Genomic DNA, 338,213 nt, shown 5'->3' on the forward strand with positions numbered 1-338,213 from the left:
AGGACGTTTGCGCGATGCTGGTCGACAGCCACTGCCATCTGGATTTTCCGGACTTTGCGGAAGATCTCGACGGGATCGTATCGCGGGCCCGCGCGGCCGGCATCGGCCGCATGGTCACGATCTCGACCCGGGTGCGGAAGCTCGATCAGCTTCTGGCCATCACTGAGCGCTATGAGGACGTCTACTGCTCGGTCGGCACTCATCCGCACAATGCGGATGAGGAGGACGGTATCGCATCGGATGAGCTGGTTGCGCTGACGGAGCATCCCAAGGTCGTCGCGCTTGGCGAAGCCGGGCTCGACTATTTTTACGACAACGGCTCGCCAGAGGCGCAGGCGAGGGGCTTTCGCGCCCACATCGCCGCCGCCCGCACCACCGGCCTGCCGCTGGTGATCCACACCCGCGAAGCCGACGAGGACTGCGCACGCATCCTGGAGGAGGAGGCGGCCAAGGGCGCGTTTCGCGCCGTGCTGCATTGCTACACCGGCGGACGCGAGCTGGCGCTGAAGGCGGTGTCGCTCGGGCTCTATATCGGTTTCACGGGCATCCTGACCTTCAAGAAATCAGAGACCTTGCGGGCGCTGGCGGCCGAACTGCCGGCCGATCGCATCTTGGTCGAAACGGACTCGCCCTATCTTGCGCCCGGCAAGTTCCGGGGAAAACGCAACGAGCCCGCTTTTGTGGTCGAGGTCGCCAAAGTGCTGGCCGAGACGCGCGGCGTATCGTTTGACGAGATCTCGCGCCAGACCAGCGAGAACTTCTTCCGCCTGTTCTCGAAGGTGAAAGCTTGAAACCGGGAGCCGCATGACGCTGACGCTGACGATCCTGGGCTGCGGCTCCTCCGCCGGCGTGCCGCGCCCGGCGCTGGGCTGGGGCGCTTGCGATCCCAACAATCCCAAGAACCGCCGCCGCCGCTGTTCGCTACTGGTCGAGCGGAAGTCCGAGCACGGCACCACGCGCATCGTGATCGACACCTCGCCGGACCTGCGCGAGCAACTGCTCTCGACCAATGTCGATCACATCGACGCGGTGTTCCTGACCCATGAGCACGCCGATCAGACCCACGGCATGGACGATCTGCGTTCGGTCGTGATGCACATGCGCCGTCGTATCCCGACCTATTTCAACCTGTCGACCGCCAAGGACATCATGGCGCGGTTCTCGTATTGCTTCATCTCGCCGGAGGGCAGCGACTATCCGCCGATCCTGACGCGGCATTCGATCGAGGCGGGCGAAAGCCAGACCATTCTGGGGAAGGGCGGCGCGGTGACGATGACAGCCTTCCTGGTGCAGCACGGCGCCATTCCCGCGCTCGGCTATCGCATCGGGGACGCCGCCTACACGCCCGACCTCAACGACATCCCGCGCGAAAGCTGGGGCGCGCTGGAGAATCTGGACCTCTGGATCGTCGACGGCCTGCGCTACACCAACCATGTCAGCCATTTCAGCATCAACGATGCGCTGTCCTGGATCGAACGGTTCAAGCCGAAGCGCGCAGTCATCACCAACATGACGGCCGATGTCGACTACGAAGTCATCCGGCAATCGCTGCCCGCGGGCGTCGTGCCCGCTTTTGACGGGCTGCGGCTGGAGACGCGCTGAACCTGCGGTAGAAACTCCCGCCACAAGCAGGCATAGTCCTTGCTTGCGTCGGTTGCATCATGTTGATCTAACGTCTGAAAGACAGACGCTGGGCAAGGGCGATATTGAAGAGGATCGGCGGCTAGCGATGTGTGACCGCCGGGTCGACTGAATCGCCTCATGTGAGATGAGGATCGCGTGGCAGGGGACGAAGTAACGGCCGGAGGACTGGTGCGCCGAGCGCTGGATCTCCTTTATCTCGGGGCAGGCTACGCCGCCGGCGTCTTCCTGGTTGCGATCTTTGCAATCATGATGGCCATGTCGGTCGGGCGCCAGTTTGCGATCAACATTCCCGCCGGGGATGATTTCGCGTCCTGGTGCATGGCCGCGATGGCGTTCCTCGGCCTCGCGCATACCTTCAAGCGCGGAGAGATGATCCGCGTCGGCCTGCTGCTGGAACGCCTGCATGGTCGGACCAAGCAGATCGCGGAGATCGTGGCCCTCGGTATCGCCACCGCCTTCATTCTCTATTTCACCCGCTATGCCGTGCAGATGACCTACGATTCCTGGCGCTTCAACGATGTGGCGCAGGGCGTCGTCCCGCTTCCGCTCTGGATTCCGCAGCTCGGTTTCGCCGGCGGTCTTGCCATCCTGTCGATCGCGTTGATCGATGAGATGGTCAATGTCGTCAGCGGCAATCGGCCGAGCTACGAGAAGGGCTCGCCGGACGAAACGCCGGAAGAATTCGTCGAGCGCATCTCGCAGGGCGGCGGAGGTTGACCATGGCCAATCTCGGCATGATCGAGCTGTCGTTCGTCCTGCTCGGCGTCATGATCCTGCTGCTGGGAAGCGGCATCTGGATCGCGGTGTCGCTCGGGCTCGTCGGCTTCGTGGCAATGGCACTGACGACCAGCCTGCCGCTCGGCGCCGTGCTCGCCACCACCACCTGGAGCGCCAGCGCGTCGTGGACGCTGGCTGCGCTGCCGCTGTTCATCTGGATGGGCGAAATTCTCTTCCGTACCAAATTGTCGGAAGAAATGTTTCGGGGCTTGTCGCCCTGGGTTCAGTGGCTGCCGGGACGTCTGACCCACGTCAACGTGATCGGCTGCGGCATCTTCGCGGCGGTGTCGGGCTCTTCGGCCGCGACCTGCGCGACCATCGGCAAGATCGCGCTGCCCGAACTCGACAAGCGTGGATACGACAAGGGCTTGAGCCTGGGCTCGCTCGCAGGCTCAGGCACGCTCGGCCTCCTGATCCCACCCTCGATCCCGATGGTGGTCTACGCGGTCACGGCGAATGTCTCCGTGCTGCAGGTGTTCCTCGGCGGCTTCCTGCCGGGCGTACTCGTGATGGCGCTCTATTCGGGCTACATCATCATCTGGTCGCTGCTCAATCCCAAGAAGGTTCCGCCGCGCGATCCGCCGATGCCATTCCGACAGAAGCTGCGGGAGTCGGCAAAGCTCGCGCCCTGTATGCTCCTGATCATGGCGGTCTTCTTCTCGCTGGTGCTGGGCTTTGCGACCGCCACGGAATGCGCGGCATGGGGCGTCACGGGCGCGTTGCTGCTGGCCTGGTGGAGCGGCACGCTCACGCGCAAGAACTTTCTCGAGAGCATCATGAGCGCGACGCGCCTGACCTGCATGATCATGCTGATCCTGGCAGGCGCAGCCTATACCACGGCCGCGATGGCCTATACGGGCATTCCTGCCGCGCTCGCCACCTGGGTCCAGGGGCAGCAGCTCACGCCGAGCATGCTCGCACTGTATTTGAGCATCATGTACATCATCCTCGGCTGCCTGATCGACGGCATCTCGATGATCGTGCTGACCGCCGTCATCGTGCTGCCGATGGTCAGGCAGGCCGGACTCGATCTGGTCTGGTTTGGCGTCTACCTTATCATCCACGTCGAGATGGCGCAGATCACGCCGCCGGTCGGGTTCAATCTGTTCGTGCTGCAGAACATGAGCGGGCGCGACACGTTCACCGTTGCGCGGGCGGCGTTTCCGTTCTTCATCCTGCTGCTGGCCGCCGTCTTCATCATCACGGAGTATCCGCAGATCGTGATGTTCCTGCCCAAGCTCGCCTTCCCAGACTGAGCGTACCGGTGTTTAAATTGACTGTGAGGAGAAGCCTGATGATGTCTCGTTTGTTTCGCGCATTCTTGACCGCCGGCGTGGTCGTGGCCGCGACACCCGCTTTGGCTCAGACCAAATGGAATCTGCCGGCAGCGTATCCCGCCGATAATCCGCACTCCGAAAACCTGGTCGCCTTCGCCAAGGACGTCGAAGCCGCCACGTCCGGGAAGCTCCTGATCACGGTCCATCCCGGCGCCTCGCTGTTCAAGGCACCCGACATCAAGCGCGCAGTGGTGACCGGGCAGGCGCAGATGGGCGAAGTGCTGCTCTCGATCCACGAGAACGAGGATCCGTTGTTCGGCGTCGACGTCGTGCCGTTCCTGGCGACCAGCTTCCCTGACGCAATGAAGCTGTATCAGGCCTCCAAGCCTGCAATCGCCAAGAAGCTCGATGCGCAGGGTCTCAAGCTGCTGTTCGTGGTGCCCTGGGCGCCGCAGGGCGTCTATGTCAACAAGCCGCTCGCATCGATCGAAGACATGAAGGGCCTGAAATGGCGGGCCTATAACGTCGGCACCGCGCGCATCGGCGAGCTGGTCGGCGCGCAGTCGGTCACGATCCAGGCGGCGGAACTGCCGCAGGCGCTTGCCACTGGCGTGGTGAATTCCTTCATGTCCTCGGGCGGCACGGGCTACGACGCGAAGGCCTGGGAGTCGCTGAAGTATTTCTACGACGTGCAGGCCTGGATTCCCAAGGACTACACCTTCGTCAACAAGGCCGCGTTCGAGGCGCTCGACAAGCCGACCCAGGAAGCCATCCTCAAGGCGGCGGCAACGGCGGAAACCCGCGGCTGGAAGGCCTGGCAGGACAAGAGCACGTGGTATCTCGATCAGCTCAAGGCGAAAGGCATGAACGTCGAGCCGCCGAGCCCGGCGTTGAAGGCCGGCTTCCAGAAAATCGGCGAACAGCTCACGGCCGACTGGCTCAAGAAGGCAGGGGCCGATGGTCAGGCGGTCGTCGAGGCCTACAAGAAGATGTGAGGACTGATGTCTTCCGCCCGCCACGTGTTCGTGCGGGCGGAAGACTCTCAGACGATGTTCAAGCCGTAATCGCCTTCACTGATCCCACTTCGCTGCGCAGCAGGAATTTTTGAATCTTGCCCGTGGACGTTTTCGGGATAGGTCCGAACACGACGGCTTTCGGCGTCTTGAAGCCCGACATGTGGCTGCGGCAGAACGCGATGATGTCGGCTTCGCTGGCGCTGGCGCCGTCCTTCAACTCGACGAAGGCGCAAGGCACTTCGCCCCACTTCGGATCGGGCTTTGCGACCACGGCGGCGAACAGCACGGCCGGGTGCTTGTAGAGGATGTCCTCGACCTCGACGGAGGAGATGTTCTCGCCGCCGGAAATGATGATGTCCTTGGAGCGGTCCTTGATGATGACGTAGCCGCGCTCGTCGAGCACGCCGAGATCGCCGGTGTGAAACCAGCCGCCCTCGAAGGCTTCCTTGGTCGCCTTCTCGTTCTTGAGATAGCCCTTCATCACGATGTTGCCGCGGAACATGACCTCGCCGATGGTCTCGCCGTCGCGCGGCACCTCTTGCATCGTCTTCGGATCGATGACGGTGACGCCTTCCTCGAGCGGGTAGGGCACGCCCTGCCGGCGCTTCATGCGTGCGCGTTCGGCGGGCGGAAGCTCGTCCCAGCCGGGCTGCTCGGCGCAGACGGAGGCGGGGCCGTAGACCTCGGTCAGGCCGTAGACATGGGTCAGCTTGATGCCGATGTTCTCGGCGCCTTCGAGTACGGCGACCGGCGGCGCGGCACCTGCGATCAGGCCGACGACCCGGCGCGCCGCGTTGCCTTTGGGCGCATCGGGCGCGTTGATCAGCGTGTTGTAGACGATCGGCGCGCCGCACATGTGGGTGACGCCGTGCTGCTTGATCAGCTCGAAGATCCTGGTCGGCTCGACCTTGCGCAGGCAGACATTGATGCCGGCGGATGCCGCGATGGTCCAGGGAAAGCACCAGCCGTTGCAGTGGAACATCGGCAGCGTCCAGAGATAGACCGGATGCTGGCCGAGATTGCCGGCAAGGATGTTGCTGACGGCGTTGAGATAGGCGCCGCGATGATGGGTGACGACGCCCTTGGGATTGCCGGTCGTGCCCGAGGTGTAGCTCAGCGCGATCGCGTCCCACTCGTCCTGCGGCAGGATCGCCGTGAACGCAGGATCGCCTTCCGCGACCGCTGCTTCATATTCGATCTCGCCGATGCGACCGCCGCCTTTGAACGATGCGTCGTCGACGTCGACCACGAACGGCTTGGGGCCAGTCATCTGCGCCAGCGCATCGCTGATCACGCCCGAAAACTCGGGATCGACCAGGATGATTTTTGCGCCGCCATGGTCGAGCTGGAATGCGATCGAAGGCGCATCGAGGCGGATGTTGAGCGCGTTGAGCACAGCGCCGGTCATCGGCACGGCAAAATGCGCCTCGTTCATCGCAGGAATGTTCGGCAGCATCGCCGCCACGGTATCGCCGACGCCAATGCCCTTGCGCGCGAGCCAGGACGCGAAACGCTTGCAGCGCTCATAGGTCTGCGCCCAGTTGAAGCTGCGCCCCTCGTAGACCGTACTGACATGATCGGGATAGACGGCGGCGCTGCGCGCGAGGAAGCTTAGGGGGCTCAGCGGCACGTAATTGGCGGGCGTCTTGTCGAGGCCGATATTGTACTGGTTCTGCCGCTCACTCATCGACACCCTCCGTCAAACGCCTCAAAGGAATCCGATCGAGATCCACGGGAAGATCGCGACGATGATCAATCCCACCAGCAGCGCCAGCAGATAGCCCCAGATCGGGCGGATGCCCTCGGCCGGATCGACGCGTCCGATGGCGCAGGCGGCATAATAGCCGACGCCGAAGGGCGGGGCGAATAGTCCGATTCCCATAGCGAGAATGATCACCATGGCGTAGTGCACCTCGTGCACGCCGACGGCCCGGGCGATCGGAAACAGCAGCGGCCCGAACAGCACGATCGCCGGGATGCCCTCCAGCACGCTGCCGAGGATGGTGAAGGCCAGGATCGAGACGGCGATGAAGGTCGCCGCTCCCCCGGGCAATCCGGTCATGGCCGCCGCCAGCGAGCGCGAGAAGCCTGATTGGGTCAGGCCCCAGGCCATGCCGGTCGCCGTGCCGATGATCAGCAGGATGGCGCCCGACAGCGCCGCGGTCTCGACCAGCATCGGAAACAGCCGCGACCAGTCGAAGCGGCGGTAAACGAGGAGGCCGACCAGGGCGCCATAGACGATGCCGATGGTGGAGACCTCGGTCGCGGTCGCGATGCCCTCGACCACGGCGTAGCGGATCACGAAGGGCAGTGCTAGCGCGGGCAGGGCGATGACGAAGGTCTTGCCGATCTCGCCACCGCTGGCGCGGCGCACGTGACTCATGTCCTCGTGGCGGTAGCGCCACCACACCAGCATGCAGAGCGTGATCGCGAGCACGACGCCGGGCAGGAGGCCGCCGGTGAACAGGGCGGCGATCGAGACGCCAGTCACCGAGCCGATCGTGATCAGCACGAGGCTCGGCGGAATGGTTTCGGTCTGGGCTCCGGTGGCTGCAAGAAGCGCGACGAGATCGCCGGGCTTGGCGCCGCGCTGTTTCATTTCCGGAAACAGCACGGGCGCAACGGCCGCCATGTCCGCGGCCTTGGCGCCTGATATGCCCGAGACCAGGTACATGGCGCCGACCAGCACGTAGTGCAGGCCGCCGCGGACATGGCCGAGCAGGCTCGCCAGGAACGCCACCATGGCCCGCGCCATGCCGGTCATCTCGATCAGCAGCCCCAGGAATACGAACAGCGGCACCGAGAGCAGGATGAGGTGGCTCATGCCCTCGTCCATCCGGCCGACCAGCACCATGACAGGCGTGCGCGTGGTCAGCGCGAGGTAGCCGAAGATCGCAAGGCCGAACCCGAACGCAATGGGAACGCCGGCGAAGACGCAGAAGCCGGCGACGCCGACGAAGAAGATGACGAGGTTGAGATTGCCGAGCGGCCGCAGCAACGGCTCCGCCAGCCAGAACAGGCCGATGATGACGGCAACGCTGACGACGGCGGCTGCGACCATCCGGTATTCGGCCGCGCGCAGCAGCCGAAGCAAGGCAAAGGCCGCCATCAGCCCGATGCCGGCCGGCAGCGCGGCGGCGCGCCACATATTGGAGATCTGCAGCGCTGGCGTCGTGATGTAGCTTTCCTCGTAGGCGTAGTCGCAGGCGGGCCAGACGATCAGGACCAGGAACGCCAGCGCCGCTGAGGTCGCGACCAGATCGAGATAGGCCCGCATCGCAGGCTTGGCGCTGGCGACGACCGCCGTCATGCGCATGTGCTCGGAGCGGCGGAACGCAACCGCCGCGCCCAGCATGGCCAGCCACAGGAACAGGATCGAGGCGAGCTCGTCCGACCAGATCAGCGGCCGGTGCAGGCCGTAGCGCGCGACCACGCCGGCAAACAGGATCACGATCTCGGCGACGACCAGGATCGCCGCCGGGATTTCGACGACGAGACCGAGCGCGCGCTCGAGCGAACCCAGCAACGAAGGTCGGCGAGGGGACTGAAACGCCGCCTCGCCCACCACTGCGGTCACCTCGACCTCGACATGAGCCATGATGGCCCCAACGCGTTACGACAGCTTGCCGACGGCCTTTTCCAGGAGGTCCCAGGCCTGGTCGCCATACTTGCCCTTCCACTCGGCATAGAAGCCTGCGGTCCGCAGCTTGTCGCGGAACGGCGCCACTGTGGGCTGATTGAAGGTCAAGCCCTTGGCGGCGAGCTCCTGCTGCAGATTGGCATTGAGCTTGGCGGTGTCTTCACGCTCCTTGACGGCAGCGGCATTGATGTTCTTGGCGACGATGGCGCGCACGTCCTGCGGCAGCTTCTCCCAGGCTCTGCGGTTCGCCAGGAACCAGAAGCCGTCCCACATGTGATTGGTCAGCGAGCAGTATTTCTGCACCTCGTAGAGCTTGGCGGTCGAGATGATCGCCAGCGGGTTCTCCTGGCCTTCGACGATCTTGGTCTGGAGCGCCGAATAGACCTCGCTGAAATTGATCGAGGCGGGCGCCGCGTCGAACGCCTTGAACATCGAGGTCCACAGCGGCGACACCGGTACGCGGATCTTGAAGCCCTTGAGGTCGTCAGGACCGGTGATCGGCTTGCTCGACGAGGTGGTCTGGCGGAACCCGTTGTCCCAGATCTTGTCCATCACCTCGAGGCCGGCCTTCTTGATCTCGCCGCGGACATGGGCGCCGAGGTCGCCGTCCATGGCCTTCCAGACCGTGTCGTAGTCCGGGAACGCGAAGCCGATGCCGTTGATGGACGCCGCCGGCACCAGGGTCGAAAGGATCAGGCCGGACAGCGTGAAGAACTCGACGCCGCCCGAGCGGATCTGGCTCAGCATGTCGGTGTCGGACCCGAGCTGGTTGTTCGGGAAGATCTGGAGGTCGAACTTGCCGTTGGTCTCGGTCTTGATCGCCGCCGCCATCTCCTTGGCGCGTACGTTCAGCGGATGGGTGTCCGGCAGGTTATTGGCGTATTTGTAGGTGAACTCGGCGCTCTGGGCCCGGGCCACATGGGGCGCACCGATGCCGCCCAGGACCGCGGTCGCGGCGGAGGCCTTGAGAAGCGTGCGTCGGGAAAAGCGCGTTGAAAAGACCATGGGTCTGCTTCCTCGGAAGGTTTGTTGTTGTTCTGAGATGCAAACCTATACGGACGGAAGGCCTGAAGGTCATCTGCGATCTCGCGAGGCCTCGCTTATTGCAGCCGGACAAGGTCCCGGCAATATCGGCTTTCGCAGAGATGGGCCGGATTCAAAATCTGAAAAACAACCCCATGCACAGTAGCCGTCGAGACCCGGGGCGGCGTCGCGGCCCGGACTGAAAATCGCGCTTGGGCGAAGGTGTGGTGGCAGGAATTGCGGCTAAATATTTGATCTGATTGTATATAAATATATTCCATAATATACCTTATGCGAATTATGGATTAGGCTGCGGCCCCACGCGACCTGCCGGTCGGATCTCCGCCTGAACTGAGCGCCTATCGCCAAATCTGTGCGTCTTTTCCGCCAGTGAAGGACCTGTGGCCACTGCCCCGGCCGAGCGGCTATGCGGCTCTGGAGTGCAGCAGCTCTGAGGGTGCCGTAAGCGCGTCAGTCCGCCGAAAGCGATCGGAGCCAGGCCAGCCGCGAGATCGCGCGCTCGGCAAGTTGCTGCAGGCGTTCGAGATGGGCCGCGTCGCTCGATCGCTCGGCGCCGTCGAGGTAACCGTCGACCAGGGCCTCGGCGATCTCCAGTGGGCCTTTGCGCTCCATGGACGCCGGAAAGCTCCCGAGGCCCACGGTGGCGTCGGCCATCTCGATCGTCTGCTGGCGAATGTCCTGGGTCCGGATTGCTGCTGGCCCGCTCAGGCGTTGTTCCATGTCGCTGAGCTGCAAGACCAGGCGAAGCTCGAGCCTTTGCGCATCAATTTGCCGCAGAGGCACGGACGACGCCTCGGCGCCGCTCCGTTCGTGCTCGCGATGATAGGCGCGGCGCCTCTCCTTCCGCAGCGTCGCGACATGGCCGAGCTCTTCCTTGGCCATTGCCTCGGACGCCTTCTTGATATCGCGGTCATCGGAATAGGCGGCGAGATAAGACCAGAACGCAAAGGCGCGCTCCTCGTTGCGGACCGCCATCGCGAGCGCGCGGTACGGCGTCATCAAGCGCGACGTTTTGACCTCAGCGGCGGATTCCGGGGCGAGCGTTTCCGGCGCCTCCCAACGCACCATGGCGGGATCCGGGATCTTGCCGCGCCGAGATTGCGACCACCGCGTGACGCTGTCGACATGCTCGCGCTCGGCGGCGGCGAGCTTCGCGAACACGTCTGCGAGATCATCCTTGCCCTGCCCGCGCATGTCATCAGCAAGAGCATCATACCTTTTGGCTGCCTCCTGCTCCATTGCATGCGCTAGCGCAAAGAGTTCGTCGAGCGACTGCAATACACCTGCGGGCTCAGCGCTCAGCAATGAAGTGCGCAGGAATGGCATGGCAAGGACTCCAAATGCAGGCTTCTGATTCAGCTCAGCGCGAATACAAATATTTTCGCTGGCCTTGACAGATGTGGGCACGCGCGATGACTTTGACACGTCAGCGGCGACAAATCATCGAAGAAGAATCTCAAGGCACGCGCGTCCCGGTGGGTCGCGCAGATCGCATTTGAACCGATATGTTGAAGCGACCGGATGACGATACCGCCTTCACAAGGCGTGCGGCGCTAGCGCTTGCGGGCTTGCTGCTGATGTGTCTGGCGTACGTCTCGCCCGCATGCGCCGCCGGTGACTTACCAGCATACCTGCCGAAGCTTACGCCTGCCGAATTTTTCCCGGATGCGGATCGTTTCGGCCCGCCGCAAGGCGATCCGCCCATTGTACCGGTGTACCGCGGCGATCAGCTTCAGGGATTCGTTTTCCTCAACTCCGATTTTGCGAATTCTGTCGGGTACTCGGGCAAACCGATTCACTTGCTTGCCGGAATTGATCCGAAAGGCGTCATCACCGGGATCAAGCTCGTCGATCACAAGGAGCCGATCGTGCTGGTCGGCATTCCGGAGGCGCGCATCGTCGCCGCCATGAACTCCCTGATCGGCAAGGACATGAAGCCTGTCGCAAGTGGTGCCGAGAAGCCGCCGCAGGTCGACATCGTGAGCGGCGCGACCGTCACCGTGCTGGTGATGGGTGACAGTGTCGTCCGCGCCGCGTCCAAGCTCATCCGCGGCGGACGCATCGGCGGCGGTGACGGCGCGGCGGCTTCGGCCGCCCTTCCCCCTGTCGTCAAGACGCTCGATCTCGGGCGCAGTGAAGTGCGTGACTGGGAGAGCCTCGTCGGCGACGGCTCGGTGCGCCGGCTTCAGCTCGGCATCGGCGACATCAACGAAGCCTTTGCGAAGTCCGGCAGCGCCGCGGCGAGCCAGTATCCCGAACCTGGCGAGGCGAGCGATACCTTCATCGACCTCTACGTGGCGCTGGTGACCGCGCCCACGATCGGCCGCAGCCTGCTTGGCGAGGACGGCTATCAGCGGCTGAAGGACAGCCTGAAGCCCGGGCAGCAGGCCATCGTCGTTGCCGGCAACGGCCCCTACTCGTTCAAGGGTTCGGCCTATGTCCGCGGCGGCATCTTCGATCGCATCGAAATCCTGCAGGAAGGCAACAGCACCCGCTTCCGCGACCGCAACCACACCCGGCTCGGCGCACTGGACGCGGTCGGCGCGCCCGAGTTCAGGGAAATCGGCCTGTTCGTCACCCCGCCTGAGTTCACCCTGGATCCGACGCAGCCGTGGCAGCTTCAATTGCTGGTGCAACGCAGTCTCGGCGGCCGCGACAAGGCGTTCCTGACTTTCGATCTCGGCTACACCCTGCCCGACAGTTATATACGCCGCGAGCAGCGTGCGGTGACGGTGCCGGAGAGCGCGGCGCCTCCGGCCTCGCAGCAGGCCAACGCTGCGGCCGCACCGCCCCCGGAGGCGGACGAACCTCTGTGGATGCGGATCTGGCGGTCGAGCACCGTCTCGATCGGCTTCACCGCGTTCATGCTGGCCGTCCTCACCGGCATCTTCTTCTTCCAGAACCTGCTGGTGCGCCGACCGGTGTTCTACACCTGGGTGCGGCGGGGATATCTCGCCCTCGTTCTGGTCTGGCTCGGCTGGTACGCCAACGCGCAGCTCTCCGTCGTCAACGTCGTCACCTTTACCAATGCGCTGGTGACGGGCTTCCGCTGGGAATTTTTCCTCGCCGCTCCGCTGATCTTCATTCTGTGGGCTGCAACGGCCGGCGGGCTTCTGTTCTGGGGCCGAGGTCCGTTCTGCGGTTGGCTGTGTCCCTTTGGCGCGCTCCAGGAGCTCACCAACACGGCCGCGAAATGGCTGAAGGTGCCCCAGATAACGGTGCCGTGGGGGCTGCACGAACGGCTATGGCCGATCAAGTACATCATCTTCCTCGGTCTGTTCGGCCTGTCGCTCTATTCGGTCGACATGGCCGAGCGGTTCGCCGAGGTCGAGCCGTTCAAGACCGCGATCATCCTGAAGTTTTCGCGAAGCTGGCCGTTCGTCGCCTACGCAGTCGCCCTGCTCGTCATCGGCCTCTTCATCGAACGCTTCTTTTGCCGCTATCTCTGCCCGCTCGGCGCCGCGCTCGCGATCCCCGGCCGCATCCGGACGTTCGAATGGCTCCGCCGGTGGGAAGAATGTGGGTCACCCTGCCAACGCTGCGCCAAGGAATGCCCGGTGCAGTCGATCCATCCTGAGGGGCACATCAACGTCAATGAGTGCATCTACTGCATGCATTGTCAGGAACTCTATTACGACGATCACCGCTGCCCGCACATGATCCAGGTGCGGCTCAAGCGCGAGAAGTTCGCGGCGATGTCCTCGCCCGCGATGCGCCCAGGCGGCAAGGGTCCCGCGACCGTCATCACCGCCGGCGGCAAACCTGTCGGCGTTTCACCCGTCGCAACTCCACCCCCAAACTGAACCGAAAGCCGAGGAGGCAATCATGAGTGAAAACGAAAAGGCAAAGGGCGTCAGCCGACGAACCGTGCTGGGAACGACGGCGGCCGCAGCGGGCGTGGGCCTGGCTGGCGGAGCGGCGATCAAGGACGGCGGCTTCGTCTCATCTGCGGACGCGCAGACCAAGAATGCTGCTCCGAAAGCGCCGGCGGCACGGCCGGCCGTGCAGAAGACCGAGGTCGCGCCCGGCGAGCTCGACGAATATTACGTGTTCTTCTCGAGCGGCCAGTCCGGCGAGATGCGAATCGTCGGCCTCCCCTCGATGCGCGAATTGATGCGTGTTCCGGTGTTCAACCGGTGCAGCGCGACCGGTTGGGGCCAGACCAATGAAAGCCTCAAGGTTCTGACCGAAGGCATGCAGCCCGCGACCCGCGAATTCCTCAAGAACCGCGGCGGCACGTTCATGAACGGCGACCTCCACCACCCCCATATTTCGTTCACGGACGGCACCTATGACGGTCGCTATGCCTACATGAACGACAAGGCCAACAGCCGCGTCGCGCGGGTGCGACTCGACATCATGAAATGCGACAAGATCGTCGAACTGCCGAACCAGCACACGGTCCACGGCCTGCGTCTGCAGAAATATCCGCGCACGGGCTATGTGTTCGCCAACGGCGAGGACGGCGTGCCCTTGCCCAATGACGGCAAGGTCCTCGACGATCCCAAGCAGTATCACTCCATCTTCAGCGCGATCGACGGCGAAACGATGAAGGTGGCCTGGCAGGTGATCGTCAGCGGCAACCTCGACAATGTCGACGCCGACTACCAGGGCAAGTATTGCTTCGCGACCTGCTACAACGGCGAGGAAGGCGTCACGCTCGCGGAGATGACCGCCAGCGAGCAGGACTGGGTCGTCATCTTCAACATCAAGCGGATCGAAGAGGCCGTAAAGAAGGGCGACTTCAAGGAAATGAACGGCGTGCCCGTGATCGACGGCCGCAAGGGGTCGGCGTACACGCGCTACATCCCGGTCTCGAACAATCCGCACGGCATGAACACGGCTCCGGACGGCATCCACATCGTGGCGGCCGGAAAGCTCTCGCCCACCGTGACCGTGATGGACGTGCGCCTGTTCGACCAGTTGTTCGACGACAAGATCAAGCCGCGCGACGTCGTCGTCGCCGAGCCTGAGCTTGGCCTCGGCCCGTTGCACACCGCCTATGACGGCAAGGGCAACGCCTACACCACCCTCTTCCTCGACAGCCAGGTCTGCAAGTGGAGCATCGACCTCGCCAAGCGGGCCTTCAAGGGGGAGAAGGTCAATCCCATCCTTCAGAAGCTCGACGTGCACTATCAGCCGGGCCACAACCATAGCTCGATGGGCCAGACCAAGGAGGCGGATGGAAAGTGGCTGATCTCGCTGAATAAGTTCTCGAAGGACCGTTTCCTGAACGTCGGCCCGCTCAAGCCCGAGAACGATCAGCTGATCGACATCTCCGGCGATCAGATGAAGCTGGTGCATGACGGCCCAAGCTTTGCCGAGCCGCATGACGCGACCATCGTCCACCGCTCCAAGATCAACCCGATCTCGATCTATGACCGCGCGGATCCGATGTTTGCCGATGCGGTCAAGCAGGCCAAGGCCGATGGCATCAACCTCGAGGCGGATTCGAAGGTCATTCGCGACGGCAACAAGGTGCGCGTCTACATGACGTCCACCGCGCCAGCGTTCGGCCTCGAACAGTTCCAGGTCAAGCAAGGCGAGGAAGTCACCGTCTTCATCACGAACATCGACGCAGTCGAGGATCTCACGCACGGCTTCTGTATCGTCAACTACGGTATCAACATGGAGATTGGGCCGATGGCCACCTCGTCGGTGACCTTCACGGCCGACAAGCCGGGAGTCTACTGGTACTACTGCTCCTGGTTCTGCCACGCCATGCACATGGAGATGAAAGGCCGGATGTTCGTCGAGCCCAAGTCGGTTTGAAGTCGGTTTGAAGTCGGCCTGATCGGAGCGACCTCGTGGGTCTGTTGTCACGCATGTTTCCGGCGGCGCTGGTCGCCGCCGGATTGTCCGGCTTCGCCGATGCGGAGACCTTGACGGCTGCGCCTGGGCAGCCGCTGCAAGCGGTGCTGGATGGCGCGCGCGCCGGCGACGTCATCGAGCTTGCTCCCGGCGAATATCACGGCTCGATCCGGATCGACCGTCCCCTGGAGCTGGTCGGGAGCCGAGGCGCGGTGCTCGACGGCGACGGCTCCGGCAACGTCATCACCGTCAGCGCGCCCGACGTCACCGTCCGCGGTGTGACCATCCGGTCCTCCGGCCGTGATCTGCAGGCGATGAATTCCGGAATCTTCCTGCAGAAGACGGCCGAGCGCGCGAAGATCGAGGACAACCACCTGGAGGGAAACCTGTTCGGCGTCTATGTGCACGGCGCCAGGGGTTCCCGGGTCGTCCGCAACGAGATCGAGGGACTGCGCGGCGGGCGCCTCAGCGAGGCAGGCAACGGCATCTCGCTGTGGAACGCGCCCGACGTCACCATCGCGAACAACATGTTCCGCTACGGCCGCGACGGCATCTTCTCGATCTCCAGCAGCAAGGACCGCTTCATCGACAATCGCTTCGAGCAGGTTCGTTTCGCCGTCCACTACATGTACACCAACGACAGCGAGATCAGCGGCAACGTTTCGATCGGCAACCATGTCGGTTACGCCATCATGTATTCAAACCGTCTGGTGATCCGCGGCAACTCCTCAGATCACGACCGCGACTATGGGCTGCTCTTCAACTACGCGAACTATGCCCAGATCGAGGGCAACCGGGTCACGGGCGGCCCGCTCGGCTCGATGACACAGAGGGCGGAGGACGGTCCCGCCGACGAGCGTGGCATGCTTCCGCAGCAGGCACGCGACAGCACGCTCAAGAGCGGCCCGGAGAAATGCGTGTTCATCTACAACACCAATCACAACAAATTCCGCAACAACTGGTTCGAACGCTGCGCCATCGGCGTGCACTTCACGGCGGGCTCCGAAGGCAACGAAATCACCGGCAATTCCTTCGTCAGCAATGCCAACCAGGTGAAATATGTCGGCACCCGGCACCTCGACTGGTCGACCGGAGGGCGCGGCAACTATTGGAGCGATAATCCGGCGTTCGACCTGAATGGCGACGGCATCGCCGACACGGCGTACCGGCCGAACGACCTCATCGACCGCGTGCTGTGGACGGCGCCGGCTGCGAAGGTCCTGATCAACAGTCCCGCCGTCCAGGTGATCCGCTGGGCGCAGGCACAGTTTCCCGCGCTGCTGCCGGGCGGTGTGGTCGACAGCCATCCGCTGGTGTCGCCGCCGCGGACCCCGGTGAAGGAAACACGATGACCAGCACGGTACGTGTCAGCGACGTCACCAAGGTGTTTGGCCGGGTCGAGGCCGTGCGCGGTGCGTCGTTCACGCTTGGTCAGGGCGAGCTGGTGGCCTTGATCGGGCACAACGGCGCCGGCAAGACCACGCTCATGAAGCTCATGCTCGGGTTGATCCGGCCGACCAGAGGCGCCATCGAGGTTCTCGGAGACAATCCCGCCGCCGGCGAATTCGCAGGCCGACGGCAGCTCGGCTACCTCCCCGAAAACGTCTCCTTCGACCCCGCCCTCACCGGCCGCGAGACGCAGGCCTTCTACGCCAGGCTGAAGCGAGAGCCGGTTGCCAAGGCCCTGGAGCTGCTCGACGCGGTCGGACTGGGAGCCGCCGGCCGCCGCCGGGTCAACACCTATTCGAAGGGCATGCGCCAGCGGCTGGGGCTCGCGCAGGCGCTGCTTGGCGAGCCGCGCGTGCTGCTGCTGGACGAGCCGACCACTGGTCTCGATCCGGAGCTGCGGCAGACCTTCTACGACATCATCGCGCGGCTCGCGGCGCGCGGCGCGACCGTGCTGCTGTCGTCGCATGCGCTGACCGAGCTGGAGGAGCGCGCCGGCCGTGTCATCATCATGAACCGCGGCATCAAGGTCGCGGACGGTTCGATCGACGAGCTGCGTCGTCTCGCCCGGCTCCCGACCCGGATCCGTCTCAAGGTGGCAGGCCTCGCGCCCAGCGAGATGCCGGGCTGGGCTCCGCAAGACGCCACCTGCCGCCGTCTGAACGGCCACATCGTCGAGATCGACGCCGCGCCGGAGCGGAAGATCGAGCTTCTGCATCGCGCGACGGCCGCCGGCAATTCGGTCGAGGACGTCGACGTAGTCCCGCCCACCCTCGACGAGCTCTATGCTCATTTCCTCCGGCAATCGGAGCAGGCGCCATGAATGTCCTGATCATCGCCGCCAAGGAAGTCCACCAGGCCATCCGCAATCGCTGGGTGCTTGCCGCAACGCTCCTGCTCGCCGGGCTTGCCCTGTCGCTGACCTTTCTCGGCAGCGCGCCGACCGGAAACGTGGGTGTTCGCACCCTAGATGTGGTCATCGTCAGCCTGTCGAGCCTGACGATCTTTCTCGTTCCGCTCATCGCGCTTCTGATTTCCCATGACGCCATCGTCGGCGAGATGGAACGCGGAACGATGCTGTTGCTGCTGAGCTATCCGGTCGCGCGATGGCAGGTGCTGCTCGGCAAGTTCTTAGGCCACCTCGCCGTCCTCGCTTTTGCGACCTGCCTCGGCTACGGCGCGGCGGTCGGAGCGCTGGCGGCGACGGGCAGCCAGATCGATAGCGACAGTTTCCTGGCGTTCGGGGCGATGGTGGGCTCCTCGGTGCTGCTCGGCGCCGCTTTCGTCGCCATCGGATATCTGGTCAGCGCGCTCGTGCGCGACCGCGGAACGGCAGCCGGCATCTGCATCGGATTGTGGCTGCTGCTGGTGCTGATCTACGACATGGCGCTGCTGGGCGTGCTCGCGCTCGATCAGGGGCGCAGCATCTCGGCGAGCGTGCTCAACGCCATGCTGCTGTCGAATCCGACCGACGCCTACCGGCTGATCAACCTGACCGGGTTCGCCAATGTCAGCACCTTCGCCGGCATGGCTGGCCTTGCCCAAACCACGTCCCTGACGATACCGGTCCTTCTGACCGCCCTGCTCTGCTGGACTCTGCTGCCGCTGGGGCTGGCCGCGCTCGCCTTCTCGCGGAGGGAGCTATGAGGCGCCGAACGATCCTCCTCGCCTTGCTCGTGCCGCTCGTGCTCGCCGGCTGCAACGAGAAGCAGGCCGCGAAGATCCCGCCGCCGCATCGGATGACCGCGGAGGACATCGGCCATTACTGCGGCATGAACGTGCTCGAGCACCCGGGACCGAAGGGCCATGTCTTTGCCGCGAGCCTGATCGAGCCCGTCTGGTTCTCGTCGGTGCGCGACACGATCGCCTTCACCATGCTGCCCGACGAGCCCAAGGACATTCAGGCGATCTACGTGTCCGACATGGGCAAGGCGCCCGAGTGGGACAAGCCCGGTGCCGACAACTGGATCGAGGCCCGCAAGGCGCTGTACGTGATCGAGAGCCGGGTCAAAAGCGGCATGGGCGGTGACGAGGCCGTTCCGTTCTCGGACCGGGCGGCGGCCGAGAAGTTCGCCGGAGAAAACGGCGGCCGGATCGTCGGCTTCGACGAGGTGCCCCGGGACTATGTCCTGACGTCGGCGAATGCCGCCGGCGCCGTTGCGGCCGACGAAGCGGCCGAAGGGCCGCCGGGCGAACGATCGAGGAGAACGCCATGACGCGAACACTGACGCGCCGACGCTTCATCCGGATCAGCGCGGCGGCCGCGGGCCTCGGCGCGCTGGCTCCGGGACACTCCGTTCGTGCAGAGATCGCGCCGGTCACCTGGCGTGGCACGATGCTGGGCGCGGTGGCCACGATGGAGGTCCATGACGAAGACCGCAGCCGGGCGGAGCGACTGATCTCGCTGGCCTGCGCCGAGGCGCGGCGGCTCGAGCGGCTGTTCAGTCTTTACCTGAACGATTCCGCCCTGGTCGCGCTGAACCGGACCGGTGTCCTGATCGATCCCGCCGCCGAAATGGTCGATCTGCTATCGACCTCGCAGCACTATTCCACGCTGACGGGCGGTCTGTTCGATGTCACGGTGCAGCCGCTGTGGGAGCTCTACGCCAGCCATTTCGCGCGAGATGACGCGGATCCGGCCGGTCCTGCGGCGGCCGCGATCGAGGCCGCGCTCGCGCGCATCGGCAGCAGCCGGCTGTCGATCAGCCGCGACCGGATCGTGATGCCCAAGGGCATGGCCGTCACCCTGAACGGGATCGCGCAAGGCTACGTCACGGACAAGGTGGTCGACCTGTTGCGGGCGCACGGCATCTCTCGCAGCCTGGTCGACATGGGCGAGGCCCGCGCGATCGGCGCGCGTCCGGACGGAGGGCCCTGGGAGATCGGCATCGCCGATCCCGACATTGTGGACCGCACGAAGACGGTGCTGCCGATCGTCGACCGCGCCGTATCCACCTCCGGCGGCTACGGCTTCCAGTTCGATTCCAGCGCGCGCTTCAACCATCTGTTCGATCCGCGATCGGGCGGCTGCGCTCTCCGCTATCGCAGCGTGACGACGGTGTCCCGCTGCGCGACCGCGGCGGACGCATTGTCAACGGCGTTCAGCCTGATGCCTGAAGATAAGATTCGATCGCTCTTGCCGCATGTCGACATCGACCGCGTGCATCTGATCGATGGTGCCGGCCAATCGATCGAATTGTCGGCGTAACCTTGCGCGCTACTGCAGTGGCAGCAGCTCCAGCTGGCTCTGCGCCTTCTTGACGGCCGCGGCGTACCAACTATGGCTCGGCGCTTCCCTGGCGAAGCATTTCGTGTAGGCGTCCATGGCCTGATCCTCGCGGGCCATGTCGCCGCGCGGGTCCTTCTTGTTGACGGGTTTCGCCATCATCTGCTTCCACACGCGCTCGCATGCCGGGATTTCAGCCGTCTTCACCGCGTTCGATGTGGCGAGGAAGTAGACCTTGTCGCCCTTGGTCGCGACGACGTCAATTTCATCCGGCGGTCCCTTGAGCCCGCCATTGCCGCGCACGCCGAGCACGGCAACTGCAGCGCTCGCGGATGCGGGCTTTGTGATCGGCAGCTCGGCATATTTGGCGAAGGCGGCGTCCTGGATCGCATGATAATAGAAGCGGTCGGACTTGAACGCGGCGCCGCTCTCCTGCGGCATGCCGTCCTCGCGATGCTCGCGCAGCCAGTGCGCCAGAAGCGTACTCGTGGTTACGACGGCTTGCGTCTTGTAGCCTTCCGAGGCGAAGCTTAGCCCATCGAGATGGCCGAAGCCGATATCACTCTTGAAGAGCGTGTCGACGTTCGACTTGCCGTCTGCGGGGAGCCCCTTGATCGTGACCGGCCCCACCAGGCCGCGCAGCACGCCCGCCAGCTCCTTGAGCCCCGCATCATGCTGCTTGTAGATCTCGTCGCTCTCCTTGGCGCTCGAGAACTTTGCGATGTAGCGGTCGCGCAGGTCGAGATAGTGCTGCTCGGGCGTGGCCGCATGGACGGGCGTCGCCAGGACGAGCAGGCAGAGCAAGGCAAACGATTTCATTCGATGTCCGCGCACTGGGAGCGATCTCCAGTCTTTGTGCCGGCTGGAGGCGGGAAGGTTCATCCCCAACGACCGTGCGGGGGCCCTACTCCGCCGGCGTCAACTGCCGGGTCAGACGCACCGCCGCGGTCTCGCGCACGCGGATGCGGGCGCGGCGCTTGCGCCACCAGATCACGACGCCGGTAACCGACAGCGCGGCGACCACGAGCCCCATGATCGAGATCAGGATGCGGCCGAACAGTCCGACGATGCGGCCCGAATGCAGCGGAAATTGCGCCTGGACGAAGATGTCGGCGGCGGTACCGACCCAGGGCAGCCGCTCGCCGATCGGGCGGCCGTCCTCGCTGTCGTAATAAAGCTGCGCCGGGCTGACGCCGCCGGCGCCGTGGTCGTCGCCGGGGTGGAAGAAGGCGGCGGCATAGACGCCATGGGCCGGGCCGTAATTGACCGAGCCGACCGGGATCGTCCACCCCCGCGCCTTGCCGTCGGCGGCGGCGCGGGCGGCGATGTCGGCGAAAGTCACCTTGGGCTCGATGGGATCGTCGAGATCGCGATAAGGCCGTTGCTCATAGGGCGTCGGCGTGTAGTTCGACACCATCTTCATCAGCGGCGAGAACACCTCGAAATAGAGGTTCAGCGAGAACGCCGTGAAGGCAATGATGAACAGCACGCCCCAGGTCCAGAGACTGAAGGCGCGGTGGATGTCGAAATTGATCCGGTAGGCGCTGCCGGAGGTCTTGATGGTCCAGGCCGGCGCCCAGCGCGCCCAGAAGCCGCGATCGAGCTGGCGCGTGACGGCTGGCGCCCGCGCCGCCTTGGCGCGCCTGCGCGAGGGCAGCGTCAGGTAGAAGCCGACGAAGCAATCGATGGTCCAGATGATCGCGATCACGCCGAGCACGCGCATGCCCCAGCGATCGCTGCCCCAGAACTCCGGAATGTGCATCGTGTAGTGCAGCTTGTAGAGAAACGAAACGAAGTTTTCCCGCGTGACGGGCCAGACCGCGCCCCAATAGCGCCGGCCCAGTTCCGCGCCGGTGTTGGGATCGAGGAAGACCTGATTGTAGTCGAGAGCGAAACGCTTGCCGGTCGCGGGATCGATCCGCGGCATGACGAAGAACCACAGCGAGTGGCCCTCCTCCGGCGTCATGAAGAGGTAGACGACGCGCGCGCGGGGATCGCGCTGCTCGATCATCTTGGCGAGCTCGATCGAGGGGATCGCCGGCCCTTTGCTGCTGACGTCGAACAGATGGCTGTTCAGGACGTCGTCGATCTCGTGATCCCAGGAGATGATCGCCCCGGTGATGCCGGAGAAGAACAGGAATCCGGCCGTGAGCAGTCCCGCCCAGCGATGCAGCTTGCCGAATATCGCTCTCATCGTCTTGCACTCTCATCCAGCTGGTCCGGCTCGCCATCGCCGGACCGTCTTCGATTTCACCAGCGATAAGTCAGCTTGCCGATGGCTTTCCGTCCCTCGGCATACATGCAGCCCGAAAGGCCGTAGCACGCCGCGACATAGCGCGTGTCCGCAAGGTTGGTGACGTTCAGCGACAGCCGCCAATTGTCACGGGTATAGGCAAGAAGCGCATCCAGCACTGTGGCCGATCCCACCTTGAAGGTGTTGGCATCATCGCCCCAGGTCGCGCCGACATAGCGAACGCCGCCGCCGAACTGCAAGCCCGCCAGCAGGCCGTTCTGAAGCGTGTAGTCGCTCCACAGCGAGGCGCGGTTGAGCGGCACGGTGACCGGCGCCTTGCCGACATTGAGCGGATCTTGCGTGACCATGGCATCGATATAGGCGTAGGCCGCCCGCAGATTCCAGCCGTCGGCGAGCGACATCGAGCCTTCGAGTTCAATACCGCGCGACTTCACCTGCCCGATCTGTTCGTAAAAGGTGGTTGCAGGCACGTACACAGCGACGTTGTCACGCGTCAGGTCGAAGGCGGCGAAGGTGAACAGCGCATTCCAGCCGACCGGTTGATACTTGACGCCCACCTCGTACTGCACGCCGGTCTCGGGATCGAGCATCTGTCCGGAAGGACTGGTCGCGAGCTGCGGCAGAAACGACTCGGAATAGCTGAAATAGGGCGCGATGCCGTTGTCGAAATTGTACATGACGGCAGCGCGGCCGGTGAAGGCCGAGGCGTCCTTCGATGTCGAAGTATCGACCGGGGGCAGATTGGTGTCGAGCTGCGTCGTCACGAAGTCCTGGCGGCCGCCGAGCTGGAACGACAGCCGGCCGAGCTTGATCTGGTCCTGCGCATAGAGGCCGACCTGCGACTGCTTGATGCCCTTGTTGTCGTACATGCCGCCGAGGGCCCAGTCGTAACTGTAGACCGGGTTGAAGACGTTGATCTCCGGCGCTGATGTCGTGACGGCGAAGGCCGTATCGCGGAACGTGGTGTTGCGATAGTCGAGCCCGACCAGGGTGGTGTGGCTGAGGATGCCGGTATTGAACTTGCCCTGGAGCTGGTTATCCACCGCAAAGGAGTTGATGTAGGAGTTGCTATAGCTGCCGAAACGCCCTAGCTGCCCCGCCGCTTCGTCGGTGTATCCGGTGCCGTAGAAGGTCTTTTCCTCATTGTGCTGATAGGCGTAACGCAGGTTCTGCCGGAACGTGATGTTGTCGGTGAAATTGTGCGAAAGCTGATAGCCGGCGGTCGCAATCTCGGTGTTGAACGCATTGAAGCCCGGCACGCCCGCGAAGAACGAGACCGGGATGGTGCGGCCGTTGTTCGGCCACACCGTGCCCGAGGCCGGCAGGAACTGAAGGCCCCACCCTGCCCGGTCGCGCTGGTAGTTGGCCAGCAGCGTGATGGTGGTGTCCTCGTTCGGCTTGAAGGTGACGGCGGGCGCGATGAAGACGCGGTTGTCCTTGGTGAAGTCGACCTGGGTCTGGCCGTCGCGGACGACGCCGGTGAGGCGCCACAGCACGGTGCCTTCCTTGTTGGCGGGGCCGCCCATGTCGAACTGGCCCTGATAGCGGTTGAAGCTGCCGCCGGAGATCGAGACCTCGCCGAACTGCTGCGCCGTCGGCAGTTTTGTCACGTAGTTGAGAATGCCGCCGGTGCCGCTGCCGCCATACATCGCCGAGGACGGGCCCTTGAGCACCTCCAGGCGCTCGGCCCCGTAGGGATCGAGGCCATTGAAGTGCACGTAGTTGCTCGAGGGGATCCGCAGGCCGTCGACGTAGAGACCCGACATGGTCGTGTCGAAGCCGCGGATCTGGAGCGCGCCGAAGCGGGTGTCCGAGCCGCCATTGACGTCGCCGCTGACACCGGCGGTATAGCGCAGCGCCTCGCCGATCGAGACCGCGCCCTGATTCCTGACCTGGTCGGTGGTGACGACGGAAACCGACTGCGGAGTTTCGATCAGCGGTGTATCGGTTTTGGTAGCCGTACCGCTCCGCGTGGCGACGAAACCGCGCACCGGACCATTGGCACGTTCGCCCGTCGCGCCGTTCGATGATGCTGACTGGGTCGGCGCGGCGGCTTGCGCAGGCGAGCGACGATTGGCGCGAGAGGTGCGTGTCGCCGCCCTTCGCGACGAAGCAACCGCCGCAGGACGGGCGCGCTGAACCGGCGCGTCGACGGTGACAGCGGGAATCTGGGTCTGCGCTTCCACGGAACCAAAGGGAACCACGAGCGAGAATGTGCTGACCGCCCCGAGCAGCAGCACACGAATCTGTCGACGACGCGCGCATTCACGCGAAGAAAGTTGGTAGTCGGTCACGTCTTTCGAGGCCCCACGCACTGCCGGCTTTGCCGGTATCATTTTTGGTGTCCCGCCCTAACTCAGGCGGTTTCGGAGCGCGATAGGAACGAGGTTAGAATCTCTCCAGAGGCGTGCGCGGCGCGTGCGACGAATGCGCTCATGCCGAATTGCCGCGCCCGGTGCCACGCAGCCGTCGTGCCCACAGATTTGGAATGCTTCTAGATCGAAACACTCCCTCACCATTCGGCAATGGCTGGAAACGATCAGCCTGCTACCGCGCGAGAATCGCCAACTACGACGGTCGGCGCTGCCGGGAAATCCGATCGAGCTCGATCCGGCTCTATGATTTGCCGGCGTGACAACACGATTCGTCGGCAGTGTTGCTCTCGTGTGCCAGTACGCTGCGGCTGTTGCGGTCCGGCGGGATGTCGCCGGCCGCATTGGCGGCGAAAAAGCCGGTCGGCTTCAGCAGGAAACCGGCATATTCCACCGGCATGATCGGGAAGTCCTCGGGCTTGCAGACATGGGTGTGGCCGAAAGAGTGCCACACCACGATATCGGCATTCTCGATGTTGCGGTCCTTCGCGGCATAACGCGGCAGGCCATCGCCGCCGGCATGGACGTTGGGATAATCGCCGCTTGCGTATTTCTCGGCCGGATCGAATGCTGTCACCCAGACATGCTTGGTGGCGAAGCCGCCGCGCTTGCGCACGTAACTGCCCTCCTGCGCCAGCATCAGCGGGCTCGGATTGACGACGAGCTTGTAGGCCGGAGCATTACCGACCGAGTTGGTCTCATTGGGATTGCTGATCTTCCAGAACCGGCCGGTTTGGCCATTGGCGATCGCCGCCGCGTCATGCTCGCGCGACAAAATCCGCGTCGTGGTGTCGAAGACGTTGCCGTGCGGATTGTCGTCACCCCAGGGCCGCGGCACAAAATCGTGCTCGGTGACGGTGTTGCCGCCGCCGTCGAGATCCATGTGCAGGCGCACGTTGAAGAAGTGCTGGTGCGTCGGTCCGCCCAGATTGTCGTCGACCATGCCGCCCCATTTGTACGTCTCGCCAGATCGCACCGCGGCGGTCTGGATGATGCCGGTCAGCTTGGTCTCCAACTGGACCGTGCCGTCCTGGTAGAGATACCAGTAGAAGCCGTAATCGTAATTGCCGACGGTCGCGAAAAACGAGATCACAAGCCGCCGCGAGCGGCGGACCTCGAACAGGCCGTTGCGGAACTCATAGTGCTTCCAGGCGATCCCATAGTCTTCCTCATGCATGCAGATGGCGTTCTGCATGACGAAGGGCTCGCCCTTGCTGTCGGCGCCCGGCACGTCGAAATAGCGGATGTTTCCGAGACAGTCGCAGCCGAGCTCGAGCGCGTTCGCAAGCATGCCGAGGCCATATTCGCCGGCATCGAACGCCGATTTCCAGAAATGGTTCGCGGTCGGATCGGCATAAGGCACCACCATCTCGGTAACGCTGGCGCGATGGATCAGGGAGCGCTTGCGCGCGCCGTCCTGGTAGGCGAGCTGATGCAGGACGAGGCCCTCGCGTGGCGTGAAGCCGATGCGGAAGCTCCATTTCTGCCAGTCGACCTTCCAGCCATCGACGCGAAAGCTCGCACCCTCCGGCTGCTCGATAGGCAGCGGCTTGATGTCGGTGCGCGGGTTCTTGACCTCGTGCGCGCCATAATTCCGCTTCTTGCGCGGAATCGGCACGATCGGATCCTCATCGGTGAGGTCGATGACCTTGCCGCCGATCAGGTCAACGACAGCGACCACGCCCTCGATCGGGTGCGCATAGCCGTTGTCCTGCAAGTGCTCGCGAAAATAGCTGACGGCACGCACGATACGGGCGCCGCGCTCGAACTCCTTGTCGAAGAAACCCGACGAGAACGGATCGACCTGGACCAGTTCGATGTCCTTCGGAAAGCCCGCGCCGCACCATCGCCGCCCGCCAGCCCGGATCGGCCTTGACCACGGCCTCGCACTTGAAGAATTCCTCCAGCATCACCGGCGGCTGCCCATAGGGCGCCTCGCGGTTCGGGACGACCTTGCGCCCGACGATCTCGCCACGGCCGAGATCGACGATGTGCTCGATGGCCTCGCCCGTGGCGACGTCGAGCGTCAACGCGAAGGCGCGACGCCCTACGCCGCCTGCGGCCAGCTCCTGCTTGGTCGGCTCCTCCAGCCGCACCGCCGGGAATCGGCAGTTCTCCGGCGAGGCCACGGCGGCGCGCACCAGCGTGCAGGCGGCGGTGATCTCCTCGGCAGTCAGCGGATCGAGCGGATGCGGCGTAGCGGTCTCTGTTTGCGATTTGGCTTTGACGGTATCGAGCATGGGGATGTCCAGAAATCAGGCGAGATGCGCGGTGATGGCGCTGAAGGCGGCGAACCAGCGCTGGTCAATCGGCACGTCCATCGCCTTGGGCTGGGTCGCGAGCTTGACGATGACGGTGTCCGAGTCGAGGTCGACATAGAGGTGCTGGCCGTGAATGCCGATCGCGGTGAGCGCGTTGCGCGACGGATCGATCGTGAACCATTTGCTGCGGTAGCGCGCGCCCGGGAAGAACTCGGCGAGGTCGCCGTCGGCCCAGGCTTTGGGATCGCCGTTCTCGCGGATGTCGTCGATCCACCAGCCCGGCACCACCTGCCGCCCCTCGACCACGCCGCGGCAGCGGATCATCTCGCCGAAACGGATGAGGTCACGCGCGGTGACCGAGATGCCGCCGGCGATGCGGCCCATGCCGTGGCTGTCGAGCGTGAGCGAGCCGTCGTCCTCTGCGCCCAGGGGCTGCCAGAGATAGCCGGAGAGGATGCGATGGTAGGGCATGCCGCAGGCACGCTCATAGACCCAGCCGAGCACCTCGGTGTTGGGCGAGACGTAGTGGAACACCTTGCCGTGTGGCTTACCGGTGCCGCGTAGCGTGGCGAGATAGGCGCGTTGGTGGCCTGCCTCGACGCCCGGCGGCGGCACGTCCCAGCCCGAAGAGAACCGATAGCGCGCAACGTCGCCGGCGGGGTCCTCGTAATCCTCTTCGAACTTGATGGCGACGACCATGTCGAGCAGGTTGCGGACAGTGCAGCCGGCGTAGACCGACGTCTCCAGCTCCGGCACGTAGCGCACCACCCTCGCCTCGGGATCGAGCAGCCCGCGCGCGGCCAGCACGCCGCCGAGCGTGCCGGCGATCGCCTTGCTGATCGAGCAGATCAGATGCGGCGTGGTCACGCTCATGCCATCGCCGTACCATTCGTGGATCAGCGTGCCCCGGTGCATGACGAGGAGCGTATCGGCAAACGTCTCGCGGAGCGTGGCTTCGATCGTGGTCTCTTTGCCATCAGGCGCGGTGAAAGCGAGTTTTGCCAGTTCGCGCGGCGCGCTTCGCATCAGCGTCGGCTGGGCCGAGCGGCGGATCTCTGCGGTCGGCAGCACTTCACGGGTGTGGGTAAAGCCCCAGCGGATCGCGGGAAAGCTGCGCCAATTGGCGCGCGTCACCTGCGCCTCGGGCGCGGGCGGGCTGCCGCGCATGATCTCGGTCGGTCGCATCTCGATCCCTCCGCAAAGTGCTGTCCCGGCCGCGATGTCGGAACGGCAGGACCGAAGCCTGCACCGCGGCGCCCTCGGGCGTTATCGAGATCCGGCAATATTTTGCTGGACAGCGCCTATGGCCGTGCCAGTCTGGCGTGGTTCTTGCCCGCTGTCGGGTGGTGAATTTCGACGTGTCGTCATGCCCTTAGGCGCAACTCTTCCGACTCTGGACTCGGCTGTCGGCCTGTTTCAGGCCAGCAGTACCGATGTCGACGAGCATTGCGCTTCGCTCGGTCGCTGGCGGCTCAGCTACGACCAGATCAGCGCCGGAGCCTTCAGGGGCAGCTTCACCCAACTCTCCTTGCCCCAGCTTGACGTCTTCCGCGAGATCACCAGCCAGCAGGTCCGCCAATACGGCCAGCTGGGGGCCGACAGCTTCGGCATCGGTCTGCCCTGGCACGGTGACGGCGAGGTCAATTGCAACGGCGCCAGCGTTGCAGGCGCCCAGGTCATCGCCTGCATCGACGCCGAGGTCGATATGTGCACGCCGAAATCATTCGAGCTGCGCGGTGTTGTCGCCAGCGCGGCGCTGATCGAGGAGCTTGCCGCCCGGCTCGATATCGAGCTGCCGCGCGCGGTCTGGCACCAGTTGCGGGTGATCGAGATGGCGCAGGCACCGGTCGCGCGATTGCGCGCTCACCTTGCCGCGATCCACGAGACCATCTCGACTGCCCCCGAACGGTTCGACGATCCGGCCGTCGGGCAGGCGCTGGAAGACGCCCTTCTCGTCGAGATCATGGACATGCTGCCGACCGCACGCCCCAGCGATCCCGGCCGCAGCGCCGCGGCGCGCAAGCGCACGGTCGATCGTGCGCGGGCGCTGATGCATGGCAGCGGCGATCGCTCGCTCTCGCTGCTGGAGGTCTGCAAGGCGGTCGGCGCCAGCCCGCGCAAGCTCGGCTATTGCTTTCAGGAGGTGTTGAGCACGAGCCCGATGCACTACTGGCGCGCGATGCGGCTGAACCGCGTGCGGCGCGATCTCAAGCGCGCCGGCGGCACCGATGCCTCCGTCTACGACGTCGCCGTGCAGCACGGCTTCTGGCACTTCAGCCAGTTCTCGCTCGACTACAAGCGTCACTTCTCCGAAAAGCCCTCGGAGACACTGCGGCGCGCGAGGTGTACCTGATCCGGCTCAGCGATGCCGCAGCCGGCGGTTGACCCGGCGCGCCAGATAATCGCCGGCGCTCTGGACGAGCTGCACCAGTGCGATCAGCACGACGACGACGGCCAGCATCATCTCCGGCATGAAGCGCTGATAGCCGTAGCGGATGCCGAGATCACCCAAGCCACCGCCACCGACCGCGCCGACCATCGCGGAGTAGCCGAGCAGACTGACCACCGCGAGCGTCAGTGCCAGCAGAAGTCCCGGCAGCGCCTCGGGGATCAGCACCTTGAACACGATCTGCATGGGCGACGCGCCGAACGAGGACGCCGTCTCGATCAGGCCGCCATCGACCTCGCGGATGGCACCTTCGACCAGACGCGCGATGAACGGCGCCGACGCGATCGTCAGCGGCACGATTGCGGCGGTCGATCCGATCGAGGTCCCCGCAACGAAGCGCGTGAACGGGATGATGGCGACGACGAGGATGATGAAGGGCGTGGACCGCGTCGCATTGACGACGATGCCGAGGACGCGATTGACGATGGGAGCTGCGAACAGCTCCCCTTTCCGGCTGGTTGCGAGGAAAACGCCGAGTGGAAGGCCGAAGGCGGTGCCGAGCAGCGCCGCGATGCCGACCATGTACAGGCTCTCGAAGGTGGCCTGGACGATCAGGTTGATGAGTTCAGGCGACATAGCCGAGATGCTCCGCCGGGAATTGATGTTGAAAGAGAAAGGCGAGCGTGCGCGCCGTCGCCTCCGCGCCGCCAGAAATACCGAGAGGAATGCCGAGAACGAGCGAGCCGACATGCTGGCCGCCGATCTCGTCGATGCGTGCCGCCAGCAGCGACACGTCGAGGCCGAGCTCGCGGGCGAGCCGCGCGACCAGGGTGTCGCCGGCCCCTGCCCCGCGCACCCCGAGGCGGATCACGGCCTGCCCGCCGGCGGACGGCTCCGCCACGATCCGGCTCGCCAGCGAGACCGGCAGGCTGTCGCCGGTCACCTCCGCCAGGAAGGATTGCGTGATCGGATGCTTGGGGTGGGTGAAGATGTCCGCGACATGGCCGCTTTCGACCACATGGCCGGCGTCGAGCACCACGACGTCCCGGGCGAGCTGGCGCACCACGGACATTTCGTGGGTGATCAATACGATGGTCACCCCGAGCTCGCGGTTGATGTTGGCGAGCAGATCGAGGATCGCGCGCGTGGTCTGCGGATCGAGTGCCGAAGTCGCCTCGTCCGACAGCAGCACGCTCGGCCGCGTGGCGAGGGCTCGCGCGATGCCGACGCGCTGCTTCTGGCCGCCGGAAAGTTCTGACGGATAGCGGTCGTGCTTGTCGGCGATGCCGACAAGCGCGAGCAGCTCGGCAACGCGGGCCCTGATGTCGGCCTTGGACCAGCCGGCGATCTCAAGCGGCAACGCGATGTTGTCGGCCGCCGTGCGCGACGACAGCAGGTTGAAATGCTGGAAGATCATGCCGATCGAGCGCTGCGCCAGCCGCAGCTCGCGCCCCGCCAGCGCCGAGATATCGCGGCCGTCGACGACGACGCGCCCCGTGGTCGGCTTCTCCAGCCCGTTGATGAGCCGCACCAGGCTCGACTTGCCGGCGCCGGAGCGGCCGATCACGCCGGTGATGGAACCGCGCGGGATCGCGAAGTCGATGTTTTGCAGCGCGTTGACGCCGGGCTTGCCGCGATAGGCCGGATAGGTCTTCGAGATGCCGGCGAAACGGACCATCCCGTCCGGCTCAGCTGCGGCAGGTGAAATCGCTTCACACCTCTCGATCGGCTGTCCGACCGCGAGCGATTGGTGGGCATTCATGGAAGCGGCCTTCATGCACAATAGTTCGCTTGCCCGCCTGCCCTTGGGGCGTACGGGAACCGGGTCGCGTCGAGCGACGGGGTGAAATCGCGGTGAGGGTTCGCGAGGAACGCGCTGCACCGCAGCACGCACCATCGCCCTTTCAGGACTGTGTTGCAATGTCAGATATTTGGAAGGAGTTGGACGAAGTTTTCCCAAACTCTCCCCGAAGAAGAATATTCCTCCACCGGGGCTATCAGCGCCCCACCCGGCTCATCCCATCTGCAACCAGGGCAGCACGATCAGCAGGAGCCCGGCGAAATAGAGCAGCCCGAAGATCAGGCCAAAACCCCAGAATTGGCCCTTTCCGATATAGCCGCTGCCGAAATACATCGGCGCCGGTCCGGTCGCGTAAGGCGAGATCACGCCCATCAGGCCGAGCGAGTACATGCAGAGCATCGCGAGTGTCGTGACCGGCAGATCGGGGATGCCCGATCCGACCGCGAGCACGACGGGCAGCACGGCGGCGGCATGCGAGGTGATGCTTGAGAAGAAATAGTGGATCCAGAAGAACAGCGCGACCAGCAGCAGCATCGCGGTCGACGGCGACAGCCCGGCAAGCGGTTTTGCGTATTCGGTCGCGAACCATTTGATGAAGCCGATCTCGTTGAGGCCGGAGGCCAGCGTCAGCAGCGATGTGAAATAGAAGAACACCTCCCAGGCGCTTTTCTCGCTGACAATGTCGGCAAACTCGATCACGCCGGTCACCAGCATCAGGGAGATCACGATGAACACGACGGTGGTGGCATTGACGAAGTTCGAGCCGAGCACGGGAATGTGGATGTCCGGGCTGGAGCCCGCGATCCACAGGAACATCGCGAGCACGATCAGGCCGAGCATGATCCACTCGTTGCGCGACATCGGGCCCATGGCGCCGAGCTCTTTCGCGGCCCATTCGGAAATCTCAGGGCTGCTTTTCACCTCCGGCCGGCACACCAGATAGCTGAGCAGCGGCACGAGCACCATCAGCAGGATGCCGAGCGGCGCGAAGCCGAGAAACCACTGGCCCCAGCTGACCTCGACCCCGGCGGTCTTCTTGGCGATCGCCAGCGCCGCCGCGTTGGGCGCAAGCGCGGTGAAGAACAGCGAGCTCGTGACGGAGGTCGCGGCAAAGGCGGTCCACATCACATACGTGCCGATCCTGCCGGCGGTCGGCCCCGGCTCGGAGCCATAGATGCGCGGGATGTTGCTGATGATGGGATAGACGATGCCGCCGCTGCGCGCGGTGTTCGACGGCGTCGCCGGCGCGAGCAGGAAGTCGGACATCGCCACGGCATAGCCAAGGCCGAGCGTGTTGCGGCCAAGGCGCTGCACCAGCACCAACGCAATGCGCCGGCCAAGCTGGCTCTTGCGATAGCCGATCGAGAACACGAAGGCGCCGACGATGAGCCAGACCGTGCTCTCGGCAAAGCCCGCCAGCATCCAGCGCAGCGACTTGGTCGGATCGGGGTCGATATAGCCGGCAACGCCCGCGACCGTGAGACCGATGAAGCCGACCGCGCCCACCGGCATCGATTCCAGGATGAGCCCGGTGATGACGGCCGCGAACACGGCGAAATAGTGCCACTGATTGACGTTGAGCCCTGCAGGCACCGGCCACAGATAGATCACCAGCCACACCGCGAGCGGCGCGACCAGTTTCCAGCGAAAGCCTTTCGCCTCCGGCGCCTGCGAGCTAGCAGTCATGGACCCTCCCCTCGATCGTCGTTGCCTGTGCGGCCGGTGCGCCCAGCCTGCTCTTGTCCCTGCGCCGCGTATAGGGACTGCCGGTTGTGCGATCAATGGCCGGGCATAGATCTAGCGCCCCTTGAAGCGCGGCTTGCGGCGGCCCAGGAACGCCTCGACGCCCTCCTTGTGATCTTCGCTGAAGCTGGCGAGCGCGAACTGGTCGACGTCCATGTGGCTGGCGAGATCGTCCAGCGCATGCGCGAGCCGGTTGACGGTCAGCTTCGTCATCGCGACCGAGAGCGGCGGCTGCGCGGCGACCTTCCGGGCGAGATCCATGGCGGCCTCGAAGGCATGGCCGGGATCGACCACCTGCTCCACCAGGCGCCATTCATGGGCCTCATCCGCTGAGATGCGCTCATCAGCCAGGATCACCGCCTGCTTGGTGCGTGCGGGCCCCATCAGATGCAGCATGCGCGGGATGCTCTGCCAGCTCATGTTCATGCCGAGCCCGATTTCCGGCACGCGCAGATGTGCGTCGCGGCCTATGATGCGGAAGTCGAGCGCGACGGCGAGGGCCACACCGCCGCCGACGCAAAAACCCTCGATCGCCGCGATCGTGATCTGCTCCATCTCCTGCCAGGCGTGCGTCAGACGCGGCCCGAGCTTGAGGTGCCGCCGCAGCGTGCCGAGGTCCATCTCCTTGCGCGAGTGCCCCTCGGCGTCCTTGAGGTCGAAGCCGGCGCTGAATGCGCCCGAGCTGCCGGTCAATATGACGACCGACGTCGCGGAATCGTCCTCGAAGCTGCGCGCCGCCGCGGTCAGCTGCCGCAATGCCTCGGGTGACAGTGCATTGATGCCGTCGCCCCGATCGAAGCGCACCACTGCAATCCGCCCCTCGGGCCCGAGGCCCCTTTCGATCTTAACGTAATCCGTCACCAAGGTCTCCCCGTCTGCTCTGCCGCGATGCTAGCCTACATCCGGCCTCACGAATATGGGACCCGGATGCGCCGCGGCGGATACTCGACAGGCCTGGGCCATTGCGCCTATCTTCGACGTCATGAGCCACGATCACGACCATCACCACCGCCACGATCACGACCATTCCGAGCTGTCGGAGACCGAGCTGCGCGTGCGCGCGCTCGAGACGATCCTGACCGAAAAAGGCTATGTCGAGCCGGCCGCGCTCGACGCCATCATCCAGGCCTATGAGACCAAGATCGGCCCGCACAACGGCGCACGCGTCGTCGCCAAGGCCTGGACCGATCCGGCGTTCAGAAAAGCGCTGCTGGAGGACGGCTCCAAGGCGATCGGCACGCTCGGCCATGTCAGCCGCGTCGGCGATCATCTCGTCGTGGTCGAGAACACGCCCGCGCGTCACAACATGGTCGTGTGCACGCTTTGCTCATGCTACCCTTGGGAAATGCTGGGCCTCCCGCCGGTCTGGTACAAGGCGGCGCCCTACCGCTCCCGCGCGGTGAAGGATCCGCGTGGCGTGCTCGCCGATTTCGACGTCAACCTGCCGAAGGACATCGAGATCCGGGTGTGGGATTCCACCGCCGAGACGCGCTTCCTGGTGCTGCCGATGCGCCCCGCGGGCACGGAGGGCTGGAGCGAGGAGCAGCTCGCCGAGCTGGTCACGCGCGATTCCATGATCGGCACCGGCTTTCCCAAATCGCCGGGAGCGCCGTCATGAACGGCGTGCACGACATGGGCGGCATGGACGGTTTCGGCAAGGTCGAGCCGGAGCCGAACGAGCCGATGTTCCATGAGGAGTGGGAGTCCCGCGTACTGGCGATGGTGCGCGCGATGGGCGCGGCCGGCGCCTTCAACATCGACACCTCGCGCTTCTATCGCGAGACGTTGCCTCCGCACGTCTATCTGTCGAGCTCCTACTACAAGAAGTGGTTTCTCGGGCTCGAAGAGATGCTGATCGAGAAAGGCTACCTCACAAGAGAGGAGGTCGCCGCCGGCCACGCGATGCAGCCGGCAAAGGCGCTCAAGCACGGCAGGTTCGATCTCGCCAATGTCGAGCGCGTGATGGTGCGCGGCAAGTTCGCCCGCCCTGCCCCGGCGCCGGCAAAATTCAACATCGGCGATCGCGTGCGCGCCAAGAACATCCATCCGGCCACGCACACGCGGCTGCCGCGCTATGTGCGCGGCCATGTCGGCGTGGTCGAGTTGAACCATGGCTGCCACGTGTTTCCGGATTCGGCGGCGATGGAGCTCGGCGAGAACCCGCAATGGCTTTACACGGTGGTGTTTGAGGGCCGCGATCTCTGGGGCGAGGATGGTGATCCCACCTTGAAGGTCTCGATCGACGCGTTCGAGCCCTATCTGGATCCGGCGCAATGAGTGGTACCGCTGCTGCCGCAGCCACCGCGGCCATACCCAGCATTCCCCGCGATGACGACGGCCCGGTGTTCCGCGCGCCCTGGGAAGCGCATGCATTCGCGATGGCGTTGAGCCTGCACGAGCGCGGCGTGTTCACCTGGCCGGAATGGGCAGCCAGCCTGGCCGACGAGATCAAGCGCGCGCAGGCCGCCGGCGATCCTGATACGGGCGAGACCTACTATCTGCACTGGCTCGCCACGCTGGAGGGTCTGGTCGCACGCAAGGGTGTCGCCTCGACGGAGACGCTGCATCGCTACCGCGATGCCTGGGACCACGCGGCGGATAGGACGCCACACGGCAAGCCAATTGAGCTTAAGCCGGAGGATTTTGCGGGGTAGTCAATTGGCGCAATGTTCTGTGGGCGCTGCTGCTCCATCCAGCACTGTCATCACCCGCGAAGGCGGGTGATCCAGTATTCCAGAGACGCTGGAGGGATACGGAGAAGCCGCAGCGTACTGGATTCCCCGCCTTCGCGGGGAATGACAGCGGAGATCGGAGCGCTATTTGCGCCCCACCACGAACTCCCGCCAGCCCTTCGCCCGCAGGCTGCATGCCGGGCATTCCCCGCACCCATAACCCCAATCATGCTGCGCGCCGCGTTCGCCGAGATAGCAGGTGTGGGAGTGCTCGCGGATCAGATCGACCAGCCCGTCGCCGCCGAGATCCTGCGCCAGCTTCCACGTCGCGGCCTTGTCGATCCACATCAACGGCGTGTGCAGCTCGAATTGTCTGGCCATGCCGAGCGACAGCGCGGCCTGCATGGCGCGGATGGTGTCGTCGCGGCAATCGGGATAGCCGGAATAATCGGTCTCGCACATGCCGCCGACGATGTGGGTGATGCCGCGCCGGTAGGCCAGCGCCGCCGCAAAAGTCAGGAACACCAGGTTGCGGCCGGGCACGAACGTATTCGGCAGGCCGTCGGCGCCCATCGCGATCGCGACGTCACGCGTCAGCGCGGTCTCGGACACCGCGGCCAGCGTCGGGATCGACAGCGTATGGCTCTCGCCGAGCTTCGCGGCCCAATCGGCGCGCAGCGCCTTCACCCCGTCGAACAGCCGCTCACGGCAGGCCAGCTCAATGGCATGGCGCTGGCCGTAGTCGAACCCCAGAGTCTCCACGCGCGAAAAACGGCTCAGCGCCCAGGCGAGGCAGGTCGTGGAATCCTGGCCGCCGGAAAACAGCACCAGCGCGGTTTGTGATGAAAATGCGTCACTCATGGCCCGCGCTTTAGCACTGCAGACGCGGCCCGCCAATCGGTGGAAATCGGCCTGTTCCGCCCCGCCGCGCTGGGAACGGCGGGCCGCTTTTGGCATAAGGTTTTGGAGCCAGGAGAGCGCCCCGCAATGACCCCTTCCCGCGACATTTCCCGCCTGATCGAGATCATGGCGGCGCTGCGCACGCCGGTGACCGGCTGCCCCTGGGACCTCGAGCAGGATTTTGCGACCATCGCGCCCTACACGATCGAGGAGGCCTATGAGGTGGTCGACGCCATCACGCGGGGCGATCTCGACGATCTCCGCGAGGAGCTCGGCGATCTGCTGTTGCAGGTCGTGTTCCACGCCCAGATGGCCTCGGAGCAGAATGCTTTTGCGTTCGGCGACGTCGTCGAAGCCATCACCCGGAAAATGATCCGGCGCCATCCCCACGTCTTCGCTGACAAGGACGGCAATCTCGCCTCCTCCCACGTCAAGGAAGTCTGGGACCGCATCAAGGCCGAGGAGAAGGCCGAGCGCGCCGCGCGCCGGCCGCCGGAGCAGGTGCCGACGCACAAATCGCTGCTGTCAGGCGTGAAGGCCGGCCAGCCCGCGCTGACGCGCGCCATGGAGCTGCAGCGCAAGGCCTCCACCGTCGGCTTCGACTGGAACGACCCGCGGGCGGTGCTGCAAAAGATCCGCGAGGAAGCCGACGAGATCGAGGCTGCGCTCGACCGCAACGACAAGCAGGAGATTGCGGAAGAGACCGGCGACCTGATGTTCGCCCTCGTCAACCTCGCCCGCCATGTCGACGCCGATCCGGAGGCCGCATTGCGTGCGACCAACGCAAAATTCGAGCGGCGCTTTGCCTATATCGAGCGGGCGCTGGAAGCGCAGGGCCGCACGCTGGAGCAGGCCTCGCTGGCGGAGATGGACGCGCTGTGGAATGCGGCGAAGGGTGATGAGCAATCGGCGCAGGAACGGCGCAAGGAAGCGAGCCGCTAATTCTGCTGTCGTCCTGGCGAAGGACAATTCGTAGGGTGGGCAAAGGCGCGCACTTCGCGCGCCGTGCCCACGCCTTTCAACAACGGGCAAATGGTGGGCACGGCGCTCACGCGCCTTTGCCCACCCTACGAGGGCTGCGTTTGTCCGAGACGACAGCTGTTACGCAGGAAGGCGCGGCACCGCATCAAACCGCGACACCACGATGTCCCGCTTGGTCTCGTCCACCCGCACGGTCATATCAAAACGGCCGTCGTGCAGCTCTTTCGCCAGCACCTCGGCATTGCGGTGCAGCCAGCTGATGCCGGCGCCGTCGGCGGCGTCGATCGAGAGGTCGAGCGTGGTGCGCTTGGCTGCTAACCGCTGCTCGATCGCGGCGAGCAGCGCGTCGACGCCCTCGCCCGACACGGCGGAGACGAGCATCGCCGGATGATCCTCCGGCCTGCGTGCGGCGATGTTCAGGAGCTCTTCGCGCTGCTCGGAATCGTAGCGGTCGATCTTGTTCCAGACCTCGATAATGCGGCCGGAATCATCGGGGTTGATGCCGAGCTGGCGCAGCACGGCGTCGACGTCGCTCTGCTGCGCCTCGGCATCTTCATGGGATATGTCGCGCACATGCAGGATGACATCGGCCTCCAGCACCTCCTCCAGCGTGGCGCGGAAGGCGGCGACGAGCTGGGTCGGCAGGTTGGAGATGAAACCGACGGTGTCCGACAGCATCGCCTTGCCGCCGTGCGGCAGGTTGAGTGCGCGCAGCGTGGGGTCGAGGGTTGCGAACAGCATGTCGGCGGCCTGCACGTCGGCACGCGTCAGGCGGTTGAACAGCGTCGACTTGCCGGCATTGGTGTAGCCGACCAGCGCGACGACGCGATATGGCACGCGCTGGCGGCCGGCACGATGCAGCCGCCGCGTCGCCTGCACCTTCTTCAACTCGCCCTCGAGCTTGGAGATGCGCTCCTGGATCAGGCGGCGGTCGGCTTCGATCTGGGTCTCGCCGGGACCGCCCATGAAACCGAAGCCGCCGCGCTGGCGCTCCAAATGGGTCCATGAGCGCACCAGGCGTGAGCGCTGGTAGTTGAGATGCGCGAGCTCGACCTGGAGCGAGCCTTCCTTGGTCTTGGCGCGGCGGCCGAAGATTTCCAGGATGAGGCCGGTGCGGTCGAGCACCTTGGCGTGCAATTCCTTCTCGAGATTACGCTGCTGGATCGGCGCCAGCGCGCAGTCCATCACCACGAGCTCGACGTCGAGGCTCTTGGCCAGCGCCGCGATCTCTTCGACCTTGCCCTTGCCGATATAGGTCGCGGGGCGGATCTGGCTGATGGGCGCGACGATGGCGTCGGCAATAACGAGATCAATCGCACGCGCGAGGCCGGCGGCTTCATCGAGCCGGGCCTCGGCGTTGCGCTGGATATGAGTCTCCGATTGCGCGTCGGCACCGCCTGCGCGCACCCGCAAATAGGGGCCGATGACAAGCACCCGCCCCGTCTGCTTAGCCCCTGCCGACCGCGGACGGTCGGCATCCCCGTCGAAATTCCGGGGTTCCAATCAGATCACTCTCAAGCCGGCTGATCCTCGCCGCCTTCGAACAACTGGATCGGCGCACCCGGCATGATGGTCGAGATCGCATGCTTGTAGACGAGCTGCGAATGACCGTCGCGCCGAAGCAGTAGACAGAAATTGTCGAACCAGGTCACGATGCCCTGGAGCTTCACTCCGTTGACCAGAAAGATCGTCAGTGGCGTCTTGGTTTTGCGAACGTGATTAAGGAAGGTGTCCTGTAGGTTTTGTGCGCGGTCTGCCGCCATTGTTTTTTTCTCGCTTTGAGTTTCTTTTTATTGCGCCGGTTGCGGCTCTCTTTGTGAAGTTCGGAGCCTCTCCCGGTTGCCGTTCCTCATGAGATCCCCCTCGGAAGGAACAGCTGTGCAATTAGAGGACAGGTGGACCTATTAGGCAAGCCGCTTCACGCGGCAGCGGGCGCCGTATTGCCCCGAAAAACTACGGAAATCGATGAATTTCCTCGTTTTATTCAAAGGTGTCGCCGCAACGTCGCGGCGTTAGATCTTGTTCTGACGACGTTTTCCCAGTGCGAACCGGTACCCGCTTCGCACCAGCACGCGCTAGCCGACACCGAGCGCTTTCAACTTTCGATGCAGCGCCGACCGTTCCATGCCAACGAACTCGGCTGTGCGAGAAATATTTCCTGAAAAACGGCTGATCTGTGCAATCAAATAGTCGCGCTCGAACACCTCGCGCGCCTCGCGCAGCGGCAGGCCCATGATGTGCTCGCCATTGTTGCTGGTCGGCATCGCCGGCACCATGGAGCCGACGTCCTGCGGCAACATGTCGGCCGTGATGATGACCTCCGGTCCACCGGCGGCGAGAATCATGACTCTTTCAACGTTGTTGCGGAGCTGGCGCACATTGCCCGGCCAGACATGCGATTGCAGCACCGCCATCGCGTCCTGGCCGATCTGCCGCTTGGGCAGGCCGCTACCGGCCGAGATCTGCTCCATGAAATAGTCGATCAGTTCCGGGATGTCCTCGCGCCGCTCCGACAGCGCAGGCACGCGGATCGGCACCACCGAGAGGCGATGATAGAGGTCCTCGCGGAAATGGCCGGCCGCAATCTCCTCTTCGAGATTGCGCGCGGTCGAGGAGATGATGCGGACGTCGACCTGCACCTTGGCGGTGCCGCCGACGCGCTGGAACGATTGCTCCACCAGCACCCGCAGGATCTTGTTCTGGGTCTCACGCGGCATGTCCGCGATCTCGTCGATGAACAGCGTGCCGCCATGGGCTTCCTCGAGCGCGCCGGGCTTGCGCGCCTGTTCGCCGTTGGACTGCTCCACGCCGAACAGCTCGTGCTCCATGCGCTCGGGCGTGATCGCGGCGGCGTTGATGACGACGAAGGGACCGTCGGCGCGGCCCGAGGCCGTATGCAACGTGCGCGCCGTCAATTCCTTGCCGGCGCCGGCGGGGCCGACGATCAGGATGCGGCTGTTGGCCTTGGCCGCGCGCTCGATGGTCTGGCGCAGCTGGTTCATGCTCGGCGAGCGGCCGACGAGCTGGCTTGCGCTCGGCGCCAGCTGCTTCAGCTCCTTGACCTCGCGCTTGAGCCGCGAGTTCTCCAGCGCCCTGGTTGCGACCAGGATCAGCCGGTCGGCCTTGAACGGCTTCTCGATGAAGTCGTAGGCGCCGCGCTTGATCGCGGCCACCGCGGTCTCGATGTTGCCGTGGCCGGAGATCATCACGACCGGCAGGTCGGCATTGTCCTTCTTGACCTGCTCCAGGAGCTGCAAGCCGTCGAGCTTGGAGCCCTGCAGCCAGATGTCGAGGAACACCAGATGCGGCCGCCGGTTGGCGATTTCAGCCAGTGCAGAGTCGCTGTCGCGCGCAGTCCGCGTGACAAAACCCTCGTCCTCGAGAATGCCTGCGACGAGATCCCGAATATCGGCCTCATCATCGACAATCAGAATTTCACTTGCCATGGGTCGCGCCCTGTCTTGTCAGCTGCCTGTTGAGGCTTCGATTTTCGTTGAATCATTGGTCTTTTCAGCGGCCTCTTTGGTTTCGGCCGCCAGCTCTTTTGTTTCCTGCGCCGGGTCCTTGACAGGAGCGCCGGCCTCTTCGCCGGTTGCGTCCTTGACCGCGGCCGCCGGGGCCTGCTCGGCTCCCTCGGACTTCGCCGGCTGGCCGGAGACTGCGAAGCGCATCCGCATCCAGGCGCCGCGCTGGCCCTCGCGGAAGTCGGAAGCATCCTTCAGCTCGATGCGCCCGCCATGGTCTTCCAGCACGCGGCCGACGATCGCAAGGCCAAGGCCGGTGCCTTTGGCACGCGTCGTGACATAGGGCTCGAGCAGCCGCGAGCGCGCGACCTTGGGTAGGCCGATGCCATTGTCGATGACGTCGATCAGAACGTCCTCGCCCTCGCGCGACACGACCACGTCGATGCGGCCTTTGCCCAGCTCCTCCGGCGGGACCTGCTCGATCGCCTCGGTGGCGTTCTTGACGATGTTGGTGACGGCCTGCGAGATCAGCCGCCGGTCGAACTGCGCGCGGAGCGGATCGTCTTTGAATTCGGCCTCGATATCGATCTCGGGATGGGCGACCTTCATCAGGAACACGGCCTGCCGCACGGTATCGGCGACGTCCTCGCCTTCCATCACCGGCTTCGGCATCCGCGCAAAGCGCGAGAACTCGTCGACCATGCGCCTGATGTCGTCGACCTGGCGCACGATGGTGTCGGTGCACTGCTCGAAGATCTGCTTGTCCTTGGCCTCGGTGATGCCCTTGCCGAACTTGCGGCGAATTCGCTCGGCCGAAAGCTGGATCGGCGTCAGCGGATTCTTGATCTCATGCGCGATGCGGCGCGCCACGTCGCCCCAGGCCGAGGTACGCTGCGCCGAGACCAGCTCGGTGATGTCGTCGAGCGTGATGATGTAGCTGTCATGCGGCTGGTTCTTCTCGGCGCTGACGCGGACCGAGAGATTGCGCTCGGTGCCGTCGCGGGTGATCGTGATCTGGCCCTGCACCAGACGCTGGCTCCCTTCCCGCGCCGCCTTCATCATCTCGTCCAGCTCGGGCAGCACGTCGGAGAGCGGATGACCGAGCGTCTCCGCCTCGGAGTGCCCGATCAGCTTCTCGGCCGAGCGGTTCAAAATGCCGACGCTGCCGGAAGCATCGACGCCGATGATGCCGGCGCTTGCGGAGGACAGCACCGCTTCGATGAAGCGACGGCGGCTGTCGATCAGGTCGCTGGCGTTGACGAGCTCATCGCGCTGGCTGCGCAACTCCTGCGTCATCTTGTTGAAGGTCTCGCCTAACTGCGCGAGATCGCCTTCCGACTGGTGCACCGGCACCTGGACATGGAGGTCGCCGGTCGAGACCGTGTGGGCCGCGTTCATCAGCCGCCGGATCGGCGAGACCAGTGAATTGGCGAAGTTCAGGCCGATCAGCACCGAGGCCATCAGGATGGTCAGCGCGATCACGGCGAACATCAGCGCAAAGGCAACCTGGATGCCGAGCCGGCGCGACTCGATCTGGGCGTATTCGGCGACGCTGACCTCGGTCTGCTTGAGCTGATTGACGACGTTCGGATCAAGCGGACGGGCGACATAGAGGAAGGTGTCGCTGAAGGCGCGCAGCCGGATCACCGCGGCCACGAAGCTCGCATCGGGAAGGACCGCGATCTCGGGCTCTGACTCGTTGACGTTGCTGAGGAAGTCGGACGCGGGCGGCGAATAGGCGAGCCGCATGCCGGTGTCGGCGGATTCCAGGATGTTGGTGTTCTTGTCGATGATCATCGCGCCCGGCAGGTTGCGGGAACTGGCGCTGGCGCTCAGCATCTCCCGGAACGAGCGGCGATCCTGGTCGTAGAGCGGCCGGGCATGCGCGATGTCGTTGGCCATGCCGAGAATGTCGCCGCGGATCAGCTGCGCATGGTCCTGCATATAGGCCCGCGCGATCGTCAGCGAATTCTGGATCACCTCTTTGGTCGGGCCGGAGAACAGCCGGTCGAGGCCGCGTTCGATGGTGACGTTGGCGACGACGGCGACCAGCACCGCCGGCAGCACCGCCACGATCGAGAACAGGCTGACGATCTGGACATGGAGCCGCGCCGCCGCCCTGCCCCGCCGCCGCGCCAGAATCAGCTGCCAGAGCTCGCGGATGATGATCCCGACCAGCAACAGGATCGTGGCCGCGTTGGTCAGGTAGATCGAGCGGACCACCGCCGGCGTCGGCTCGATCGTGGTCAGGCCGGTCAGAACCAGGAAGGTCAGGAAGGCCGAGAGCAGCGCCAGCGCCACGGCAAAGGGCGCCAGCCAGCGCCGCGCCGACCAACGCCGGGGCTCTTCCGCTGGTGTCGTGTCAAAGTGTGCGGCCGAGGTGTCTGCGCTGGTCATTCCGGCAATGGTGGTGCTGAAAACGGGTCCGCGATGGGCGGATACTGATGTATTCGTACCACATTGTTGCCGAATTGCGACAATTCCGCGGCGCCCCCGCCGCGGCGGACCGGCGCATCCACAGCTCTGGCGCGGCGCGTGGCACCGGCATCGTCATTCGCGAACGAGGGCGAGCCTTGACGCAGATCAAGAGTGCGCGTGGCTCATGCCCGACCGGAGTTCCACCCATGAAGGCTGTGGCCGTTGAAGAAGCCGTTGCGATGATTCCCGCTGGCGCCAGCGTGATGTCGGCGGCTTCATGGGTATTGGAACACCGGAGCGCTTGCTCGATGAAATGGTCCGGCAGCAGAAGACCGGATTGTCGGCGATCTGCAACGATGCCGCACTGCCGGGCAAAGGCGTCGGCAAGTTGTTTGACGCATCGCTCGTGTCGCGTCTGACCGCGACGCATGTCGGGCTCAATCCCAAGGCCCAGCAGCAGATGCTGACGAACGAGATCAAGGTCGATCTTGTGCCGTGCTCGGCGGCCTCCAAGTCGACGCGCAGGGCCGCCTCGCCAACTGGATGATCCCCGGCAAGATGGTGCCCGGCATGGGCGGGGCGATGGACCTCGTCAGCGGCGCCAGGCGCGTCATCGTCGCCATGCAGCATGCGGCCAGGGGCAAGTCGAAGATCGTCGCCCAATGCACCCTGCCCCTGACCTCGGCGCGGTCGGTCGATCTCGTCGTCACGGACATGGCCGTGATCGGCTTCTCCGGCGGCAGGGCGACGCTGCTGGAGACCGCGCCCGGGGGCAGTGTCGGCGACGTCATGGCGCTCACGGAAGCCGAGCTGGCTCTTCCCGACAACGTCCCGGAAATGAACGTCTGATCCGTCGGCGGCCTCAATCGATGATGTGATAGCCGCCGTCGATATAGAGCACGCCGCCCGTGATCAGCTTGGCGCCGTCGAGCGCGAGGAACGCGGTGGCGTTCCCGACATCGTCGATGCTGACGAGACTGCGCGCCGGCGCCTTCGACTGCGCCTTGTCCATGAGCTCATCGAACTCGGGAATCCCCGAAGCCGCGCGGGTGGCCAGCGGGCCCGGCGAGATCGCGTGCACGCGAATGCCCTTCGGGCCGAGCTCCGCGGCGATATAGCGGACCGAGGCTTCCAGCGCGGCTTTCGCGACACCCATCACGTTGTAATTCTCCACCACCATCTGGCTGCCGTAATAGGTCATGGTGAAAAGCGTGCCGCCGTTCTTCATCAGCGGCTCGGCGAGATGAGCCATCCGCAAGAACGACCAGCATGAGACATCCATGGTCTTGAGGAAGCCGTCACGGCCGACGTCGACGACACGGCCGTGCAGCGCTTCCTTCGGCGAGAAGGCGATGGAATGAAGCATGAAATCGAGCTGCCCCCATTCCGACGCGATGCGCTTGAACACCGCCTCGGTCTGCCCTTCGGCCATCACGTCCAGCGGCATGAAGATCGGCGCTTCCAGCGCCTGCGCCAGCGGCTCGACATGCTTTTTGGCGCGGTCGTTCAGATAGGTCACCGCGAGATCAGCCCCCAGTGCACGAAACGCGCGCGCACATCCCCAGGCGATCGACTGGTCGTTGGCGATGCCGACGATCAGTCCCTTCTTTCCCTTCAGGGCCACCTTGCTGTCCGGAAATACTGGGATCATGACACCCTCTTAGGTCTCGTGTTGATCAACTGACCGTCCATCAATAGCGATAGCGTGTGCTGTGCGATCATCAGCTCCTCGTCGGTCGGAATGACGTAGACGGGGACGCGGCTGTCGGCTGCCGAGATCAGGGGCGCATGGCGGGCGTTCTCACCGGCATCAAGGCGGACGCCGAGCCAACCGAGCTGCTCGGCGATACGTGCGCGGATCGATACCGAGTTCTCCCCGATACCGGCAGTGAAGACGAAGGCATCCAGGCCCTGCAAGGCCGCGGCCAGCATGCCCGCGTTGAGGCCGATCCGATAGACGAAATGGTCGATTGCGAGCCGCGCACGCGGATCGGTGCTCGCTTCCAGCTCGCGCATGTCGTTGCTGACGCCGGAAAGCCCCTTCAGACCGCAGTCCCGATAGAGAAAGTCCTGCACCTTCGCGGCCGGCATGCCCTTCTCGGCGATGAGATAGAGGATGACCCCGGGATCGATCTGCCCCGGACGCGTTCCCATCGGCAGCCCGTCGAGCGCCGTGAAGCCCATGGTACTCTCGACGCTGCGTCCCTCCTTGATCGCGCACATCGAGGCGCCGCTGCCGAGATGGGCAACGATGACCCGCCCCTTGGCGATCTCAGGCGCCACACCGGGCAGCGTCCGGGCGATGTATTCGTAGGAGAGCCCGTGAAAACCGTAGCGCCGCACACCCTCGGCATAGAGCTGCTGCGGAATCGCATAGTGATCGGCGACGAGATCATGCGTGCGGTGAAATGCCGTGTCGAAGCACGCCACCTGCGGCAGCCCAGGGAAATTCGCGAGCAGCGAGCGGATCGGCGCGAGATTGTGCGGCTGATGCAGCGGCGCCAAGTTGACAAGGCGTTCGAGGCGGGAGACGACGCCGTGGTCGATCAGGACCGGGCGGACATGGTCCGGCCCGCCATGAACGACGCGATGACCGACCGCGATCGGCGTAATCAGAAGCTCGTCGCGCAGCCAGTTGCCGGCAACCGACATGGCGGCGGGCACATCGGGCACAGCTTCAACCGAATAGGCGCGATCGGCCAGCGCATCGCCGCTCGCACCGCTGGCGCGCAGGCGCGGGCGGCTGCCGATGCCATCCATTTGTCCCTTGATCTGACGCCGGAGCGCACCGTCGCCCAACGCCGAATAGACCTGAAACTTGACGCTCGAAGAGCCGGCATTGACGACCAGGATCGTGTCCATGGCGATCACGCGGCCACTGACGGCGCCTTCTGGCGCCGGGCGCGCGCGTAGAGCGCCGCCACCGCACACGAGGCCATGCGCGCACGCGGTGTATCGGCGCGCGACGTCAGGACGACGGGTACCCGCGCGCCAAGAACAATGCCGGCACCATCCGCCTTGGCGAAATAGGCGAGATTCTTGGCCAGCATGTTGCCGGACTCCAGATCTGGAACGACCAGGATCTGTGCGCGGCCGGCGACCTCGGACTCGATGCCCTTGATGCGTGCCGCTTCCGGGTCGATGGCGTTGTCGAACGCCAGGGGACCGTCGAGCACGCCGCCGCTGATCTGGCCGCGATCGGCCATCTTGCACAGGGCGGCGGCTTCGATGGTCGAGGGAATTTTGGACGTCACGGTCTCGACCGCCGACAGGATCGCCACGCGCGGCGTTTGGCCAAACCCGGCGTGATTGTAGAGATCGATCGCGTTCTGGATGATGTCGCGCTTGGCATCGAGATCGGGAAAGATGTTGATCGCGGCGTCGGTGACGAAAATCGTCTCGGCATAGGCCGGGACATCCATGACGAAGACATGGCTGATGCGCCGATCCGTGCGCAGGCCGCCGGTCTTTGCCGTGACCGCGCGCATCAACTCGTCGGTGTGAAGGCTGCCCTTCATCAACAGCTCGCCTCTGGCGGCATGGATGAGCTCGACGCCCTTGGCCGCGGCGTCGTCACTATGGGCGGCATCCACGATCTCGAAGCTTGATACGTCCAGATCGAACCTCGCGGCGGTGTCTCTGATCTTCCCTTCCGGCCCGACCAGGATCGGTCGAATGATCCCCGCGCTGGCGCTGTCGACCGCCCCGCGTAGCGAGGTCTCGTCGCAGGGGTGCACGACGACCGTCGGTGTCGGAGGCGCAGCCCTCGCCGCCGCGATTAGCCGGTCGTACTTGCCGCCGGTTTCGTGCGTCATATCGGTCGACATCAGGTCACTCCCGCTTTCGTCAACCACGCTACGACGCTCTTGCCTGGGGATCGAATGGCGCGACGTTCGACGTCATCTCGCCCTCTCCGTCCAGGCCAAATAACTCGGCGACTCGCCTCAGGCGATTGGCGCGCTCGCCGGTGATGTCCGCGCTTGCCGAGAGCACCTCGCACATCGCCTCGAAGGCCGCGCGCCGCTGGTTCATGTCCTCGGGCAACAACCTTGGAATGGCCGCCAAGGCGCCCTCGCGGTCGAGCAGCAGCATGAAGAACTGCTCGCGTACCAGCATCTTGAATGCGGACAGGGTCATCCGGGAGCCGGCATGGTCGCGCCTAACCTGGCGCAGCGCCTCGATGCTGCGCTCGTCCACCATGCCGCGCGCGGAGCCGACATAGAGCAGCGCGCGGATAGCAGCCTCCCGCAGGCCACCGTCACCAATCTTCGCCCTCAACTCCGCAATCCTGCTTTCGAGCATGGCGCGATGCTCGTCCGACATCTCACGGCGCCGCGTTGACTCGGCGTTGGGGTCGATGCCGACAGCGGCCTGGAGCGCAGGTGAGCCATAGACGTTGAGGAAGACGGTCTCGCTCAGCGCCTCCTGGGCATCGCGCCAGCTGTCGAGCGCATGCACAATCTGCTTCGACACATGCTCCTGGAAGGCCAGGAACGGATTGTCTTGCGACACCGGCCTGCGCTTCTCTTCGGCGCGATCGGCCGCCGCCTTCACCATGGACATCCATGGATTCTGACTGCTGAAAGCCTCATATTGCATGCGTAGCGGATGCATCTCGCGCGCCCAGTTGGCCGCCTGTGGCGTCACCATCTTCTTGATCCAGGGCTGCACGAATTTCTGATAGGCTGCAAGATTGAGCTCCGAGATGCGCTTGGCGGTGGCGAACCGCCGCTCATCCTCGGGGGAATTGCCACCCATGGCCCGGATGTCGTCGAGCGTACGGGCCTCGCAACGCATTACCCATTGTCCCGTTGCAAGGTCGGCGTTGAGCGTCTCGCTGCCCCTCGCCTCGAACGTCGCCTCGTAGAGCCCGGGCGGGAGCACGTCGATCAGATCGATGTTGCTGGAGAACTCGGAATGCTCTTTCTTGGCAACGCCTCCGGACACGAAGATCCCGAGATGACCGATGCTTTCGTGGATGGTGTAAACGATGGTCTGGCCATATGCCCTGATCTCATTGACGTCGGCGTAGCAGTCGCAAATCCAGTCCAGCGCCTGCTGCGGCGGGGTGACGTTGTCGCCCTTGGAGCAGAACACCACGATCGGCGAGCGGATATTGCGCAGGTCGACCTTCTCCCCGTCCGACATTTCGATCCGGCCGGCGGCGAGGTTGTTGCCGATGAACAGCTCATCGACGATGAACTGGATCTCCTCGGCGTTGAGATTGACGTGCCCGCCCCACCAGCGTTCGAAGTCGAGATAGCGCTCGGCCTCGGTGTCGACTTTGGAATAGACGTTGTATTGCTTGGTCCAGAGCGTGTTCGAGGGGTTCTGGTTCTCGAAATTCTGCACCAGCCAGGCGCCGTCGAACTTGCCGGCACCGAGATCGCTCGTCAGCGCCGTCAGCCAGCTTCCGCCCAAGAGGCCGCCGGAATAGCGCATCGGATATTTGCCATGCACGCCCGCCCAATAAGCGAGCGGCGCGCCGGCGATGATCAGCGGTCCGAACAGCTCCGGCCGTAGCGACGCCAGGATCATGATCGCCCAGCCGGCCTGACAATTGCCGATGACGCAAGGCTTGCCGTCGGCGTCGGGGTGACGGCTGATGACAGTTTCAAGAAACTTCGCTTCGGCTCGCGCAATGCGCTCGATCGTCTGGCCGGGCATGGGTTCGGGCAGAAACCCGATGAAGTAGCAGGGATGTCCCGCCTGCATCGCGACACCGATTTCGCTGTCCGCCTTGAAGCCGCCGATGCCGGGACCATGGCCGGCGCGCGGATCGACGACGACGAACGGCCGCCGCCTCATGTCGATCGCGACATTCTTGGGCGGGATGATGCGTACGAGCGCGTAGTTGACAGGCTCGTCGAGTTTGCGGCCGTCCGTGATCAACTCGGCGGCATATTGCAGCACATGCGGCGCGGTCAGCGCGAGGTGCTCGCGATATCGGTCGCCGCGCTGGCGCATGATGTCCAGAAACAACACGCTCCGCTGTCCGGCATCGACCAGATACTCCACGGCGGAGGCGACTAACTCCGACATGGGACCGGCAGACGGCTTCAGATTTTCCATCGCAATCTGACCTCGTTGTGTGCGAGGCCACTCAAGGAGAGATGTCACCGGCGACGTTGACATAGGTCAACGGTCAGCGGTTTCCGGCATAGCGGGACGCCAGATCTTGGAACCTTCTAGAGGTAGATCGATAATGTCAGACGGGGGAACTGTTTCCGGCCATTCGGGCTTGACATGGCATGGATAGGTTCTTCCTCGCGATAATGGTTTCTGCCGTTCTGCTGCTGATCGTGGCGTCCGATCTGCTGGTCAACGGTCCTGGTCTGCAGGAGCCGACGACAGACGTAGCGCGCCTGATGCCGTCGACCGAGCGACTGTTCAGGTGATGGATCGCGGTCGCGGGCGACTGAATGCCTCACCCTTGTGTGACCGCGGAACATGTGTGACCGCGGAACATTTCGGCCCCATTCCGACTTCTGCTCACCGCGTCAGCCAAAACGGCCAGCGCGATCCGGACAGGCTCAGCTCCGCTTTGGTAGGGGGAGCTGAGCCACCGTCCGCGTAAACGCGTTTAGCGTTTGTCGCGAGGGAACTAGCCCCCGCTCCGATAGACCTGGATGTCGAGATCCCGGATCTTCTTGCGCAGCGTGTTGCGGTTGAGGCCGAGCAGGTCGGCGGCGCGGATCTGGTTGCCGCGGGTGGCGGCGAGCGCGGCCGTGAGCAGCGGCACCTCGATCTCCTTGAGGATGCGGTGATAGAGGCCGGGCGGCGGCACGCCGTTGGGAAAGCCCTGGAAGTGCGAGGACAGATAGGCCTCCACTGCGCCGCCGAGATTGTCGACGCCCTGCTGGACCGCGGCGCCCGGGCTGACCGAGGGCGGCGCGAGCTCGCCATCGATGACGGAAGCCGTGATCACGTCCTGCGGATAGAGCGCGGCGAGGCGCCGGGCGAGGTTTTCCAGCTCGCGGACGTTGCCGGGCCAGCGGTGCTGCTTCAGCCGCTCCAGCGCCAGCACGTCGAGCTTCTTGGGTGGCAGGCCGTCCTTCTCGGCCAGCGCGAAGAAGTGACGGATGAGATCGGGCAAATCCTCGATGCGCTCGCGGAGCGGCGGCAGCCGCAGCGGCACGACGTTGAGGCGGAAGAACAAATCTTCCCGGAACAGGCCCTGCTGGATCAGGACGCGCAGATCCTTGTTGGAGGCCGCGACGATACGCACATCGGTCTTGATCGGGGTGCGGCCGCCGACGGTGGTGTATTCGCCCTGCTGCAGCACGCGCAGCAATCGCGTCTGCGCCTCCATCGGCATGTCGCCGATTTCGTCGAGAAACAGCGTGCCGCCCTCGGCCTGCTCGAACCGGCCGGAGGCGCGCGTGTTGGCGCCGGTGAAGGCCCCGCGTTCATGGCCGAACAGTTCGGATTCGATGAGGTCGCGCGGGATCGCCGCCATGTTGACCGCGACGAACGGGCCGTTGCGGCGCTTGCCGTAATCGTGCAGCGCGCGCGCCACCAGTTCCTTGCCGGTGCCGGACTCGCCCGTGATCATCACGGTGAGATCGGTCTGCATCAGCCGCGCCAGCACGCGGTAGATTTCCTGCATCGCCGGAGAGCGGCCGACCAGCGGGATCGCCTCCATCTCGGCGTCCTCATCGGGGGTCGAGACCCGCTCCTTCGGCTCGGCCAGCGCGCGGCCGACGATGGCAATCAGCTCCTTCAGGTCGAACGGCTTCGGCAGATATTCGTACGCCCCGCGCTCGGAGGCGCGGATCGCCGTCATGAAGGTGTTCTGCGCGCTCATGACGATGACGGGCAGATTCGGCCGCATCTTCTTGATCCGCGGCAAGAGGTCGAAGGCGTTTTCGTCCGGCATCACCACGTCGGTGATGACGAGATCGCCCTCCCCCTGGCTGACCCAGCGCCACAGCGTTGCGGCATTGCCGGTCAGCCGCACTTCGTAGCCGGCGCGGGACAGTGCCTGATTGAGAACGGTGCGGATGGCGGTATCGTCATCTGCTACGAGAATGCTACCTGCGGGCATCGTTAATCCTCATTTCGCCCCCTGTGACGCAGGCGACGGCTTCCCGGCAGAGTCGGCGCGACTGCTTTGATCGGCATGTTTCACCGATGTGGAATACATCGGCATCAGCACGCGGAAGGTGGTCTTGCGCGGCTGAGATTCGCATTCGATGATGCCCCCGTGATCGCCGACGATCTTGGCGACCAGCGCAAGGCCCAGGCCCGAGCCGGTCTGCTTGGTGGTCACGAAGGGATCGAACAGGTTGGGCAGAAGATCGTCCGGCACGCCTGGTCCGTTGTCCTTCACGCAGAATTCGAGCGGCAAGGATACCCGGGATTTTTGACCGGGGACTGACAGGCGCACGCCGGGGCGGAACGCGGTGGTGAGCTGGATCTCGGCGTCAGGGATGTCGATCAGGGCTTCTGCGGCGTTCTTCACGAGATTGAGGAACACCTGGATCAACTGGTCCTGGTTCGCCAGCACCGGCGGCAGCGAGGGATCGTAATCCTCGATGAAGCGGATGTTGCGGGCAAAGCCGGACTGCGCCAGCCGCTTGACGTGGTCGAGCACCGAATGGATGTTGACGGGGCCGCGCAATACGGGGCGCTCGTCGCCGAACACCTCCATGCGGTCGACCAGCGTCACGATGCGGTCGGCCTCGTCGCAGATCAGGCGCGTCAGCATGCGGTCCTCGGACGAGGCCTGCTGCTCGAGAAGCTGCGCCGCGCCGCGGATGCCGGAAAGCGGATTCTTGATCTCGTGCGCCAGCATCGCGGCCAGCGCGATCACCGAGCGCGCCGCGCTGCGATGGGTGAGCTGGCGGTCCATCTTGTCGGCGATGGAGCGCTCCTGCAGCATCACCACGATATGGCCGGGCCGCTCGGTCAGCGGCGCGACATGCAGATCGACCTGCCGGTCGCCGCCCATGCGCGGCGTGCCCAGATCGACCTTGTATTCGTTGACCGGCGAATTCGACGAGCGCACCTGGTCGATCAGCGCCAGCAAGGGGCTGCCGAACGGCACCAGCTCTTTCAGCGACTGCCGCTTCAGGAACTGCGTCGAGATGTCGAAGAAGGCCTCGGTCGCGATATTGGCGGCGACGATCTTGCCGTCCGGCCCGATCATGAGCACGGGATTGGGTAAGGCATCCAGGATCGCGTCGCTGTCGGACGGCCGGCGATGTTCAGCGGCGGAGCTCATGCAGCAGCGCTCCATCCGAAGTCGTCGAAGGCATCCTGCAGCGACTGGTGGACGAGGCGCGGATCTTCCGCGGTGAGGATCTTCTGGCGCCAGGATTTCAGCTTTTCGGCCGGCGCGCGGCTTACCTCGGCTGCGACATCGAGCGCCCAGCCCAGATGCTTGCGGGCATGCCTGAGGCCGATGCGCAGACCGTAGAGCGCGCAGACACCCTCATAGAGCGTGCGGACATAATGCAGCTGCGTTTCCAGCGAGGGCCCAGCCTCCTCAGCCCCGCCCTGCAGGCGGCGGCCGATCTGACCGGGCAGCCAGGGCTGGCCCTGCGCGCCGCGGCCGATCATCACGGCGTCGGCGCCGGAGGCTTCGAGCGCCGCGAGCGCTTTCTCGTAGGAAGTGATGTCGCCGTTGACGACGAGCGGAAGGCAGGTGGCCTCGCGCACGGCGCGGATCGCATCCCAATCGGCCTCGCCCTTGTAGAACTGGCTGCGGGTGCGGCCATGCACCGTGACGAGCTTGACGCCGGCGGCTTCCGCGCGCCGCGCCAGTTCCGGCGCGTTGCGGCTGCGGTCGTCCCAGCCCAGCCGCATCTTCAGCGTCACCGGCACCTTCACCGCCGCGATGGTCGCATCGATCAGGCTGACGGCATGGTCGAGGTCGCGCATCAAGGCCGAGCCGGACTGACCGCCGGTGACGTGGCGGGCCGGACAGCCCATGTTGATGTCGATGATATCGGCGCCCTCGGCTTCCGCGATCCGGGCGCCCTCCGCCATCCAATGCGTCTCGCAGCCGGCGAGCTGGACCACGTGCGGGCCGATGCCGGTGGCTTCGCAACGCAACCGGGACATCCGGTGGCCGCTCGCGAGCTCATCGCTGGCGGTCATTTCGGACACGACGAGACCGGCGCCAAGCTCGGCGGCCAACCGGCGGACGGGCGAGTCAGTCACCCCCGACATCGGTGCCAGGAAGACCGGGGTGGCGACATCAATATCGCCTATTTTCAACGGCTTAGAGCCGGATACTGCCGAACCGGTCACGGGGTTCTCGTTGACTGGGCAGGGCCTCATCGCGCCTGCCATGACCTATCTTGCGCACAATTCTTGTGCAGTCAAGCGTCATGCCTACAGTTTAGACAATTCTGCAAATCTTTCAAGTGCAGTGCAGCAAATTGCTGTTTCCAACAATCCGGGGAAACCCCCTTTTTTTGCGGGCCTGCCGTGCTAGAGGCATGCGGCAATCACCCCACTCCCGACTCTCCATCACCAACTGAGTATTCGAGTCCTATGGCGAAATCACAACGCACCGCAGTCGTCCTCGTGGCAGCCGGGCGTGGACTGCGTGCGGGCGCCGGTGGGCCGAAGCAATATCGCGAGATCGGCGGCGTGCCCGTAATCTACCGCGCCATGGAAGCCTTCAGCCGCCACGCCGACGTGTTTGCGGTGCAGCCGGTGGTGAACCCTGATGACAGCGCCATCTTCACGGCCGCGGTCGCCGGGCTCGAGCACGAGCCGCCGACCAATGGCGGTGCGACCCGGCAGGCCTCGGTGCTTGCCGGCCTCGAGGCGCTGGTCAAGCACGAGCCCGACATCGTGCTGATCCACGACGCCGCCCGCCCATTCGTCTCGGAAGGATTGATCTCGCGCGCGATCGAGGCGGCGAGCCGCACCGGCGCTGCCATCCCCGCCGTTCCCGTCACCGACACCATCAAGCTGACCGGCGATGGCGGCAATGTCGAGGGCACGCCGGACCGTGCGCGGCTGCGAATCGCGCAGACGCCGCAATCCTTTCGTTTCGACGTCATCCTCGAAGCGCATCGTCGCGCCGCGAAGGATGGCCGCAGCGATTTCACCGACGATGCCGCGATTGCCGAATGGGCGGGATTGACGGTTGCAACCTTTGAAGGCGATGTTGCCAATATGAAGCTCACCACTCCCGAGGATTTCGTGCGCGAGGAAGCGCGCCTGGCGGCCCAGCTCGGCGATATCAGGACCGGCACGGGCTACGACGTGCACGCCTTCGGTGAGGGCGACCATCTCATGCTCTGCGGCGTGCGCGTGCCGCACACCAAGGGTTTTCTCGCTCATTCCGACGGCGACGTCGGCCTGCATGCGCTGGTCGATGCCATCCTCGGCGCGCTCGCCGACGGCGACATCGGTTCGCACTTTCCGCCGAGCGATGCCAAGTGGAAGGGCGCCTCCTCCGACCAGTTCCTGAAATACGCCATCGAGCGCGTCACCCAGCGCGGCGGCCGCGTTGCCAATCTCGAGGTCACCATGATCTGCGAGCGGCCGAAGATCGGCCCGCTGCGCGACACCATGCGTGCGCGCATCGCCGAGATTTCCGGCGTCGACGTCTCGCGCGTCGCGGTGAAGGCGACCACCAGCGAGCGGCTCGGCTTCACCGGCCGCGAGGAAGGCATCGCGGCGACCGCGAGCGCCACCATCCGTCTTCCCTGGAGCGTCTAGGTCATGGGCGGCAGCGACGCACGCGCCCTCTCCCGCTCGCTGCTCGACCTGTGCCGGATGCGCAAGCTGACGATCGCGACGGCTGAATCCTGCACCGGCGGCCTCGTCGCCGGCGCGCTGACCGACATCCCCGGCTCTTCCGACGTGATCGATCGCGGCTTCGTCACCTATTCCAACGACGCCAAGCGCGCGATGCTCGGCGTCGAAGCCGGCACGCTCACGAACTTCGGTGCCGTCAGCAAGGAGACCGCGACCGCGATGGCGGTCGGCGCGCTGGAGCGTGCCGGCGTCGATCTCGCCGTCGCCATCACCGGCATTGCCGGCCCCGGCGGCGCGACGCCCGGCAAGCCGGTCGGTCTCGTGCATTTCGCCGCCGCCGCGCGCGACGGGCGCATCATCCACCGCGAGCACCGCTTCGGCGCGATCGGCCGCACCGCGGTGCGCGCCCGCTCGGTGGTCGAGGCGCTGCGCATGCTGATGGATCTGGCCCGCGGCCCGCAGCCCCAGGCCAAGCCGCGCCGTCCCGCTGCAAGCCGCCTGCGCCCGCGTGTGACGCGCTCGCCGCGCCGGCATGTGGCCAAACGACGGACGCCGCGGTCGCCGCGGGGCTGAGCACCCCGCTCACGTCTTCCGGGCAATCACGCGGATCGCGGCCAGATTGGCGCGATGCTGCTCGAACACCCGCCGCATCGCCAGCACCCGGCGCCGCGCCGCACGATCCAGCAACAGATTCCTGGCGAGCCGCAAGGCGCCGACGAGGCCCTCGTCCTGCACCAGGCGCCGCGGCCGCAACAGATGCATCGGCGCGAATTCGACTGCCTCGATCTGAAAGCCGACGCTCTCCAGCAGCCCTCTCCATCCGTCGCCGGACAACGGACGCGCGCCGACATGGATAGCGCCGGAGAGCGCGCGATCGATCTCCTGCCTTTGGCCGAACGGCATATTGTCCGGCGTCACGGCGAGCTCGTGGATGCCGTAACGTCCGCCGGGGCGAAGCAGCCGGAACGCTTCCGCCGCGATGCGGCGCTTCTGCTCCTGGGTCTGCATGCTCAGCATCGCCTCGCCGATCACGACCGACGCCGAACCTGCCGGCAAGGTCGTCCGATCGGCCGTGCCGACGATGACCGAGACGTTCCGCCTCGCCGGCAGCTGCTGCCTCGTCCACGCCGCCGCCTGCGCATCGCGCTCGACGCCGACATAGGTTCGCGGGCCTCGCGCCAGGATCAGGCGCGCGGTAACGCCGAGCCCAGGCGCAAACTCGACGACATCGTCTTCGGCGCCGATCACCAGCCCGTGCAGCAGCGCGCGCGTCAGGCCAAGTCCGCCGGGACGCAGCACGCGCTTGCCGAGCCGGGCCAGCAGCCAATGGCCCGGCATCTTCGCCACGTCGAGATCGCCTCCGGGCAGCTCGACCGGTGGCATCGTGTGGTCTGCAATCATGGGAGTCTCCTTCAAGTTAGAACCGCGCCCGGATGCCGCCGTAATAGCCGCGTCCGTCGCCGGGGATGAACGCGGCCTGGTCCGGCCGCGCCTGATCGACGATCAGGGTCGATGCGGCATAGTTCGCGTCGAACAGATTGGTGACCTCGCCGAACACCGAGAAGCGCTCGCTGATCCGGTATTCGGTGCGCAGATCGGCGACCACGAACGGATCGGCAAACAGCGTGTTCATGTTGTCGACCGGCATGTGGCCGGGGCTCCAGCGCACCACGCCTTCGAGCTTCCAGGCGTCGGTCGCCTGATATTGCAGGACCGCGTTGACGAGATGCGGCGGCGCGCCGGCGAGCCGGTTGTTGCCGCGCAGCGGATCGTTGTCGAAGCGGAAGTCCTGGTAGGTGTAGGCGACGCGGCCGGTCAGCCGCTGCGCGATCCTGACGCCGAGGCCGAGCTCGACGCCGAGATGCGTGGTGCGGTCGGCATTGAACGCTGCCATCAACGCGCCGGTGGAGTCGCGCAGGCTGAGCAGCTCGTCGTCGACCCAGGAATAGTAGCTGACCGCGTCCCACGACAGGATGCCGGCGCGGCCGCGCCAGCCGCCCTCAACGGTAGTGGCGGTCTGGGCCTTCAGATTGGGCGTCGCGAACGCTGCTGCGACGAGCCCCGGATTGCCCGGCGTCGGCCGCCCCGGGCTGCTGTTCGGCGTCCCGTTGATCGTCGCGAGCAAATCGTCATGTGACGGCGGCTCGAAGCTGCGGCTGACCGCGGCAAAGACGGTCTGGCCGGGCACGGGCCGGAAGGTCACGCCGAGGCTGGGGCTCCACGCCGAATAGCTGCGCGCATAGATCGAGCTCTGCGTCGGCACTGCGCCGTTCGGCAGCAGCATGGTCGGATTTGCCGGATTGTAGGCAATCGTCGGCCGCGTCGCGCTCCGGTAGACGTCGTCATTGTCGCGCGTGGCGTAGCCATAGGCGATCGCCGGCGACACGGTGATCCGGTCCCAGATCGGTAGATTGAGGCCGCTATGCAGCGCCAGCGTCGTCGCATCGAGTCGGCTCTCGCCGAACTTGGCGCCGGTCTGCCCGGCCTGGTTGATGAAATTCTCCCGATCCGCCGATCCCACCGAATATTGCGCGGTCGTTTCCACGAGCGGCAACGCCGCCGCGCTGTCGGGCTTGTAGGCGTAGCGGAACACGCCGGTCGCATCGTCACCCCGCGTGGCGCGGACGCCTGAGGAGATCGGAAAGCGGAACATGTCGTCGGTGTGGGTATAGCCGAGCGCCACGTCGAACAGATGCGCATCGAACGTCGCGGTGGTTCGCGATCCCGCCACGAACTGCTCGGCCTCGCGGCGCGGCCTGTCGCGCACCACGTTGGGCCCCGGATTGATCGAGGTCGACGGCGGGATGAAGGTCGGCCCGGCAAACACCTGCCGCGGATTGGCCTGCATCGCGCTCTTGGTCAGCGGTCCCGCCACATCGAAGCCGAGATCGGTGTAGCCGATGAAGAAGCGCGTGCTGACATTCTCGGACAGCACGGCGCCGACATTGGCATCGAAACTGCTGCGCTCGGAGCTGTTGTAGTCGCGAAAGCCGTCACGACGGCTGAAATCGGCCTGCACCAGCGCGTCCACATTGTCTTTCCTGCCGCCGGTCTGCGCGCTGGCATTGATCTGCCCGAAGCTTCCGCTGCTGATTGCGGCCTGCGTTCCCGGCGAGGACGATCCCGTCGGCGACACGAAGTTCAGCGCGCCGCCGAGCACGGTGGCGCCGAGGCGGTTGGCCATGTAGCCGCGATAGACCTCGATGGCCTCAGCCTGCTGCGGATTGGCGAAGCCGACGATGTAGGAGCCGTCGGCGCGATTGATGGGCAAGCCGTTCTGCAGCACCAGCAGCCCGCGCTCGACCGGATTCTGCTGCAGGCCGGAGCCGCGGATCTGGATGCGCGGCTGGTCGTTGCCGCCGAAAAAATTCTGCACCACGACACCGGGAACACCGCTGAGGGCACGGGACACGGTCGGATTGCCGGTGGGCGAGAGATCCTCGTGCCGGACCAGCGCGACGCCGCCTGCGAGCGCTTCGAAGCGCTCCTGCACCGATGCAGCCGGGGCAGCATGCCCCGCAACCTCGTCGCCGGAATTGTCACCGCTGCGAGATTGCGGCTTGGCGGCGCCGCGCCGCGCCGCGACCCGCTCGCGAGATGCCGCCGGGGGCTTCGCCGCGCTCTTCGGCGCCTCCACCACGACAGGATCGAGCTGGACTGACGCGCCTGGCGCCGCCGATTGCGCCAGGCAAGCCTCCCCGGCGAGGGCCGGCAGCAGCAAGCCGGACGCTGTCCAGGACAACAGCACCGCATCCTTCGTTCTCCATGCGCGCCGCGAGCGCCCTCGCCCCAACGACGGATTCTTCATCTTGCTTCCCAAGTCCAGCCCCCACTCTCCACGCGGCGATGTGGTACGCCGTCGCGATCACGCGCGAACCTCGCCGCGCGCGGTCGGGATCTGGTTGCGCTGGAGCAAACAGCGCTCAGCTTGGAATTAGTTTCGTTCCAACTCGCTTCGGCTGAGGCGGCTATGCCGCCGCCAGCAGCGCGCTCGCATGATCGAGCACCCGCTGCCTGACCGCATCAGCATCCGACGGATTCACCCTTGCGCTGACCGTCAATTCCACGACGGGCGCCGCGGGATCTGCGGCGATCACCTTCGACACATTGACCGACGGTGCGCCGCCCTTGGCGATGCGGGGATCGTCGCGCAGCTGTTTCAGGATCTGGTCTGCCAGCGCGTTGGCCGATCCGGCCCTGACCGGAAACGCAACCTTGACCTCGCCCGTGCCGGGATAGGCGCTGCGGTTGATAATGGCCGCGCCCCACACCTGCCCGTTAGGCAACAGGATCTGCGTGTTGTCGGGCGCGACCAGCTCGGTCATGAACAGCGACAGCGACTTTACCTTGCCCGCCTTGCCGGCGACCTCGACGTCGTTACCGATGTGAAACGGCCGGAACAACAGCAGCATCACGCCGGCGGCGAGATTGGAGAGCGTGCCCTGAAGTGCCAGACCAATGGCGAGCGATGTCGCGCCCAGCACGGCAACGAGGCTCGCGGTCTGAATGCCGAACAGCTGAAGCACGGCGATGCCGACCACCGCCAGCACGCCGTAACGTGCGAGGCTGCCCACGAACAAAGTCACGAGCGGGTCGACGCGGTGCGTGACGCTCAACAGGCGCGTGACGAACCGCTGCATGGCGCCCGACAGGTACCAGCCGATCGCGAGCAGCAGGATCGCGTAAATCGCGTTCAAGCCATACAGGACGAGCGAGGCTTTCAACGTGTCGAAATTGATGGTCATGGCGGCTCCAACCCGGACAATCCGTTGCAAACTCACTGCGGCACGAATTGATCCCGAAGGGAACACCGTCCCGTAGGGCGGATTAGCGAAGCGTAATCCGCCGCGTCTCTCGTCGCGGTACCAGAATGGCGGATTACGCCTTCGGCTAATCCGCCCTACGGCGTACAATGTCTTGCGTTGCCCGACGGGCAAAACACGCTAGCCGTAGGGCAAGGCGCGTGGGCGAAAATATTCGCCTTTACAGAATTTCGGCTTTGTCGCATTGTCTCGCCACCTCACCCCGGTCAGAGGGGCGTATCGCGATCGTCACGAAACGTGGGGTGAGCTGCGGTGGACGTTCGTCACATCGGCGCGAGAGGCATTGCAGGGCGGGCAACCGTGAGCAACAGCCTATCGCGCACACGACCGGTGTGATTTGCGTACGGCAAAACCGTGTCGTCCTGACGCCCGGGGTCTGTGCGTCAAGTCTTGTGGTGATGTGTGGTGCCCGACCGGGTGCGCACGTCAGTCATCTGCAAGGCGACGGGGGCAATAGTGCATCGCTCCCCGGGGAGAGCTCGGCATAAGCCGTCAAACCACTGCGCAGGGAAGGCCGGGTTGTCCTGGCTACACCTGTATGCCGCTGTGCAGCTTCTTGTCACGCAGGATTCGCACAGTGGACCGCGGGTGCCAGCCGGCACCCGGCCTTCCCTGCGCCCTCTGACATCTGAGGGCGACATGACCAATGCAGGACTCGGGCAGGAACTGTCGCGAGACCGCAGCGTTATGCTCAGTTTTCGAAAAATGCACGCAAGTTTGTCCAATTCGATCGGAATCGCGGATGCAGACGGCGCGACCAAACGTCATCACGCGTCTCCGATCTTGCGCGAGAAAATATTGGCGCAATAATGCCGCTCTACGTTGTGAGCCGGAATCAACCGGACCAGCATTTGGAGGGCGACGAAATTGTTCGCTCGCGCCGCGGCTTCAGTCGCCGTAACCATCACCTTGGCCACCATTGATGGTGCGGCCGCACAAACGGCCAACCAGCCTCCAGACACGATGGCGGCGCGGGTCGAGGCTTGCACGCCCTGTCACGGCAACAAGGGCGAAGGCACCAGCGACGTCTATTTCCCGCGGCTTGCCGGCAAGCCCGCCGGCTATCTCTACAATCAGCTGCTCGCCTTCCGCAGCGGCCGCCGCAAATATCCGCCCATGAACTATCTGCTGGAGTTTCTGCCCGATCCGTATCTGGAGGCAATGGCGGAATATTTCGCCGGCGAACATCCGCCGCTACCGCAGCCGGCGCCGAGCGAGGTCAGCAAGGACGTGCTGGCGCAGGGCGAGCTGCTCGCCACCAGCGGCGATGCCAGCCGCAACATTCCGGCCTGCGTGAGCTGCCATGGCCCGGGACTCGCAGGCATGCAACCCGGCATCCCCGGCCTGCTTGGCCTGCGCGCCAATTACATCAGCGCCCAGCTCGGCGCCTGGCGCTACGGCACCCGCACGGCGAAATCGCCAGACTGCATGCAGCAAGTCGCAGGCCATCTGACCGAGGCGGACGTCACCGCGGTCGCGGCCTGGCTCGCGACACGAGCGGCGCCCACGAACCCGGCCCCCGTGCCGAAAGGCACCTACGCGCTGCCTTTCGGCTGCGGCAGCCAGCCCAACTGACGAGGCGGATGATGGGCTCGAAACTGTCGACCGCACTGTTATCGATCCAGCTCCTTGCCCTCGCCGCGCTCGCCACGGCCGCGCAGGCGCAGGACAAGAGCAGCGACATCATCGCCCGCGGTGAATATCTCGCCCGTGCCGGCGATTGCACGGCGTGCCACACCGCGCCGGAAGGCCGCCTGTTCGCCGGCGGCCGCGCCATGCCGACGCCGTTCGGCACGCTCTACACCTCCAACATCACGCCGGACCCGGATACCGGGATCGGCAAATGGAGCGCCGACGACTTCTACAAGACCATGCACAGCGGCCGTTTCCCGGACGGCGGGTTGATCTATCCTGCCATGCCGTTCGCGTCCTACACCAAGGTGACGCGCGCCGACAGCGACGCGATCTTCGCGTATTTGCGCTCGATCGCGCCGGTGAGCCAGAAGAACAAGCCGCACGAATTGCGCTTTCCCTACGACAACCGGCAGCTCATCCTGGGATGGCGCACGCTGTTCTTCAGCGAAGGGGAGTTCAAGCCCGATCCGAAGAAATCGGCGGAATGGAATCGCGGCGCCTATCTCGTCGAAGGCCTCGGCCATTGCGGCATGTGCCATTCGCCGATCAATGCGCTCGGCGGCACCTCGCAATCGGATGCCTTCAAGGGCGGCCTGATCCCGATGCAGAACTGGTACGCGCCCTCGCTGACGTCCAATCGCGAGGCCGGCCTCGGCGACTGGAGCATCAAGGACATCACCGACCTGCTCCAGACCGGCGTCTCCATGCGCGGCGTGGTCTACGGCCCGATGGCCGAGGTCGTGCACAACAGCCTGCAATATCTCAATGACGAGGACACCCGCGCGATGGCGGTGTACCTCAAGGGCATTGCGGAGCCCTCGCCTCCGCCGCCGGCAAGCTCGACGCTGCCGACCACCGAAAGCAGCCTGCTGATCAGCCTCGGCAAGACCGTCTACGACAAGCAATGCGCGAGCTGTCACGGCACGCAGGGCGAAGGCAAGCCGCCGCACTGGCCGCCGCTCGCCAACAACCAGTCGATCGAGATGCAGTCCGCGGTCAACCCAATCCGCATGGTGCTCAATGGCGGCTATCCGCCAGGCACCAAGGGCAACCCGATGCCCTACGGCATGCCGCCGTTCGCGGGCCTGTTGTCCGACAACGAGATCGCCGCCGTCGTCTCCTACATCCGCACCGCCTGGGGCAATCGCGGCACGCCGGTCTCGGCGCGCGAGGCCAACGAGCTGCGCTCCGCACCGCTGAACTGAGAATCACATGATCAACTCCGACCCGCCGACCAGCCCCGCGAGCGCCGACCAGGCCGTCGAGGAGGTCGTCGCGCAAGGCCCGTCCGGCGCGATCGTACTCGCCGGCATCGCCACCGCCTGCGTGGTCGCGATGTGGCTCGCCTTCTATCTGTTCGTCTTCCTGCCCCGCGGATCGCTGCAATGAGCGCAGAGGAAACTCATCACAACAGCGCCGAGGTCGCCGCCCGCGTCGAGCGGCGCTGGGCCACCATCGCCGTGATCATCATCGTGATGATGGCGCTGCTGGCGGCATTCGCCGGCATCCATCGCGCGACCATGCCGCAGCCGCGCGTCGAGATCACCGATCCCTCGCGCCTGCATCTGTCCGGCGAATTCGTCGAGAGCAATCTCGGCAGCGTGCTGGAGGCCAACGGCAATGTCACCGTGCGCGCAATCGGCCAGCAATATTCCTTCACGCCAGCCTGCATCGTGGTGCCCGCGGATACGCCGATCACGCTGCGGGCCACCAGCGCCGACGTCGTCCACGGCATCCTGATCCAGGGCACCAACGTCAACACCATGCTGGTGCCGGGCTACATCTCCGAGCAGCTGATGCGCTTCGCGAAGACCGGCGACTATCTGATGCCCTGCCAGGAGTTCTGCAGCTTTGGCCATGAGGGCATGTGGGGCAAGGTCAAGGTGATCGACAAGACCGAATTCGCCGATCGCGCGAAGGGTGGCGGGAGGCTGAGCTGTGTTGGTCAATAGGAAGCTCATCCTCGCCCATTTCTGGCTGGCCTTCGCCGTATTCGGCATCGCGCTCACGCTCGGCGCCTGGCAGATGTTCATCCGCAGCCCGATCGGCACCTGGCTCTCCAACCCCGAGCTCTATTACCGCTCGCTGACCGCCCACGGCACGGTGATGGGCTACGTCTTCCCGACCCTGGTGGCGATGGCCTTCGGCTACGCCATCAGCGAGTCCGCGCTGCAGCAGCGCCTGGTCGGTGTGCGCTGGGCCTGGGCCGGATTCTGGTTGATCGTCGCCGGCAGCGTCATGGCGGTGATCCCGATCGCGCTCGGCCGCGCCTCGGTGCTCTACACCTTCTATCCGCCGCTGATCGGCAACGTCTTCTATTATCTCGGCGTCGTCCTGGTCGTGGTCGGCTCCTGGATCTGGGTCGCGCTGATGTCGGTCAATCTGCGCGTCTGGCGCAAGGCCAATCCCGGCGCGCCAGTGCCGCTCGCCATGTTCGCCAATGTCGCGGGCTCCTACCTCTGGGCCTGGACCGCGGTCGGAGCCGCGCTCGAGCTGCTGCTGCAGATCATTCCGGTTGCGGCAGGCCTCAAGGCCACCATCGATGCCGGCCTCGCCCGCGTCTTCTTCTCCTGGACGCTGCACGCCATCGTCTATTTCTGGCTGATGCCGACCTACATCGCCTATTACACCATCGTGCCGCGCGCGATCGGCGGCCGCGTCTATTCCGACTCGATGGCGCGGATCTCCTTCATCCTGTTCCTGGTGGTGGCGATGCCGATCGGCATGCACCACACCTTTGGCGATCCACAAGTCGGCGCCGGCTTCAAGTTCATCCATTCAGCCTTCACCGCACTGGTCGCGCTGCCGACGCTGCTGACCGTGTTCACGATCTGCGCCTCGGTCGAGATCGCGGCGCGGCTGCGCGGCGGCCGCGGCATGTTCGGCTGGATCGGGGCCCTGCCCTGGGACAACCCGATGATGCTGGCGCTGGCGTTCTCCTTCGTCATGCTCGGCTTCGGCGGCGCCGGCGGCCTCATCAACATGAGCTATCAGCTCGATGCCTCGATCCACAACACGCAGTGGATCACCGGCCATTTCCACCTGATCTTCGGCGGCGCCATCGTCATCATGTATTTTGCGATTGCCTATGATCTGTGGCCGCATCTGACCGGCCGGGAGCTGATCGATCTTCGTCTGATGCGCACCCAGCTCTGGCTGTGGTTCATCGGCATGATCGTGACGACCTTCCCGTGGCACTGGGTCGGCATTTTGGGCATGCCGCGCCGCATGGCCTATTTCGATTTCGGCGATCCCGCGATCGCGCCGCAGGCGCTCTCCGTCACCCTCTCGGCGATCGGCGGCTTCATCCTGCTGGCCTCGGGCATCATGTTCATCGTCATCCTCGCGCGCGGCATGCGCGCGCCGCAGGCCGACGCCGGGCCCTATCGCTTCGCGCTGGCCGTGCACCAGCCGACAACCGTGCCGGTCGCGCTCAACACCCACGCGCTGTGGGTGGCGCTGATGATCGGCCTCACGCTGACGAATTACGGCTATCCGATCCTGAATCTGGCGCTGAGTTCGGGCACCTCGGTGCCGGCCGTCTATGTGGGGGCGCAGTGATGAGCACGCGCGACCTCTTCACCTTCCGCAACAGCCATTTCAGGACTGGCGTCGGCATCACCGCCGCGATCTTCGTCGTCACCGCGATTGCCGGCTTCATCGTGCTGCCGTTCGCGCAGCCCTGGGTTCAGTTCGCCAATATCTGGGACGCGATCTGCAGTGCCGCCGGCGTACCGCAGCGTGCGGCCGGCGTCACGGCGCCCGAACAGGCAAAACGCCTGTCCGGGGTCGTGCTGACCTCGAACACGTTGTCACGTCCGAGCCAGGAGGCGATCGGCCGCGGCGCGACGCTGGCGCAGCGCTGCGCGATCTGTCACGGCCCGACCGGCGTCAGCCGCGCGGACTCACCCAATCTCGCCGGCCAGTATGCGGCCGTGATCTACAAGGAGCTGCACGATTTCCGCTCGGGTGCGCGCACCAATGCCGTGATGTCGCCGTTTGCGGTCAACCTGACAGACCAGGAGATCGCCGATCTCTCGAACTATTACGCCTATCTGCCGCGGCTTCCGGCCTATCACCCTACGCCACAACTGCCGAAACCCAACATCGTCATCTACGGCGCGCCGATGCGCGGGATCGCGCCCTGCGGCTCCTGCCATGGCAGCCTCGACAACAAGACCGGCAGCCCGTGGCTGGAGGGACAGTCCGAGGCCTACATGAAGGCCCAGCTCCACGCCTTCGCCTCCGGTGAACGGCGCAACGACATCAGCCAGCAGATGCGCAACATCGCCCGCGCAATGACGCCGCAGGAGATCGAGCAGGCCGCGGCGTATTACGCCTCGCAGCCGCCTGATGTGGTGAAGGCGGTGGATTGAAGTCGATTCTCGTAGCCCGGATGGAGCGAAGCGCAATCCGGGACGGTGCTTCGACGCGCGAACTGCCCCGGATTACGCTTCGCTCCATCCGGGCTACAGGCGATCGACACCTACGACGGCGCCAGCTTCCGCCCGTAGATCGCATCGGCCCGTTTCTCGAACGCGGTCGAGAAGCGCGCGAAGGCGGCGTCGAACATCGAGCCCATCAGCAGCGCCAGCATGCGGCTCTTGAATTCGTAGGACAGGAAGAACCCGACGTCGCAGACGCCCTCGCCTTTGGGCTCGAACGTCCAGCGATTTTCCAGGTTGCTGAAAGGACCTTGCAGATATTCGACCAGGATCTTCAGATTGGCGCGGTCGAGGCTCACGCGGCTGGTGAAGGATTCCTTGACCAGCTTGAACGACACCGTCATGTCGGCGACCAGCACCTCGGTGCCATCAGGCTTGGCCATGCGCTGGCGCACCTTCAGTGCGCTGCAGAGCGGCACGAATTCCGGGTAGCGCTCGACGTCGGCGACCAGATCGAACATCTCGGTGGCGCTGTGATTGACACGGCGCTTGCTCGAAAATTTGGGCATGGCGGTTCAGCGGGCCGTCGCGGCCCGCGCGGCCTTCAGTCTCGCAAAGTCCTCGCCGGCATGATGCGACGAGCGGGTGAGCGGGCTCGCCGACACCATCAGGAAGCCCTTGGTGTAGGCGACCTTCTCGTAAGAGGCGAACTCGTCCGGCGGCACGTAGCGCATCACCGCGTGGTGCTTGCGGGTCGGCTGTAAATACTGGCCGATGGTCAGGAAATCGACCTCGGCCGAGCGAAGGTCGTCCATCACCTGCTGCACCTCGTGGCGCTCCTCGCCGAGGCCGACCATGATGCCGGACTTGGTGAAGATGGTGGGATCGAGCTCCTTGACCCGCTGCAACAGCCGGATCGAATGGAAGTAGCGCGCGCCCGGCCGCACCGTGAGATAGCGCGACGGCACGGTCTCGAGATTGTGGTTGAAGACGTCGGGCTTGGCGGCAACCACCACCTCGAGCGCCCCCTCCTTGCGCAGGAAGTCCGGCGTCAGGATCTCGATCGTGGTCGTGGGGCACGCGGCGCGGATCGCGCGGATGGTCTGGGCGAAGTGCTCGGCGCCGCCGTCAGCGAGATCGTCGCGATCCACGGAGGTGATGACGACATGGGCAAGGCCGAGCTTTGCGGTCGCCTCGGCGACATTCTCAGGCTCGGCCGCATCCAGCGCATTCGGCAGGCCGGTCTTGACGTTGCAGAACGCGCAGGCTCGGGTGCAGGTGTCACCCATGATCATGAAGGTGGCGTGCTTTTTGTCCCAGCACTCGCCGATGTTCGGGCAGCCGGCCTCCTCGCACACCGTGTGCAGGCCGTTGGACCGCACGATGTTGCGGGTGTCGGCGTAGCCACGGGTGTTGGGCGCGCGCACGCGGATCCAGTCCGGCTTCGGCGGCGAAGCGGAGTCAGGACGATTCACCTTTTCGGGGTGGCGCGGGCGCAGCGGGTTCGTGATGGTATCGACAATAACGACCATGGGATGTCCGGTCTGTTCAGGTCCTACCTAGTCGGTCTCGCCCCGCATCGCAACCCGGCTCGCGCCGCTTCAGGGAACATGGCAGATATGGGCAATATCCTGCTCTGTTCTCAGGCGATTCTCACCTCGAATGGCTCCAGTATTGAAGACTTCCACCCCGCGGCTCGGCAAGCTGCTCAAGCGCGGCTTTTTCGACCGTGACGTCCGCGAGGTCGCCCGGGACCTGATTGGCGCGACCATGCTGGTCGACGGCGTCGGCGGCGTCATCGTCGAGGTCGAGGCCTATCATCATACCGAGCCGGCGGCTCACTCCTACAACGGGCCGACGCCGCGGAACCAGATGATGTTCGGCCCGCCGGGCTTTGCCTATGTCTATCGCTCCTACGGCATCCACTGGTGCGTGAACTTCGTCTGCGAGGAGGAAGGCTCGGCGAGCGCCGTGCTGATCCGCGCGCTGGAGCCGACGCACGGGATCGCCGCGATGCGCCGCCGCCGTCATCTCCAGGATGTGCACGCGCTGTGCTCGGGCCCCGGCAAGCTGACCGAGGCGCTCGGCATCACCATTGCGCACAACACGCTGCCGCTGGACCGGCCGCCGATCGCGCTGCATGCGCGGACGGACGATGTCGAGGTGGTGACCGGCATCCGGATCGGCATCACCAAGGCCGTCGAGCTGCCCTGGCGCTATGGCGTCAGGGGCTCGAAGTTTCTGAGCAAGCCGTTCCCGAAGTAGTCGTCGTTCCGGGGCGCGGCGAAGACGCGAACTACGGTGCGCAATTGCGGACCGGAGAACCTCGAGATTCCGGATTCGATGCTGCGCATCGCTCCGGAATGACGATGAAGTCACGAGGCCTGCTTCAGCCGCTCCAGCGCCTCGAGCAGCTTGGCCTTGCGCGCCAGCGCGGCCTCGCGCTTTTCGCGCTCCTCCTCGACGACCTCCTCGGCCGCGTTGGCGACGAACTTTTCGTTCGCGAGCTTGGACTCGGCGCGTTTGATATCGGCGTCGGCCTTGCCGATCTCCTTGTCGAGACGCGTGCGCTCGGCAGCGACGTCGATCACGCCCTTCAGCGGCAGCGCGGCCACTTCGCCACGGATGAGGAGCTGAACCGCGCCATCAGGCGCGCGGTCAGCGAAGGAGATGTCCGACAGCCGCGCCATACGCTTGATGACGTCGGTCCAGCGCGGCGCCCGCTCCCGGGTTTCGGCGGAAGCCCCGACCAGCACCAGTGCCGTCAGCGTTGCCGGCGGAATGTTCATCTCGGCACGCACCGAACGGATCTGCGTGATTAGATCGATGACCCAGCCGATCTCGGCCTCGGCCTTGGGATCGGTGAAGTCGGCGTGGTCGAAGATCGGCAGCACCCAGGCCGGCGAGACGAGTGGATCGGTCGTCCCCGTCGTGGCGGCGAGCATCGCCAGCTGCTCCGGCGTCGGCTCAGCCGGCTTCAGCGGCCATGGCGCCAATGCGAGCAGACCGTCGCGCTTGGCCGTCACTTCCCACAGCTCCTCGGTGATGAAGGGCATGAAGGGGTGCAGCAGCTTCAGGATCTCATCGCGCGCCCAGGCGACCATGGCGCGGGTTTCGTCCTTGGCCGGGCTGTCCGGGCCGAGCAGCACGGGTTTTGCGAGTTCGACATACCAGTCGCAATAGACGTTCCAGACGAAGCGGTAGATGCTCCCAGCCGCATCGTTGAAGCGATAGGCTTCGATGGCCTCGGTCACCTCGCGCGTGGTGTGCGCGCTCTCATGCGCGATCCAGCGGTTCAGCGTCTCCTTGGCCTTCGCCGGCTCGAAACCCTCGGGCACCGCGCAATGGTTCATCTCGGCGAAGCGGGACGCATTCCAGAGCTTGGTCGCGAAATTGCGGTAGCCCTCGACGCGGCTGGTGGCGAGCTTGATGTCGCGGCCCTGCGCGGCCATCGCAGCCAGCGTGAAGCGCAGCGCGTCCGCGCCGTATTCGTCGATCAGGTTGAGCGGATCGATGACATTGCCCTTCGACTTCGACATCTTGGCGCCCTTCTCGTCGCGGACGAGGGCGTGGATGTAGATCGTCGAGAACGGCACCTCCTTCATGAAGTGCATGCCCATCATCATCATGCGGGCGACCCAGAAGAAGATGATGTCGAAGCCGGTCACCAGCGCATTGGTCGGGTAATAGCGCTGCACCTCGGGGGCATCCTCGGGCCAGCCGAGCGTCGAGAACGGCCACAGCGCCGAGGAGAACCAGGTGTCGAGCACGTCCTCGTCGCGGGTGATGAAGCCTTCGCGCTTGATGCGGTCGAGCGCCATCTCGCGGCCCTGCTCGGCCGTGATGACCTCCTGCTCGACGTAATAGCCGAGCGCGTGGCTGACGGCCTCCTCCTCGGTCTCGGCGACGAACACCTTGCCATCGGGGCCGTACCAGGCCGGGATCTGATGGCCCCACCAAAGCTGGCGCGAGATGCACCAGGGCTGGATGTTATCCATCCACTCGAAATAGGTCTTTTCCCAGTTTTTCGGCACGAACGACGTCTCGCCCGACCGCACCGCCGCGATCGCGGGCTTTGCCAGCGTCTTGGCGTCGACATACCACTGGTCGGTGAGGTACGGCTCGATCACGCTGTTGGAGCGATCGCCGTGCGGCACCATGTGGGTGTGCGGCTCGATCCGCTCGACGAAGCCGAACGATTCAAGCCGCTCGACGATGCGCTTGCGCGCAGCGAAGCGGTCGACCTTGTGGAATTCCTCGGCGAATTGCGAGGCGCCTTCCGGCAGGTCGCGCAGATAGTCCTCGTTGTCGACGAGATCGAGGCAACCTTCCCTGTCGATCACGCTGATGCGGCGCAGGCCGTGGCGATTGCCGACCTCGAAATCGTTGAAGTCGTGCGCCGGTGTCACCTTGACCGCGCCAGAGCCCTTCTCGGGATCGGAATAATCGTCGGCGACGATCGCGATCTTGCGGCCGACCAGCGGCAGGATCACGTTTTTGCCGACCAGCTTCTGATAGCGCTCGTCCTCGGGATGCACGGCAACGCCGGTATCGCCGAGCATGGTCTCGGGGCGCGTGGTGGCGACGACGATGAAGCTCGAGGGATCCTCAGGATTGAACGTCTTGCCCTCGATCGGATAGCGCAGATACCAGAGGTGGCCCTTCACCTCGGTCTGCTGCACCTCGAGATCGGAGATCGCGGTCAGCAACTTGGTGTCCCAGTTCACCAGCCGCTTGTCCTTGTAGATCAGGCCGTCGCGATGCAGCTCGACGAACACCTTGATGACGGCCTTCGACAGGCCCTCGTCCATGGTGAAGCGTTCGCGCGACCAGTCGCAGGAGGCGCCGAGCCGCTTGAGCTGGTTGATGATGGTGTCGCCGCTCTCGGCCTTCCACTGCCAGACCCGCTCCAGAAACTTCTCGCGGCCCATCTCGCGGCGGCCGGGCTGCTGGCGCTCCATCAGCTGCCGCTCGACCACCATCTGGGTGGCGATGCCGGCATGGTCTGTGCCGGGCTGCCACAGCACGTCGCGGCCGCGCATCCGCTCAAACCGGCACAGGATGTCCTGCAGCGTGTTGTTGAGGGCGTGGCCCATGTGCAGCGAGCCCGTCACGTTCGGCGGCGGGATCACGATGGTAAAGGGAACGGCGTCGCGGCGGTCGGGGCGGCCGGCCTTGAAGGCAAGGCTGTCCTCCCACACGACGGACATGCGGGCTTCGATATCGGCGGGCTGGTAATTTTTCTCGATCATGGGGCTGTTAGAAAGCCGCGTGTGCGGGTCAAGTCAACGGGAAGCTCAGCGGCAAAGGGCTTTCCTGCCCGGTCCGCAGACCGAATATGCCGCAGGAGCAGGGCTTTATCGGGGCCGCAGGGCCGTATCAGCGCCCGCCGCGCGAGACCCGCTCGATTTCGGCCTTCACGATGCGTTCAACGAGGCCCGGCAAATTGTCGTCGAGCCAGGATTTCAGCATCGGACGCAGCATCTCCTTGACCAGATCCTCCAGCGTCCGCGCGTTGCTGCTGAGCACCGTATGAGCCAGGGAGTTGAAGGCGGATTCGACCGCTGAGACGGTGGACTGCGCGAGCATGGGTTGCTGCGGCGGCAGCGGCGGGGCATCGAAGTCCACCGGCGCGTAGGACGGCGCCGGCGTCGGGCGCGGCGGCGGCGATTCGGCGAATTCGAGATCGTCACGCGGCTCGACCTTGCGAAAGCTCGGCGGCGGCAGAGGCGGCGTCGGATCCATCGCCATCTCGTCGGTCAATTCGAGCACGTCGGGCTCAGGCTCGGGCTCCGGCTCAGGCTCGCGGACCTCCGGCGCGGTTGTGGCCGTATCCAGCCCCGCCAACAGCGCGTCGATGTCGTCCTGGCTGTTCGGTGATGCCTCCGCCGCAGGCGGTGGGGCCGCTGCCGGCTTTGCGGCCGGAGGTGGCTCAGGTTTTTCAGCGGCAGGCTTGGCAGGGGCAACCTTGGAGGGCGGAATGTCGTTCATCGCCTGCGGCTTGGGTGCGGGCGCAGCAGGAGCTGGCGCGGGCTTTGCGGCCTCTGCCGGCGGCGGCTTGGCCTCATCGTCGGCAATGATGCGCCGGATCGAGGCCAGAATCTCCTCCATCGAGGGTTCTGTGACCTTTGCAGGCTGCGTCATCTCCGACTCCACATCATCAACGCCCTCGCATGCGTTGTTTTACACCAAGCACGACAGGATTGGCCGGTTCCGGATGGGCGGCCCGACATTTTCGTCGCGGCAGCCCGACTTGTCCCCAGATCACGGCTCAACGTGCAGCGGTGCGCCCCTGCCCCCGGCACTCAAGCTTTACGCACACGGCATCACTGCGAGGCGAATCGACCCGCATCGTCTTGGCAAGGCTATGTCAGGGATTTTGATGATTGCAAGCAAAGCGCCGGTCGGCCTCGGCAATTCATGAGGCCGACCGGGCGAGTACGGGAATCAGCGCCCGTCAGGCGTACGCACGCCGGCCCAGCTATCGCGGACCTGATGGTAGTGAACGCTGGGATCGTAAACCGTGGTCGCAAGGCCGAGAACCTGCGGCGCCAGACGGCCGACGGCGGCGAGGACGTTATAGGATGCAACAACCCGGTCGTGCTGCGCAGTCACCAGCGCGACGCGCGCATTGACCAGCGCCTGCTGCGCGTTGAGGACGTCGAGGGTCGTGCGCTGACCGGCCTTGGCCTCTTCGCGCACGCCATTCAGCGCGATCTCGGACGCCGTCACCTGCGCCTGCGCGGACTGCACCTGCGCCTTGCCGGCCTGCAGCGAACCCCACCACTGCACGACGGTCGCGCGGGTCTGATCCCGCGTGTTTTCGAGGTTGAGACGTTGCTGCGCCAGGTTTTCCTTGGATTGCCGGATCAGCGAATATTCGCTACCGCCCTGATAGATCGGCACCGAGACCTGCGCGATCGCGGAAGCGCTGAGCGAGCGGTACTGAATCAAAGATTGTTCGTAGGCCTGGGTCACCCCCGCCTGCAGGGTGACCGTGGGCAGCAGAGCGCCCTCGGCAACCTTGACCTGCAAGAAATTGACGTCGATGCCGAACATCGCGGCGGTGACGTTCGGATGCTCGACGAGGCCGAGCTCGACCGCGGCAGCGAGCGTCGCGGGCAGGAAACGATCCACCGGCGAGCCGGGTGCCAGATTCGTCGGCTCGTTGCCGATGATGCGGCGGAAGTTCGCGCGCGTCGTGGTGAGATTTGCTTCCGCGGTCAGGGCCTGCGTCCTGCCAGCCGCCAGCTGTGCTTCCGATTGCGCAACGTCGGTGCGCGTCACTTCGCCGACGTTGAAGCGGTCACGAGTCTGCTTGAGCGTCTGCTCGAGCACCCGCACGTTGCTGCGCTGGACTTCGAGCGTCGCCGAGTCGCGCAGATAATCCATGTAGGTCGTGGCGGCCAGGAGCAATATGCTCTGATCGAGGCTGCGCAGCGCTTCGCGGGAGCCGGAAACCTGACTCTCCGCGGCGCGCGTCCTGTTGGCGGTCTGGTTACCGTTGTAGAGCGTCTGGGTGGCAGTCAGTCCCACGCTTCGGGGATAACCTTTACCGTTAATTGGATCGCTGTTGGAGGCGCTTTTGAAGTCCGAGTACTGAATGCCCCCGCTCGCCGTCAGCGAAACCTTCGGGCGATATCCCGAGAGCGCCTGCGGCACGTTTTCGTCAGTCGAGCGCACCTGGGCGCGCTGTGCGTTGAGCTGTGGATTGTTCTGATAGGCGCGCACCAGCGCGGACTCTATCGTGTCCGCCAAGGCAGGCGTCGGCCCGGCAAGCGCGAGCAGCAGGACCGAAACCGCAGCTCCGGTGAAGAGCTTCACCCCATGCATCCCAAAAATTCCGTTCATTCTAACGCCCGGCTCGTGCCCGCGAGCTGGGTTACCGTCTACGAGTGGAGTCGTTGCCCCGCCGCAACATAAGACGCGGTCAAGCGCGACGGAACTACCTGAGGGTAGTTCTCGGTGGAAACTCTTCACGTGCAGCATCCCGGCCACACTTCTGATTCAGAACGGGATTTTATCGCGTTTTGGGCCGTCAGAACACAAAGGCGGCAGCCCGTTCCAACCCGGGAAGGACCGGAGCGGCAGCGTCGAACAGGGCCCGATGGCCGAATTCACCATGGGTATGGGTCACGATTATGGCACGCGGCGGCCTCGATTCGGCTGACACCCCAACCAGACGCCCGCCCTCCTTCAGCTGCCCGAGCAGCGCTTCCGGCACGACCTCAGTCGCCCCATTGAGGATGATCACGTCAAAGGGAGCGGCGGACGGATCGCCTTCGGCGCAGGCTGCGGCCTTGCAGGTGACGTTGGCAAGGTTCAGGGCGGCCTTGGCTTTCGCGGCCAAAGCCGAATCGCATTCGGTGGCGGTGACCTGGCGTGCAAGCTTGGCGGTCAGTGCGGCGAGGTAGCCCGTGGCGCAGCCGACCACCAGCACGTTGTCGCCCTCGCCGATCTCGGCGGCCTGGAGCAGCTTGCCGGTCAGCTGCGGCTTGATCAGGAACCGCTTGGCCGCGCCTTCGCTCACGTCGAGGTCGAGGTCGAGATAAGCCAACGCCTGCCGGTCGGCCGGCACGAAGGCTTCCCGCGGAACCGTGAGCATGGCATCGAGAACACGACGGTCAGTGACGTCATTGGTGCGCACCTGGCCATCGACCATTTTGAGGCGCGCGGTCGAGAAACCGGACATTTGCGGACCCTGCAAAGGCGGACGATGCCGCGGACGAAATTCGCGGCATCTTTGGAGCATGCACGGCCAAAACGCAACACGGCCGTTAGCCTGCGCAGCTAAGGCCTCCGCATGTTACCGCATCAGGGTCGGGACGGATTATTCGATGGCCACCGCAAGGCGGCCGATCAGAGCGGCGACCTCATCCAGCCGCGCCGAATCGGGCGTCTCGACCGCACGCGCCAGACAGGCGAGGCATTCGTCGTCGCTGAGCTCGGGAATGTCGGCCGGCAGAATCGAGGGGGCCATATGGTCGACCTGGATATCTGGCATGGGAATCAGCTCCGTTAAGATCCGGCTATCGCGAAGCTCGATTTCAATTGAGTCGATTTGGCGCCGTCCGCATGGCGTGACGGAGCCAACCCACAACACATCTGCTTGAATGCGATTCCCAGCCGGGATCGCGAAAGCGCGGTTCAGAGGGCACGGCAACAAGATTGCACATCGCGCGAGAATGCGCTCGTAACCCGTTGAATTTGCGGAAGGATTTGGCTCCCCGGGCTGGATTCGAACCAGCGACCATCCGATTAACAGTCGGATGCTCTACCGCTGAGCTACCGAGGAAAAGGCGAACCAGTCGTTCGCGCGCGGCTGCGTATAACAAAGCCGCTTGCGCTTGCAAAGGACGAATTCGTCATCATCCGCAATGCGCCGGAGGAAGGCTGGGATGCCCCCTCCTCCGGGCCATGTCGGCCAAAGGCTACTCGGCGAGGAACGAGGTGGTCTTGGTGCCGGGATCGTAGCGCAGCCGAAGCGCGGTCATCTTGCAGAGGTTGACGTTTTTCCAGAGCACGGCTTCGTCGTAGTTCTGCCAGTCGACGCGGATGTTCCAGACGCAGCCCTCGTCGTCCTCGTCGAACTCGACATAGGTGCTGGCCTGGTTCTGCAAGACCTTCTCGAGCTCATTGTCCCATTCGTCCAGGCCATCGTCCGGCGCGTTGAAGCCCAGGAATTTGATGGCATAGCCGGTCTCGTTGACGACGGTGACGTTGCGGGCATCGGCCGCGAACGAGGGCACGGCGGCGATCGAAAGGCCGATCGCGATCAGTCCAGACAGAAAATATTTCATATGAAATTCCCCGATCGAAACAGGCTTCAGCGCCTGGCGTCGATCGGCGCAGGCGCCGCGGCAACCAATGTCGTTGCCTTGGAAGATCCGTCCGGAGTGCGATCGAAAGGTTCAAGACGATCGATCGTCACTCCGGCACGTTGCGCGACGCGAGACGCGCTCAGCCTGTTTATCGATTCGAATTCTCCGCAGCAATGAACGGGCATTCATAGATCGGCGGTGTTCGTCTTCTCCGGTGCCGGCGCGGGCACGGCGGCGCCGTTGCTCTTCCCGGTCACGGCGCCGACCAGCGCCTTCACGGGATCCTCGCCGGGCGCAAAGCCGCTCTGGCGCAGGATCTCGTCGATCATCGGACGCAGCGCGTGCACCTTGAGCAGCTCGCCAGCGAGGCCCTCGCCGAAGCCGACATTGCCTCCACTGGTGCCGTTGCCGCCGAACGCGCCGCCGGTGTGCAGGATACGGACGTCCTTCAGGTTGGCGATGGGCTTGACCATCTCGGCCAGCGCCGACGGCATCGTCTCGATCCGCTTCTTGGCGATCTCGAAGTCGATGACGTTGCTGCCGAGCTTGTTCTGCGCCTCGTTCTTCATGGTGATGACGGCCGCTTCCGCCTCGCCGATGTTGCGCACACCCACGGCCTTGATCTTGTTGGACTCGGCTTCCGCGGTGGCCAGCGTCTTCACGGCCTCGGCGCGATCGAGCGAGGCCTTCTTCTCGGCTTCGGCCGCGACGATCAGCTCCGTCGATTTGCGCTCGGCCTCGGTCCGCGCGGCCAGCACCTGGGTGAGACGGGCACGATCGGCGACCTCGACCGCGCGTGCGGTCACGACCTTTTCCTCCGCGGAGACCGCGATCGCTTCGGCGGTCTTGGCCTCGGCAACGGCCTCCGAGGTCTGCTTGCTCTTGGACGCGATCTGGATCTCGTTCTCTTGGGTCGCGATCTGGATCTCGCGCTGGGCGTCGGTCTTGCGCTTGTTGATCGCCAGATCCGACTCGATCACCGCGGTTTCCTTGACCTGCTTGGCGCCCGCCTCCTTCTCGGCGACCGCCCTGTCGGTATCGATGCGGGCATTCTCCTCAGTGAGGCGCGCGGTCTGCGTCGCGGTTGCGACCTCGGCGCGGGTGCTCGCGGTCTTGTTGGCGATGTCGCGCTCCTGCGACAGCTCGGCCTCCTTCTTGGTCCGCTCGATGCCGAGGGTCTGCTGCCGCGCCTCGAGGTCCTTCTGGGCGATCGCCACCTCGTTGTCGCGCACGATGGCGTTGCGGTCACGCCGGCGCGTCTCGGTGACGGTCTTGAGCTGGGTGAGACCTTCGGCGTCGAAGAAGTTTTCCGGGTTGAAGAACTTGACGTCGGTCTGGTCGAGCTTCGTGAGCGACACGGATTCAAGCTCGAGGCCGTTGGATTTGACGTCGGATTCGACTGTCGCCTGCACATGTTTGACGAAGTCCGAGCGCTTCTCCTGGAGTTCGAGGATGCTCATGGTCGCCGCGACCGAGCGCAGGCCGTCGACGAATTTCGCCTCGACCTGGTTGCGCAGGGCTTCGGCGTCATTGGTCAGTGCGCCCAGCGTCTGGCTCGCAAGCGCGATACTCTCATCGTCGGGCCGGACGCGCACGTAGAATTCGGCGACGATGTCGACGCGCAGCCGGTCCTTGGTGATGAGGGATTCCCGCTCCTTGCGTTCCACGGTGAGCCGAAGCGTCTTCAGATTGACGCTGGCATAGGAGTGGAAGATCGGCAGGATCATGGCGCCGCCGTCCAGCACGACCTTCTTGCCGCCGAGGCCGGTGCGCACGAAGGCCTCGTCGCGGGTGGCGCGCTTGTAGAGGATGGTGAAGACGATCCCGAGGACGACGATCAGCGCGACGCCGATCATGGCCGGGACTGCGATGTCGAACATGATGCTCTCCGATAATGACTTGCTAGCTGTTTAGAGTGGGCTTGGAAGGTTTGAGTTCATCGTCGGCCTTGACCGCCACGAAGCGGGTGCCGTCGCGATCGACCAGCAGGACCATCGTTCCCTGTGGCAGGGGCGATGACGCCGGCGCCGCAACCGCCCAGACGAAATGGCGGTTGCCGTGGACGTCGGCGACGCTGACCTTGCCGGGCGGCCCCTGGTCGAGCGGGCCGATGACAACCTCACCGATGCGGCCGACGAGATCCCCTAAGCCGACGGCATAGCTTTCATCCTTGGGGATGACCCGCGCGATCGCCCTGCTGGCAGCGCGGACCACCGGAACCGAGATCACGACGGCCCCCACCGAGGCCACTGTTGCCGGCAAGGGCCCCGCAACCATTCGCGCGATGTCCTGGATCAGGAAGCCGGTGATGGAGAAGGCGCCGAGCAGCAGCAACAGGAAGATCAGAAGCGGCACGCCGCCGACATTGATCCAGGAAATGGCGTTGATCACGCCATTGTCGCTGGGGTGACCGAAATCGATGTTGGTCCCGAGCATTTCGCTCAAGGAAGCCCCGACCAGCATCGAGACCACTTCGATCGAGCCGACGATGAGGATCATGGCCGCCGCGATCGCGAACGGCCTGACCTCCGGCGACATGACGTGTTCGAGCAGAGCGCTCATGACACGACACTCAGGAGCGCGACTTCAACCGCGCGAGCCTCGCCGCAATTTCCTTGTCGCGATGCAGCGTGCTGAGCTCGTCGATGTCGCTCGAATAGGGAATGCCCGGCGGCACGCCGGTGGCGCGTGCCACCGCCCTGCCCGCCCGCAGCGCCTTCGCTGCCGCAGAGCCGCCGCCCTGTTTTCGGGATGACGTCGAGGCCTGATGGCTTGCGGCCGCCTCGCTCTTTTCGAGATCGGCACGGCGCTGCTCGGCGTCCTGCAGCGCAGACAGCACCGCGCGCAGCGAGGTGATGCATTGCTCGATCTTCTCGTTGTTCTCGTCGATGGCGCGGGAGAGCACATCGAACTGGGCCTCCAGATCCATCTGGCGCGCGATGCCGGCGCGGGCGAGATCGTCGCGGCTGTCAGCGATCGCGCCCTCGATCTTGGGCGCGAGATCGGCCATCTCGCGTTCGATCTCGGTGCGGCGCGCGTTGAGGCGATATTCCTCGGCACGCGCAGCGGCGAGCGCGTCGCGCGCTTCGCTCTCGGCGCGCTCGATCTCGCGGATGGCCTGGCTGACCACTTTCAGCTTGTTCTTGCCTTCGGCCTGCTCGATCGCGTCATAGGCGATCCCGGCGATCAGGCGCCCGACCCGGGACAGGAAGTTTTCGGGAGTGGCAGCGATGGTATCCATGGCGTTCTCCTCCTCTGGCAGATTGTTCGGCGTGACGCCGTAGTGAACTTCAAAGCCGTCGTCGGTGCGGATGAGGCGAGCGGGCACGCTCTGCCCCCAGCCCTCGGCATAGCCGGCATAATCGAAGGGCACGCTGAAGCGCCCTTGCACGGTCGCGATCGAAATGGTGGCCGGGCCCTTGATCTTGGCGAGCTTGTCGTCGAGCGGCAGACGGCGGCCCTGTGCCGCGCGATACTCGGCGCGGTCACGCAGGCCCAGCGTTACCAGGCGCGAGGGCAGCGCGGTCTGTTTGCGGATCGGGTCATAGGCGTGGGCATGCAGCAGGACGACGTTGGAGCCGACATTGTGGCTCCGCGCGACCTCATCGAGGATCTCCATCATGCGGTCATAGGCCTGGAAGGTCGCCTCCAGTGCAGTCTTGGCGGCCGGATCGGGGGCAAGCCTGTAACGCAGCGCGGACGGCGCGTTTCGGGGCGACTGGCTCATGGAAAGCACTAAAGCACCATTTTGGTGCTTTAGGAAGAGGAGGCCTGATCACGTTTCCCTGATCCTATGCACGCTTACTATTAGTCGTTGTGCCCGGGACGCACGTTCAAGCCGGGCGTTCACCCCTAGATCACACCCGATCAAGACTTCTTGCACGCGCGGGTTGCAATTTGAGACGAAATGCAGCGAGCGCTCGGCAAGCCCGTCTTCTCTCACTTTCTCTCACTCGCATCGGCTCAAAGGCTATCCACAGCCTGTCCGCAGCATATCCACAGAACCGCTATCGCGAATTCGTCAGCCGACGCGAGCCACTTGCTGCGCACACATCCACAGGCCCTTAACCGCCGGCCTGATCGAACACGCTGCGGCAGGCTTCGCTCAGGCTCGAGCGGTTGCGCCGCAGGCACGCGGTGATGGCGCGGACGTTGGGTATTTCGCCGGCGCAGAGCCGGTAGACGTCGGGCGTGCAGGCCCGGCGCTGCTCGGCTGTCCCCTGCGCGTGGGCGGTGGAAGCAAACAGCGTCAGGAACAGCCCGACCGTGGAGGCGCGGCGGGCCCGACTCTTTACACCCGCAAACCGCAAGAACCTCGCCTTCATGACCAGTCTCCCGTTCGCCCTGCCCGCTCCGGCCTGCATTGGGCCGGTAGGCGAAGGGGTTAAGAGAAATAAACCGCCGAGGATGTGATCTCTTTCACACTGCCGGCGCAGCGGAGGAACCTAGAGTTTCCTGGGGGATTTTCACAAACCGCTAACCAATCGGGACCCGATCGCCGGATCGTTAAAATGCGAACGATCCGCTCAACCGGGTAACAAACCGGCTTTGCGACATTGCGCCATCCGCGTTCTGCGAGGGTGCGATGAGAAGCGAAGCCGAATTCAACTTGCTGCTGGATGCCGTCCGGGACGCCATGGTCATTGAAGACTTTGCTCCCGCGCCGGAGGAGGAATTCGTGCCCCGCTCGTGGAGTTTTCACGCGACGCCCAAAGCCGCCAATGACAATGAGGGCGCCTGGCCCCTTCTGCCGTTCCCCGACGGCTGGTACGCGGCCTGCTGAAGCTGCTTTCACCCTGAGCCGAGCGCCCGCTTCGCGGGCGTTTTGCCGTAGGCACTGGGTGTGAAACCCGGCGCTGCGCCGATCAGGTCTTGATGCGATCCTCGCCATCCTGCGGCACCCGGTCGGGTGCGGCCGATGGAAAGATGCTGTCATAGATCGCGCGAGCCTCGCGAATGAGGCGGGCCCGCTCCAGCTCGGATTTCGGGACAAATCGGACGATGTCGCCCACGGGTGCTCCAGCGCTCGTTGATGTCAGTCGCATCGCTTCGCAGATGCGAAGTCTATGCCAACGAGACTGAATCGGGGGGCCAGCGAGCTCCGGACAAATCCGGAGATCGATCCGCCTCTGAGGTCGGCAGAACGTTGCGCGCAGCATCAGCGGAGCCGGCGGCGAGATCGAATTGTGCTGGGAGATCAGAGGGATATGATGGAGGCCACGACCAGAATTGAACTGGTGTACACGGTTTTGCAGACCGTTGCGTAACCACTCCGCCACGTGGCCCCGTAAGGCCGGAGCAATATAGGGGATGAAGGGTTTAGGCAACCGCCTTCGTCCGATTTTGGCCGTCAGGGGATCTTCGAACCGCTACGCGTTCCTCCCGCCGGACCCCGCCAGATATCGCGCGAGAATCGTATCGGTTGCGCCGGCCGCGATGATCTTCCCCTGCTCCAGCAGGATCGCCCGGTTGCAGGTGCTCTGGATCAGCTCGATGTCATGCGAGGCGAGCACCAGGATGCCGGCGCGGGCGACGATTTCATCCAGCCGCTGCCGCGCCTTTTTGCGGAACTGCTGGTCGCCGACGCCGATCCATTCGTCGAGCAGCACGATCTCGCCCTCGACCGCGGTTGCGACCGCGAAGATCAGGCGCAGCATCATGCCGCTGGAATAGGTGCGCAGCGGCAGGTCGAGGCGGTCGCCGAGCTCGGTGAACTCGGCAATCTCCGCCCGCCGCGCGTCGATCTCGGCGCGCCGCGCGCCGATCACGAGGCCGCGCCGCATGATGTTCTCGTATCCGGTTGCTTCCTCGTCGAAGCCGGCCTGCAAATCGAACAGCGACAGGCAGCGGCCGCGTACGTCGATGCTCCCCGCCGTCGGATGGTAGATGCCGGCGAGAACCCGCAGCAGCGTGGTCTTGCCGGCGCCGTTGGCGCCGATGATGGCGAGGTGGTCGCCGGCGCGGATGTCGAGGCTGACCTCGTTCAACGCCGTGATGAGGTGCGAGACCGCCGCCTTCCGCCGCAGCGTCACGGCGCTGACGAACCGGCTGCGCAGCGAGCGGTCGCGAAACGACAGCACGGGAAACGTGACCGAGACGTCGCGAAGCACGATGTGGGCCGTGATCGTCATGCGCGCATCACAGCCAATACGCCACACGATGGCGGTATTTTGCGTAGCAGCCGAGGCCGATGACGGCCACGACGATCGCATAGAGGGCCCCTAACAGCCATTGCTCCGCATCGGTCGGCTGCGACAACAGCGGCCGCCGCACCAGATCGAGCAGCGTCGCGAACGGATTGACCCGCGTCAGCCAGTGAAACGCGGTGCCGCGCGCGCTGTCCTCGGTCCAGATGATCGGCGTGAGAAAGAACACGAATTGCAGGCCGCTGACGATCGCCGAACCAATATCGCGAAAGCGCGCGCAGAGCATGCCGAGTGCGACCGAGCCGCCGAGCAGCGTGAGGAACAGGATCGCGAAGCCGGGCAGCGCGAGCAGCATGCTCCAGCGCAGCGGCCAGGGCATCACGACGTAGAGCAGCACGACGATCACCAAATGATGCGCGAAGATGAGGACGTTGCGCGCGATCATCTGGAGGACATGAACGATCAGCGGGGCCGGCACCGCCTTGATGAGATGGCCGGACGCGACGAAGATGTTGGAGCCCTCCTGGAGCCTCGTGGCGATCAGGGTCCAGACGATCAGGCCGACTGCGAAGGACGGCAGGAAGGTGGCGATGTCCTGCTTGAACAGGGCCGCATAGACGGTGCCGACGCTTGCGATCGTCGCGGCCAGCGTCAGCGTGATCCAGAGCGGGCCGATCACGGTCCGGCGGTAGCGCAGCGAAATGTCCATCAGCGCGAGCGTGCCCCAACGATCGGGCCGCGCCGCCTGTGCCAGGATTTCCTTCGCTGCGAGCTGAATTCGACTGCCCCTCAGGTTCTCGCTCTCCGATGCCGCAACAGGAGAGGAGATCGTAACCGGTTTCGGCCGATCGTCTCTAGACGCCCGGCTGTCGCGGTGCAATCGACCGTACAGATGATGTGGGCCGAAGTCAGGCTCGTTTGCGCCGCCGGAAGTCGCGCCGGCCCTTCGGGGCAGGTTTTGGCGCCAATTCCGGCATCTCGGCCTGGACCTCGCGATAGCGTGTTAACAGGCGTTCAAAGCTCGCATTCAGCGTCTCGGCGATGTCGGGACGCCGCTCGAGCCCGGCGAGAATCGTCGCCGCGGCCTCGATTGTCGAGAGCCCGTCCTTGCGCGGCTCCTTGCGCAGACGGCCATAGCGCGAGGGGTGCGCCGGGTTGAGGATGACGCGCTGGCATTTCAGCATCCAGGGATTGCGCCACCACAGCGCCTTGGCCTGGCTCCAGGTGCCGTCGAGCAGCACGACGCCTTCGAGCTTGCCGAGGATCGCGCGCTGGTTCTCCGCGACCTCGCCCTTGCGGTTGAGCGCGACGATCTCGCCTTCCGCTTCGAGATCGGCGGCGCGGGCCGAGCCGAGATAGAGCACGGCCCAACGCGCGGCATTCTCGACCGGCCGTCCCAACGCCTTGGACAGGCTCGGCCAGGACAGGCCGACCCGCACCGTGGCATCGGCAAAATGCCTGGCAAGCAGGCGCGCGGTGCCGAGCGCCCTGTCCTGCTCCTGCGGGTGCTGGAGGATCAGGAGTGAGAGGCGATTCTCGATTGGCGTGACGCTGTCGCAGATGCACAGCGGCATCGGCTTCTGGCAATGCGGGCACTCGGGGATCGGATCGGCCGGCGCGGCGGCCGTGTCTGGCGGGTTCGACATGGGCGCCGCTATACGCTTGATGCGGCGCTTCAACAACCTATTCCGCCGGCGCAGGCACCGGGCGCGGCACGGACCGGCGCCGCAGGCGATCGATCAAGAGGTAGATCACCGGCGTGGTGTAGAGCGTCAGGATCTGCGAGACGAACAGGCCGCCGATGATGGTGATGCCGAGCGGACGGCGCAGCTCCGTGCCGGGGCCGGTCGCCACCACCAGCGGAATGCCGGCGAACAGCGCCGCCATGGTCGTCATCAGGATCGGCCGGAAGCGCGCCTGGCAGGCCTCGAAGATCGCTTCCGCCGAGGACAGGCCGCGCTGGCGTTCGGCGTCGAGCGCGAAATCCACCATCATGATGCCGTTCTTCTTGACGATGCCGATCAAGAGGATGATGCCGACGAAGGCGATCACCGTCAGCGGCGTGTTGGTGAGCTGCAAGGCGAGCAGCGCGCCTAACCCCGCCGAGGGCAGCGTCGAGATGATCGTGAGCGGATGGGCGAGACTCTCATAGAGCACCCCGAGCACGATATACATCGCCACGAGCGCGCCGAGGATCAGGAGCGGCTGGCGGCCGCTGGTCTTGGCGAAGTCGCCGGCATTGCCGTCGAAGCTGCCGCGGATGCCTTCGGGCATGTGAAGTTCCTCCACCGCCCGCTGGATGTTCTGGGTCGCTGCCTGAAGCTGCACGTCCGGCAGCAGGTTGAACGACACCGTCGTCGAGGGAAACGACTGCGAGTGATAAACCGCGAGCGCGGCCAACCCACGCGTCGCATGCACCACGGCCGACAGCGGCACCTGCGCGTCGTTCGCGCCGGCAACGTAGATGCGCTCGAGGTTGGAGGGATCGACCTGGAACTTGGGATCGATCTCCAGCACGGTCATGTACTGGTTGCGCTGGGTGTAGATGATCGAGATCTGCCGCTGCGAGAAGGCGTTGTTCAGCGCGTTGTCGATGTCCTGAACCCTGACGCCGAGTGCCGAGGCCTTCTGGCGATCGATGTTCAGGGTCAGCTGAAGCCCGCCGGGATCGCGGTCGCTGGAGATGTCGGTGATACCCTCGACGCTCTCCATGCGCTTGGCCACGATCGGCGCCCACTTCTGCAGCAGACCGAGGTCGGTGCTGGTCAGCGTGTACTGGAAGTCGGAATCACTCTGCCGCCCGCCGGCACGGACGTCCTGGGCAGCGAACATGAAGAGGCGAATGCCGGGCACGGGGTACAGCGCGCGCCTCAGACGGTCGATCACGACCTGCGTCGAGACGTGGTCGCGCTCCTCCGGCGGCTTCAGGCTGATATACATGATGCCGCGGTTCGAGGTCGCTCCCCCCGGCCCGCCTCCGGCGCCGACGGTCGAGCCGATGCCGGCCACGGCCGGATCCTGCATCACGATGTCGGCGAGCCGCTGCTGGAGACCGAGCATCGACTGGAACGAGATGTCGGCCGAGGCACGCGTCGCTCCGATCACGAAGCCGGAATCGTCGGTCGGGAAATAGCCCTTGGGGACCTTGATGTAGAGCGTCACCGTAAGGCCGATGGTGGCGAAGAACACCAGCAGCGTCGCCAGCGGATAGTCCAGCACGGTGCGCAAGGTCCGGGCGTAGAAGGCGACGATGCGCGACAGCGAGCCCTCGATCACCCGATCGAACAGCGTCGCCGTGCCGGACGTGGCCTGCCGGATGTAATGAGCGCAGATCATCGGCGTGACCGTGAGCGACACCAGCGTCGAGACCAGGATAGCGAAGGTCAGCGTCAGCGAGAATTCGCGCAGCAGGCGGCCGACAATACCGTCCATGAAGATCAGCGGCGTGAATGCCGCGATCAGCGACAGGCTGATCGAGACCACCGTGAAGCCGATCTGCTTCGCGCCCTCCTGCGCCGCCCGGAACGGCCGCATGCCGTGCTCGAGATTGCGGTACATGTTCTCGATCATGACGATGGCGTCGTCGACCACGAAGCCGACGGAGATCGCGAGCGCCATCAGCGACAGATTGTCGATCGAGAAGCCCGCGACCCACATGCCGGCGCAGGTGCCGGCCAGCGCCAGCGGCACCGAGATGCCGGCCGCGATGGTCGGCGTCAGCCTGCGCAGGAACACGAACACCACGACCATCACCAGGACCGCGGTCGCCAGCAACGTCCATTGCATATCGAGCACGCTGGCGCGGATCGTGCCGGTGCGGTCGACCAGGGTGGAGATCTCGACGCCGGCCGGAATCCACTGCTTCAGCTGGGGGACCAGCGCCTTCACCCTGTCAACGGTGTCGATGACGTTGGCATCGCCCTGCTTGGTGATCTGGATCAGCACTGCCGGCTGCTTGTTGAACCAGGCGATCGAGCGGGCGTTACGGACGGAATCCTCGATGTCGGCGACGTCGGACAGGCGCACGAAATTGCCGTTGGCGCTCTTGATGACGATGTCGCGGAACTCTTTCGCCGTGCGCATCTGCTTGTTGAGCGCCAGCGTCTCGCTCTGGCGCTCGCCGTTGAAGATGCCGACAGGACCGAGCGGGTTGGCGTTGACGATCGCGGTCCTGACGTCGTCGGTGGCGATGCCGGCGTTCGACAGCGCGACGGGGTTGAGCTGGACCCGCACGGCCGGCTGGTCGGCGCCTGATACCGTGACGTCGCCGACTCCAGGCACCTGCGAGATGCGCTGCGCCAGAACCGTGTCGGCGACATCGTAAATCGCGCTGGCGGAGAGCGTCTTCGAGGTCAGCGCCAGGACGAAGACGGGCGCGCCGGCCGTGTTGGCCTTGCGGAAGCGCGGCAGCGTCGGCAGGTCGCTCGGCAAATCGACCATCGCGGCGTTGATCGCCGCCTGCACGTCGCGCGCGGCCTTGTCGATGTTGCGGCCGATGTCGAACTGGAGCTGGATGCTGGTGTTGCCGAGCGTCGAGGTCGAGGTGATCTGATTGATGCCCGAGATCTCGCCGAGCCGCCGCTCCAGTGGTGAAGCCACCGTGGCCGCCATAACCGACGGGTCGGCGCCGGGCCGGCTGGCCGAGACGAAGATGGCGGGGAAGTCGACGTTCGGGACCGAGGCGACGGGAAGGAAATCGTAGGCGACCACACCCAGCAGGAACAACCCGATCGACAGCAGCGTGGTGGCAACCGGGCGGCGGATGAAGGGCTCCGAGATCGATGCCATCACTGCATCCCCTCGGTCGCGCCCGCGACCGGCGGGCCGCCGGATTCGGCCGGCGGCAGCGCCTGCTCGAGGCGGCGGTTGATGCGGTCGAGCGCGAGGTAGATCACGGGCGTGGTGTAGAGCGTCAGCAATTGGCTGAGCAGCAGCCCGCCGATGATGGAGATTCCGAGCGGAAACCGCAGCTCGGCGCCGGTGCCGCTCTCGATCGCCAGCGGCAAGGCGCCGAACAGCGCCGCCAGTGTCGTCATCATGATGGGACGGAAGCGCAATAGGCAGGCCTGCACGATCGCCTCGTTCGGCGACATGCCCTGCCCGCGCTCGGCCTCGAGCGCGAAGTCGATCATCATGATCGCGTTCTTCTTGACGATACCCATCAGCAAAATGATGCCGATCAGGCCGATCACCGACAGGTCCTGCCCGCACAACACCAGCGCCAGGATCGCCCCGACGCCGGCCGAGGGCAGCGTCGACAGGATCGTGATCGGATGGATGTAGCTCTCATAGAGCACGCCGAGCACGATGTAGATCGTGATCACGGCCGCAAGCAGCAGCCAGGGTTGTCCCGCCAGCGCCTTGGCGAACTCAGCGGCATCGCCGGCATAGACGCCGACGATGCTGTTGGGCATTTCGATCCGGGTCTCGATCGCTTTCACGGCCTCGACGGCATCGCCGAGCGCGGCGCCCGGCGCGAGATTGAAGCTGAGCGACACGGACGGGAATTGCGCCTGGTGTGAGATCGCGAGCGGGGCCGTGGTGCGCTTCAGCGTCGCCACGGCCGACAGCGGCACCTGGGCATTGGGCGCGCCGACTGTAGTGCTCGCGGCGCCCGGCAGATAGAGTTTTGACAGGATCGAGGGATCGCGCTGGTACATCGGCAGCGCCTCCAGCACCACACGGTACTGGTTGGCCTGGCCGTAGATGGTCGAGATCTGGCGCTGCGCGAAGGCATCGTTGAGCGTATCGGTGATGCCTTGCAGGCTGACGCCGAGCTGGCCCGCGCGGGTGCGATCGACGTCGAGCTGCGCCCGCAGGCCGCCTTCCTGCGCCTCCGAGGAGACGTCGCGGAACAGGGGATCGCGCCGCATCTCCGTAACCAGCTTGCGCGCCCATTCCGACACCAGCGCCGCATCGGTGCCGGTGAGCGTGTACTGGTATTGCGAGCGGCTCGACTGGGTCGAGATCTGCACGTCCTGCACCGGCTGGAAATAGACGGTCATGCCGGGAATGCCCGCCACCCGCTGCTTCAACCGGCTCACGACCACGCTGACATCATCGCGCCGCTCGCCGCGCGGCTTCAAGGTCATGACGAGCCGGCCGACATTGGTGGTCGGATTGACCGAGCCGGCGCCGATCACCGAGACCACGCCGACCACGTCAGGATCCGCCTTGATGGTGTCGGCGACCTCGCCCTGCCGCTTCTGCATCTCCGCGAACGACACGTCCGGCCCCGCCTCCGTCACCGCCGTGATCGAGGCAGTGTCCTGCAGCGGCAGGAAGCCTTTTGGCGCAACGACGTAGAGGACGAGGGTCGCAATCAGCGTGGCGAAGGTCACGACCAGCGTGGCGCGCTGGCGCTCCAGCACCCAGAGCAGCGTCCGGTGATAGGCCTCCACGGTGCGGTCGATGAAGCGACTGATGGCGGCGAGGCCCGGCACCGCCAGCTCCTCATGGGCGTGCTTGAGCAGCCGTGAGCACATCATCGGCGTCAGCGTCAGCGAGACCACGGCCGAGGTCACCACCGCGATCGTCAAGGTCAACGCGAATTCACGGAACATGCGCCCGACGAGGCCGGACATGAACAGCAGCGGGATGAAGACCGCGATCAGCGACACCGTCAGCGAGATCACGGTGAAGCCGATCTCGCTGGCACCCTTCAGCGAGGCCTCCATCGGCCCGTCGCCGTTCTCCATGTGGCGGACGATATTCTCGATCATGACGATGGCGTCGTCGACGACGAAGCCGGTGCCGATCGTCAGCGCCATCAGCGACAGATTGTCGAGGCTGAAGCCGGCGAAATACATGATGCCGAAGCTGGTGATCAGCGACAGCGGCAGCGCCACGCCGGCGATCAGGGTGGCCCGCAGCGAGCGCAGAAACAGCAGCACCACCAGCGTCACCAGCACGACGCTGAGAACCAGCGTGAACTGCACGTCGTGGACCGAGGCGCGGATCGTGACGGTGCGGTCGGAGACGATGGTGAGGTTCACCCCGGCCGGGATCGCGCGCTGCACCTTGGGGATTTCGGCGCGGATCTGGCTGACGACGTCGATGACGTTGGCGCCGGGCTGGCGCTGGATGTCGATGATGACGGCGGGCGTGCCCTGGTACCAGCCGCCGGTGCGGTCGTTCTCGAGGCCATCGACGATCTGCGCGACGTCGGCGATGGTGACCGGCGAGCCGTTGCGGTAAGCGATGATGACCGGCTTGTAGGCATCGGCGGCGGCGATCTGGTCGTTGGCCGCGATGATGTAGGATTGCTGCGCGCCGTCGAGCGAGCCTTTCGGCCCCGAGACGTTGGCATTGGCGATCGCAGTGCGCAGATCTTCCATGGCGATGCCATAGGCGGCGAGCCGCGCCAGATCGGCCTGGATGCGTACGGCCGGCTTCAGCCCGCCCAGCACCGAGACCCGTCCGACGCCGGAGATCTGGCTCAGCCGTTGCGCCAGGAGCGTGTCGGCGATGTCGCTCATCGCCCTCAGCGAGATGGTGTCGGAGCGCAGCGCCAGCGTCATCACGGGGGCGTCCGCCGGGTTCACCTTGGCGTAGGTCGGCGGATAAGGCAGCGTCTTGGGCAGCACGCCCGCCGCTGCGTTGATCGCGGCCTGCACGTCCTGGGTCGCGCCGTCGATGTCACGGTTGAGATCGAACTGGAGCGAGATCTGGCTGACACCGAACGAGCTCGTCGAGTTCATCGCCGACAGCGACGGGATCTGGCCAAGCTGCCGCTCCAAAGGCGCGGTGATCAGCGAGGCGATCACGTCGGGGCTCGCGCCCGGAAGCTGCGTGGTCACCTGCACGGTCGGGAAATCGACCTGCGGCAGCGCCGAGACCGGCAGCGCGAAATAGCCCAGCAGCCCGCCGATCAGCAGCGCGATGCCGAGCAGTGAGGTCGCGATCGGACGGCGGATGAAGGGTTCGGAGACACCCATGGGATCTGCCTGCCGCTTCAAGCGGCTGTTGTCGGGATCATGGCTGCTTGGCTCCACTTCCCGCGGCCCCCGGCCCCGGGGCCGGCCCGGTCTGCCCCTTTTGGTCGCCCTCGCTGCTCTTGCGCTTGGCGCGGAACTCGCCGTCCTTACCCTGTCCGTCCTTCTGGTGCTCCTTCTGCCCTTCCTTGGCACCATCCTTCTTCTGGGCGTCAGGCCCGCGCGACCGCTTGCGCGGGGCGAGATCGGCCGACGGGGTCTGGTCGTCGCGGCCGATGGTCACCTTGGAGCCGTCGGACAGATTGGCAAAGCCCGTGGTGACGACCCTGTCGGTCGCCGACAGGCCGCTGGCGATCACCGCGTCATGCTCGTTCTGCTGGGTCACGGTCACGGGCTTGGCCGAGACGATATTGTCCTCGCCGATGACATAGCTGAACGTCCCGATCGGGCCGCGCTGCACGGCCGAGGTCGGCACCACCAGCGCCTGAGTCAGCGTCTCGACCTTGAGACGGACATTGACGAACTGGCCCGGCCAGAGCTGGTAGTTGGCGTTGGGAAACTCGGCCTTGAGCTTGAGCGTGCCGGTGGTCTGGTCGACCTGGTTGTCGATGCCGGTGAGCTTGCCGGTATCGATCACGGTGATGCCGTCATTGCCGAACACGTCGACCGCCAGCGTACCCTTCGACGCCGCGGCGTTGACGCGCATGATTTGTTGCTGCGGCAGGCTGAACCATACCGCGATCGGCTGCAATTGCGTGATCACCACGAGGCCCGTGGTGTCGGCGGCGTGGATGATGTTGCCCTGGTCGACCTGGCGCAGGCCGGCTCGCCCTGAGAGCGGCGCCACGATCTTGGTGTAGCTCAGCGTCGCCGCCGCGTTGTCGATCGCAGCCTGGTCGGCCTTGACCAGCGCCTCGGTCTGCGCGACCAGCGCGCGCTGGGTGTCGGCCTGCTGCTTGGAGCCGGCGTTGGAGGCAGCGAGCTGCTCGTACCGTGTCAGGTCGATGCGCTGGTTGGCGAGTTGGGCCTGATCCTGCGCCTTCTTGGCGACCGCCTGGTCGTAGGTGGCTTGGTAGAGCGCGGGATCGATCTCGCCGAGCAAGTCGCCCTTTTTGACGTCCTGCCCTTCAGTAAAATTCACGGCGATCAGCTTGCCGTCGACCTGCGAGCGCACAGTCACGGTGTTGAGCGCGCGGATCGCGCCGACGCCGTCGAGATAGACCGGAACGTCCTGAACGCGGGGCGTCGCCGCCAGCACGGGCACCGGCAGGTCCGGCCGCGCGTTGCGGTCGGCAGCCGGCTTCTGGTGCATCGCGTTCCAGCCGAGATAGCCGAGGCCACCAAGGATCGCGAGCGTGATCAGGGTCATGACGAAACCGCGGCCGCGCGACTTCTTCGCCGTCCCCTCCTTCGCGTCCTGCTTGGTATCCGGCTTAAAGAGCATTGACCGGTTTCTCCATTCGCGGCTCCCAGCCGCCGCCGAGCGCCTGATACAGGCTGACGATGGCGAGCAAGCGGGCCAGTTGCGCCTGTGACAGCGCGTCTTCCGCCTGGAACAGGGTCAGTTGAGTGTTGAGTACAGTCACGATGTCGGCGGTGCCGGCGCGCAGTTGCTGCTCGGAGAGATCGAAGGCGCGGCGTGAGGCGACGACGACGTCGCGCTGCAATTGCAGCTTGATCGTGGTCTGCTTGATCGAGAACAGCGCATTGTCGACGTCGGCGAACGACTGGATGATGGTCTTGCGGTAGGTCTGGAGCAATTCGTCCTGCCGCGCCTTGGCCAACTCGAAATTGCCGAGGATCTTGCCGCCGTCGAAGATCGGCTGCGTGGCGCTGCCGACGAGCTGGAAGAAGGCCGCATGCGGCTGGAACAGCGAGACCAAAGCCGAGCTCTGATAGCCGCCATTGCCGGTGAGCTGAATGGTCGGAAAGAACTGAGCACGGGCATTGCCGATATTCGCCGTCGCCGAGGCAAGCTGCGCCTCCTGTCGGCGGATGTCGGGCCGCTGCGTCAGCAGCTCCGAAGGCAGGCCGGGCGTGACGCGCGGGATCGCGATCCGGTCCAGCGAGCCGCCGAGCACGCGCACGCTTTCCGGCGGGCGCGAAACCAGCACGGCGAGCGCGTTGACGTTCTGGTCCAGCGTCTGGCGCAGCGGCGGCACCAGGGCTTTCTGGTTGGCAAGCACGCTCTCCTGCTGGGCGACGTCGAGATCGGTGCCAGTGCCGGCCCTGCGCCGCTCCCTGACCGCATCGAGGATGCGCTGCGCGCTCGCAATGTTGCGCTGTGAGGTCCTGATGCGGTCCTGCGAGGCCAGCACCTGGAAATAGGCGTTGGCGACGGCCGCCAGCGTCGTCAGCGCGACGGTGTCGCGGTCAAAGCGATTGGCGTTCGCCGTCTCTTCCGCCGATTGCAGCGCATCGCGATTCTGGCCCCAGAAGTCGAGCTGGTAGCTCGCGCTCAGCGAGGCCGAATAATTGACGACTTCGCGGCCGCCGATGGAGAGGCCGGACGCGCTGGAGCCCGAGGTGCGCGAATAGGTTTCCGATCCGCCTGTCGAGACGGTCGGCAGCAGCGCAGCCCCCGCCTGCCGCGCCTGGGCGTCGGCCTGGACGATGCGCGCAACGGCGGCGGCGATGTCGAGGTTGACGGTTTGCGCCTCCTCCATCAGCTGCGTCAGCTCCGCGGAGCGGAACCCGCGCCACCAATCCAGTGACGGCGGCGCATCACCCTTGCCCGCGTATTTGTACTGCGTGGGAACGTCGAGGGCGGGATCGGGAAGATCCTGGGTCAGCACGCAAGCCCCCGAACCGGCGGCAAGGCACATCACCGCAATCCAGCGCGCCGCGCGCAGCGTCCGGGATGCAGGACCTTCAGACCGCCGCATGGCGATCGCAGGAACATCCTCTGTCACATCCATCCCCCGCCGGGCAGATCGAACCGCCGCGCAGCCGGATTAGCCGATTCGCGGCGCGACAGTCGGGGGGCTTTGGACAACTCGTTCACAGCGGCGATGCTTTCTGCGGAACCTCGAAAATCATACTAGCCGGGCGCTGAACTGCGGGACAGTCCCGCAGTTGCGAGATGGCCACGCCGACGAAGTGGAAACGAACCGCTCGAAATTCAAAAGACGGCTGTCTCGCAGGGAGTTTTCTCATTTTGAAACGTTGGGATACACGATCAAGCTTACCAAGATTTCATGTGATATTGCTGCCACAGCGGCACTTGGGCGTTTCCATCCGACCGCACCACGCCCCGCCTCAGTCGCGCCCTGGCTGAGTAATCTCACAAGCCCGTCAATCGCCGAATAGAAAGCCGTTCCTCGGGCCGATATGATTCGACCATCCGGGCGTCATCCACGGCCCTCGATGGCGAGAAGCTTCGGCCTTGGAAAAAGTTTGTCGCGAGTTGGCTGGTCACGACTGTCATCTTCCCTGGCCTGACGGAGCGCAGGCGTTTCCTCCTATCGATATCCCGGCTTGCGGCCGAGCGCATCGCCGCCGGGCGCGCCTCTTGGGAATATTGCTGTTTGAGCAGAGGTTTCGCTCGGTTTCGCCGCAACGCAAAAGCCTTCCCCTTTGGCCTCCCAAGCACTACGTTCTCGCCAACCAGATCAACCCCCTTGGTAGCGATTTCCCTGACATGACCATTCGAAATGACGTTGTCGAAGCCATCGGCAACACCCCGCTGATCAAGCTGAAGCGCGCCTCGGAACTGACCGGCTGCACCATTCTCGGCAAGGCCGAGTTCATGAATCCCGGCCAGTCGGTCAAGGACCGCGCCGGCAAATGGATGATCCTGGAGGCCGAGAAGCGCGGCGAGCTCAAGCCGGGCGGTCTCGTGGTGGAATCGACCGCCGGCAATACCGGCATCGGCCTTGCGGTCGTCGCCAGCGCGCGCGGCTATCGCACCCTGATCGTGATCCCGGAAACGCAGAGCCAGGAGAAGAAAGACTTCCTGAAGCTGTGCGGCGCCGAGCTGATCGAGGTGCCGGCCCTGCCCTACGCCAACCCCAACAGCTACCAGCATGTCGGCCGCCGCCTCGCCGACGAGCTGCGCAAGACCGAACCCAATGGTGTGCTGTTCGCCGACCAGTGGAACAACCTCGACAATGCCAAGGCGCATTACGAGTCCACCGGACCCGAAATCTGGGAGCAGACCGGCGGTAAGGTCGACGGCTTCGTCTGCTCGGTCGGCAGCGGCGGCACGCTGGCTGGTGTCAGCCGTTACTTGAAAGAGCAGAACAAGAACGTGCGGATCGCATGCGCCGATCCGCACGGCGCCGGCATGTATGAATACTTCAGGACCGGCGATCCCAAGGCGACGCCGGGTGGCTCGATCACCGAGGGCATCGGCCTCAACCGGGCGACCGCCATCGTGGAGACCGCGAAGGTCGATGATGCCTATCTCATTCCCGATGCCGAAGCCGTTGGCGTGATCTACGAGCTGCTGCAGCACGAGGGCCTGTGCCTCGGCGGCTCGACCGGTGTCAACATCGTGGGCGCAATGCGCCTCGCCAGGCAGCTCGGGCCCGGCAAGACCATCGTCACCGTGCTGTGCGATTCCGGCAGCCGTTATCAGTCGAAGCTGTTCAACGCGGACTTCATGCGCGCCAAGAACCTGCCGGTGCCGGAATGGCTGGAGAAGCGCAGCAACATCAAGCCGCCCTTCGTGTGATCGTCACGCGCCCCCTCGGGTCGGGGACGCGCGTCACAAAGCTCAGCGCGGTTCGTCCGGCTTATATGACCTCGCCGCGCTCCGCAGCAGCGGCACAATAGTCGTGCCAGAACCGGCGGTACCCCTCCTCGACCCTGCGCGTGTAAATCTCGACATTGCCGGCGGGCGAAGCTGCAATCCGGGCCGGCAGGCCCGCGCGCAACTTCGCCAGATAGTCGGGCTGCGACGCGAATTTGCGGGCGATCTCGACATAGCCGTCGTCATCCTCGGCGACCCAGTCGTTAAGCCCGACCGCCGCCACGATGGCGCCGCCGGCGCGCGACGAGGCGCCGTGACCGAGCTTGGCCACGACAGGAACGCCCGCATAAAGGGATTCCCAGGTGCTCACGCCGCCATTTTGCGGGAACGTATCGAGCGAAATATCGACTCGCGCGAAGGCCCGCAGATGTTCCTCGCGCGCTGACGAGCCCAGGCAGGTGATGTTCTGTTCGGGGATGCCCTGGTTCACGAGCCGCGCAAGAAGGCCGTCGCGCAGCATGGGATCGTCAAGCAGCGTATGTTTGATGATGATCCTGGATCCGGGCACCTCGCGCATCACCTTCGACCACACGCGGATGGCCTCATCCGAGATCTTGGAGATGCGATTGAAAACGCCAAAGGTCACATGGCCGTTGCGGAGCATGGGAAGCTCCGAAGCAGGCACATCCAGGATGGGATCGATCGTGATCAGGCAAGGTAGATCGCAGACCTTTTCAGCCAGTAGACCACGGACCGATTCCGGAATGAAGATCGGATCGGCGAGCACGTAGTCCATGGTCTGAAGGCCGGTGCCCGTGGCATGTCCGAAGCCCGTGACCTGGATCGGAGCGGGCTTGCGGGCGAAGACCGGGAGCCTGTTGCCAGTCGTATGCCCTGACACGTCGATCAGGATATCGATCTTGTCAGCCTCGATACGATCGGCCAGTTCGTCGTCCGAAAGCTGCCAGGCGTCGACCCAGACGTCCGCCAGCGACTTGAACTTGGCGGTCATCTCATCTCGTACCGGCGAGCACGAATAGCAGACGATCTCGAACTTGGCGTGATCATGGTGGCGCAGCACCGGTAACAGGCCGAACGCCGCCGAGTGGTACCAGAACTCGGCCGCGACATACCCGACCACGATCCGCCTGTCAGGATCGAGTTGCCGGGGTGCGTGCGTCTTCTGCGCCAATCTGGCGCCGATCGCATCCCCCCAGGATTTGCGCGCCGCTTGCTGGATCGCGAAATCGGCGTCGGAGAGAAAGTCCAGAAAATAGATCTTCCGCGCGAGCAGGTCCGGCTGGTCCGGCGCGATTGCGAGCGCGGCGTCGAGATGTTCGATTGCGGCTGCGATTTCGCCCTGGTTGGCAAAACAGGAGCTCAGCAGCGCCAATGCGATCGCCGAGCGCGGATTTTCTTCGAGCAAAGCCGTGCAGGCCAGGATCGCCTGCGCGGTATTACCCATGCTCAACGCGACTTCCGCCTTCCCCCGCAACGCAACTTCGAGCTTCGGTGAAAGCGCAAGGGCTGCGTCAAAATCCGCCGCCGCCTGTTCCAGCCGCGACAGCGCAAGATTGAGCCGTCCGCGGTGCGCCAGGAGCTTCGCCGAACCTGGCCTGATCGCGAACGCCGCTGCGAGCGCGGCTTCCGCCTCGTCGTAATGCTTGAGCTCGATCCCGACCACGCCCTTGCCGATAAGGGCTTCGGCGTGACGCGGCTGAAACAACAGAGCGCGCTCGAAACTCTGCCTGGCGCGGTCAAATCGGCCCAGCGCCAGCTCGGCGAGGCCACGATTGCAGAGCGCATCGGCATTGTCGGGCTTCAGGACGATGGCGCGGTCGTACAGCTCGATGGCCTGTTCGGGCAGGTTCATCTGAAGCAAGCTATTGCCAAGGCCGGCCAAGGCCGGCGCAAAGTTCGGCTTCAGCGCGATCGCCTTTTCCTGACAGGCGCGAGCGGCGTCAAATTTCTGAAGGGCCAGATGCACTGCCGCGAGATTGTTGTGGGCCTCGTGCGAGCGTGGCTCGATCGCGATTGCGCGCTCCAGCAGCTGCTGCGCCTCCTGCAGGCGCCCGCTTTGTTGCACGCTCAAGCCGAGCAAATGCGTAGCGTCGAAATGATCCGGAACGGCTTGCACGATCTGGCGGCAAAGCGCCTCGCTCTCCGCATATCTACCCTGGCTATAGGCGCTCGCCGCTGCGGAGATGATACCGTCGGCCTGCTTCTTCAATTTCTTCTGCAACCGCGCATTCTGGAATGCGCGCGCGCCGGCGCTGCTCTGCAAGATGTCTCTCCGGGAGATGGTGCTCGGCGAGTCTAGCTGATTCGCGCAGTTAGCCTGCCGGTCGGCGAGACCGGAAATTACCCGGGATATCCCGGGCCCGCGCTGGACTGTCCTGGCTCAGGAACCGCTGGGCGCGCCCGCCTCGCCGGCGACGGCGTTGCCTCACCCCGCAGCGGCGGCACAATGGTCGCGCCAGAACTGACGATAACCCGCTTCGAGCTCACGCGTGTAGATCTCGACATTGCCGGCTGGCGAAGCTGCGATCCGAGCCGGTAGGCCCGCGCGCAATTTCGCCAGATGCTCGGGCTGCGAGGCAAATTTGCGGGCGATCTCGACATAGCCGTCGTCATCCTCGGCGACCCAGTCGTTAAGCCCGACCGCCGCCACGATGGCGCCGCCGGCGCGCGATGAGGCGCCATGACCGAGCTTGGCCACGACAGGAACGCCCGCATAGAGGGATTCCCAAGTGCTGATGCCGCCATTCTGCGGGAATGGATCGAGCGAAATATCGACTTGCGCGAAGGTCCGCAGATGATCCGCCCGCCCTGACGAGCCCAGGCAGGTGATGTTCTGTTCGGGGATGCCCTGGTTCACGAGTCGCGCAAACAGGCCGTCGCGGATCATGGGATCGTCAAGCAGCGTATGTTTGAAGATGATCTTCGATCCGATCACCTCGTGCATCACGCTCGACCACACCCGGATCGCCTCGTCCGAGATCTTGTTGACACGGTTGAACACGCCGAAGGTCACATGGCCGTTGCGGAGCATGGGAAGGTCCAACGGCGGCACATCCAGGATCGGATCGATGGTGTTGAGGCACGGCAGGTCAAACACCTTTTCGGCCAGCAGATGCCGTGCCGATTGCGGAATGAAGACGGGGTCCGCGAGCACATAGTCCATGGTCTGCATGCCCGTGCCCGTCGCGTGTCCAAATCCGGTGGCCTGGATCGGAGCCGGCTTCCGCGCGAAGACCTGCAGCCTGTTGCCGGTCGTGTGGCCCGAAACGTCGATCAGAATGTCGACATCGTCGGCCTGGATGCGATCGGCGAGCTCGTCGTCCGAGAGCTGCCACGCATCGACCCAGACGTCCGCCAGCGACTTGAATTTGGCGGTCATCTCGTCTCGTGACGGCGAGCACGAATAGCAGATGATCTTGAAGTTGGTGTGATCATGATGGCGCAGCACCGGCAGCAAAGTCAGCCCCGCCGAGTGCTGTCGGAATTCGGTAGCGACATAGCCGACCACAATCAGCTTGTCCGGATCGAGCGGCCGCTTCGGCAGCGTCCGCCGCGGTATCCTGGAGCCGATGACGTCCCACCAATCCCGTCGCACCGCCTGCTGAAGCGCGAAATCGGCCTCGGCACGGAAGTCCTGCAAGAAGATCTTTCCCCGGATCGCATCTTCATAGTCCGGCCGGATCGCCAGGGCGCGATCGAGATATTCGATCGCGGCGTCCATGTCTCCCTGGTTCGAATGAGCAAAGCCCATCAGCGCCAGCCCTGTCTCCGAGCGCGGATTTCGCTCGATCAAGGCCGCAGCGGCCGCCATCGCCTGCGCTGTCTTTCCCATCACGAGGCAAGCCTGTGCCTTGCCTCGGAGAGCCAGCTCGAGCTTGGGCGAAATCGCAAGCGCCGCCTCGAAATCGGCGACCGCCGGTTCCATGCGCTGCAGCTCGTAATTGAGCCGCCCGCGTTGCGCCAATATCTTCGCCGAACCGGGCCTGATCGCGAGCGCCGCTGCGAGAGCAGCTTCCGCATCATCGTAATGCTTGAGCTCGAGGCCGACCACCGCCTTGCCGACGAGCGCCTCGACATGGCGCGGCTGAAACAACAGCGCACGCTCGAAGCTTTGTATGGCAGGGGCAAACCGGCCCAGCGCCAGCTCGGCCAGACCACGATTGCAGAGCGCATCGGTATAATCGGGCTTCAGCTTGATGGCGCGATCGTACATTTCGATCGCCGGTTCGGGCAGGTTCATCTGAAGCAAGGTATTGCCGAGGCCTACCAGAGCCGGCAGAAAATTCGGCTTCAGCGCGATCGCCTTCTCCTGACATGCACGGGCGGCCTCGAATTTCTGAAGGGCCAAGTGCACAGCCGCGAGATTGTTATGGGCCTCGTGCGAACGCGGATCAATCGCGATCGCGCGCTCGAGCAATTGTTGCGCCTCCTCCAGGCGCCCGCCGTGTTGCGCGCTCAGGCCGAGCAGATGCGTCGCGTCGAAATGATCCGGAATGGCTTGCAGGATCTGACGGCAGAGCGCCTCGGTCTCCGCATATCTGCCCTGGCCATAGGCGCTTGCCGCGGCAGCGATGATGGCGTCGACCTGCTTCTTCAATTTCTTCTGCAACCGCGCATTCTGGAATGCGCGCGCGCCAGCGCTGCTCTGCAAGATGTCTCTCCGGAAGATGGCCCGCGGCGAGTCTAACTGATTCGCGTTCCGGGCCGGCCGGTCGGCCGGAGCCGAAATCCCTCCGGGCGTTCCGGGGCGTGTTGCAGGATCCGGCTCAGGAACCGCCGGATGCGTCTGCCCCGCTTACCGCAGCGTCGCCGCTTTCCGCGGCTGCGGCACAATAGTCGCGCCAGAACTGACGGTAACCAGCTTCGAGCTCACGCGTATAGATCTCGACATTGCCGGCGGGCGAGGCTGCGATCTGAGCCGGCAAGCCCGCGCGCAACTTCACCAGATGCTCGGGCTGCGACGCATATTTGCGGGCGATCTCGACATAGCCGTCGTCATCCTCGGCGACCCAGTCGCCGAGACCGACGGCGGCCACGATGGAGGCGCCGGCACGCGAAGAAGCTCCAATGCCGAGCTTGGCGACGACGGGAACGCCCTTGTAGAGGGATTCCCAGGTGCTGATGCCGCCATTCTGCGGGAACGTGTCGAGCGAAATATCGATCTTGTCAAAGGCCATCAGGTGATCGTCGCGCGAGGTGGTGCCGAGGCACGTGATGTCCTCCTCGGCAATGCCCTGCGCGATGAAGCGTGCGATCAGGCTATCGCGCAGCAAGGCATCATCGAGCAAACCATGCTTGAGGATGATCTTTGATCCCGGCACCTCCCGCATGATGCGCGACCACACACGGATCGCATCATCCGAGATCTTGTAGATGCGGTTGAACACGCCGAAGGTGACGTAGCCATTGCGGAGCATTGGCAGCTCGGAAGGCTGCAGATTGGTGACCGGCTCCATCGTGATCAGGCACGGCAGATCGTAGATCTTTTCCGGAAACAAATGTCGAGCCGATGGCGGAATGAAAATGGGATCCGCGAGCACGTAGTCCATGGTCTGCATGCCCGTGCCCGTCGCGTGTCCGAAGCCGGTTGCCTGGATCGGAGCCGGCTTCCGCGCGAAGCATTGCAGCCGGTTGCCGGTCGTGTGGCCCGAAACGTCGATCAGGATGTCGACATTGTCGGCCTGAATGCGATCGGCGAGTTCGTCGTCCGACATCTGCCAAGCGTCGACCCAGACGTCCGCCATTTGCTTGAACATAGCGGTGTACTCGTCCGCTCCCGGCCAGGAGTAGTAGCAGATGATCTTGAACTTGGCGTGATCATGATGGCGCAACACCGGCAGCAAGGTGAGCCCTGCCGAGTGTTGCCGGAATTCGGCCGCGACATATCCGACCACGATCTGCTTGTCCGGATCCAGCGGCCGCTTCGGCAGCGTCCTTTGCGGAATCTTCGAGCCGATCGCATCCCACCATGACTTTCGTACAGCCTGCTGGACCGCGAAATCGGCATCCGCGAGGTAGTCCAGCAGGAAGATCTTGCCTCTGATCGCGTCTCCATAGTCCGGCCGGAGCGCCAGCGCACGATCGAGATATTCGATCGCAGCGTCCATCTCTCCTTGGTTTGAATAAGCAAAGCCCATCAGCGCCAACCCCATCTCGGAGCGCGGGTTGCGCTCGATCAAGGTCGCCGCCGCCGCCATCGCCTGCGCGGTCTTTCCCATGACCAGGCAGACCTGCGCCTTGCCCCGAAGGGCCAGTTCGAGCTTGGGCGAAATCGCAAGCGCCGCATCGAAATCCGCCAGCGCCTCGTGGAGGCGCTGCAACTCGTAACTGAGCCGCCCGCGCTGGGCCAGGATCCTCGGCGCGCCGGGCTTGATCGCAAGCGCCGTGGCTAACTTGGCTGCCGCCTCCTCGTGGTGCCGCAGCTCCATGCTGACCATGCCGCTGCCGACGATGGCCTCGGCGTGACGCGGCTGAAACAGCAGGGCGCGATCGAAGCTCTCCTTGGCGCGCATGATCTGCCCAAGCACGAGTTCGACCATGCCGCGATTGCAGAGCGCATCGGCATAATCCGGTCTGACCTTGATGGCGCGCTCGTGCATTTCGAGCGCCTGCTCGTACAGCCCCATATGCATCAGCGTGTTGCCGAGATTGGTCAGCGCCACCGCGAAATTCGGCTTCAGCGCGATCGCCCTCTCCTGGCAGCGCCGCGCGTCCTCGTAATTGCCGAGGTCGAAATGCACGGTCGCGAGGTTGTTATGGGCATCGTGCAGGCGCGGATCGAGCGCAATCACGCGCTCCAGCAGCTGCTGCGCCTCCTCGAAGCGCCGACCGTCATGGGCGCACATGCCGAGCAGGTGCAGGGCGTCGACATGATCCGGAAGGGCTTTCAGGATTTCGCGGCACAGCGCCTCGGTCTCGGCATATCGGCCCTGGCCATAGGCGTTCGCCGCAGCGGCGATGACGGCATCGGCCTGCTTCATCAATTTTTTCTGCAATCGCGCATTCTGGAATGCGCGCGCGCCGCCGCCGCTGTTCTGCAAGGTGTCTCTCCGGAGGATGCCCTGAGGCGAGTCTAACTGATTCGCAGCCACGGCCGGCCGGTCACCCGGCCGGCAGCGACTCCGGGATTTCCCGGGGGGCAACGCAAGGTCGGGCTACGCCACCTCGCCGCGTTCCGAGGCCGCGGCACAATGATCGTGCCAGAACCGGCGATAGGCCGCTTCGACCTCACGCGTGTAAAGTTCGACGTTGCCGGCAGGCGAGGCTGCGATCCGAGCCGGCAGTTCCGCCCGCAATTTCGCCAGATGAGCGGGCTGTGCCGCATATTTGCACGCGATCGCGGCGTAGCCGTCGTCATCCTCGGCGACCCAGTCGCCGAGGCCGACGGCCGCCACGATGGAGCCGCCGGCGCGTGCCGAAGAGCCATTGCCGAGCTTGGCGACGACCGGAACGCCCGCATAGAGCGATTCCCAGGTGCTGATGCCGCCATTTTGCGGGAAGGTGTCGAGGGAGATGTCGACTTGCGCAAAGGCCAGCAGATGCTCGTGGCGCGTGGTCGAGCCCAGGCAGGTGATATTGTCTTCGGCAATGCCCTGGGCCACGAACCGCGCGATCAGGCCGTCGCGCAGCAAGGCATCGTCGAGCAGCCCGTGCTTGATGATGATCTTCGACCCCCTCACCTCACGCATCACTTTCGACCACACCCGGATCGCATCATCCGAGATCTTGTAGATGCGGTTGAACACGCCGAAGGTCACATGGCCGTTCCGGAGCATGGGAAGCTCCGAGGGCGGCACGTCCAGGATGGGATCGATCGTGATCAGGCAGGGCAGATCATGGACTTTTTCGGCCAGCAAATGGCGCGCCGATTGTGGAATGAAGATGGGATCGGCGAGCACGTAATCCATGGTCTGAAGGCCGGTGCCCGTGGCGTGTCCGAAACCCGTGACCTGGATCGGGGCCGGCTTGCGGGCAAAGACAGGCAGCCTGTTGCCGGCCGTATGCCCGGATACGTCGATCAGGATGTCGATCTTGTCCGACTGGATGCGGTCAGCCAGCTCGTCGTCCGAAAGCTGCGCGGCATCGACCCAGACGTCCGCGAGAGGCTTGAATCTCTCGGTAATCTCGTCCTGCAGCGGCCAGCAGGAATAGCAGACGATCTCGAACCTCGTGTGATCGTGTTGGCGCAGCACCGGCAACAGCGCGAACGCGGCCGAGTGGTTCCTGAATTCCGACGCGACATAGCCGACGACGATCCGCCTGTCCGGATCGAGCTGCCGGGGCGGCAGTGTCCGTTGCGGAAGTCTGGCGCCGATCGCATCCCACCAGGATTTTCGCGCCGCCTGCTGGACCGCGAAATCGGCCTCGGGCAGATAATCCAGGATGAAGATCTTGCGTGCGATCGCATCCGCATAGTCAGGTGATATCTCGAGCGCCGCGTCGAGGTGCTCGAGCGCCGTCGCGACGTCTCCCTGGTTCGCGTAGCAGGCCCCGAGAAGCACGATTGCATAATCGGACCGCGGATTGTCCTCGAGCAGGGTCTTGACGGCCGCAATCGCCTGCGTCGTGTTTCCCAAGAGAAGATTGACCTGCGCCTTGCCACGCAGCGCGAGCTCGAGCCGCGGCGATTGCGCCAGCGCCGCATCGAAGTCCGCCGCCGCCTGCTCCAGCCGATGCAGATCGAAGTTGAGTCGTCCGCGCTGGGCCAGAATCCTCGGTGAACCCGGCTTGATCGCCAAGCCTGCCGCGAGGGCGGCTTCCGCCTCCTCGTAATGCCGGAGCTCGATGCACACCATGCCCTTGCCGGCGATCGCTTCCGCATGACGCGGCTGAAGCGACAGGGCGCGATCGAAACTCTCCTTGGCGCGCTCGGACCGGCCGATCATCAGCTCCGCCATGCCGCGGTTGCAAAATGCATCGGCGTAGTCGGGCCGCAGCCCGATAGCGCGTTCGTGCAGCCTGATCGCCTGTTCGCCGAGGCCGACGTTCAGGAGCGTATTGCCGAGATTGGTGAGGGTGATCGGACAATTCGGCTTCAGTGCAATGGCCTTCTCCTGGCATGCGCGGGCGTCCTGGAATTTCTGGAGATCGAAATACACAGCGCCGAGATTTCCATGGGCATCGGGCGAGCGCGGATCGAGCGCAATCGCGCGCTCGAACAGCTGTTGCGCCTCCTCCAGCCGCCCGCCTTCATAGGCGCAAAGGCCAAGCAGGTGCGTGGCATGGAAATGATCCGGAACCTCCTCCACAATGCCGCGGCAGAGCGTCTCGGCCTCGGCAAATCTGCCCTGCCGGAGCGCCTCGACCGCGAGCGACATGACGGCGTCCGCCTGCTTCCTCAACTTCTTTTGCAATCGCGCATTCTGGAATGCGCGCGCGCCGACACTGCTCTGCAAGGTCTCTCTCCGGAAGTTGGTCCGGAACGAGGCACAGCTGATTCGGATGGTGCCAGGCTGGCGGCCCGGTCAGACCGGCGCGGTCGCCGGATGGCAGGTGCTCAGCGCAGGATCTGGCTCAGGAACAGTTTGGTGCGGGCGTGCTGGGGCGCCGCAAAGAATTCGTTCGGCGTGTTGGCCTCGATGATCTGGCCGGCATCCATGAAGACCACGCGGTTGGCAACCTCGCGGGCAAAGCCCATTTCATGGGTGACGACCAGCATGGTCATGCCCTCCTCGGCGAGGTCCACCATGGTGTCCAGCACCTCCTTGACCATCTCGGGGTCGAGCGCCGAGGTCGGCTCGTCGAACAGCATGACCTTCGGGTTCATCGTCAGGGCCCGCGCGATCGCGACGCGCTGCTGCTGGCCGCCGGACATCTGTCCCGGAAACTTGTTGGCCTGATGCGGGATCTTGACCCGCTCCAGGAACTTCATCGCGTTGATCTCGGCGTCCTTCTTCGGGATGTTGCGCACCCAGATTGGCGCCAGCGTGCAGTTCTCCAGCACGGTCAGATGCGGGAACAGGTTGAAGCTCTGGAACACCATGCCGACCTCGCGGCGCACCGCGTCGATGTGCTTGAGGTTGGGCCCGAGCGCGATGCCGTCGACGACGATCTCGCCCTCCTGGAATTCCTCCAGCGCGTTGATGCAGCGGATCAGGGTCGACTTGCCGGAGCCCGACGGCCCGCAGATCACGATGCGCTCGCCCTTCTCGACCGCAAGGTCGATGTCGCGCAGCACGTGAAAGTCGCCGTACCATTTGTTGAGGCCGGAAATCTTGACGATGGGGTCGGACATGGTGACCTCGATCAGTTGCGACGGTGGGCGTTGAGGCGGTGCTCGACGAACAGCGAGTAGCGCGACATTCCAAAGCAGAAGATGAAGTAGATGATCCCGGCGAAGGCGAAGCCGGTGAACGCGGTCGAAGGCGTCGACCATTTCGGGTCCGAGAACGAGGCCCTGAGCGAGCCCAACAGGTCGAACAGCGCCACGATCGAGACCAGCGATGTGTCCTTGAACAGCGAGATGAAGCTGTTGACGAGGTTCGGAATGACGTGACGCAGCGCCTGCGGCAGCACGATCAGCGAGGTCGTCTTCCACCAGGACAGCCCCAGGGCCGCGGCCGCCTCGCCCTGCCCGCGCGGAATCGCTGCGAGCCCGCCGCGGACGTTCTCGGCCTGGTAGGCGCCCGTGAACAGCGCGATGCCGATCAGCGCGCGGACGAGACCGTCGACGGTGAAATTGCCGGGCAGGAACAGGGGCAGCATGTAGGTGGCGAAGAACAGCACCGTGATCAGCGGCACGCCGCGCCAGAACTCGATGAAGGCGATCGAGAAGATCCGGATCAGCGGAATGGTGGAGCGGCGGCCGAGCGCCAGCGCGATGCCGATCGGCAGCGAGGTGACGATGCCGGTGACGGAGACCACCAGCGTCACCAGGAGGCCGCCCCACAAATTCGTCGTCACGACCGGCAGTCCACCGCGATCGAGACCCATCAGCTTGATCACCGCGGCGATGGCGACGAAGGCAGCAATGCTCGAGGCCAGAGCGCGCCAACCCGTGCGCAAGCCGCCGCCGAGGCCGAAGGCGATCAACGACACGACTACGGTCGTGACGGCAAAATCGGCCCAGACCGACTGACCCGCTCCCTGGATCTGATCGCGCAACCAGGTCAGCGGAAGGATCAGCCAGGAGATCGCCGTGCCGAACAGCACGATGAAATTCCCGACCGCCCACAACAGCGGCGCAACGGCGGACGTCTTGCTGAAACCGAGCACGGCCTGCCCGGCGCCGATGATGCTCTCGTCGAACAATTCCAGCAGGCCGGCGGTCCAACTGAGGCCAAAGCCCTTGATGCCGCCACCGTGCAGCAGAAAGAACGCGACCACTGGAAATGCGAAGAAGAACAGACTGGCGTTGAGCCCCTTTGCCGGCAGACGCGGCACGAGCAGTGGCACGAGCAGGACCGCCGCAAGGACAAACGCGAGGTTGACCCGCCAGCGCTCGGCCTCGGGATAAAAACCGTAGATCAATTGCGGCAGCTTGGCCTGGATGTAGGGCCAGCAGGCGCCGACCGCAAAGCCGGCGTTCTCCGCGAGGCACGCCGTGCGGTCCTTGCCGCTCCAGACCGCATCGACCATCAAGAACCTGACCGAGGGAACGATGGTGAACCACAGCAGCAGGGCGCCGACGATCGTGAGCAGGATGTTGGTGGGCGAGTTGAACAGGCGCGTGCGCATCAGCCCGACAAAGCCCGTGGTCTTCATCGGTGCGGGACGCTCGGTGAGCAGGTCGCGGCGGACGAAGCTGCTCGAGGCGATATCGCTCATGCGCCCAGACTCCGGCTGACGCGCCACCCGTAGACGCTCATGATCGCGCTGGTGAGCAGCGAGATCAGGAGATAGATGCCCATGGTCATCGCGATGATCTCGATCGCCTGCCCGGTCTGGCTCAGCGACGTGCCGGCGAACACCGAGACGAGGTCGGGATAGCCGATCGCGACCGCCAGCGACGAGTTCTTGGTGAGATTAAGGTACTGATTGGTCAGCGGCGGCACGATGACCCGCATGGCCTGCGGCACCACGATCAGCCGCAGCGTGTTGCCGCGGCTGAGGCCGAGCGAGGCCCCCGCCTCCATCTGCCCCTTGTGGACGGACAAGATTCCGGCGCGCACAATCTCGGCGATGAAGGCGGCGGTATAGGTCGACAGCGCCAGCGTCAGCGCCACGAACTCCGGGATGATCCGCGATCCGCCGGCAAAATTGAATCCCTTCAGCTGCGGGAGCTCGAAGGTGAAGGGCAGACCGAACACCAACATCGTGGCAAGCGGCAGCCCGAACAGCAGGCCCAGCACGGTGGGCCAGATCCGGATCATCCGCCCTTCCTGAAACAGCGCGCGCCGCGCATAGAAGCGCAAGGCCAGTGACGCGGCGATACCGAGCGCCAGCATCGCCAGGAATGGCATCAGGCCGCTCCCGCCGATCGGGCTAGGAATGACGAGGCCGCGATTGCTGATGAAGGCAACGCCGAGCAGCGAGATGCTCTGCCGAGGATTGGGCAAGGCAGCCAGCACCGCGAGGTACCAGAACAGGATCTGGAACAGCAGCGGCAGGTTGCGGATGATCTCGACATAGATCTCGCCGACGCGCGACAACAGCCAATTGGGCGACAGCCGGCACAGCGCGACGATGAAGCCGATCAAGGTGGCGAAGACGATGCCCACCACCGAGACCACGAGCGTGTTCAAGAGCCCGACCACGAACACGCGCAGGAACGTGTCCGAACCGGTATAGGAGATCAGGGTCTGGTTGACGTCGAAGCCGGCATTATTCCTGAGGAAGCCGAAACCGGCGGCGATGTGCTGGTTTTCGAGATTGGCGCGGGCATTGGAGACGATCTCATAGCCGATCCAGCCCAGGATCGCCGCGAAGGCAAACTGGACGGCAATGCCGTTCCAGCCTGCCTTGCCACCCAGAACGCGCCTGATCTTCAGCGCGATCTGGGGTGGCGGTTTTCGGGCCTCGGTGCTCATGCCGCTGCCAGCGGATCAGGATGATCAGCGGATCGGCGGCGCGTACTGAAGACCGCCCTTGTTCCAGAGATTGTTGAGGCCGCGATTGATAGCGAGCGGCGAGCCCGCGCCGACATTGCGATCGAACACCTCGCCGTAATTGCCGACCGCCTTCACGATCCGCACCACCCAGTCCTTGGTCAGGCCGAGTTGTTCGCCGAAATTGCCGTCGGTGCCGAGGACGCGCTTCAACTCGGGATTTTCCAGCTTCGCTTTCTCGTCGACGTTCTTCGAGCTCACGCCAAGCTCTTCAGCGGTGACCATCGCGAACAGCGTCCACTTCACGATGTCGAACCACTGATCGTCGCCGTGGCGCACCATGGGGCCGAGCGGCTCCTTCGAGATGATCTCGGGAAGCACCATGTGGTCGTTGGGATTGGCAAGCTTCAGGCGATTGGCGTACAGGCCCGACTGGTCGGTGGTGAAGACGTCGCAGCGTCCGGCCTCATAGGCCTTGACCGTTTCGTCGTTGGTGCCGAACGCGATCACCTCGTACTTCATGTTATTGGCTTTGAAGTAGTCGGCCAGATTCTGCTCGGTGGTAGTGCCGGTCTGCACGCAGACCGAGGCGCTGTTGAGCTCGAGCGCCGAATTCACCTTGAGCGACTTCTTCACCATGAAGCCCTGCCCGTCATAATAGGTCACGCCGGTAAAATTGGCGCCGAGCGAGGTATCACGCGAGATGGTCCAGGTGGTGTTGCGCGAGAGCACGTCGATTTCGCCGGATTGCAGCGCGGTGAAACGGTCCTTGGCGGACAGCGGCACGTACTTGACCTTGGTCGCATCGTTGAAGATCGCCCCGGCGATCGCCTTGCAGACGTCGACGTCGAGGCCGGTCCAGTTGCCCTTGTCGTCGGGCGAGGAGAAGCCCGGCAGGCCCTGACTGACGCCGCAGGACAGCATGCCCCGGTCCTTGACCGTCTTGAGCGTTTGCGCGTCGGCGGCTTGGGCGGAGAGGCCGGCGGCGAGAGCAAGGGTGAGAGCCAGGGTTACGCGTTTCATGGGCTTTGGGCCTTTCAAAGTCGTCTCAAGGAACGTTGTCTCAGGATCATCGCTGCCAGGGCCAGGCGTATCAAGGCCAGCCCTGCAAGAGTCATGCTGGAAAACCTTGCCGAACACCCGCCGATCCCGGGAGGCCATACCTTAATCCCCGCCGCAGGCGCCCGCCGATATGGCTGTGGCGCAAGGTCCGGTCAGACGATGGATCGAAGGTCGCGGCAGGCCCCTCAACATGCGGCGACTGAATAGCACCTGCGCATCACAGAACGACTGGCGTGCCGGGTCAAGGGGTTGACGGGACTCTTCTGTGTTCTGTTATTAACGACAGCGGCCTTTCGGCCAGCCCGTCAGGCGCCAAGCCCGAGCGGAAACGCGGTTTTGAAAGCAGACGCATGGATTCCTCGCACCCCCAAGAGCAGCAGGCCGAGACCCGGCTGGTCACCTCCGGCCGCGACACCAAGGCGCAGAAGGGGTTCGTCAATCCGCCGGTCTTTCACGGCTCGACCGTGCTCTACCCGACCGCCGAGGACCTGCACGCCCATCGCGGCGAGTTCACCTATGGCCGTCATGGTTCCCCCACCACCAAGGCGTTCCAGGAGACGCTGATGGCGCTGGAGGGACCGCAATGCGCCGGCGTCGGCATCGTGCCGTCGGGGCTGTCGGCGATCTCGACCACCCTGCTCTCGGTGCTCAAGGCCGGAGACCATCTCCTGGTCTGCGACAACGTCTATCGGCCCTCGCGCAATTTCTGCAACGGCATGCTCACCCGCTTTGGCGTCGAGACCAGCTATTTCGATCCGATGATCGGCGCCGGCATCGACAAGCTGTTCAAGCCCAACACCCGGGCCGTGCTGGTGGAGGCGCCAGGCTCGCAGTCGTTCGAGATGCCGGACATTCGCGCCATCGCCGAGGTCGCGCATGGGCGCGGCGCGCTCGTCATCGACGACAACACCTGGGCAACGCCGCTTTATCACCGCTCGCTCGAACAGGGCGTCGACATCAGCATGCAGGCCGCCACCAAATATATCGGCGGCCATTCCGACATCATGTTCGGCACCATCTCGGCCAATGCCAAGGCCTGGCCGATGGTCACTGAAGGCATCCGCCTGCTCGGCGTCTGTGCCGGGCCCGACGATGTCTTCCTGGCGCTACGCGGCCTGCGCACGCTGTCGGTGCGGCTGGCGCAGCATCACCGTTCCGGGCTCGACATGGCGCGCTGGCTGGCTAGCCGGCCCGAGGTCGCGCGCGTGCTGCATCCCGGCTTGGAGACCGATCCCGGTCACGCGATCTGGAAGCGTGACTTCACTGGCGCCTCGGGCCTGTTCAGCATCGTGCTGAAGCCGGCCCCGCAGAAAGCGGTCGACACCATGCTGAACACGCTCAAGCTGTTCGGCATGGGTTTTTCGTGGGGCGGCTTCGAGAGCCTTGCGATTCCCTTCGACTGCGATGCCTATCGCACCGCGACCAAGTGGTCGCCGGGCGGCCCGACGCTGCGTCTCCACATCGGTCTGGAGAGCGTCGACGACCTCAAGGCCGATCTCGACCGCGGCTTCGCTGCCCTCAAAGCGGCAATGTGAGCCTGCTCACAAGGCATCTCGACTGCGGACGCGCCAACGCGCGCCGCGGCGGACGCTCAACGCGCCGCGGGAACGTGCAGTTGGCGTAAACGTTAACGTCGACGCGCCAACAAAAGGTTTGAACCTCAAGCATTTGGCGCTAGCCTCACCAATCGACTCCAATCCGGACACGGAGCATGGGAACGTTGGTTCTGCTCGATCTGATGGGCGGCGTTGCGCTGTTGCTGTGGGGCCTGCATATGGTCCACAGCGGGATCTTGCGCGCCTTCGGTCCCGACCTCAGGCGCCTGCTCGGCAAGGCGCTGAGCAACCGCGCCAGCGCTTTCGCCGCCGGCCTTGGCCTCACCGCGCTGCTCCAGAGCAGCACCGCGACCGCCCTGATCACGAGCTCGTTCGCAGCCGAGGGGCTCGTCAGCCTCGCCGCGGCGCTCGCCATCATGCTCGGGGCCAATGTCGGCACGACGCTGATCGTGCAGGTGCTGTCGTTCAACATCGCAGCCGTTGCGCCGGTCCTGTTCGTGCTCGGCCTCGTCGCCTTCCGCTCCGGCCCGCGATCGCGGATCAAGGACATCGGCCGCGTCTGCATCGGCCTCGGCCTGATGCTGCTCTCGCTGCACATCCTGCTCGACACGCTGGCGCCGGCTGAGAACGCACCGGGCGTCCGCATCGTGATGTCGGCCATCACGGGCGATCCCATATTGTGCATCGTCATCGCCGCCCTCGTCACCTGGGCCGTGCATTCAAGCGTCGCCAGCGTGCTGCTGATCATGTCGCTGGCCTATTCGCAGTTCATCACGCCCGACGCGGCGCTGGCGCTGGTGCTCGGGGCCAATCTCGGCAGTGCCATCAATCCCGTGTTCGAGGGCGCCAGGCGTGACGACCCCGCGAGCTACCGCCTGCCGGTCGGGAATCTCGTCAACCGCGTGATCGGGATTGCCCTCGTCCTGCCCTTCCTCGGCGCGATCGCCGAGCACATGCACGCCTGGCAGCCCGATCTCGCCAGGATGACGGCGGCTTTCCACATCGCCTTCAATGTCGGCACCGCCGTCGTCTTCATCGGCCTGCTCGACACCATGTCGCGCCTACTCACCCGCCTCCTGCCGGATCGCGTGCAGGAGGCCGACCCAGCCCGGCCGCGCTATCTCGACGAGACCGCGCTGGAAACGCCGTCGCTGGCGCTCGCCGACGCCGCTCGCGAGACCTTGCGGATGGGCGATCTCGTCGAGGTCATGCTGCGGAAGGTGATGGCGGCGATGATGACCGGCGACCGTGCGCTGGTCGACCAGGTCTCCAAGATGGACAATTTCGTCGACGGTCTCGACGAGGCCATCAAGCTCTACGTGACCAAGCTGATGCGGGGCAGCCTCGACGAGAGCGAAGGACGGCGTGCGATGGAGATCATCTCCTTCGCCATCAATCTCGAACATATCGGCGACATCATCGACAAGAGCCTGAGCGAGCTCGCCACCAAGAAGATCAAGCGGCGCTTCCAGTTTTCGGCGGAAGGCGCCGACGAGCTCGCCGCCTTCCACAAGCGCACGATGGACTCGCTGCGGATCGCCTTCGGGGTCTTCATGTCGGGCGATGCCAACGAGGCGCGCAAGCTGCTGGTGGAGAAAACCGCGCTACGCAACACCGAACTCGCCGCGGTCGAGCGACATCTCGACCGCCTGCGCGAGGGCCGCCCCGAAACCATCGAAACGACGTCGCTGCATCTCGACGTGCTGCGCGACCTCAGGCGCATCCACTCGCATATCTGCTCGGTCGCCTATCCCGTGCTCGACGCGGCCGGCGTGCCTTATCGCAGGACCGAGGCGGAGACAGCGGCCCTGCCAACCTCAGGCGCGGCCTCGGCCTTGCCGCACTAAAACCTGGGCTCAGCGATCGAGCGTCTTCGAGGCGCGGCCGCGGTTTTTGATGATCAGCATGATGTTGCGGATATAGATGATGGTCGCGAGCGATTGTCCGAGGATGATCACCGGCTCGCGCTTCACGACGCCGTAGACCAGCGTCATCAGTCCGCCGCCCATCGAGCAGAACCAGAACGCCATCGGCACCACGCTGTTGCCGGCGCGCTCGCTCGCGATCCACTGCACCAGGAAGCGCGCGGTGAAGAACAGCTGCGCGACGAGGCCGAATGCCAGCCAGAAATCGAACTTGGCGACGAAGACGTCGTAGAGATAGTTGCTCAGCGCCTGACCGTATTGAATGATCATGCGTTCACCTCAGTCACATCTGGTGTCGGCTTCTTGCGGCGGATCAGCCACCACACGCCGGCGAGATCCATGATGCCGATCCACAGACGGTCGAAGAAGCCGTAGTTGGATACGCCGGAATGGCGCGGCCGGTCGATCACGTCGACATAGGCGATGTCGTAGCCTTCGCGGCGGACCAGCGCCGGCAGGAAGCGATGCAGCCCGTCGAAATAGGGCATCATCAGGAAGACCTCGCGGCGGAATGCCTTGAGCCCGCAGCCGGTATCCCGCGTGCCGTCCTTCAGGATGGAGTTGCGGACGCCGTTGGCCACGCGCGACTGGAATTTCTTGAAGCCGGTATCCTTGCGTCCGACGCGCTGCCCCGCAGCGAGGCCGACGCGCCCTGCTCCCTTCTCGACCGCCGCGATCAGGTCGGGCAGGAAGGCTGGATTGTTCTGGCCGTCGCCATCGAGGGTCGCCACGATCGCGCCGCGCGCCGCGCGCACGCCGCTGCGCACGGCCGCGGACTGGCCGCCTGATCTGGAGTGGCGAAGCTGGCGCAGATTGTCCCGCTGCGCCATGATCGCCGCGAGCCGTTCGCCGGTCGCATCGGTCGAGCCGTCGTTGACGTAGATGATCTCATAGGCCCAGCGGCCATCGAGCGCCGCGCCGATCTCCGCGATCAGCGGCGCGATGTTGTCGGCTTCGTTGCGCACGGGAACGACGATGGAAACCGAGGGCTGGGACGTCGACAAAGGCGGCTCGTGGTTGGAAGTGGGCCCGGGGGACCCCTGGGAACCGGCGGTCCCGGCAGGCAGCCGCTTTTATGGGGCGGATGCCCCGCGGGCAACCCTTTTGAGATGGCCCGAGACTGCCCCCGGAAGAGGCACAATGGTGCCATCCGCGCGGATGGCAAAACCCAGCCGCCTGGCCGCGAACCAATAGCGGACCGCCATGGCGCCGACCGTACCGACCAGGGCGCCGGCCACGACGTCGCTCGGGTGATGCGCGACCAGCACCAGCCGCGTCAACAGGATCACGATTGCGTAAGTGAACATGAACACGCGCAAGCGCGGCCACAATGCCGACACGGCAAACGCCAGCGCGAACGCTGCCACGGCATGGCCCGACGGCAGGCTGGCGTAGGCCCCCGTCCCCTCGAACGGCACGAAGTTGAACGGATTGGCCTTGCCGCCGACAAACGGACGTCCGCGGCCGATGACATATTTCAGGACCTCGGCAACGAATGCCGACACGGCAATCGACAGAAACACAAACTGCAGCCGTGTGCCGAGACCGAGGAGCAGCGCGCGGCTTGTGCCGTGAAGCCCGGCCGCAACGAGCGCCAACACCACCAGCAAGCCCCCGAGCACCGAGAGCAGGTACTCGTCCTTGCCGAAATCGGTGAGGATGCGGATCGGCCACAGGCTTGGCGTGCCGCGCGGCGGCATCAGCTGGATTTCGGTCTGGTCGAACGCGAGCATCAGCGCGATGACGAGAGCCGCGCCCGTCGCACTGAGCCACAGCGAATGCCGCGCCAGCTTTCGCGCGGCCTCTGCGCGGCGCGAATGCGAGGGCGTGCGGACGAGCTGCGCCAGCGCGCTCCGGGACACGGCGAGCAATTGCGCGGGATAGCCCGGACGGGGCGCGGGGCTGGTCGTAACAGGCATCCTATTCGGTGCCTTCCGAGCGGAAGATCGAGATCGAGATCGCGCGCCCTTGCGAGAAATTGTAGCCGTCGATGCGGGTGCCAACCTTGTAGCGCAGCCCGATTGCCTCGGCGCGCTGCACGAAGCTCCGCTCCGAACGCTGCTCGATCAGCGCAAAGCGGCAGCTGCCCTGCCTCAGGAAGTCGGCCGCGCCCGACCCGTCCGTGAGCAGGGTCTGGGTGCCCGTCAGGAAGACGAGGCTCGGCTCGTGATAGCCGGCCGCCGCCGCCTTCGGCCCGACGCAGGTGACGTTACGCAAGGCGCGCGCGATCTCGATGCTCGGAAACAGCGGCGTCAGCGACGGCAGCACGATGCCATACACCACCACCGCCAGCATCAAGGCCGCAACCAGCGCGTTGAGCAGCGAGCGCTCGGCGCGGTTGTTGTCGTAGAGCCACCAGGCGAACAGGCCGAAAATCAGCGATGCCGCGATAAACGGCCAAGCCACAAAAGCGGGCTGCCGCGTCAGCATCACGGCGCCGACCACCGCGATGATCGAGGTGGCCGCGGGGATCGCGAACCACCAGGCCGAACCGCGCATTAGCCAGGAGCGCGACAGCACGCGCCGCTCCACCGCACCGGCGGTGAGGATGGCGATGGCCGGGTACAGCGGCAGCACGTAATGCGGCAGCTTGGTCAGCACCGCCTCGAACACGATCCAGGACGGGATCAGCCAGGCCAGCAGAAACTGCGCGCCGGGCTCACGCCGCGCCCGCCACACCGCGGGTGCCGCCATCGCCGCGAGCGGTGCCCCCGGCCAGAACGTGATCCAGAACAGCGCCAGGTAAAGTCCAGGCGGCGCACCATGGGATTCCTGGGCGCCGATCTTGCTCAGCATGTCGCCGCCGACGGAATCGGCAAAGAAGGCATCGCCCGCGCGCCAGAAGATCGCGACGAACCAGGGCAGCACCAGCACCAGCATCCACATCAGGCCCCAGACCGGGCGCAGCTTCCACAGCCAGGAGGCATCGCGGTCCTGGATCGCGAGCGCGGCTATGGTCAGCCCTGCGAACATCAGGATCAGCGGGCCCTTGATCAGGATGCCCACCGCAAGCGCGGTCCAGAAGATCGCGGGCCAGCTCCACGGCGGATGCGTCTCGTCCTCGGCGCGCTGCCAGGACAGATAGGCCCGCGCCATCGCACCCATCGCGGCGGTCACGCAGAACAGCAGCATCGCGTCGGTCTTGGCGAGCCGCGCCTCGACGCCGAGCAGCACCGAAGCGCACATCATCAGCGCCGCCAGCACCGCGGCACGCCGCGTGACGAAGCCGAGCGCGGCCCAGTAGGTCATGAGCACGGCGCCGATCGCCCCGAACAGCGACGGCAGCCGGTAGACCCAGATCCGCAATTCGGCCTTCGGCAGCTTGAGCATCGAGGCGGCTTCGACCGTCGCCGATTGCAACCAATAGATGCCGACCGGCTTCTTGTAGCGGACGTCCTCCTGAAAGCGGATATCGACATAGTCGCCGCTCTCGACCATCTGCTTGGTGGCCTGGGCGAACCGCGCCTCGTCGCGATCGATCGGCGGGATCGTGAAGAAGCCCGGCAGGAACAACAGCAGCGCGCACACGAGCAGGAAGGCAACGGCGCGGGCATGGCTGGCCGTGGCGACATCGAGCATGCGCACGAGCCCGCTGCCCGGATTTGCAGGCGATTTTGGCTCGCGGGGCGCTCCAAAACGGGGAGTTGGGTAGGTCTCGGCCATTGGTTCCGCTTACGCTGAAACCGCCATCGCCACAACCGCTTAAGGCAGGGTCATTGAATTCGAATGACGACTGTGTCCGCGGCGCCCGTGGCGTCGATCACGGTGAGCCGAGCAAAGCCCGGACCGGGCGGATCGATCAGGCGCTGGCGACGTCCGTCGATCTCGCCGAGCGCCGTACCGTTAACCATGACGGTCATGGGAAGCACGCCGCCCGCGACCTTGACCGGCATCGCGGCGCTCTCCTGCCCCCCGGAGCGATCGACGTCGATCCGCGAGCCGTTCAGCGGAAACTGGATATGCAGCGCCTGCTCACGGCCGGTCCGCACCAGTTCCCCCACCGGCCGGAACCACTTCAGCGGCAACGGCAGCTTGGCGTTGCTGGCAACCAGGGTTCCCCTTGGCGGCTTCGGCAATGCGGTCAGCGTCTTGCCGCTGCGGGCGAAGGCATCGAACAGGATCGGTGCTGCGGCGACGCGCCCGATCAGGCCGGGAACCGGCGCACCGTCGGGTCGGCCGACCCAGACCCCGATGGTCATCCGGCCGTCGAACCCGACCGACCAGGCGTCGCGATAGCCGTAGGAGGTGCCGGTCTTGAAGGCGATGCGGTTGTGGGCGGCGTTCTCCGGCGGCGGCGTTCCCAGCAGCACGTTGCCGACCTGCCAGGCCGCGACCTGATCCAGCAGCCGGAGTGGCTCGCGGTCGTCCTTGTCAGCCATCACCTCGCGCAGCGGCTTGGTGGTGCCGAGGCGGGCAAAGCCCGCATAGAGCTGGGCGAGATCCTGCAGCGTCACGCCGACGCCTCCGAGCCCCATGGCAAGCCCCGGCGCTTCGTCCTTGGGCAGGACCAGATTGCCGCCGGCCTGCCGCAGTCGCGACGCCAGCCGGCTCGAGCCGACGCGATCGAGCAGCACGATCGCCGGCACGTTCAGCGAGAGTTGCAGCGCCTTCCTCACCGGCACTGTGCCCTGGAAGGTCATGTCGAAATTCTCAGGCGCGTAGGAGCCGAAGCGGACCGGCCGATCGTCGATCAGGCTCTCCGGATGGACGAAACCGTCCTCGAAGGCGAGCCCGTAGATGAAAGGTTTCAGCGTCGAGCCCGGCGAGCGGATCGCACGGGTCATGTCGACCTGCCCTGCCCGGCTCTCGTCGAAATAATCGGCCGAACCCACGCGTGCCAGCACGTCGCCGCTCTCATTGTCGACCACGATGATGCCGACCGAGATGTTGGGCCCGAGCGCAATGGCGCGGTCACGCGCCAGCGGCTCCAGCACCTTCTGCAGGTTCGCATCCAGCGTCAGCTTGATGACCGGCTTATCCTTGACGGTCGACAGCGCGGTATCGGACGCATGCGGGGCCAGGATCGGCATCGGCTTGCGCAGTTTTGGCACGGGCACGGCCTTGGCCTGCCTTGCGTCGTCTACGCTGACCACATGCTCCTCGACCATGCGATCGAGCACGCGGTCGCGCGCCTTGCGCGCGGCCTCGGGATGGCGGTCGAGGCGGCGCGTCTCCGGCGACTGCGGCAGCGCGACCAGCAGCGCGGCTTCGGCCAGCGACAACCGCTTCGGCTCCTTGCCGAGATAGCCAATCGAGGCGGCGCGGATGCCCTCGAGATTGCCGCCATATGGCGCCAGCGCGAGATAGAGGTCGAGGATCTGCTCCTTGCTCATGCTGCGCTCGATCTCGATCGCGCGCACCATCTGCCGCAGCTTGGCGTAGAGCGAGCGCTGCCGCCGCGGCTCCATCAACCGCGCCAGCTGCATGCTGATGGTCGAGCCGCCTGAGACGATGTGGCCGCGCGTCGCAAGCTGCAACGCGGCACGCCCGAGTGCGAGCGGGTCGAGACCGTTGTGGGCGTAGAAGCGCTGGTCCTCATAGGCGAACAGCAGCTTGAGATAGGTCGGGTCGACGCTGGATTTGGCATCGACCGGCAACCGCCAGCGGCCGTCGGCCATGGCGTAGGCGCGCAGCAGCTTGCCGTTGCGGTCGACGATGGTGGTGGAGACGTGCCGTGCCTCGTCGAGCGGGAGAGGTCCGAGCGAGTAGACCCAGCCGACGAAGCCGGTGATGGCGAGGATGAAAGAGAGTGCGAGGGCGGAGAGGATACGAAGGCCGCGGCCCCTTGCTGCGTCATGGCCGGGCTTGTCCAGGCCATCCACGTTCTTGCCCGCTGCGCCACAGTTCGTGGATGCCCGGGACATTTGCGCGAAGACGCGCTCCGCGCTTTTGCCCGGGCATGACGACTGAGTATGTGGCTCCGCTGCGCTCATTCAATCAGCACTCACTTCGCCGCCCGCACCTCGACCGTGCCCGTGCCCGTCCGGCCGTAGCGCGAGGGATTGTACATGTCCTCGACATAGGCTTGCGGCAGCACGTATTTGCCGGGCGAGACCACGCGGACGATATAGGCGACGGTGAAGACCGATTTGGAATCCGAGGCCCGGTCGACCGCCGCCGTGAAGCGATCGTCGCGGAACTCGGTATCCTCAGGCTCCTCGCCGTCCTCGATCCAGTCCAGCGTGCCGCTGTCGCCCGATGAGACCAGCTTCGGATTGTCGATCTCCAGGCCCGCCGGCAGATAGTCGGACACCATGATGTGGCCGTATTCGGGCTTGGCCTCGGTGATCTTCAGCACCACCGCAAAGCGCTGGTTCTGCTTGACCTTGCTGATGTCGGCCGGCTTGCCGTCGAGCGTGAAGTAATTGCGCTCGATCTTGAAGCCGTTGGACGCTGCCGGCTCCGGCGTCACCGGCGAGCCCGACACCGAGACCACCGCCTGCACCGGCGCATCGCCGGTGTTGGTGATCTTCAGCGGCTTGCCGCTCAACGTGTCCGCCTTGTAGCTGCGATAGAGCGCGGTCTTGACCGGCTGGCCATCCACTTCCATGGACAGGTTCTCCTTGGCCAGCGCTCGCGCCGCCAGCACCAGCCACGCATTCTCCTGCGTGGAGGTGTAGGGCGTCAGCCCGCGCGCGGTCTCGACCCGCGACACCGCCTGCGTCAGCGTCGCCTTCGGCGCATTGCCTTCGCTGGCAAGCGAGACCAAAGCTGCGGCATCGCGAAGCTGCGAGCCGTAGTCGGTGCGGCCGAACTCCAGGACAGGCTTCGGCGCGAGGCTGTCGAGGGCGGCGCCATAGACCCGCTCGGCGCGATTGCGGTCGCCAACAAGGGCGAGAGCCGCCGCAAGCTGCGACTTCGCGATCGGCGTCGCGAGGTTGTTCAGCTTGGTGTCGGCGAGATAGCGGAGATCGCCGATCGGCGCTGCGCCGTTGCGTGCGAGCACATAGAGGCCGTAAGCGAGATCGCGCCCGCCGTCCTTCTCCGGCTCGTTGCCGTTGACGACGGAATTGCGGATGCGGTCGAGCGCGTTCTTGAACAGCACGTCCGGCACCGCAAAACCCTTCTCACGGGCGCGGGTCAGGAAGTCCGTCACATAGGCGTCGAGCCAGGCGTCGTCGCCGCCGGCCGACCACAGGCCGAACGAGCCGTTCGAGCCCTGGCGGGCCAATAGCCGCTCGATCGCATCGCGGATGCGCTGGTCGACCTCGGTATCCATCGCGAGGTGCGCGCCGGCCGCGAGGTCGTTGACATAGAGCAGCGGCATCGCGCGGCTCGTGATCTGTTCCGAGCAGCCATAGGGATAGCGGTCGAGCGCCTTCAGGATCGTCGCCGCATCGAGCGCGGTCGACAGGCTCGCCGAGACCGAGACGCTGCCGGTGCCCGGCACCAGGTCGGAGAACATGTCCGAGGTCAGCGTCAGGCTCTCGCCCTTCGCCAGCGTCCGGATCGAACGCCGCGCCAGCACTTGCGTCGCCGCCTTGACGTCGAACGCGTAGTGGCGCGCCAGCGTCAGCCCGTTCGGTCCCTTGATGTCGACGTCGAGCGTCGCCTGCCCGGCCGCGATCGCGTCGATCGCGAGCGTGAACGAGTTGCGCTGCTTGGCGGCGAGCTTGACCGTGGTCGCGGGATTGCCGGTCATCTTCACCGGTCCACCCGTTTTCACGTTGATGACGTAGTCGCCGGCCTGCCCCTCGACATTGTCGATCTCGAGGTTGACGGTGCCGTGGTCACCATTGAGCAGGAAGCGCGGCAGCGTCGTGGTCAGCACGACGGGGTCGCGGATCACGACGTCGGTGTTGGCGCGGCCCAGCTTGGTCGCGGTCCACGCCACCGCCATCACGCGTGCGGTGCCGGCGAACTCCGGAATGTCGAAGCTGACTTCCGCACTGCCATCGGCGCCAACCGTGACGATGCCGGAATAGAGCGCCAGCGGCTTTTGCGCGGGCGGCGAACCCTGCAGCTCACCAGCGCCGGCGTCACCGCCGGACTTGATCTGGCCGCGCGTGCCGGACATGCCGTCGATCAGCTGCCCGTAGAGGTCGCGGATTTCGGCGCTCAGGCGGCGCTGGCCGAGATAGTAATCGTCCGGCGCCGGCGGCTTGTAATTGGTGAGGTTGAGGATGCCGACATCGACCGCGGCGATGACGATCTTGGCGTCCTCGCCCGGATTGAGCCCGTCGAGCTTGACCGGGATTGTCAACGCTGCGTTCGGCCGGATCAGCGCCGGCGGCGACAGCTTGACCTGCAAGGTGCGGGCCTGCTTGTCGATGCCGAACCATTTCAGGCCGATCGCCCGGCCCGGCATGCGCTGGGCCGCGGCATCGAGCGGCCGGCGCAGCGTCGCCACCACGTAAGCGCCGGTGCCCCAGTCCTTGCCGACCGGGAGCTTCACCTGGGCAGTGCCTTCCTTGACGTCGATCGTCTGCGTCGTCAGCAGGCGGTCGCCGAGCACGTTGATGGTGAGCTTGCCGGCACTGCGGACATTGACCGACACCGTCATGGTGTCGCCGGAGGAATATTGCGGCTTGTCGATCGAGGTCTCCAGGAGGTCCGGCGTGTCGGCGCTGCCGTCGGAATACCAGCCGACGTCGAACTGCACCGAGGTCACCGGGCCATCGGCATCGTTCGACTTCACATCGAGCCGGTAGCGCCCGGGCTGGGGGGTGAGCGAAATCCGCGCCGGCTTGTCGGCGGCAACCGTCACATCACCGTCGGCGACGCGCGAGGTCGACTTGACCGGCTCGTACTCCCAGTAATTGTTCTGGCGGTACCATTGGTAGCGCGACTCCATCTTCAGGAGCTCGTAGCGCAGGCCGTCGCGGCGCAGCTTCTCGCCCTCGGGCGAGACGAACACGACATCGAACTCGGCCTTGTCGCCCTCGGCGACGTTCTTGTCACCGAACAGCGGCTTGACGCCGATCAGGGCGGTCGCGGGCGCAACCGGCAGCACGATCTTGCGCTCGACGGCGCGGCCGCCGGTCTCCACCATGCGGACGAAGATCTGGGCCTCCTGCGGACGCGTCGAGGCCGGCTGCTTGTCCAGCGTCACCGGGAAGGTCGCGACGCCGTTGGCGTCGGCCTCGGGCAGGTTCTCAAGCGGCGTGCGCTCGTTGGAGGTGGTCTCCTCGTCGGCGACGCCGAACTGGTAGCCGGCAAAGCCCGGACGTTCGCTTGCGGGCGCGACCAGCATGTCGCCTTCAAGCTGCAGGCCGGACGCGGGCGCGCCATAGAGGAAATGGCCGTCCGCCTTAAGCTCCACTGGAGCGTTAGCTTTGATCAGCTTGTCCTTGGCGGACAGGTCGAATTCGATCCGATCGGGAACATAGTCCTCGACCATGAAGGTGGTCTCGCCAACCGAGGAGCCCTTCGGGTCGGTGAAGGCGCGCACCCGCCACGTCCCGGTCGGAACGGCCGAGTTGAGCGGCACGGACAGCGTACGGCCGCCGGCGCCCTGGTCGGCGAGCGCGGCACGTCGGTATTCGACGCCGTCAGGACGCTCGATCACCAGCGTCAGCGGTCCGCCGCTGACGGCATTGCCCTGCCCGTCGCGCAACAGCGCGGTGAGATAGACGGTCTCGCTGGAGCGGTAGACGCCACGCTCGGCATAGACGAAGGCATCGGCGCCTGCGGGCACCACGCGGCCGGAAACGCCGCGATCGGACAGATCGAAGGCGGAGGACTTCAGGCTTAGGAAGGCATAATCGGCCTTCTCGCCCGTGACCGTCAGCATCGCCGGCGACAGGCCGCCCTCGCCGCGCGCAAGCCCCGCGTCGAACAGCACGTGGCCACTGTCGTCGGTCTTGCGGGTCGCCAGGATCTCGTTGTTGCGGGCAACCAGCCGGACCTCAGCCTTGCCGACCGGATCGGTCGAGGCCAGCGAGTTCACGAACACGTGGATACCGTCATTGCCGGAATAGGCGGACACCCCGAGATCGGAGACGATGAACCATTGCGTGGCGAGCTGGTAATCTTCGTCCGAGCCCGGGCCCTTGGCGGCGGCCGTCATCACGTAGACGCCCGGCTGGAGTTCACCCAGCGCCTGGTCGACCGGGAATGCCGTGGTGACGTCCTGGTTCAGCGTCATCGCGGTCGCGAGCTCGCCGGTCCAGACTTTTACGCCGCGCTCATCGCCGAGATCGGAGAGCTGGTATTTCGACAGCGTCTTCTGGAAATCGCTGTCGACCACCGTGTTGATCAGATTGCGGTCGCCGATCCGGAACACGTTGATATTGACAGCGGGCGTGTTGACGCTGACCACGGGAATGCCGCGCTGGCCGGATCGGGGCAGCACATAAGCCCGGCTGGTGAAGCGCACGAACGGCTTGCGGTCGCGCACATAGACGTTGAACTCGGCCGATTTCGGCAGCCCCTCCTTCACGGTGGACGGCAGGCCGGCGCGCAGATTGATGTTGTAGCGCTCGCCGTGCTTCAGCCCGTCGACGCAGAGCTGCTTGCCTTCGGCCGACAGCGCCGGCTTGTCCTGCCCCGCCAGCGCGAGGTACGGCGCGAAGTCGGTGCGTTTTGCCAATTCCTCGGAAAATTGGAAGCAGGCCCGCGGGCTCGCCGAATCCGAGTCCACGGTGTAGTCGAGCAGCCGGAAGCCATGCTCGTCGCGCATCTTCTCATATTGGCCGCGGACGTCGGCGACCTCGCGCATGTCGAGCGCCAGCCGCAGCGAATCCAGCGCCGGCCGCCAAAGCTTGCGCTCCGACAGCGACTTGCCGAGCACCGCAAGCGCGTCGGCCTCCTCGCCCGGATTGCCGGCGCGCAGGTAGGCGATGTAGGCCGCGGTCGAGGCGCGTTCCAGCAGGAAGGTCTGCTCGCTCGAGCTCTTCGGCGATATCTGGAAGATGACTTTGGCAAGCCGCAGCCAGTTGCCGGCGTCTTCCGGCGTGGTCGCCGCGATCTGGCCGAGCACCGACAGGCCGGTGCGGTAATCATTGCGCCGGAAGGCGGCATCGGCGTCCGTCTTCAGCGTCGCATTGGACTTGGCGACGGGCCCCGCCTCGCTCTTGATCTGGGCCTCCAGCTTGATGGCGGAATCGGCGAGGTCATCGCGCTTGAACGCCTTGTCGGCAGCGTGTGCTGCGCTAAGGCCGAGCGCCAGCGTGGCGCAGATTGTGACGGCGCGAACAAGACCGATCATGATGGACTCCCGGAAATCGCGGACAGCCGCCCGCTGGCAGCATGAAATGCGCGGAAAGGTGACGGACTCAAGGCGATGGAACCAAAGGTGCAAATCGTCGCATTCGCCATGGAAAGGCAAGCCCAGAGGAGACCGATCAAGATACCGCCGCTCACGCCGTCCTGATGGCGCAGCGATACCCGACCCGTCGACCGGCGGCCACATCCCGGAAGCTGGCCAGCGTTCCCGGCGATGTGATCCATCGTCCCGTCCGCGGCCGCTCAACCCGGCACCCTGACATGCCACCGTCTCGCTTTGTCGCGGCTCTGAGGAAAAGGGTTCGGTTCAGACTTGGCGAAAGACGATATTTTTCATATTTGGCATGGTAGATGAACAGCCGGCCTCAAAAACCGAGGTCGGCGCAGCGACGGTCCCATAGCTCAACTGGATAGAGTAGCGGATTTCTACTCCGCGGGTTGCAGGTTCGAGTCCTGCTGGGATCGCCAGTCTCATTAAATCCACCGCCCTTCACGAACGCGTGGGTAACCATACGCCGGCCTTTGAACGGCGCAGATCAGCCCTATGTATGCGCCGGGCGAATTGCGCCCGCGTTAAGGACTCCGATGCTTCCTACCGAATGGACGAGAATGGCTATCGCATCTGCGGTGGCGATCGTCGCGATGTCGTATCTGGCAATCGACGCAGGCGTGGTGAACACCAGTGTGGTCACAAGGCCCATCAAGGTAGCTCAAGCATCGATCATTGGCGCTGGAATGGGCCAGCATCACCTTGCCTTCGCCGTTCAGGAGTGGGCGCGTCCCAGCCGCGACAACAACGAAAAGCCGGCCCTGGAGCATTGCCTGGCGATCGACTGATCGAGACGCCCTCGTCCGCGCAAGCGACGACATTCATCCTCTGCCACCAGTCGACTGACTAACCTGCCACCAGCGCGCAATCGCTGAGGTGAGATCGCCCCAGACCTCTGTCGGCAAATCCGAGACCGCCACCCGCACACTATATTGGTCCGTGGTCGCGTCGTGAAACCACTCGGTCGCGGCAAAGTCGAAACCGAAGCTGCCGGCATGGCGAATCGGGAGGCCCTCGGCGCGCAGTTCGTTGCTCATGTCCTCGGCGGCCTGCCGCGCGCTCGCCTCGTCGAGAGGACGCCTGCCCCGCAAGGTGACATAGAGACCGTGGGCGAAATGGAGCTCGGCCGAGAGCGCCGGGAGCTTTGCAGCAAAATGGCGGCCCATGCTTCGGCCGTTGCGCAGGATCGCCGCAACACGCCGCTTCGTGAGGGCCCAGTAGACCGCGCTGCCGACAAAGGGCGGGAAGTGCGCCGGCAACGCCGCGCCGCCGAGAAGCCGCACCGCGTTGCGGGTTTCGGCTGCAAGACGTGTCCATTCAGGCCGCTCCGCCCGCTGCCGGTCCTCATCCCCCTGCACGAAAACCGCCGAGCCGAGGCGGCCATATTCCGCCCCGAGCGAATCGAGCTTGTTGTGGCTTCGCACCAGCACCAGTGGAGTTCCGTATCGCCGGGCCCAGCTCAGGACGCGCCGGATTCGGCCCGAGCTGCCCGCGAAGCATGTCGTATCGAAAATCACGAGATCGAGACCCGAGCCGTCGCTTCGGATCGCCGCCTCAAAAGCGCCGGCGCGGGAGCAGGAATCCAACAGAAGAATTTTCGGGGAATTCGTCGAAGCAAACGCATCGCTCAGCGGCAGACTCAAAGCCACGAGCCGCAGATGAGGAACAAGACCCCGGATCAGCTCCAGTGTCTCGCCATAGGAGCCGGGAAGCACCAGCAAATCAGCCTTCTCGACGATTTGCGCGGAGGCGAGCAGCACGGCGGAGATCGCAGCCATGCCTGAGGCAGTATAGATCGCCGCGCTCATGCAGCCGCCGTCGAGCTCATAGAAGGAAGGACCGCGCACCGTAAGATCGGCACGCTGGTAATCGTAACTGAACTTGAAGGGCCCGCTGACGGGATCGGCGGTGTGCGACCAGGCTGTTTCCGTTGCCTTCCACTCGTGCAGCTCGTGCTCTGCCCTGAGCGCCGCAGTGATCTGGAATTTAGACCTGACGACCTCGTCGACCGATCGCGGACGCGTCAAATCGAGCCGATGCCTCAGGCAGTCATTCAACAGCCCGAGTTCCCAGTGCTTCCGTTCGAGATAGGCCTGAATGGTCTCCATGCGCGTCTTGGGCAGATCCGATCGGATGACAACGTACGGAAATCGCCTTGGGTCCAACGCGCGCCCGCTGCAACGAACGTCCATCCTGGCCGTTGAGACGGTGCAAGGAGGACAACATGTCTGAGATCAGAGAGCACATGAAGATCATCGGCAAGGACGGCGCACATGTCGGCACGGTCGACCGCGTCGAGGGCAATCGCATCAAGCTGACGCGGAAGGACAGCCCGGAAGGTCACAAGGACCATCATCACTACATCGACACGAAATATGTGGGTGCCGTCGAAGGCGATGTCGTCAAGCTCTCAATGAATGCCGACGCCGTGCCGAAGACGGAAGCCGCCTGAACATTGAGCCCCTTCGGGGGGCTTTTTGTTTGTTCACGATCCGACTCCGCTTCGTTCCAAAAGCACGAATCGTAATCGCAAAATCGGCGCTGCGCTTTTCTTAACATCGCGTTTCGTCGGATCGATCACGTAGCCATCGATCACGTAGCCATGGGCACGAGCGTCGGCCGCAGCAGGTACGCGTCGATCGCAGCGTTCGACAACAACAGCCTGCGGCGCTCTCCTCGCAGCATCAACCGATCGATCCGGTTCAAGATGAAGCGAGCGGAGTCCTCGTGTTCGCCTGTGAGCAGGCCGGATCGGTCGAGATATTTCCAGGCAATGTCGAAGGACTGTGCGCGTAACTCAGGGTCGGTCATGGACGGCCAACGTCCGCGGGGAACGGAGGTTCCTGAGCGTGAGCGAGGCGTTGCCCCGCGCAACGCCAGGCGTATCAAGCAGAGCACAACAAAATGAGCAGCGGCGTGGAACGAGATCACGACCTGGACGTTGGATGGCTTGAAATCAGGTGGTGCCGACCTGCCAGCCCCGGTCGGCTTTGAAGAGCCCCGTGCTTGTCCCCCGAGCACGGGGCTTTCTCATGCAGATCAACCTATCGGCCGGGCTCGGCCCGTCATCGTCTGACGCGAAATTCCCCTGCGTTTGCCTTCAGTCCGCCCGCTCGTCGCGCCGCTCGCGGGCCAGCTCGTGCCAGGCCAGCGCCAACTGGATCAGCCGTTGCCGATCGGCGCCTTCCGATGCCGCGGCCCGCTTCATCGCGGCCTCCGCTTCGTGCTGTGGGTCGTACTTGGTACACATGAGACCGACTCTAGCCGGCCATCTGGACAAGCCCATGGCAATTTCGTCCGTATGATTGCGGGGTAACGTCGCGTCTGCCGGACTGAGGCAAACGGCCGGCACGACTGCTTCACTGCATGCATGCGCCGATTGCGAAGCCATTTGGCTGGGCTTTCATCCAGGCGATCTGTGAATTGTGTCACAGTCAGCGACCTGCATCTCGGTTAGACCATATCTCGACGCTCCAGCAGCCCGCGAAGGCATCGATGGTATTTCCCGTCATGACACAAGAAGCAGCAGCTCCGGCCAACGTCCCGACGCAACGACAAAGGACCGACCTGCTCGGCATCGCCTATCTCGGGACCATCGGCATCGTGATGCTGGCCTGGATCGCCGGCCTGGTCTGGGGCGCGATTGCGTTCTTCAACTGGCTCGTGTGACGCAGGCCGATCCGTCGCGCTGGCGAGCAAGGCTCGCGGCAGCGATCGTGCGCTAAAGCATGATCCGGAAACGTGCGAAGCGGTTTTCCGGAAAGAGCATGCGCAAACAACAACCGAAAGAGCGATGACGATTCATCCAAATCTCATCGCGCTTTAGAACAGGCAGTGCACCACCTGCCCCAGCTTGATCCCGCCGCAAACGATCATGGCCCAAAGCGCCAGGCTGATCTGGATTGCATCCAGCATGTCCCACGTCCCCGCGAATCGTTTTCCCAACGTTTTTTCTTTTGAGAATCGCGTGAAGCGGCACCGGGAGCCAGTGCTATTTTGAGGCAATTGTTGTGCGCCGCCGAATGTCGCGCCGACATACGCATCGAGACAATCGGTTGACGGCACCAGAACAAAAGAGGCGGGCTTTCGCCCGCCTCTTTCAGGTCAGGATGCGACCTCTGCCTTAGCGGCACGCCCGCGGATCGGTCGCCACGTACTGCCCGTCCGGATAGCGGTAGTAGCAATTGCCCTGCGCCCAGTAGTAGCCGGGCTGAGAGGCGGCGGTGGCACCGGCGATGGCTCCGGTCGCGCCGCCGAGAACCGCGCCCGCGGCAGCCCCTGTGGCGTTACCCGAGATCAGTCCGCCCAGCACGCCGCCGACGATGGCGCCGCCAAGCGCGCTCGCGCCGGGATCAGCCGGCGGCGGCGGAGGTGGCGGTGCATAGGCGACCGGAGGCGGCGGCGGGGCATAGGCCACCGGCACGTCGTCGTAATACTCCTCGGAGATGTAGGCGGGCGGACCGGCCATCCGCTGCGGATAATAATACCAGACGCCGCCAACGTCCCACCACCAGCCGGAGCGGCCGTTGTGGACTTCGTGGCGCCAGCGCCCACCGTCCCAGGAGCGATTGCCACGATAGGCCTGTCCGCCCCAGTCGCGCGTCGGAGCGGGACCACGGGCGACATGGCGTCCTGGCGGCGGACCGCCGGCGCCATGCGGACCGGGACCAGCATGAGGCTGGCCACCGGGCTGCGGCGCGGGTCGGGCCGCCTGCTGCGGCGCCGGGCCCCTGCGCATGTTCTGACCGTCCGGAGGCGGTGCCCCTGCGCCCGGGCGGGCCGGAGGCTGGCCGGCGTCCCTTGGTAGCCTTGCGTCCCTCGACGACGGCCCGGCGTCCTGGGCCTGTGCCGAAAGCGCGAGCAACGACGTGGCCGAAACCAGGGAAATGATGATCTTCATGCGGCTGGACGCACTCATGCGTGCTTGACCCCTACTCTCTCGAATGCCGTGGTGCCTGGCGCGATAGACGATTCGGATCGCGCTCGGCTTGATGCCGGCTGACATAGCTGACCTGCTTTGGTCAGCTATGTCGCGTTACAAATGGTTAAGATCACGGCATTTTTTCGGCTCGACGGGCCGTGCTGGACCGCTTCTAGCGGGCCGGCTCGATCACGTTGCAATTGCTCCGCCCGGACATCAGGCAGTCCTGCATCTTGCTGGCCGCGGTGAGGTCCCGCGCGAGCCACCAGCCGACACCGAGGATCAGGATCGCGATGATCAAGCCGGCGATCGCGCCACGGCGGTTATCACCGGGTTGGGATTTCGGCTTTTCGCCCCGTTCGGGCTTGGACTCAAGCTTGGACGTGGACATGGCTACCTACCGCGCGGGCGTGCCGGCTTACCACCTCTGCGACGTCCCGTCACATCCCGATCAGCCCAGTTCGTCGGGTTCAGCCTCGGGTCGCCCGGATCGCATCCTTGCGCGAGGTTTCGACCGCCGGGATCGCCTGTTGGAGCCGCGGTGCACAGGTCGTGAGCACGAACGCGGTCTGGGTGCATTCCCAGTCGGCACCCAGGACGGCACTCTCGATGGGCTGCGGACGAGCGAGCAGCAGCGCCGCGCCGGCAACGGCTATCAGGGCCAAGGCGATTGCGAGCGCCTTTTGGTGGAAGCGGAAGAACGTCATGCCCGTGCTCCGTCTCGTATCGGGGCGGACGCTAGGCGTCGCCCGCGTGCTCCCTTATGAGGGACATCACAATTCGGCAGTTTTTCCAAGCTACGAGATCGTCGGGGCGGCGATTTTTCGTCTACCTGATCGGCTGCGATTATGGGTGGCTTCGCGACGCGCGCCGATGTACACGCTTCTGCGTCGCGTGGCGCCCGCTATGCCCAGCCGACGTACCAACACGCAGTGATGTAGGGCTGAAAGTGAGGAAGACAAGGTTCGTTCGATGAGTGGATTCAGGGAACCAGGCTTCTCCGACCGACAAAAGGCGGCGCAGGAAGCACGCAAAAATCTTTTGAACAAATTCAAGTCGCAGCCCGGTCACGACGATCCGGCGGTCGCGGCACGACGCGCCGAGCGCGAGGCCCTCGCGGCCAAGCGCGCCGAGACAAAGGCAGCGCGCGAGGCCGAAAAGGCCGAGCAGAAGCGTATCGCGGAAGAGGCCGCAGCGGCAGAGGCGGCCCGGATCGCCCGCGAGGCGGAGGAAGCGATCGCCAAGCAGGCTGAAATCGAGGCCGAGCAGAAGGCCAAGCGCGACGCCCGCTACGCCGCCCGCAAGGCCAAGCGCAAGTAGCATTCCCGGTCGCGTTCAACTGAAGTTGAACTGACTATTCCGGGGCGGTCGACGTGACCGCCCCTGGGTTTTCGACGCACGTCCGTCTGCTGCGGACGACAGTCGAAGATCAGTTCTTCTTCATCATCCCGTCGTCCTTCTTCATCCCGTCCTTCGACATGTGATCCTTCTTCATGCCGTCGTCCTTGGACATGGTGTCCTTCTTCATCATGCCGTCCTTGGACATCGTGTCCTTTTTCATCATGCCGTCATCCTTGCCCATCTTGTCCTGAGCAAAGGCGGCCGGCGCGAGCGCGAGGCCGAGCGAGAGAGCGGCAGCGGAGACGCCGAGCACGATACGGGTGCGAATGGTCATGGATCATCTTTCCTTCGAGATGGTGTTTGTCAGCGACGGACGCCGCTATTCAATCTCGACGGATGGACGCCCCGCATTGTTACCTCGCCGCGAGATAAATTTTTGACGAGCCTGCTGCGATCCGCCGTTCTAGGCAGGCCGGGGCCTGCGGTGGAAAGCGGATGTGTGCAGCGCAGCACGGTCACCACCCCCTTGCCGCGGCATTCGGTCTCGAACTATCAGATGAGAGAATATCGGGTGAAAGACCGGCTAGGATGGGCCTACGTGCCGGTCAGATGACCCGCCCAAATCACGCCAACAAGAACCGTTCGAAGAAACGCTCAGAGGGATCACACCATGCTCACGCGCCGCCATCTGCTCGCGACCGCGGTCGCCGCACCCGCCATTCTCCGCTTCGGCACCGGCACCGCGCAGGCCGCGACCACGCTGAAGATCTCGCACCAGTTCCCGGGCGGCACCATCGACAAGGGTGATTTCCGGGACCGGCTTTGCCGTATGTTCGCTGCTGAAGTCGCTAAGCGCAGCAACGGCGACATCGCCGCCGAGATCTATCCGAACTCTTCGCTGATCAAGACCAACGCGCAGTTCTCCGCGATGCGCAAGGGCGCGCTCGACATCAGCCTCTATCCGATGCCCTACGCCGGCGGCGAGCTGCCGGAGACCAATATCGGCCTGATGCCCGGCCTCGTGACCACCTACGACCAGGGCCTGCGCTGGAAGAAGGAGCCGGTCGGCAAGGCGCTGACCGACTTCCTCGCCGACAAGGGCATCATCCTGCTCTCCTGGGTGTGGCAGGCCGGCGGCGTCGCCAGCCGCTCCAAGCCGATCGTCGCGCCGGAAGATGCCAAGGGCCTGAAGGTACGCGGCGGCTCGCGCGAGATGGACATGGTGCTGCAGACCGCCGGCGCCTCGGTGCTGTCGGTGCCCTCGAACGAAATCTACGCGGCGATGCAGACCGGCGCCTGCGATGCCGGCATCACCTCCTCGACCAGCCTGATCTCGTTCCGTCTGGAAGAGGTCGCAAAGTCCCTGACCTCGGGCGCGGGTGCCTCCTACTGGTTCATGCTCGAGCCGCTGATGATGTCGAAGGCGATCTTCGACAAGCTGCCGAAGAACCAGCAGGACATCCTGCTCGCGGTCGGCACCGAGCTCGAGGCATTCGGCCGCAAGGGCGCGCAGGACGACGACGTCGAGGTCGCCAAGGTCTACGAGAAGGCCGGCGCCAAGGTCTCGGTGCTCGACGCCGCGACCGTCGGCAAGTGGCGTGACATCGCCCGCGACACCGCCTGGAAGGACTACAGCGCCAAGACCGCGACCTCGGCGAACCTGCTCAAGCTCGCCATCGACGTCGCCGCATGAGCCATGGTCCGCTTCCGGATCGTGACGATCAAACCATCGCTGCCGCAGGGACCGGCCTTGCGGCGGCGATCGATCGCGGTCTTGCCATCCTCAACAGCATCATCGTCGTGTTCGCCGCGATCGCACTGGTCGCGGCCTGCGCCATCCTGAGCTACAGCGTGCTCAGCCGCGCCTTGTTCAAGGCCGCCAATTACTGGCAGGACGAGGCCGCCGTGTTCCTGCTGGTCGGCGCGACCTTCATGACGGCCGCCTATGTGCAGCAGAACCGCGGCCATATCGGCATCGAGGCCTTTGTCGGCCTGCTCTCGCCGCTCGCGAACCGGATCAGGCTCTGGCTGGTCGACGCCTTCACGTTCCTGTTCTGCGCCTTCTTCACCTGGAAGTCCTGGACGCTGGCCCATGAGGCCTATGTCGACGGCCAGGTCTCCAACTCGATGTGGTCGCCGCCGCTCGCCATTCCCTATTCGCTGATGGCGTTCGGCATGAGCCTGCTCTGCATCCAGATCCTCGTGCAGCTTGCGCTGCCGTTTACCGGAGCCAAGCGTTCATGAGCGTGTTCGGTATCGGCGTTGCCTACGGCGTTGCGACGCTGCTCGTGATGTTCTCGGGCATGCCCATTGCGTTCGCGCTCGGCGCGGTCGCGGTCGTGTTCATGGGCATCTACATGCCGGCGGCGTCCCTCGATACGGTGACGCAAAACGTCTACGAGGAAATGGCCTCGATCACGCTGTTGTCGATCCCGCTCTTCATCCTGAAGGGCGCCGCGATCGGCAAGTCGCGCGCCGGCCAGGATCTCTATTCGGCCCTGCATGCCTGGCTGCATCGCGTGCCCGGCGGGCTCGGCGTCGCCAACGTTTTCGCCTGCGCGCTGTTCGCGGCGATGGCGGGCTCCTCGCCTGCGACTTGCTCGGCGATCGGTTCGGCCGGCATCCCCGAGATGCGCAAGCGCGGCTATTCCGGCGGCTTTGCCGCAGGCATCATCGCTGCCGGCGGCACGCTCGGCATCCTGCTGCCGCCTTCGATCACCATGATCCTGTTCGCGGTCGCCGCCGAAAAATCGCTCGGACGGCTCTTCCTCGCCGGCATCGGACCGGGCCTGCTGCTGGTCTCGCTGTTCGGCGCCTACGCCGTGATCCGCTTCCGTCAGGAATACGCCGCCGCAGAAGCGATCTACAAGAACGGCGGCCCGGAAGCGGCGATCCTCGCCCGCGACGAATACACGCTCGCCGAACGCTTCAGCGTGCTGCCGCGGGTGATTCCATTCGTGCTGCTGCTCACCGGCGTCATGATCGCGCTCTATGGCGGCTACGCCACGCCGTCAGAGACCGCCGGCCTCGGCGGCCTGCTGGCGCTGGCGCTCATCGCTGCGATCTACAGCGTGTGGCGGCCGAGCGACCTTGCGCCCATCATGAAGTCGACGATCCGGGAATCGACCATGCTGATGATGATCATCGGCATGTCGCTGCTTTATTCCTACGTGATGAGCTATCTGCACATCTCGCAATCGGTCGCCGAATCCATCGTCGCGATGCACCTGCCGCGCTGGGAGCTGCTGTTCGCGATCCTCGTCATGGTCGTCGTGCTCGGCTTCTTCCTGCCGCCGGTCTCGATCATCCTGATGACGGCGCCGATCATTCTGCCACCGCTGCGTGCCGCGAATTTCGATATCATCTGGTTCGGCGTGGTGATGACCATCGTGATGGAGATGGGGCTGATCCACCCGCCGGTCGGCCTCAACATCTTCGTCATCCGCAACGTCGCACCGGACATTCCCCTGCGCGAGGTAATCTGGGGCACGCTGCCGTTCGTGCTGCTGATGATGCTGGCAGTGCTGCTGCTGTGCTTCTTTCCGGCGATTTCGACCGGGCTGCCGGATCTGGTGATGGGGCCGGACGGGAGCAGGTAACGGCAATCACGGCGGCCGTAGGGTGGGCAAAGCGAAGCGTGCCCACCATTCGCGATTGCGGTCACGGAGAGATGGTGGGCACGGCGCTACGCGCCTTTGCCTACCCTACGACTGCTCTTTCCGTCGCACCTTCGGCGCGACCACGCTGCCGGCCACCACCTGCAATAGATCCTTGCGCACGGCTTCGATGTGCCGCTCCAGGAAGCGGCAGGCTTCCTCGACCTTCTGTGCGCGGCAGAGCGCGATCATATGGGCGTGCTCCTTTTCGGCCGTCCCCATCGCTTTGGTGTTGGAGAGCTGCAGCCGAGTGTAGCGGTCGCTGGTCTGGAGCAGCGACAGCACGATCGCCCGCGTGCGCGGCTGCGGAGCGTGAACGTAAAGCGCCATGTGGAAGTCGGCGTTGAGCTGTCCCCATTCACTGACGTTCTTCGCCTTGATCGCCTTCTCGAAGCGCTTGTGGATGTCGTCGAGCCCGTCGAAATCGTCAGCGCTGAAACGCGGCGCCGACTGCGCCAGCAGCCGCGGCTCCAGGATGCAGCGCAGATCGAACACGTCGTTGATCTCGTCCAGCGACAGCTCCGAGACGATGGCGCCCTTCTGCGGCACGATCCGCACCAGGCCTTCAGCCTCGAGCTGGAATAGCGCCTCGCGGACAGGAATGCGGCTGACGCCATAGGCCTCGCCAAGCGCATCCTGCCGCAACTGTGATCCGGCCCGATAAGTACCGTCGAGGATCGCCTGCCTGAGCTGGTCGACGATCGCGGCCGACAGGGTGCGATGCTTCAGAGGCTGTTTCATCTGACCTTCTGTTGTCCTTCCCGACTCGTCCGGCCGAAGCGGTCTCTCTCTTGCATGTCGGGCGCTCCAGCAAAAGCCGGGCGTCCCACAAAGCAGCGTGCCCAGCAAAAGCGCGGCCTGCCGCAGAAATGACCGCAATCTCCGTTTGACACCCAAATTGTATAAATTATACATTTGTCGATAGCACGACAATTTTCGGGGTGTGGGGCCTCTTTCATGATCGAGCAGACGATCCCGGCCAGCCGCGCGTTCAGCGTTCGACGGATGGTCATTCGCGCCTCCAGCGCCCTGCTCGCCGTGGAGCGCCTGGCGCTGATGGGCCTGATGTACGTGCTGACCGGCCTGATCCTGGTGAACGTCGTCACCCGCTACGCGCGCTTTCCGATCTACTGGATCGATGAATCCGCTGTTTATTGCGTGGTCTGGCTGACCTTCATCGGCGCCTCCGCGATGACGCGGCTGCGGCTCGACTTCGCGGTCACCATGCTGACGGAGCGTCTTTCGGCGCGACACCAGAAGATCGCAAAGGTGATCTCGACTGGCCTCGTCGTGGTGTTCGGCGCCGCCCTGATCGTCACCTGCGTGCTCTGGATGGATCCGATCGGCCTTGCCCGCGCCGGCTTCGACGGGCGCAAGCTCGCGGCCGAAACCTTCAACTTCCTCTACACCGAGCACACCCAGACGCTGAACTGGCCGACCTGGGTGCTCTACCTGACGCTGCCGATCTTCGCGGTGTCGATGACCGTTCACGGCCTCGCCAATTTGCTGGAAGATCTCGGGCTGGTGCCGCGCATGCCGCCAAAGGGCTTCCAGCTCTCCGAGCTCGACGGGGTCAACTGATGATCACGTCGGCGGCCTTTATGGTTTTCATGCTGGTCGGCGTGCCGATCGGCCTCTGCCTGTGCCTCGCCGGCCTCGTCTACATTGCGGCATCCGGCAATCCCGTGCTGTTCCAGTCCTATCCGCTGCAGCTGTTCGGCGGCGTCGACAGCTACGGCCTGATCGCGATTCCCCTCTTCATCCTGATCGGCGAGATCATGAATGGCGGCGGCATCACACGGCGCATCGTCGACATGGCGATGGCCTTCGTCGGCTCGCTCAAAGGCGGGCTCGCCTACGTCAACATCCTCGCCAATATGTTCATCTCCTCGATCCTGGGATCGGCGACCGCGCAGGTCGCGATCATGGCCCAGATCATGGTGCCGGAGATGGAGAAGAAGGGTTACGACAAGACGTTTGCGGCGGGGCTGACCGCTTATGGCGGCATGCTCGGCCCCATCATCCCGCCCTCGGTGATGTTCGTGGTCTACAGCGTGCTCGCGCAGGTCTCGGTCAGCGACATGCTGATCGCAGGCATCGTGCCGGGCGTCATCCTCACCGTGATGTTCTGCCTCGTCATTGCCCTGATGGGCTATGTCTACAATTATCCGCGCGCGGATTATCAGACGCCGCGCCAGCGCGTCATGACGATCCTGCGGACGTCGCCGACGCTGCTGATCCCGGTCGTCATCGTCGGCACGATTCTGAGCGGTCTCGCCAATGCGACGGAATCCGCCGCGGTCGGCGCTGTGGCCGCCGCACTCGTCGGAAAATACTGGACCAGGGAGTTCGAGTTCTCGCAGCTGCCGCAGATGATGCTGCGCAGCGCGATCTATTCGGCGATCGTGCTGTTCCTGGTCGCGGCCGCCGCGGTGTTCTCCTGGGTCCTGATCTTCGGCAAGGTGCCGCAGGAGACGGCTGCCTGGATCCAGACGGCCGCCAAAGACCCGGTCAGCTTCATGCTGATCTGCAACGTCATCCTGCTTGTGATCGGCACTGTCATCGACGGCATTCCCGGCCTGATCATGACGGTGCCAATCCTGCTGCCTGTTGCGACCGAGGTCTATCACATCGATCCCCGGCATTTCGGCGTCGTGGTGGTGATCAATCTCGTGCTCGGCCTGCTGTCGCCGCCGGTCGGGCTCTGCTTTTTCGTCGCGGCCGCCGTCACCGGCGCCAAGCCCGGCAAGATGTTCATGGTGACGCTGCCCTTCTTCGTCATCTCCTGCGTCCTGCTGGTGCTGCTCTCGCTCTATCCGTCGCTCTCGCTGATCCTCATCAAATAGGCCCGTTCAAAAGGAAGCCCGACCATGCCGCTTACACGCCGCCGCTTTCTCGCCACCAGTGCCGCCGCATCGGTGTTCGCACCGTCGCTGGCGCTCGCCCAGGCCAAGGAATTCCGCCTCGGCCTGATCACTCCGAACGGCCATTCCTGGAACAAGGCCGCGCTAAAATTCGGTGACGATCTCAAGGCCGCAACCAACGGCCGCCTGACACTGACCGTGTTCCACTCCGGCCAGCTCGGCAACGAGCCCGCGATGATGCAGCAATTGCAATCCGGCGCGCTCGACATGGGCTTCATCCAGGCCGCCGAGCTCGGCTCGCGCGTGCCGCACATCGCCGCGATCAACGCGCCCTACATCGTGCGCTCGACGCCGGCGGTGGCGAAATTCGTGCGGCATCCGGCGGCAGTGAAGCTGTTCGAGGTGCTGCCGCAGGAGACCGGCACCATCGGCCTCGGCTGGGGCATCACCGGCATGCGCGCGGTGTTCTCGTCGAAGGATTTGACGACGCTCGCCGACATCAAGGGCATGAAGCTGCGCATCAACCCGACGCCGGTCTATCGTGATTTCTATTCGTCCCTCGGCGCAGCGCCGACACCGATCCCGACGCCGCAGGTGTTCGACGCGATGGCCAACGGCCAGGTCGACGGCCTCGAGGCCGATCTCGAATTCTCCTGGAACCAACGCTTCGACAAGGTCTCCAAGGTGATCCTGCAGATGAATGCCGTCTTCATGCCGATGGCGGCCGTCGTTTCCGGCCGGGTCTGGCAGTCGCTCCCCGCTGCCGACCGCGAGCTGATCGCCAAGACTGTCAAGGCGACTCTGGATGCGCAGATCGACGAACTCGCCGGCAACGAGCCCGCGCTGATCGAGAATTTCAAGAACGCGCCGATCCCAATCCGCCAGGTCCCGGCGGGCGACACCGAGGCCGTCATCGCCGAATTCGACAAGATCTGGCTGCCCAAGGCACCGGTTCTCGCCGAGCTGCGCAAGGTCGGCGCGACGCTCTGATCGCACCCGCCATCCTCTTCACCGCGCCCGGCGGATCCAGCCCCCCGCCGGCAATCTTACCTGGAGTCAAATCAATGAGCCGCCGCGTTTCCTGGGAAGGCGTCTTCCCGGCCGTCACCACCCAATTCCACGACGATCTCTCGCTCGACATCGATGCAACCGCGAAAGTGATGGATGGGTTGATCCGCGACGGCGTCTCGGGCCTGATCGTCTGCGGCTCGGTCGGCGAGAACACCTCGCTGGAGCGCAAGGAGAAGGTCGCGATCATGGAGACGGCGAAGTCGGTCGCCGCCGGCCGCGTGCCCGTATTGTGCGGCATCGCCGAATTTACCACGGCGTTTGCGGTCGAGACGGCGAAGGAAGCCGCGCGCGTCGGCATCGACGGCGTGATGGTGATGCCGGCCCTGGTCTATTCGTCCAAGCCGCACGAGACCGCGGCGCATTTCCGCGCCGTCGCCTCCGCGACCGACCTGCCCGTGATGCTCTACAACAATCCGCCGATCTACAAGAACGACGTCACCCCGGACATTCTCGCCACGCTCGCCGACGTCGAGACCGTGGTCTGCTTCAAGGATTCGTCCGGAGACACGCGGCGCTTCATCGACACCAGGAACATGGTGGGTGACCGCTTCGTGCTGTTCGCAGGCCTCGACGACGTCATCGTCGAGAGCATCGCCATGGGCGCCGTGGGCTGGGTCTCCGGCATGTCGAACGCCTTCCCGCGCGAAGGCGAGACGCTGTTCCGTTTGGCCAAGGCCGGCCGCCTCGCTGAGGCTATGCCGATCTACGAATGGTTCATGCCGCTGCTGCATCTCGATGCGCGCCCCGACCTCGTCCAGTGCATCAAGCTGTGCGAGCACATCATGGGCCGCGGCACCGCGCTGACCCGCCCGCCGCGCCTCGCGCTGCTGCCGCAGGAGAAGGCCGAGGTCGAGGCCATGATGGCCAAGGCGCTGAAGAGCCGGCCGCGCCTGCCGGATGTGGGTCTGAAGGCTGCGTGAAAGCAGGTCCCGTAGTCTAGTAGGGTGGGCAAAGCGACTTGTCCGCCGTAGCTCGAAGAGCGAAGGCGGAAGCGTGCCCACCACCTGTCTCGATCATAAAAAGATGGTGGGCACGGCGCTAGGCGCCTTTGCCCACCCTACGGCACCTGCGCTTACAATGGCGAAGACCTACGAAGCCGCCCGCTTCTTCTTCGCATTCAGCGCGGACGCCACCCGGCTCACCGGCGGCTTGCCCAGCACGCGGCTCATCTCGTTCGTCGCGGCCAGCAGCTTGTCCATGTCGATGCCGGTCCTGACGCCCATGCCCTCGAGCATGTAGACGACGTCCTCGGTCGCGACATTGCCGGTCGCTCCCGGCGCGTAGGGGCAGCCGCCGAGGCCGCCGGCGGCAGCGTCGATGACGCGGACGCCCTCCTCCAGGCCGGCATAGAGATTGGCGAGCGCCTGTCCGTAGGTGTCGTGGAAATGCATTGCGAGATTGGCGGCGGGAATGTTGGCGGCAACCGCGCGCAGCATCGCCTTGGCCTTTTCAGGCGTGCCGACGCCGATGGTGTCGCCGAGGGAGACCTCGTAGCAGCCGAGATCCCACAGCGTCTTGGCGAGATCCGCGACGGCCTTCGGTTTGATTTCACCGTCGAACGGACAGCCGAGCACGCAGGAGATATAGCCGCGCACCTTGACGCCATCAGCCTTGGCACGAGCCAGCACCGGCTTGAACCGATCGATGGACTCCGCAACGGTGCAATTGATGTTGGCGCGAGAAAATCCCTCGGAGGCCGCGGCGAACACCGAGACCACTCTCGCGCCCGCGGCGCGCGCTGCGTCATAGCCCTTCTCGTTGGGCACCAGCACGTGGAATTCGGCGCCCTTGATGTGGTTCACGCCGCGCAGCACGGCATCCGAGCTCGCCATTTGCGGGATCGCCTTGGGCGAGACGAACGCCCCGACCTCGACCGTATCGAGCCCGGCCGCGACCAGCGCCTCGACGAAGGCGATACGGGCTTCGACGCTGACGGGCGTCTTCTCGTTCTGGAGGCCGTCGCGCGGCCCCATTTCGATGATGCGGACGGGGTCGCTCATGTCACTCTCCCGCAGGTTCGACCACCGCGAGCTCGACGCCCTCCTGCACGATGTCGCCGACCTTGCACTTGATGGACTTCAAGACGCCGGCATAGGGCGCGCGCAGCGTCTGCTCCATCTTCATCACTTCCAGCGTCAGGATCGGCGCGCCCTTCTCGAGCTTGGCCCCCTCCTCGGCCAGCACGGCGACGACGGTGCCCGGCAGCGGCGCCGCGATCTTGTCCTCGCCGATATGCTCCTCGCTCTCGCCGCCGAACGGATCGACCCAATGCAGGTCGAAGCGGCCGTTGCGCGTGCGCAGGTAAAGCTCATGGCCGGCGACGACCGCGGCGACCGACGATTTGACGCCGTCAAGCGTCAGGTCGAAGCCGCCGTCGCGCGGCGCGATCGCAAATGCCAATTCGCGTTCGCCGATGATCAGCGTCGACGGACCGCTGCCGTAGTTCAGCACGATCTTCTGCTCGGGCCCGTGCCCGACACGAAAGGCAAAGCTGCGCTGGCGGCGGCCGACCGGCTGCCAGCCAAAGGTCCGCCAGGGCGAATTCGCCTCCGCCTGCGCCGCCTGTCGTTCGTCGCTGATAATAGCGGCCACCGCGGCGCACAGCTCGAGCTCACCCGGCGCCGGCGCGGCCTGTGTCAGCACCGCCAGCTCACGCTCGATGAAGCCGGTGTCGATCGCATTCGTCCGTACCTTCGGATGCGTCATCAGCGCCGACAGGAACGGGATGTTGGTGACGATGCCGCGGACGTCGGACTCTTCCAGCCCGCGGTTCAGGCGCTCGATCGCAACGTCCCGCGTTGGCGCCCATGCGATCATCTTTGCGAGCATGGCGTCGTAATACGGCGAGACGCTATCGCCCTCGCGGTAGCCGGCGTCGATGCGCAGGCCACCGGTCTCGGCGGGCAGCCGCCAGGTCGAGATCCTGCCGACCGACGGCATGAAGTTCTTGGTCGGATTCTCCGCGTAGACGCGCGCCTCGACCGCGTGGCCGTTGAGCTTGATCTCGTCCTGCTTCAACGGCAGCGCCTCGCCGAAGGCGACGCGCAGCTGCCATTCGACGAGGTCGACGCCTGATATCAGCTCGGTCACGGGATGCTCGACCTGCAGACGCGTGTTCATCTCGATGAAGAAAACGTCCTTGCCGTCGGAGACGAACTCGATGGTGCCGGCACCGACATAGTTCACCGCGCCTGCGGCCTTTCGCGCGGCGGCACAAACCGCCTCGCGCTGCGCTGGATTGAGCGTCGGCGACGGCGCCTCCTCGATCACCTTCTGGTGCCGGCGCTGCAACGTGCATTCGCGCTCGAACAGCGAGAGCAGATTGCCGTGGCTGTCGCCGATGATCTGCACCTCGATATGCCGGGGATTGTCGACATATTTCTCGATCAGCATGCGGTCGTCGCCGAACGCGGCCTTGGCCTCTCGCTTGGCGCTGACGATCGCGGGCGCAAGCTCATCGGCCGAGCGCACGATCCGCATGCCGCGGCCGCCGCCGCCGGCGGAGGCCTTCACCAGGATGGGAAAGCCGATCTTGTCGGCCGCCTTCGAAAGCGTCGCCTCGTCCTGGGCCTCGCCGTGATAGCCCGGCACCAGCGGCACGCCGGCCTTCTCCATCAGCTCTTTCGAGCCGGACTTCGAGCCCATCGCCGTCATCATCCCGGCGGTCGGGCCGACGAACACCAGCCCTGCATCGAAGCAGGCCCGTGCGAATTCGGCATTCTCCGACAGGAAGCCGTAGCCGGGATGCACGGCCTCGGCGCCGGTCTTGCGCGCGGCCTCGATCAGCCGCTCGACATTGAGATAGCTGTCGCGGGCCCGCGCCGGCCCGAGCAGCACGGCCTCGTCGGCGAGCGCGACATGCATCGCATCGCGATCGGCCTCGGAATAGACCGCGACCGTGCGCAGGCCCATGGCGCGTGCGGTGCGGATGACGCGGCAGGCGATCTCGCCGCGGTTGGCGATCAGGAGGGTGCGAAAACGGCGGTAGAGCTTTGAGCGGTCCATCGCATCACATCCTGAACAGGCCGAATTTTGTCGGCTCGATCGGCGCATTCGACGCCGCCGAGAGGCCAAGGCCGAGCACGAGGCGAGTATCGGCCGGGTCGATGACGCCGTCGTCCCACAGCCGCGCCGTGGCATAATATGGGTGCCCCTGGCTCTCATATTGCGCGCGGATGGGCTCGCGGAATTTGTCTTCCTCTTCCTTCGACCAGCTATCGCCCTTGGCCTCGATATTGTCGCGGCGGACCTGGCTCAGCACCATCGAGGCCTGCTCGCCGCCCATCACCGAGATGCGCGCGTTCGGCCACATCCAGAGGAAGCGCGGTGAGTACGCCCGGCCGCACATGCCGTAATTGCCGGCGCCGTAGGAGCCGCCGATCACCACGGTGAATTTCGGCACCGAGGCGGTCGCGACCGCCGTCACCAGCTTGGCGCCGTCGCGCGCGATGCCGCCGGCCTCGTATTTCTTGCCGACCATGAAGCCAGTGATGTTCTGCAGGAACACCAGGGGAATGCCGCGTTGGCAGCACAGCTCGATGAAATGAGCGCCTTTCAGTGAACTCTCACTAAAGAGAATGCCGTTGTTGGCGATGATGCCGACCGGATAGCCCCAGATATGGGCGAAGCCGCAGACCAGCGTCGTGCCGTAGAGCTTCTTGAATTCGTCAAACTCGGAGCCATCCACGACGCGCGCGATGATGTCGCGCACGTCGAACGGCTTTCTGCCGTCGACCGGCACCACGCCGTAAATCTCCTCCGCAGCAAACAGCGGCTCACGCGCCGGATGCATATTGAGGTTCGGCCGCACCGACGGCTTCAGCGTGCCGACGATGCGCCGGGCGATGCCGATCGCGTGCGCATCGTTCTGTGCGTAATGGTCCGTCACGCCCGACTGGCGCGAATGCACGTCGGCGCCGCCGAGCTCCTCGGCGCTGACGACCTCGCCGGTCGCGGCCTTCACCAGCGGCGGGCCGCCGAGGAAGATGGTGCCTTGGTTGCGCACGATGATGCTCTCGTCCGACATCGCGGGGACATAGGCGCCGCCGGCGGTGCAGGAGCCCATCACGATCGCGATCTGCGGAATGCCCTGGGAGGACATCTGCGCCTGGTTGTAGAAGATGCGGCCGAAATGCCGCTCGTCCGGGAAGATCTCATCCTGCAGCGGCAGGAAGGCGCCGCCGGAATCGACCATGTAGACGCAGGGCAGATTGTTCTGCCGCGCCACGTCCTGCGCACGCAGATGCTTCTTCACGGTCATGGGGTAATAGGTGCCACCCTTGATCGTGGCGTCGTTGGCGACGATCATGCATTCGCGCCCCGAAATGCGCCCCACGCCCGTCACGACGCTCGCCGAATGCACATCGCCGCCATAGAGGCCGTAGGCCGCGAGCGGTGACAGCTCCAGGAACGAGGTGCCGGGATCGACCAGGAGGTCGACGCGCTCGCGTGCCAGCATCTTGCCGCGCGAGGTGTGGCGGTTGCGCGAGACCTCGCCGCCACCGCCGGCGACCTGGCTGAGCTTTTCACGCAAGTCCGCGACCAGGGTGCGCATCGCCTCGGAATTGCGCGCAAAGTCGGATGAAGACGGATCGATGCTGGAATGGAGCGGCATGTTGATTCCAATGAGTGAAGGTTTTTAAGCCGTCTCGGACATCAGTTCGCGGCCGATCAGCATGCGGCGAACTTCGGACGTCCCCGCGCCGATCTCGTACAGCTTGGCGTCGCGCCACAGACGCCCCACAGGGAATTCGCTGGTATAGCCGACGCCGCCGAGCGCCTGGATCGCCTCGCCGGCCATCCACGTTGCCTTCTCCGCGGAATAGAGGATCGCCGCGGCCGCATCCTTGCGCAAGCTGCGGGCGTGGTCGGCGCGGTCGCAAGCGCGTCCCACCGCATAGACATAGGCGCGCGTGGCCTGCCACGTCGCGTACATGTCGGCGAGCTTGCCCTGCATCAGCTGGAAATCGCCGATCGGCTGGCCGAACTGCTTGCGCTCGTGCATGTAGGGCACGACCGCGTCCATGCACGCCGCCATGATCCCGAGCGGGCCGCCCGACAGCACCGCGCGCTCATAGTCGAGGCCGGACATCAGCACCTTGACGCCCTCACCCACCTTGCCCATCACATTCTCCTCCGGCACCTCGCAATCGTCGAAGAACAAGGGATAGGTGTTGGAGCCGCGCATGCCGAGCTTGTCGAGATGCTGGCCGTGGGTGAAACCCTTGAAGCCCTTCTCGACGAGGAAAGCCGTCATGCCGCGCGGGCCGGCCTCCGGATCGGTCTTGGCGTAGACCACCAGCACGTCGGCGTCGCCGCCATTGGTGATCCACATCTTCGAGCCGTTGAGGACGTAGCGGTCGCCGCGCTTGTCGGCGCGCAGCTTCATCGAGACCACGTCGGAGCCGGCGCCCGGCTCGGACATCGCGAGCGCGCCGACATAGTCGCCGGAGATCAGCTTCGGCAAATAGCGCTGGCGCTGCGCGTCATTGCCGTTGCGGCGGATCTGGTTGACGCAGAGGTTGGAATGGGCGCCGTAGGACAGCCCCACGGCAGCGGAGCCGCGCGAAATCTCCTCCATGGCGACGATGTGGGCGAGATAGCCCATGTTCGAGCCGCCATATTGCTCCGGCGCGGTCATGCCGAGCAGGCCAAGGTCGCCGAAGCGCTTCCAGAGGTCTGCGGGGAACAGATTGGCCTTCTCGATGTCGGCCGCGCGCGGGGTGATCTCGGCCTCCACGAAGGCGCGAAGCGTGTCGCGCAACATGCCGACGTCTTCGCCCAGATCGAAGTCGATGCTCGGGATGTTCAAGGCGATTCCTCCGTATTTTGGGGACCGAACCTAGCGGGGTCAGGGCCCTCTTGCGGTCGAAAAGGTTGCATTTTCCGCCAAACTTGGCGAGGATTTTCCCGAGAGAATTTCCAAAGGTTCGCAATGCCCTTTCAAGCCGCAACCGCGATCCCGCGCCGCGCCGTCACCCCCGCCGCCTTCGTGCGGGGCGTGGTTGCCGCCTATGCGCGATACGGACGGGATCCGGCCGAGGCGTTGCAGCGGGGTCAGGTAGCGCCAGACCTTGTCAATTCTCCGGACGGGCGGGTCACGGCCGCCCAGTTCGAGGCCCTGGCGGGCCATGCCATGCGCGAGCTCGACGACGAGGCGCTCGGCTGGTTCTCGCGCCGCCTGCCCTTCGGCACCTACGGCATGCTGTGCCGCGCCTCGATCACAGCGCCTACGCTGGAGGTGGCGCTCAAGCGCTGGTGCCGGCATCACCGCCTGCTCACCGAGGACGTGCTGCTCGATCTCGAGCTCAGTGAGGAGACCGCCGTGGTCTCCATCCGGGAGCTGCGCGATCTCGGGCCCTTACGCGAATTCTGCCTGGTCACCCTGCTCCGCTACGTGCTCGGCTTCTCCTGCTGGGCCGTCGATTCCCAGATCGCGCTCCGCGCGGCGGAGTTCCCGTACGCGGAGCCCGGCCATGTCTCGGTCTATCCGACCATCTTTTGCCGGACCGTCCGCTTCGATGCGGACCGCGCCGCTATCATCTTCGACAAGCATTATCTCTCGCTGCCGCTGACGCGCAGCGCCGCCGATCTCGACAACATGCTCAAGGGCGCGCTCAGGCTGACCGTGCTGCCTTATCGGCGCGACCGGCTGCTGGTCGAGCGTGTCCGCCGCGTGCTCCGCAATGCGCGCGGACGCAGTCTTGGTGCCGAGGACGTCGCGAGCGAGCTTGCGCTCTCCACCCGCACCATGCACCGGCGCCTGCGCGAGGAGGCCACCTCGTTGCGCGATCTCAAGGAAGAGGCAAAATTCGAACTGGCAAAACAGGAGCTGATGCGAGGCCGCACGCCGATCAAACGCATCGCCGAGATCGCGGGCTTCCGCAACGAGAAGAGCTTTTCCCGCGCCTTCCGCACCTGGACCGGTGCCTCGCCGCGCGAGTTTCGCGGCCGGTATCGCTGAGACACGCCCGCTGTCGCATCACTGTCATGAATTTGCGGCCTCCAAGATGAACTCTCGGAGGCCGCAGTTTCGAAACCCGTCTTCAGGCGTTAATTCGAGTTGGTCTGCGCGCCCGGGCGAAGCTTGGTGCGCGACTGCTTCGGCTGATAGGCCAGCGCGTCGTTCGAGGTCTTCGCGCCGCCGCTCTGCGAGCAGGTGCCCCCGATCCCGCCCGCCGCAGCCCGGCAGGCTTCCATCGTCGGATAGCCGCAGCCATGAGCGGCCTGGGCGCCGTTGGTGATGCAGTACTCTTCCGCCTGCGCGGCGGGTGCGGTCATCATGAGAAACGCCGATGCAAACAGCGTCGCAGCGGATGCGACAATCGTCTTCGAGGTCGAGGTCATGGTGTCTTGTCCAGCTTCAGGGGTCCCACAAAAGAGTCCTCAGGATGCGACGCAGGCTGAGGTTCACCCCTTGCATCTAGGCGGCGCACCGAGACCGGCAATCACGTCTCAGCGCATCGCAGGACTTCCAAAATCACATGTCACAGTTATGTGAGTTAATCAGCATTATAGTGCTGACGTCGAAGACACGTAGCGCGGTCCGATTTTTCGCGATCGTGGAGTAACGGCGCCTGGAGCGTTCCCCTATCCCGCCGATACCGCCGCGACGTCCTGCAGAGGCAGCGGCACATCCTTCGCGACGCCCAACACCGGAAAGCTGCGGACGTTCTTCACGTCAGGCATTGCCGCGAAATGCAGCAGCTGCTGGCGCATGCTCTCGACGCTCGGCGCCACGCATCTCAGGAGATAGTCGGTGTCGCCCGAAATCCGCCAGCATTGCTGGATGCGCGGGATCGCAGCGATCGAGCTCTCGAACGCCTCCAGCACCGGCTGGGCCTGGCTGCCGAGCTGGATCGAGACGAACGAGACCACCTCATAGCCGAGCCGCCGCTCGTCGATGACGGCCCGCACCGCCCGGATCACGCCGCGGCTGAACAGCGATTTCAGCCGTCGCAGGCAGTTGGGCGCGGACACGCCGACGCGCAGCGCCAGCTCGTTGTTGCGGATACGCCCGTCCTGCTGCAGCTCGGATAATATCTTCAGATCGACGCCGTCGAGCTGGTCACGCCCCGCCATACCCCACCCCGTCGTGGTCCCGATGTCAGGACCAGCGAAGCACGTGGCGGAATTGGTGCCAAGGGTCCGAACCCGGGGCGCGGCGCTATGGCGTTCGGGAGGAATGCCTCCACGACCGTCATGGCCGGGTTGACCCGGCGATCCACGTTCGTTCACGCCCACCCAAAACGTGGATGCCCGGGCCTCTGCCTCGCCGAAGCGACTTCGGCCGCGCAGGCGGGACGAGCCCGGGCATGACGAGAACATCACGTCGTTTGAAGTCGAAGCAGCCGCCTTCTCAATGCGTCCAGGGCTCGCCGCGACGGAACGAGAAGTTGTCGGCATAGGCGACTGGGCGGCGGATTGAATCCTGCGGTTCGATCACCTGGTAGGCGATGCCCTTGCGCTCGCAATAGGCGACCGCCTCTTCCTTGCTGTGGAAGCGCAGCGTGATCTGCTGCTTCATGTCGCCCGACGAGGTCCAGCCCATCAGCGGCTCGACCGCGCGGGGCTGCTCCGGCTCGTAGTCGAGCTGCCATTCCTTCGCCTTGGACCGGCCGGATTGCATCGCGTTCTTGGCGGGTTTGAAAATGCGTGCGGTCATTGGCGGTCCGGCCTCTTCGTCTTTTCGTTCGATTTCGATGCGTCACGGTAGCAGTTGGTGGAAACCTCAGGGATAGTATACAGACACCGACTGGGAACTGATCGGTGATTCCGGCCCCGGGCACCCCTCACCACCGGTATAGTCATTATGCTGCACCGTGACAATTGCGTACCCACCTTTCGCGCTGGGGCCCGCCCGGCGGCACTGCTTCGACGACATCAGCGTAACCGCCCCTCCCGAAAGCTCCCGTCGCATGGCCTTCCTGAACATCAACGCCACGCTCCCTGAAAAAGGCCGTGACCTCAGGCTCGACCTGTTTCGCGGGGTCGCGAACTGGGCGATCTTCCTCGACCACATCCCCGACAATGTCGTGAACTGGGTCACGACGCGCAATTACGGCTTTTCCGACGCCGCCGACTTGTTCGTGTTCATCTCCGGCTATACCGCCTCGTTCGTCTATGCGCGGATGATGCTTGAGCGCGGCTTCCTGGTCGGCGCCACCCGGCTGACCAAGCGGGTCTGGCAGCTCTACGTCGCCCACATCATCCTGTTCGTGATCTATATCGCCTCGATCAGCTATCTGGCGCTGCGCTTCGGCGATAGCGAGATGATCAACGAGTTCAACGTCGCCGGCTTGGTCGACAACGCCACCGAGACGCTACGCCAGGGCCTGTTCCTGCGCTTCAAGCCGCTCAATCTCGACGTGCTGCCGCTCTACATCGTGCTGATGGGCCTGTTCCCGCCGGTGCTGTGGTTCATGCTGCGCAAGCCCGATTTGACGATGGTGCTGGCGATCGTGCTGTGGCTGGCGGCGCGTCACTTCGGCTGGAATCTGAACGCCTATCCGGCAGGCCAGTGGTACTTCAACCCGTATTGCTGGCAGGTGCTGTTCGTGTTCGGCGCCTGGTGCGCGATGGGCGGCGCGCGGCGCTCGATGACGCTGATCAACGCGCCGATCACGCTCTATCTCTGTCTCGGCTATCTCTTGTTCGCGCTGGTCATGACCATGGCCGGCCGCTTCCCCACATTCGGCGGCATGTTCCCGGAGTGGCTGTTCTCGGCCTTCAACCCGAACGACAAGACCAACCTTGCGCCCTACCGCTTCATCCACTTCGTCGTGATCGTGATCCTGGTGATCCGCTTCGTGCCAAAGGAATGGCCGGGGCTGGAATGGAAGGTGTTCGATCCCCTGATCGTCTGCGGCCAGCAGTCGCTCGCCGTGTTCTGCGTCGGCGTGTTCCTGTCCTTCGTCGGCCATTTCGAGCTGTCGATGAGCTCGGGCTCGCTGCTCGCACAGATCTTCGTCAGCGTTGCCGGCATCGCGATCATGACGACGGTGGCCTATTACATCTCGTGGTCGAAGAAGCAGGACAAGCCGCTGAAGCCACCGCCGCCCAAGCCGGCGACAGCCCCGGCGCAAGCGGCCTGATCCGGGAACGCCTGGCGGTTGAAGCGCGACCTTCAACCGCCATGGCCGAGATCGACGGCCTCAGCAAAAGCCCAAGGCGCGATGATGGTTCATTCCGAGCTCGTCGCGCTTCACGCGGCTTCTTCGCCGTCGAACTCGGTGAATTTCTTGTAGATCCAGTCGCGGCCGTCATGGCGGCGCCAGACCTTGCCGACCACGAGCTGCCCGTTGATCGAGCGACGGGGCACGAACACGGTCCAGAGGTGCCAGATCTCGCTCCAGCTCGATTGCGGACCGGCGGTTTTGAAGTTGCGATCGAAAGACATGACGCAGAACTCACAGGATATGCGCGCTGCGACGAACCGTGACCTTGTGTGAGCACGACTTGCAGGCAGCCCGTCGCGAGCCGGAATCGATCTGATAACGATCGCCGAAGCGGCCGCAACAACCGCTCATCCTTAACCTAACCAGTCAACCTTACTTCGCGCGGCCTGGGGCCGAGATCGGTTGAAAGCCGGCGCCGATTTATCTACAATACGCGCGCGATTTGAGAATGACCGCGCCATCTTGGGCGCGTGGCGATTTGATTGAGCTGACGTCCAATTTTGTGAATTGAAATTTCGAGAATCTCGTCAGGGCGACCACAATGAATTTGCAGTGTGAACGTCTGCGCCTGGCGCTGCGATCGACGCCTCCTGCGCCAATCGCAAGGATGCCGGCGCATGAGCTGCCGAAAGCCGCCAACGACAACCACGGGATTTGGCCCCTGCTGCCGTTTCCGCTCGGCTGGTACGCCTCGAGCTGAGGGGGCGGATCCGAAAGGCGACACCTGAAAAGCGCAACGCCGCGCAAGCGGAATATCATCGCTTGGCGGCGTCCGTTTAGACATTGGGCGCTGAAATCCCCAACACACTTATGTCTATGGCGACAGCCAAAGGTTCGATCCGGCGTCGGCAATTCTGTCCCGGTCCGCGAGGGCGCAGTGGCCTGAAACATCGCGAAGAAATCGCGGGGACGCCGTAAGCCCTGCCTGTCAGATCACGTCGGAGGTCGCAGGGAAAAGCCTAGGAGATTCACCCCCAGAACTGGTCGGGGCAGCTGGATTCGAACCAACGACCTGCAGTACCCAAAACTGCCGCGCTACCAGGCTGCGCTATACCCCGAATGTCCGGCGAGCCCCGTCGATACACGCTTCCCAAGGCGCCAGCAAGGCTTCCAAGGCGCCGTCAAGCCCCGAGGCGCCCGCCTGCCCGCCTATTTGCTGCCGAACAGCGGATGGCCGACGCGGTCGCCGGGGCGGATGCCGTATTTCTGCGCCGTTCCCGCCACCACCTCCAGCACGGCCCTGGCGGGCCCCCGGGACGAGATGATCTTGGTCGACATCGGTTCGGTATTCTCGGCGATGCGCAGGATGCGGCCGTCGGCGCGGATGAAGATCATGTCGAGCGAGACATAGGTGTTCTTCATCCACATCGACACCTCCTGCTCGGGATTGAAGTCGAACAGCATGCCTTTGCCGTCCGCCAGCTCCTTGCGGTACATCAGGCCGGTCTGCTTCTCCTCCTCGGTCGTGGCTACTTCCACCGAGAACACCTGCACGCCGTTCTTGGTGACGATCTCGAGCGGCTGGAAGCTGGCGGCGCCGGCCGGCGCGCCGGCAACGACACAGCCGGCGATAACGAGGACGGCGGCAAGCCAGCCCTTCAGAGCGGACCAGACAGCCTTACGATCAGGATTCATGGGGGCACTCGAGGCGTGGGACTGGACCAGTCCTTACGCGGCGGTCGCCGGAAAAGCGAGAGGCGCACCGGTCTGCCGACGCGGCCCTGCTCACGATTGCGGGAAATGAAGCTTGGGGGATTTGAAAGACTGCGGGGACTTGGAGGCTAGAGCGCGAGTCTCCCCGCGCTTAGTGCGACTGCAATCCCGGCGATCCGGTCTCGGGATGGATCTCGGCCGCCATCATGCCCTTCGAGCCGGGCCCGAAGCGGACCAGGACATACTGGCCGGGCCTGAGCTCGGTCATGCCGAAGCGTCGCAAGGTCTCCATGTGCACGAAGATGTCGGGTGTGCCCTCGCCGCAGGTCAGGAAGCCGAAGCCGCGCAGCCGATTGAACCATTTGACCTGGGCCCGTTCCAGCCCGCTGGTCGCGGTGACGGTGACATGGGTACGCGGCGGCAGCATCTGCGCCGGATGGATCGCGGTCGACTCGTCCATCGAGACCACGCGGAACGCCTGGTAACCCTTGGCGCGCTGGATGCACTCGACGACGATGCGGGCGCCCTCATAGGCGGTCTGGAAGCCGTCGCGCCTAAGCACGGTGACGTGCAGCAGCACGTCCGGCCAACCGTTGTCGGGAACGATGAAGCCATAGCCCTTGGAGGCGTCGAACCATTTGATGACGCCGTGGACTTCGACGAGATTGGCGCTGGTCTCGCCGAGCCCGCTGAACGGACTGAGCCCGCTCTCGCGACCGGCGCTGCCGTGCTCGCCCGGCGTGATCCGCCCGGGCGATGCCCCCTGCCCGGGAACCCCGAGCTTCTTGGACTCAAATCCGTCCGACGACCCCATAACCCCGGACCCCACACTGTCATGCGACCCGCCTCAGCAGCGGCATCGAATCACGCGTCTTTCGAGAACCTTCTCAACTGGACGCGACGCGAATCTTTCGACTCAAAAGATAACACTCCCGGTTGCGAGGCATAGACAAAAAAGAGATTCGCCGGAACCTATGAACAGCTTGCACAGCCGCGAATCAAATTGATGCCTCAATTGGCGACAAAGGGCCCGAGCGCTTCGCCGATGTCGTGATGGATGACGAGATCGGCAATGTCGTCCTGTTCGGTCGCCTCGCGATTGATGATCACCAGGCGTGCACCGGCGTTCTTTGCCATCATCGGAAAGCCCGCCGCGGGCCAGACCACGAGCGAGGAACCGATCGCAATGAAGAGGTCGCAGGCTCGCGAGAGCGCGGTGGCGCGCTGCATTTCATCATCGGGCATCATCTGGCCGAAGGAGATCGTGGCGGTTTTCACCGGCTCGTCGCACGCGGTGCAATTAGGCGCGAGGCCGTCGTCGTCGAAGCGACGCCTCACCCAATCGAGCGGATAGGCCTGCCCGCATCCAATGCAGCGCGCATAAGTGGTATTGCCGTGAAGTTCAACTACGTCCTCCCCGGCGAAGCCGGAGGCCTGGTGCAGATTGTCGATGTTCTGGGTGATGACGGCGGGAACCTTGCCGGCACGGTAGAGCGAGGCCAGCGCCCGATGGCCGCGGCCGGGTTTCGCCGCCGCGAAGACCTCCTCCATCGCAAAACGGCGGCGCCAGGATTCGTCCCGCGCTGACTGGCTCGCGACGAATTCGTCGAACGGGATCGGACGGTTGCGTGTCCAAATTCCGCCCGGCGAGCGGAAGTCGGGAATGCCGCATTCGGTCGAGATGCCGGCGCCGGTGAACGGCACGATGACCCTCGCCTCGGCAATCATGTCGCCGAGCCGTTCAACGCCGCTTTGAAGATCCGATGCAATCAATCGCGGCCTCCCGATTCGTCCTGCCTGACAGCATCATGCGCAAGCGGCAAGACTGTTGACGCTCTTATCAAGTGCCAACGCGAAGCGCTCGGCAATTTTTTCCGACCTTCGCATATCACAATCCTGCAATGCCTCCTCCCCATTGACGCCCCATTCAGGAGCCCCAATGGATGTGTCAATGCGACTCAAGATGATGCGGCGGCAGTGCTTGAGTTAAGTAAACCCGAGGGGATGGTCATGACCGAAGACGAAGAACGCAAAGCTCGTGAGCGCGATGAAATCGCAGCCCGTGTCGCCGCCTTCCGTGCCACGCAGGAAAAATTCAAGCGCGAGCGCGAAGAATATTTCGTGTCGACCCTGGAGAACGCCCGCAAGGTCGAACGGCCCTCGCTTTGGCCGTAGTTCACGTCCCGATCAATGCACGTGAAAAAAGCCCGGAGCATCGCTCCGGGCTTTTCGCTTGAGAGTGGCTACCAATGGCGCCAGTGGTGATGGCGCCGGTAGTACGGTCCGCCGCCGTAATAGGCGTAGGAGCCCGGCCCGTAATAATAGTCGGGGCCGTCATAATAGCCGTAGCGCGGGCCGTAATAGCCGTAGGGATGGGACGCTGCGACCGCACCCGCGGTGATCGCGCCGGCGGCGAGGCCGAATGCGAGGCCCGGGCCGATGCCGCGCCCGCGCGCCTCGGCAGGCGCAGGGGCCGCAACCGCGGTCACGCCAACGGCTGCGACGGTGGCCAGAACTGCCAGTGTTTTCTTCATGCTCTCCTCCTTCGCGTCTCGCCGAGATAACCACGAGCGCCAGCGATGGTTGCGCGCAGGGCGCGGAACCGGGCGGGGCAAAAAAAGCCGATGCGGGCGGAACGAAATCGCCGGCCAGCGATTGCCTCCTCAAGTGCGGGAGCCTCCGCCATCCGGGTTGAGGCAACAGCACGAAGCCCCGTCAGCATCTCCGCGATGCTGGCGGGGTTTTCAGTTTCACGGGAGCAGATGGCAGCAGACGAGGATTGCTGCCAGCGGGGCGAACGATCGAGGAGGAGAGTTTGCCGTTATCTGCTTTGCTGGCCCGTATCCGCAGGCTGGTTCCCCGATCCGAAGATCAGCACTACGACGAGATCGTTCGCAGCTTCGGTGTTGGCGCGCTGCACCCGCCGCCGACGCCGATGAGCGACGGCGAGCTGGCGCGGGCGATCGCCGAGTTCCTGAAAGAGCAGCCGTCGAGCGAATCCGTCGCGACCCTCGGCCGCCGGCTCGACCCCTCTTCTCCGCTCTGAGTTCCTTCGAGTTCCTTCACGGGAGCAGGGAACCAGGAATGCGCGCGGACGTTGAATCCCTCTTCGGAGAGCGGAAGAGGCCCGACATGCCCGCGTGGCTCGAAGTTTTGCTCAATCTGTCAGGCTATGCCGGTTTCGTGGCGCTCGCCTCGCGCGGCACCGCGGGCCCGCAGGTGCCGGCCGACGATCGCGTCTACAGCGACGATCGCTAGCGCCGCCTTTAATTGGCGTGCGCCGCCTGACCCGCCGTGCGCACCAGCCGGTCGGCCTTGACCGCGACGCGCGCGTCCTCGAGCTGCGGCCGCAGCGAGAAGCTGATCACCACGAAAGCGAGACAGAACAGCGCGCCGACGATGGCGACGCGCCGGTAGGTCTGTCGGTCGCCTTGGTAAAAGGACGGCTCTGAAAAAGGTGTCATGATAAAAATGCTTCTTGGCAAAGGTCGTTTCTTGCTTGTCCTTGCCAGACACCTACCGCAACGAGCGCCAATCGCAACGCGATTAGGCTTTTAACCTAACCGAATAGGGTTATCGGCTTCCGCGCAAATGATCGTTAGGAGTTTGCGGAGTGCCTGGGATTTCCAGCGAGCCGCTTGCCATATCGCAGGAAGCCGAAGCGACCGCAGCCTGGCGACCGGCTTTGTTCCAGCTTCGACACCATTTCGTTCTCGAAGAACGAATCGGAATCGAAGAAATCGGCGCGGAGCAACTCTTAACAAAACGTGCGCGCAGGCACGATGATCGGCTCACGGCGCATCAGGAGACGAGGCCTCGGGAGATTTCGATCCCGGCGGCGGCACTTGCGGCACTGACGGTTTGCCTTTGCGCAAGCGCGGGTGCCGATCGTACCAGAACACTTTCGCGATCTCGGCGAGAAACCAGCACGCATTCATCTCGCTCTCCCTCGCCTCACTCCTTACGGAGAAGGCGCGGACGCGACTGTGCGAAGCATCACGCTGTCTCGTTTTGATGCGTGTGGCCGCATCGCGTGCGTCAGGCGCGACATGTTCTGCATCCGACTCCATTTCGTTCTCAAAGAACGAATCGGAGTCGGAAAAATCAGTGCGAAGCGATTCCTAACGATCGATGAAAGCGCGCGACGCAACCTCTTCAGCGATGTAGCTCGGCACAATCTTCGGCGGCAGGAATTTCGACACGACCGCAAACACGATGACGATCTCGCGGCAAGGTTCGCATCGAAAGCTGTTGGCGGAAGTCGCCATCATCGGCTTGGCGCATCGCGGGCAAGTCATGCAGGCCGAACGCTGACGGCACATGTTCGTTCCTGAATCATCAGCGGCGAATGCTCGCAGCAGCGACCACACCCCGCCAAGACGGACTTCAAGTTGGTCGCCTCGTCGCCCCTACGAAGCCGCCCGACCAAGCGCGAGCCGTCAGACCAGACGGCGCCTGCCGTATCCCTGGCGTTGTCGGCGTCCGCCGGAGCAGATCAAGCCGGCCGCTTCACTTTTTCCTTTTCCGAGAAGCATTCCAGGATCTGGATCCGGAGCTCTTCCGCGGCCGGGCCCTCGAGCTTCCTGAGCTCGTTCCAGAGCCTGATCACTTCGCGCTGTTTTTCGACGGTCATGAGTCACCTCCCAAGCGGACCTTAAGGCGGCTCACTAGAACAAAATGAGAACAAAAAGTCCAGCCCGTCGCGTGCGATTTCCCGCCCTATCGCGTTGAACCTTTTCAACGCCGCCTGGACCCATTGAAGCTGGGGATTTCAGCGCCCAGTCATATGGCAGCGCTGCGGTGAACGAACATATTCCGTCATCGCGGCGCTGTTGCTTTTTGGACTTTCAACTTTAAGTTAGAAATACGGCTGGCGGCCAGGCGCTGAAATCCCAACGCCGTCAGCCAGAAGAGCCCCGTGCGAAAGCGCGGGGTTTTTCTTTGAAGGCAACGGCTGCCTGCCAGGTGCAGCGGGTCGTAGCCACGGGAACGAATCTTCCAACCTTCGCATTGACCGGCCGAATGAGGCGGTGTCCCGCGTTACCACGTCCGACTCCGGAGCCGGTGCTCTTCATCATCGAGGCGCCGATGATCTGCGAGTTCTGTGAGACCGAGATCCCGATCGGCCTTTCGCGGTCTGCCCGGCTTGCGGGAAACCGCAGAGCGCGCCGGGACAAACCGACCGGCGCGCTTTGTGGTTCGTCCTGATCGTCGTGGTGATGTTCGGCATCGCCGTCGCCGAGCATCACCTTGTCTTCAGCCATTGATCGTTGCGGCATCGCTCCGCCGCAACGACATCGCCGGCACCTTAGACGGCGTCCTTGGCAACCTTCAGCGGCGAGGCCTTGACCGACTTGCTCGCCGGCTTGGCCGCGAACTGCATCGGCTCCTTGGTGAAGGGATTGACGCCCATGCGGGCTTCGGTCGCCGGCTTGTTCACGACCGACATCTTCACGAAACCGGGAATGACGAACTCACCGGACTCGTTGAGCTCCTTGTAACCGACCGTCGCCATGTACTCGATCACCGACTTCACGTCGTTCTTCGAAAGCTGCGTGCCCTCGGCAATTGCATCAATCAATTGAGTCTTCGTCATCTTCGCCATGTCTGAATTCCTTTTGTGCGCGCGAGCAACTCTGCTGGGGACGCGGCCTGAAGCGCGGGGGCGCGCTGATTTCATGCCAGAGGTCATGAAGTGACGGGGCTTAGAACCCATCGAGGCCGAAAACGCAAGCAGGGCTTCTGCGGGGTTCCCTACTTCCTGTGAAGATGCCGCAGGACCTTCCGATTTCCGTTTGAACCATTTTTACGGCTGGCGCGTCATATCATTGAAGTCCCTAAGCTTCACCCCACAGAGAGCCCCGCTTCCCCCAGGCGGGGTTTTCGCTTTTGGGGGCATGGTAGAACGGCCCGGCTGCCTATAATGGTCTGAAGGTTGCTCGTGGGGTGCTCATGAAGGTCGCTATCGTCATCGCAGGTTTGATCGTTGTCGCCGTCGCTGCCCTCGTCGCGATCCAGCCGAGCTTCCTGAAGCCTGCGTCCCTCGCCCTCGTGAAGAAGTCCGACATCTTCGGCTTCTCGCCCGGGATGACATTCGACGAGACCAGCAAGCTCGTCAGTCAACGCCGCTATCTCTGCCGCCGGAGCCGCGACTCCTACACCTTCGAATGCGACATCAACGGCGCCAAGGTCACGGTCGACAGCGAGGAGGTCGACGCCAGGCACCCGATCTGGCGCGTCAAGGCGGAGTTGAACAATCCGGGGGCGCAGGACGCTGCCGTCAAATCGATCTCCGATCAGTTCAACGCGCAACCCATCAAGGAGCGAGAGGGATGGACATGGATCGTCGGCCGCGGGCTCAAGCTGAGTTATGACGGCCTCGCCCTAGACCTCGTGGACGAGGCCGCGGAGGCCCGGCTTCGCAAGGAGGAAGCAAAGCGCTAGAGCGTGAAGTCACCTCGTCGTGAAACTTGTGGCTCGGCACGCCTTGTTGACACTTCAGTAACCCAACGCCGCCAAGCTCCATTCAGTCTCGTTGCGTTTGGAGTATCCCCACAGTGCTGGATTTTGACGAGCTGCGTGAACTCGCGGCTGATGTTCGTGTTTTCGTCGACGTCGCCGAGGACAAGGCCGAAGCACTCAGGGCCGTCATCGCGGCCTATGACGTGGTGCTGGCGATCTTCCCCACTGACGAGGGCATGGGCCTTCACGTTATCAAGGGCAGCCAGATCCTGGACAAGATTGCAAAATCGCGCAGCCATGCGATCTACAGCCACACGGCGATCGCGGTCCCCGACCTGCAACACGCACAAGCGCTCAAGCTGCTGACGGCCCCGGTCGAACAACGGATTGCGGCCTAGTTGCAGGCGGCGACGACGTCGGCGGCCCCAGGCAGCTCGCCCCAGCGCAAGAACGCACGCCCGCCGACATATCGCGGGCGGCGACTTCCGGCGTCGGAGAATTCTTTCCTCCTGAACGTCAAACCGAGGAACATGGCTTCCGCGTTCCCGTTGGCCCATGCAACCAACGAGGAGCTTGCGATGAAGAAGTTCATGATCGCGACCGCCGCACTCGGTCTCATGTGCGGCTCCGCCTTTGCCCAGACCGGCCCCGCCCCGCAGTCCGACAACATGCAGAAGCCCGGCATGAAAAACCCGAACAAGGGCTCGATGACCAAGGGCACGACCGGGATGAGCAAGGACGGCATGAGCAAGGGCGGAATGGTGAAGCCCGACGCCTCCGGCCAGGGCGGCTCCGGCCCGGGTAGCGACCAGGGCGGCACGAAGACCCGCAGCAACGTGAAGTAAGCCGGCGTTCGGCACGGCTGACTGCGTCGCTCCCCACGGAACGGCGCGCTCGTACCGATTGCTTCAGCGGCCGTTGCGGTCGAGTCCTGTCGAGGCAGGGCAATCGCATCCGAAGATCAACGTGGCGAGAAGCTCGCCTGCGGTGATCTCTCACGATTGCCCTCGTCAGTGCCCGAGCAACAAGACCGCAGTGCCGATCACAATACAGCCAAAGCCGAAGATCGCCGTCACGATCTCGACGACGTTTTCCAGACCGAAGAATCTGACGACGGCGCTCCATGCGGCAGACAGGAGGATATCCACGATCGCGCTGAGCACGGCTTGGAGCATATGGATGGGTCGCGCCGGCGGAGTTGGGGTTCAACCGCAACCGTCGCAGAGCAGTCCAGAGGGACCTTGGCCGCGATAGGGCTGCTCAGGTCATTTGCCATCGCTAGCCCGCCTACTCCGCGGCTCCAGTCCATGCTCGGCTGGCTCGGTTCACCAACCTTTCCCCTTCGCACACATTTGCCCCGCCCCCTGCCCCTCCTCCCACTTTCCTGCTATCTCCTACTCCCGCCGCCCCGGCCCAAAGCAAAACCCTCCGAACGTTAGGGAGCAACAACCATGCGATACCTCCACACCATGCTGCGCGTGCGCAATCTCGATGTCGCGCTGAAATTCTATGTTGATGCTTTCGGGTTGAAGGAGGTGCGGCGGATCGAGAACGACAAGGGGCGTTCACGCTGGTGTTCCTGTGCTCGGCGGACGATCTCGAGGCGCTGAAGACGCAGCCGCAGACGCGCGGTGCGCCGCTGGTCGAGCTCACCTGGAATTGGGACGAGGAGAAGTACGGCGAGGATCGCTTCTTCGGCCATCTCGCCTATGAGGTCGACGACATCTACGCCACCTGCGCGCAGTTGATGAAGGCCGGCGTCACCATCAACCGTCCGCCGCGCGACGGCAACATGGCCTTCGTCCGCTCGCCGGACCTGCACTCGATCGAGCTGCTGCAGAAGGGCGAGCCGAAGCCGCCGCAGGAGCCCTGGGCATCGATGCCCAATACCGGCCATTGGTAAGGCCCCGGCAGGAACAAGCTTTCGCGCCCGACGTTCTCTCTTCAACGAAGCCGATTGGAGGAGGATGTGATGGCGAGAGGGCTGTTGCTGTGGATGCTTGGCGTGCCGATCCCGGTGATCATTCTGTTGTGGCTGTTCTTCGGCCGCTGACGACGGGTTCAAGTTTGCGAGTTGTTTTGCAACGAAAGCTTCGCCTCGGGCGGAGCTTTTTGCATGAGAGGCGCGCCGCAATCGCGCATCGCTCCGAACGGCGAATTCCGCTATCACCCGCGGCAAGCGACAACGCCGCGGGAGACGCCTCATGCCTGACACCAAGCTGACGATCTGGGGCCGTGCCAATTCGGTCAACGTGCAGAAGGTGCTGTGGTGCCTCACCGAGCTCGCTTTACCCTATGAGCGTATCGACGCCGGCATGAGTTACGGCCGGACCCGCGAGGCCGATTATCTCGCGATGAACCCCAATGCACGGATCCCGACGCTGGTCGAGGGCGACTTCGTGCTGTGGGAGTCCAACTCGATCATGCGCTATCTCTGCCTCGCGCATGGAAGCGGCACGCCGATCTATCCGGAGGCGCCGAAGAGCCGCGCATCGGTCGATCGCTGGCTCGACTGGACATTGTCGACGTTGCAGCCGGTCGACCGCCCGGTGTTCTGGGGCATCGTGCGCACGGCCCCCGCCGAGCGCGACATGATCCAGGTGCAGCGCGATGCCGATGCCGCCGCCGAGGTCTGGGCGATCGCCGACCGCCTGCTCTCCTCGCGCCGCTTCATCGAGGGCGATGCGTTCACGCTCGCGGACATCGCGCTCGGCTCCTATGCACGGCGCTGGCTCGGCGTCGAGGGCATCACCCGGCCGGCGCAGCCGCATCTGACGCGCTGGCTCGCCGAGCTCGGCAAACGGCCCGGTTTTGCACAGCATGTCGCACCACCGATGTCGTGAACCGGCAGCGCTGCGCAAGCTGCGGCGAGAGCGCGATGAATCCGCGTTTTGGCGCAATTCTGCGGCGTCAGCTCAGCACTTGACGCTACTGTGCATGGGGTTGTTTTCGCGTTTTTTAGTTTTGGCTTTACCGCCAGCCGCGCTCAACCATCAGCACGCAAACGATCAGCACCAGGGTCACCGCCGCGGTCGCCAGCCGCGCCGTCCAGCTCAAGCCGCGGCCGACCCACCAGAGCAGCGCGCAGTACATCAGCAGGGGAACGATGAGGTCGAGGCGCAGCAGGTCCACCGGCATGGGCCTCTAGCGCCTCACGGTGGTGTCGATGCTGATCGAGCCACCGATCTTCACGCAGGTCCCGGTGCCCTCGACCATGACGAAGCGCGGGCCGAAAGTGGCGCAGGAGCCCGCCCGTGCCTTCCCGGCCGCGCCTTTCAGCGACAGGGCCTTGCCGGCCTGCGGCCGCTCCGCTGGCGGCAGACGCAAGGCCTCTGCCGCGGCGGCGGATGTGGCGAGCAAGGAGATCAGGATGAGGAGCGGCGTGCGCATGGCGGCGTTCTAGCCCGGAGCGGTGCCGGGCGCCATCGGGGCGGCCGCGGCCGCGATCAGATGAACTTGATGCCGGCTGATTTGCCGCGGCGCCAGACCACCTGGCAGCTCCGCCCGGTGCGCGCGTCGCGTGCGAAGGCGAGCCGGATCACGCCCGGGAGCTGACTCGCATCCTCGTCCAGCGTGATCTTGGCGCCCGAATCCGAGATGTCCTGGACCAGGCAATGCCGTGCGGCGAAGCCACCGTCGAGCGTGATCCAGGCATGCTGCGACAGCAGCTTGCGGGCTGCGCGCTTTTTCGGCGGTGGCATTGGCGAAAGATCTCCTATTCCAGCGCTACTCAGGGAACCCTAAGAAACCGTTGAAATCGCCTCCGGATCACCCCGGGGGCCGGCGCTGTCCACCGGGGCCAAAAGACCGGCCCCGGACGGCTTGCCGGGAGCCGGAAAGGCCACTATACGTTCGCCCGCTGCAAGCCGCCGGGCCCGACTCGGCCGGCCAGCGGCCGTGCCGGGAACAACGGCAGGGCCCTGCGTTTGCTCCCTTCGTCTATCGGTTAGGACGCCACCCTTTCACGGTGGAGAGAGCGGTTCGATTCCGCTAGGGAGCGCCAACAAAATCAATCACTTATGACTTTCGCCCGACGCCATGTCCAACGCTTGGCCAATATACGGCTATGGACCGTCCTGCGAAGCATCGTGCTCTATGCTCCCGTGATGCTAGCCGGAATGATCCTCTTCGGCGTCGGCACGGCCTTGCTGCTGGTCGGCCGCTACATCAAGCCGGAGGGCGACATTTTCGACCGCTGGATCGACCGGGTCATCGACGGCGCAAAGCAGGATGTGGCTTGCCCTGAGGGCAGCAGTTGCGGCCGGTGATGGAGAATTCAGACTGAATGGCGACCCCAGCATCGGGCCGCCTTCGTCGCCGACCTACTTCCTTTTCCGCGAGCTTATCTCGATCCGGTACAGCATCCGCCTCTGTTCGTCGGTGACTTCGACGCTCCATTCCTGACCGGGGCGGAACCTACCGTCGATGTCCTTCATGACCTCGCCGGCGAAAGTGGTGACATGCTTCCAAGCGGCCTCATCGTCGGGAAATTCCTCCCCATATTCGTCGGTGCTTGGCTCTAGGTCTCGGACATTGAAGAAGTATAGCGGCATGACGGGAAAATGCCGGTAACCGGGTCCCGTTCCAACTTGGCTGCTTGGATCTGATCCGGTGCGGCGATCTGCTTCTGTTCCTTTACAACCTGATTTAATTTGTAGGTTGTATGGAGCGTGAACATATCGGGAAGCGAGATTCGCAACTTAGGACACCTTATGTTGCCGGACTTCCCCAGGCTGCATGTTCAGGGCTGCGGCATCATCGGCCCCCAGCTCCCGCTGAACAAGGCTAGCCGTCCACCCCTCAGGGATGGCATCGAGCACCGCGTCGATTGCGTTGTCCCGAGCGGTTGCCGCCAGCCATATCTGGCGTTCGCCGCTGTCAGTGATCACCCGAACAATGTGAACCCGCTGCATCTCTCACCGCATTAATGCTCATAAGAACTTTCCCGCTGAGCCTTCTCCGCCATAACCATCCATTCTTCGCTCAGGTTCAGCCACGCTTCCTTGTCGGCAACACGAGTAGCCTTCTGTGCCTCATCAAGGCAGGCCTTTGCTTGGCGGAGGTATCTGTCAGCGTCATTTTCCATAAGCACCAAATGCAAGAGCAAGCCGAAAGTGCCTAAAAACAGCCGCAGGCTAGGCCCCAATGAAAAACCCGCCAACCTGGGAGCTGGCGGGTTCTCAATGCCCATGCGTACCGCGGTACTCGTCACCAATCCGCGATGACCGATCGTAATGCGGGACCGGTTGATGCCGGGTTACCGCTTCAGCCGACGACGATGCGTCATCAGCCGCTGTCGGTCGCGCTTCCGGTGCATTCGGCGCCGGCGCTTCATGACGCCTCCTGGCTGGCGTGCCAGCCATCGCCTTCGTATTTCCTCTCAAGGCTCTGCAGCATTTCCAGGAGGTGGTACACGGCGAACAATGCCAAGTTTCGCTTCTCGCAAACCGGTGGCTCGCCGTCCGCATCATGCGCGAGGTTTGCAGCGATGCGGCCCATGTTGACCGCATCGCGTAAGTCGCTCTCCATCTCGCGGTAGGCCCCCGCATCTCGCCGGTCGCGTTCGATCTTTTCCATGCGTCCATTGTCGGGGAAGCGGATTGGGTGGCTCATTGCTCCTGCTCTCCGCCATGCTGCACGGCCAGTTGAAAGAGCTCCGCTAGGAGGAGCCGAGCGGCCTCTACTCCTTTCCAGAGCACGGCGCCTTCGTCGAAGTAGGGATCGACCCGGAGCGCTTCGCCCCGCTTGAGCTTCCCCGCGATCGTCACAGCGTGGGAGACCCTATGGCATGGGTGCCTGAGCGGATTGCGGTGGCGCCCGGCGCGCTGCCTGCCCGACGCGGGGAATTCGACAGGCCTGACGTTCTCGGAAGGCAGGGCTCGCGCCTCCCGCCTGACGGACAGTTCGATGATGTTGGACATGTTGGTGCTCTGGGTTTGGCCGATCAAAGCCGTGCCCGGTGACAGACCGGGCAGCCGGGGGTTGATCACCAGCCAGAGCGACTGGTCGAGACGCTTTTAAGGGAGGGACTGGGAAGTCTCCCCTCTGGACAGCACGCTCGCCCCCGGCCATAACTGGCCGGTCGGAGCCGCGCCGCCAAGCGCGTCCGTTCATTCAGCCGCCATCGCTCGTCGCCAAACGAGTGATTCCTTGACCAAGGGAATGCGGCCTAGCTCTGGTCCGGGTGATCAAACCCAGAGCCATCCCACCATGATTTGGTGAATTTTGTCTATCCCCTTCCAGGGGGCGCACTCGCGCGCGTCCACGCCGGTGAATTGCGGGGTTTGTGGGGACCCTACCCGGCCGGCCACTGGCGCAGCTCTGTGATCGCGATGAGCCTGTTGAGGCCACCAGCGCCCCCGGAGGCTCGCTATGCGGAAACCTGGACGCGTCGCATCGGTACCAGACCACGACGGCAATGCCGCCAAGATTGATGCACATCTTCTTGCGGGTGAGACCCTGAGAACGTGCCCCGTTACTGGGCACTTTCGTGAGATGCTCAAGGCTGATCGGCCTGCCTGGTGGCTAACGGTCCTCAAAAGGTCTGCGGCCAATAGAGCTGCCAAACTAATCAAGTCGTCACGCGAAAGGATGATGGCCCGCACCATCTGCGCCAACGGTCATCTGCTGACACCCGAGAACACAACTATCAAGGTTGTCAGGATCCGACACGGCAAACGCGGCCGATGGCTGGCACGGCAGTGCCTCGCGTGTCGATATCAATCAATGAAGAAGTCGAGTTACACCGCCGAAGATGTCAAGGCAGCGATACAGGGAGCGCAGGCTGGATTTACCATGGCCCAGCTTACCAGCTACCGGCATCCCAACACTCGAGTGATCCGCCAGAATCAGCTGATGACGGCCATGCAAGACAAGCCCAAGCTGGCAAGCGCCCTTCGGCCCCTCTTCGCGCGCAATCGCATCACGAACCACAAAATTCAGATGCAGCGACTATCCCCGCGCGGGATATTCGCTCCATCGTCCGATGTCATCTTGCGCTCGGTCGAGGCAGTGGTGCCGCAGGGGCTGACCTACCATCAGCGACAAGAGATCATTGGCGAAATGGTCTTCGCTGTGATGGAAGGGCGACTTGATCTCAACGATCTGCGCATACGCTATCCGGAGTTTGCCCGAGGCGCCGATCGAATGTTTCCGACAAAATATGCGCCGCCGTCGCTGGATGCGCCGGCCTTCAGAGACGGCGCATCCCCACTAATCGAAACCATCACCCGGGGCCTGTGGACCTAGGCGGCCGCTGAGTCGCTGCTTGTCAATAGAGCGAGATAAAACACCACAAGAATCAGGGTGCCTGTTTGTAAGTCAGAGAGTGCCTACGATGGTCGTTGCGCCGAGTCAGCGCCCGGGTGTCCAATGGACTCCTTGCCCAGCTCCGTGAGGAACGGTCCGGTAACCCCTTGGGGCTCATGCTAGGGCGGCATTGATCCACACTCTGAACTTTTCAAAATGATCAACTACGTTGCCTACATAGACGAAGCTGGAGATGAGGGATTCGGAAAACTGGCAACAACCAACAGCGGTGGGCAATCCCGCTGGCTGATCATCGGCGCCTGCGTTGTTACACGCGAAGATGATCTAAGGCTTCCAAGCCTTCGCGATTCTATCTCGGCTCGACTGGCTCGCCGCCAAAGAGAAATCCATTTTAGAGACCTTAAGCACGCCCAGAAGGTTGTTGCCTGTCAGGAGATTGCAAAGTTTCCGTTGAAAATCTGCGTAACGCTGTCGCACAAGATAACACTTCCAGGCTCGTCCTATGAAGCCACGTTTAAGAAGCGAGGCTACTTATACAATTATCTCGTCAGGTGGTTGCTTGAGCGCGTTACGACAAGCTGCGCCAACGATGCCGGATTTGAGTCGTGCTCGCTACGGCTTGTTTTTTCGAGGCGAGCTAACACCGACTACCAAACAATGAAAGACTATCTGATCTTAATGCGTGACGGGCGCGAATTGATGCGCCCGGTACGATCGATCAATTGGAAGGTGCTCGACGTCGACAACATATCCGTTGAGAACCACAGCAAATGGGCCGGTCTGCAGATCGCTGACTGCATCACAAGTGCGTTCTTTCAAGCGGTCGAACCGAACGCCTATGGCAACTATGAACCAGCGTATGCAAATTTATTGCGAGGGTGCGTGATGCGGCCTCCTCAGGGCGGGAGCGCTCTCAATGTCGGCGTCGTTCCGGTGCCGTCGTTCGTCAAGTGCCAAGCCGACGATGCTCAGCTCGCGTTCTTCAAGTCCTTCACGCAATGAAGTGGGCAGGCCCTCGGCCCCTGATCCACACCGCAAGGGTGCTGCCACCTAGAAGGTGACTCGGGGTATCTCCGACGCTTGCCTGCCCAGCCACAAGATAGAGATTCTTTGTTAAAAAACAACAACTTATTAAGTTGTTGATATGCTTCATGTTCTTTGTATGTTCCCTCCGCGCAACTGCAGTCCCCTCGTCGGGGGTGTCCACAACAGTGGGGGGCGCCGCCCTTATCGCGCCGCCTCGCCGGTCTTCTTCAGCGCGGTCTCGGCATCCCGCACCATCTGCTTCCCGGCCTTGCCGATCTCGATCATGTTGAAATACAGGCTGTCGATCAGCTGCCGCTTCTCCTCGGCCTTCACGGTCGGGTTCTTGTAGATGTCACGGACCAGCTGGGAGTGCTGCGACAGCGTGTCCTTGATGGCGTCGAGCCGGACAAACATCATCGGCCCGCCGGCCGTCTGGATGCGCGACATGGCATCGACGTCGCCCTCCTTCGCCTTGGCCAGCCATGTGTCGTAGAACATCTTGGTGATCTCGTGCTGGTCGTAGAAGTCCTGCAGCGACTGTGCGTTCGCGGAGGGGTAGCGCACCACGAACGCCTTCACGACCGGGATGTCGGCCAGCGTGTCGGTCGGCTTCACCGGATCGGGCAGCACCCCGGCCTTGCGAAGGCCAGCATCCGCCGCCTGCAGCGCGTATACGCCGAGCCCGCCGGTCCAGCCGCGGATGTAGTTCTCCATCAGGATCGGCGACGTGGTGGCGCGCGCGATCGGCCCGAATGGGGCGCCGGGCCCGACGGCGGTCGAGCGCATGCCGGGGAACGCGCTGACGATCTGGGAAAGCCGCTTGGCAAGTTCGGTCGTGTAAGGCGTGTACTGGTATTCCGGCAGATGCTTCTCCTGGTCGGCCGGAATCAGCGTCCGGTCGGTCATGGTGGACCGGTTGGCGTATTGCTCGAGCAGCGGCTGGGCGAAGGTCGGGACCACGCTCGGCGTCACGATGTCGACGATCGACTTGCCGAACTTGTCGAACGCCTCCGGGTTGTTGCCGACGGTCTGATCCAGGATGCGCTCGACGCCGGAGCCGAACACCAGGCCGAGCTCGAACGGCTTCGGGATCCGGTAGATGTGATCTTTCGTCATCACGATCCAGAACAGGTCTTTCTGCCAGTGCGGCAGCTCCTGGTAGCGCGGGTCGTCGTGGTTGGCCCACCAGAGCAGGACCGACGGCAGGGTGATGCCGCCGACAACCTTGGCCGTGGTGTTGAAGGGCCGGTCGACGAAGGCGCGGCCGACCCGGTCCAGACCCTGCACCTGGGCGTTCATGAAGGCCGTGATCATGTTTGCCGCGCGCATCGAGGCGCCGATCCGGGCGAAGTCGAGGGTGACCTCGCGGGAGGCGAAGGCGGCGCCCTGGATGGCCTCCTTGCCTTCCCCGCGCATCTTCTTGAACTCGGCCAGCCGGGTGGCGTTCTCGGCCAGTTCGGAGACCATGCGCAGGCCGCGGATCGGGCTGGTCACCACGTTCCAGGAGCGTTCCATCAGGCCGGTCTCGCCGGACAGTTTGGCCAGGCTCTCCTGCATGTAGCGGCGGTCGAGCGCGACCATGGTGGCATTGGCGCCGCCGCCCTTCATCCAGTCCTGGAAGTCGGCATCCTTGCGGATCGCGCTGATCAGGCCCTTAGCGGTGTCGACCGGGGTGAACAGCCCGCGGCCGCTGTTGACGAAGGCGGTGGCGAAGTCGCGGACGATGTTTCGGACCATGAAGTCCGGCGAGAGCGTGGCACCGGCGCGCAGGCCCTTGGCCGGCAGCGCCAGCATTCGGGTCAGCAGGTTCGCGCTATCCTGGTCCAGCCCGCGGAAGGCGCGCACGAGCTCGGGATCGTCGACCTTGACCGTCTCCTTCACGCCGTTGCGGAACGCGCTGAGCGTCTCGCCGTCCTCGGGGATCGCCGTCTTGACGAAGTCGACGATCGCCTCGGGCTCGGTGATGCCGTGCTCCTTCAGGTAGGAGACGAGTTCCGGGTCGGACGGCGCGCGCTTGGTCACCTTGACCTCGGCCCCGTCCTTCTTCATGGCGTCGATCAGCTTGACGCCGACGGCGTTACGCTCGGCCACGGAGATGTAGGCGTAGGTGTTCTTGATGACGGATTCGAGTGGGTCGATGATGTCGCGCTCGGAGCCCTTCAGCCGCTTCACCGGGTTGCCGGGCCCGAACGACTTGCCGGCCGCGCCGCCGGTCTCAGGCTCAATCACGCGGTAAAACGGGATGTAGTTCTTGCCGGCTTCGACCATGGCACCGAACGCCTCGTCGGACAGCACGCCGCTGTCCTTGAGGTAGGTCAGCACTTTGTTCTGATAGTCGACCAGTTCGGTCGCTGCCCGGCCATATTTCCCCTCGCCTTCGGCCGCGACCCGCGCAGCCGCCTCCGCATCCATGCCAGACGTGCGGCCGCTCGCCTCGATCTCGATCGCGCGCTTGGACGCCAGATAGGCCCGGAAGCCGTCGAGGTCCTTCGCGACCGGCTCGATGATCTCGGCCAGCGGCTTGCCGTTGGTCTTGTAGGTGGCGAAGTCGAAGGTGCCGTGCTCGATGAAGTGCTCGGCCTTGCCGAACTGGCCGCGGGTCAGCCGCGCCAGCTGATAGGCGTCCTCATCCACCGCTTTGAGCGGGTGCAGGTCGTCAACAATCCAGGTGTAGATCTTGTCCCATGTCACGCGATCTCTGGGCGCGCGGTCCCCGACGCTGATCTTGTCCAGGATCTTCTTCTGGGCGGCCTCGAACGAGCCCTCCGGGGGCGGCGCAGGAGGCTCAGCGGGCGGCTTGGGCGGGCCAGGAGGCTCGCGGGGCGGTCCGCCCGGCAGGACGTCCTTGTCGCTCGACAGCAGCGCCTGGGCCACCACAGGGTCTGTCTGGGCATCGTGGGCGATCTCGGACGGGTGCAGGCCCCGCTCCTCATACGCGCGCAGCATCTTCTCCTGCACCGGCATCGGCGCCTTGTCGCCGCCGACCACCTCGGCCGCAGTGACGAAGTCCTCGGAGCGGGCGATCGACCCGATCGGCTCCGAGACGATCTCTCCAGTCGGCGTGCGGGTGCGGCGTGCCGTGGCCTGGCCGCCCATCAGCAGGGTCGCGATGGTCGCCATGTGCGCGCCGTCCCGACGCGCGCGCGCCTGCTCGGCCTCGTTGCCGCCGGTGACCTCGGCCGCGACCTGTCCGCCGACCGCGCCGGCGGCGTAGACCGCCGCGTTCAGCCCGCGGAACGTCGCCTCGATCGCGTTGTAGGTCGCCCGGATGCCGGCCTCGTTCAGGAATCGGATGCCGCTGGTGATGTCCCGCGGCGCGTCCGGATCCTGGAAGATGCCGAGTTTCTGCAGCCGCTTGGTGTCCTCGGGCGACAGTCCGGTCGGCGCCGGGCCGAAGCCGGCCGCGCCGCCCTCGTAGATTGCCCCCAGCACGCGGCCAGCGATGTTCGGCCCCGCCGTCTTTTCGAGGTTTTCCACAGGGTCAGGCTCGATCGAGAACCGGCGCAGGTAGGCCTCCGGGATGTGGGCCGGGGCCTCGACGCTCTGCCGCACGGGCTGCCAATCATCATCGCCGCCCGTTTCAAAGACCTCAGCGTTTGAAGCTTCGCGCTGTGGGACCTTGACCCAGTCGTCGACCTCCACGTTCGTCATCGGCGCTTCTCCTTACGATTTCTGATACACAGGACGCGGATTTGAAAACTGGAGGAGTCCTGTGAACATAAAGCACGCTCTGTTTGGTCTGACGGTCGCAATCAATTTGTCAGGTGCCGGGCTCATGGTTTTGTTGCCCAACGAAAAATGGATCGGACTATCCCTAACGGTCGTCGCCTCACTCTTTGGCATCTGGATCTACGTCCTAAACGCGATTGAATCGAAGAGCTTGAAAGAAAAGGTCGAGAGATCTCACGTTGCCTCGTCGCTGTTCTTTCTCCAGAACTTCAGCTAGCGCGAGCGCGCCAAACACCAGGAAGGGGATGCGTATTCAAGGCACCTTGTCCGCTGCAAGGTTGCAGAAGGTGCCGCCAGTGTTGAATGCCCCGGAAGCACCGATGAACCGAAAGCCGGCAGCGTTGGCTGTCGTGACGTACTGATCGAAGCCGCACGCGCCGTTTGAGTTCGCCGAAAGCCCATAGGCCATGCTGCGGTTCACAGCGGCGCCTGCGATCGCCGCCGGATTGATCGCGATACCCGCGCCACCATTGCCGGACAGATTACAGTTGGAGATCACGAAGTCGCTGTTCGCTGTGTTGAGGTTGTCGGGCTCAACATCGATGCCATGGCCTGGTGCCGTCACCGAGCCAGTCATCAGGCATCCATCCAGTCGGAAGTTCTGCACGCCAACCAGCGATGTGCCATTCCGCTGCTCCGACGCGCCCGTCAAGTTCGACGCTTGCACGTTCGTGGAAACGCCGGTCGTCGTTGAATTCCCGCCGAAATAGTAACAATCGGCAGTGCAGTTGATGGAGGACGTGTCCCGAATGGTGACGTTCGTCGCGCCAGCCAGATAGATGTTTGCGTATGAGAACGGTCCGGTGCGGTTGGCCTTGTTGCCGTCCCATGTGCCGCCGTAGATCTTGACGTTGCTTGGTCCAGGCGCTGTGCCACCGGTAGCGTCGGTCAGCAGAAAGCCGGTCGCTGCATTGGCGCCATTGCGCGCCTTGAATGTTCCGCCGTAGGCGAAAATCGTGACGTTGCTCGGAACGATGACGTACTGGCTATAGGTGCATGTCCTGCCTGGCGGCAACAGGCCCAAATAAGTGCCGGAGATGCCGTTGAGCCAGTTCTGGATCGCGGTGCGATCGTCGGTCGAGCCGTCGCAGGCCGCGCCATAGTCCATCGGCGTGCGTGTCTGCGTCGAGAGGCTGCTAGTCGTCACCCATTTCGAGACGCCATCGCTGCGCAATGAAACTCGTGCGTACGCCGAATTGAGGATCGTGGTGGTGCCGCCGTTGACCGTGTCCGAGCCAGAGCGCTGGATGGTCAGGGTGTTGGTCGACGAGACGCCGCCAAAATAATCCGCAACCGTGATCTCTTGGCCTGCGTTGACAGAACTGGCGGCCGGCAATGTCCAGACGCGCGCGGCGGTAAGCGTGGCGGTGGTGCCGACGGTGCGGTCGGTCGACAGGATGGTGTAGATGCTGTCGCCGTGGCCGGTGTAACCCTCGACATTGAGCCCGGACGATCCGCGCGCCGCGGCCGCCGTGATCTGGCCGGTGCCGCCCTTCGCGACCGACAGCGGCAACGCCAGCCAGCTCGGGTCAGCGCCCGCACCGCCAGATTGTAGCAGCGAGCCAGCGGCGCCGGGCGGCAACCCGGTCCAGCCGGAGAGGCCCCGGTAAGGGATCATGCCTCGGGTCGAGCCGAGCGTGGAGTCGAACAGGTTCGAGGAGAACAGCTGCGAGTTCGGGATTGCCTGGGCCGGACCTGGGCCAGTACCGAGCCGCCCGATGACGGAGTTAGCTGGGATCGTGGGAAACGTCTGCGCTGTAGCGGTAGTCGGCAAGAACAGCAGCGCCAGCATTGACGCGGCGGCGAACTTCAAGGTCCGTATTGACATGATCGGCCGATGAATCTTGACGGCTGCCATCCGTTGGCACGCTCGTCAGTGTCTCGGCCTTATCCTCGTCGGGGGGCCGCCTGGTCCTTTCTGCCTTGTCCACGATGGGGGGCGTTTACTTCCGATCGGCTTGTCCTTGCGGGGCCGAACTCTCGGTTAGACGCTTTACTTCGACGCCGCTTCCACGGCGCGTCTTGCTTCCGGATTTGCTTCAACCGCCTGCCTGAGTTTGATCTGCAGCGACCAAAATCCCGGCGCCGGTTTCTGCGAAAGAGGCTGACGATCGAGTGAGCGCTGAAGCGCGACGGCTTCAGCCGGCGTGAGCGCGAGATTCATGCTCGCATTGTCTTGGGCGAATGCCGGAGCGCTCAAGAGCAGCGCGCAGATGGTCAGGAACTGGCGCATCAGAGCTTCACGTCCAGGCCGGCGGCCGCGACCCACGGCGCGGTCTCGATGAATAGGCGGAAGGCATTCAACGCATTCAGTGCGTCTTTCTTCGTCCACCCGGCCCCGTCGATAATGCGGAGATCGATGCCAGCGCCCGCGCTCGATGAGGTGCCCGTGGTGAAGTCGGTCTGCTTGAAGCCCTGAAGACCGCGATTCAATGCAATGTAGTGATCTGCCATTTTCTATCTCCTCATGCTGCTTTGACGGGCGACGTTAGGACAATGTCCATCAGCATAAGATCGCGCCTGTGCTGACCATTGCCGGCCAAGAGCTCTTTGACCCAGGCCTGATCGCGCATCCGTTCAGCCTTCAGCCGTGCAACAGCGTCGTATTCCTGAGGCGTGACTTCGCGACTGGTCAGCGTCTCTCGGATCACTTCGTCCCGGATGCCGAGATCGCGAAACATCTCCGTCGCGCCGATCATCTGGAGGCGACCGGTTGACTGAAACGGCGCATCGTCAAGCAGACCAGCCATCGCCATGTCGACGTCGGGAGCACCACCGCTGTCGATCTTGACCTGCAAGTCGCGCATTTCTTTGGCATAACGGGGATTACCACCCAGATACTCCTCGCGCCAACTCGGGTCCGCCTTCAATGCGCTTAGCCGTGTGGCAGCTTCCGCGCCGGTGGCAGGGATTTCGGGAGCCGGCGGCGGTGCAGGTGCCGGCGGCGGCGCGGCGGTCGCATGTGACACGATCATCTCGCCGAGCGTCGCGCCCGGATTTCCCCAGCTGCTCATGCGGCTTCTCCCCGTCCCTCGTCTTGATCGTCCTGGTCACCTCGCTCGAGCGCCTCGATTGCGGCGCGGGCGCCGTGCTGCAGACCGCGGAGAACCGGGTCGTTGAAATATTCGTACGGCAGGCCACCCTTGTTCGGATGGCAGCACCGCTCGACGCCGGGCCCGATCATGCACTCAGCCGCAGAGCAGCCGGTGCAGCAGCCTTTCGCGCTGATGCCGGCGAGCAGCTCATCCATGTTGGTGTTGCGCAACTCGAGCACTCGGGCCGATGCCGCCATGCGTTCAATTTCCTGCGCCCTCACCTGCGCCGCGCGGAGCTCCTCGACTGCGGTCCTGGCGGCCGCGATCTTGGCGCGATGCTCGGTCAGCTTTTCGGTCGCGCCAAACCGCCGCTCGACCGCTGCCAGCGTGAGATCAGCACCCTCGGTCTCGAGTGCCGCGAGGATGGCCAGGGCGCCGTCGAGCTTCTCGGCTAGGCTTTCGGAGCGGTTGTTGGTCTTGTTGATCTTTTGGGACGCGTTCCCGCTGCTCAGTCCAAGCGCTGTCATGATCCACCTCACGCTGCTTCAGAGCGCTGTTCATTGGCGCGCTTCCGAGCGGCCAGCGCGTCCTCGACCAAGTTCACCAGGAACTGGCTGATCGGCCGGCGCTCCGCTTCGGCAGCAGCGCGGATCTCGTCCGCAAGCTCAGTTCTGGGTCGGAGGCTCAGTAACGGCTTCTGCGACATCGACGTCTCCGTTTGTTGACATCAACATCTGATCACTTCGATTGATGATCAACGCACCGGCTTTTCCAGGCGATACGGGACGTTTTCGTGGTTGCCATAGATGGCGCACCCGCGCCGCAGCCTGCGGATCTTCGACCACCACCACCGCCAGCCCGAGGGCGCCGAGCAGCGCGCCGAAACTCATCGGGCCCAAGTTTTTGATGCCAGCCAAAATTTTCGACGTATAGCCGGGTTGCACGCCGCTGATGGCGTCGATCGTCTCGTGGCTGATGTTGAGCTCGTCCCGCCGCGCGCGCAGGGCTTCGACCAGCTCCGGCATGTTGCGGATCATGGTCATTGTCTACAGGCGCTCCGGAATTTTCCGGGCCGGCCGCGAAAGAGAGCGGGGACATGAAATCCACGAGAGCGCGCAGGATTTCCCCCACCCCCACCCCCGCCCGGTCTTTTCGTGGCCAGCCATGGATATTTCGCGCTCGACCGCGCTGCCGCCTGGCGAGCGCATCGGCTTCCAAGAGTGCTGAAGTTCATGAGAGAGCGCGCGCGAAAACCCTTTCCCGAACGGCAGATATTGGACGTGCGTTGGACACGACGCAGCAAAACCGCGTGTTTTCAGGCTCTGCCGATATTCTTCTCCACCTTGTCGGAGTGGATATCGCTCGCCAGACCGCGGGACGACCGGATCGTAACAGTTACGTTCTTGGTCGGTCCTACTCGGGATGAGTGGATATACCCGACCGAGCGCGATCGAGTGGCGCGGAAGTTGGGAGTTACTGCACACATCCCGATGGTCAGCTGTTTTCTGCCCTTCCCTTCCTTGAGCGGCGGGAACGCCTAGCCGCGACCCAGCGGCGTTGGGCGCTTCCAACGCTGGGGGGTATGGGGGGTTGGAAGCACGACGTTGGAAGCGGGTTGGAAGCACTTGGAAGCCAGTTGGTAGCCGGGTTGGTACGGGGGTTGGAAAGGTCCGATTTGAGTTGGAAGGGCGTTGGAAGGTCATGCGCCGGGCCTCGCCAGGTGTTCGCGGCGCCTGCTGGCCGGTCCAGTCTCGACCACAACGATCTTGCCGGCGGTGATCAGCCTCTCCATCGCGAAGCGGAAGCCATCGGCCTTCACGCCCTCCGCGTCCGGGTCGAGCGCAAACTCGGTCGGCGCGCTGCCCTTGGCATTCTTGGCATGAACCGGCCGGCCCTGGGCGTTGCGCTTGTCGAGCAGGCGCAGGAATATCTCCTCGACGTTGCGATCGGCCGCGGCGCGCTGCGGGGACGCCTCCCCGACCATGGCGGTGGTAAAGGTCAGGCCACCCCAGCGGAGCGTCACCTTCTCGCCTGATCGGCCATAGTTGCTCTTGGTGACGGCGAGCGTGCGCTGGTCCTGGTCGTCCTTGTCCGGGTCGGACAAGTGCAGCATTGAGCGCACCGAGTTCCGCCAGTCCACGCTGTTGGCTGTGCCGCTGCCGTCGGCCATCCCGCGGACGCTGGGGTGGTCGAGCAGCACGATGGCAACGTCATGCTCCCGGGCGATCTTGCGCAGCATGGCGAGGAAGGCGCGGACCTGCCGGCGCGCAATCGCCTCCCCGTCGAACACCGCGGCGATGCTGTCGATCACGACCAGGCGCGGCCTGCGATCGCGGATCCAGCCTTCCAGCCAGTCGAGCAACGGAGCGCGGGACAGACGGCCATCACCGCCGGCGTGCACCAGCCACGTGCTCTCGAGATCGGGGAAAAGCAGATGGAGGGCGGTGAGACCGTGCGGGTCTATACACCGGTGCTTGGCGATGCGCTCGACGCGGTCGCGGATGTTGTGCTCCGGCTCTTCGCAGGACAGGAACAGCGCCGGCCCGCTCTCAATCGTACAGCCGAGCCAATCACCGAGACCTGCGGCGGTATGCACGAGCAGTTGCGTCACGATCTCTGTTTTCCCGGACCCGCCGTTGCCCGCCAGGATGGTCAGATCACCGCAAGGAATGCGACCGCTAGCCAGCCAGCGCTGTTGCTCCGCCTCGGTGCCTTTCCATACTGCCGGCGTGATCGCGGCATAGGTGGGGGACTTCTGCTCCGCTGGCGCCGAAACAATCGACAGTCGACCGGCTTCAGGCTCGCTGAATTGCTCATAGCTGTCAGCTGGCGGAAAATCGCGTCGCGGATCTTCATCCTCGGCTTGGACCAGACCCAGGTCGACCATGAGCGTCCGCGCCATCGCGGCATTGGCTGGTGCGATGCCCATCAGGCTGCCTCAACAGATTTGAAAAGCGCCGGTGCGTCGTCAGGATGATTGCGCAGCCACGCGGCCAGCCGTTCGGGATCCCCGAGGCTCAGGACAAAGTGAAAGGCATCAATCGTTGACTGGGCCGTGCGATACTGCGGCTTTTCGATCACCGCGGCCTGGCGCGCTGGCGGAAGCTGGCCTGTCCACTTCCAGTTATCCCGCTCGTCATCGAGCTCCCACTGCATCAAAAGCTGATTGACATAGTCCGACGGTGAAGCCGCGGCCTCAGCTTCGTCAGTAGCGGCCAACGCTCGCGCCCAGATGAAAGCGGCTGCGATCACATCTTGAACTTTGTCCTGCCCAAGCTCGACGACTAGGCCACGTTGCTCGGCGAAAGCCTGAAGTACATCGACGGACCACTGGATTTCCATCTCGCCCGACACGCAGCACAGGGCGTACTTTTCAGCGCAGGCTGTGAGAATTTTGAGCGGTGCCGGCGCGTTCATTCGGTATCGCCCTCATCGAGCAGACCGAGCTCAAGCGCTTTTTCCACAGCCTTGTTGATGGCCTTGGCAAGATCCGGCAGCCGCGTGACTTTGAGAGCGAGGCCCTTCGCCGTCGGAACGAGCTTCCCTTCCCTGTTCATCGCGTGCTTGCGCACGTTGATCAGGTTATGGCCCTGGTAGGTCGAGAGTTCGGTGATGATCGCGTCGTGACGACGGTTGGCCCAAAACTGGTCGACGACGACCGGCTCGGCGAGCTCGGGGCGTTTCGACATGATCAAGCCGCCTGGTTGCCGTGGTCCGGCTTCGCCTGCGGCAGCGATGCCAGCCAAGCGCTTTCGTCCTCGATCGTGATGAGCGTCGCGCTGCCGACCTTGCGGGCGTTAAGGCGCCCCTCCTTCATCTCGATGTAGACCTGAGACCTCGAGATCGAATTCCGGGCAGCAAACTCGTCTACGCGAAAAGAACGTTTGGCGGGGAAAGTCTCGGCGTGCATCTGTAACTCCCTGCATGCAGCTGTGCAGGAGTAGATGCCGGCAACCAGACGACCGAAACAGATGACAATCTCAAGAGACTTTCGTCAGGTGACAAACTTTTTGGAGAAATGTCACCCTTTTCCACCGTCCGGCCAGAATGGATTTTTCTTCCGCTTCACGTTGAGGCGCTGGATCTGGCGCTCGACGGTCTCTGTCTGCTGAACCGACGGGTTCGCATACTTCTCCGCTGCGAGTGCGCGCGCGAACGCCTTCACATTGCCCTTAAATTCGATGTCCAGCCGATCGATAAGGCCCATATTCTCAATCTCGTTGAGGCGCGCCGGTGTAGGTGGTGTCCCCCAAATGGCAAACAGCTGCCGAGCGCGCTTCTCACCGAGCAATTCGCGAATCTCAAGAAAGAGGCCGAGCGCCTTGCGCCGGGCCCACCCGTCCGGATCAGTTACTTTGTCATAGGAAAAATCGTCGTCGGGCATGGCTAACCAGCGGCCTCCATCGAAGCCACTTTTCCGTCTTCGACGACGCCGAAGCGCGGCGCGCCGGCACGGATTGCATCTGCAACATAGGATGGCGCGAGATGGCCATAGTGCTTCTCGACCATGCGCGTGTCGCTGTGCCCTAGGTTCTTGGCCACCACCATCAACGGCACGCCGTTCATGACCGCATGGCTCGCCCACGTGTGACGCAGCCCGTGGAAACCCATCGGCGGATCGATCTTCGCTCGCTCGCAGGCTTGTCGCATGGGATCCTTCTGGTGATCCTTCTTCCAGGGCTCCCCGTTCCCTTTGACAAACAGGAAAGCGGTGCCCGCGCGGCCGGCGGTGATCGATCGGAAGAACGCGACGCCATCTTCTGTCAAATGGATGTGACGCGCCTTGCTCGACTTCGATTTCCGGATGGAAACTGTGCCCGAGTTGTGGCTGAAGTCGACTACCTTCAGTCTCGTCAGCTCGCCATATCGGGCCCCTGTCTCGACGGCACCGCGCGCCAGCCGGCGGAAGTCCAAATCTGAAGCGTTGAGCAGCCGCGTCACCTCGGCAAGCTCGAGATAGCGCACGCGGGCGGCGTCAACGCCCTTGAAGGGCTCCACGGCGCGCCACGCGGCATCGCTGGGGACCTTCTCCTCACGCCACGCTTTGTTCAGGGCTGCCTTCAGGACCGTCAGGATGCGGTTTGCCGTGGATCGCCGGCGCCGCTGGTGCTCCTCGGGGTCGTCGATCTCCTTGAAGCGCTGCTCGTCGCCCTTCTTCACCCGGATGCGCGCACCGGCCTTGGCCAGGCCGTGGTGCCACGTCTCGATCTCGTCCTTCGTCAGGTCTTTGACTTCGGTGTCACCGAGCTCGGGCAGGATGAAAGCGTCTGCGGCGTACCGACTGAAGGCCGCCGACTTCCGTTTTGCCTCCAGGAACTCGATGTAGGCATTGACCGCGGCCTTGACGGTGAGCGGGCCGGACTTGCCTGCCGCCGTGTTGGCACGGTCGACCATGAGCTCGCGCGCCTTCGCTTGGGCCTGGGAGAAGCTGAGGATCTTCACGCCGTCGGCATCGGACAAATCGTCGGCAGGACCGATCGTCTCGACCTCGTATTTCTGGTCACCGATATAGTGCCGCACCACCCAGTTGCCCGCGCCGCTCTTGAGGCGCCGGTAGCCGATGTGCACCCCCTCCTCCATGACCCGGTAATAGGGCTTGCCGCGCGGCGTCAGGCGCCTCCGGGCTTCGCGCTTCTCCAGGTTCGCGTCACGAACTGTGCGGGCCATTTCGCCACCTCAGCAAGGTTGAAAACGCTTCGTGTCCAACACTTGTCCAATATCCATGGCTGGACGTCAATGGACGGGTATGGTTCTATGTGGCAGTATCTGTTGATTAAATTCGGCTATTTGGACGGAGGTGGACGGCCATGAACTCATTCTCATCTCTTTCACGGTGGAGAGAGCGGTTCGATTCCGCTAGGGAGCGCCAGTGCACGCGACGGCGATAGATGGCGCCGCAATGGGCCGCCAATGACAGCCCGGCTGCAATTTCCCCCGCTCCCGCATGAACCTCCCCGCTGCTCGCCACCGACCAACGTCAGTTGGAACCGGTCCAGGCCCATGGCGCAGTGTAACCCCGAGATAGAACGTTCGTCCGCCGCGTCCGCAATGACGCCGCGCCTTCCGCCGTGGCTAAGCCATCCTCGCCAGCATCCATCGGACCGGCGCGCCAAAATGCTGGAGCACATGGCGCGCGACAGATCGCTGCCGCAGCGTCACGCAGATTCTGCGCCGGCGGCGCTCGTGCCATCAAGCAGCAGCGCCAAGAACGCAATCAGCGATATTCTCGGCGACGTCATCGGCCACGTAATCCTGTTCGGTATCCTCGCCCTGCTCTTCCAGTCGCGCATTCCGCTCTATCTCGGCGCGTTCGTCGTCCTGACCGACGGCGAGCGCATCGAAAGCGCGCTGGCAACAATCGGTATTCGCCTCGAACCCGAAACGATCGGCCCCGACATCGTCAAGCGCTCGGCATTCTGGTTCGGCTGGTTCGCGTTGCTCGCCGCCTTGAAAGGCTCCGCCCGAACGGACTGGTCTGGACGACGATCCAGTTCGCCATGGCCATGGGCTCGCTGGCTTTGCTGGTGCTGTTCGGATCAATCTAGGCGCCGCGGCGCGTCGTTGCTTCACTGTGCCATCAATGACGTTGTTGTGCTGCAGTCGGCCTGAAGCCGGCCCGATCAATCTTAACTCTTTTTTAACTAAATACTGGAGATGGCGACCCCTGCGCGGTAGGGTGTGACCCGGTACGTCCGCAATCACTGCGGGCCTTGAGTATTGGAAGCCCCGGAATGTCCATCGCCGACGCCGAGTTCGCCCCGGCAGAGATCGCGCTGAAGCCGCAGCTTCCACCCGGCGTCGTCACCGAAGGGCCGCTGGTCCAGGCCAAGCTGCGCGAGAGTTATCTCCTGCTCGGCATCCTCTATGTCGGCGCGGTCGCCGGCATCATCTGGGCCGTGACGCAAGGCGTCGGCAAGGTCGAGCTGTTCACGTTCGCTTGGATGTTCGCGCTGACGACGTTCGGCATCGGTGCCGGCATGCACCGCCTGTTCGTCCATCGCAGCTTCCGTACCGGCCCGATCATGCGTGTCTTCTTCTGCGCCATCGCCCAGATGGCTGTGCAGGGCTCGATCGCCAAGTGGGTCGCCAACCACCGCCGCCACCATCTCTACGCCGATGACGTCGGCGACCCTCACAGCCCGCAATTCGACGGCTTCGGCAATCGCTATGTCAGCGCGTTCAAGGGCTTCCTGCACGCCCAGGGCAGCTGGGTGTTCGACCAGGCGACCACCGACAACGAATACTATGCCAAGGACATCCTCGCCGATCCGATCGCGATGTTCTTCGTGCGCACGCGCTGGGTCTGGTACGGGATGTCGGCAGTCTTCATCCCCGGCGTGATCGGCTACACATTCGGCGGCGTGCACGCCATGATCGGCTGCGTGCTGTTCTCCGGCCTGCTCCGCGCCTATCTGCTGATCCTCACCAGCCAGCTCACCGGGTCGGTCTGCCACGCCTACGGCTATCGCCGCTTCGACGTCGAAGACGCCTCGACCAACGAGTTCGTGACCACGATCCTCACCTTCGGCGAGGGTCTGCACAACAACCATCACCGCTTCCCGCGGGACGCCTACATCTCGCACGCCTGGTGGGAGATCGATCTCAACGGCCTGATCATCCTGGGCCTGGAAAAGATCGGCCTCGTCCACGACGTCTTCCACGCCTCGCACCGTCAATTGGAGCGGGCGGCCGAAGCAGAGGCGGCCTCGACGGCGCGCTGAATCGGCAGGCAGCGGCCTCCGACAGGCCGTCTTGCCTCCGCATCGCCGCCCTATCGCGGCCCCATTGCGGGATCAGCTTTTGAACGTCCGTGCCTCCAGGCCGGGCGTCATTTGCAGACTCGCGATCGGGGGACCGAATGGCAGTCGACAAAGTTACGGTGGACAAGATCACCTGGGACAGGGTCGGCCGGGTCACCGAGCCCGGACGCTACATGTACACGTTCGGCTGGCTCACCATCACCGCCGGCGATCTGGAGATCTGGAAGATCTACCCGCAGGCCGCGTTCACGCTGCTGGCGCAACCGGGCGAGGCTGACACATCCGTCGGCGAGGAATTCCATCTCGGCGCCTTCGACGTGGCTCCCGGGGCGCCGCTGCCGTTCACCACGCACTGAGGGCGGAAAGCGCCGGCCGTTGCGGAACGCATGGCATGGGCGTTGCTTTATCATCGCCATGCTACATGTCCCCGCGGTCGACCAGGCTTTCCTGTTGTTGCTCATCGTCGTCTGTCTCGGCGCGTGCCTCGTCCGCGCCTTCTGGGAGCTCGAGCAGTCGCGGGCGCGCCGGATCGCCTCGCCGCCCCGCGAGGGCCCAACGAAGCGCAGCTAGCTGGCCTGCCCCGGCGCACGGCTACGCCGTGAATCGAAGAAACTCACGCATTTCCTTGATACGGCTTGCCAATCGCGCCTCAGCTCGGCGGCACGGGCGTTATCATGGATGACGAGCACGTTCTGTCATGCAATTGATTACGCTTGCATTCTACGGCGCGGCGGGCGACGGCAGATGAACGAAGGCTGTCGCACTCGTTAAGCGAGCCGACAGCAAGCGCATGACACATGGTCGCATCGGTGAATGTAGATAAGCGGATCAAGGGAACCTATTTTCGGCGCCGATGTACCTGATTGAAGCATTGCCCACCGTCATCGGAACGGCCGCCATCGCCCCGGCGCTGCTGATGCTGTGGCTTGTCATCGCCGCCGAGGAACGTCCGGGACCGCCGGCCCAGGTCTGGACCGCGTTCCTGTTAGGGGCGGCCAGCATCTCGCTGCTGGGCCTCGCCCGCGCCCCCTTCGCCAAGATGGTCGCCGCGCCCGACGACCCCTGGGCGGCGCTGGCCATGCATTCGATCTTCGGCGTCGCGCTGCCTGAGGAAGCCGTCAAGGTGATCGCCATCGTGGCGATCTCCTCGACCAAGCGGCGGACCTTTGCCAATCCGATGGACACCGTGGTCTATGGCGCCGCGGTCGGCCTCGGCTTCGCCGCTTACGAGAACCTAGCCTATCTGGTCCAGCACGCCGAGATGTGGCGCTCGCTGGCCGCCTTGCGCAGCGTGCTGACCGTGCCGTTCCACGGCGCGCTCGGCATCATCGCGGGCGCCTACCTGACGATCGCGCGCGCCGGCACGGCGCTGGGCGCGAACCGGCACCATCGCGACTGGGCCCGCCTCTCCAGCCGCCTCCTGATGCTGGCCGGCCCGCTCGCGCTGCATTCGGCCTTCGACTTTCCGCTGCTGACCCTGCAACGAATGCCCGACCTCAATCCGACGCTGCGGATGTGGCTGGGCGCCTCCAGCCTCTTGATCGGCTTCAGCTCGATCGCCTTCGCGATCCGCCTGGTCCGGCGCGTCGCCCGCCATCATGCACCCCGGACCGACGTCGCGCGGGAGCGGCTCAGCCAGCTTCGGCGGATGTGGGCGCTGCTGCTCGCCGGCGGCGGCGTCGGCTTTCTCGGGCTCGCCTTCGTGCTGACCTCGATCCATCACTGGCTCATCAACCCCGAGCGCAATCTGACGCTGGCCCTGATCCCGATCGGCTTCGTCTCGATCCTGCTCGGCCTGGCGCTTCTGATTGTCACAACGGCGATCTATGTTCTCGGCCGCAACCGCATCCGCACCAGCGCGGAAGGTTTTTCCTCGGCGCCCGGCGGCGGGTGAGCCGCGGGATGGCGAGCGCGCCGCGTGCATACTAGATTGAGCGCTGACCTTTCGATCTGGAGCCTGCCGATGACGTCGCCCGAGGATTTTTCACGGCTGCAATCCATCATGAGCCAGACGGTCAAGGCGCACTGGAAGGCTTTCCTGTTCGAGGGCATCCTGCTCGCAATTCTCGGCGTCGCGGCGCTGATCCTGCCGCCGCTGGCAAGTCTTGCGATCACGATCTTCCTCGGCTGGATGTTCTTGATCAGCGGCATTGGCGGGCTGATCGTGACCTATTGGGCGCGCAGCACGCCGGGCTTCTGGTGGTCGCTGATCTCGGCTGCGCTCGCCGTGCTCGCCGGCATGCTGCTGCTGGCCCGGCCGATGCAGGCCGTGCTGACGCTGACCATCGTGGTCGGCGCCTACTTCCTGGCCGAGGGCGTCGCCACCATCATGTACGCACTGGAGCACCGCCGCGAGCTCAGCGGCCGCTGGTCGTGGCTGCTGATCTCGGGCCTTGTCGACATCGCGATCTCCTTCATGGTGATCACGGGACTGCCGAGCTCGGCGGAATGGGCCATCGGCGTCCTCGTCGGTATCAACCTCCTGTTCGGCGGCGCCAGCCTGATCGGCCTGGCGCTGGCGGCACGCAACAGCAACACCTGACCCGCCTCGTCACCTGCCGCGCCGATTGGGGGGTGACAATCCGCTGATGGCGCGCTATATGCCCTTCCATGATCACCGTCGCCACCAGCTATTTTTGGTACTTTAGCTACGACAGCTCGCTGGCGGCAGGAGGATCGCGCTCAATCTGAATATTGAAGCAAACGTCCCAACAAGCCGCCAGACCTGGCGGCTTTTTTATTGGCCGGCAGGTTCGAAACAAACAGGAGCCCGCCGTGCTGAGCACGACCGACGATCTTCGTATCCGCGAATTGAAAGAGCTGAGCACGCCGGAAGAGGTGATGCGGGAAGTCCCGCGCACGCTCACCGCGACGCGCGTCGTGATGGCGGCGCGCAACGCCATCCACGCCATCCTCAATGGCCAGGACGACCGCCTGCTGGTCGTGGTCGGCCCCTGCTCGGTGCATGACCCCAAGGCCGCGCTGGAATATGCCGAGCGCCTCGCGAGCTTGCGCGAAGAGCTCGCCGACCAGCTCGAAATCGTGATGCGGGTCTATTTCGAGAAGCCGCGCACCACAGTCGGCTGGAAGGGCCTGATCAACGATCCCGATCTGGATGGCAGCTTCGACATCAACAAGGGCCTGCGGCTGGCGCGCAACGTGCTGTCGGCGGTGAACAATCTCGGCCTGCCCGCCGGCACGGAATTCCTCGACATGACGACGCCGCAATACATCGCCGACCTCGTGTCCTGGGCCGCGATCGGCGCGCGCACGACCGAGAGCCAGATCCATCGCGAGCTGGCCTCGGGCCTGTCCTGCCCGGTCGGCTTCAAGAACGGCACCGACGGCAATGTGCGGATCGCGGCGGACGCCGTGAAGTCGGCCTCGCATCCGCATCACTTCATGGCGGTGACGAAGCTCGGCCGCTCGGCGATCGCCTCGACCGCGGGCAACGAGGACTGCCACATCATCCTGCGCGGCGGCAGCAAGCCGAACTATGACGCGGCAAGCGTCGCGGCCGCCTGCAACGAGCTGACCAAATCCGGGGTCGCGCCGCTGGTGATGGTGGATGCCAGTCACGCCAATTCGAGCAAGAAGCCCGAGAACCAGCCGCTGGTGGCGGCCGACATCGCCGGCCAGATCTCAGGCGGCGAAGGCCGCATCATGGGCGTGATGATCGAGAGCAACCTCGTTGCCGGCCGCCAGGACGTCGTGCCGGGCAAGCCGCTCACCTACGGCCAGAGCATCACCGACGGCTGCATCGATTGGCCGACTACGGCGACCGCGCTCGAGCAGCTCGCCGACGCGGTGGAAATCCGCCGCAACGCCCGGCGCGCCGGACTGCAGGAGCGCTCGGCCTAGTTCAGAGCGCACGCGCGTTCGCTCTCCTCACTTCTCCCCCAACGGGGAGAGGTGAAAGGATCAGCAGCCGCGGCAGATGCTCTTGATCTTCCGATCGAGCTCCGCATCTTCCTTGTTCGCGGGGGTGTTCGGATTGCTCAAATTCTTCTCGCTCGGCACGTCAGCCGCGCGCGGCTGGCGGTGACCGACCGGTGCCGGCAACACCCCAGAGGTTCCGCCGCTGCCGCCGGATGTCGATCCCTTGGAACCGCCGGTCTGTGCTGCCGCCGTGCCGCCAAGCAAGACCACGAGCGATGCTGCCACCATGATCTTCTTCATTCTTGCTTCTCCGTTCTCGAACCGGCGCGCTCTCCAACACCGCTCACGTCTCGGGCGGATAGAGATGAACGTCGCCGCAATAGTCCACGATACGATAGCGCGTTTCGGCTTCCGCATCACCCGCATGGGGTGCGGTATTATGCGGCGCCAGGACGTAGCTCGGCCCCACCGGGGATTTGCCGGCGCCCCCGGGAATGTCGATGACATAGTCCGGCTGACATAGCCCTGACACCCGCCCGCGCAACTGCCGCATCAACTCCTGCCCCTCCGCCAGCGTCGTGCGCAGATGCGCCGTGCCCGGCGCGAGGTCGCCGTGATGCAGATAATAGGGCTTGATCCGGCATTCGACGAAAGCTCGCATCAAATCCGACAGAGCGGCAATGTTGTCATTGACCCCGCGCAACAGCACGGACTGGCTCACCAGGGGAATTCCGGAATCGACGAGCCGCGCGCACGCGGCGCGCACCGGTCCCGTCAGTTCGCGCGCATGATTGGCATGCAGCGCCACCCAGGTGGCCGCGCCCTCGACCTTGAGCGCCGCAACCAACTCGTCGCTGATGCGCGCGGGATCGGCCACGGGCACGCGGGTGTGAAGGCGGATGATCTTGACGTGATCGATTGCCGCGAGTTCGGCCATGATCTCGCCCATCCGGCGCGGCGACAGCATCAGGGGATCGCCACCGGTCAGGATCACTTCCCAGATCTCGTGATGCGAACGGATGTAATCGATCGCCGCGCGATAGGCGCCGTCCGACAGCGCGCTGTCCTTGCCGGGGCCCACCATCTCGCGGCGGAAGCAGAAGCGGCAATAGACCGCGCAGACGTGAACGAGCTTGAACAGCACTCGATCGGGATAGCGATGCACGATCCCTGCGACCGGCGAGTGCGGATGATCGCCGATCGGATCGGCGTCCTCGCCCGGCTGCATCTCAAGCTCCGCGGCGCTCGGAACGAATTGCCGTGCGATGGGATCGTCGGGGTCGGATGTATCGATCAGTTCGACCAGCGCCGGCGTGATCGCCACAGCATAGCGTGCGGCAACGCGTTCGAGCGCCGGCAGCGCTGCTGCAGGCGCCAGACCTTCGGCGACGAGCTCAGCCGGCTCGCGCAAAGTGCGTGCAAGGTTCGTTTTCGTCATGTCTCACTAGACGCTTCATTTGCAGGTGGCGTCCAAACTACTTGATCGATCCGCGATGCGCCGCTTGCCAGCATCACCAGCCGGTCGAGGCCGAGGGCGACGCCGCTGGCCTCCGGCATTGCCGCAACTGCGGCCAGAAAGTCCTCGTCGAGCGGATAGGCCTCGCCGTAGCGGCGCTGCTTCTCCGTCATCGATTCCGTGAAGCGTTTTCGCTGCTCCTCGGCATCGGTCAGTTCCCCAAAGCCGTTGGCGAGCTCGACGCCGCAGGCGTAGACCTCGAACCGCTCGGCAACCCTGGGATCGTCAGCCTTCACCCGTGCCAGCGCCGCCTCTGGAGATGGGTATTCGAACAAAATGGTCAAACGCCCCTGCCCCAGATGCGGCTCGATGTGCTCGACGAGCACCTTGCTGAAGATGTCGGACCAGGTGTCGTCCCCGGCCACACGGACCTTGCTACTCGCCGCCTCGGCCAGAGCGGCACGGTTACCCTCGCCGTCCCTGATTGTCGACAGCAGGTCGATGCCGGCGAACCGTTCGAAGGCGCCCGCTACGGTCAGCAGCTCGGGCTCGGCGAAGGGATCGGCGGTCCGCCCCCGGAACGAGAAGGTCCCGATGCCGGTCGCCTGCGCCGCACGGGCGATGACGACGACGCAATCGGCCATGATGGCGTCATAGGAGGCGCCTGCCCGATACCATTCCAGCATGGTGAATTCGGGCAGGTGCAGGTCGCCGCGCTCACGGTCCCGGAACACCCGGGCGAGCTCGAAAATCCGCGTCTCGCCCGCCGCCAGCAGCTTCTTGCAGGCGAATTCGGGCGAAGTCCGCAGATACCGGAGGGCTCGGCTGCCGTCCGGCCGCACGATCTCGGTCCGGGGGGCGTGCAGATGGGTCTCATTGCCCGGGGAGACCTGGAGAACGGAGGTTTCGACCTCCACGAACCCCTGCTCGGCGAAAAAGCCCCGTAGAGACCCGGTAATGGCCCCCCTGGCCTGGAGGAATGGCCGACGGTCGAGATGCCGCCCGGGCGACCAGAACGGTGAGACGGGCTTGTCCCCAGCCATTACCTGACCGCCCCACAGCCGAGCAAAATGCTGGCATCTAACGGCAAAATCAGTATGTTGCGGCCCGAAACGGGCGCCGAGGTCCGATTTGAGGCCCCAAGTCCCCCATCGAATTGATCACGTCCTGGCCGGTGCCGGGCCAAGCAAGCAGGAAATACAGCTTTGAGAGTCATCGCCAGTTCTATTCGCAAAGGCAACGTGATCGAGCAAGACGGCAAGCTCTATGTCGTCGTCAGCGCCGAAAACATCCACCCCGGCAAGGGCACCCCGGTCAGCCAGATCGAGATGCGCCGAATCTCGGACGGGGTAAAGATCTCCGAGCGCTACAAGACCACCGACCAGGTCGAAAAGGCCACCATCGAGGAGCGCAACTACACCTTCCTGTATGAAGATGGCGACGGCTTCCACTTCATGAACCCGGAGACCTACGACCAGGTCCAGGTCTCCAAGGACGTCGTCGGCGACGCGGCCTCGTATCTTCAACCGGACATGACCGTCAAGCTGTCGACCCACGACGTCAACGTGGTCTCGCTCGCGCTGCCCCAGCGCGTGACGCTGGAAGTGGTCGAGACCGAGCCGGTGACCAAGGGCCAGACGGCCTCGTCCTCCTACAAGCCGGCGGTGCTTTCCAACGGCGTGCGCACCACCGTGCCGCCGCACATCGCAGTCGGCACCCGCATCGTCGTCATGACGGAGGACGGCTCCTACTCAGAACGCGCCAAGGACTGACGGGGAACAGAGCAATCGCAGCAGGTGCCGCCGGGGGGCGAGACAGTGGTTGGGAAGGGTTTCCGCTTCGTCTCGCTTCTTTTGGCGTCGCTTTCGCTCCTCATTGCCACTCCGCTCGCTGCGGATGAATTCCGCAGCCCCTCGCTCACGGCCCTGCGCGTCGACTGGCGCGCAGCGCTCGACCAGCTCCGCACCGAGATCAACAGCCGCCCCCGGGTCGCGGACGATTTCATCTTCGCCCCTCGCCGTTCGGTGCCGCGCTACGATCCCCGCGCGATGCCCGCATTGGTGCAGCTCAACGCGGTATCCTCGCGATTCTTCACCGGCATCACCCGCAGTCCCGTGCCGGTGCTGCTGCCGTTCGACGCCGCCGCTTACCTCGAGGCGCAGCGCAGCGGCGCGACGGCGACGCTCGCGCTGTCGCGCTATCAGGCGGACTTCAATCCCGTCGACATGTTCGATGCCGGCCCCGCCGGTTACAGCGCGACCTTCTCGCTCGAGCCCGGCGCCGGCGACGGCATGCCGGGCCGGGTGTTCACAAGGCCGGTCGAAGTGCAGATCACGGGATCGGCGCTGGTCTACGACATCGCCGATCCCACCGGCGGCAAGGGCGAGCAGATCAAACCGCTCATAGCGCTCTATCCGGACCTGCGCAGGTTTATCCGGGAAGGCTATGTACGCTACGCTTTTACCCGTTTCGGCGTCGCCTATGTGGTGTCGATCCAGTGCCTCGACAGCGTCGCCAAGCCGTGGCGGCTGGCCTGCAAGGAAGCCTATCCGGTCGCCGAGCGCTTCCTGAAGGCCCTGCGCGTCGCCGGCGGCCAGCGCTTGCGACCATTGACGGACATCGCCTCCAACATCCTCGATCGCCCGACGGGCCGTTCACCGGATTTCAGCTACCGGCCGAGCGGCGATATCATCCCGAACACCGGCTACCGCAAGCAGGGCGGCCATCCCGACGCAATGGCCTATGCACAGATCCGCTTTCCGCTCGAAAAGGCTCCCGCCTTCGTCCGCTCGCAATCCTATGCCAAGCGGGACAGGACGGAGAGCACGACCGCCTATCCCTGGCGCGACAATTTCTGCGAGTCCCGCAGTTTCGAGGTTTGGCAATGCGCGGGCGGTTACGGCCACCAGGGCGAGGACATCCGCGCCGCCGACTGCCCACCGCCCGGCGAGGGCCGCGAGCCCTGCGATCCCAAGCAGCGCGGTGTCGTCGCGGTGCGCGATGCCATCGTGATCCGCGCGTCCAGGGACCAGGCCGCGACGCTTCAAGTCAACAGCCGCACCGAGCACATCCGCTTCCGCTACATGCACATGAATCCGCACGCAATGAACGCCGATGGCGTGCTCAATGGCCGCATCGTCACCGAAGGCGAGAAGATCGGCGTGATCTCGAATTATCTCGACCATCCCGCCGGTACCTCGATGCATCTGCATTTCGACGTGCAGGTGTTCACACGCGACGGCTGGATCTGGGTCAGCCCCTACGTCACCCTGGTCTCCGCCTACGAACGCCTGATCCACGCCCGCGGCCGCGAGGTCGGCCCGGAGATCGCCGTCACGTCGCAGCCGGTCGCCCATGCACTGCCGGACGACGTCATCAAGCCGGATCTGCGCGAGGGATCGAGCGGCGAGGAGAATTGACGGCTTGCTCGCTCCAACGAAGGGCGGTGCAAGAGCTTGTTGTCGCGCGCACCGCCGGCTCAAACAAAAACAGGGATCGGGGTGATGAGTGTCGGACTGATCGGTCTTCTCGACGATATCGCGGCGATTGCAAAGGTGGCAGCGGCCTCGCTCGACGATGTGGCGAGCCAGGCTGCCAAAGCAGGCGCAAAGGCGGCTGGCGTGGTCATCGACGACGCGGCCGTCACGCCGAACTACGTCATCGGTTTTGCCTCGAAGCGCGAACTGCCGATCGTCGGCAAGATTGCAGTCGGATCGCTGCGCAACAAATTGCTGATTTTGCTTCCCGCTGCCCTGCTGCTTGGTTATTTCCTTCCCGCCGCGGTGACGCCGCTGCTCATGCTGGGCGGAGCCTTTCTCTGCTACGAGGGTACCGAGAAGGTGCTCGAAGCCGTAATGCCGCATCATGCGCACCACCATGAAGCCCAGCTCGAGCCGATCGCGCTGAATGCCCGGTCGGTCGAGGACGAGAAGGTCGCGAGCGCCATCAAGACGGATTTCATCCTGTCGGCGGAGATCATGGCGATCACGCTGGCGGCCCTTCCGGCAGGCAGCATCTGGACGCAGGCATTGGTGCTGGCGCTGGTCGGCTTCGGTATCACGGTCGGGGTCTACGGCGTGGTGGCCCTGATCGTGAAGGCTGACGATGCCGGCGTGGCCCTTGCGGGCTACGACGGCGCCTCAGTCATTGGCACCGCGATCCGCTCGCTTGGACGCGCGCTGGTCCGCGGTATGCCCACGTTCCTGACGGTGCTGAGCACCATCGGCACTGCCGCCATGATCTGGGTTGGCGGCGGCATCATCCTGCACGGCATCGAAAAATACGGCCCGCCCGTGGTCGGCCGCACGGTCCATGCCGCAACCGAGGCGGCCGCACACGCCCTTCCATCCATTGCCGGCATCATCGAATGGTCGGTCGAGGCAGCCATCTCAGGCGTGCTTGGACTGCTTGTCGGCGCGGTTGCGATTCCGGCAGTCCAATACGGTCTCTCGCCGGCATGGAAACGGCTAAGGCGATCGCGGGATCGCGCCTCCTAGCCGTGCTCTACTCCAAGAACGTTGTGAGCTGCGCGCCCTCGTCCGCCACGAACACCGCGATCAATTCCGCAGGCTCCGTCAGGCTGGCATTGGCCGAGACCAGATGCGTCGAGCCCGGCGGCTCGAAGAAGGACTGGCCGACGCCAAACGTCGCGACAGGACCGCCGCCAAGCTGGGAGCGGATCTCGCCCTTGGTGATGTAGGCGGTCACGGATCCTGCGTGACGATGCGGGCGCGAGAATCCGCCCGGACCATAGGTGACGCGCACGATGGTGACGCGCTTGCCCGGCACGTTCGGCAATGCGTAGGAGCCGATCGGTTCGACCTCGTCGAGCGGCGAGCTCTCCGCCGCGCTGGCGCAGAGCGGCGCCAGCGCGCCGGAGACGGCATCCATCGTCACCGGCAGCGCCTTGCCGATCGCCAGCGCACAGGCCAGCCCTGCGACGACGGCGAGCGCGGTCGAACGTGACGGTGCCGGACGCTGTACGGCAGATAAGCTCATTGCTGTCATCATGACCTCCCTCGTGCCGATCAGGATGCCGCAGCATTCGCGGCCACCGGCCGCGGCGCAGGCGTCCAGCGAAACGCAGCCCCAAAGCGATTCCAGACATTGATCGAGGCGACCGCCGAGGTCAGGTACATCAGTTCGGTCTCGGAGAACTCCCGGGCCGCTTCGGCATAGACGTCCTCGCTGACGCCGTCGGGCAGGACGGTCAGAGCCTCAGCCCAGGCCAGCGCGGCACGCTCACGCGGCGAAAAGATCGGCGCCTCGCGCCAGACCGCGACCAAATGGAGCTTGTCGACGGGAACGCCGATCCGCTCCGACAGCAGGACATGATGCTGCACGCAGAAGGCGCAGCCGTTGATCTGCGAGGCGCGCAACTTGACGAGCTCGAGAAGCTGCTTGTCGAGGCCGGCCTTGGCCGCAAGCTGACCCAGCGCCAGCACCAGATCATAAGCGTCGGGCGCGATCTTCTTGAAATCCTCGTATTCGCTACGGGCATGTGACATTGCGGTTCACCTCGTCTTATTATAAGTGTGCTTACATCTTATAAGAGCTCTGACATGTCACGCAAGACCGATGCCGTCACCAGATCGAAAACCCGCCCGGTGCCCGAACCTGCCGGCGACGCAGCGGTGCGTATTCCCGCTCCCGGCGAGGGCAAGCGTGGCGAGCAGGGCTATCTCGGTTATCTGCTGCGCCAGGCTCACGCCGCAGTCCGTCTGACGACCGAGCGGACGCTCGCCGATCTCGGTGTAACCTCGCCGCAATTCGCGGTGCTGACGATGCTGAATGCCTATCCGGGACTATCAGGCGCCGATGTCGCCCGCCTCACCTTCCTCACGCCGCAAACGGTCGGGGTCATCATCCGCAATCTCGAACGCGACGGCGCGATTCTGATGACGCCTCATCCCGTCCATGGCCGCATCAAGCAATGGACACTGACCAAGCGCGGAACGACGTTGTTGAAGGCGTGCCGGGAACGGGTGATGGCGCTGGAGAAGCGTCTGGCTGGCGGCCTCGATGCCAAGGCCGAAGCGAGCATTCGGCGATGGCTCGCCAACGTCGCGACCGAGCTGCAGGGGGACTAGGCGAGGCCTAGTCGCCGCCTCCCCCCTCGCCGCCGTCACAGCCGGCGGCATCCCAGAAATCGCCACCCGCACCGCCGTCGCCGCCCTGAATACCGCGGCCAAAGTTCTCGGCGATGATCATCAGAACGACGACGAAGAGCCCGGCACCGAAGGGCCAGGGATTGGCACGGATGATGTCGAACAGCTCCCGCATGCCGCATCTTACGCAGACGGAAGCGAACCGACCGTAAAACGACAGGCCTAAAAGTCAGGGATATCGGGAAGCGCGGGAGCCGACTACCCGTCTTTCAACAGTTTCTTAACCTCACCGTCGACCCAGGTCTCGTCCGCCGCGATCACCCGTACGCGGCTGTTGTCGGCAGCATTCACCAGCACATGCGAGCTCACCCGGTCGGCGCTTTGCTCGAGGTGCAAATCGGTCTCGGGCTTCCAACTCAACGTGGTTGCGAGATCGCCGGGAAAGATCTGCCATTGCGATCCGTCGTCGAGTTCGACGACATGGCTTTCCGCATGCGTGTGTATCTTCATTCCCACCCCGAATGTTCGATGAACGGATTGCATGCGAAAGGCGGGCCCCGACGCTCCGCCGGGGCCCTGCTCCGTCAGTCGTTGTCGTGATGAATCACGGTCTTGCTGCGATTGCCGAATTCATCCTGCTTCTTGATCACCGTGGTGCGATCAGAGGGCTCGCGCTCCCTGATGACGGTGGTGCGGTCGCGATCGCGATCCCGCTCACGATACTCGTGGGACTGACCGACCGTCACGCCGGCGCCGACCGGGCCGACGTGAACGCCGACTTCATCAGCGAACGCAGGCGTCGCAACGGCGGTGATCATGGCGGCGGCAAACAGATATGTCCTCATCATCTCTTCCTCCTTCCGGATACGGAGGGAATGCAGGACTGCGACAGTTTGTTCCGACAGAAGCATGATCCCGGGCCGCGCAGAATCAGCCGCGCGGCTGTTCCAGGAACCGACGCACACCGGCCATGTTTCGGGCTACAATGTGCCCATGACGCACGCTGATTCCTCCCTCCATCCGACTCGCCGCAGCCTGCTGCAATCGACGTTCGGTGCAGCCGCTTTGCTCGCATTCCCGACACACGTGCTCGCCGCGCCTCCAGGCTTCGACGAATGGCGCGAGAGCTTTCGCGCACGCGCGATGGCCAAGGGCATTTCGGCCCCGACCTGGCAACGCGCGATGGGACGGGTCGAGCCCGACATGAGCGTGTTCAAGCAGATGCGCAGCCAGCCCGAATTCCACGAGCAGGTCTGGCAATATATCAACCGCCGCGTCTCCGACTGGCGCATCATCAACGGCAAGATCGCGCTGAAGAACAACGAGGCGCTGCTGGCGCGCATTGAGCGGGATTTCGGTGTCGAGCGGGGCACGCTGCTGGCGCTGTGGGGCGTCGAGTCCGCCTATGGCGATCCCCTGGTGCAGCAGAACCACATGACGCCGGTGTTTCCCTCGCTCGCCGCGCTCGCCTGGAACGAGCCGCGCCGCAAGGCCTATTGGGAGACCGAGCTGATCAATGCGCTGCGCATCGTCGACAAGGGCTGGAGCACGCCCGAGCAGATGCAGGGATCCTGGGCCGGCGCGATGGGCCATTCGCAATGGATGCCGGAAGTCTGGCTCAATGTCGGCATCGATTATGACGGCGACGGCAAGGTCTCACCCTTCGGCAAGCCCGACGACGCGCTGGGTTCGACCGCCAAATATCTGGTCAACCGCGGCAAGTGGCATCGCGGCGAGCATTGGGGCTATGAGGTGCGCGCCGCCGGCAATATGAGCGGCAGCCGCACCTATGCGGCCTGGGCGTCAGCCGGCGTCACCCGCGCCGACGGCCAGCCGTTCCCGCAGCCGAACGCATCCGCACAAATGTGGACGCCGGTTGCGGGCGGACCGACCTTCCTGCTCGGACCGAATTTCTACTCGGTGAAGAGCTACAACCCTTCCATGAACTATGCGCTTGCGATCTGCCATCTAGGCGACCGCTGCCTGGGGGCACCGCCCTTCATCCAGCCCTTCCCCGGCTCCGAGCGCGCGCTGACGCTTGCCGAGGTGCAGGAGATGCAGACGCGATTGACGAAAGCCGGTTTCGACACCGGCGGCACCGACGGCCGCGTCGGCAACGACACCATGAAGGCAATCAAGGATTTCCAGCAGCGCGCGGGGATCACGCCGGCGGATGGCTACGGCGGGTTGAAGGTGCTGGCGAAGCTGCGGCAGGGGTCGTAGGCCTCGCGTTGGCCCGTAGCCCGGATGGAGCGCAGCGTAATCCGGGACAATACCTCCGCTGTTGAAGTCCCCGGATTTCGCTGCGCTCCATCCGGGCTACGCACTCATCGCTAATGCCGGTACTGCGGCTCCTCCGCGTCGAGCTGCCTGCGGATCGCGGCGAGATGGAGCCGGGCGGATTCGGAATCGCCTTCGCGCATCTGCCTGTAGGTCTCGGCCGCGATCGCGGGATCGACGGGCAGCACCTTCCGTCCCGTCGACATCGCCAGCACCTGCACCTCGGCGGCGCGCTCGAGGTAATAGAGATCGTCCCAGGCTTCCGCGATGGTGGGCGCCAGCACCATCACGCCGTGATGCTTCATGAAGACGATGTCGGCATCGCCGACGGCGGATGCGATGCGCGCACCTTCCTGGTTGTCGAGCGCAAGGCCGTTGTAGTCGCGGTCGACCGCGGTGCGGCCGTAGAATTTCAGCGCGGTCTGGCCGGCCCAGATCAAGGGATCGCCTTCGGTCATCGACAGCGCCGTCGCATAGGGCATGTGGGTGTGGAACGCGACCTTGGCGCGCGGCAGGCGCTTGTGCATCTCGGCATGGATGTAGAACGCGGTCGCCTCCGGCACGCCCTCGCCGTCGAGCACATTGCCGTGGAAATCGCAGATCAGCAGCTTTGAGGCAGTGATCTCGCGAAAGGCATAGCCATAGGGATTGACGAGAAACAGATCGTCATGGCCGGGTACCACGGCCGAGAAGTGGTTGCAGATGCCTTCCTCAAAACCGTTGCGCGCGGCCATGCGGAAGCAGGCGGCGAGGTCCTCGCGCGCGGTGCGGATTGCATCGGTGGCGAGGTCCGGCCGGTTCGAGCGGAATGGCGCTGACGCGGGTGAGGAAGCGTGAAGGCTGTGCGCCATGGCGAAGGACACCTCTGTCGGTCGAAAGCTGCCGTCTTGTACAGGGGCGCCGCCTGCGCGTCAGCCCCTGCGACCGCCACCCTGCCCTGCGCGGCTCAGGCCCGCCGCGGCACGCCGCCGGCATTCATGCCGCCGTCGATGACGAGCTCGCTGCCGGTGACGTAGCGCGAGGCATCGGAGGCCAGATACAGCACGCCTGAGGCGATCTCCGCCGCCTGCCCCGCGCGGGCGAGCGGCGTGACGACCTTGGCACGCTCCTCGGGATCGATCGGCGCGTTCTGGCCGGCGCCGGTCGCCCCCGTCGGGATCTTGCCCCAGATCGGGGTATCGATGATGCCGGGATGCACGGAATTGACCCGGATGCCGTCGCCGGCCGCCGCGCATTCCATTGCAATCGATTTGGCGAATAGCCGCACGCCGCCCTTGGTCGCCGAATAGGCCGACAGGCCCGGCGCGCCGCGCAGGCCCGCGAGCGAGGACATCATGACGATCGAACCGCCGCCATGCTTTCGCATCAGCGGCAGGCAATGCTTGACCGAGAGAAACACGCCGTCGAGGTTGATCGCATTCTGCTTGCGCCAGTCGGCGAGGGTCATGTCGACGATCGATGGCACGGAGATGCCGATGCCTGCATTGGAGACGAGAATATCGAGCCGACCATGACGCTTGGCGATTTCGGCGACGATATCGATCCAGCGCTCCTCGCTGGTGACGTCCTGCTCCAGGAACATCGCCTTGCCGCCGGCTTTCGTCACGCGCTTGGCGAGCTCGGGCCCGCGCAGCTCGTCGATGTCGGTGATGACAACAGTCGCGCCCTCACGCGCGAACAGCTCGACGATGGCCTCGCCGATACCGGAGGCGCCGCCGGTCACCAGCGCGACCTTGCCCTCAACCTGCCCTGCCATGTTCACTCCCTTTTTTGTTTGTTTGAGCGACGTATTTTGTGTCGTCTGAGCTGGTCAGATCTTGCGTTATCTAATCACGGATGGCCCCTGGTCCGGTAGCGCGACGTCGATGACGCGGAATTGCACCCGCTCGACACCCTGGTAGCGGTCGACCGAGAGCGAGCCGGCAACATGCAGCTGCTGGCCGCGGTTGGCCAGCAGCGCGTTGCCGAGCTTCTGGCCGACCGAGCGGAACGCGATGCCGTTGACGATGGCGCCATCGCCCGACTTGAAGCGCAGACGCAGATGCGCCTGCCCGACCTCGTCGGCAAAGACCAGCTGGTGCGCCGGCAGCGCCAGCACGGCTTCCGGATTGCCGCTTCCGAACGGACCGGCACGGTTCAGCGTCGCCGCGAGCTCCGTCGTCACGGCGCGCGCGGAGACCGCGCCGTCGATATAGAGCTCGTTGACGTGGCGCGCCTCGGCGACGTCCTGCGCCAGCGCGTTCTCGAGATAGGCGCGAAACTCGGCGAGCTTCTCTTTCCGGAGCGTCACGCCGGCGGCCATCGCGTGGCCGCCGCCCTTGAGTAGAATGCCGTCAGTGACCGCCTGCCGCACCGCCTTGCCGATATCGACGCCCGCGATCGAGCGGCCCGATCCGGTACCGATGCCGCCGGGCTCGAGCGCTATGGCGAAAGCGGGCCGCGAAAACTTTTCCTTCAGCCGGGAGGCAACGAGGCCGACCACGCCGGGATGCCAGCCTTCGGACGCCGTGACGATGACGCCGAGCTTGTCCTCGAGCCCGATCGAGGCCAGCGCCTCGGCTTCGGCTTGCGCTTCGGCCGCCTGCTCGATGACGCGGCGCTCGCCGTTGAGGCGGTCGAGCTCGGCGGCGATCCGCGCGGCCTCGACGCCGTCGCCTTCCAGCAATAGCCGCACGCCGAGATCGGCGCGGCCGATGCGGCCGCCGGCATTGATGCGAGGCCCCAGCATGAAGCCGAGATGCCAGGCCTCCGGCGGCCCGTTGAGCCGCGCCACGTCCATCAGCGCGGTATGACCGACATGGTCGCGCCGCCGCATCGCGATCAGCCCCTTGGCGACGAAAGCGCGGTTGAGGCCGATCAGGGGCGCGACGTCGGCAACGGTCCCGAGCGCGACGTGATGCAGCATGCCGAGCAGATCGGGCTCCGGCATCTCCGCACTCCAGAAGCCGCGCTGACGCAGCTCGCGGTTGACCGCAACGAGCGTCACCAGCACGAGACCTACAGCGGCGAGATGGCCGAGGCCGGAGAGATCGTCGAGCCGGTTCGGATTGACCAGCGCGTCAACCTCCGGCAGCTCGGTGCCGGCCTGGTGATGGTCGATCACGACCACGGACATGCCGAGCCGCCTGGCTTCGGCGAGCGGCTCGATGCTGGTGGTGCCGCAATCGACGGTGACGAGCAGCGTGGCGCCCTTGGCCGCCAGCCCACGAACCGCTTCGACATTGGGCCCATAGCCTTCGAAAATGCGGTCGGGAATGTGGATCAGCGGATCGAGTCCGCAATGGCGCAGGTGCCAGGCCAGCAGTGCCGCCGAGGTCGCGCCGTCGACGTCGTAATCGCCGAAAATCGCGACCTTCTCGCCCTTCGCCGCCGCATCCGCGATCCGCTTCGCCGCCGCCTCCATCTCCGTCACCGTGAACGGGTCCGGCATGAGCTTGCGGATGGTCGGATCGAGAAAGTCGGGCACCGCGTCGATATCGACGCCGCGGCCGGCCAGCACCCGCGCCAGCAATTCGGGAAGCTGGTGCCGCTGCACCATGGCGAGCGCCTGGGCCGCCCCGCGGGGATCCAGCCGGTCGCGCCAGAGCTTGTCGGTCAGCGAGCGGGCGACGCCGAGAAAGGCCTGGGGCGCTTCGACAGGCAAGGCAGTTGCGGGAGGCGTCATGATGAGGGGCTGGCTAGAGGGACCCGGAAGTCGGAGCTGTCGCATCGGTTCGGCTGGCGACGACGATTGACCCGGAATCGCCTGGGATTTGCAATCTCCGCGTCGCACAAAGCGGTGGATTGCCGATTTGCTGCGCCGACTGACTATCATTTGGGCATTCGGCGGAACAGCAAATTAAGCAGGCGTTAGGCGGAATCCTCGAAAAAGAATCGTATTCGATCTGTAAGCGATTGTTCCGGGTTCATTGCAGATCAGACCTCATTGCCAAGGGAAATCCCCGATGTCTGCTGCGCTGGGTCTGAAGGCCAAGCCGATCGCCACCGAACCCGCTGACGACGATTCCGACATCTCCGCGCTGATCAACCGCCTCACCGCGGAGGTCAACCAGATCGCGGTCGACAAGACCAAGTCGATCCAGCAGATCACCAACCAGATGAAGATGCTGGCGCTGAACGCGCTGATCGAGAGCTCGCGCGCCGGCGCGCAAGGCGCGGGCTTCGCGGTGGTGGCACAGGAGGTACGCGGCGTCGGCCAGCAGGTCGAGACCATCGCGCGCGAGCTCGAAAGCCAATTGACCAAACGCACCGGCGATCTCGTCGCCTCGATCGACCGCATGAGCCAGCGCTCGCGCGGCGAGCGGATGGTCGACCTGTCTCTCAACGCTATCGAGCTGATCGACCGCAACCTCTATGAGCGCACCTGCGACGTGCGCTGGTGGGCGACCGATTCCGCCGTGGTCGATTGCGCGGCCTCGCCGACCGCCGCAGCGGTGTCGCACGCCTCGCAGCGCCTGGGCGTGATCCTCGGCGCCTACACCGTCTATCTCGATCTCTGGCTCTGCGACCTCGACGGCAACGTCATCGCCAACGGCCGCGCCGACCGCTTCCGCGTCGTCGGCCAGAACGTCGCCCACACCAAATGGTTTCGCGAGGCGCGAACCTTGCGCTCCGGTGACGACTACGTCGCCGGCGACGTCGAGAACCAGCCGCTGCTCGGCAACGCGCAGGTGGCGACCTATTGCGCCAGCGTCCGCGCCGGCGGCCAGGCCCACGGCGCCCCGATCGGCGTGCTCGCCATCCACTTCGACTGGGAGGCGCAGGCCCGCGCCATCGTGCAGGGCGTGCGCGTCGGCGACAGCGACAAGGCTCGCGTGCTGCTGGTCGATTCGAATTTTCGCATCATCGCGGCGTCCGACGGCCAGGGCATTCTCAGCGAGCGCATCTCGATCTCGCTGAACGGCCAGCGCTCCGGATTCTACCATGACCGCTCGGGTGCCCTGGTCGCGTTCCATGCGACGCCGGGCTATGAGACCTATCGCGGGCTCGGCTGGTACGGCGTGATCGTCTGCGGGGCGTGAGACAGGCGGCCGATTCAAAAACCCGAAAACAACCCCATGCACAGTAGCCAAAGGGCTGCTCTCATTGGTGTTTTCAGTTGGGCTTGCCTTTATTGTTCTCTCAAACATTTTGACAAGTCGGGCAAAACACTGGCACTCTGCGATCATCGCAGAGTGTGTTTGCGGCACGAGGGAATGGCCCTAGCGGTTTTGTGAAATCGCACCCCGGCTTTCTGAAGCATTTTCCGGCAAGCCGCGCCCGTAACAGGCAAGAGCCTCGCGCCCTTGATCGAATAGAGTCGCTTCGCATCACGTTGATCGACGTGAGCGCGCGAGTCCGCCCTGGCTAATCATCTCGCGCTCGTCACATGCCAAGGAGACATGCCATGAAGATCGTCGTGATCGGCGGAACCGGATTGATCGGATCCAAGCTCGTGGCGAAGCTCAAACAGCAGGGCCACGACGCGGTAGCGGCCTCGCCGAAATCAGGTGTGAACGCCGTGACCGGGGAAGGCCTCGCAGCGGCGCTGGCCGGCGCGGATGTCGTGGTCGACGTGGCCAATGCGCCATCCTGGGAGCCCGCCGCCGTGCTCGAATTCTTCGAGCGCTCGAGCCGAAATCTCGCCGCGACCGAGGCCGCCGCAGCCGTCAAGCATCACGTCGCGCTCTCGATCGTGGGGACCGATCGTTCGCCCGACATCGCGTATTTCCGTGCCAAGCTCGCCCAGGAGACCATCATAAAGGCCTCCGCGGTCCCCTACTCCATCGTCCGCGCCACGCAGTTCTTCGAATTCCTCGGCGCCATTGGCGAGGCCGGAGCGGCCGGCGACAAGATCGTCGTTCCGTCGGCGCTGTTTCAGCCGATCGCCGCCGACGACGTGGTCGATTGCCTCGCAGAGATCGCGACGGGGCGGCCGCTGAATGGCACCATCGACATCGCAGGCCCCGAGAAGGCTCCCTTCAATGAGTTCGTCGCGCGCCGCCAGAAAGCCTCCGGCGACAGCCGTACGGTGGTCGGCGACCCAAAAGCGCAATATTACGGCGCTTCCATTCAGGACACATCGCTGAACCCGCTCGGCGAGGCTCGGCTCGGGAAGACGCCGCTCGCAACATGGCTCGCGCGCCTCTGAGGGCCCGCCAGCCCCGCAATCAACACAGAAACGGCAATGAAGGAAATCCCATGCGCAGATTGCTGATCGCAACGGCGGTTTACGCCGCGTCTGTCCTGACGGTCCATGCGGCCGAGACGGCAGCACCATCGGCCAAGGTCACTGTCGTGTTCGACCAGGCGCTGCCCAATGTCCCCGGCAAGAGCATGAAGGGCGTGCTGGTCGAGTATGGTCCCGGAGGCTCGTCGCCGCCCCACATCCACGCGCCCTCCGCCTTCATCTATGCCACCGTCCTGGAAGGCGCGATCCGCAGTCAGGTCAATGACGGCCCGGCCAAGGTCTTTCGCAAAGGGGAGAACTTTTCCGAAAGACCCGGCGACCGCCACGGCATCAGCGCGAACGCCAGCGATACCGAGCCTGCCAAGCTGCTTGCCGTGTTCGTGGTGGATACGGCCGACAAGGAGCTGACAATGCCTATGCCGAAATAGCCTGCAGACGCACTCCCGCCAGGGTCGGCTTCTTATTCGAGAGGGTCTTCATGTTTCCGTCCGCTGCGTGTTGAAGTCTCGATCTGTGGCGGCAATCAGCGCGCGATACCGATCTTCGTACTGTCGCGCCATTCGGCATGCGGTGAAGCGTTCCTCGAAGCGGGCGCGCACCCTCTTTCGATCCAGCTTGCTCAATTCGCCGACCGCCTTGACCGCCTGATCCTCGTTCTCGACGATGAAGCCGGTCACACCGTGCTCGATCACCTCAGGGACGGAGCCGGAGCGGTAAGCGATCACAGGCGTTCCGCAGGCCATCGCCTCGATCATGACCAGCCCGAAAGGCTCCGGCCAATCGATCGGAAATAGCAGCGCGGCGGCCCTGTCGAGGAAGGCCTGCTTTTTCACGTCATCGACTTCGCCGACAAGCTGGATCTTCTCGCCATCGATTTGAGGCTCGAGGTGCTTCCTGAAGTAGGCAGTCTCGGCGCGCGGAATCTTCGCAGCGATGCGCAGAGGCATCCGGGCCGCGTGCGCGATACGGATTGCGTCCTCCGGCCCCTTCTCGGCCGTCAGGCGGCCGAGAAACGCCAGATAGTCCCCCTTCTCATAGGAGGGGCGCAACAGCTCCGACGGCAATCCGTGCTGGATGGTTCCCATCCACTTCGCATCCAGAAGCGGCAGGCGCTGATGATCGGAGATCGACACGAAACCAGCCTCGGGGAATTGCCGAACCAATTCGGGCAACCCAGGCAAGTCGAGGCGACCGTGCATGGTCGTCATGAACGGCACGCCAAGCCGACTGAGCAACGGGAGTTGCAGCCAGTCGATATGCGCGTGGATCACATCGAAATCCCTCGCCCGCTTCGCGATCGCTTCCAGCAGCATTGCGTTGGCCGCACCCGGATCCGCGCCCTTTCGGCCGAGTCGCAGCGCGCGTGGCCATACCGGGTGAAGCTTGCCGGTCGTGCGGGAGTCGCCACTCGCAAACAGCGTGACGTCGTGTCCAAGCTTGACGAGCTCATCGACCAGCCAGGCCACCACCCGCTCGGTGCCGCCGTAGAGCTTTGGAGGGACGCTTTCGGCCAGGGGAGCAAGCTGAGCGATGCGCATGACAGCCCGCCGCTATACCGCTGACCGGACGATCAGCACGATGGCCGCGGACAGAAGGTTCGAGATCGCGAGCAGCGTCCACTGCGGCCTCGCGCTTGCGCTCGCCAGGCGGCACACTAGGCTCTCAATCAGGCTCAGCATGAGTCGTCCGAAAGCCGCTCGAGATAGGCAAGCCCGAAACCCGTGAGCTCCTGGGCATCGCCATTACTCTGGCGCGCTTCCCGTCTCCCTCGCAAATGACGCTCGAGCAGGCAGCGACGGCCGTCTGCAGCATCGACACCGCGATGGCGGGCGCGGTACACGCGCCAAGCGGTATCGACCGCCGTTCGTAACGGGTCGTCGTCGACCATCTTCCCAGCTCCCACTGGAGATATCCATGGGACGCCAACTCGTCGCGACGGCGGAAGTTTCCAGTTTTTCCCGAAAGTCTAATCCTGCCCGCAAGGCGAGCGCAGCAAGCGCTCACTGCCAGTGCGTGCAAATCAGGCGGCGCGGCGGGCGGCCATCTCCGCGGCGAGGAGCAACGCGGCGCGACTGGCGCCGATCGATGCGATTCCCTGCCCGGCAATGTCGTAGGCGGTGCCGTGCGCGGGCGTGCAGATCGGGAAAGGGAAGCCGCCGAGCATGGTCACGCCGCGATCGAAGCCCATCAGCTTCATCGCGATCTGGCCCTGGTCGTGATACATCGTCAGCACCGCATCGAAGGCGCCGGCCTTGGCGCGCAGGAAGACGGTGTCGGCCGGGAACGGCCCCTCTGCGGCGATGCCCTCGCGCTGGCCGGCCGCGACCACGGGCGCGATGATATCGATCTCCTCGCGACCGAAATTGCCGCCATCGCCAGCATGTGGATTGAGACCGGCGACCGCGATGCGCGGCCGCGCGAAGCCAGCGTTGCGCATGCAGGCATCGGTCAGCTGGAGCGCACGATGGATGCGTTCGCTGGACAGGTTTGCGGCAACGTCCCTCAGCGGGATGTGCGAGGTCACCCGCGCGTTCCAGAGCCGGTCCAGCACGTTGAACTCGCTCGCCGCCGACTTGAGTCCGACCACCTCCGCAGAGAATGCGATCTCGTCGTCGTACTCGGCGCGGGCGAGCCGCATCGCCTGCTTGTTGAAGGGAGTGAAGCAGACCGCGTCAACATGGCCGTCGCGGCCGAGCTCGAGCGCGTGTTTGTAGTTGGCAAGCGCGAACCTGCCGCCGGCAAGGCTCGCGGTCTTCGGCTCGACCTCTTTGGGATCAAGGTGACGAAGATCGAGAAACAGCGCCTCGCCGTCCGCCGCGCGAAGATCGGCCCCCTGCTCCACCATCTTCAGCGCCGGCTTGACGCCGGCAATGCGCGCGCCCTCCTCGAAGATGCGGCGGTCGCCGATCACGACGAGCCGGCAGCTCGCGCGGATGTCGTCCTGCGCCAACAGCTTGGCCGTCAGCTCCGGGCTGATGCCGGCGGGGTCTCCCATGGCCAATGCAATCAGCGGCTTTGCGGTCATATGATCACCTTCTCCTGGGCCGTCGGTTCGGTCGCGGGGGATGCGGGTTTGCGCCAGAGGCGCGCGAGCTGCAGCACGAGCGGAAGCAGCAACAGCGCGATGCCGGCCATGATCAGGCATGTCACCAGCTTGTTCGCGAAGAATATCCCGAGCGATCCCTTCGACATTAGCATCGACTGCCGGAACGCATCCTCGGCCTTGTCGCCGATGACGATTGCGAGAACGAGCGGCGCCAAGGGATAGAACAGCTTCTTGAAGAGATAGCCGACGATGCCAAAGCCGAGCATCATGACGACGTCGAGATAGGAGTTCGACACCGAATAGGCGCCGACGACGCAGATGATCACGATCAGCGGGGCGATGACGACGAAGGGGATCCGCATCAAGGCGGCAAACACCGGAACAGTCAGCAGCACCAAGGCGACGGCGACGATGTTGCCGACATACATCGAGGCGATCAGGCCCCAGACGAAGTCCTTCTGGTCGACGAACAGCATCGGCCCGGGATTGAGGCCCCAGATCATCAGCCCACCCATCATGACGGCCGCGGTCGCAGAGCCGGGAATGCCGAGCGAGAGCATCGGCAGCAGCGCGCTGGTGCCGGCGGCATGGTCAGCCGTCTCCGGCGAGATGATGCCTTCGACCTCACCGGTGCCGAAATAGCGGCCCCGGCGCGAGAAGCGGCGGGCAATGCCATAGCTCATGAAGGATGCCGCGGTCGGCCCGCCCGGGGTGATGCCCATCCAGCAGCCGATTGCGGCGCTGCGCAGCAACGCAATGCCATGCCGCGGCAGGCGTCCGACGGCGCGGAACACCTCGCGCCAGTCGATCTTCGAGGACACCGCGCGGGCGTGGAACTCCTCCTCGACCGCGACCAGGAGCTCGCCGATGCCGAACAGGCCCATCACGGCCACGACGAAGCTCACGCCCTTGACCAGCTCGTCAACGCCCATGGTGAGGCGGACGCTGCCGGACACCGTGTCGATGCCGATCGCGGCGATCGCAAAGCCGATCGCGAGCGCCACGACGGTCTTGATCGGCGCGGCGCCGCCCATGCCGACGAAGCTGGCAAAGGCCAGGAAATAGACGGCAAAATATTCCGCGGGCCCGAAGGCGAGCGCGACCTGCGCCACCCAGGACGCGAGGAAGGTAATCAGGATAACGCCGATTAGCGCGCCGAAGGCGGCCGAGCCGAAGGCGGTGGCGAGCGCCGCGGTCGGCCTTCCGTCACGCGCCATCGGATAGCCGTCGAAGGTGGTCGCGACCGACGACGGCTCGCCGGGGATGTTGAACAGAATCGAGGTGACCGAGCCGCCGAACAACGCACCCCAATACATGCTGGAGAGCAGGATGATCGCCGACACCGGCTGCATGCCGAAGGTCAGCGGCAGGAGCAGCGACACGCCATTTGGCGCACCCAGCCCCGGCAGCACGCCGACGAGAATGCCGAGCAGCACGCCGACGACCATCAGCACCAGGTGCGGCACGGTGACCGCGATGGTGAAGCCGTGGAGGAGTTCGCCAAGATTGTCCATCGGCCCTCCGTCAGAACCCGAGGGCGGCTGCGAGCGCGCCGTGCGGCAAGCTCACCTGGAACATGCGCTCGAACACGACGTAGAGCGCGAGTGCTGTCGCAGCCGCCATCCCCAGCGCGCGCGGCACGGATTGATGTTTTGGGATCGCCAGCACCGCAAAGACATAAAGCGACGAGGCGACGTACATCCCGGCGAGCGGGATCGCGGCCACGAAGATCGCGGCCGGCACGAACAGGCCGGCGAGCCGGCGCAGCTCGAAAGGCGTGATCGCGATGGGAACGTTTGCCAGGGACGCAACCGGCAACACGCCCCGCACCAGGTTGTAGAGGCTTCCGAGCACGATGATGATGCCGGTCAGGAACGGAAACGTGCCGGCGTCCACGCCCGCGCTCGACCAGCCAATGCCGTTGTCGAGGCTGGAGATGACGACGGACACCCCGAAGCCGCCGGTGAGCACGGCAGTCGCAAGTTCAAGAGCGCGGCGTGAGATCATGGGGGGCTCCGCTCTGGCGTCGGACAAGGGTCGGTAGTGGCGCATGCGTCTTTGCCCAGCCCTCGCTGTCGTCCCTGCGAACGCAGGGATCCATAACCCCAGGGAGACGTTTGACGAAGACTTGACGTCACATCCACGCCGGTACCACCACCAGCACTCCTAGAGAGATCACGCGGTATGGGTCCCTGCGTTCGCAGGGACGACAGCGGAGTTGGTGGCGCGCCCCACCTCACTTGACGAGCCAGCCCTGCTCGCCCGCGACCTGTTTGACGTGTTCGAGATCCTGCTTGATGAACTTGTCGAACTCGGCGCCCGTCAGGAAGGTGTCGACCTGAGACGTCTTCTCGATGTAGTCCTTCCACTCGGGTGTGGCCTGCACCTTCTTCATGAGGTCGACATAGAACGCGGCCTGGTCCGGCGTGACCTTGCCGGGCAACCACACCGTGCGCGGCTGCTCATATTGCTTGATGTCGAGCCCCTGCTCGACGCAGGTCGGAACGTCGCCCCAGCCTTCGGTCGCGGTGACCTTGGCGCCCTGCGGCAGCCGCTTCGGGCTGAAAACGCAGAGCGGCCGCTGCGTGCCGCCGCGCCATTGCCCGAGGCTTTCGCTGGGATTGTTGACGTGGGAATCGAGATGACCGCCGGCGAGCTGCACGGCGGTCTCCGCGCCGCTCTTGAAGGGAATGTAGGTCAGCTTGACCTTGCCGGCCTTCTCGATCATGCGCGTCAGCACCTCGTCGGTGTCCTTCGACTGGGCGCCGCCCATCTTGAACTCGCCCGATGCGGCCGCCTTCAGATAGTCGCCCGCCGTCTTGTAGGGTGCGTCTTGCTTGACCCAGAGCAAAAACTCGTCCTGCGCCATCGCCGCTACCGGCGTGAGATCGGTGTAGTTGAAGGCGACTTTGGAGACGAGCGGTTGCTGCCAGGCGTTCGAGGTACCGAAGATCACCTTGTAGGGATCGCCAGCGGAGGCCTTGCCATAGACATAGCCTTCGGCGCCGCTGCCGCCGCCCTTGTTGACGACGACGATCGGCTGCTCCGTCAGCTTGTGCTTGGTGATGATGTTCTGCACCGCGCGCGCCAGGTTGTCGGTCCCGCCGCCGGGCCCGGCGGTGGCGATGAACTCGATCGGCTTTTGCGGTTGCCAGGCACTGAGCGCCGGCATCGTGCCGGCAAGCATCATCGCGGCTGCGGAGAGCATAAATATCGACGTCCGACCCATGATTTCCTCCAGCTGATTTTTGTCTCTTATTGTTGTCTGTCCTATCGACGTCCGATCAGGCGACGCGTTCCTCGCGCCTTCCCGATGCCAGGACGATTGCGCCTTCTTTTTCGAGCGCTTCGATCTGCTTCTGGTCGAACCCGTACTCGGCCAGCACCTCGCTTGTGTGCTCACCATAGACCGGCGCGCCCGATAGCACTTTGCCTGGGGTCTCCGAAAACTTGACCGGAAGACCGATCGTCTTGACCGGGCCGAGCGTGGAATGCTCGACCTCGACGACCATCTCGCGCGCCAGAGTCTGGGGATCGCTGAGCGCCTCCAGCATGTCGTGCACGGGTCCGCACGGCACGCCCTTCTCGTCCAACGCCGCGAGCCAATGCGCCCGCGACTTCGTGCGGAAGCGTTCGCTCAGCACCGCTTCGAGCACTTTCAGATTGGCCATGCGGTCGGCGCCGGTGACGAAGCGCGGATCGGCGGCGAGTTCGCTGGCGCCAAGGGCTTCCAGCATCAAGAGCCAGTGCTTCTTGTTGGCGCCGCCGACCACGAGCCAACCGTCGGAAGCTTCAAATGCTTGATACGGAGCATTAAGCGGATGGGCCGAGCCCATCGCGCGCGGTGCCGTGCCTGCCGCGAGCGCGATGGTCGATTGCCAATAGGTCTGCACCAGGGCCGCTTCGTAGAGCGAGGTCTCGACCCACTGCCCCTCGCCGGTCTTGAGGCGGTGCGTATAGGCCGCGAGGATGCCCATGCTGGCGAGCAGGCCGGCGGTGATGTCGGACAGCGGCGGGCCACATTTGACGGGCGGCCCATCCGGGCGTTCGCCAGTGAAGCTCATGATGCCGCTCATGGCCTGGGCGACGAGATCGAATCCCCTGCGGTGCTTGTAGGGACCGGTGCGGCCGAAGCCCGACAGCGAGCAGTAAATCAGCGCCGGGAATTGCGCGTGCAGCGCCTCGTAGCCGAAGCCGAGGCGCTCCATCGCGCCCGGCGCAAAGTTCTCGACCAGCACGTCGGCGTCAGCGATCAGCCGCCGCAGCACCTGCTTGCCGCCCTCGGTCTTCAGATCCAGCACGATGCCGCGCTTGTTGCGGTTCATCATCAGGAAGGAGGCCGCCTCCTCGCCGATCTTCGGCGGCACCGAATGGCGGGTATCGTCGCCGTTCGGCGATTTCTCGATCTTGATGACGTCGGCGCCCATGTCGGCAAGCATCAGGGTGCAGGTCGGCCCGGCCATGACATGGGTGAGGTCGACGACCCTAAGGCCGGCCAGCGGTCCCGAACGGCGAGAGTTGGATTGCGATCGATCGCTTTGCATCGGGCCTGTCCTATTGGCCGCGCCATTGCGGGGCGCGCTTGTTGAGGAAAGCATCGAGCCCTTCGCGAAAATCCTGGCTCGTGTAGCACATCAGGATGAGGTCCTCGCCTTCGTCCCGGGTCAGCCGCCGTTGCAGGCGTGCCACCGCCTGCTTGGTCGCATTCAGCGTCAGCGGCGCATGGCTGGCGACGAGCCGGGCCACCTCATCGGCGCGCCTGTCGAGCGCGGCAATGTCCTCGACCACCTCGCCGAGCAGCCCGACGCTCGCAGCCTCCGTGGCGTCGACGAGGCGTGCGGTGAAGATCAGGTCCTTGACGCGTGCAGCGCCAATCAGCGCGGTAAGACGGCTGACATTGGACATCGACAGGCAATTGCCGAGCGTCCGGGCAATGGGCAATCCGATCTTCGCGCTTGCCGTGCCGATGCGGAGGTCGCAGGCCGCGGCGATGCCGGCGCCGCCCCCGGTGCAAAAGCCGTTGATCGCCGCGATGGTCGGTACCCGGCACTGCTCGAGCGTGGTCAGCACGCGATCAATCCGGTTCTCGTAGTCGATCGCATCCTGCGGCGTCTTGAACTCGCGGAACTGATTGATGTCGGTGCCGGACGCAAAGGCCTTGTCGCCGGCTCCGCGCAGCACCAGCACCTTGATCGCATGATCGCTATTGGCCTGCTCGCAGATCGCGGCGAGCCGCTCGTACATGGCGAAGGTGAAGGCGTTGCGGGCCTGCGGGCGGTTGAAGGTGATCCGCCCGATGCCGTCTTTGCATTCAAAAACGAGGTCGTCTGCCTCTACCGCCAGGTCCATTTCCTCATATCCTCTTGTTTTTTACATTTTTGAATGCAAAATCTGGGATTAGCAAGCTGGAACTTCGACGTTTCGATCGGATATCCAAGTTTTGCATTCAAATTGGAGCGCTGGTCCCCATGCTTCACGAGGAAGTCGTCGGCCGTATCCGGGCCATTCTGCTCGACGGCGAAATCCCGCCGGGTGCTCGGATTCCCGAGCGCGAGCTGTGTGAGCGGCTTGAGATCTCGCGCACGCCGCTGCGCGAGGCGCTCAAGGTGCTGGCCGCCGAGGGCCTCGTGCAGCTGCTGCCGCATCGCGGCTCGCGCGCGGCAAAACTGACCGACAAGGACATGCGCGACCTGTTCGAGGTCTGCCAGGGCCTGGAGGCCCTCGCCGGCGAGCTCGCCTGCGAACGCATCACGGACGCCGAGATCGACGAGATCGCCGCCGCGCATGCGGCCATGGTGCTGCATTATCGCGATGGCGATCTGATCCAGTACTATCGCGGCAATCGCGCCATCCACGAGGCCATCGTCACCGCAGCCGGAAATCCCGTGCTCGCTGGACTCTACACATCAGTAACGGCGCGCATCCGGCGCGCGCGCTACGTCACGCCGATGACGCCGCAGCGCTGGGCGCTCGCCGTGAAGGAGCACGACGCCATCCTGAACGCGCTCCAGCGCCGCGACGGCGCCGGCCTCTCCCACATTTTGCGCGCGCATCTCCGCCACAAGCGCGAAGAGGTGTTGCAGGCGGGCTTTGCCGAGACGGAAGGGACCGATCTCACGCTTAGAATTGCGTAAGGCGCAATTCGCGTTGTCCTGGCCGGCGGAGCGCGCGTCCACACGCGGCCGGCCCGCTGCCGCGACTCGTTCGCGCTCCGCGTGAACCTGCGCACTAATTCCACTTGCTAGCTTGTCGCGGCCGGAGCAGCATACTTCTCTGCCGACCATCGGCCGCGCGGCCGATCAGGCCGGTGCCAACGCGCGAACAATCGTGCAAAGTAAAAGACAAAAGCGAGGAACGCATGACAATCGATGTCTCACGTCGGTCCCTTCTCACGCTCGGAGCGGGCCTTGGTGCCAGCGCCATGCTCGGCACCAGCGCGATGGCGCGGGCACCCAAGCTCGGCACCCAGACGCCCTACTGGCACCGCTTCGTTCTCGGCGATGCCGAGGTCACCGTCGTGTCCGACGGGCCGCTGCCGCTCGGCGATCCCTCTGGAACCTTCACCGGCGTTCCCAAGGAAGAGGTGAAGAAGATGCTGGCGGACAATTTCCTGTCGCCGGACAACGTCGTGCTCGAACAGAACTCCCCGATCGTGAACACCGGCGACAAGCTCATCCTGTTCGATACCGGCATGGGCTCATCGAAGATGTTCGGCGCCAGCACCGGCCGGCAGCAGAAGAGCATGACCGAGGCCGGCATCAAGCCGGGGGACATCGATGCCGTGGTGTGCTCGCATGCCCATATCGACCATATCGGAGGCATCGTCGACGAAGGCGGCAAGCCGCTGTTTCCGAACGCGCAGATCTACATCTCGCAGACCGATTTCGACTTCTGGACCGACGAAGGCAAGCTCGGCAGCCCGGCCAAGGACTTCGTCGTCCACGCCCGCAAGAACCTGCTGCCGGTCCGTGACCGGATCGTATTCTTCAAGGACGGCCAGGAATTCCTGCCGGGGGTCCAGGCCATCGCCGCGCCCGGTCACACCGTCGGCCACACCATTTTCATGGTGTCGTCGGCCGGCAAATCCTTTGCCTTCCTCGGCGACCTCTCGCACCATTCCGTGCTGCTGCTCGAGCGGCCGCGCATGGAATTCTCCTACGACACCGACCCGAAGCAGGCGGCGGAATCGCGGGTGAAGTTGCTCACGATGCTCGCGGCAAACAAGGTCCCGGTGATGTCGTATCACTTCGCCTGGCCGGGCTACGGCCATGTCGCCAAGGCCGGTGAAGGCTTCCACTATTATCCCCAGCCGATGCAGATGACGTTGTAGGTTCTCGCGATCAGGTCCGGGCGGCGCGCGCCGTCCGGACCATTGATGCGCCCTATTCCGCGGGCTCGGCAACCGCGCCGGCGCCTGAGGCCGCAGCGTCCGCCCGGGCACCGGGGAATATCCGCTTCACCAGCACGAACAGCGCGGGCACGAAGAAGATGCCGAGCACGGTTGCCGCGATCATGCCGCCGGCGACGCCGATGCCGACCGCGTTCTGGCTGGCCGAGCCGGCGCCCGTCGCCACCGCCAGCGGCAGCACGCCGAGGATGAAGGCGAGCGACGTCATCAGGATCGGGCGCAGGCGCTGGCGCGATGCGTGCAGGGTGGCATCGACCAGGCTGCGGCCGGAAGCGATCTGCTCCAGCGCGAATTCGACGATCAGGATCGCGTTCTTCGAGGCCAGCCCGATCGTCGTGAGCAGTCCGACCTGGAAATAGACGTCGTTGGCCTGATCGAACAGCGTGGCCGCGAGCAGCGCGCCGAGCACGCCGATCGGCACCGTTAGCATCACCGCGAACGGGACCGACCAGCTCTCGTACAGTGCGGCAAGGCTCAGGAAGACGATCAGCAGCGAAATCGAATACAGATACAGCGTCTGGCTGCCGGTGAGCCGTTCCTGGAACGACAATCCGGTCCATTCATGGCCGTAGCCCTTGGGCAGCTTGGCCATCTGCTCCTCCACAGCCTGCATGGCGACACCCGAGCTGATGCCCTGCCCTGCCTGCCCCTGCAGCTCGACGGCGGCGACGCCGTTGTAGCGCTCGAGGCGCGGCGAAGAAAAACTCCAGCGATCGGTCGCGACCGCCGAGAACGGCACCATCGAGCCCGAGGCGTTGCGCACATACCAGCGGCCGATGTCGCTGGTATCCATGCGGAACGGCGCATCGCTTTGCACATAGACCTGCTTGACGCGGCCGCGGTCGATGAAGTCGTTGACATAGGCGCCGCCCCACGCTGCCGACAGCGTGGTGTTGAGATCGCTGAGGTTGACGCCGAGGGCGGTGGCCTTGGCCTGGTCGACGTCGAGGTTGAATTGCGGCGTGTCGTCCTGTCCGTTCGGCCGGGCCTGTGCCACGCGCTTGTCCGCCGCGAGCTGCCCGAGCAGCTGGTTGCGCGCCTGGATCAGCGCCTCGTGACCGTTGCCGCCGGTGTCCTGGAGATAGAGGTCGAAGCCGCCGGCATTGCCGAAGCCGGGAATCGACGGCGGCAGCACCGCGAACACCATGGCGTCGCGGATTTTCATGAACGCCCCCATGGCACGGCCGGCCACGGCCTGCGCCGAGGCCGCAGGACTCTTGCGCTCGTCGAACGGCTTCAGGCTGACGAAGGCAAGGCCAACGTTCTGTCCCTGCCCTGCGAAGCTGAAGCCACTGACTGCGAACACGCCGTCCACGGCGTCCTTCTCGTTGTCGAGATATTGGTGCTCGACTTGCTTGATGACATCGAGCGTACGCGTGGAGGTGGCGCCGACCGGAAGCTGGATCAGCGTCATGATCGTGCCCTGGTCCTCTTCGGGCAGGAACGAGCTCGGCAGCCGCTGGAACAGGACGACCATCGCGGCGAGGATCGCCGCGAAGGCGATCATCACTCCCGCGATGCGCCTGATCGCACCGCCCGCGGTGCGCTGATAGCCGTCCGCCATGCGGTCGAAGCCGCGGTTGAACAGGCCGAAGAAGCCGCGCTGCGCGCCATGATGCTTCGGCGGCTTCAGGATCGTGACGCACAGCGCCGGCGTCAGCACCAGCGCCACGAGCACCGACAGCAGCATCGCCGTGACGATGGTGAGCGCGAACTGCCGGTAGATGATTCCGACCGAGCCGTTGAAGAACGCCATCGGAATGAACACGGCCGAGAGCACGACGCCGATCCCGACCAGGGCCCCGGTAACCTCGCGCATGGATTTCTCGGTCGCCTCGCGCGGGCCGAGCTTCTCCTCGGCCATCACGCGCTCGACGTTCTCGACCACGACGATGGCATCGTCGACCAGGAGGCCGATCGCCAGCACCATCGCGAACATCGTCAGCGTGTTGATCGAATAGCCGGCAAGCGAGAGCACGCCGAAGGTCCCGAGCAGCACCACCGGCACGGCAATGGTCGGGATGATGGTCGCCCGCCAGCTCTGCAGGAACACGAACATCACGACGAAGACCAGCGCGATCGCCTCGAACAGCGTGTGAATCACCTTTTCGATCGACAGCTTGACGAAGGGCGTGGTGTCGTAGGGGTAGACGACGCGGAGCCCCTCCGGCATCGCGGCGCTGAGCTGGGCGACACGTGCCTTCACCGCCTCCGAGGTCGCGACCGCATTGGCGCCGGTCGCAAGACTGATGCCCATGCCCGCGGCGGGCTTGCCGTTGTAGCGCGCGGCGGAATCATAGGACTTCGAGCCGAGCTCGACCCGCGCGACGTCGCCGATGCGGACCGTCTGACCGGTCGTGGCCGTGCGCAGGATGATGTCCTTGAACTGCTCGACCGTCTGCAGGCGGCTCTGCGAGGTGATGGTGGCATTGAGCTGCTGGCCGCCGACGGACGGCAGGCCGCCGAGCTGGCCGGCGGTCACCTGGGTGTTCTGAGTCTGGATCGCCGCAGTCACGTCCCCAGGCATAAGGTTGTATTTCGCCAGCTTGTCGGGATCGAGCCAGATTCGCATGGCGTATTCGGCGCCAAACAACGTCACCTGGCCGACGCCAGCGACGCGGCTGATGGGATCGTTGACCGAGGACGCCACGTAATCGGCGATGTCGCTGGCGGCGAGCCGGCCGTCCTCGGAGACGAAGCCGAGCACCATCAGGAAGCTTGCCGAGGACTTCACGACCTTGATGCCCTGCTGCTGCACCACCTGCGGCAGCAGCGGCGTCGCGAGCTGCAGCTTGTTCTGCACCTGCACCTGGGCGATGTCGGCATCGGCTTCGTTGGTGAAGGTCAGCGAGATCTGCACTTGGCCCGTCGAGGTGCTCGACGACGACATGTATTGCAGATAGTCGAGGCCGGTCATGTTCTGCTCGATGACCTTGGTCACCGAGTTCTCCGCGGTCTCGGCATTGGCGCCGGGATAGGTCGCCGTGATCGTGACCACAGTCGGCGCGATCTGCGGATATTGCGCGATCGGCAAGCGCATGATCGCGAGAACGCCGCCCAGCATGATCAGGATGGCGATGACCCAGGCGAAGATCGGCCGCTTGATGAAGAAATGGGACATGACGGTTACTGCTCGGCTGCGGCTGCTGCAGGCCGCGCATCGGCCTGCCGCGTCGGATTCACGGTGAGGCCGGTTGCGGGATCGACCGCGACCTCCACGGTCTTGACGGGCGCCCCGGGGCGGGCCTTCTGCGTGCCCTCGACGACCAGGCGATCGCCGGCCTTGGCGCCGGAGCGCACCAGCCAGTTGCTGCCGACATCCTCGCCGAGCTCCAGCATCCGCTGCTCGACCTTGCCGTCCTTGTCGACGAACATCGCCACTGCCTGCCCCAGCGGATTGCGCGAGACGGCGCGCTGCGGCACGAGGATCGCAGCCGGATCGACGCCGGCGACGACGCGGGCGCGCACATACATGCCCGGCAGCAGCGCCCGCTCGGGATTGGCGAAGACTGCGCGCGAGGAAACCGAGCCGGTGCTCTCGTTCACGCTGGCATCGGTGAAACCGTACTTGCCCTTGTGGCCGTAGGTCTTGCCGCTCTCCATCAGGAGCTCGACCTGCACGCCCTCGGCGGGACGCTTGAGCTTTCCGCTCGCGATCTGGCTGCGCAGGCGCTCCATCTCCGAGGTCGACTGATCGAGGTCGACATAGACAGGGTCGAGCTGCTGGATCGTCGTCATCGCCGTCGCCTGGCTCGCGGTGACCAGCGCGCCGGGTGTGATGCTCGACTTGCCGATCCGGCCCGAGATCGACGCGGTGACCTTGGTGCGATCCAGCGAGATCGCGGCGGTGTCGCGGTTGGCTTGCGCCGCCTTCACGTCGGCCTCGCCCTGCTTGTAGGCGGCAACGGCATCATCGACGTCCTGCTGGCTCGCCGCGTTGGTCTGCAGAAGCTGGGTCTTGCGCGCAGCCTTCAGCTTGACGCTGACGAGCGTTGCCTCCGACCTCTGCACCGCGGCCTCGGCGCTCGCCAGACCCGCCTTGTACTGCACCGGATCGATCTCATAGAGCAGGTCGCCTTCCCTCACCTCGGCGCCTTCCACGAAGTCGCGCTTGAGCAGAATGCCCGTGACCTGCGGACGGACCTCGGAAACCTGATAGGCGACGACGCGGCCCGGCAGCAACGTCGAGATCTTCGCTTCCTGCGGTTTCAGGGTCATGATGCCGACCTCCGGCACCATCTGCGGCAATGCCGCTTGCGGGTTCTGCTCCCCGCAAGCGGCAAGCAGCAGGGCAATCAAGGGAACAGCGCGGACGATCGGGGGGCGCATGATGACGATCCATGGGTGAGTTGCGGCCCCTCGAGGAGGATCGCGCACGGAAACATTCGGAAACTATTCAGTTTCCATCTGGAAACTTGATAGTTTCCTTCCCCGAAGTCAAGTGCTAGGCTGCCTGCGCAGCGGCGTTCAAGCAGTCGTGAAACAGCTCAGATTCAACGGCGGGTGTGTCCATGGCGAGAGAATCCAGAAATCAGAGACGTATTGCTCCGCCGTCGGAGCGGACCAAGCCGGCCGTCATCCTTCCCGCCCCCGACGCTCGCATGACGCAACTGCTGGCGGCGGCGAAGGACACCTTCACCAGCAAGGGATTTGCCGCGACCACGATGGACGACATCGCCGGTGCCGCCGGAATGTCGAAGAAGACGCTCTACAAAATGTTCGAGAGCAAGACCGAGCTGTTTCGCGCCATGCTGCTGCGCAGCCTGCCGGAAGCAGACTTCGCCGATGCCCCTTCGGAAGGATCACCAGTGATCCGACTTCGAAACATGCTGCGCGAGGCGGCCGACGTGGCGCTGTCGCCTGGCGAGATCGCCCTGCAGCGTCTGATCATAGGTGAACGTCAGGCCTCGCCGGAGCTGGGGCGCATGTTCGCCGAGGTCATCATGGAGAGCGGCACAGAGCATATCGTCGAGCTACTGAAGGCCGTTCGCCTGGAGCCTCGTTTCGCAGCTGTGCCGCTCCGCCTCATCGCCGAAATGCTGTTCGGCATGGTGTTCAGCCACGATCATTTCAGGCTGCTGACCGACACCGGATTCAAGCTCAATCGCCGCGTGCTGGACCGGCGGATCGACCTTGCGATCGCGACGTTCTGTGCAACCGAAGAGGCGCAAGCCTCGTAATATTCTGGCCCTCCGCAACCCCGGAGTCGGACCAAACAGGTTCGAGGGAGCCCGGGCGTTGCTTGACGCAAATCAACATCCGACCGCTCGCGGCAACAATGCTGGCCTACGGAAACTCGGGCGAGCCGCGTCATGGACGATCTCTCGAAAATGGGGATTGATGCCGCCAGGCTGCCGGGCTGGCTGCGCTTCGTGGTGGTGATCGTGATCGCAGCGCTTGCCGCCGGCGCGAGCCTCGCTGCCTATCGCTGGTACGCCCGGCCCGTGACACTGTCGATCGCAGTCGGATCCCTGGATGGCGACGCTCCCAGGATCGTCTCGGCGCTCGCGAGCAGGCTTGCCGTCAACAACGCGCCAGTGCGCCTCAAGCTGGTCGAGACCGGCGGGCCCATCGAATCCGCCGCGGCGTTCTCGTCGGGCAAGACCGACCTCGCCGTCGTGCGCGGCGATGTCGGCGATCTCTCTCAAGCGCAAGCGATCGTCGTGCTCACCGAAGCCGTCGCCCTGCTGGTGGCTCCGCCGGGATCGGCGATCTCGGATATCGCCGGCCTGAAACGCACGACGGTAGGGGTTGTCGCCGGCGACACGAACCAGAAGGTGGTCCGCGTCCTCACCAGCGCATACGACCTTGGCCGCGCCAATGTCGTCTTCAAGAACATCGCGATGGACGACGTTCGCCGCGCGCTGGACGCGAAAGAGGTGCGCACGGTGCTTTTCGTCATGCCGCTCAGCGAGCGGTATCTGTCGTTGCTACGCCGCCTGTTCTCACAGACTGCCAAGACCGCGCCGATTCTGATCCCGATCGAAAATGCAGGCGCGATTGCGGAGAAGGAGCGCGCCTATGAGAGCTTCGACATCCCCAAGGGAGCGCTGCGCGGGTCCCCGCCAGTTCCCGCGGACGACGTCACAAGCTTGCGCGTCGCCTTCTATGTGGTCGCCAAGAAGAGCCTCGACAACGACGTCGTCGCCAGCTTCACGCAGGCCATCACTGCCGCGCGCAGGGACATCCTGTCGGAATGGCCGGTCCTCGCCCAGTTCAAGGCGCCGGATACCGATGCCGGCGCATATCTCCCGGTCCATGCCGGCGCCGCCGAGTTCTACAATGGCAGCCAGCTAGGCTTCCTCGACAAGTGGAGCAACGTGATTTTTCTGGCGCCGATGGCGCTGGGCGCGCTTGCATCGATCGCGGCGGCGCTGTGGCGGTTTCTCAGGTCGGGCGAACACCAGCCGCGCGAACCGGCACTCGACGCGCTGTACACGCTCGGCCGACAGATCCGCGAGGCCAAAAACGAAACCGACCTGCTGGCGATCGAAGACCAGATCGACAATGTGCTTCGTAGCCAGCGCGCGAGATTGGACGGCGACGACAACCCGCTGGATGCTGCCACCCTCAACGTGGCGGCCCACCGCCTCGAGAACCTCATTCACGAGCGCAGGGCCGTGCTGACTGCAGCGCCCGCCGAGTCGCGGTAGCAGCGCGCTGTCAGCAGCCGAGCCTGTCGGCGATCCCGCCAAAGTCCTTGGCGACGATGTCCCAATTGCCGGTGGCTTCGAAATCGACCTTCTGGAGCGGACCGTACTCCGTCGGCCGTGCGACGAACGCGGTCTTCAGCCCGTTGTTCTGGGCGGCCGCGAGATCGCCGTTGTGGGCGGCGACCATCATCACCTCCTCCGGCTTGAGGCAAAGCAGCTTTGCTGCGCCGAGATAGGTCTCGGGATCGGGCTTGTAGTGCTCGAACAGCTCGGCCGACATGATGAGGTCCCACGGCAGTCCGGCGAACTTCGCCATGTTGGTGAGCAATGCGACATTGCCGTTCGACAGCGGCGAGATCACGAATTTCGACTTCAGCCGCGTCAGGCCCGCGACGCTGTCCGGCCAGGGATTGAGGCGATGCCAGCCCTTGGTGAGATAATCGAGATCGGCGTCGGTAAGGCCTTTGATCGAAAACTGCGCGACCAGCTTCTCCAGCGAGCGGCGGTGCAGATCATCCAGCATGACATAGCCGCGCTCGGGATGTTGCCGCACATCGTCCATCGAGGCCATGTACATGCCGCGCCAGCCATCGACCAGAGCGGTCCAGTCGGCGCTGATGCCGCGCTGCCTGCTCCACCACATGAAGTCCGAGATCAGGCTGGTGCGCCAATCCACGACGGTGCCGAACACGTCGAACACCAGGGCTTTGACGGCGGAGAGTTCGGACATGGCGCTTCCCGATTATTCTTATTGTCATTCCGGGATGCGCTGTTAGGCGCAGGCCCGGAATCCATACTCCCGATCGTGGTTATGGATTCCGGGCTCGACGCTTTGCGTCGCCCCGGAATGACGGGCAGTTGTTATGCCCTACTCAGTCCAGATGGAACTTCGCGAGCTCACGATGCTCGGCCTTGATGTAGCGCACGGTGCCGGTGACGGAGCGCATCACCACAGTCTCGGTCTCGATCACGCCGTCCTTGCGGAATTTGACGCCCGAGAGCAGCGAACCCGTGGTGACGCCGGTGGCGGCGAACAGGCAGTCGCCGCGCGCCATGTCCTCGATGCCGTAGATCATCTTGGGATCGTTGACGCCCATCTTGGCGGCGCGCTCGCGCTTCTCGTCGGAATCGAGGATGAGACGGCACTGCATCTGGCCGCCGATGCAGCGCAGCGCCACGGCCGCGAGCACGCCTTCCGGCGCGCCGCCGGTGCCGAGATACATGTCGACGCCGGTATTGTCGGGGTCGGCGCAATGGATCACGCCGGCGACGTCGCCGTCGGTGATCAGGCGCACGGCAGCGCCGGTCGAGCGTACGCTCTCGATGATGCTGGCATGGCGCGGACGATCGAGCACGAGAACCGTGATGCCGTCGGGCTGGACACCCTTGGCCTTGGCGAGACGGCGGACGTTGTCGGCCGGCGTTGCATCGAGATCGACGACGCCCTTGTTGTAGCCCGGCCCGATCGCGAGCTTCTGCATGTAGACGTCGGGCGCGTGCAGCAGCGTGCCGCCGTCGGCCATCGCCATCGTGGCGATCGAGCCCGGCATGTTCTTGGCGCACAGCGTGGTACCTTCGAGCGGATCGACCGCGATGTCGACCTGCGGGCCGGCGTTCAGGCCGACCTTCTCGCCGATGAAGAGCATCGGCGCCTCGTCGCGCTCGCCCTCGCCGATCACGATGGTGCCCTCGATCGGGAGCTTGTTGAGCTCGCGGCGCATCGCATCCACCGCAGCCTGATCGGCCGCTTTCTCGTTACCGTGCCCGCGCAGCCGCGCCGACGACACCGCCGCCCGCTCGGTCACGCGTACGATCTCCAACGTGAGGATGCGCTCGAGCAATGCGTGCGGGGGGACTGAAATATGGGTCGACATCGGCTTACTCCTTCGAAACGGTTTTGGACAGAAGTCTCTGCCCGCATCAACTCTCAACGCCCACGGTTCGCTCGCTCAAACCGCCTCATTGTTTCAGCATGACCTTTCCGGAAAACCGCTTCAACGCTTTGCGCTGGCGCGGCCCTCTGGGCCGGGGGTCACGCTCTAGTTCTTCTCGATCCGGATCACCTGCGGCCGTCCGCTGATCACCTTGTCCTTCTGCACGGCGGCGAGCGCGCGGCGCACCGCATCCTCATGCGTCGCATAGGTGATCAGGATGACGGGCACGGGGACCGCCTTGCCGTCGGCTGGCGCAGCGCCGCCATTGGGATGACGCTGCACGATCGACTCGATCGAAATCTTCTGCTCTGCCAGCCGGGTCGCGATCGCAGCCGCGGTGCCGGGGAAATCGCGCGCCAGAAGGCGGATGTAATAGCCGCCCTCGTGCCGCTCCATCGGTGCCTTCTTGGTGTCGCGCAAATGAGAAATCGGCCGGCCGAACGGATTGGCGCGGATGCCGCGCGCGGCATCGGCGATATCGGCGACGACGGCGGATGCCGTCGCGGCACCGCCGGCGCCGGGGCCGACCAGCGTGATCGGCGGAATGCCTTCACCGTCGATCGTGACCGCATTGGTGACGCCCATCACCTGCGCGATCGAGGAGGATTTCGGAACCATGGTCGGATGCACGCGCTGCTCGATGCCCTTGGCGGTGCGCACCGCAACGCCGAGCAGCTTGACGCGGTAGCCGAGATCGGCGGCCGCGCGCAGATCTTCCGGCGCGATGGAGGAGATGCCTTCGACATACACCGCGCTTTGAGCAACTTTCGTGCCGAAAGCGAGGCTGGCGAGAATGGCGAGTTTTTGCGCGGTGTCGTGGCCGTCGACGTCGAAGGACGGGTTGGCCTCGGCATAGCCGAGCCGCTGCGCATCCGCGAGGCATTCGGCGAAGGACAGGCCCTCCTGCTCCATCCGGGTCAGGATGTAGTTGCAGGTGCCGTTGAGGATGCCGTAGACGCGGTTGATGCCGGTTCCGGCAAGTCCCTCGCGCAACGTCTTGATGACGGGGATCGCGGCGCCGACGGCTGCCTCGTAATTCAGCGCGCCGCCGTGCTTTTCAGCGGCTTTCGCCAGTTTCAAACCGTGCTTCGCGAGCAGCGCCTTGTTGGCGGTGACCACTGACTTGCCGGCGCTGAGCGCGGCCTCGACCGCCGACAGCGCGGGATCGCCGGCGCCGCCCATCAGCTCGACGAAGCAATCGATGCCGGGATGCGTGGCGAGCGCCATGGGATCCTTGACCCATTCAACGCCGCGCAGGTCGATGCCGCGCTTCTTCGCCTTGGAGCGCGCGGTGACGGCAACGACGCGGATTCCGCGGCCGCTGCGGCCTGTAAGCACGCGGGCCTGCGATTCAATCAGACGGACAACTTCGGCGCCCACGGTGCCGAGCCCCGCTATGCCCACTTTCAGGGGTGCAACCATGATGACTTAGAAAACCTGCCGAAGAGAACTTAACGCCGATTGGCGAGCGGAACGACGTTGTGCAACGTTTCGATGCCGCTTTCAAGGAAGCGTCGCACGCCGCGCGCGGCCTGCCTGATCCGTTGCTCGTTTTCCACCATGGCGATGCGGACATATCCTTCACCATGCTCGCCGAAGCCGACGCCGGGCGAGACCGCAACGCCGGATTTCTCTACCATCAGGGTCGCGAATTGCATGCTGCCGACGCTGCGGAAGGCTTCCGGCAGCGGCACCCAGGCGAACATCGAGGCCTCCGGCGGCGGGATCTCCCAGCCGGCGCGGCCGAACGATTCCACCAGCGCATCGCGGCGCTTGCGGTAGGTGTCGCGCATCTCCTTGATGCAATCGTCCGGGCCGTTGAGTGCGGCAGTCGCCGCGACCTGCACCGGCGTGAAGGCGCCGTAATCGAGGTAGGATTTGACGCGGGCGAGCGCTGCGATCACGCGCTCATTGCCGACCGCAAAGCCCATGCGCCAGCCGGCCATCGAATAGGTCTTCGACATCGAGGTGAACTCGACCGTGACGTCCATCGCGCCCGGCACCTGGAGCACCGAGGGCGGCGGATTGTTTTCGTCGAAATAGACCTCGGCATAAGCGAGATCGGACAGGATCAGGATCTCGTGCTTCTTCGCGAACGCGACGAGGTCCTTGTAGAAGTCGAGGCTCGCCACATAGGCGGTCGGGTTCGAGGGATAGCAGACGACGAGCGCCAGCGGCTTGGGGATCGAATGCACGATCGCCCGCTCCACCGCCTCGAAGAACTGCGGCGTCGGCTCCGACGGCACCGAGCGGATTACGCCGCCTGCCATCAAAAAGCCGAAGGCGTGAATCGGGTAGCTCGGGTTCGGACAGAGGATGACGTCGCCGGGCGCGGTGATCGCCTGCGCCACGTTGGCAAAGCCTTCCTTCGAGCCGAGCGTCGCGACGATCTGGGTGTCGGGGTTGAGCTTCACGCCGAAGCGGCGGGCGTAGTAGCCGGCCTGGGCCCGGCGCAGTCCGGGGATGCCGCGAGACGCCGAGTAGCGATCGGTGCGCGGCTTGCCCAGCGTCTCCTTCAGCTTTTCCAGCACATGCGAGGGGGCCGGCAGATCCGGATTGCCCATGCCGAGGTCGATGATATCGGCGCCGGCATTCCGCGCGGCCGCCTTGGCCCGATTGACCTGCTCGAACACATAAGGCGGAAGGCGGCGGATGCGGTAAAATTCTTCCATGGCTCTCTGGGCTCCGGGGCAACCGGTCAGGACAGAATCGACAGGCCAGGACGGCGCTTCGGAAACGCGTCCATTTCCGTCGTGAAAATTACTCAAAATCAAATGCTTAGAGCAATCATCGACGACGAAGACTGAAGTCGTTCGCCCTGACTCTCGGCTGAACCGTGGTCTTTTAGCACGGCAAGGCGGGGGCGCCAGCGATTACCTTGGAGCGGCTCATTTCGCATCCTTGCCGGCGACGGCCTGGCGATCGCGCGCGGCGGCGAGCTCAGCCTCGATCTTGGCACGTTGCTCCGGCGGGATGACCGCTTGATCGCGATCCGGCGGCAGGTCGTGCACCGGCAGATAGGTGCCGGGCTCCCTGGGATGCGCCTGCGCGTCCGTGGGCGTCATATCCGCGAGCTGGCTCGAGCAGCCGCCGACGGCAAGCGCCGCGATCAGCAGCGCGCCGCGGATCGGCAGCGTCTTTTGCAGGTCCCACAACGCCAACACTTGGGAAATCCCCTACTCGTCCCAAAGCACGGCCCCGGGCAACCTTACCCAAGACCGCGCCCAAGCTCAAACCATTGCTGCCCAAATGGTGCGAGCCAGAAAACAGCCATTGCCCACCAAGCGGAGCGGTGCGGCCCGAATGTGACGGAACCAAGAAGATTTGTCGCAGTGCAACACATCTTCGAGAGTGTTTAACGTCAAACATGCGAGCTTCGCGGTGACGAATACGGAATGAATCGTTACTGTTCTGCTCATGAGTATGGCCACGACCGATACGCCCAAACCCGAGACGAAGTTCGATGCGGAAGCCTTCGCGATGAATGTCGCGCGGGCGATGGAGAGCGGCGGCAAGGCGCTGGCCGCTTACCTCAAGCCGCGCGAGAGCGGCGAGGTGCAGGATCGCCCGCCGGCCGAGCTCACCGAGGTCGTCAAGACCTTCACCTCGGTTGCCGAATACTGGCTCTCGGATACGTCCCGCTCTTCCGATCTGCAGACCAAGCTCGCCAAGGACTATCTCGACCTCTGGGGCTCGGCGGTGCGCCGCATGGCCGGCCAGGACGCGCCGCCCGCGATCGCGCCCTCGCCGCGCGACAAGCGTTTTGCCGACCCTGAATGGAAGTCGAACCAGTTCTTCGATTTCGTGATGCAGCTCTATCTGCTCACGACCAAATGGGCTCAAGAGCTGGTGCGTGATGCCGAGGGGCTCGATCCCCAGACCCGCCGCAAGGCGGAGTTCTACGTCCAGCAGGTCACCAACGCGCTCTCGCCGTCCAACTTCGTGCTGACCAACCCCGAGGTGCTGCGCGAGACCGTGACCAGCAGCGGCGAGAACCTCGCCCGCGGCCTGAAGATGCTGGCCGAGGACATCGCGGCCGGCAAGGGCATGCTGAAGATCCGCCAGTCCAATCCGGACAACCTCGTCGTCGGCGTCAACATGGCGACGACGCCGGGCAAGGTGATCTACCAGAACGAGATGATGCAGCTGATCCAGTATTCGCCGACCACGGAGACGGTGCTGCGCACCCCGCTCCTGATCGTGCCGCCCTGGATCAACAAGTTCTACATCCTCGATCTCAAGCCGGAGAAATCCTACATCAAGTGGTGCGTCGACCAGGGCATCACCGTGTTCGTGATCTCATGGGTCAATCCCGACAAGCGGCTCGGCAACAAGAGCTGGGAAGACTACATGAAGGAAGGTCCGCTCACGGCGATGGACGTGATCGAGAGGGTCACGGGCGAGATGAAGGTGCACACCGCCGGCTATTGCGTTGGCGGCACCATGCTCGCGACCACGCTGGCCTGGCTCGCCGAAAAGCGCCGCCAGCGCGTGAGCTCGGCGACGTTCTTCGCGGCCCAGGTCGACTTCACCCATGCCGGCGATCTCCTGGTGTTCGTCGACGAGGAGCAGATCACGGCGCTCGAGCAGGACATGAAGGCGGCCGGCGTGCTCGAAGGCTCGAAGATGGCGATGGCCTTCAACATGCTGCGCTCCAACGATTTGATCTGGTCCTACGTCGTCAGCAACTATCTGAAGGGGCAGCAGCCGAGCGCGTTCGACCTCTTGCACTGGAATTCGGACGCGACGCGCATGACCGCGTCGAACCATTCCTATTACCTGCGCAATTGCTATCTGGAGAACCGGCTCTCCACCGGCACGTTGGTGCTCGACAACACGCTGCTCGATCTCTCCAAGGTCAAGGTTCCCGTCTACAACCTCGCTACCCGCGAGGACCACATCGCGCCCGCTGAATCGGTGCTGTACGGCTCGCAATTCTTCGGCGGTCCGGTGAAATACGTGCTGTCCGGCTCGGGTCACATCGCCGGCGTCGTCAATCCGCCCGCCTCGAACAAGTACCAGTACTGGACCAACGACAACATCAAGGACGTCAACGTCGCGCAATGGATGAAGGACGCCGTGGAGCACAAGGGCTCGTGGTGGCCGGACTGGCGCCAATGGCTGGGCGAGCTCGATCCGGAGCAGGTCCCGGCGCGCAGCGTCGGCAGCGACGCCCTGCCCCCAATCGAGGACGCGCCCGGCAGCTATGTCAGGGTTCGCGCATAGCGGACTCTGCCGCGCTCTTGTATAGACTCGCTCTCAAGGCAGCAGCGACGACAGAGGGGACCGGACTATGACGCGCGAATTGTTCTGGCTGACACTGACGGTGATCCTGACCGGCATCCTCTGGATTCCCTACACCATCAACCGGTGCCAGGTCCGCGGTCTCAGTGGCGCGCTGGCCAATCCCTCGCGCGGCGACAAGCCGCAGGCGGAATGGGCGAACCGCCTGATGTTCGCGCACGACAATGCGGTCGAGAACCTCGTGCTCTTTGCGCCGCTGGTGCTGATCCTCAACGCGATCGACTATTCGACAAAATGGACCGTGCTCGCCTGCGCCGTCTATTTCTGGTCCCGCGTCGCGCATCTCATCGTCTACGCGATCGGCATCCCGGTGTTCCGCACGCTGGCCTTCACCGTCGGCTTCCTCGCCCAGGCCGTGCTGGCGCTGGCGATCTTCAAGGTGGTTTGAGCGAACGCTACCTTGGTAACGTCATTCCGGGGCGGTGCGTAGCACCGAACCCGGAATGACTGAGCAAGCTTTCTTACTCCTCCGGCAATCCCAGCATCAGCCGCATGTTCTGCACGGCAGCGCCCGAGGCGCCCTTGCCGAGATTGTCGAGCCGGGCGACCAGCACCGCCTGGTGATATTTGTCGCTGGCGAAGACATAGAGCTCGAGCATGTTGGTCTCGTTGAGCGCCTCCGGCTCGATCCGGCCGCCCTTTGACGCCTCGTTCTGCAGCGGCATCACCGAAACGTATTTCGAGCCGGCGTAGCGCTTGGCGAGCGCGGCCTGGACCGCCGCACCATCCGGCTTGCCGGGCAGCGTGTCGAGTTGCAGCGGCACCGAGACCAGCATGCCCTGCCGATAGTTGCCGACCGAGGGAATGAAGATCGGCCGCCGCGTCAGGTTCGAATAGAGCTGCATCTCCGGCAGATGCTTGTGCTCGAAGCCGAGGCCGTAGAGCTCGAAGGACGGTGCGCTGCCGTCCTCGAAGCTCGCGATCATCGACTTGCCGCCGCCGGAATAGCCGCTCACCGCGTTGACCGCGACGGGGTAATCCTTAGGCAACAGGCCGGCATCGACGATCGGCCGCAGCAGCGCGATCGCGCCAGTCGGATAGCATCCGGGATTGGAGACCTTCTTAGCGGCCTTGATCTTGCCGGCCTGATCCGCCGTCAGCTCGGGAAAACCGTAAGCCCAGTCGGGCGCGACCCGGTACGCGGTCGAGGCGTCCAGGACCTTCGGGCCCGCAGCGCCCATGCTGTCGACCAGCGCCACCGTCTCCTTGGCGGCATCGTCGGGCAGGCAGAGGATGACGAGATCCACCTCCTCCATCAGCGCCTTCTTGGCCGCGGGGTCCTTGCGCTTGTCGTCGGCGATCGTCTTCACGACGACGTCGTTCTGGAGCTTCAGCCGCTCGTTGATGCCGAGCCCGGTGGTGCCGGAGCCGCCGTCGACGAAGACGGTCGCGGGCTTCTTCGCCGCGCTGGTGGTCGGAGCTTTGGTGGTGTCAGCGAGGCTCATGATGCGCTCCCTTCGAGCATGTTCGTGTCGTCTGCAAAAACCTGCGGCCTTGCCTGCCGCATCAAATCTGAGATCTGCTTGGCGTCGGCATCGCCGGCGCTGAGCGCATTGGCGATCGCCGCATAGTCGGCGTCCGATTTGTGCTGGTTGAGCTTGAAGCTGCCTTCGACCTCCTCAACCGTCATCACCAGACCCACGATCGCCTTCTTCATCGTCTCGAGCCGTCCGGCCGTCATCTTGTCCGATGTCCACGGCTTCTTCGGCAGCAGCCAGTTCTCGAACTTGTCGCTGAGCGTGGCGATCTGCACCGCCAGCTCGTCGTCAGACAACATCCGCACCGGCCCGCTCAGATGCACCGACTGGTAGAGCCAGGTCGGCACCTGGTCCGGCGAGACGTACCAGTCCGGCGATACATAGGCATCGGGGCCATTGACCGCGAGCAGCCAGGACGCTGCGCCGTCCGCAAGCTTTAGCAGCGGATTGTGACGGGCGACATGAAAGGCGGCCTGCGGCGTGCCGTCGGCGGCATAGGTCAAATAGAACGGCAGCGGGGAAGCGATCGGTTTCTTGCCGTCAAAGGCGCACATGGTGCCGAAGCCGCGCTTATCGGCGAACTTCAGGCTTGCGGCGCGGTCCTGCTTGAAAAAGGGTGGCGTGTACATCGTGGTCTCCTGCTGGGCCTCCTTGGGGGCCGCCGGATCAGATCGCGCTGACAGGAGAGAGAGTGCCGCGGATCGGATCCAGCGGCAAAGACGATGATCTCAAACGCGATCGACCGCCCAAACCGCTAAAGAGCGGCGGCGACGGGCGAACAGGATGGTCGCAGCGTTGATCATGGCGCGCGGCTATAAGGCCAGATCGGGTTTCCGTCAAGGTTTCGGCGTCAGATCACCCGCCAGATCCATTCCATGATCTTGGCGAGCACGTCGCCGAACATCAGGAGCACGGCCGACCAGATCAGGGCCGAGACGAAATTGGCGGCCTGGAAGCTCCAATAGGGCATCTCGAAGATGCCGGCCGCGAGCGGCACCGAGGCGCGCAAGGGTCCGAAGAAGCGGCCGATGAAGATGCTGGGGATGCCCCAGCTGCGCACGAAAGCCTCGCCCCTGGGCAGGAGTTCCGGATAGCGAGAGAGCGGCCACATCTGGGCGACCTTCTCCTTGTAGCGGTAGCCGAACCAGTACGAAACCCAGTCGCCGAGCGCGGCGCCGAGACCGCCGGCGATCCAGACCGGATAGAAGCTGATCCCGCTCGCCCCGATCAGCGCACCGATCGCGACCAGCGCGCCCCAGGCCGGGACCAAGAGCGAAATGAAAGCGAGCGACTCTCCGAAGGCGAGCACGAACACGATCGGGGCCGCCCAGGCCTGATGAGCGCGCACGAATTCGGCCAGGGCGTGCGCATACTGCTCCATCAAAAATAGCCTTCCGCCCCGTCTCTAAGGTGCTGCTCGATGAAAAAGACTGGTAAGCCAAGGGCTTGTGTGACATCAAGTCACAAAACTCGCCTCACCGCGGACCGGCCGGTCAAATTGCCGGGAATTGCAGGGGCTGCGGCGTAAAATCGCCGGGATTGGCTCCCAACGACACCGCCGGGCCCGCCCCGCGGTAACCTTTCCAAGTCAGAAGTGGCATAGTCGGCCTAACCGATTCGCCGCTTATGCGGCCCTCAAAGCGTATCAAGATATATGTCCAAGCAGTTGAAACCCAAAGCAAAAGACGATTTTTTCGGCGGCGACGAGCCGAAACCCCGGGCGCCTGCCAAGGCGGCTTCGCGCGGAACCGGCGGGGAAGCCGACTACACCGCAGCCGACATCGAGGTGCTCGAAGGCCTGGAACCGGTGCGGCGCCGGCCCGGCATGTATATCGGCGGCACCGACGAGAAGGCGCTGCATCATCTGTTCGCCGAGGTCATCGACAACTCGATGGACGAGGCGCTGGCGGGACATGCGACCTTCATCGGCGTCGAGCTCTCCGCGGATGGTTTCCTCACCGTCACCGACAACGGCCGCGGCATCCCGATCGATCCGCATCCAAAATTCCCGAAAAAGTCGGCGCTCGAAGTCATCATGTGCACGCTGCATTCGGGCGGCAAATTCGACTCCAAGGTCTACGAGACCTCCGGCGGCTTGCACGGCGTCGGCATTTCCGTGGTGAACGCCCTCTCCTCGCTGCTCGAGGTCGAGGTCGCGCGCAGCCAGAAACTCTACCGCATGACGTTCGAGCGCGGACACCCCAAGGGCAAGCTCGAGGATCTCGGCAAGATCAACAACCGCCGCGGCACGCGCGTCCGCTTCAAGCCCGATACCGACATCTTCGGCGCCAAGGCTGCGTTCAAGCCGCAGCGCCTGTTCAAGATGACGCGCTCGAAGGCGTATCTGTTCGGCGGCGTCGAGATCCGCTGGAATTGCGCGCCCGAGCTACTCAAGGGCGTCGAGGACGTCCCGGCGGAGGCGACGTTCCACTTCCCCGGCGGCCTCAAGGATTATCTGGCGGCAGCAATTCACGCCGACACGCTGGTCCACCCGGATATCTTCTCCGGCAAATCCGGCCGCAATGGCGCGCATGGCGCCTGCGAATGGGCGGTGGCCTGGACCGCAGATGCCGACGGCTTCCTCTCTTCCTATACCAACACCGTCCCGACACCCGATGGCGGCACGCACGAATCCGGCCTGCGCAGCGCGCTGCTGCGCGGCCTGAAGGATCACGCCGAGCGCGTCGGCCAGGGCAAGCGCGCCTCGTCAATAACGTCGGAAGACGTGATGGTCGGTGCCGCCGTGATGCTCTCGGTGTTCGTGCGCGAGCCTGAATTCCAGGGCCAGACCAAGGATCGTCTCGCCACCGCGGAAGCGCAGCGCATCGTCGAGCAGGCGATGAAGGATCCGTTCGATCACTGGCTCTCGGGCAATCCGAACATGGCCAACAGGCTGCTCGATTTCGTGATCGACCGCGCCGAAGAGCGGCTGCGGCGGCGGCAGGAGAAAGAGACCGCGCGGAAAACCGCCGGCAAGAAGCTGCGCCTGCCCGGCAAGCTCGCCGACTGCACCGACGCCGGCACCGAAGGCTCCGAACTCTTCATCGTCGAAGGCGACTCGGCCGGCGGCAGCGCCAAGCAGGCGCGCGACCGCAAGACCCAGGCCGTGCTGCCGCTGCGCGGCAAGATCCTCAACGTCGCCTCCGCCGGCAAGGACAAGCTGACGGCCAACGCCCAGCTCTCCGACCTCGTGCAGGCGATCGGTTGCGGCCAGCTCCTGCAATACCGCGAAGAGGATCTGCGCTATCAGCGCATCATCATCATGACCGACGCCGACGTCGACGGCGCGCACATCGCCTCGCTGCTGATCACCTTTTTCTATCGGCAGATGCCGCGGCTGATCGACGAAGGGCACCTCTTCCTCGCGGTGCCGCCGCTCTACAAGCTCACGCACGGCACCAAGTCAGTCTACGCGCGTGACGACAAGCACAAGGAAGAGCTGATCAAGAGCGCGTTCAACGCCAACGCCAAGGTCGAGGTGAACCGGTTCAAAGGCCTCGGCGAGATGATGCCGGCGCAGCTCAAGGAGACCACCATGGATCCGAGCAAGCGCACGCTGCTCAAGGTGGTGCTGCTCGCCGACGATCGCGACACCACGGCGGATTCGGTGGAACGACTGATGGGCACCAAGGCCGAGGCGCGCTTCGCGTTCATCTCGGACAAGGCGGAATTTGCCAGCGAAGAGCTGCTGGACGTTTGAGTCCTCGGCGCTGTGGCGCTTCATCGAGAGCCCCGGCGACAAGCCGGGGCTCTTTTGCTTTGCGGGGCGATGACGTCGCTGCGGTCCCTACGGCTTTGAGCGATTCCCGGCATCGTCGTTGCGACTCGGCCAACGACTCACGGCGCTCAGGCGGAGGCACGACTGCCTCCATTTCGGACAAGGCGGGATTTGCTAACGAAACCTTACCCGAGGTTGAATTCCAAAAATCTCAATAACGCTTTGAATTTATGTGGTTATTCCAGATCTCGACAACCGCGACCGAAATGCCCGCGTATCGGCGTTTTCCGGCGACTGTGCCTGCCCGGCAACAGCATTCCGGCGGGAAACGTCTATAGTCCGGACATCAGATGACACGAACTTCAGTGCGCTCGCGCTGCTACACAGACCAAGGTTGGGGATTTTTATCATGAAGAAGGTTTTGCTCGCTCTGACCGCGGTTGCCGCGATGACCGGTTCGGCCTCGGCGGCCGATCTCGGTGCCCGTCCCTACGTGAAGGCCCCGATGCCGGCGCCCGTCGCCAACTGGACCGGTTTCTACGTCTTCGGCGGCGGCGGCGGCGGCCTCTCCAATGCCGACCAGCACGTCCAGACCACCGTTGGTGCGGTTCCGCTGACGATCGATCAGCGTCAGGGCGGCTCCGGTTGGTTCGGCACCGTCGGCGCCGGTTACGACTGGCAGTTCAGCGGCACCTGGGTCGCCGGTGTGTTCGCTGACGGCCAGTTCGGCAGCATCCGCGCCACCATCCAGGATCCGATCGTCGGCATCACCGGCAACCAGAAGCTGGAAACCTCCTGGGCCGCGGGCGTGCGCCTCGGCTGGCTGGTCGCCCCGAACGTTCTCTCCTACGTCAACGGCGGTTACTCGGGCGCCCACTTCGGCCAGACCAACTTCACCACGCTGGGCGGCACCCCGGCCGGCATCCACCTCAACAGCTACAACCGCAACGGCTGGTTCGTCGGCGGCGGTGTCGAGAACAGCCTGAACATCTTCGGCGTCTCTTCGCCCGGCTGGTTCATGAAGACCGAGTATCGTTCGGCCTTCTACAACGCCAAGACCTCGAACGAGCTCTTCGACGGTACCAACGCGCTGGTCGGCCGCGACATCCGCGCCAACAGCTGGAACCAGACGATCTCGACCTCGCTGGTCTACCGCTTCAACTGGACCGGTCCGGTCGTCGCGAAGTACTGATCCGAACGCAAGTTCAGACGTCAAAGCCCCGGCATCGCCGGGGCTTTTTTCGTTATGGACCCGTCAACGGCAAGCGCTAATCCTCACGCGGTGCATGCTTCGACGTGTCCGCGCTTCCCGCCGCCCCCACCCAGCATCTCCGATCGCTCCTGCTTCGCGCCGTCCGCTCGAGACCAGGACTTCTCCCCGCGCGACGGCTTGTGGCTGGCGCCGCCATTGTATCCGGACCGAAGCTACGGCTAGTGTGGGCCCAAGCTTTCGCGGCAGCGGTGATCTCTTCATCGTCGCAACGCGACGGAAGCGGACCGACGGGGAGGAATGCATGCGCAGATTTCTGCTTGTAGCAGGCCTGTTTGCCCTCGCCGTCGGGCTGCTCTGGATTGGACAGGGCACGGGTACGGTTCCGTGGCCGCGATCGAGCTTCATGGTCAACCAGCTGCATTGGGCCGGCTATGGCGTCGCCATGGCCGGCTTCGGGCTGGTGCTGATCTGGCAGAGCAATCAATAAAAGAAACCAGGGAATACAAGCATGACATCCAGCCGGTTCGAGCTCCGCGGTAAGGTCGCGGTCGTAACAGGAGGCAATGGCGGCATCGGGCTCGGCATGGCGCGCGGCCTTGCCGATGCCGGCGCCGACATCGCCGTGGTCGGCCGCAACGAAGCCAAGTCCAAAGCAGCGGTCGAAGATCTCAGGCAGCGCGGCGTCAAGGCGATCGCGGTTGCGACCGATGTCACCGACAGGGCCGCGATCGAAGCCATGATCGCGCGCGTGGTGAAGGATCTCGGGCGCATCGACATCCTCGTCAACAATGCCGGCATGAGCATCCGCAAGCCGCCGCACGAGCTCGAGCTCGACGAGTGGAACAAGGTGATCGACACCAACCTCACCAGCGCCTTCCTGTGCTCGAAGCTCGCTTATCCGGCTTTGAAAGCATCAGGCAACGGCAAGGTGATCAACATCGGCTCGATGATGTCGATCTTCGGTGCGAGCTTCGCCACCGCCTACGCGGCAAGCAAGGGCGGCATCGTGCAGTACACGCGTGCCTGCGCCAATGCCTGGGCGCCCGACAACATCCAGGTCAATGCGATCCTGCCGGGCTGGATCGATACCGACCTCACCCGCGGCGCGCGGCAACAGGTGTCGGGATTGCACGAGCGGGTGCTGGCGCGCACGCCAGCGGGGCGCTGGGGCGACATCGACGATTTCGCCGGCATCGCCGTGTTCCTGGCCTCGCCCGCATCGAACTTCGTCACGGGCACCGCGATCCCCGTCGATGGCGGCTTCTCGGTGATGGCCTGAGGCCGAACCTTTCGGCCATCCAACAAGGCAAAAAAGAAGCCCCGGACAAATCCGGGGCTTTTGAATTGAGGCAGTGCTTTTTTTGATCGTTGGTCGCGTTGCGTCGTCGACGTGCTCAGTAACGGGCAATGACAGGTGCGTCGAACTTGTAGCTCGCGCGCACGACGGCCCATTGGATGTCGCGCGGCTTGGCGTCGAAGGTGTAATTCCCCGAGGTGCCGCCGAGCTGATAGGTCTGGCTGCCGAAGGCCGCGTAATTGTATTCGAGGCCGACGATCCAGTTGCGGGTGACGCCGTATTCCCAGCCGGCGCCGACGGTCCAGCCGTTGGCCCAGTGGGTCTGTCCGCCCGAGCCCGACACGCCGACGGTGTCGCTGACCGACAGACGGTTGTTCGCGCCGGCATAGCCGCCCTTGACGTAGAAGAGGTTGTTCTGCACGGCGAAGCCGGCGCGGCCGACCACGGTCGCGAGCACGTTGGTGCGCCAGGAGAACACGTCGTCGCCCGCACCGAACGCGGTGTTCGTGAACGAGCCCTTGTTGTCGAGGCCGGAGATCGTGCCTTCCATGCCGAACACGTAGTTGTTGGCCTGCCAGTTGTAGCCGATCTGGGCGCCGCCCATGATGCCCGCGCTGCGCTGACGATAGCCCTCGCCCGGGACGAGATCGCCGAACGGCGCACCGATCCCGTTGTTGATGAACTGCTGGTTGGTCCATGCGCCGCCGATGTGGCCGCCGACATAGAAGCCGGTCCAGTTGAACAGCGGCTCGACATAAGCGGGCGCCTTCGCGTAGCGCGCGCCGAGATCGGCGGCAGAGGCCACGCCCGTCGAAACCAGAGCGGTCGTGCAGGCGAAGGCGGCAATCAATTTGTTACGCATGGTACAACCCCGTGTCCTTTGATGGACGCACGGTCACAGACGGGTGTTACTAAAATTCGAATCAACAGAGTTAACGTGTCGGATGGGCACGCGCAGGTCCGTGAATCCGTTGGCGCTGTTGCACGCCAGCAACGCCACATGCGCGATTTAACGCGAAATTATCCCTGCCGAACTCCTGCGCTACGATGCCGGCGCGGCTTTCGAATGCACGTGCTCGGGCCGCACGCCGAGCGCGAGCAGACGCGCGGGAATGCCCTGCAGCCATGGCAGCGCGGTGATGAGGCGCACGATCAGCGGCACTTTGAGCGGCCGATCGCTCCCCTGCAAGGCGCCGCTGATGATCTTGTTCTGCACGATCACCTGCATGCGCTGCGTCATCTTCACCGGGAACTCGCGGCGACGGCGCACGGCATCGAGATCGCTCTCGGACGGGCAGCCGTGCTGCATCTTGTCTGCCAGCAGATTGGCGGTCGCGACTGCATCCTGCACGGCGAGATTGACACCGACTCCGCCGACCGGAGACATCGCATGCGCGGCATCGCCGATGCAAAGCAGGCCCGGCCGCGTCCAGCGCGCCATGCGGTTGATCGCGACGGTCAGCAGCTTGACGTCGTCAAAGCTCTTCACGTCGGCGATGCCGGAGCGAAGGATCGGCGCCATGCGCACGACGTCGTCGAGCAGCGCCTGCAGTCCCCTCGCCTTCACCGCCTCGTGCTGTCCCTTGGCGATGACATAGGCGCATTGCCAATAGTCGCCGCGGTCGAAGGTGATCATCATCTTGCCGGGCTCGACGCGCGCGAACACGCTTTCCGTCTCGTCGGCCTTGCGGCCGGCGCGGAACCACAGCACGTCCATCGGCGCGCCGATTTCCTCGACGACGAGGCCGGCGCGCTCGCGCACCGTCGAATGCCGGCCGTCGCAGGCGATGGTGAGATCGGCTTCGATGTCGATGATGCCGTCGGGCGTTTTCGCCCGCACGCCGGCGATCGTCTCGCCGCGGCGGATCAGATCGACCGCCTCCGTGCTCATCATCACCTCGAGCGAGGCAAAGCGCCGGCCGGCCTCGCGCAGGAAATTCAAAAAATCCCATTGCGGCATGAAGGCGATAAAGGGGTATTTGATGTGGAGCCGGCTGAGATCGGCGATGCGCACCGGTGTGCCGCCAAACAGGCCGTCCATCTTCTGCAGGCGCTGGTGCGGCAGCTTCAGGAAGCCGTCGATCAGACCGAGCTCGTCCATCACTTGAAGCGTCGAGGGATGCACGGTGTCGCCGCGGAAATCGCGGAAGAAATCCGCATGCTTCTCCAGCACCGCGACCTCGATGCCGGCCCGCCCCAGGAGATAGCCGAGCATCATGCCAGCCGGCCCGCCGCCGACGATGCAGCAACGGACTTTTTTCGTCCGGTTCGGTTGTTGGTCGGATGTCATTGCAGCCACGATCCGCGATGCGAGTCTCGATCAAGATATGGCGGGCAATGTAACGCCGATTCCGGTCGAATGCGCTTGAATTTGGCTGTGCGATCTCCAACGCCGGCCGCTCAGATCGCACCAATCCTTGCGATCCGGGAATAAGCGGCACCCCCTGCTGTTATCAGCAGATAAGACCCTAAAGGGCATCAGAGGGAACGTTCAACGTGGCATGGTTGCTTACAGGTTGGCAGCCTGGCTGGCCATCAACATCGCGCTCGTCTACCTGCGCACGCGCCGAAGCCGCGATGCGGAAGAGAGCGAGCCGCGAGCATAGCGTTGCCTGCGGCGAAAACCGCCTGCGTCGGCCGTTCGCGTCGGGTCTGCCGGGCGCCCCGGGCCAACTACAAAGGCCCGCACTGTGCGGGCCCTTTCATGGACGGAAGCCAAACTATTTCTGATCCTCATTGCTGGTCCCGGTGCCGGGACTGCCGATCGGCAACCCGTTCGGTGCATGACCGACACCTGCGTTCCGTCCAGCTTGCGCGGCCGCTGGCGATGTGCCGTTTGCAGTCGGGGACTGAACGTTCGGATTGTTCAGGCCGGTGTTGGTGTTGACGTTGGCCCCGGTGGTGGTGCCATGAACCCCCATTCCCGAAGGAGCCGACGGCCCCGAATTGGCGCTGCTGGATGAGGTGCCCATTCCGGCACCTGAGCTGGCTGCAGATCCCGCGCCGCCGGTCCCTGTACCGGCCGCGGCACTGCCACCGCCAGCAGCACCACCGCCGCCTCCGCCAGCACCGCCGCCACCCTGAGCAAAAGCGGTCGTCGAAAGCGCAGCGCATGCGAAAGCTACGAGGATGGACTTGCGGATCATGAATCGTCTCCCTGGTTTGGTGGACAATCCATGTGACCAAGGAGTTGTTCCGTCGCCTGGGTGAACACGGGTCCGCCGTCCTTGGGGAACGCCCACAATCCCGCCGTGTATTGGTCCCCTTTGGGGGCCTAGACGTACCAAGTCACCGCCCAATCTCCTTGAGCAAGGCACGGCGTTTGTCGTGAAGTTCGCGGAGATATTGCTTATTCGAACGCTGCGTCTCCTGCCACTCGATGCGATCTTCGGCGGTCCAAAGGAAGGACTCGCGTTCGAAGCGAGCTATCTCGGCCTCATCGAATTCCTTATAAAGCTTGATATCACGCTCCACCTCTTCCAGTTGTTCCTGGATCGTTTTTGGCATCAGCCGTTCCCCCGGCCTAGCCTCCAGCCTGATCCAGTCTTCGGCTCAAATTACGGGGTTAGCAACAGAGGTTTGCTCGGTTCGGTGAGCTCACGCATTGATAAAGGCTATTGCGTAAGATTTTCTGTATTGTTGCCGGATCCGAGCCTCGCTGCGAGAAATCCGCTCCCTCGGGTCACCACCCTGCTTTGACGGCTGCGCTCTGGCCAGCGAACGCCGTCAATCACTACTGCCGGTTCGCGCTCCGAAAGCTCTTGATCTCCGAGACGCTGCCGTCGCGATAGGTCAGCTCCACCGAGACGGACTGCGTGGCGGGGGCAAGCTTCATGTAGAGCGGCATGCCGGCGGTGATCGCATTGGGGTCGCGCATGTCGCAAGCAGGCATCTTCAGCACCTGGTTGGGCACGGCAGTGTCGATGCCGATGCGCACCTCGCGGATGGCGCAGCGATAGGACACCAGGTGCGTGTAGTAGACCAGCAGCCCGTTGAACTCGCGGAACGACAGCCAGCTCGTCGACGTCATGTCGAGGATCTTGCGCTGGTCGCGGATCAGCGCGGCCTCGGGATCGAACCGGATGGGAACGGCCCCTGCATGTCGCCGGATTGATCGACATAGCGGACCTCGATGGTGCCGGCCGCAGCGTCCGGCGGCAATTCGATCGACGGGTTAGGCATCCGCTTGCGCGTGCGCGGATCAAGCGTGTCGATGAAGCCGGTCTCGCGGAAATCGCCCTTGCCGGCCATGCGCCAGGAAATGCCGAGCGTCGGGTCGGCGAACGAGAACACCACGCTCCAGCCGCCATTGTGCCGCGAGAAGCTCGCGATCGGCGCGTTGAGGGTCTCCTCCTTCGGCAGTTGCGGCACTGACACCGGCGGCAGCGCCGCGAGCTTCTGCGGCGGCGGATCAGCTGGCCGCGCGACGGCGTCCTTCGCCATGCCGCTGAGGAAGACGTCGTCGACCATCTGGTCGAAATAGACCGGCACCTGCCTGTGCTTGACGGTATCGGCCATCTCGCTGACGGCACGGCGGGTGCGCTGCGCCACCTGCACGAGGTTCTCGCCGGGCTGCAGCAGCTCCTTGGCGAAGGTGCGCGTGAACACCGAATTGGGATTGGCGTCGTCGTTGGAGAGGCGGTCGAGCGCGGTCTGGCGGGGACCGGCCGAAAACACCGAGAATACGCCTTCAGGCAGCTGCACCATCGGAGCAAGCCCGCCGCCACCGGCCACCGCGCGGGTACCCTTGCGCTCGAACGGGTTGTTGCGGCAGGCATCGAACACCAGGATCGAGGTCCGCGCCTTCTTGTTCTGGAGGCGCTCGACGATTCGGTCGGCCAGGATCGAGGCGTCACGCACCAGCTCTTCCTGCCCTTCGGTCGCTGCCGGCACGTCCGTCGGCAGCAGGTAGTTCTGGCCCGCGATCTCGAAGCCGTGGCCGGCGTAGAAGAAGAACGCGGTATCACCCGGCTCGATCGCCTTGTCGAAGGCGAGCAGGGTCTCGGAGAATTGCTGCCGGCTCTGGTTCTCTGCGACCATCACCGAGAAGCCGAGCTGCTTCAGCGTATCGCCCATGGTGCGGGCGTCGTTGACCGCCTTGAGCAGCTTCGGCACGTTCCTGTAGTCGTTATTACCAATGACGAGCGCGACACGCTTCTCGGCATAGGCGGGAGCTACGAAGCCGCTCAGGCTCGCCGCCAGGCCAAGGGCCGCCAGAATTCTGAAAAGCCGACGCGTCATCGCAAAATTCCCGTTGCAGAACGGCGCCACGCCGCTTCCCTCGAACAGCAGTTCATTGGACCCCCTGCCGCTGTGTGATAGTCGGCCCAGACGTAACGAGGGTTCAAGGGCCCGGGCCCCGGTTCCACGATCTGCCTATGGCAGATTGCGCTGGAATCTGCTTTTTCTTTGGCATCAGGCAAACGCACTCGAAGCGAGGGGGCTGCCGTGTATCGCTGGTGTACCGACGAAGTCGAGCCGCAGGATCGCTTCGATTATTGGCGCGAGGTGCGCTCCAAGGGATTGTTCGGCGTCACCGCCGAACTCGAGCGCGAACGGCGCGCGGACTTTTTCGGCGAATTCTCGCTGCGCCAGCTTGGCGGCGCCGGCCTCGTCGAGCTGAAGGCCTCGCAATATACGGTCGAGCGCAGCAGCTCCGACATCGCCTACGCACCCGGCGACAGCATCTGCGTCTACCAGCAGCTCGGCAGCGGCGGCTGGTTCGGCGGCATGCGCGGAAACGACTTCGCGATCGCCCCGGGCAGTTTCGCCACCAGCCATACCGACCTGCCCTACCGCACGGCGCCGCTGGGCGCCGGGGGCTTCCATTTGCGGATCCTGAAGATTCCGGTCAGCGGCATCCCGGCGCAGGACAAACGCATGCGCGAGCTTGCGCCCCGGACGTTCAGCGATCCCACCCTGGCGCCCCTGCTCGGGGCCTGCTTTGCCGAGCTCGGCGACGCCTCTACGGATCAGGGCGCCAGCGATGCGACCTCCCTCGTCCAGGCTCTGGCCCATCTGGCGCTGATCGAGCGCGGCATCGTCAGGCCCGGCAGCCGGCGCGGACAGGCCGCGCTGCGAACCGCCCGCCTCTCGCGGGCCCGACGCCTGATCGCGGGCCAACTGCAAAACCCGGATCTGGCGCCGACGATGGTGGCCGACGAGCTCGGCGTGTCGGTGCGCCACCTGCACATCCTGTTCGAGACCGCGGCGAAGAGCTTCTCGCAGACCGTGACGGACGAACGCCTGAAACAGAGCCGCCGCCTGATGCGCGAGGCACCGGAGCGGCTGATCGCCGACATCGCGACCTCTTGCGGCTTCGAGAGCCTGGCGACCTACTACCGGGTCTTCAATGCCGCCTATGGCATGGCCCCGGGTGACTTCCGGGCGCAGGGCTCGGATAGGGGTTAGCCGTCGTTTTGGCGGCTCCGGCCGGAGCGCGGGGCTGGGCGGAAAAACCCCAGTTGCACCCGCTATTTGGTAAAAACCTCAGGTTTTTTAGGACCTTCCCGCGCCCGCTCCATTGACTTTGGCCGATTCCCGCCTATGTTCCGGGGCGACGCGGCTCAGATCGAAGACCGATTCCTGAGCCTGGCGCTTTGTTCGCGTGAGTCAGCACCCCCAGCTTCTTTGAGAGCGCGCCGTTTCGGGGTGGAACGCGACAGCCTTATTACCCTCGATTCCGAACGGCGGTTTCGACCAGAGGCTCAATGTCCTTTTCAGATCTCGGACTGTCCGAAAAAGTCCTCGCCGCAGTGGCGGCCACCGGTTACACCACCCCCACCCCCATTCAGGAACAGGCGATCCCCCACGTCCTCGCACGCAAGGACGTGCTCGGCATCGCCCAGACCGGCACTGGCAAGACCGCGGCCTTCGTGCTGCCGATGCTCACCATCCTCGAAAAGGGCCGGGCCCGGGCGCGGATGCCGCGCACGCTGATCCTCGAGCCGACCCGCGAGCTCGCGGCCCAGGTCAAGGAAAACTTCGACCGCTACGGCGCCGGCCAGAAACTCAACGTCGCGCTACTGATCGGCGGCGTTTCCTTCGGTGACCAGGATGCCAAGCTGACGCGCGGCGTCGACGTGCTGATCGCCACCCCCGGCCGCCTGCTCGACCATACCGAGCGCGGCGGCTTGCTCCTCACCGGGGTCGAGCTGCTCGTCATCGACGAAGCCGATCGCATGCTGGACATGGGCTTCATCCCCGACATCGAACGCGTCTGCAAGCTCGTCCCGTTCACGCGACAGACCCTGTTCTTCACCGCGACCATGCCGCCGGAAATCCGGCGCATCACCGAAGCCTTCCTGCACAATCCGCAGAAGGTCGAAGTGTCCAAGCCTGCCACCACTGCTGTGACCGTCACGCAGTCGCAGGTGCCCGCGGGGCGCGAAGCGCATGAGAAGCGCGAGCTGCTTCGCCGCCTGCTGCGCGAGGCCAAGGACCTCAAGAACGCGATCATCTTCTGCAATCGCAAGCGCGAAGTCGCCATCGTTCACAAATCGCTCCAGAAGCATGGTTTCAGCGTCGGCGCACTGCACGGCGACATGGACCAGCCGGCCCGCATGGCGGCGCTCGAACAGTTCCGCAAAGGTGAGCTCCCCCTCCTCGTCGCCTCGGACGTCGCCGCTCGCGGCCTCGACATTCCCGAGGTCAGCCACGTCTTCAATTTCGACGTCCCCCACCATCCCGATGACTACGTCCATCGCGTCGGCCGCACCGGCCGCGCTGGTCGCACCGGCACCGCGATCTCGATCGTGACGCCGCTCGACCAGAAGTCGATGGTGGCCATCGAGAAGCTGATCGGCCAGAGCATTCCGCGCGCCGAAGGCGACTTTGAAATCCACGCCGAAGCCTCCGATGGGGCCGAGCGTCCGCGCGAGTCGCGTGGCCGCGAACGTTCACGTGGCGGACGCGGCAAGCCGCAGCGCGGCCGTGATCGGGAGCGCAGCCACGAGCCGCGCGAGGCCCGTGGCGAAACGCGACATGCTTCCGAAGCAAAGAGTTCTTCGGAGGCAAGACAGCCCGCTGAAGCAAGGCATCGTTCCGACGACAAGCGCAGGGCCGAGCCGCGTCACGACGCGCGACAGCAGTCCAATAATTCGCATGTGCCGTCGATCGGCCGTCCCGAGCCCCGCCGCCAGCGCGAGGCCGACAGCGAGCCGGGCGATCACTCGCATCTGCCCGCGTTTCTGCTGCGGCCGGTTCGCTCCTCCCCCGCCGGGGCCTGAGGCGCGAGGCGCCCCAGGTTTCGGTTGAGCAAAGCCGCCCCACAATTTTTTAGATGCATTCGTGAACGTATATTTACGGGGTGTTCACGATCGTCCGTTAGCCTACGAACATAATTTAAGCATTGCTGCGGTCGACGGCGCACCGACCGCTGTGGGGTATGTTCCGTGGTCAAGGTTCTCGACGAACACGAACGCACAATGGCGTTCGCCGAGGTAGCGCTCGGGCAGATCCGATCGCTGCGGCAGACGGCAATTCCCCGCAACTATGAGATTTGGTACGTCTACGCCACCGGCTACAACGCGCCTCTCAACAAGATCGTCAACGAGACGCTGGCGCGCAGCGGCAAGCTGACTGAAGCCGATCTCGAGCAGATCTACGAGACCTATCTCTCCCACATCAAGACCACCGACCGCATCGACAAGGTCGGCGCGCGCGTCATCGGCGAGATCGACGACGTGATGAAGGTCTTGAGCGATGCACTCGGCATGACCGGCTCCTACGATGCCAGCCTGTCGGGAGCCACCGAGAAACTGGCGTCGGCCAAGAACCGCGAGCAGATCAAGGCGATCGTCGAGACGCTGCTGCGTTCGACCAGCGAGATGCGCGAGACCAACAAGACGCTGGAAGACCGGCTGACGCTGTCGAAGAACGAGATCAGCAATCTCCAGCAGAGCCTGGAGGCGATCCGCGCCGAGAGCCTGACCGATCCGCTCACGGGCCTTGGCAACCGCAAATATTTCGACCGCATGATCGACATGGCGGTGCAGAGCGCCCTCGCCTCGGGCGAGCCGCTGTCACTGCTGCTGTTCGACATCGATCATTTCAAGTCGTTCAACGATTCCTACGGCCATCTCACCGGCGACCAGGTGCTGCGGCTCGTCGGCCTGTCGCTGAAGCAGACCATCAAGGGCCAGGACATCACCGCGCGCTATGGCGGCGAGGAATTCGCGGTCGTGCTGCCCAACACCGCTCTGCGTCAGGCCCTCACGGTGGCCGACCATATCCGCCGCGCTGTGATGGCGAAGGAATTGAAGAAGAAGTCCACCGGCGAGATCCTCGGCCGCGTCACCATCTCCGTCGGCGTCTCCATGCTCAAGCCGGGCGACGACACCGACGCGCTGATCGAGCGTGCGGATGCCTGCCTCTACGCCGCCAAGCGCAACGGCCGCAACCGCGTGATCTGTGAAGCCGATCCGGAATACGCGGTCGAAACCCACAGCCGGGTGGCGTAAATTTTCAAAGAGCTGCCGTAGGGTGGGCAAAGGCGCCTGAGCGCCGTCCCCACGATCTCGGCATGATTATTTCGAACCGTGGGCACGCTTCGCTTTGCCCACCCTACAGCATCGCCGCTTGACATTATTCCGTGGCGAACAAAATCTGACACGACAACATTGGCCGTCTGCACCCGAGCCCGCAAAGGACTTGTCGTCGTGCCCAATCCCCATGATTTTCACACGCCGCAATCGTCCTACACCAGGGATGAGCTGCTGAGATCGAGCGACGGCGGCTATTTCGGGCCCGGCAATGCGCAATTGCCCGCGCCGCCGATGCTGATGATGGACCGCATCACGGAAATCAGCCTGGACGGCGGCGAATTCGGCAAGGGCCATATCGTCGGCGAGCTGGATATCGTGCCGGACCACTGGTTCTTCGATGCCCATTATTGCGGTGACGCGATGATGCCACCGACGCTCGCACTGGACGCCATGTGGCAGATGGTAGGCTATTGGCTCGGCTGGTCAGGCTCACCGGGCAAGGGCCGCGCCATCGGCGTCGGCGAAGTCGAGTGCACGGGCGCCGTCACGCCGGAGACGCGATGCGTGCGTTACGAGGTCGCCATGAGGATGGTCAGGCGCGGCAAGCTGGTGCTCGGGATAGCCGACGGCCGCGTGCTCGCCGACGGCATCTGCATGTTTACGGCGAAGGACATGAGGGTCGGCCTGACCAAGGCCGCAGACTGAGCTCTCGTAGGGGTGGGCAAAGGCGCGCACAGCGCCGCGCCCACGATCTGCGCATGATTATTTCGAACGGTGGGCACGCTTCGCTTTGCCCACCCTACGGACCGTCTTCTTGACTGGCTTCTTCGCCAACCGCTTCTGGCAACGGACTTCTTCGACGCAACCTTCTTCGGCCGCGTCTTCACCTTGGCGCGCTGGGCGGCGGCGAGTGCCGCCCTCGCCCATTGCGCGAGCTCGGCGGAATCGTCGAACAGGCGCGCCGGCAGCTCCCAATAGGAGTTGACCACCACGGTCTTGGCGCGGGTCGAATATTGAAATGGTTTTGAGCCTTCGGCTTCAAAGTCCGGGATCGTCACCTCGTCTGCGCGCAAGAACAGGCCGGCACGCAGTGACAGCGCGAAGTTGATGCCGTCGGCGGAGATGCCGTAGCCGGAGAACATTTTTCGGATGGTGACGGGGCCGAAATCGGCGAACAGGTCGATCAGGAATTCGCGGTCCATGGCCCAACTAACTCCCTAGTGTCGTCCCTGCGAACGCAGGGACCCCAGCGCGAGCGCTTCGCGCTCGTCGCGATAACCACAGGGAGGAGTTTAGCGAAGACTGTTAGTCGTGCCAGCTCCGGTACTGGCACCTTCCGCTCAAGATAGATCCACGCGGTATGGGTCCCCGCGTCCGCGGGGACGACAGCGGAGTGCTTAGCGTCAGCCGGGCCTACCCGTCGATCTTGGCCGGCCGCAGCTCGACCGACTCGCCGCAGCCGCAGGCGGAGATCTGGTTCGGATTGTTGAAGACGAACTGGGCCTGCATCTTGTCGGCCTTGTAGTCCATCTCGGTGCCGAGCAGGAACAGCACGGCCTTGGGATCGACCAGGATCTTGACGCCCTTGTCCTCGACGACCTCGTCGGTCGGGCGGACGTCGTGGGCGTATTCGACCGTGTATGACTGGCCGGCGCAGCCGCCGTTCTTCACGCCGACGCGCAAGCCGACGATCTCGGAATCGGCGCGCTGGGTCAGCTCGGTGATGCGCTGGGCAGCAGCGTCCGTCAGCCGCATCACCTGCGGGCGCGGCCGCCGCGGCTTCGGAGTGGATGCTGGTGTCGCCTGGGTCATCTTATCTATCTGGTCCGTTGCGGAGCAAATTCAATGCTGAGGTTACGCGTCACCACATGTTGAGCACGAGGCGCGCCTCGTCGCTCATGCGTTCCGGCGACCACGGCGGCTCCCAGACGACCTTGACGTCGACCACGCCGACGCCGGGGACGCTGGCAACCGCGTTCTCGACCATGGTCGGCAGCTCGCCGGCGGCCGGGCAGTTCGGCGTCGTCAGCGTCATCTGGACGTCGACGGAGCGGTCGTCCTTGATCTCGACCTTGTAGATCAGGCCGAGCTCGTAGATGTCGGCCGGGATTTCCGGGTCGAACACGGTCTTCAGCCCGGCGATGATCTCCGTGGTCAGCCGCTCGGTTTCCTCCGGCGGCAGCGCCGAATGGGTCTCCATCGGACTAGCTTTGATTTCGGCCGTGTCACTCATGCGAACAAATCCCGCGCCTTCAAAAGCGCCTGTGCCAGATGATCGACTTCTTCCCGCGTATTATACATGCCGAACGAGGCCCGGCAGGTGGCCGTTACGTTGAACCGCTCTAAAAGCGGCATCACGCAATGGGTGCCGGCGCGCACCGCGATGCCCTGGCGGTCGATCACGGTGGCGACGTCGTGGGCGTGCGCGCCCTTCAGCTCGAACGAGATCACCGGGCCCTTGCCCCGTGCCGTGCCGATCAGCCGCAGCGAATTGATCTCGCGGAGCCGATCCTGGGCATAGGTGGTGAGATCGTGCTCGTGCGCAGCGATGCGCTCCTTGCCGATCGAATTGACGTAGTCGATGGCCGCGCCAAGGCCGACGGCCTCGACAATCGCCGGCGTGCCCGCCTCGAATTTGTGCGGAGGATCGCCATAGGTGACGACATCGCGCGAGACCTCGCGGATCATCTCGCCGCCGCCGTTGAAGGGACGCATCGCGACGAGGTGATCGTACTTGGCCCAGAGGATACCGATTCCGGTCGGCCCATACACCTTGTGACCGGTGAAGACGTAGAAATCGCAGCCGATGTCCTGGACGTCGACGGGCAGATGCACCGCGCCCTGGCTGCCGTCGACCAGCACTGGAATGCCGCGCGCGTGGGCGATCTTCACGACTTCCTTGACGGGCACGATGGTGCCGAGCGCGTTCGACATCTGCGTGATCGCGACCAGCTTGGTCCTGGCCGTCAGCAGCTTCTCGAACTCGTCGATGAGGAAATTGCCCTCGTCGTCGACCGGCGCCCACTTGATCACAGCGCCCTGGCGTTCCCTCAGGAAGTGCCACGGCACGATGTTGGAATGGTGCTCCATGATCGAGAGGACGATCTCGTCGCCCTCTTTGATGTTCGGCCCGCCCCAGGACGAGGCAACCAGATTGATCGCCTCGGTCGCGTTGCGGGTGAAGATCACTTCTTCCGTACGGGGCGCGTTGATGAACTGCGCCACCTTGGTGCGGCCGCCCTCATAGGCTTCGGTCGCGGCATTGGCGAGGTAATGCAGGCCGCGATGCACGTTGGCGTATTCGCTCGTATAGGCCTGCGTCATGCGGTCGAGCACGGCGCTCGGCTTCTGCGCCGAAGCGGCGTTGTCGAGATAGACCAGCTTCTTGCCGTAGACCTGCATCGCGAGCGCCGGAAAATCCTGGCGCACGCGCGCGACGTCGTAGGCACCGTTCTTGACTGCCGGATGCGTGCTCATGACCGCCGCTCCAGCCAGCGCTCGGCAATGCCGATCACGTGCTCGCGCAAACCGTCATCGGCGATCTGCTCGATCGCCTCGCCGACGAAAGCCTGGATCAGCAGCGCCTGGGCCTGCTTCTCCGGCAGGCCGCGCGCCTTCAGGTAGAACAACAGGCTGTCGTCGAGCGCACCGGCGGTCGCGCCGTGGCCGCAGGAGACGTCGTCGGCGAAGATCTCGAGCTCGGGCTTGTTGTCGGCCTCGGCTTCATCCGAAAGCAGCAACGCGCGGGTCATCATCTTGCCGTCGGTCTTCTGCGCATCGGGACGGACGATGATGCGGCCCTGGAACACCGAATGGGCGCGATCGTCGATCACCGCACGGAAAACTTCGCGGCTGACGCAGTTCGGCACGGCATGGTCGACCACCAGCGTGGTGTCGCCATGCTCGGTCTTCTGCAACAGGTTGACGCCGTTGGCGGAGAGCTCGCTGCCCTCGCCCGCCAGCGTGATGAAGCCCTGGAGGCGGCTGACAGCAGCCCCGGTCGTCATGTTGAAGAAATTGAACTTCACATTGGCGCCGACGGTGACGAAGTGCGACGAGACGTTCAAGGCGTCGGGTGCATCGTCCATCAGGCGAATGTGTGCAACGTCGGCGTCATCGCCGACAGAAACGATCACGGCGTCATTGACCTGGTAGGCCGCAGCGCCTGCCGCAACGAAGCTCTCGACGATGGTGGCGCGCGCGCCCTTGCCGATCGTGACCTGCGAGCGGGTGAAGGCCGACGCCGATGTGGCGGTGGCGATGTGGATGATCTGGATCGGTGCGGACAGCTGTGCGCCATCGGCGATATCGAGCACGACGCCGTCGGTCGCCATCGCCGCGTTGAGCGAGATCACGGCATCGGTGGACGCGGTCTTCAACAGACCGGCATCCTTCTCCAACGTCTCCCGTAGCGTCTTGAAGCCGACCTCGGCGACAAATGCCTTCACGTCGGAAAGATCGGCTGCGAACACGCCGTCGACCAGCACCAGCTTGCGTGCGCCTGCGATCGCATGCGTCTTCACCGTGTCCGCGGCGAGCTTCAGCGCGGCCGCATCGGGCGCGGCTGCCAGCGGCAGCACCTCGCCGACCAGCGCGCGCAGGTCGGTGTATTTCCATTCCTCGATCCGGCGGTGCGGAAGGGCGAGACGCTCATAGGTCTCGAACGCCTCGCGGCGCACAGCGGTGACCGCGGACGAACCCGGCAGCCGGCCCTCGGCGCTGGTGAAGAGATCGCTCACCGCGCGGCCCTTTCCGGTCTTTGCCACAGCAACGTTCATCGCAAAATTCCTTACGCGGCATCCTCGAACTGGGCGTAGCCGGATGCTTCCAGCTCCAGCGCCAATTCCTTACCGCCGCTCTTCACGACACGGCCCTTCGACATCACGTGCACGACGTCGGGCACGATGTAGTTCAGCAGCCGCTGATAGTGGGTGATGACGACCATCGCACGCCCCGGCGAACGCAGCGCGTTGACGCCGTCGGCCGCGATGCGCAGCGCATCGATGTCGAGGCCGGAATCCATCTCGTCGAGGATGCACAGGCTCGGCTCGAACAGCGCCATCTGCAGCACCTCGTTGCGCTTCTTCTCACCGCCGGAGAAGCCGACATTGACGCCGCGCTTGAGCATGTCCTGCGGGATGTTCAACGACTTCGAGACCTCGCGGACCTTCTTCAGGAAGTCCGGCGTCGAATATTCATCCTCGCCGCGCGCCTTGCGCTGCGCATTCAGCGCGGTGCGCAGGAAGTTCATGGTGGCGACGCCGGGAATCTCGACCGGATACTGGAACGCCAGGAACACGCCCTTGGCGGCGCGCTCGTCCGGCGACATCTCGAGCAGATCCTCACCCTTGAACAGGATCTGGCCGTCGGTGACCTCGTAGCCGGGCTTGCCGGCGATGACGTGGGAGAGCGTCGATTTGCCGGAGCCGTTGGGCCCCATGATCGCATGGACCTCGCCTTCGTTCACGGTCAGCGTCAGCCCGTGGAGGATCTCACGCTCCTCGACACGAACCTTGAGGTCTTTCACTTCAAGCAAAGCCATTTTGGTGTCCAGTCTATTCAAATGATGCATGGAGCGCCTAAGCGCACCGCGAGGGTCGGTATTAACCGACCGACCCTTCAAGCGAGATCGAGATCAGCTTCTGCGCTTCCACCGCGAATTCCATCGGCAGTTGCTGCAGCACGTCCTTGACGAAGCCGTTGACGACGAGGCCGACCGCCTCCTCCTGCGAGAGACCGCGCTGGATGCAGTAGAACAGCACGTCCTCGGAGATCTTCGAGGTCGTCGCTTCGTGCTCGAACGTCGCCGAGGAGTTCTTGGCCTCGATGTACGGAACGGTGTGCGCGCCGCATTTATCGCCGATCAGCAGCGAGTCGCAGGCGGTGAAGTTGCGCGCGCCGGTCGCTTTCCGGTGCGCGGTGACGAGGCCGCGATAGGTGTTCTGCGACTTGCCGGCCGCGATGCCCTTGGAGATGATGCGGCTCGACGTGTTCTTGCCGAGATGAATCATCTTGGTTCCCGAATCGACCTGCTGGAAGCCGTTCGAGATCGCGATCGAGTAGAACTCACCGCTCGAATTGTCACCGCGGAGAATGCAGCTCGGATACTTCCAGGTGATCGCCGAACCCGTTTCTACCTGGGTCCAGGAGATCTTCGAACGGTTGCCGCGGCAGTCGCCACGCTTGGTGACGAAATTGTAGATGCCGCCCTTGCCTTCCGAATTGCCGGGGTACCAGTTCTGCACCGTCGAATATTTGATCTCGGCATCGTCATGCGCGACGAGCTCGACCACGGCGGCGTGCAGCTGGTTCTCGTCGCGCTGCGGCGCGGTGCAGCCCTCGAGATAGGAGACGTAGGCGCCCTTGTCGGCGATGATCAGCGTGCGCTCGAACTGGCCGGTATTGCGCTCGTTGATGCGGAAATAGGTCGACAGCTCCATCGGGCAGCGCACGCCCGGCGGCACGTAGACGAACGAGCCGTCGGAGAACACCGCCGAGTTCAGTGTCGCGTAGAAATTGTCCGAGGTCGGAACTACCGATCCCAGATATTTCTGCACCAATTCAGGGTGCTCGCGGATCGCTTCCGAGATCGGCATAAAGATCACGCCGGCCTTCTTCAGCTCCGCCTTGAACGTGGTCGCAACCGAAACCGAATCGAAGACCGCATCGACCGCGATCTTGCGGCGCGCCGGATCTTCCTCACCGGGCTTGGGCTCGACACCTTCGAGCATGGCGACTTCCCGCAAGGGAATGCCGAGCTTCTCGTAGGTCTTCAGGATCTCCGGATCGATCTCGTCCAGCGAGGTGACCGTCTTCTTCGGCTTCGGCGCCGCGTAGTAATAGAGGTCCTGGAAGTCGATCTTGGGATAGTCGACGCGCGCCCAGGTCGGCTCGGTCATGGTCAGCCAGCGCCGATAGGCCTCGAGCCGCCACTGGAGCATCCAGTCGGGTTCGTTCTTCTTCTGCGAGATGAATTTTACGATCTCTTCCGAAAGCCCCTTGGGGGCCTTCTCGGAGTCGATCAGGGTCTCAAACCCATAACGATACTGGTCGACGTCGATGCGCTTCACGCGCTCGACCGTCTCTTGTACGGCTGGCATTCCATCCTCCGCTCGCGGTTTCAAGGACCGCGGTGGATCAAACTCGAACGATTATTACGGTGTCTATTACGATGTTTTTTGGCGGAAAGCACGCGCTTAGAACCGTTCAAGCCGTGTTTCATCGCTTAGCTCTTAAGTAGGGTATTACCGAGCTTTCGCCAAGCCTCTAACGCCCTATCGATGTCTTCGAGTTCCGTGGACCAGCCCAGACTGAGGCGCACCGCTCCCTGGGCCACGGCGGGATCGTACCCCATCGCCGACAGCACGTGGGACGGCTGGACCTTACCCGAGGAACAGGCCGAACCTGAGGAGACTGCGATGCCTTCGAGGTCGAAGCCGATCACGGCGGTTTCAGCCTTGAGGCCGGGCGCGGTGAAAAGGACGGTATTTGGCAACCGCGTCACCTCGTTCGAGAAGATCGTTGCGCCGTCGATTGCTCGGATGCCGTTTTCCAAGCGAATTCTGAGGGTTGCCATCTGTTCCGCATCTTCGGAAAGAGTTTGAAGCGCGGCCTTCACCGCTGCGCCAAAGCCGGCGATTCCCGCAACATTCTCGGTTCCCGCGCGTCGGTTCAGCTCTTGGCCGCCTCCCCGCAACAACGGCTCCAGTCCCGTCAGTCCCTCCGCCACGACCAGAGCGCCGACGCCCTTGGGGCCGCCGACCTTATGCGCAGAAAAAGTCGCAAGATCCGCGCCGATAGCGTTGATTTCAAATGGAATTTTTCCAAGCGCCTGGATTGCATCGACGTGCAGGAGGCCGCCGGCCTCGTGGACGATCCGGGCGATCTCGGCGACCGGCTGGAGCGCGCCGGTTTCGTTGTTCGCGGCCATGACGGAAACCAGTGCCGGAGCGCCGTCACCGAGCAGACTCGTGAGATGGTCGAGGTCAACCACACCGGAACGCGTCACCGGGATCGGGCTGACCCTCTCCGCCGGGAACCGGCCACCGGCCAGCACCGAAGCGTGCTCCACGGCCGAGACCAGCAGCCGCTCGACCGGGCCGCCGGATGACCGCCGCAGGCCAGGCGACAGCGCCAGCGCGTTGGCTTCCGTGCCTGCGGAGGTGAAGACGACGTTCCGCGGCAGCGCCCCTACCGCCACCGCGAGCGCGGCGCGGGCCTCCTCGACCAGCCGTCGCGCCTCCCGCCCCTCGGCATGGACTGAGGACGGGTTGCCGACCAGGTCCCAGGCGGCGAGCATCGCGCGTCGCGCTTCGGCGCGTAGCGGTGTGGTCGCATTCCAGTCGAGATAAACGCGGTTCCGCATCTAGTATTATATTACCTTGCTTGGGAAACTTGGCCCGTGGGGGCCCCTCAAGCTCGACATGGCGCCCCGACATGCGCTTGGCAACGGGCGATTCCAGATCCGCGACAGCCGATGACGCGACCATGACACGCTAACGCCTTGAGCCCATTGGGTGATGTTCAAGATGCTTGCTTTTTGACCCTCTGCCTATGTTAGAACCCGCACCGTCAAGTCACCGCACGCCTTCAGCGCATCACCGCAAGGCGCGCCTTCTCACCCTTCATTCGCGCTTCCGTCGGCACCTGCCGATGAGGCCACAATCGGTTGATTGCCGAGGATCGTCTCTCCAGCAAGTCAATCAAGAGATCATCGATGCCTGAAGTTATTTTCACTGGCCCTGCCGGCCGTCTCGAAGGCCGCTATCACCCGGCCAAGCAGAAGAACGCGCCGATCGCGATGATCCTGCATCCGCATCCGCAGTTTCACGGCACGATGAATCATCAGATCGTGTACCAGTGCTATTATGCGTTCGCGCATCGTGGCTTCTCGGTGCTGCGCTTCAATTTCCGCGGCGTCGGCCGCAGCCAGGGCTCGTTCGACCACGGCACCGGCGAATTGTCGGACGCCGCCGCAGCCCTCGACTGGGCGCAGACCATCAATCCCGAAGCGCGCGCTTGCTGGGTCGCCGGCTTCTCCTTCGGCGCCTGGATCGGCATGCAGCTTCTGATGCGCCGCCCCGAGGTCGAGGGCTTCATCTCGATCGCGCCGCCGGCCAACCTCTACGACTTCTCGTTCCTTGCGCCCTGCCCGTCGTCGGGCCTGATCGTGCATGGCGAGAAGGACGCGGTGGTGCCGCCGAAGGACGTCAACACGCTGGTCGAGAAGCTGAAGACGCAGAAGGGCATCGTGATCGACCAGCAGGTCATCCCCGGCGCCAACCATTTCTTCGACGCCAAGCTCGAGCCGCTGATGGAAACCATCACCGCCTATCTCGACATGCGGCTCGCGAACGTGCGCTGAGACCTTGTAGCCCGGATGGAGCGAAGCGAAATCCGGGAAAATCCATCCGCGGATACACGGCCCCGGATTGCGCTCCGCTCCATCCGGGCTACGAAGCCAAGGCTCGCAGCTCAAGCCAGCTTGAGCGCGGCGATCCCCGTCAAGACGAGCGCGATGCCGGCAAGCTTCATCGCGCTCAAGGTCTCGCCGAACAGCACCACGCCCATGACGAAGGTTCCGGCAGCCCCAATGCCGGTCCACACCGAATAGGCAACGCCAACCTCGAGCACCTTCAAGGCGCGCCCGAGCAGGAAGACGAAGGCCGCGAGCAACACCAGCGAAGCGATGCTCCAGCCCACCCGCGTGTAGCCTTCCGCGTACTTCATCGAGATCGCCCAGCCGACATCGAGCGCGCCGGCGATCACCAGCATCAGCCAGGCCATGGATTGTGACATCGGCTCGCCTCAGGCGGCGAGCTTGAGCAGATGGGCGTCGTGCCGCACCAGGAAAGCCCGCAGCAATTGCGGATAGTCGGCGCCGACCGCGGTGCGTACGCTCGGACGCTTCGCCAGCTCCGCACGCCACGCCCGCACCTTCGGAAGATCGCTGAAGATGCCGAGCTCGGTCAGTTCGTCGAACACATCGAAATAGCGGAAGACGGGTGCGAACACCGCATCGACCAGGCTGAACGCATCGCCTGCGAAATACGGGCCCGCGCCAAGCGCTGCCTCGACGCGCGCGAATTTCGCAGCGAGCGCCTGGCGCTTGGTTTCGAAGGTCGCCGGATCCGTCGTCGTCTCCAGTCCCCAGAGGTCGCCGAGGATCGCCGAGCCGAACTCCATCCAGGCGCGATGCTCGGCACGCTTCAGCGCATCCGCCGGATGCAGCTCGAGGCCTGTTTGCGTCTCCTCGATGTATTCACAGATCACGTTGCTCTCGAACAGCGCGACCTCGCCCTTGTCGGTCGTCACAACCAGCACCGGCACCTTGCCGAGCGGCGAGAGCTTTAAGAACCAGTCCGGCTTGTTGGCGAGATCGATATCGACCCGCTCGAACGGAACGCCCTTCTCCGTCAGCGCGATCACGGCGCGCTGCACGTAGGGACAAAGCTTGTGGCTGATCAGTTTCAGTGAAGCGGTCATGGCGCGATCCCGGCGGTTCGATGCAACTGCATCCAATATAAATGCACTTGCATGCACACGTCAAGATCAATGCAACTGCATTGAACTGGCGTTACGGCCGAACCGGGAGTAGGTTGATCGCCATTCCGATCGCGATAAAGGCGACGCAGGCCGCGGCCAGCAGGATACGGAGACGAAACAGCCTTGGGGCCCTGCGGTGCAGCCAGCTAGACGGCAGTGATTGAACCGATAAGCCGCGGCGTACTGGATTCCCCGCCTTCGCGGGGAATGACTGCGTCCCTTGGAATTGCTTCCGCTGTCGCTCGCGATGACGGCGCGCGAACAACGGCCGCGCTCAGGGCCGCGCGATCACCCCGCCCGTCATCGGCATCGGCACGCCCGTGGTGGTCGGATAGGACAATGGCAGGCCCTTCAGCCCGCGCGCCGCGAGGAAGCCGAAGGCCTGGGCTTCGATGGCGTCGGAGGCCCAGCCGAGCGTCTCGGCGGCCTCGACTGTCGCCGATCCCACCCGCTCCCGCAGCATGCGGAGCATGGTGAGGTTGCGGGCGCCGCCGCCGCAGACGATCCAGCTGCGCGGCCGACGCGGGAGCAACGGGATGATGCGGGTGATCGCCGTCGCGGTGAAGGCGGTCAGGGTCGCCGCACCGTCGGCCGGCGCCACGTCGCCGAGCCTCAAGGCGGCAAAATCGTTGCGATCGAGCGATTTCGGCGGAGGCAGCGCAAAGAACGGCAGCTCCAGCGCGCGAGCGATCCAGGCCTCATCGACCTTCCCGAGGGCTGCGAACTTTCCTTCCGCATCGAACGCCTGGTTCATGGTGCGGTACATGAAATCGTCCAGCAGCGCGTTGCCGGGGCCGGTGTCGCAGGCGATCAGCGTATCGTTGCCGTCGATATAGGTGATGTTGGAGACGCCGCCGATATTGACCACGACGATCGGCCCCTCGCGATCCAGCGAGTTGGCGAGCGCGCGGTGGTAGACTGGTACGAAGGGCGCTCCCTGCCCGCCGGCCTCGACGTCGGCGGCGCGGAAATCATGCATCACTGGGATATGGATCGCCTTCGCCAGCGCCGCGGCGTCACCGATCTGCACCGTCAGGCGCCGCTCGGGGCGGTGCAGCACGGTCTGGCCGTGGAAGCCGACGATGTCGACATCCTCGGGCTTCATGCGGTTCTGGGCGAAGAAGTTGGCAACCGCCTCGGCGTGGGCCCGTGTTACCGCGCGCTCGGCCTCGGCCAGGATGCCTGGCCGGGCGTCACGTTGCGCCAGGTGCACAGCCTCGGAGAGGGCCTGACGCAGCAGATTGCGCTCCGCAGGGCTATAGGCCCGGTAGCCGGACGGCCCAAATGCCTTCACCTGTTTTCCATCGGTTTCGATCAGCGCGACATCCACCCCGTCCAGCGAGGTGCCGCTCATCAAACCGAGTGCCGTCAACATCATGGATCAGCGTCCTCAAGAGACCCCCTCCGGCATGCCGATCTTGTGCCAGAGGGACACATCTTATAATGCCACAGCGCCAAGTGGCGGGCAGCAATCGGGTTCCCACGGAAGACCCTTAAATTGCTCCCGAAACAGTAAACCAAGAATTGTTGGGCATGCCGACAGATGACTGCATTTAAATCGGATTTCCTCAATATCCTGCAGGAACGTGGTTTCATCCACCAATGCTCCGATTTCGAGGGGCTGGACGCGCTCGCCGCCAAGGGCGAGGCGACCGCCTATGTCGGCTACGATTGCACCGCCCGCTCGCTGCATATCGGCAATTATCTGACCATGATGATGCTGCACTGGTTGCAGCAGTCCGGCAACAAGCCGATCACGCTGATGGGCGGCGGCACCACCATGGTGGGCGATCCCTCCGGCAAGGACGAGACGCGCGCGATGCGCACCATTGCCGAGATCGAGGCCAACAAGGAATCGATCCGCGGCGTGTTCGCGAAAGTGCTGCGCTACGGCAGCGGCGCAAGCGACGCCGTCATGCTCGACAATGCGGAGTGGCTGACCAAGCTGAACTGGATCGAGATGCTGCGCGACGTCGGCCGGCACTTCTCGGTCAACCGCATGCTGACGATGGACTCCGTCCGGCTGCGCCTCGAGCGCGAGCAGGAGATGAGCTTCATCGAGTTCAACTACATGGTCTGCCAGGCCTACGACTTCGTCGAGCTTGCCAAGCGCACCGGCTGCAAATTGCAGATGGGCGGCTCGGACCAGTGGGGCAACATCATCATGGGCGTCGATCTCGGCCGCCGCATGGGCACGCACCAGCTGTTCGCGCTGACGACGCCGCTGCTGACGACCGCATCGGGCGCCAAGATGGGCAAGACCGCGCAAGGCGCAGTCTGGCTCAACGCCGACGCGTTCTCGCCCTATGATTTCTGGCAGTACTGGCGCAACACCGAGGATGCCGACGTCGGCAAATTCCTGAAGCTGTTCACGACGCTGCCGATGGCTGAGATCAGGAAGCTCGAAGCGCTCGGCGGCTCGGAGATCAACGAGGCCAAGAAGGTGCTCGCCACTGAAGCGACCGCGCTGCTGCACGGCCGCGAGGCCGCGAACGAGGCGGCGGAGACCGCGCGCCGCACCTTCGAGGAAGGCGCGCTGGCCGAAACCCTGCCGACGGTGGAAATTCCGCGGGGCGAGATCGACGCCGGATTCGGCGTGCTCAACGCCTTCGTCAAGGCGGGCCTCGTTGCTTCCAACGGCGAAGCCCGGCGCCAGATCAAGGGCGGCGGCCTTCGCGTCAACGACGAGCCGGTCACTGACGAAAAGATGGCACTGTCGACAGACAATCTGACGCCCGAGGGCGTGATCAAGCTCTCCTTCGGCAAGAAGAAGCACGTCCTGCTTAAGCCTGCATAGGCGTATGAGCTTTTCGCTGCTTGTCAGGGCGCACGGATGCGCGCTCCCTGACAGGCAATGGATCAGAACACGCCCAGGGAGAACGTCGCGAGCGATCAGCGGGACGCTGTTCGCACCGCGCTCGTCGTGCTCGCGCTGTGCTTCACGCTGGCCGTGCTCGGCCGCGGGCTCGGCGACAGCTTTACGGTGTTCCTGAAACCGATTTCGGAAAGTTTTGGCTGGGACCGCGCGCAGATCGTCTCGGTCTATTCACTGACCTGGCTCGCGAGCGGTCTCACTGCGCCCTTCGTCGGACGCCTGTTCGACCATTCCGGACCACGCATCGTCTATGCGCTCGGGCTGTTGCTGCTGGGCGCGGCGTTCCTGGTCGCAGCCCACGCGCAACATCTCTGGCAGTTCCAACTCTCGATCGGCCTCTGCGTCGGCATCGGCGTTGCCTTCATCGGCATCGTGCCGAACTCGATCCTGCTCGGCCGCTGGTTCGGACCCCGCCTGCCGACTGCAATGTCGGTGGTGTATTCGGCGATGGGCGGCGGCGTGCTGGCGCTGCTGCCGGCCTCGCAGCTCCTGATCGATCACGTCGGCTGGCGCGACACCTACCAGCTGTTCGGCTTTACGGCACTCGGCCTGTTGCTCCCGCTGATGCTGCTGCCGTGGCGGCTGTTCGCTGCGGGCTCGCCGCATGTCGTGAAGAGGACCGATCCTGATTTCGTCGACAATGGCTGGACCCTCCTTCGTGCCATGCGCCATCACGCCTTCTGGGCGCTGTTCTGGACCTTCTTCTTCACTGCCGTCGGCATGTACTCAATTGCCGCGCAGATCGTGGCCTATCTGATCGACGCCGGCTTTCCGCCGCTGCAGGCTGCGACCGCCTGGGGTTTCTCCGGCGTCGTGCTTGTGTTCGGCATGCTCGGCGTGTCCGCGCTCGACGGCCTGATCGGGCGCCGGCCGTCGGTGCTGCTGAGCTACGCGATCTCGATCCTCGGCATCGTCCTGCTGTGGCTGTTGCAGTATTCTCCGAACATCCTGCTGCTCACCGGTTTCGTCGTCTGCTTCGGCAGCATGATGGGCTCGCGCGGCCCGCTGATCAGCGCCACGGCGATGAGGATTTTCCAGGGCAAGCGGGTCGGCACCATCTACGGCACCATCTCGATCGGCAGTGGACTCGGCTCGGCGTTCGGCTCCTGGAGCGGCGGCCTGATCCATGACGCGACCCACGGGTATAACGCGCTGCTTGCTTTCGCACTTGCGAGCGTGGTGCTCGGGATGATCCCGTTCCTGATCGTGCCCGCCTTGCGGCGGTAAGTTTCCTGGAGGTAACTTGCGCGCATCCGCGTCACCGGCAAATTACGGATGGGTGCGACGGGGAACACGCGCAAAAAGTGCGGTCGTACCGGGCTGAAATCCTGGCCTGCGGTGTTTTGTCCGACATGACGAAAATGTCAGGACGAATCGAGTGTGCACGGCTTGCAGGGCGAAACCGAATGCGGTCCAAGTCGCAGCATTGGATGGAGGGCACAAACCAATGAACTTTCCGTATCTCACTCGCTTTCAACCGGTTCTCTTGAGCCTGTTCCGCTTCGTCACCGGATTGCTGCTGTTCCAGTACGGCATCGCAAAGATCTTCAAGTTTCCGGTGCTCCCCTACTTCGCCAACATCCCGCCGCTGATCTGGACGGCCGGTGCGCTCGAGCTCGTGCTCGGCGCGCTTCTGATGCTCGGCTTGTTCACCCGCCTCACCGCTTTCATTCTCTCGGGCGAAATGGCCTTCGCTTACTTCATGGGCCACATGCTCAAAGGCGAAGCGCCTGTGTTCCTGCCGCTGCTCAATGGCGGCACCGCAGCAATCCTGTTCTGCTTCGCCTGCCTCTACCTCGCGGCCGCCGGCGGCGGTTCGGTCAGCGTCGATGCGCTGCTGGGCAAGGAGAGCGACGCGGCGGGCGACGCCTACGCACGGCGCTGAGGCGCTCGCTAGTTAACCTGAAAGCAAGTCGGCACCGGCGGATCTGCCGGTGCCGACTCAGCGCGCGCCCAGCACGTTCCAGATCAGAACCAGGGCAGCCAAGAGCAGCACGGCCATGACGATGCGGTGAACGAATCGGTTCATTGCCGCTCCGGCCCGGCTCGGTCACCACCAAATTCCGACATCATCTGTCTCGACGACCTGACGCGCCACGCACTGGCACAGCGCGATTCCGCCTGCATGCTTGCGCATCCGGCTGCGGACGCTGCGCGCGCGGCAGCACGTCGCACGCGTCCATTCATGATTGGTAAGAACTTCATGCTACCGACGCGAGCAATAACAACCATTTCTTTCGAGGCCGCGATGAAGCTGATGAGTCATCTCAAGATCCGGACCAAGCTCGCCAGCATGGTCTGTCTTTCAGCTCTCACAGTCACGGCCATCATCGGCGTATCGTCCGTCCTCAGCAAGAGTCGCATGATGGAGGATCGCGTCCAGCAGATGCGGACTGCGGTAGAGCTGCTCTACAACTACGCGCAATCGCTTCAGGAAGAGGTTGCCGCCGGCAAGCTGACGCCGGCCGACGCCAAGGCCCAGTTCCACCAGCGTGGCCGCCGCATGAACTTCAACGGCAACCAGGGCTACCCCGTTGTCTACAACCCCGACACCTCCATCCTGGTGAACGGCGCCAACCAGCAGCTGGAAGGCAAGATCACTGGGGCCAAGGACTCTAACGGCGTCTTGATCGCCGACGCCATCATCAAGGCCGGCGGCGAGACCGCACAGGGCGGAGTGACCTCCTATCTCTACCCCCGCCCCGGCCAGACCGAGCCCGTGCGCAAGACCGTCTTCGCGCGCAAATTCGCGCCCTGGAACGCGACCATCAGCTACGGTCTCTATGTCGACGACATCGACGCCGACGTGCGCGCCCTGACGCTGGAGCTTGCCGCGATCGGCATCGGCCTGATGATGCTGATGGCGACGCTGTCCTGGCTGATCGCCCGCGACGTGCTCGGCGCACTCGACCGCCAGAAGAACCGCATGCAGGAGATTTCGGAGGGCGCCATCGACAAGCCGGTCGAGGAGACCGACCGCGGCGACGAGATCGGCCGCATGGCCGAGACGCTTGAAGTCCTGCGTCAGACCGCGCTGACGGCGCGTAACCTGGAAGCCGAGCAGGTCGCCACCAAGACCCGCAGCGAGCAGGAGAAGCGCGACGCCCTGATCGCCCTCGCCGATCGCTTCGATGCCTCCGTCGGTCAGCTCGTCGGCCTGATGGCCTCCGGCTCCGGCGAGCTCGAGACCACCGCCAAGTCGATGTCATCCACGGCCGAAGGCACCAACCGCCGCGCCGCCGTGGTCGGCACGGCCGCCACCGAGGCGAGCCAGCGCGTCCAGACCGTCGCGGCTGCCGCCGAGGAGCTCTCCTCCTCCATCACCGAGATCAGCCGCCAGGTCGCTCAGTCCGCAGAAGTCACGGGCCGCGCGGTCGACAGCGCGCGCCGCACCGACACCATCGTGCGTGCGCTCTCGGACGGCGCCCAGCAGATCGAGCACGTCGCCGAGCTGATCTCCAGCATTGCCGCGCAGACCAACCTGCTCGCACTCAACGCCACCATCGAGGCCGCGCGCGCCGGTGAAGCCGGCCGCGGCTTTGCCGTCGTCGCTTCCGAGGTGAAGTCGCTGGCGAGCCAGACTGCCGAAGCCACCCGCGAGATCGGCGACAAGATCGCGCAGATTCAGGGCGCGACCAAGGAGGCCGTGGACGCCATCGGCGGCATCACCGCCACCATCGAGGAGGTCAGCCGCATCGCCACCTCGATCGGGGCTGCCATCGAGGAGCAAGGCGCCGCCACCGCCGAGATCGCCCGCAGCGTCTCGCAGACCGCGGAAGCCACCAAGGAAGTCACCACCAATATCGGCGGCGTCTCGACCGCCGCGAACGAGACCGGCAACGCCGCCGGCATGGTGCTCGCCGCCGCCTCGAACCTGTCCAAGCAGGCCGAGCAGCTCTCCGGCGAAGTCGGGACATTCCTCGCCGGCGTGCGCGCCGCCTAACGCGTCACTCCAGAATCAAGACATTTGGCGCGAGAGCGTCGCCACATTCGTCATGGCCGGGCTTGTCCCGGCCATCTACGTTTTTGGCCGCGACGAAGAATGTGGATGCCCGGCCTTCGCCGAGCCGAAGCCGCTCCGGCCGCGCAGGCGGGACAAGCCCGGGCATGACGGGCACTTGGGACTATGGGTGGTTACCGTCGCGTCAGGCTGCAGCCGCTCGAGAGCTGGCGCGTCGAGCCGGTCGAACCGTCGTTCGACTGCGAGGGGAATTCCTCGAACGGCGAGTTCTGCTTGCCGGTGTTGAACTCGAAGATCTTGCGGAACAGGCCGGGGGCCATCGCCGAGATCGGATTGACGCGCATCACGGGCGCGGCCGGCGTGCCGACGACCTCATAGGTCACGCCGATCAGCCCTTCATTGTTGCCGCCGCCGAGGAAGATGCCGAACAACGGGATCTGGCCGAAGATGTTGTTGACGCCATACATCGGCACGAAGGTGCCGCTCATGCAGACCTGGTTGCCGGGATAGTCGATCGAGCCCTCGATGGTGGCGCCGATCATGGGACCCTTGACCACGCCGTCGCGGACCGTCAGCGCACCGTTCTGCCGCGTGAACTCGGCGCGGAGCGCACTGAACGAGACGCCGTTGCCGGTGCCGTTGGGCGCGCCAGCGGCGACGCGTTCGAGCTGCGCCTCGCCCTTCACCGTGAAGTCGCGGACGTTGATGAGGCCCTCGCGCGAGGTGTTCGGCTCGGATGTCGGCGGCTCCATCGCCACCACCATCTGGCCGCCGACCGCCTTGGTGTAGGTGTCGGTGAACCGCAGCAGCGCGCCGGCATCGTTGGTCTGGAGGTAGATCACCTCGCGGTTGCCTTGCGCACGGCCGCCGCGCAGGTCAGCCGCCACCGGCGTGTCCTTGCCGACCTTGCCGCTCAGCGTGAACGCCTTGATGGCACCATTGCGTTTCGACATCTTGGCATCGACACTGCGCATCGCCTCGCCGTTGAAACCGGCGACGGCACCGAGCTTCACGTCGATGTCGAAATCGACGTTCTTCATCTTGTTCTTGTCGTCCTTGGAATTGCCGGAGATCGCCGACTTCAGGAAGCCGCGACCGTCAAACACGTCGCCGCGCATCGTGCCCTTGATGACGCCATCCTGGCTGCGCTCCACCTTCAGCGACGCCTTGTCGCCATCGGACGGCGAATAGGTCGGGAAGTTCGCGTTCATGAGATCGCCGTTCGCGTCGACCTCGAGCGAGCCCTTGATCGAGGCGCCACCGCCTTCGATGACGATGTCTTCCAGACGCGTCGATTGCGCGGTCGGCACGACCTTGAAGCTGGCCTTGCCCGACTTGCCCGGCAGCTTGACCCAGCCGGGCAGGATATTGTCGAGCTTCACCGAGGTCAGGTCGGCCTCGACGCCGAGCTTCGTCGTCTGATCGGGGCCGCCGGCGATCTTGCCCGACAGCTTGATCGGCAACGATCCGCTGACGGCGGGGCTGAGATCGAATCCCAGGCGCGCCCGGCTCGCATCGTCCAGCGTCGCCTGCAACCTGACATCCGCGTCGCCCTCGGCGGGCTTGCGATAGTCGAGCGACGCCGCCTGCCCGTTGATCTTGACGTCGCCCTTGACCTGATAACCCGTGTTGCTCGCGACGATCTTGAGGCTGTTGGCCTCCAGCTTCTGGTTCATCACCAGCTTGTCGGCGGCAAAACCGTTGAGATCGGCGGTGACGGCGTAGGTCGTGTCCGCCTTGGTCAGCTCGCCCTTGACCGGCAGGCCGAGCTGGATGTTCGCCGTGAACGTCCCCTTGCTGGTGTTGGGATCGACGACGGTCGATGACAGATCACTCAGGCGATCATTCGAGAGCATCTCGGCCGCCGCAGGCACGGGTCCGTCGACGCGGAACCTGGTCCGCGACGGCGACGGCTTGGGCGCCATATCCGGCACCTCGAAGACGAAATCGGAAATCGTGACCTTACGGCCGGCGGGCGTATCGGCAATGCCCTGCCCGATGGTCACGGTCGCGGTGCGGCCGGTCACGCGCGCCTTCAGATCGGCATCGTGCACAACGGGCATGCCGTCCACGGGACGGACCGCGACGCCGCTCGCGACGATGTTGACCGAGAGGCCGTCGTCGGGAATCGGCGGGCCCTTGCGCGGAAGGTTCTTCGTCGGCGAATTGACGCCGATCTCGATGCGCTGGAGCGTACCGCGCTCGATCCGCTCGATCACCCATTCGCGCAACTCGGGAACGACCAGCGTCGGCCACATCCGCTTCAGCGCGGAGGCCGACATCGGCGTTCCCGCAAAGCCCAGCGTCAGCCGCGGCTCGCCGGAATAGTCGATCGCACCCGTGCCGGCGACACCGATCTCGCCATTGCTGATGTCGGCCTGCGTCAGCAAGAGGCGCTTGTGGTCGGTGTCGAAGCGGAAGCCGATCGCGATGCGGTTGAAGACGAGCGGCGGCTCGTTGTCGATGCCGCCGAGCAGGATCGAACCGCCGCTGAAGCCGAGCTGCCAGTCATTGATGGTGCCGTTGGGCGGCTCCAGATGAGCCAGAAGCGTCAGGCGGTTCGCGCCCGACAGGACCTTGAACGGTGCCACCAGCACCCGCCGATTGGCGTCCCACTCGACGTTGATCTCGGCCTGGTCGATCGCCATCGGATAGTCCGGCGTGTCGGTGTCGATGATATTGCCGGCGCCGACCGCCATCTTGCCGCGGAAGAAGGTCGGCACGCCATCGCGGCCGAGTTCGCCCTTGAGCTCGCCCGTCAGCGGCAGGTCGGCGGTGTAGGTGAGATCCTTGACCCGCAGTGCCAGGAGGATGTTGGAGGTCGAGACCTTGTCGGCCTTGATGTCGACCGAGCGCACGCCGTTCTCGGCAGGCCCGATCGTGGCGCGCAGCATCCACGGACGCGCGCCCTCTTCGCCCAGGCTGAGCGTGACGCCACCCCGGCTCGGCCGACGCAGGCTGAGCGTGATGTTCTCAAACGACCATTTGCTGCCGCGCTGCTGATCGTCGACGATCAGATTGCCGTTCTTCAGGCCGATCTCGTTGAGATTCTGGCCGTCGAGGCCGGTCATGCTCAGACTGTCGAGCCAGTCGAGGCCCTGAAGGATGCCGCTTTGTGCCGTCGCCTGAGGCGGGCCTTGAGAGGCGGCTTGGGATGGATCCTGGCTCGCGGGCCCCGTGGCGAATGGCGGCGGCGGGACACCGTTGCGCGGGAATGTCGGCGGCAGACCCGCGTCCTTCTTCGAGGCGACGCCGGTTGCCAGCGGCTTTGCGGTATCGCCGGCGGACACGGTGACGGTACCGTCGGGCGCGATGCGGATCGCGAGTTCAGCATCGACCAGATTGAGACTCTCGGCGCGCAGGTGACCCATCAAGAGGCCCGCACCCGATAGCTTCACTTCAGCCTTCGGCGCGCTGGCAACGATGGCGTGATCGCGATCGCGGACGATGATGTCTCGGATGCGGACGGCGATGCGGACCCGGCCGGCGCGCTCGATCTGTGTGCCTCCGATCTCAACCGTGTTGCCGTGACCGATATTGTCTTCGATCGCGGCCGCCAGCCATGGCGTTGCAATGTCGAGATTGATGGGGCCGGCACCGAGCCGCCACCACAGCGCGCCGAAGCAGCCGATGAAGATGACGGCGAGAGTCCCGACGACAAGGACGACGCGCTTTAGCCAGCGATCGGCAGCCAGCCAGCGGCGTAGCGCCCCAAACCCGTCACCGAAGCGATGAAAGCCCGAATTGGAACGCGACAGCAGCCGGCGCGCGCGATGGCCCGCGGCCGCCTCCTGATCCGGATCCCAATCGGCGTCGTCCCATTCCTGCGGCTGTTGCTGAACGCCGCGCCGATCGAAGTCCCGATTGTAATCCTGGGGCGACTTATTCCTTGCCATTGCCTCTCGATACAGGCGCCCGTCATAGGATTGAGCGCCGCCGGGACCGCAGCCGTCCGCGGGAAGCGAAGCTCCCTGCGCCGGCATTGCCGCCATACCTCGAATATTCCTGCTGTTCGTCATTTCGCCCCGGGAGCGCGTTCAACGAGCAGTGGGGTGGTGCGTGGAATTCCTTGTAACCATACTCCGGCGCCGCCAGACTTGCCCAGCCGAGGGCGCGATTCCGGCACACCGGACGAGAGCTGCAATACCGTTTCGGTTGACCCGCCGAAAGCGTCGAAAGGAAGGCGTATGTCCAAGAAATCCCGAACGAAATCGTCCAAAACGCCCTCCGGCAGTCCGACGGCTAAAAAGCAGGCCCCGAAAACGCGGGCCTCTACTCCGACAAAGTCCGCGAAAACGCCGCGGACACCGGCGAGCAAATCAACCGGGACCTTAGCAAAAGCAGGATCACATACGGCCGCATCGAAACAGTTAAATTCCTCCAAATCGGTGTCTCCGCCCGCCAAGGCGAAGTCGGGCCTGACCGAGGGCCAGAAGGCCCCCGCCTTCCGCCTGCCCCGCGACGGCGGCGAGGTCGTCACATTGGCGGACTATGCCGGCCGAAAGCTCGTCCTGTTCTTCTACCCCCGCGCCGACACCCCGGGGTGCACCCGGGAGGCGATCGACTTCACTCGCCTCGCCGGTGCCTTCGCGGCTGCCGACACTGCCGTGCTCGGCGTCTCCGCCGATCCGTTAAAGGCTCAGGAGAAGTTTCGCGACAAGCACAAGCTCGGTATCCCCCTGATCTCGGATGAGACGCACCAGATGCTGGAAGCCTATGGCGCCTGGGGCGAAAAGTCCATGTATGGCAAGAGCTTCCTTGGGATTCTTCGCACCACGATACTGGTCGGGGCCGATGGCAAACTGGCCAGGATCTGGCGCAATGTCCGGGTCGACGGTCATGCCGACGAGGTGCTGGAAGCGGCAAGAAGTCTTTAACCAGTCCTTTAAATTCGCGCGTTCCCGTTTCCGGAAAATTAACCATGACCGCCCAGATTGCTGCGGCAATTAGGCCGTACGGACTCATCCGACCGGCGCGGGAGTGCCGATGTCGAAAAGTTCTGCCCAATACTCGCAGTACGCCCAACATCATCCTCACGACCGCGGACGGGCCTCCCAACGCCGTCCTGCCCCCGCGGCAACCGCAGCGATTCCCCTTCCCGCGACCGACGACGCCTACACCATCGTCCATGCCGGCAAGCAGGTTCGCTTCGGGCCCGTGGTGTTCTGGATCGTGGTTGGCACGGTGGTGCTGCTCGGTCTCTGGTCGGCGGCAACCGCTACCTATTTCGCTTTCCGTGACGACGTCCTGACCCGGTTGATCGCCCGCCAGGCCGAGATGCAATACGCCTATGAGGACCGCATCGCCGAGCTGCGCGCCAAGGTCGACCGCACCACCAGCCGCCAGTTGCTCGACCAGGAACAGTTCGACCAGAAACTCGACCAGATCATGAAGCGCCAGACGGCGCTGGAGTCCCGGGCGACGGCGCTCGGAGCCATGCCTGATGTAACCGGCTCGATTCCGCGTGCGACGCCCCAGCGCGGCGATTCGAGCCAGAGCACGCCTAAACCCTCGCCGATCAGCGACACCGTGATTTTCGTGGCGCCTCCGGACCGTGAGGCCCGCCTGGAATCGCGCGCCCCCACTGTCGCAGCGGCCCCGACCAGCCAATTCGCCAAGAACCAGGGTTTCGACAACGTCCTGGTCCGGCTCACGACCTCGCTCGACCAGGTTGAACGGCGCCAGATGGCGGCGCTCAGCGCCGTCGAGGAAGGCATGGATTCACGGATGCGCCGGATGCGCGGCGTCGTCAGCGATCTCGGCCTGAATCTCGCCAATCTCGAATCCGCCGTGCCGCGCAGCGCGATGGGTGGTCCTTTCGTGCCGGTCAAACTGACGGCCAACGCCGGACCGTTCGAGAAGCAGCTCTACCGCATCAACACCACGCGCGCCGAGATGGACCGTCTCAACCGCACGCTGGCGCTAGTGCCCTACCGCAAGCCCGTCATCGGCGAGGTCGAGTTCACCTCCGGCTTCGGCGTCCGCAGCGATCCCTTCCTCGGCCGGCCCGCAATGCATACCGGGCTCGATTTCCGCGCTGCCACCGGCGATCCGGTTCGCGTCACCGCCAACGGCAAGGTGGTGTCGGCCGGCTGGTCCGGCGGTTACGGCCGCATGGTCGAGGTCGACCACGGCAACGGACTTTCGACCCGCTATGGCCATCTCTCCGAGATCAACGTCAGGGTCGGCGAGACCGTGAAGATCGGCCAGGTCGTCGGTCTGGTCGGGTCGACCGGTCGCTCCACCGGTCCGCATCTGCACTACGAGACCCGCATCGAGGGCGAAGCGGTCGATCCGCAGAAGTTCCTCCGCGCCGGCGTGCGTCTCAGCGCGGGTTAAGCCCGCGACAAAAGGCGACTGTACATCATCACTGGCTGCGCTCGTGGCCGACCTCGCCGGTGATGACGTCGCCGAACAGCTCCCAGGCTTGCCCGTTGAAGCGCATCAGCTGCATCTGCTCGATCGGGAAATAATCGTCCGGTGAGGTGTTGACCATGATGCCCGGCAGCATCAGGTCGGTGTGATAGTCCTTCAGGTTTGCCGCCTGCTTCATGACGTTTTCGCGGGTGAGATTATCGCCGCATTGCTTCAGCACCTGCGCCATCGCCTCGGCTTGGACATAACCGTAGACGTTGTTGGAATTGGTCTTGTCGCCATCGGGGTAATATTTGTCCATGAACTCCCGCCATTTCACCACGGCCGGATCCTTGTCCCAGGCCGGGTCGGTCGGATCTTTCAGATAGATGGTCGAGATGATGTCCTTGGAGTAGTCGAGCCCGGCCGGCTTGAGTACCGAGGCGACGGAGGTCGCGGTGTTGGCCAGGAAGAATTTTGGCTTCCAGCCGAGCTCGCCGACCTTCCGGATCGCCTGCGCCGAGCCTTTCGGCGCGGCCCATGAGAAGAAGATGTCCGCACCGGAATCGTGCAGGGCGACGATCTGCGAGTCGATCGAGGGATCGCTGACCTCGTAGGACTTGTCGGCGATGATCATATTGGCCTTGTCGCCGAGACCGTCCTTCAAACCCTTGAACTGGTCCTTGCCGGCGTCGTCATTCTGCCAGAAGACGGCGATCTTGCTGCTCGGGAAATGATCGCGAATGTACTTGGCGTAGATGCGTCCTTCGCTCTGGTAGTTGGGCTGGAAGCCCATGGTCCACGGGAAGTTCTTGGGGTCGCCGAACTTGGTGCCGCCGGACGCGACGAACAGCTGCGGCACCTTCTTGGCGTTCATGTACTTCATGATCGCGGAATTCGAGGGCGTGCCGAGCGGCTGGAAGATCAACAGCACCTCGTCGCTCTCGACCAGCTTGCGCGCCTGCTCGATCGCCTTCGGCGGCGAATAAGCGTCGTCATAGCTGATGAAGTTGATCTTGCGCCCGTTGATGCCGCCCTGATCGTTGATCATCCTGAAGAAGGCGGCCTCGGTCTTGCCAATCACACCGTAGGACGACGCCGGCCCGCTATAGGGCATGATGTTGCCGACCTTGATTTCGGTGTCGCTGGCGCCGGGGTCGTATTTTTTCTGCGCCGAGACCGGTGTCGTGATGAGCACTCCGGCAGCAAGCATGGCGAGGGCAGCAAGGTTTTTGCGACGACCCGGCATCGGTCTCTCCCCTGTTTTGTAGTCTTGTTTTGCAGGGAGTGTCGCAAGGCCGTTGGCGGCTGGCAAGCGCTTCGATTTTCCGCGAGATGAAACCGCGAATCCGGAATTTACTCGCTGCGCCGCAGCAGGTTCAAAATGCGTCCGTCGATCACGAGCAGCGCGCTGCCAATGACGATGGCGCCTGCGATCTCGCGCATCGAGATCGGCTCCCCCAGCACCAGCCATCCCAGCAGGATGGCGGTGACGGGAATGAGCAGCGTCACCAGCATGACATTGGTCGCACCGGAGCGCCGTATGATCTGAAAGAAGACGATGTAGGCGAGCGCCGTCGACAGGGCCGCAAGGCCAAGCACCGCGGACCATGTCGCGACACCTGGCACTGCGAGGCGCCATGGCTGCTCCACCACGCCAGCGATGATTGCCATCATCACCGTCGATGCCATCAGCTGAAACGTCGCCGTGCCCAGCGGCGGGGAGTCCTTCAGCATTCGCCGCGCTGCCAACGCCGCAAAGCCGTAGCTGAGGGCGCCGCCCAGGCAGAGCAGGATGCCGAGCCCCTGCCCCGGTCTTGTCTCGAGGCCCCATCCGCGCAGGATGATGACGCCGACAAGGCCCAGCGCTACGCCGGCCACGCGGCGGATGTGCAAGGCCTCTTCGCCTGCCGCCGCCATCACGAGCACCGTGAACAATGGCGTGGTCGCGTTCAGGATCGATGCCAGACCGCTCGGGATGAAGGTTTGGCCGATCACGATCAGCGAGAACGGGATGGCATTGTTGAGCAGCCCGATCGCGACGAACGGCTTCCAGCCCGTCGTGCCTCTGGGAAAGCTGATCCCCTGCATGCGCAGCAGCGGCAGCAGCATGGCCGCGCCGAGCGCGACGCGCAAGAACACCAGCGTCAGCGGCGGCAATTCCCGCAAGGCCGCGCCGTTGAAGAAGAACGAGCCGCCCCAGAGAACGGAGAGCACCGCGAGCAGCGACCAGTCGCGCGCGTCGATCCTGTTGTCGGTTGGGGGCATGCGTTTCACCTCGGCGCGGCTGCTCGCCTAGGACAACGCGGAAAATCCCGCCACCCGGTTTCCGACAAAATTGCTCGAGATCATCCCCGTGACCGGCGATCGCCCGCGATATCCGCAACTACCGCCCCAATCACCAACGCGCCGCCAATGAGCGCGTGGACGGCCGGTATCTCGCGGAAGGCAACCCAGATCCAGAACGGCATCAGCGGCGTTTCCAGCGTCGCGATCAGGGAGGCCTGCCCCGACGGCAGCAGTCGCGAGCCGAGCATGTAGAAGGTCAGGCCGAGCGCGACCTGGAGGCAGCCGAACATCGCAAGGATCAAAAGGCCATGGCCGCCGACATGGGCGATGTCGCGCGCAAATGGAAGGCTGACGAGGCTTCCGATGAAATTCGACAGTGCGGCTGCCGCCACCATCGACGTCTCGCGATGGCGCCGGACCACCACCGTCATGGTGGAGATGGCGAGCACCATCAGGCAACTGAGCGCGATGCCACCGAGATCGGCACCGGCTTGCACACCGCCGACCGTGATCACCACGCCGGCAAAGGCAATCAGGCTCGCGATCAGCGTGCGCCATGTCGCGGCCTCATTGAGCCACAGCCAAGCCAGCGCGGCCGCGACGAACGGCTGTGTTGCGATCAGCACCGCCACGTTCATGACGTCGGTCATCTGCAGCGCGGGAATGAACGAAATCATGCCGATCGCGGACAATGAGGCCACGAGCAGGCCTGCCTTCCCCGGCACTAACAACTGCCGCAGCCCGGCGCGGCCTTGCATCACGACGAGGAGCATGGTGACCAGGCTGCCGGCGAACAGGCCGCGCCAGAATAGAATGGTCCAGGGATCAAACGGCAGAAGGCGCGTGAAGAACGGCGCCGTGCTCCACGCAATCGCAGCGGCGACGACGAGGGCAATGCCGAGACCGCGTTCCGAACGAGGCTGCCCCATGTGGATGCGACCGGCTAGGACGGCTTCTTCGGCCGCGACACCAGCTCGATCATCTTGCCTTCGTCGTCGTCAGGCATCGCGGCCTTGGCCTGCGCGTAGGACTCGACCGCGGCCCGCGAGACCAGCGGCTTGTCGGCCAGCAGGCTCTCGGCGAGTCTCACGGCGTAGGCGGCATCCTTGTGCCGCAGCGCGGCGGTGAAGGTCGCGCCGGAAAAATCGCGGGCGACCATGCGCTTGGAGTGGCGCTGCACCTGCGGGCTTGCGGCGACGCCCGCCTGGATCGACTCCAGCACGAGGTTCATGTCGAGCCCGGCCTGCTCGGCGATGGCGAGGCCCTCTGCGAGGCCGGCGATCTGAATCGCGCCCATGAGATTGTTGATGAGCTTGTAGACGGTGCCCGAGCCGACGGCGCCGAAATGACGGGTGGTCGAGCCGATCGGCGTCAGATACGGCCGCGCGCGTTCGAGATCGGCGGCGTCGGCGCCGACCAGCAGCGTCAGTTTCCCGGCGGCTGCCGCATCCGGCAATCCCGTCACGGGGCAATCGATGTAGATCAGCCCGCGCGCGTTGAGCTCGCGGCCCATCTCGCGAGCGTGGTCATAGGAGACGGTCGAGCATTCGATCGCGATCGTGCCGGCCTTGGCGGTCTTCGCGGCGCCCTTCAGTCCGAGCCAGACCGCGCGCGAGGCCTCGTCGTCGGCCACCATGGTCACGACCGCGTCGGCATCGATGGCGGCGTCCTCGGGCGAGGTCGCCCAAAGCGCGCCGCGCGCGATCAGCTCTTCAGCCTTGGCCTTGCTGCGATTCCACACCGTCACCGTGAAGCCCGCATCGAGGTAGCGCCCGGCCATGCCATGACCCATTCGCCCCAATCCGATGAAGGCGACGCGGGGCATGGCTAGTCCACGTCCTCGATGTCGGCACCCGTGGTGCCGAAGGCGCGCTGCGCCAGCGTCGCGGCCATGAAGTCGTCGAGATCGCCGCCGAGCACGCCCGAGGTGTCCGAGGTCTGCACGCCCGTGCGCAGATCCTTCACCATCTGGTAGGGCTGGAGAACGTAGGAGCGGATCTGATGGCCCCAGCCGATATCGGTCTTGGCGGCCTGGTCGGCGGCGGCCTTCTCCTCGCGCTTCTTCAACTCGATTTCATACAGGCGCGCGCGCAGCATGTCCCAGGCCTGCGCCCGGTTCTTGTGCTGGGAGCGGCCGGCCTGGCAGACCACGGCGACACCGGTCGGAATGTGCGTCAGCCGCACCGCGGATTCGGTCTTGTTGACGTGCTGGCCGCCGGCGCCGCCCGAGCGCATGGTGTCGACGCGGACGTCGGCTTCCTTGATGTCGATCTTGATGCTGTCGTCGATGACCGGGAACACCTGCACGCTCGAGAACGAGGTGTGCCGCCGCGCGTTGGAATCGAACGGCGAGATGCGCACCAGGCGATGCACGCCCGCTTCCGTCTTCAGCCAGCCATAGGCGTTGTGGCCCGAGACCTGGATCGTCGCGGACTTGATGCCGGCCTCTTCGCCCTCGGACTCTTCCAGCACCTCGACCTTGAAGCCGTGGGTGTCGGCCCAGCGCGTGTACATGCGCAACAGCATCTGCGCCCAGTCCTGGCTCTCGGTGCCGCCGGCGCCGGCGTGGACTTCGAGATAGGAATCGAACCGGTCGGCTTCGCCCGACAGCAGCGCCTCGAGCTCGCGGCGCGCCACTTCCTTCTTGAGATTCTTGAGAGCCGCTTCGGCTTCCGCGACGACGCCGGCATCGCCCTCGGCCTCGCCGAGCTCGATCATGCCGATATCGTCTTCGAGCTCCTGCTCGACCTTGCCGATGCCCGAGAGCGAATCCTCCAGCGAGGTCCGCTCCTGCATCAGCTTCTGGGCTTTCTGGGGATCATTCCAGAGATTGGGATCTTCTGCGAGCTTGTTCAGCTCGGCGAGGCGTGCCGTCGATTTCTCGACGTCAAAGATGCCTCCTCAGCAGCCCGACTGACTGCTTGATCTCTTCTACCAACCGTTCGATTTCGGCGCGCATGTCGTTCTCTGGTCTCGCGGAATCCCGCGTGCAATTGAGTGGGGGATGTAGCGGCGGCGGCTGCAAAGCGCAACCGCTGACGCGATAACGTCCCTATTGTTCTAGCCTCAGTACAGCCTGCCGGTGCCCGGCTGCATGAAGAAGCCGGAATCCGGCTGCTGCTGCTGCGAGGCCGGCATGCCGCCGCCACGCCCGTCAGCGTCGGCAACGCCAATGACCGAATAATTATCCGGCGGCGCCGTGCCCGGCTTGAAGGCCTCCAAAATGGTTCCGCCGGTCTCGCCGGGGCCGGCGCGCATGCCGGTCTTGGAGACGACGCGGACCAGCTTGATGCCAGCCGGCACCTTGAACGGAACGGCGGGCTTGTCGGCGAGCGCGAGCTTGAGGAAATCGCGCGCGATGGGCGCGGCCAGATGGCCGCCGGTTGCGGCATTGCCCTTACCCAGCGGACGCGGCTTGTCGTAGCCCATGTAGATGGCGACGGCGACGTCGGGCGAGAAGCCGACGAACCAGGCGTCCTTGGCCTCGTTGGTGGTGCCGGTCTTGCCGGCGACGGGTTTGCCGACTTCCTTGATGACCGTGGCCGTACCGGCCTGCACCACGCCTTCCATCAGCTCTGTGATCTGATAGGCGGTCATGGAGTCCAGCACCTGCTCGCGGCGATCGATCAGCTGCGGCTCGGCCTGGTTCTTCCAGCCGCCCGGCGCGTCGCAGCCGCGGCATTCACGCTGGTCGTGCTTGAAGATGGTGTGTCCGTAGCGGTCCTGGATGCGATCGATCAGCGTCGGCTTCACCCGGCGGCCGCCATTGGCGAGCATCGAGTACGCCGTGACCATACGCATCGCCGTCGTCTCGCCGGCGCCCAGTGCATAGGAGAGATAGTTCGGCAGCTCGTCATAGACACCGAAACGGCGGGCATATTCGCCGATCAGGGGCATGCCGATGTCCTGCGCGAGCCGCACCGTCACGGTATTGAGCGACTGCCGCAGCGCGTTGCGCAGCGTCACCGGTCCCTGGAATTTGCCCGAGGAGAAGTTTTCAGGCCGCCACACGCCGGCGCCCTGCCCCTGGTCGATTTCGATGGGGGCGTCGAGCACGACGGTCGAGGGTGTATAGCCGTTGTCGAGGGCGGCCGAATAGACGATCGGCTTGAACGACGAACCTGGCTGCCGATAGGCCTGAGTGGCGCGGTTGAACTGGCTCTGGTCGAACGAGAAGCCGCCGACCATGGCGAGCACGCGGCCGGTCCAGGGATCCATCGCCACCATTGCGCCGGACACTTCGGGAATCTGGCGCAACCGGTACTGGCCCTCGACCGGCTGGCCATCCTTGTAGAGCGGATCGGCATAGATGACGTCGCCGGGCTGCAGCACCTGCGACACCGCCGTCGGCGTCTTGCCTTTGGTTCCGCCCTGCACGGCTCGCGCCCACCGCACGCCGTCAACCGTGACAATGCCGGTCTCGCGCTGCTTGCTCACGGCGCCGCCAAGCTCGCGGTTCGGCTGGAAGCCGATCCGCGCCGACTGGTCGCTGGTCTCCAGCACCACCGCCATGCGCCACGGCGAGATGTCGGACAGCGATTTGATCTCGGCGAGCTTGACGCCCCAATCGCCCGAAATATCGAGCTTGCTCATGGCGCCGCGATAGCCCTGCTGCTCGTCATAGTTCACGAGGCCCGAGACCATGGCCTTGCGCGCCATGACCTGGATCTTCGGATCCAGCGTGGTGCGGACGGACAGACCGCCCTCATACAGCTTCTTCTCGCCGTAGCGCTCGAAGATGTCGCGGCGGACTTCCTCGGCAAAATATTCGCCGGCGAAGGTGTGGGCGCCGTTGGACCGGTTGGTGACGGCCAGCGGCTCCTTGCGGGCCTTGTCGGCGTCGGCCTGCTTGATCCAGCCGTTCTCCACCAGACGGTCGATGACGTAGTTGCGGCGCTCGATGGCGCGGTCGCGGTTGCGGACCGGATGCAGCGTCGCCGGCATCTTCGGCAGCGCGGCCAGATAGGACGCTTCCGCCACCGTCAGCTCGTTCACCGACTTGTCGAAATAGACCAGCGAGGCGGCAGCAATGCCGTAGGCACCCAGACCGAGATAGATTTCGTTCAGATACAGCTCGAGAATCTTGTCCTTCGAGTAGGTCTTCTCGATCCGCATCGCGAGCAAGGCTTCCTTGATCTTGCGGGCGAAGGAGACCTCATTGGTCAAAAGGAAGTTCTTGGCGACCTGCTGGGTGATGGTGGAGGCACCCTGCGGACGCCGGTTCGAGCCGTAATTCTGGATGTAGACCACGCCCGCGCGCGCCATGCCGGTGTAGTCGATGCCGCCATGCTCGTAGAAATTCTTGTCCTCGGCCGCGAGGAACGCGTTGATCACGAGCTTCGGCACCGCCTGGATCGGCAAATACAGCCGCCGCTCCTTGGCGTACTCGCCGAGCAGCGAGCCGTCGACCGCGTGCACGCGGGTCATCACCGGCGGCTCGTAATCCTGAAGCTGAGAGTAGTCGGGCAAGTCCTTGGAGAAATGCCAGATCAGGCCTGCCACGGCCCCGACACCAACAAGGAACACCACCGTTCCCGCGGCGAACAGGAAGCCCATGAACCGCACCAGCAAGCGCATTATGTGTTTATCCGTTCAATCTCTGGATCAGCTCAGTATCAGCCCCTTGGCACCCAAACAGGGGCCAATCTTCACGTCACGAATTCACCGGCTTACGCAATACCATCAGTGCCGGACTTTAGACGCTTGCCGAGCGGGATTCTCTCCGATTCCGGAACCCCCTGCGGCATTTTTATAAAGCGCCGGCTGTGGCCAAACTAGGGCTTTTGCGGCGGGACGGAAAAACCCTTTCAATGCGACGATCCCCCCAGTCGTCAATTTGACGATCCCCCGGTCGTCAATTTGACGATCCCGCCGTGGCCATCCGCTTGGTCAAGAACCCGTCGATCGCCTGCGCCATCGAGCCCACGGCACGCGACCGCCAGCCCTCGGAGACCAAATGCTCGAGGTCGCCCTTATTTGAGACATAACCGATCTCGACCAGCACCGAGGGCACGTCGGGCGCCTTCAGCACCCGGAAACCCGCCGACTTCAGGGGATGCTTGTGCATCCGTACCGTCGACTTCATCTCGCCCATCAGAAGACGGGCAAAACGGTTTGAAAAGGTGCGGGTTTCCCGCTGCGTAAGGTCGATCAGGATGTCGGCGACGTCGGTCGGCTCCTCGGCGAGATTGAAGCCTGCGATAGCGTCCGCCCGGTTTTCCGCGTCCGCCAGTCGCTGGGCTTCGGCATCGGACGCCTTGTCGGACAGCGTATAGATGGTCGCGCCCTGCGCATCGCCCTCGGCACGGGGCAGCGCATCAGCGTGAATAGAGACGAACAAGGCGGCCTTCAGATTCCGGGCGATCTTGGTGCGGTCATTGAGGGGAATGAAGGTGTCGTCGTCCCGCGTCATGACCACACGGTATTTGCCGGCCTTCTCCAGCTTGTCGCGGAGCGCCAGTCCGAAGGCCAGCACCAGGTTCTTCTCGCTCTCACCGCTCGACTGCGTGCCGTTGTCGATGCCGCCATGGCCGGGATCGATCACGACCACCGGGCGGCCATCGGCCTTCTGCTGCGCCGTGTCCGGGGTTGTCGTCGCGGGAGCCGTTGCAGGCTGCGCCTCGGCGATCGTGGGCCGCAGCTCGGGGCGGTTCTCGGGTGCGAGCGACTGCACGAAGGCCGTCCGGTCGACCTCCTCCAGCTCCAGCACGAGCCGGGCCGGCTGGCCGTTGGCCGCCTCCAGCACATAGGAATTGGCGATCCGGGCCGGTCCCGTCAGGTCGAACACGATTCGCGAGCCGCCGGGCATGACGAGCCCGTAGCGGAAAGCCTTGACGAGGCCGCGCCCCCCGACCCCCGTGCCCGCGGGCAGCTGAAAATTGACCTGCGGCACGTCAACGACGACCCGGTACGGGTCTGCGAGCGTGACCGCACGGAAGGTAACGGTCTGGTCGATGTCGAGAATGAAGCGGGTCTGCTTGCCGTCGCCGGCCAGCCGGGCGGCGGAGGCGACTGGAAAATTCGCTACCGCAACAGTGGGTTGCGGCTGGCTTTCCGCGGCGCTCAGGCGCGAGGAATCAGCACACGGCAACGCTGCGGCGCACAGAAGTGCGCATCCCAGCAAAACCCGTTGATTTGTGCGGCTCGCCACCGATTCCGTGCCTCCGAGCAGCCCTTTTAACGCAATAGAACCACAGGGTTAATTGATCCTTAATGACAGAAACGCGAAACTCGCTGACTGTGACCGCCGTGCGACGCTCCCTTGCACCGATGGCTCATTCCTCGTATGTACGGAATGCTGACGGCCGATATTTCCGGTTGTGTCGCATTCAGCCTCCCGGTGCAGCGCCGGAACTCTCAAGGTTTGGGAATTCCAGCGTTTTTCCGTTCCCCTCTAAGGCCAGCGCGGTGCGCGGCAGCGAGGTGGAACGGGTCAAGCGCCGGCGGCGGACGGTCCTGGGTTACCTCTCGCGTTACCGGGACAGTTCTGACAGCGACGTAACCCATTAACCCGGTCCCTTGATCCCAGGGGAGCGGTTCGTGATCCTCAAGGCGAGCGCGCTCGCGCCATGCCTGGCCAGCAGCAACTGATTGAAGGGCGGCCTCGCCGCCCAATGTTTCATACGGGCCGACGCTTGATGCGCCAGACTGTGCCGACGAATTCTGAAGGATCATTCGCGACGCTGCGGAGTGAAAATCCCGCGCGCCGCCTTGGTCCTGAAGCTTCCGGTTCGGCAAGGCGCGAGAGACGGCGTTTCGGCCTTCCCCTCACCCCCGAATCAGGTGGACCGTCGCGTCACCCGGCAGCGCAGCTCGCGCCCACGGTGAATCGCGCCCGCCGCCGCCAAGAGTTAAGACATGCCCAACAAGATGTTGATCGATGCCACCCACCCGGAAGAGACCCGGGTCGTCGTGGTCCGCGGCAATCGCGTCGAAGAGTTTGATTTCGAGACCGCGCAACGCAAGCAACTGCGTGGGAATATCTACCTCGCCAAGGTCACAAGGGTTGAACCCTCGCTCCAGGCCGCCTTCGTCGAATATGGCGGCAACCGCCACGGCTTCCTCGCCTTCAGCGAAATCCATCCCGACTACTACCAGATCCCGGTCGCCGACCGTCAGGCACTGATCGAGGCCGAGGAACAGGCCCATCGCGAGGCCGAGGAAGAGAGCGAGAACCGCTCCCACGGCCGCCGCCGTTCGCGCCACCGCAACGCCCGCCGCCGCGGTCATGGCGAGCGCGTGCGCAGCGACATCGTCGAAGGCGCAGATCCCGCGGCCCAGCCGATCGAAGGCGCGGCGCTGCCGGAGCACGCCGAGGGCGCCCTGCACGAAGGCGAGCATCTGCACGCCGACGCGGAGCATCGCGGCGAGCACGAAGCTCACGATCACCACGATCATGATCATGACGAGCATGATCACGACGATCATCATGCCCATGATGACGGGCACCTTCACGCTCACGATCATGACCATGGTCACGATGGCGAGCATGATCATCACGACCACGATCACGCCGACGAGACGCCCGCGCCTGTCGCAACGATTGGCGCCGAGCCTGTGGTCGCCGCCGAGCTGCAGGAGACCGCCGCCCCCGAAGCGCATGCGGAAGCTCTGGCTGAGGCCGTGACCTCCGCCGCTGAACCTGCCGATGCCGTGTATGCTGCGGTCGAGAGCGCCGAGGCGCCGCATGCCGAGGCTGCGGAAACAACCGGCGAAGACGACGAGGACGAGGACGAAGACGGCGAGGAAGCCGAAGAGGAAGTCGTCGAATCCGTCGGCGGCGACGACGTGCTGGAGGAAGTGCCGGAGCGCACCTTCCGCCCGCGCCGCCAGTACAAGATCCAGGAAGTCATCAAGCGCCGCCAGGTGATGCTGGTGCAGGTCGTCAAGGAAGAGCGCGGCAACAAGGGCGCGGCGCTGACCACCTACCTCTCGCTCGCCGGCCGCTATGCCGTGTTGATGCCGAACACCGCACGCGGTGGCGGCATCAGCCGCAAGATCACCAGCGCTCAGGACCGCTCGCGCCTGAAGGAAGTGGTGCAGGATCTCGACGTGCCCGAGGGCATGGGCATCATCCTGCGCACCGCCGGCGCCGCCCGCACCAAGCCCGAGATCAAGCGCGACTTCGAATACCTGATCCGGATGTGGGAGACGGTGCGCGACCTGACGCTGAAGTCGCAGGCCCCGACCCTCGTCTACGAGGAAGGCTCGCTGATCAAGCGCTCGCTGCGCGACCTTTACAACAAGGAGATCGACGAGATCTCGGTTGCCGGTGAAGCCGGTTACCGCGAAGCCCGCGACTTCATGAAGATGCTGATGCCCGCCAATGTCAGTGCGGTGAAGCAGTATCGCGACGGCCAGCCGCTATTCTCGCGCATGGGCGTCGAGAGCCAGCTCGACGCGATGTTCTCGCCGACCGTGCAGCTGCGCTCCGGCGGCTACATCGTGATCAACCAGACCGAGGCGCTGGTCTCGATCGACGTCAACTCGGGACGATCGACCCGCGAGCACCATATTGAGGACACCGCGCTCAAGACCAATCTGGAGGCGGCCGAAGAGGTCGCCCGCCAGCTTCGCCTGCGCGACCTCGCCGGCCTGATCGTCATCGACTTCATCGACATGGACGAGAAGCGCAACAACCGTGCGGTCGAGCGCAAGCTGTCCGATTGCCTGCGGCAGGACCGCGCGCGCATCCAGGTCGGCCGCATCTCGCATTTCGGCCTGCTCGAGATGTCGCGCCAGCGCATCCGCGCCAGCGTGCTCGAGAGCTCGACCGATCCGTGCCCGCATTGCGGCGGCACCGGCCATGTCCGCTCGGTGTCCTCGGTGGCGCTGCAGCTGCTGCGCGGCCTCGAAGAGATCCTGATGAAGGGCGCGACCCACAATCTCGTGGTCCGCACCCGCACCGACGTCGCGCTGTATGTGCTGAACCACAAGCGCGGCCATCTGCGCGATCTCGAGAACGGCTTCAAGGTGACGCTGTCGGTCATCGCCGACGCAAGCGTCAGCGGGCCGCAGGCCTATCTCATCGACCGCGGCGAGCAAGTCCATACGCTGGAAGCCGCCAAGGCGCTGCTGGCGGCGCAGGCGGCAGCAAGCCCGCCGCCGATCGTTGAAGACGCCTATGACGACGAGGAATTCGATTCCGAACTCGAATCCGAGGTCGAAACCGAGGAGACCGAAGGTCTCACCGAGGAGCAGGCTGCGGGCGAGGCAGCTTCCGAGCAGGACGGCCAGCGCCGCAAGCGCCGCCGTCGCCGGCGCGGCCGCGGTGGCCAGCGCGACGGCGAGTTGCGTGAGGATAGCCCTGCCGCCCTCCCCGAGGCGGCCGTTGCGGCCGGCGAAGGCGAAGAGGATGCCGAGTCCGAGCAGGATGGCGAAGAAGGCGAGGAACAGGCGGCCCGCGGCGAGCAGCAGGGCAGCGGTGACCGTCGCCGCCGGCGTGGTCGCCGCGGCGGACGCCGTCGGCGTGGTGGCGGCGAGGACGGTCTCGCCGGCTCCATCAGCGACGAGCTCGCGGCAAATGCGCCGTCGGAAGCGTCCGACGCAGTCGCCGATTTCGACGGCTTCGGCGGCGAGGCTGCGCCCTCGATTGCCCAGGCCGAACACACCGCTGAGCCTGAGGTCTCGCAGCCTGAGCAGCGCGCCGAGGTGCAGACCGAGGCGGTGCCGGCCCAGCCTCAGCCGGTTGCCGCGGAGGAAGAGCCCGCCGACGACAAGACCGCGCGGCGCCGCTCCACGGTCCGGGAAAAGGTGAGCTTCCTGTCGAGCAGCCCAATCGAGCCCGCAGCCCCGGTTGCGCAGGCGCCTGAGCCGGCCGCCCCGCCGGCAGCTGAACCCGTGCCGGAACCTGCAAGCGAAACACCGGCGGCGCCACGCCGCGCCGGCTGGTGGTCGCGCCGCTTCGGCGGCGGTGAATAAAGCCGAACACTCAAGAGAAAACGCCCGGGTCAAGCCGGGCGTTTTTTGATTTGGCGAGGTCAGTTCCAATGCAAAGCGCAATTGTTCTCGGCGGCGGCATGATCGGCGTGAGCGCGGCGCTGCACCTCCAGCAGCGCGGCTGGGCCGTCAGGCTCGTCGACCGCAGGGAGCCGGGCCGCGAGACCAGCTACGGCAACGCCGGGATGATCCAGGCCGAAGCGGTCCGCCCCTATCCGATGCCGCGCGACCTTGCGACGCTGCTGAAGATCGCGACCGGCCGCACCAACGATGTGCGCTACAGCCTGTCGTCGCTTCATCTCCATATCGAGCCCCTGCTCCGCTACTGGTGGCATTCGGCCCCGAAGCGCCATCGCGAGGCCGTCGATGCATGGGCGCGGCTGATCGCCTACGCGACGAGCGAGCACGACATCCTCATTCGCGAAGCCCATGCCGACAATCTCATCCGCCGCGCCGGCTATCGCATGCTGCATCGCAATGCCGCTTCATTCGATCTGGCGATCAAGACGGCGGAGGAAGACCGCCGCGAGTTCGGCGTGAATTTTCGCGTGCTCTCCGGCAGCGAGCTTGCCAGGGTCGAGCCGGTCCTGCGCGACGATCTTCCCGGCGCGATCCATTGGCTCGACACCTGGACCGTGTCCGATCCCGGCGCGCTGGTCACGGCCTATGCCGAGCTGTTCGAGCGCCGCGGCGGCGCCATTGTGCTCGGCGATGCGCAGTCGCTGCGGCAGACCGCGACCGGCTGGTCGGTCGATACGGACCAGGGGCGTCTCGACGCCGCCAACGCCGTCGTGACCCTCGGGCCGTGGTCGCCCGATCTCCTCCACAAATTCGGCTATCGCATTCCCCTGGTGCGCAAGCGCGGCTACCACATGCATTACAGCGGCGGCCCTTCGCTCGACCTGCCGCTGATCGACAAGGCCGGCGGTTATGCCATGGGGCCGATGGCCAAGGGCATTCGCATCACCACCGGAGCCGAGCTGACGAGCCCGGATGCGCTCGCGACGCCCGTGCAGCTCGCCAGCGCCGAAGCATCCGCGCGCGAGCTGATCGACCTCGGCAAGCGCGTCGAGCCGGATCCGTGGTTCGGCACCCGCCCCTGCACGCCCGACATGCTGCCGGTGCTCGGGCAAGCTCCGCAGCATCTCGGGCTCTGGATGAATTTCGGCCACGGCCACCAGGGCTTTACCCTCGGACCCGCGACCGGGCGCCTGCTCGCCGAGATGATGAGCGGCGAGACGCCTGCGATCGATCCGATGCCGTACCGGCCGGAGCGGTTCTAGCCGAAAGAAAAAGGGCTGATCGAGCATCTCGACCAGCCCTATGACTTCAAGGTCTGACAGCGCAGCTCGCGCCGTCAGGTCCAGATCAGTCCGTCGTGATCGCCGTCTCCATGTCGGTCGGATCGATCTGCTTGGAGAGGTTGGCGTTGAGCTTGTCGCGGTCGAGCTCACCCTCCCACCAGGCGACGATCACGCAGGCGACGCCGTTGCCGCACAGATTGGTCAGCGCGCGGCACTCGCTCATGAACTTGTCGATGCCGAGCACGATCGCCATGCCCGGCACGAGGCGCGGATCGACCACGGCCAGCGTCGCCGCCAGCGTGATGAAGCCCGCGCCGGTGATGCCGGAGGCGCCCTTCGAGGTCAGCATCGCCACGACCAGGATGGTGAGCTGCTGGCTGAAGCTGAGATCGACGCCGAGCGCCTGCGCGATGAACAGCGTCGCCAGCGTCATGTAGATGTTGGTGCCGTCGAGGTTGAACGAGTAGCCCGTGGGCACTACCAGACCGACCACCGACTTGGAGCAGCCGAGCCGCTCCAGCTTCTCCATCATGGACGGTAGCGCGCTCTCCGAGGAGGAGGTGCCGAGCACGATCAGCAACTCGTCCTTGATATAGGCCAGGAACTTGAAGATCGAGAAGCCGGCCAGGCGCGCGATGATGCCGAGCACGACGAACACGAACAGCGCCGCGGTGGCATAGAAGGTCGCGATCAGACCGATCAGGTTGAGGATCGCACCGGTCCCGAACTTGCCGATGGTGTAGGCCATCGCACCGAACGCACCGATCGGTGCCGCGCGCATCACGATCGAGATGACGCCGAACACCGCATGCGCGGCATCGTCGATGAAGCTGCGGATGGTGTGGCCGCGCTCACCTAAGCTCATGATGGCGAAGCCGAACAGCACCGAGAACAGCAGCACCTGCAGGATCTCGCCTTGCGCGAAGGCGCCGACCACGGTGTCCGGAATGATGTGCAGCACGAAGTCGACGGACTTCTGGCCGGCGGCCTGCTTGGCGTAGTTCGCAACGGCCGCCTCGCTCGCCGCAGCATTGCCAAAGCCTGCGCCCGGCTTGACGAGATTGCCGACGACGAGGCCGATCACCAGGGCGAAGGTCGAGACGACCTCGAAATAGACCAGCGCCTTGACGCCGATGCGGCCGACCTTCTTGGCGTCCTGGATGTGGGCAATGCCGGAGACCACGGTGCAGAAGATGATCGGGGCGATCACCATCTTGATCAGCTTGATGAAACCGTCACCGAGCGCCTTGATCCATTCGTTGGTTGCGAATTGTGGCCACAGCCAGCCGACGATGGCGCCGAGCACGATGGCGATCAGCACCTGGACGTAGAGAACCTTGTACCACGGCTTTGCTGCGGGCGGCGCGATCGGCGCCTCCGCCATCGTTGTCGTCGTCATTGTTTCACTCCCCCTCAAAACGCTGGGCCAGCCAAGATCAACTTGGCCGGCCCTGTCAATTGGAACCGCGAACTCTTTGCGCGCTTTACCGGCGACGCTCGATCAGCCTGCGCGCCGCCGGCATCAACGTCGCGCCAAGCGCATTCTTGACCAGCGAAGCTGCAATGAACGGCACGATTCCGACCTGCCAGGCTTTTCCAACGCCCAGCCCGAGGCCGAACGCCAGCCAGCCGAACCCGGCGGCCAGAATGACGATATGGCCAACCGCCATCGCTGCAAACAGCAGCGCCACGCTGCGATCCCAGCCGCGCTCGGCGAGCCAGCCGGTCACGAAAGCGGCAGCGACGAAGCCGAACAGATAGCCCGCGGTCGGGCCAACCAGCGGTGCAATCCCACCCACCGGTCCGGCGAATACCGGCACGCCAAGCGCGCCCTCGGCGAGGTAGGCGATCATGGTTGCGCTGCCAAGACGCCAGCCGTAGGCCGCGCCGATCATCAGCACGACCAGCGTCTGTAATGTCATCGGGACATAGGGCAGCGGCAGGCTGACCTTGGCTGATAGCGCCATCAAAGCGGTGCCGAGCGCAACCAGCACGACGGCACGCATCGCGCCGACGGTTTCGCCCGGCCGGGTCGGCCACATCAATGCGGCGAGAGAAGAATGTGGCGCAGCAGCGGTCGAGACAGATCGGTCAGACAAGTTGAACTCCGGTGGTGGTCGAAAACTGGCGGCTATTTAAGCCAGTGAGCGATCCGGTCAACCGCCTCGCGCATCTCCCCGGGCGAGCGTGCATAAGAAAAGCGAATGAACGATCGGCCGTGAACGGGATCGAAATCGACGCCGGGCGTGGCCGCGACGCGTGCCTGCTCCAGCATCTGCTTGGCGAACTCGAAACTGTCGGAGGTGAAGTCCGAGACGTCGGCATAGAGATAAAATGCACCATCGGCCGGCAAGAACTTGCTCAGGCCGGCTTTCGGCAATCCCTCGATCAGAATTCGCCGGTTTTCCTGATAGCCGTGCTTGATCGTCTCCATCTCGGCTGCGCCGTCGAAGGCGGCCTCTGCCGCGATCTGTGACAGCGACTGCACCGAGATCGATAGGTTCTGCTGCAGCCGCTCGATCGGCCGCACCAGAATTTCGGGCACGACCATCCAGCCAACACGCCAGCCGGTCATACAGAAATATTTCGAGAACGAGTTGATCACGAGTGCGTGCTTGGAGAGCGCGGCCGCGGTGACCGCCGGAAACGCATAATCGAGCCCGTGATAAATCTCGTCCGAGATGAAGCGGATGCCTGCGTCTTCGGCGGCCGCCATCAAGCCGGCGAGCGCTTCGCGGGACATCATCGTCCCCGTCGGATTGGCGGGGCTGCCGACCAGCACGCCCTTCAACGGCATCTTGAGATGCGCCGCGAGCAACGCCTCGCCGGTGAGCGCATGGCGCGTCTCGTTCGTGGTCTCGATCAGCACCGGCTCGCAACCGAGCGCGGTGAGGATATGGCGATAAGGCGGATAGCCCGGCACCGTCACCGCGACGCGGTCGCCGGGCTCGAACATCGACAGGAAGGCCAGGATGAACCCGCCGGAGGAGCCGGTGGTCACGACGATCCTGTCAGGGCTGACGTCGCAGCCATAGGCATCGCGATAATGGCGCGCGATGCGCTCGCGCAGACCGGGAAGACCGAGTGCGGAGGTATAATCGATCCGCCCGGCCTCGAGCGCCGCGTGGGCGGCCGCAATCGCGGTGCTGGGCGCCCCGGCCGCGGGCTGGCCGACCTCCATATGGATGACATGGCCGCCGGCGGCCTCGATTCGGGCTGCCGCGGCCATGACGTCCATCACCATGAACGGGGGAACATCACTGCGGCGGGAGGGCTCGAGCCACTGCCCCAACCGGTTCCTCAATGTCGCATCGTGCATCGATTTCTGCTATTCGCTGGCGGGCCGGTGCCTCCGGTCCGGGAAACGGGGCGCTTGCGCCCCAGACTGGCCGCATTGTACGGCTCATAAGGGGTGAGGCTCATAAGGGCATATCGCGTATCCGGTCCGCCGCCAATCGCCAAAACCAAACACGAAACTGCTCTCCAGACCGTTTGATGTTGCTTCAGATCTCATTGCGCAAGAAGGCCTCCGCCCTCACCGCCCTCGTCACGGCTGCGGCGATCGCGCTGCTGCCGCTCCCGGCGGCGCGGGCGCAGCAAAAGGGGCCGCCTGTCCTGCGCGACACCGAGACCGAGCAGCTGCTGCGCGAATATACGCGCCCGATCCTGCGCGCCGCGGGTCTGGAGAAGCAGAACATCCAGATGGTGATCCTGAACGACAGCTCGTTCAACGCGTTCGTCGCCGACGGCCGCCGCATCTTCGTCAATTACGGCGCGATCCTTCAATCGGAAACGCCGAACCAGATCATCGGCGTGCTCGCGCACGAGACCGGGCATCTGGCCGGTGGCCATCTGTCCAAGCTGCGCGAGCAGCTCGCCGCCGCCCAGACCCAGATGATCATTGCGATGCTGCTCGGCGCCGGCGCGATCGCCGCGGGCAGCACCCAGCGCAGCAGCGCAGGCAACAACGGGCTCGCCAATGCCGGCGCCGCCGCGATCTCCGCTCCGCAGGAGGTGATCCGCCGGACGCTGCTGTCCTACCAGCGCCAGCAGGAGGAGAACGCCGACCGCGCCGGCGTGAAATTCCTGACCGCGACCCAGCAATCGCCGAAGGGCATGTACGAGACCTTCAAGCGCTTCACCGGTGAGAGCCTGTTCGCCGCGCGCGGCGCCGATCCCTATCTCCAGTCGCATCCAATGCCGGCCGAGCGCGTCGCCGCGCTTCAGGAATTCGCCAGCTCCAGCCCCTACTGGAACAAGAAGGACGATCCCGCGCTCCAGCTCCGCCACGACATGGTGCGCGCCAAGATCTCCGCGTTCATGGAGCGGCCCGAGACGGTGTACCGACGCTATCCCCAGACCAACGACAGCATGCCGGCGCGCTATGCCCGCGCCATCAGCACCTATCTGCACGGCGATCTGCGCAGCGCGCTGGCCCAGATCGACGCGCTGATCCAGGTGCAGCCCAACAACCCGTACTTTTACGAGGTGCGCGGCCAGGCCCTGTTGGAGAGCGGCAAGCCGGCCGATGCGGTCGCTCCGCTGCGCAAGGCCGCACAGCTTTCCAACAACGCGCCCCTCATCGAGATGTTACTTGGGCAAGCTCTGGTTGGAACCGATAATAAGGCCTACACCGACGACGCCGTTCGGATTCTCCGCGCCGCGGTGGCGCGAGAACCGGAAGCGGTGCTCGGCTATACCCAGCTCGCGATGGCCTATGGCCGGAAGGGCGACTATGCCGAAGCGGATCTCGCCTCGGCGCAAGCCGCTTACCTGCGCGGCGACAACAAGACCGCCCGCGAGCTCGCCACGCGCGCGAAAACCCGTTTCGCCGTCGGCACACCCGGATGGGTCAAGGCCGACGACATCGTGGCGGCGAAGCCGCCGCGCAACTGAACGACGCCCGATACCACGACGTCACGACACCGAGCTTAAGTCCGCCGGGACGTATTCCGAAACCTGCTTTGGATAAGAGGATTTACCTATGCCTTCGCTGCGCCTGCTTGCTCCCGCGTTGTTTGCGTTCGCCCTGTTCGGTGCAGCCGTGCCCGCGTCGGCCGACAGTTTCTCCGACACCCAGCGCACCGACATCGAGAAGATCATCAAGAACTATCTCATCAGCCATCCCGAGGTGCTCGAGGAGGCGATGGCCGAGCTCAGCAAGCGGCAGGCCGCGGCCGAGACGCAGAAGCACGAGGCCAGCGTCGCGCAGAATGCCGACGCGATCTTCAACTCACCGCGCCAGGTCGTGCTTGGCAACAAGGACGGCGACGTCACCTTCGTCGAGTTCTTCGATTACAATTGCGGTTACTGCAAGCGCGCGATGGACGACATGCTCACCATCATGAAGGCCGATCCGAAGCTGAAGGTGGTGCTGAAGGAATTTCCGGTGCTGAGCCAGGGCTCGGTGGAGGCTGCGCAGGTCGCGGTTGCCGTGCGCATGCAGGATCCCTCGGGCAAGAAATATCTCGACTTCCACCAGAAGCTGCTCGGCGGCCGCGGCGCGGCCGACAAGGCGCGCGCGCTTCAAGCCGCCAAGGAAGCCGGCCTCGACACCGCAAAGATCGAGAAGGACATCGCCAGCCCCGAGGTGCGCGCCACCATCGAGGAGAACTTCAAGCTCGCCGAAGCGATGGGCATGAACGGCACGCCGAGCTATGTCATCGGCAAGCAGATCGTGATCGGCGCGGTCGGCGTCGAAAGCCTCAAGGAAAAGATCGGCATTGCCCGCTGCGGCAAGGCAACCTGCTGATCATACGTTTTACGATCCTGAAAACCCGAAAAGGCCGGCTGACAAGCCGGCCTTTTTCTTGCGCCGAACGTTGGCGTCTTCGTGCAAAATCATTCATCTGGCATTCAACAAACAAATGCCGCGGAACAGGCGAAGTTCCGGAACAACTCAAATCTCCTTTCGTTGTCGGCGCGGGCAATGACGCAAAGAAACACGTGAGGAGAATTCGATGTTGAACCGCTTTATGATTTCGGTTGCCACGCTCACGCTCGTCGCCGGCGCCGGTCTGGCGAACGCACAGAACACCATGGGCCGTGACAGCGGCGGCGGCGCCGGTGGCGCGCAGATGCAGCATTCGCAGCCTTCCGGCGGCGGCGCCGCGGAGCGCGGCGCGAGCGGCCGCGATTCCATGAGCCATGACAAGGGCACCGTCGGCCAGGCCGGTGGCGCTGGCACCATGAAGTCCGATCGGGCTTCCGAAGACAAATCCGGCGCGATGAAGGACGAGCGCTCCCCGGGCGGCGCGATGAACAAGAACGCGGCCGAGGACAAGGCCGGCGCCACCAAGGGCCAGCGCACAGACGAACGTGCGCAGGACAAGTCCCAGCAGGACAAGTCGAAGAGCATGAGCTCGGACTCGACGACAAAGTCGGACCCCGCCAAGTCTGCCAAGGACATGAAGGCTGAGGACAACAAGGCGGGCGGCGCTGCCAAGACCAACAATGCGGCTACGACCGACAAGTCCCAGACCACGACCGGCACCGCCTCCGCGACGGCTTCCGCGCCGCCGGCCGAAAAGCGGTCTGAAATCTCGACGGCGATCAAGTCGACCAAGATCGAAGAGACGACGAACGTCAACTTCAACATCTCGGTCGGCACCGCGATCCCGGCCTCCGTCAGAGTCCATCCGCTTCCGCCCCGGATCGTGGAGATCTACCCGGAGTGGCGTGGCTATGAGGTGATCTTCGTCCGCGGTCAGTACGTGATCGTCCGTCCGCAGACGCGCGAGATCGTCTACATCATCGAAGGCTAAGCTGCTTCGCTGATACCCAAATGGGCCCTTGCCGAGAGATCGGCAGGGGCCTTTGGCCTATGCGTCGCCCTCCCCTGCGAGCCTCCCTCCGGCAGCCACGATTAGAACTGGTTAACAAGCGATTTCCGTAGCTTCCGCACAGGTTTTTGCACCGGGGATGAGGTACTTGAAGGCCCCTGGGAGGCCCTTCAAGGCTTCCCCTAGGCCTCTTTGTTACCTATAACCCCGCCACGCCGAGCACCTCTTCCCGGGATTGGAATGGCAGAACCTGCAACCGATACGATCCTCGTCCTGAACGGGCCGAACCTCAACATGTTGGGAACGCGCGAGCCCGAGAAGTACGGCCACGCCACGCTGGCCGACGTCGAGGCACTGTGCCGGGAGACCGCGGCAACGTTCGGCCTCAAGGCCGATTGCCGGCAGTCCAACCGCGAGGGCGAGCTGATCGACTTCATCCACGAGGCGCATGCGCGCAAGATGAAGGGCATCATCGTCAATGCCGGCGGCTATTCGCACACCTCGATCGCGCTGCACGACGCGCTGCTCGCGGTGCAGATCCCGACGGTCGAAGTGCATGTGACCAACATCCACGCCCGCGAGAGCTTTCGTCACCACTCCTACACCGCACGCGCCGCTTTCGCCTCGCTCTGCGGTTTCGGCATCGAGGGCTACCGCCTCGCCATCCAGGGCCTTGCCGCCAAGCTTGCCATCAAGCCCAAAGCCTGAAGCCCCCTCATCAAACAGAACATTCGGATCAAACAACATGGCGCGCCAGCCAGACGACAAAGCAGCCGCAAAGTTTTCCAGCGAGGATTCCGCGCTCGTCCGCGAGCTCGCTTTGCTGCTCGATGAGACCAGTCTCACCGAGATCGAGATCGAACGTGCGGGCCTGCGCCTGCGCGTTGCCCGCAACGTCAGCGTTGCTGCGACCATGCCGATGCAGATGGCAGCCGCTCCCGCCGCCCTGCCGGTCGCCTCCGCCGCGCCTGTCGCCGCCGGACCCGACCTGTCGAAGCATCCTGGCGCGGTCAGCTCGCCGATGGTCGGCACCGCCTATTGGGCACCGGAGCCCGGCGCCAAGCCGTTCATCGAGGTCGGCAGCAAGGTCTCGGTCGGACAGACCCTGCTGATCATCGAAGCCATGAAGACCATGAACCAGATCCCCTCGCCGCGCGCCGGCACGGTGACGCAGATCCTGGTCGAGGACGGCCAGCCGGTCGAGTACGGCGAGCCGCTGGTGATTATTGAGTAAGCGAATGGGGAATAGCGAATAGCGAATGGTCCACCCCTTCCCTACTCGCCATTCGCCATTCGCCACTCGTCATTCGCACCTTCCTGTTTGCCCGCTGAGGCACCATGTTCGACAAGATCCTCATAGCCAATCGCGGCGAGATCGCCCTTCGCATCCTCAGGGCCTGCAAGGAGCTCGGCATCGCGACCGTCGCCGTGCACTCCACCGCCGACGCCGATGCCATGCATGTGCGCCTGTCGGACGAGAGCGTCTGCATCGGACCGCCGGCATCCAAGGACAGCTATCTCAACGTGCCCGCGCTGCTCGCGGCCTGCGAGATCACCGGCGCCGATGCCGTGCATCCCGGTTACGGCTTCTTGTCCGAGAATGCCCGCTTTGCGGAGATCCTCGCCGAGCACAATCTGCATTTCATCGGCCCCAAGGCCGAGCACATCCGCCTGATGGGCGACAAGATCGAGGCGAAGAAGACCGCCAAGCGGCTCGGCATCCCCGTGGTGCCCGGCTCCGACGGCGCGGTCGGTCCCGATGACGACGCGCTGGCGATCGCCAGGAAGATCGGCTTTCCGGTGCTGGTGAAGGCGGCGGCCGGCGGCGGCGGCCGCGGCATGAAGGTGGCGCACAGCGAGGCCGACCTGCAGGTGGCGCTGTCGACGGCGGCCAACGAGGCCAAATCGGCCTTCGGCGATGCCTCGGTCTATCTGGAAAAATACCTCCAGAAGCCGCGTCACATCGAGATCCAGATTCTCGGCGACGGCCGCGGCGGCGCGATCCATCTCGGCGAACGCGACTGTTCGCTGCAACGCCGCCACCAGAAGGTCTGGGAAGAGGGCCCCTCGCCTGTCCTTGCCGCCGCCGCGCGGGCCAAGATCGGCGAGACCTGTGCGAAAGCCATGCGCGAGATGAAATATCTCGGCGTCGGCACCATCGAGTTCCTGTTCGAGGACGGCGAGTTCTACTTCATCGAGATGAACACCCGCATCCAGGTCGAGCATCCCGTCACCGAGAGCATCACCGACATCGACCTCGTGCTGGAGCAGATCCGCATCGCCGCCGGCGGCGATTTGCCGGCCAGGCAGGAAGAGGTCCAGGTCATCGGCCATGCGATCGAGTGCCGCATCAACGCCGAGAATCCCCAGACCTTCCGTCCCTCGCCCGGCCGCATCCTGCAATACCATCCGCCCGGCGGACTGGGGGTCCGGATCGATTCCGCGGTCTACCAGGGCTACACGATCCCGCCCTATTACGATTCCCTGGTCGGCAAGCTGATCGTGCACGGCAAGACCCGCGCCGAATGCCTGATGCGGCTGCGCCGGGCGCTGGACGAGATGGTCGTGGAAGGCATCGAGACCACGCTGCCGCTGTTCCGCGCGCTGGTGCGTGAAGACGACATCATCAACGGCGATTATCACATCCACTGGCTGGAACAGTATCTGGCCGGCAAGACGGAACCCGCTCCGCGATAAATCCACTTTCGTCGTGGAACCCTTTGGCCCCCATCGCGTTCTCGACGCGGGGACAGTTCCAAGGGGGCGTTTTGACTTCCGCTGAACGTGACAGAACGAGGCCGTCGTGACGGCCGAGGCCCATCGACGGCGCGCATTTTGGCAGATCCTGCTGATTTCGGCGGGTCTTCTGATTCTGACCGTGATCAGCGCCGGCTCGGTCTATCTCGTCAACAAGGCGAGGGAAGACAGCACATGGGTGCTTCACACGATCGAGGCGGAGAGCCAGATCAACGCCCTACTGCTTGAAATCCGCCGCGCCGAGAGCAGCGCCCGCGGCTTTCTGCTGACGCAGGGACCGGATTTCCAGTCGGACCACGAGAAGGCCGTCGCAGCGATCATTCCGGCACTCGACAAGCTCACGCGCCAGATCGGCGACAATCCGGCGCAACGCGACAGCATCGAAAAACTGAGCGCGGCGATCGAGACCCGACTCGACCAGTTCTCGCGCGAAATGAAGTTCGTGAAGGACGGCCAACCGGACAGGGCCACGGCGCTGATCCGCGAGGCCGCGGCCGGCAACACCACAACTACCATCAGCAATTTGGCCAACGCGATGATCCGCGAGGAGGAGCGGCTGTTCCGGGTCCGAACGGCCAACTCCGACCGGAGCCAGACCCTGGCTGCATCGATGACCGGCATCGGCTCCGGCCTCGTCGTGCTGCTGGCCCTGATCTCGACCTGGCTGGTGCGGCGCTCGGCCCGCGCCCGTGACGAGGCCGAAGTGCGCCTGCGCGACGCCAACGTCAATCTGGAGTCCGTTGTCGACGAACGCACCGCGGACCTGCGCGAGGCCAACGACGAGATCCAGCGCTTTGCCTATATCGTCAGCCACGATCTGCGCTCGCCGCTCGTCAACATCATGGGCTTCACCAGCGAGCTCGAAGAGCTCAGCGGCGATATCTTCCGCCGCATCGGCAGCCTCGCCCACGTCCCCGCCGGCGGGCCGCTACTGGCGCCAGGCGCGCCCGGCGAGTTCGTGCTCGAAGGCGCCGACAAGCAGCTCTCGGAGGATTTTTCCGAGGCGCTCGGCTTCATCAAGACGTCGATCGCCAAGATGGACCGGCTGATTTCGGCCATCCTCAACCTCACCCGCGAGGGCCGACGCGAATTCCAGCCGGTGAAGATCGACACCAGCGAGCTGATCGAGGCCATCGTGTCGACGCTGGCGCACCAGGCGGCCGAGGCGCAGGCCGAGATCCACCTCGAGCCGCTGCCTGACATCGTCAGCGACCGGCTCGCACTCGAGCAGATCTTCTCCAATCTGATCGACAATGCGATCAAGTACCTGAAGCGCGGGGTGCCCGGCGAAATCAGAATCCGCGGGCGCACCAAGCTCGGCTACGCTATCTTCGAGATCAGCGACAATGGCCGCGGCATCGATCCGAAGGACCATCAGCGGATATTTGACCTGTTCCGCCGTGCGGGAACCCAGGACAAGCCCGGCCAGGGCATTGGTCTTGCGCATGTGCGTGCACTTGTGCGTCGCCTCGGCGGCACCATGTCGGTATCGTCGGAACTGGACGCGGGCAGCACCTTCACGATCACGCTGCCGATCGCCTGGAATGTGAGCAACCGGAACTGAGATCGATGACCCAGCCTGTCACCATCATCATGATCGAGGACGATGAGGGCCACGCCCGCCTGATCGAGCGCAACATCCGCCGCTCGGGAGTCAACAACGAGATCGTCTCGTTCCCCAACGGCACGGACGCAATGCAGCATTTGTTCGGCGCCGACGGCTCAGGGCTCGTGCAGAAGGGTAATGCGCTGCTGATCCTGCTCGACCTCAACCTGCCCGACATGACCGGGATCGACATCCTGAGGCAGATCAAGGAAAACAAATATCTGAAGGCTTCTCCCGTGGTGGTGCTGACCACCACTGACGATTCCCAGGAAATCAAGCGTTGCTACGAGCTCGGCTGCAACGTCTACATCACCAAGCCCGTCAACTACGAGAATTTCGCCAATGCCATCCGGCAGCTTGGCCTGTTCTTCTCGGTCATCCAGGTCCCTCCCGCCGCCCCATGAACCAGCGCACGCCAACACTGCTCTACATCGACGACGACAGTGCGCTGGCGCGCCTGGTCGATCGCGGCCTGACGCGGCGCGGCTACCGGGTCGTCCATGCCGCGAGCGGCGAGGAAGGCCTGGAGCGCATCCGCCGCGCCGCGGTCGAGGGCGGCATCGACGTGGTGGCGCTCGACCAGTACATGCCCGGCCTCGACGGGCTGGAGACGCTGGAGCAGATCATGGCCATCCCGGGTGCGCCGCCCGTGGTGTTCGTCACGGCCTCGCAGGATTCCAGCATCGCGGTGACCGCGCTGAAGGCCGGCGCGGCCGACTATCTCGTCAAGGACGTCACGGGCGATTTCATCCCCCTGCTCCACGTCGCAACCGAGGGCGCGCTGCGCCAGGCCGAACTGCAGAAGGCGCGCGAGGAAGCCGAGGCCGAGATCCATGCTTCGCGCGACCGCTACGCCGCCCTTGCCGCCGAACGCGAGCTGCTGCTGCGCGAGGTCAACCACCGCGTCGGCAACTCGCTCCAGATCATCGCCTCGTTGCTGCACCTTCAGGCAAGCTCCGCCGCGCAGGACGAGGTCAAGGCGGCACTGACCAACGCGATGGGCCGAGTCGCCGCGGTCGCGCAAGTGCACCGGCGCCTCTACACCTCGCAGGATCTGAAGAGCGTGGTCCTGAACCAGTATCTGGACTCGCTGCTCGAGGATCTCCGCCGCTCCGCCGAAGGCAACCGGATGTCGCGCCTGACGCTGAAGGCCGAGCCGATCGAGATCGATCCCGACCGCGCGGTCGCCGTCGGCATCATCGTCAACGAGCTGGTGATGAACGCGGTGAAATACGCCTATCCCGACGGCGCCGGCCCGATCCATGTCGAGCTGCACGCGCAGGGCGAGGATGTCCTGCTGTCGATCACCGACAACGGCGTCGGTGACAACGTCAAGGCCGATCCGCGCTCCACCGGCATGGGCCAGCGCATCGTCGCGGCCATGGCCTCGAAGCTCGACGCCACGGTCGAGCGCGATCCCACCCATTCCGGAACCCGGATCGTGCTGAAATTCGCGCGCATGCCGGCAGCCCCCGGCAGGACCAGCACCGCCGCCGCGAGCTGATCTCGCTGCCCTGCTCACCCCCATCGCAACCGCGTCGCGATCCTGCTATGGTTGCGAACCATGACTTCGCGCGACTCCGCCCCGTCTGAAATCACACCGGCCGTGCTGCTGCGCGCCTATGCCTGCGGCATCTTTCCGATGGCCGAAAGCGCCGAAGATCCGACCCTGTTCTGGGTCGAGCCGGAGCTGCGCGGCGTCATCCCCCTCGACGGATTTCGCGTCGCCTCGCGGCTCGCGCGCACCGTGCGCTCGGATGTGTTTCGCGTAACCGTCAACACCGCGTTCAAGGCGACGATCGCCGGCTGCGCCGCGCCGCAGGCCGGACGCGAGGACACCTGGATCAACAAGCGCATCCGTGACCTCTATGGCGGCCTGTTCGAGCTCGGCCATTGCCATAGCGTCGAGGCCTGGCAGGGCGAGGACCTCGTCGGCGGGCTGTACGGCGTCAGCCTCGGACGGGCCTTCTTCGGCGAGAGCATGTTCCACACCGCGCGCGATGCCTCGAAGGTCGCTCTGGTGCATCTGGTCGCGCGGCTCATCCATGGCGGCTTCGAGCTGCTCGACACGCAATATGTCACCGAACATCTGAAGAGCTTTGGTGCGGCCGAGATCTCGCGGCGGCGCTACACCGCGCTGCTCGACAAGGCGCTCGCGGGCGAGCCGGGCGATTTCCTGAAGCTCTCGGCGGGTGAGGCGATCCCAGGCGCACGCGCGCTCGAGATCATCGCAGCGCGGCAATAATCGATAGCCAGGCCTAGCGGCCAAACCCCGGGATACCGAACAGACCTGGTCGCTGCTCCGGCGGCGGAGGCGGCGGCGGTGCCGGTTGCTGCTGCTGGATCGGCGGCAGAGGCTGCGGCGGACGCTGCTGAACCTGCTTCGGCGCGGCCTTCTTCTGCGCGGGCGGCGGCGGAGGTGCAGGCTTGGCCGCCGGATCCGGCGCTGCGGTCGCAATGGTCTGCTGCGGCTCTTTGCAGTCGGTGAGCCAGATGTCGTAGATCGGATGCTCGACGCCGTGCAGGCCCGGGCTTGCCGCGTACATCCAGCCCGAGAAGATCCGCTTCACCTCGCCCTGCAAGGTGATCTCGTCGACCTCGACGAAGGCGTCGGTGTTGGTGGCCTCGGTCGCCGGTCGCGTGTAGCAGGCGTCGGTCTTGACCCTGAGCGCGCCGAACTGGACGGTCTCGCCGATCTCCTCGTCGAAATTGATGATGCGCCCGGTGATCTTGTCGAGCCCCGAGAAGGTCGCCTTCTTGTTCACGATCTTCTGGGCCGGCGGCTCGGTGACGACCTCGTCGCCCGGCTGCAGGCTCGCCGGGGTCTGCGGCACGGCGCCGCCCGGCCCGCCCTTCTGCTGCGGCTGGCGACCCGGCGCACCCGGCTGGCCGGCGCCCGGCGGCGCGACCGCCACAGGCGGCGGCTGGTTTGGGGGGGCGACGGTGGAGCCCGGCGGCGGCGCCAGCGGCTGGGTCTCGACCGGCCCCGGCATCACATTGCCCTGCCGGCCCGGCGGCGGAGGCATCGGGCGCGACGGCAGCACGCGGCCCTGCGGCGGCAGCTCCGGCACCTCTTCGTCGTCATCGGGGATCTGCTGCGGCTGGGGCTGGCCGCGCGGAATGTTGCCGGGCGGCCGCAGCGGCGGTGGATCGGAAAAAATCGTGCCGATCTGCGCCTGAGCCGGCGTCGCAACCGTCAGTGCGGTGGCGGCCAAAAGCGCCGCAAGACCTGTCAGGGTAATGGTTCGAAACATCTCGCGCGGCTTCAACAGCGAATCGGGCTTGTTGGACATTCTACAGGGGATACCGCCGCTCGCAGGCCCTCCGGTTAACACGGGGAATACGGCGGGGGAAGGGCGGCATCCCTGCCCTGCCCGCCGCCCGCTGGCCAGGGCGGCTGACGGGTGGGATAGTCGGAAAGCCCCTCCTTTGGGGCGCGCGGCGGGCATCGCCCCGAAAATCACATTCAACGATAACCGGAAACCCCGAGGTGCGCCGTTCCATGCCCGTTATGCTCGATCCCGATGCCGCCGCCGTCTATAGGGCGTTCCAGGAGGCCGGCCGCCCCGCCTACGAGACCCTGACCGCGGACAAAGCGCGCGTCTATTATGCGCAGGCCCGCTTTGCCACCAACCCAGAGCCGCCGGAGCTCGCGCGCGTCACGCCGCTATCGATCCCGGCGCCGCACGGGGTGATCCCCACCCGCCTCTACGTTCCCAAGGAGCCACGCCGGCACGACGGCCTGTCGCCGGCGCTGGTGTTCTTCCATGGCGGCGGCTGGGTGATCGGCGATCTCGACTCCCACGACGTCGTCTGCCGCCAGCTCGCGGTTGAGGGCGCGCTGATCGTGATCTCGGTCGACTACCGTCTCGCGCCCGAGCACAAATTTCCCGCGGCCATTGAGGACGCCATCGCCGCAACCCAATGGATCGCCGCGAACGCACGCGAGCTCGGCATCGACGCCTCGCGCCTGTCGATCGGCGGCGACAGCGCTGGCGGCAACCTCACCGCGGTCGTCGCGCTCGCCGCGCGCGAGGCTGGCGGTCCCGCACTCGCAGGCCAGGTGTTGATCTACCCGGCGACCGACTTCGCCATGACCCACGGCTCCCACAGCGAGCCCGAGACCAGCGTGCTGCTGACGCATTCGGTGATCTGCTGGTTTCGCGACCACTACCTCAATGGCGCCGCCGACATCCATGACTGGCGCGCTTCGCCGGCACGTGCGCAAAACCTGGCCGGCCTGGCCGCCCGCCTATGTGCTGACCGCCGGCGCCGATCCGCTGCGCGACGAAGGCGACGATTATGCCGAGCGCCTCAGACAGGCCGGCGTATCGGTCACGACCAAGCACTATCCCGGCCAATTCCATGGCTTCTTCACGATGGGCAAGTTGTTGCAGCAGGCCAATGTCGCCGTCGGCGAGATCGGCGCATGGTTGAAGGGATTGGGATGACAGTCGCGTAGGCCGACGCACCAACGATACCGATGCCTGTCCTTCTCCAAACCATCATCACCTTCCCGCTGCGCGTCCTGACATGGCTCGGCAGCCAGGGCACACGCGGAGTCGCGGCTGTCGTGTTCATCGCGGCCGCGGTGCCACCGCTCGGCGGGCTGCTGCGTCCCTATCTCACCGAGGCAATCCTCTGCCTGCTCTGCATCTCCTTCATGCGGGTCGATCTGGCCGCCCTCTACGGCCATCTGCGCCGGCCGGCGCTGGTTGCAACCGCCACGGCCTGGACCACGATCGGCGTGCCGCTGATCGTCGGATTGATCGCGCACGCAACCGGGCTCACGGCTCGCGCGCCCGGGCTTTCGCTCGCGCTGATGCTCCAGAGCATGGCCTCGCCGATGATGGCCTCTCCGGCACTGGCCGCACTGATGGGTCTCGATGCCACGCTCGTGCTGATCACGCTGGTGACCTCGACCGCGCTGGTGCCCTTCACGGCCTCGCTATTCGCCGGCCTCTTCCTCGGCGACATGCTCAGCGTTACGCCGCTGACGCTGGGCCTGAAACTGCTCGGCATCCTCGCAGCATCGCTGCTGGCCGCCACAGTGATCCGATGGATCTTCGGCGCGGAGGCGATCCAGCGTCACAAGACGCCGATCGACGGCCTCAACATCATCATCCTCTTCATCTTCGCGGCCGCGATCATGGGCGATGTCGTCAGCGACCTTCTCGCACAGCCGCTGTTCACCCTCGGCCTCGCAGCTCTCTCATTCGCGATCTATTTCACGCTGCTCGCGATCACCACGCTGCTATTCCGCCGCATCGGCACCGAGCGCGCGCTCGCACTCGGGCTGATGGTGTCACAGCGCAATCTCGACCTGATGCTGGCGGCCACGGCCGGCGCATTGCCGCCCACCACCTGGCTCTATTTCGCGATGACACAGTTTCCAATCCATCTCGCGCCCTACATGCTGATGCCGATCGCGCGGCGCCTGACGGTACGCGCGAACACCTCCAGCTCTGCTGCGACGAGCATCCCCTAACCCGCCCGCGCCGCGCGCCGCAGCGCCTGGGGCGGCTGGCCGAACGCGCGGATGAAGGCGCGGCGCATTCTTTCGGGATCGCCAAACCCGGTCGCCTCTGCGACCAGCTCGATCGCTTCGCGCGAGGACTGCACGCGCTCGCGCGCGACTTCGAGCCGCAGCCGCTCGATCGCTTTCGACGGCGTCGCGCCGGTCTCGGCGGCGAACGCGCGGGCGAAATGCCGTGCGCTCATGCCGGCGCGATCGGCGAGGTCCTCCACCGTCAGCGGCGCGTCGAGATTTTCGCGCGCCCAGGACAACAGCGCGCCGAAGCGGCCGTTCGGTGTCTTCAGCTCCAGCAGCGAGGAGAACTGCGACTGGCCGCCGCTGCGGCGATGGTAGAGCACGAGCTGCCGCGCGGCCTGCTGCGCGATCTCCTCGCCATGGTCCTCGGTGACCATCGCGAGCGCCAGATCGATGCCCGCGGTGATGCCGGCTGACGTCCAGACATTGCCGTCGCGGGTGAAGATCTGGTCCGGCTCGAACTTCACCTTCGGATAGCGCGCGACGAAATCGCGCGTCCGTCCCCAATGCGTGGTGGCACGGCGGCCGTCGAGCAGTCCCGCCTCGGCAAGCACATAGGCGCCCGAGCACACGCTTGCGACCCGCACGCCGCGCCGCGCCAGCCGCTGCACGAAGGCGCGCGTGACCTCGCAGCGCGCGGCATCCGCAACGCCCGCGCCGCCCGCGATCACCAGCGTCGTGATCGCATTCGCCGACTTGAAATCACGCGCCATCATCTCGACGCCCGACGAGCTGCGCACCAGTCCCGCGCCCGCGGCCAGCACGCGCAGCGCAAGCGTCTTGCCAGTGCAGCGCGCCGCGACCTCGAACACCGAGATCGGGCCGGCCGCATCGAGCAGCTGGAAGTCCGGGAAGATCAGGATGCCGATCATAGGGTATGTCCGAAATAGAGGGAATTATGCCATTTCAGACACAACCGCACCATGCCAATCTTCGCCCGTCAAGCTCATCTTTGGAGGATCTGCCGATGTCGTCACCGCTCCAGATTGGACTTTTGGTGTTCCCGCGCGTCACCCAGCTCGACTTCACCGGTCCCTTGCAGGTGTTCGCCATGGTGCCCGGCGCACAGCTGCATTTGATCTGGAAGCGGATCGAGCCGGTGCCGAGCGATTCCGTGCTGACGCTGACGCCGACCACGACATTCGCCGACTGCCCGCAACTGGACGTGATCTGCGTACCCGGCGGCCGCGGCACTGACGACCTGCTCAATGACGAGGAGGTGCTCGACTTCCTGCGCCGACAGGCCGAGGGCGCAAAATACGTCACCTCCGTCTGCACGGGATCGCTGGCGCTCGGCGCTGCCGGTCTGCTCAAGGGCTACCACGCCGCCACCCATTGGAGCGCGATGGAGATGCTGGCCCAATTTGGCGCCACGCCGACCAAGGCGCGTGTCTGCATCGACCGCAACCGCATCACCGGCGGCGGCGTCACCGCAGGAATCGATTTCGCGCTGACTCTGGTGTCGATCCTCGTCAATCGCACCACCGCGGAAGCGATCCAGCTCCAGATGGAATATAACCCCGCCCCGCCGTTCAATTCGGGCTCGCCCGATACGGCGCCGGCCGAAGTGATGACCTTGCTCCGGGAGCGCGGCGCGCAAAACCATGCACGGCGGCTCGAGGCGGTGAAGCGCGCGGCGGAGCGGGTGGTGTAGACGTTCCACTTTCGGCGACGGAACCGAGGTTTCGGGGGACGAGTTGAATGCGCACGAAACTCACAGCATCCGGAGCGCAATCATGGAGCACCTCCACTACCCCAACGAAAGCACTGAGTATCGTGCCGCGCGAAATGCATTGCTGGATGAGGAGATTGCCCTCCGGGCTCAGATTGAGGTCGTTTCTGCCAGGCGTCGCGCGCTGCCGCTCGGTGGCGAGGTGCCCCAGGATTACGTCTTCGAGCGCATCGGCAAAACGAGCATGCCGGAACAGGTCAGGATGTCGGAGCTGTTCGGCCCGCATGACACGCTGATCCTGTACAGCTTCATGTATGGGCCGGAGCGCGAGCTGCCCTGCCCCGGCTGCACCCATTTGCTTGACGGGCTCGACGGCGCCGCAAGGCATGTCGGCGAGCGTGCCGCGCTTCACATCGTTGCAAAATCGCCGATCGCGCGTCTCGCCGCCTGGGCCCACGAACGCGGTTGGGAGCATCTGTCGCTGCTGTCCACCGCTGGCAACTCCTTTGACGCGGATTACTTCGGCGACACATCGAAGTTCTCCAAGGGTATGCGCGCGCAGCACCACGTTCCCGAGGGGCAGAACTGGGACGAAACGATCTTCAACGTCTTCAGGAGAGCGAACGGCAAGATCAGGCACTTCTGGGGCTCGGAGATGAGTTTCGCGCCGCCCGCGCCGAAGCAGCATCATCGCGCCGGTGATCTGGTCGATCCGCTCTGGGGCCTGCTCGACATGACACCTGAAGGCCGCGGCGACTTCTTCCCGAAGGTGCGCTACGACTGAGGCGCACAAGCCGGCCGACGAAGCGCCTCAAAGAAAAAGGCCGCTCGGTTTCCCAAGCGGCCTTTCCTGTCTTACGGCGGCTGCACATTCACATCGGGCGATTTCGGACCTTCCAGACCGGGGGCCTATCTCCCGATCGAGTCCTTGTCGGCGGCCGCTGCATTTCGGGACAGTCGCGAGCTGTTGCCCGAACCGAACGCGATGGTTTCCCATCTCCGTAAGATGGAATCATTGAGCCGCATGGCTTGCGTGGCCGCAATGTCCGCGCAGGCGCCGTCCCCGCTGTTCCCGTTGTCCACAGCAGGGTGAGGCGGATGCGCGTGCATCCAACCGAACGATCGAGATTCGAGGAAGGACCGAAAGCCTAGCCAGGCGTCCAGGGCTGATAATCGCCGGTCGCCTTCGGACGCCTGCCGCTGGCAAGGGTCGAGCCCGAGGGCCGATAGGCCTTTACCGTGCCGGTAAGATTCGGCTGGTGCGGCTTTTCCCATTCCCGCGGCTGATAGTTGGCCTCGGTCGGCGGCACATCGACAACGTGATGAATCCAGCCGTGCCAGGACGGCGGGATCCGGCTGGCTTCCGCATAGCCGTTATAGACCACCCAGCGTCGCTCGAAGCCGAGCGTGGGATCGACCGCCCCGCCGCGGGTGCGATAGTAGAGATTGCCCTGCTCGTCCTGGCCGACCAGCTCTCCGTACCGCTTGGTCCAGAGTTGGGTGCCAAAAGTCTGGCCGTTCCACCAGGTGAAGAACTTGAGGAAGAATTGTTTCATGCGGCAAGGGCCCTGCTTCGTCGGGTCCTGATGCCATCCGGGCGGCGAAATGTCCAGTTCGGCGGGGCGGCGGTGCCCTCGGCAAATGCGCCGGCCTCGCCATGAACGCTGCCGCAAATCGGACGCGATCCGTTCATGCGGGGTACAGCCATTGAGAGCGAGGCTCCGTTCACGCGCAAACCGGCGTGATCCCAGGAACTCCAGCCCTTTCATAGGGTTTGCTTCCGGGAAAGGAGTTTTATCATGAAAAGTCTGAAAGTTTTGAGTGCCGCCGCAGCGCTGGCGCTCGTTCTACCCATGACTTCACCGAGCTTTGCACAGGGGCCCGGCGGCGGTGGCCGTGGCGGCGGTGGTGGCGGCCACGTCGGCGGTGGCGGTGGTGGTGCTCACATCGGCGGTGGCGGTGGCGGCGGCGCTCACTTCGGTGGTGGCGGCGGCGCGCGCATGGGTGGTGGCGGCTTCGGTGGCGGAGCACGGGTTGGCGGCGGCCCTGCGTTGCAGGGAGGTGGCGGCAGCTTCGCGGCCGGCCCAGCGGTCCGTCCGGGCGGCGGCACGTCCTTTACCGGCGGCGTCAGCCGTAACTTTGCAGCCGCCAACAGCGGCACCTGGCAAGGCCGCGGTGGCAACTGGAGCGGCGGAGGCTGGCATCATCATCATCGTCGCGGCGGCTTCTGGCCGGGCTTCGCGGCCGGTGCGGCGATCGGCGGGCTCGGCTCGTATGCCTATTACGGCGGCGGCTATTACGATGACCCCTACTACTATGGCGACAGCTACTATGATGAGCCGACCGTGGCGGTGGTGCCGGATAGCGGCGGCGACTCTGCCTATTGCGCGCGGCGCTACAAGTCATACGACCCGGCTTCGGGCACCTATCTCGGTTATGACGGCCAGCGGCATCCCTGCCCGTAAGACGGTCTGAACAATCGACGATGCAACAAACCCCATGGGCGGCGCCGGTGATGGCCGGGCGCCGCCCATGTCTGTTCTGCGAGCCGCTGCAGTTTCGCCAGTCGTCTTGCCGATCGCGTTCGGCCTCGCGATCCCTCGACTTTGCTTCAACCTTTCATCGAAGCTGCTCCCACTTCGCGTGCCGCGTGCGCTCACGGGCGAATCATGACGCATAGATGACGCGTGGCCCAAGATAAGGCACGGAACACGCGCCGCAGCCTATGCACCGCACCGTGCATATCTACCCCGATCCAATCCAAAATTGACCCGAGGCACGATTCGCGGATATCACCAATCACAGTGGGGACTTCGATTACTGGGAAGTGTCATGCCGCGTATTCTCGTGGTTGATGACGATCCGATGGTCGGCGCGACCATCGAGGTCCTCCTCCAACGTCAGGGCTTCGACGTCACGCTGGCCGACGGCGGCGAAACAGGACTGGCTGCGCTGGAAGCGCAGGCCTTTGAGGTGATGCTCGTTGATATATTCATGCCGCATATGCGCGGCTTCGAATCCATCCGCATCTTTCACGAGCGCGCGCCGGCTACTCCGCTGATCGCGATGTCCGGCTATGCCTTCGCCTCATCCGCCTCGCCCTCTCCCGATTTCCTCCGCATGGCGCTGGAGCTCGGGGCAACGCGCTGCCTGCGCAAGCCGTTCACGCCGGAAGCGCTGCTGACCACGATCCGGGAATGCCTCGCCGGTCCGGGCGAGAGCGCACAGCCGAAGGACAAGAAAGAAGCCCCTTGATCCCAACGCAGCGCGTCATTCTCGGTGCTGGACTTGCCATCCTCCTGATCATCACCGCGGCCTCGATCGCCCTCGACGTCAAGTCGCGGTCCGACGCGGCGTGGGTCAACCACACCGTCCAGGTGCAGAAGAAGATCTCCGATCTGCGCGTGCTGCTGCGCCGCGCCGAGAGCGCCGCCCGCGGCTATGAACTCTATCGCAGCCAGACGCTCGCCGACGAGTTTCAGGGCGTGCGGGTCCAGATCGCACCGGCGCTGGCCGAGCTGAAGCGCGGCGTGCGCGACAATCCCGATCAGGTCACGCTGCTGGAGGGCACCGAACCGCTGGCGCTGCGCCGGGTCGAGATCGCCGCCGAAGCGATGCGCCTGCGCGCGGCGAATGACCAGGCCGGCATTGCCGCGCTCAACAGCAAGGCCGAGGGCCGCGGCCTGATGGACACGGTGATGGGCAATCTCGACCATCTGAGCGCGGATGAAGAACGCCTGCTCACCGCGCGCTCCCAGGATTCACGCCGCACCGGCATCGTGCTGCTGGGCATCGACGTCGCCGGCGCCGTGCTGATCCTGCTGCTAGTGGCGCTGGTGATGCGCGAGAGCCAGCGCGCCACGGTGCAGCTGCAGAGCACGCTCGAGCAAACACAAGCCGCCAAGCACGCCCTCGAAGCGGCGGTGGCCGAGCGCACCGAGCATCTGGTGACCGCGCACGACGAACTGCGCCTGTCGGTCAACGTGCTGCAAAGCACGTTTCACAGCATGGCGGAGGCGGTGCTGGTCATCGACGCCGAGGGCAACGTCCTGCTGTCCAATCCGGCCGCGGAGCGCATGCTGCTGCATCGCGCCGGCATGAACCTGCGCAATCTGCGCGCGCTGTCAGATGTGTTTCACGGCGACGGGGTCACGCCGATGAAGGCCGACGAGCTGCCCTCGGTGCGCGTGCTGCGCGGCGAGAAGTTCGAGGATCTGGAGATGATCGTCCGCCCGCACAGCGGCAATGCTCCCCGCCATCTCATGATCAGCGGCCGGCCGATGCTGGACGGGCAAGGCGACATCACGGGCGCGGTGCTGGTCTATCACGACGCCACCATGTCGCGCGAGACCGAGCGGCAGCTGTACCAGTCGCAGAAGCTGGACGCGATCGGCAAGCTGACCGGCGGCGTCGCGCACGACTTCAACAACATGCTGACCGTGATCTCCGGCAACACCGAGACGCTGGTGGCGAGCCTGAAGCAGCAGCCCGAGCTCCAGCGCGCGGCGCGGCTGATCGACGATGCTGCCGAGCGCTGCGCCGAGCTGATCCAGCATCTGCTCGCGTTTGCGCGCAGGCAGCCGCTGCAGCCGCGCAACGTCGAGATCAACGCCGCGATCGCGGACATCGCGAAACTTCTGCGTCCCACCCTCGGCGAGCAGATCCAGATCGAGACCGTGCTTGAACAGGGGCCGATGACCGCGCATATCGATCCGTCCCGGCTCACCAATGCCGTGCTCAACATGGCGATCAACGCGCGCGACGCCATGCCGAACGGCGGCAAGCTGCTGCTGGAGACCCACCGCGTCGTGCTGGATGAGGCCTATGCACAGGCCCATGCGGACGTGGTGGCCGGCCCCTACGTCATGCTCGCCGTCAGCGACACCGGCACCGGCATGTCGCCCGACATCCAGCAGAAGGCGTTCGAGCCCTTCTTCACCACCAAGGAAGTCGGCAAGGGATCAGGCCTCGGCCTTTCCATGGTCTACGGCTTCGTCAAGCAGTCCGGCGGCCACATCAAGATCTACAGCGAAGAAAACCACGGCACCACGATCAAGCTCTATCTCCCGCCGGGCGAAGGCGCGGCGGACGTCGCAGCCGCCGCCGCGCCGCAGGTCGAAGGCGGCGCCGAGACCATCTTCGTCGTCGAGGACGACAATCTCGTGCGCAACTTCGTCACTGCGCAGCTCGAGAGCCTCGGCTACAAGACGGTTGCCGCGCCCGACGGCAAATCCGCGCTGGAATTGATCGCGGCCGGCCAGCCGTTCGATCTCCTCTTCACCGACGTCGTCATCCCCGGCGGCATGAGCGGACGCGACCTCGCCGACGAGGTGGCCAAGCTGCGGCCCGGCGTGAAAGTGCTCTACACCTCCGGCTACACCGACAACGCCATCGTCCATCACGGCAAGCTCGACGACGGCGTGATGCTGCTGACCAAGCCCTATCGGAGAAACCAGCTCGCCGAGATGATCAGGAAGGCGCTGGGCGGCGGGACAATGACGGCGAGCTAGGGCGTGTACTCATAAATCGGCGATGTCCGCCTATCCCCAACAACGGTGCAGTAGCGGACGTAGCAGGAGGTCCGAGAAGGGCCAGAAGTGTCGCCTTGGCGATGGCACGCCCGGTTTGCCCACGTTAGCGACCATCGAGCAGACACGCTGGCAGGCGCGAGTCGGGCCGATACCGAGCTACAGCGAGCCCGTCGTTCGACAAACCCATAGAGCCGTTCCAGAATGCTCGTTGCGCGCCGCAAGGGCGGTCCGCCAGCATCAACTGGAGCAATGCCATGACAGATCAGCGGAGCACCGATCGTCGCGACTTCATGCGTGCAACTACCCTTGCAGCCGTGGGGGCTGCATCATCGGTCATGTCTTCCAATCATGCTGCGGCACAAACCGCCGCCACCAAGCTGCCGGGAGGAACGGTCTACACCGGCAGTACTGTGGACGGAAAACCGGTAGTCAGCGCGCTCGGTATTGCCGACCTCGAGGCGGGAAAGGTTCATCGGCTCTTTTTCCGCGGCGTCGAAGGTCCATCAGGCCAGCCGTGGCTTGTATCTGTCACCGTCATGCGCGGAACAAGCCCAGGCAAACGGATCACTCTCACGAGCGGCGTCCACGGCGATGAAATGAGCTCGATCTATGCGGTGCAAGCCATCATCAACGGCCTCGACCCTGCCGCCATGAGCGGCGCCGTCATGGCGATATTCGATATTTCGCGCCCGGCGATAGAAAGCATGAACCGACGCTGGCCAAATTCCGGCCGAGGCACGGACCTGGTCGATATGAACCGGGTTTGGCCTGGCGACGAGAACGCCCCGAGCGCGCCGGCGCGGCATGCGGGTCTCCTGTTCAATCACCTGATCCGTCCGAACTCGGACTACGTTCTTGATTTCCATACCGGCGCGACCGGCCTCGATGCCGCCGACTTCCACCTGGCGAAAATGGACGTCCCCGAGATCAAGGCCATGGCGGAACTCTTCCCGATCTCCCAGATCTTTGACAACCCCGGCTATCCTGGGCTTCTCTCGGACGCGCTGTTCAAGGTGGGCATTCCGGCGTTCACGCCGGAGATAGGCAGTGCCCGAAAACTCGACCTGGCAATGATCCCTCGCTTCGTGGAGGGCACAATGAACGTGCTCAGGCTGCACGGCATCATCAAGAGCCCGATGGGACGGACGGGACGCGATACAAATGTCTTCGTAGCCAATGGTCTCATGCCTGTTGTTGCGACCTCGGGCGGAATTGTCGAGCATCTGACGAAGCTGACAGACAACGTCAAATCGGGCCAAAAAATTGCGATCCAGCGCAACATTTTCGGTGAGGTCGTCGCGGAATATACAAGCCCGATCGATGGTCAGATCGGCGGACTTCGCAGCGACGCCACTTCAGAGCCCGGAAATGTGCTTGCCTTCATTCTCTTCAACCGTCCGACTTCGGGCGGGGTTGAATTATACCCGGAGTAGGCGCGACCATCTGGAATTGGCCGTGGCGCGGCCGCGGTTTGTCGGATGGACTTCCATTCCACTTCGATAGGCAGCGCATCCAACGGAAACTTGGCTTCGATCGCGCCGTCGAAGATGCGACGCCTAGCATTTTCGAAGTCGAGAGTGCCGCACGTAAAGCGCTTGGCGGTCGACATTCCTGGGGCACTAACTGCAACCGGGTCTCACGATCGACGACAAGCGTGTCGCGAATGATATGGCAGTGGCCGCCAATCGTCGCGCGAGTTGAGGGAGACTCAAGCCAGAACAGCGTGCCCGTCATGGCTAGGAGGCGTACTCATAAATTGCGTTTATTCGGCAATCGCCGACTTCAGCTGATGTCCGCTTTTTGCTGCAAGACCAGACAACAGACGGTTTGGCGGCCATGTCCGCTAAGGGTCAAAAGCGGCCCTCAGGCGGCGTCACCGTGAACGTCCGCTACGGGCCAATAGCCGACCTCGCCAAGTGGCGCGCTATCGTGGTAATGTTACGCGGGATGCGTTCGGGCTCAAGTCGAGACCAACTCCATGAGAGATGAAAAGCCAAGGGGAGTTCTTAAACTCGTCAGCGGCAAGGCCGGCCCCTCGCACGACCCGGCGCCGATAGTCGCGCATGAGACGATGCGTAGCAGCGCCGAACTTGATCCGCTCGTTAGGCAGGTCGTGGCCAATGCCCCCTGATGAAAAGGTTTCGAGAGACTGTCGGCTGTAACGACGAAGCTCGAGTACGCGCCGTGATCGATGAAGTTAGAAGTTATGCCATCAGCATAGATCCCAATTTGACCTATGCCGAAGGCGCGAAACTCGCTCTTTTGCTTGCAGACTATCGATGAGCCAAATGGCCCGGTCGATCTTTCTCAAAGTCTCCCGGGGCGTGAGCCTGACTTGCTTATGCATCGTGGTGGTCGCCGTCGTTGTAGCCCCCTTGGAGCTTCTCTTTTATCCCTTCCTGAAATCCATCGGGTGCAGTTTGTCCGATGGACAGCAAGGCTTCACCTGCGACGGCTGGATCGGTGGCTTCACGTCGCCCGTTCTCAACCTGCCGATCCTGTTCAGTGACGCACGAGAGTTTACGTTTGGGCCTCAAGCGCCGTCTGGACGCGGAGTGGCGATCTATTTGTTCGACGGGATCTTCATTCTCGCGCTGGCGTATCCGCTACTGATACTCTTCGCCGGGAAAGGCCGCCGACGAGGCAGCTAACGTCCGCTTCGGGTCAGAAGCAGTCCTCCGCGACGCCGCCGTAAAGGCCAGCTATGGGCCATAAACCGACATTGCTAAATGGCACGATGACGATCATGGTCGTCCAGCAGACGGATAGAACCGCTTCAAAAACTCATCAATCTCGTTGTCGCTTGCCTGCCAACGTGGCCCACGTTCGCTTCTCAACAGGGACAGACCGAGGAGTTCTAACGGACAGCCGGCCATAAGCTGGAGCGCTCCTTTCTTCGCTATCCAGCGCTCCTCACCGTCCTTATCGATACGATCAACCGAATATCCATGTTCGATTAGCGTAAGGTATGCTGGGACTTCTGTATTGCCTGCTGCCGCAATGCTTTCGCCTGTCATCTCATTCCCCGTGGCAGGCCAGACAGGCGACACTTGACGATCGCCCTCATAAATCACAATCGACCTTGCCTGCGTTCCGCGATGACCGCAATGGGTCAAAGGCTGCCTTCGGCGACTCCACAATGGCTTTCCGCTCAGCCCTCGGAAGCGGACCGTGCGAAGCCAACAGGGGAAGTCAGCCACGGGCCAGAAACGGAAAGTGGCACGTCGGCCCAGATATCATCGATAAGCCGCGCCCTATGGTGCCCGGTCAGGATGAACCGACTCTCTAGGTAAGGCTGCTCACCCCCAATCACGAAAGGGAGCTTCGGGACGGCATTTAAGCTCCCAATGGGTGTTCTCGCTGACGTTTTCGTACTTCCAATCGATTTCGACGCTCTCGGTCAGCCGATCGATCCGGCCAGAGATGGTCGGCCTCCCATTCGCGTATTGGCTGCTGAACCCGACAAGCAAGGGAGTAATCTTCGTGATCGGTACGATCTTATCCTGGAACGACACTGTTTGATCGACGTCGTTCACAATGATGCTGAGATTGGAGAGGGGCGTAAATTCCAACTCTGCTCCGGGCTTACCCACCAACCTACTCGTTCCAGTGCAGCGTAAAGTTATTTTCGAGCTTTGCTGCTGCGCACCGACGGACTGCATCGATGCAAGCAACAGGAACACGCACACTAGTCTCATCGACGACAAGCCTCGTTGCTATGTCAGATGCTGTCTTCATGGGCTGGGATCATAGCTGCCGAGAACTGCCAGCGCAAAGGTCCGCTTTGGGTCACTTGCGGACTTTCGACCAAGCATCGACAAACGTCAGCTTTGGGCCAGAAGCGGTCATCCTCGGCCTTCAGTCACTGGCTAACGAGATGCTTCCGAAAGAACCGAATGACGCTCGTATCGAAGTCGCGATGAAAGGCTTGCCTATCGAAAGTTGGCGGGGTGTCGATGCAGATGCGCGGATTGGCCTCCGCCAGCGCAGGTGAGCAAGGCGCCAAAAATGCGTAGTGATCGGCCGGGACAACGTGAATTTCGGGTGCCCCGGTAGGATACCGGCCAAGCGGCTCGTGCCTCCCGCATCCACACCGTATCCACCCAACTCGGACCGCCAGACTTGCAATGGAATTTGTACGCCTTTCACGCTTTCCTGGGTGAAGGCTGTCGACAAGGCAGCATCGGCCAGCACAGCCGCTTTGATCCTCGTATCCCGCGGCAGGCTGGGCAAGCTTGCGCCGCTATGGAGTTCCGCACAGGAGCCAATCTTCGATGTGCATCGGGCAGCAAAGCGCTCCGTATCTGGATTGGCGCCTGCGAGCACTAGTCCGGTGTAGCCGCCTAGAGAGAAGCCGAAGAGACCTATTCTGTCATGGTCGACGACATCTCGGTCTTTCCAATCCTTTAGTAGGAAGTTCAATAAGCGGACCATGTCGGCCGGTCGCGATCCCCATACCGACAAAGTATCGCGTCGTGACGAATCGTTGGCGTTGTCTCCGGGATGATTGATGGCAGCAACTGCAAAACCAGCGTCCGCTAATGCTTCCGCGGTGTCGTGATGCGCTCCGAACCACGCACCTCGGCCGTGGGAGAAAATGACCAATGGCAACTTTGCCGGCGATATCGAACAATCCTTTACGCCCCTAAGACTCATAACTGCCGGTGGTGCAAGCTCGCCGAGTGGTACATCGCTCGGGTCGGCTGAGCACGGATACCAAATAGCGCCTTCAAGCCCCGGCCCCTGTAGGAGCTGAAGCCCAGCCCCTCGCGCAGGAATGGACAAAGAACACAGGATGAGAAAGCAAGACAAATACTTCGTGATCACTAAATGACCCCAATCGATAAACCTACTGCGGCAAGCAACATAGTAAGATTGTGTCAATATTCGCAGCAGTCTCCGGTTGTGTGGGAGAAATGTCGGCTTTGGGTCAAAAGCAGCCCTCAGGCGGCGTCACCGTGAACGTCCGCTACGGGCCATGAACGGACTCATGCACCGCCGCAATTTTCGTCGCTATTCGATCACCTCGTCGGCGCGGATAAGCAACGAGGGCGGCACGGTGAGGCCGAGCGCTTTCGCAGTCTTCAAATTGATCACCAGGTCGAATTTGCTCGGCTGTTCTACCGGCAGGTCGGCGGGCTTGGTGCCTCTGAGGATTTTGTCGACATAGCCGGCTGCACGGCGGTACAGATCGGCAAAATCGGGGCCGTAGACGATTAACCCCCCGAGGTCGGCGCATCGTCGGAACAAGTAGCTTGTCGGCAGATGATGTTTCGCGGCGAGCGCGACAATTCGCGGAGCCTGGAAAAAAGTTAGACCATCACCCAGATCGAGGACGGCATCGGCATGTTGGGCGGCGGCCGATGCAAAGCCGACGTCGAGTTCCTCGGCCGTCGTCGCTTCAACTGTCAGCAAGGCCACACCGAGCCTCTGGGCCGTGCGAGACAAAAATTCTCCGAAGTTAAGTCTGTGCATCGGATTGTTCGGATTGACCAAGAGCGCGATTTTCGAGGCGCTGGGGACGAGTTCCCTGAGGATCTCGAGGCGTTTCGCGCCGAAGTCATCGGGAACCATGGTCGCAAGGCCTGTTATGTTGCCGCTTGGTCGCGAGAGGCTTGGCACGATGTCGAGCCCCAGCGGATCGGCCACAGCCACGAAGACAATCGGAATGGTGGAGGTTGCTGATTTCAGGGCTTGCGCTGCCTGCGGTCCCGGGGCGACGAGCACATCGGGAATTAAGGCAACCAACTCGGCGGCCAAAGCTGGCAGACGATCCGGGGCATAACGATATTCGACAAGCAGGTTCTTGCCCTCGATCCAACCCTTCTCCCGCAAGCCGCTGAGCCATGCGGCATGAATCGGATCGCGAGCCGGCTCATCTGCCCAAACGCCAAGGAAACCCATCCGCCGAGGCTTCGTTTGGGCATGCAAATGGCTCGGCGGAACGAGCAGCGCCGCAGTGCCCGCTATGAACTCCCGCCGCTTCATTCGATCCTCATCGCAGATTGAGGACGATGGAACGCAGAGTATCACGTCTCGATAGTTGTTGCACTCACTGCGGGTAGATGCGGGGCGTGTGGGCGCAGGACCGCTTTGGGTCACAAGCCGTAGTATTCCGGCCGATCAGAAGATCTCCGCTCGTCCCTCAGCAGCGGACATTGCCTTTTATGAGTACAGGCTCTAGGGCGTGAACTGCCGAAGGCGCGCTGCAGTCACACCCTGTAACGGGTCAAGGGCACTGGCTCAGGATGTGAGTTCCGGTTGTCCTCTTAAGACGCGTAGCCCGCCCGGATCCGCCGCCGAGGTGTTCTGACACCGCGCTATGCACCAAGTAAGGCCGTTTTGATCTCGATCGGGCCGGTCTCAAGCAAAACTCAAGCGCACCTCAAGGACAAATCGTCCCACCAGCCCAATCTCTGAGCATGCTCTCAGCGACAAATGTTGGAGCCGGTGTCGCGACAGTCCGCTTGCGGAGCGCGATACCGAGCGCAGTCATCAGATGCACAGCTAGGATCTTGGTCTGCGGCCGGAATTGACGGCGCAGCTTCGACAGGTGCTCGCATGAAAAGACGAGAGTTCATCTTGTTGATTGGTGGAGGACTGGCCTGGCCTGCGATCGCACGGGCGCAGGGCGGAGCCAAGCTGCATCGAATCTTCTGGGTCTCCACCGAGTCCCAACCAGATCCCTTCCTGGACGGCTTTCGCGAGGGAATGCGCGCGCTGGGATACGTCGAGGGCAAGACCGTGACCTTCGAGACGCATTATGCCCCCGGAGATCCGCAGGCACTGCGCAAGATCGTCTCCGAGTTGCAGCGAGGGGATATCGACCTTGTGGTCTCGAGCGGTCCGGCGACACGCGTCATGACTGCGGTCACCGACATCCCCGTGCTGTTTGCATTGAGCGGTGACCCCGTCGCTTTGGGTGTGGTGAAGAGCCTTGCTCACCCCGGCACCAATTTCACCGGCAGCACATTCCTATCGCTCGAGCTGGCAGGAAAGCGCGTTGAGCTGCTCAAGGACATTTATCCAAAGCTGCGAAAACTGGCGGTTCTCTCCAACACGGATCATCCGGGAGAGCCACTGGAATGGCGTGCGACTTTGGAGTCGTGCCGGAAGCTCGGCATTGAGGCAGCCTACGTTCCGTTCTGTGGCGCTCGCGAAATCGAGAATGGGTTGATGGCCGCCGGCAAAGTGGACGCGGATGCTCTCCTCGTGTTTCCCGATGTCGTGACGCTGGTGCATCGTGCGAAGATTGCGGAGTTTGCAATCGCGCACCGGCTGCCTTCGATGTTTGGCTGGTCTGAATATTGTGACGCTGGAGGTCTCTTGAGTTACGGCGCAAACCAGCGCACGACCTATTTTCGGCTTGCCACTTATGCCGATCGCATCCTGCGCGGTGAAAATCCGTCAGATCTTCCGGTGATGCGCCCCGAGAAGTTTGAACTGGCAGTCAATCTGAAGACAGCCAGGCTTCTGGGTATCGACCTGGATGTGTCGTCGATCCTGTTTCGCGCCAGCAAGGTGATCTCCTGAGAGTAGTTATGACGGACGGTGCTGCGCAGTCCTCTTCGTGTACGATGCCCCCGCGTCGCTCGCTGTTCTGCAAGTACTTCGCGACGTTGTTTGTCGCTGCGGTCGTGCCTCTGATACTCGGCGCGGCCGTCGAGGCTTCTTTCGGTTACCGAGACCAGCGCCGCCAGATCAGCGCGGTGCTGCAGGCCGATGCTCGGTCGGCGTCCGACAGGATCGAGGCGTTCACGGATGGCATCCGAGATCAGCTGGGTTGGATGGTGCAGCTTCCCTGGTCTGTCGGAGACGATGCGCAACACAAGATCGATGCCTTGCGCCTCCTCCAGCAGGTGCCCGCAATCGTTTCGGTTTCGCTGCTGGATGAGACCGGTGCCGAACGGGTCTTTGTTTCCAGGCTGCATCTGAACAGGACCGGGCGCGGCATTGATATGTCTACGGATCCCGCTGTTCTGGGCGCACGCGCCAACAAGGTTTGGTACGGACCGGTTCAGTACCAGCGAGATTCAGAGCCCTACATGAGGATCGCGGTTGCCGGGAGCCTGCCGGCCGCGGGGGTTGCGATCGCCGAGGTCAATCTGAAGCTGATCTGGGATGTCATCGCAGCCATTAGAATTGGCGAGACCGGCTACGCCATTGTTGTCGATGATTCCGGTCATCTGATCGCACATCCCGATATCAGTCTGGTCCTGCGCGGCCGCGCCAGCTCGGGCAGCTTCGGCCGGATCAAGCATCTCGCCGGCGCGGCGAGCGGAGCGGCGGCGATAACCGGGGACCGAGGCAACCCGGTGGTGGCACTATCCGTTCAGGCCGCCGATGTGGGATGGACGGTGATCGCGATGCAGCCGGTCTCGGAAGCCTTTGCATCAATTCGCGCGGCGTTGTGGCGCTCGTCAATTCTCATTGTCTTTGGTGTTCTCATCGCGCTGGCGCTCGCCTATTGGCGCGCGCACAGAATGTCCGGCCCGATCAAGCAACTTGAAGAGGGCGTGGAGCGGATCAGAACTGGACAATTCGAGCATCGCATCAAGATCTTCAGCGGTGACGAGTTGCAGCAACTGGCGTTGCGCTTCAATGAAATGGCTTCTGAACTGGCGATCTCGCAGCAGAGTGCGGATCGAACGGCTGAAGCAGTTCCTGCCGTCACAGGTCGCCGAACTGGTCGAGCATTCTCATGAACTGCTCGAAGGGCAGCGACGTGAAGTAGCCGTCATTTTTGGCGACTTACGCGGCTTCACGGCGTTCTCCACGCGCAATGAGCCCGATGTCATCATGGCCGTCATGCGCGAATACTACGAGGCCGTCGGCGCCGTGACGACTCGTCACGAGGCAACGCTCATCGGCTTTGATGGCGACGGAGTCATGCTCCTGGTCAATGCCCCGGTCGCATGCGAACAGCCGGCAACTCAAGCGGTCCGACTCGCGATCGACCTGCAAATGACGGTGCAGTCCCTTGCCGGCAAATGGTGCGACGCCGGCCACGCGATCGGCTTTGGTGTGGGCGTTGCCATGGGACCGGCAACGGTCGGAACGGTTGGTTATAACGGTCGGCTGGACTACACGGCGATGGGAGCCGTGGTGAATTTGGCGTCGCGGCTCTGCAATCTCGCGAAGGACGCGCAGATCCTGGCTGATCCCACTATCGCTGGAAGGGTAAGGGATAGCGTTCCGTTGGCATCGCTCGGACAGCGGACCATCAAAGGCTACGACCAGGCCCTCGAAGTCTTTGCTGTCGCACCTGCTGACCTGCGGTTGAAACCGCCGGGCTCCGGACAACGCCGGCGGGAGAAAGAGCCTCAGGACCACTGATACCCCGGCGTCCGGGGGGCTAACGCGTCGCCAGCACCACCGCCGCCAGCGTGAAGATCAGCGCCGCGATCTGCCCTGCCCCCAGCGGCTCGCCGAGCGCGATCGCGGAGGCGACGACGCCGATGACGGGCACCGCCATGGTGCCGATCGCGGCGACCGAGGCCGGCAGGCGGGCCAGTGCTGCGAACCAGCTGACATAGGCGATGCAGAACTGCACCACGGTCGAATAGACCAGGAGCCACCAGCCGACCGGCGTCACCTGGGACAGATGCGTGGTCTCGACCAGGAGGCCGATGATCGAGATCGGTAGGCAGCCGATCCCGATCTGCCAGGCCGCGGCCGTGATCGGCGGCAGATGGATCGGGTACTTCTTCGAGAACACCGTGCCGACGGCAAAGCCCAGCGCGCCGCACAGCGCCATGATGATGCCAGGCAGCTTCTCAACGCTGGCGGCGATGCCGTTGCCGCCCATGATCGAGGCGAGGCCGACGAAGGCCATCACCAGCCCCAGCGTGCGCGGCACGGTCGGCCGCTCGCCGAGCACCGGCCAGGCGATGATCGAGGCCCAGACCGGCATCGTATAGGCGATCAGCGCCGCCTCGCTCGCCGGCAGCCAGAGCAGCGCCAGGCCCATCAGCACCATCCAGCCGGTGACGTTGAGCACGGCGGCGGTGAGGAGGCGCGGCCAGATCGCGGGGTCCACCGTGAGGCTCTGCCGGCGGAGGACCGCCAGCGCCGCCAGCAGCACCGCCCCCAGCACGCCGGTCACCCCGCGCAGCGTCAGCGGCGGCAGCTCGGAGAGCAGGAATTTCGTCACCGGCCAATTGAAGCCCCAGCCGATCGAGGTGATGGCAAGGAACATCAGGCCGGCCGGGGCGATGCGCGGCCGCGCAGCCCGGCGGGTCGAATCAAGCATGTGGGTGGTCCGGCAAAAATCGACCCTCAGCTTGGCCCGGATTCGCCCCTCTCACCACCACCTCGGCGGGCATGCCTGCCCTCACCTTCCGTAGGGCTACGTGAGTCCCGCTGACGCAATCCCATTGCTCAAAAATATACCTGCCCTGTGAACAGCGGGATGAAGCATCCGCAGCACCACGGGATGCAAATTTTTTCGGTTGGGAATCTGTGAGGACTCACTGATACTTGCCTCCACTACAGGCGCGGGCTTGCCCCCTGTTATCCCCCGCAATCCACCATATTTAGTATTTGATTCAGGAACTCGCACTAGTTCTTGACGGGCGCAACGGAGAGTCCTAGCTTTCGGTGCGTTCGGCGCGAGTGAGTTTGCGTCCCGCCGGCACTCCCCCAAAGGGTCTCGCAAATCTCAACTCCGCCAAGCCAGCCAAAGGCAGCGGATGAGGGCTTGTCTGCCCGCGAAAGGCGGACTTTTCGGGCGCCAGAACGGGCCGGCAAAAGGCTCGAATGGCATCGGTAGAAGTGACGTTGTGGGGCGTTGAACGCATGTCGGGCTCATCCCCTTGGGGGCGGATGTGTCTGGACATGCCGGCGGATGATCGGTGCGCGCATCGAGCCATCGCGTCGGGAGAACAAGAGCCGGATCCACCGGCTGAACTGCGGCGCCAAAGGCCGAATGGCTGACAGCGCCGCGAAACGAAATGTCGACCGGCACGCCTGAACGGAGGCGGGACCGGTCAAAACTTAAGGACGGGGCAAGACGATGCGGATTGAGCGGCGCCACACCACGGCAGGACAGTCACCTTACGCGGGAATCGATTTCCGCCAGACCACGTCGGAGATCAGGAATCCCGACGGCTCGGTCGTGTTTAAACTTGATGGCGTCGAGGTCCCGACCGAGTGGTCGCAGGTCGCCTCCGACGTGCTCGCCCAGAAGTATTTCCGCAAAGCCGGCGTCGCCGCGCGCCTGAAGAAGGTCGAGGAGGAATCCGTCCCCTCCTTCCTGTGGCGCTCCGTGCCCGATACTGACGCACTCGCCGCGCTGCCCGAGAAGGAGCGCTATGTCAGCGAGCTCAGCGCAAAGCAGGTGTTCGACCGCCTCGCCGGCTGCTGGACCTATTGGGGCTGGAAGGGCAAGTACTTCTCGACCGACGAGGACGCCCAGGCGTTCTACGACGAGCTCCGCTACATGCTCGCCATGCAGATGGTCGCGCCGAACTCGCCGCAATGGTTCAACACCGGCCTGCACTGGGCCTATGGCATCGACGGCCCCGGCCAGGGCCATTATTACGTCGACCCCTTCACCGGCAAGCTGACCCGCTCGAAATCGTCCTACGAGCACCCGCAGCCGCACGCCTGCTTCATCCAGGGCGTCGGTGACGACCTCGTCAACGAGGGCGGCATCATGGACCTCTGGGTCCGCGAAGCGCGCCTGTTCAAATACGGCTCCGGCACCGGCTCCAACTTCTCGCGTCTGCGCGGCGAAGGCGAAAAGCTCTCCGGCGGCGGCCGCTCGTCCGGCCTGATGAGCTTCCTCAAGATCGGCGACCGCGCCGCCGGCGCGATCAAGTCGGGCGGCACCACGCGCCGCGCCGCCAAGATGGTCGTGGTCGACGTCGATCACCCCGACATCGAGACCTATATCGACTGGAAGGTGAAGGAGGAGCAGAAGGTCGCCGCTCTCGTCACGGGATCCAAGATCAACCAGAAGCACCTCAAGCTGGTGCTCAAGGCCTGCGTCAACTGCGAAGGCTCGGGCGACGACTGCTTCGACCCCGAGAAGAATCCTGCCCTCCGCCGCGAGATCAAGCTGGCGCGCCGCAGCCTCGTGCCTGACAATTACATCAAGCGCGTCATCCAGTTTGCGAAGCAAGGCTACAAGGACATCCAGTTCGACACCTACGACACCGACTGGGACAGCGAAGCCTACCTCACCGTCTCCGGCCAGAACTCCAACAACTCGGTCTCGCTGAAGGACGACTTCCTCCGCGCCGTCGAGACCGATGGCGACTGGAATCTCAACGCCCGCACCTCCAAGAAGGTGACGAAGACGCTGAAGGCGCGCGACCTCTGGGAGAAGATTGGCTACGCCGCCTGGGCGTCGGCCGACCCGGGCCTGCACTTCAACACCACGATGAACGACTGGCACACCTGCAAGGCGTCCGGCGACATCCGCGCGTCCAATCCGTGCTCGGAATACATGTTCCTGGACGACACGGCGTGCAACCTGGCCTCCGCGAACCTGCTGACCTTCTACAACGCCGAGACCAAGCAGTTCGACGTCAGGGGTTATGAGCACCTCTGCCAGCTCTGGACCATCGTGCTCGAAATCTCGGTGATGATGGCGCAGTTCCCGTCGAAGGCGATCGCCGAGCTCTCCTATGAGTTCCGCACGCTCGGCCTCGGCTACGCCAATATCGGTGGCCTCCTGATGACCATGGGCCTGTCGTATGACAGCAAGGAAGGCCGCGCGCTCTGCGGCGCCCTCACCGCTGTGATGACCGGCATCACCTACAAGACCTCCGCGGAGATGGCGGCCGAGCTCGGCACCTTCCCCGGCTACAAGAAGAACGCCGCGCACATGCTGCGCGTCATCCGCAACCACCGCCGCGCCGCGCACGGCGAGGCCTCCGGTTACGAGGCGCTCAGCGTCAACCCGGTGCCGCTCGACCACGCCTCCTGCCCGCAACAAGACCTCGTCACCCATGCCAAGGCGGCCTGGGATGCGGCGCTCGCGCTCGGCGAGCAGCACGGCTATCGCAACGCCCAGACCACGGTGATCGCGCCGACCGGCACGATCGGCCTCGTGATGGACTGCGACACCACTGGCATCGAGCCCGACTTCGCGCTGGTGAAGTTCAAGAAGCTCGCCGGCGGTGGCTACTTCAAGATCATCAACCGCGCGGTTCCCGCAGCGCTCCGCGCGCTCGGCTATCGCGAAGCTGATATCGCGGAGATCGAGGCCTACGCCGTCGGCCACGGCTCGCTCTCCAACGCGCCCGGCATCAACGCCTCGACCCTGAAGGCAAAGGGCTTCACCGATGAAGCCATCGCCAAGGTCGAGAAGGCCCTGCCGACCGCCTTCGACATCAAGTTCGCCTTCAACAAGTGGACCTTTGGCGAAGATTTCATTCGCGACCAGCTCGGCATCGGCGCCGAGGCGATCGCGGCCCCCGGCTTCGACCTGCTCCAGGCCGTGGGCTTCACCAAGCGCGAGATCGAGGCGGCCAACGTCCACATCTGCGGCGCCATGACGGTGGAAGGTGCCCCGCACCTCAAGGCCGAGCACTATGCGGTGTTCGACTGCGCCAATCCCTGCGGCAAGATCGGCAAGCGCTATCTGTCGGTCGAGAGCCACATCCGCATGATGGCCGCTGCCCAGCCCTTCATCTCGGGTGCGATCTCCAAGACCATCAACATGCCGAACGACGCAACGGTAGAGGACTGCAAGTCCGCCTACATGCTGTCGTGGAAGCTGGCGCTGAAAGCCAACGCGCTCTATCGCGACGGCTCCAAGCTCAGCCAGCCGCTCAACTCGCAGCTCATCAGCGATGACGAGGACGAGGACGATGCGGTCGAGTCCCTCTACGAGAAGCCGATGGCCGCACGCGCGACCCAGGTCTCGGAGAAGATCGTCGAGAAGCTGGTCGAGCGCATCATCGTGATGCGCGAGCGCGAGAAGATGCCGGATCGCCGCAAGGGCTACACCCAGAAGGCGGTCGTCGGCGGCCACAAGGTCTACTTGCGAACCGGCGAATATGACGACGGCCGTCTCGGCGAGATCTTCATCGACATGCACAAGGAAGGCGCGGCGCTCCGCTCCTTCATCAACAACTTCGCCATCGCGGTGTCGCTCGGCCTACAATACGGCGTGCCGCTGGACGAATATGTCGACGCCTTCACCTTCACCCGCTTCGAGCCGGCGGGCCCCGTGCAGGGCAACGACAGCATCAAGTACGCGACCTCGATCCTCGACTATGTCTTCCGCGAACTCGCGGTGAGCTACATGTCGCGCTTCGACCTCGCACATGTCGATCCCAACGAGACCGGCTTCGACGCGCTCGGCAAGGGCGTCGAGGAAGGCAAGGAGCCGGACGAGGACGGCGGCCACCACGCGACCCGGCTGGTCTCGCGCGGCCTCACCCGCTCGCGGACCGACAACCTCGTCGTGATGCGCGGCGGCTCCACCGCCATCGCGCCGGGCAATGACGGTGCCCCCACCGGCGGCAGCAAGGTCACCGCGCTCGCCGCGCACGGCACCAGCGCCCGCGTCGGCGACGCCCTCGAAGGTGCCGTCGCCCTGAAGCAGGAAGCCGCCCACGACCTCTCCCCCACGGAGAAGCTCGAGGCGCTGCAATGGAGCAAAGCCGGCAGCACCGCCCAGACCCTCGTCCCCACCAAGGCCGAGCGGCGCGCGGAAGCCAAAGCGAAGGGCTACGAAGGCGAGATGTGCTCAGAGTGCGGCAACTTCACGCTGGTGCGGAATGGGACCTGCATGAAGTGCGATACTTGCGGGAGCACGACGGGGTGTTCGTGAGGCGGTAGCCACCAACGATCGATAGGCCCAGGCTTACCTGGGCATCCACGAGGGGCGGCCGAAAGGTCGCCCTTTTTCTTCAAGAAATTCGACCTTTGTTACCTAAAATATCGATCATTACACAACTAAAAATCTCGTTTTTTAAGAACAAAATCAAATGAATCCAATTGCTTAGATAGGTACAACGTATTTCGTTGCACTTTATGATGAAAACTGTATATTAACCATAGTTTCGAGGAGCAAGCTCTTCAATGCCGATTCAAACCAGACAACGATCTCCTTCATCCAAGGGCTCTGGCGATGAGCACAAGATCGTCGCAACAATGCCCTTCAAGGATCAAATCGCCATCCTCGACTCGCTCATTCGACATCCGCCAACCAATAGTCGAGTTATCGAAATCTCTCCCCAGTTGGCCGAATATGTGCTGACCAACCTGAACCCGAGCAATCGCCCAACGAAACCTGCGAAGATCAAGAAGTATGCTGCTGATTTGGCGGCTGGAATGTGGGGTCTAACGGGCGACACAATTAAGTTCGGGACGGACGGCCTTCTCAAGGATGGGCAGAACCGCTTGGCAGCCAGCGTCAGAACCGGTCGGCCGCTCACTACCCACGTAGTCTTCGGAATTAATCCTCAGCTGTTCGCGCGGATGGATATTGGCAAGAACAGAAGCGGCGCTGACGTTCTGTTCATTGCGGGAGTGTCGTACGCCAATCATGTTGCTGCAGCGGTTCGGTGGCTGATGATCTTGACGAGCGACGATCCCGCTGACCGCGGAGCACAGTTCTCGAACGAAGAACTGCTCGCTGCTTACCGCGACAGGTTTGACGCCGCCCGCCTAGAGCACTCAATCCAAATGGCTCTGTCGGTCCGACGCACCTGCTATCATCCAGTGGGGCCGCTCGCCGCCCTTCACTATCTCTTTTCAGAGCATGATGCGCGAAAGGCCGACGCCTTCTTTGACGAATGGGCAACAGGAAGGGCTAAAAAGATTCGCGCTCCTTCCCGATACCTACAGAAGCGGCTCGTTGAAATTGCCGCTGCTAGCAACAATCGAGTTCACGAAAACATTCGCAATGCGCTCATCATCAAGGCGTGGAACGCTTATCTAGCTGGTCGGACGGTCTCGAAGAGCGACATGCAGCATGCCGTCAGCGACCCACTCCCGAGAATCAACGGATAATGGAGATCAAGGGACTGAGAATAGGCACGAAACACCAACGCCGAAGCTTTCGCTCCGGCGCTGGCACCGCGAAGTACCGCTGAGGCACTTGCGGGGATTCGGAAAGCAAGAGTCGCTTCCCTACTGGCACTAGGAAAGTAGCGGCTTCTTCTCGACGCGTCTAGCGGAACCTCAGCTCTCTGGCCTTCTAGGCCGCTCAGAAGAGGCACATAATTATGTCTATTAGCTTTTCTACCGCAGACCCTGAAGCTCTCTTGGCAAAATTTAACACTGCAATCGAACAGCGGGAGCAAAAGGGTAAGATCCAAACTTGGGAGCGCAGTGCTGACAAACAGTACTATACGCACAAGGCCCCAGATTGGCACAGGAAGGCTTGGTTCAAGCCACGCATCGAAGCTGAACGACTCGTGTTCAATATTATCAAACCGCAGAATGCCGACGTCACGTCGGTGACTTACGGTTACTACCACGGTCACTTGATTGAGACGTTTCTCAATCATTTCGATAGCAACTTTGCTAATGGTTCCGCGTCGGCATTGCCTACGGCTAATGACAATGTGAGCAGTTAGCTAAGCTCAAGACTTAACAGCAACTCAGCGGAGGCTTGGCAAACGTACATTGCCAAGCCTCACGCGACGATACCCTCCAAGATGGCGCGAAGCATGCGTTGCTTGTTCTGCAAGACGGTATCTGACGACTCCCGCAGCATCGAACATATCGTTCCAGAGTCTTTAGGCAATAAGAGGCACGTGCTCCCAAAGGGAGTGGTGTGCGACGCTTGCAACAACTATTTCTCGAGAGAAGTCGAAGGCCCTGTTCTGGCTAATCCATCTTTGAGAAACCTTCGAGCATGGTATCGGGAGCCTACAAAGAAGGGGCGGCTTCCCGCGCTTACCGGTATTCACCTGGGCAGCGAGATCGAAATATCCTTGAACGTTTCTAACAGCGGCGCCTACAGTCTCGGGCCGTACGGAATTGATCCCGCCCAAGGACGTCATCGCGAGCGGCTGCTAAATAGCATCGCCATGGAAGAACCTCTTGGTGGGCCGGGCTTCTTGTTTCTCCTTCAAGACGACGTGCCTGATCGGCAAATGTCGCGTTTTCTCGCTAAGATGGCATTAGAGGTCGTCTCCGTGCGCCTTGGGCCAGATTTGTACAACGTTCTCTTAGACTCGGATCACTATGATCGGGTCCGCAGTTGGGCTCGTCGAGGCGACAATTATGACAGCTGGCCCTTTCACAAGCGCAGGATTTTTGCCGATGACACGTTGATGCGGCATCCGCATTCAGGAGCTTGGGTGCGCCACGGATTTGCTTACGATCTCTTGCTGACCGAACACCCAGAGACCTTCTTCATATTTTGCATGTTCGGGATGGAGTACGCAATCAACGTTGGCGGCCCCTCTATCAAGGGATACCAGGAATGGCTTCAGAAACATCACGGGCAAAGTCCATTGATTGAATGGGCTGGTCGGCGCCTTCGCAGCGAGATCTGGGACGGTGAGATGAGACACTTCCTTGAGGAGGATGCCCAAGGGCGTAAAGTCGATTAGCCCGTAGGATGGGTGGAGCGAAGCGACACCCATCGCTCTTCGGTTCAAGACATTGATGGGTTTCGCAAGGGCTCAACCCATCCTACGCACTTCGTTGCTCATCAACACCCTGCCGCCGAAATTGCCTTTGCGGTCGAGCCGTTCCCTCCTAAACTCCCAACCCAACCGGCATGGGTTCCGACGGGCCCGGTAGAAGCGGAGTAGAAGTCATGCCCAAACCGGAAAGCTTCCCGATCGAGAAGATCTTCGTTCCCACGAAGCAGAAGAAGGCCATCAAGCCCGAGACCGTCGCGGAGGTCGCGGAAAGTATTATGGAGATCGGACAACAGGAGCCCATTTCCGTTCGGCTCGACGGAGACCGCCTCGTTCTGGTCGAGGGACTGCATCGGTTAGAGGCCTGCAAGGCGCTCGGCGAGACAACCATTATCGGTGTTCTGGTCCCGGCCGAGCTTGCTCAACACAAGCCGCGGCTGTCCGAACGACCCGAAGTCGAGGCAGAGCGCATCAAGATGGCGCGATTGAAACAGTTACGCCTCGAGAAGGAAGCCGCAGAGGCATCGACGGCTAGCTTGAAGGGCGCTGGCGCAACGGAAGCGCCGCGCACCCGTCTGGCGAAAGGCGTTCGCGACAATCCGAAGGCATCACTGGGCCGGACTGCGAAGGCGGCACCGAAATCATTGTCGGCCTGGATCACGCAGCAAAAGGGCAGCGGCGGCCGCTATTGATGGCCGGCAATTAGCTCACGGAGCGCGCAGCCGGAGCGCAGCGAAATCCGGGGCGGTATACCCTGCGGCAACATCCCGAATTACAGTGACAGTGCACTCAACTCTTTTGGCCTGATCTTTGAGGACTAAACTCCGAACTCACGCCTCCCCCAACCCGAGAATAAAGCTCTCAAGATCAGGCGCCAGTTGGTTCGTATTCGCGAAATCGGCGAACTCTTCCCCACCATCCGCCGGCTCACGCTCGTGCTCCCAGTAGAACACCCGGCCATAGCTGTCCGGCTCGAGGCTCAGCAGGAACAGGTCGCCGCCGGGATCGGGCGCGAAGGGGCAGCTCAGGCGGGGGATTCGGTTCATGCTCCGATACATGTCGTAATTGTCGATGACGCCGTAGCTGTCGGTCGGATGGGTCGTGAACAGCAGATCCAGGACGGTGCGGTCGTTGCGCCAGGGCAGCTCGACGCCGCAGGGCTCGAAGCCGCCGCCGTCGGATTGCGCCAGCAACGCCTTGTAAGGCGCTGGCAGCGGCGCGCCGATATGTTGTTCCAGCGCGCGGATGGCGTCGGCGGACGCCGGTGGGCGTCGGTTGTCCATGAGATCGAGATAGTTCATGGGCCTAGGCGTCCTGTCCCGTGGTCATGCAGTCGCCGCCACTGTGGCCGAGCGCTCTGTCTATGCTACGTGATCCCAGCTGCATGGTCTTCATGTCTTGATGGTGGCGCCATGCATCATTGTCTCCGCGATTTACGCCCACAGCGCCCATGCCAAGGAAAAGCAAGCTCCTCCTCCGCCTTCGCAGAGTCCGGCGGAGCGTCCAGTGGGCGCGAAAGAAGTTTGCGCGCGCGCCGCGGATCGTCCGGATCGCGGGCAGCGTCTTGATCCTTCTGGCAACGATCGCGCTCCTCAACATCGCCTATCAAATCATCCGCAAGCCGACCGAGCTCTTCGCCGTCGTCGGTCACGCCCTCGACAGGGAGCCGGCGGAGACCTGGGCGAGATACGGCCCCCTCTTCCGCAAGCATTCCACCGCGGCGATCACGCCGGAACTGCTGGCTGCGCTGGCGCAGGTGGAGAGTTCGGGCAATCCGGTGGCGCGCACCTATTGGCGCTGGCGATGGAGCCTTAATCCGCTGGCGATTTACAAGCCCGCCTCCAGCGCCGTCGGCCTCTTCCAGATGACCGATCCGGCCTTCGTGGAGGCCGCACGGTTCTGCGTCCGCGGCAACGCAGTCACGCAGACCGGCTGCGGCTCTCCCTTCCTCTACATCCGCGCGATCCCGAGCCACGCCATCGAGCTGGCGTCGGTGTATCTGGACCGCCAGGTGGCGCTGGTCCTCACGCTCGCGGGCGATGTGAAGCCGAGCGCGCAGCAGAAGCAGGATCTGGCCGCCTTCATTCATCTCTGCGGCGCAGGTCCCGCGGCGGCCTATGCGCGGCGCAAGTTTGTGATGATCGCTGGGACACGCTGCGGCGATCATCTCGTGGCGGGATATGTCGGCGGGGTCAATGCGATGAAGCGGCAGTTTGCGCGGCTGGCGGCGGACCAGGATCATTGAAGAGCACAGCCCCGCTCCCGTCCCGCCATAATTTTTCCTTTGCACGCGCGTTGTGTTGGATAGCGGCGAGACCTATCCTTCTTGATCGGACTGCCTCCCATTGACGCCCGACCGGATGGAGAGCGCATCGGTGCCTGACACGAACGACCCCAAACCTGACACCAGCAAGCCTGACGCCCCCAAGCCGGACGAGGCGCGCGCCGATAGCGGGTTCGCGCAGGCCTACGACCGGATCAAGAGCGCGGAGCAGGACCTGGCGCGGTTGGACCGACTGGTTTCCGGAATGGAACGCGAGAGCGAGAGCCCGCGGGCCTCACGTGCAAGCGCCGCGCCGGCGGCAGCCGCCACTCCCGGAGACGAGGCGCCGAAGCCCGATGCCAGGGTTCCGAGCCCCTACGTTCCGAATACCGGGGGTCGCGATCGCGGCTTGAAGAAAGATCCGGCCATGATGCGCGCCTTGGTCATTCTCGTGCTGGCGATCGCCCTGCTCGGTGCCGCCGTCGCTTCGCAATATCGCGATGAGGCCCAATCGATCGGCCAGTCGATCATGGCGCGATGGGCTCCGCCGGCCGCGAGCACGCCCCCGCAGGCGTCCGCGGTGGAAAACCCGGTGCAGCCGCCCGTCGTGCTGCTGGCTGCTGCGGATGAGCCGAGCCCGGTGGCCGCGCCGCCAGTGCCCAAGGAAACGGACAGCGCCCCAAAGTCCGGCGCCGCGGCGCCTGAGGCGTCGTCATCGGAGCTGGCGCAATCGCTCAAGGCCATCACGAGCGAGCTTGCGAACATCAACGGCAAGCTCGAGCAACTGAAAGGCCGGAGCGAGCAGACCCTGCGCGAGCAGGCCGACACCATTCAACAGCTCAAGACAGCGCAAGAGAAGGATGCGGCGGACAATGCGCGCCTCGCCGCACAGGTCCAGGCGCTGCAAACGCAACTGACCGCGTCATCGGCGTCATCCGCCTCTGCAGCCGCCAAGCCCGTCGTGCGCAGTGTGAACAACGATTCGGCTGCACGTGCCCGGGCGCACGTACCAGACGCCGCGCCACGGCGGCCGAGGCCGCCCCCGCGAGGCCCGTGGATGCCGCCGCCCTACGACCCTTATTACGGCGATCCGGATTGGTGAGCGAGCTGCCGTAGGGTGGGCAAAGCGACTTGTCCGCCGTAGCTCGAAGAGCGAAGGCGGAAGCGTGCCCACGTCTTGGCTGATCGAGGAGAAGACGTGGGCACGGCGCAAGTGCGCCTTTGCCCACCCTACGAAGCTACTATGCTCTCCGCTCGCCTTACCGTATCTCGCTCATCGTCACCTTGGCCGCGATCCCCGTCAGCTCGGGATCTTGCGGCGCAAGCTCCTCATCGGAAGATGGGCCAAATGAAACTCCAGCCATTCTGCGTTTGACCTGTTCGCAGGTCTTGCGCACGTCTTCGGTGAACAGCGCGCATTCTTCGATGCGTTGGAAGATCTTCCGTCCCTCTTCACGATACCCCGCCGCCGTTTCTCGCATGAAGGCGATCGCATCATGAACCTGAGCCGTCAGCGCCTCGCATTTTCGCGCGGCGTCGATCAACTCGGAGCCCATGGCCTCGATCTCTTTTGCAGCGGACTCATAGTCGCGAACGACCGCCTCTGCACTGAGCGCACCGACGCGCGACACGCCCGCGGTGTGCTCGACGTAATCAGGCAAATTAATTGAAGCAATGGAGCTTCCCGAGCGGATCGACGTGATGTCCGCTTCGAGTTGGACCAAGTTCACTCCCTCTCGTCTGTGCAATTGTTCAACACTTGCCACGACTGATCCTCCCGATACGCCCAGAACCCCAAACAGCATCGGGTTTATTACGGGGATAAGTGTCGTTCTACCTCGATGTACTCTTGACAGCCCCCACTTTGCCATTTTTTCCCAATCGTCACCTCTGCACGCAGAGATGACGAGCAATCAAACTTCAACTTATCGGCGTATCAGTTGGGGGAGATGTCGTTTTCTCAAGCTCCGGACCTGTCAAACACAAATGAACCGGTCCGAATTGCTGAACGAGCCCGGCCCCGATCGAGCGTGGCGGAATCGAGGGCCGGCGCACGCCCAGTGCCGTAGGGTGGGCAAAGCGACTTGTCCGCCGTAGCTCGAAGAGCGAAGGCGGAAGCGTGCCCACGTCTTGGCTGATCGAGGAGAAGACGTGGGCACGGCGCAAGTGCGCCTTGCCACCCTACGAAGCTGCGAACTGCGAAGCGTCGATCACTACCACCAATACGGCCAGCGCCATCCCTCATAACGAACATAGGACGGCACCAGCGGCGGGCCGTAGGGATCGACCTTGTCGTCCTCGGGGCGATAGCGATAGCGCGGAACGACATTGTAATCCCACGGCGTCGGCCTCAGCACCGGCGCCGTGACGATGAGCCGCTCTTGTGGGGCTCGAACGACGATGGCTTTCCGCGTCCGCGCTTCCGCGCCTGATGTTGCAAGGCTGCTCAGCACCAGGGCAGTTCCGAGCGCGCAGGCGGCGGTCATTTTTGTCATGCGGTGGTCTCCTTCGCGGCAAGAGTGCAAAAGGACTCGGGGCAAGGCAAGCAAATTTCGCGCGACTTTTTCTGCGGCCATGCTTCGAGACGCCCGCTTAGAGCGGGCTCCTCAGGATGAGGCAGGCGCTTGGGCGCTTCAGCGCGCGTAGCCCGGATGGAGCGCAGCGTAATCCAGGACCAGTGAATCCGGTGGCAACATCCCGGATTGCGCTTCGCTCCATCCGGGCTACGGGAGGCTTGCGAAACCCTACCCCGCGTCGACATCCTCAGGCACCGGCCCCGCCACGAGCCCGTCGAGACTGACCATCAGCAGATCGGCGATGTGCATCAGCTGGTACAGCGGAATGTCCGCCTCGCCCTGCTCGGCCAGTGCCACGAAGGCAGGGGTGACGCTGAGGCGCTCGGCGAGCTGGGCCGCGGTATAGCCGCGAGTCTCGCGTGCGGCCTTGACGCGTGCGCCGATGCCGAGCCTATGCCGGGCCTGCTCGTCCGCGGTCATCATCGCCGCCTGCTCGTCCACGCTCGCATAGCCGTCCGCGAACGCGCCGCCGATCAGCCGCTCCTTGCGCCAGGCGAGCCGGCAGCCCTTGCGCAGACCGCTCGAGAAGATCAGCGAAAACTGCTCCGGCACCCATGCCGAGCTGTTGAGCGCCACGCGCGCGCCGGTGCCGGAGACATCGCGGATCGTGCAGGGCACGCTGACGATGCTGCCGGTGCCGTTGTCGAACTCGACCATGCCGGTGCGCAAGGTGTGATGCCTGACTGCGGCGCGATGATCGCTCATGACAGCTCCCGAAAACTTGCGGCGGCGTTTCCAACGCTGCCGAAATCGGGGCGAAGATAGCGCACAACTTTCCTGCAACTCCTAACCGGCAGCCGCCTCAGCCGGGACTGGATGGCATGGTAAAGGAATTGCTCTCGCGATCTCTTGGATCGTAGCAAGGCCCTACTCCCGCGCGCGGCGCAGGTTCTGCTCCAGCTTCGCCCGCTGCTTGTCCCAGCGCGCCTCCTCCGCCGCGGCGCGCTCATCCAGTGCGGCCCGCTCGGCGTCGATCTCCTCCGCCTTGGCATCGTGCTCCCGTCTCGCTTTGTCCAGCGCCGCCTCGGCGAGGGCGACCGCCTTGTCGCGGCGCGCGCGCTCTTTGGCGCGGGCGGCCTCCTCCTTGCGGCGCTCGGCCTCGCGCCGCCGCTCCTCCTTCTCGAATGCCGCGGCGGCCTTGCGGGCGGCCTGATCGTCGATCTTGCCGGATGATTTGTTGGCGGCCTTGGAGGGAGCCTTCGTCGATCGCGTCTTGCTCTTGGCCTTGCGTCTGGGCCTGGCGTCGTCATCGACGAGATCGGTGGGCAGCTCGGCGCTTTCGGTGAACCGCCCGTCCGATCCCACGGGGCGCCTGAGCACGACGCCTGGCTTTGCCATGGTCGCCGCGACGATATCGGGATCGTCAGTCTCTTTCGCCGCGCCCTGATGGAACAGGTTGGAGCTGGCGCCCCAGGCCTCCAGCGCCGCCTTCATCGAAGGCGCGGCGATGGCCTGGTCATAGAAGCCGAGCGAGGTCTGGTAGGTCTTCAGTTTTCGTTTCGGTTTTGCCGGCATGTGGTCCCGTTATCTCGACTGCCGGCGCAGCGTAGCCCGGATGGAGCGAAGCGCAATCCGGGTCTTGTCTCGGAAGGATGAAATCCCGGATTACGCTTGCGCTCCATCCGTGCTGCGCACTCCGCTCAAAGCGCCTCGCGGACGAGCGGCACCATCGCATCATGCCACTGTTTTGCCCGACGCATCAGAACATTATTCGGCACAACCGAAAACACGAGCCTTATCAAGGCTGTCTCTACTGTGCATGGGGTTGTTTTCGCGATTCGATGTGTCGGAGGTGTTGAGGCAGTCAACTCGCAAGGGCGACATTGCCTCATGGATCAAGCCGGTCGCCAGGATCGCGGCAACCGCATAGGCTCGCGCCCGTCAACGACTCACGGAGGCATCACCATGAACGGCAATCGCTCTTACGGCGTCCGCGTCGAGGGCGCGAAATACGGCGTCGGCTTCGGCTCGGCACTCGCCATCGCGATCTCCTACACCAACAACCATTCCATCCTGTGGGCGATCATCCACGGCATCCTGGGCTGGTTCTACGTGATCTTCGTCGCGCTGTTTCGGTGATATCGCACCGGCAGCGTCGCAGGCCGCAGCTTTCGCTTGCTTTCCCAAATCCTGCCCCTACGGTCGCGCCGCGAACGAAGCGTTGAGACGAGCGAAGGGTTAGACCAGACTTGCCATGACCGACACGATGAAATGCGCCGCCTGCAGCTCCGAGCACGCCTATCAGGACCGCGATCTCTGGGTCTGCCCGGAATGCGGCCATGAATGGAGCGGTGCGGCGGAGGCGGCGGCGGACACCGCGCAGGACGCAAGCGTGCGCGATGCCAACGGCAATGTGCTCGCTGACGGCGACAGCGTCATCGTGATCAAGGATCTCAAGATCAAGGGCTCTTCCTCGGTGGTGAAGGGCGGCACCAAGGTGCGCAACATCCGCCTGCAGGACGCCAGCGACGGCCACAACATCGCCTGCAAGATCGACGGAATCGGCGCGATGAACCTGAAGTCGGAGTTCGTGAAGAAGGCGTAGCTCGCGCTTACCTTTGCCGCTGCGCCAGATAGAACCCGCACAGCACCGTCACCAGTCCCGCGGCCTGCAGCATCGTCGGCGGCTCGCCGAGCAGCAGCCAGCCGGTGAGCAGTGTCAGCGCCGGCACGCAGGCCGGAAACACCGCCGCGCGGGCAACGCCGAGGCGCTGGACCGAGACGGCGTAGAGATAGAGCGCGGCGGGGCCGGCGAGCACGCCCTGCGCCAGCGCCTGGATCGCGTTCTCGGTCACGCCGATCGCCGCAACATGGCCGAGCCCGACGGTTGCGATGTAGACCGGCAGCAGCAGCAGCGACAGCACGTTGATCACCAGCGCAGCCGACACGGCCGAGACGCGCCAGTGGCGCAGAGCTGCGCCGAAGCCGGCGAACATCAATCCGGTGAGCACGAAGATCAAATCGCCGAGCACGCCGTCGGCCCCGATATGGCCGATCGATTCCGCGCCGATCACGCCGAGGCCGCCGACGATGACGACCGCGCCGGCAAGGCGCGAGGCGGAGATGTGCTCCTTCAGCACGACCGCCGCGAGCAGCAGGCCGCCCAGCGTCGCGCAGGAGGGCTGGATCACGCTGCCATGGCCGAGCGGCACGAACAGGAAGCCGGTGTAGGAGATCAGCGACATCACGGGGCCGCCGAGCACCATCAGCACGAGGCCCCTGCTCCAGCCGATGCCGCAGAGATCGGAGATGCCGGCGCGGAACACCAGCGGCAGGAACGCGATCCCCGACCAGACATAGCGATGCACCAGGAGATCGACCGGCGTGAAGCCGAGCTTGAGGCCATGCCGCGTGGCGGCAAAGCCGAGCGCCCAGAACAGCGCCGCGGCAAGGCCGCAAGTGACGCCGAGCAGTGCCGGCGCCGCAATCTGGTTCTGAGATAGAGCGTCGGCGCCGCTCGTTCGCTGGTCCATGGGGTCAAGCCTTATGTCAGCGCGTATATCGGCTCAACCCACGCGGCTGCAGGGCTGGCACGCGGCGGTGATTGTGGGACTCACGCATCAGCCTCCTGTTCGAAGACCATCCGCCATCCCTTGCGCGTATCCATGTATTCCCGCACCTGCCGGAACCGGTCGCCCGCCACCGTGAACACGAAGCAATAGTCGTTCTCGTAGGGCTTGCCGCCGGGCAACGTGGCGCGCATCCGTTCCTCCACGATCACGACATCGCCGTCGGCATAGACGCCGCGGAACGAGATATCGATGTTCGAGAACATCCTGTGCATCTCCTGCGCGATGAAGCGCGCGATCTGGTGCGGTCCCACCATGTGGTCGGTGTGATCGAGCGCGACGGCGGTGGCATTGCCCTTCGGCGCGATCCATTCGGCGTCGTCGGTGAACAATGCGGCGATGCGCTCGGCATCGCGCGTCGAAAAGATCTTCCACGCGTTCAGGACGATATCTTTTGGGCTGGACATGATGCGCTCCCTCGTTTTCGTTGAGGGGCGCCTTCTAGGCCGCGATGCGCCTTGCAGCTCGCCACAATCGGACTCGGTCATCCCGCAGCCCTTTCGCCGCTGCCCTCATGCGTTATGATCCGGCCATGCTGAGCTTCGATGTCTGCAACGCCGCGCGCCTGCGCCGCGATCCCCGGTATGACGGCCGCTTCTTCACGGCCGTTAAGACCACGGGCATCTATTGCCGCCCGGTCTGTCCGGCCAAGCAACCGCTGACGCGCAACGTCGCCTATTATCCGACGGCAGCGGCGGCCGAAGCCGCCGGCTTCCGGCCCTGCCTGCGCTGCCGGCCCGAAACCGCGCCGTTCTGCCCGGCCTGGAACGGCACGCGCTCCACGGTGGCGCGGGCCATGAAGCTGATCGATGACGGCGCGCTCGACGAAGGCTCGGTGGTCGATCTGGCGATGCGGCTCGGCATCTCCTCGCGTCATCTGGCGCGCCTGTTCGAGCGCCACGTCGGCGCCACGCCGCATCAGCTTGCCAGGACGCTGCGGGTCCAGCGCGCCAAGCGCCTGCTCGATGCCGGCGACGACAGCATGACCGATATTGCATTCCAGGCCGGCTTCGGCAGCCTGCGCAGATTCAACGCCGCCTTCGCCGAGCTCTACGGCCGCTCGCCGTCAAGCCTGCGCGCGCGGAGAGCTTAGCGCGCGGCGGAAGATCGCTCAGAAAAATCCGGGGCTGAGATCGAGGCCGTAGGTCAGGCTCAGCACGAACACGAACAAAGCGGCGGCGGCGAACAAAGCTGTCTGCTTGAGAATGAACGCACGCGGCGACGTGGTGGGGGCAACGACTTTCTGCGCAACGGGCATAATGGCCTCCATTATGATTTCAAAATTGGCCGCAACAATGCGGCGGCCGCATCAAGCAATGCGACGTGCAAAGCAACTGTTAAAAGGATCAAGCCCGTTATGAACGGGCATACATCACCGGCACATTCACGCGAACTTGTTCGCGGCCGGATTCTCAATCAGCGCATCGGTGTCAATTCATCGTGCCGAGATCTTGCACGATGCGCGATGCGCGAGCAGCGTCGAGTTCGATCACGTGATGCAGATGGGTCCCGCCTCTCCGCGGAACCCATCTGCCGTTCACGATGTCAGCTTTAGTGGGCCACGCCAACGGTCGCGGTCTTCACCTTGCGCGGGCTGAGCGCCTTCGCCTGGTGGACCGAGGCCAGCGTGGTCGGCGCAGCGGTCTGCTGCTCGACATGCGCGGCGCCGAGGACGCGAACCTGCAAGGGCGAGACCGGAAATCCGTTGCTCTCGTAAGTCGGCAGTTCGGCGGCGAAAGCCGCGGTGCTGCCCGCGATCGTCAGGATGGCGGCGGCGATCGACAGAGTCTTCTTGTTCATTGGTGATGCTCCTGAGTGGAAGAGTCGGAGCATATTTAGGCGCGTTTTGCTGCAATGCGACATGCTTTGTTGCATTGCAACAGCGCGTGTTATGCATGGCGATATGTTTAATGCGTACAAGGCGTTGGCCGAATCACCGCCGGCCGCGACATGACGGTTTTATGGACGGTGCTCAGCCACCCAGCACATTGCCCCAGCCATCGAACAGGTAGGCCTTCCAGGCCACGGTTCCGTCCTCACCCGGGCGGCTGGCCTGGCGGTAATCGTCGGCCTGGTCAGCGGTCCAGGTGATGATCGTATCCGTGAGGCGATCGTGCAGGATGGCGGGCTCGGTGGGATCGAAGGCGTCCATGGGACGAAGCGAGGAATGCGTCATGGCCGACCAAACGCGCCAGCCGCAGCAAAGTTGCGGCAACGCGTCAGGCAAGACGCCCTCATCAAGCGGAGGATGCCCGCTCCGCACCCCGTCATCGATGCCGTGGCGCAACGCCCTATTTCAACGCGGTCGCCAGCGCTTGCAGCTTTGCGACGAGATTCGTGCCGAGCGCATAGATGATCTCGATGATCGCGAGCGCGATGCCGGCTGCGATCAGGCCGTATTCGATCGCGGTGGCGCCGGATTCATCGGCGGCGAATTCAGCCCATTTGCATTTCAACTTCACAATCGTGTCCTTCCCAACTCTGCCGGAACGGCCGGCAGGCGAGAAATGCACGACCACAATCCAAGATTGAGTAAACCCAATGGCTTCAAGTTGATGACAATGAACGCCGCATTTGCCCACGATTCCCTTGAAAACTGCGGTGGGAACTCGCGTTGCAGCTTGGCAACACCTCCGCGAAAAGCCCGATTTCACCGAATTACGCCATTGCGTCGCCACACGGTCCTCCGAACAATCGAGGCGCTGCGTGCCTTTCCGTGCAAGATTGTTTTTGCATCATGACTGTTCCGACAGAGCGTGTCCGAACAGAACCGTTTGGAGGCAGGGATCATGAACGATCGGCGGTCTCTTCTGGTGGCGGTCGCGTGCCCCTCGGCCGTTCTCGCCGGCTGGCTGGCACTTTCCCTCTCCGCCTATGCCCCTGCCCTCATCGAGAACAGCGGCGCCAATGCCGCTGCCGTGTCGCGCGCGAAAGATCTCAGCCGGCTCGACCTCGCGGACGTGCCGCACGCTGCGACGATCGAGGACGGCATCGCCTTGACCGCCGACATCGCGGCTGCCGTCGCTGCGGCCCCGGCCCCGATGATCACTGAAGCGGTGTCCGAGCCTCCCGCCATCAAGCTCGCCTCGGCAGATCCGGCGCTGATCCTTCCGACGGAGACGCCGCCCGCGCCGCAGATATCGCCTGAACCAGAGCCCGTCATCAGCGAGACTGCTCCAGTTGCAGCGCCGGCGCCCGTCAAGCTCGCATCTGCCGATCCCACCGAGATCGTGACGACCGACGCGCTGTCCCCCGCGGCGATCGCGAGCGGCCCCGTCACGCCTGCGAGCAAGGCATCGCCGCCGGCCGACACCGTCGCCGTACTCGACGAATGCTTCGTCATGGATGCCTGCATCGACCGCTACCTCTGGGCGCTCTATCAGCGCACCGCAAAAGAGGACTCGATCAAGGTCCAGGAGCGCCGCGCCGTCACCATCAAGCGCAAGGGCAAGACGGTCACGGTGATGCGCAGCTTCACCAAGCTGGTCGACCAGGATTTCACCTGGAAGGATCCGAAGGCCGCCGAGCACGCCGGCATGTCGATGATGGACTACGTCATCGGCGGCATGGACAAGAGCTTCAAGCGGAAGCTGTTCCGCACGCTGCTCGCTGCGGAAGCCGCCGGCCTCTCGCCCGGCATCACCAGCGCGTTCCGTGACGATTATCGCCAGTCGATCGCGAGCGGCCTGAAGGCCGCCTCCGACCGCTCCTATCACGGCGGCAGCACGCGCGGCGGCTACGGCCATGGCATGGCGGCGGATATTGTCAGCACCCAGGGCAATAACCGCGCGCAGCGCTGGGTCTCGACGGAAATTCTGTGGAAGTGGGTCGACGCCAACGGCAAGGCCTACGGCATCGGCCGGCCCTATCTCGGCCGCGATCCGCCGCATGTCGGCCCGGTCGACGGCGCTGAATACATCTCAAAGCGTGGCACGAGCGAGCGCAAGGAAGTCGCCAGCGCCAAATCGAAGAAGACGCGGACTGTTGCGAGCGCCAAGCCGTCAAAGGCCCAAAAGGCACAGGCCGCGCGCGAGCAGAAGAGCCCGGCCAAGCCACAGAAATCTGCGCAATCGACCGGCAAGCGCGCGACCTGAGGCCTACGGCTGGTGTCCCGGCGTCGGCAGCGGCACGAGCCGCATCTCGGCCGTGCCGGCCTCCTGCGTGCGCACGAGCACCGCAAAGATGGTCTCGACCGCAAGCTGCACCGCGGCCTCCGTCGCCTGGCCCTTGGCCAGATGCGCGGCGATCAGGCCGGTGATGAGATCACCGGTGCCGTAGGGGCGGATCGGTAGGCGCGACGTCGCAAAGCGCGACAATTGCCCGCCGGCGCACAGGATGGTTTCCACCTGCCCTTCCGCCGTATCGGCGAGCGTACAGCCAGTGGTGACTATTTCGATGCGGCCGGTCCCCGCCAACGCCGCACACGCCGCGCGCAGGCCCTGCGCATCCGCAATTCTGAGACCTGAGAGCAGCTCGAGCTCGAACTGGTTCGGCGTCGCCAGCTTCGCTGCCGGCAGCAGCCGGTGCCGGACCACGTCCAAAATGCCGTCGGCGACATAGACGCGGCCATCATCGCCGATCACGGGATCGCAGAGATAGACGAGCTTGGAATTCCGCGTGAGCGCCCGCTCGACGAAATCGGCGATGACGGCAGCGTTGCCCGGCGAGCCGAGATAGCCGGTGACGAGCACGGCGGCCTCATCGACCAGACCGCGCTCCTCCACGCCCGTCAGAAGATCGGCAACGAGCTCGGTCTCCAGCACCCGCCCGCGCAGGCTCGGATAGCGCGGATGATTGGACAGCAGCGTCGTCGGCACCGCCGCAACGTTCACGCCCTCCGCCTGGATGGCATAGGCTGCCGCGCTGTTGCCGACATGGCCGTGGACCACCTGGCTTTGAATGGAGATCACGAGCATGAAAGAGGTCCGTAAGGTCAAACGTCGTGTGTGGCAAGAGTAGCCTCAGCGTCGCGCCAGCTCGCCGAGGTAAGCGCAGAACATGTCGGCCAGCCCGTCGGCATGACGCGCGATCTCGGCCTCGCTGCGCGACGTCTCCGAAAACCGCTTGCCGACCTCACTCAGCGTCGTCTTGATCAACTCGCCGGCAAGCGCGCGGGTCGCCTCGGAGGCTTTGGGCAACGCTTCCCGCATGAACGCCGCGATGATCCCCTCGCCGGCGGCGCGCGCGTCCTGCGCCTCGGGCGCGTCGCGATAGAGCGGCGCGGCATCGCTGAGCGCGCCGCGGATCGCGGCCTCATCGCACTCGGACAGAATGAAGGCATGGACCAGCGCGCGCAGCCGCGCCGGCGGTGGCTTCACCCGGTCTTCGAGGATGTCACGCAAGAGGTCACTTGTGCGCCGCCACTCATCGCTTTGCAGGCGGAACAGGATCGCGGCCTTGTTCGGAAAATATTGATAGAGCGAGCCGACGCTCACCCCGGCCCGCTCCGCCACCCGCGCCGTGGTGAAACGCTGCGCGCCCTCCTTGGTCAGGACCTGAACAGCAGCATCGAGAATGGCTGCGACAAGCTCGCTGGAGCGGGCCTGTTGCGGCTGTTCGTGAAGAAATTGAACGGCTTCGACGATCGGCCATGGCTCACTCAGGCAATGCGAATAGGAAATGCGACGAATTAGTCGTATTTCACTCGGCACGCAAGCACGCGTTTCTTCGCCAACTCTGGAGACCTCATATGACCACCCCGACCATCACATCGCTTGCGCCGCTGCTGGACCGCCTGTTCGACGAGGCCGAGGCGGCATACGGCGCAACGCGCGCCGCCGTCGCAGATTTGTCCGACGCAGATCGGGCGCGCTTGATGCGAAGCAAGACCGACTATCGCGACCTCTACGGACGCCTGAAGGACGCGCCGCTCGCGGTCTCGCGCGAGACGGGCCACCTGCTCTACATGCTGGCACGCAGCTCCCGCGCCCGGGTGATCGTCGAGTTCGGCACGTCGTTCGGCATCTCGACGCTGCACCTCGCCGCAGGCCTGCGCGACAATGGCGGCGGCCACCTCATCACGAGCGAGTTCGAGCCGTCCAAGGCGGCGCGGGCGCGGGAGAACCTGATCGCCGGCGGCTTGATCGATCTGGTCGAAATCCGTGAAGGCGACGCGCTGAAGACGCTGAGCGCCGATCTGCCCGATGCGATCGACTTCGTGCTGCTCGACGGCGCCAAGGCGCTCTATCCGGATATCCTCGATCTGCTGGAAGGCCATCTCGAACCGGGTGCGATTATCGTCGCCGACAATGCCGACGACAGCCCTGACTATCTGGCGCGCGTGCGCGCGCCCGGCAGCGGCTACATGTCCACGCCCTTCGCCGAAGACGTCGAACTCTCGATGCGGATCAGCTGAACACCGGCCGAAACGCCACGAAAGCTTGAAGCCGCTGCGCGATCCATCGCGCGGCGGCGTCCTGCTGCGTTGCCGGGTGTCGCAGCCGCGTCACGCACACGTGATACCTCGTCCTGGCCAAAGCCGGACACGGCGTGCTAAACATACCTACCGCGCGGTATCTTTCTATCGCCCCGCCGGAGCTGACCATGACCTCCGCCTTCAGTGCCTACGCAGCGCTCGCCCTCGCCATCGTTCTCGAGGTCACGGCGTCCGCCTTCCTGCAGCAATCCGCCCAGTTCAGCCGCCCGTGGCCGACGCTGGCGATGGTGCTGTTCTATGTCGCCTCGTTCTATGCGCTGTCGGTGGCGATCCGCGTCATCCCCTTGAGCATCGCCTATGCGATCTGGGGCGGGGTCGGCATCATCCTGACGGCGACCGTCTCCTTCGTGCTGTTCCGCCAGATGCTGGACTCCGCGGCCTTCGTCGGCATCGCGCTGATCGTGTCAGGGGTCGTGGTCATCAACCTGTTCTCGCAGACCACGGCGCATTGATGCCGGAGAACCGCTACACCCGCGCCAAGCAGCCCGAGCAGGTCCGGCGCGCCCTGCTCGACTGTGCCGCGGCGATCGCCATGGACCACGGCGTCGCCGGCGTCACGGTGCAGGCGGTCGCAGTGGCGGCGGGCGTCACCAAGGGCGGGCTGTTTCACCACTTTGGCAGCAAGCAGGCGTTGATCGAGGGCCTGTTTGCCGACTTGCTCGCGCGCGTCGATACCGAGATCGACGCCGCGATTGAAGCCGATCCGAAGCCTCGCGGCCGCTTCACGCGGGCTTATGTGAATGCCGTGTTCACCGGCAAGGCCTTCGGCTTCGCGACCCCATGGGCGGCGTTGAGCATGGTCGTCGTCACCGATCCGCCGCTGCGCCGGCTCTGGAACGACTGGATCAAGGCGCGCCTGAAGCGTCATCGCACGACCGACGACGCGCCCGATCTGCAAATCGTGCGTCTGGCCGCCGACGGCGCATGGCTCTCCTATGTCACGACGGGACAGACGCGGATGAGCGCCGAGCTACGCGCCGTGCACGCACGGCTGCTCGCGCAAACCAATCGGCGCAGATAGCGGCCTCGCACGCCCTACTGGCTCTGCACCGGCTTGGGCGGATGCGGTGCGGACCGGGTGGGCTTCTTGGCGGGTTTGGCAGCAGCGCGCGGCGGCGGAGTATCGACTGACTCAAGATACGCCGCGAGCGCCTTGGCCGAGTCCGAGCTGGTCGCGTAGTGGTCCTTCAGGAACCAGGTTAACGTCAGGCTGAAGCGACCCTTGGCAAGGCCGCGCGGGCTGCGATGGCAGGTCGCGCAGCCCTCAGCGAAGAGCTTTGCGGGCGGCTTGCCGGCGTCGAGATTTTGCGCGGCGGCGACCGTCACCGTCAGAACAGCGGCGGCTGCAAAAGTCATCACGGGCACGATCCGATCGCGCCCCAGTCGAAACAGCGATCTCAAATGCCGTCCCCTCGCCCGCCTTTCGGTCACGCCGCCGACAGCTGATCGAACTCCGGCGGTGCGTAGGCCTTGCCGTCCTGGTCGGTGATGACGACCCGCCACCCCTCGCTCGCCCACACCTTCGCCTTCGCCACGATGAGCAGCCGGCTCTCGCGGGCGAAACTGTACTTCTCGTTGTCGCGTTCTGCGACCATCTTGTAGGCCAATTCGCATCCCCTTGCGTCGCCCTGCACCCGGCCTCCTCGTGGCAGCGGGCTTTGGCGGCAATTCGCCGGGAGCATGGCAATTTGGTGCCATCCGCAGGCATGGCGCCGATGATCGGCGCCGGCGACCGGCGTCGAGCCGTGCCCCGCTGGGATGCGATTCCGGCCCGCCGCAGGTTCTCCCTGCGACGACGGGGCCGTCTACCAGCCGTGCTGGACCATGGCGTGCCGGATCGACCGCCGGGGGCGGCCCGTCACGGCAGCAACGGAACCGAGCGTCCCATGGCCGAGCCCCCGCTAGTGCACGCGGATGATGTGGGGTCGGCCGAGATCGATCAGCCCCTGCACCGCGGAGAGGCGGTCGTCGAGGGCTGCGATGGTGAGCAGCAGGTTGTTGCGACGCTCGTCGAGCATGCCCATCTCGGCGCCGGTGAGCTTTGTGCTCGTCCGTTCCTTGTGGATCCCTTCGAGGGATTCGCGCAGCCCGGCAATCAGGCCGGTCAGCTGTTTGGCCTCCTTCGTCATCGAACGCTTCGCGACATTTTGGCGGCGCGTCTCCGCCTGGCTCTGTCTCATATCATCCTCCCGTGCCCCGCTGCCCCGAGTGGATGCTTACACCTTTGGGTAGACATGTTACGATCGATGAAATCTGCCCGCGAAGATCTGACTTAAATTGTAAAGGCCTCGGCACGGCGAAGAAAAAGCCCGGCATCAGGGCCGGGCTTTTCCTTGCAAAGCTAGTGCTTCTGATGTCCGCCGGCGGGCCCGCCCGCCGGGGCGCCGCCGCCACGCGGGGCGGCATTGATATGCGGAGCACCACCCCCGCCGCCGTGCGGCATGGCAGGCGCGGCCGCGCGCGGCGCCGGCATCTGCGCACGGGCATTCATCGGCGAACCATGGCTCACGCTTGGCTGGGCGACATGCGGCGTCGCGGGACGTGCTGAAGGCGCGGCCGACGCACGCGGCGCTTCATGCGTGCGGGCCATCGGCTGCGCGCGCACCGGGGCGCGGGTCGGGGCCTGCTCACGCATCATGCGGGCTTGTGCATCACGCGGATTGCGGGTCTGCACATTGGTCCGCTCATGCGCGATGCGCTCACTTGGTCCAACGCGGGTCCGGTCGGGCGTAACCGCAGCGCCGCGCTTGGCGACCGCAGCGTCCCGCCTCGCGATCGCAGCGTCACGCTTCGCGATCGCCGCGTCGCGCTGTGTAGTCGCGGCGTCGCGCGTTGAGATCGCGGCGGCTCCTTTGCCGCGCACACCGCTGCGTTCGAGTGCGATCGCCCCGTCGCGCGTTGCCGCGCGGCCGATGCGGGCCGCACGCGGATCAATCGTCATCCGCGTCGCGACGCTCTGATGAGAGGTCCAGTAGTTATTCCAATAGGCATGGCGTCGATACCAGGGACGTCCCCCATAGTAACTCGACCAATACGAGGTCAGCACGAAGGGAACGACGGGCACATCGATCTGGTCGACATAGTCGGGGAGATAGACGTAGGGTCTGTACCTAATTAGCGGGTTCTGATTCCCTCGCACCGAGTTGATTCGGCACGGGGGACTTCGATGCGCAAAGGACTGTTCTGGCTGAAC

Annotated in this window: 312 protein-coding genes, 5 tRNA genes and 9 pseudogenes (1 of these 326 only partly in view); 132 read left to right on the forward strand and 194 right to left on the reverse strand. The window is 64.4% G+C overall.

The window, feature by feature from the left end; all coding sequences use genetic code 11:
* The 6 genes from metG to GGD61_RS13105 all read left to right on the forward strand — a co-directional run.
* A protein-coding gene (gene metG, locus GGD61_RS13080) for a methionine--tRNA ligase (RefSeq protein WP_092258155.1) crosses the window boundary here: on the forward strand, positions 1-2 show a 2-nt sliver of it. Its footprint begins 2,002 nt before the window's first position; a 2-nt sliver of its 2,004-nt coding sequence is all that appears in the window; its start codon lies beyond the left edge, outside the window; its stop codon straddles the left edge of the window (only 2 of its three bases are visible, at positions 1-2).
* Positions 3-14: 12 nt separating this feature from the next.
* Entirely contained in the window at positions 15-791 is a 777-nt protein-coding gene (locus tag GGD61_RS13085) for a TatD family hydrolase (RefSeq protein WP_092258158.1), read from the forward strand.
* A 13-nt stretch (positions 792-804) separates the two neighbouring features.
* Positions 805-1,602 carry an MBL fold metallo-hydrolase gene (locus GGD61_RS13090; protein WP_092258161.1) on the forward strand — a complete coding sequence of 266 codons (798 nt, stop codon included), beginning with the start codon at positions 805-807 and terminating at the stop codon, positions 1,600-1,602.
* Between the two features lie 177 nt (positions 1,603-1,779).
* Positions 1,780-2,361 (forward strand): TRAP transporter small permease, encoded by a 582-nt coding sequence (locus GGD61_RS13095; RefSeq protein WP_092258164.1) that lies wholly within the window; start codon positions 1,780-1,782, stop codon positions 2,359-2,361.
* Positions 2,362-2,363: 2 nt separating this feature from the next.
* Complete coding sequence (locus tag GGD61_RS13100) at positions 2,364-3,677, forward strand: TRAP transporter large permease (protein WP_092258167.1); 1,314 nt, start codon at positions 2,364-2,366, stop codon at positions 3,675-3,677.
* Positions 3,678-3,715: 38 nt separating this feature from the next.
* The gene (locus GGD61_RS13105; protein WP_092258170.1) at positions 3,716-4,693 is read left to right on the forward strand and encodes a TRAP transporter substrate-binding protein; all 978 of its coding nucleotides are present in this window, start codon (positions 3,716-3,718) and stop codon (positions 4,691-4,693) included.
* A gap of 58 nt (positions 4,694-4,751) precedes the next feature.
* Here GGD61_RS13105 and GGD61_RS13110 read toward each other — a convergent pair whose 3' ends face one another.
* From GGD61_RS13110 to GGD61_RS13125, 4 genes are all read right to left on the reverse strand, one after another.
* On the reverse strand, positions 4,752-6,401 hold the full coding sequence (locus GGD61_RS13110; protein ID WP_183230764.1) for an acyl-CoA synthetase: 1,650 nt from the start codon (positions 6,399-6,401) through the stop codon (positions 4,752-4,754).
* Positions 6,402-6,422: 21 nt separating this feature from the next.
* Positions 6,423-8,312, reverse strand: a complete 1,890-nt coding sequence (locus GGD61_RS13115; protein ID WP_092258176.1) for a TRAP transporter large permease subunit — start codon at positions 8,310-8,312, stop codon at positions 6,423-6,425.
* A gap of 15 nt (positions 8,313-8,327) precedes the next feature.
* On the reverse strand, positions 8,328-9,359 hold the full coding sequence (locus tag GGD61_RS13120; RefSeq protein ID WP_092258178.1) for a TRAP transporter substrate-binding protein: 1,032 nt from the start codon (positions 9,357-9,359) through the stop codon (positions 8,328-8,330).
* 489 nt (positions 9,360-9,848) lie between these two features.
* On the reverse strand, positions 9,849-10,724 hold the full coding sequence (locus tag GGD61_RS13125) for a ferritin family protein (protein ID WP_179730470.1): 876 nt from the start codon (positions 10,722-10,724) through the stop codon (positions 9,849-9,851).
* A 251-nt stretch (positions 10,725-10,975) separates the two neighbouring features.
* On the opposite strand from GGD61_RS13125, the gene GGD61_RS13130 reads away from it, so the two are divergent.
* Genes GGD61_RS13130 through GGD61_RS13160 form a run of 7 tightly spaced genes read left to right on the forward strand, consistent with a single transcriptional unit; the run spans position 10,976 to position 19,863 of the window.
* Positions 10,976-13,201, forward strand: coding sequence for a NosR/NirI family protein (locus GGD61_RS13130; protein ID WP_246785936.1), 2,226 nt, complete (start codon positions 10,976-10,978; stop codon positions 13,199-13,201).
* Positions 13,202-13,223: 22 nt separating this feature from the next.
* On the forward strand, positions 13,224-15,170 hold the full coding sequence (gene nosZ / locus GGD61_RS13135; protein ID WP_092258185.1) for a TAT-dependent nitrous-oxide reductase: 1,947 nt from the start codon (positions 13,224-13,226) through the stop codon (positions 15,168-15,170).
* Positions 15,171-15,223: 53 nt separating this feature from the next.
* Positions 15,224-16,561 (forward strand): nitrous oxide reductase family maturation protein NosD, encoded by a 1,338-nt coding sequence (locus GGD61_RS13140; protein WP_210311068.1) that lies wholly within the window; start codon positions 15,224-15,226, stop codon positions 16,559-16,561.
* Entirely contained in the window at positions 16,558-17,478 is a 921-nt protein-coding gene (locus tag GGD61_RS13145; RefSeq protein WP_183230767.1) for an ABC transporter ATP-binding protein, read from the forward strand. Before GGD61_RS13140 ends, GGD61_RS13145 begins: the two co-directional genes overlap by 4 nt.
* Positions 17,475-18,302, forward strand: coding sequence for an ABC transporter permease subunit (locus tag GGD61_RS13150; RefSeq protein ID WP_183230768.1), 828 nt, complete (start codon positions 17,475-17,477; stop codon positions 18,300-18,302). The genes GGD61_RS13145 and GGD61_RS13150 overlap by 4 nt, the downstream gene beginning before the upstream one ends.
* Complete coding sequence (locus GGD61_RS13155; protein WP_018320461.1) at positions 18,299-18,871, forward strand: nitrous oxide reductase accessory protein NosL; 573 nt, start codon at positions 18,299-18,301, stop codon at positions 18,869-18,871. The genes GGD61_RS13150 and GGD61_RS13155 overlap by 4 nt, the downstream gene beginning before the upstream one ends.
* On the forward strand, positions 18,868-19,863 hold the full coding sequence (locus tag GGD61_RS13160) for an FAD:protein FMN transferase (protein ID WP_183230769.1): 996 nt from the start codon (positions 18,868-18,870) through the stop codon (positions 19,861-19,863). The genes GGD61_RS13155 and GGD61_RS13160 overlap by 4 nt, the downstream gene beginning before the upstream one ends.
* Before the next feature lie 9 nt (positions 19,864-19,872).
* Here GGD61_RS13160 and GGD61_RS13165 read toward each other — a convergent pair whose 3' ends face one another.
* The 5 genes and pseudogenes from GGD61_RS13165 to GGD61_RS13185 form a co-directional block, all read right to left on the reverse strand.
* The gene (locus GGD61_RS13165) at positions 19,873-20,700 is read right to left on the reverse strand and encodes a hypothetical protein (protein WP_183230770.1); all 828 of its coding nucleotides are present in this window, start codon (positions 20,698-20,700) and stop codon (positions 19,873-19,875) included.
* Between the two features lie 85 nt (positions 20,701-20,785).
* Positions 20,786-22,075 (reverse strand): siderophore utilization protein FsrB, encoded by a 1,290-nt coding sequence (fsrB, locus tag GGD61_RS13170; RefSeq protein ID WP_183230771.1) that lies wholly within the window; start codon positions 22,073-22,075, stop codon positions 20,786-20,788.
* A 56-nt stretch (positions 22,076-22,131) separates the two neighbouring features.
* Positions 22,132-24,126 carry a TonB-dependent siderophore receptor gene (locus GGD61_RS13175; RefSeq protein WP_183230843.1) on the reverse strand — a complete coding sequence of 665 codons (1,995 nt, stop codon included), beginning with the start codon at positions 24,124-24,126 and terminating at the stop codon, positions 22,132-22,134.
* Positions 24,127-24,751: 625 nt separating this feature from the next.
* Positions 24,752-26,747: pseudogene (locus tag GGD61_RS13180) on the reverse strand (primary-amine oxidase).
* 15 nt (positions 26,748-26,762) lie between these two features.
* Complete coding sequence (locus GGD61_RS13185) at positions 26,763-27,953, reverse strand: serine hydrolase (RefSeq protein WP_183230772.1); 1,191 nt, start codon at positions 27,951-27,953, stop codon at positions 26,763-26,765.
* Positions 27,954-28,134: 181 nt separating this feature from the next.
* Here GGD61_RS13185 and GGD61_RS13190 point away from each other — a divergent pair, with 181 nt between their 5' ends.
* Positions 28,135-29,121: a helix-turn-helix domain-containing protein gene (locus GGD61_RS13190; RefSeq protein WP_092258215.1), complete on the forward strand. Its 987-nt coding sequence runs from the start codon at positions 28,135-28,137 to the stop codon at positions 29,119-29,121.
* Between the two features lie 6 nt (positions 29,122-29,127).
* Here the strand turns inward: GGD61_RS13190 and GGD61_RS13195 are convergent, their stop codons facing one another.
* The 4 genes from GGD61_RS13195 to GGD61_RS13210 form a co-directional block, all read right to left on the reverse strand.
* On the reverse strand, positions 29,128-29,793 hold the full coding sequence (locus GGD61_RS13195; RefSeq protein WP_092258218.1) for a methionine ABC transporter permease: 666 nt from the start codon (positions 29,791-29,793) through the stop codon (positions 29,128-29,130).
* A complete protein-coding gene (locus GGD61_RS13200) occupies positions 29,783-30,934 on the reverse strand; it encodes a methionine ABC transporter ATP-binding protein (protein WP_177237176.1) in 1,152 nt (383 codons plus the stop codon). Before GGD61_RS13200 ends, GGD61_RS13195 begins: the two co-directional genes overlap by 11 nt.
* Before the next feature lie 237 nt (positions 30,935-31,171).
* The gene (locus tag GGD61_RS13205) at positions 31,172-32,644 is read right to left on the reverse strand and encodes a DASS family sodium-coupled anion symporter (protein ID WP_092258224.1); all 1,473 of its coding nucleotides are present in this window, start codon (positions 32,642-32,644) and stop codon (positions 31,172-31,174) included.
* A gap of 111 nt (positions 32,645-32,755) precedes the next feature.
* Positions 32,756-33,562: an enoyl-CoA hydratase/isomerase family protein gene (locus GGD61_RS13210; protein ID WP_092258624.1), complete on the reverse strand. Its 807-nt coding sequence runs from the start codon at positions 33,560-33,562 to the stop codon at positions 32,756-32,758.
* Positions 33,563-33,683: 121 nt separating this feature from the next.
* Here GGD61_RS13210 and nthA point away from each other — a divergent pair, with 121 nt between their 5' ends.
* Genes nthA through GGD61_RS13225 form a run of 3 tightly spaced genes read left to right on the forward strand, consistent with a single transcriptional unit; the run spans position 33,684 to position 35,355 of the window.
* Positions 33,684-34,319, forward strand: a complete 636-nt coding sequence (gene nthA / locus GGD61_RS13215; protein ID WP_092258227.1) for a nitrile hydratase subunit alpha — start codon at positions 33,684-33,686, stop codon at positions 34,317-34,319.
* Entirely contained in the window at positions 34,316-34,978 is a 663-nt protein-coding gene (gene nthB, locus GGD61_RS13220) for a nitrile hydratase subunit beta (protein ID WP_183230773.1), read from the forward strand. Before nthA ends, nthB begins: the two co-directional genes overlap by 4 nt.
* Positions 34,975-35,355, forward strand: coding sequence for a nitrile hydratase accessory protein (locus GGD61_RS13225; RefSeq protein ID WP_092258233.1), 381 nt, complete (start codon positions 34,975-34,977; stop codon positions 35,353-35,355). Before nthB ends, GGD61_RS13225 begins: the two co-directional genes overlap by 4 nt.
* A gap of 162 nt (positions 35,356-35,517) precedes the next feature.
* Here GGD61_RS13225 and queC read toward each other — a convergent pair whose 3' ends face one another.
* The gene (queC, locus tag GGD61_RS13230; protein ID WP_092258236.1) at positions 35,518-36,234 is read right to left on the reverse strand and encodes a 7-cyano-7-deazaguanine synthase QueC; all 717 of its coding nucleotides are present in this window, start codon (positions 36,232-36,234) and stop codon (positions 35,518-35,520) included.
* Between the two features lie 126 nt (positions 36,235-36,360).
* Here queC and mazG point away from each other — a divergent pair, with 126 nt between their 5' ends.
* A complete protein-coding gene (gene mazG, locus GGD61_RS13235; protein WP_092258239.1) occupies positions 36,361-37,215 on the forward strand; it encodes a nucleoside triphosphate pyrophosphohydrolase in 855 nt (284 codons plus the stop codon).
* Positions 37,216-37,374: 159 nt separating this feature from the next.
* Here the strand turns inward: mazG and hflX are convergent, their stop codons facing one another.
* From hflX to GGD61_RS13255, 4 genes are all read right to left on the reverse strand, one after another.
* Positions 37,375-38,757, reverse strand: a complete 1,383-nt coding sequence (gene hflX, locus GGD61_RS13240; protein WP_177237177.1) for a GTPase HflX — start codon at positions 38,755-38,757, stop codon at positions 37,375-37,377.
* An 11-nt stretch (positions 38,758-38,768) separates the two neighbouring features.
* On the reverse strand, positions 38,769-39,017 hold the full coding sequence (hfq, locus tag GGD61_RS13245; protein WP_007591126.1) for an RNA chaperone Hfq: 249 nt from the start codon (positions 39,015-39,017) through the stop codon (positions 38,769-38,771).
* A 312-nt stretch (positions 39,018-39,329) separates the two neighbouring features.
* The gene (locus GGD61_RS13250; RefSeq protein WP_018320442.1) at positions 39,330-40,700 is read right to left on the reverse strand and encodes a sigma-54 dependent transcriptional regulator; all 1,371 of its coding nucleotides are present in this window, start codon (positions 40,698-40,700) and stop codon (positions 39,330-39,332) included.
* An 18-nt stretch (positions 40,701-40,718) separates the two neighbouring features.
* Entirely contained in the window at positions 40,719-43,115 is a 2,397-nt protein-coding gene (locus GGD61_RS13255; RefSeq protein ID WP_018320441.1) for a PAS domain-containing sensor histidine kinase, read from the reverse strand.
* Between the two features lie 334 nt (positions 43,116-43,449).
* Between GGD61_RS13255 and GGD61_RS13265 the strand changes: the two are divergent.
* Positions 43,450-43,985, forward strand: a pseudogene (locus GGD61_RS13265) (CoA-transferase).
* Between the two features lie 13 nt (positions 43,986-43,998).
* Here the strand turns inward: GGD61_RS13265 and fabI are convergent.
* Genes fabI through GGD61_RS13285 form a run of 4 tightly spaced genes read right to left on the reverse strand, consistent with a single transcriptional unit; the run spans position 43,999 to position 49,208 of the window.
* Positions 43,999-44,787, reverse strand: a complete 789-nt coding sequence (gene fabI / locus GGD61_RS13270; protein WP_183230774.1) for an enoyl-ACP reductase FabI — start codon at positions 44,785-44,787, stop codon at positions 43,999-44,001.
* Positions 44,784-45,998, reverse strand: coding sequence for an acetate/propionate family kinase (locus GGD61_RS13275; RefSeq protein WP_092258249.1), 1,215 nt, complete (start codon positions 45,996-45,998; stop codon positions 44,784-44,786). Before GGD61_RS13275 ends, fabI begins: the two co-directional genes overlap by 4 nt.
* A 5-nt stretch (positions 45,999-46,003) precedes the next feature.
* Positions 46,004-46,963, reverse strand: a complete 960-nt coding sequence (locus GGD61_RS13280) for a phosphate acetyltransferase (protein WP_092258627.1) — start codon at positions 46,961-46,963, stop codon at positions 46,004-46,006.
* A 28-nt stretch (positions 46,964-46,991) separates the two neighbouring features.
* Positions 46,992-49,208, reverse strand: coding sequence for a DUF3141 domain-containing protein (locus GGD61_RS13285; RefSeq protein WP_183230775.1), 2,217 nt, complete (start codon positions 49,206-49,208; stop codon positions 46,992-46,994).
* Between the two features lie 203 nt (positions 49,209-49,411).
* Between GGD61_RS13285 and GGD61_RS41245 the strand changes: the two genes are divergently transcribed.
* Positions 49,412-49,534: a hypothetical protein gene (locus GGD61_RS41245; protein WP_283814533.1), complete on the forward strand. Its 123-nt coding sequence runs from the start codon at positions 49,412-49,414 to the stop codon at positions 49,532-49,534.
* 206 nt (positions 49,535-49,740) lie between these two features.
* Here the strand turns inward: GGD61_RS41245 and ntrC are convergent, their stop codons facing one another.
* From ntrC to dusB, 3 genes are read right to left on the reverse strand one after another with little or no spacing between them, the layout of a single operon-like run.
* On the reverse strand, positions 49,741-51,183 hold the full coding sequence (gene ntrC, locus GGD61_RS13290) for a nitrogen regulation protein NR(I) (RefSeq protein ID WP_028144677.1): 1,443 nt from the start codon (positions 51,181-51,183) through the stop codon (positions 49,741-49,743).
* 9 nt (positions 51,184-51,192) lie between these two features.
* On the reverse strand, positions 51,193-52,362 hold the full coding sequence (locus tag GGD61_RS13295; protein ID WP_092258633.1) for a nitrogen regulation protein NR(II): 1,170 nt from the start codon (positions 52,360-52,362) through the stop codon (positions 51,193-51,195).
* On the reverse strand, positions 52,359-53,360 hold the full coding sequence (gene dusB, locus GGD61_RS13300) for a tRNA dihydrouridine synthase DusB (RefSeq protein ID WP_092258252.1): 1,002 nt from the start codon (positions 53,358-53,360) through the stop codon (positions 52,359-52,361). Before dusB ends, GGD61_RS13295 begins: the two co-directional genes overlap by 4 nt.
* 279 nt (positions 53,361-53,639) lie before the next feature.
* Here dusB and GGD61_RS13305 point away from each other — a divergent pair, with 279 nt between their 5' ends.
* Positions 53,640-54,821, forward strand: a complete 1,182-nt coding sequence (locus GGD61_RS13305) for a bifunctional 2-C-methyl-D-erythritol 4-phosphate cytidylyltransferase/2-C-methyl-D-erythritol 2,4-cyclodiphosphate synthase (protein ID WP_018320433.1) — start codon at positions 53,640-53,642, stop codon at positions 54,819-54,821.
* 3 nt (positions 54,822-54,824) lie between these two features.
* A complete protein-coding gene (locus GGD61_RS13310) occupies positions 54,825-55,433 on the forward strand; it encodes a CinA family protein (RefSeq protein WP_092258255.1) in 609 nt (202 codons plus the stop codon).
* Between the two features lie 9 nt (positions 55,434-55,442).
* On the opposite strand, the gene GGD61_RS13315 is transcribed toward GGD61_RS13310, so the two are convergent.
* The 3 genes from GGD61_RS13315 to GGD61_RS13325 form a co-directional block, all read right to left on the reverse strand.
* Positions 55,443-56,261 carry a class I SAM-dependent methyltransferase gene (locus GGD61_RS13315; RefSeq protein ID WP_244550684.1) on the reverse strand — a complete coding sequence of 273 codons (819 nt, stop codon included), beginning with the start codon at positions 56,259-56,261 and terminating at the stop codon, positions 55,443-55,445.
* Positions 56,262-56,277: 16 nt separating this feature from the next.
* Positions 56,278-58,608, reverse strand: a complete 2,331-nt coding sequence (locus GGD61_RS13320) for a TonB-dependent receptor (protein WP_244550690.1) — start codon at positions 58,606-58,608, stop codon at positions 56,278-56,280.
* 220 nt (positions 58,609-58,828) lie between these two features.
* Positions 58,829-59,605: a mechanosensitive ion channel family protein gene (locus GGD61_RS13325; protein WP_092258263.1), complete on the reverse strand. Its 777-nt coding sequence runs from the start codon at positions 59,603-59,605 to the stop codon at positions 58,829-58,831.
* Positions 59,606-60,550: 945 nt separating this feature from the next.
* Here GGD61_RS13325 and GGD61_RS13330 point away from each other — a divergent pair.
* Genes GGD61_RS13330 through GGD61_RS13355 form a run of 6 tightly spaced genes read left to right on the forward strand, consistent with a single transcriptional unit; the run spans position 60,551 to position 65,694 of the window.
* Entirely contained in the window at positions 60,551-61,258 is a 708-nt protein-coding gene (locus GGD61_RS13330) for a c-type cytochrome (RefSeq protein WP_092258266.1), read from the forward strand.
* Positions 61,259-61,266: 8 nt separating this feature from the next.
* Entirely contained in the window at positions 61,267-62,523 is a 1,257-nt protein-coding gene (locus GGD61_RS13335) for a cytochrome c (RefSeq protein ID WP_092258269.1), read from the forward strand.
* Positions 62,524-62,530: 7 nt separating this feature from the next.
* The gene (locus GGD61_RS13340) at positions 62,531-62,707 is read left to right on the forward strand and encodes a hypothetical protein (RefSeq protein ID WP_018320427.1); all 177 of its coding nucleotides are present in this window, start codon (positions 62,531-62,533) and stop codon (positions 62,705-62,707) included.
* Positions 62,704-63,270, forward strand: a complete 567-nt coding sequence (locus GGD61_RS13345; RefSeq protein ID WP_092258272.1) for a cytochrome C oxidase subunit II — start codon at positions 62,704-62,706, stop codon at positions 63,268-63,270. The genes GGD61_RS13340 and GGD61_RS13345 overlap by 4 nt, the downstream gene beginning before the upstream one ends.
* Complete coding sequence (locus GGD61_RS13350) at positions 63,257-64,879, forward strand: b(o/a)3-type cytochrome-c oxidase subunit 1 (RefSeq protein WP_092258276.1); 1,623 nt, start codon at positions 63,257-63,259, stop codon at positions 64,877-64,879. Before GGD61_RS13345 ends, GGD61_RS13350 begins: the two co-directional genes overlap by 14 nt.
* Positions 64,879-65,694 carry a cytochrome c gene (locus tag GGD61_RS13355; protein WP_177237181.1) on the forward strand — a complete coding sequence of 272 codons (816 nt, stop codon included), beginning with the start codon at positions 64,879-64,881 and terminating at the stop codon, positions 65,692-65,694. The genes GGD61_RS13350 and GGD61_RS13355 overlap by 1 nt, the downstream gene beginning before the upstream one ends.
* 110 nt (positions 65,695-65,804) lie before the next feature.
* On the opposite strand, the gene GGD61_RS13360 is transcribed toward GGD61_RS13355, so the two are convergent.
* Together GGD61_RS13360 and lipA are read right to left on the reverse strand one after the other, a co-directional pair.
* Complete coding sequence (locus GGD61_RS13360; RefSeq protein ID WP_092258282.1) at positions 65,805-66,272, reverse strand: type II toxin-antitoxin system RatA family toxin; 468 nt, start codon at positions 66,270-66,272, stop codon at positions 65,805-65,807.
* Between the two features lie 6 nt (positions 66,273-66,278).
* Positions 66,279-67,235 (reverse strand): lipoyl synthase, encoded by a 957-nt coding sequence (gene lipA, locus GGD61_RS13365; RefSeq protein ID WP_092258286.1) that lies wholly within the window; start codon positions 67,233-67,235, stop codon positions 66,279-66,281.
* 130 nt (positions 67,236-67,365) lie between these two features.
* Between lipA and GGD61_RS13370 the strand changes: the two genes are divergently transcribed.
* Positions 67,366-67,968, forward strand: coding sequence for a DNA-3-methyladenine glycosylase (locus GGD61_RS13370; RefSeq protein WP_092258289.1), 603 nt, complete (start codon positions 67,366-67,368; stop codon positions 67,966-67,968).
* Positions 67,969-68,078: 110 nt separating this feature from the next.
* Here the strand turns inward: GGD61_RS13370 and GGD61_RS13375 are convergent, their stop codons facing one another.
* From GGD61_RS13375 to GGD61_RS13425, 11 genes are all read right to left on the reverse strand, one after another.
* On the reverse strand, positions 68,079-70,955 hold the full coding sequence (locus tag GGD61_RS13375) for a valine--tRNA ligase (protein WP_092258293.1): 2,877 nt from the start codon (positions 70,953-70,955) through the stop codon (positions 68,079-68,081).
* A gap of 127 nt (positions 70,956-71,082) precedes the next feature.
* Complete coding sequence (locus GGD61_RS13380; protein WP_183230776.1) at positions 71,083-71,847, reverse strand: PopZ family protein; 765 nt, start codon at positions 71,845-71,847, stop codon at positions 71,083-71,085.
* A gap of 303 nt (positions 71,848-72,150) precedes the next feature.
* On the reverse strand, positions 72,151-73,536 hold the full coding sequence (locus GGD61_RS13385; RefSeq protein WP_018320418.1) for a TolC family outer membrane protein: 1,386 nt from the start codon (positions 73,534-73,536) through the stop codon (positions 72,151-72,153).
* Between the two features lie 205 nt (positions 73,537-73,741).
* A complete protein-coding gene (locus GGD61_RS13390; protein ID WP_092258300.1) occupies positions 73,742-74,395 on the reverse strand; it encodes a protein-L-isoaspartate O-methyltransferase in 654 nt (217 codons plus the stop codon).
* 138 nt (positions 74,396-74,533) lie between these two features.
* Positions 74,534-74,707 (reverse strand): hypothetical protein, encoded by a 174-nt coding sequence (locus GGD61_RS13395; protein ID WP_018320416.1) that lies wholly within the window; start codon positions 74,705-74,707, stop codon positions 74,534-74,536.
* A gap of 216 nt (positions 74,708-74,923) precedes the next feature.
* A tRNA-Asn gene (locus GGD61_RS13400) sits at positions 74,924-74,998 on the reverse strand.
* Between the two features lie 136 nt (positions 74,999-75,134).
* Complete coding sequence (locus GGD61_RS13405) at positions 75,135-75,503, reverse strand: hypothetical protein (RefSeq protein WP_092258303.1); 369 nt, start codon at positions 75,501-75,503, stop codon at positions 75,135-75,137.
* A 206-nt stretch (positions 75,504-75,709) separates the two neighbouring features.
* The gene (locus GGD61_RS13410; protein ID WP_092258307.1) at positions 75,710-77,404 is read right to left on the reverse strand and encodes a flotillin family protein; all 1,695 of its coding nucleotides are present in this window, start codon (positions 77,402-77,404) and stop codon (positions 75,710-75,712) included.
* 22 nt (positions 77,405-77,426) lie between these two features.
* A complete protein-coding gene (locus GGD61_RS13415) occupies positions 77,427-78,086 on the reverse strand; it encodes an OB-fold-containig protein (RefSeq protein WP_092258310.1) in 660 nt (219 codons plus the stop codon).
* 10 nt (positions 78,087-78,096) lie between these two features.
* A complete protein-coding gene (locus GGD61_RS13420; RefSeq protein ID WP_092258313.1) occupies positions 78,097-79,260 on the reverse strand; it encodes a PspA/IM30 family protein in 1,164 nt (387 codons plus the stop codon).
* 328 nt (positions 79,261-79,588) lie between these two features.
* Complete coding sequence (locus tag GGD61_RS13425) at positions 79,589-79,849, reverse strand: hypothetical protein (protein ID WP_026202356.1); 261 nt, start codon at positions 79,847-79,849, stop codon at positions 79,589-79,591.
* Positions 79,850-80,109: 260 nt separating this feature from the next.
* Between GGD61_RS13425 and GGD61_RS13430 the strand changes: the two genes are divergently transcribed.
* Positions 80,110-80,307, forward strand: a complete 198-nt coding sequence (locus GGD61_RS13430; RefSeq protein WP_018320410.1) for a hypothetical protein — start codon at positions 80,110-80,112, stop codon at positions 80,305-80,307.
* An 82-nt stretch (positions 80,308-80,389) separates the two neighbouring features.
* On the opposite strand, the gene GGD61_RS13435 is transcribed toward GGD61_RS13430, so the two are convergent.
* From GGD61_RS13435 to GGD61_RS13475, 9 genes are all read right to left on the reverse strand, one after another.
* Positions 80,390-80,536, reverse strand: a complete 147-nt coding sequence (locus GGD61_RS13435) for a hypothetical protein (protein WP_018320409.1) — start codon at positions 80,534-80,536, stop codon at positions 80,390-80,392.
* A gap of 199 nt (positions 80,537-80,735) precedes the next feature.
* Positions 80,736-80,809, reverse strand: a tRNA-Cys gene (locus tag GGD61_RS13440).
* Positions 80,810-80,893: 84 nt separating this feature from the next.
* Positions 80,894-81,655 (reverse strand): ABC transporter ATP-binding protein, encoded by a 762-nt coding sequence (locus tag GGD61_RS13445; RefSeq protein ID WP_183230777.1) that lies wholly within the window; start codon positions 81,653-81,655, stop codon positions 80,894-80,896.
* 7 nt (positions 81,656-81,662) lie between these two features.
* A complete protein-coding gene (locus GGD61_RS13450; protein ID WP_246785927.1) occupies positions 81,663-82,379 on the reverse strand; it encodes an ABC transporter permease in 717 nt (238 codons plus the stop codon).
* A gap of 199 nt (positions 82,380-82,578) precedes the next feature.
* On the reverse strand, positions 82,579-83,316 hold the full coding sequence (locus tag GGD61_RS13455; protein WP_092258319.1) for a tRNA-uridine aminocarboxypropyltransferase: 738 nt from the start codon (positions 83,314-83,316) through the stop codon (positions 82,579-82,581).
* A 37-nt stretch (positions 83,317-83,353) separates the two neighbouring features.
* Entirely contained in the window at positions 83,354-86,458 is a 3,105-nt protein-coding gene (locus tag GGD61_RS13460) for an efflux RND transporter permease subunit (RefSeq protein WP_092258322.1), read from the reverse strand.
* Positions 86,458-89,607 (reverse strand): efflux RND transporter permease subunit, encoded by a 3,150-nt coding sequence (locus GGD61_RS13465; RefSeq protein WP_092258324.1) that lies wholly within the window; start codon positions 89,605-89,607, stop codon positions 86,458-86,460. Before GGD61_RS13465 ends, GGD61_RS13460 begins: the two co-directional genes overlap by 1 nt.
* Positions 89,608-89,644: 37 nt before the next feature.
* Positions 89,645-91,048 carry an efflux RND transporter periplasmic adaptor subunit gene (locus GGD61_RS13470; protein WP_183230778.1) on the reverse strand — a complete coding sequence of 468 codons (1,404 nt, stop codon included), beginning with the start codon at positions 91,046-91,048 and terminating at the stop codon, positions 89,645-89,647.
* A complete protein-coding gene (locus GGD61_RS13475) occupies positions 91,038-92,522 on the reverse strand; it encodes an efflux transporter outer membrane subunit (protein WP_092258330.1) in 1,485 nt (494 codons plus the stop codon). The genes GGD61_RS13470 and GGD61_RS13475 overlap by 11 nt, the downstream gene beginning before the upstream one ends.
* A gap of 722 nt (positions 92,523-93,244) precedes the next feature.
* Between GGD61_RS13475 and GGD61_RS13480 the strand changes: the two genes are divergently transcribed.
* Entirely contained in the window at positions 93,245-94,279 is a 1,035-nt protein-coding gene (locus GGD61_RS13480; protein WP_092258333.1) for a cysteine synthase A, read from the forward strand.
* Between the two features lie 61 nt (positions 94,280-94,340).
* On the opposite strand, the gene GGD61_RS13485 is transcribed toward GGD61_RS13480, so the two are convergent.
* The 8 genes from GGD61_RS13485 to GGD61_RS13520 form a co-directional block, all read right to left on the reverse strand.
* A complete protein-coding gene (locus GGD61_RS13485) occupies positions 94,341-96,581 on the reverse strand; it encodes a glycosyltransferase family 41 protein (RefSeq protein WP_183230779.1) in 2,241 nt (746 codons plus the stop codon).
* 162 nt (positions 96,582-96,743) lie between these two features.
* Positions 96,744-98,969, reverse strand: coding sequence for a tetratricopeptide repeat protein (locus GGD61_RS13490; protein ID WP_177237184.1), 2,226 nt, complete (start codon positions 98,967-98,969; stop codon positions 96,744-96,746).
* A gap of 115 nt (positions 98,970-99,084) precedes the next feature.
* Positions 99,085-101,358 carry a tetratricopeptide repeat protein gene (locus tag GGD61_RS13495; RefSeq protein ID WP_177237185.1) on the reverse strand — a complete coding sequence of 758 codons (2,274 nt, stop codon included), beginning with the start codon at positions 101,356-101,358 and terminating at the stop codon, positions 99,085-99,087.
* A gap of 114 nt (positions 101,359-101,472) precedes the next feature.
* The gene (locus GGD61_RS13500) at positions 101,473-103,713 is read right to left on the reverse strand and encodes a tetratricopeptide repeat protein (RefSeq protein WP_177237186.1); all 2,241 of its coding nucleotides are present in this window, start codon (positions 103,711-103,713) and stop codon (positions 101,473-101,475) included.
* A 101-nt stretch (positions 103,714-103,814) separates the two neighbouring features.
* Complete coding sequence (locus tag GGD61_RS13505) at positions 103,815-104,552, reverse strand: amino acid ABC transporter ATP-binding protein (protein ID WP_018323160.1); 738 nt, start codon at positions 104,550-104,552, stop codon at positions 103,815-103,817.
* An 11-nt stretch (positions 104,553-104,563) separates the two neighbouring features.
* A complete protein-coding gene (locus GGD61_RS13510; RefSeq protein ID WP_092258651.1) occupies positions 104,564-106,084 on the reverse strand; it encodes an amino acid ABC transporter permease in 1,521 nt (506 codons plus the stop codon).
* Positions 106,081-107,286, reverse strand: coding sequence for an amino acid ABC transporter permease (locus tag GGD61_RS13515; protein ID WP_092258341.1), 1,206 nt, complete (start codon positions 107,284-107,286; stop codon positions 106,081-106,083). Before GGD61_RS13515 ends, GGD61_RS13510 begins: the two co-directional genes overlap by 4 nt.
* Positions 107,287-107,310: 24 nt before the next feature.
* Positions 107,311-108,327 carry an amino acid ABC transporter substrate-binding protein gene (locus GGD61_RS13520; RefSeq protein WP_028144715.1) on the reverse strand — a complete coding sequence of 339 codons (1,017 nt, stop codon included), beginning with the start codon at positions 108,325-108,327 and terminating at the stop codon, positions 107,311-107,313.
* 389 nt (positions 108,328-108,716) lie between these two features.
* On the opposite strand from GGD61_RS13520, the gene metC reads away from it, so the two are divergent.
* Both metC and GGD61_RS13530 read left to right on the forward strand, forming a co-directional pair.
* On the forward strand, positions 108,717-109,901 hold the full coding sequence (gene metC, locus GGD61_RS13525; protein WP_092258344.1) for a cystathionine beta-lyase: 1,185 nt from the start codon (positions 108,717-108,719) through the stop codon (positions 109,899-109,901).
* A gap of 176 nt (positions 109,902-110,077) precedes the next feature.
* Entirely contained in the window at positions 110,078-111,769 is a 1,692-nt protein-coding gene (locus tag GGD61_RS13530; protein ID WP_092258347.1) for a Na/Pi cotransporter family protein, read from the forward strand.
* Between the two features lie 9 nt (positions 111,770-111,778).
* Here GGD61_RS13530 and GGD61_RS13535 read toward each other — a convergent pair whose 3' ends face one another.
* The 6 genes from GGD61_RS13535 to GGD61_RS13560 form a co-directional block, all read right to left on the reverse strand.
* On the reverse strand, positions 111,779-112,117 hold the full coding sequence (locus GGD61_RS13535) for a lipid-A-disaccharide synthase N-terminal domain-containing protein (protein WP_018323154.1): 339 nt from the start codon (positions 112,115-112,117) through the stop codon (positions 111,779-111,781).
* On the reverse strand, positions 112,114-112,851 hold the full coding sequence (locus GGD61_RS13540; protein ID WP_183230780.1) for a glycosyltransferase family 2 protein: 738 nt from the start codon (positions 112,849-112,851) through the stop codon (positions 112,114-112,116). Before GGD61_RS13540 ends, GGD61_RS13535 begins: the two co-directional genes overlap by 4 nt.
* Before the next feature lie 69 nt (positions 112,852-112,920).
* Positions 112,921-113,766: a phosphatase PAP2 family protein gene (locus tag GGD61_RS13545; RefSeq protein WP_183230781.1), complete on the reverse strand. Its 846-nt coding sequence runs from the start codon at positions 113,764-113,766 to the stop codon at positions 112,921-112,923.
* 1 nt (position 113,767) lies between these two features.
* Positions 113,768-115,510 carry a glycosyltransferase family 39 protein gene (locus GGD61_RS13550; protein ID WP_092258356.1) on the reverse strand — a complete coding sequence of 581 codons (1,743 nt, stop codon included), beginning with the start codon at positions 115,508-115,510 and terminating at the stop codon, positions 113,768-113,770.
* Positions 115,511-115,560: 50 nt separating this feature from the next.
* Positions 115,561-117,711 (reverse strand): penicillin-binding protein 1C, encoded by a 2,151-nt coding sequence (pbpC, locus tag GGD61_RS13555; RefSeq protein WP_210311047.1) that lies wholly within the window; start codon positions 117,709-117,711, stop codon positions 115,561-115,563.
* Between the two features lie 80 nt (positions 117,712-117,791).
* Positions 117,792-122,996 (reverse strand): alpha-2-macroglobulin, encoded by a 5,205-nt coding sequence (locus GGD61_RS13560; RefSeq protein ID WP_183230782.1) that lies wholly within the window; start codon positions 122,994-122,996, stop codon positions 117,792-117,794.
* A 408-nt stretch (positions 122,997-123,404) separates the two neighbouring features.
* Here GGD61_RS13560 and GGD61_RS13565 point away from each other — a divergent pair.
* Both GGD61_RS13565 and GGD61_RS13570 read left to right on the forward strand, forming a co-directional pair.
* A tRNA-Arg gene (locus tag GGD61_RS13565) sits at positions 123,405-123,481 on the forward strand.
* A 117-nt stretch (positions 123,482-123,598) separates the two neighbouring features.
* Positions 123,599-123,850 (forward strand): hypothetical protein, encoded by a 252-nt coding sequence (locus GGD61_RS13570; protein ID WP_092258365.1) that lies wholly within the window; start codon positions 123,599-123,601, stop codon positions 123,848-123,850.
* 33 nt (positions 123,851-123,883) lie between these two features.
* Here the strand turns inward: GGD61_RS13570 and GGD61_RS13575 are convergent, their stop codons facing one another.
* Positions 123,884-125,170, reverse strand: a complete 1,287-nt coding sequence (locus tag GGD61_RS13575) for a hypothetical protein (RefSeq protein WP_183230783.1) — start codon at positions 125,168-125,170, stop codon at positions 123,884-123,886.
* Between the two features lie 116 nt (positions 125,171-125,286).
* Between GGD61_RS13575 and GGD61_RS13580 the strand changes: the two genes are divergently transcribed.
* The gene (locus tag GGD61_RS13580) at positions 125,287-125,514 is read left to right on the forward strand and encodes a DUF2171 domain-containing protein (protein WP_018323146.1); all 228 of its coding nucleotides are present in this window, start codon (positions 125,287-125,289) and stop codon (positions 125,512-125,514) included.
* A gap of 140 nt (positions 125,515-125,654) precedes the next feature.
* Here the strand turns inward: GGD61_RS13580 and GGD61_RS13585 are convergent, their stop codons facing one another.
* A complete protein-coding gene (locus GGD61_RS13585; protein ID WP_018323145.1) occupies positions 125,655-125,873 on the reverse strand; it encodes a hypothetical protein in 219 nt (72 codons plus the stop codon).
* A gap of 699 nt (positions 125,874-126,572) precedes the next feature.
* Between GGD61_RS13585 and GGD61_RS13590 the strand changes: the two genes are divergently transcribed.
* Entirely contained in the window at positions 126,573-126,731 is a 159-nt protein-coding gene (locus GGD61_RS13590; protein WP_018323143.1) for a hypothetical protein, read from the forward strand.
* Between the two features lie 454 nt (positions 126,732-127,185).
* On the opposite strand, the gene GGD61_RS13595 is transcribed toward GGD61_RS13590, so the two are convergent.
* The 3 genes from GGD61_RS13595 to GGD61_RS13605 form a co-directional block, all read right to left on the reverse strand.
* On the reverse strand, positions 127,186-127,980 hold the full coding sequence (locus GGD61_RS13595) for a hypothetical protein (RefSeq protein ID WP_092258370.1): 795 nt from the start codon (positions 127,978-127,980) through the stop codon (positions 127,186-127,188).
* Between the two features lie 175 nt (positions 127,981-128,155).
* Positions 128,156-128,374: a hypothetical protein gene (locus GGD61_RS13600; RefSeq protein WP_092258373.1), complete on the reverse strand. Its 219-nt coding sequence runs from the start codon at positions 128,372-128,374 to the stop codon at positions 128,156-128,158.
* Between the two features lie 79 nt (positions 128,375-128,453).
* Entirely contained in the window at positions 128,454-128,690 is a 237-nt protein-coding gene (locus GGD61_RS13605; protein ID WP_026202882.1) for a hypothetical protein, read from the reverse strand.
* A gap of 265 nt (positions 128,691-128,955) precedes the next feature.
* On the opposite strand from GGD61_RS13605, the gene GGD61_RS13610 reads away from it, so the two are divergent.
* Positions 128,956-129,303 (forward strand): DUF6481 family protein, encoded by a 348-nt coding sequence (locus GGD61_RS13610; protein ID WP_018323139.1) that lies wholly within the window; start codon positions 128,956-128,958, stop codon positions 129,301-129,303.
* Positions 129,304-129,412: 109 nt separating this feature from the next.
* Here the strand turns inward: GGD61_RS13610 and GGD61_RS13615 are convergent, their stop codons facing one another.
* Positions 129,413-129,658 (reverse strand): pentapeptide MXKDX repeat protein, encoded by a 246-nt coding sequence (locus GGD61_RS13615; RefSeq protein ID WP_018323138.1) that lies wholly within the window; start codon positions 129,656-129,658, stop codon positions 129,413-129,415.
* Positions 129,659-129,994: 336 nt separating this feature from the next.
* On the opposite strand from GGD61_RS13615, the gene dctP reads away from it, so the two are divergent.
* The 3 genes from dctP to GGD61_RS13630 are packed head-to-tail and all read left to right on the forward strand — an operon-like array spanning position 129,995 to position 132,923.
* Positions 129,995-131,017: a TRAP transporter substrate-binding protein DctP gene (gene dctP, locus GGD61_RS13620; protein WP_018323137.1), complete on the forward strand. Its 1,023-nt coding sequence runs from the start codon at positions 129,995-129,997 to the stop codon at positions 131,015-131,017.
* Complete coding sequence (locus GGD61_RS13625) at positions 131,014-131,568, forward strand: TRAP transporter small permease (RefSeq protein WP_092258376.1); 555 nt, start codon at positions 131,014-131,016, stop codon at positions 131,566-131,568. Before dctP ends, GGD61_RS13625 begins: the two co-directional genes overlap by 4 nt.
* A complete protein-coding gene (locus tag GGD61_RS13630; protein WP_018323135.1) occupies positions 131,565-132,923 on the forward strand; it encodes a TRAP transporter large permease in 1,359 nt (452 codons plus the stop codon). The genes GGD61_RS13625 and GGD61_RS13630 overlap by 4 nt, the downstream gene beginning before the upstream one ends.
* Before the next feature lie 105 nt (positions 132,924-133,028).
* Here GGD61_RS13630 and GGD61_RS13635 read toward each other — a convergent pair whose 3' ends face one another.
* Positions 133,029-133,721: a GntR family transcriptional regulator gene (locus GGD61_RS13635; RefSeq protein ID WP_092258379.1), complete on the reverse strand. Its 693-nt coding sequence runs from the start codon at positions 133,719-133,721 to the stop codon at positions 133,029-133,031.
* 216 nt (positions 133,722-133,937) lie between these two features.
* Between GGD61_RS13635 and GGD61_RS13640 the strand changes: the two genes are divergently transcribed.
* The 4 genes from GGD61_RS13640 (at position 133,938) to GGD61_RS13655 (ending at position 137,835) form a co-directional block, all read left to right on the forward strand.
* Positions 133,938-134,561 (forward strand): TRAP transporter small permease, encoded by a 624-nt coding sequence (locus tag GGD61_RS13640; protein ID WP_177237187.1) that lies wholly within the window; start codon positions 133,938-133,940, stop codon positions 134,559-134,561.
* Positions 134,561-135,826 (forward strand): TRAP transporter large permease, encoded by a 1,266-nt coding sequence (locus GGD61_RS13645; protein WP_028144739.1) that lies wholly within the window; start codon positions 134,561-134,563, stop codon positions 135,824-135,826. Before GGD61_RS13640 ends, GGD61_RS13645 begins: the two co-directional genes overlap by 1 nt.
* A 24-nt stretch (positions 135,827-135,850) precedes the next feature.
* Positions 135,851-136,834 carry a TRAP transporter substrate-binding protein gene (locus tag GGD61_RS13650; RefSeq protein WP_092258382.1) on the forward strand — a complete coding sequence of 328 codons (984 nt, stop codon included), beginning with the start codon at positions 135,851-135,853 and terminating at the stop codon, positions 136,832-136,834.
* A 74-nt stretch (positions 136,835-136,908) separates the two neighbouring features.
* Entirely contained in the window at positions 136,909-137,835 is a 927-nt protein-coding gene (locus GGD61_RS13655) for a dihydrodipicolinate synthase family protein (RefSeq protein ID WP_028144741.1), read from the forward strand.
* A 168-nt stretch (positions 137,836-138,003) separates the two neighbouring features.
* On the opposite strand, the gene GGD61_RS13660 is transcribed toward GGD61_RS13655, so the two are convergent.
* The 4 genes from GGD61_RS13660 to GGD61_RS13675 are packed head-to-tail and all read right to left on the reverse strand — an operon-like array spanning position 138,004 to position 143,681.
* Positions 138,004-138,915, reverse strand: coding sequence for a hydroxymethylglutaryl-CoA lyase (locus GGD61_RS13660; RefSeq protein ID WP_092258385.1), 912 nt, complete (start codon positions 138,913-138,915; stop codon positions 138,004-138,006).
* 1 nt (position 138,916) lies between these two features.
* Entirely contained in the window at positions 138,917-140,920 is a 2,004-nt protein-coding gene (locus GGD61_RS13665) for an acetyl/propionyl/methylcrotonyl-CoA carboxylase subunit alpha (protein ID WP_177237188.1), read from the reverse strand.
* 4 nt (positions 140,921-140,924) lie between these two features.
* The gene (locus GGD61_RS13670; protein WP_018323127.1) at positions 140,925-142,529 is read right to left on the reverse strand and encodes a carboxyl transferase domain-containing protein; all 1,605 of its coding nucleotides are present in this window, start codon (positions 142,527-142,529) and stop codon (positions 140,925-140,927) included.
* Positions 142,530-142,553: 24 nt separating this feature from the next.
* Entirely contained in the window at positions 142,554-143,681 is a 1,128-nt protein-coding gene (locus GGD61_RS13675) for an isovaleryl-CoA dehydrogenase (RefSeq protein ID WP_085964294.1), read from the reverse strand.
* A 168-nt stretch (positions 143,682-143,849) separates the two neighbouring features.
* On the opposite strand from GGD61_RS13675, the gene GGD61_RS13680 reads away from it, so the two are divergent.
* Positions 143,850-144,878, forward strand: coding sequence for an AraC family transcriptional regulator (locus GGD61_RS13680; protein ID WP_092258391.1), 1,029 nt, complete (start codon positions 143,850-143,852; stop codon positions 144,876-144,878).
* A gap of 89 nt (positions 144,879-144,967) precedes the next feature.
* Here GGD61_RS13680 and GGD61_RS13685 read toward each other — a convergent pair whose 3' ends face one another.
* The 3 genes from GGD61_RS13685 to GGD61_RS13695 all read right to left on the reverse strand — a co-directional run bounded on the left by GGD61_RS13685 (position 144,968) and on the right by GGD61_RS13695 (position 146,579).
* Positions 144,968-145,261 carry a DUF3551 domain-containing protein gene (locus tag GGD61_RS13685; RefSeq protein WP_092258394.1) on the reverse strand — a complete coding sequence of 98 codons (294 nt, stop codon included), beginning with the start codon at positions 145,259-145,261 and terminating at the stop codon, positions 144,968-144,970.
* Positions 145,262-145,504: 243 nt separating this feature from the next.
* Positions 145,505-145,996 carry an Lrp/AsnC family transcriptional regulator gene (locus GGD61_RS13690; protein WP_018323124.1) on the reverse strand — a complete coding sequence of 164 codons (492 nt, stop codon included), beginning with the start codon at positions 145,994-145,996 and terminating at the stop codon, positions 145,505-145,507.
* Between the two features lie 277 nt (positions 145,997-146,273).
* The gene (locus tag GGD61_RS13695; protein ID WP_092258396.1) at positions 146,274-146,579 is read right to left on the reverse strand and encodes an ETC complex I subunit; all 306 of its coding nucleotides are present in this window, start codon (positions 146,577-146,579) and stop codon (positions 146,274-146,276) included.
* Positions 146,580-146,832: 253 nt separating this feature from the next.
* Between GGD61_RS13695 and GGD61_RS13700 the strand changes: the two genes are divergently transcribed.
* Entirely contained in the window at positions 146,833-148,008 is a 1,176-nt protein-coding gene (locus tag GGD61_RS13700; RefSeq protein WP_092258399.1) for an OpgC domain-containing protein, read from the forward strand.
* 110 nt (positions 148,009-148,118) lie between these two features.
* Here the strand turns inward: GGD61_RS13700 and GGD61_RS13705 are convergent, their stop codons facing one another.
* From GGD61_RS13705 to GGD61_RS13725, 5 genes are all read right to left on the reverse strand, one after another.
* Positions 148,119-148,313, reverse strand: coding sequence for a hypothetical protein (locus tag GGD61_RS13705; protein ID WP_092258402.1), 195 nt, complete (start codon positions 148,311-148,313; stop codon positions 148,119-148,121).
* 760 nt (positions 148,314-149,073) lie between these two features.
* A tRNA-Pro gene (locus GGD61_RS13710) sits at positions 149,074-149,150 on the reverse strand.
* Between the two features lie 91 nt (positions 149,151-149,241).
* Complete coding sequence (locus tag GGD61_RS13715) at positions 149,242-149,727, reverse strand: DUF192 domain-containing protein (protein ID WP_018323119.1); 486 nt, start codon at positions 149,725-149,727, stop codon at positions 149,242-149,244.
* A gap of 169 nt (positions 149,728-149,896) precedes the next feature.
* Positions 149,897-150,559 carry a cold-shock protein gene (locus GGD61_RS13720; protein WP_026202878.1) on the reverse strand — a complete coding sequence of 221 codons (663 nt, stop codon included), beginning with the start codon at positions 150,557-150,559 and terminating at the stop codon, positions 149,897-149,899.
* A 197-nt stretch (positions 150,560-150,756) separates the two neighbouring features.
* On the reverse strand, positions 150,757-151,518 hold the full coding sequence (locus GGD61_RS13725) for an NAD-dependent protein deacetylase (protein WP_177237189.1): 762 nt from the start codon (positions 151,516-151,518) through the stop codon (positions 150,757-150,759).
* 237 nt (positions 151,519-151,755) lie between these two features.
* Between GGD61_RS13725 and GGD61_RS13730 the strand changes: the two genes are divergently transcribed.
* On the forward strand, positions 151,756-151,920 hold the full coding sequence (locus GGD61_RS13730; RefSeq protein ID WP_162832225.1) for a hypothetical protein: 165 nt from the start codon (positions 151,756-151,758) through the stop codon (positions 151,918-151,920).
* A 68-nt stretch (positions 151,921-151,988) separates the two neighbouring features.
* On the opposite strand, the gene GGD61_RS13735 is transcribed toward GGD61_RS13730, so the two are convergent.
* Entirely contained in the window at positions 151,989-152,279 is a 291-nt protein-coding gene (locus tag GGD61_RS13735) for a hypothetical protein (protein WP_091956770.1), read from the reverse strand.
* Positions 152,280-152,560: 281 nt separating this feature from the next.
* On the opposite strand from GGD61_RS13735, the gene GGD61_RS13740 reads away from it, so the two are divergent.
* Together GGD61_RS13740 and GGD61_RS41250 are read left to right on the forward strand one after the other, a co-directional pair.
* On the forward strand, positions 152,561-152,791 hold the full coding sequence (locus GGD61_RS13740; RefSeq protein ID WP_092258405.1) for a hypothetical protein: 231 nt from the start codon (positions 152,561-152,563) through the stop codon (positions 152,789-152,791).
* An 86-nt stretch (positions 152,792-152,877) separates the two neighbouring features.
* On the forward strand, positions 152,878-153,003 hold the full coding sequence (locus tag GGD61_RS41250; RefSeq protein ID WP_104461433.1) for a hypothetical protein: 126 nt from the start codon (positions 152,878-152,880) through the stop codon (positions 153,001-153,003).
* Between the two features lie 8 nt (positions 153,004-153,011).
* Here the strand turns inward: GGD61_RS41250 and GGD61_RS13745 are convergent, their stop codons facing one another.
* From GGD61_RS13745 to GGD61_RS13770, 6 genes are all read right to left on the reverse strand, one after another.
* On the reverse strand, positions 153,012-153,209 hold the full coding sequence (locus GGD61_RS13745) for a hypothetical protein (RefSeq protein WP_092258408.1): 198 nt from the start codon (positions 153,207-153,209) through the stop codon (positions 153,012-153,014).
* 327 nt (positions 153,210-153,536) lie between these two features.
* On the reverse strand, positions 153,537-153,683 hold the full coding sequence (locus GGD61_RS13750) for a hypothetical protein (RefSeq protein ID WP_177237190.1): 147 nt from the start codon (positions 153,681-153,683) through the stop codon (positions 153,537-153,539).
* 183 nt (positions 153,684-153,866) lie between these two features.
* A complete protein-coding gene (locus GGD61_RS13755; protein WP_183230784.1) occupies positions 153,867-154,115 on the reverse strand; it encodes a hypothetical protein in 249 nt (82 codons plus the stop codon).
* A 125-nt stretch (positions 154,116-154,240) separates the two neighbouring features.
* Positions 154,241-154,378, reverse strand: a complete 138-nt coding sequence (locus GGD61_RS13760; protein ID WP_177237192.1) for a hypothetical protein — start codon at positions 154,376-154,378, stop codon at positions 154,241-154,243.
* A gap of 268 nt (positions 154,379-154,646) precedes the next feature.
* Positions 154,647-155,009: a hypothetical protein gene (locus tag GGD61_RS13765; RefSeq protein ID WP_092258414.1), complete on the reverse strand. Its 363-nt coding sequence runs from the start codon at positions 155,007-155,009 to the stop codon at positions 154,647-154,649.
* Positions 155,010-155,053: 44 nt separating this feature from the next.
* Positions 155,054-155,350 carry an HU family DNA-binding protein gene (locus GGD61_RS13770; protein ID WP_018323108.1) on the reverse strand — a complete coding sequence of 99 codons (297 nt, stop codon included), beginning with the start codon at positions 155,348-155,350 and terminating at the stop codon, positions 155,054-155,056.
* A 347-nt stretch (positions 155,351-155,697) separates the two neighbouring features.
* Between GGD61_RS13770 and GGD61_RS13775 the strand changes: the two genes are divergently transcribed.
* The 3 genes from GGD61_RS13775 (at position 155,698) to GGD61_RS13785 (ending at position 157,052) form a co-directional block, all read left to right on the forward strand.
* Positions 155,698-156,189, forward strand: coding sequence for a hypothetical protein (locus GGD61_RS13775; RefSeq protein ID WP_092258417.1), 492 nt, complete (start codon positions 155,698-155,700; stop codon positions 156,187-156,189).
* A gap of 113 nt (positions 156,190-156,302) precedes the next feature.
* On the forward strand, positions 156,303-156,605 hold the full coding sequence (locus GGD61_RS13780) for a hypothetical protein (protein WP_018323106.1): 303 nt from the start codon (positions 156,303-156,305) through the stop codon (positions 156,603-156,605).
* Positions 156,606-156,785: 180 nt separating this feature from the next.
* Positions 156,786-157,052 (forward strand): hypothetical protein, encoded by a 267-nt coding sequence (locus GGD61_RS13785; protein WP_092258660.1) that lies wholly within the window; start codon positions 156,786-156,788, stop codon positions 157,050-157,052.
* A gap of 165 nt (positions 157,053-157,217) precedes the next feature.
* Here the strand turns inward: GGD61_RS13785 and GGD61_RS13790 are convergent, their stop codons facing one another.
* Positions 157,218-157,382, reverse strand: coding sequence for a hypothetical protein (locus tag GGD61_RS13790; protein ID WP_177237193.1), 165 nt, complete (start codon positions 157,380-157,382; stop codon positions 157,218-157,220).
* 276 nt (positions 157,383-157,658) lie between these two features.
* On the opposite strand from GGD61_RS13790, the pseudogene GGD61_RS13795 reads away from it, so the two are divergent.
* Together GGD61_RS13795 and GGD61_RS13800 are read left to right on the forward strand one after the other, a co-directional pair.
* Positions 157,659-158,110: pseudogene (locus GGD61_RS13795) on the forward strand (VOC family protein).
* A 301-nt stretch (positions 158,111-158,411) separates the two neighbouring features.
* Positions 158,412-159,050 (forward strand): glutathione S-transferase family protein, encoded by a 639-nt coding sequence (locus GGD61_RS13800; protein WP_092258423.1) that lies wholly within the window; start codon positions 158,412-158,414, stop codon positions 159,048-159,050.
* Between the two features lie 127 nt (positions 159,051-159,177).
* Here the strand turns inward: GGD61_RS13800 and GGD61_RS13805 are convergent, their stop codons facing one another.
* From GGD61_RS13805 to GGD61_RS13815, 3 genes are read right to left on the reverse strand one after another with little or no spacing between them, the layout of a single operon-like run.
* Positions 159,178-159,345 (reverse strand): hypothetical protein, encoded by a 168-nt coding sequence (locus tag GGD61_RS13805; RefSeq protein ID WP_092258426.1) that lies wholly within the window; start codon positions 159,343-159,345, stop codon positions 159,178-159,180.
* A gap of 6 nt (positions 159,346-159,351) precedes the next feature.
* On the reverse strand, positions 159,352-159,597 hold the full coding sequence (locus GGD61_RS13810) for a hypothetical protein (protein ID WP_092258429.1): 246 nt from the start codon (positions 159,595-159,597) through the stop codon (positions 159,352-159,354).
* A gap of 56 nt (positions 159,598-159,653) precedes the next feature.
* Positions 159,654-159,908 carry a PilZ domain-containing protein gene (locus GGD61_RS13815; RefSeq protein ID WP_018323099.1) on the reverse strand — a complete coding sequence of 85 codons (255 nt, stop codon included), beginning with the start codon at positions 159,906-159,908 and terminating at the stop codon, positions 159,654-159,656.
* A 227-nt stretch (positions 159,909-160,135) separates the two neighbouring features.
* Here GGD61_RS13815 and GGD61_RS13820 point away from each other — a divergent pair.
* Positions 160,136-160,210: transfer RNA gene (locus GGD61_RS13820), tRNA-Glu, on the forward strand.
* Between the two features lie 115 nt (positions 160,211-160,325).
* Positions 160,326-160,475 carry a hypothetical protein gene (locus GGD61_RS13825; RefSeq protein WP_183230785.1) on the forward strand — a complete coding sequence of 50 codons (150 nt, stop codon included), beginning with the start codon at positions 160,326-160,328 and terminating at the stop codon, positions 160,473-160,475.
* A gap of 54 nt (positions 160,476-160,529) precedes the next feature.
* Here GGD61_RS13825 and GGD61_RS13830 read toward each other — a convergent pair whose 3' ends face one another.
* The 4 genes from GGD61_RS13830 to GGD61_RS13845 form a co-directional block, all read right to left on the reverse strand.
* Entirely contained in the window at positions 160,530-160,760 is a 231-nt protein-coding gene (locus GGD61_RS13830; RefSeq protein ID WP_183230786.1) for a DUF6894 family protein, read from the reverse strand.
* A gap of 371 nt (positions 160,761-161,131) precedes the next feature.
* A complete protein-coding gene (locus tag GGD61_RS13835) occupies positions 161,132-161,398 on the reverse strand; it encodes a hypothetical protein (RefSeq protein WP_183230787.1) in 267 nt (88 codons plus the stop codon).
* 140 nt (positions 161,399-161,538) lie between these two features.
* Entirely contained in the window at positions 161,539-161,784 is a 246-nt protein-coding gene (locus GGD61_RS13840; RefSeq protein WP_183230788.1) for a hypothetical protein, read from the reverse strand.
* Between the two features lie 32 nt (positions 161,785-161,816).
* The gene (locus GGD61_RS13845; protein WP_183230789.1) at positions 161,817-162,128 is read right to left on the reverse strand and encodes a hypothetical protein; all 312 of its coding nucleotides are present in this window, start codon (positions 162,126-162,128) and stop codon (positions 161,817-161,819) included.
* Between the two features lie 673 nt (positions 162,129-162,801).
* Here GGD61_RS13845 and GGD61_RS13850 point away from each other — a divergent pair.
* Positions 162,802-163,455, forward strand: a complete 654-nt coding sequence (locus GGD61_RS13850) for a hypothetical protein (protein WP_210311048.1) — start codon at positions 162,802-162,804, stop codon at positions 163,453-163,455.
* 216 nt (positions 163,456-163,671) lie between these two features.
* Positions 163,672-164,478 (forward strand): DUF3800 domain-containing protein, encoded by an 807-nt coding sequence (locus tag GGD61_RS13855; RefSeq protein WP_183230791.1) that lies wholly within the window; start codon positions 163,672-163,674, stop codon positions 164,476-164,478.
* A 225-nt stretch (positions 164,479-164,703) separates the two neighbouring features.
* Here GGD61_RS13855 and GGD61_RS13860 read toward each other — a convergent pair whose 3' ends face one another.
* From GGD61_RS13860 to GGD61_RS13925, 14 genes are all read right to left on the reverse strand, one after another.
* Positions 164,704-168,153: an LPD38 domain-containing protein gene (locus GGD61_RS13860; RefSeq protein WP_183230792.1), complete on the reverse strand. Its 3,450-nt coding sequence runs from the start codon at positions 168,151-168,153 to the stop codon at positions 164,704-164,706.
* Between the two features lie 331 nt (positions 168,154-168,484).
* The gene (locus GGD61_RS13865) at positions 168,485-170,089 is read right to left on the reverse strand and encodes a hypothetical protein (RefSeq protein WP_183230793.1); all 1,605 of its coding nucleotides are present in this window, start codon (positions 170,087-170,089) and stop codon (positions 168,485-168,487) included.
* A 135-nt stretch (positions 170,090-170,224) separates the two neighbouring features.
* Positions 170,225-170,464, reverse strand: coding sequence for a hypothetical protein (locus GGD61_RS13870; RefSeq protein ID WP_183230794.1), 240 nt, complete (start codon positions 170,462-170,464; stop codon positions 170,225-170,227).
* Entirely contained in the window at positions 170,464-170,685 is a 222-nt protein-coding gene (locus tag GGD61_RS13875; protein WP_183230795.1) for a hypothetical protein, read from the reverse strand. Before GGD61_RS13875 ends, GGD61_RS13870 begins: the two co-directional genes overlap by 1 nt.
* 11 nt (positions 170,686-170,696) lie before the next feature.
* Positions 170,697-171,245: a hypothetical protein gene (locus tag GGD61_RS13880; RefSeq protein WP_183230796.1), complete on the reverse strand. Its 549-nt coding sequence runs from the start codon at positions 171,243-171,245 to the stop codon at positions 170,697-170,699.
* Complete coding sequence (locus GGD61_RS13885) at positions 171,242-171,793, reverse strand: hypothetical protein (RefSeq protein WP_183230797.1); 552 nt, start codon at positions 171,791-171,793, stop codon at positions 171,242-171,244. Before GGD61_RS13885 ends, GGD61_RS13880 begins: the two co-directional genes overlap by 4 nt.
* Before the next feature lie 8 nt (positions 171,794-171,801).
* Entirely contained in the window at positions 171,802-171,972 is a 171-nt protein-coding gene (locus GGD61_RS13890; RefSeq protein ID WP_183230798.1) for a hypothetical protein, read from the reverse strand.
* On the reverse strand, positions 171,932-172,309 hold the full coding sequence (locus tag GGD61_RS13895; protein WP_183230799.1) for a hypothetical protein: 378 nt from the start codon (positions 172,307-172,309) through the stop codon (positions 171,932-171,934). The genes GGD61_RS13890 and GGD61_RS13895 overlap by 41 nt, the downstream gene beginning before the upstream one ends.
* Before the next feature lie 656 nt (positions 172,310-172,965).
* Positions 172,966-174,195, reverse strand: a complete 1,230-nt coding sequence (locus GGD61_RS13900) for an AAA family ATPase (RefSeq protein ID WP_246785928.1) — start codon at positions 174,193-174,195, stop codon at positions 172,966-172,968.
* Positions 174,195-174,683: a hypothetical protein gene (locus tag GGD61_RS13905; RefSeq protein WP_246785929.1), complete on the reverse strand. Its 489-nt coding sequence runs from the start codon at positions 174,681-174,683 to the stop codon at positions 174,195-174,197. Before GGD61_RS13905 ends, GGD61_RS13900 begins: the two co-directional genes overlap by 1 nt.
* Positions 174,680-174,955, reverse strand: a complete 276-nt coding sequence (locus GGD61_RS13910; protein ID WP_183230800.1) for a PC4/YdbC family ssDNA-binding protein — start codon at positions 174,953-174,955, stop codon at positions 174,680-174,682. The genes GGD61_RS13905 and GGD61_RS13910 overlap by 4 nt, the downstream gene beginning before the upstream one ends.
* 2 nt (positions 174,956-174,957) lie before the next feature.
* Complete coding sequence (locus GGD61_RS13915) at positions 174,958-175,176, reverse strand: DNA-binding protein (RefSeq protein ID WP_183230801.1); 219 nt, start codon at positions 175,174-175,176, stop codon at positions 174,958-174,960.
* Between the two features lie 111 nt (positions 175,177-175,287).
* Positions 175,288-175,650 (reverse strand): hypothetical protein, encoded by a 363-nt coding sequence (locus tag GGD61_RS13920; RefSeq protein ID WP_183230802.1) that lies wholly within the window; start codon positions 175,648-175,650, stop codon positions 175,288-175,290.
* Between the two features lie 2 nt (positions 175,651-175,652).
* Positions 175,653-176,933 (reverse strand): site-specific integrase, encoded by a 1,281-nt coding sequence (locus tag GGD61_RS13925; RefSeq protein ID WP_183230803.1) that lies wholly within the window; start codon positions 176,931-176,933, stop codon positions 175,653-175,655.
* A gap of 447 nt (positions 176,934-177,380) precedes the next feature.
* Here GGD61_RS13925 and GGD61_RS13930 point away from each other — a divergent pair, with 447 nt between their 5' ends.
* The 6 genes from GGD61_RS13930 to GGD61_RS13955 all read left to right on the forward strand — a co-directional run bounded on the left by GGD61_RS13930 (position 177,381) and on the right by GGD61_RS13955 (position 182,887).
* The gene (locus tag GGD61_RS13930; protein WP_246785930.1) at positions 177,381-177,875 is read left to right on the forward strand and encodes a hypothetical protein; all 495 of its coding nucleotides are present in this window, start codon (positions 177,381-177,383) and stop codon (positions 177,873-177,875) included.
* A gap of 122 nt (positions 177,876-177,997) precedes the next feature.
* Positions 177,998-178,987, forward strand: coding sequence for an acyl-CoA desaturase (locus GGD61_RS13935; RefSeq protein ID WP_092258438.1), 990 nt, complete (start codon positions 177,998-178,000; stop codon positions 178,985-178,987).
* Between the two features lie 137 nt (positions 178,988-179,124).
* Positions 179,125-179,382: a hypothetical protein gene (locus GGD61_RS13940; protein WP_018323096.1), complete on the forward strand. Its 258-nt coding sequence runs from the start codon at positions 179,125-179,127 to the stop codon at positions 179,380-179,382.
* A 497-nt stretch (positions 179,383-179,879) separates the two neighbouring features.
* A complete protein-coding gene (locus tag GGD61_RS13945) occupies positions 179,880-180,920 on the forward strand; it encodes a PrsW family glutamic-type intramembrane protease (RefSeq protein WP_092258441.1) in 1,041 nt (346 codons plus the stop codon).
* Positions 180,921-180,989: 69 nt separating this feature from the next.
* Positions 180,990-181,568 carry an HdeD family acid-resistance protein gene (locus GGD61_RS13950; protein ID WP_092258444.1) on the forward strand — a complete coding sequence of 193 codons (579 nt, stop codon included), beginning with the start codon at positions 180,990-180,992 and terminating at the stop codon, positions 181,566-181,568.
* A gap of 233 nt (positions 181,569-181,801) precedes the next feature.
* Positions 181,802-182,887: a 3-deoxy-7-phosphoheptulonate synthase gene (locus GGD61_RS13955; RefSeq protein WP_092258447.1), complete on the forward strand. Its 1,086-nt coding sequence runs from the start codon at positions 181,802-181,804 to the stop codon at positions 182,885-182,887.
* 60 nt (positions 182,888-182,947) lie between these two features.
* Here the strand turns inward: GGD61_RS13955 and GGD61_RS13960 are convergent, their stop codons facing one another.
* Genes GGD61_RS13960 through epmA form a run of 3 tightly spaced genes read right to left on the reverse strand, consistent with a single transcriptional unit; the run spans position 182,948 to position 185,404 of the window.
* Positions 182,948-183,205 (reverse strand): hypothetical protein, encoded by a 258-nt coding sequence (locus tag GGD61_RS13960; protein ID WP_092258450.1) that lies wholly within the window; start codon positions 183,203-183,205, stop codon positions 182,948-182,950.
* Between the two features lie 43 nt (positions 183,206-183,248).
* On the reverse strand, positions 183,249-184,343 hold the full coding sequence (locus tag GGD61_RS13965; RefSeq protein WP_092258453.1) for a lysine-2,3-aminomutase-like protein: 1,095 nt from the start codon (positions 184,341-184,343) through the stop codon (positions 183,249-183,251).
* Complete coding sequence (gene epmA / locus GGD61_RS13970; protein WP_092258456.1) at positions 184,340-185,404, reverse strand: EF-P lysine aminoacylase EpmA; 1,065 nt, start codon at positions 185,402-185,404, stop codon at positions 184,340-184,342. Before epmA ends, GGD61_RS13965 begins: the two co-directional genes overlap by 4 nt.
* A gap of 162 nt (positions 185,405-185,566) precedes the next feature.
* On the opposite strand from epmA, the gene efp reads away from it, so the two are divergent.
* The 3 genes from efp (at position 185,567) to GGD61_RS13985 (ending at position 188,857) form a co-directional block, all read left to right on the forward strand.
* Positions 185,567-186,133, forward strand: a complete 567-nt coding sequence (gene efp, locus GGD61_RS13975; protein WP_018323088.1) for an elongation factor P — start codon at positions 185,567-185,569, stop codon at positions 186,131-186,133.
* 24 nt (positions 186,134-186,157) lie between these two features.
* A complete protein-coding gene (locus tag GGD61_RS13980) occupies positions 186,158-187,780 on the forward strand; it encodes a M23 family peptidase (protein WP_183230804.1) in 1,623 nt (540 codons plus the stop codon).
* An 84-nt stretch (positions 187,781-187,864) separates the two neighbouring features.
* The gene (locus GGD61_RS13985) at positions 187,865-188,857 is read left to right on the forward strand and encodes a DUF808 domain-containing protein (RefSeq protein ID WP_092258462.1); all 993 of its coding nucleotides are present in this window, start codon (positions 187,865-187,867) and stop codon (positions 188,855-188,857) included.
* Between the two features lie 7 nt (positions 188,858-188,864).
* Here the strand turns inward: GGD61_RS13985 and GGD61_RS13990 are convergent, their stop codons facing one another.
* Both GGD61_RS13990 and GGD61_RS13995 read right to left on the reverse strand, forming a co-directional pair.
* The gene (locus tag GGD61_RS13990; RefSeq protein WP_092258663.1) at positions 188,865-189,368 is read right to left on the reverse strand and encodes a cupin domain-containing protein; all 504 of its coding nucleotides are present in this window, start codon (positions 189,366-189,368) and stop codon (positions 188,865-188,867) included.
* Positions 189,369-189,388: 20 nt separating this feature from the next.
* Positions 189,389-189,868, reverse strand: coding sequence for a carboxymuconolactone decarboxylase family protein (locus GGD61_RS13995; protein ID WP_018323084.1), 480 nt, complete (start codon positions 189,866-189,868; stop codon positions 189,389-189,391).
* A 54-nt stretch (positions 189,869-189,922) separates the two neighbouring features.
* Between GGD61_RS13995 and GGD61_RS14000 the strand changes: the two genes are divergently transcribed.
* Complete coding sequence (locus GGD61_RS14000) at positions 189,923-190,450, forward strand: MarR family winged helix-turn-helix transcriptional regulator (protein ID WP_092258465.1); 528 nt, start codon at positions 189,923-189,925, stop codon at positions 190,448-190,450.
* Positions 190,451-190,457: 7 nt separating this feature from the next.
* On the opposite strand, the gene GGD61_RS14005 is transcribed toward GGD61_RS14000, so the two are convergent.
* The 3 genes from GGD61_RS14005 to GGD61_RS14015 all read right to left on the reverse strand — a co-directional run bounded on the left by GGD61_RS14005 (position 190,458) and on the right by GGD61_RS14015 (position 191,313).
* Positions 190,458-190,643 (reverse strand): hypothetical protein, encoded by a 186-nt coding sequence (locus GGD61_RS14005; protein WP_092258468.1) that lies wholly within the window; start codon positions 190,641-190,643, stop codon positions 190,458-190,460.
* A gap of 83 nt (positions 190,644-190,726) precedes the next feature.
* Positions 190,727-190,978, reverse strand: coding sequence for a hypothetical protein (locus GGD61_RS14010; RefSeq protein WP_092258471.1), 252 nt, complete (start codon positions 190,976-190,978; stop codon positions 190,727-190,729).
* A 74-nt stretch (positions 190,979-191,052) separates the two neighbouring features.
* Positions 191,053-191,313, reverse strand: coding sequence for a hypothetical protein (locus tag GGD61_RS14015; protein ID WP_026202873.1), 261 nt, complete (start codon positions 191,311-191,313; stop codon positions 191,053-191,055).
* Positions 191,314-191,461: 148 nt separating this feature from the next.
* On the opposite strand from GGD61_RS14015, the gene GGD61_RS14020 reads away from it, so the two are divergent.
* Positions 191,462-192,691: a lytic murein transglycosylase gene (locus tag GGD61_RS14020; RefSeq protein ID WP_092258666.1), complete on the forward strand. Its 1,230-nt coding sequence runs from the start codon at positions 191,462-191,464 to the stop codon at positions 192,689-192,691.
* A gap of 110 nt (positions 192,692-192,801) precedes the next feature.
* On the opposite strand, the gene GGD61_RS14025 is transcribed toward GGD61_RS14020, so the two are convergent.
* The 3 genes from GGD61_RS14025 to recJ form a co-directional block, all read right to left on the reverse strand.
* A complete protein-coding gene (locus GGD61_RS14025; RefSeq protein ID WP_092258474.1) occupies positions 192,802-193,599 on the reverse strand; it encodes an aldolase in 798 nt (265 codons plus the stop codon).
* Between the two features lie 95 nt (positions 193,600-193,694).
* Positions 193,695-194,504, reverse strand: coding sequence for an SDR family NAD(P)-dependent oxidoreductase (locus tag GGD61_RS14030; RefSeq protein WP_177237194.1), 810 nt, complete (start codon positions 194,502-194,504; stop codon positions 193,695-193,697).
* Positions 194,505-194,570: 66 nt separating this feature from the next.
* Positions 194,571-196,412: a single-stranded-DNA-specific exonuclease RecJ gene (recJ, locus tag GGD61_RS14035; protein WP_092258480.1), complete on the reverse strand. Its 1,842-nt coding sequence runs from the start codon at positions 196,410-196,412 to the stop codon at positions 194,571-194,573.
* 280 nt (positions 196,413-196,692) lie between these two features.
* On the opposite strand from recJ, the gene GGD61_RS14040 reads away from it, so the two are divergent.
* The 3 genes from GGD61_RS14040 to GGD61_RS14050 all read left to right on the forward strand — a co-directional run bounded on the left by GGD61_RS14040 (position 196,693) and on the right by GGD61_RS14050 (position 199,345).
* The gene (locus GGD61_RS14040) at positions 196,693-197,769 is read left to right on the forward strand and encodes a methyl-accepting chemotaxis protein (RefSeq protein ID WP_092258484.1); all 1,077 of its coding nucleotides are present in this window, start codon (positions 196,693-196,695) and stop codon (positions 197,767-197,769) included.
* Between the two features lie 365 nt (positions 197,770-198,134).
* Positions 198,135-198,878: an SDR family oxidoreductase gene (locus GGD61_RS14045; protein WP_092258487.1), complete on the forward strand. Its 744-nt coding sequence runs from the start codon at positions 198,135-198,137 to the stop codon at positions 198,876-198,878.
* Positions 198,879-198,928: 50 nt separating this feature from the next.
* Positions 198,929-199,345, forward strand: a complete 417-nt coding sequence (locus tag GGD61_RS14050) for a cupin domain-containing protein (protein WP_092258491.1) — start codon at positions 198,929-198,931, stop codon at positions 199,343-199,345.
* Positions 199,346-199,393: 48 nt separating this feature from the next.
* On the opposite strand, the gene GGD61_RS14055 is transcribed toward GGD61_RS14050, so the two are convergent.
* The 8 genes from GGD61_RS14055 to GGD61_RS14090 form a co-directional block, all read right to left on the reverse strand.
* On the reverse strand, positions 199,394-200,455 hold the full coding sequence (locus tag GGD61_RS14055; protein ID WP_183230805.1) for a glycosyltransferase family 4 protein: 1,062 nt from the start codon (positions 200,453-200,455) through the stop codon (positions 199,394-199,396).
* 134 nt (positions 200,456-200,589) lie between these two features.
* Positions 200,590-200,805 (reverse strand): hypothetical protein, encoded by a 216-nt coding sequence (locus GGD61_RS14060; protein ID WP_092258494.1) that lies wholly within the window; start codon positions 200,803-200,805, stop codon positions 200,590-200,592.
* A gap of 132 nt (positions 200,806-200,937) precedes the next feature.
* Positions 200,938-201,942: a 4-hydroxythreonine-4-phosphate dehydrogenase PdxA gene (locus tag GGD61_RS14065; protein ID WP_092258497.1), complete on the reverse strand. Its 1,005-nt coding sequence runs from the start codon at positions 201,940-201,942 to the stop codon at positions 200,938-200,940.
* Positions 201,939-203,477, reverse strand: coding sequence for a tripartite tricarboxylate transporter permease (locus tag GGD61_RS14070; protein WP_092258500.1), 1,539 nt, complete (start codon positions 203,475-203,477; stop codon positions 201,939-201,941). The genes GGD61_RS14065 and GGD61_RS14070 overlap by 4 nt, the downstream gene beginning before the upstream one ends.
* A 10-nt stretch (positions 203,478-203,487) precedes the next feature.
* Positions 203,488-203,970, reverse strand: coding sequence for a tripartite tricarboxylate transporter TctB family protein (locus GGD61_RS14075; RefSeq protein ID WP_092258503.1), 483 nt, complete (start codon positions 203,968-203,970; stop codon positions 203,488-203,490).
* A 229-nt stretch (positions 203,971-204,199) separates the two neighbouring features.
* The gene (locus tag GGD61_RS14080; RefSeq protein ID WP_092258506.1) at positions 204,200-205,192 is read right to left on the reverse strand and encodes a tripartite tricarboxylate transporter substrate binding protein; all 993 of its coding nucleotides are present in this window, start codon (positions 205,190-205,192) and stop codon (positions 204,200-204,202) included.
* A gap of 55 nt (positions 205,193-205,247) precedes the next feature.
* Entirely contained in the window at positions 205,248-206,507 is a 1,260-nt protein-coding gene (locus GGD61_RS14085) for a CaiB/BaiF CoA-transferase family protein (RefSeq protein ID WP_092258509.1), read from the reverse strand.
* 10 nt (positions 206,508-206,517) lie between these two features.
* The gene (locus GGD61_RS14090) at positions 206,518-207,312 is read right to left on the reverse strand and encodes an enoyl-CoA hydratase/isomerase family protein (RefSeq protein ID WP_183230806.1); all 795 of its coding nucleotides are present in this window, start codon (positions 207,310-207,312) and stop codon (positions 206,518-206,520) included.
* Between the two features lie 119 nt (positions 207,313-207,431).
* Between GGD61_RS14090 and GGD61_RS14095 the strand changes: the two genes are divergently transcribed.
* On the forward strand, positions 207,432-208,097 hold the full coding sequence (locus GGD61_RS14095) for a GntR family transcriptional regulator (RefSeq protein WP_092258515.1): 666 nt from the start codon (positions 207,432-207,434) through the stop codon (positions 208,095-208,097).
* A gap of 224 nt (positions 208,098-208,321) precedes the next feature.
* Positions 208,322-209,293 (forward strand): MBL fold metallo-hydrolase, encoded by a 972-nt coding sequence (locus tag GGD61_RS14100; protein WP_092258518.1) that lies wholly within the window; start codon positions 208,322-208,324, stop codon positions 209,291-209,293.
* Positions 209,294-209,345: 52 nt separating this feature from the next.
* Here GGD61_RS14100 and GGD61_RS14105 read toward each other — a convergent pair whose 3' ends face one another.
* Together GGD61_RS14105 and GGD61_RS14110 are read right to left on the reverse strand one after the other, a co-directional pair.
* Positions 209,346-212,492, reverse strand: a complete 3,147-nt coding sequence (locus GGD61_RS14105) for an efflux RND transporter permease subunit (RefSeq protein WP_092258521.1) — start codon at positions 212,490-212,492, stop codon at positions 209,346-209,348.
* Positions 212,493-212,497: 5 nt separating this feature from the next.
* Positions 212,498-213,700, reverse strand: a complete 1,203-nt coding sequence (locus tag GGD61_RS14110; RefSeq protein ID WP_092258524.1) for an efflux RND transporter periplasmic adaptor subunit — start codon at positions 213,698-213,700, stop codon at positions 212,498-212,500.
* A 272-nt stretch (positions 213,701-213,972) separates the two neighbouring features.
* Here GGD61_RS14110 and GGD61_RS14115 point away from each other — a divergent pair, with 272 nt between their 5' ends.
* Positions 213,973-214,551 carry a TetR/AcrR family transcriptional regulator gene (locus GGD61_RS14115; RefSeq protein ID WP_092258527.1) on the forward strand — a complete coding sequence of 193 codons (579 nt, stop codon included), beginning with the start codon at positions 213,973-213,975 and terminating at the stop codon, positions 214,549-214,551.
* Positions 214,552-214,683: 132 nt separating this feature from the next.
* Positions 214,684-216,024 carry a TAXI family TRAP transporter solute-binding subunit gene (locus GGD61_RS14120; protein WP_177237195.1) on the forward strand — a complete coding sequence of 447 codons (1,341 nt, stop codon included), beginning with the start codon at positions 214,684-214,686 and terminating at the stop codon, positions 216,022-216,024.
* Positions 216,025-216,034: 10 nt separating this feature from the next.
* Here the strand turns inward: GGD61_RS14120 and GGD61_RS14125 are convergent, their stop codons facing one another.
* The 5 genes from GGD61_RS14125 to GGD61_RS14145 form a co-directional block, all read right to left on the reverse strand.
* On the reverse strand, positions 216,035-216,754 hold the full coding sequence (locus GGD61_RS14125) for a haloacid dehalogenase type II (protein WP_092258530.1): 720 nt from the start codon (positions 216,752-216,754) through the stop codon (positions 216,035-216,037).
* A 142-nt stretch (positions 216,755-216,896) separates the two neighbouring features.
* On the reverse strand, positions 216,897-217,898 hold the full coding sequence (gene glpX / locus GGD61_RS14130) for a class II fructose-bisphosphatase (RefSeq protein WP_018323059.1): 1,002 nt from the start codon (positions 217,896-217,898) through the stop codon (positions 216,897-216,899).
* A gap of 165 nt (positions 217,899-218,063) precedes the next feature.
* Positions 218,064-219,380, reverse strand: a complete 1,317-nt coding sequence (locus tag GGD61_RS14135; protein WP_092258534.1) for a homoserine dehydrogenase — start codon at positions 219,378-219,380, stop codon at positions 218,064-218,066.
* 29 nt (positions 219,381-219,409) lie between these two features.
* Positions 219,410-220,630: an LL-diaminopimelate aminotransferase gene (locus GGD61_RS14140; protein WP_018323057.1), complete on the reverse strand. Its 1,221-nt coding sequence runs from the start codon at positions 220,628-220,630 to the stop codon at positions 219,410-219,412.
* Positions 220,631-220,846: 216 nt separating this feature from the next.
* Positions 220,847-221,122, reverse strand: a complete 276-nt coding sequence (locus GGD61_RS14145) for a hypothetical protein (RefSeq protein WP_049815128.1) — start codon at positions 221,120-221,122, stop codon at positions 220,847-220,849.
* Between the two features lie 253 nt (positions 221,123-221,375).
* On the opposite strand from GGD61_RS14145, the gene GGD61_RS14150 reads away from it, so the two are divergent.
* The gene (locus GGD61_RS14150; RefSeq protein ID WP_177237196.1) at positions 221,376-223,184 is read left to right on the forward strand and encodes an alpha/beta hydrolase; all 1,809 of its coding nucleotides are present in this window, start codon (positions 221,376-221,378) and stop codon (positions 223,182-223,184) included.
* Between the two features lie 67 nt (positions 223,185-223,251).
* The gene (locus tag GGD61_RS14155) at positions 223,252-223,650 is read left to right on the forward strand and encodes an MAPEG family protein (protein WP_092258540.1); all 399 of its coding nucleotides are present in this window, start codon (positions 223,252-223,254) and stop codon (positions 223,648-223,650) included.
* Positions 223,651-223,723: 73 nt separating this feature from the next.
* On the opposite strand, the gene argC is transcribed toward GGD61_RS14155, so the two are convergent.
* The 3 genes from argC to GGD61_RS14170 form a co-directional block, all read right to left on the reverse strand.
* Positions 223,724-224,707 carry an N-acetyl-gamma-glutamyl-phosphate reductase gene (gene argC, locus GGD61_RS14160; protein ID WP_092258543.1) on the reverse strand — a complete coding sequence of 328 codons (984 nt, stop codon included), beginning with the start codon at positions 224,705-224,707 and terminating at the stop codon, positions 223,724-223,726.
* A complete protein-coding gene (locus tag GGD61_RS14165) occupies positions 224,704-225,369 on the reverse strand; it encodes an FMN-binding negative transcriptional regulator (protein WP_183230807.1) in 666 nt (221 codons plus the stop codon). The genes argC and GGD61_RS14165 overlap by 4 nt, the downstream gene beginning before the upstream one ends.
* Positions 225,370-225,590: 221 nt before the next feature.
* Complete coding sequence (locus tag GGD61_RS14170; RefSeq protein WP_018323051.1) at positions 225,591-226,121, reverse strand: DedA family protein; 531 nt, start codon at positions 226,119-226,121, stop codon at positions 225,591-225,593.
* A 273-nt stretch (positions 226,122-226,394) separates the two neighbouring features.
* Here GGD61_RS14170 and parE point away from each other — a divergent pair, with 273 nt between their 5' ends.
* From parE to GGD61_RS14190, 4 genes are all read left to right on the forward strand, one after another.
* The gene (gene parE, locus GGD61_RS14175) at positions 226,395-228,440 is read left to right on the forward strand and encodes a DNA topoisomerase IV subunit B (protein ID WP_018323050.1); all 2,046 of its coding nucleotides are present in this window, start codon (positions 226,395-226,397) and stop codon (positions 228,438-228,440) included.
* 427 nt (positions 228,441-228,867) lie between these two features.
* Entirely contained in the window at positions 228,868-229,650 is a 783-nt protein-coding gene (locus tag GGD61_RS14180) for an outer membrane protein (RefSeq protein ID WP_018323049.1), read from the forward strand.
* Positions 229,651-229,972: 322 nt separating this feature from the next.
* A complete protein-coding gene (locus GGD61_RS14185; protein ID WP_092258672.1) occupies positions 229,973-230,158 on the forward strand; it encodes a hypothetical protein in 186 nt (61 codons plus the stop codon).
* Between the two features lie 21 nt (positions 230,159-230,179).
* Complete coding sequence (locus GGD61_RS14190) at positions 230,180-230,950, forward strand: SDR family NAD(P)-dependent oxidoreductase (protein WP_018323047.1); 771 nt, start codon at positions 230,180-230,182, stop codon at positions 230,948-230,950.
* A 115-nt stretch (positions 230,951-231,065) separates the two neighbouring features.
* Here GGD61_RS14190 and GGD61_RS14195 read toward each other — a convergent pair whose 3' ends face one another.
* The 5 genes and pseudogenes from GGD61_RS14195 to GGD61_RS14215 form a co-directional block, all read right to left on the reverse strand.
* Complete coding sequence (locus tag GGD61_RS14195) at positions 231,066-231,830, reverse strand: outer membrane protein (protein WP_018323046.1); 765 nt, start codon at positions 231,828-231,830, stop codon at positions 231,066-231,068.
* A gap of 180 nt (positions 231,831-232,010) precedes the next feature.
* The gene (locus tag GGD61_RS14200; RefSeq protein ID WP_183230808.1) at positions 232,011-233,258 is read right to left on the reverse strand and encodes an FAD-dependent oxidoreductase; all 1,248 of its coding nucleotides are present in this window, start codon (positions 233,256-233,258) and stop codon (positions 232,011-232,013) included.
* Positions 233,259-233,688: 430 nt separating this feature from the next.
* Positions 233,689-234,114, reverse strand: a complete 426-nt coding sequence (locus GGD61_RS14205; RefSeq protein ID WP_177237197.1) for a hypothetical protein — start codon at positions 234,112-234,114, stop codon at positions 233,689-233,691.
* A gap of 142 nt (positions 234,115-234,256) precedes the next feature.
* Positions 234,257-234,475: a hypothetical protein gene (locus tag GGD61_RS14210; RefSeq protein WP_092258552.1), complete on the reverse strand. Its 219-nt coding sequence runs from the start codon at positions 234,473-234,475 to the stop codon at positions 234,257-234,259.
* A gap of 226 nt (positions 234,476-234,701) precedes the next feature.
* Positions 234,702-236,209 (reverse strand): annotated as a pseudogene (locus tag GGD61_RS14215) (caspase domain-containing protein).
* A 207-nt stretch (positions 236,210-236,416) separates the two neighbouring features.
* On the opposite strand from GGD61_RS14215, the gene GGD61_RS14220 reads away from it, so the two are divergent.
* The 4 genes from GGD61_RS14220 (at position 236,417) to fabA (ending at position 241,158) form a co-directional block, all read left to right on the forward strand.
* Positions 236,417-237,379, forward strand: a complete 963-nt coding sequence (locus GGD61_RS14220) for a helix-turn-helix domain-containing protein (protein ID WP_092258558.1) — start codon at positions 236,417-236,419, stop codon at positions 237,377-237,379.
* A gap of 299 nt (positions 237,380-237,678) precedes the next feature.
* The gene (locus GGD61_RS14225) at positions 237,679-239,196 is read left to right on the forward strand and encodes a DEAD/DEAH box helicase (RefSeq protein ID WP_092258561.1); all 1,518 of its coding nucleotides are present in this window, start codon (positions 237,679-237,681) and stop codon (positions 239,194-239,196) included.
* Positions 239,197-239,361: 165 nt separating this feature from the next.
* A complete protein-coding gene (locus tag GGD61_RS14230; RefSeq protein WP_092258564.1) occupies positions 239,362-240,429 on the forward strand; it encodes a GGDEF domain-containing protein in 1,068 nt (355 codons plus the stop codon).
* A 198-nt stretch (positions 240,430-240,627) separates the two neighbouring features.
* On the forward strand, positions 240,628-241,158 hold the full coding sequence (gene fabA, locus GGD61_RS14235) for a bifunctional 3-hydroxydecanoyl-ACP dehydratase/trans-2-decenoyl-ACP isomerase (protein WP_092258567.1): 531 nt from the start codon (positions 240,628-240,630) through the stop codon (positions 241,156-241,158).
* Positions 241,159-241,215: 57 nt separating this feature from the next.
* On the opposite strand, the pseudogene GGD61_RS14240 reads toward fabA, so the two are convergent.
* The 8 genes and pseudogenes from GGD61_RS14240 to GGD61_RS14275 all read right to left on the reverse strand — a co-directional run bounded on the left by GGD61_RS14240 (position 241,216) and on the right by GGD61_RS14275 (position 248,818).
* Positions 241,216-241,655, reverse strand: a pseudogene (locus GGD61_RS14240) (TfoX/Sxy family protein).
* 211 nt (positions 241,656-241,866) lie between these two features.
* Positions 241,867-242,265 (reverse strand): iron-sulfur cluster assembly accessory protein, encoded by a 399-nt coding sequence (locus GGD61_RS14245; protein WP_018323036.1) that lies wholly within the window; start codon positions 242,263-242,265, stop codon positions 241,867-241,869.
* 49 nt (positions 242,266-242,314) lie between these two features.
* Positions 242,315-242,686, reverse strand: a complete 372-nt coding sequence (locus GGD61_RS14250) for an SUF system Fe-S cluster assembly protein (protein WP_018323035.1) — start codon at positions 242,684-242,686, stop codon at positions 242,315-242,317.
* Positions 242,683-243,930 carry a cysteine desulfurase gene (locus tag GGD61_RS14255; protein WP_092258573.1) on the reverse strand — a complete coding sequence of 416 codons (1,248 nt, stop codon included), beginning with the start codon at positions 243,928-243,930 and terminating at the stop codon, positions 242,683-242,685. Before GGD61_RS14255 ends, GGD61_RS14250 begins: the two co-directional genes overlap by 4 nt.
* Positions 243,927-245,231 carry a Fe-S cluster assembly protein SufD gene (sufD, locus tag GGD61_RS14260; RefSeq protein ID WP_092258576.1) on the reverse strand — a complete coding sequence of 435 codons (1,305 nt, stop codon included), beginning with the start codon at positions 245,229-245,231 and terminating at the stop codon, positions 243,927-243,929. The genes GGD61_RS14255 and sufD overlap by 4 nt, the downstream gene beginning before the upstream one ends.
* 11 nt (positions 245,232-245,242) lie before the next feature.
* Positions 245,243-245,995, reverse strand: coding sequence for a Fe-S cluster assembly ATPase SufC (sufC, locus tag GGD61_RS14265; protein WP_020508824.1), 753 nt, complete (start codon positions 245,993-245,995; stop codon positions 245,243-245,245).
* 61 nt (positions 245,996-246,056) lie between these two features.
* On the reverse strand, positions 246,057-247,553 hold the full coding sequence (gene sufB, locus GGD61_RS14270; protein ID WP_183230809.1) for a Fe-S cluster assembly protein SufB: 1,497 nt from the start codon (positions 247,551-247,553) through the stop codon (positions 246,057-246,059).
* Positions 247,554-247,678: 125 nt separating this feature from the next.
* Positions 247,679-248,818 carry a cysteine desulfurase family protein gene (locus GGD61_RS14275; protein ID WP_183230810.1) on the reverse strand — a complete coding sequence of 380 codons (1,140 nt, stop codon included), beginning with the start codon at positions 248,816-248,818 and terminating at the stop codon, positions 247,679-247,681.
* 351 nt (positions 248,819-249,169) lie between these two features.
* On the opposite strand from GGD61_RS14275, the gene GGD61_RS14280 reads away from it, so the two are divergent.
* The gene (locus GGD61_RS14280; RefSeq protein ID WP_014495555.1) at positions 249,170-249,817 is read left to right on the forward strand and encodes an alpha/beta hydrolase; all 648 of its coding nucleotides are present in this window, start codon (positions 249,170-249,172) and stop codon (positions 249,815-249,817) included.
* 110 nt (positions 249,818-249,927) lie between these two features.
* Here the strand turns inward: GGD61_RS14280 and GGD61_RS14285 are convergent, their stop codons facing one another.
* The 3 genes from GGD61_RS14285 to GGD61_RS14295 form a co-directional block, all read right to left on the reverse strand.
* Positions 249,928-250,251, reverse strand: coding sequence for a multidrug efflux SMR transporter (locus GGD61_RS14285; RefSeq protein WP_018323029.1), 324 nt, complete (start codon positions 250,249-250,251; stop codon positions 249,928-249,930).
* 9 nt (positions 250,252-250,260) lie between these two features.
* Complete coding sequence (locus tag GGD61_RS14290) at positions 250,261-250,938, reverse strand: glutathione S-transferase family protein (protein ID WP_092262063.1); 678 nt, start codon at positions 250,936-250,938, stop codon at positions 250,261-250,263.
* A gap of 334 nt (positions 250,939-251,272) precedes the next feature.
* Positions 251,273-252,376, reverse strand: a complete 1,104-nt coding sequence (locus GGD61_RS14295; protein ID WP_092262062.1) for an anhydro-N-acetylmuramic acid kinase — start codon at positions 252,374-252,376, stop codon at positions 251,273-251,275.
* Between the two features lie 165 nt (positions 252,377-252,541).
* Here GGD61_RS14295 and tyrS point away from each other — a divergent pair, with 165 nt between their 5' ends.
* The 4 genes from tyrS to GGD61_RS14315 all read left to right on the forward strand — a co-directional run bounded on the left by tyrS (position 252,542) and on the right by GGD61_RS14315 (position 257,816).
* Positions 252,542-253,795 (forward strand): tyrosine--tRNA ligase, encoded by a 1,254-nt coding sequence (gene tyrS, locus GGD61_RS14300; RefSeq protein WP_092262061.1) that lies wholly within the window; start codon positions 252,542-252,544, stop codon positions 253,793-253,795.
* A gap of 57 nt (positions 253,796-253,852) precedes the next feature.
* On the forward strand, positions 253,853-255,100 hold the full coding sequence (locus tag GGD61_RS14305) for an MFS transporter (RefSeq protein ID WP_018323025.1): 1,248 nt from the start codon (positions 253,853-253,855) through the stop codon (positions 255,098-255,100).
* Between the two features lie 220 nt (positions 255,101-255,320).
* Positions 255,321-255,758, forward strand: coding sequence for a DoxX family protein (locus GGD61_RS14310; RefSeq protein ID WP_092262060.1), 438 nt, complete (start codon positions 255,321-255,323; stop codon positions 255,756-255,758).
* A 363-nt stretch (positions 255,759-256,121) separates the two neighbouring features.
* Positions 256,122-257,816, forward strand: a complete 1,695-nt coding sequence (locus tag GGD61_RS14315) for a methyl-accepting chemotaxis protein (RefSeq protein WP_092262059.1) — start codon at positions 256,122-256,124, stop codon at positions 257,814-257,816.
* Positions 257,817-258,007: 191 nt separating this feature from the next.
* Here the strand turns inward: GGD61_RS14315 and GGD61_RS14320 are convergent, their stop codons facing one another.
* The gene (locus GGD61_RS14320) at positions 258,008-261,817 is read right to left on the reverse strand and encodes a DUF3971 domain-containing protein (RefSeq protein ID WP_177237479.1); all 3,810 of its coding nucleotides are present in this window, start codon (positions 261,815-261,817) and stop codon (positions 258,008-258,010) included.
* A 204-nt stretch (positions 261,818-262,021) separates the two neighbouring features.
* On the opposite strand from GGD61_RS14320, the gene GGD61_RS14325 reads away from it, so the two are divergent.
* On the forward strand, positions 262,022-262,711 hold the full coding sequence (locus GGD61_RS14325; RefSeq protein WP_092262057.1) for a peroxiredoxin: 690 nt from the start codon (positions 262,022-262,024) through the stop codon (positions 262,709-262,711).
* A 109-nt stretch (positions 262,712-262,820) separates the two neighbouring features.
* Entirely contained in the window at positions 262,821-264,173 is a 1,353-nt protein-coding gene (locus GGD61_RS14330; RefSeq protein WP_177237476.1) for a M23 family metallopeptidase, read from the forward strand.
* Positions 264,174-264,201: 28 nt separating this feature from the next.
* Here GGD61_RS14330 and GGD61_RS14335 read toward each other — a convergent pair whose 3' ends face one another.
* From GGD61_RS14335 to GGD61_RS41430, 8 genes are all read right to left on the reverse strand, one after another.
* Positions 264,202-265,437: an ABC transporter substrate-binding protein gene (locus GGD61_RS14335; RefSeq protein ID WP_092262055.1), complete on the reverse strand. Its 1,236-nt coding sequence runs from the start codon at positions 265,435-265,437 to the stop codon at positions 264,202-264,204.
* Between the two features lie 107 nt (positions 265,438-265,544).
* On the reverse strand, positions 265,545-266,456 hold the full coding sequence (locus tag GGD61_RS14340) for a DMT family transporter (protein ID WP_092262076.1): 912 nt from the start codon (positions 266,454-266,456) through the stop codon (positions 265,545-265,547).
* Positions 266,457-266,536: 80 nt separating this feature from the next.
* Entirely contained in the window at positions 266,537-267,406 is an 870-nt protein-coding gene (locus GGD61_RS14345; protein WP_092262054.1) for a DMT family transporter, read from the reverse strand.
* A 14-nt stretch (positions 267,407-267,420) separates the two neighbouring features.
* Positions 267,421-268,302, reverse strand: coding sequence for an NAD(P)-dependent oxidoreductase (locus GGD61_RS14350; RefSeq protein WP_092262053.1), 882 nt, complete (start codon positions 268,300-268,302; stop codon positions 267,421-267,423).
* A 2-nt stretch (positions 268,303-268,304) separates the two neighbouring features.
* Positions 268,305-269,436, reverse strand: a protein-coding gene (gene prfB, locus GGD61_RS14355) for a peptide chain release factor 2 (RefSeq protein ID WP_099091752.1) whose coding sequence is annotated in 2 segments (ribosomal slippage) — positions 268,305-269,366 and positions 269,368-269,436 — 1,131 coding nt in all. Because the reading frame shifts where the segments join, the coding sequence is not laid out codon by codon here.
* A gap of 107 nt (positions 269,437-269,543) precedes the next feature.
* Positions 269,544-272,054 (reverse strand): penicillin-binding protein 1A, encoded by a 2,511-nt coding sequence (locus GGD61_RS14360; protein WP_018323014.1) that lies wholly within the window; start codon positions 272,052-272,054, stop codon positions 269,544-269,546.
* Between the two features lie 277 nt (positions 272,055-272,331).
* Positions 272,332-273,627 carry an N-acetylmuramoyl-L-alanine amidase gene (locus tag GGD61_RS14365; protein ID WP_092262052.1) on the reverse strand — a complete coding sequence of 432 codons (1,296 nt, stop codon included), beginning with the start codon at positions 273,625-273,627 and terminating at the stop codon, positions 272,332-272,334.
* 617 nt (positions 273,628-274,244) lie between these two features.
* Positions 274,245-275,078, reverse strand: a complete 834-nt coding sequence (locus tag GGD61_RS41430) for a hypothetical protein (protein WP_283806138.1) — start codon at positions 275,076-275,078, stop codon at positions 274,245-274,247.
* Positions 275,079-275,099: 21 nt separating this feature from the next.
* On the opposite strand from GGD61_RS41430, the gene GGD61_RS14370 reads away from it, so the two are divergent.
* Complete coding sequence (locus GGD61_RS14370; RefSeq protein WP_283806137.1) at positions 275,100-277,397, forward strand: ribonuclease E/G; 2,298 nt, start codon at positions 275,100-275,102, stop codon at positions 277,395-277,397.
* 68 nt (positions 277,398-277,465) lie between these two features.
* Positions 277,466-278,698 (forward strand): FAD-binding oxidoreductase, encoded by a 1,233-nt coding sequence (locus tag GGD61_RS14375; protein WP_183230811.1) that lies wholly within the window; start codon positions 277,466-277,468, stop codon positions 278,696-278,698.
* Positions 278,699-278,783: 85 nt separating this feature from the next.
* On the opposite strand, the gene GGD61_RS14380 is transcribed toward GGD61_RS14375, so the two are convergent.
* The 3 genes from GGD61_RS14380 to GGD61_RS14390 form a co-directional block, all read right to left on the reverse strand.
* Positions 278,784-280,118, reverse strand: a complete 1,335-nt coding sequence (locus GGD61_RS14380; RefSeq protein WP_018323010.1) for a dicarboxylate/amino acid:cation symporter — start codon at positions 280,116-280,118, stop codon at positions 278,784-278,786.
* An 85-nt stretch (positions 280,119-280,203) separates the two neighbouring features.
* Positions 280,204-280,761 (reverse strand): biotin transporter BioY, encoded by a 558-nt coding sequence (locus GGD61_RS14385; RefSeq protein WP_092262049.1) that lies wholly within the window; start codon positions 280,759-280,761, stop codon positions 280,204-280,206.
* 89 nt (positions 280,762-280,850) lie between these two features.
* Positions 280,851-282,038, reverse strand: coding sequence for a pyridoxal phosphate-dependent aminotransferase (locus GGD61_RS14390; protein ID WP_092262048.1), 1,188 nt, complete (start codon positions 282,036-282,038; stop codon positions 280,851-280,853).
* A gap of 176 nt (positions 282,039-282,214) precedes the next feature.
* Between GGD61_RS14390 and GGD61_RS14395 the strand changes: the two genes are divergently transcribed.
* From GGD61_RS14395 to aat, 10 genes are all read left to right on the forward strand, one after another.
* On the forward strand, positions 282,215-283,615 hold the full coding sequence (locus tag GGD61_RS14395; protein ID WP_092262047.1) for a M48 family metalloprotease: 1,401 nt from the start codon (positions 282,215-282,217) through the stop codon (positions 283,613-283,615).
* 88 nt (positions 283,616-283,703) lie between these two features.
* Entirely contained in the window at positions 283,704-284,471 is a 768-nt protein-coding gene (locus GGD61_RS14400) for a DsbA family protein (RefSeq protein WP_183230812.1), read from the forward strand.
* A gap of 208 nt (positions 284,472-284,679) precedes the next feature.
* Entirely contained in the window at positions 284,680-285,483 is an 804-nt protein-coding gene (locus tag GGD61_RS14405) for a DUF1236 domain-containing protein (RefSeq protein ID WP_183230813.1), read from the forward strand.
* A 258-nt stretch (positions 285,484-285,741) separates the two neighbouring features.
* A complete protein-coding gene (aroQ, locus tag GGD61_RS14410) occupies positions 285,742-286,209 on the forward strand; it encodes a type II 3-dehydroquinate dehydratase (protein WP_092262044.1) in 468 nt (155 codons plus the stop codon).
* Positions 286,210-286,246: 37 nt separating this feature from the next.
* Positions 286,247-286,735 (forward strand): acetyl-CoA carboxylase biotin carboxyl carrier protein, encoded by a 489-nt coding sequence (gene accB, locus GGD61_RS14415; protein ID WP_018323003.1) that lies wholly within the window; start codon positions 286,247-286,249, stop codon positions 286,733-286,735.
* A 104-nt stretch (positions 286,736-286,839) separates the two neighbouring features.
* Entirely contained in the window at positions 286,840-288,198 is a 1,359-nt protein-coding gene (accC, locus tag GGD61_RS14420; RefSeq protein ID WP_018323002.1) for an acetyl-CoA carboxylase biotin carboxylase subunit, read from the forward strand.
* 106 nt (positions 288,199-288,304) lie between these two features.
* Positions 288,305-289,822, forward strand: coding sequence for a CHASE3 domain-containing protein (locus GGD61_RS14425; RefSeq protein ID WP_183230814.1), 1,518 nt, complete (start codon positions 288,305-288,307; stop codon positions 289,820-289,822).
* Between the two features lie 5 nt (positions 289,823-289,827).
* Positions 289,828-290,268, forward strand: coding sequence for a response regulator (locus tag GGD61_RS14430; protein ID WP_018323001.1), 441 nt, complete (start codon positions 289,828-289,830; stop codon positions 290,266-290,268).
* Complete coding sequence (locus GGD61_RS14435; RefSeq protein WP_183230815.1) at positions 290,265-291,368, forward strand: sensor histidine kinase; 1,104 nt, start codon at positions 290,265-290,267, stop codon at positions 291,366-291,368. Before GGD61_RS14430 ends, GGD61_RS14435 begins: the two co-directional genes overlap by 4 nt.
* Before the next feature lie 60 nt (positions 291,369-291,428).
* A complete protein-coding gene (aat, locus tag GGD61_RS14440; RefSeq protein ID WP_018322999.1) occupies positions 291,429-292,109 on the forward strand; it encodes a leucyl/phenylalanyl-tRNA--protein transferase in 681 nt (226 codons plus the stop codon).
* A gap of 13 nt (positions 292,110-292,122) precedes the next feature.
* On the opposite strand, the gene GGD61_RS14445 is transcribed toward aat, so the two are convergent.
* Positions 292,123-293,157: a DUF2155 domain-containing protein gene (locus GGD61_RS14445; protein ID WP_183230816.1), complete on the reverse strand. Its 1,035-nt coding sequence runs from the start codon at positions 293,155-293,157 to the stop codon at positions 292,123-292,125.
* A gap of 209 nt (positions 293,158-293,366) precedes the next feature.
* Between GGD61_RS14445 and GGD61_RS14450 the strand changes: the two are divergent.
* Both GGD61_RS14450 and GGD61_RS14455 read left to right on the forward strand, forming a co-directional pair.
* A pseudogene (locus tag GGD61_RS14450) lies at positions 293,367-294,315 on the forward strand (alpha/beta hydrolase).
* Between the two features lie 32 nt (positions 294,316-294,347).
* On the forward strand, positions 294,348-295,352 hold the full coding sequence (locus tag GGD61_RS14455; protein ID WP_183230817.1) for a Na+-dependent transporter: 1,005 nt from the start codon (positions 294,348-294,350) through the stop codon (positions 295,350-295,352).
* On the opposite strand, the gene GGD61_RS14460 is transcribed toward GGD61_RS14455, so the two are convergent.
* Positions 295,349-296,287 carry a GlxA family transcriptional regulator gene (locus GGD61_RS14460; protein WP_183230818.1) on the reverse strand — a complete coding sequence of 313 codons (939 nt, stop codon included), beginning with the start codon at positions 296,285-296,287 and terminating at the stop codon, positions 295,349-295,351. The two genes, GGD61_RS14455 and GGD61_RS14460, sit on opposite strands and share 4 nt — an antisense overlap.
* A 95-nt stretch (positions 296,288-296,382) precedes the next feature.
* Here GGD61_RS14460 and GGD61_RS14465 point away from each other — a divergent pair, with 95 nt between their 5' ends.
* Positions 296,383-297,069 (forward strand): DJ-1/PfpI family protein, encoded by a 687-nt coding sequence (locus GGD61_RS14465; protein WP_183230819.1) that lies wholly within the window; start codon positions 296,383-296,385, stop codon positions 297,067-297,069.
* A gap of 82 nt (positions 297,070-297,151) precedes the next feature.
* Complete coding sequence (locus GGD61_RS14470; RefSeq protein WP_183230820.1) at positions 297,152-297,871, forward strand: DUF899 family protein; 720 nt, start codon at positions 297,152-297,154, stop codon at positions 297,869-297,871.
* Positions 297,872-298,235: 364 nt separating this feature from the next.
* Here GGD61_RS14470 and GGD61_RS14475 read toward each other — a convergent pair whose 3' ends face one another.
* Positions 298,236-298,643 (reverse strand): NADH:ubiquinone oxidoreductase subunit NDUFA12, encoded by a 408-nt coding sequence (locus GGD61_RS14475; RefSeq protein ID WP_092262036.1) that lies wholly within the window; start codon positions 298,641-298,643, stop codon positions 298,236-298,238.
* A gap of 243 nt (positions 298,644-298,886) precedes the next feature.
* On the opposite strand from GGD61_RS14475, the gene GGD61_RS14480 reads away from it, so the two are divergent.
* The 5 genes from GGD61_RS14480 (at position 298,887) to GGD61_RS14500 (ending at position 305,269) form a co-directional block, all read left to right on the forward strand.
* A complete protein-coding gene (locus tag GGD61_RS14480; RefSeq protein ID WP_092262035.1) occupies positions 298,887-299,552 on the forward strand; it encodes a BA14K family protein in 666 nt (221 codons plus the stop codon).
* A gap of 367 nt (positions 299,553-299,919) precedes the next feature.
* The gene (locus tag GGD61_RS14485; protein WP_018322990.1) at positions 299,920-300,342 is read left to right on the forward strand and encodes a response regulator; all 423 of its coding nucleotides are present in this window, start codon (positions 299,920-299,922) and stop codon (positions 300,340-300,342) included.
* A complete protein-coding gene (locus GGD61_RS14490; protein ID WP_018322989.1) occupies positions 300,339-302,597 on the forward strand; it encodes a CHASE3 domain-containing protein in 2,259 nt (752 codons plus the stop codon). The genes GGD61_RS14485 and GGD61_RS14490 overlap by 4 nt, the downstream gene beginning before the upstream one ends.
* Before the next feature lie 275 nt (positions 302,598-302,872).
* Positions 302,873-304,051, forward strand: a complete 1,179-nt coding sequence (locus tag GGD61_RS14495) for a succinylglutamate desuccinylase/aspartoacylase family protein (RefSeq protein ID WP_092262034.1) — start codon at positions 302,873-302,875, stop codon at positions 304,049-304,051.
* Between the two features lie 846 nt (positions 304,052-304,897).
* On the forward strand, positions 304,898-305,269 hold the full coding sequence (locus GGD61_RS14500; protein WP_092262033.1) for a hypothetical protein: 372 nt from the start codon (positions 304,898-304,900) through the stop codon (positions 305,267-305,269).
* A 93-nt stretch (positions 305,270-305,362) separates the two neighbouring features.
* On the opposite strand, the gene GGD61_RS14505 is transcribed toward GGD61_RS14500, so the two are convergent.
* From GGD61_RS14505 to GGD61_RS14520, 4 genes are all read right to left on the reverse strand, one after another.
* Entirely contained in the window at positions 305,363-305,635 is a 273-nt protein-coding gene (locus GGD61_RS14505; protein ID WP_143109144.1) for a hypothetical protein, read from the reverse strand.
* 282 nt (positions 305,636-305,917) lie between these two features.
* Positions 305,918-306,211, reverse strand: coding sequence for a hypothetical protein (locus tag GGD61_RS14510; RefSeq protein WP_210311052.1), 294 nt, complete (start codon positions 306,209-306,211; stop codon positions 305,918-305,920).
* Positions 306,212-306,476: 265 nt separating this feature from the next.
* Positions 306,477-307,223, reverse strand: coding sequence for an alpha/beta fold hydrolase (locus GGD61_RS14515; protein ID WP_246785932.1), 747 nt, complete (start codon positions 307,221-307,223; stop codon positions 306,477-306,479).
* Positions 307,224-307,631: 408 nt separating this feature from the next.
* On the reverse strand, positions 307,632-308,606 hold the full coding sequence (locus tag GGD61_RS14520; protein WP_092262030.1) for an ABC transporter substrate-binding protein: 975 nt from the start codon (positions 308,604-308,606) through the stop codon (positions 307,632-307,634).
* A 573-nt stretch (positions 308,607-309,179) separates the two neighbouring features.
* Between GGD61_RS14520 and GGD61_RS14525 the strand changes: the two genes are divergently transcribed.
* On the forward strand, positions 309,180-310,151 hold the full coding sequence (locus GGD61_RS14525) for an ABC transporter substrate-binding protein (protein ID WP_092262029.1): 972 nt from the start codon (positions 309,180-309,182) through the stop codon (positions 310,149-310,151).
* A gap of 8 nt (positions 310,152-310,159) precedes the next feature.
* A pseudogene (locus GGD61_RS14530) lies at positions 310,160-311,954 on the forward strand (adenylate/guanylate cyclase domain-containing protein).
* A gap of 19 nt (positions 311,955-311,973) precedes the next feature.
* Here the strand turns inward: GGD61_RS14530 and GGD61_RS14535 are convergent.
* Positions 311,974-312,870, reverse strand: coding sequence for a DMT family transporter (locus tag GGD61_RS14535; RefSeq protein ID WP_092262027.1), 897 nt, complete (start codon positions 312,868-312,870; stop codon positions 311,974-311,976).
* Positions 312,871-313,632: 762 nt separating this feature from the next.
* Here GGD61_RS14535 and GGD61_RS14540 point away from each other — a divergent pair.
* The 6 genes and pseudogenes from GGD61_RS14540 to GGD61_RS14560 all read left to right on the forward strand — a co-directional run bounded on the left by GGD61_RS14540 (position 313,633) and on the right by GGD61_RS14560 (position 320,868).
* Positions 313,633-317,406, forward strand: a complete 3,774-nt coding sequence (locus GGD61_RS14540; protein ID WP_183230821.1) for a vitamin B12-dependent ribonucleotide reductase — start codon at positions 313,633-313,635, stop codon at positions 317,404-317,406.
* A 251-nt stretch (positions 317,407-317,657) separates the two neighbouring features.
* The gene (locus GGD61_RS14545; RefSeq protein WP_183230822.1) at positions 317,658-318,590 is read left to right on the forward strand and encodes a hypothetical protein; all 933 of its coding nucleotides are present in this window, start codon (positions 317,658-317,660) and stop codon (positions 318,588-318,590) included.
* Positions 318,591-318,805: 215 nt separating this feature from the next.
* The gene (locus GGD61_RS14550; RefSeq protein ID WP_183230823.1) at positions 318,806-319,159 is read left to right on the forward strand and encodes a hypothetical protein; all 354 of its coding nucleotides are present in this window, start codon (positions 318,806-318,808) and stop codon (positions 319,157-319,159) included.
* 93 nt (positions 319,160-319,252) lie between these two features.
* Positions 319,253-319,393 (forward strand): annotated as a pseudogene (locus tag GGD61_RS41650) (HNH endonuclease); the annotation flags it as partial.
* 126 nt (positions 319,394-319,519) lie between these two features.
* Positions 319,520-320,143, forward strand: coding sequence for a hypothetical protein (locus GGD61_RS14555; protein WP_246785933.1), 624 nt, complete (start codon positions 319,520-319,522; stop codon positions 320,141-320,143).
* Between the two features lie 209 nt (positions 320,144-320,352).
* Positions 320,353-320,868: a ParB N-terminal domain-containing protein gene (locus GGD61_RS14560; protein ID WP_183230825.1), complete on the forward strand. Its 516-nt coding sequence runs from the start codon at positions 320,353-320,355 to the stop codon at positions 320,866-320,868.
* A gap of 138 nt (positions 320,869-321,006) precedes the next feature.
* Here the strand turns inward: GGD61_RS14560 and GGD61_RS14565 are convergent, their stop codons facing one another.
* Complete coding sequence (locus tag GGD61_RS14565; RefSeq protein WP_183230826.1) at positions 321,007-321,477, reverse strand: SMI1/KNR4 family protein; 471 nt, start codon at positions 321,475-321,477, stop codon at positions 321,007-321,009.
* 149 nt (positions 321,478-321,626) lie between these two features.
* Here GGD61_RS14565 and GGD61_RS14570 point away from each other — a divergent pair, with 149 nt between their 5' ends.
* Both GGD61_RS14570 and GGD61_RS14575 read left to right on the forward strand, forming a co-directional pair.
* Positions 321,627-322,421, forward strand: coding sequence for a transglycosylase SLT domain-containing protein (locus GGD61_RS14570; protein ID WP_183230827.1), 795 nt, complete (start codon positions 321,627-321,629; stop codon positions 322,419-322,421).
* Positions 322,422-322,536: 115 nt separating this feature from the next.
* Positions 322,537-323,541, forward strand: coding sequence for a hypothetical protein (locus tag GGD61_RS14575; RefSeq protein WP_183230848.1), 1,005 nt, complete (start codon positions 322,537-322,539; stop codon positions 323,539-323,541).
* Positions 323,542-323,698: 157 nt separating this feature from the next.
* Here the strand turns inward: GGD61_RS14575 and GGD61_RS14580 are convergent, their stop codons facing one another.
* The 4 genes from GGD61_RS14580 to GGD61_RS14595 all read right to left on the reverse strand — a co-directional run bounded on the left by GGD61_RS14580 (position 323,699) and on the right by GGD61_RS14595 (position 326,530).
* Entirely contained in the window at positions 323,699-324,244 is a 546-nt protein-coding gene (locus GGD61_RS14580) for a hypothetical protein (RefSeq protein ID WP_210311054.1), read from the reverse strand.
* 408 nt (positions 324,245-324,652) lie between these two features.
* Positions 324,653-324,934 (reverse strand): hypothetical protein, encoded by a 282-nt coding sequence (locus GGD61_RS14585; RefSeq protein ID WP_183230829.1) that lies wholly within the window; start codon positions 324,932-324,934, stop codon positions 324,653-324,655.
* Positions 324,935-325,183: 249 nt separating this feature from the next.
* Complete coding sequence (locus GGD61_RS14590) at positions 325,184-325,720, reverse strand: helix-turn-helix domain-containing protein (protein ID WP_183230830.1); 537 nt, start codon at positions 325,718-325,720, stop codon at positions 325,184-325,186.
* A 162-nt stretch (positions 325,721-325,882) separates the two neighbouring features.
* Positions 325,883-326,530 (reverse strand): cell envelope biogenesis protein TolA, encoded by a 648-nt coding sequence (locus GGD61_RS14595; protein ID WP_183230831.1) that lies wholly within the window; start codon positions 326,528-326,530, stop codon positions 325,883-325,885.
* 390 nt (positions 326,531-326,920) lie between these two features.
* Here GGD61_RS14595 and GGD61_RS14600 point away from each other — a divergent pair, with 390 nt between their 5' ends.
* Together GGD61_RS14600 and GGD61_RS14605 are read left to right on the forward strand one after the other, a co-directional pair.
* Positions 326,921-327,094 (forward strand): hypothetical protein, encoded by a 174-nt coding sequence (locus GGD61_RS14600; protein WP_177237474.1) that lies wholly within the window; start codon positions 326,921-326,923, stop codon positions 327,092-327,094.
* Between the two features lie 115 nt (positions 327,095-327,209).
* Positions 327,210-327,560: a zinc ribbon domain-containing protein YjdM gene (locus tag GGD61_RS14605; RefSeq protein ID WP_183230832.1), complete on the forward strand. Its 351-nt coding sequence runs from the start codon at positions 327,210-327,212 to the stop codon at positions 327,558-327,560.
* A gap of 7 nt (positions 327,561-327,567) precedes the next feature.
* Here GGD61_RS14605 and GGD61_RS14610 read toward each other — a convergent pair whose 3' ends face one another.
* Together GGD61_RS14610 and GGD61_RS14615 are read right to left on the reverse strand one after the other, a co-directional pair.
* Complete coding sequence (locus GGD61_RS14610) at positions 327,568-328,488, reverse strand: DMT family transporter (RefSeq protein ID WP_183230833.1); 921 nt, start codon at positions 328,486-328,488, stop codon at positions 327,568-327,570.
* An 80-nt stretch (positions 328,489-328,568) separates the two neighbouring features.
* Positions 328,569-328,991: a nuclear transport factor 2 family protein gene (locus GGD61_RS14615; protein ID WP_183230834.1), complete on the reverse strand. Its 423-nt coding sequence runs from the start codon at positions 328,989-328,991 to the stop codon at positions 328,569-328,571.
* Between the two features lie 125 nt (positions 328,992-329,116).
* Between GGD61_RS14615 and GGD61_RS14620 the strand changes: the two genes are divergently transcribed.
* Positions 329,117-329,677, forward strand: coding sequence for a bifunctional transcriptional activator/DNA repair enzyme AdaA (locus GGD61_RS14620; RefSeq protein ID WP_183230835.1), 561 nt, complete (start codon positions 329,117-329,119; stop codon positions 329,675-329,677).
* Between the two features lie 18 nt (positions 329,678-329,695).
* Here GGD61_RS14620 and GGD61_RS14625 read toward each other — a convergent pair whose 3' ends face one another.
* The 4 genes from GGD61_RS14625 to GGD61_RS14640 form a co-directional block, all read right to left on the reverse strand.
* Positions 329,696-329,842: a hypothetical protein gene (locus tag GGD61_RS14625; RefSeq protein ID WP_183230836.1), complete on the reverse strand. Its 147-nt coding sequence runs from the start codon at positions 329,840-329,842 to the stop codon at positions 329,696-329,698.
* Positions 329,843-330,135: 293 nt separating this feature from the next.
* Entirely contained in the window at positions 330,136-330,384 is a 249-nt protein-coding gene (locus GGD61_RS14630; protein WP_183230837.1) for a hypothetical protein, read from the reverse strand.
* Between the two features lie 172 nt (positions 330,385-330,556).
* Positions 330,557-330,811, reverse strand: a complete 255-nt coding sequence (locus GGD61_RS14635) for a hypothetical protein (protein ID WP_246784235.1) — start codon at positions 330,809-330,811, stop codon at positions 330,557-330,559.
* A 64-nt stretch (positions 330,812-330,875) separates the two neighbouring features.
* Positions 330,876-331,046 carry a Flp family type IVb pilin gene (locus GGD61_RS14640; protein WP_183230849.1) on the reverse strand — a complete coding sequence of 57 codons (171 nt, stop codon included), beginning with the start codon at positions 331,044-331,046 and terminating at the stop codon, positions 330,876-330,878.
* Positions 331,047-331,373: 327 nt separating this feature from the next.
* Here GGD61_RS14640 and GGD61_RS14645 point away from each other — a divergent pair, with 327 nt between their 5' ends.
* A complete protein-coding gene (locus tag GGD61_RS14645; RefSeq protein ID WP_183230838.1) occupies positions 331,374-332,678 on the forward strand; it encodes a hypothetical protein in 1,305 nt (434 codons plus the stop codon).
* A 3-nt stretch (positions 332,679-332,681) separates the two neighbouring features.
* On the opposite strand, the gene pdxY is transcribed toward GGD61_RS14645, so the two are convergent.
* Together pdxY and GGD61_RS14655 are read right to left on the reverse strand one after the other, a co-directional pair.
* A complete protein-coding gene (pdxY, locus tag GGD61_RS14650) occupies positions 332,682-333,500 on the reverse strand; it encodes a pyridoxal kinase (protein ID WP_183230839.1) in 819 nt (272 codons plus the stop codon).
* A gap of 45 nt (positions 333,501-333,545) precedes the next feature.
* Positions 333,546-334,176 (reverse strand): annotated as a pseudogene (locus tag GGD61_RS14655) (TetR family transcriptional regulator).
* A gap of 97 nt (positions 334,177-334,273) precedes the next feature.
* Between GGD61_RS14655 and GGD61_RS14660 the strand changes: the two are divergent.
* The 3 genes from GGD61_RS14660 (at position 334,274) to GGD61_RS14670 (ending at position 336,041) form a co-directional block, all read left to right on the forward strand.
* Positions 334,274-334,939: an O-methyltransferase gene (locus GGD61_RS14660; protein ID WP_183230840.1), complete on the forward strand. Its 666-nt coding sequence runs from the start codon at positions 334,274-334,276 to the stop codon at positions 334,937-334,939.
* Positions 334,940-335,127: 188 nt separating this feature from the next.
* Positions 335,128-335,472: a multidrug efflux SMR transporter gene (locus GGD61_RS14665; RefSeq protein WP_092262009.1), complete on the forward strand. Its 345-nt coding sequence runs from the start codon at positions 335,128-335,130 to the stop codon at positions 335,470-335,472.
* Entirely contained in the window at positions 335,472-336,041 is a 570-nt protein-coding gene (locus GGD61_RS14670) for a TetR family transcriptional regulator (RefSeq protein ID WP_092262008.1), read from the forward strand. The genes GGD61_RS14665 and GGD61_RS14670 overlap by 1 nt, the downstream gene beginning before the upstream one ends.
* Positions 336,042-336,055: 14 nt before the next feature.
* Here GGD61_RS14670 and GGD61_RS14675 read toward each other — a convergent pair whose 3' ends face one another.
* The 4 genes from GGD61_RS14675 to GGD61_RS14690 form a co-directional block, all read right to left on the reverse strand.
* Positions 336,056-336,376 (reverse strand): hypothetical protein, encoded by a 321-nt coding sequence (locus tag GGD61_RS14675; protein ID WP_179731385.1) that lies wholly within the window; start codon positions 336,374-336,376, stop codon positions 336,056-336,058.
* Positions 336,377-336,447: 71 nt separating this feature from the next.
* Positions 336,448-336,654 carry a hypothetical protein gene (locus GGD61_RS14680; RefSeq protein ID WP_018322958.1) on the reverse strand — a complete coding sequence of 69 codons (207 nt, stop codon included), beginning with the start codon at positions 336,652-336,654 and terminating at the stop codon, positions 336,448-336,450.
* Between the two features lie 267 nt (positions 336,655-336,921).
* A complete protein-coding gene (locus tag GGD61_RS14685) occupies positions 336,922-337,149 on the reverse strand; it encodes a hypothetical protein (RefSeq protein WP_244550826.1) in 228 nt (75 codons plus the stop codon).
* Between the two features lie 212 nt (positions 337,150-337,361).
* The gene (locus tag GGD61_RS14690; RefSeq protein ID WP_312012645.1) at positions 337,362-338,159 is read right to left on the reverse strand and encodes a peptide-binding protein; all 798 of its coding nucleotides are present in this window, start codon (positions 338,157-338,159) and stop codon (positions 337,362-337,364) included.
* Positions 338,160-338,213: the final 54 nt, after the last annotated feature.

Origin of the sequence: Bradyrhizobium sp. SBR1B (assembly GCF_014198205.1) — a bacterium.
Taxonomy (GTDB): domain Bacteria; phylum Pseudomonadota; class Alphaproteobacteria; order Rhizobiales; family Xanthobacteraceae; genus Bradyrhizobium.

What these genes read in the sequence shown, in the direction of transcription:
- GGD61_RS13085 (WP_092258158.1), top strand. Translation starts at nt 15, where the DNA reads ATGCTGGTCGACAGCCACTGCCATCTGGATTTTCCGGACTTTGCGGAA.
- GGD61_RS13090 (WP_092258161.1), top strand. Translation starts at nt 805, where the DNA reads ATGACGCTGACGCTGACGATCCTGGGCTGCGGCTCCTCCGCCGGCGTG.
- GGD61_RS13100 (WP_092258167.1), top strand. Translation starts at nt 2,364, where the DNA reads ATGGCCAATCTCGGCATGATCGAGCTGTCGTTCGTCCTGCTCGGCGTC.
- GGD61_RS13105 (WP_092258170.1), top strand. Translation starts at nt 3,716, where the DNA reads ATGATGTCTCGTTTGTTTCGCGCATTCTTGACCGCCGGCGTGGTCGTG.
- GGD61_RS13110 (WP_183230764.1), bottom strand. Translation starts at nt 6,401, where the DNA reads ATGAGTGAGCGGCAGAACCAGTACAATATCGGCCTCGACAAGACGCCC.
- GGD61_RS13115 (WP_092258176.1), bottom strand. Translation starts at nt 8,312, where the DNA reads ATGGCTCATGTCGAGGTCGAGGTGACCGCAGTGGTGGGCGAGGCGGCG.
- GGD61_RS13120 (WP_092258178.1), bottom strand. Translation starts at nt 9,359, where the DNA reads ATGGTCTTTTCAACGCGCTTTTCCCGACGCACGCTTCTCAAGGCCTCC.
- GGD61_RS13125 (WP_179730470.1), bottom strand. Translation starts at nt 10,724, where the DNA reads ATGCCATTCCTGCGCACTTCATTGCTGAGCGCTGAGCCCGCAGGTGTA.
- GGD61_RS13130 (WP_246785936.1), top strand. Translation starts at nt 10,976, where the DNA reads ATGTGTCTGGCGTACGTCTCGCCCGCATGCGCCGCCGGTGACTTACCA.
- nosZ (WP_092258185.1), top strand. Translation starts at nt 13,224, where the DNA reads ATGAGTGAAAACGAAAAGGCAAAGGGCGTCAGCCGACGAACCGTGCTG.
- GGD61_RS13140 (WP_210311068.1), top strand. Translation starts at nt 15,224, where the DNA reads ATGTTTCCGGCGGCGCTGGTCGCCGCCGGATTGTCCGGCTTCGCCGAT.
- GGD61_RS13145 (WP_183230767.1), top strand. Translation starts at nt 16,558, where the DNA reads ATGACCAGCACGGTACGTGTCAGCGACGTCACCAAGGTGTTTGGCCGG.
- GGD61_RS13150 (WP_183230768.1), top strand. Translation starts at nt 17,475, where the DNA reads ATGAATGTCCTGATCATCGCCGCCAAGGAAGTCCACCAGGCCATCCGC.
- GGD61_RS13155 (WP_018320461.1), top strand. Translation starts at nt 18,299, where the DNA reads ATGAGGCGCCGAACGATCCTCCTCGCCTTGCTCGTGCCGCTCGTGCTC.
- GGD61_RS13160 (WP_183230769.1), top strand. Translation starts at nt 18,868, where the DNA reads ATGACGCGAACACTGACGCGCCGACGCTTCATCCGGATCAGCGCGGCG.
- GGD61_RS13165 (WP_183230770.1), bottom strand. Translation starts at nt 20,700, where the DNA reads ATGAAATCGTTTGCCTTGCTCTGCCTGCTCGTCCTGGCGACGCCCGTC.
- fsrB (WP_183230771.1), bottom strand. Translation starts at nt 22,075, where the DNA reads ATGAGAGCGATATTCGGCAAGCTGCATCGCTGGGCGGGACTGCTCACG.
- GGD61_RS13185 (WP_183230772.1), bottom strand. Translation starts at nt 27,953, where the DNA reads ATGCGACCGACCGAGATCATGCGCGGCAGCCCGCCCGCGCCCGAGGCG.
- GGD61_RS13190 (WP_092258215.1), top strand. Translation starts at nt 28,135, where the DNA reads ATGCCCTTAGGCGCAACTCTTCCGACTCTGGACTCGGCTGTCGGCCTG.
- GGD61_RS13195 (WP_092258218.1), bottom strand. Translation starts at nt 29,793, where the DNA reads ATGTCGCCTGAACTCATCAACCTGATCGTCCAGGCCACCTTCGAGAGC.
- GGD61_RS13200 (WP_177237176.1), bottom strand. Translation starts at nt 30,934, where the DNA reads ATGAAGGCCGCTTCCATGAATGCCCACCAATCGCTCGCGGTCGGACAG.
- GGD61_RS13205 (WP_092258224.1), bottom strand. Translation starts at nt 32,644, where the DNA reads ATGACTGCTAGCTCGCAGGCGCCGGAGGCGAAAGGCTTTCGCTGGAAA.
- nthA (WP_092258227.1), top strand. Translation starts at nt 33,684, where the DNA reads ATGAGCCACGATCACGACCATCACCACCGCCACGATCACGACCATTCC.
- nthB (WP_183230773.1), top strand. Translation starts at nt 34,316, where the DNA reads ATGAACGGCGTGCACGACATGGGCGGCATGGACGGTTTCGGCAAGGTC.
- GGD61_RS13225 (WP_092258233.1), top strand. Translation starts at nt 34,975, where the DNA reads ATGAGTGGTACCGCTGCTGCCGCAGCCACCGCGGCCATACCCAGCATT.
- queC (WP_092258236.1), bottom strand. Translation starts at nt 36,234, where the DNA reads ATGAGTGACGCATTTTCATCACAAACCGCGCTGGTGCTGTTTTCCGGC.
- mazG (WP_092258239.1), top strand. Translation starts at nt 36,361, where the DNA reads ATGACCCCTTCCCGCGACATTTCCCGCCTGATCGAGATCATGGCGGCG.
- hfq (WP_007591126.1), bottom strand. Translation starts at nt 39,017, where the DNA reads ATGGCGGCAGACCGCGCACAAAACCTACAGGACACCTTCCTTAATCAC.
- GGD61_RS13250 (WP_018320442.1), bottom strand. Translation starts at nt 40,700, where the DNA reads ATGGCAAGTGAAATTCTGATTGTCGATGATGAGGCCGATATTCGGGAT.
- GGD61_RS13255 (WP_018320441.1), bottom strand. Translation starts at nt 43,115, where the DNA reads ATGACCAGCGCAGACACCTCGGCCGCACACTTTGACACGACACCAGCG.
- fabI (WP_183230774.1), bottom strand. Translation starts at nt 44,787, where the DNA reads ATGATCCCAGTATTTCCGGACAGCAAGGTGGCCCTGAAGGGAAAGAAG.
- GGD61_RS13275 (WP_092258249.1), bottom strand. Translation starts at nt 45,998, where the DNA reads ATGGACACGATCCTGGTCGTCAATGCCGGCTCTTCGAGCGTCAAGTTT.
- GGD61_RS13280 (WP_092258627.1), bottom strand. Translation starts at nt 46,963, where the DNA reads ATGTCGACCGATATGACGCACGAAACCGGCGGCAAGTACGACCGGCTA.
- GGD61_RS13285 (WP_183230775.1), bottom strand. Translation starts at nt 49,208, where the DNA reads ATGGAAAATCTGAAGCCGTCTGCCGGTCCCATGTCGGAGTTAGTCGCC.
- GGD61_RS41245 (WP_283814533.1), top strand. Translation starts at nt 49,412, where the DNA reads ATGGTTTCTGCCGTTCTGCTGCTGATCGTGGCGTCCGATCTGCTGGTC.
- ntrC (WP_028144677.1), bottom strand. Translation starts at nt 51,183, where the DNA reads ATGCCCGCAGGTAGCATTCTCGTAGCAGATGACGATACCGCCATCCGC.
- GGD61_RS13295 (WP_092258633.1), bottom strand. Translation starts at nt 52,362, where the DNA reads ATGAGCTCCGCCGCTGAACATCGCCGGCCGTCCGACAGCGACGCGATC.
- GGD61_RS13305 (WP_018320433.1), top strand. Translation starts at nt 53,640, where the DNA reads ATGGCGAAATCACAACGCACCGCAGTCGTCCTCGTGGCAGCCGGGCGT.
- GGD61_RS13310 (WP_092258255.1), top strand. Translation starts at nt 54,825, where the DNA reads ATGGGCGGCAGCGACGCACGCGCCCTCTCCCGCTCGCTGCTCGACCTG.
- GGD61_RS13315 (WP_244550684.1), bottom strand. Translation starts at nt 56,261, where the DNA reads ATGATTGCAGACCACACGATGCCACCGGTCGAGCTGCCCGGAGGCGAT.
- GGD61_RS13325 (WP_092258263.1), bottom strand. Translation starts at nt 59,605, where the DNA reads ATGACCATCAATTTCGACACGTTGAAAGCCTCGCTCGTCCTGTATGGC.
- GGD61_RS13335 (WP_092258269.1), top strand. Translation starts at nt 61,267, where the DNA reads ATGATGGGCTCGAAACTGTCGACCGCACTGTTATCGATCCAGCTCCTT.
- GGD61_RS13340 (WP_018320427.1), top strand. Translation starts at nt 62,531, where the DNA reads ATGATCAACTCCGACCCGCCGACCAGCCCCGCGAGCGCCGACCAGGCC.
- GGD61_RS13345 (WP_092258272.1), top strand. Translation starts at nt 62,704, where the DNA reads ATGAGCGCAGAGGAAACTCATCACAACAGCGCCGAGGTCGCCGCCCGC.
- GGD61_RS13355 (WP_177237181.1), top strand. Translation starts at nt 64,879, where the DNA reads ATGAGCACGCGCGACCTCTTCACCTTCCGCAACAGCCATTTCAGGACT.
- GGD61_RS13360 (WP_092258282.1), bottom strand. Translation starts at nt 66,272, where the DNA reads ATGCCCAAATTTTCGAGCAAGCGCCGTGTCAATCACAGCGCCACCGAG.
- lipA (WP_092258286.1), bottom strand. Translation starts at nt 67,235, where the DNA reads ATGGTCGTTATTGTCGATACCATCACGAACCCGCTGCGCCCGCGCCAC.
- GGD61_RS13370 (WP_092258289.1), top strand. Translation starts at nt 67,366, where the DNA reads ATGGCTCCAGTATTGAAGACTTCCACCCCGCGGCTCGGCAAGCTGCTC.
- GGD61_RS13375 (WP_092258293.1), bottom strand. Translation starts at nt 70,955, where the DNA reads ATGATCGAGAAAAATTACCAGCCCGCCGATATCGAAGCCCGCATGTCC.
- GGD61_RS13380 (WP_183230776.1), bottom strand. Translation starts at nt 71,847, where the DNA reads ATGACGCAGCCTGCAAAGGTCACAGAACCCTCGATGGAGGAGATTCTG.
- GGD61_RS13385 (WP_018320418.1), bottom strand. Translation starts at nt 73,536, where the DNA reads ATGCATGGGGTGAAGCTCTTCACCGGAGCTGCGGTTTCGGTCCTGCTG.
- GGD61_RS13390 (WP_092258300.1), bottom strand. Translation starts at nt 74,395, where the DNA reads ATGTCCGGTTTCTCGACCGCGCGCCTCAAAATGGTCGATGGCCAGGTG.
- GGD61_RS13395 (WP_018320416.1), bottom strand. Translation starts at nt 74,707, where the DNA reads ATGCCAGATATCCAGGTCGACCATATGGCCCCCTCGATTCTGCCGGCC.
- GGD61_RS13405 (WP_092258303.1), bottom strand. Translation starts at nt 75,503, where the DNA reads ATGAAATATTTTCTGTCTGGACTGATCGCGATCGGCCTTTCGATCGCC.
- GGD61_RS13410 (WP_092258307.1), bottom strand. Translation starts at nt 77,404, where the DNA reads ATGTTCGACATCGCAGTCCCGGCCATGATCGGCGTCGCGCTGATCGTC.
- GGD61_RS13415 (WP_092258310.1), bottom strand. Translation starts at nt 78,086, where the DNA reads ATGAGCGCTCTGCTCGAACACGTCATGTCGCCGGAGGTCAGGCCGTTC.
- GGD61_RS13425 (WP_026202356.1), bottom strand. Translation starts at nt 79,849, where the DNA reads ATGAAGGCGAGGTTCTTGCGGTTTGCGGGTGTAAAGAGTCGGGCCCGC.
- GGD61_RS13430 (WP_018320410.1), top strand. Translation starts at nt 80,110, where the DNA reads ATGAGAAGCGAAGCCGAATTCAACTTGCTGCTGGATGCCGTCCGGGAC.
- GGD61_RS13445 (WP_183230777.1), bottom strand. Translation starts at nt 81,655, where the DNA reads ATGACGATCACGGCCCACATCGTGCTTCGCGACGTCTCGGTCACGTTT.
- GGD61_RS13450 (WP_246785927.1), bottom strand. Translation starts at nt 82,379, where the DNA reads ATGGACATTTCGCTGCGCTACCGCCGGACCGTGATCGGCCCGCTCTGG.
- GGD61_RS13455 (WP_092258319.1), bottom strand. Translation starts at nt 83,316, where the DNA reads ATGTCGAACCCGCCAGACACGGCCGCCGCGCCGGCCGATCCGATCCCC.
- GGD61_RS13460 (WP_092258322.1), bottom strand. Translation starts at nt 86,458, where the DNA reads ATGGCATCGATCTCGGAGCCCTTCATCCGCCGCCCGGTTGCCACCACG.
- GGD61_RS13465 (WP_092258324.1), bottom strand. Translation starts at nt 89,607, where the DNA reads ATGGGTGTCTCCGAACCCTTCATCCGCCGTCCGATCGCGACCTCACTG.
- GGD61_RS13470 (WP_183230778.1), bottom strand. Translation starts at nt 91,048, where the DNA reads ATGCTCTTTAAGCCGGATACCAAGCAGGACGCGAAGGAGGGGACGGCG.
- GGD61_RS13475 (WP_092258330.1), bottom strand. Translation starts at nt 92,522, where the DNA reads ATGGATGTGACAGAGGATGTTCCTGCGATCGCCATGCGGCGGTCTGAA.
- GGD61_RS13480 (WP_092258333.1), top strand. Translation starts at nt 93,245, where the DNA reads ATGACCATTCGAAATGACGTTGTCGAAGCCATCGGCAACACCCCGCTG.
- GGD61_RS13505 (WP_018323160.1), bottom strand. Translation starts at nt 104,552, where the DNA reads ATGTCCGACCCCATCGTCAAGATTTCCGGCCTCAACAAATGGTACGGC.
- GGD61_RS13510 (WP_092258651.1), bottom strand. Translation starts at nt 106,084, where the DNA reads ATGAGCGATATCGCCTCGAGCAGCTTCGTCCGCCGCGACCTGCTCACC.
- GGD61_RS13515 (WP_092258341.1), bottom strand. Translation starts at nt 107,286, where the DNA reads ATGAGCACCGAGGCCCGAAAACCGCCACCCCAGATCGCGCTGAAGATC.
- GGD61_RS13520 (WP_028144715.1), bottom strand. Translation starts at nt 108,327, where the DNA reads ATGAAACGCGTAACCCTGGCTCTCACCCTTGCTCTCGCCGCCGGCCTC.
- metC (WP_092258344.1), top strand. Translation starts at nt 108,717, where the DNA reads ATGGATTCCTCGCACCCCCAAGAGCAGCAGGCCGAGACCCGGCTGGTC.
- GGD61_RS13530 (WP_092258347.1), top strand. Translation starts at nt 110,078, where the DNA reads ATGGGAACGTTGGTTCTGCTCGATCTGATGGGCGGCGTTGCGCTGTTG.
- GGD61_RS13535 (WP_018323154.1), bottom strand. Translation starts at nt 112,117, where the DNA reads ATGATCATTCAATACGGTCAGGCGCTGAGCAACTATCTCTACGACGTC.
- GGD61_RS13545 (WP_183230781.1), bottom strand. Translation starts at nt 113,766, where the DNA reads ATGCCTGTTACGACCAGCCCCGCGCCCCGTCCGGGCTATCCCGCGCAA.
- GGD61_RS13550 (WP_092258356.1), bottom strand. Translation starts at nt 115,510, where the DNA reads ATGGCCGAGACCTACCCAACTCCCCGTTTTGGAGCGCCCCGCGAGCCA.
- pbpC (WP_210311047.1), bottom strand. Translation starts at nt 117,711, where the DNA reads ATGTCCCGGGCATCCACGAACTGTGGCGCAGCGGGCAAGAACGTGGAT.
- GGD61_RS13560 (WP_183230782.1), bottom strand. Translation starts at nt 122,996, where the DNA reads ATGATCGGTCTTGTTCGCGCCGTCACAATCTGCGCCACGCTGGCGCTC.
- GGD61_RS13570 (WP_092258365.1), top strand. Translation starts at nt 123,599, where the DNA reads ATGCTTCCTACCGAATGGACGAGAATGGCTATCGCATCTGCGGTGGCG.
- GGD61_RS13575 (WP_183230783.1), bottom strand. Translation starts at nt 125,170, where the DNA reads ATGGAGACCATTCAGGCCTATCTCGAACGGAAGCACTGGGAACTCGGG.
- GGD61_RS13580 (WP_018323146.1), top strand. Translation starts at nt 125,287, where the DNA reads ATGTCTGAGATCAGAGAGCACATGAAGATCATCGGCAAGGACGGCGCA.
- GGD61_RS13585 (WP_018323145.1), bottom strand. Translation starts at nt 125,873, where the DNA reads ATGACCGACCCTGAGTTACGCGCACAGTCCTTCGACATTGCCTGGAAA.
- GGD61_RS13590 (WP_018323143.1), top strand. Translation starts at nt 126,573, where the DNA reads ATGACACAAGAAGCAGCAGCTCCGGCCAACGTCCCGACGCAACGACAA.
- GGD61_RS13595 (WP_092258370.1), bottom strand. Translation starts at nt 127,980, where the DNA reads ATGAGTGCGTCCAGCCGCATGAAGATCATCATTTCCCTGGTTTCGGCC.
- GGD61_RS13600 (WP_092258373.1), bottom strand. Translation starts at nt 128,374, where the DNA reads ATGTCCACGTCCAAGCTTGAGTCCAAGCCCGAACGGGGCGAAAAGCCG.
- GGD61_RS13605 (WP_026202882.1), bottom strand. Translation starts at nt 128,690, where the DNA reads ATGACGTTCTTCCGCTTCCACCAAAAGGCGCTCGCAATCGCCTTGGCC.
- GGD61_RS13610 (WP_018323139.1), top strand. Translation starts at nt 128,956, where the DNA reads ATGAGTGGATTCAGGGAACCAGGCTTCTCCGACCGACAAAAGGCGGCG.
- GGD61_RS13615 (WP_018323138.1), bottom strand. Translation starts at nt 129,658, where the DNA reads ATGACCATTCGCACCCGTATCGTGCTCGGCGTCTCCGCTGCCGCTCTC.
- dctP (WP_018323137.1), top strand. Translation starts at nt 129,995, where the DNA reads ATGCTCACGCGCCGCCATCTGCTCGCGACCGCGGTCGCCGCACCCGCC.
- GGD61_RS13625 (WP_092258376.1), top strand. Translation starts at nt 131,014, where the DNA reads ATGAGCCATGGTCCGCTTCCGGATCGTGACGATCAAACCATCGCTGCC.
- GGD61_RS13630 (WP_018323135.1), top strand. Translation starts at nt 131,565, where the DNA reads ATGAGCGTGTTCGGTATCGGCGTTGCCTACGGCGTTGCGACGCTGCTC.
- GGD61_RS13635 (WP_092258379.1), bottom strand. Translation starts at nt 133,721, where the DNA reads ATGAAACAGCCTCTGAAGCATCGCACCCTGTCGGCCGCGATCGTCGAC.
- GGD61_RS13640 (WP_177237187.1), top strand. Translation starts at nt 133,938, where the DNA reads ATGATCGAGCAGACGATCCCGGCCAGCCGCGCGTTCAGCGTTCGACGG.
- GGD61_RS13645 (WP_028144739.1), top strand. Translation starts at nt 134,561, where the DNA reads ATGATCACGTCGGCGGCCTTTATGGTTTTCATGCTGGTCGGCGTGCCG.
- GGD61_RS13650 (WP_092258382.1), top strand. Translation starts at nt 135,851, where the DNA reads ATGCCGCTTACACGCCGCCGCTTTCTCGCCACCAGTGCCGCCGCATCG.
- GGD61_RS13655 (WP_028144741.1), top strand. Translation starts at nt 136,909, where the DNA reads ATGAGCCGCCGCGTTTCCTGGGAAGGCGTCTTCCCGGCCGTCACCACC.
- GGD61_RS13660 (WP_092258385.1), bottom strand. Translation starts at nt 138,915, where the DNA reads ATGAGCGACCCCGTCCGCATCATCGAAATGGGGCCGCGCGACGGCCTC.
- GGD61_RS13665 (WP_177237188.1), bottom strand. Translation starts at nt 140,920, where the DNA reads ATGGACCGCTCAAAGCTCTACCGCCGTTTTCGCACCCTCCTGATCGCC.
- GGD61_RS13670 (WP_018323127.1), bottom strand. Translation starts at nt 142,529, where the DNA reads ATGCCGCTCCATTCCAGCATCGATCCGTCTTCATCCGACTTTGCGCGC.
- GGD61_RS13675 (WP_085964294.1), bottom strand. Translation starts at nt 143,681, where the DNA reads ATGTTGCGCGACACGCTTCGCGCCTTCGTGGAGGCCGAGATCACCCCG.
- GGD61_RS13680 (WP_092258391.1), top strand. Translation starts at nt 143,850, where the DNA reads ATGCCCTTTCAAGCCGCAACCGCGATCCCGCGCCGCGCCGTCACCCCC.
- GGD61_RS13685 (WP_092258394.1), bottom strand. Translation starts at nt 145,261, where the DNA reads ATGACCTCGACCTCGAAGACGATTGTCGCATCCGCTGCGACGCTGTTT.
- GGD61_RS13690 (WP_018323124.1), bottom strand. Translation starts at nt 145,996, where the DNA reads ATGGCGGGGCGTGACCAGCTCGACGGCGTCGATCTGAAGATATTATCC.
- GGD61_RS13695 (WP_092258396.1), bottom strand. Translation starts at nt 146,579, where the DNA reads ATGACCGCACGCATTTTCAAACCCGCCAAGAACGCGATGCAATCCGGC.
- GGD61_RS13700 (WP_092258399.1), top strand. Translation starts at nt 146,833, where the DNA reads ATGGCCTTCCTGAACATCAACGCCACGCTCCCTGAAAAAGGCCGTGAC.
- GGD61_RS13705 (WP_092258402.1), bottom strand. Translation starts at nt 148,313, where the DNA reads ATGTCTTTCGATCGCAACTTCAAAACCGCCGGTCCGCAATCGAGCTGG.
- GGD61_RS13715 (WP_018323119.1), bottom strand. Translation starts at nt 149,727, where the DNA reads ATGAATCCTGATCGTAAGGCTGTCTGGTCCGCTCTGAAGGGCTGGCTT.
- GGD61_RS13720 (WP_026202878.1), bottom strand. Translation starts at nt 150,559, where the DNA reads ATGGGGTCGTCGGACGGATTTGAGTCCAAGAAGCTCGGGGTTCCCGGG.
- GGD61_RS13730 (WP_162832225.1), top strand. Translation starts at nt 151,756, where the DNA reads ATGACCGAAGACGAAGAACGCAAAGCTCGTGAGCGCGATGAAATCGCA.
- GGD61_RS13735 (WP_091956770.1), bottom strand. Translation starts at nt 152,279, where the DNA reads ATGAAGAAAACACTGGCAGTTCTGGCCACCGTCGCAGCCGTTGGCGTG.
- GGD61_RS41250 (WP_104461433.1), top strand. Translation starts at nt 152,878, where the DNA reads ATGCCCGCGTGGCTCGAAGTTTTGCTCAATCTGTCAGGCTATGCCGGT.
- GGD61_RS13745 (WP_092258408.1), bottom strand. Translation starts at nt 153,209, where the DNA reads ATGACACCTTTTTCAGAGCCGTCCTTTTACCAAGGCGACCGACAGACC.
- GGD61_RS13750 (WP_177237190.1), bottom strand. Translation starts at nt 153,683, where the DNA reads ATGAATGCGTGCTGGTTTCTCGCCGAGATCGCGAAAGTGTTCTGGTAC.
- GGD61_RS13760 (WP_177237192.1), bottom strand. Translation starts at nt 154,378, where the DNA reads ATGACCGTCGAAAAACAGCGCGAAGTGATCAGGCTCTGGAACGAGCTC.
- GGD61_RS13765 (WP_092258414.1), bottom strand. Translation starts at nt 155,009, where the DNA reads ATGGCTGAAGACAAGGTGATGCTCGGCGACGGCGATGCCGAACATCAC.
- GGD61_RS13770 (WP_018323108.1), bottom strand. Translation starts at nt 155,350, where the DNA reads ATGGCGAAGATGACGAAGACTCAATTGATTGATGCAATTGCCGAGGGC.
- GGD61_RS13775 (WP_092258417.1), top strand. Translation starts at nt 155,698, where the DNA reads ATGAAGGTCGCTATCGTCATCGCAGGTTTGATCGTTGTCGCCGTCGCT.
- GGD61_RS13785 (WP_092258660.1), top strand. Translation starts at nt 156,786, where the DNA reads ATGAAGAAGTTCATGATCGCGACCGCCGCACTCGGTCTCATGTGCGGC.
- GGD61_RS13790 (WP_177237193.1), bottom strand. Translation starts at nt 157,382, where the DNA reads ATGCTCCAAGCCGTGCTCAGCGCGATCGTGGATATCCTCCTGTCTGCC.
- GGD61_RS13800 (WP_092258423.1), top strand. Translation starts at nt 158,412, where the DNA reads ATGCCTGACACCAAGCTGACGATCTGGGGCCGTGCCAATTCGGTCAAC.
- GGD61_RS13805 (WP_092258426.1), bottom strand. Translation starts at nt 159,345, where the DNA reads ATGCCGGTGGACCTGCTGCGCCTCGACCTCATCGTTCCCCTGCTGATG.
- GGD61_RS13810 (WP_092258429.1), bottom strand. Translation starts at nt 159,597, where the DNA reads ATGCGCACGCCGCTCCTCATCCTGATCTCCTTGCTCGCCACATCCGCC.
- GGD61_RS13815 (WP_018323099.1), bottom strand. Translation starts at nt 159,908, where the DNA reads ATGCCACCGCCGAAAAAGCGCGCAGCCCGCAAGCTGCTGTCGCAGCAT.
- GGD61_RS13825 (WP_183230785.1), top strand. Translation starts at nt 160,326, where the DNA reads ATGATCCTCTTCGGCGTCGGCACGGCCTTGCTGCTGGTCGGCCGCTAC.
- GGD61_RS13830 (WP_183230786.1), bottom strand. Translation starts at nt 160,760, where the DNA reads ATGCCGCTATACTTCTTCAATGTCCGAGACCTAGAGCCAAGCACCGAC.
- GGD61_RS13835 (WP_183230787.1), bottom strand. Translation starts at nt 161,398, where the DNA reads ATGGGCATTGAGAACCCGCCAGCTCCCAGGTTGGCGGGTTTTTCATTG.
- GGD61_RS13840 (WP_183230788.1), bottom strand. Translation starts at nt 161,784, where the DNA reads ATGGAAAAGATCGAACGCGACCGGCGAGATGCGGGGGCCTACCGCGAG.
- GGD61_RS13845 (WP_183230789.1), bottom strand. Translation starts at nt 162,128, where the DNA reads ATGTCCAACATCATCGAACTGTCCGTCAGGCGGGAGGCGCGAGCCCTG.
- GGD61_RS13850 (WP_210311048.1), top strand. Translation starts at nt 162,802, where the DNA reads ATGGCCCGCACCATCTGCGCCAACGGTCATCTGCTGACACCCGAGAAC.
- GGD61_RS13855 (WP_183230791.1), top strand. Translation starts at nt 163,672, where the DNA reads ATGATCAACTACGTTGCCTACATAGACGAAGCTGGAGATGAGGGATTC.
- GGD61_RS13860 (WP_183230792.1), bottom strand. Translation starts at nt 168,153, where the DNA reads ATGACGAACGTGGAGGTCGACGACTGGGTCAAGGTCCCACAGCGCGAA.
- GGD61_RS13865 (WP_183230793.1), bottom strand. Translation starts at nt 170,089, where the DNA reads ATGGCAGCCGTCAAGATTCATCGGCCGATCATGTCAATACGGACCTTG.
- GGD61_RS13870 (WP_183230794.1), bottom strand. Translation starts at nt 170,464, where the DNA reads ATGCGCCAGTTCCTGACCATCTGCGCGCTGCTCTTGAGCGCTCCGGCA.
- GGD61_RS13875 (WP_183230795.1), bottom strand. Translation starts at nt 170,685, where the DNA reads ATGGCAGATCACTACATTGCATTGAATCGCGGTCTTCAGGGCTTCAAG.
- GGD61_RS13880 (WP_183230796.1), bottom strand. Translation starts at nt 171,245, where the DNA reads ATGAGCAGCTGGGGAAATCCGGGCGCGACGCTCGGCGAGATGATCGTG.
- GGD61_RS13885 (WP_183230797.1), bottom strand. Translation starts at nt 171,793, where the DNA reads ATGACAGCGCTTGGACTGAGCAGCGGGAACGCGTCCCAAAAGATCAAC.
- GGD61_RS13890 (WP_183230798.1), bottom strand. Translation starts at nt 171,972, where the DNA reads ATGTCGCAGAAGCCGTTACTGAGCCTCCGACCCAGAACTGAGCTTGCG.
- GGD61_RS13895 (WP_183230799.1), bottom strand. Translation starts at nt 172,309, where the DNA reads ATGACCATGATCCGCAACATGCCGGAGCTGGTCGAAGCCCTGCGCGCG.
- GGD61_RS13900 (WP_246785928.1), bottom strand. Translation starts at nt 174,195, where the DNA reads ATGGGCATCGCACCAGCCAATGCCGCGATGGCGCGGACGCTCATGGTC.
- GGD61_RS13905 (WP_246785929.1), bottom strand. Translation starts at nt 174,683, where the DNA reads ATGAACGCGCCGGCACCGCTCAAAATTCTCACAGCCTGCGCTGAAAAG.
- GGD61_RS13910 (WP_183230800.1), bottom strand. Translation starts at nt 174,955, where the DNA reads ATGTCGAAACGCCCCGAGCTCGCCGAGCCGGTCGTCGTCGACCAGTTT.
- GGD61_RS13915 (WP_183230801.1), bottom strand. Translation starts at nt 175,176, where the DNA reads ATGCACGCCGAGACTTTCCCCGCCAAACGTTCTTTTCGCGTAGACGAG.
- GGD61_RS13920 (WP_183230802.1), bottom strand. Translation starts at nt 175,650, where the DNA reads ATGCCCGACGACGATTTTTCCTATGACAAAGTAACTGATCCGGACGGG.
- GGD61_RS13925 (WP_183230803.1), bottom strand. Translation starts at nt 176,933, where the DNA reads ATGGCCCGCACAGTTCGTGACGCGAACCTGGAGAAGCGCGAAGCCCGG.
- GGD61_RS13930 (WP_246785930.1), top strand. Translation starts at nt 177,381, where the DNA reads ATGCTGGAGCACATGGCGCGCGACAGATCGCTGCCGCAGCGTCACGCA.
- GGD61_RS13935 (WP_092258438.1), top strand. Translation starts at nt 177,998, where the DNA reads ATGTCCATCGCCGACGCCGAGTTCGCCCCGGCAGAGATCGCGCTGAAG.
- GGD61_RS13940 (WP_018323096.1), top strand. Translation starts at nt 179,125, where the DNA reads ATGGCAGTCGACAAAGTTACGGTGGACAAGATCACCTGGGACAGGGTC.
- GGD61_RS13945 (WP_092258441.1), top strand. Translation starts at nt 179,880, where the DNA reads ATGTACCTGATTGAAGCATTGCCCACCGTCATCGGAACGGCCGCCATC.
- GGD61_RS13950 (WP_092258444.1), top strand. Translation starts at nt 180,990, where the DNA reads ATGACGTCGCCCGAGGATTTTTCACGGCTGCAATCCATCATGAGCCAG.
- GGD61_RS13960 (WP_092258450.1), bottom strand. Translation starts at nt 183,205, where the DNA reads ATGAAGAAGATCATGGTGGCAGCATCGCTCGTGGTCTTGCTTGGCGGC.
- GGD61_RS13965 (WP_092258453.1), bottom strand. Translation starts at nt 184,343, where the DNA reads ATGACGAAAACGAACCTTGCACGCACTTTGCGCGAGCCGGCTGAGCTC.
- epmA (WP_092258456.1), bottom strand. Translation starts at nt 185,404, where the DNA reads ATGGCTGGGGACAAGCCCGTCTCACCGTTCTGGTCGCCCGGGCGGCAT.
- GGD61_RS13985 (WP_092258462.1), top strand. Translation starts at nt 187,865, where the DNA reads ATGAGTGTCGGACTGATCGGTCTTCTCGACGATATCGCGGCGATTGCA.
- GGD61_RS13990 (WP_092258663.1), bottom strand. Translation starts at nt 189,368, where the DNA reads ATGACAGCAATGAGCTTATCTGCCGTACAGCGTCCGGCACCGTCACGT.
- GGD61_RS13995 (WP_018323084.1), bottom strand. Translation starts at nt 189,868, where the DNA reads ATGTCACATGCCCGTAGCGAATACGAGGATTTCAAGAAGATCGCGCCC.
- GGD61_RS14000 (WP_092258465.1), top strand. Translation starts at nt 189,923, where the DNA reads ATGTCACGCAAGACCGATGCCGTCACCAGATCGAAAACCCGCCCGGTG.
- GGD61_RS14005 (WP_092258468.1), bottom strand. Translation starts at nt 190,643, where the DNA reads ATGCGGGAGCTGTTCGACATCATCCGTGCCAATCCCTGGCCCTTCGGT.
- GGD61_RS14010 (WP_092258471.1), bottom strand. Translation starts at nt 190,978, where the DNA reads ATGAAGATACACACGCATGCGGAAAGCCATGTCGTCGAACTCGACGAC.
- GGD61_RS14015 (WP_026202873.1), bottom strand. Translation starts at nt 191,313, where the DNA reads ATGAGGACATATCTGTTTGCCGCCGCCATGATCACCGCCGTTGCGACG.
- GGD61_RS14020 (WP_092258666.1), top strand. Translation starts at nt 191,462, where the DNA reads ATGACGCACGCTGATTCCTCCCTCCATCCGACTCGCCGCAGCCTGCTG.
- GGD61_RS14025 (WP_092258474.1), bottom strand. Translation starts at nt 193,599, where the DNA reads ATGGCGCACAGCCTTCACGCTTCCTCACCCGCGTCAGCGCCATTCCGC.
- GGD61_RS14030 (WP_177237194.1), bottom strand. Translation starts at nt 194,504, where the DNA reads ATGGCAGGGCAGGTTGAGGGCAAGGTCGCGCTGGTGACCGGCGGCGCC.
- recJ (WP_092258480.1), bottom strand. Translation starts at nt 196,412, where the DNA reads ATGACGCCTCCCGCAACTGCCTTGCCTGTCGAAGCGCCCCAGGCCTTT.
- GGD61_RS14040 (WP_092258484.1), top strand. Translation starts at nt 196,693, where the DNA reads ATGTCTGCTGCGCTGGGTCTGAAGGCCAAGCCGATCGCCACCGAACCC.
- GGD61_RS14045 (WP_092258487.1), top strand. Translation starts at nt 198,135, where the DNA reads ATGAAGATCGTCGTGATCGGCGGAACCGGATTGATCGGATCCAAGCTC.
- GGD61_RS14050 (WP_092258491.1), top strand. Translation starts at nt 198,929, where the DNA reads ATGCGCAGATTGCTGATCGCAACGGCGGTTTACGCCGCGTCTGTCCTG.
- GGD61_RS14055 (WP_183230805.1), bottom strand. Translation starts at nt 200,455, where the DNA reads ATGCGCATCGCTCAGCTTGCTCCCCTGGCCGAAAGCGTCCCTCCAAAG.
- GGD61_RS14060 (WP_092258494.1), bottom strand. Translation starts at nt 200,805, where the DNA reads ATGGTCGACGACGACCCGTTACGAACGGCGGTCGATACCGCTTGGCGC.
- GGD61_RS14065 (WP_092258497.1), bottom strand. Translation starts at nt 201,942, where the DNA reads ATGACCGCAAAGCCGCTGATTGCATTGGCCATGGGAGACCCCGCCGGC.
- GGD61_RS14070 (WP_092258500.1), bottom strand. Translation starts at nt 203,477, where the DNA reads ATGGACAATCTTGGCGAACTCCTCCACGGCTTCACCATCGCGGTCACC.
- GGD61_RS14075 (WP_092258503.1), bottom strand. Translation starts at nt 203,970, where the DNA reads ATGATCTCACGCCGCGCTCTTGAACTTGCGACTGCCGTGCTCACCGGC.
- GGD61_RS14080 (WP_092258506.1), bottom strand. Translation starts at nt 205,192, where the DNA reads ATGGGTCGGACGTCGATATTTATGCTCTCCGCAGCCGCGATGATGCTT.
- GGD61_RS14085 (WP_092258509.1), bottom strand. Translation starts at nt 206,507, where the DNA reads ATGCAAAGCGATCGATCGCAATCCAACTCTCGCCGTTCGGGACCGCTG.
- GGD61_RS14090 (WP_183230806.1), bottom strand. Translation starts at nt 207,312, where the DNA reads ATGGACCTGGCGGTAGAGGCAGACGACCTCGTTTTTGAATGCAAAGAC.
- GGD61_RS14095 (WP_092258515.1), top strand. Translation starts at nt 207,432, where the DNA reads ATGCTTCACGAGGAAGTCGTCGGCCGTATCCGGGCCATTCTGCTCGAC.
- GGD61_RS14100 (WP_092258518.1), top strand. Translation starts at nt 208,322, where the DNA reads ATGACAATCGATGTCTCACGTCGGTCCCTTCTCACGCTCGGAGCGGGC.
- GGD61_RS14105 (WP_092258521.1), bottom strand. Translation starts at nt 212,492, where the DNA reads ATGTCCCATTTCTTCATCAAGCGGCCGATCTTCGCCTGGGTCATCGCC.
- GGD61_RS14110 (WP_092258524.1), bottom strand. Translation starts at nt 213,700, where the DNA reads ATGCGCCCCCCGATCGTCCGCGCTGTTCCCTTGATTGCCCTGCTGCTT.
- GGD61_RS14115 (WP_092258527.1), top strand. Translation starts at nt 213,973, where the DNA reads ATGACGCAACTGCTGGCGGCGGCGAAGGACACCTTCACCAGCAAGGGA.
- GGD61_RS14120 (WP_177237195.1), top strand. Translation starts at nt 214,684, where the DNA reads ATGGACGATCTCTCGAAAATGGGGATTGATGCCGCCAGGCTGCCGGGC.
- GGD61_RS14125 (WP_092258530.1), bottom strand. Translation starts at nt 216,754, where the DNA reads ATGTCCGAACTCTCCGCCGTCAAAGCCCTGGTGTTCGACGTGTTCGGC.
- glpX (WP_018323059.1), bottom strand. Translation starts at nt 217,898, where the DNA reads ATGTCGACCCATATTTCAGTCCCCCCGCACGCATTGCTCGAGCGCATC.
- GGD61_RS14135 (WP_092258534.1), bottom strand. Translation starts at nt 219,380, where the DNA reads ATGGTTGCACCCCTGAAAGTGGGCATAGCGGGGCTCGGCACCGTGGGC.
- GGD61_RS14140 (WP_018323057.1), bottom strand. Translation starts at nt 220,630, where the DNA reads ATGGAAGAATTTTACCGCATCCGCCGCCTTCCGCCTTATGTGTTCGAG.
- GGD61_RS14150 (WP_177237196.1), top strand. Translation starts at nt 221,376, where the DNA reads ATGAGTATGGCCACGACCGATACGCCCAAACCCGAGACGAAGTTCGAT.
- GGD61_RS14155 (WP_092258540.1), top strand. Translation starts at nt 223,252, where the DNA reads ATGACGCGCGAATTGTTCTGGCTGACACTGACGGTGATCCTGACCGGC.
- argC (WP_092258543.1), bottom strand. Translation starts at nt 224,707, where the DNA reads ATGAGCCTCGCTGACACCACCAAAGCTCCGACCACCAGCGCGGCGAAG.
- GGD61_RS14165 (WP_183230807.1), bottom strand. Translation starts at nt 225,369, where the DNA reads ATGTACACGCCACCCTTTTTCAAGCAGGACCGCGCCGCAAGCCTGAAG.
- GGD61_RS14170 (WP_018323051.1), bottom strand. Translation starts at nt 226,121, where the DNA reads ATGGAGCAGTATGCGCACGCCCTGGCCGAATTCGTGCGCGCTCATCAG.
- parE (WP_018323050.1), top strand. Translation starts at nt 226,395, where the DNA reads ATGTCCAAGCAGTTGAAACCCAAAGCAAAAGACGATTTTTTCGGCGGC.
- GGD61_RS14180 (WP_018323049.1), top strand. Translation starts at nt 228,868, where the DNA reads ATGAAGAAGGTTTTGCTCGCTCTGACCGCGGTTGCCGCGATGACCGGT.
- GGD61_RS14185 (WP_092258672.1), top strand. Translation starts at nt 229,973, where the DNA reads ATGCGCAGATTTCTGCTTGTAGCAGGCCTGTTTGCCCTCGCCGTCGGG.
- GGD61_RS14190 (WP_018323047.1), top strand. Translation starts at nt 230,180, where the DNA reads ATGACATCCAGCCGGTTCGAGCTCCGCGGTAAGGTCGCGGTCGTAACA.
- GGD61_RS14195 (WP_018323046.1), bottom strand. Translation starts at nt 231,830, where the DNA reads ATGCGTAACAAATTGATTGCCGCCTTCGCCTGCACGACCGCTCTGGTT.
- GGD61_RS14200 (WP_183230808.1), bottom strand. Translation starts at nt 233,258, where the DNA reads ATGACATCCGACCAACAACCGAACCGGACGAAAAAAGTCCGTTGCTGC.
- GGD61_RS14205 (WP_177237197.1), bottom strand. Translation starts at nt 234,114, where the DNA reads ATGATCCGCAAGTCCATCCTCGTAGCTTTCGCATGCGCTGCGCTTTCG.
- GGD61_RS14210 (WP_092258552.1), bottom strand. Translation starts at nt 234,475, where the DNA reads ATGCCAAAAACGATCCAGGAACAACTGGAAGAGGTGGAGCGTGATATC.
- GGD61_RS14225 (WP_092258561.1), top strand. Translation starts at nt 237,679, where the DNA reads ATGTCCTTTTCAGATCTCGGACTGTCCGAAAAAGTCCTCGCCGCAGTG.
- GGD61_RS14245 (WP_018323036.1), bottom strand. Translation starts at nt 242,265, where the DNA reads ATGACCCAGGCGACACCAGCATCCACTCCGAAGCCGCGGCGGCCGCGC.
- GGD61_RS14250 (WP_018323035.1), bottom strand. Translation starts at nt 242,686, where the DNA reads ATGAGTGACACGGCCGAAATCAAAGCTAGTCCGATGGAGACCCATTCG.
- GGD61_RS14255 (WP_092258573.1), bottom strand. Translation starts at nt 243,930, where the DNA reads ATGAGCACGCATCCGGCAGTCAAGAACGGTGCCTACGACGTCGCGCGC.
- sufD (WP_092258576.1), bottom strand. Translation starts at nt 245,231, where the DNA reads ATGAACGTTGCTGTGGCAAAGACCGGAAAGGGCCGCGCGGTGAGCGAT.
- sufC (WP_020508824.1), bottom strand. Translation starts at nt 245,995, where the DNA reads ATGGCTTTGCTTGAAGTGAAAGACCTCAAGGTTCGTGTCGAGGAGCGT.
- sufB (WP_183230809.1), bottom strand. Translation starts at nt 247,553, where the DNA reads ATGCCAGCCGTACAAGAGACGGTCGAGCGCGTGAAGCGCATCGACGTC.
- GGD61_RS14275 (WP_183230810.1), bottom strand. Translation starts at nt 248,818, where the DNA reads ATGCGGAACCGCGTTTATCTCGACTGGAATGCGACCACACCGCTACGC.
- GGD61_RS14280 (WP_014495555.1), top strand. Translation starts at nt 249,170, where the DNA reads ATGCCTGAAGTTATTTTCACTGGCCCTGCCGGCCGTCTCGAAGGCCGC.
- GGD61_RS14285 (WP_018323029.1), bottom strand. Translation starts at nt 250,251, where the DNA reads ATGTCACAATCCATGGCCTGGCTGATGCTGGTGATCGCCGGCGCGCTC.
- GGD61_RS14290 (WP_092262063.1), bottom strand. Translation starts at nt 250,938, where the DNA reads ATGACCGCTTCACTGAAACTGATCAGCCACAAGCTTTGTCCCTACGTG.
- GGD61_RS14295 (WP_092262062.1), bottom strand. Translation starts at nt 252,376, where the DNA reads ATGATGTTGACGGCACTCGGTTTGATGAGCGGCACCTCGCTGGACGGG.
- tyrS (WP_092262061.1), top strand. Translation starts at nt 252,542, where the DNA reads ATGACTGCATTTAAATCGGATTTCCTCAATATCCTGCAGGAACGTGGT.
- GGD61_RS14305 (WP_018323025.1), top strand. Translation starts at nt 253,853, where the DNA reads ATGGATCAGAACACGCCCAGGGAGAACGTCGCGAGCGATCAGCGGGAC.
- GGD61_RS14310 (WP_092262060.1), top strand. Translation starts at nt 255,321, where the DNA reads ATGAACTTTCCGTATCTCACTCGCTTTCAACCGGTTCTCTTGAGCCTG.
- GGD61_RS14315 (WP_092262059.1), top strand. Translation starts at nt 256,122, where the DNA reads ATGAAGCTGATGAGTCATCTCAAGATCCGGACCAAGCTCGCCAGCATG.
- GGD61_RS14320 (WP_177237479.1), bottom strand. Translation starts at nt 261,817, where the DNA reads ATGCCGGCGCAGGGAGCTTCGCTTCCCGCGGACGGCTGCGGTCCCGGC.
- GGD61_RS14325 (WP_092262057.1), top strand. Translation starts at nt 262,022, where the DNA reads ATGTCCAAGAAATCCCGAACGAAATCGTCCAAAACGCCCTCCGGCAGT.
- GGD61_RS14330 (WP_177237476.1), top strand. Translation starts at nt 262,821, where the DNA reads ATGTCGAAAAGTTCTGCCCAATACTCGCAGTACGCCCAACATCATCCT.
- GGD61_RS14335 (WP_092262055.1), bottom strand. Translation starts at nt 265,437, where the DNA reads ATGCCGGGTCGTCGCAAAAACCTTGCTGCCCTCGCCATGCTTGCTGCC.
- GGD61_RS14340 (WP_092262076.1), bottom strand. Translation starts at nt 266,456, where the DNA reads ATGCCCCCAACCGACAACAGGATCGACGCGCGCGACTGGTCGCTGCTC.
- GGD61_RS14345 (WP_092262054.1), bottom strand. Translation starts at nt 267,406, where the DNA reads ATGGGGCAGCCTCGTTCGGAACGCGGTCTCGGCATTGCCCTCGTCGTC.
- GGD61_RS14350 (WP_092262053.1), bottom strand. Translation starts at nt 268,302, where the DNA reads ATGCCCCGCGTCGCCTTCATCGGATTGGGGCGAATGGGTCATGGCATG.
- GGD61_RS14360 (WP_018323014.1), bottom strand. Translation starts at nt 272,054, where the DNA reads ATGCGCTTGCTGGTGCGGTTCATGGGCTTCCTGTTCGCCGCGGGAACG.
- GGD61_RS41430 (WP_283806138.1), bottom strand. Translation starts at nt 275,078, where the DNA reads ATGCGCTTCGGGGGCGGCGGTCTCCTGCAGCTCGGCGGCGACCACAGG.
- GGD61_RS14375 (WP_183230811.1), top strand. Translation starts at nt 277,466, where the DNA reads ATGCAAAGCGCAATTGTTCTCGGCGGCGGCATGATCGGCGTGAGCGCG.
- GGD61_RS14380 (WP_018323010.1), bottom strand. Translation starts at nt 280,118, where the DNA reads ATGACGACGACAACGATGGCGGAGGCGCCGATCGCGCCGCCCGCAGCA.
- GGD61_RS14385 (WP_092262049.1), bottom strand. Translation starts at nt 280,761, where the DNA reads ATGTGGCCGACCCGGCCGGGCGAAACCGTCGGCGCGATGCGTGCCGTC.
- GGD61_RS14390 (WP_092262048.1), bottom strand. Translation starts at nt 282,038, where the DNA reads ATGCACGATGCGACATTGAGGAACCGGTTGGGGCAGTGGCTCGAGCCC.
- GGD61_RS14395 (WP_092262047.1), top strand. Translation starts at nt 282,215, where the DNA reads ATGTTGCTTCAGATCTCATTGCGCAAGAAGGCCTCCGCCCTCACCGCC.
- GGD61_RS14400 (WP_183230812.1), top strand. Translation starts at nt 283,704, where the DNA reads ATGCCTTCGCTGCGCCTGCTTGCTCCCGCGTTGTTTGCGTTCGCCCTG.
- GGD61_RS14405 (WP_183230813.1), top strand. Translation starts at nt 284,680, where the DNA reads ATGTTGAACCGCTTTATGATTTCGGTTGCCACGCTCACGCTCGTCGCC.
- aroQ (WP_092262044.1), top strand. Translation starts at nt 285,742, where the DNA reads ATGGCAGAACCTGCAACCGATACGATCCTCGTCCTGAACGGGCCGAAC.
- accB (WP_018323003.1), top strand. Translation starts at nt 286,247, where the DNA reads ATGGCGCGCCAGCCAGACGACAAAGCAGCCGCAAAGTTTTCCAGCGAG.
- accC (WP_018323002.1), top strand. Translation starts at nt 286,840, where the DNA reads ATGTTCGACAAGATCCTCATAGCCAATCGCGGCGAGATCGCCCTTCGC.
- GGD61_RS14430 (WP_018323001.1), top strand. Translation starts at nt 289,828, where the DNA reads ATGACCCAGCCTGTCACCATCATCATGATCGAGGACGATGAGGGCCAC.
- GGD61_RS14435 (WP_183230815.1), top strand. Translation starts at nt 290,265, where the DNA reads ATGAACCAGCGCACGCCAACACTGCTCTACATCGACGACGACAGTGCG.
- aat (WP_018322999.1), top strand. Translation starts at nt 291,429, where the DNA reads ATGACTTCGCGCGACTCCGCCCCGTCTGAAATCACACCGGCCGTGCTG.
- GGD61_RS14445 (WP_183230816.1), bottom strand. Translation starts at nt 293,157, where the DNA reads ATGTCCAACAAGCCCGATTCGCTGTTGAAGCCGCGCGAGATGTTTCGA.
- GGD61_RS14455 (WP_183230817.1), top strand. Translation starts at nt 294,348, where the DNA reads ATGCCTGTCCTTCTCCAAACCATCATCACCTTCCCGCTGCGCGTCCTG.
- GGD61_RS14460 (WP_183230818.1), bottom strand. Translation starts at nt 296,287, where the DNA reads ATGATCGGCATCCTGATCTTCCCGGACTTCCAGCTGCTCGATGCGGCC.
- GGD61_RS14465 (WP_183230819.1), top strand. Translation starts at nt 296,383, where the DNA reads ATGTCGTCACCGCTCCAGATTGGACTTTTGGTGTTCCCGCGCGTCACC.
- GGD61_RS14470 (WP_183230820.1), top strand. Translation starts at nt 297,152, where the DNA reads ATGGAGCACCTCCACTACCCCAACGAAAGCACTGAGTATCGTGCCGCG.
- GGD61_RS14475 (WP_092262036.1), bottom strand. Translation starts at nt 298,643, where the DNA reads ATGAAACAATTCTTCCTCAAGTTCTTCACCTGGTGGAACGGCCAGACT.
- GGD61_RS14480 (WP_092262035.1), top strand. Translation starts at nt 298,887, where the DNA reads ATGAAAAGTCTGAAAGTTTTGAGTGCCGCCGCAGCGCTGGCGCTCGTT.
- GGD61_RS14485 (WP_018322990.1), top strand. Translation starts at nt 299,920, where the DNA reads ATGCCGCGTATTCTCGTGGTTGATGACGATCCGATGGTCGGCGCGACC.
- GGD61_RS14495 (WP_092262034.1), top strand. Translation starts at nt 302,873, where the DNA reads ATGACAGATCAGCGGAGCACCGATCGTCGCGACTTCATGCGTGCAACT.
- GGD61_RS14500 (WP_092262033.1), top strand. Translation starts at nt 304,898, where the DNA reads ATGAGCCAAATGGCCCGGTCGATCTTTCTCAAAGTCTCCCGGGGCGTG.
- GGD61_RS14505 (WP_143109144.1), bottom strand. Translation starts at nt 305,635, where the DNA reads ATGACAGGCGAAAGCATTGCGGCAGCAGGCAATACAGAAGTCCCAGCA.
- GGD61_RS14520 (WP_092262030.1), bottom strand. Translation starts at nt 308,606, where the DNA reads ATGAAGCGGCGGGAGTTCATAGCGGGCACTGCGGCGCTGCTCGTTCCG.
- GGD61_RS14525 (WP_092262029.1), top strand. Translation starts at nt 309,180, where the DNA reads ATGAAAAGACGAGAGTTCATCTTGTTGATTGGTGGAGGACTGGCCTGG.
- GGD61_RS14535 (WP_092262027.1), bottom strand. Translation starts at nt 312,870, where the DNA reads ATGCTTGATTCGACCCGCCGGGCTGCGCGGCCGCGCATCGCCCCGGCC.
- GGD61_RS14540 (WP_183230821.1), top strand. Translation starts at nt 313,633, where the DNA reads ATGCGGATTGAGCGGCGCCACACCACGGCAGGACAGTCACCTTACGCG.
- GGD61_RS14545 (WP_183230822.1), top strand. Translation starts at nt 317,658, where the DNA reads ATGCCGATTCAAACCAGACAACGATCTCCTTCATCCAAGGGCTCTGGC.
- GGD61_RS14550 (WP_183230823.1), top strand. Translation starts at nt 318,806, where the DNA reads ATGTCTATTAGCTTTTCTACCGCAGACCCTGAAGCTCTCTTGGCAAAA.
- GGD61_RS14560 (WP_183230825.1), top strand. Translation starts at nt 320,353, where the DNA reads ATGCCCAAACCGGAAAGCTTCCCGATCGAGAAGATCTTCGTTCCCACG.
- GGD61_RS14565 (WP_183230826.1), bottom strand. Translation starts at nt 321,477, where the DNA reads ATGAACTATCTCGATCTCATGGACAACCGACGCCCACCGGCGTCCGCC.
- GGD61_RS14570 (WP_183230827.1), top strand. Translation starts at nt 321,627, where the DNA reads ATGCCAAGGAAAAGCAAGCTCCTCCTCCGCCTTCGCAGAGTCCGGCGG.
- GGD61_RS14575 (WP_183230848.1), top strand. Translation starts at nt 322,537, where the DNA reads ATGGAGAGCGCATCGGTGCCTGACACGAACGACCCCAAACCTGACACC.
- GGD61_RS14580 (WP_210311054.1), bottom strand. Translation starts at nt 324,244, where the DNA reads ATGCTGTTTGGGGTTCTGGGCGTATCGGGAGGATCAGTCGTGGCAAGT.
- GGD61_RS14585 (WP_183230829.1), bottom strand. Translation starts at nt 324,934, where the DNA reads ATGACAAAAATGACCGCCGCCTGCGCGCTCGGAACTGCCCTGGTGCTG.
- GGD61_RS14590 (WP_183230830.1), bottom strand. Translation starts at nt 325,720, where the DNA reads ATGAGCGATCATCGCGCCGCAGTCAGGCATCACACCTTGCGCACCGGC.
- GGD61_RS14595 (WP_183230831.1), bottom strand. Translation starts at nt 326,530, where the DNA reads ATGCCGGCAAAACCGAAACGAAAACTGAAGACCTACCAGACCTCGCTC.
- GGD61_RS14600 (WP_177237474.1), top strand. Translation starts at nt 326,921, where the DNA reads ATGAACGGCAATCGCTCTTACGGCGTCCGCGTCGAGGGCGCGAAATAC.
- GGD61_RS14605 (WP_183230832.1), top strand. Translation starts at nt 327,210, where the DNA reads ATGACCGACACGATGAAATGCGCCGCCTGCAGCTCCGAGCACGCCTAT.
- GGD61_RS14610 (WP_183230833.1), bottom strand. Translation starts at nt 328,488, where the DNA reads ATGGACCAGCGAACGAGCGGCGCCGACGCTCTATCTCAGAACCAGATT.
- GGD61_RS14615 (WP_183230834.1), bottom strand. Translation starts at nt 328,991, where the DNA reads ATGTCCAGCCCAAAAGATATCGTCCTGAACGCGTGGAAGATCTTTTCG.
- GGD61_RS14620 (WP_183230835.1), top strand. Translation starts at nt 329,117, where the DNA reads ATGCTGAGCTTCGATGTCTGCAACGCCGCGCGCCTGCGCCGCGATCCC.
- GGD61_RS14625 (WP_183230836.1), bottom strand. Translation starts at nt 329,842, where the DNA reads ATGCCCGTTGCGCAGAAAGTCGTTGCCCCCACCACGTCGCCGCGTGCG.
- GGD61_RS14630 (WP_183230837.1), bottom strand. Translation starts at nt 330,384, where the DNA reads ATGAACAAGAAGACTCTGTCGATCGCCGCCGCCATCCTGACGATCGCG.
- GGD61_RS14645 (WP_183230838.1), top strand. Translation starts at nt 331,374, where the DNA reads ATGAACGATCGGCGGTCTCTTCTGGTGGCGGTCGCGTGCCCCTCGGCC.
- pdxY (WP_183230839.1), bottom strand. Translation starts at nt 333,500, where the DNA reads ATGCTCGTGATCTCCATTCAAAGCCAGGTGGTCCACGGCCATGTCGGC.
- GGD61_RS14660 (WP_183230840.1), top strand. Translation starts at nt 334,274, where the DNA reads ATGACCACCCCGACCATCACATCGCTTGCGCCGCTGCTGGACCGCCTG.
- GGD61_RS14665 (WP_092262009.1), top strand. Translation starts at nt 335,128, where the DNA reads ATGACCTCCGCCTTCAGTGCCTACGCAGCGCTCGCCCTCGCCATCGTT.
- GGD61_RS14670 (WP_092262008.1), top strand. Translation starts at nt 335,472, where the DNA reads ATGCCGGAGAACCGCTACACCCGCGCCAAGCAGCCCGAGCAGGTCCGG.
- GGD61_RS14675 (WP_179731385.1), bottom strand. Translation starts at nt 336,376, where the DNA reads ATGACTTTTGCAGCCGCCGCTGTTCTGACGGTGACGGTCGCCGCCGCG.
- GGD61_RS14685 (WP_244550826.1), bottom strand. Translation starts at nt 337,149, where the DNA reads ATGACGAAGGAGGCCAAACAGCTGACCGGCCTGATTGCCGGGCTGCGC.